Source organism: Halobacterium sp. R2-5 (genome assembly GCF_011734195.1).
In the GTDB taxonomy this organism is placed as follows: Archaea; Halobacteriota; Halobacteria; order Halobacteriales; family Halobacteriaceae; genus Halobacterium.
Genome location: NZ_JAANTH010000002.1, coordinates 163,222 through 599,077 on the forward strand (window position 1 = coordinate 163,222; position 435,856 = coordinate 599,077).

Annotated in this window: 473 protein-coding genes, 8 tRNA genes and 3 pseudogenes (1 of these 484 cut by a window edge); 223 read left to right on the plus strand and 261 right to left on the minus strand. The window is 67.7% G+C overall.

What is annotated here, in order from left to right; translation table 11 throughout:
- Positions 1-88, minus strand: the start of a protein-coding gene (locus G9C83_RS09365) for a glucose-6-phosphate isomerase (RefSeq protein WP_167245878.1). Its footprint begins 1,190 nt before the window's first position; 88 of the gene's 1,278 nt are visible here — the first part of the coding sequence; it begins with the start codon at positions 86-88; its stop codon lies beyond the left edge, outside the window.
- 88 nt (positions 89-176) lie between these two features.
- Between G9C83_RS09365 and G9C83_RS09370 the strand changes: the two genes are divergently transcribed.
- Together G9C83_RS09370 and G9C83_RS09375 are read left to right on the plus strand one after the other, a co-directional pair.
- Complete coding sequence (locus tag G9C83_RS09370; RefSeq protein WP_167245879.1) at positions 177-743, plus strand: hypothetical protein; 567 nt, start codon at positions 177-179, stop codon at positions 741-743.
- Positions 744-751: 8 nt separating this feature from the next.
- Positions 752-1,219 carry a DUF5812 family protein gene (locus G9C83_RS09375; protein ID WP_167245880.1) on the plus strand — a complete coding sequence of 156 codons (468 nt, stop codon included), beginning with the start codon at positions 752-754 and terminating at the stop codon, positions 1,217-1,219.
- Here G9C83_RS09375 and G9C83_RS09380 read toward each other — a convergent pair.
- Positions 1,216-1,521, minus strand: a complete 306-nt coding sequence (locus tag G9C83_RS09380; protein ID WP_167245881.1) for a hypothetical protein — start codon at positions 1,519-1,521, stop codon at positions 1,216-1,218. The genes G9C83_RS09375 and G9C83_RS09380 overlap by 4 nt on opposite strands.
- A 92-nt stretch (positions 1,522-1,613) precedes the next feature.
- On the opposite strand from G9C83_RS09380, the gene G9C83_RS09385 reads away from it, so the two are divergent.
- The 4 genes from G9C83_RS09385 (at position 1,614) to G9C83_RS16275 (ending at position 5,215) form a co-directional block, all read left to right on the plus strand.
- Entirely contained in the window at positions 1,614-2,216 is a 603-nt protein-coding gene (locus tag G9C83_RS09385; RefSeq protein ID WP_208288681.1) for a metal-dependent hydrolase, read from the plus strand.
- A 54-nt stretch (positions 2,217-2,270) separates the two neighbouring features.
- Positions 2,271-3,131, plus strand: a complete 861-nt coding sequence (gene secF, locus G9C83_RS09390) for a protein translocase subunit SecF (RefSeq protein ID WP_167245882.1) — start codon at positions 2,271-2,273, stop codon at positions 3,129-3,131.
- Positions 3,128-4,666, plus strand: coding sequence for a preprotein translocase subunit SecD (locus G9C83_RS09395; protein WP_167245883.1), 1,539 nt, complete (start codon positions 3,128-3,130; stop codon positions 4,664-4,666). The genes secF and G9C83_RS09395 overlap by 4 nt, the downstream gene beginning before the upstream one ends.
- Positions 4,667-4,825: 159 nt before the next feature.
- Entirely contained in the window at positions 4,826-5,215 is a 390-nt protein-coding gene (locus G9C83_RS16275; protein ID WP_167245884.1) for a methylated-DNA--[protein]-cysteine S-methyltransferase, read from the plus strand.
- Positions 5,216-5,308: 93 nt separating this feature from the next.
- Here G9C83_RS16275 and nucS read toward each other — a convergent pair whose 3' ends face one another.
- The 3 genes from nucS to G9C83_RS09415 are packed head-to-tail and all read right to left on the minus strand — an operon-like array spanning position 5,309 to position 8,024.
- A complete protein-coding gene (gene nucS, locus G9C83_RS09405) occupies positions 5,309-6,061 on the minus strand; it encodes an endonuclease NucS (protein WP_167245885.1) in 753 nt (250 codons plus the stop codon).
- A gap of 47 nt (positions 6,062-6,108) precedes the next feature.
- Positions 6,109-6,744 carry a ribonuclease HII gene (gene rnhB / locus G9C83_RS09410; RefSeq protein ID WP_167245886.1) on the minus strand — a complete coding sequence of 212 codons (636 nt, stop codon included), beginning with the start codon at positions 6,742-6,744 and terminating at the stop codon, positions 6,109-6,111.
- Positions 6,741-8,024 (minus strand): tRNA pseudouridine(54/55) synthase Pus10, encoded by a 1,284-nt coding sequence (locus tag G9C83_RS09415; protein WP_167245887.1) that lies wholly within the window; start codon positions 8,022-8,024, stop codon positions 6,741-6,743. The genes rnhB and G9C83_RS09415 overlap by 4 nt, the downstream gene beginning before the upstream one ends.
- Before the next feature lie 104 nt (positions 8,025-8,128).
- Here G9C83_RS09415 and G9C83_RS09420 point away from each other — a divergent pair, with 104 nt between their 5' ends.
- The gene (locus G9C83_RS09420; RefSeq protein ID WP_167245888.1) at positions 8,129-8,557 is read left to right on the plus strand and encodes a universal stress protein; all 429 of its coding nucleotides are present in this window, start codon (positions 8,129-8,131) and stop codon (positions 8,555-8,557) included.
- Between the two features lie 2 nt (positions 8,558-8,559).
- Here G9C83_RS09420 and G9C83_RS09425 read toward each other — a convergent pair whose 3' ends face one another.
- On the minus strand, positions 8,560-9,762 hold the full coding sequence (locus tag G9C83_RS09425) for an inorganic phosphate transporter (protein ID WP_167245889.1): 1,203 nt from the start codon (positions 9,760-9,762) through the stop codon (positions 8,560-8,562).
- Positions 9,763-9,915: 153 nt separating this feature from the next.
- Between G9C83_RS09425 and trmY the strand changes: the two genes are divergently transcribed.
- Complete coding sequence (gene trmY, locus G9C83_RS09430) at positions 9,916-10,506, plus strand: tRNA (pseudouridine(54)-N(1))-methyltransferase TrmY (RefSeq protein ID WP_167245890.1); 591 nt, start codon at positions 9,916-9,918, stop codon at positions 10,504-10,506.
- Positions 10,506-10,949 (plus strand): TIGR00725 family protein, encoded by a 444-nt coding sequence (locus G9C83_RS09435; RefSeq protein WP_167245891.1) that lies wholly within the window; start codon positions 10,506-10,508, stop codon positions 10,947-10,949. Before trmY ends, G9C83_RS09435 begins: the two co-directional genes overlap by 1 nt.
- Before the next feature lie 59 nt (positions 10,950-11,008).
- Here the strand turns inward: G9C83_RS09435 and katG are convergent, their stop codons facing one another.
- The gene (gene katG, locus G9C83_RS09440; protein WP_167245892.1) at positions 11,009-13,237 is read right to left on the minus strand and encodes a catalase/peroxidase HPI; all 2,229 of its coding nucleotides are present in this window, start codon (positions 13,235-13,237) and stop codon (positions 11,009-11,011) included.
- A gap of 162 nt (positions 13,238-13,399) precedes the next feature.
- On the opposite strand from katG, the gene G9C83_RS09445 reads away from it, so the two are divergent.
- From G9C83_RS09445 to G9C83_RS09465, 5 genes are all read left to right on the plus strand, one after another.
- Positions 13,400-13,472 (plus strand) — tRNA-Pro (locus tag G9C83_RS09445).
- A 64-nt stretch (positions 13,473-13,536) separates the two neighbouring features.
- Entirely contained in the window at positions 13,537-13,905 is a 369-nt protein-coding gene (locus G9C83_RS09450; RefSeq protein ID WP_167245893.1) for a hypothetical protein, read from the plus strand.
- Positions 13,906-13,913: 8 nt separating this feature from the next.
- Positions 13,914-14,255 carry a HalOD1 output domain-containing protein gene (locus G9C83_RS09455; RefSeq protein WP_167245894.1) on the plus strand — a complete coding sequence of 114 codons (342 nt, stop codon included), beginning with the start codon at positions 13,914-13,916 and terminating at the stop codon, positions 14,253-14,255.
- 275 nt (positions 14,256-14,530) lie between these two features.
- Positions 14,531-14,776 carry a hypothetical protein gene (locus G9C83_RS09460; RefSeq protein WP_243838021.1) on the plus strand — a complete coding sequence of 82 codons (246 nt, stop codon included), beginning with the start codon at positions 14,531-14,533 and terminating at the stop codon, positions 14,774-14,776.
- Between the two features lie 81 nt (positions 14,777-14,857).
- Positions 14,858-15,346: an Lrp/AsnC family transcriptional regulator gene (locus G9C83_RS09465; RefSeq protein ID WP_167245895.1), complete on the plus strand. Its 489-nt coding sequence runs from the start codon at positions 14,858-14,860 to the stop codon at positions 15,344-15,346.
- Positions 15,347-15,360: 14 nt separating this feature from the next.
- Here G9C83_RS09465 and G9C83_RS09470 read toward each other — a convergent pair whose 3' ends face one another.
- Positions 15,361-15,609 carry a HalOD1 output domain-containing protein gene (locus G9C83_RS09470; protein WP_167245896.1) on the minus strand — a complete coding sequence of 83 codons (249 nt, stop codon included), beginning with the start codon at positions 15,607-15,609 and terminating at the stop codon, positions 15,361-15,363.
- A gap of 306 nt (positions 15,610-15,915) precedes the next feature.
- Between G9C83_RS09470 and G9C83_RS09475 the strand changes: the two genes are divergently transcribed.
- From G9C83_RS09475 to G9C83_RS09485, 3 genes are all read left to right on the plus strand, one after another.
- Positions 15,916-16,095 carry a hypothetical protein gene (locus tag G9C83_RS09475; RefSeq protein WP_167245897.1) on the plus strand — a complete coding sequence of 60 codons (180 nt, stop codon included), beginning with the start codon at positions 15,916-15,918 and terminating at the stop codon, positions 16,093-16,095.
- A gap of 425 nt (positions 16,096-16,520) precedes the next feature.
- Positions 16,521-17,603: a trypsin-like peptidase domain-containing protein gene (locus G9C83_RS09480; RefSeq protein WP_167245898.1), complete on the plus strand. Its 1,083-nt coding sequence runs from the start codon at positions 16,521-16,523 to the stop codon at positions 17,601-17,603.
- Positions 17,604-17,691: 88 nt separating this feature from the next.
- The gene (locus G9C83_RS09485; RefSeq protein WP_167245899.1) at positions 17,692-17,919 is read left to right on the plus strand and encodes a hypothetical protein; all 228 of its coding nucleotides are present in this window, start codon (positions 17,692-17,694) and stop codon (positions 17,917-17,919) included.
- A 91-nt stretch (positions 17,920-18,010) separates the two neighbouring features.
- On the opposite strand, the gene G9C83_RS09490 is transcribed toward G9C83_RS09485, so the two are convergent.
- Complete coding sequence (locus G9C83_RS09490; RefSeq protein ID WP_167245900.1) at positions 18,011-18,451, minus strand: type IV pilin; 441 nt, start codon at positions 18,449-18,451, stop codon at positions 18,011-18,013.
- Positions 18,452-18,742: 291 nt separating this feature from the next.
- Between G9C83_RS09490 and G9C83_RS09495 the strand changes: the two genes are divergently transcribed.
- The 11 genes from G9C83_RS09495 to G9C83_RS09545 all read left to right on the plus strand — a co-directional run bounded on the left by G9C83_RS09495 (position 18,743) and on the right by G9C83_RS09545 (position 29,833).
- The gene (locus tag G9C83_RS09495) at positions 18,743-18,895 is read left to right on the plus strand and encodes a hypothetical protein (RefSeq protein WP_167245901.1); all 153 of its coding nucleotides are present in this window, start codon (positions 18,743-18,745) and stop codon (positions 18,893-18,895) included.
- Positions 18,896-18,967: 72 nt separating this feature from the next.
- Positions 18,968-19,504: an AAA family ATPase gene (locus G9C83_RS09500; protein WP_167245902.1), complete on the plus strand. Its 537-nt coding sequence runs from the start codon at positions 18,968-18,970 to the stop codon at positions 19,502-19,504.
- A gap of 39 nt (positions 19,505-19,543) precedes the next feature.
- Positions 19,544-20,053, plus strand: a complete 510-nt coding sequence (locus tag G9C83_RS09505) for a hypothetical protein (RefSeq protein ID WP_167245903.1) — start codon at positions 19,544-19,546, stop codon at positions 20,051-20,053.
- Positions 20,054-20,104: 51 nt separating this feature from the next.
- Entirely contained in the window at positions 20,105-20,662 is a 558-nt protein-coding gene (locus tag G9C83_RS09510) for an NUDIX hydrolase (protein WP_167245904.1), read from the plus strand.
- Positions 20,663-20,699: 37 nt separating this feature from the next.
- Positions 20,700-20,873, plus strand: coding sequence for a hypothetical protein (locus G9C83_RS09515; RefSeq protein WP_167245905.1), 174 nt, complete (start codon positions 20,700-20,702; stop codon positions 20,871-20,873).
- 43 nt (positions 20,874-20,916) lie between these two features.
- Positions 20,917-22,386, plus strand: a complete 1,470-nt coding sequence (gene tgtA / locus G9C83_RS09520; RefSeq protein WP_167245906.1) for a tRNA guanosine(15) transglycosylase TgtA — start codon at positions 20,917-20,919, stop codon at positions 22,384-22,386.
- A 42-nt stretch (positions 22,387-22,428) separates the two neighbouring features.
- Complete coding sequence (arcS, locus tag G9C83_RS09525) at positions 22,429-24,183, plus strand: archaeosine synthase subunit alpha (RefSeq protein WP_167245907.1); 1,755 nt, start codon at positions 22,429-22,431, stop codon at positions 24,181-24,183.
- Between the two features lie 46 nt (positions 24,184-24,229).
- On the plus strand, positions 24,230-24,652 hold the full coding sequence (locus tag G9C83_RS09530) for a CBS domain-containing protein (protein WP_167245908.1): 423 nt from the start codon (positions 24,230-24,232) through the stop codon (positions 24,650-24,652).
- 63 nt (positions 24,653-24,715) lie between these two features.
- Complete coding sequence (locus tag G9C83_RS09535; RefSeq protein WP_167245909.1) at positions 24,716-25,000, plus strand: ArsR family transcriptional regulator; 285 nt, start codon at positions 24,716-24,718, stop codon at positions 24,998-25,000.
- 59 nt (positions 25,001-25,059) lie between these two features.
- Positions 25,060-25,611 carry a hypothetical protein gene (locus tag G9C83_RS09540; protein ID WP_167245910.1) on the plus strand — a complete coding sequence of 184 codons (552 nt, stop codon included), beginning with the start codon at positions 25,060-25,062 and terminating at the stop codon, positions 25,609-25,611.
- Between the two features lie 58 nt (positions 25,612-25,669).
- A complete protein-coding gene (locus tag G9C83_RS09545; RefSeq protein ID WP_167245911.1) occupies positions 25,670-29,833 on the plus strand; it encodes a M6 family metalloprotease domain-containing protein in 4,164 nt (1,387 codons plus the stop codon).
- 90 nt (positions 29,834-29,923) lie between these two features.
- Here G9C83_RS09545 and G9C83_RS09550 read toward each other — a convergent pair whose 3' ends face one another.
- A complete protein-coding gene (locus G9C83_RS09550; protein WP_167245912.1) occupies positions 29,924-30,937 on the minus strand; it encodes a formyltransferase family protein in 1,014 nt (337 codons plus the stop codon).
- A gap of 134 nt (positions 30,938-31,071) precedes the next feature.
- On the opposite strand from G9C83_RS09550, the gene purS reads away from it, so the two are divergent.
- The 3 genes from purS (at position 31,072) to G9C83_RS09565 (ending at position 33,029) form a co-directional block, all read left to right on the plus strand.
- Positions 31,072-31,326 (plus strand): phosphoribosylformylglycinamidine synthase subunit PurS, encoded by a 255-nt coding sequence (gene purS, locus G9C83_RS09555; protein ID WP_167245913.1) that lies wholly within the window; start codon positions 31,072-31,074, stop codon positions 31,324-31,326.
- A complete protein-coding gene (gene purQ, locus G9C83_RS09560) occupies positions 31,323-31,997 on the plus strand; it encodes a phosphoribosylformylglycinamidine synthase I (RefSeq protein ID WP_167245914.1) in 675 nt (224 codons plus the stop codon). The genes purS and purQ overlap by 4 nt, the downstream gene beginning before the upstream one ends.
- 180 nt (positions 31,998-32,177) lie before the next feature.
- Positions 32,178-33,029: a VOC family protein gene (locus G9C83_RS09565; protein WP_167245915.1), complete on the plus strand. Its 852-nt coding sequence runs from the start codon at positions 32,178-32,180 to the stop codon at positions 33,027-33,029.
- Positions 33,030-33,076: 47 nt separating this feature from the next.
- Here G9C83_RS09565 and G9C83_RS09570 read toward each other — a convergent pair whose 3' ends face one another.
- The 4 genes from G9C83_RS09570 to G9C83_RS09585 form a co-directional block, all read right to left on the minus strand.
- Positions 33,077-34,156 carry an archaeosine biosynthesis radical SAM protein RaSEA gene (locus G9C83_RS09570; protein WP_167245916.1) on the minus strand — a complete coding sequence of 360 codons (1,080 nt, stop codon included), beginning with the start codon at positions 34,154-34,156 and terminating at the stop codon, positions 33,077-33,079.
- Between the two features lie 103 nt (positions 34,157-34,259).
- Entirely contained in the window at positions 34,260-34,409 is a 150-nt protein-coding gene (locus tag G9C83_RS09575; protein ID WP_167245917.1) for a hypothetical protein, read from the minus strand.
- Positions 34,410-34,509: 100 nt separating this feature from the next.
- The gene (locus G9C83_RS09580) at positions 34,510-34,848 is read right to left on the minus strand and encodes a VanZ family protein (RefSeq protein WP_208288683.1); all 339 of its coding nucleotides are present in this window, start codon (positions 34,846-34,848) and stop codon (positions 34,510-34,512) included.
- Positions 34,845-35,882 carry a phosphoribosylaminoimidazolesuccinocarboxamide synthase gene (locus tag G9C83_RS09585; RefSeq protein WP_167245919.1) on the minus strand — a complete coding sequence of 346 codons (1,038 nt, stop codon included), beginning with the start codon at positions 35,880-35,882 and terminating at the stop codon, positions 34,845-34,847. The genes G9C83_RS09580 and G9C83_RS09585 overlap by 4 nt, the downstream gene beginning before the upstream one ends.
- A gap of 145 nt (positions 35,883-36,027) precedes the next feature.
- Here G9C83_RS09585 and cofH point away from each other — a divergent pair, with 145 nt between their 5' ends.
- Positions 36,028-37,401 (plus strand): 7,8-didemethyl-8-hydroxy-5-deazariboflavin synthase subunit CofH, encoded by a 1,374-nt coding sequence (cofH, locus tag G9C83_RS09590; protein WP_167245920.1) that lies wholly within the window; start codon positions 36,028-36,030, stop codon positions 37,399-37,401.
- Positions 37,402-37,420: 19 nt separating this feature from the next.
- Positions 37,421-37,969, plus strand: coding sequence for a metal-dependent hydrolase (locus G9C83_RS09595; protein WP_167245921.1), 549 nt, complete (start codon positions 37,421-37,423; stop codon positions 37,967-37,969).
- Here G9C83_RS09595 and cofG read toward each other — a convergent pair whose 3' ends face one another.
- The 6 genes and pseudogenes from cofG to G9C83_RS09625 form a co-directional block, all read right to left on the minus strand.
- A complete protein-coding gene (gene cofG / locus G9C83_RS09600; protein ID WP_167245922.1) occupies positions 37,970-39,079 on the minus strand; it encodes a 7,8-didemethyl-8-hydroxy-5-deazariboflavin synthase subunit CofG in 1,110 nt (369 codons plus the stop codon).
- The gene (locus G9C83_RS09605) at positions 39,076-39,522 is read right to left on the minus strand and encodes a hypothetical protein (RefSeq protein WP_167245923.1); all 447 of its coding nucleotides are present in this window, start codon (positions 39,520-39,522) and stop codon (positions 39,076-39,078) included. The genes cofG and G9C83_RS09605 overlap by 4 nt, the downstream gene beginning before the upstream one ends.
- 248 nt (positions 39,523-39,770) lie before the next feature.
- Positions 39,771-40,289, minus strand: a pseudogene (gene cofC / locus G9C83_RS09610) (2-phospho-L-lactate guanylyltransferase); the annotation flags it as partial.
- Between the two features lie 3 nt (positions 40,290-40,292).
- On the minus strand, positions 40,293-41,072 hold the full coding sequence (locus G9C83_RS09615) for a hypothetical protein (RefSeq protein WP_167245925.1): 780 nt from the start codon (positions 41,070-41,072) through the stop codon (positions 40,293-40,295).
- Positions 41,050-42,228: a tubulin/FtsZ family protein gene (locus tag G9C83_RS09620; protein ID WP_167245926.1), complete on the minus strand. Its 1,179-nt coding sequence runs from the start codon at positions 42,226-42,228 to the stop codon at positions 41,050-41,052. The genes G9C83_RS09615 and G9C83_RS09620 overlap by 23 nt, the downstream gene beginning before the upstream one ends.
- A 189-nt stretch (positions 42,229-42,417) precedes the next feature.
- A complete protein-coding gene (locus tag G9C83_RS09625) occupies positions 42,418-43,308 on the minus strand; it encodes a complex I NDUFA9 subunit family protein (RefSeq protein WP_167245927.1) in 891 nt (296 codons plus the stop codon).
- Between the two features lie 107 nt (positions 43,309-43,415).
- On the opposite strand from G9C83_RS09625, the gene tmk reads away from it, so the two are divergent.
- Entirely contained in the window at positions 43,416-44,015 is a 600-nt protein-coding gene (gene tmk, locus G9C83_RS09630; RefSeq protein ID WP_167245928.1) for a dTMP kinase, read from the plus strand.
- Positions 44,008-44,373: a hypothetical protein gene (locus tag G9C83_RS09635; RefSeq protein ID WP_167245929.1), complete on the plus strand. Its 366-nt coding sequence runs from the start codon at positions 44,008-44,010 to the stop codon at positions 44,371-44,373. The genes tmk and G9C83_RS09635 overlap by 8 nt, the downstream gene beginning before the upstream one ends.
- Here the strand turns inward: G9C83_RS09635 and G9C83_RS09640 are convergent.
- The gene (locus tag G9C83_RS09640; RefSeq protein WP_167245930.1) at positions 44,362-44,676 is read right to left on the minus strand and encodes a hypothetical protein; all 315 of its coding nucleotides are present in this window, start codon (positions 44,674-44,676) and stop codon (positions 44,362-44,364) included. The two genes, G9C83_RS09635 and G9C83_RS09640, sit on opposite strands and share 12 nt — an antisense overlap.
- Positions 44,677-44,741: 65 nt before the next feature.
- Here G9C83_RS09640 and pdhA point away from each other — a divergent pair, with 65 nt between their 5' ends.
- Positions 44,742-45,788 (plus strand): pyruvate dehydrogenase (acetyl-transferring) E1 component subunit alpha, encoded by a 1,047-nt coding sequence (pdhA, locus tag G9C83_RS09645; protein WP_167245931.1) that lies wholly within the window; start codon positions 44,742-44,744, stop codon positions 45,786-45,788.
- A gap of 3 nt (positions 45,789-45,791) precedes the next feature.
- Here the strand turns inward: pdhA and G9C83_RS09650 are convergent, their stop codons facing one another.
- Positions 45,792-46,028 carry an Lrp/AsnC ligand binding domain-containing protein gene (locus G9C83_RS09650; RefSeq protein ID WP_167245932.1) on the minus strand — a complete coding sequence of 79 codons (237 nt, stop codon included), beginning with the start codon at positions 46,026-46,028 and terminating at the stop codon, positions 45,792-45,794.
- An 87-nt stretch (positions 46,029-46,115) separates the two neighbouring features.
- On the opposite strand from G9C83_RS09650, the gene G9C83_RS09655 reads away from it, so the two are divergent.
- Together G9C83_RS09655 and G9C83_RS09660 are read left to right on the plus strand one after the other, a co-directional pair.
- Positions 46,116-46,805, plus strand: coding sequence for a TrkA family potassium uptake protein (locus G9C83_RS09655; protein WP_167245933.1), 690 nt, complete (start codon positions 46,116-46,118; stop codon positions 46,803-46,805).
- Positions 46,806-47,033: an Lrp/AsnC ligand binding domain-containing protein gene (locus G9C83_RS09660; RefSeq protein ID WP_167245934.1), complete on the plus strand. Its 228-nt coding sequence runs from the start codon at positions 46,806-46,808 to the stop codon at positions 47,031-47,033. It abuts the gene before it with no gap.
- 380 nt (positions 47,034-47,413) lie between these two features.
- Here G9C83_RS09660 and G9C83_RS09665 read toward each other — a convergent pair whose 3' ends face one another.
- Positions 47,414-47,887, minus strand: coding sequence for a DUF5813 family protein (locus G9C83_RS09665; RefSeq protein ID WP_167245935.1), 474 nt, complete (start codon positions 47,885-47,887; stop codon positions 47,414-47,416).
- A 57-nt stretch (positions 47,888-47,944) separates the two neighbouring features.
- Between G9C83_RS09665 and G9C83_RS09670 the strand changes: the two genes are divergently transcribed.
- Both G9C83_RS09670 and G9C83_RS09675 read left to right on the plus strand, forming a co-directional pair.
- The gene (locus tag G9C83_RS09670) at positions 47,945-48,118 is read left to right on the plus strand and encodes a hypothetical protein (protein WP_167245936.1); all 174 of its coding nucleotides are present in this window, start codon (positions 47,945-47,947) and stop codon (positions 48,116-48,118) included.
- Positions 48,119-48,156: 38 nt separating this feature from the next.
- The gene (locus tag G9C83_RS09675; RefSeq protein ID WP_167245937.1) at positions 48,157-48,396 is read left to right on the plus strand and encodes a hypothetical protein; all 240 of its coding nucleotides are present in this window, start codon (positions 48,157-48,159) and stop codon (positions 48,394-48,396) included.
- Here G9C83_RS09675 and G9C83_RS09680 read toward each other — a convergent pair whose 3' ends face one another.
- The 6 genes from G9C83_RS09680 to G9C83_RS09705 all read right to left on the minus strand — a co-directional run bounded on the left by G9C83_RS09680 (position 48,397) and on the right by G9C83_RS09705 (position 54,145).
- Positions 48,397-49,653 (minus strand): hypothetical protein, encoded by a 1,257-nt coding sequence (locus G9C83_RS09680; protein WP_167245938.1) that lies wholly within the window; start codon positions 49,651-49,653, stop codon positions 48,397-48,399.
- A gap of 27 nt (positions 49,654-49,680) precedes the next feature.
- Complete coding sequence (locus G9C83_RS09685) at positions 49,681-51,588, minus strand: methyl-accepting chemotaxis protein (protein WP_167245939.1); 1,908 nt, start codon at positions 51,586-51,588, stop codon at positions 49,681-49,683.
- 315 nt (positions 51,589-51,903) lie between these two features.
- Positions 51,904-51,986 (minus strand) — tRNA-Leu (locus G9C83_RS09690).
- A gap of 43 nt (positions 51,987-52,029) precedes the next feature.
- Positions 52,030-52,368, minus strand: a complete 339-nt coding sequence (locus G9C83_RS09695) for a ferredoxin (protein WP_167245940.1) — start codon at positions 52,366-52,368, stop codon at positions 52,030-52,032.
- A gap of 130 nt (positions 52,369-52,498) precedes the next feature.
- A complete protein-coding gene (locus tag G9C83_RS09700) occupies positions 52,499-53,041 on the minus strand; it encodes a peptidylprolyl isomerase (protein ID WP_167245941.1) in 543 nt (180 codons plus the stop codon).
- A 45-nt stretch (positions 53,042-53,086) separates the two neighbouring features.
- On the minus strand, positions 53,087-54,145 hold the full coding sequence (locus tag G9C83_RS09705) for an anthranilate phosphoribosyltransferase (RefSeq protein ID WP_167245942.1): 1,059 nt from the start codon (positions 54,143-54,145) through the stop codon (positions 53,087-53,089).
- Positions 54,146-54,249: 104 nt separating this feature from the next.
- On the opposite strand from G9C83_RS09705, the gene G9C83_RS09710 reads away from it, so the two are divergent.
- Positions 54,250-55,281 (plus strand): Lrp/AsnC family transcriptional regulator, encoded by a 1,032-nt coding sequence (locus G9C83_RS09710; protein ID WP_167245943.1) that lies wholly within the window; start codon positions 54,250-54,252, stop codon positions 55,279-55,281.
- Positions 55,282-55,364: 83 nt separating this feature from the next.
- Here the strand turns inward: G9C83_RS09710 and G9C83_RS09715 are convergent, their stop codons facing one another.
- The 5 genes from G9C83_RS09715 to G9C83_RS09735 all read right to left on the minus strand — a co-directional run bounded on the left by G9C83_RS09715 (position 55,365) and on the right by G9C83_RS09735 (position 57,714).
- Complete coding sequence (locus G9C83_RS09715; protein ID WP_167245944.1) at positions 55,365-55,631, minus strand: hypothetical protein; 267 nt, start codon at positions 55,629-55,631, stop codon at positions 55,365-55,367.
- 30 nt (positions 55,632-55,661) lie between these two features.
- Complete coding sequence (locus tag G9C83_RS09720) at positions 55,662-55,868, minus strand: hypothetical protein (RefSeq protein WP_167245945.1); 207 nt, start codon at positions 55,866-55,868, stop codon at positions 55,662-55,664.
- A 347-nt stretch (positions 55,869-56,215) separates the two neighbouring features.
- A complete protein-coding gene (locus G9C83_RS09725) occupies positions 56,216-56,518 on the minus strand; it encodes a hypothetical protein (protein ID WP_167245946.1) in 303 nt (100 codons plus the stop codon).
- 453 nt (positions 56,519-56,971) lie between these two features.
- Positions 56,972-57,045: transfer RNA gene (locus tag G9C83_RS09730), tRNA-Ile, on the minus strand.
- A 66-nt stretch (positions 57,046-57,111) separates the two neighbouring features.
- Positions 57,112-57,714, minus strand: a complete 603-nt coding sequence (locus tag G9C83_RS09735; RefSeq protein ID WP_167245947.1) for an FxsA family protein — start codon at positions 57,712-57,714, stop codon at positions 57,112-57,114.
- 100 nt (positions 57,715-57,814) lie between these two features.
- On the opposite strand from G9C83_RS09735, the gene G9C83_RS09740 reads away from it, so the two are divergent.
- Positions 57,815-59,440 carry a DUF255 domain-containing protein gene (locus G9C83_RS09740; protein WP_167245948.1) on the plus strand — a complete coding sequence of 542 codons (1,626 nt, stop codon included), beginning with the start codon at positions 57,815-57,817 and terminating at the stop codon, positions 59,438-59,440.
- 58 nt (positions 59,441-59,498) lie between these two features.
- Entirely contained in the window at positions 59,499-60,299 is an 801-nt protein-coding gene (locus G9C83_RS09745) for a TrmB family transcriptional regulator (protein ID WP_167245949.1), read from the plus strand.
- Between the two features lie 3 nt (positions 60,300-60,302).
- On the opposite strand, the gene G9C83_RS09750 is transcribed toward G9C83_RS09745, so the two are convergent.
- The 3 genes from G9C83_RS09750 to G9C83_RS09760 all read right to left on the minus strand — a co-directional run bounded on the left by G9C83_RS09750 (position 60,303) and on the right by G9C83_RS09760 (position 62,472).
- Positions 60,303-60,557, minus strand: a complete 255-nt coding sequence (locus G9C83_RS09750) for a hypothetical protein (RefSeq protein ID WP_167245950.1) — start codon at positions 60,555-60,557, stop codon at positions 60,303-60,305.
- A 93-nt stretch (positions 60,558-60,650) separates the two neighbouring features.
- Complete coding sequence (gene mptA, locus G9C83_RS09755) at positions 60,651-61,589, minus strand: GTP cyclohydrolase MptA (RefSeq protein ID WP_167245951.1); 939 nt, start codon at positions 61,587-61,589, stop codon at positions 60,651-60,653.
- Positions 61,590-61,644: 55 nt separating this feature from the next.
- Positions 61,645-62,472, minus strand: coding sequence for an NAD(+)/NADH kinase (locus tag G9C83_RS09760; RefSeq protein WP_167245952.1), 828 nt, complete (start codon positions 62,470-62,472; stop codon positions 61,645-61,647).
- A 120-nt stretch (positions 62,473-62,592) separates the two neighbouring features.
- Between G9C83_RS09760 and G9C83_RS09765 the strand changes: the two genes are divergently transcribed.
- On the plus strand, positions 62,593-63,741 hold the full coding sequence (locus tag G9C83_RS09765) for a KaiC domain-containing protein (protein ID WP_167245953.1): 1,149 nt from the start codon (positions 62,593-62,595) through the stop codon (positions 63,739-63,741).
- Positions 63,742-64,048: 307 nt separating this feature from the next.
- Here the strand turns inward: G9C83_RS09765 and G9C83_RS09770 are convergent, their stop codons facing one another.
- Positions 64,049-64,474 (minus strand): universal stress protein, encoded by a 426-nt coding sequence (locus G9C83_RS09770; protein ID WP_167245954.1) that lies wholly within the window; start codon positions 64,472-64,474, stop codon positions 64,049-64,051.
- A 67-nt stretch (positions 64,475-64,541) separates the two neighbouring features.
- Complete coding sequence (locus G9C83_RS09775; RefSeq protein WP_167245955.1) at positions 64,542-66,326, minus strand: ATP-binding protein; 1,785 nt, start codon at positions 66,324-66,326, stop codon at positions 64,542-64,544.
- 81 nt (positions 66,327-66,407) lie between these two features.
- Here G9C83_RS09775 and G9C83_RS09780 point away from each other — a divergent pair, with 81 nt between their 5' ends.
- Together G9C83_RS09780 and G9C83_RS09785 are read left to right on the plus strand one after the other, a co-directional pair.
- The gene (locus G9C83_RS09780) at positions 66,408-67,163 is read left to right on the plus strand and encodes an inositol monophosphatase (protein ID WP_167245956.1); all 756 of its coding nucleotides are present in this window, start codon (positions 66,408-66,410) and stop codon (positions 67,161-67,163) included.
- A gap of 44 nt (positions 67,164-67,207) precedes the next feature.
- Positions 67,208-67,549: a hypothetical protein gene (locus G9C83_RS09785; RefSeq protein WP_167245957.1), complete on the plus strand. Its 342-nt coding sequence runs from the start codon at positions 67,208-67,210 to the stop codon at positions 67,547-67,549.
- Here the strand turns inward: G9C83_RS09785 and G9C83_RS09790 are convergent.
- Genes G9C83_RS09790 through G9C83_RS09800 form a run of 3 tightly spaced genes read right to left on the minus strand, consistent with a single transcriptional unit; the run spans position 67,546 to position 71,226 of the window.
- Positions 67,546-69,156, minus strand: coding sequence for a hypothetical protein (locus G9C83_RS09790; RefSeq protein WP_167245958.1), 1,611 nt, complete (start codon positions 69,154-69,156; stop codon positions 67,546-67,548). The two genes, G9C83_RS09785 and G9C83_RS09790, sit on opposite strands and share 4 nt — an antisense overlap.
- Before the next feature lies 1 nt (position 69,157).
- Entirely contained in the window at positions 69,158-69,919 is a 762-nt protein-coding gene (locus G9C83_RS09795; RefSeq protein ID WP_167245959.1) for an ABC transporter ATP-binding protein, read from the minus strand.
- Between the two features lie 59 nt (positions 69,920-69,978).
- Positions 69,979-71,226 carry a DNA double-strand break repair nuclease NurA gene (locus tag G9C83_RS09800; protein ID WP_167245960.1) on the minus strand — a complete coding sequence of 416 codons (1,248 nt, stop codon included), beginning with the start codon at positions 71,224-71,226 and terminating at the stop codon, positions 69,979-69,981.
- Positions 71,227-71,341: 115 nt separating this feature from the next.
- Here G9C83_RS09800 and G9C83_RS09805 point away from each other — a divergent pair, with 115 nt between their 5' ends.
- Both G9C83_RS09805 and gpmI read left to right on the plus strand, forming a co-directional pair.
- Positions 71,342-71,605 (plus strand): hypothetical protein, encoded by a 264-nt coding sequence (locus G9C83_RS09805; protein ID WP_167245961.1) that lies wholly within the window; start codon positions 71,342-71,344, stop codon positions 71,603-71,605.
- Positions 71,606-71,662: 57 nt separating this feature from the next.
- Positions 71,663-73,243, plus strand: a complete 1,581-nt coding sequence (gene gpmI, locus G9C83_RS09810) for a 2,3-bisphosphoglycerate-independent phosphoglycerate mutase (protein WP_167245962.1) — start codon at positions 71,663-71,665, stop codon at positions 73,241-73,243.
- Here gpmI and G9C83_RS09815 read toward each other — a convergent pair.
- Genes G9C83_RS09815 through G9C83_RS09830 form a run of 4 tightly spaced genes read right to left on the minus strand, consistent with a single transcriptional unit; the run spans position 73,240 to position 76,496 of the window.
- On the minus strand, positions 73,240-73,395 hold the full coding sequence (locus tag G9C83_RS09815; RefSeq protein ID WP_167245963.1) for a hypothetical protein: 156 nt from the start codon (positions 73,393-73,395) through the stop codon (positions 73,240-73,242). The two genes, gpmI and G9C83_RS09815, sit on opposite strands and share 4 nt — an antisense overlap.
- 37 nt (positions 73,396-73,432) lie before the next feature.
- The gene (locus G9C83_RS09820; RefSeq protein ID WP_167245964.1) at positions 73,433-74,950 is read right to left on the minus strand and encodes an amidohydrolase; all 1,518 of its coding nucleotides are present in this window, start codon (positions 74,948-74,950) and stop codon (positions 73,433-73,435) included.
- Between the two features lie 53 nt (positions 74,951-75,003).
- Entirely contained in the window at positions 75,004-76,170 is a 1,167-nt protein-coding gene (locus tag G9C83_RS09825; RefSeq protein ID WP_167245965.1) for a thiamine ABC transporter substrate-binding protein, read from the minus strand.
- Positions 76,167-76,496 (minus strand): MTH1187 family thiamine-binding protein, encoded by a 330-nt coding sequence (locus tag G9C83_RS09830; RefSeq protein ID WP_167245966.1) that lies wholly within the window; start codon positions 76,494-76,496, stop codon positions 76,167-76,169. Before G9C83_RS09830 ends, G9C83_RS09825 begins: the two co-directional genes overlap by 4 nt.
- Before the next feature lie 112 nt (positions 76,497-76,608).
- Between G9C83_RS09830 and hmgA the strand changes: the two genes are divergently transcribed.
- Entirely contained in the window at positions 76,609-77,820 is a 1,212-nt protein-coding gene (gene hmgA, locus G9C83_RS09835; protein WP_167245967.1) for a hydroxymethylglutaryl-CoA reductase (NADPH), read from the plus strand.
- A 68-nt stretch (positions 77,821-77,888) separates the two neighbouring features.
- Entirely contained in the window at positions 77,889-78,032 is a 144-nt protein-coding gene (locus G9C83_RS09840; RefSeq protein WP_167245968.1) for a hypothetical protein, read from the plus strand.
- On the opposite strand, the gene G9C83_RS09845 is transcribed toward G9C83_RS09840, so the two are convergent.
- Both G9C83_RS09845 and G9C83_RS09850 read right to left on the minus strand, forming a co-directional pair.
- The gene (locus G9C83_RS09845) at positions 78,029-78,367 is read right to left on the minus strand and encodes a hypothetical protein (protein WP_167245969.1); all 339 of its coding nucleotides are present in this window, start codon (positions 78,365-78,367) and stop codon (positions 78,029-78,031) included. The two genes, G9C83_RS09840 and G9C83_RS09845, sit on opposite strands and share 4 nt — an antisense overlap.
- Positions 78,368-78,415: 48 nt before the next feature.
- Complete coding sequence (locus G9C83_RS09850) at positions 78,416-78,940, minus strand: DUF5817 domain-containing protein (protein ID WP_167245970.1); 525 nt, start codon at positions 78,938-78,940, stop codon at positions 78,416-78,418.
- Positions 78,941-79,043: 103 nt separating this feature from the next.
- Here G9C83_RS09850 and G9C83_RS09855 point away from each other — a divergent pair, with 103 nt between their 5' ends.
- From G9C83_RS09855 to G9C83_RS09870, 4 genes are all read left to right on the plus strand, one after another.
- Positions 79,044-79,388 carry a hypothetical protein gene (locus tag G9C83_RS09855; protein WP_167245971.1) on the plus strand — a complete coding sequence of 115 codons (345 nt, stop codon included), beginning with the start codon at positions 79,044-79,046 and terminating at the stop codon, positions 79,386-79,388.
- A gap of 83 nt (positions 79,389-79,471) precedes the next feature.
- Entirely contained in the window at positions 79,472-80,458 is a 987-nt protein-coding gene (locus G9C83_RS09860; protein ID WP_167247185.1) for a thiamine pyrophosphate-dependent dehydrogenase E1 component subunit alpha, read from the plus strand.
- Positions 80,458-81,489 (plus strand): alpha-ketoacid dehydrogenase subunit beta, encoded by a 1,032-nt coding sequence (locus G9C83_RS09865; RefSeq protein WP_167245972.1) that lies wholly within the window; start codon positions 80,458-80,460, stop codon positions 81,487-81,489. The genes G9C83_RS09860 and G9C83_RS09865 overlap by 1 nt, the downstream gene beginning before the upstream one ends.
- Positions 81,486-81,740 (plus strand): lipoyl domain-containing protein, encoded by a 255-nt coding sequence (locus G9C83_RS09870; RefSeq protein WP_167245973.1) that lies wholly within the window; start codon positions 81,486-81,488, stop codon positions 81,738-81,740. The genes G9C83_RS09865 and G9C83_RS09870 overlap by 4 nt, the downstream gene beginning before the upstream one ends.
- Before the next feature lie 44 nt (positions 81,741-81,784).
- Here the strand turns inward: G9C83_RS09870 and G9C83_RS09875 are convergent, their stop codons facing one another.
- From G9C83_RS09875 to G9C83_RS09890, 4 genes are all read right to left on the minus strand, one after another.
- Entirely contained in the window at positions 81,785-82,075 is a 291-nt protein-coding gene (locus tag G9C83_RS09875; protein WP_347877795.1) for a translation initiation factor, read from the minus strand.
- 91 nt (positions 82,076-82,166) lie between these two features.
- Positions 82,167-83,426, minus strand: a complete 1,260-nt coding sequence (gene icd, locus G9C83_RS09880; RefSeq protein ID WP_167245974.1) for an isocitrate dehydrogenase (NADP(+)) — start codon at positions 83,424-83,426, stop codon at positions 82,167-82,169.
- Positions 83,427-83,503: 77 nt separating this feature from the next.
- Positions 83,504-84,181, minus strand: coding sequence for a hypothetical protein (locus G9C83_RS09885; protein WP_208288795.1), 678 nt, complete (start codon positions 84,179-84,181; stop codon positions 83,504-83,506).
- Between the two features lie 155 nt (positions 84,182-84,336).
- On the minus strand, positions 84,337-85,518 hold the full coding sequence (locus G9C83_RS09890) for a tubulin/FtsZ family protein (RefSeq protein ID WP_167245976.1): 1,182 nt from the start codon (positions 85,516-85,518) through the stop codon (positions 84,337-84,339).
- A 157-nt stretch (positions 85,519-85,675) separates the two neighbouring features.
- On the opposite strand from G9C83_RS09890, the gene G9C83_RS09895 reads away from it, so the two are divergent.
- The 4 genes from G9C83_RS09895 (at position 85,676) to map (ending at position 88,757) form a co-directional block, all read left to right on the plus strand.
- Positions 85,676-86,617 carry an isoaspartyl peptidase/L-asparaginase gene (locus G9C83_RS09895; RefSeq protein ID WP_167245977.1) on the plus strand — a complete coding sequence of 314 codons (942 nt, stop codon included), beginning with the start codon at positions 85,676-85,678 and terminating at the stop codon, positions 86,615-86,617.
- Positions 86,618-86,810: 193 nt separating this feature from the next.
- Entirely contained in the window at positions 86,811-87,365 is a 555-nt protein-coding gene (locus G9C83_RS09900) for an NUDIX hydrolase (RefSeq protein ID WP_167245978.1), read from the plus strand.
- A gap of 44 nt (positions 87,366-87,409) precedes the next feature.
- Positions 87,410-87,826, plus strand: coding sequence for a hypothetical protein (locus G9C83_RS09905; RefSeq protein WP_167245979.1), 417 nt, complete (start codon positions 87,410-87,412; stop codon positions 87,824-87,826).
- A gap of 40 nt (positions 87,827-87,866) precedes the next feature.
- Positions 87,867-88,757 carry a type II methionyl aminopeptidase gene (gene map, locus G9C83_RS09910; protein ID WP_167245980.1) on the plus strand — a complete coding sequence of 297 codons (891 nt, stop codon included), beginning with the start codon at positions 87,867-87,869 and terminating at the stop codon, positions 88,755-88,757.
- Here the strand turns inward: map and G9C83_RS09915 are convergent.
- Complete coding sequence (locus G9C83_RS09915) at positions 88,754-88,954, minus strand: hypothetical protein (RefSeq protein WP_167245981.1); 201 nt, start codon at positions 88,952-88,954, stop codon at positions 88,754-88,756. The genes map and G9C83_RS09915 overlap by 4 nt on opposite strands.
- A 128-nt stretch (positions 88,955-89,082) precedes the next feature.
- Here G9C83_RS09915 and G9C83_RS09920 point away from each other — a divergent pair, with 128 nt between their 5' ends.
- The 3 genes from G9C83_RS09920 (at position 89,083) to G9C83_RS09930 (ending at position 90,770) form a co-directional block, all read left to right on the plus strand.
- The gene (locus G9C83_RS09920; protein WP_167245982.1) at positions 89,083-89,625 is read left to right on the plus strand and encodes an HIT domain-containing protein; all 543 of its coding nucleotides are present in this window, start codon (positions 89,083-89,085) and stop codon (positions 89,623-89,625) included.
- A gap of 40 nt (positions 89,626-89,665) precedes the next feature.
- Positions 89,666-90,562 (plus strand): cation diffusion facilitator family transporter, encoded by an 897-nt coding sequence (locus G9C83_RS09925; RefSeq protein WP_167245983.1) that lies wholly within the window; start codon positions 89,666-89,668, stop codon positions 90,560-90,562.
- A gap of 61 nt (positions 90,563-90,623) precedes the next feature.
- A complete protein-coding gene (locus tag G9C83_RS09930; RefSeq protein WP_167245984.1) occupies positions 90,624-90,770 on the plus strand; it encodes a hypothetical protein in 147 nt (48 codons plus the stop codon).
- A gap of 93 nt (positions 90,771-90,863) precedes the next feature.
- Here G9C83_RS09930 and G9C83_RS09935 read toward each other — a convergent pair whose 3' ends face one another.
- Together G9C83_RS09935 and deoC are read right to left on the minus strand one after the other, a co-directional pair.
- Complete coding sequence (locus G9C83_RS09935; protein ID WP_167245985.1) at positions 90,864-92,162, minus strand: tRNA (N(6)-L-threonylcarbamoyladenosine(37)-C(2))-methylthiotransferase; 1,299 nt, start codon at positions 92,160-92,162, stop codon at positions 90,864-90,866.
- Positions 92,163-92,236: 74 nt separating this feature from the next.
- Positions 92,237-92,875, minus strand: coding sequence for a deoxyribose-phosphate aldolase (gene deoC, locus G9C83_RS09940; protein WP_167245986.1), 639 nt, complete (start codon positions 92,873-92,875; stop codon positions 92,237-92,239).
- 121 nt (positions 92,876-92,996) lie between these two features.
- Between deoC and G9C83_RS09945 the strand changes: the two genes are divergently transcribed.
- The 8 genes from G9C83_RS09945 (at position 92,997) to G9C83_RS09980 (ending at position 102,689) form a co-directional block, all read left to right on the plus strand.
- On the plus strand, positions 92,997-94,229 hold the full coding sequence (locus G9C83_RS09945; RefSeq protein WP_167245987.1) for an ABC transporter substrate-binding protein: 1,233 nt from the start codon (positions 92,997-92,999) through the stop codon (positions 94,227-94,229).
- A complete protein-coding gene (locus G9C83_RS09950; protein WP_167245988.1) occupies positions 94,226-96,673 on the plus strand; it encodes a methyl-accepting chemotaxis protein in 2,448 nt (815 codons plus the stop codon). Before G9C83_RS09945 ends, G9C83_RS09950 begins: the two co-directional genes overlap by 4 nt.
- A 77-nt stretch (positions 96,674-96,750) precedes the next feature.
- Positions 96,751-97,695 (plus strand): ribose 1,5-bisphosphate isomerase, encoded by a 945-nt coding sequence (locus G9C83_RS09955; RefSeq protein WP_167245989.1) that lies wholly within the window; start codon positions 96,751-96,753, stop codon positions 97,693-97,695.
- 34 nt (positions 97,696-97,729) lie between these two features.
- Positions 97,730-98,548 (plus strand): DUF63 family protein, encoded by an 819-nt coding sequence (locus G9C83_RS09960; RefSeq protein ID WP_167245990.1) that lies wholly within the window; start codon positions 97,730-97,732, stop codon positions 98,546-98,548.
- A gap of 24 nt (positions 98,549-98,572) precedes the next feature.
- Positions 98,573-99,463: a PfkB family carbohydrate kinase gene (locus G9C83_RS09965; protein WP_167245991.1), complete on the plus strand. Its 891-nt coding sequence runs from the start codon at positions 98,573-98,575 to the stop codon at positions 99,461-99,463.
- Between the two features lie 36 nt (positions 99,464-99,499).
- The gene (locus G9C83_RS09970) at positions 99,500-100,432 is read left to right on the plus strand and encodes a hypothetical protein (RefSeq protein ID WP_167245992.1); all 933 of its coding nucleotides are present in this window, start codon (positions 99,500-99,502) and stop codon (positions 100,430-100,432) included.
- A 59-nt stretch (positions 100,433-100,491) separates the two neighbouring features.
- Entirely contained in the window at positions 100,492-101,220 is a 729-nt protein-coding gene (locus G9C83_RS09975; protein WP_167245993.1) for a nucleoside phosphorylase, read from the plus strand.
- A 44-nt stretch (positions 101,221-101,264) separates the two neighbouring features.
- On the plus strand, positions 101,265-102,689 hold the full coding sequence (locus tag G9C83_RS09980; RefSeq protein WP_167245994.1) for an HPP family protein: 1,425 nt from the start codon (positions 101,265-101,267) through the stop codon (positions 102,687-102,689).
- On the opposite strand, the gene G9C83_RS09985 is transcribed toward G9C83_RS09980, so the two are convergent.
- Entirely contained in the window at positions 102,690-103,853 is a 1,164-nt protein-coding gene (locus G9C83_RS09985; RefSeq protein WP_167245995.1) for an NAD-binding protein, read from the minus strand.
- An 86-nt stretch (positions 103,854-103,939) separates the two neighbouring features.
- Here G9C83_RS09985 and G9C83_RS09990 point away from each other — a divergent pair, with 86 nt between their 5' ends.
- The 4 genes from G9C83_RS09990 to G9C83_RS10005 are packed head-to-tail and all read left to right on the plus strand — an operon-like array spanning position 103,940 to position 107,380.
- Positions 103,940-105,160, plus strand: a complete 1,221-nt coding sequence (locus tag G9C83_RS09990) for a TrkA C-terminal domain-containing protein (RefSeq protein WP_167245996.1) — start codon at positions 103,940-103,942, stop codon at positions 105,158-105,160.
- Positions 105,157-106,290, plus strand: a complete 1,134-nt coding sequence (locus G9C83_RS09995; protein WP_347877796.1) for a potassium transporter TrkA — start codon at positions 105,157-105,159, stop codon at positions 106,288-106,290. The genes G9C83_RS09990 and G9C83_RS09995 overlap by 4 nt, the downstream gene beginning before the upstream one ends.
- A 53-nt stretch (positions 106,291-106,343) precedes the next feature.
- On the plus strand, positions 106,344-106,625 hold the full coding sequence (locus G9C83_RS10000; protein WP_167245997.1) for a ubiquitin-like small modifier protein 1: 282 nt from the start codon (positions 106,344-106,346) through the stop codon (positions 106,623-106,625).
- A complete protein-coding gene (locus G9C83_RS10005) occupies positions 106,625-107,380 on the plus strand; it encodes a glycerophosphodiester phosphodiesterase (RefSeq protein WP_167245998.1) in 756 nt (251 codons plus the stop codon). The genes G9C83_RS10000 and G9C83_RS10005 overlap by 1 nt, the downstream gene beginning before the upstream one ends.
- Here the strand turns inward: G9C83_RS10005 and G9C83_RS10010 are convergent, their stop codons facing one another.
- Genes G9C83_RS10010 through G9C83_RS10025 form a run of 4 tightly spaced genes read right to left on the minus strand, consistent with a single transcriptional unit; the run spans position 107,381 to position 111,966 of the window.
- Complete coding sequence (locus tag G9C83_RS10010; RefSeq protein WP_167245999.1) at positions 107,381-109,024, minus strand: NAD-binding protein; 1,644 nt, start codon at positions 109,022-109,024, stop codon at positions 107,381-107,383.
- A gap of 48 nt (positions 109,025-109,072) precedes the next feature.
- Positions 109,073-110,002 carry a GNAT family N-acetyltransferase gene (locus G9C83_RS10015; RefSeq protein WP_167246000.1) on the minus strand — a complete coding sequence of 310 codons (930 nt, stop codon included), beginning with the start codon at positions 110,000-110,002 and terminating at the stop codon, positions 109,073-109,075.
- Positions 109,999-111,270 carry a Glu-tRNA(Gln) amidotransferase subunit GatD gene (gene gatD / locus G9C83_RS10020; protein WP_167246001.1) on the minus strand — a complete coding sequence of 424 codons (1,272 nt, stop codon included), beginning with the start codon at positions 111,268-111,270 and terminating at the stop codon, positions 109,999-110,001. Before gatD ends, G9C83_RS10015 begins: the two co-directional genes overlap by 4 nt.
- 45 nt (positions 111,271-111,315) lie before the next feature.
- Entirely contained in the window at positions 111,316-111,966 is a 651-nt protein-coding gene (locus G9C83_RS10025; RefSeq protein WP_167246002.1) for an ArsR family transcriptional regulator, read from the minus strand.
- A gap of 116 nt (positions 111,967-112,082) precedes the next feature.
- On the opposite strand from G9C83_RS10025, the gene G9C83_RS10030 reads away from it, so the two are divergent.
- The 5 genes from G9C83_RS10030 to thrS all read left to right on the plus strand — a co-directional run bounded on the left by G9C83_RS10030 (position 112,083) and on the right by thrS (position 117,490).
- Positions 112,083-112,421 carry a DUF5802 family protein gene (locus G9C83_RS10030; RefSeq protein ID WP_167246003.1) on the plus strand — a complete coding sequence of 113 codons (339 nt, stop codon included), beginning with the start codon at positions 112,083-112,085 and terminating at the stop codon, positions 112,419-112,421.
- Between the two features lie 48 nt (positions 112,422-112,469).
- Positions 112,470-113,372, plus strand: a complete 903-nt coding sequence (locus G9C83_RS10035) for a Vms1/Ankzf1 family peptidyl-tRNA hydrolase (protein WP_167246004.1) — start codon at positions 112,470-112,472, stop codon at positions 113,370-113,372.
- Between the two features lie 63 nt (positions 113,373-113,435).
- Positions 113,436-114,449: a DUF1611 domain-containing protein gene (locus tag G9C83_RS10040; protein WP_167246005.1), complete on the plus strand. Its 1,014-nt coding sequence runs from the start codon at positions 113,436-113,438 to the stop codon at positions 114,447-114,449.
- The gene (locus tag G9C83_RS10045) at positions 114,446-115,480 is read left to right on the plus strand and encodes a dipeptide epimerase (protein ID WP_167246006.1); all 1,035 of its coding nucleotides are present in this window, start codon (positions 114,446-114,448) and stop codon (positions 115,478-115,480) included. Before G9C83_RS10040 ends, G9C83_RS10045 begins: the two co-directional genes overlap by 4 nt.
- Before the next feature lie 87 nt (positions 115,481-115,567).
- Positions 115,568-117,490, plus strand: a complete 1,923-nt coding sequence (gene thrS, locus G9C83_RS10050) for a threonine--tRNA ligase (RefSeq protein WP_167246007.1) — start codon at positions 115,568-115,570, stop codon at positions 117,488-117,490.
- Between the two features lie 36 nt (positions 117,491-117,526).
- Here thrS and G9C83_RS10055 read toward each other — a convergent pair whose 3' ends face one another.
- Positions 117,527-118,426, minus strand: coding sequence for a PspA/IM30 family protein (locus G9C83_RS10055; protein WP_167246008.1), 900 nt, complete (start codon positions 118,424-118,426; stop codon positions 117,527-117,529).
- Positions 118,427-118,633: 207 nt separating this feature from the next.
- Between G9C83_RS10055 and G9C83_RS10060 the strand changes: the two genes are divergently transcribed.
- From G9C83_RS10060 to G9C83_RS10080, 5 genes are all read left to right on the plus strand, one after another.
- Positions 118,634-119,236, plus strand: a complete 603-nt coding sequence (locus G9C83_RS10060) for a dienelactone hydrolase family protein (protein ID WP_167246009.1) — start codon at positions 118,634-118,636, stop codon at positions 119,234-119,236.
- Between the two features lie 124 nt (positions 119,237-119,360).
- Positions 119,361-121,001, plus strand: coding sequence for a CTP synthase (locus G9C83_RS10065; protein ID WP_167246010.1), 1,641 nt, complete (start codon positions 119,361-119,363; stop codon positions 120,999-121,001).
- The gene (guaA, locus tag G9C83_RS10070) at positions 121,001-121,918 is read left to right on the plus strand and encodes a glutamine-hydrolyzing GMP synthase (RefSeq protein WP_167246011.1); all 918 of its coding nucleotides are present in this window, start codon (positions 121,001-121,003) and stop codon (positions 121,916-121,918) included. The genes G9C83_RS10065 and guaA overlap by 1 nt, the downstream gene beginning before the upstream one ends.
- A complete protein-coding gene (locus G9C83_RS10075; RefSeq protein WP_167246012.1) occupies positions 121,915-122,241 on the plus strand; it encodes a CTP synthetase in 327 nt (108 codons plus the stop codon). Before guaA ends, G9C83_RS10075 begins: the two co-directional genes overlap by 4 nt.
- A gap of 25 nt (positions 122,242-122,266) precedes the next feature.
- Positions 122,267-122,584, plus strand: a complete 318-nt coding sequence (locus tag G9C83_RS10080) for a cupin domain-containing protein (protein ID WP_167246013.1) — start codon at positions 122,267-122,269, stop codon at positions 122,582-122,584.
- Here the strand turns inward: G9C83_RS10080 and G9C83_RS10085 are convergent.
- Together G9C83_RS10085 and G9C83_RS10090 are read right to left on the minus strand one after the other, a co-directional pair.
- Positions 122,579-122,815, minus strand: coding sequence for a hypothetical protein (locus G9C83_RS10085; protein ID WP_167246014.1), 237 nt, complete (start codon positions 122,813-122,815; stop codon positions 122,579-122,581). The genes G9C83_RS10080 and G9C83_RS10085 overlap by 6 nt on opposite strands.
- 44 nt (positions 122,816-122,859) lie before the next feature.
- Positions 122,860-123,564 carry a 5-formyltetrahydrofolate cyclo-ligase gene (locus G9C83_RS10090; protein ID WP_167246015.1) on the minus strand — a complete coding sequence of 235 codons (705 nt, stop codon included), beginning with the start codon at positions 123,562-123,564 and terminating at the stop codon, positions 122,860-122,862.
- 118 nt (positions 123,565-123,682) lie between these two features.
- Here G9C83_RS10090 and G9C83_RS10095 point away from each other — a divergent pair, with 118 nt between their 5' ends.
- Together G9C83_RS10095 and G9C83_RS10100 are read left to right on the plus strand one after the other, a co-directional pair.
- Positions 123,683-124,669, plus strand: a complete 987-nt coding sequence (locus G9C83_RS10095) for a zinc-binding dehydrogenase (protein ID WP_167247191.1) — start codon at positions 123,683-123,685, stop codon at positions 124,667-124,669.
- A gap of 180 nt (positions 124,670-124,849) precedes the next feature.
- Positions 124,850-125,380 (plus strand): hypothetical protein, encoded by a 531-nt coding sequence (locus G9C83_RS10100; RefSeq protein ID WP_167246016.1) that lies wholly within the window; start codon positions 124,850-124,852, stop codon positions 125,378-125,380.
- A 56-nt stretch (positions 125,381-125,436) separates the two neighbouring features.
- On the opposite strand, the gene G9C83_RS10105 is transcribed toward G9C83_RS10100, so the two are convergent.
- Positions 125,437-126,063 (minus strand): MogA/MoaB family molybdenum cofactor biosynthesis protein, encoded by a 627-nt coding sequence (locus G9C83_RS10105; protein WP_167246017.1) that lies wholly within the window; start codon positions 126,061-126,063, stop codon positions 125,437-125,439.
- A 72-nt stretch (positions 126,064-126,135) separates the two neighbouring features.
- Here G9C83_RS10105 and G9C83_RS10110 point away from each other — a divergent pair, with 72 nt between their 5' ends.
- Complete coding sequence (locus tag G9C83_RS10110) at positions 126,136-127,182, plus strand: zinc-binding dehydrogenase (protein ID WP_167246018.1); 1,047 nt, start codon at positions 126,136-126,138, stop codon at positions 127,180-127,182.
- Positions 127,176-127,415 (plus strand): hypothetical protein, encoded by a 240-nt coding sequence (locus G9C83_RS10115; protein WP_167246019.1) that lies wholly within the window; start codon positions 127,176-127,178, stop codon positions 127,413-127,415. Before G9C83_RS10110 ends, G9C83_RS10115 begins: the two co-directional genes overlap by 7 nt.
- Here the strand turns inward: G9C83_RS10115 and tenA are convergent.
- The 4 genes from tenA to G9C83_RS10135 are packed head-to-tail and all read right to left on the minus strand — an operon-like array spanning position 127,412 to position 129,698.
- Entirely contained in the window at positions 127,412-128,104 is a 693-nt protein-coding gene (gene tenA, locus G9C83_RS10120) for a thiaminase II (protein WP_167246020.1), read from the minus strand. The two genes, G9C83_RS10115 and tenA, sit on opposite strands and share 4 nt — an antisense overlap.
- A 44-nt stretch (positions 128,105-128,148) precedes the next feature.
- Positions 128,149-128,565 (minus strand): desampylase, encoded by a 417-nt coding sequence (locus tag G9C83_RS10125; protein ID WP_167246021.1) that lies wholly within the window; start codon positions 128,563-128,565, stop codon positions 128,149-128,151.
- Positions 128,566-128,612: 47 nt separating this feature from the next.
- Complete coding sequence (gene idi / locus G9C83_RS10130; RefSeq protein WP_167246022.1) at positions 128,613-129,236, minus strand: isopentenyl-diphosphate Delta-isomerase; 624 nt, start codon at positions 129,234-129,236, stop codon at positions 128,613-128,615.
- Between the two features lie 48 nt (positions 129,237-129,284).
- Complete coding sequence (locus tag G9C83_RS10135; RefSeq protein ID WP_167246023.1) at positions 129,285-129,698, minus strand: Lrp/AsnC family transcriptional regulator; 414 nt, start codon at positions 129,696-129,698, stop codon at positions 129,285-129,287.
- A 97-nt stretch (positions 129,699-129,795) separates the two neighbouring features.
- Between G9C83_RS10135 and carA the strand changes: the two genes are divergently transcribed.
- Complete coding sequence (gene carA, locus G9C83_RS10140; protein ID WP_167246024.1) at positions 129,796-130,854, plus strand: glutamine-hydrolyzing carbamoyl-phosphate synthase small subunit; 1,059 nt, start codon at positions 129,796-129,798, stop codon at positions 130,852-130,854.
- On the opposite strand, the gene G9C83_RS10145 is transcribed toward carA, so the two are convergent.
- The 4 genes from G9C83_RS10145 to carB all read right to left on the minus strand — a co-directional run bounded on the left by G9C83_RS10145 (position 130,841) and on the right by carB (position 135,384).
- Entirely contained in the window at positions 130,841-131,383 is a 543-nt protein-coding gene (locus G9C83_RS10145; protein ID WP_167246025.1) for a hypothetical protein, read from the minus strand. The genes carA and G9C83_RS10145 overlap by 14 nt on opposite strands.
- The gene (locus tag G9C83_RS10150) at positions 131,373-131,726 is read right to left on the minus strand and encodes a hypothetical protein (RefSeq protein WP_167246026.1); all 354 of its coding nucleotides are present in this window, start codon (positions 131,724-131,726) and stop codon (positions 131,373-131,375) included. The genes G9C83_RS10145 and G9C83_RS10150 overlap by 11 nt, the downstream gene beginning before the upstream one ends.
- Positions 131,723-132,040, minus strand: a complete 318-nt coding sequence (locus G9C83_RS10155; RefSeq protein WP_167246027.1) for a hypothetical protein — start codon at positions 132,038-132,040, stop codon at positions 131,723-131,725. Before G9C83_RS10155 ends, G9C83_RS10150 begins: the two co-directional genes overlap by 4 nt.
- Before the next feature lie 113 nt (positions 132,041-132,153).
- Positions 132,154-135,384, minus strand: coding sequence for a carbamoyl-phosphate synthase large subunit (gene carB, locus G9C83_RS10160; RefSeq protein ID WP_167246028.1), 3,231 nt, complete (start codon positions 135,382-135,384; stop codon positions 132,154-132,156).
- A gap of 210 nt (positions 135,385-135,594) precedes the next feature.
- Here carB and G9C83_RS10165 point away from each other — a divergent pair, with 210 nt between their 5' ends.
- A complete protein-coding gene (locus tag G9C83_RS10165) occupies positions 135,595-136,035 on the plus strand; it encodes a DUF4112 domain-containing protein (protein WP_167246029.1) in 441 nt (146 codons plus the stop codon).
- 135 nt (positions 136,036-136,170) lie between these two features.
- Here the strand turns inward: G9C83_RS10165 and G9C83_RS10170 are convergent, their stop codons facing one another.
- A complete protein-coding gene (locus G9C83_RS10170; protein WP_167246030.1) occupies positions 136,171-136,716 on the minus strand; it encodes a DUF5815 family protein in 546 nt (181 codons plus the stop codon).
- Between the two features lie 348 nt (positions 136,717-137,064).
- On the opposite strand from G9C83_RS10170, the gene G9C83_RS10175 reads away from it, so the two are divergent.
- The 3 genes from G9C83_RS10175 (at position 137,065) to G9C83_RS10185 (ending at position 139,348) form a co-directional block, all read left to right on the plus strand.
- A complete protein-coding gene (locus G9C83_RS10175) occupies positions 137,065-137,964 on the plus strand; it encodes an ABC transporter ATP-binding protein (RefSeq protein ID WP_167246031.1) in 900 nt (299 codons plus the stop codon).
- The gene (locus tag G9C83_RS10180) at positions 137,957-138,745 is read left to right on the plus strand and encodes an ABC transporter permease subunit (protein ID WP_167246032.1); all 789 of its coding nucleotides are present in this window, start codon (positions 137,957-137,959) and stop codon (positions 138,743-138,745) included. Before G9C83_RS10175 ends, G9C83_RS10180 begins: the two co-directional genes overlap by 8 nt.
- A 69-nt stretch (positions 138,746-138,814) precedes the next feature.
- On the plus strand, positions 138,815-139,348 hold the full coding sequence (locus tag G9C83_RS10185; protein WP_167246033.1) for a hypothetical protein: 534 nt from the start codon (positions 138,815-138,817) through the stop codon (positions 139,346-139,348).
- A gap of 221 nt (positions 139,349-139,569) precedes the next feature.
- On the opposite strand, the gene G9C83_RS10190 is transcribed toward G9C83_RS10185, so the two are convergent.
- The 3 genes from G9C83_RS10190 to G9C83_RS10200 form a co-directional block, all read right to left on the minus strand.
- Entirely contained in the window at positions 139,570-139,989 is a 420-nt protein-coding gene (locus tag G9C83_RS10190; protein WP_167246034.1) for a hypothetical protein, read from the minus strand.
- Positions 139,990-140,041: 52 nt separating this feature from the next.
- Positions 140,042-140,263, minus strand: coding sequence for a hypothetical protein (locus G9C83_RS10195; RefSeq protein ID WP_167246035.1), 222 nt, complete (start codon positions 140,261-140,263; stop codon positions 140,042-140,044).
- A gap of 115 nt (positions 140,264-140,378) precedes the next feature.
- The gene (locus tag G9C83_RS10200) at positions 140,379-141,632 is read right to left on the minus strand and encodes an FAD/NAD(P)-binding oxidoreductase (RefSeq protein ID WP_167246036.1); all 1,254 of its coding nucleotides are present in this window, start codon (positions 141,630-141,632) and stop codon (positions 140,379-140,381) included.
- 193 nt (positions 141,633-141,825) lie between these two features.
- On the opposite strand from G9C83_RS10200, the gene G9C83_RS10205 reads away from it, so the two are divergent.
- Entirely contained in the window at positions 141,826-142,398 is a 573-nt protein-coding gene (locus G9C83_RS10205) for a DUF6149 family protein (RefSeq protein ID WP_167246037.1), read from the plus strand.
- 3 nt (positions 142,399-142,401) lie between these two features.
- On the opposite strand, the gene G9C83_RS10210 is transcribed toward G9C83_RS10205, so the two are convergent.
- Positions 142,402-143,733 carry an NAD(P)/FAD-dependent oxidoreductase gene (locus tag G9C83_RS10210; RefSeq protein ID WP_167246038.1) on the minus strand — a complete coding sequence of 444 codons (1,332 nt, stop codon included), beginning with the start codon at positions 143,731-143,733 and terminating at the stop codon, positions 142,402-142,404.
- Positions 143,734-143,825: 92 nt separating this feature from the next.
- Between G9C83_RS10210 and G9C83_RS10215 the strand changes: the two genes are divergently transcribed.
- The 4 genes from G9C83_RS10215 (at position 143,826) to G9C83_RS10230 (ending at position 147,279) form a co-directional block, all read left to right on the plus strand.
- A complete protein-coding gene (locus G9C83_RS10215; RefSeq protein WP_167246039.1) occupies positions 143,826-144,701 on the plus strand; it encodes a homoserine kinase in 876 nt (291 codons plus the stop codon).
- A 114-nt stretch (positions 144,702-144,815) separates the two neighbouring features.
- Positions 144,816-145,742 carry a substrate-binding domain-containing protein gene (locus G9C83_RS10220; RefSeq protein WP_167246040.1) on the plus strand — a complete coding sequence of 309 codons (927 nt, stop codon included), beginning with the start codon at positions 144,816-144,818 and terminating at the stop codon, positions 145,740-145,742.
- A 2-nt stretch (positions 145,743-145,744) separates the two neighbouring features.
- The gene (locus G9C83_RS10225) at positions 145,745-146,509 is read left to right on the plus strand and encodes an ABC transporter permease (protein WP_167246041.1); all 765 of its coding nucleotides are present in this window, start codon (positions 145,745-145,747) and stop codon (positions 146,507-146,509) included.
- The gene (locus G9C83_RS10230; protein WP_167246042.1) at positions 146,506-147,279 is read left to right on the plus strand and encodes a phosphate ABC transporter ATP-binding protein; all 774 of its coding nucleotides are present in this window, start codon (positions 146,506-146,508) and stop codon (positions 147,277-147,279) included. The genes G9C83_RS10225 and G9C83_RS10230 overlap by 4 nt, the downstream gene beginning before the upstream one ends.
- Positions 147,280-147,375: 96 nt before the next feature.
- On the opposite strand, the gene G9C83_RS10235 is transcribed toward G9C83_RS10230, so the two are convergent.
- From G9C83_RS10235 to G9C83_RS10270, 8 genes are all read right to left on the minus strand, one after another.
- Complete coding sequence (locus G9C83_RS10235; RefSeq protein ID WP_167246043.1) at positions 147,376-148,365, minus strand: isocitrate/isopropylmalate family dehydrogenase; 990 nt, start codon at positions 148,363-148,365, stop codon at positions 147,376-147,378.
- On the minus strand, positions 148,358-148,972 hold the full coding sequence (gene leuD, locus G9C83_RS10240) for a 3-isopropylmalate dehydratase small subunit (protein ID WP_167246044.1): 615 nt from the start codon (positions 148,970-148,972) through the stop codon (positions 148,358-148,360). Before leuD ends, G9C83_RS10235 begins: the two co-directional genes overlap by 8 nt.
- Positions 148,969-150,393, minus strand: coding sequence for a 3-isopropylmalate dehydratase large subunit (gene leuC / locus G9C83_RS10245; RefSeq protein ID WP_167246045.1), 1,425 nt, complete (start codon positions 150,391-150,393; stop codon positions 148,969-148,971). Before leuC ends, leuD begins: the two co-directional genes overlap by 4 nt.
- Positions 150,386-150,634, minus strand: coding sequence for a hypothetical protein (locus tag G9C83_RS10250; protein ID WP_167246046.1), 249 nt, complete (start codon positions 150,632-150,634; stop codon positions 150,386-150,388). The genes leuC and G9C83_RS10250 overlap by 8 nt, the downstream gene beginning before the upstream one ends.
- Entirely contained in the window at positions 150,627-151,676 is a 1,050-nt protein-coding gene (ilvC, locus tag G9C83_RS10255) for a ketol-acid reductoisomerase (RefSeq protein WP_167246047.1), read from the minus strand. The genes G9C83_RS10250 and ilvC overlap by 8 nt, the downstream gene beginning before the upstream one ends.
- On the minus strand, positions 151,673-152,302 hold the full coding sequence (ilvN, locus tag G9C83_RS10260; RefSeq protein ID WP_167246048.1) for an acetolactate synthase small subunit: 630 nt from the start codon (positions 152,300-152,302) through the stop codon (positions 151,673-151,675). Before ilvN ends, ilvC begins: the two co-directional genes overlap by 4 nt.
- Complete coding sequence (ilvB, locus tag G9C83_RS10265; RefSeq protein WP_167246049.1) at positions 152,299-154,089, minus strand: biosynthetic-type acetolactate synthase large subunit; 1,791 nt, start codon at positions 154,087-154,089, stop codon at positions 152,299-152,301. Before ilvB ends, ilvN begins: the two co-directional genes overlap by 4 nt.
- 253 nt (positions 154,090-154,342) lie before the next feature.
- Positions 154,343-155,542, minus strand: a complete 1,200-nt coding sequence (locus G9C83_RS10270; RefSeq protein ID WP_167246050.1) for a 2-isopropylmalate synthase — start codon at positions 155,540-155,542, stop codon at positions 154,343-154,345.
- A gap of 387 nt (positions 155,543-155,929) precedes the next feature.
- Between G9C83_RS10270 and G9C83_RS10275 the strand changes: the two genes are divergently transcribed.
- A complete protein-coding gene (locus G9C83_RS10275) occupies positions 155,930-156,676 on the plus strand; it encodes a hypothetical protein (RefSeq protein WP_167246051.1) in 747 nt (248 codons plus the stop codon).
- Here G9C83_RS10275 and G9C83_RS10280 read toward each other — a convergent pair.
- A complete protein-coding gene (locus G9C83_RS10280) occupies positions 156,673-157,869 on the minus strand; it encodes an ATP-grasp domain-containing protein (RefSeq protein ID WP_167246052.1) in 1,197 nt (398 codons plus the stop codon). The two genes, G9C83_RS10275 and G9C83_RS10280, sit on opposite strands and share 4 nt — an antisense overlap.
- Before the next feature lie 153 nt (positions 157,870-158,022).
- On the minus strand, positions 158,023-158,931 hold the full coding sequence (pdxS, locus tag G9C83_RS10285; protein ID WP_167246053.1) for a pyridoxal 5'-phosphate synthase lyase subunit PdxS: 909 nt from the start codon (positions 158,929-158,931) through the stop codon (positions 158,023-158,025).
- A gap of 102 nt (positions 158,932-159,033) precedes the next feature.
- Between pdxS and G9C83_RS10290 the strand changes: the two genes are divergently transcribed.
- From G9C83_RS10290 to G9C83_RS10300, 3 genes are all read left to right on the plus strand, one after another.
- Positions 159,034-160,848, plus strand: coding sequence for a formate/nitrite transporter family protein (locus tag G9C83_RS10290; protein ID WP_167246054.1), 1,815 nt, complete (start codon positions 159,034-159,036; stop codon positions 160,846-160,848).
- 76 nt (positions 160,849-160,924) lie between these two features.
- Positions 160,925-161,599, plus strand: coding sequence for a DUF1405 domain-containing protein (locus tag G9C83_RS10295; RefSeq protein ID WP_167246055.1), 675 nt, complete (start codon positions 160,925-160,927; stop codon positions 161,597-161,599).
- A 42-nt stretch (positions 161,600-161,641) separates the two neighbouring features.
- Entirely contained in the window at positions 161,642-162,697 is a 1,056-nt protein-coding gene (locus G9C83_RS10300; protein WP_167246056.1) for a hypothetical protein, read from the plus strand.
- A gap of 218 nt (positions 162,698-162,915) precedes the next feature.
- On the opposite strand, the gene G9C83_RS10305 is transcribed toward G9C83_RS10300, so the two are convergent.
- Positions 162,916-163,812 (minus strand): DUF6293 family protein, encoded by an 897-nt coding sequence (locus G9C83_RS10305; RefSeq protein WP_167246057.1) that lies wholly within the window; start codon positions 163,810-163,812, stop codon positions 162,916-162,918.
- Between the two features lie 107 nt (positions 163,813-163,919).
- On the opposite strand from G9C83_RS10305, the gene G9C83_RS10310 reads away from it, so the two are divergent.
- Positions 163,920-164,201, plus strand: a complete 282-nt coding sequence (locus G9C83_RS10310; protein ID WP_167246058.1) for a PadR family transcriptional regulator — start codon at positions 163,920-163,922, stop codon at positions 164,199-164,201.
- Here the strand turns inward: G9C83_RS10310 and G9C83_RS10315 are convergent, their stop codons facing one another.
- Both G9C83_RS10315 and G9C83_RS10320 read right to left on the minus strand, forming a co-directional pair.
- Positions 164,202-165,683, minus strand: coding sequence for a sodium:solute symporter family protein (locus G9C83_RS10315; RefSeq protein ID WP_167246059.1), 1,482 nt, complete (start codon positions 165,681-165,683; stop codon positions 164,202-164,204).
- Positions 165,680-165,889: a DUF3311 domain-containing protein gene (locus tag G9C83_RS10320; RefSeq protein ID WP_167246060.1), complete on the minus strand. Its 210-nt coding sequence runs from the start codon at positions 165,887-165,889 to the stop codon at positions 165,680-165,682. Before G9C83_RS10320 ends, G9C83_RS10315 begins: the two co-directional genes overlap by 4 nt.
- A gap of 263 nt (positions 165,890-166,152) precedes the next feature.
- Between G9C83_RS10320 and dnaG the strand changes: the two genes are divergently transcribed.
- Positions 166,153-167,460, plus strand: coding sequence for a DNA primase DnaG (dnaG, locus tag G9C83_RS10325; protein WP_167246061.1), 1,308 nt, complete (start codon positions 166,153-166,155; stop codon positions 167,458-167,460).
- Positions 167,461-167,478: 18 nt separating this feature from the next.
- Here dnaG and G9C83_RS10330 read toward each other — a convergent pair whose 3' ends face one another.
- Positions 167,479-168,801, minus strand: coding sequence for a DUF92 domain-containing protein (locus tag G9C83_RS10330; RefSeq protein WP_167246062.1), 1,323 nt, complete (start codon positions 168,799-168,801; stop codon positions 167,479-167,481).
- A 133-nt stretch (positions 168,802-168,934) separates the two neighbouring features.
- Between G9C83_RS10330 and G9C83_RS10335 the strand changes: the two genes are divergently transcribed.
- The gene (locus tag G9C83_RS10335) at positions 168,935-169,543 is read left to right on the plus strand and encodes an undecaprenyl diphosphate synthase family protein (RefSeq protein WP_167246063.1); all 609 of its coding nucleotides are present in this window, start codon (positions 168,935-168,937) and stop codon (positions 169,541-169,543) included.
- 15 nt (positions 169,544-169,558) lie between these two features.
- On the opposite strand, the gene uppS is transcribed toward G9C83_RS10335, so the two are convergent.
- Positions 169,559-170,467 carry a polyprenyl diphosphate synthase gene (gene uppS / locus G9C83_RS10340; protein ID WP_167246064.1) on the minus strand — a complete coding sequence of 303 codons (909 nt, stop codon included), beginning with the start codon at positions 170,465-170,467 and terminating at the stop codon, positions 169,559-169,561.
- A gap of 202 nt (positions 170,468-170,669) precedes the next feature.
- On the opposite strand from uppS, the gene G9C83_RS10345 reads away from it, so the two are divergent.
- From G9C83_RS10345 to G9C83_RS10375, 7 genes are read left to right on the plus strand one after another with little or no spacing between them, the layout of a single operon-like run.
- The gene (locus G9C83_RS10345; protein WP_167246065.1) at positions 170,670-171,086 is read left to right on the plus strand and encodes a DUF5778 family protein; all 417 of its coding nucleotides are present in this window, start codon (positions 170,670-170,672) and stop codon (positions 171,084-171,086) included.
- A 45-nt stretch (positions 171,087-171,131) separates the two neighbouring features.
- The gene (locus G9C83_RS10350) at positions 171,132-172,214 is read left to right on the plus strand and encodes an Lrp/AsnC family transcriptional regulator (protein ID WP_167246066.1); all 1,083 of its coding nucleotides are present in this window, start codon (positions 171,132-171,134) and stop codon (positions 172,212-172,214) included.
- A gap of 22 nt (positions 172,215-172,236) precedes the next feature.
- Positions 172,237-172,893, plus strand: coding sequence for an NAD(P)-dependent oxidoreductase (locus tag G9C83_RS10355; protein ID WP_167246067.1), 657 nt, complete (start codon positions 172,237-172,239; stop codon positions 172,891-172,893).
- Positions 172,890-174,197 (plus strand): glutamyl-tRNA reductase, encoded by a 1,308-nt coding sequence (gene hemA / locus G9C83_RS10360; protein WP_167246068.1) that lies wholly within the window; start codon positions 172,890-172,892, stop codon positions 174,195-174,197. The genes G9C83_RS10355 and hemA overlap by 4 nt, the downstream gene beginning before the upstream one ends.
- Before the next feature lie 53 nt (positions 174,198-174,250).
- The gene (locus G9C83_RS10365; RefSeq protein ID WP_167246069.1) at positions 174,251-174,526 is read left to right on the plus strand and encodes a 4a-hydroxytetrahydrobiopterin dehydratase; all 276 of its coding nucleotides are present in this window, start codon (positions 174,251-174,253) and stop codon (positions 174,524-174,526) included.
- A gap of 1 nt (position 174,527) precedes the next feature.
- Positions 174,528-174,896 carry an LWR-salt protein gene (gene lwrS, locus G9C83_RS10370; protein WP_167246070.1) on the plus strand — a complete coding sequence of 123 codons (369 nt, stop codon included), beginning with the start codon at positions 174,528-174,530 and terminating at the stop codon, positions 174,894-174,896.
- A gap of 41 nt (positions 174,897-174,937) precedes the next feature.
- The gene (locus tag G9C83_RS10375) at positions 174,938-175,588 is read left to right on the plus strand and encodes an HAD family hydrolase (protein WP_167246071.1); all 651 of its coding nucleotides are present in this window, start codon (positions 174,938-174,940) and stop codon (positions 175,586-175,588) included.
- Here G9C83_RS10375 and G9C83_RS10380 read toward each other — a convergent pair.
- Both G9C83_RS10380 and glp read right to left on the minus strand, forming a co-directional pair.
- Positions 175,585-177,459, minus strand: a complete 1,875-nt coding sequence (locus G9C83_RS10380) for a molybdopterin biosynthesis protein (protein ID WP_167246072.1) — start codon at positions 177,457-177,459, stop codon at positions 175,585-175,587. The genes G9C83_RS10375 and G9C83_RS10380 overlap by 4 nt on opposite strands.
- Entirely contained in the window at positions 177,456-178,655 is a 1,200-nt protein-coding gene (gene glp / locus G9C83_RS10385; protein WP_167246073.1) for a gephyrin-like molybdotransferase Glp, read from the minus strand. Before glp ends, G9C83_RS10380 begins: the two co-directional genes overlap by 4 nt.
- 691 nt (positions 178,656-179,346) lie before the next feature.
- Between glp and G9C83_RS10390 the strand changes: the two genes are divergently transcribed.
- From G9C83_RS10390 to G9C83_RS10430, 9 genes are all read left to right on the plus strand, one after another.
- The gene (locus tag G9C83_RS10390; protein WP_167246074.1) at positions 179,347-179,694 is read left to right on the plus strand and encodes an Hsp20/alpha crystallin family protein; all 348 of its coding nucleotides are present in this window, start codon (positions 179,347-179,349) and stop codon (positions 179,692-179,694) included.
- A gap of 5 nt (positions 179,695-179,699) precedes the next feature.
- A complete protein-coding gene (locus G9C83_RS10395; RefSeq protein ID WP_347877797.1) occupies positions 179,700-181,361 on the plus strand; it encodes an AarF/ABC1/UbiB kinase family protein in 1,662 nt (553 codons plus the stop codon).
- A gap of 46 nt (positions 181,362-181,407) precedes the next feature.
- Positions 181,408-182,178: a creatininase family protein gene (locus G9C83_RS10400; protein WP_167246075.1), complete on the plus strand. Its 771-nt coding sequence runs from the start codon at positions 181,408-181,410 to the stop codon at positions 182,176-182,178.
- A complete protein-coding gene (locus G9C83_RS10405) occupies positions 182,178-183,251 on the plus strand; it encodes an aminotransferase class I/II-fold pyridoxal phosphate-dependent enzyme (RefSeq protein WP_167246076.1) in 1,074 nt (357 codons plus the stop codon). The genes G9C83_RS10400 and G9C83_RS10405 overlap by 1 nt, the downstream gene beginning before the upstream one ends.
- Before the next feature lie 107 nt (positions 183,252-183,358).
- Positions 183,359-183,739 carry a translation initiation factor IF-5A gene (locus G9C83_RS10410; protein WP_167246077.1) on the plus strand — a complete coding sequence of 127 codons (381 nt, stop codon included), beginning with the start codon at positions 183,359-183,361 and terminating at the stop codon, positions 183,737-183,739.
- Positions 183,740-183,742: 3 nt separating this feature from the next.
- Positions 183,743-184,561, plus strand: a complete 819-nt coding sequence (speB, locus tag G9C83_RS10415) for an agmatinase (RefSeq protein ID WP_167246078.1) — start codon at positions 183,743-183,745, stop codon at positions 184,559-184,561.
- A gap of 56 nt (positions 184,562-184,617) precedes the next feature.
- Positions 184,618-186,162 carry a TrkH family potassium uptake protein gene (locus G9C83_RS10420; protein WP_167246079.1) on the plus strand — a complete coding sequence of 515 codons (1,545 nt, stop codon included), beginning with the start codon at positions 184,618-184,620 and terminating at the stop codon, positions 186,160-186,162.
- A 94-nt stretch (positions 186,163-186,256) separates the two neighbouring features.
- Entirely contained in the window at positions 186,257-187,588 is a 1,332-nt protein-coding gene (gene trkA, locus G9C83_RS10425) for a Trk system potassium transporter TrkA (RefSeq protein WP_167246080.1), read from the plus strand.
- A 66-nt stretch (positions 187,589-187,654) separates the two neighbouring features.
- On the plus strand, positions 187,655-188,011 hold the full coding sequence (locus G9C83_RS10430) for a hypothetical protein (protein WP_167246081.1): 357 nt from the start codon (positions 187,655-187,657) through the stop codon (positions 188,009-188,011).
- Positions 188,012-188,030: 19 nt separating this feature from the next.
- Here G9C83_RS10430 and G9C83_RS10435 read toward each other — a convergent pair whose 3' ends face one another.
- Both G9C83_RS10435 and G9C83_RS10440 read right to left on the minus strand, forming a co-directional pair.
- Complete coding sequence (locus tag G9C83_RS10435; RefSeq protein WP_167246082.1) at positions 188,031-189,725, minus strand: potassium transporter TrkG; 1,695 nt, start codon at positions 189,723-189,725, stop codon at positions 188,031-188,033.
- A 1-nt stretch (position 189,726) separates the two neighbouring features.
- A complete protein-coding gene (locus G9C83_RS10440) occupies positions 189,727-190,407 on the minus strand; it encodes a TrkA family potassium uptake protein (protein WP_167246083.1) in 681 nt (226 codons plus the stop codon).
- Between the two features lie 105 nt (positions 190,408-190,512).
- Here G9C83_RS10440 and G9C83_RS10445 point away from each other — a divergent pair, with 105 nt between their 5' ends.
- From G9C83_RS10445 to G9C83_RS10465, 5 genes are all read left to right on the plus strand, one after another.
- The gene (locus tag G9C83_RS10445; protein ID WP_167246084.1) at positions 190,513-191,271 is read left to right on the plus strand and encodes a Nif3-like dinuclear metal center hexameric protein; all 759 of its coding nucleotides are present in this window, start codon (positions 190,513-190,515) and stop codon (positions 191,269-191,271) included.
- 123 nt (positions 191,272-191,394) lie between these two features.
- Entirely contained in the window at positions 191,395-193,668 is a 2,274-nt protein-coding gene (locus G9C83_RS10450) for a methyl-accepting chemotaxis protein (RefSeq protein WP_167246085.1), read from the plus strand.
- Positions 193,665-194,405, plus strand: coding sequence for a bacteriorhodopsin (locus G9C83_RS10455; protein WP_167246086.1), 741 nt, complete (start codon positions 193,665-193,667; stop codon positions 194,403-194,405). The genes G9C83_RS10450 and G9C83_RS10455 overlap by 4 nt, the downstream gene beginning before the upstream one ends.
- A 172-nt stretch (positions 194,406-194,577) precedes the next feature.
- Positions 194,578-195,948 (plus strand): FAD-dependent oxidoreductase, encoded by a 1,371-nt coding sequence (locus G9C83_RS10460; protein ID WP_167246087.1) that lies wholly within the window; start codon positions 194,578-194,580, stop codon positions 195,946-195,948.
- Positions 195,949-196,202: 254 nt separating this feature from the next.
- Positions 196,203-196,445 (plus strand): hypothetical protein, encoded by a 243-nt coding sequence (locus G9C83_RS10465; RefSeq protein WP_167246088.1) that lies wholly within the window; start codon positions 196,203-196,205, stop codon positions 196,443-196,445.
- 201 nt (positions 196,446-196,646) lie between these two features.
- Here the strand turns inward: G9C83_RS10465 and G9C83_RS10470 are convergent, their stop codons facing one another.
- The 3 genes from G9C83_RS10470 to G9C83_RS10480 all read right to left on the minus strand — a co-directional run bounded on the left by G9C83_RS10470 (position 196,647) and on the right by G9C83_RS10480 (position 198,992).
- Positions 196,647-197,630, minus strand: a complete 984-nt coding sequence (locus G9C83_RS10470; protein ID WP_243838024.1) for an LEA type 2 family protein — start codon at positions 197,628-197,630, stop codon at positions 196,647-196,649.
- Positions 197,631-197,799: 169 nt separating this feature from the next.
- Positions 197,800-198,084: a hypothetical protein gene (locus tag G9C83_RS10475; RefSeq protein ID WP_167246090.1), complete on the minus strand. Its 285-nt coding sequence runs from the start codon at positions 198,082-198,084 to the stop codon at positions 197,800-197,802.
- Positions 198,085-198,167: 83 nt separating this feature from the next.
- Entirely contained in the window at positions 198,168-198,992 is an 825-nt protein-coding gene (locus tag G9C83_RS10480; RefSeq protein ID WP_167246091.1) for a GNAT family N-acetyltransferase, read from the minus strand.
- 104 nt (positions 198,993-199,096) lie between these two features.
- Between G9C83_RS10480 and G9C83_RS10485 the strand changes: the two genes are divergently transcribed.
- On the plus strand, positions 199,097-199,486 hold the full coding sequence (locus G9C83_RS10485) for a hypothetical protein (RefSeq protein WP_167246092.1): 390 nt from the start codon (positions 199,097-199,099) through the stop codon (positions 199,484-199,486).
- 144 nt (positions 199,487-199,630) lie between these two features.
- On the plus strand, positions 199,631-200,629 hold the full coding sequence (locus tag G9C83_RS10490; protein WP_167246093.1) for an AI-2E family transporter: 999 nt from the start codon (positions 199,631-199,633) through the stop codon (positions 200,627-200,629).
- Between the two features lie 13 nt (positions 200,630-200,642).
- On the opposite strand, the gene G9C83_RS10495 is transcribed toward G9C83_RS10490, so the two are convergent.
- A complete protein-coding gene (locus G9C83_RS10495; protein WP_167246094.1) occupies positions 200,643-201,518 on the minus strand; it encodes a lamin tail domain-containing protein in 876 nt (291 codons plus the stop codon).
- Positions 201,519-201,825: 307 nt separating this feature from the next.
- Between G9C83_RS10495 and G9C83_RS10500 the strand changes: the two genes are divergently transcribed.
- The 4 genes from G9C83_RS10500 (at position 201,826) to G9C83_RS10515 (ending at position 204,638) form a co-directional block, all read left to right on the plus strand.
- On the plus strand, positions 201,826-202,593 hold the full coding sequence (locus tag G9C83_RS10500; protein ID WP_167246095.1) for an SRPBCC family protein: 768 nt from the start codon (positions 201,826-201,828) through the stop codon (positions 202,591-202,593).
- A 2-nt stretch (positions 202,594-202,595) separates the two neighbouring features.
- A complete protein-coding gene (locus tag G9C83_RS10505; RefSeq protein ID WP_167247195.1) occupies positions 202,596-203,765 on the plus strand; it encodes a zinc-dependent alcohol dehydrogenase in 1,170 nt (389 codons plus the stop codon).
- Positions 203,766-203,879: 114 nt separating this feature from the next.
- The gene (locus G9C83_RS10510) at positions 203,880-204,236 is read left to right on the plus strand and encodes a four-helix bundle copper-binding protein (RefSeq protein ID WP_167246096.1); all 357 of its coding nucleotides are present in this window, start codon (positions 203,880-203,882) and stop codon (positions 204,234-204,236) included.
- 75 nt (positions 204,237-204,311) lie between these two features.
- The gene (locus G9C83_RS10515) at positions 204,312-204,638 is read left to right on the plus strand and encodes a hypothetical protein (protein WP_167246097.1); all 327 of its coding nucleotides are present in this window, start codon (positions 204,312-204,314) and stop codon (positions 204,636-204,638) included.
- A 47-nt stretch (positions 204,639-204,685) separates the two neighbouring features.
- On the opposite strand, the gene G9C83_RS10520 is transcribed toward G9C83_RS10515, so the two are convergent.
- Positions 204,686-205,936 carry a hypothetical protein gene (locus G9C83_RS10520; RefSeq protein WP_167246098.1) on the minus strand — a complete coding sequence of 417 codons (1,251 nt, stop codon included), beginning with the start codon at positions 205,934-205,936 and terminating at the stop codon, positions 204,686-204,688.
- A 136-nt stretch (positions 205,937-206,072) separates the two neighbouring features.
- Between G9C83_RS10520 and G9C83_RS10525 the strand changes: the two genes are divergently transcribed.
- A complete protein-coding gene (locus G9C83_RS10525) occupies positions 206,073-207,341 on the plus strand; it encodes a cation:proton antiporter (RefSeq protein WP_167246099.1) in 1,269 nt (422 codons plus the stop codon).
- 92 nt (positions 207,342-207,433) lie between these two features.
- Entirely contained in the window at positions 207,434-208,777 is a 1,344-nt protein-coding gene (locus G9C83_RS10530; RefSeq protein WP_167246100.1) for a hemolysin family protein, read from the plus strand.
- Positions 208,778-208,919: 142 nt separating this feature from the next.
- Here G9C83_RS10530 and G9C83_RS10535 read toward each other — a convergent pair.
- Together G9C83_RS10535 and G9C83_RS10540 are read right to left on the minus strand one after the other, a co-directional pair.
- Positions 208,920-209,594, minus strand: a pseudogene (locus tag G9C83_RS10535) (DUF4382 domain-containing protein).
- 127 nt (positions 209,595-209,721) lie between these two features.
- Entirely contained in the window at positions 209,722-211,767 is a 2,046-nt protein-coding gene (locus G9C83_RS10540) for a hypothetical protein (protein ID WP_208288817.1), read from the minus strand.
- 203 nt (positions 211,768-211,970) lie between these two features.
- Between G9C83_RS10540 and G9C83_RS10545 the strand changes: the two genes are divergently transcribed.
- Positions 211,971-213,116 (plus strand): cobalamin-independent methionine synthase II family protein, encoded by a 1,146-nt coding sequence (locus G9C83_RS10545; RefSeq protein ID WP_167246101.1) that lies wholly within the window; start codon positions 211,971-211,973, stop codon positions 213,114-213,116.
- Positions 213,117-213,122: 6 nt separating this feature from the next.
- Here G9C83_RS10545 and G9C83_RS10550 read toward each other — a convergent pair whose 3' ends face one another.
- Positions 213,123-213,992 carry a hypothetical protein gene (locus G9C83_RS10550; RefSeq protein ID WP_167246102.1) on the minus strand — a complete coding sequence of 290 codons (870 nt, stop codon included), beginning with the start codon at positions 213,990-213,992 and terminating at the stop codon, positions 213,123-213,125.
- A gap of 247 nt (positions 213,993-214,239) precedes the next feature.
- Between G9C83_RS10550 and G9C83_RS10555 the strand changes: the two genes are divergently transcribed.
- Positions 214,240-214,434, plus strand: a complete 195-nt coding sequence (locus G9C83_RS10555; RefSeq protein WP_167246103.1) for a cold shock domain-containing protein — start codon at positions 214,240-214,242, stop codon at positions 214,432-214,434.
- Positions 214,435-214,571: 137 nt separating this feature from the next.
- Here the strand turns inward: G9C83_RS10555 and G9C83_RS10560 are convergent, their stop codons facing one another.
- The 4 genes from G9C83_RS10560 to G9C83_RS10575 all read right to left on the minus strand — a co-directional run bounded on the left by G9C83_RS10560 (position 214,572) and on the right by G9C83_RS10575 (position 219,565).
- Positions 214,572-216,032 carry a hypothetical protein gene (locus tag G9C83_RS10560; protein WP_167246104.1) on the minus strand — a complete coding sequence of 487 codons (1,461 nt, stop codon included), beginning with the start codon at positions 216,030-216,032 and terminating at the stop codon, positions 214,572-214,574.
- A 245-nt stretch (positions 216,033-216,277) separates the two neighbouring features.
- Positions 216,278-217,870, minus strand: coding sequence for an FAD-dependent oxidoreductase (locus G9C83_RS10565; RefSeq protein WP_167246105.1), 1,593 nt, complete (start codon positions 217,868-217,870; stop codon positions 216,278-216,280).
- A 135-nt stretch (positions 217,871-218,005) separates the two neighbouring features.
- Positions 218,006-219,130 carry a hypothetical protein gene (locus tag G9C83_RS15935; protein WP_208288697.1) on the minus strand — a complete coding sequence of 375 codons (1,125 nt, stop codon included), beginning with the start codon at positions 219,128-219,130 and terminating at the stop codon, positions 218,006-218,008.
- A 150-nt stretch (positions 219,131-219,280) separates the two neighbouring features.
- Entirely contained in the window at positions 219,281-219,565 is a 285-nt protein-coding gene (locus G9C83_RS10575) for a translation initiation factor eIF-1A (protein WP_167246106.1), read from the minus strand.
- Between the two features lie 126 nt (positions 219,566-219,691).
- On the opposite strand from G9C83_RS10575, the gene G9C83_RS10580 reads away from it, so the two are divergent.
- Positions 219,692-220,651 carry an AEC family transporter gene (locus tag G9C83_RS10580; protein WP_167246107.1) on the plus strand — a complete coding sequence of 320 codons (960 nt, stop codon included), beginning with the start codon at positions 219,692-219,694 and terminating at the stop codon, positions 220,649-220,651.
- On the opposite strand, the gene G9C83_RS10585 is transcribed toward G9C83_RS10580, so the two are convergent.
- Both G9C83_RS10585 and G9C83_RS10590 read right to left on the minus strand, forming a co-directional pair.
- The gene (locus G9C83_RS10585; protein WP_167246108.1) at positions 220,648-220,977 is read right to left on the minus strand and encodes a multidrug efflux SMR transporter; all 330 of its coding nucleotides are present in this window, start codon (positions 220,975-220,977) and stop codon (positions 220,648-220,650) included. The genes G9C83_RS10580 and G9C83_RS10585 overlap by 4 nt on opposite strands.
- Before the next feature lie 49 nt (positions 220,978-221,026).
- Positions 221,027-222,217, minus strand: coding sequence for a redox-regulated ATPase YchF (locus G9C83_RS10590; protein WP_167246109.1), 1,191 nt, complete (start codon positions 222,215-222,217; stop codon positions 221,027-221,029).
- Between the two features lie 117 nt (positions 222,218-222,334).
- Between G9C83_RS10590 and G9C83_RS10595 the strand changes: the two genes are divergently transcribed.
- Positions 222,335-222,709 carry a cupin domain-containing protein gene (locus tag G9C83_RS10595; protein ID WP_167246110.1) on the plus strand — a complete coding sequence of 125 codons (375 nt, stop codon included), beginning with the start codon at positions 222,335-222,337 and terminating at the stop codon, positions 222,707-222,709.
- Here the strand turns inward: G9C83_RS10595 and G9C83_RS10600 are convergent.
- Positions 222,706-223,575, minus strand: coding sequence for a DUF6159 family protein (locus tag G9C83_RS10600; protein WP_167246111.1), 870 nt, complete (start codon positions 223,573-223,575; stop codon positions 222,706-222,708). The two genes, G9C83_RS10595 and G9C83_RS10600, sit on opposite strands and share 4 nt — an antisense overlap.
- A gap of 118 nt (positions 223,576-223,693) precedes the next feature.
- On the opposite strand from G9C83_RS10600, the gene G9C83_RS10605 reads away from it, so the two are divergent.
- Both G9C83_RS10605 and G9C83_RS10610 read left to right on the plus strand, forming a co-directional pair.
- Positions 223,694-224,512 (plus strand): rhodanese-like domain-containing protein, encoded by an 819-nt coding sequence (locus tag G9C83_RS10605; RefSeq protein WP_167246112.1) that lies wholly within the window; start codon positions 223,694-223,696, stop codon positions 224,510-224,512.
- A gap of 43 nt (positions 224,513-224,555) precedes the next feature.
- The gene (locus tag G9C83_RS10610) at positions 224,556-225,230 is read left to right on the plus strand and encodes an SDR family NAD(P)-dependent oxidoreductase (protein ID WP_167246113.1); all 675 of its coding nucleotides are present in this window, start codon (positions 224,556-224,558) and stop codon (positions 225,228-225,230) included.
- On the opposite strand, the gene G9C83_RS10615 is transcribed toward G9C83_RS10610, so the two are convergent.
- The gene (locus tag G9C83_RS10615; protein WP_167246114.1) at positions 225,231-225,914 is read right to left on the minus strand and encodes a DUF2071 domain-containing protein; all 684 of its coding nucleotides are present in this window, start codon (positions 225,912-225,914) and stop codon (positions 225,231-225,233) included.
- 81 nt (positions 225,915-225,995) lie between these two features.
- Here G9C83_RS10615 and G9C83_RS10620 point away from each other — a divergent pair, with 81 nt between their 5' ends.
- Positions 225,996-226,859, plus strand: a complete 864-nt coding sequence (locus G9C83_RS10620; protein ID WP_167246115.1) for a ZIP family metal transporter — start codon at positions 225,996-225,998, stop codon at positions 226,857-226,859.
- Positions 226,860-226,896: 37 nt separating this feature from the next.
- Here G9C83_RS10620 and G9C83_RS10625 read toward each other — a convergent pair whose 3' ends face one another.
- Genes G9C83_RS10625 through G9C83_RS10645 form a run of 5 tightly spaced genes read right to left on the minus strand, consistent with a single transcriptional unit; the run spans position 226,897 to position 230,520 of the window.
- Positions 226,897-227,211, minus strand: coding sequence for a transcription factor S (locus G9C83_RS10625; protein ID WP_167246116.1), 315 nt, complete (start codon positions 227,209-227,211; stop codon positions 226,897-226,899).
- A gap of 8 nt (positions 227,212-227,219) precedes the next feature.
- Positions 227,220-227,660, minus strand: a complete 441-nt coding sequence (locus tag G9C83_RS10630) for a hypothetical protein (RefSeq protein ID WP_167246117.1) — start codon at positions 227,658-227,660, stop codon at positions 227,220-227,222.
- On the minus strand, positions 227,653-228,627 hold the full coding sequence (locus G9C83_RS10635) for a hypothetical protein (protein ID WP_167246118.1): 975 nt from the start codon (positions 228,625-228,627) through the stop codon (positions 227,653-227,655). Before G9C83_RS10635 ends, G9C83_RS10630 begins: the two co-directional genes overlap by 8 nt.
- Positions 228,628-228,669: 42 nt before the next feature.
- Positions 228,670-229,509, minus strand: coding sequence for an HTR-like protein (locus G9C83_RS10640; RefSeq protein ID WP_167246119.1), 840 nt, complete (start codon positions 229,507-229,509; stop codon positions 228,670-228,672).
- Between the two features lie 24 nt (positions 229,510-229,533).
- Positions 229,534-230,520 carry a beta-ribofuranosylaminobenzene 5'-phosphate synthase family protein gene (locus tag G9C83_RS10645; protein ID WP_167246120.1) on the minus strand — a complete coding sequence of 329 codons (987 nt, stop codon included), beginning with the start codon at positions 230,518-230,520 and terminating at the stop codon, positions 229,534-229,536.
- A gap of 157 nt (positions 230,521-230,677) precedes the next feature.
- Between G9C83_RS10645 and ilvD the strand changes: the two genes are divergently transcribed.
- The gene (gene ilvD, locus G9C83_RS10650; RefSeq protein WP_167246121.1) at positions 230,678-232,387 is read left to right on the plus strand and encodes a dihydroxy-acid dehydratase; all 1,710 of its coding nucleotides are present in this window, start codon (positions 230,678-230,680) and stop codon (positions 232,385-232,387) included.
- Here ilvD and G9C83_RS10655 read toward each other — a convergent pair whose 3' ends face one another.
- Both G9C83_RS10655 and G9C83_RS10660 read right to left on the minus strand, forming a co-directional pair.
- Positions 232,388-232,828, minus strand: a complete 441-nt coding sequence (locus tag G9C83_RS10655; protein ID WP_167246122.1) for a hypothetical protein — start codon at positions 232,826-232,828, stop codon at positions 232,388-232,390.
- Positions 232,828-233,517 carry an RAD55 family ATPase gene (locus tag G9C83_RS10660; RefSeq protein ID WP_167246123.1) on the minus strand — a complete coding sequence of 230 codons (690 nt, stop codon included), beginning with the start codon at positions 233,515-233,517 and terminating at the stop codon, positions 232,828-232,830. Before G9C83_RS10660 ends, G9C83_RS10655 begins: the two co-directional genes overlap by 1 nt.
- A gap of 202 nt (positions 233,518-233,719) precedes the next feature.
- Between G9C83_RS10660 and G9C83_RS10665 the strand changes: the two genes are divergently transcribed.
- Positions 233,720-233,914: a cold-shock protein gene (locus G9C83_RS10665; RefSeq protein WP_014052820.1), complete on the plus strand. Its 195-nt coding sequence runs from the start codon at positions 233,720-233,722 to the stop codon at positions 233,912-233,914.
- Between the two features lie 104 nt (positions 233,915-234,018).
- On the opposite strand, the gene G9C83_RS10670 is transcribed toward G9C83_RS10665, so the two are convergent.
- Positions 234,019-234,405, minus strand: a complete 387-nt coding sequence (locus G9C83_RS10670) for a hypothetical protein (RefSeq protein ID WP_167246124.1) — start codon at positions 234,403-234,405, stop codon at positions 234,019-234,021.
- Between the two features lie 163 nt (positions 234,406-234,568).
- Between G9C83_RS10670 and G9C83_RS10675 the strand changes: the two genes are divergently transcribed.
- Complete coding sequence (locus tag G9C83_RS10675; RefSeq protein WP_167246125.1) at positions 234,569-235,006, plus strand: hypothetical protein; 438 nt, start codon at positions 234,569-234,571, stop codon at positions 235,004-235,006.
- A gap of 589 nt (positions 235,007-235,595) precedes the next feature.
- On the opposite strand, the gene G9C83_RS10680 is transcribed toward G9C83_RS10675, so the two are convergent.
- From G9C83_RS10680 to G9C83_RS10705, 6 genes are all read right to left on the minus strand, one after another.
- Positions 235,596-235,808 carry a hypothetical protein gene (locus G9C83_RS10680; protein WP_167246126.1) on the minus strand — a complete coding sequence of 71 codons (213 nt, stop codon included), beginning with the start codon at positions 235,806-235,808 and terminating at the stop codon, positions 235,596-235,598.
- A gap of 108 nt (positions 235,809-235,916) precedes the next feature.
- A tRNA-Pro gene (locus G9C83_RS10685) sits at positions 235,917-235,987 on the minus strand.
- A 52-nt stretch (positions 235,988-236,039) separates the two neighbouring features.
- A complete protein-coding gene (locus G9C83_RS10690) occupies positions 236,040-236,933 on the minus strand; it encodes an RNA-guided pseudouridylation complex pseudouridine synthase subunit Cbf5 (RefSeq protein WP_167246127.1) in 894 nt (297 codons plus the stop codon).
- 2 nt (positions 236,934-236,935) lie between these two features.
- Positions 236,936-237,514 (minus strand): (d)CMP kinase, encoded by a 579-nt coding sequence (cmk, locus tag G9C83_RS10695; RefSeq protein ID WP_167246128.1) that lies wholly within the window; start codon positions 237,512-237,514, stop codon positions 236,936-236,938.
- A gap of 252 nt (positions 237,515-237,766) precedes the next feature.
- Complete coding sequence (locus tag G9C83_RS10700) at positions 237,767-238,633, minus strand: DUF106 domain-containing protein (protein WP_167246129.1); 867 nt, start codon at positions 238,631-238,633, stop codon at positions 237,767-237,769.
- A 133-nt stretch (positions 238,634-238,766) separates the two neighbouring features.
- Positions 238,767-239,417 (minus strand): adenylate kinase, encoded by a 651-nt coding sequence (locus G9C83_RS10705; RefSeq protein ID WP_167246130.1) that lies wholly within the window; start codon positions 239,415-239,417, stop codon positions 238,767-238,769.
- A gap of 101 nt (positions 239,418-239,518) precedes the next feature.
- Here G9C83_RS10705 and G9C83_RS10710 point away from each other — a divergent pair, with 101 nt between their 5' ends.
- From G9C83_RS10710 to G9C83_RS10720, 3 genes are all read left to right on the plus strand, one after another.
- Positions 239,519-239,929: a hypothetical protein gene (locus G9C83_RS10710; RefSeq protein ID WP_167246131.1), complete on the plus strand. Its 411-nt coding sequence runs from the start codon at positions 239,519-239,521 to the stop codon at positions 239,927-239,929.
- 126 nt (positions 239,930-240,055) lie between these two features.
- The gene (locus G9C83_RS10715; protein WP_167247199.1) at positions 240,056-240,493 is read left to right on the plus strand and encodes a universal stress protein; all 438 of its coding nucleotides are present in this window, start codon (positions 240,056-240,058) and stop codon (positions 240,491-240,493) included.
- A complete protein-coding gene (locus G9C83_RS10720) occupies positions 240,486-242,723 on the plus strand; it encodes an amino acid permease (protein ID WP_167246132.1) in 2,238 nt (745 codons plus the stop codon). Before G9C83_RS10715 ends, G9C83_RS10720 begins: the two co-directional genes overlap by 8 nt.
- Before the next feature lie 48 nt (positions 242,724-242,771).
- Here the strand turns inward: G9C83_RS10720 and trkA (G9C83_RS10725) are convergent, their stop codons facing one another.
- Complete coding sequence (trkA, locus tag G9C83_RS10725) at positions 242,772-244,115, minus strand: Trk system potassium transporter TrkA (RefSeq protein ID WP_167246133.1); 1,344 nt, start codon at positions 244,113-244,115, stop codon at positions 242,772-242,774.
- A 146-nt stretch (positions 244,116-244,261) separates the two neighbouring features.
- Complete coding sequence (locus G9C83_RS10730; RefSeq protein WP_167246134.1) at positions 244,262-245,485, minus strand: ABC transporter substrate-binding protein; 1,224 nt, start codon at positions 245,483-245,485, stop codon at positions 244,262-244,264.
- A 333-nt stretch (positions 245,486-245,818) separates the two neighbouring features.
- On the opposite strand from G9C83_RS10730, the gene G9C83_RS10735 reads away from it, so the two are divergent.
- On the plus strand, positions 245,819-246,724 hold the full coding sequence (locus tag G9C83_RS10735; RefSeq protein ID WP_167246135.1) for an EamA family transporter: 906 nt from the start codon (positions 245,819-245,821) through the stop codon (positions 246,722-246,724).
- A 150-nt stretch (positions 246,725-246,874) separates the two neighbouring features.
- Here the strand turns inward: G9C83_RS10735 and secY are convergent, their stop codons facing one another.
- Genes secY through G9C83_RS10860 form a run of 25 tightly spaced genes read right to left on the minus strand, consistent with a single transcriptional unit; the run spans position 246,875 to position 261,113 of the window.
- Entirely contained in the window at positions 246,875-248,350 is a 1,476-nt protein-coding gene (gene secY / locus G9C83_RS10740) for a preprotein translocase subunit SecY (RefSeq protein ID WP_167246136.1), read from the minus strand.
- A gap of 3 nt (positions 248,351-248,353) precedes the next feature.
- Positions 248,354-248,815, minus strand: coding sequence for an uL15m family ribosomal protein (locus G9C83_RS10745; protein WP_167246137.1), 462 nt, complete (start codon positions 248,813-248,815; stop codon positions 248,354-248,356).
- A 2-nt stretch (positions 248,816-248,817) separates the two neighbouring features.
- Complete coding sequence (gene rpmD, locus G9C83_RS10750; protein ID WP_167246138.1) at positions 248,818-249,282, minus strand: 50S ribosomal protein L30; 465 nt, start codon at positions 249,280-249,282, stop codon at positions 248,818-248,820.
- Positions 249,282-249,920 carry a 30S ribosomal protein S5 gene (locus G9C83_RS10755; RefSeq protein ID WP_167246139.1) on the minus strand — a complete coding sequence of 213 codons (639 nt, stop codon included), beginning with the start codon at positions 249,918-249,920 and terminating at the stop codon, positions 249,282-249,284. Before G9C83_RS10755 ends, rpmD begins: the two co-directional genes overlap by 1 nt.
- Positions 249,917-250,474: a 50S ribosomal protein L18 gene (locus G9C83_RS10760; RefSeq protein WP_167246140.1), complete on the minus strand. Its 558-nt coding sequence runs from the start codon at positions 250,472-250,474 to the stop codon at positions 249,917-249,919. Before G9C83_RS10760 ends, G9C83_RS10755 begins: the two co-directional genes overlap by 4 nt.
- Positions 250,474-250,923: a 50S ribosomal protein L19e gene (locus G9C83_RS10765; RefSeq protein WP_167246141.1), complete on the minus strand. Its 450-nt coding sequence runs from the start codon at positions 250,921-250,923 to the stop codon at positions 250,474-250,476. Before G9C83_RS10765 ends, G9C83_RS10760 begins: the two co-directional genes overlap by 1 nt.
- Complete coding sequence (locus G9C83_RS10770; RefSeq protein ID WP_167246142.1) at positions 250,920-251,633, minus strand: 50S ribosomal protein L32e; 714 nt, start codon at positions 251,631-251,633, stop codon at positions 250,920-250,922. Before G9C83_RS10770 ends, G9C83_RS10765 begins: the two co-directional genes overlap by 4 nt.
- Positions 251,634-251,636: 3 nt before the next feature.
- Positions 251,637-252,173, minus strand: coding sequence for a 50S ribosomal protein L6 (locus G9C83_RS10775; protein ID WP_167246143.1), 537 nt, complete (start codon positions 252,171-252,173; stop codon positions 251,637-251,639).
- A 2-nt stretch (positions 252,174-252,175) separates the two neighbouring features.
- Positions 252,176-252,568: a 30S ribosomal protein S8 gene (locus G9C83_RS10780; RefSeq protein WP_167246144.1), complete on the minus strand. Its 393-nt coding sequence runs from the start codon at positions 252,566-252,568 to the stop codon at positions 252,176-252,178.
- Between the two features lie 2 nt (positions 252,569-252,570).
- Entirely contained in the window at positions 252,571-252,726 is a 156-nt protein-coding gene (locus tag G9C83_RS10785; protein ID WP_167246145.1) for a 30S ribosomal protein S14, read from the minus strand.
- Positions 252,723-253,247, minus strand: a complete 525-nt coding sequence (locus G9C83_RS10790) for a 50S ribosomal protein L5 (protein WP_167246146.1) — start codon at positions 253,245-253,247, stop codon at positions 252,723-252,725. Before G9C83_RS10790 ends, G9C83_RS10785 begins: the two co-directional genes overlap by 4 nt.
- Positions 253,244-253,963, minus strand: a complete 720-nt coding sequence (locus G9C83_RS10795) for a 30S ribosomal protein S4e (RefSeq protein WP_167246147.1) — start codon at positions 253,961-253,963, stop codon at positions 253,244-253,246. The genes G9C83_RS10790 and G9C83_RS10795 overlap by 4 nt, the downstream gene beginning before the upstream one ends.
- Positions 253,960-254,316, minus strand: coding sequence for a 50S ribosomal protein L24 (rplX, locus tag G9C83_RS10800; RefSeq protein WP_167246148.1), 357 nt, complete (start codon positions 254,314-254,316; stop codon positions 253,960-253,962). Before rplX ends, G9C83_RS10795 begins: the two co-directional genes overlap by 4 nt.
- Positions 254,317-254,318: 2 nt before the next feature.
- Positions 254,319-254,717, minus strand: coding sequence for a 50S ribosomal protein L14 (locus G9C83_RS10805; protein ID WP_167246149.1), 399 nt, complete (start codon positions 254,715-254,717; stop codon positions 254,319-254,321).
- Positions 254,717-255,046, minus strand: a complete 330-nt coding sequence (locus G9C83_RS10810) for a 30S ribosomal protein S17 (protein WP_167246150.1) — start codon at positions 255,044-255,046, stop codon at positions 254,717-254,719. The genes G9C83_RS10805 and G9C83_RS10810 overlap by 1 nt, the downstream gene beginning before the upstream one ends.
- Positions 255,037-255,423 carry a ribonuclease P protein component 1 gene (locus tag G9C83_RS10815; protein WP_167246151.1) on the minus strand — a complete coding sequence of 129 codons (387 nt, stop codon included), beginning with the start codon at positions 255,421-255,423 and terminating at the stop codon, positions 255,037-255,039. Before G9C83_RS10815 ends, G9C83_RS10810 begins: the two co-directional genes overlap by 10 nt.
- Position 255,424: 1 nt before the next feature.
- The gene (gene rpmC, locus G9C83_RS10820; protein WP_167246152.1) at positions 255,425-255,652 is read right to left on the minus strand and encodes a 50S ribosomal protein L29; all 228 of its coding nucleotides are present in this window, start codon (positions 255,650-255,652) and stop codon (positions 255,425-255,427) included.
- The gene (locus G9C83_RS10825) at positions 255,652-256,611 is read right to left on the minus strand and encodes a 30S ribosomal protein S3 (RefSeq protein ID WP_167246153.1); all 960 of its coding nucleotides are present in this window, start codon (positions 256,609-256,611) and stop codon (positions 255,652-255,654) included. The genes rpmC and G9C83_RS10825 overlap by 1 nt, the downstream gene beginning before the upstream one ends.
- Positions 256,611-257,084, minus strand: a complete 474-nt coding sequence (locus tag G9C83_RS10830) for a 50S ribosomal protein L22 (RefSeq protein ID WP_167246154.1) — start codon at positions 257,082-257,084, stop codon at positions 256,611-256,613. Before G9C83_RS10830 ends, G9C83_RS10825 begins: the two co-directional genes overlap by 1 nt.
- Before the next feature lie 3 nt (positions 257,085-257,087).
- The gene (locus G9C83_RS10835) at positions 257,088-257,510 is read right to left on the minus strand and encodes a 30S ribosomal protein S19 (protein WP_167246155.1); all 423 of its coding nucleotides are present in this window, start codon (positions 257,508-257,510) and stop codon (positions 257,088-257,090) included.
- Between the two features lie 2 nt (positions 257,511-257,512).
- Positions 257,513-258,235 (minus strand): 50S ribosomal protein L2, encoded by a 723-nt coding sequence (locus G9C83_RS10840; RefSeq protein WP_167246156.1) that lies wholly within the window; start codon positions 258,233-258,235, stop codon positions 257,513-257,515.
- 2 nt (positions 258,236-258,237) lie between these two features.
- Positions 258,238-258,492 (minus strand): 50S ribosomal protein L23, encoded by a 255-nt coding sequence (locus tag G9C83_RS10845; protein ID WP_167246157.1) that lies wholly within the window; start codon positions 258,490-258,492, stop codon positions 258,238-258,240.
- The gene (gene rpl4p / locus G9C83_RS10850) at positions 258,489-259,241 is read right to left on the minus strand and encodes a 50S ribosomal protein L4 (protein WP_167246158.1); all 753 of its coding nucleotides are present in this window, start codon (positions 259,239-259,241) and stop codon (positions 258,489-258,491) included. The genes G9C83_RS10845 and rpl4p overlap by 4 nt, the downstream gene beginning before the upstream one ends.
- A 2-nt stretch (positions 259,242-259,243) precedes the next feature.
- A complete protein-coding gene (locus tag G9C83_RS10855; protein ID WP_167246159.1) occupies positions 259,244-260,257 on the minus strand; it encodes a 50S ribosomal protein L3 in 1,014 nt (337 codons plus the stop codon).
- A gap of 4 nt (positions 260,258-260,261) precedes the next feature.
- Positions 260,262-261,113, minus strand: a complete 852-nt coding sequence (locus tag G9C83_RS10860) for a putative RNA uridine N3 methyltransferase (RefSeq protein ID WP_167246160.1) — start codon at positions 261,111-261,113, stop codon at positions 260,262-260,264.
- Between the two features lie 273 nt (positions 261,114-261,386).
- Between G9C83_RS10860 and G9C83_RS10865 the strand changes: the two genes are divergently transcribed.
- From G9C83_RS10865 to G9C83_RS10875, 3 genes are all read left to right on the plus strand, one after another.
- Positions 261,387-261,457, plus strand: a tRNA-Gly gene (locus tag G9C83_RS10865).
- Between the two features lie 518 nt (positions 261,458-261,975).
- Positions 261,976-262,110: a hypothetical protein gene (locus G9C83_RS16170; protein WP_279587168.1), complete on the plus strand. Its 135-nt coding sequence runs from the start codon at positions 261,976-261,978 to the stop codon at positions 262,108-262,110.
- A gap of 122 nt (positions 262,111-262,232) precedes the next feature.
- Positions 262,233-263,234: a potassium channel family protein gene (locus tag G9C83_RS10875; protein ID WP_167246161.1), complete on the plus strand. Its 1,002-nt coding sequence runs from the start codon at positions 262,233-262,235 to the stop codon at positions 263,232-263,234.
- A gap of 144 nt (positions 263,235-263,378) precedes the next feature.
- On the opposite strand, the gene G9C83_RS10880 is transcribed toward G9C83_RS10875, so the two are convergent.
- Positions 263,379-263,558, minus strand: a complete 180-nt coding sequence (locus G9C83_RS10880; protein WP_167246162.1) for a hypothetical protein — start codon at positions 263,556-263,558, stop codon at positions 263,379-263,381.
- A 232-nt stretch (positions 263,559-263,790) separates the two neighbouring features.
- On the opposite strand from G9C83_RS10880, the gene G9C83_RS10885 reads away from it, so the two are divergent.
- The 6 genes from G9C83_RS10885 to cruF are packed head-to-tail and all read left to right on the plus strand — an operon-like array spanning position 263,791 to position 269,658.
- The gene (locus G9C83_RS10885; RefSeq protein WP_167246163.1) at positions 263,791-265,077 is read left to right on the plus strand and encodes an MFS transporter; all 1,287 of its coding nucleotides are present in this window, start codon (positions 263,791-263,793) and stop codon (positions 265,075-265,077) included.
- 40 nt (positions 265,078-265,117) lie between these two features.
- Positions 265,118-265,429, plus strand: a complete 312-nt coding sequence (locus tag G9C83_RS10890) for an MTH1187 family thiamine-binding protein (protein WP_167246164.1) — start codon at positions 265,118-265,120, stop codon at positions 265,427-265,429.
- A gap of 48 nt (positions 265,430-265,477) precedes the next feature.
- Positions 265,478-266,413 carry a methenyltetrahydromethanopterin cyclohydrolase gene (gene mch, locus G9C83_RS10895; RefSeq protein WP_167246165.1) on the plus strand — a complete coding sequence of 312 codons (936 nt, stop codon included), beginning with the start codon at positions 265,478-265,480 and terminating at the stop codon, positions 266,411-266,413.
- 58 nt (positions 266,414-266,471) lie between these two features.
- Positions 266,472-268,007 carry a phytoene desaturase family protein gene (crtI, locus tag G9C83_RS10900; protein WP_167246166.1) on the plus strand — a complete coding sequence of 512 codons (1,536 nt, stop codon included), beginning with the start codon at positions 266,472-266,474 and terminating at the stop codon, positions 268,005-268,007.
- On the plus strand, positions 268,008-268,835 hold the full coding sequence (locus G9C83_RS10905) for a prenyltransferase (protein WP_167246167.1): 828 nt from the start codon (positions 268,008-268,010) through the stop codon (positions 268,833-268,835).
- On the plus strand, positions 268,828-269,658 hold the full coding sequence (gene cruF, locus G9C83_RS10910; protein ID WP_167246168.1) for a bisanhydrobacterioruberin hydratase: 831 nt from the start codon (positions 268,828-268,830) through the stop codon (positions 269,656-269,658). The genes G9C83_RS10905 and cruF overlap by 8 nt, the downstream gene beginning before the upstream one ends.
- Here cruF and G9C83_RS10915 read toward each other — a convergent pair whose 3' ends face one another.
- Positions 269,659-270,627: a phytoene/squalene synthase family protein gene (locus G9C83_RS10915; protein ID WP_167246169.1), complete on the minus strand. Its 969-nt coding sequence runs from the start codon at positions 270,625-270,627 to the stop codon at positions 269,659-269,661.
- A gap of 154 nt (positions 270,628-270,781) precedes the next feature.
- On the opposite strand from G9C83_RS10915, the gene G9C83_RS10920 reads away from it, so the two are divergent.
- On the plus strand, positions 270,782-271,261 hold the full coding sequence (locus tag G9C83_RS10920) for a hypothetical protein (RefSeq protein WP_167246170.1): 480 nt from the start codon (positions 270,782-270,784) through the stop codon (positions 271,259-271,261).
- On the opposite strand, the gene G9C83_RS10925 is transcribed toward G9C83_RS10920, so the two are convergent.
- The 3 genes from G9C83_RS10925 to G9C83_RS10935 all read right to left on the minus strand — a co-directional run bounded on the left by G9C83_RS10925 (position 271,262) and on the right by G9C83_RS10935 (position 273,915).
- Positions 271,262-271,630: a hypothetical protein gene (locus G9C83_RS10925; protein WP_167246171.1), complete on the minus strand. Its 369-nt coding sequence runs from the start codon at positions 271,628-271,630 to the stop codon at positions 271,262-271,264.
- A 39-nt stretch (positions 271,631-271,669) separates the two neighbouring features.
- On the minus strand, positions 271,670-273,289 hold the full coding sequence (locus tag G9C83_RS10930) for a GTPBP1 family GTP-binding protein (RefSeq protein ID WP_167246172.1): 1,620 nt from the start codon (positions 273,287-273,289) through the stop codon (positions 271,670-271,672).
- Positions 273,290-273,360: 71 nt separating this feature from the next.
- Positions 273,361-273,915 carry a J domain-containing protein gene (locus tag G9C83_RS10935; RefSeq protein ID WP_347877798.1) on the minus strand — a complete coding sequence of 185 codons (555 nt, stop codon included), beginning with the start codon at positions 273,913-273,915 and terminating at the stop codon, positions 273,361-273,363.
- A 48-nt stretch (positions 273,916-273,963) separates the two neighbouring features.
- Here G9C83_RS10935 and G9C83_RS10940 point away from each other — a divergent pair, with 48 nt between their 5' ends.
- A complete protein-coding gene (locus G9C83_RS10940) occupies positions 273,964-274,131 on the plus strand; it encodes a hypothetical protein (protein ID WP_167246173.1) in 168 nt (55 codons plus the stop codon).
- Between the two features lie 28 nt (positions 274,132-274,159).
- On the opposite strand, the gene pyrF is transcribed toward G9C83_RS10940, so the two are convergent.
- Positions 274,160-274,963 carry an orotidine-5'-phosphate decarboxylase gene (pyrF, locus tag G9C83_RS10945; protein ID WP_167246174.1) on the minus strand — a complete coding sequence of 268 codons (804 nt, stop codon included), beginning with the start codon at positions 274,961-274,963 and terminating at the stop codon, positions 274,160-274,162.
- 88 nt (positions 274,964-275,051) lie between these two features.
- Between pyrF and G9C83_RS10950 the strand changes: the two genes are divergently transcribed.
- Positions 275,052-275,489 (plus strand): hypothetical protein, encoded by a 438-nt coding sequence (locus G9C83_RS10950; RefSeq protein WP_167246175.1) that lies wholly within the window; start codon positions 275,052-275,054, stop codon positions 275,487-275,489.
- Here the strand turns inward: G9C83_RS10950 and G9C83_RS10955 are convergent.
- A complete protein-coding gene (locus G9C83_RS10955) occupies positions 275,486-275,860 on the minus strand; it encodes a hypothetical protein (RefSeq protein WP_167246176.1) in 375 nt (124 codons plus the stop codon). The genes G9C83_RS10950 and G9C83_RS10955 overlap by 4 nt on opposite strands.
- 1 nt (position 275,861) lies before the next feature.
- On the minus strand, positions 275,862-276,308 hold the full coding sequence (locus G9C83_RS10960; RefSeq protein WP_167246177.1) for a DUF2240 family protein: 447 nt from the start codon (positions 276,306-276,308) through the stop codon (positions 275,862-275,864).
- 87 nt (positions 276,309-276,395) lie between these two features.
- On the opposite strand from G9C83_RS10960, the gene G9C83_RS10965 reads away from it, so the two are divergent.
- Positions 276,396-276,773 (plus strand): 30S ribosomal protein S8e, encoded by a 378-nt coding sequence (locus tag G9C83_RS10965; protein ID WP_167246178.1) that lies wholly within the window; start codon positions 276,396-276,398, stop codon positions 276,771-276,773.
- A gap of 53 nt (positions 276,774-276,826) precedes the next feature.
- Here G9C83_RS10965 and G9C83_RS10970 read toward each other — a convergent pair whose 3' ends face one another.
- The 3 genes from G9C83_RS10970 to G9C83_RS10980 form a co-directional block, all read right to left on the minus strand.
- Positions 276,827-277,033 carry a dodecin family protein gene (locus G9C83_RS10970; RefSeq protein WP_167246179.1) on the minus strand — a complete coding sequence of 69 codons (207 nt, stop codon included), beginning with the start codon at positions 277,031-277,033 and terminating at the stop codon, positions 276,827-276,829.
- 254 nt (positions 277,034-277,287) lie between these two features.
- Positions 277,288-279,513 (minus strand): CDC48 family AAA ATPase, encoded by a 2,226-nt coding sequence (locus tag G9C83_RS10975; RefSeq protein WP_167246180.1) that lies wholly within the window; start codon positions 279,511-279,513, stop codon positions 277,288-277,290.
- Positions 279,514-279,663: 150 nt separating this feature from the next.
- A complete protein-coding gene (locus G9C83_RS10980) occupies positions 279,664-280,386 on the minus strand; it encodes a hypothetical protein (protein WP_167246181.1) in 723 nt (240 codons plus the stop codon).
- Between the two features lie 74 nt (positions 280,387-280,460).
- Between G9C83_RS10980 and radB the strand changes: the two genes are divergently transcribed.
- Positions 280,461-281,159, plus strand: coding sequence for a DNA repair and recombination protein RadB (gene radB, locus G9C83_RS10985; RefSeq protein WP_167246182.1), 699 nt, complete (start codon positions 280,461-280,463; stop codon positions 281,157-281,159).
- Between the two features lie 12 nt (positions 281,160-281,171).
- Here the strand turns inward: radB and G9C83_RS10990 are convergent, their stop codons facing one another.
- From G9C83_RS10990 to G9C83_RS11000, 3 genes are all read right to left on the minus strand, one after another.
- A complete protein-coding gene (locus G9C83_RS10990; protein ID WP_167246183.1) occupies positions 281,172-282,494 on the minus strand; it encodes a TIGR00341 family protein in 1,323 nt (440 codons plus the stop codon).
- 145 nt (positions 282,495-282,639) lie between these two features.
- Positions 282,640-283,485, minus strand: a complete 846-nt coding sequence (locus G9C83_RS10995; RefSeq protein WP_167246184.1) for a GAF domain-containing protein — start codon at positions 283,483-283,485, stop codon at positions 282,640-282,642.
- A 203-nt stretch (positions 283,486-283,688) separates the two neighbouring features.
- A complete protein-coding gene (locus G9C83_RS11000; protein ID WP_167246185.1) occupies positions 283,689-284,831 on the minus strand; it encodes a CBS domain-containing protein in 1,143 nt (380 codons plus the stop codon).
- Between the two features lie 108 nt (positions 284,832-284,939).
- Between G9C83_RS11000 and G9C83_RS11005 the strand changes: the two genes are divergently transcribed.
- Positions 284,940-285,251 carry a lycopene cyclase domain-containing protein gene (locus G9C83_RS11005; protein WP_167246186.1) on the plus strand — a complete coding sequence of 104 codons (312 nt, stop codon included), beginning with the start codon at positions 284,940-284,942 and terminating at the stop codon, positions 285,249-285,251.
- Positions 285,252-285,384: 133 nt separating this feature from the next.
- On the opposite strand, the gene G9C83_RS11010 is transcribed toward G9C83_RS11005, so the two are convergent.
- Positions 285,385-285,585, minus strand: coding sequence for a hypothetical protein (locus tag G9C83_RS11010; RefSeq protein ID WP_167246187.1), 201 nt, complete (start codon positions 285,583-285,585; stop codon positions 285,385-285,387).
- A gap of 89 nt (positions 285,586-285,674) precedes the next feature.
- Between G9C83_RS11010 and glpA the strand changes: the two genes are divergently transcribed.
- The 3 genes from glpA to G9C83_RS11025 are packed head-to-tail and all read left to right on the plus strand — an operon-like array spanning position 285,675 to position 290,003.
- Positions 285,675-287,381 (plus strand): anaerobic glycerol-3-phosphate dehydrogenase subunit GlpA, encoded by a 1,707-nt coding sequence (gene glpA / locus G9C83_RS11015; protein ID WP_167246188.1) that lies wholly within the window; start codon positions 285,675-285,677, stop codon positions 287,379-287,381.
- Positions 287,371-288,645, plus strand: a complete 1,275-nt coding sequence (gene glpB, locus G9C83_RS11020; protein ID WP_167246189.1) for a glycerol-3-phosphate dehydrogenase subunit GlpB — start codon at positions 287,371-287,373, stop codon at positions 288,643-288,645. The genes glpA and glpB overlap by 11 nt, the downstream gene beginning before the upstream one ends.
- A complete protein-coding gene (locus G9C83_RS11025) occupies positions 288,642-290,003 on the plus strand; it encodes an anaerobic glycerol-3-phosphate dehydrogenase subunit C (RefSeq protein WP_167246190.1) in 1,362 nt (453 codons plus the stop codon). Before glpB ends, G9C83_RS11025 begins: the two co-directional genes overlap by 4 nt.
- A gap of 11 nt (positions 290,004-290,014) precedes the next feature.
- Here G9C83_RS11025 and G9C83_RS11030 read toward each other — a convergent pair whose 3' ends face one another.
- The 4 genes from G9C83_RS11030 to G9C83_RS11045 all read right to left on the minus strand — a co-directional run bounded on the left by G9C83_RS11030 (position 290,015) and on the right by G9C83_RS11045 (position 292,634).
- Complete coding sequence (locus G9C83_RS11030; RefSeq protein WP_167246191.1) at positions 290,015-290,434, minus strand: universal stress protein; 420 nt, start codon at positions 290,432-290,434, stop codon at positions 290,015-290,017.
- A 124-nt stretch (positions 290,435-290,558) separates the two neighbouring features.
- On the minus strand, positions 290,559-291,407 hold the full coding sequence (locus tag G9C83_RS11035) for a manganese catalase family protein (RefSeq protein WP_167246192.1): 849 nt from the start codon (positions 291,405-291,407) through the stop codon (positions 290,559-290,561).
- A 293-nt stretch (positions 291,408-291,700) separates the two neighbouring features.
- Positions 291,701-292,336, minus strand: a complete 636-nt coding sequence (locus G9C83_RS11040; protein ID WP_167246193.1) for an SDR family oxidoreductase — start codon at positions 292,334-292,336, stop codon at positions 291,701-291,703.
- 223 nt (positions 292,337-292,559) lie between these two features.
- Positions 292,560-292,634 (minus strand) — tRNA-Val (locus tag G9C83_RS11045).
- 149 nt (positions 292,635-292,783) lie between these two features.
- Between G9C83_RS11045 and trpD the strand changes: the two genes are divergently transcribed.
- From trpD to trpG, 4 genes are read left to right on the plus strand one after another with little or no spacing between them, the layout of a single operon-like run.
- Positions 292,784-293,794: an anthranilate phosphoribosyltransferase gene (gene trpD / locus G9C83_RS11050; RefSeq protein WP_167246194.1), complete on the plus strand. Its 1,011-nt coding sequence runs from the start codon at positions 292,784-292,786 to the stop codon at positions 293,792-293,794.
- Positions 293,791-294,435, plus strand: a complete 645-nt coding sequence (locus tag G9C83_RS11055; protein WP_167246195.1) for a phosphoribosylanthranilate isomerase — start codon at positions 293,791-293,793, stop codon at positions 294,433-294,435. Before trpD ends, G9C83_RS11055 begins: the two co-directional genes overlap by 4 nt.
- Positions 294,436-294,464: 29 nt before the next feature.
- On the plus strand, positions 294,465-296,036 hold the full coding sequence (gene trpE, locus G9C83_RS11060; protein WP_208288827.1) for an anthranilate synthase component I: 1,572 nt from the start codon (positions 294,465-294,467) through the stop codon (positions 296,034-296,036).
- Entirely contained in the window at positions 296,033-296,626 is a 594-nt protein-coding gene (trpG, locus tag G9C83_RS11065; protein ID WP_167246197.1) for an anthranilate synthase component II, read from the plus strand. Before trpE ends, trpG begins: the two co-directional genes overlap by 4 nt.
- On the opposite strand, the gene G9C83_RS11070 is transcribed toward trpG, so the two are convergent.
- Positions 296,623-296,814 (minus strand): hypothetical protein, encoded by a 192-nt coding sequence (locus G9C83_RS11070; protein ID WP_208288699.1) that lies wholly within the window; start codon positions 296,812-296,814, stop codon positions 296,623-296,625. The two genes, trpG and G9C83_RS11070, sit on opposite strands and share 4 nt — an antisense overlap.
- Before the next feature lie 368 nt (positions 296,815-297,182).
- Here G9C83_RS11070 and G9C83_RS11075 point away from each other — a divergent pair, with 368 nt between their 5' ends.
- Positions 297,183-300,317 (plus strand): adenosylcobalamin-dependent ribonucleoside-diphosphate reductase, encoded by a 3,135-nt coding sequence (locus G9C83_RS11075; protein ID WP_167246199.1) that lies wholly within the window; start codon positions 297,183-297,185, stop codon positions 300,315-300,317.
- 87 nt (positions 300,318-300,404) lie between these two features.
- Complete coding sequence (locus G9C83_RS16175) at positions 300,405-300,539, plus strand: HVO_2523 family zinc finger protein (protein ID WP_279587169.1); 135 nt, start codon at positions 300,405-300,407, stop codon at positions 300,537-300,539.
- Here the strand turns inward: G9C83_RS16175 and G9C83_RS11080 are convergent, their stop codons facing one another.
- The gene (locus G9C83_RS11080; protein WP_167246200.1) at positions 300,540-301,166 is read right to left on the minus strand and encodes a VTT domain-containing protein; all 627 of its coding nucleotides are present in this window, start codon (positions 301,164-301,166) and stop codon (positions 300,540-300,542) included.
- An 89-nt stretch (positions 301,167-301,255) separates the two neighbouring features.
- Between G9C83_RS11080 and G9C83_RS11085 the strand changes: the two genes are divergently transcribed.
- The gene (locus tag G9C83_RS11085; RefSeq protein ID WP_167246201.1) at positions 301,256-301,633 is read left to right on the plus strand and encodes a DUF5830 family protein; all 378 of its coding nucleotides are present in this window, start codon (positions 301,256-301,258) and stop codon (positions 301,631-301,633) included.
- Here the strand turns inward: G9C83_RS11085 and G9C83_RS11090 are convergent, their stop codons facing one another.
- Complete coding sequence (locus tag G9C83_RS11090; protein ID WP_167246202.1) at positions 301,634-302,731, minus strand: hypothetical protein; 1,098 nt, start codon at positions 302,729-302,731, stop codon at positions 301,634-301,636.
- A gap of 93 nt (positions 302,732-302,824) precedes the next feature.
- Between G9C83_RS11090 and G9C83_RS11095 the strand changes: the two genes are divergently transcribed.
- Positions 302,825-302,983, plus strand: a tRNA-Met gene (locus G9C83_RS11095).
- Between the two features lie 93 nt (positions 302,984-303,076).
- Here G9C83_RS11095 and G9C83_RS11100 read toward each other — a convergent pair.
- The gene (locus tag G9C83_RS11100; RefSeq protein WP_167246203.1) at positions 303,077-303,373 is read right to left on the minus strand and encodes a PH domain-containing protein; all 297 of its coding nucleotides are present in this window, start codon (positions 303,371-303,373) and stop codon (positions 303,077-303,079) included.
- A gap of 262 nt (positions 303,374-303,635) precedes the next feature.
- Between G9C83_RS11100 and G9C83_RS11105 the strand changes: the two genes are divergently transcribed.
- The 3 genes from G9C83_RS11105 (at position 303,636) to G9C83_RS11115 (ending at position 305,766) form a co-directional block, all read left to right on the plus strand.
- Positions 303,636-304,055: a hypothetical protein gene (locus G9C83_RS11105; RefSeq protein ID WP_167246204.1), complete on the plus strand. Its 420-nt coding sequence runs from the start codon at positions 303,636-303,638 to the stop codon at positions 304,053-304,055.
- A gap of 448 nt (positions 304,056-304,503) precedes the next feature.
- Positions 304,504-304,749 (plus strand): hypothetical protein, encoded by a 246-nt coding sequence (locus tag G9C83_RS11110; RefSeq protein ID WP_167246205.1) that lies wholly within the window; start codon positions 304,504-304,506, stop codon positions 304,747-304,749.
- Between the two features lie 48 nt (positions 304,750-304,797).
- Entirely contained in the window at positions 304,798-305,766 is a 969-nt protein-coding gene (locus G9C83_RS11115) for an aldo/keto reductase (RefSeq protein WP_167246206.1), read from the plus strand.
- On the opposite strand, the gene G9C83_RS11120 is transcribed toward G9C83_RS11115, so the two are convergent.
- Both G9C83_RS11120 and G9C83_RS11125 read right to left on the minus strand, forming a co-directional pair.
- Positions 305,767-306,684: a DMT family transporter gene (locus G9C83_RS11120; RefSeq protein ID WP_167246207.1), complete on the minus strand. Its 918-nt coding sequence runs from the start codon at positions 306,682-306,684 to the stop codon at positions 305,767-305,769.
- A gap of 62 nt (positions 306,685-306,746) precedes the next feature.
- Positions 306,747-307,238, minus strand: a complete 492-nt coding sequence (locus G9C83_RS11125) for a CBS domain-containing protein (protein ID WP_167246208.1) — start codon at positions 307,236-307,238, stop codon at positions 306,747-306,749.
- Positions 307,239-307,338: 100 nt separating this feature from the next.
- Between G9C83_RS11125 and G9C83_RS11130 the strand changes: the two genes are divergently transcribed.
- Positions 307,339-307,725: a putative zinc-binding protein gene (locus G9C83_RS11130; RefSeq protein ID WP_167246209.1), complete on the plus strand. Its 387-nt coding sequence runs from the start codon at positions 307,339-307,341 to the stop codon at positions 307,723-307,725.
- Positions 307,726-307,749: 24 nt separating this feature from the next.
- Positions 307,750-308,370, plus strand: coding sequence for a ribonuclease H (locus tag G9C83_RS11135; protein WP_167246210.1), 621 nt, complete (start codon positions 307,750-307,752; stop codon positions 308,368-308,370).
- A gap of 276 nt (positions 308,371-308,646) precedes the next feature.
- On the opposite strand, the gene G9C83_RS11140 is transcribed toward G9C83_RS11135, so the two are convergent.
- Positions 308,647-310,893, minus strand: a complete 2,247-nt coding sequence (locus tag G9C83_RS11140; protein ID WP_167246211.1) for an NADP-dependent malic enzyme — start codon at positions 310,891-310,893, stop codon at positions 308,647-308,649.
- Between the two features lie 273 nt (positions 310,894-311,166).
- Here G9C83_RS11140 and G9C83_RS11145 point away from each other — a divergent pair, with 273 nt between their 5' ends.
- Genes G9C83_RS11145 through G9C83_RS11165 form a run of 5 tightly spaced genes read left to right on the plus strand, consistent with a single transcriptional unit; the run spans position 311,167 to position 315,228 of the window.
- Positions 311,167-311,997, plus strand: coding sequence for a COX15/CtaA family protein (locus tag G9C83_RS11145; protein ID WP_167246212.1), 831 nt, complete (start codon positions 311,167-311,169; stop codon positions 311,995-311,997).
- A gap of 60 nt (positions 311,998-312,057) precedes the next feature.
- A complete protein-coding gene (locus G9C83_RS11150) occupies positions 312,058-312,852 on the plus strand; it encodes a transporter substrate-binding domain-containing protein (protein ID WP_167246213.1) in 795 nt (264 codons plus the stop codon).
- Between the two features lie 5 nt (positions 312,853-312,857).
- Positions 312,858-313,544 (plus strand): amino acid ABC transporter permease, encoded by a 687-nt coding sequence (locus tag G9C83_RS11155; protein WP_167246214.1) that lies wholly within the window; start codon positions 312,858-312,860, stop codon positions 313,542-313,544.
- Positions 313,541-314,287, plus strand: a complete 747-nt coding sequence (locus tag G9C83_RS11160; protein ID WP_167246215.1) for an amino acid ABC transporter ATP-binding protein — start codon at positions 313,541-313,543, stop codon at positions 314,285-314,287. The genes G9C83_RS11155 and G9C83_RS11160 overlap by 4 nt, the downstream gene beginning before the upstream one ends.
- A complete protein-coding gene (locus G9C83_RS11165) occupies positions 314,284-315,228 on the plus strand; it encodes an amino acid ABC transporter permease (protein WP_167246216.1) in 945 nt (314 codons plus the stop codon). Before G9C83_RS11160 ends, G9C83_RS11165 begins: the two co-directional genes overlap by 4 nt.
- Here G9C83_RS11165 and G9C83_RS11170 read toward each other — a convergent pair whose 3' ends face one another.
- Positions 315,229-316,665: a replication factor C large subunit gene (locus tag G9C83_RS11170; RefSeq protein ID WP_167246217.1), complete on the minus strand. Its 1,437-nt coding sequence runs from the start codon at positions 316,663-316,665 to the stop codon at positions 315,229-315,231.
- 204 nt (positions 316,666-316,869) lie between these two features.
- Here G9C83_RS11170 and G9C83_RS11175 point away from each other — a divergent pair, with 204 nt between their 5' ends.
- The 3 genes from G9C83_RS11175 to G9C83_RS11185 all read left to right on the plus strand — a co-directional run bounded on the left by G9C83_RS11175 (position 316,870) and on the right by G9C83_RS11185 (position 319,107).
- The gene (locus G9C83_RS11175; RefSeq protein WP_347877799.1) at positions 316,870-317,919 is read left to right on the plus strand and encodes a YihY/virulence factor BrkB family protein; all 1,050 of its coding nucleotides are present in this window, start codon (positions 316,870-316,872) and stop codon (positions 317,917-317,919) included.
- Positions 317,920-317,991: 72 nt separating this feature from the next.
- Positions 317,992-318,435 carry a pyridoxamine 5'-phosphate oxidase family protein gene (locus tag G9C83_RS11180; RefSeq protein ID WP_167246219.1) on the plus strand — a complete coding sequence of 148 codons (444 nt, stop codon included), beginning with the start codon at positions 317,992-317,994 and terminating at the stop codon, positions 318,433-318,435.
- Between the two features lie 96 nt (positions 318,436-318,531).
- Positions 318,532-319,107, plus strand: coding sequence for a transporter (locus G9C83_RS11185; protein WP_167246220.1), 576 nt, complete (start codon positions 318,532-318,534; stop codon positions 319,105-319,107).
- On the opposite strand, the gene G9C83_RS11190 is transcribed toward G9C83_RS11185, so the two are convergent.
- Together G9C83_RS11190 and G9C83_RS11195 are read right to left on the minus strand one after the other, a co-directional pair.
- Entirely contained in the window at positions 319,104-319,586 is a 483-nt protein-coding gene (locus tag G9C83_RS11190) for a GNAT family N-acetyltransferase (RefSeq protein WP_167246221.1), read from the minus strand. The genes G9C83_RS11185 and G9C83_RS11190 overlap by 4 nt on opposite strands.
- Positions 319,587-319,610: 24 nt before the next feature.
- Positions 319,611-320,243 (minus strand): metal-dependent hydrolase, encoded by a 633-nt coding sequence (locus G9C83_RS11195; RefSeq protein ID WP_167246222.1) that lies wholly within the window; start codon positions 320,241-320,243, stop codon positions 319,611-319,613.
- Positions 320,244-320,340: 97 nt separating this feature from the next.
- Between G9C83_RS11195 and G9C83_RS11200 the strand changes: the two genes are divergently transcribed.
- Positions 320,341-321,048, plus strand: a complete 708-nt coding sequence (locus G9C83_RS11200; protein ID WP_167246223.1) for a helix-turn-helix domain-containing protein — start codon at positions 320,341-320,343, stop codon at positions 321,046-321,048.
- A 56-nt stretch (positions 321,049-321,104) separates the two neighbouring features.
- Here the strand turns inward: G9C83_RS11200 and hmgB are convergent, their stop codons facing one another.
- The 5 genes from hmgB to G9C83_RS11225 form a co-directional block, all read right to left on the minus strand.
- Positions 321,105-322,442, minus strand: a complete 1,338-nt coding sequence (gene hmgB / locus G9C83_RS11205; RefSeq protein WP_167246224.1) for a hydroxymethylglutaryl-CoA synthase — start codon at positions 322,440-322,442, stop codon at positions 321,105-321,107.
- Between the two features lie 66 nt (positions 322,443-322,508).
- The gene (locus G9C83_RS11210; RefSeq protein ID WP_167246225.1) at positions 322,509-324,164 is read right to left on the minus strand and encodes a hypothetical protein; all 1,656 of its coding nucleotides are present in this window, start codon (positions 324,162-324,164) and stop codon (positions 322,509-322,511) included.
- A gap of 90 nt (positions 324,165-324,254) precedes the next feature.
- Positions 324,255-324,833: a DUF2150 family protein gene (locus tag G9C83_RS11215; protein WP_167246226.1), complete on the minus strand. Its 579-nt coding sequence runs from the start codon at positions 324,831-324,833 to the stop codon at positions 324,255-324,257.
- A gap of 99 nt (positions 324,834-324,932) precedes the next feature.
- Complete coding sequence (locus tag G9C83_RS11220; RefSeq protein WP_167246227.1) at positions 324,933-325,778, minus strand: TatD family hydrolase; 846 nt, start codon at positions 325,776-325,778, stop codon at positions 324,933-324,935.
- Positions 325,779-325,817: 39 nt separating this feature from the next.
- Positions 325,818-326,288, minus strand: a complete 471-nt coding sequence (locus G9C83_RS11225; protein ID WP_167246228.1) for an NYN domain-containing protein — start codon at positions 326,286-326,288, stop codon at positions 325,818-325,820.
- Between the two features lie 82 nt (positions 326,289-326,370).
- On the opposite strand from G9C83_RS11225, the gene G9C83_RS11230 reads away from it, so the two are divergent.
- The 7 genes from G9C83_RS11230 to G9C83_RS11260 all read left to right on the plus strand — a co-directional run bounded on the left by G9C83_RS11230 (position 326,371) and on the right by G9C83_RS11260 (position 332,090).
- Positions 326,371-326,628: a hypothetical protein gene (locus tag G9C83_RS11230; RefSeq protein ID WP_167246229.1), complete on the plus strand. Its 258-nt coding sequence runs from the start codon at positions 326,371-326,373 to the stop codon at positions 326,626-326,628.
- Positions 326,629-326,682: 54 nt separating this feature from the next.
- Positions 326,683-327,780: a glycine cleavage system aminomethyltransferase GcvT gene (gene gcvT / locus G9C83_RS11235; protein WP_167246230.1), complete on the plus strand. Its 1,098-nt coding sequence runs from the start codon at positions 326,683-326,685 to the stop codon at positions 327,778-327,780.
- Positions 327,777-328,151: a glycine cleavage system protein GcvH gene (gcvH, locus tag G9C83_RS11240; RefSeq protein WP_167246231.1), complete on the plus strand. Its 375-nt coding sequence runs from the start codon at positions 327,777-327,779 to the stop codon at positions 328,149-328,151. Before gcvT ends, gcvH begins: the two co-directional genes overlap by 4 nt.
- A 236-nt stretch (positions 328,152-328,387) precedes the next feature.
- Positions 328,388-328,666 (plus strand): hypothetical protein, encoded by a 279-nt coding sequence (locus G9C83_RS11245; RefSeq protein ID WP_167246232.1) that lies wholly within the window; start codon positions 328,388-328,390, stop codon positions 328,664-328,666.
- A gap of 190 nt (positions 328,667-328,856) precedes the next feature.
- Positions 328,857-330,179, plus strand: a complete 1,323-nt coding sequence (gene gcvPA / locus G9C83_RS11250; protein ID WP_167246233.1) for an aminomethyl-transferring glycine dehydrogenase subunit GcvPA — start codon at positions 328,857-328,859, stop codon at positions 330,177-330,179.
- Positions 330,179-331,600, plus strand: a complete 1,422-nt coding sequence (gcvPB, locus tag G9C83_RS11255) for an aminomethyl-transferring glycine dehydrogenase subunit GcvPB (protein WP_167246234.1) — start codon at positions 330,179-330,181, stop codon at positions 331,598-331,600. Before gcvPA ends, gcvPB begins: the two co-directional genes overlap by 1 nt.
- A 64-nt stretch (positions 331,601-331,664) precedes the next feature.
- A complete protein-coding gene (locus tag G9C83_RS11260) occupies positions 331,665-332,090 on the plus strand; it encodes a CopG family ribbon-helix-helix protein (RefSeq protein ID WP_167246235.1) in 426 nt (141 codons plus the stop codon).
- Here the strand turns inward: G9C83_RS11260 and G9C83_RS11265 are convergent.
- Positions 332,087-332,353, minus strand: coding sequence for a MarR family transcriptional regulator (locus G9C83_RS11265; RefSeq protein ID WP_167246236.1), 267 nt, complete (start codon positions 332,351-332,353; stop codon positions 332,087-332,089). The two genes, G9C83_RS11260 and G9C83_RS11265, sit on opposite strands and share 4 nt — an antisense overlap.
- A 134-nt stretch (positions 332,354-332,487) precedes the next feature.
- Here G9C83_RS11265 and G9C83_RS11270 point away from each other — a divergent pair, with 134 nt between their 5' ends.
- Entirely contained in the window at positions 332,488-332,889 is a 402-nt protein-coding gene (locus tag G9C83_RS11270; RefSeq protein ID WP_167246237.1) for a hypothetical protein, read from the plus strand.
- Positions 332,890-333,430: 541 nt separating this feature from the next.
- Here the strand turns inward: G9C83_RS11270 and G9C83_RS11275 are convergent.
- The 11 genes from G9C83_RS11275 to G9C83_RS11325 form a co-directional block, all read right to left on the minus strand.
- The gene (locus tag G9C83_RS11275; protein ID WP_167246238.1) at positions 333,431-333,601 is read right to left on the minus strand and encodes a hypothetical protein; all 171 of its coding nucleotides are present in this window, start codon (positions 333,599-333,601) and stop codon (positions 333,431-333,433) included.
- A gap of 144 nt (positions 333,602-333,745) precedes the next feature.
- Complete coding sequence (locus G9C83_RS11280) at positions 333,746-334,453, minus strand: adenosylcobinamide amidohydrolase (RefSeq protein WP_167246239.1); 708 nt, start codon at positions 334,451-334,453, stop codon at positions 333,746-333,748.
- Entirely contained in the window at positions 334,446-335,453 is a 1,008-nt protein-coding gene (gene cobD / locus G9C83_RS11285; RefSeq protein ID WP_167246240.1) for a threonine-phosphate decarboxylase CobD, read from the minus strand. Before cobD ends, G9C83_RS11280 begins: the two co-directional genes overlap by 8 nt.
- Entirely contained in the window at positions 335,443-336,021 is a 579-nt protein-coding gene (locus G9C83_RS11290) for an NTP transferase domain-containing protein (protein ID WP_167247203.1), read from the minus strand. Before G9C83_RS11290 ends, cobD begins: the two co-directional genes overlap by 11 nt.
- On the minus strand, positions 336,021-336,773 hold the full coding sequence (cobS, locus tag G9C83_RS11295) for an adenosylcobinamide-GDP ribazoletransferase (RefSeq protein ID WP_167246241.1): 753 nt from the start codon (positions 336,771-336,773) through the stop codon (positions 336,021-336,023). The genes G9C83_RS11290 and cobS overlap by 1 nt, the downstream gene beginning before the upstream one ends.
- Entirely contained in the window at positions 336,764-337,669 is a 906-nt protein-coding gene (gene cbiB / locus G9C83_RS11300) for an adenosylcobinamide-phosphate synthase CbiB (protein WP_167246242.1), read from the minus strand. The genes cobS and cbiB overlap by 10 nt, the downstream gene beginning before the upstream one ends.
- Positions 337,660-338,280: an HAD family hydrolase gene (locus G9C83_RS11305; protein ID WP_167246243.1), complete on the minus strand. Its 621-nt coding sequence runs from the start codon at positions 338,278-338,280 to the stop codon at positions 337,660-337,662. Before G9C83_RS11305 ends, cbiB begins: the two co-directional genes overlap by 10 nt.
- A 44-nt stretch (positions 338,281-338,324) precedes the next feature.
- The gene (locus G9C83_RS11310; RefSeq protein WP_167246244.1) at positions 338,325-339,827 is read right to left on the minus strand and encodes a cobyric acid synthase; all 1,503 of its coding nucleotides are present in this window, start codon (positions 339,825-339,827) and stop codon (positions 338,325-338,327) included.
- Positions 339,827-340,519 (minus strand): cob(I)yrinic acid a,c-diamide adenosyltransferase, encoded by a 693-nt coding sequence (locus G9C83_RS11315; protein WP_167246245.1) that lies wholly within the window; start codon positions 340,517-340,519, stop codon positions 339,827-339,829. The genes G9C83_RS11310 and G9C83_RS11315 overlap by 1 nt, the downstream gene beginning before the upstream one ends.
- Complete coding sequence (locus G9C83_RS11320; protein WP_167246246.1) at positions 340,516-341,814, minus strand: cobyrinic acid a,c-diamide synthase; 1,299 nt, start codon at positions 341,812-341,814, stop codon at positions 340,516-340,518. Before G9C83_RS11320 ends, G9C83_RS11315 begins: the two co-directional genes overlap by 4 nt.
- Positions 341,811-342,833 carry a nicotinate-nucleotide--dimethylbenzimidazole phosphoribosyltransferase gene (locus G9C83_RS11325; protein WP_167246247.1) on the minus strand — a complete coding sequence of 341 codons (1,023 nt, stop codon included), beginning with the start codon at positions 342,831-342,833 and terminating at the stop codon, positions 341,811-341,813. The genes G9C83_RS11320 and G9C83_RS11325 overlap by 4 nt, the downstream gene beginning before the upstream one ends.
- Before the next feature lie 153 nt (positions 342,834-342,986).
- Here G9C83_RS11325 and G9C83_RS11330 point away from each other — a divergent pair, with 153 nt between their 5' ends.
- Positions 342,987-343,760 (plus strand): sirohydrochlorin chelatase, encoded by a 774-nt coding sequence (locus tag G9C83_RS11330; protein WP_167246248.1) that lies wholly within the window; start codon positions 342,987-342,989, stop codon positions 343,758-343,760.
- On the opposite strand, the gene G9C83_RS11335 is transcribed toward G9C83_RS11330, so the two are convergent.
- The 3 genes from G9C83_RS11335 to cobN are packed head-to-tail and all read right to left on the minus strand — an operon-like array spanning position 343,757 to position 349,174.
- Positions 343,757-344,500 (minus strand): cobalt-precorrin-7 (C(5))-methyltransferase, encoded by a 744-nt coding sequence (locus G9C83_RS11335; RefSeq protein ID WP_167246249.1) that lies wholly within the window; start codon positions 344,498-344,500, stop codon positions 343,757-343,759. The genes G9C83_RS11330 and G9C83_RS11335 overlap by 4 nt on opposite strands.
- On the minus strand, positions 344,497-345,192 hold the full coding sequence (locus tag G9C83_RS11340) for a precorrin-8X methylmutase (protein WP_167246250.1): 696 nt from the start codon (positions 345,190-345,192) through the stop codon (positions 344,497-344,499). The genes G9C83_RS11335 and G9C83_RS11340 overlap by 4 nt, the downstream gene beginning before the upstream one ends.
- On the minus strand, positions 345,182-349,174 hold the full coding sequence (gene cobN, locus G9C83_RS11345; protein ID WP_167246251.1) for a cobaltochelatase subunit CobN: 3,993 nt from the start codon (positions 349,172-349,174) through the stop codon (positions 345,182-345,184). The genes G9C83_RS11340 and cobN overlap by 11 nt, the downstream gene beginning before the upstream one ends.
- Positions 349,175-349,208: 34 nt before the next feature.
- On the opposite strand from cobN, the gene G9C83_RS11350 reads away from it, so the two are divergent.
- Together G9C83_RS11350 and G9C83_RS11355 are read left to right on the plus strand one after the other, a co-directional pair.
- Positions 349,209-351,266 carry a VWA domain-containing protein gene (locus G9C83_RS11350; protein WP_167246252.1) on the plus strand — a complete coding sequence of 686 codons (2,058 nt, stop codon included), beginning with the start codon at positions 349,209-349,211 and terminating at the stop codon, positions 351,264-351,266.
- Entirely contained in the window at positions 351,263-351,970 is a 708-nt protein-coding gene (locus G9C83_RS11355) for a hypothetical protein (RefSeq protein WP_167246253.1), read from the plus strand. The genes G9C83_RS11350 and G9C83_RS11355 overlap by 4 nt, the downstream gene beginning before the upstream one ends.
- Before the next feature lie 8 nt (positions 351,971-351,978).
- Here the strand turns inward: G9C83_RS11355 and G9C83_RS11360 are convergent, their stop codons facing one another.
- The 10 genes from G9C83_RS11360 to cbiT are packed head-to-tail and all read right to left on the minus strand — an operon-like array spanning position 351,979 to position 359,510.
- The gene (locus G9C83_RS11360) at positions 351,979-352,350 is read right to left on the minus strand and encodes a DUF3209 family protein (RefSeq protein WP_167246254.1); all 372 of its coding nucleotides are present in this window, start codon (positions 352,348-352,350) and stop codon (positions 351,979-351,981) included.
- A complete protein-coding gene (locus G9C83_RS11365; protein WP_167246255.1) occupies positions 352,347-353,570 on the minus strand; it encodes a CbiX/SirB N-terminal domain-containing protein in 1,224 nt (407 codons plus the stop codon). The genes G9C83_RS11360 and G9C83_RS11365 overlap by 4 nt, the downstream gene beginning before the upstream one ends.
- Positions 353,567-354,268: a cobalamin biosynthesis protein gene (locus G9C83_RS11370; RefSeq protein WP_167246256.1), complete on the minus strand. Its 702-nt coding sequence runs from the start codon at positions 354,266-354,268 to the stop codon at positions 353,567-353,569. Before G9C83_RS11370 ends, G9C83_RS11365 begins: the two co-directional genes overlap by 4 nt.
- Positions 354,265-354,510 carry a ferredoxin gene (locus tag G9C83_RS11375; protein WP_167246257.1) on the minus strand — a complete coding sequence of 82 codons (246 nt, stop codon included), beginning with the start codon at positions 354,508-354,510 and terminating at the stop codon, positions 354,265-354,267. The genes G9C83_RS11370 and G9C83_RS11375 overlap by 4 nt, the downstream gene beginning before the upstream one ends.
- Positions 354,510-355,475, minus strand: a complete 966-nt coding sequence (gene cobJ / locus G9C83_RS11380) for a precorrin-3B C(17)-methyltransferase (RefSeq protein ID WP_167246258.1) — start codon at positions 355,473-355,475, stop codon at positions 354,510-354,512. Before cobJ ends, G9C83_RS11375 begins: the two co-directional genes overlap by 1 nt.
- Positions 355,475-356,389 (minus strand): SAM-dependent methyltransferase, encoded by a 915-nt coding sequence (locus tag G9C83_RS11385; RefSeq protein ID WP_167246259.1) that lies wholly within the window; start codon positions 356,387-356,389, stop codon positions 355,475-355,477. The genes cobJ and G9C83_RS11385 overlap by 1 nt, the downstream gene beginning before the upstream one ends.
- Entirely contained in the window at positions 356,386-357,357 is a 972-nt protein-coding gene (gene cbiG / locus G9C83_RS11390; protein WP_167246260.1) for a cobalt-precorrin 5A hydrolase, read from the minus strand. The genes G9C83_RS11385 and cbiG overlap by 4 nt, the downstream gene beginning before the upstream one ends.
- Before the next feature lie 2 nt (positions 357,358-357,359).
- On the minus strand, positions 357,360-358,229 hold the full coding sequence (locus G9C83_RS11395) for a cobalt-precorrin-4/precorrin-4 C(11)-methyltransferase (RefSeq protein ID WP_167246261.1): 870 nt from the start codon (positions 358,227-358,229) through the stop codon (positions 357,360-357,362).
- Positions 358,222-358,947, minus strand: coding sequence for a cobalt-factor II C(20)-methyltransferase (locus tag G9C83_RS11400; protein ID WP_167246262.1), 726 nt, complete (start codon positions 358,945-358,947; stop codon positions 358,222-358,224). The genes G9C83_RS11395 and G9C83_RS11400 overlap by 8 nt, the downstream gene beginning before the upstream one ends.
- Positions 358,944-359,510 carry a precorrin-6Y C5,15-methyltransferase (decarboxylating) subunit CbiT gene (gene cbiT / locus G9C83_RS11405; RefSeq protein ID WP_167246263.1) on the minus strand — a complete coding sequence of 189 codons (567 nt, stop codon included), beginning with the start codon at positions 359,508-359,510 and terminating at the stop codon, positions 358,944-358,946. Before cbiT ends, G9C83_RS11400 begins: the two co-directional genes overlap by 4 nt.
- Before the next feature lie 149 nt (positions 359,511-359,659).
- Here cbiT and G9C83_RS11410 point away from each other — a divergent pair, with 149 nt between their 5' ends.
- On the plus strand, positions 359,660-360,472 hold the full coding sequence (locus tag G9C83_RS11410) for a MarR family transcriptional regulator (RefSeq protein ID WP_167246264.1): 813 nt from the start codon (positions 359,660-359,662) through the stop codon (positions 360,470-360,472).
- Here the strand turns inward: G9C83_RS11410 and G9C83_RS11415 are convergent, their stop codons facing one another.
- Complete coding sequence (locus tag G9C83_RS11415; protein WP_167246265.1) at positions 360,473-360,796, minus strand: tRNA-binding protein; 324 nt, start codon at positions 360,794-360,796, stop codon at positions 360,473-360,475.
- A 74-nt stretch (positions 360,797-360,870) separates the two neighbouring features.
- On the opposite strand from G9C83_RS11415, the gene G9C83_RS11420 reads away from it, so the two are divergent.
- The 4 genes from G9C83_RS11420 (at position 360,871) to G9C83_RS11435 (ending at position 362,160) form a co-directional block, all read left to right on the plus strand.
- Entirely contained in the window at positions 360,871-361,110 is a 240-nt protein-coding gene (locus tag G9C83_RS11420) for a glutaredoxin family protein (RefSeq protein ID WP_167246266.1), read from the plus strand.
- A complete protein-coding gene (locus tag G9C83_RS11425) occupies positions 361,107-361,643 on the plus strand; it encodes a cob(I)yrinic acid a,c-diamide adenosyltransferase (RefSeq protein WP_167246267.1) in 537 nt (178 codons plus the stop codon). Before G9C83_RS11420 ends, G9C83_RS11425 begins: the two co-directional genes overlap by 4 nt.
- A gap of 196 nt (positions 361,644-361,839) precedes the next feature.
- Positions 361,840-362,043, plus strand: a complete 204-nt coding sequence (locus G9C83_RS11430; RefSeq protein WP_167246268.1) for a hypothetical protein — start codon at positions 361,840-361,842, stop codon at positions 362,041-362,043.
- 42 nt (positions 362,044-362,085) lie between these two features.
- Positions 362,086-362,160 (plus strand) — tRNA-Val (locus G9C83_RS11435).
- Positions 362,161-362,567: 407 nt separating this feature from the next.
- On the opposite strand, the gene G9C83_RS11440 is transcribed toward G9C83_RS11435, so the two are convergent.
- The 4 genes from G9C83_RS11440 to G9C83_RS11455 form a co-directional block, all read right to left on the minus strand.
- Positions 362,568-363,272: a hypothetical protein gene (locus G9C83_RS11440; RefSeq protein WP_167246269.1), complete on the minus strand. Its 705-nt coding sequence runs from the start codon at positions 363,270-363,272 to the stop codon at positions 362,568-362,570.
- A gap of 341 nt (positions 363,273-363,613) precedes the next feature.
- Positions 363,614-364,471, minus strand: a complete 858-nt coding sequence (locus G9C83_RS11445; RefSeq protein WP_167246270.1) for a hypothetical protein — start codon at positions 364,469-364,471, stop codon at positions 363,614-363,616.
- Positions 364,472-364,494: 23 nt separating this feature from the next.
- Positions 364,495-364,965: a hypothetical protein gene (locus G9C83_RS11450; protein WP_167246271.1), complete on the minus strand. Its 471-nt coding sequence runs from the start codon at positions 364,963-364,965 to the stop codon at positions 364,495-364,497.
- Between the two features lie 380 nt (positions 364,966-365,345).
- Positions 365,346-365,831: a hypothetical protein gene (locus G9C83_RS11455; RefSeq protein ID WP_167246272.1), complete on the minus strand. Its 486-nt coding sequence runs from the start codon at positions 365,829-365,831 to the stop codon at positions 365,346-365,348.
- Between the two features lie 797 nt (positions 365,832-366,628).
- Here G9C83_RS11455 and G9C83_RS11460 point away from each other — a divergent pair.
- From G9C83_RS11460 to G9C83_RS11495, 8 genes are all read left to right on the plus strand, one after another.
- The gene (locus G9C83_RS11460; protein WP_167246273.1) at positions 366,629-367,285 is read left to right on the plus strand and encodes a uracil-DNA glycosylase family protein; all 657 of its coding nucleotides are present in this window, start codon (positions 366,629-366,631) and stop codon (positions 367,283-367,285) included.
- A 553-nt stretch (positions 367,286-367,838) separates the two neighbouring features.
- Entirely contained in the window at positions 367,839-369,023 is a 1,185-nt protein-coding gene (locus tag G9C83_RS11465) for a DNA repair exonuclease (protein WP_167246274.1), read from the plus strand.
- Entirely contained in the window at positions 369,020-372,289 is a 3,270-nt protein-coding gene (locus tag G9C83_RS11470) for an AAA family ATPase (RefSeq protein ID WP_167246275.1), read from the plus strand. The genes G9C83_RS11465 and G9C83_RS11470 overlap by 4 nt, the downstream gene beginning before the upstream one ends.
- Positions 372,289-373,578 (plus strand): DNA double-strand break repair nuclease NurA, encoded by a 1,290-nt coding sequence (locus tag G9C83_RS11475; protein WP_167246276.1) that lies wholly within the window; start codon positions 372,289-372,291, stop codon positions 373,576-373,578. Before G9C83_RS11470 ends, G9C83_RS11475 begins: the two co-directional genes overlap by 1 nt.
- Positions 373,575-375,437 (plus strand): ATP-binding protein, encoded by a 1,863-nt coding sequence (locus tag G9C83_RS11480; protein ID WP_167246277.1) that lies wholly within the window; start codon positions 373,575-373,577, stop codon positions 375,435-375,437. The genes G9C83_RS11475 and G9C83_RS11480 overlap by 4 nt, the downstream gene beginning before the upstream one ends.
- Positions 375,438-375,500: 63 nt before the next feature.
- Positions 375,501-375,713: a KTSC domain-containing protein gene (locus G9C83_RS11485; protein WP_167246278.1), complete on the plus strand. Its 213-nt coding sequence runs from the start codon at positions 375,501-375,503 to the stop codon at positions 375,711-375,713.
- The gene (locus G9C83_RS11490; RefSeq protein WP_167246279.1) at positions 375,713-377,629 is read left to right on the plus strand and encodes an ATP-dependent endonuclease; all 1,917 of its coding nucleotides are present in this window, start codon (positions 375,713-375,715) and stop codon (positions 377,627-377,629) included. Before G9C83_RS11485 ends, G9C83_RS11490 begins: the two co-directional genes overlap by 1 nt.
- 154 nt (positions 377,630-377,783) lie before the next feature.
- Positions 377,784-379,031, plus strand: coding sequence for a hypothetical protein (locus G9C83_RS11495; RefSeq protein WP_167246280.1), 1,248 nt, complete (start codon positions 377,784-377,786; stop codon positions 379,029-379,031).
- A gap of 228 nt (positions 379,032-379,259) precedes the next feature.
- Here G9C83_RS11495 and G9C83_RS11500 read toward each other — a convergent pair whose 3' ends face one another.
- The 10 genes from G9C83_RS11500 to G9C83_RS11545 all read right to left on the minus strand — a co-directional run bounded on the left by G9C83_RS11500 (position 379,260) and on the right by G9C83_RS11545 (position 391,413).
- Positions 379,260-380,009, minus strand: coding sequence for a DUF6339 family protein (locus tag G9C83_RS11500; RefSeq protein WP_167246281.1), 750 nt, complete (start codon positions 380,007-380,009; stop codon positions 379,260-379,262).
- 31 nt (positions 380,010-380,040) lie between these two features.
- Positions 380,041-381,111 carry a hypothetical protein gene (locus G9C83_RS11505; protein WP_167246282.1) on the minus strand — a complete coding sequence of 357 codons (1,071 nt, stop codon included), beginning with the start codon at positions 381,109-381,111 and terminating at the stop codon, positions 380,041-380,043.
- A complete protein-coding gene (locus G9C83_RS11510; protein WP_167246283.1) occupies positions 381,111-383,000 on the minus strand; it encodes a hypothetical protein in 1,890 nt (629 codons plus the stop codon). Before G9C83_RS11510 ends, G9C83_RS11505 begins: the two co-directional genes overlap by 1 nt.
- Before the next feature lie 138 nt (positions 383,001-383,138).
- A complete protein-coding gene (locus G9C83_RS11515) occupies positions 383,139-384,665 on the minus strand; it encodes a hypothetical protein (protein WP_167246284.1) in 1,527 nt (508 codons plus the stop codon).
- A gap of 66 nt (positions 384,666-384,731) precedes the next feature.
- Positions 384,732-385,505, minus strand: coding sequence for a hypothetical protein (locus G9C83_RS11520; protein WP_167246285.1), 774 nt, complete (start codon positions 385,503-385,505; stop codon positions 384,732-384,734).
- Between the two features lie 209 nt (positions 385,506-385,714).
- Positions 385,715-386,425, minus strand: a complete 711-nt coding sequence (locus G9C83_RS11525) for a DUF6339 family protein (RefSeq protein WP_167246286.1) — start codon at positions 386,423-386,425, stop codon at positions 385,715-385,717.
- Positions 386,422-387,405 carry a hypothetical protein gene (locus G9C83_RS11530; protein WP_167246287.1) on the minus strand — a complete coding sequence of 328 codons (984 nt, stop codon included), beginning with the start codon at positions 387,403-387,405 and terminating at the stop codon, positions 386,422-386,424. The genes G9C83_RS11525 and G9C83_RS11530 overlap by 4 nt, the downstream gene beginning before the upstream one ends.
- A 5-nt stretch (positions 387,406-387,410) precedes the next feature.
- Positions 387,411-389,399 carry a hypothetical protein gene (locus G9C83_RS11535; protein WP_167246288.1) on the minus strand — a complete coding sequence of 663 codons (1,989 nt, stop codon included), beginning with the start codon at positions 389,397-389,399 and terminating at the stop codon, positions 387,411-387,413.
- A 266-nt stretch (positions 389,400-389,665) separates the two neighbouring features.
- Positions 389,666-390,289 (minus strand): hypothetical protein, encoded by a 624-nt coding sequence (locus G9C83_RS11540; RefSeq protein WP_167246289.1) that lies wholly within the window; start codon positions 390,287-390,289, stop codon positions 389,666-389,668.
- Positions 390,290-390,297: 8 nt separating this feature from the next.
- Complete coding sequence (locus G9C83_RS11545; RefSeq protein WP_167246290.1) at positions 390,298-391,413, minus strand: DNA cytosine methyltransferase; 1,116 nt, start codon at positions 391,411-391,413, stop codon at positions 390,298-390,300.
- Positions 391,414-391,606: 193 nt separating this feature from the next.
- Between G9C83_RS11545 and G9C83_RS11550 the strand changes: the two genes are divergently transcribed.
- Genes G9C83_RS11550 through G9C83_RS11560 form a run of 3 tightly spaced genes read left to right on the plus strand, consistent with a single transcriptional unit; the run spans position 391,607 to position 395,236 of the window.
- A complete protein-coding gene (locus tag G9C83_RS11550; protein WP_167246291.1) occupies positions 391,607-393,505 on the plus strand; it encodes a hypothetical protein in 1,899 nt (632 codons plus the stop codon).
- A 2-nt stretch (positions 393,506-393,507) separates the two neighbouring features.
- Positions 393,508-394,545: a hypothetical protein gene (locus G9C83_RS11555; RefSeq protein WP_167246292.1), complete on the plus strand. Its 1,038-nt coding sequence runs from the start codon at positions 393,508-393,510 to the stop codon at positions 394,543-394,545.
- 1 nt (position 394,546) lies between these two features.
- Positions 394,547-395,236, plus strand: coding sequence for a DUF6339 family protein (locus tag G9C83_RS11560; protein ID WP_167246293.1), 690 nt, complete (start codon positions 394,547-394,549; stop codon positions 395,234-395,236).
- A 13-nt stretch (positions 395,237-395,249) separates the two neighbouring features.
- Here G9C83_RS11560 and G9C83_RS11565 read toward each other — a convergent pair whose 3' ends face one another.
- Complete coding sequence (locus tag G9C83_RS11565) at positions 395,250-395,483, minus strand: helix-turn-helix domain-containing protein (protein ID WP_167246294.1); 234 nt, start codon at positions 395,481-395,483, stop codon at positions 395,250-395,252.
- Positions 395,484-395,682: 199 nt separating this feature from the next.
- Here G9C83_RS11565 and G9C83_RS11570 point away from each other — a divergent pair, with 199 nt between their 5' ends.
- The gene (locus G9C83_RS11570) at positions 395,683-396,762 is read left to right on the plus strand and encodes an HNH endonuclease signature motif containing protein (RefSeq protein WP_167246295.1); all 1,080 of its coding nucleotides are present in this window, start codon (positions 395,683-395,685) and stop codon (positions 396,760-396,762) included.
- Positions 396,763-396,925: 163 nt separating this feature from the next.
- Here the strand turns inward: G9C83_RS11570 and G9C83_RS11575 are convergent, their stop codons facing one another.
- The 6 genes from G9C83_RS11575 to G9C83_RS11600 all read right to left on the minus strand — a co-directional run bounded on the left by G9C83_RS11575 (position 396,926) and on the right by G9C83_RS11600 (position 402,708).
- Positions 396,926-397,813, minus strand: a complete 888-nt coding sequence (locus tag G9C83_RS11575; RefSeq protein ID WP_347877808.1) for a hypothetical protein — start codon at positions 397,811-397,813, stop codon at positions 396,926-396,928.
- Complete coding sequence (locus G9C83_RS11580; protein WP_167246296.1) at positions 397,813-398,850, minus strand: hypothetical protein; 1,038 nt, start codon at positions 398,848-398,850, stop codon at positions 397,813-397,815. The genes G9C83_RS11575 and G9C83_RS11580 overlap by 1 nt, the downstream gene beginning before the upstream one ends.
- A gap of 403 nt (positions 398,851-399,253) precedes the next feature.
- A complete protein-coding gene (locus G9C83_RS11585) occupies positions 399,254-400,477 on the minus strand; it encodes an HNH endonuclease (RefSeq protein ID WP_167246297.1) in 1,224 nt (407 codons plus the stop codon).
- 6 nt (positions 400,478-400,483) lie between these two features.
- Complete coding sequence (locus G9C83_RS11590; protein WP_167246298.1) at positions 400,484-401,365, minus strand: transcription initiation factor IIB family protein; 882 nt, start codon at positions 401,363-401,365, stop codon at positions 400,484-400,486.
- Between the two features lie 302 nt (positions 401,366-401,667).
- Positions 401,668-401,943: a hypothetical protein gene (locus G9C83_RS11595; RefSeq protein WP_167246299.1), complete on the minus strand. Its 276-nt coding sequence runs from the start codon at positions 401,941-401,943 to the stop codon at positions 401,668-401,670.
- Between the two features lie 147 nt (positions 401,944-402,090).
- Positions 402,091-402,708, minus strand: coding sequence for a site-specific integrase (locus G9C83_RS11600; RefSeq protein ID WP_167246300.1), 618 nt, complete (start codon positions 402,706-402,708; stop codon positions 402,091-402,093).
- 799 nt (positions 402,709-403,507) lie between these two features.
- Between G9C83_RS11600 and G9C83_RS11605 the strand changes: the two genes are divergently transcribed.
- Positions 403,508-404,143 carry a hypothetical protein gene (locus tag G9C83_RS11605; RefSeq protein WP_167246301.1) on the plus strand — a complete coding sequence of 212 codons (636 nt, stop codon included), beginning with the start codon at positions 403,508-403,510 and terminating at the stop codon, positions 404,141-404,143.
- A gap of 431 nt (positions 404,144-404,574) precedes the next feature.
- Here the strand turns inward: G9C83_RS11605 and G9C83_RS11610 are convergent, their stop codons facing one another.
- The 4 genes and pseudogenes from G9C83_RS11610 to G9C83_RS11625 form a co-directional block, all read right to left on the minus strand.
- Positions 404,575-405,267 carry a hypothetical protein gene (locus G9C83_RS11610; protein WP_167246302.1) on the minus strand — a complete coding sequence of 231 codons (693 nt, stop codon included), beginning with the start codon at positions 405,265-405,267 and terminating at the stop codon, positions 404,575-404,577.
- Between the two features lie 39 nt (positions 405,268-405,306).
- Complete coding sequence (locus tag G9C83_RS11615; RefSeq protein WP_167246303.1) at positions 405,307-405,813, minus strand: hypothetical protein; 507 nt, start codon at positions 405,811-405,813, stop codon at positions 405,307-405,309.
- Positions 405,814-405,985: 172 nt separating this feature from the next.
- A pseudogene (locus G9C83_RS16280) lies at positions 405,986-406,225 on the minus strand (A/G-specific adenine glycosylase); the annotation flags it as partial.
- 89 nt (positions 406,226-406,314) lie between these two features.
- Positions 406,315-406,746, minus strand: a complete 432-nt coding sequence (locus tag G9C83_RS11625) for a hypothetical protein (protein ID WP_167246304.1) — start codon at positions 406,744-406,746, stop codon at positions 406,315-406,317.
- A gap of 1,225 nt (positions 406,747-407,971) precedes the next feature.
- Between G9C83_RS11625 and G9C83_RS11630 the strand changes: the two genes are divergently transcribed.
- Entirely contained in the window at positions 407,972-408,349 is a 378-nt protein-coding gene (locus tag G9C83_RS11630) for a hypothetical protein (RefSeq protein ID WP_167246305.1), read from the plus strand.
- Between the two features lie 467 nt (positions 408,350-408,816).
- Positions 408,817-409,767, plus strand: a complete 951-nt coding sequence (locus G9C83_RS11635; RefSeq protein ID WP_167246306.1) for a hypothetical protein — start codon at positions 408,817-408,819, stop codon at positions 409,765-409,767.
- An 18-nt stretch (positions 409,768-409,785) separates the two neighbouring features.
- On the opposite strand, the gene G9C83_RS11640 is transcribed toward G9C83_RS11635, so the two are convergent.
- The 3 genes from G9C83_RS11640 to G9C83_RS11650 all read right to left on the minus strand — a co-directional run bounded on the left by G9C83_RS11640 (position 409,786) and on the right by G9C83_RS11650 (position 412,621).
- The gene (locus G9C83_RS11640; protein WP_167246307.1) at positions 409,786-410,472 is read right to left on the minus strand and encodes a uracil-DNA glycosylase family protein; all 687 of its coding nucleotides are present in this window, start codon (positions 410,470-410,472) and stop codon (positions 409,786-409,788) included.
- Between the two features lie 371 nt (positions 410,473-410,843).
- Positions 410,844-411,686, minus strand: a complete 843-nt coding sequence (locus tag G9C83_RS11645; protein WP_167246308.1) for a GNAT family N-acetyltransferase — start codon at positions 411,684-411,686, stop codon at positions 410,844-410,846.
- Between the two features lie 224 nt (positions 411,687-411,910).
- The gene (locus tag G9C83_RS11650; RefSeq protein WP_167246309.1) at positions 411,911-412,621 is read right to left on the minus strand and encodes a DUF429 domain-containing protein; all 711 of its coding nucleotides are present in this window, start codon (positions 412,619-412,621) and stop codon (positions 411,911-411,913) included.
- A 163-nt stretch (positions 412,622-412,784) separates the two neighbouring features.
- Here G9C83_RS11650 and G9C83_RS11655 point away from each other — a divergent pair, with 163 nt between their 5' ends.
- Both G9C83_RS11655 and G9C83_RS11660 read left to right on the plus strand, forming a co-directional pair.
- Complete coding sequence (locus G9C83_RS11655; protein ID WP_167246310.1) at positions 412,785-413,618, plus strand: type IV toxin-antitoxin system AbiEi family antitoxin; 834 nt, start codon at positions 412,785-412,787, stop codon at positions 413,616-413,618.
- Complete coding sequence (locus G9C83_RS11660; RefSeq protein ID WP_167246311.1) at positions 413,615-414,412, plus strand: nucleotidyl transferase AbiEii/AbiGii toxin family protein; 798 nt, start codon at positions 413,615-413,617, stop codon at positions 414,410-414,412. The genes G9C83_RS11655 and G9C83_RS11660 overlap by 4 nt, the downstream gene beginning before the upstream one ends.
- Before the next feature lie 251 nt (positions 414,413-414,663).
- Here the strand turns inward: G9C83_RS11660 and G9C83_RS11665 are convergent, their stop codons facing one another.
- Both G9C83_RS11665 and G9C83_RS11670 read right to left on the minus strand, forming a co-directional pair.
- Positions 414,664-415,002, minus strand: a complete 339-nt coding sequence (locus G9C83_RS11665; RefSeq protein ID WP_167246312.1) for a hypothetical protein — start codon at positions 415,000-415,002, stop codon at positions 414,664-414,666.
- Between the two features lie 752 nt (positions 415,003-415,754).
- The gene (locus G9C83_RS11670; RefSeq protein WP_167246313.1) at positions 415,755-417,086 is read right to left on the minus strand and encodes a hypothetical protein; all 1,332 of its coding nucleotides are present in this window, start codon (positions 417,084-417,086) and stop codon (positions 415,755-415,757) included.
- Between the two features lie 436 nt (positions 417,087-417,522).
- On the opposite strand from G9C83_RS11670, the gene G9C83_RS11675 reads away from it, so the two are divergent.
- Positions 417,523-418,938 carry an integrase gene (locus G9C83_RS11675; protein WP_243838028.1) on the plus strand — a complete coding sequence of 472 codons (1,416 nt, stop codon included), beginning with the start codon at positions 417,523-417,525 and terminating at the stop codon, positions 418,936-418,938.
- 46 nt (positions 418,939-418,984) lie between these two features.
- On the opposite strand, the gene G9C83_RS11680 is transcribed toward G9C83_RS11675, so the two are convergent.
- The 4 genes from G9C83_RS11680 to G9C83_RS11695 form a co-directional block, all read right to left on the minus strand.
- A complete protein-coding gene (locus G9C83_RS11680; RefSeq protein WP_167246314.1) occupies positions 418,985-419,641 on the minus strand; it encodes an A/G-specific adenine glycosylase in 657 nt (218 codons plus the stop codon).
- A gap of 178 nt (positions 419,642-419,819) precedes the next feature.
- Positions 419,820-420,173: a hypothetical protein gene (locus tag G9C83_RS11685; protein ID WP_167246315.1), complete on the minus strand. Its 354-nt coding sequence runs from the start codon at positions 420,171-420,173 to the stop codon at positions 419,820-419,822.
- A 43-nt stretch (positions 420,174-420,216) separates the two neighbouring features.
- Positions 420,217-420,561: a hypothetical protein gene (locus tag G9C83_RS11690; protein WP_167246316.1), complete on the minus strand. Its 345-nt coding sequence runs from the start codon at positions 420,559-420,561 to the stop codon at positions 420,217-420,219.
- Between the two features lie 133 nt (positions 420,562-420,694).
- The gene (locus G9C83_RS11695; protein ID WP_167246317.1) at positions 420,695-421,693 is read right to left on the minus strand and encodes a site-specific integrase; all 999 of its coding nucleotides are present in this window, start codon (positions 421,691-421,693) and stop codon (positions 420,695-420,697) included.
- Between the two features lie 463 nt (positions 421,694-422,156).
- Between G9C83_RS11695 and G9C83_RS11700 the strand changes: the two genes are divergently transcribed.
- A complete protein-coding gene (locus tag G9C83_RS11700) occupies positions 422,157-422,780 on the plus strand; it encodes an OsmC family protein (RefSeq protein WP_167246318.1) in 624 nt (207 codons plus the stop codon).
- 64 nt (positions 422,781-422,844) lie between these two features.
- On the opposite strand, the gene mnhG is transcribed toward G9C83_RS11700, so the two are convergent.
- The 7 genes from mnhG to mbhE all read right to left on the minus strand — a co-directional run bounded on the left by mnhG (position 422,845) and on the right by mbhE (position 429,021).
- Entirely contained in the window at positions 422,845-423,186 is a 342-nt protein-coding gene (gene mnhG, locus G9C83_RS11705) for a monovalent cation/H(+) antiporter subunit G (RefSeq protein WP_167246319.1), read from the minus strand.
- A gap of 72 nt (positions 423,187-423,258) precedes the next feature.
- Positions 423,259-423,552: a monovalent cation/H+ antiporter complex subunit F gene (locus G9C83_RS11710; protein ID WP_167246320.1), complete on the minus strand. Its 294-nt coding sequence runs from the start codon at positions 423,550-423,552 to the stop codon at positions 423,259-423,261.
- Positions 423,542-424,228, minus strand: a complete 687-nt coding sequence (locus G9C83_RS11715; RefSeq protein WP_167246321.1) for a Na+/H+ antiporter subunit E — start codon at positions 424,226-424,228, stop codon at positions 423,542-423,544. The genes G9C83_RS11710 and G9C83_RS11715 overlap by 11 nt, the downstream gene beginning before the upstream one ends.
- On the minus strand, positions 424,225-425,826 hold the full coding sequence (locus G9C83_RS11720; protein WP_167246322.1) for a proton-conducting transporter membrane subunit: 1,602 nt from the start codon (positions 425,824-425,826) through the stop codon (positions 424,225-424,227). Before G9C83_RS11720 ends, G9C83_RS11715 begins: the two co-directional genes overlap by 4 nt.
- Complete coding sequence (locus G9C83_RS11725; RefSeq protein ID WP_167246323.1) at positions 425,823-426,167, minus strand: sodium:proton antiporter; 345 nt, start codon at positions 426,165-426,167, stop codon at positions 425,823-425,825. Before G9C83_RS11725 ends, G9C83_RS11720 begins: the two co-directional genes overlap by 4 nt.
- A complete protein-coding gene (locus G9C83_RS11730) occupies positions 426,164-426,628 on the minus strand; it encodes an MnhB domain-containing protein (protein WP_167246324.1) in 465 nt (154 codons plus the stop codon). Before G9C83_RS11730 ends, G9C83_RS11725 begins: the two co-directional genes overlap by 4 nt.
- Positions 426,625-429,021, minus strand: a complete 2,397-nt coding sequence (gene mbhE, locus G9C83_RS11735; protein ID WP_167246325.1) for a hydrogen gas-evolving membrane-bound hydrogenase subunit E — start codon at positions 429,019-429,021, stop codon at positions 426,625-426,627. Before mbhE ends, G9C83_RS11730 begins: the two co-directional genes overlap by 4 nt.
- A gap of 236 nt (positions 429,022-429,257) precedes the next feature.
- Here mbhE and G9C83_RS11740 point away from each other — a divergent pair, with 236 nt between their 5' ends.
- On the plus strand, positions 429,258-430,793 hold the full coding sequence (locus tag G9C83_RS11740; protein ID WP_167246326.1) for a TrkH family potassium uptake protein: 1,536 nt from the start codon (positions 429,258-429,260) through the stop codon (positions 430,791-430,793).
- 12 nt (positions 430,794-430,805) lie between these two features.
- Here the strand turns inward: G9C83_RS11740 and G9C83_RS11745 are convergent, their stop codons facing one another.
- The 7 genes from G9C83_RS11745 to G9C83_RS11775 all read right to left on the minus strand — a co-directional run bounded on the left by G9C83_RS11745 (position 430,806) and on the right by G9C83_RS11775 (position 435,765).
- Positions 430,806-431,054, minus strand: coding sequence for a hypothetical protein (locus G9C83_RS11745; RefSeq protein WP_167246327.1), 249 nt, complete (start codon positions 431,052-431,054; stop codon positions 430,806-430,808).
- A 140-nt stretch (positions 431,055-431,194) separates the two neighbouring features.
- Positions 431,195-431,341 (minus strand): hypothetical protein, encoded by a 147-nt coding sequence (locus G9C83_RS11750; protein WP_167246328.1) that lies wholly within the window; start codon positions 431,339-431,341, stop codon positions 431,195-431,197.
- A gap of 77 nt (positions 431,342-431,418) precedes the next feature.
- Positions 431,419-432,444 (minus strand): site-specific DNA-methyltransferase, encoded by a 1,026-nt coding sequence (locus tag G9C83_RS11755; RefSeq protein WP_167246329.1) that lies wholly within the window; start codon positions 432,442-432,444, stop codon positions 431,419-431,421.
- A gap of 48 nt (positions 432,445-432,492) precedes the next feature.
- The gene (locus G9C83_RS11760) at positions 432,493-432,690 is read right to left on the minus strand and encodes a hypothetical protein (RefSeq protein ID WP_167246330.1); all 198 of its coding nucleotides are present in this window, start codon (positions 432,688-432,690) and stop codon (positions 432,493-432,495) included.
- Between the two features lie 292 nt (positions 432,691-432,982).
- Positions 432,983-433,852: a succinate--CoA ligase subunit alpha gene (gene sucD / locus G9C83_RS11765; protein ID WP_167246331.1), complete on the minus strand. Its 870-nt coding sequence runs from the start codon at positions 433,850-433,852 to the stop codon at positions 432,983-432,985.
- Positions 433,849-435,006 carry an ADP-forming succinate--CoA ligase subunit beta gene (gene sucC, locus G9C83_RS11770; RefSeq protein ID WP_167246332.1) on the minus strand — a complete coding sequence of 386 codons (1,158 nt, stop codon included), beginning with the start codon at positions 435,004-435,006 and terminating at the stop codon, positions 433,849-433,851. The genes sucD and sucC overlap by 4 nt, the downstream gene beginning before the upstream one ends.
- Positions 435,007-435,126: 120 nt before the next feature.
- Positions 435,127-435,765, minus strand: coding sequence for an SdpI family protein (locus G9C83_RS11775; RefSeq protein ID WP_167246333.1), 639 nt, complete (start codon positions 435,763-435,765; stop codon positions 435,127-435,129).
- Positions 435,766-435,856 lie beyond the last annotated feature (91 nt).

A 435,856-nucleotide genomic window follows, 5' to 3' on the forward strand; every position in this document is an offset into this window, starting at 1 on the left:
TGACGCGGTCGTCCAGCCGTTCGAGTGCGTCCTCGGGGACGCCCGGCGCCGCCTCCGCGGCGAGGGCGTTGCCCACGTCTACGTGCATGTGGAGTACCGGAACGGCTGCCCGCTTAAGCGCTGGCCTCCTCGCGCCATCGCCGCGCTTTTGCTGTGCGGGCGCCGACTCTCCGCCAATGGGACGGTTCGACAGCTACTCCGGGCTGCTGACGGCGTACCCGTACGCGTTCCGGCAGTCCGACTCGCTGCTCTTCCGGAGCTACGTCGTCGTCAGCACGCTCGTCGGCGCGCTCGTCGTGGCGCTCGCGGTGGGCGGCCTGCTCGTGCTCCTCGGGAACACGGCGGGCGCGCGCGGCGGATCGCTGACGCTCTCGCGGACGTTCTACGTCGTCCTCGCGCTGTTCGTGTTCGTGCCGCTGGTCGCGCCCGTGCTGTTCGTCGCGCACCGCCACCGCCGCGAGCGCCGGGTCGCCGAGCGCTACGACGCCGCGCTCGCCGCCTCGGGCTACCTGTTCGTCGCCTCCGTCTACCTCGCGCTCGTCGCGTCGATGCCCGAGGAGTTCGGCTCCGGGAGCGAGGCGGTCACGCGCCCCGAGCCGTCCGGCGTCTTCGCGCCCGTCGTCGAAGCCCTGTACGCGGTCCCCTCCGCGGCGTCGCCGCTGCTCGTGCTCGCGGGCGCGCTCGTTGTCTACCTCGCCCACCGCCGCTTCGGGTCGAAACACGGAAACGGCGAGACGGCCTAACGCCGCCGATGACCGACGAGAAGACCGCGACGTTCCTCGTCACCAGCGCGGACGACGAGTCCGCGGTGCTCTCGGACGTGACGGACGCGCAGGTCCACACGCTCTCCGAGAACCCCGGCCTCGCGGAGGGCGACGTCCTCGAAGCGACCGTCGCCCCCGACCCGCCGGTGAACGTGACGTACAGCGTCGTCGACGTCGTCGAACGCAAGCAGATTCCGGTCGAAGCGAGCGACGAGACGCCCACGCCGCAGTCCAAGGAGATCGCCGCCGACCTCGCGCCCGGCGACCTCGAGACGACCGAGCGCGCGGGCGTCGGGGAAGTCCACGTCCTCGGCGTCCCCGAGGACGGCGTCGAGGAGACTGTCGAGGACGTGCTCGCGGACGACCAGACCATCGCTCGCGCCGCCCGCATCGGCATCGAGCGCGTCGAAGTCCGCTCCGGCGAGGACTTCGTGACCGTCCGCTACCTCCCCTAGTTCTTCGGGCCGGCCTGGCTCTGGACTTCCCAGCCGGCGTCGACGCCGCAGGCCTCCCGCTCGACGAACTCCACGTCCGTGTCCTCGCCGACGGCGTCGTCGCCCTCGACCGATTCGACGCGCAGCGGGACGTCCGGGCTGTCCCCGCAGCAGCCGACGTCGAGGAACACCTCCCACGTGTCGCCCTCGCGGGCGCGCTCGTTCGTCCGCACGAGGTACGACCGCATGTGGTCGGTCGTCAGCTGGTCGCGGCCCCAGTCGCTGACGTCCGCCGGGTACGAGACGGTGACAGTGCTTGCCATGGGTGTGTGTACGCGTACTACGGATTTACGTGCTGCGGCGGGTGTCGCGACGGCGACGAGTTGAAGCCGGTCGGTCGCGTATTGAGAGAGACATGATGGCCACGACGCACGCGCTCGTCGGGCTCGCGGTCGCCGCAGTCGTGACGCTCGTGGCGCCCGAGTACGGCGTGATCGCGGCCGCCGCGGGGCTCACGGGCGGCGTGTTCCCCGACCTCGACATCTACGCTGGTCACCGCCGCACGCTCCACTTTCCCGTGTACTACACCGCTGCCGCGGCCGTGGCGGGCGTCGTCGCGTTCGTTCTCCCCGTCCCGTGGACCGTCGGCGTCGCCGTCTTCCTCGCGGCCGCCGCGCTGCACGCCGCCAGCGACGCGCTCGGCGGCGGCCTCGAACTCGAACCCTGGGAGGGAACCAGCGAACGGGCGGTGTACAGCCACTACCACCGCCGCTGGGTGCCGCCCCGCCGGCTCGTCCGCTACGACGGCGCCCCCGAGGACCTCGCGCTCGCCGCGCTGTTCGGAACGCCCGCCGCGCTCGCGTTCGGGCCGACGGTCCACCAGGTCGTCGCCGTCACGCTCGCGGTCTCCGCGGGCTGGGTCGTCGTCCGCAAGCACGTCCCCACAGTCGCCACGTGGGCGGTCGCCCAGCTACCGGAGGGCGTCCACCCGCACCTCCCCGAACGGTTCGGTCCGTAGCCCGGCCCTGCGCGTATAAGAAGCCTTATCCACGCTCGCTTCCGACCGGGAGGCATGCCCAGTTTCGAGGTCCCTGAGGTCGACCTCAGCCAGTACTCCATGCGGCAGCTCGTCGCCCCGCCGCTGGCGCTGCTGGTCATTGCGCTCACTGTCGTGGGCGCGTCGTTCGCTCTCACGGGATGGCCAGCCGACCCCGGTATCGAGTTCACCGGGGGTACCGAGCTCGTCGTCGAATCGAACGCACCCCAGTCCGAGATCACGGCCGCGTTCGACCAGCCCCACGACTCCGTCCGCTCCATCGGGACCGACGGCTCGCGGTACCTCATCACGTTCCAGTCCGAGGCCGAACAGGACCTCGTCGGACAGGCCAACGACGCCGGCTTCGAGGTGGTCCAGTCACAGAGCACCTCCGCGACGTTCGGGGCGGGCACCCAGCAGCTCGCGCTGATGGGTGTCGGCATCGCGTTCGCCGGCATGAGCGTCGTCGTCTTCCTCCTGTTCCGGACGTTCGTCCCCTCCATCGCCGTCGTGCTGTCGGCGTTCAGCGACATCGTCGTCCCCGTCGCGCTGATGAACCTCTTCGGCATCGAGCTCTCGCTGGGGACCGTCGCCGCGCTCCTGATGCTCATCGGTTACAGCGTCGACTCCGACATCCTCCTGAACAACCACGTACTCCGGCGCTCGGGGAGCTTCTGGGAGAGCGTCCACCGCGCGATGCGGACGGGTGTCACGATGACCGTGACCTCCATCGTCACGATGATCGTGATGACCGTCGTCTCCTACGTCTTCGGCATCGAACTGCTCACGGACATCGGCCTGGTGCTGGTGTTCGGCCTGACGACTGACCTCGTGAACACGTACATGCTGAACGTCACACTGCTTCGCTGGTACAAGTTCGAGGGGGTGGCGCGATGAGCTGGCTCCGCGAGAACTGGCGAGTCACGTTCCTCGTCGTGTTGCTGCTGGGCTCCTCGGTCGCGCTGTTCGCGCCGGGTATCGGCGCGTCGGGCAGCCCCGACGAGGAGGTCGCGTCCCGGCCGACGAACCTCCAGTACGGCCTCGAACTCTCCGGCGGCGTGCGGCTGCGGGCGACCGCGACCGGCGTCACCGCGACCGGCGTCGACGTCCCGGCGAACGAGACTGCGCGCGACGCCCTCGAGGCCGACGTCGCGAACGCGCTCTCGGTCGAACCCGGGAGCGTGACCGCCCGCGACCGCCCGTCGCCCGACAGCTCGGACGTCGTGGAAGTGTACGCGGACAACACGACCGACGAGGTCAGAACGGCTCTCGACGACCTCGGGTACGGCTACGACTCGGTCTCCGAGGGCGTCACGTCCGCGACGCGGACCGAGATCGTCGACACCATCTCCACGAAGATCGACGCGACCGGGTTCTCCGGGGCCTCGGTCTACTCCACGCAGACGCAGTCCGGGGGGAACTACATCGTCGTCGAAGTCCCCGGACAGAACGCCTCCCAGGTGCGGTCGCTCATCCAGGGACGCGGCGAGGTCGAGATGCTGGCCTACTACCCGGAGAACGGCAGCCAGACGAACGCGACGGTGCTCACGCACTCCCAGCTCCAGCGCAGCGACGTCAGCACCGCGCAGGTCATCGACGGGCGGCCGTCGGTCCCGGTGTCGCTCACGCAGGACACCGCCGAGGAGTTCGCCGCGGACATGCGGGAGTACGGCTTCACGTCCAACCAGGGGATGAGTAACTGCCAGTACCCGGACGGCGGCTACTGCCTGCTCACAGTCCTCGACGGCGAGGTCGTCTACGACGCCGGCGTCCGCGCGAACCTCGCCCAGAGCTTCGAGAACGGCGAGTTCGTGCAGGACCCGCGGTTCGTCATCACGGCCAACTCCATGGAGGAGGCCCGCGAACTCCGCGTGAACCTCCAGGCCGGCGCGCTCCCGACGGACCTGCGCTTCCAGGACTCCTACTACGTCTCTCCGAGCTTCGCGGAGCGGTACAAGCCGCTGTCGCTGGTGACCGGCGTCGCCGCCGCCATCGCGATGGCGCTCGTAGTGTTCGCCCGGTACGGCGACCCCCGGGTCGCGGTGCCGATGGTGTTCACGGCGCTCTCCGAGGTGGTCATCCTGCTCGGGTTCGCCGCCGCGACCGGGCTGGCGCTGGACCTCTCGCACATCGCCGGGTTCATCGCGGTCATCGGGACGGGGGTGGACGACCTCGTCATCATCGCCGACGAGGTGATGACCAAGGAGATCGACTCCCAGCGCGTGTTCCAGAGCCGCTTCAGGAAGGCGCTGTGGGTCATCGGCGCGGCCGCGGTCACCACCATCATCGCGATGAGCCCGCTGGCCGTGCTCAGCCTCGGCGACCTCCGCGGGTTCGCCATCATCACCATCCTCGGCGTGCTCATCGGTGTGCTCGTCACGCGGCCGGCGTACGGTGACATCCTCCGCCGCCTCGTCACCGGCGAGCACTGACGGACGACCGGACGGCCGTCTCGTCGGCTGCCGCTATTCTTCGCGTTCCGCGAGCACTCCTCCGGGCGCCGCCGCCAACGGGGGTGTCGTTTCCCGGTACCGCCGGCTGCCGCGCGCTCGACACATACATTCATCTCCCGGGCCCGTGTCCACTCGCCCGTGCGAGTCACAGTCTGCGGCCACGACTTCGACGTCGACCTCGACTACGTGGACGCCAGCGAGGCGACCGTCCGCGAGCAACTGCGGGCGTACGAAGCCGGCGAGCGGGACCGATTCGACCTCGACGTCAGCTACCCGGAGGGGTTCCTCGGAGAGGTGATGGCGGCGATGTGCTCGATTCCGCCGGGCGAGACCCGGACGTACGGCGAGGTCGCCGCGAGCGTCGACTCGGCGGCCGTCGCCGTCGGCAGCGTCTGCGGGAAGAACCCGGTGCCAGTCGTCGTGCCGTGTCACCGCGTCGTCGCCGCGGACGGTCTCGGCGGCTACTCCGCGCTGGGCGGCCGCGACGCCAAGCGCGCGCTGCTCGAACGCGAGGGCGCGACCGTCTGAGTCTGCGCCGGGTTCCCGACGGAGGTACCGGCGCCTGCAGCACGCTCGCTCGCGGAACACGTCCACTCGGCCGAACCCGGGTGGCTCCCGGCCCTAGAAGTCGGTGAGCTTCGCTTCCGTCGCGCCCTTCGCGTCGAGTCCGAACTCCGCGAGCTCCACGAACTCGAGCCCGTTGTCCCGGAGCGCGCGCCGCACGCGCTCGGAGGCGGACGGCGCGACCAGCATCCCCCGGACGTTCTCGTTCGACTCGTCGTAGAGCTCGACGTAGCGCTTGAGCTGGTCGAAGTGGTTGAGCGTCGCCTGGATGCGCTTGACCTCGACGACCACGGGCGTCCCGTCCTCGTCCACCGCGTAGAAGTCGACGAACCCGTACTTCGTCTCGCGCTCGTGCTCGACGATGCGCAGGTCGTCTTCCAGCGAGTCGGGGTTGTTCTGGATGTACTCGTGCATCTCGGCCTCGGTGCCGGACTCCTCGTAGGTCGCGCCGTCCTCGGCCTCGAAGCGCGTGACGCCGTACGCTTCGAGGATGCGGGCTTCGACGCGCTCGCTGGGGTTGCTGCGGCGCGCGAGCAGCACGGCGTCGCCGTCGCTCTCGCGCGCTTCGACGGTGCCGCCACCGGGCATCCAGTTGACCGGCTTGTGGCCGGTCGGCTGGTGGACGAGGAACGTCCCGTCCGGCTTCGCGACGAGCAGCCGGTCGCCCTCGCCGAGGTAGCCGCTGGTGCGGCCCTCGTACTCCACCTCGCAGTTCGCCTGTACGGACAGCACCGCGCCGTCCCGGAACGCCGCCTTCGCCGCGGCGACGAGCTCCCCGGGGTCGGGCGCGTCCGCGCGCTCGACGACCATCGTTGCCCGCGGTTGCCGCGAGTCACCGATAAAGCTGTGGATTGGAACTAGAACTCCGAGAGGCCGGCCTGCTCGGCCGCCGCGAGCGCGTCCTCGCTCGTCTGCCACGAAGCCCGCGCACAGTCGGGCAGCTCCCCGTGCTCGCCGACGTACGCTTCGAGGAACTCCCGCGTCGTCGGGTCACTCGGGTAGCCCGACCCCACGTCGCCGTACTCCGCCGAGAGGTCGGCGACGTGTCCGTCCCTGGCGACCTTCGCGAGAATGCTCGCCGCAGCCACGAGCGCGTACTCGTCGTCCGCGCCGTGTTCGGCGGTCACGTCCACCTCGGCGGGCACGCCCTTGGCGACTCGCCGGCCGAACCGCGCCTCGTCCACGTCGCCCGCGTCAACGTAGCCCGCGAGGCCGTCCTCGGCGACGTCCGCGAGCGCGTTCGCCTGCGCTTCGACCGTGAGCGCGTTCATGTCCGTCTCCGGGTCGTCGATGCGCTCGACGGGGATCTCGGCGACGCCGACCGCGCAGGCGTCCCGGATTCGCTCGTCGAGAGCTTCGCGGCGCGCCGGCGAGAGCCGCTTCGAGTCCGCGACGCCCTCGGGGAGGTCGCCGGGGTCGCCGACGACCGCCGCCGCGAACATCGACCCCAGCACGGGCCCCTTCCCGGCCTCGTCGACGCCGAACCGCCTCATTCGCGGAAGTACTCCGCGTCCTCGAACTCGTCGCGTTCGCCCTCGACGGTCACCACGTCCAGCGCGGTCACCGTCGCGTCGACGCCGAGCAGGCCCGCGAGGCTCGGCTCCGTGCGCTCCTCGTCGCTGGAGACCAGCTCCTTGATGTAGAGGCCGCCCTCGCCCTCCACCTCCACGACCGCGTGCGTGTCGTCCGTGAGCTCGCCCTCGATGTCGTAGACGTCGCGCTCCCGGACCTTCTCCGCGCGCCGGTGTTTCACGCGCTGGGGCGTCTCCTGCTGAATCGTCGCGCCGTCGAGCTCCGCGAGCGCGTCCGCGAACGCGTCCTCCGAGATCGGGTCGCCGAACTCCACCTGCGCGCGGTAGCGCTTCCGCGCGTCCAGTTCCTTCACGCGCGCGACCATCTCGTAGGTCGCCAGCCGCAGCCCCTCGACCTCGACTTTCCCCTCCGCGTACTCGTTGATGGCGTCTTCCAGCGCGTCCGGGTCGGGGTGGCGCTCCTGCGGGCTCTCGACCTCGACGACGAACGGCCGGCCCGTCCCCAGCATCAGCGCGTCGATGTCCTCGCGGCCCGCGCCGTGGAACGACGCCGCCTCGCCGTCCATCGCGTCCACGACGGGCGGCGCGGTCAACTGCTCGACGCTCTCCGGGTAGAGGAAGCCCGTGCCGTCGCAGTGCGGGCACGGCGAGTCCACCATCGTCCCCGTGCCGTTGCAGTCACTGCAGGGCCACTTCGTCTGCGGAATCCCGCGCTCGAGCTTGCGGTACCGCCCGTAGACGAACGCCGAGTTCACCGTCACGTCCACGGACTCGTCCTCGACGTCCAGCACCGCGAGCACGTCCGGGCGCTCGAAGTCCACGTCCGCGCCCGTCTCCCGGCCGACGCGCTTGCCGACCTCGCGGTTGCACTCGGACTTGAACAGCTCGCCCGCGTCCTCGTCGAGGTCCGCCAGATCCCGCAGCATCGTCTCGTTCTCTTCCACGAGCGGCGGCGCCCGCGTCCCCACCTGGTACGTGTCGAAGCGCTGGTCGTCGAGCGCATCGACGACGAGAGCCGCGAACTCGTCGAAGCGCCCCGACGCGCCCTCGCAGACCCAGCACTCCGAGGCGTCGACCGCCTCGTAGGGTTCGTCGTCCTCGAGGGCGACCGTGGTTCGGAGCGCTCGCCCCCGCTCGGCGTTCGTCAACCCGAAACTCCGGTCCGCGAAACACCGGCCTACGCACGCGTCGCAGATCGGGTCCTCGGCGAGCACCCGCCGCGCGTCCTCTACGATGGTCATGTGCGTGTTCTCGCGTGCCCGTGGTACGTATGCTTCGGTCCTCGGGTGGGCGTCACGAACCGGGCGTGCCCCCAATTCATGTGGTTGGCCGACCGACGTGGCGTATGGAGCCCCGGCACGTGCTCGTCCCGCTGGACGGGTCGCCGCTGGCCGAGGAGGCGCTGGCACACGCACTCGACGTGTTCGACTGCCGGACGACGGTGCTGAGAGTGACCACGCCCGTCAGCAGCGGCATGAGCGAGAGCGGCGTCCTCGACCGAGCCGAGCAGCGACGCGAGACCGCCCGCGAGCGGGCCACGGAACTGCTCGAAGCCGCCAGAGAGACGGCCAGCGAAGCGGGCCGCGACGTCGAAACAGTCGTCGAGGAGGGCGAGCCGGCCGAGACGATCGTCGCGTACGTCGAAGACAGCGACGTGGACCACGTCGTGATGGGTGGACACGGGGGGACCAGCGGCATCGCTTCGCGCCTACTGGGTACGGTCGCCACGTCGGTCGTCGCGGAGGCGCCCGTGACGGTGACCGTCGTCCGCTGAGGCTACTGGGCGAGGAACGGCGCAGCCGCCTTGTAGAGCCCGTAGCCGATAGCGACCGAGCCGGCGAGCGTCACCACCCAGAAGACCAGCGTCGTGAGAACCTTCCGCCGGGAGACGCCCGCGGAGCCGCCAGCGAGGCCGCCGCCGATGATGCCCGAGAGGATGATGTTGTTGAACGAGATGGGGATGCCGAACTGGATGGCCGCCTGCGCGATGACGAACCCGGGGACTAACGCCGCGATGGAGCGGCGGACGCCGAGCTGGGCGTACTCCCGCGAGGTGGCCTGGAGCAGGCGGGGCGACCCCATCCAGGCGCCGCCGAGGATGCCCACCGCGCCCAGTGTGAGCAGGACGAAACTCGGCAGGCCGAGTTCGGTCCCGTAGAGGTTCTCGAGGGGGCCGGTGGCGAGTCCGACCTGACTGCCGCCGCTGGAGAACGCGACGATGCTCCCCAGCACGATGAGGAACGTCTTGATTCCGCGGTCGGCGGAGGCGGCCGTCTGGCGGCGGATGAGGTGGAAACTCGCTGCTGCGACGGCGAGCGTCGCGAGAGCCGTCGCCGCGTCCACGCCGGCGACGGTCGGCGTCGAGACCGCGAGTGAGACGAGGCCCGCCAGCGAGCCCTGTTCTCCGGGCGGCGCGGGGAGGACGCTCAGCGGGACGTTCGCGACGATGGCGCCGACCAGCGCGGCCAGGAGCGGAATACTCACCGTCTCCGGGACGTCGTCGCGACGCAACAGCGTGGCCGTGGCGTACGCTAGGCTCCCGGAGACGGGCGGTACCAGCACCCAGAAGGTGGCTATCTGCCGGTAGGTGTTCACCGCCGGCTCCCCGCCCAGCGACAGCCCCACGCCGACCATCGCGCCCGTGGTCGCGAACGCCGCGGGGACCGGGTAGCCGCTGTAGATGCCGAACGCCATGAACCCGGTCGCGGTCAGGAGCCCGACCGTCGCCGCGAGGGACGTGATGGCGACGCCGTCGACGAGGCCGGAGCCGACCGTCTCGGAGATGCTGCCGCCCTGCGTGAGCGCGCCGAGCGCGGCGAGGATGCCGATGGCGAACGCCGCCTTCATCGTCGAGATGGCGTTGGCCCCGATTGCGGGGGCGAACGGCGGCGAGTTGCTGTTGGCGCCGAGCGTCCACGCCGTCCCGAGGCTCACCACGGTCGCCAGCCCGACCAGCACCCAGAAGACGACTTCGCTCACTGCCGCCCCCTGCGCGGCGCGGACCGCGGCGTTCGCGTGTCAGCCATCGGTCGCGTTTCGGCACCGGCCAGTAAAAGGATTCCTGCGGTTGCCGGCCACCCCACCGCTTTCGAACCCGATGCACGTAAGCCGGCCCGCTCCGACAGTCCGGCCATGCGCCAGTTCGTCGTCCTCGGCCACCGCGCGCCGACCCACCCCGACTTCTCGCTCGACGACCTCGCGGGCGGTGCGGGACGCCTCGACGTGCTCTGCCGGTGCGTGAACGCCGCGTTGTTCCTCTCGCACGACATCCGACGGGACGTCGAAGTACACCTCGTGCTCGGCGACGAGGTGACCGTCCGCGTCGACGGCAGCGACCTGCGGTACATGAACCCCGACGAGCGCAACATCGCCGGCCTGCTCAGGCAGGCGCTGGAGGCGAAAGACCGCGCCATCGGCCACCGGGAGGCCGAGTCGACGCCCGGCATCCACGTCTCCAAGCGCGGCTTCGAGGCGGTGCTGGACGGTCTCGACGGCACTGTCGTGGAACTCCACGAGGACGGCGACCCGCTCGCGGACGTCGAACCGCCCGAGAATCCGGTGTTCGTGCTCTCGGACCACGAGGAGTTCACCGGCGCGGAGGCGGCACTGCTCGCCGAGCGCAGCGACCGGCGGGTGCGCGTCGGTCCCGAAGTCTTGCACGCCGACCACACCGTCACCGTCGCGCACAACTACCTCGACACCGACGGCTTCACCGACTACTGATGCGGGTGAGCGTCATCGGTGCGAGCGCGCCCACGGACGCTGCCGTCGCGGACGCTCGCGAGGTCGGCCGGCTGCTCGCCGAGCGCGGGCACACCGTGGTCTGTGGCGGGCTCGGCGGCGTGATGGAGGCAGCATGCCGCGGCGCGAGCGAGACCGGCGGCCGGACTATCGGCATCCTCCCGGGCGAGGACCGACGCGCCGCCAACGAGTACGTGGACACGGCCGTCGCGACCGGAATCGGGCACGCGCGGAACGCGCTCGTCGTGCTGAACGGCGACGCGGTCATCGCTGTCGACGGCGCGGGCGGCACGCTCTCGGAGGTCGGGTTCAGCTCCGTGTACGACCGGCCGATTGCGGGCCTCGACGCGCCCGACGCGCCGCACGTCGAAGCGGTCGAGACGCCCGCGGAAGCGGTCGACTACGTGGAAACGCGCGTCGAGTGACGGCCGCGCGGCTGGGCGTCGCGAGCGCCAAAGAAAGAATCGCAGCGAACTGAGTGGCGTTACTCGAGGTCGAAGCGGTCGAGGGTCATGACCTTGTGCCAGGCGTCCACGAAGTCCTGGACGAACTTCTCCCCGGCGTCGTCGGCCGCGTAGACGTCCGCGATGGCGCGCAGGCGCGCGTTCGACCCGAAGACGAGGTCGAGTCGGGTGGCCTCCCACTTGACGTCGCCGGTCTCGCGGTCGCGGACCTCGAAGACTTCCTCGTCCTCGTCGACGGCCTTCCACTCGTAGCCCATGTCGAGGAGGTTCACGAAGAAGTCGTTCGTGAGTGCGCCCGGTTCGTCCGTGAAGACGCCGCGGTCGTCGTCGCCGTACGTCGCGCCGAGCGCGCGCATGCCGCCGACCAGCACCGTCAGCTCGGACGGCGAGAGGTTCAGCAGCTCCGCCTTGTCGATCATCCGGTCTTCCGGCCGGTCGTCGTACCCGCCGCCGAGGTAGTTCCGGAAGGCGTCGGCCTCCGGTTCGAGCACCTCGAAGGACTCCACGTCGGTCTGCTCCTGGGTGGCGTCCGTGCGTCCGGGTTCGAACGGCACGTCCACGTCGTAGCCAGCGTCGGCCGCCGCCTGCTCGACGGCCACGTTGCCGCCCAGCACGACGAGGTCCGCCAGCGAGACGCGGACGTCGTCGCTCCGGGAACCGTTGAAGTCCTCCTGGATGGCTTCGAGGGTATCGAGGACCTCAGCGAGCTCCTCGGGCTCGTTGGCCTCCCAGCTGCGCTGGGGTTCCAGGCGGATGCGCGCGCCGTTCGCGCCGCCGCGCTTGTCGCTGTCGCGGTACGTCACCGCGGACGCCCACGCGGTCTTGGCGAGCTGCTGACGCGAGAGGTCCGAGTCCAGCAGCTCCTGTTCGAGCTCGGCCACTTCCTCGTCGCCGACGAGCTCGTAGTCGGCGTCCGGAACGGGGTCCTGCCAGGTGAACGTCTCCTCCGGGACCTCCGGGCCGACGAGCCGCTCCGGCGGGCCCATGTCGCGGTGGATGAGCTTGTACCACGCCTTCGCGAACGCCGCCTGGAACTCGTCGGGGTTCTCCTGGAAGCGCTCGAGGATCTCCCGGTAGTCGTCGTCGTGCTTCAGCGCGACGTCCGTCGTCAGCATCATCGGCTCCTCGGTCTCCTCGGGGTCGTGCGGGGACGGCGCCTCTTCGATGTCGTCGCCGACCGGCTTCCACTGCCACGCACCGCCGGGGCCCTTGACCGACGTCCAGTCGTGGTTCAGCAGGTTGTCGATGTAGCCCATGTCCCACTGGATCGGCGAGGAGTTCCACGGGCCCTCGATGCCGCTGGTGATGACGTCGAGGCCGCCGGACTTGTCCTCGATGTGCTTCTGCACCCAGCCGAGGCCCTGCTGCTCCATCGGCGCGGACTCGGGCTCCGGACCGACGTTCTCCTCGGGGTCGTCGGCGCCGTGGACCTTCCCGAACGTGTGGCCGCCGGCGATGAGCGCGACGGTCTCCTCGTCGTCCATCGCCATCCGGGAGAACTCCTCGCGGATGTTCGCCGCGGAGCCTTCGACGTCCGGCTCGCCGTACGGGCCCTCGGGGTTCACGTAGATGAGGCCCATGACGGTGTTCGCGAGCGGATCGCGGAGCTCACCGGTCTCCTCGTCGCCCTCGAAGCGCTCGGGGGAGGTCGTCTCCCACTCGGTCTCGGGGCCCCAGTCGACGGCGTGGTTGGGCTTGAACTCGTCCTCGCGGCCGCCCGCGAACCCGAACGTCTCGAAGCCCATCGACTCCAGGGCGACGTTCCCGGCGAGGATGATGAGGTCGCCCCACGACAGCTTCTGGCCGTACTTCTGCTTGACCGGCTGGAGCACGCGGCGGGCCTTGTCGAGGTTCACGTTGTCCGGGAAGCTGCTCTCCGGCGGGAGGCGCTGGAGGCCGCCGGACGCGCCGGCGCGGCCGTCGGCGGTCCGGTACGTCCCGGCGCTGTGCCACGCCATCCGGATGAACATCGGGCCGTAGTGACCGTAGTCGGCCGGCCACCAGTCCTGCGAGGTCGTCATCACGTCCTCGATGTCGGCTTTCAGCTCCTCGTAGTCGATCGAATCGAACGCCTCCGCGTAGTCGAAGTCGTCGTCGAGCGGGCCGACGTTGTGGGCGTTGTCGTCGAGGACGTCGACGTCGAGCAGGTTCGGCCACCAGTCGTCGACACCTTTCGGATTCCAGTGCTCCCCCTTCCCCTCGTCGGGCTGGGAGTCGTCCGCTTCGTGTTTGGGTGTATCGTCGCTCATCGAAGTCTATCTAGCTCCAGCCGTGCCTCCCAGTTAACGGTGCTGTTGGCATTTACCAACTCGTGCAACGGGTCACCACACGCCCCGGTCGCCGGCAGAGCCCGCCCACCACTTCCAGCGATTCGGAAGCGTTAAACCGCTCACTGGCCAACCCACGAGTGCGGGCCGGTGGGGTAGCTTGGTATCCTTCGGCCTTCGGGTGGCCGTAACCACGATTCAAATTCGTGCCGGCCCACTTCACATATACCCCTTTTCCCGCATTTCTCGACACGTAGCGGCCGCTCTGCGGGGTGGTCTGCGTGAGCCTCCGCGCGCGAACGTATTCGCGGAGCCGCCGCTTCGTCACGCTCACACACTGCCCGTTCTGCGGGTACAACTTCGACTGTGACGAGTCCCGCCCCGACCACCTCGCCGATCACGACCCCGAAGACGCGGGGCTGAATCCGCTCGGGGAGATCGACCTTGACGAGTTCGATGGCGTGACGTGGTCGTACAATGGGCTACCGAGCACGGTCTCGCACCGGCTGAAGACGGCCTTCGAGAAGTGCGAGGCAGCTGGGCAAGACCCTGAGCGCTTCCGGCAGGCGGTCGTGAAGTTCCGCGCGAACGGAGTCGTGGGGATTATTGTGAATGATGCCCACGATAGAGTAAAGCCACCCCCGTCCTAAGATACAGTATGGGTCAGCAATCGTTGACTGTGTATCGTGGCTGTACACCAGTGGTGGATGCTGAGTACGAGTTCGAGAGCGATGGGTCGCCCGCGGAAGTCATCGTCGAGGCTCTAGCAGAAGCCGCCGAGATCGACCCGCTCGATCTTCCACCACTGTACGAGTTCGTCGATCCTGACGCCCTTAATCAGCTCTTTGGAGAGCACGACGGCGCAGCCCACGCGGATGCTCTCCTCAGTTTTCAGGTCGAGACCTGGAACGTGTTCGTCCGGGCCGACGGCCGCATTCGGGTCTGTGATGCCACCCAACCCACCGACCCGGAACCAGTCTTCGAATCCACCCCCGCCTAATTCGACTCTCTAAGTTCGCTTGTCGGTATGAACACCAGTTCTGTACTTAGCAGTAGTTCTCTACGAGACTCCACACGGGGTCTCACGCCGAGAGGATCGCTTTCCTGAATATGCACACCAGCTCACGAACCTCGTGTGCATATCTCGGTGCCCGTAGCCCATCGCAATTGGCCGCGACCAGGCTGACCACTCGATATTCTCGAAAACGGGGTGAAATCACCCGTTGAGTTGCCCGAGATACATGGGTTAAGCGGGGTCGTGTGTACGAGACGAGTATGCGAATCCGGACTGACGGCGACTACGCCCATCGCCTCGACGCCATCGAATCAGCCATGGAAGCCCTCGACGAGAATACGAAGACCGCTGCCGTGATCGCTGCCTGCGAGCACGCTCGCCAAGATCGTAAAGCGAAGCAGAAGGCGTTAGCCCATCCGGATATGACGCCCGAACTCGCGGAGATCCTGAGTACCTCGGTGCTGGAACTCTCCTACGAGACTCACACTAGCCTCGACACACGATAAGCGCAGATTCGATAAGTACAGGCGGGGGATTGCCCAAGTGGCAGAAAGCCATTTGCCCGGCAGCCCCGTACTAGTGTTCTCATGAGTCCTGATGACCTCGATAGGATCGATAAGGGAATCCTCTATCTCCTCCAGCAGGACGCTCGGAAACACACGACAACAGAGATTGGGGAGAAAGTCGGCGTGTCCTCGAGCACGGTCGCCAATCGCATCAACAACCTCGAAGAGCGAGACGTCATCACCGGGTATCATCCAATCATTGAGTACGAGCAGACTGGGATGGGCCACCATCTCCTCGTGCTTGCGACCGTCCCATTGACTGATCAAGCAGAAATCATCGACGAGCTTGTCAGCGTCCCCGGTGTCGTGAGTGTCCGAGAGCTACTGTCGAATAATCGGAATCTCTCCATCGAGTTAGTCGGGAAGAGCAAACAAGACATCGAGAAGAGTGTTGGCGAGTTGGATTCGTTGGGGGTAGACATCGAACGAATGGAGATGCTGAAAAAGGTGCGACAGTTCCCGTACAATCACTTTGGAAAAGAGTACACAACAGAGACGGAGGATGGATGATTTGCTGACGGTAGCTAGTGAGTGTGGTCTTTGACAGCCACATAGCCATCGGCATCCACACTCACTTCGTAACTGTTGTAGTTGAACACCACCTTCCCTAGAGACGCCTTTCCAGCGAACAAGTTGTCCAACGCGTCGGAGTCAACTGCGTCATATAGTGGCGGTAATTCCGTCGGTGGAGTATTGTCAATGGCAGCTACTGTCTCGATTACTGCCTGACTCATGGTCCGAGTATCCGTCTCAACGGTCTGGACAAGGCTCATCGGAAACGACTAGACTCTCGCCGGGCATAAAAACATTGGAGAACTGATAATTTCCAGGGTGGCTTAAATAAGGTCTGGAAAGTATCCAGTATCGTCCTCGTTCGTGAATTCCTTTCCGACGCGATTACAGGAGAACGCCCGAATCCGCTTCAGCATATCCGCGCGCTCACTTCACAGTCCTACTTAGTGCCTGTTCCACGACAGATAGTGCCGAACTATAGTATTCTAACAGAGCGTCCATATCGAAGCTCGTTGCCCCAGTTCAGTTACGACTCGCCGAGGTCGTGCTCGCGCTCGAAATGAGTGATGACTGCTTCAGTCGCCGTCTCACCTGTCGCCTCAATCTCGGCGCGGGTGAATGCTGATCCGGACGTGATTGCCGAACACTACGACAAGCCTTCAGACGACGAACTCTGGCGTTGCCGCCGCGAGCGGATGGAAAAGCGCCGTAACCACCTTAGCACCCTCAAAATCGACGATGATTGACGAAACTACGAGTTTCGACAGCACCCCCTCTCTCAGTACCTTCAGCAACGGCGAACCGACATCGTGCCGGCCAATCGCTCCCGTATTCTCCGCGCGTAGCGGCCGCTCTGTGGCTGTCAGACGTGGTTCGAACTACACTACGTGTGGGACTAGAATCGACCGATTTAGCGAACTCGCCGTCTCCCTGCGGCGTCGGAGACGAAGCACGTCCGCGTTCTCGGAGGCGACGATTTTCACTGGCGCCGGACGGACGTTCTCTGGTACGCGGAGGATACCACTGCCAGACGGCGGTCCAACTCGCGTCAGTGGAGCGGTCGAAGGGCGGGCGTACTCCAGTTATCGACGGAGAGCAGCGCCCGTAACCGCCGGCAACTCGGGAAACAGTCGTCACGTATCATGAGGCCGGCAATCGAGAACTATGAGTGATGGTACAGCGTCAATTCATAACGATAGTCGTCGTCGCGCTGCTCGTCGGCTCCGTCGTGCCGCTCGGCGTCGCCGGGCTCACGTCGCAAGCGGAGACTGATACGTCGAACCTTCAAGAGGCCTGTAACTACCAGCAGCTGTACGACGAAACCGTCGACTCAGTAGTGTCGGTGACCCGCGGCCAGGGCGGTGGAAGCGGACTCGTCGTCGAGACCGCCCAGAACGGGTCGGAGAACCTGATCGTGACCAACGCCCACGTCGTCGGTGACGCGTCGTCGGTCACCATCGAGTTCCGCGAGGGCGACCAGGTTAACGGCACGGTCCTCGGCGCCGACCGCCTGACCGACCTGGCGGTCGTCCGTGTCTCCGAGACGCCGTCGTACGTCGAGTCGTTCGAGGTGGCGTCGTCGCTGCCCGAGCCCGGCGAGAAGGTGGCGGCGCTCGGCCATCCGTTCGGGCTGGACGAGACTATCACGTCGGGCATCGTGAGTGGGACGGACCGCGCGCTCCCGACGACGGAGGGGTACACGCTCCCGCAGGTCCTCCAGACCGACGCCGCCATCAGTCCCGGCAACAGTGGCGGCCCGCTCGTCACCTGTGACGGGACGGTCGTCGGCGTCAACACCGCGGGCCTGTCCGCCCAGGGCGCCGAAGACATCGGGTTCGCCGTCCCTGCTACTGTCGTCTCCGAAGTGGTGCCCGAACTGATCGAGGACGGCGACGCCGAACACGCCTATCTGGGCATTGCCGGCGCTGACGTGACCCCCGCGATAGCCCAGGCCAACGGCCTGAACGCGACCCAGGGGGCGTACGTCGCGGCCGTCGCTGAGGGCGGGCCCGCCACTGGAACGCTCCAGGGCGCGACCGCCGTCGAGAACGTCTCCGGCGTCAGAGTCCCGGTCGGCGGTGACGTCATCGTCGCCGCAGGTGGAAGCTCCATCGAGTCAGGGCAGGACCTCAAGGAGTTCCTGTTGCTGAGCTCCGAGCCCGGCGACACGGTCACCCTGACGGTGCTGCGCGACGGCGCGCGGACGAACGTCAGCGTCACGCTCGGTGAGCGGCCGGAACCGGGGAGCGCCTGACGCGGCGGGTGTCCGTCGCTCGCCCGTCGTTCTCCCGCGGCGCGACCACGGGAAACTGTTAAGCGCCAACGACGTTCAGTACCCGAACATGGTCACGGAGCGCGACCGCATCTGGAACGCGACGCTCCGCGTCGCCGCCGACCCCGCAGCCGACGTCACGCCCGACACGGTCCTCGCCGAACTCGACGCCCCCCTCGGACGCGGCACCGTCCGCGAGACGCTGAAGTCGATGTGGGAACTCGGCGTGCTGCGCTGCGCGGACGGCGGCGGCCGGCAGGAGGGAACGTACCGACTGAACAACGGCATCTTCGACTGAGCGCAGCCACGCCGTTCTCGAGGGCAGTCTCGGCAGTGCGTACTCGCGGCTACGCGTGACACAATAAAAAACGACGGTGTAGGGACGGCCGTTAGCTTCCGGACCCGACCGTGATCTCTTCCTGCGTGACGACGGTGCGCGCGCCACCGCTCCCGATCGCGGTCACGGTGACCGTGATCTCGTCTTCGCTGTCGGCGGTGATACGCACGCTATCGCCGACGTTGTTCAACTCTGTCGAGGTGACCGGGCTTCCATCCATCTGAACCGTACTGGTATCGTTGTTCGCGACGGAGATGTTCAGGGTCTGCGCGTTCCCCTCACTGATCCACGTCGTCGTCGCGTTGCCGTCGTTGGTCTGGCTGACGTCCGCGCCGGCCTGGACGTTCTCGCTGACGCTGTCGCCGAACCCGAGCACGAAGCTCGCGATGACGGCGGCCAGGATGACTGTGATCGCTACCATCAGGATGACGCCGATGACCGGCGACACCCCGCGCTCGTCGCGGTCGGGGATCTCGAAGCTGATTTCCTTCATGTCTGGTGTGCCTGCACAGACTGGAACGGCGTCGGTCAGCCGTCTTCCCCCTCCGTTCGCAAGTCCGTGCTTGGCGCCCCTCTCTTCTGCGCGTACTTAAAGCCTCACGCAAAGTACGACACGTCTAACAACTTCAGGCCGCGGCCTTAACCGGGCGTTAAAGCGGCATACGCGACCGACCGACCGTCGCGGGTCGAACCCGGGGTGCGGTAATACTGGGCGAACACTGGGTAAAACGGCTTGACCAGTCAGGCGTGAATAGTTCGAGTACCGCTGTAGTAGAGCGACCGGATGACCTGCACGAACTGCGGCAACGGGGAGGACGCCACGGGGTACACGGTCCGGTTCACTCGGGGGGACAGCGAGCCGACGGAGATGGAGCTCGTGCTCTGTTCGGCGTGCGTCGAGGAGTTCCAGGCCGAGTCCGGCATCGAACTGCGGTAGGCGGTTCCTACCGTCCGCGGCGCGGATTCCACAGCTTCATATTGCGGGCGCTCCGTAAACCAGTCGATTACTGTGAGCGGACAGCGCGCCACAGCGGACGGATCGAGCGCGGGGCGGCAGCCGCGAATCGTCGTGGTCTGCGGGCTGCCGGGCGCGGGGAAGACGACCGTCGCCGAGCACGCGACGGAGCTGCTCGACGGGGAGTTGCTGCGGACGGACGTCGTGCGGACGGACCTCTTCGAGGACCCCGAGTACACCGACGAGGAGATGCGCGCGGTGTACGAGGAGCTGTTCGAGCGCGCGGCCGCGGTCGTTCGCGGCGGGTACAGCGTCGTCCTCGACGGGACCTTCCAGCACCGCAACCTCCGCGAGGAGGTACGCGAAGTCGCCGAGGGCCTCGGGGTGACGGCGACGTTCGTGAAAGTCGAGTGCGAGGAGGACGTCGTCCGCGAGCGCATCCGACAGCGCTCGGAGGACGCCAGCGACGCGGACTTCGAGATCCACCAGCAGTACCGCGAGCGCTTCGACAGCGTGGAGCGCGAGCACGCGGTCGTGGACAACTCCGAGGGGCTGGCGGCGACCCGCGAACAGGTCGCGGCGCTGTTCTGAGCCAGAAGACTTTCACCCGCGCCGCCGCGAGCGGGAGGCGTGCGACGAACACTGGTAGCTGTGGCGCTCGCGCTGCTCGTCTCGACCGCTGGCTGTGCGGCGTTCGGCGGCGGCGACACCGACACGGCGCCGACCGACGACGTAGTGGAACCGAGCGACCCCTCCGCGGACGCGACGGGCGTGACTCAGTCCGTGCGGCTGTCTGTCGACGAATCGACGGCGGGCGGCGAGTGGACTTCCCTCTCCGTGGAGTACCCGCGCGAGAACTTCACTGTGGAGAGCGCGCAACACGAGAACGTCTCGCTGGGCGTCGACACTGACGACGACGGCGAGGTCGACGAGCAGTTCGACGAGACCCACATCAGCGGCGTCAACAACAACGCCTACTCGTTCAGGGTCGAGCTCGACACCGGCTACACGCTGGAGTCCGGTGACGTGGTCGTGGTCGAGTACCCCGCCGTGGACAACCCCGCCGAGCTCGGGAACTACACGGTCGAGGCGACGCTGAACGACGAGCAGACGGCCAACGGTACGATTACGGTCGAGTAGCCCGCGAGCGCTCGCGGCAGCCTTTTTTCGAGCGACGACGAAGCCGGGAGCGTGACCGACGAGGATTCGGCGGACGACTCGCTGGCGTGGGAGACGACGGACCGCCGCGTGGCCTACGAGTGTCCGGGGTTCGACATCGTCCACGAGGACGTCCGGCTGCCGGACGGCACGGAGACGGACTTCGACTACCTCGTCGACGACCCCGCGGTCGTCCTGTTGGCGTTCACGCCCGACGGCGGCGTCGTACTGATCGAGGAGTGGCGCCAGGCGGTCGGGCGCGTGAACCGCGGGCTTCCAGCCGGCGGCGTCGAGGACGAGGACGCCGACCTCGCGGCGGCCGCCCACCGCGAACTCGCCGAGGAGACGGGCTACGAGGCCGAGTCAGTCGAGAAGTTCGGGGAGTTCGAGCCGACGAACGGCGTCGCGGACGCGGTCCACCACTACTTCGTCGCGGAGGGCTGTCGGCCGACCGGCGAGCAGGACCTCGACTTCAACGAGTCCATCCGCGTGACCACCCAGTCCTACGACGACCTGCTCGCGGCCGTCAGGAGCGGCGAGATTCGGGACGGCCGCACCGCGCTGGGCGTGCTCAACTACGAGCTACGGTAGCCGCCGGCTTTATCGCGGGCGGCCGAGACGCCCGGGTATGGGCGCAATCGTCTACGAGGACCCCGAGGGCGGGGTCACGAACTGGCAGACCAGCGACGCGAACCTCGGCTTCGACGAGGACACCGGCCACTGGCTGGTGACCAGCGACGACGGCAGCACCGTCCGTCGCGTCCCCCGCGAGCGCGTCTTCTACGTGGAGACGAGCGAGTAGGACAAAGAAACCCTTAGGCGCGGGCGCTGGCTACGACGGGGCAATGAGAGAGGTCTTCGAGGTGACCGCGCAGGACGGCGCCGCCCGCATCGGCGAACTGGAGGTTCCGCGGGCGGGCGTGACCGTGGAGACGCCGACGCTGATGCCGGTCGTCAACCCGAACCTGATAACCGTCGAGCCGTCGCGGTTCTCCGAGTTCGGCGCGGAGATGCTCATCACGAACTCCTACATCATCAACAGCGACCCGGACCTCCACGAGCGCGCGAGAGAGGAGGGCCTCCACGAGATGCTGGGGTTCGACGGCGCCATCATGACCGACTCGGGGAGCTTCCAGCTCGCCGAGTACGGCGAGATCGACACCACCACCGAGGAGATTCTCCAGTTCCAGCACGACATCGGCAGCGACGTCGGGACGCCCGTGGACATCCCGACGCCGCCGGACGCCGACCGCGAGCAGGCCGCGGAGGAGCTCGCGACCACGCAGGCGCGCCTCGAACTCGCCGAAACGGTCGACGTCGGCGACATGCTCGTGAACGCGCCCGTGCAGGGCGCGACGTTCCCGGACCTCCGCGAGGAGGCCGCCCGGCACGCCTACGGCACGGATCTGGACCTCTTCCCGGTGGGCGCGGTCGTCCCGCTGATGAACCAGTACCGCTACGACGACGTCTCCGACGTGGTGCTCGCCGCCAAACGCGGGCTCGGCCGGGACGCCCCGGTCCACCTCTTCGGCGCCGGCCACCCGATGATGTTCGCGCTCGCGGCGGCGCTGGGCTGTGACCTCCTCGACTCGGCGGCGTACGCCATCTACGCCCGCGACGACCGCTACCTCACCGTCCACGGCACCGAGCACCTCGACAGCCTCCACTACTTCCCCTGCGAGTGCCCCGTCTGCTCGGAGCACACGCCCGACGAGGTCGAGCGCATGGGCGACGCCGCCCGCGAGGAGTTGCTCGCCGAGCACAACCTCCACGTCTCCTTCGGCGAGCTCCGGCGCGTCAAGCAGGCCATCAAGTCCGGGAACCTCATGGAGCTCGTGGAGGCGCGCGCCCACGCCCACCCTCGCACCCTGGACGGCCTGCGCGCGCTCCTCGACCACAGCGAGCAGCTGGAGACCACGGACCCGGCGAGCAAGGACGCGTTCTTCTACACGTCCGCGGAGAGCGCGCGCCGCCCCGAGGTCGTCCGGCACCACCGTCGCCTCGAACGCCTCTCCCCGGACGGTGACGTCCTCCTCACGGAGGGCTCGGGGAACGACGACTTCGACGAGTGGTGGAACGTCGTCCCGCCGTTCGGGCCGTTCCCGCGCTCGCTGTCCACCACGTACCCGCTGACTGCCGAAACGCCCGACCGGATGGACCGCGCGGGCTACGAGGCCGCCGCCGACGGCGTCGCCGCGCTCGCCGACGCCAATCCCGAGGCCGAGTTCACGCTCGCGCACCGCGGCTGGCCGGACACCGCCCTCGACCGCGTGCCCGCCCGCGTCGACACGGTGGACATCGCTGCCGAGGAGTGAGGAAAGGCAAGGCAATTGAGCGCGCGGGCCCGACGACGCTGTATGACCGAGTACTTCGAGGTGCACGCGCGCGACGCCGCGGCGCGCGTGGGCGAGCTCCGGCTCGCCGAGTCGGTGACGACGCCGACGCTCGCGGACGACGTCGTCGAGGACGCGGGCAGCGAGTGGGTGCAGCGACGGGACCGCCCGGCGGGCGACGAGTCCGCGCTGACCGTGCTGCCGTACCGCGGGTTCCCGTCGGGGACCGCGGAGGAAGTGCAGGCGTCGTTCGCGCCCGACTACCCGGACGTGGACTTCCCGAGCGCGGCCGTCGTCTCCCCACAGACCGCCGACGACTACGGCGCCGACGCGTACGTGCTGTCGGGCGCGCCCGGCATCGTCGGGCACGGCGCGGCGTTCCGGGACGCCGTCGTCGACACCCGGGAGGCGATTCCAGACGACACCGCGCTCTACCTCTCCGGGGTAGCGACGCCGCGGAACGTCGCCGTGCTCGTGTACGCGGGCGTCGACCTCGTGGACGCCGACCGCGCAGTGGTCCGCGGGACGCAGGGCCGCTACCTCACGACGGAGGGCGCCTACGACCTCGAAGACCTGAACGAGCTCCCGTGCTCGTGTCCGGCGTGCCAGCAGCCCGTCGCCGAGTTCGACCGCGACGACTGCGTCGACCACAACGTGAACGCGCTGAAAGCCGAGTTGGGGCGGGTGCGCCGCCGGATTCGGGACGGTCGCCTGCGCGACTACGTCGAGGGGCAGTCCCGCCACGAGGCGTGGGTGACCGCGGCGTTCCGCGAGTTCGACCAACAGTACGGCTACCTCGAAGAACGCACGCCCGTGATGCGGGACTCGCTGCTGCTGTCGGCGACCGAGGACGCGCTCCGTCGCGTCGAGATCCAGCGCTTCGCCGAGCGCGTGACGACTCGGTACCGGAAGCGCCTCGACGACCACCCGCTCCTGCTCGTGCCGTGTTCGGCGAAGAAGCCGTACAGCGAGAGCCAGAGCCACCGCCAGTTCCAGGACGCCGCGAACTACCGCGCCCATATGGTGTCGATGACGTCGCCCATCGGCGTCGTCCCGCAGGAACTGGAGCTGACGTACCCGGCTCAGCACTACGACAGCGTGGTGACGGGCCGCTGGAGCGAGGAGGAGAAGGACTTCGTCGCGCGCGTGCTGCGGCGCTACCTCGACCGGACGGACTACTCGCGGGTCATTGCGCACGTCCCCGAGGAGGGCTACCGCGACATCTGCGAGCGCGTCGCCGGCGACGTCGACGTCCCCTTCGAGTTCACGGTCGAGGACCACCCGACGACCGACGAGAGCCTCGGCGAGCTGAAGGCGGCGCTCGCGGGCGAGCCCCAGATGTGGGTGGAGGACCGCGAGAAGGCGACGCTGCGCGCGGTCGCGGACTACTACGTCGGCGACGGCGCGGGCGACGAGCTGTTCGACGACCTCACGGTGCAGGGACGGTACCCGAAGCTGCAGGCCCTGAACGGCGACGGCGAGCAGCTCGCGGCGCTGGTCCCCCAGTACGGGACGCTGTCGTTCACGCTCGCCGGCGCGCGCAAGTGGGTGGCCAGCGACGCCCCGACCAAGCGCGTGGAGATTGACGGCTTCGTTCCGGCGGGCAGCGTGCTCGCGCCGGGCGTCCTCGACGCCAGCGACGACATCCGGGTCGGCGACGAGGTCGTCGTCGAGGGCCCGAAGGCGTTCGCGGTCGGGCGCGCCGCCATGCCGGGGCCGGCGATGGCCGACGCCACGCGCGGGGTCGCCGTCGACGTGCGCCACACGGAGGAGACGTAGGCAGTCGGGCGAAAGAGCTACGCCCTTCGTGTGTGAACTACTCTCTATGCGAGTTCGTGACGTGATGACGACCGACGTGCTCGCCGCGGACGCCGAGGACAGCGTCCGCGCCGCCGTCGGCCGGATGCTCGACGAGGGCACCGGGAGCGTCGTCGTCGAGAAGGACGGCAACCCCGCGGGCATCCTCACGAAGGTGGACGTGCTGGACGCCGGCCACGAGTACGACCGGCCGCTCAGCGAGATTCCGGTCTACGCGGCCGCTAGCCACCCGCTCATCACCGTCGAGCCGTCGGCGACCGTCCGCGCGGCGTCCGCGCGGATGTTCGACTACGGCGTCCACCACCTCCCGGTCGCGGACGGCCTCGACCTCGTCGGCGTCGTCACCGCGACGGACCTCCTCGAAGCCCAGGACGACCTGCTCGCGGAGGCGCGGGGCGCCGACGAGCGCCGGGAGGAGTGGGAGGAGTAACTCACCGCCGCCGTCCGAGGAGAACCCACGACGTATATGGTGTCCCCGCGGATTCTCCCGCGCATGAGACTCGCCGTCCCCACCGACTTCGAGATTCTCGACGCGCTCGCGGACGGGAAGCGGAACAACGCGGTGAACCTCTCGCACGAACTGGACAAGGACCGCGCGTACATCAACACGCGGCTGCCGATGCTCGCGGACTACGGGCTCGTCGAGCGCGTCGGCCCCGCACCCAACAGCGGGCTCTACGAGATCACGAAGAAGGGACAGATCGTCTTAGACCACCGCGACGTCTACGAGCGCGACGAGGACGACTTCGAGGGGCGCGTCGAGGCGGCTCTGGAGTAGCGAGCGCCGCGAGCTCTCGGGACAGCAGTATTAACACGCTACGCGCGGTGGTTGTGGGTATGCGCCGTCGAGCCCTCCTGTCGTCGCTCGGGGCGGCCGCGGCGGCTGTCGCCGCCGGCTGCCTCGGCGCCGACGACGCCGCGCGGGATTCGCGTTCTCAGACCACGTCGACCACGGGGACGACTGAGACCACGCGAACGGCGGCGTCGGTCGATCCGAGCGAGCACACCGTCGAGGTCACGCGCCGCGTGGAGTTCGGGCCGACCGGGCTGACGCGCGTTCTCCACGCACGCGAGGGCGGTGAGCTGACCGTCGACCTCACGTGTCCGGACGGGTCGGAGCGGTCGGCGGACGCGACCGTCTCCGAGGCGGAGTGGCTGGCGTTCGAGCGCCGCGTCCTCGCCGCGGACCGCAGCGCGTTCGCCGAGCGCTACGAGTGCGAGGGCGACTGTCCGAGCGACGTGCCGCCGGCGCGCCTGACGTTCGACGTCGACGGCTGCACTACGGAGGTGCTCGTCGAGTCGAACGCGGACGTGCCGACCGACCTCGCGGAGATACTCGATTCGCTCGACGGACTCGCGGAAAGCGTGGCCTACCCGAGCTGCGACTGATTCTACGTACTGATAGTAGAAACCGAACGTTTATGCGCACGCTGTCTAAGGCGGTGGTGTGTCGGTTACGCGCACGTTACCCGCGTCGTTCTTTCTCGTTGTCGTCGTCGTAGGGACCATTTCGCTCGGCGGCGCCGCCACGGCGGCCGCGGTTCCGTCGCCGTCGGACGAGCACACGCTCACGCAGCCCGACGGGACGTCCTTCGAGGCGGTCCAGTGGGGCAACGAGTACAACCACGGCTGGGAGACGACCAGCGGCTACACGATCACGCGGGGGAGCGACGACTGGTGGTGGTACGCCACCGTCGAGGACGGCGCCGTCGTCCCCACGGACCGGAAGGCGGCCGTCGACAGCCCGCCGGCGTCGGTGCCGAAGCACGTTCGCGGGGACGCGCAGGGCAGCCCGCAGCTCCAGACGAGCACGTCGGACTCCGACGACGGCCCGTCGCTGTCCTCCTCGGACCCGGACTCGGCGAGCGGGATGCCGGCGTCGGGGACGGTGAACATGCCGGTCGTCCTCATCAACTACAGCGACACGGAGACGAGCTACACCACGACCGACTTCCAGAAGCTCGTGTTCGGCGACGACCCCGCGGTCGCTAGCGGCCCCGGGAGCGTGCGGGACTACTTCCAGGAAGCTTCCTACGGCGAACTCGACATCACTGGCGGGTCCGCGGGCGTCACCGGCTGGGAGACCGCCGACGAGAGCCACGACTACTACGGCGCCGGGGACATCGACGCCGACGCCGCGCGGCTCGCCCGCGAGGCCGTCCGGAAGTCCGACGACGAGATGGACTACTCGGAGTACGACAACGACGGCGACGGCGTCGTCGACGGCGTCATCGTCGTCCACCAGGGGGCGGGCGAGGAGGCGTCCGGCGACCCGGACGACATCTGGTCGCACCGCTGGAGCTTCACGGGCGCCGGCCTCGACGCCTACCACACCGACGACGGCGTCGCGGTGAACTCCTACTCGCTGCAGCCGGAGACGTACGGCAGCGGCATCACGACCGTCGGCGTCGTCGCCCACGAGACCGGCCACCTCTTCGGAATGACGGACCTCTACGACACCACCTACCAGTCCGAGGGCGTCGGCGACTGGGGGCTGATGGGCGGCGGGTCGTGGAACGGCGTGAACCGGCCGGGGGACTCGCCCGCGCACCCGGTCGCGTTCCACAAGTACCAGCAGGGCTGGCTCTCGCCGTCCGAGCAACCGCTCACCGGACAGATGGGCGTGCTCGCGTCCTACACCACGAACCCGGACGCGTTCCGCTGGCTGGACAACCCGAACGGCGTCGAAATCGGCGGGAGCGGCGAGTACTTCCTCGCGACGAACCGCCGGCAGACCGGCTTCGACAGCGCGCTCCCCGGCCAGGGCGTGCTGCTCACGCACGTCGACGAGACGCAGACGGACAACGACGACGCGTCACGCAAGCTCGTCGACATCGAAGCCGCCGACGGCGACCGGGACCTGGACGAGTCGAACAACCAGGGCGACGCGGGCGACCCGTTCCCCGGGTCCACCGACGCGAGCGCGTTCGACGCCACGACGACGCCGAACTCGCTGCTGTACGACGGCTCGGCGTCCGGCCTGACAGTCACCGACTTCCTCGTCGACGGGAGCCGGATAGCGCTCAACCCCGCGCCCGACCCGACCGTGACGCCGTCGCCGGTCGACTACGGCACCGTCCTGTACACGGCGAACGAGTCCGCGACGGTCACCGTCACGAACGAGGGGACGGAGCCGCTGAACGTCACGGACGTCACTGTCGCGGGCGAGAACGCGAGCGCGTTCGCCCTCGACGACGGCGGCGGCCAGCGCGTCGTCGACCCCGGCGCGTCCACGACGGCGAACGTCACGTTCGAGCCGTCCGCCCGCGCCGACTACGCCGCGACACTGTCGGTGGCTCACAACGCCTCGACCTCGCCGACGAACGTTTCACTGACCGGGACCGGCGGCGCGCCCGACGTCCGCGTGACGCCGTCGTCGACCGTCGACTTCGGGAACGTCAGCCTCGCGGACGGCGGGCGGGCGGACGTCGTCGTCGAGAACGACGGCTCGCTCCCGCTGAACGTCACCGAGGCCAACGTCACGGGCGCGAACGCCACGGCGTTCTCGCTCGCGAACGACAGCGAGACCCCCCCGAGCACGGTTGCTTCAGGGGAGTCCGTCACGTACACGCTCGACGCCACCGTGGACGCGCTGGCGGAGTACGACGCCACGCTCGAACTCTCGCACGACGTCCCGGACCGCGACGCCGTGACGCTCTCGCTGACCGCGACGGGCGTCGACCGCACCCCGCCGACTGTCGGGTCCGCGCGCGCCGTCGCGGCCGGAGACGGCGCGAGCGAGGTCGGCCCCGACGCGTCCGTCACCGTCTCCGCGAACGTCACGGACAGAATCGGCGTCGAAAGCGTGACCGTGGACGCGGCCGCGCTCGGCGGCGACACGGTCGCGCTCACGGACGCGGACGGCGACCACGTCTACAACGCGACAGTCGCGGTCGACACCGCGAACGCGACCGGCGGCGTCCACGAGCTTCCCGTCGAGGCAGTGGACACGAGCGGGAACGCGAACGCGACCCGTGCGGCGCCGCTGACGGTCGACCTCTCGCCGCCCGTCGTCGACGTGACGACGCCCGGTGAGGGCTGGGTCGGGAACGACGCGAGCGTCGAGACGTCGGGCACGGCCACCGACGACCTGACCGCCGTCACGCTCGTCGAGGTCCGCCTCGACGGCGGCGCGTGGCGGAACGCGACCGTCGACGGCGACTCGTGGACGGACGCGTTCGGCAGTGTGGGTGAGGGCGAACACACCGTCTCGGTGCGCGCGACGGACAACGTGAGCAACGTCTCGCCCGTCGAAACGCGGAACCTGACCGTCGACCGCTCCGCCCCGGTCCTCGCGAACGCCTCGCTCGGGCAGACTGACGACCTCCTCCCCGAGGCGCCGATCGGCGTCGACGTCTCGGCGAGCGACGACGTGTCCTCTGTGGCGACGGTGACCGCCGACGAGACCGAACTGCGGGCCGACGGCGGCGAGTGGACCGGGGAGGTGGTGGCCGCGCCCGGACTCGGCGAGCACGCGGCGACGGTGTCCGTCGTCGACGCGGCGGGCAACCGGAACGAGACCGCGCTCGCGTACGACGTCGGCCGGGACGCGACGCTCTCCCACGTCGACAACGCGACGTACCGCGCGACACCCGTCGACACGCCGGTCGTCTCGGCGGTCACAGTGAACGCGACGACGAACGCGACCGGCGAGCGCGTCACCGTCGGGACATCGCTCGCGAACCCGACCGGCGTCTCGGCGAACGACGACACGGCGCTGTACTTCCCGCAGGCCAACGCCTCCGTCGCGAGCGAGAACGTCTCGAGCGCGACGCTGTCGCTCCGGCTCTCGAAGCAGCGCTTCGACAGCCTGTACGTCGAGCACGACTCGGCGGCGTTCTGGGCGCTCGAGGACGGCTCGTGGTCGCGGGTGTCGGCGAACCGGACGGACGTCACGACCGACGCCTACCACTACGACGTCGAGGCGACAGGGCTCTCGGCGTTCGCCGTGACCGGCGACGTCGAGGACGCGCCGCCGTCGATTACCTCGGTCAGCCCGAGGGACGGCGCGACGACGACGGACACGTCGCCGACGATAGCGGCGGCCTACGAGGACGGTTACTCGGGCGTCGACGCGTCCTCGGTGACGCTCTCGGTGGACGGCACGCGCGTCGAGAGTGGACTCGCGGTGTCGGCGTCCGGGGTGAGCTACGACGCCGACCTCGAAACCGGCACGCACTCGGCGACCGTCACCGTGAGCGACGAGGCCGGCAACACCGCGTCCCGGAGCTGGTCGTTCACCGTCGAGGAGGAGACCGTCGACAGCTTCGGTGGCGGCGGAGGCGGTGGTGGCGGCGGAGGCGGTGGTGGCGGCACGCAGTCGGGCGGCGAGCAGACGACCGCGACGACGGCAGCACCGACGACGACGAACACGACGACCGCGAACGCGACGACCACGGCCGACCCCACGACGACCGCGACGACTACGCCGACGACGACTGTCTCGAACGCGACGACGCAGGCGACCACCCGAGCGCCGACGGCCAGCGAGACGCCGCAGCCGTCGGCGACGACCGAGGAGACGGCCTCCTCGACGCCCGGGTTCGGCGTCGGCGCGGCCGTTCTCGCGCTACTCGCCGCGGCGCTGCTCGCGCTCCGGCGCGAGCCCTGAGCTCGGCGCTCTCTCTGTCCGCTTCTGTTCTCGCTGCGCGGTACTGGTGGCTGCGGCGGTCACTCGTCGAAAGAAGTCGAGCGCTGGCCGTTAGTCGTCGGCGGGCGGCGCGTCCACCGGCGTGTCGGGGTTGGCCGCGCTGGCCTCGTCGGGCATCCCGAACTGGTGGTCGCCGGTGACCTCGACGCTGCCGCGGCGCACGGTGGCGTCGCCCGCGAGGTGGACGCGCACGGCTTCCACGAGCGCGTCGGCTTCGAGGGGCTGCCCGCGGTCTTTCACGTCCTCGACTGTGGCCGTCGGCGGCACGTCGAACGCGCGCTGCGTGAGAATCGGGCCCTGGTCGAGGTCCGTGGTGACGTAGTGGGCGGTGACGCCCGCGACGCGAACGCCCTCCTCGACGGCCTGCCGGTAGGCCTGTGCGCCCGGGAACGCGGGCAGCAGGCTCGGGTGGATGTTGATGATGCGGCCCGCGTACCGGAACACGACGTCCGGGCTGAGGATGCGCATGTACCGCGCGAGCACGACCAGGTCGACGTCGTACTCGTCGAGGAGGTCGAGCAGGCGCTCCTCGTCGGGCGTGCCGCTGTCGTCGCCGATGTCGTAGAACGGCACGTCGTGCTCGCGCGCGACCGATTCGAGGTCGGGGTGGTTCCCGACGACCACGCGGATCTCGGCGTCGAGGTCCTCCTCGAGGAGCGCGCGCAGGCAGTGGTCTTCTTTCGTGACGAGGACGGCGACGCCCTCGTCGCGCTCGTCGGGGAATCGTACGCGTACGTCGACGCCGAGCTGGTCGCCGATGTCGGCGAGGCGCTCGCGGAACGCCGCGCGCGTCGTCGCGTCGCCTGCGAGGTCCGCGGGCTCGGCCTCGTCCTCGGCCTCCCAGCGGTCGTCGGCGTCGTCGATGGGGGTCGTGTCGGCGAGCAGCGTCATGCGGAAGACGCCGTCGCGGACGGTCTGCTCGATGTCCTCGATGTTGACCCCGTGTTCGAACAGCAGTCCGGTGACCTCCGCGACGATTCCCGTGCGGTCGGCTCCCACGACCGTGATCTCGGTGAGGTCACTCGTCGGCGCTGCCGCCTCCGGACTGCCGTTCGGCTTCGGCATACAGCCGACAACGACGTCCGAGAGTATAAGCGCCGTCCTTCGGGCAGACGCCGGCGCGACCGACGGTACGCACGTTCGTGTATCTTCGACCGCTTCCAAAAGAGTCTTTGACCACGGACGCCCACATTACGTCGATGACCGCGTACACCGCGACGGTGACGGTCCGACTCAAGCACGGGGTCCTCGACCCGGAGGCCGAGACCACTCAGCAGGCGCTCGAACGCCTCGGCTTCGAGCTCGCGGACCTGCGCTCGGCGGACCGCTTCGAGATCGACCTGGAGGCCGCCGACAGCGACGAGGCGGCCGCCCGCGCGGGCGAGATGGCCGACCGCCTGCTCGCGAACCCCACCATCCACGACTACGACGTAACCGTCGAGACCGCCGAATGACCGTTTCCGTAATCCGCTTCGGCGGGTCGAACTGTGACCGTGACGCTGTCCGCGCGCTCTCCCGGCTCGGCGTCGACGCCGAAATCGTCTGGCACGAGGACGGCCTCCCGGCGGACACGACGGGCGTCGTCCTCCCCGGGGGGTTCTCGTACGGCGACTACCTCCGCGCCGGCGCGATGGCCGCTCACTCCCCCATCATGGACGAGGTGCGCGACGTCGCCGACGACGGCGTGCCCGTCCTCGGCGTCTGCAACGGCGCGCAGATCGGCTGCGAGGCGACGCTCACGCCCGGCGCGTTCACGACGAACGCGAGCGCGCGCTTCCAGTGCGAGCACGTCCACGTCCGCGTGGAGAACGGCGACACGCCGTTCACGGCCGCCTACGACGAGGGGGACGTGCTCACGCTCCCCATCGCGCACGGCGAGGGGCGCTTCGAAATCGACGCCGAGCGCTACGACGACCTGGTCGCCGACGAACGCGTGCTGTTCCGGTACTGCGACGAGCACGGCGAGGTGTCCGACGAGTCGAACCCAAACGGATCGACGGGCGCGGTCGCCGGCGTGCTCGGCGAGCGCGACTCCGTCGCGGTGCTGATGCCTCACCCCGAGCGCGCGTCCCTCTTCGAACTCGGGCTGACCGACGGGCAGGGCGTGCTCAGCGCGTTCGCGTAACGCGGTCGCGGTCCGGCTGCTCTTCTTGCTCCGGCACGCCGCGCGACTCCGTTTTGTCGTACCGGCGTCGGTGTTTGGGTCAGTACAACTAGGTCACGCCGCCGTCGCCTGAAGCATATGTGCGCTGGCCTCCAATCGACTGCTGTCGCGGAACGACGTCGCCCTCCGGGACACACGCCAATGACTACGCACCCAGATTCGGACGCACTCCCGCAGGAGACACGCATCGGCCGGACCGCGCTCCGCGTCGACGACCTCGAAGCGATGACCGAGTTCTACCGGGACGTCGTCGGCCTCGACGCGCTCCGCCGGTCCGACACCGTCGCCGTGCTCGGGGCCGGGGACGCGCCGCTGCTCGTCCTCGAAGGCGACGAGGACGCACCCGAGCGCCCCCAGTCGAGCGCGGGGCTGTTCCACAACGCGTTCAGAGTACCCTCGCGCGCGGCGCTCGGTGACGCGCTCGCCCGTATCCGGGACCGCTGGGAGCTCACCGGCGCGTCCGACCACGACGTCAGCGAGGCGCTGTACCTCCGCGACCCGGAGGGCAACGGCGTCGAAATCTACCGGGACTTCCCGCGCGAGGAGTGGCCCCGCGACGGCGACGGGACCGTGCGAATGGGGACGCATCCCCTCGACCTCGAACCGCTGGCAGCCGCCGCTGCGGGCGACTCGACGGTTCCCGCCGGAACGGACGTGGGCCACGTTCACCTCGAAGCGGCCTCGATGGCGGCGTTCCGGGACTTCTACGTGGACACCGTCGGGTTCGACGTGCAGGTAGACATGCCGGCCGCGCTGTTCACGTCCGCCGGCGGCTACCACCACCACGTCGCCGCGAACACGTGGAACCGCCGGGCAGAGCCGGCCGGCGGCAGGGGTCTGTCGTGGTTCGAACTGCTCGTCCCCGACGCCGCGGCGCTCGACGCGGTTCGAGACCGAATCGCGGACGGCCAGTACGCGGTCACCGACGCGGACGACGGGTTCGCCGTCGCGGGGCCGGACGGAATCGAGGTCCGATTCAGCGTCGACGCGTAGCTGTCGGGTCGAGGGCTCCGGGAGAGAGCAGCCGCGTCGAAAACAGCTTACTCCGCGAGCGGCAGGTTGTAGCTCGTCTCGCGTTCGATTACTGCGTCCCACGTCGCCTCGCACTCGCAGGACACTTCCGAGAATACGGACGGGTCCTGCCGGAGGTCGAAGTCCTTGATCGCCTCCTGCACGAGGTCGTCGCACTCGCCGCAGTTGTGCGGCCCGCGGTCGCTGCCGTGGCCCACGGGGTCGGAGACGACGATGGCGTCGGCGTCCGCGGTCGACTCCAGCACCTCGGCGACCGACCAGAGCCACGGCGGCCGGTAGCCGCCGCGGAAGTGCAGCTGGTCGACCATCGTGTACCGCTGGACGTTCGTCGGGTTCATCGACACCGTGTGGCAGCCGTCGACCTCCGCGCACTCCCGCACGGACTGCTTCATGTCCTCGACGGCCTCCGACTCCGAGAGGAACGGCGGCTTCATCAGCAGGTACGCCTTCACGCCCGCGTCGGCCTGCCGGGCCTCCTCGCAGGCCGCCTCGAAGTCGCTGAAGTCGAAGTACTTGTTCACGCAGTCGTGGCGCACGCGGTCCGTCGCGGTTTCGAGGCCGACCGCGACGTCCGTCTCCAGGCCGACCTCGGTGAAGTCCTCGATCTTCGCCCGCTCGACGAAGTCCGGCAGGCTCTCGACGACGATGCGCTCGCGGTCCGCGAACGCCTCCGCGATGGCCTGCCGGGTCTCTGCGGGCACCTCGCGCTCGTCGAGGAACGACCCGCTCGTGTAGATCTTCACGAGGCCGCTGGCCTCGTCGGCCTCCGCCTCCTCGTGTTCGAGGCAGGCGTCGATTTGCGCCATCAGGTCCTCGTGGGCGACCGTCCCGCCCTCCACGGACTCGGCGACGTACCCGCACATCGTACAGCCGCCCGCACGCGCCCACCGGCAGCCGCCGGTGTTGAGGATGATGGTGAGGCTCTGGTAGACGCCGTCCGGCGTGTTGTCCTCGTCCAGCCAGACCCGGGTCGGCTCGTCGGGCGCGTAGTCCTTGCTCCCCTTCTCCGCGCGCAGCTCCCGCATCACCTGGTTGTGGGCGTCCATCCCACGCCCCCGCTCGTAGACCTCCGCGCTCGGCTCGCTCATTGGGTAGTTGGAGTCGACGCGGGCGTAAAGCGGCTTCGTCTAGGCGTCGCGCTCGCAGGAATAGCACCGGGCTGGCGCCGATTCGCGGATCTCCGGGACGCCCTCAGAAGCCGAGGCGGCGCCGCCACGCCAGCAGCCGGGCGAACCCGGTCGCCCGCTGCTCCTCCTCGTCTTCGTCCTCGTCGGGCGTCGAGACGCTGATTCGCGAGCTGTGGCCGACAGTGGCGTCGATGGTCGTTGCGTGCTTCAGCATCTGTCTCCACGTCGGGGATTCGCGCTGATGTACTTCCCGGTGGCGGCCACGACGGACGCGGAACGAACCGCCGATAGCGTGGCGCGTCGAGAAGCGGCTGTCAGCTCGCGGTCCGCCACCGGACGGCCGCTCCCGCCGTCGCGCCTAGTAGATTGGCGAGCGCGTCGAGGAGACTGGCGGTCCGCCCGACTGTCGGCTGGACGAGTTCGACGGCCGCGCCGAACAGCGCGACGGCGAGCACGACTGCGGCGAGCGCTCGGAGCGCTCGCGCGCGTCTCGCGGCGGCGACGGCGAACGCGATAGTCGCGTAGCCGGCAGCGTGCAGGAGCTTGTCCGCGCCCGCGGGCAGCCCGCCGGCTGTCGAACCCGGGGCGAGCGATCCCGCGAGGACTGCGACGATTGCGGCGACCGCGACGACGCGCCAGCGCTGCGGGGTCACTCCTCGAACGCGGCGAGCGCGTCGGCGAGCGGGGGCGCGTCGAACCATTCGTCGCCCGTGTAGCGGTTCGCGCCGGCGGCGTACATGTCCGCCGTCGCCTGCACGATTTCCGCGGGGAGCGAGTCCGGCGACGCCTCGCAGAGGGACTTCCAGTCCGCGACGCCGCGGTCGTCGGCCTCCTGCTTGGCGTCGCCGACGGCCTCGACCCACTCGGGGTCGGTGCGTTTGTAGAACTGCCGCACGACTTCCTTGGAGACCTCGCGGCCGTCGTACGCGAAGCGGTTCTCGTCGAACGTCCCGACGACGTCCGCGACGCGCACCTCGCCGTCGACGTACAGGCACTCGATTTTGCCGTCCTCGTGCGTGAACCCGGCGTCCGCGGCGCGCTCGGTGACGACCTCGTTCACGCGGCGCGCGACGGCTTCCAGTTCCTCGATGCCCGCCTCGCCGGCGACCTCGTCGGCCTCCTCGCGGGAGAGGTAGCGGTCCCGCTCCTCGTACTTCGTGGAGAACTCCACCACGGGCTCGGGGAGGTCGACGGGCTCGTCGGGCCACTCGCCGAAGTCGAGGTCGAAGGCCGCGGGGTCGCGGCGCTTCCGCAGGCTCGACCCGACCGGGACGCTGTTCCGGAAGACGACTTCCAGCGGCACGAGGTAGTTCCCGTCCGCGTCGGCGTGGTAGGCGTCGTAGTCGTAGCCGCCGTGCGTGCCCGCGTCCTCGCCCACGAACGGGAGGTCGGGGACCTGCGTGAGCGCGATCGCCATCTCCGTCGGCGGCTCGTCGGCGTCAGCGAGCGCGACCGTCTCGCCCTCACTATCCCGAACACCGAGGTAGTGCGTCGGGACGCCCTCGGTTTCGAGGAGTTCGAAGTTGAACGCGCCCATCGTGCAGAGGCTCGCGCCCTTCCCCGGAATCAGGTCGGGCATCTCCCCCCAGTCGAAGACCGAGTAGCGGTCGCTGAACGCGAACACACCCCGGCCGAGCGACTCCCCGGTCGGCTCGGCCTCGACCCGGAAGTCCTTGACGCTCGTCATGGCTGTACGCGCGGCGCCGACCACAATGAATCTTTCACTCTCGTGCCCACAACCCCTACTCTTCGAGTGGAGATGTACACGTTCGCGTATTTCGAAGGTGGCCGCTGTGCCAGCCTTTTTGCTGGTGGCGGTGGTGGCTGACAGTATGACCGACGCCGCCAGTGAGTTCGACTACGACGTGGTCCCCGTCACCGACCAGTCGTTCGAGAACGCGCTGGCGAACGCCCGCGACGGCCGCCGGCTCTCCGTCGCGGACGGCATCGAGCTCATCACCACCGGCACAGACACGGAAGGAATCGACCCGCGGCGAAAGGAACTCGTCCTCGAGGCCGCCGACCGCCGCCGCGCCGAGGTCGTCGGCGACGAGGTGACCTTCGTCGCGAACGTCAACAACAACGTCACCACGGCCTGCAACACCGGCTGTCTGTTCTGCAACTTCAAGGACACCGCGCACAACTTCGAAGTCGACGCGCCCGACGACCACGCCGGCTTCACGAAGACGCCCGAGGAGTCCCACGACGTCGTGAAGGATGCCGTCGAGCGCGGCGTCTACGAGGTCACCTCCGTCTCGGGCCTCCACCCCGCGTTCGGCCTGAACGGCGAGCACCGCGAGGCCCTCGACCCCGAGAACCCCGAGCACAACTACAAGCCGCCCGAGCGGTACACCACCGACCCGCACACGTACGTCGAACAGATCGCGGCGATGAGCGACGCCGGCGCGCACGTCCACTCGATGACCCCCGAGGAAGCCCACCACGCCCAGCGCGGCGTCGACTGGGGGTACCGCGAGGTGTACGAGACGCTCGCGGACGCCGGCCTCGACACCGTCCCGGGGACGGCCGCCGAAATCCTCGTCGACGAAGTCCGCGAGGTCATCTGCCCCGGGAAGATCGACACCGGCGAGTGGGTCGCCGCGATGGAGGCCGCCGCCGACGCCGGCCTCCCGATGACCTCGACGATGATGTACGGCCACGTCGAAAACGCTGCCCACCGCGTCCGCCACCTCGACGTGATTCGGGACCTCCAGGACCGCACCGACAACATCACCGAGTTCGTCCCCCTATCCTTCGTTCACCAGGAGACGCCGCTGTATGACCGCGGCGTCGTCGAGACGGGCGCCAGCGACGCCGAGGACGAACTCCTCGTCGCGGTCGCGCGGCTCTACCTCGACAACGTCGAGCACATCCAGTCGTCGTGGGTGAAGTTCGGGAACGCGAAGGGGCTCAAGCTCCTGAACTGCGGCGCCGACGACTTCATGGGCACCATCCTCAGCGAGGAGATCACGAAGCGCGCGGGCGGCGGGCACGGCGAGTTCCGCTCGGTCGCCGACTACGCGGACATGATTTCGGCTATCGGTCGCACGCCGGTCGAGCGCTCGACGGACTACGCGCAGCGCCGCGTCGTCGACCCGGACGCCGACTCCCCGGGACCGCGCCTCGGCCCGCAGGCCGACGGCACGCCGCTGCTTCCCGACGCCGACGGCGACGGTACGCGCGGCGCCGCGAGCGCCGACGACTGATGGCAGGAGGTACCCGACCGTGATGGCGACCACCCACGCCGCGATGGGCGTGCTGCTCGCGACGCCGCTGCTGTGGGTCGCGCCCGAGTACGCGGTGCCCGCCGCGCTCGGCGCGCTCGCCGGCGGCGTGTTCCCGGACCTCGACCTGGGCGTGCTCGAACACCGCAAGACCCTGCACTACCCCGAGCACTACTGGCCGCTCGCCGCCGCCGCGTTCGGCGCCGCCGTAGCCGCCACGGCGCCGCTCACCGTCGCTGCCGCGTTCTTCTTCCTGTCGGCGGCCGTCCACTCCGTCACCGACGCGCTCGGCGGCGGCCTCGGTAAGCGGCCGTGGATCGAAGACGACCACCGCGGCGTCTACTCGCACTGCCGCGACCGGTGGGTCCGCCCGCGGCGCTGGATCCGCTACGACGGCGCGCCCGAGGACCTCGCGGCAGCCGCCGTGCTCTCCGCCCCGGGGCTGGCGCTGTACGGCGGGCTCGTGCGCCGGCTCACGCTCGCGATGCTCGCGGTGTCGGTCGTCTACACGCTCGCCAGAAAGCGGCTCCCCGACCTCGACCCGACCTGACTACGGCCGCGGCGCCGTACCGTCGAGCACCGACTGGAACCGCTCGCCGTCCGCGACGGCGCGTCCGACGCGCTCGGAGACCCACTCGTTCTCGTCGCCGTCGTCCGGGAGGAAGCGCTCGTAGACCGGGAGGCGCTCGCGCAGCGGGACGCCGCCGTGCTCGGCGATGTCTTCGAGTTCGCGGAGCGCCGGCCACGCGTAGTCGGGGTTGATGTGGTCTCTCGTCACCGGGGAGACGCCGCCGAGGTCCTCGACGCCGCAGTCGAGGAGTGCGCGGGCGTCCACGAGGTTCGGCGGCACCTGCACGGCGATGTCGTCGGGGAGGACGGCCCGCGCCATCGCTACCACCCGCCGCATCGTCTCTCTGTCGGGTGGTTCCTCCGTCCAGCGCTCGTTCGGGCTGACGGGCTGGACGATGACCTCCTGGACGTGGCCGTGGCGCTCGTGGAGGTCCCGAATCGCGAGCAGGCTGTCCGCGCGGTCGGCCCACCCCTCGCCGATGCCGACGAGGACGCCAGTGGTGAACGGCACGCCGAGTTCGCCCGCCACGTCGATGGTGTGCAGGCGCTGTCCGGGGTTCTTCGCGCGCGGGCCGCCGTGGGCCCGCACGTCAGCTGTCGTCTCCAGCATCACGCCCATCGAGGCGTTCACGTCCGCGACGCGGCCCAGCTGCTCGCGGGTCTGGTCGCCCGGGTTCGCGTGCGGCAGCAGCCCCTCCTCTAAGGCGATCTCGCAGGCGCGCCGGAGGTAGTCGTGGATGGAGTCGAACCCCCACTCCGCGAGCTGGTCGTGGACCGCGGTGTAGCGGTCGTCGGGGTCGTCGCCGAACGTGAACAGCGCCTCCGTGCAGCCAGCGTCCGCGCCCCGACGGCACGTCTCCCGGACCGCTTCGGGACTCAGCAGTTCGGCTTCCCCGGGCGGGTCGTAGTACGTGCAGTACGTGCACGTGTACCGGCAGGCCGTCGTCAGCGGCACGAAGACGTTCCGCGCGAACGTCAGCTCCTCGGCGGGGTCGACGTCTTCGGGGTGGACCGCCAGCGCAGCCTCCCGGTCGGCGTCCCGGATCTCGACGTCCACGCCGTACTCCTCGACGCCCGGAATCGAGCTCACGGCCCCACCTCTCCGTCCTCGGCCGGCTCCGTGACCCCGTACGCACCGAAGTTCCGCGCGACGAACGTCGCGTACCCCGCCAGCGACGCCGCCGACACCACCACGAGCTCCCGGAGGCTGCTCGCGTCCGGCGAGAGGAGCACGTAACTGCCGGCGAATCCGACGAGAGCGCCGACGGCCGCCGCCAGCACCGCGTCCGCCGCGAGCCCGGCGGTCGACCGCTCGCGGAGCGCCGCCGTGCGGTCGTGGTTGCTCAGCGGCGTGTACGCGTCCGCGAGCGCGAGCACCGGCGGCAGCACCGCACCCACCGCCGTCGGGAACGCCACCCAGTACGGCACGCCGGCGGCCGCCAGCGCCGCCAGCACCCCCTGGAACAGCGCCGCCGCGAGCACCGCCAGCCCGAGCAGCGCCGCGGTCGCTCGCGCCAGTCGCTTCAGTTCCATACCAGTGCGGTCGGCTGGCCCGCGCTTAGGCGTTGGGTTCGCTAGGCACGGACTACCTCGGGCGCGCCGCCCTCGACGACCACGCGGAACCCCGCGTCGCGGAGCCAGTCGGCGGCCGCGCTCGCGCTGCTCGCGGGTCGTTCCTCCCCGTCTTCTCGCGGGCTCCGCCCGCTCGAACGGTCCGAGGGACCCTGTCCCTCGCTACTCGCTCGGTCCGCGGCCTCCCGTCGGTCGGCCGCGCTGTCCCCGTGCACGAGCACGTCGAGGAGGTCGGCGCGCTCGTCGACGTCGATTGCGAGCCGGAACGAGTCGACTGTCTCGACGGACGCGCCCACGTCCTCCGCGGCGGCGACGTGGTCGAGGAAGGACGTGCCGTGGTAGTCGACGCGAAAATCAGCGTCCCGGACGACCAGGGCGTTCGTCCCGCCGCCCCGCCCGGGCGCGATGGCGACGTCGGCGTCGGACTCGAACAGCCGCGAGACCGCTTCTGGGGTCGCGAGCGCGAGGTCCGCCATCACGACGGCCGCTGGCAGTTCACCGAGCGCGTCGTTCACCGCGTCGGTCAGCGACCGGTCGTCGACCGTCACGGGCGCGTCGACGTCGACGGGCGCGCTCGCCAGCACGGTCGGCGCGCCGCCGGCGCCGCGGACGGCGTCGAGGACGTCGGACAGCATCGCCGCCGCGAACTCGCGCCGCTCGTCGGCGGACAACAGAGAAGCGAGCCGCGTGTTCGGGTTCGTCGCGTCGAACGGGACGAGGGTCCGCATTCCTCAGCCGAGCTTGTCGTGGGTGTCCCGCTGCTGGAGGTACCAGTAGACGCCGCCCGCGATCAGCAGCAGGACGACCAGCGCCGCCGCGACCATCATGATGAGGTCGGTGCGCTCGGCCGACGAGGCGGCGTCGTTGGCGGTCGACTCGGCCTCCTCGGCGTTGCTGATGGCCTGCTCGAAGTTGCCGCTGTTGTAGAACTCGACGGCGTCGTCGAGGTCGCCCTCGGCGCCGCTGACGCTCGCGCCGCTGGACTGCGCCGACTCGATGGCGGACTCAGCGTCGCTGATGGCAGTGCGGGCCTCGTCGCTGGCCTGCGTGTACGGCCGCGTCTCGTAGGTCGTTAGCGTCGTCGACGTGCCGCCCTCCTGGACCTGCGCGAACGACGCGAGCGTCATCGACTGCGCGGGGTCGTAGGAGTACGACTCCACAGCCGGCACGGTGCCTTCGAGTCGCACCGTGACGCTGTTGACGTCCTCACTCGCGTCGATAGACTGCTCGAATTGCTGGCCGTTGTACGTCAGCCGGTCGATCTGGGCGCCGGTCTGGTCGTACAGCGTGACCGTCCACGAGACGCCCGTGAGTTCGGTCTCCCCTTGCAGCGTCCACTGGTCGTAGTCCGTGTAGAGGTCCGTAACCTCGTAACTGAGGTCCTTGCTGGCGTCGACTTCGACGCTGTCCGGGTTGTCGCCGCTGACCGAGACGGCCGCGGCTGGCACGGCCACGGTGGCGAGCACGACGACGAGAGCGACCGCTAGTTTAGAACAGCGGTTCAAGTTCATCGTCGTCGTCTTCCACCAGGTCCTGCAAGTTCTCTTCGCTTTCGTCGCGGATGTCGTCGATGTTCTCCTGCGCCTCGATGGCGACTTCCTGCAGCTCCTTGACCCGGGGGACGTTGTTCACGCCCGACAGCAGGACGACGGAGGCGACCTGCTGGGAGTTCGGGACCGGGTAGTCGCCGCCCCGGACCTCCATCGAGCCGGTCTGCTCCTCGAGCCACTTCCGCCCGCGCTCGATGCCCTTCCGGTTGAGGAACTTCGGCGGGCCGGCGGTGACCAGCAGCGCGCGCTCGGTGCCCTCGATCTCACAGGGGAGCGTGAGACGGCCGAGCGCCGCCTTCCGGACGAGGCTCGTGATGCGGTTCGTGGTGGACGCGGAGTCCTCCATGGCGTCGTCGTCGCCCGTGAACCGCGACAGCAGGCCGCTGCCGGAGGTGTCGTTCTCGACGGTCTCGGAGGCGTAGCCGACCGTGGAGACGCCGCCGCCGGCGAGCGTGTTGATGATCTCGCTGGAGTCGACGACGGACTCGGCGACGTCGCCGCCCTGCTCGACCTCGCCGGCGCCGAAGAGGATGCCGAAGCGGGTGACGATCTCCTCGTTGATCTCGTCGTAGCCGCCCTGCACTGACTCGCCGGACTTCCGCCAGGCGTCGTTGTCGAAGACGAGGAGGTTGTCGACCTCGCGGACGAACGTCTGGAACGACCGCGCGGCGTTCAGCGTGTAGATGCCGCCCTCGTCGCTGCCGGGCAGCACGCCCAGGCCGTAGACGGGTTCGGTGTAGATGCGCTTGAGGTGTTTGGCGATGACCGGGGAGCCGCCGGAGCCCGTACCGCCGCCGAGCCCGGAGATGACGAGGAACGCGTCGACCTCGTGGACCGGGATGGAGTCGATTGCGCCCTGCACCTCGTCGATGTCCTCCTCGGCGATCTCCGCGCCGAGCTCGTTGTCGGCGCCGACGCCGTGCCCCTTCACTCGGGACTGCCCGATGAGGACGCGATTCTCCTGCGGAACGTGCTCCAGACCCATGAGGTCGGCTTTGGCGGTGTTGACGGCGACCGCGGCACGCACGATGTTGGAGTCGTGCCGCTTGTCGTACTCGAGGAACTTGTCGAGTATTTTACCGCCCGCCTGGCCGAACCCGATCATTGCCAGTTTCATACGGAACCCTTTGCACAGTTAGAGTAGAAACGAGGGTATAAGGCTTTTGCAGACGCGTGTCGGACGGTTCAGCGTCGTTACCCGTTTTCGCAGCGCGGCCCCGCAGTCGGCCGTTATGCACTGGTTACTCGGGCGGGAAGTGGGCTCGGGCTACTTACGTCTGGTGCGTCGTGTACGATAGATTACTGTTCAGCTCCGGGCGCCGAGGTACGCCGTCAGCGACGTCAGCTCCGAGGGGTCGACGCCGAACGCCTCGACGTCGTTGTCGGCGACGGTGTTGTCGAACTTCAGCGACCGGTACTGGTCGGTGCCGAACGGCACGAACGGCAGCGGGTCCGCGAGCCGCATCCCGACGCCGGCCAACGGCATCGGCACCGAGAGCACGCGCACGGACTTCCCCTCTGCTCGGTAGACCAGCCGCGTCACGTCGCCCAGCGTCAGCACCTCGGGTCCGCCGAGTTCGTACGTCTCCCCCCAGTGGTTGTCGTCTCCCACGGCGTCCGCGAGCATCCCTACGAGGTCCTCGACCCAGATGGGCTGGAACTTCGTTCGGCCGCCGCCCGGCAGCCCCGTGACGTACGGCGTCGTGAGCTGCTTCGTGAACGAGACGAACTCGCCGCCCTCTCCGAACACGACGGACGGCCGAACGATGGTGTACGACAGCTCGGAGTTCCGCACAACTTCCTCGGCGCGGCCCTTCGCGCGGATGTACGCCGTCGGCCCGTCCGGGTCGGCGCCGAGCGCGGACAGCTGGAGCACGTACTCCACGCCCGCGTCCTCGGCGGCCGAGACGACGTTCTCCGTGCCCCCGAGGTGGACCTCGTAGTGGCGTTCGTCGCCGCCCGTCGGCTTGAAAAGCGGCGACAGCGCCACCAGGTTCACGACCGCGTCCTGTCCCTCGACCGCGCTCCGGATGGAGTCCTCCGCTGTGACGTCCCCGACGTGGGTCGCCACGGACTCCGGCAGGTCGCCGTCCTCCGGGTGCCGCGACAGCGCGGTCACGTCGTGTCCGCGCTCGTCGAGTTCCCGGCAGAGGCACGTCCCGATGAATCCCGTTCCGCCCGTGACGAGTACGTCCATGGCCCCGAAGAGGGACGGGAGCGCCCTAAAAGTATGGCCGGGAGCGAGCGCGGCCGCGAGCGCCCCGAACCCGAAGCCGTTAGTACGCCCGTCGCCGTCTCTCCGACATGCTCGTCACGCTGGAGGGCATCGACGGCAGCGGCAAGACCACGGTCTGGGAGGCCCTGCGAGACGCCCGCGGCGACGGCTACACGTTCACCCGCGAGCCCACGAACTCGTGGTACGGCGACGCCGTCCGCCGGTCAATCGGGGAGGACGACGCCGACCCCGTCGCCGAGCTGTTCCTCTACACCGCCGACCACGCCGACCACCTCTCGCGAGTGATCGAGCCCGCGCTCGCGGACGGCGACGTCGTGGTCTCGGACCGCTACTCGGACTCCCGGTACGCCTACCAGGGCGTCGCCCTCGACGGCGTCGTCGACCGCCCGATGGAGTACGTCCGCGGCGTCCACCAGCCGTGGACGCGCCCGCCGGACCTCACGCTGTTCTTCGACGTCGACCCCGAGACCGGCGCCGCGCGCTCGGGTGCGACGAACAAGTTCGAGCAGGTGGAGTTCCTCTCCCGGGTCCGCGAGAACTACGAGCAGCTCGCCGAGTACGAGCCCGAGCGCTTCGTCCGCATCGACGCCACCAACTCCCCCGAGGAGGTGCTCGCGGACGCCGAGGACGTCCTCGACCGCGTGCTCGCCGACCAGCGCGATGCCTGACGACGACGACGGCTTCTCTCTGAAACTGCCGCCGATCCGCCTGCCGTCGCTGTTCCCCGAGAACTTCCGCGTGCTGTGGCCCGCGGCCGGCGACGGCCCCGACAGCCGTCCCTCGCCCTGGACTATCTTCGCGGCCCTGCTCCTCTTCGACGTCGCGGACGCCGCGCTCGCGCTCTTCGTCGACAGCGCCGCCGTCACGGTCGTTCGCGTGGTCGGCGGCGCGCTCGTCGCCGCGACCGCCTTCGGCACGCTCGGGACTGTCTACGTCTGGGAGGCGGTCGCGGCGCTCGCCGGCTTCGGAGACCTTACCGTCGTTCCGACGCTCACTGTGCTAGCACTCCTCCGGCTACTCCGGTAGCTCCTCTACTTCCTCGGGCGGGGGAATCCAGAACAGGTCGATGGACCACCCGAGGAAGAACGGGAACGCCCACGTCACGACGATGAGCCGGCCGGCGTCGTCGAACGCCCCAGCGCCGAGGCCGAGCGCGCCGAACGCCAGCGTCGTGACGACGTACACGAGCGGAATCAGCACCACGGTGTACAGCACCGACCCCCAGCGCGTCGACAGCGTGATGCGGAAGTAGCGGGCGCCCACGGCGGCGATAGCGGTGTGCACGAGGACGATGATGCCGACGCCCGCGGCGGTGACGGCCGAGACCATACCCGGGGGTTCGTCCCGGGGCCGCTTTTCGCTATCGGTAAGTGACTGTGCGGCGACGGGGCTGTATGCACCGTGCTATCGGGGAGCGGGACCTCGCCGACACGGCCGTCGACGAGGCGACCGCACGCGACGTGTTCCGCGACATGGTTCTCGCCAGGGAGTTCGACGAGCGCGCGCTGTCCCTCCAGCGCCGCGGCTGGATGCCCGGCTACCCGCCGTTCCGCGGGCAGGAGGGGTCGCAGGTCGGCGCCGCGCACGCGATGGCGGACGACGACTGGCTGTTCCCGACGTACCGCTCGAACGCGATGCAGCTCGCGCGCGGCGTCCCCGCCAGCGACATTCTCCTCTTCCGCCGGGGGTACGCGGAGTACCACTCCGACCACGACGTCGACAACTTCCCGCAGGCCATCCCCATCGCGAGCCAGATTCCACACGCCGTCGGCGCCGGCATGGCGATGGACTACACGAGCGACGACAACGCCGCCATCGCGTACTTCGGGGACGGCGCGACCAGCGAGGGCGACTTCCACGAGGCGATGAACTTCGCGGGCGTCTTCGACGCGCCCGTCGTCTTCCTCTGCGAGAACAACAACTGGGCCATCTCGCTGCCGCGCGAGAAGCAGACCGCCAGCGACTCCATCGCCGTCAAGGCCGAGGCGTACGGCTTCGAGGGCGTCCAAGTGGACGGCAACGACCCGGTCGCCGTCTACGAGACTATCACGGACGCGCTGGAGGACGCCCGTAGCGGCAGTCCCGTACTCGTCGAGAGCCTCACCTACCGGCAGGGCGCGCACACCACTAGCGACGACCCCGACCGCTACCGGCCCGAGGAGGAAGACCTCCCAGAGTGGCGGACCGCCGACCCGCTCGACCGCTTCGAGGCGTACCTCCGCGAGCAGGGCGTAATCGACGACGAGTTCGTCGAGGAGTGCCGCGAGGACGCCGAGGCCGAGCTTTCTGCTGCCATCGACGCCGCCGAGGAGGTCGGCGAGCCCGACGTCGACGAGCTCTTCGACTACGCGTACGCCGAACGCACCCCCCGCATCGGCGACCAGAAGCAGTGGCTGGAGTCGTACCTCGACGACCACGACCCGCAGGAACAGGAGTTCTGAGCGCTACGCCGCGGACAGAGAGATGTACGTCTTCGTCTCCGTGACGCCCGCGACCGTGCCGATGCGGTTCGACACCGTCCCGAGGACGTCCTCGACCTGACTGCCGTCGACCTCCGCGATGACGTCGTACTGGCCGGCGACCACGTGCGCAGCGACGACGCCGTCGAGGTCGGCGACCCGGTCCCGGGCGTCCGAGGACGCGCCCGCGCCGGTCCGCACCATGATGAACGCGTGAACCATACCCGGAGTTCGCCCGCCGCCACCAAAAGCATTGCTGCGTGATAACGCGGCACAAACCTATTTGACGGGTCCCGGCGTACTACCCGTATGCGCATCGTCATCGTCGGCGCCGGCCGCGTCGGCCTCCGAACCGCCCGCATCACCGCCAGCGAGGGCCACGACGTCACGCTCGTCGAGCGCGACCACGACAAAGTCGACCGCGCGAACAACGAGGGATTCGGCGTCGTCGAAGGCGACGGCTCCAACGAAGACGTCCTCGAGAAAGCCGGCATCGACGACGCCAACGCCATCGGCGCGCTCACCGGCGACCTCAACACCAACTTCGTCGCCTGCATGGTCGGCAAACACCACGGCTGCCGCACCGTCATGCGAATCGACGAGGACTACCGCGAGAACATCTACCGCAAGTACGCCGAGGAGGTCGACGAAATCGTCTACCCCGAACGCCTCGGCGCCATCGGCGCGAAGAACGCCCTCCTGGGCGGCAACGTCACCGCCATCGCCGACGTCGCCGAGAGCCTCCAGGTCGTCCAGTTCACCGTCACCCGCGACGCGCCCATGCACGGCTACACCCTCAGCGAACTCGAACTCCCCTCCGGCACCCGCCTGCTCGCGTTCGGCAAACAGGACGAACCCGTCGGCCTCCCGCTCCCCGACGACACCCTCGAAGTCGGCGACCGCATCGCCGTCCTCACCGAATTCGACGCGCTCGACGGCGTCCGCCAGATTCTCGTCGGCGACGACGAGAGCGCCGACACCGCAACGGAGGTGCTGTAGATGGTCACCGCCTACGTCCTCGTCAAAGCCAACACCGGCGAAGCGGACCGCCTCCTCGACGAAATCGCCAGCGTCGACGGCGTCACCGACGCCCACATCGTCGCCGGCGACGTCGACGTCATCGCCAAACTCGACGTCGAATCCCCCACCGACGTCAAAGACATCGCCGCCAACACCATCCAGCACACCGACGGCGTCGAAGACACCGAGACGTACATCTCCATGTAGTACCTTTTGCTGCGCTCGCGGCGGCGAAGCCGCCGCTCGCTGGCAAAAGCTACGCTAAAAGCACTCGTCGCTCCCGTCGCGCCCTACGGGCGCGGTGGTCGCTCCTCGGCCTGCGCTCCCTGCGGTCGCGCAGTGAACCGCCGCCCTCGGGTTCTTCGAACCGCTCGGTCGGCGGATGCTACTGGTCGGAGCGTTTACTTCACTGAGTAGCATTCGCGGCGCGAACGGTCCGGAGGTCCTGAGCGCCGCGATTCACCGCGGGTGAGCGAAGCGAACGAGCGGGCCGACGACTGAGGGACGCGAAGCGGATTGAAGGAGGAGTGCTTTTTCCGCAAGTTTTTGCCGAGGGCGCGCGGAGCGCGCCCGCAGCGCAAAAAGTGCTAGAGTGGCGTTCCTTCCGTGCTTTCGGCGTTCTCGGCTGCTTGCTGGCGCATCGACTCGACCTTCTCGACGTAGTCGTAGCCGGGGATGACGCCCTGGAACCACGTGCCTTCGACGTAGTTCACGAGCGCGAGCGCGTCGTCGTCGGCCTTCCCTCGGCGGGGTGTGAACGTGATTTCGACGGTGATGTCGCCGTCCTCGCGGCTGACGGACGCGACGTCGACGTCTTCGGCGAGCGTGACGCTGTCGGCGTCGCCGACGCGGCGCTCGAACGTGTCGTACCAGCCGTCCTCGACGACGTCCGCGACGTCGTCGTTCGTCGCGGCGTCCAGTGTCGGCACGACGACCTCGATTTCGACGGTGTCGCCGTCCACGGCGACGGCGGCGTCCCAGTCGTTCGTCGTGGGGGCGAACCCGCCGTCCTCGGGCTCGAATTTCCCGCTGCCGGCGAACTCCCGCTCGGTGTCGGTCATTACGACAGAGAAGGCGACCCGCGAAGTTGGGTGTTGCGCTCCGGGACTTCGACGCCCGTGAGTGACGCTGCCGCGGACGCTCCGGTAGAGTCGGAACGCCGGCCGCGCCGCGTTCTCGTCGTCGCTGCGCTCGTCGAGAACGAGCGCTTCGGCGCGGCTGCCGGGCACGTGCTGGGGAACCTCGCCGGCGCGAGCGTCGGCGTCTGGACGGCGTGGCCGCTGTTCGGGTAGCAGTCCGGTTATGACGCTGCGGGGTCTACGTCCGGCCGATGGACGACCGGCCGGCGATCGAGTCGCGGAGCGGGCGGCTGCTCGCGTACCTCCGGCACAACCGCGACCAGCTCGTCGTCGACGCCGCCGTGTTGCTGTCGTGGGTGGTCGTCTCCGCCGCGCTGTTCCGCTGGCTCGCCCTTCCCCAGTGGCTGCACTACCTCGTGCTGTTCTTCGGCATCGCGGTCTACAGCAAGCTGACGCCGGACTGGGAGCGGCCGTACCGCCCCGGGGACTGACTACACCGGCAGCGGCGTGTGCCGCAGCAGCGGGAGCACCGTCGCGACGAGCCACAGCAGTACGCCGATCCGGACGTGGTCGGGGCTGTCGACGGGGCGTTCGGCCCGGCAGCCCCCGACCGCGACGAGGCCGAGCGCGACCGCGAGCGTGCCGCGGTGGACGAGCACGTCCAGCGGGATATTGGTGACGCCGAGGTACGAGTAGTCCACGAGAATGCCGGCGAGGAAGCCGACGGACGCGCCGACGAACGCCCGCGTCCTGTCGAGCTGCTGGGCGAGCAGGTACGCGGTGGCAGGCAGCCCCGCGAACAGCACCGGGTAGAGCGCGAACGCGAACGCCTTCGGCGGCAGGTCCAGGGACTGTTCGAGCGAGATGCCCGCGATTCGGACGAACGACAGCACGCCGACGACGCTCGCCGCGAGCAGGAACGCGCGCGCGTCGGCCTCCGGGAAGTGCTTCCGGAACGCGGACTCCACGTCCTCGGCGCGCGAGCCGACAGCGCCGAGGACGAGCAGGATTGCGGCGGCCGCGGCCTGCGACGACGAGCCGCGGAAGTCCACGACGGTCAGCCACTTGTCGAAGCCTGGCCGGTTCTGCCCGCGGACCGGCTGTCGCGTGATCTCTGGGCCGGTCGCGCCGTTAGCGAACTCCCGTTCGACGTACGACTGCGAGGCCTCGACGCTCGTGACGATGTGCCGGCCCATGAACCAGTCCCAGTGCTCGTGGTGGGCCTGCATCGCGGTCCACTCGCCGCCGTCCTCGGGCGACGTGTACGCGCGGATGTGGTGGCGGCTCCCCAGGTAGGCGCCGTCGTGGACCTGGTAGGACTCCGCGAGCCACTGCCCGCCCTGCAGGCCCGTGAGGTAGACGTACCGGTTCGAGCCGTCCGCTGTCTCCCACTCGACGGTCGTCGCGTTCAGCACGCCCGTGCGCTCGTCCGGCGCGACCTCCTGCTCGTCGTCCTCGGTCGCCGTCCAGTTTCCGCGCCCGCTCTCCAGGAGCCGGCGGTGGACGTCGTCGGGGTCGCCGTAGACGACCACGTTGATGGCGAGTGTCCCCTCCTGGAAGGACAGTCCGCGGCTCGTGTACAGCCACAGCTGTCGGTCGTCGCCCTCCAGCGTGATCATCCGCAGCCCGCTCTCGGGGCCGGCGTCGTCCCCGGTAGCCTCGGTGAGGGCGAGCGAGCCGAACGACCCCGCGACCAGCACGGCTACCAGCACCAGCACCGCCGTCGCCGGACGGAGTTCGACGGCCATCGTTGGACGGGATAGGTCGCGAACGAACTAATACGTGTCCGCTACCGCCGCGGCCTCGTCCTCGTTCGCGTCGACCGCGCAGTCGAAGGCGTCGAGCTGGTCCTGGAGGCTCGCAGTCTGGCCCGCGAGCTCGTCGAGCTGGACGCGGATCTCGGAGACGGTGGTCGCACCGGTCTCCGCGCGGTCGGCCAGCGATTCGCTGCGCTCGGCGACCGTTCGCGACCGCTCGGCCACCCGCGAGATGGCGTCGACGACTTCTTCGGTCGTCCGCGCGCCGTCGTCGGTCGCGGCCGCGACCTCGTCGACGGACGCGTCGACCTCGCTGACGGTCCCGGTGAGGTCGCGGAACGCCTCGCCGGCGTGGGTCATCGTCTCCTCGCCGGTCGCGATCCGCGCTTTCGTCTGCTCCATCTCGGCCTGCACGCGGTCGACGTCCGCGACGGTCTGCTCGATGGTGCCCTCGATGGCGTCCGAGTGCTCGCGGGTCTCCTCCGCGAGGGCCTTGACCTCGTCGGCGACCACCGCGAAGCCGTCGCCCTCCTCGCCGGCGCGCGCGGCCTCGATGTTGGCGTTCAGCGCGAGCAGGTTCGTCTGCTCGGCGATGTCGTCGATGAGGCCGGTGCTCTCGGCGACGTCGTCCATCCGGCTGTCCAGCGACTCCACGAGCGCGGCGAGCTCCCCGACGCTCTCCTCGATGGCCTCGATGGCCTCGATGGCCTCGTTCGCGGTCTGCGTGCCCGCCTCCGCGGCGTCCGCCGCGGTGCTCGCCTCCGCCGAGACCTCCTCCGCGTTCGCGGCGATCTCCTCGATGGTCGCGGATAGGTTCGTCAGGTCGTCTGCGGTCGCCTCCAGGTCGTCGGCCTGTCCGCGGATGTCGGTCGCGAACTCGCGGATGTCGGTAGCCAGCTCCTGCTGGGTGTCTTCGAGGGACTCGGCGTCGTCGTGGACGGACTGGGTGGTGTCCTCGACGGTCGCGGCGAACGCCCGGAGGTCCGCGATGGTCGCCGACAGCTCCCGGGTCATCTCCCCGTACGCCGCGCCGATCTCCTCGATGGCCTCGATGTCGGTCCCCTCGGGCGGGTCGACGGTGAAGTCGCCGTCCGAGACGGCGTCCATCGCCGTCGCGAGCTCGTCCGCGCGCGCCAGCAGCTGCTCGTTCAGCCGCTCGACGTCCTGCTGGCGGGCCTCCGCGTTCGCCTTCGCCTCTTGGGCTTCGGCCCTCGCGGCCTCCAGTTCCGCGCGCTTCTCCTGGAGCTTCTCGACCTGCTCGTCGCTCTGTTCGGCGTTCTCCATCTGGAGGCGCGCCTCCTCGCGGGAGCGCTCGATGGACATCCAGTGGGAGACCAGCGCGCCCGCGAGCGCGAGCACGAACACCGCGTGCACGAGTGCCCACCCCCAGGGGTTCGCGAGCGCGTCCGGGTGGTTGTACACCGCGCCCGGCGCCACCATCCCGAAGTAGCTGTGTTCGAGCGCGACGTACAGAATCGCCACGAGGAAGGGGAGCCAGTCCTCGTACACCGCGACCACGCCGACCATCACGAAGAAGTGGAAGTGCGCCTCGATGAACCCGCCCGAGAAGTGCGCGAGCACCGCCGAGCACGTCAACAGCCCGAGAGCGACGAACGCGGTCCGCGCGCGCCGCCCGAGCCGCGGCCAGCTCGCCAGCAGCGCGAACACGACGATGGCGCCGACCTCGACGACGACGAGGTTCATCGGCACCGCCGTGAACGACGCGCCCGTGACGTACGGTTCCGTGCCCGTGAACCGCCCGAGCGCGAACAGGAACGGCACGTGCGCGAACAGCAACACGAGGATGTTCCGGTGGCGACTCCGCCACGCCTCGTCGGGGATGGAATCCCCGCTCGGCGTGTACTTGACGACGTCCCGGAGCGTCCCGCGTAGACCGCCCGCTGACTCCCTTGCTGCCCCTGACATATCACCTCCCGGAACGCTCACCCGTAAAAGAGATTGCCCCGCACCTCTCAAGAGTAATAATTAGCGGCGTGTTTTACGTGGTCTCAGGGTCCGGTCGCTCGATTCATGAGTGATTCTAGCCAGGGCTGCCGAGAAAACTCTCGGCGGGCATCCGCGAGCGAGCGGTCCGGAGGACCCGAGCGAAGCGGTTCACTGCGCGAACGAGCGAAGCGAGTGAGCGCAGGCCGAGGAGCGACCGTCGGGAGCGACGAGTGCTTTTAGCGTAGCTTTTGCCAGCGAAGGAGCGGAGCGACTGAGCGCAGCAAAAGCTACGAGTGCGAGGGGCGGGATTCGAACCCACGTACCCCTACGGGAGCGGGTCTTAAGCCCGCCGCCTTTGGCCGCTCGGCCACCCTCGCATTGAGTCGTGGTGGCCGCGGGGAGAAGTCGGTTACGGTGTGTTCACCAGTCGACGGAGAGCGTGCCGTCGCCGTGGGGGTCGGGCGCGATCTCCTCGTCGGTGCGACGGTCGACGACGTGGATGACGCCGTCGCCCTTCTTCGCGGGGCAGGCGTCGGCGGCGGCGACGTTGTGGTCGAGGTCGTCCTCGTCGAAGAAGTACGAGACGGGTTTCGCCATGCCGGACGTGATGTCCATCTCCCAGTTGTCGGAGACTTCCGCGCACTTGCCCGCGCCGAAGCACTTGTTCGCCTCGAAGACGAGCTTGTACGGCTTCTCCTCGACTGGCGGGGCGTCGGCTTCGCCGATTTCGCTGGGGTCGACAGTGTCCGCGTCGGTCATCGCGTCGTGGTTGGTGCCGGAGTGCTTTGAACTACTCGGAGACGGTCCGCTCGCTCGGCTTGCGGCTGCGACTCCCGGCAGAGCAAAGCTCTGCCGACGTTTCGCTCACTCCGTTCGCAAAACTACCGGGTCAGTCGTGAATCTCGACGGATTCGAGGACGACCTCGCGCTTCGGCTGGTCGTTGCGGTCGGTGTCGACGCTGCCGATCTCCTCGACGACGTCCATGCCGTCCGTGACCTTGCCGAAGACCGCGTGGCGGTCGTCGAGGTGGGGCTGGGCGTCGAGGGTGATGAAGAACTGGCTGCCGTTCGTGTCCGGGCCGGAGTTCGCCATCGAGAGCACGCCGGCGTCGTCGTGGCGGAGGTCGTCGTGGAACTCGTCCTCGAACTCGTAGCCGGGGCCGCCGCGGCCGGTCTCCGTCGGGTCGCCGCCCTGAATCATGAAGTCATCGATGACGCGGTGGAACGCGACGTCCCGGTACAGCGAGTCGCCGCGAACCTCGCCGCTCTCGGGGTCCTCCCACGTCTTCGTGTCGGGCGCGGGGTCGGCGCCGGCGGCTGGGTCGTCCTCGGCGAGCTTGACGAAGTTCTCGACCGTCGTCGGCGCTCTCTCGTCGTACAGCTCGACCTCGATGTCGCCCTCGCTCGTGTGGAGGGTCGCCTGCTTGGTCATACCCACAAGGAGGCCGTCGTGTCGGATAACGCTACCTACTCGCGGCTAGAACGAGCAGAGGTCCGCGAGCAGGCTCTCGGCGCGCCCGCTGGCGATGACCTCGTCGGCGGCGTCGATGCCCTCGTCGAGGGAGTCGACGTCCTCGCCGGCGTACATGCGGAGCGCGGCGTTGAGCCTGATGGCGTCCGCGAACTGGTCCGTGCGGTCGCCCGCGAGCACGTCCGCCGTAATCTCGGCGGAGTCCGCGGCGACGTCCTCGACTTCGAGGTCCGCGCTCTCGATGTCCATGCCGTAGTCGTCGGTCTCGATGGTGAAGTCCTCGAGTTCGGCGCCCTCGGACCACTCCGCGACGGTCGTGGAGCCGGGGCGGACGTCGTCGTAGCCCTCCATCCCCTGGAACATGAGCACGCGGTCGAAGCCGACGTCCTCGCTCTCGCGGGCGGTCTCGACGATCTTCTTCGCGAACGCGAGGTGGTAGAACGAGCCGAGGTGGGTGTCGGCGTTCGCGGGGTTCGCGAGCGTCTCGACGGTGTTCACGAACGTCCGCACGCCCATGTTGTCGCGGCGGTCCCAGAGGGCGTCCACGACGGGGTTGAAGTTCGGCTGGTAGTAGAAGCCGAAGCCGTGCTCGTCGACCATCTCGGCGGACTCCGCGGGTTCGAGGTCGGTGCGTACGCCGAGTTCGTCGAGGACGTGCTTGTAGGCGTCCTGCTTCTGCGTGGGCACGCGGTCGCCGGAGTGGACGACGACGGGCGTGCCCGCGGCCGCGGCGACGACGCCCGCTGCGACACCCAGAATTGCGGAGTCGCCCTTGCCGTCGTAGTTCGCGCCGCAGTCCACGGGGTCGGCGTCGGGCTCCGCGGCGACGACGCTCTCCCGGCGCATCGCGTCGACGTACGCGCCGAGCTCCTCGCCGTTGTTGCGCTTCCAGCGGTTCGCCAGCCAGAACGCGCCGAGCGTCGTCGGGTCGGGCTGCAGGTCGAGGATGCGTTCGAAGGCCTCCGTCGCTTGCTCGCGGGACATGTCCTCGGCGGACTTCGGCCCCGAGCCGACGACCTCCGTCATCAGGCGCTGCAACGGCCACTCGTCGTGCGAATCGCTCATGGCCGCTCGTTGTGATTCCACCCGCCTAAATCCACCCATTGCGCGCGCGAAGAACCACCAGCAAACCGGTAAACAGTAGCCCCCGCAGTCCCAACGGGCGGGCAATGGCCGCGGCCGACTGGCGCGAACGCGTCGACGACGTGGACGCACGCCTCATCGACGAGTACCAGAGCGGGTTCCCGATTCGAGAGCGCCCCTTCGAATCCGTCGCCGACGAGCTCGGTGTCAGCGAAGCCGAGGCGCTCGAACGCGTCGAGCGCCTCCGCGAAGAGGGCGTCTTCCGGCGGTTCGGCGCCGTTCTAAACCCCCCTGTCATCGGCTCCTCGACGCTCGCGGCGGTGCGAGCGCCCGAGGACCGCTACGACGAAATTGCGGAGACCATCAACGGCTACCGGCAGGTCAACCACAACTACCGACGCGACCACGAGTACAACCAGTGGTTCGTCGTCACCGCCGGCAGCCGCGAGAAGCGCGACGAGATCCTCGCCGACATCGAGGACCGGACGGGCTGCGAGGTGCTCGCCCTCCCGATGCTCACGGACTACTACATCGACCTGGAGTTCCCGGTCGTGAACGGCGACAGATTTGCTCGAGAGTCCCTGGACAGCACGGACGTCTCCGCGACCCGCATCAGCGAGGACGCCGCCGGCGACCTCTCGGCGCTGGACGCCGACCTCCTGCTCGCGATTCAGGACGGCTTCCCGCTGTCTGCGACGCCGTACCGGGACGTCGCGAACGCCATCGGCGCGCCTGTCGAGGACGTGCTCGACGCCACGAAGCGCCTGCTCGCGGACGGCTGCATCAAGCGCGTCGGCTGCGTCGTCAACCACGTCGTCACCGGCTTCGACGCGAACTGCATGGTCGTCTGGGACGTCCCCGACGACGAGCTCGACGAGCGCGGCGTCAGCGTCGGCGAACTCCCGTACGTGACGCTGTGCTACCACCGTCCGCGCCGCCCCGAACAGGACTGGCCGTACAACCTCTTCACGATGATTCACGGCCGCGAGAGCGACGCCGTCGACGAGAAAATCGACGAGCTCGCGGCCGACCACTTGCCGTTCGAGCACGAGCGCCTCTACTCCGAAGCGACGCTGAAACAGACGGGCGCGCGGTACGACGACCTGGTCGGCGAGTAGCGCGAAGCCGGCGCTGTCGCGTCGTGCGTCGGCCGCGAGAAGCGAGTGGCGTCCGGCGTCGACGGTGCCTCGGAACTATCGGACTACTCGCGCGCGGTCGTGAACAGGACCGGCGCGATGACGAGCAGCGCGACGCCGAGGACCCGGTACGTGAACGGGTCGTTGCCGAGTTGGGTCGCCGGCGTCACGAAGAAGACGACGCCGAACAGCGACGCGTTCAACGCCACGACTTTCCGGGAGTCCAGGGGGATGGTGCCGACGACGGACAGCGCGAACAGCACGAGCAGTGCGTGCCCGAGGTGGTAGTTCACGAGGAAGTCGTCGACGAGGGGCAGCGGTGTGAACGCCATTGCTGGCTGGATTTCGCCGCGAAATCCCCTTTAAGGTTCCGTTCCGCCGCCCGGCCCCGTTAAGTCGAGGGGGCGAATCCACCCGTACCACACCACGAGCACCATCGACGCGTAGCCGACCGCCCACACCGCCGTGCCCGCGGTCGGCGCGCCCGCCTGGTTCAGGAGGTAGTTCGCGACGCCGGGGAGCACGATTCCCGCGGCGACGACGAGCCCGAGCGTCACGCGTGAGTCCATACTGGGCGTTCGCGCTCCGGGCGCGTCAAACCCTCGATTCGGCGCTCGCCGCGAGCGGAGCGAGTGGCGTGAGAAGGCGCTGTCGCGTCCGGCCGCGACGAGTCAGCGGGGACTGTAGTTCGGCGGCGTCCTCAGAACGCTGCGAGTTCTGATGGCTACGGAAGACGACCGTGTCGTCTTCCGAACGTCGAGGCCGCGGTCGAGGGGAGGGTTCAGGGGCAGGCGGCCTCGGCGCCGCGCAGTGGGACCAATCGGGGCGCCGGGGGTGGGGTACGGCGCCCAGTTCGTCTATCGGCGCCGTCCCTACTCAAGGCTGCGCGCAGTCGCAGCGCGTGCAAAAACCCCCCCTACTCGACGAGCTGGCGCGCCATCCACTCCTCGCTCGCCTGCCCGAGCATCGACTCCCAGTCCGGGAAGGCCGTCCGCGCCGCGACGTACTCGTCGAACGCCGCCTCGTCGATGGCCGCGAAGTCCGACCGCGTCGCCACGTCCCACTCGCTGTCGTCCAGAAACCCCCGGAACGTCGCCGCGTCCGTGTGCCGCCGCATGAAGTTCGCCGTGAACAGCTCGCCGAGCGCCGCCCGGTCGTCGCTCAGCGCCGCCGCGCGCTCGTGGAGGTCGTCCACGAGCTCGGTTACGTCGTCGGTCATTGGTGGTCAGTGGCGGGCAGCGAGGATAACAATTTGGAAGGGTAGTGCACCCCATGTCGGACCCGCCCGAAACTACAGGTCTCCGGCCGCAGAAGATGTGTATAATTTGGCCTTTTTGTGGGGTTATGTCGTTTGATTACATTAGCTCTGGAGAATTCCTGAAATCATATCTGTACCTGCTTATAGGGACTTCCGTGCTAAGCACGATTCTCGGTGTAGGAATCCAGCACGGAGACCCTCTTTACTCGGCAAAACAGTCAATTGTGGAGATCTATCCTATGATTATCGGACTGATTCTGGCTATCCCTGTGATGGGACTAGTTATACTTAATGAATTGACTGATGAAGTCTGAAATGCGTTCCCGAGATACTAGATTCACGCGTCTTGATGATGGTTCTCGTATTGGCTGCTACGAAAGCATCAAAGACCAAATGTACAGCAGGAAACGGAAGTGGGCCAGTCCGGATTTGAACCGGAAGCTTCCACCTTATCAGAGTGGCGCTCTACCTAATTGAGCTACTGGCCCGAACGCATCCCGACGTTTGCCGCTGGTACAATTAAGGGTTTCCTTTCTACGGTGCGCCGTCCTGCGTTACCGGCTGTCGTCGTCCTCGAACTCGACGTCGTAGGCGTCCTCGTCGAGGTCGATGGTGTCGTCGTCGCGGCTGGCGCCCCCGGAGCCGAAGCCAGGGCCGCTGCCGCCGCTGCTGCCACCGCTGCCGCCACCGCCGCCTGTGGCGTCGAACGGGCCGGCGCCGCTGTCGTCGTCGCCCGGGAAGCCGAACGTGTAGACGTTCCCAGTGGCGAAGCCGCCGATCTTCGCGTCGAGTTTGGGCTTGATGACCCACTCCTTGACGACGTAGCGGAACGGGTACCGCGTCACCGGGAACACGAGCAGGAAGCCGAGCGCGTCCGTGAGGAGGCCGGGCGTGAGGAGGAACGCGCCGGCGGCGATGAGCAGACCGCCGTCGACGAGCTCGTCCGTCGGGGTCTCCCCGCGCGCCAGCGAGCGCTGGATGCGCCGGAGCGTGTTCCGTCCCTCCGCGCGCACGAACAGCGTGCCGAGCAGCGCGGTGAGGACGACGAGCGCGACTGTCACCTGCCAGCCGACCTGGCCCGCGACGAACACCAGGAAGAGGGCGTCCGCCAGCGGGACGACCAGCAGCGCGAGGAACAGCCACCGGAGTCGGGGCATGTGTCACGGAGTTGCGTCCCGCGACCCATAGCCTTTCTGTTGGGCGAGCCCGACTCGCCCGTGTCGAAACGGTTTCCCGGGTTCGCCGCGCAGCGAACGTATGGACGAGTCCGGTGACGCGACGCGCGTGGAGTGGCGCGAGTGGGGCGCGGCGGCGTTCGAGGAGGCCGCCGAGCGCGACGTGCCAGTGCTGGTGTCACTGGTGGCGTCGTGGAGCGACTGGTGCCGGCAGATGGACGAGCGCACGTTCGCGGAGCCGCGCATCGCGGCGAACGTCAACGACGACTTCGTGCCGGTGCGCGTGGACGCCGACCGCCACCCGCGCGTGCGGGAGCGGTACAACATGGGCGGGTTCCCGTCGACGGTGTTCGTGACGCCGTCGGGCGACCACATCGCGGGCGCGACGTTCCTCGAACCCGAGGGCTTCCGGGGAATTCTCCAGCGCGTCCGCGAGACGTACGACGAGCGCGGCGAGGACGCGGGGAGCGTACCGCGCGCGCTCGCTGGTGGCGAACCGCCCGCGGGAACGGTCGACGCTGACATCGAGCGCCTGCTCGCGGGCCAGCTCGGCGAGCAGTACGACGCCGACTACGCTGGCTGGGGGACCGACGAGAAGTTCCCGCTGCCCGCCACAATCGAGTTCGCGCTGAAGCGCGAGCGCGACCAGGCGCTGCGGACGCTCGACGCGATCCGCCGGAACCTCACGGACGACGTCGACGGCGGCTTCTTCCGGTTCGCGCACGGCCGTGACTGGTCGGACGTCCAGCGCGAGAAGGTGCTCGCGGAGAACGCCAGCCTGCTCCGGGCGTTCGCGTCGGCGTACCTCCACACGGGCAGCGAGGAGTACCGGGAGCCCGCCGAGCACACCATCGAGTACGCGACGGGGACCCTGTGGACGGGGGAGGCGTTCGGCGGCAGTCAGGTCGCCGGCGAGTACTTCGACGCGTCCGCCGACGAGCGCGCGAGCCACGAGGAGCCACCGGTTGACGAGACAGCGTACGCGGACGTGAACGCGCTCGCGGCGGACGCGCTGTTGTCCTTCGCGGCGTACACGGACGACGACACCGCGACGCGGTACGCCGAGCGCACGCTCGACTACCTCCGTGAGACGCTCGTCGACGGCGGGACCGTCCGGCACTTCGACGACGAGCGCGCGCCCACTGGCTTGCTCGCGGACCGCGCGCGCGTCGTGCAGGCGTTCGCGACGGCGGCGCAGGTGCTCGACGGCGACTACCTCGACACCGCGGTCGCGGTCGCGGACGCCGCCATCGACGACTTGCAGGACGCGACGGGCGCGTTCCAGGACGGCCCCGCGGAGGGCGCCGGCCTGCTGGACAGGCCGCTGCGCCCCATCGACGACACCGCGGTGATGGCGAACGCGCTCGTGGACCTCCACTACCTCACGCGGGAGTCGCGCTACCACGAGGTCGCGTCGGACGCGGTCGGCGCGTTCGCTGGCGCCGCCGAGCGCATGGGCGTGCAGGTCGCGACGTACGGCACTGCCGCCTCGCGGATCGTCGACCGGCCGCTCGTCGTCGAGGTCGCCGACGAGGCGGGCAGCGACCTCCATCGCGCCGCGCTCCGGATGGCCGACCACGAGAAGGTCGTCGTCCCGGACGCCGACGGCGAACCGGGGACCGCGTGGCTCGTGGAGGCCGACGGCACCAGCGAGGGCGTCGACTCCCCAGAGGCGCTCGCGGACCTCGTCGCGCAGTCGACGCAGTGACCCGCGCCGTCTAAACCGTCGGAGCGTTTTTCACCTCGGGTACGCAAGCGACAACGAGATGGCTGACTTGCGGGACCTCGGCCTCTCGGAGTACGAAGCCAGCGCGTACCGCGCGCTCCTCCGAACCGGGCCGGCAACTGCCAAGGAGTTGTCCGAGGAGAGCGGCGTGCCGATGGGCCGCGTCTACGACGTGCTCGGGAGCATCGAGTCCCAGCACCTCGTGCGCAGCCAGGCCGCCAGCCGCCCGAAGAAGTACGTCGCCGTCGAGCCCGACACCGCTCTCGGCAGGCTGCTGGAGGACCGCAAACGCGAACTCCACGAGAAAGCCGACCAGTACGAGGCCGTCGTCGACGAACTGGAGTCGTCCCTCCAGACGCCCTCTCAGCCCGAGGAGGGGTTCTGGACGGCCGCGCTCGGGCCCGCGGACTCCCTGGACCTCCTCTTAGAGCGCATCGACACCGCGGACGACTCGGTGCGCCTGCTCGCCGGGTTCGAGTCGTCGAGTTTCGACGTCGCGGACACCACCAGCCGCATCGTCGACCACCTCGAGGACGCGCTCGAACGCGGCGTCGACGTCTCCGTGCTCATCTCCCAGGAGCTCTCCGCGAAGCTCCCCCGGGAGGTCAACGAGCGCTACGTCGCCGTGCTCGCCGAACACCCCGGCTACGAGGTGCGCATCGGGCCCGTCGTCGAGGGCAACGTCACCATCGTCGACGACGCCGAGGTCTGCCTGGAAGTCACGAACCCGGTCGAGCCCGACGAGACGTTCGCGATGATCGACCTCCACGACTCCACGTTCGCCGCCGACGTCTCCGAGGTGTTCGCGGAGACGTGGGGCGAGGCCGCGACGCTCGACTGACCCCTACAGGGCGTCCGCGCGGTCGCCGAACCGCTCGGCGAACGCCTCGCCGAGCATGTCCGCGAGTTCGTCCTCCGTCGCGCGCGTGTGGAGCTCCTCGATGCGCTCCTCGCTGATGTCCGCGAAAATCGGGACGACCTTCCTGATTACGACGTAGGACGCGCCCAACGCGACGGCGGCGGCGACCGCGCCCCGCGGGCCGTAGCGGTCGTAGCCGAACTTGACTGCGTTGACGACGATCGTGGAGACACCGACCATACGGGACGTTCGCCGACCGCGCTCAAGTCGCTTTCTCAGCCGGTCACCTGTTGGTCGCTAATTCGCATGCTGCCGCCCGAAAACAGACGCCTGCTACTCGGCGGTCGCGTCGACTTCCTCGCGCAGCGCGCCGAACTCGGCGATGCGTTCGGCGTGGGCGTTGTGCTGGTGGATGGACTCGTCGTTGGACTGCTTCATCGTCACGACCGCGTCGTCGTCGAGGTGGTCGAACTCGGAGACGACGCCCTCGGCCATCGAGCGCACGCAGTCCTCGACGAACTTCGCGTTCGCGTGGGCGGCGTACGTCATCGCGTCCTCGTCCGGGCGCTTCGCGAGGTTGTAGATGCGCGCGCTCATCGAGTCCCGCGCGACGTCCACGACGTCCATCAGGTCGACCTCGGGGTCGCCCGAGGTCTCGATGGTGAGCGTGGCGTGCCCGCGCTGGCTGTGGCCGGCCTGCGGGACTTCCTGGAGGAACTCGCGGACGTCGCCTTCGCCGACGCCGAGGTCGCGGAGCTTCTCGCGGGCGTGCTGGCCCATCATCTGCTGGCTGCACGGGCAGACGGTCATGCCGACGACGCGCGCGCCGATCTCCTCGCGGGTCGCCTCGCCCTCCTCGGCGGTCGCGGACGCGAGGATGTCGACGGTGCCCTGCGTCGGCAGGCCGCTCGCGGGCGTCTCGTCCTGAATCATCAGCTCCGCCTCCATCTCCACGGTGGCGGTCGTCGTGTACTCGTGTTTCTCGAGGAGCCGCTCGGCGGCCTCCCCGCACATCTCCTCGACCTGGTAGACGGGCTCGGAGACGGCTTCTTCGAGGGTCTCGTCGATGACTTCCATGTTCCGGCTCATGTCGATGCCCTTCCGGCCTTGCGGGAGGTCGACGTACACCTCGAACTCCGCGGTCAACACGATGGGGCGCTTGTCCTCGCGGGCGATCTTCACGAGCTTCTCGACGCCCGTCACCCCGACCTGACTCAGACCGACCGCGACGTCCGGCTCGGTCGCCTGTACGTCCGGTAGCTGCTGGCTCATTGCGGCGGCATAGGGGTGGTGGCTCACTAACCCTTTCCGTTCCGGCGACCGCCTCTCACTCCAGTTTGTTCAGCGCCTGGAAGAAGTCCGCGTTCGGGCCGGCGACCCGCGCCGGCTCGTCGGCCGCCTCGAGCGTGATCACCTCGGGAGTCCGCACGCGCTGGCTGTTCGAGCCGTCGCTGGACACCACCGCGTGCTCCGGACCGTCGACCCGCACCGTCACCTCGCCGCCGACGGGCGTCAGCAGCGGCGGCATCGCGTCCCGCGAGCACATCCCCGTCACGACGAACGCGCCGACCCCGGGCTGCACGAGCGGCCCGCCCTCGCTGAGGTTGTACGCCGTGCTCCCGGTCTGGGTCGCGACGATGACGCCGTCGGCGTGCGTCGCCTCGAACAGCGAGCCGTCCACGCGCACCTCCACGTCGACGCCGTGGCCGTGCCCGCGCTGTTCGCCCTGAATCACGACCTCGTTCAGCGCGGGCGTCAGCGACCACCCCCGCTCGCCGGACGCCACCACGCGGGCGGCCTCGCGGTGACGGACCTCGCCGCGCTCCCGGTAGCGCTCGACCTCCTCGCGGACCGCCGCCACCGCGTCCTCGGGCGCGACCGCGTTCAGGAACCCGACCTCGCCGAGGTTCACGCCGAGCACTGGCGTCGACCCCGCGCCCCGTGCCGTGAACAGAAAGGTTCCGTCCCCGCCGATACTCACGACGAGGTCGCAGGCGTCGAACTCGCCGACATCGTAGCCGTTGCCGTCGAGGGCGTCCGCCGTCGCCGAGTCCAGCCACACCGTCACGTCCTCGCCAGCGAGCATCTCCCGGACGTCCGCCGCGAGATACGCCGCTCGCGAGTTCCCCCGCTGTGCGACGATTCCAACGCGCATACCTCCACTCGGGGGCCGCGCTTGAAAAACCCGCGGGCGGCGGAAACTACTTTTCGCTGTGCCACCACCGCCGACACATGCAACCGACGGCGCCGGGCGCCGCGGGACGGAGGCGACACCGTGGCTGACGAGGACGACGACTGGTTCGAACGCGCCTTCGAGGACGAGGAGCCGGAAGACTCCGAGCGGCCGACGGACGCCGAGCGGGACGCCGACAGCGGCGCAGACGACGAGGAAACCGATAGCGAGGACGACGAGTCGCCGGCGAGCGAGACGCCCGACGAGCAGTTCGACTCGGACCAACCCACGGGCTTCGGCGACACCGACGTGTCCGCGTCCGACGAAAGCGAGGTCGACAACTTCGCCGCGGCGTTCGGCGGCGCCGACTCCGGCGGCGAGGACGACGACCTCTTCGAGGACGACTTCGCGTCCGCGTTCGGCGGCGGTGGCGGAGGCGGCCCCGGCGCGGCCCCCAGCGGTGGCGGCGAGGAGGACTTCGGCTTCGACCTCGACGGCGACGTCGGCGCCGGCGGCCCCGGCGGCTTCGAGGAGGACGAGGAGTACGAGTCCGACATCCCGCGTATCGACTTCGGCATCGAAGGCCTCGACGAGATGGTGCAGGGCGGCGTCCCCGAGCGCTCGCTCATCGTCGCCATCGGCGGCGCCGGCACCGGGAAGACCACGTTCGGCCTCCAGTTCCTCCACGAGGCCATCGAGAACGGCGAACGCGCCGTCTACATCACGCTCGAGGAGTCCCGCAGGCGCGTCGTCCAGAGCGCCACCGACAAAGGCTGGGAGTTCGACCGCCACACCGACGAGGGCAACCTCGCCGTCATCGACATCGACCCCATCGAGATGGCGAACTCCCTCACCAGCATCCGCAACGAACTCCCGCGGCTCGTCGAGGAGTTCGGCGCCAGCCGCCTCGTCCTCGACTCCGTCTCCCTGCTGGAGATGATGTACGACGACCAGTCGGTCCGCCGCACCGAAATCTACGACTTCACCAAGGCGCTCAAGGAAGCCGGCGTCACCACGATGCTCACCAGCGAAGCCTCCGAGGACAACCCCTTCGCCTCCCGCCACGGCATCATTGAGTACCTCACCGACGCCGTCGTCGTCCTCCGCTACATCCGCCCCGAGGACTTCCGCGAGACCCGTCTGGCCGTCGAGATTCAGAAGATCCGCGACGCCAACCACTCCCGCGAGACCAAGCCCTACGAGATCACTCACCAGGGCATCTCCGTCTACCGGCAAGCGAATATCTTCTAGGGCGCTTTTGCGCTGCGCGCGCCTCCGGCGCGCTCGGCAAAACCGACACCAAAAGCACTCCTCGCGCCCTCCGGTCGCTCGTCGGCCTCGCGGCTTCGCCGCGAGTAAACCGCTTCGCTCGGGTCCTTCGGACCGCTCGCTCGCGGATGCTAGCTCGTCGGTTGTTCGATTGGCAGAGACCTCCCCAGCTGCGTAGGTTCAAGTAAGAGACCGGGACCAACCCGAGCCGTGATCTGAATCTGGCCCGGGTCGGCCGAGACGGGAGTGCGGCGCACCGGCCCGCGCACGTTCGCGCCGCCTGTCAGCCCTACCTGACGATGGTGACCGGCACCGGCGAGCGTCGGACGACGCTCTCGGCGACGCTGCCGAGGAGGATGCGGGAGACGCCCGAGCGGCCGTGACTCCCCATCACGATGTGGTCGATGTCGTTCTCGTCCGCGTAGTCCACGATAGCGCGGCTCGGCCGCCCGACCTCGGTCGTCGTGTCGAGGCCGTGGCCGTACTCGTCGGCGGTCTCCTGGGCTTCCTCGAACAGCTCGTCGGCGCTCTCTTTGGCCTGCTCGAACCACTCCTCGGAGTACCCCGGGACCGTCGCCTGCGCCGTGTACCCGGCCTCGATCGGGTCGATGACGTTGATGGCCGTGATGTCGGCGTCCTTGAACTGTTCGAGGGCGTACTCGAGGGCTTCCTTCGACTGCTCGGAGCCGTCGACGGGAACGAGAATCTTCGTCATGTCCGAGTATGGATTTATCCGCCCGGTTAAAAATTGTGTGGGCCGATTCTCCCGCAGTGGGTGACCGTCAGTCTCGGCCGTGCCGCGTCAGGCACGTCGGCAGCCCCTGAATCTCGACGGGTTCGGAGTTGTCCGGCGAGTAGACGACCATCTGGCCTTTCTCCATGTAGGGGACTTTCGACTGCAGCGACGACGGGATGTTCACGGCGTTGATGGCGTCCTCGTCGCCGAGGTTCAAGACGACCGTCGTGTTCACCTGCTTGAACACGGGGTCGGCGATGTCCTGGGGGTCCTGCGTGATGAGGAAGAGGCCGAGGCGCTCCTTGCGGCCCTGCTTGGCGGCCTCCGTGAACTTCCCGACGACCTTGTTCGCCTGCACGCTGTCGGCGTCGGCGAGGAAGTTGTGCGCCTCGTCCATCCCGACGACCAGCGGCGTCTCCTTGATGGACTCGTACCGCGGGTCGTTCGAGAGCTTCTGGTCGACCAGCAGGCTCGACACCGCGAGCACCACCGTCTCGGCCGCCCGCGAGTTGCTGATGTGGTAGGTCGGCACCACCGACAGCCGGCCCGGCCGGACGAACTGGCGGTTCTCCACGAGCTCCGTGATCGAGCGCGCGTCCTGGTCGAACAGCCCCGACGGCATCCCGTGGACGCGCCGCAGCACGGCCTCGTAGGTCGCCTCGTGGACGCGCCCGGACTCGTCGAGCTCCTCCTTCAGCGCGGGGTCGTCGAGGAACGAGCAGAACTCCCGGTACGTACCGCCAGCGCCGTAGTTGTCGAAGAACCGGTCGAGCAGCAGGCGGAGCGCGCCGTACTGGTTGTCGTTGAGGCCGCTGGACGCGACCAGCCACGGGTTGTCCCGGACCATCGAGAACGGCACCGTGAACTCCACGCGCTCGGCGTCGTGGTGGGCGGCCGCGTACGACGCCGAGCCGACCTTCGGCACGAACGCGACGGTGTCGTCGTGGCCGCCGTGGGCGAGCCCCTGGGTCTCCCAGCGGCGCTCGTCGCCGGCGTCGGCCTCGGGGTTGTCGTCGTGCATCTGGGCGTACTCGTCCTGCGGGTCGAACTGGACGACCGCGAGCCGGCGCTCCGCGCCGCCCGCGTCCACGGGGTAGCGGCGGTCCTCGTGGAGGTACTGCCGGAGCACGTTCTTCGCGGAGTGCGTCTTCCCGGAGCCGGTGCCGCCCGCGACGAGCGTGTGCCGGAAGACCAGCGGGTCGCCGGCCTCGTAGTCGTCTTTCACGCGGTAGTCGATGGTCGGCGGCTCCGCGGCGGTCCGGACCTTCTCGCCGCCCACGGAGAGGTGGCCGAGGAAGACGCCGTCCTCCGGGATTTTGAGTCCGGTCTTGATCTCGGTGGCGTCGTCGGCCGCGCGCACGACCGTCTCGGGCTTGGGGACGCGGTCGGCCATCCGGCGCTTGAGGTCGTCCCCATCACGGTAGAGGACCGCGACGGGGTCCAGTTCTGCGAGGAACTTGTAGTCCTGCTCGTCGACGCTTTCGGAGCGCATCGCGCGTCGGGCGTGAATCTCGGTGGCGTCGTCGCTCTGGAACGCCTGCACGTACTCCAGACCGGTGATCTTGCAGAACAGCTTCTCGCCGCCCGGGTACGGCGCGACGAGGTACGTGCCGAGCCGGACCGCCGAGCGGTTGCCCGCGGTGACGTACGCCTTCAGCGTGGTCTCCTGGCCGTCCTCGTGGATGCGGAGCCCCTCCGAGACGGCGAGCGCGCCGAGCCCGTCGTCGCTGCCGGTGTCGTCGAGGTCCGGCCGCTCGAAGTCGGCGTCGTCGTCGGCGGCGTCCGCGTCGTCGCCGCGGTCGTGGTCCGCGAAGTCCCCGAGGTCGCTCATGCTCCCGTGGTGGCGGGCCGCGCACTAACCGCTTTCCCTCGAACCGGAAGGGCTTAGGGACTGGTCGGCCGCCGTCCGACGATGCTCTCCACGGTCGAGAATACGGCAGTTCGAGCGTGTCTCGCTGGCGGCCGCCACCTCCGCGAGCGCTTCGGCCGCGAGGTCGACGCGGAGTTCTCCCGCTACGACGTGAAGTCCGCCGCGGACCGCGCGAGCGAGGAACGGATGCTCGACGTGATTCGCGACTCGCACCCCGACCACGCGGTGTACGCCGAGGAGTCCGGGGACGTCTCCGTCGGCGGCGAGTACCGCTGGGTGGTCGACCCGCTCGACGGCACGAACAACTTCGTCTCGGGGCTGCCGTCGTTCGCGACTGCGGCCGCGGTCCTCGACGACGACGGGCCGGCGATCGGCTGCGTCTACGTGCCGGTGAGCGACGACCTCTACGTCGCGCGCCGCGGCGGCGGCGTCCGCTACGACGGCGACTACGTCTCCGCCGACGGGGACGTGCCGACGGAGAAGGCGACGGTGGCGTTCGTCATCGGGCACGACGTGAAACGCGACGGGCGGCTGGACGACGCTGCGGCGATGCAGGCGGCGCTCGGCGACGCCACCAAGCGCGTCGTCGAGAGCTGGTCGCCGTGCGTCCACTGGGGCGCGCTGGCGCGCGGCCGCCTCGACGGCGTCGTCTGCTTCCACCCGGACGACGAGGAGCAGCACGTCGGCGAACTGCTCGCGTCGGAGGCCGGCGCGTCGACCGCGCGACCCGGCGACGGTGTCTACGTCGCGGCGACGACGCCGGCTGTCCGCGACGACCTGATAGCAGCGGTCCGGTAGCTCGCGTCAGCGCGCTTATGGCAGTCGCGCCCGTACCACCGGGCATGTTGCTGGTCCGGGGCTCGGCGGGCGGGACGGCGCTGACGGGGACGCTGTACGAGCGCGGCGAGGAGCCGCCGTCGTTCAAGGGCGCGCCCGACGAGGCGGCGCCGTACGTCTGGGTCTGCGACGAGTTCTACGCGGTCGAGAGCGGTGGGAGCGTCCAGCAGGTCGGCGGCCAGGACGTCAACGTGGCGTTCGAGTCGCCGATGCCCCGGGGGTTCGACACTCGCGACCAGGCCCTGGAGGCGGCCCGCGAGCACGTCCGTACGCAGTTCGCGCGCATCGGCGTCGACCCCGCGGACGTCGACATCGAGGTCGAACCCGAGCACGAAGCCCGGGCTTAGGGGTCGGTGTAGTCGTCGAACGCTCGCACGGCGACGCGCGCGGAGACGGCGGCGAGGATTCCCGCGAGGAGCACGCCGACAGCGAACGCGCCGACGTGGACGCCGGTGGTCGTGACGCCGAGCGGGTTCGCGAGCGCGCCGGCCGCTCCGGGTGATTGGGCGCCGGTCGCGATGCCCGCGGTGAGGAGGAAGGCGAGCGTGTAGACGCCGAACGCCCACATCGAGGGGACGACGACTTCGCGGTTCCGGGTGACGTTCGTGGCGTCGTGTTTCGGGTACGTGGTGCCGACGCCCGTCGCGAGTGCGGCCGCGAGCACCGGGAGGACGGCGGCCGCGGCGACGGTGCACGCGAGCGCGACGGGCGGCAGCGGGCTGAGGACTGCGAGTCCACCAGCGACGGCGAGCGTGAGCGGGACGCCGAACGCGGCGCTGGCGACGACGAGGCCGCCGACGAACTCGCGGCCGGAGACGCCGGAGGTGGCGGTCACGGGGAGGACGGCGCCCTCGTCGCCGAGCGGGTTGAGCGTGAACGCGGCGCCGGTCATCCACGCGCCGTACAGCGCGACCGAGGGCGGGAGGGAGGCGGTGACGCGGCCGGCTTCGACGCTCGCCTGCACGGGCGTCACGAGCAGGAACGCGGGGTACGCGACGAACACGAGCTTGATGGGGGCGCGGCGGGCGCGCAGCCAGCTCTTGCGCGCGACCCACGCGGCGCGCCGGCCGACGAGGCCGTCGAGGCGGCCGCCGGAGACCGAACCCGTTTCGCGCTCGCTCGCGGTGACGCGCTCGCTGTACCAGCGGCGCTCGGAGAGCCGGACGCTCGCGAGCACGCCGCCGAGCGAGAAGACGACGGAGCCCGCGAGGACCGCGGCGGCCTGCAGCGCGCTCGCGGACGGGACGACCGCGAGCACCGCGAGGTCGGCGTACCACGAGATCGGGGACGCCGCGGCGACGTCGAGGATGGGCGCGATGGCCTCGTCGAACGTGCCGGAGACGATGAGCCCGAAGTACGCGAGGAACGCGGCCGCGCCGATGAGCGTCTTGAAGCGGTCGACGAGCGCGGACCGGCTGCCGAGGTAGGCGACGCCGACGCCGACCGGGAACCCGACGAGGAACGCGGTGGTGGTGAGCGCGACGGTGGCGAGCGCGGCGAGCGGGAACGCCAGCGGCGATCCCGCGCCGAGCGCGAACGCGGCCGAGGCGACGACCAGCGGGACGACGAACAGGCCAGCGGCGCGCACGTAGCCCGCGAGCAGGAGGCCGCCGACGACGTCGCGGGCGGGGACGGTGGTGAGGTAGCCGTCGCGGGCGTCGATGTCGCCGAGCTGGACGAGCGTCATGTACGCCGCCATGAACAGCACGGCGGTGGCGAGCGCGGCGGGGACGAGGTCGACGAGCAGCCCCGCTCCGTCGGGGTCTTCGGCGAACCCCCTCCCCGCGAGGTACGCGCCGTAGCTCGCCGCCACGGTGAACGCGGCGCCGAAGGCGACGACGAGGGCGACCGCGGCGATCTGGGCGGTGCTCTTCCCGCGGAACTTCCGCCAGCCGACGCGGAGCTCGTTGGCGGCGATGCTGACCGCGTGGCCGGCGTCCGGGAGCGCGGGCATCTCAGGCCTCCCCGGTTGCTTCGTCGCCGATGCCGCCGGTGACTTCGAGGAAGACGTCTTCGAGCGTGCGCTCGTCGCCGGACTCCGCGCGGGTCTTGAGGTGGTCGGGCGACCCCTCGGTGACGAGGCGGCCGTCGTAGAGCACGCCGACGGTGTCCGCGAGCTCGTCGACGACCGGGAGGATGTGCGTCGAGAGGAACACCGTGGCGTCGCCCTCGGTGAGGTCCGCGATGGTGTCACGGACGGTGCGGGCGGCCCGCGGGTCCAGGCCCGACGTGGGTTCGTCGAGGAAGAGCACGTCGGGGTCGTGGAGCATCGCCTGGATGATGCCGACCTTCTGTTTCATCCCCTTCGAGTACGCGCCGATGCGCTTGTCGGCGTCACCGGCGAGCGAGAACCGCCCGAGCAGGTCGTCGATGCGGGCCTCGGCGTCGGCCTCGGGGAGGTCGCGGAGGCCGGCGATGTACCGCAGTTGCTCGCGGCCGGTGAGCTCGGCGTGCAGCGGCGGCTCCTCGGGGAGGTAGCCGATGTTGGAGACGACGGAATCGCGGTCTTCGATGTTAGCGCCGGCGACCGTGCCGGTGCCGTCGCTCGGCTTCGTGAGCGTCGTGAGCATCCGCATCGTGGTCGTCTTCCCGGCGCCGTTCGGCCCGAGGAAGCCGTAGACGTTGCCCTCGGGGATGGCGAGGCTGAGCCCCTCGACGGCGGTCTCGTCGCCGTACCGCTTCGTGAGGTCGCGCGTTTCGATGGCGCGGTCGGTCATTGCCGAAAATTGCCCGCTCCCCGGTCTTAAAGGTGGACGCGGGTTCGCTGCGCGCGCAATCAGGCGTCCGGCCAGCGCTGGTCGTCGTAGTTCTCGTCGCGCCGGCTGTCGAAGGACTGCTCGAGCTTGCGGACGAGTTCCGCCTTCTCGGTGGCGCCGATGCGCGCGAGCTCGTCGGCTTTCGCGACGGGCTTGGGCGGGCCGGCCTCGGCGGCGACCTGGCTCGTGACGTAGCGCTCGACGGCGTCCCGGCAGTCCTCGTCCTCGGCGAACGCGCACGGTAGCTCGACCTTGTGCACGAGGTCCGTGCGGGGGTCGTAGACGACGAAGAACGCGACCTCGTAGCACTCCGCGGGGAGCTCGCGCTCGACGCCGAGTTCGCTGGCGTCCGCGAACACGCCGTCCGCGCCGAGCGTGGACGTGAACCAGCCCGTCCACGCGAGGTCGTCGGTGACGCGCTCGTAGTCGTCGCCGTCGAACTCGCGGCGTTCGAGCACCTGCGAGAAGAACGCGGCGTCGCTGGCCCACGGCGTCGGCCGGCCGCGGTCGCGGAGCGCGCGCACGAGCGCCTGACTCGCCGGGCTCTTCACGAACCCCGCGAGCGGCACGTCCTTCTCGGCGAAGCGCTCGACGAGCCGGACGTAGTTCTCCAGGACTTCCGCCACCAGTTCGTTCTCGGTGACGAGGTCCGCGAGACTGGCGTGGCGGTCCGCCCAGTTCACGAGCTGCTTCGGGTAGACCGGACCGTCCAGTAGCAGCAAGTCGTCGACTTCGCCGGCGTGTTCGAGGGCGTGGTGGCTCTCCGCGAGGTAGAGCGCGAGCCCGTGGACGACGCGCTCCTGGTCGCGGGCGAGCGGCGCGGTGTGGACGATGCGGCCGCGCCAGTACCCCTCGTCGCGTTTGCGCCAGTCGGTGCCCATCTTCACGGTGGCGTCGTTGGAGTGGACGCTCGTGATGGTGGTGCGGGAGCGGTGGAGGTCGAGGTCGCTGGGGGTCGCGCTCATCGCGGCCTGCGCGAGGTCGAGCACCAGGCCGTTCTTGAACGTCTTCGGGTTGATGGTGCCGGAGTCGAGGCCGTGGGCGGTGTCGAACGGCGACGGCTGGAGCGCGAGTTCCTCGACGTCGGCGACGCAGCGGCGCTGTTCGCCGAGCGGTTCGAGCACGGGGCCGTCGTCGCCGTAGAGGGGGTCGAGGTAGTTCGCCCACGTCTCCTCGGCGACGTCGCGGTGCTCCTCGGCGTCCACCTCGTGGCGAATCTGGCTGGCGAGGTCCGCGATGCCGTCGAAGTGGACGGGGTCGAGGGTCATGGCCGTGCCTGCGAGGCGGAGGGTCAAATAGGCCGCCGGTCTCGGGCGGTTTACTCGCGACCGAGCGAACTTTTGTCAGAATAGTTAAATTGCTGTGCGTGGTAGGTAGTCGTAGATGTCGCAGGGCGACTCCGCGGTCAACTGGCGGCGCACCGACGACGGCGTCGAACTGTACGACGAGACGAACCCCGACGCGTGGATCCGGATGGCGGTCGAACCCGGCGCGCCCGCCGAGGAGCGGCCGTACAGCGTCTGCCCGGAGTGCGGGCTCGTCGCCGCCCAGCGCACCGTCCCCGGCCGGCACATGGCGTGCGCGGACTGCGGCGCCGAGTTCGACGTCGACGCGGCGACCGACGCCCGCGCGCCCGACGGCGACTGACGCGGGCGGCGTGCCGCGGACGACACCTAAATACGGACGGCCGCCGCACTCTCGACCATGCAGGCCGCGCTGGTGATTCTCGACGGCTGGGGGCTCGCCGACCACGACTACCGAGGCGGCAACGCCGCCTCGACGTCCCACTCGCAAGACTCGCGGGACCACTTGAACGCAGTCGAGGCAGCGGACACGCCGAACTTCGAGGCGTACGCCGACCGCGGCGGGTTCGCCACGCTCACCACGCACGGCCGCGAGGTCGGGCTGCCGCGCGGCCAGATGGGCAACAGCGAGGTCGGCCACCTCACCATCGGCTCCGGCCGGGTCGTCCTCCAGGAGTACACCCGCATCAACGACGCCATCGCGGACGGTGAACTCTGCGAGAACGACGCCATCGGCGGCGCGCTCGACCACGTCGAACGAACGGGCGGCCGTCTCCACGTCGTGGGCCTCGTCAGCGACGGCGGCGTCCACTCCGACCACGAGCACGTGCACGCGATCCTCGAGTGCGCCGCGAGCCGCGACCTCGCCGCGACCACGCACGCGTTCACTGACGGCCGCGACACCGCGCCCCACGGCGGCGAGAACTACCTCCAGACGCTCCAGGAGGTCGCCGACGAGTACGGCACCGGCGACGTCGCGACCGTCACCGGCCGGTACTACGCGATGGACCGCGACCAGAACTGGGAGCGCACGAAGCGCGCGTACGACGCCATCGTGAACCGGAACGGCGACCACCGCGCGGACTCGGCGGTCGAAGCGGTCCGGGAGAGCTACGACCGCGGCGACACGGACGAGTTCGTCGAGCCGACGACTGTCAGGGGTGGGGACGCGCTCAGCGAGGGCGACGCCGTCGTGTTCTGTAACTTCCGCGCGGACCGCGCGCGCCAGCTCGTCCGCATGCTCGCGGACGTCCGCCCCGAGGACTGGGAGGCCGAGGGCGTCTCGACGGACCCGCCTGCGGTGCCGGTGGCGACGATGACCGACTACGACGAGACGTTCGACCTCCCGGTCGCCTTCGAGTCCAAGCGCCCCGCGGACACGCTCGGGGAGGTGCTCGCCGAGCAGTCCCTCACGCAGCTCCGAGTCGCCGAGTCCGAGAAGTACCCCCACGTGACGTACTTCCTCAACGGCGGCCGCGAGGTCGAATTCCCGGGCGAACGTCGGGAAATCGTCGAGAGCCCGGACGTCCCCACGTACGACCTCGCGCCCGAGATGAGCGCCGCGGGCGTCACCGACGTCGCCCTCGACGTGCTCGACGCCGACGACCCGGACGCGCTCGTGTTGAACTACGCGAACCCCGACATGGTCGGCCACACCGGCGACTACGAGGCCGCGATCGAGGCGGTCGAAACAGTCGACGACCAGCTCGCCCGACTCGTTCCCGCGCTCCGCGACGCCGGTGCGGAGGTCCTCGTCACCGCCGACCACGGCAACGCCGACGACATGGGCACCCGCGACGACCCTCACACCGCGCACACGTTCAACCCCGTGCCGTTCGTCCACCTCCCCGCGGACGAGAGCGACGAGGGCGGACGCGCGGTCCGCGACGACGGCGCGCTCCGCGACGTTGCGCCGACGCTGCTGGACCTCGTCGGCGTCGAGAAACCGACCGCGATGACCGGCGAGACGTTACTGGATTAGCTGTCGTCCCGTCTCCCGGACACGCGCTCTCGCGCTTCTTCGCGGCTCATTCGCTCGGTGTTCTCGGCCTCCGAGCGCACCAGCGAGTACAGCACGAGCCCCGCGACTACCGCGAAGAGGGCGAACAGTCCAAACAGGGCGGCAGCGGACATACTCGGCCGTAGCCCGCCCAGCCACGTATTCGTTGTGTCAGTCCGCGGTGTAGACGACGTCGCCGTCCACGACGGTCGCCGCCACGTCGATGTCCCGGATTTCGCCGGGAGACTCCCACGGCGACTCGCCGAGCACCACGAGGTCCGCGAGCGCGCCGTCCTCGAGCACTCCCTGTTCGTCCTCCCGGAAGCCGGCGTACGCGCCGCCGCTCGTGTACGCGCGCAGCGCGTCCGTAACCGAGAGTTCCTGTGCTTCCGTCGGCGGGTTCACCGCGCAGTGGACGCCGAGCAGCGGGTCGAGGGGCATGCAGTCGCTGCCGAACGCCAGCGGCACGCCCGCCTCGCGGTAGGCCGGGAAGCGGTTGCTCGCCTCGCGGCGCTCCGTCCCGAGGCGGTCCTCGTAGAGACCCTCGCTGCCCGCCCACTTCAGGAAGTTCGGCTGCATCGACGCCACCACGCCCAGGTCGCTCATACGCTCGATGGCGTCGTCGCTCGCGAGCTCGACGTGTTCGATGCGGTGGCGGCTCGCGCCCGCGTCCGCGCAGTCCTCGTAGGCGTCGAGCACCGCGTCGATTGCCTCGTCGCCGATTGCGTGCGCGGTCACCTGCAGGCCGGCGTCGTCGGCGCGCGCCACGAGGTCAGCGAGCTCGTCGGGGCCGACGACCCACTGCCCGGTCTCCTCGGGCGCGTCCGCGTACGGCTCCGAGAGCTTGGCGGTGTGGCCGCCGAGGCTGCCGTCCGTGAACGTCTTCACGCCGCCGACCTCGACCATCCCGGAGCCGTGGTTCGTGCGCAGTCCCGTCTCTACGAGGGCGTCGAGGTGGTCGCTCCAGTAGTTCAGGCGCACGCGCACCGACAGCTCGCCCGCGCGGTCGAGTTCGCGGAACGCCCGCGGCGAGTGCGACTGCCGCACCATGTCGTGGACGGCGGTGACGCCGTTCTCGTTGGCCTCGCGCTGGGCCGCGCGCAGCAGCGACTTCGTCTCCTCGGGGCCGGCGTCGCCCGCGTCGTGGACGACTTCCACGGCGTCCTCGACGATGCGGCCGTCGCCGACCACGTCGCTGTCGGGCAGCTCGTCGCCGTACTCGTTGAGGACGACCGCGTTCACGGTCGCCGTGTGCATGTCCTCGCGGACGGCCGCCACCGGCCGGTCCTCGCTGACCGCGTCGAGGTCGGACTGCCGGAGGTCCTCGCCGCCCCACGCGGACTCGTCGTACCCGAACCCGAGCACCCACTCGTCGTCCGTTTCGGCGGCCCGCTCCCGGAGGCGCTCGGTGACTTCCTCGGGCGACGACGCGCCGCGGAGGTCGGCGTGGACGCCGTACCGCCCCACCATCTCCATGTGCGTGTGCGCGTCCACGAACCCCGGGAGGACGACGCGCCCGTCGAGGTCGACGACCTCCGTGCCGGTGCCGACGAGGAACCCGACGTCGTAGTCGTTGGCGAGCTGGACGACGCGCCCGTCCCGGACCGCGAGCGCGTCGTAGGTCTCGTCCGGGTCGCCGAGCGTGTGGACCTCGCCGTTCCGCAGCACGAGGTCGGCTGCCGCAGTCATGTCTCGAAGGCGGGCGGCCGGGCGCTTAGACGTTCGGGAAGCGGCCGACGGCGCTACTGCGTGGCGACGAGCCGGGAGACCTGCTCGCGCCACTCGTCGGCGCTGTCACGGAGCGTCTCGTAGCCGTACTGTAGCGTCTCCTCGGGGACGTGGGCGTACTGCTGCATGTCCTCGGGGAGGCTGGCGTCCGAGACGGTCGGGATGCCGACGTTCTTCACGGCGACCTCGCGCTGGGTCTCGGCCTCCAGCATGAAGTCCGCGAACGTGTGCAGGAAGTCGTCGTTGTCGCTGCCCGCGAACCCCGCGACGCCGGAGACGTACGCGTACCCCTGGTCGTTCGGGAACGCGATCTGGTGGCGGGACATGTCGGTGTCCTCGCTCTGGGAGGCGTACACCTGGTCGGTGCTGTAGGAGACGACCATCGCGGCCTCCTCGTTGGAGTACGCGCTGTACGCGGCGTTCCACGACCCCGACGTGCGGAGGCCGTTGTCGACGAGGCGTTCCCAGTAGTCGAGGAAGCCGTCCTCGCCGTACTGTTTGACCGTCCACAGCAGGAAGCTCAGCCCCGTCACCGTGTTCTGCGGGTTCGCGAGGATGAGCTCGTCCGCCCACGCGTCCTCCGTGAGGTCGTCGAGCGTCTCCGGGGCGTCGACTGCGTTCTCGTCGTAGACGATGCAGACGTACGACGACCCCGTGGGGAGCACGCGCTGCTGGGGGTCGAACCGGTAGGCGTCCACGACGTCTTCGCTGTTCGAGATGCGCGAGGTGTCGAACCCCTGGAACAGCGACTCGTCGAGGTTGCGGTCCGCGCGCACCAGTCCGGTCGGCGTGACGCCGACGTAGCCGTCCGCGCCGAGGTCGACGCCCTGCTGTTTCCGCTGGATGAAGTCGTTCAGCTCGTTCTCGCGGACGTCCCACTCGAAGTCGACGTCGTACTCGGACTCGAAGGCCTCCTTTACCCAGTCGCCCGCGCTCGTCGAGACGGCGTCGACGTACGCCTGCGTCGTCCCCATCGTCAGCGACTGCGGCTCGCCGCTCGTCGTCGCGGTCGTGCCGCCGGTGGTCGTGGTCGTCCCCTCCGTGGTCGCCGCTGTCGTCGAGTCGCCGCCCGTACTCGTGGTCTCGATGCAGCCCGCGAGCCCGAGCGCGGTCGTCGTCCCGACCGCAGCGACGAACCGGCGCCGGGAAGTCGAGCGCTCGCCGTCGCTCGCGTCGGTCACTGCTCGCTCACCTCCTCGCTGGCGGCCGTCCGGCCGAGGTGTGTCTCCACGCGGTCGACCTTCTCCTCGACGGCGAGGTCCTCCTCGCGGAAGTGATCGATTTTGAGCTTCGTGCTGACCCGGCCGGCGTCCACGGCCTCCGTCGCCCCCTTCGCGGCCGCGAACACCTCGTCGAGGCTATCGGCCTCGATGGTCGTCTCCATCGGGTGGGTCTCGTAGCGCACGTCGTACTCCTCCAGGGCGTCGATTGCTTTCGCGATCTCCGCGTCGAAGTCGACGTCCGGGCTGTCCAGCGGTGCGACCGACAGCATCGCGGTGACGGTCATACCACCACTTGCGATTACTCAGTAATATAATCGACTATTCACGCACCGAGTGCGTCGAACACCGCCGCTCGGGAAGGACAACCTTCAGGACGCCCCGCGAGTACCGACCTGTATGACCGACGCCAGCGACCTCGCCGACCGCGTGCAGGCCGGCGACCTCCGGCTCTACGAACTCGAGGACCACGCGGACGCCGACACCGCGGCCGCGGCGCGACGCGAACTCCTCGAACGCGAGACCGACGCGGACACGGACGCCCTCGGCGCGTTCGCGTTCGACGCCGACGAGGTCGACCCGAACATCGAGAACCTCGCGGGCGGCACCCAGCTCCCGCTCGGCGTTGCCGGCCCCATCGCGGTCGACGGCGGCGCCGCGGACGACGAGTTCTACCTGCCGCTGGCGACCACGGAGGGCGCGCTCGTCGCCTCCGTCAACCGCGGCTGCTCGGCGATTACGGCTGCCGGCGGCGCGAACGCCCGCGTGACGAAGGTCGGGATGACGCGCGCGCCCGTCTTCCGCGTCGAGGACGTCACCGAGGGCGCCGAGGTCGCGGAGTGGGTCGAGGAGCACTTCGACGCGCTCCGCGAGGCCGCCGAGAGCACGACGAGCCACGGCGAACTCACCGAGGTGACGCCGTACGTCGTCGGCGACAGCGTCTTCCTGCGATTCGCCTACGACACGAAGGACGCGATGGGGATGAACATGGCCACCATCGCCACCGAGGCCGCGGCCGACGTCGTCGAATCGGAGACGCCCGCCGAACTGGTCGCGCTCTCCGGGAACCTCTGCTCGGACAAGAAGCCCGCCGCCATCAACGCCGTGGAGGGCCGCGGCCGCACCGTCACTGCGGACGTCACCATCCCCCGGGACGTCGTCGAGGAGCGCTTCGACACCACGCCGGAGGCCATCGCGGAGGCGAACACGCGGAAGAACCTCGTCGGCTCCGCGAAGGCCGGCAGCCTCGGATTCAACGCGCACGCCGCCAACACCGTCGCCGCCGTCTTCCTCGCGACCGGGCAGGACGCCGCGCAGGTCGTCGAGGGGTCGAACGCCATCACGACCGTCGAGGACAGGGGCGACGAACTGTACGCCTCCGTGAACTTCGCGAGCCTCGAAGTCGGGACGGTCGGCGGCGGCACGAAACTCCCCACGCAGCGCGAGGCCCTCGACGTGCTCGGCGTGCGCGGCGGCGGCGACCCCGCCGGTTCGAACGCGGACGCGCTCGCGGAGATCATCGCGGCCGGCGCGCTCGCCGGCGAACTCAGCCTGCTCGCGGCGCTTGCCTCCCGGCACCTCTCCTCGGCCCACGCGGAACTCGGCCGCTGAGCCGGCCACTTTCACTTTCGCCCCGCGGCAGACACGGAGTTATTTTACTGTCGGCCGTGGACTGGAATATGAACGCACACTCGGGCGACGAGCCGGACGGACAGCCGCGAGCGAGGTGGATCGTGTTGGCGCTCCGGGTGCTGAAGCTCCTGCTCACGGTGCTCGTGCTCGCGCTGACGCTGCTGCGCGGGCTCGCCGGCGGGCCGCTCTAGTCGACGGCGAGCCACGCGAGGTACGCGCCCGCCGCCAGCACCACGACGACGCCGCCAGCGGTCAGGGCTCTGTTCTCCAGTTGCTCCCCAGCGAGCAACAGCAGCCAGCCGCCGACCGCGAGCAGGTTCCCGACGCCGGCCGCCGGCTCGCCCGCGAGCACGCGCAGCACCGCCGCGAGCGCGAACCCCGCTGCGAACACGCCGGCGAGCGCCGCGAGCAGCGACACGCCGACGAGCGGCCACGACGCGGCGCTCGCCAGGACCACGACGACCGCAGCGCTCACCAACGTCGCGCCGACGAGCAGCCGCCACGCCCGCACCTCCCGTCTACCCATCGTGCTGACGTGGCGGGGCCACCGCCAAGAGCGTGGCGGGTGACCGGGCTACAGCAGCCGGTAGCCGTCGCCGGTCTCGGTCACGTCGCCGGCGCGCCGCAACTTCTCCAGCGCGCGCTCGACGTACTCGCCGTCGACGCCGTGCTCGGCCGCGAACGCCTTCACCTCGGCCCCGGTGGGCTCGTCGAGTTCGCGCAGCGCCGTTCGCACGGCCTCGCGCTTCCCGAGGCTGCGCCCGGACTGCTCGACGCGGTCCTCGACGGCGGACACCTCGTCGACGTCGACGCCCGCCGAGTCGAGGAATTCCTCGTCGCTCATCCCCGCGTCCTCGGCGAAGTCCCCGAGCGTCGTGAAGTCCTCCAGCTCCGCGAACGCGTCGCCGTGGCCCGCGCGGTTCGCGAGCATCGACGCCCGCACCTCGCGAGCGTGGTCCTCGTCGTCGGTCTGCACGAACTTCCGGAGCTTCGAGAACTGGTGGCGGGTCTCGCAGCGCGGGCACCCCGACGTGTCGGGCCGCCCCTCCAGCACCCAGAGCCCGCCGCAGTTCGAGCAGCCGACGACAGCGTACGTCATCGTCGTTCGCTCGGGCGTCGTCGTGCATAAACGTCCCGTCCCGGGGTCGCTCGCCGCGCGAACGGGGCGAACGTTGATGGCGCCTCCGCCTGTCGGTCTCGACGTGACCGACGCCGACCGCAGCGACCGCTGGTGGCTACCGATAGCCGCGCTCGCCGCGACGCTCCCCGTGCTCGCCGTGTTCGCGCTCGTGCTGCCGCCGGACCCGGCCGCGATGCTGCCCGCGTTCGCCGTCGCCCTGCTCGGGTTCGCGCTCTCGCTGTCCTCGCCCGTGTTCCGCTACTTCGACAGGCGCTTCCTCGCCGCCGCGAGCGCGTGGACGCCCTCGGTCTGGTACTACCTGATGGCCGTCACCGCAGTCGCACCGCTGGTCGCCGCCGCGTACGTCTACCGCCGCAACCAGCGCGTCGGCGTTCCCGCGAACCCGTTCGCGGCCCGCCGCGGATAACCGACCGTTGTGCTTTCGCGCTAACTTTTATCGTCGTCGCCGTCACACCCACAACCATGGTTGGTGTCAACACACTACTATCGATGTACGAGAACGTGGTGACGGCGCGGCACTACGAGGAGCGACTGCAGGAAGTGTACCTCGAGGGCAAACAGCCCGCGTTCGACATCTCCGCCGGGACGATCCCCGGCGAACTCCACCTCGCGGCCGGCCACGAGGCAGCGGCCGCGGGCGTCTGCGCGCACCTCCGCGAGGAGGACACCGTGACCGCGCCCCACCGCCCGCACCACGTCGCCATCGCGAAGGGCGTCGACCTGCGACGGATGACTGCGGAGATTCTCGGCCGCGAGACCGGGCTCTGCAGGGGGAAGGGCGGCCACATGCACCTCTTCGACCCGGACGTGAACTTCGCGTGCAGCGGCATCATCGCGCAGGGCTGCCCGCCCGCGGTAGGCGCCGCGATGGCCGCCGACAAGCGCAACGAGGACAGCGTCGCCGTCGCCTACCTCGGCGAGGGCGCCGTCGACCAGGGCGCGTTCCTCGAGTCGCTGAACCTCGCGGCCGTCCAGAACCTCCCCGTGGTGTTCGTCGTCGAGGACAACGACTGGGCCATCAGCATGCCCCAGGAGCGGGTCACCGACGTCCACACACCCGCCGAACGGGCCGACGGCTTCGACATGCCGGGCGTGCGCGTCGACCACGACGACGCCGTCGCCGTCTACGAGGCGGCCCGCGACGCAGTCGGCCGTGCGCGAAACGGCAACGGCCCGACGCTGCTCGACGTACAGGTCCACCGCCGGATGGGTCACTTCATGGGGGACGCCGAGAGCTACCGACCCGACGAGGACAGCGAGCGCGCCCAGCGCCTCGACGCCATCGAGCGCCTCGCCGAGGATCTCCGGGAGCACGGCGTCGAGGACGCCGAACTGAACGAGATTCGGGAAGACGCCGAGGAGCGCGTCGAGGACGCCATCGAGTGGGCGCGTGACCAGCCCGAACCCGACCCGGAAGACGCCTACGAGGACGTGTTCGTGGACGAAACGGCCGCCGCCAGCGGGGGTGACGACTGATGTCCAAGCCCGCCAGCGACCCCGGTGAGGGGAGCGCCGACCGCGAGCTCACGATGAGCCGCGCGATGGTCGACGCGATCGCCTCGGAGATGCGCGAGAGCGAGGACGTCTTCTACATGGGCGAGGACGTCCAGGACTACGGCGGCATCTTCGACTCCACGGAGGGCCTGCTCGACGAGTTCGGGCGGGACCGAATTATGGACGTCCCCATCAGCGAGACGGCGTACGTCGGCGCGGCCGTCGGCGCCGCCCAGTCCGGGATGCGGCCCATCGCGGAGATCATGTTCGCTGACTTCGTCGGCGTCTGCCTCGACCAGGTGTACAACCAGATGGCGAAGAACACGTACATGAGCGGCGGCAGCGTCAACGTCCCGATGGTGCTGACGACCGCGGTCGGCGGCACGTACAACGACGCCGCCCAGCACTCGCAGACGCTGTACGGGCTGTTCGCGCACCTCCCCGGGATGAAGGTGGTCGTCCCGTCGACGGCGTACGACGCGAAGGGCCTGATGCACGCCGCCGTCCGCGACGACGACCCCGTCGTCTACATGTTCCACAAGCGCCTGATGGGCATCGGCTGGATGCCCGCGCCCGAGGGACCGAAGACACCCGTCCCGGACGAGGACTACACGATCCCGCTCGGCGAGGCGAACGTGAAACGCGAGGGCGACGACGTCACTGTGGTCACACTCGGCCTGCACGTCCACCGCGCACTCGAAGCCGCCGACGAACTCGAGGGCGACGTGGACGTCGAAGTGATCGACCTCCGGACGCTCGTCCCGTTCGACACCGAGACGGTCGTCGACTCCGTGCGGAAGACCGGGAACCTCGTGGTCGTCGACGAAGACTACGAGTCGTTCGGCGTGACCAGCGAAGTCACCGCGCGCGTCGCCGAGCGCGCTCCCGAGGCCTTGGAGGCGGTCGAGCGCGTCGCGGTGCCGGACGTCCCCATCCCGTACTCGCGGCCGCTGGAGAACGAGGTCAACCCAGACAGCGACGACATCGTCGAGGCCGTCGAGTCCCTCAAATGAGCGTGGACATCGACTCTGCCGACGTCTGGCCCGAGGACGCCGACGACGTCGACGAGGCCGTCGTCTCGAACTGGTTCGTCCGCGAGGGCGGCAGCGTCGAGGAAGGCGAGACGGTCTGCGAGATCCAGATCGAGAAGGTCAGCGTCGACGTCCCCGCGCCGGCCGGCGGCACGCTCGCGGAGCGAACAGTCCCGGAGAACGGCGAGTTCGCACGCGGCGACGTCCTCGGCCGCATCGAAGCACTCGACTGAGGCGAGTTCTTCGGGCCCTCGGCTTCCGCCGACGACATCGACACCTAGCGCTCGACCGCGAACCCTTCGTCTTCGAGGACGTCTTTCACGCGGTCCTCGTGGTCGCCCTGCACCTCGACGCTGGTCTCCTTGGCGGTGCCGCCGGCGCCGAGGCGCTTCTTCAGCGTCGTCGCCACGTCACCGACGTCCGTGGCGTCCGGGTCGAACCCCTCCACGACAGTGACCGGTTTGTCGTACGTGCGCCGCTCGACGCGGACCGACAGCTCCTGCTCGGCGCGCGCGAGGTCGTCCATTCCCGGTACGTCGGCTCCCTCGAACGGGTCGTCGTCTGACACACTACAGCGTACGCCGTCGAGACGCAAGTACGTTGCCGCCGCAGCGCTGTCGGCCGGTAGCGCGCCGAAAGAAAACAGGCGTGAAAGCGACTTACGCGAGTTCCTCGATGCGCTCGACGACTTCCTCGGCGTACTCGGAGGTGGAGAGCTTCTCGCCGCCCTCGACCTGCCGTTCGAGGTCGTAGGTGACGCGGTGCTCGCTGATCTGGCCCTCGACGGCGTCGTGGACGAGGTCCGCGGCGTCGTCCCAGCCGATGTACTCCAGCATGAGCTTGCCGGAGAGGATCATCGCGGTCGGGTTCGCCTTGTCCTTGCCGGCGTGCTTGGGCGCGGAGCCGTGGACGGGCTCGGCGAGCACGCGGCCGTCGCCGAAGTTCGCGCCGGGCGCGATGCCGAGGCCGCCGATCTGGGCGCCCGCGGCGTCGCTGAGGTAGTCGCCGTTGAGGTTCGGCATCGCGAGGACGTCGTAGTTCTCCGTGCGCGTCAGGAGCTGCTGGAGCATGTTGTCCGCGATGCGGTCCTTGACGACGACCTTGTCCTCGGGGGCGTCGCCGTCGTGTTCCTCCCAGAGGGTGTCCTCGTCGATGGTCTGCTCGGGGAAGTCCTCCTCGGCGACCTCGTAGCCCCAGTCGCGGAACGCGCCCTCGGTGAACTTCATGATGTTCCCCTTGTGGACGAGGGTCACGGAGTCGCGGTCGTTCTCGATGGCGTACTCGATGGCGCGGCGGACGAGGCGCTTGGTGCCGTACTCCGTGATGGGCTTGACGCCGATGCCGACGTCGCCCTGGTGGATGGTCTCGTCGAAGCCCATGTCGTCCTCGACGAAGTCGCGTACCGCCTCGACGTCGTCGGTGCCGGCCTCCCACTCGATGCCGGCGTAGACGTCCTCGGTGTTCTCCCGGAAGTTCACCATGTCCATCTGCTCGGGGTCCTTCACGGGGGACGGGACGCCGTCGAGGTAGTACGTCGGTCGGACGTTCGCGTAGAGGTCGAGCTTCTTGCGGAGCGCGACGTTGAGGCTGCGGAAGCCGGCGCCGACGGGCGTCGTCAGCGGGCCCTTGATGGCGACGCGGTGCTCGCGGATGGTCTCGACGGTGTCCTCGGGGAGGTTCTCGTCGTACTCGTCGCGGGCGCTGCCGCCGGCGAGCACGCGCGCCCACTCGATGTTGCGTCCCGTCGCCTCCGCGGCGGCGTCGAGTACTTTCTGTGCGGCGGGCGCGACGTCCTTCCCGATGCCGTCCCCGAAGATGATGGGGATGATGGGGTTGTCGGGGACTTCGAGTTCGTCGGCGTCCGCGTCGTACGTGATCTTCTCCCCGCTCTCGGGGATGTCGACGTTGTCGTAGCTCATAGTCGTATGAAGGTCACCCGATACGCCTAAAAGAACTGCTGTTTCCGCCCGCCACGTCAACAATTACCGCGTCTCGGTCAGTCTCCCGTCTCGGGGGCCGGACGGACGAAGTCCGCGAGCGCGACGAGCAGTCCGAGCGTCCAGCCGACGGGCACCGCGAGCCCGAACCACATCCCGACGTAGGCGGCGCCCGCGAGCGTGAACCGCGAGCGCAGCGTCTCGGCGACGCCCGCGACCGAGAGCGGGTTGTCGAGCAGCCACACCGCGAACGTGTAGCTGCTCGGGAACACCCACTCGCCGAGCGTCGGCGAGTACAGCGCGGCGACGACGGGCGGCAGGAACACCGCGGTGACGCCGAACGGGTACGCGAGGAGTACGGTCGTCGCGCGGCCGCCCCAGCGCGCGAACGCCGTCGCGAGCGCCGCCGACACCACTGCGACCCCGCCGCCCGCGGCCACCGCGAACACGCCCTCGCGGGAGAACTCCAGCAGGTAGACGCCGACGGTCAGCCCCGCCCAGACGACCGTCGAGAGCCCGACGACGCCGAGGATGCCGAGCGCGAGCGCGGTGCCGTACAGCCGCCGCGCGTAGAACCGCACGGTGAATCCGGCGAGCGCGAGCGGGTAGCCGACCGCGAGCGCGAGCACGCCGAGCAGCGCCCACAGGCCGAACGCGACCCGCTGGGGGATCGTCTCGGGCTCCCAGCGTCCGAGCGTCGGGTGGGGGTCGCGCTGGCGCGGGAACGCGACGTCCATCCAGCCGACGTGCAGCCGCCCCAGGTCCGTGCGGAGCTGCTGCCACAGGCTCGGCGACGCCGCCTCCCGGCGGTCGGTGCGTTGCTCCTGCGCCATTTATGCCTCGCGAGCCCGCGTGCTGGCTCGCCGTCCGCGCCACGCCCGTGCTAGCTCGGTCATATCGGGTCGAGGCGGTCCTCGTCGTCCGTGATGAGTTCCGAGATTTCGTCCTGACGGCCGGCGGCCTGCTGTTCGATGTTCGACTGGGCGTCCACGGCCTGCTCCTGGAGTCGGTCGATGCGGGGCACGTCGGTCACGTTCGACAGCAGTACGGTCGCCGACAGCACGTCGCTGCCCGGTCGCGGGTCGTCGCCCGCGAGCACCTCCACGCTCCCAATTTCGCCCTCCAGCCACTGCCGCGCGCGGACGAGCCCCTTCTGGGCGAGCTCCGTCGGCGGTCCGGAAACGACGACGAGCGCGCGCTCCGTCGAGTGGACCTGTGCGGGGCAGGTGAGCCGCGACTGGACCGCGCGCCGGACGAGGCTGTGGACCTTCGTCGCGGCGTCGACGTCGTCGCCGTCGCTCGACCCGCCCGAGCGCACGCGGCTCAACAGCCCCTGCTGGCGGCGCGTGGACTGGTCGACGTCCGTCTCCGCGAACGCGATGGAGCTGACGCCGCCGACCGCCAGCGTCCGGTTGATGTCGCTGGAGTCCATCGCGTTCTCCGAGACGGTCGTGCCGTCGTACTCGCCCGCTCCCAGCAGCGTCACCACGCGCTTGGCGATCTCGTAGTTCGTGCGCTCGTAGCCGTCCTCGATGGTGTCGCCGCCGTCCTTCCAGGCGTTGTTGTCGAAGACTATCAGGCCGTCAGTCTCCTCGGTGTACGACTGCACGGAGCGAGCGGCGTTCAGCGACGCCCGCCCGCCCTCGTCGCGGCTCGGGAGGATGCCGAGGCCGTAGACCGGTTCGTCGTAGCGGTCGGCGAGGATCTCCGCGAGCACCGGTCCCCCACCGCTGCCCGTGCCGCCGCCGAGGCCGCCGATGACGAGGAACGCGTCGATGTCGTGGAGCGGGACGCTGTCGAGGAAGCGCGCGAGCTCCGGACGGTCCTGCCGTGTCAGCTCCGAGCCGAGCTCGGGGTCGGCGCCCGCGCCGTGGCCCTTCGAGCGCTCGTCGGTCTGCCCGATGAGCACCCGGTTCTGTCGCGGGATGTGCGTGATCTTCTCCAGGTCGACGCTCGCGGTGTTGACCACCGCGGAGAACCGACAGAGCGACCGGCCCGTCTCCCCCTCGTACTCCACGATTCTGTCGGCGATCTTCCCTCCCGCGTTCCCGAACCCGATTACGGCCAACTTCATGGGTTCCCACGGGTGGGCACAACCTTTTGCTATACAGTGACTACCACTACCGTTTGAAGTGTAACGACCGTGTAAAAACAGCCTAACGACCGTGGCCGTCCGGCTCCGTTCCCGCGAAAACCCCACCACTAAGAATTCGGCGCCGGAAGATTCGGTCATGAACGTAATCGTACACGGCGGCGCGGGTTCGACCCCGGACGAACCGGTCCCGCGACGGGCGACGCTCGACGAGGCCGCGAACGCGGGCGCCTCCGAGTCCGACCCCGTAGACGCAGTCGAGGCCGCGATTCGCGTCCTCGAAGCCGACACGCGGTTCAACGCCGGGACGGGCGGCGCGGTGCAGTCCGACGGCGTGATTCGGACCGACGCCGGCGTGATGACCAGCGACCGCGAGGCCGGCGCCGCGGCGTCGATGCCCGGCGTCGAGGCCGCGGTCCCCGTCGCGCGGGCGGTGATGGAGGAGACGCCCCACGTCCTCCTGAACGGCGTCCACGCCGTCGACTTCGCCGCGGACGTCGGCGTGGACGTGGAGTGCGACCTCTGGAGCGAGGACACCCGACAGCGCTGGGACGACCTCGACGACCACCCCGAGGGGAGCCCGCTCGACCACCTCGATTGGATTCGCGACAAGTTCGGACAGCGCGTGGCCGAGCGTAGCGAGGCCACGGAACGAGCGAGCGGCGAAGCCGCGAGCAAGGACCCCGAGGGACGCGCCCGGAAGGACCACGACACGGTCGGTGCCGTGGCGTTCGACGGGGAGAAACTGGCCGCGGCGACGTCGACGGGCGGCCGCTGGCTCGCGCTCGCGGGCCGCGTCGGCGACGTCCCCCAGATCGGCTCGGGGTTCTACGCCGCGCCCGCTGGCGCCGCGTCCGCGACGGGCGCCGGCGAGGACATCGCGAAAGCCACGCTGACGCGCCGCGCCGTCCGCCACCTCGAAGACGGGCTGGACGCGCAGGAAGCCGCCGACCGCGCAATCGCGGAGTTCGGCGAGCTCACCGGGTCGTCGGCGGGCGTCGTCGTGCTCGACAGCGACGGCGGGTTCGGGGAGGCGTTCAACTCCGAGGAGATGCAGACGGCGAGGGCTCGAATGGAGTGAGAGCCCTCGGAATCGCGAACGGCGAACGCAGTGGGCCGTGAGCGGCGAGGAAGTGAGCGGAGCGAACTCCCGCGGAATCAGCGAACGCCGATAGTCCAGTAGCACGCAACCGCTCGGTCGTCGAGCCACGCCAAACCGCCCCAGCGTTCTTAACCGACCGCGTCGTACGGAGTTGCGACGGTTTCCCGCCACGATGCCCGAACGCCCCACGTACGACGGTTTCGCGAAGACGTGTCTGCTGGACCCCGAGCAATGCCGCGAGCGCACGGACGTGCTGTTCCGCGAGGAGACGGAGGTCGTCGACGACCGCGGCGCGTTCAACGGCCACGAGACGTGGGCGGGGACGGCGGCGGTCGCGGTGCTGAACGACGACGGAGACGTGTTGCTCGTGAACGGGCCGGACGGCTGGCGGCTGCCGGCGACGCCGGTGCGGGCGGGCGACGACTGGGCGGCGGTGGCGCGCCGCCGGGTCGCCCAGAAGACCGGGTTCGCCGTCGACATCGACCGCGTGGAGCGCGTGCGCCGGACGAGCTACCGGCTCTCGGGGTCGGCGACGCGCCAGACAACTGGCTACGACGTGGTGTTCCGCGCGCGGCCGCTCGACGAGCCGACGCGGATGGACTACCTCGAAGCCAGACGAGCCAGCGAGGACGGCGACGAGTGGGCCGACGACTGGTTCGCGAGCGTGCCCGACGGCGCCGCCGAGGACGCGTTCCGCGGGGACGTCGAGTGGTTCCTCGGGGACTGAAACCCCGCGGCGGGATTTTTCTGTCGGGGCTGCGAGGACGCGGTATGGATTTCCGCCGCCTGCTCGTCGGCCCCCGCCACACCGCCCTCAGCGCCGGGGTCCCCGTCGCCCTCGCGTCGTTCGCCGCCGCCGCGCTCTCCACGACGCTGATTCTGTCGCGGGCGTCCGGCGGCGGCGTCTACTTCCCCTTCGACGCGGCGCTCGTCGGACTCGCGGCGAGCGCCGGCTACGCCGCCCGCTACCGCGCCGCCGTCGTCTGTCTCGCAGTCGGCGCCGCGGCGTCGGCCGGCTCGTACGTCGGCTTCCACGCGATCCGCGGCGACGAGACGGTCGTCGCGGTGCTCGCGCGGATCGCGGGCCGGGCCGACGTGCTCGGGGCCGGTCTCGTGTTCGGCGCAGTGGGCGGTGTCGTCGGCTTCGTCGTCGGGTACGCCGCCCGGCGCTGGCGGACGGGCGCCTAGTCCCGCAACCTCTTTCCCGCGTTCGGGCCAAGCCGTTGGTATGGCAGACAGCGTCGAAGTGGGCTCGGAGGCCTACGAGAAGTACGTCGAGGCCGGCGAGATTCTGACCGAAGTGATGGCGGAGGCCGCCGACCGCGTGGAGGTCGGCGTCACGCAGCTGGAGGTCGCGGAGTTCGCCGAGGAGCGCATCCGCGAGCTCGGCGGCGAGCCGGCGTTCCCGGTGAACATCAGCGTCGACGAGGAGGCCAGTCACGCGGCGCCTGGCGCCGACGACGACACGGAGTTCGGCGAGGAGATGGTGTGTCTGGACGTCGGCGTGCACGTCGACGGCCACATCGCGGACGCCGCGACCACCGTCGACCTCTCCGGGAACCCCGAGCTCGTCGAGGCGGCCGAGGAGGCCCTCGACGCCGCCGTCGACGCCGTCGAACCGGGCGTCCACACGGGCGAAATCGGCGCCGAGATCCAGGACGTCATCGAGGCGTACGGCTACAACCCCGTGGTGAACCTGACGGGCCACGGCGTCGACGTCTTCGACGCACACACGGGGCCGAACGTCCCGAACCGCGCCGTCGACTCCGGCACCGAGCTCGAGGTCGGGGACGTGCTCGCGATCGAGCCGTTCGCGACCGACGGCACGGGGAAGGTCTCGGAGGGCTCGGACACCGAAATCTACGAGGTCGTCGGCTCCGGGAACGTCCGCGACCGCCGCGCGCGCCAGCTGCTCGACGACCTCGAGGCGTTCGACGGGCTGCCGTTCGCGGCGCGCTGGGTCGACTCGCCGCGCGCGGAGATGAGTCTGCGGCGCCTGGAGATGGCGGACATCGTGCGGTCGTACCCGGTGCTGAAGGAGCGCGAGGGCGCGCTCGTCAGCCAGGACGAGCACACGCTCGTCGTCACCGAGGACGGCTGTACGGTGACGACGAACTAGGCGTCGTTCATCCGCTGGGCTCGCCGGCCGCCGCACTCGCGGCAGGTCGTGACGCGGTAGGGCTCCCGGGAGAATTCGGCGTTCTCTTCGGCGGCGCTCTCCGTCCGGAGTTCGACGGTCACCGTGTGCGGGGTCTCCCGCCCGCAGCTCTCGCAGGGCTCCGTCATGCTGTCGGCGTGAGGCGTCTTGCTGGCCATCGGAACCACCCGTTTAGATCAACTCGTTCTAGACGTAAATAAACTCCCGGAGCAGTGAATGTGGACAGTTGACATGGCGGGCGGTACTCACCGAAAAACACCTGTCGCGGGCCGCCGACCGCACCCACATGGACCAGGTGTTCGCGCCGTGGCGAATCGAGTGGGTCGAACGCGACGACAAGAACGAGGACGTCGACTGCGTGTTCTGCGAGTACCCCGAGCGGGGCGACGACCGCGAGCACCTCGTCGTCGCGCGCGCCGAACGCGCGTTCGTGATGCTGAACAACTACCCGTACAGCCCCGGGCACTGCATGGTCATCCCCCACGACCACACGGGCGACTACACCGACCTCGACGACGAGACGCTGCTCGACCACGCGCGCCTCAAGCAGGCGACCTTCGACGCCATCGAGGACGCCTTCGGTCCGGACGGGTTCAACGCCGGCCAGAACCTCGGCGGGGACGCCGCGGGCGGCAGCATCGACGACCACCTCCACACGCACGTCGTCCCGCGGTGGAGCGGCGACACGAACTTCATGCCCGTAATCGGCGACACGAAGGTCATCGTGGAAGCCCTCGACGAGTCCTACGACCGCCTGCACGAGGCGTTCGCCGACCACCCCGCGGCCGTCGAGACCAACGCCGGCGCGCCGAAGCTCGTTTTCGACTGAATCGAAACACCGAACCCCCCGGGCTGGGTAGGGCGGCGTGATGGACCGGAGTTCGGCGGTCCGGCACGTCGGCGGCGTCGTCTTCGCCGCGAACCTCGTGCTCGTCGTCGCGAAGGCGGGCGTCTGGTGGGCCACCGGGAGCATCGCGGTCGGCTCCGAGGCAGTCAACAGCCTCGCCGACGTCGCGTACTCGCTGGTCGTCGTCGGCGGCCTCTACCTCACTACGCAGCCGCCGGACTTCGAGCACCCGCACGGCCACGAGCGCATCGAGCCGTTCGTCTCGCTGTTCGTCGCAGTGGGCGTGCTCGCCGCGGGTGCCGGCGTCATCTGGTCGGCGTCCACGTCGCTGCTCTCGGGGTCGTACGGCCGCAGCGCCGGCCTCGTGGGCGTCGTTCTGCTCGTCGGAACCGCCCTCGGAAAGTACGCACTCTACCGGTACTGCCTGCGGGCCGCCCACGACTACCACTCGCCGGCCGTCCACGCCACCGCCCTCGACAACCGCAACGACATCCTCACCGCGAGCGCCGCGCTCGCTGGCGTCCTCGGTTCGGCCGCCGGCTACCCGATTCTCGACCCGGTGGCGGCGCTCGTGGTCGCGCTCGGCATCCTCTACACGGGCTACGAGATCATCCGCGACAACGTCAACTACCTCGTCGGCGCGGCGCCGCCCGCGGACCTCCGCGACGAGATTCTCGAACGCGCGCTCGCCCACCCCGACGTGGAGGGCGCCCACGACGTCGTCGCCCACTACGTCGGCCCCGAGGTCGACGTCAGCCTCCACGTCGAGGTGGAGGGCCAGATGACCCTCCACGAGGTCCACGACATCGAGACCGAGGTCATCGAGTCGGTCCGCGAGCTGCCGGAGGTCGACGACGTGTTCGTTCACGTCGACCCGAAGGGGCTCGGCGAGTGGAAGGAGGAGCGCCGCGCCCGGTAGCGAGCCGCGAGCGCGCCGGACGGCAAGAACTTCTATGCCAGTCCGCGACGAACCGTCAGCTATGAGCGAGACGCGCCAGCTCAAGTGCCTGAAGTGCGGCCGCACCGCGGCGCCCGACAGCGACTGGGCCTCGGGTACTCACCCGACGCTCGGGTCGATGACGCAGTGCCCGGACTGCGGTAGCACGAACGTCCAGACGAAACGATAGCGCCCGCCGCCGCCGCGCTGTTCGCCGTCGAGTGGGCAGTGAGAACCGTCACGGACTCGCCAGAAACCGAGGGTTCGGCAGCGTAGCGGCGCCTCAGTCCGCGGTCGTGCTCGCGCGCCCGTCGTCGGCGTCGACCGGCGTCACGGGCTCGCCGAACGCGTAGACGGTCTGGTGGCCGGTGACCTCGACGGTCGCGAAGTCCCCGGGTTCGAGGCCGTGCTCGCTGGCGTTCTGGACGATGATCTGCCGGTAGGCGTCGTCGTAGCACTTCACGGAGTCGCCGGTCCCCTGCTCGGTGACGAGCACGTCCCGCTCGGTGCCGACCATCGCCTCGTGGGCGTCGCCGACGACGTCCATCTTCAGGTCGGTCATCGCCTTCGAGCGGTCCTTCTTCGTCTGGCCGCCGAGCCCCTTCATGTCCGCCGCGTCCGTGCCGGGGCGCTTGGAGAACCGCGTGACGTTGATCTTCTCCGGGCGGGTCTCCCGCAGCAGCGCCATCGACTGCTCGTGGTCGCGCTCGGTCTCCGTGGGGAAACCGACGATGAAGTCCGTCGACAGCGTCCACTCCTCTAAGTAGTCGTCGAACGTCTCCACGATGTCGACGTACTGTTCGACCTCGTGCTGGCGGCGCATGTCCGCGAGCACGTCGTCGCTGCCGGACTGCACGGGCGCGTGCAGGAAGTTGTAGATCTCGTCGTGCTCGGCGAACACCGCCGCGAGCTCCTCGCGGATGCCGTGGACGCCGCCGGGGTTGGCCATCCCCACTCTGACGCGGAAGTCGCCCTCGACCTCCGTGGCGATGCGCTCCAGCAGTTCGGGCAGCTTGCGCTCGCCCTCGTCCCAGCCGTAGACGCCCGTGTCCTGGCCGGTGATGCGAATCTCCTTCGCGCCGGCGTGGACGAGCGCCCGCGCCTTCTCGACGTTCTCCTCGACGGGCGGGGAGTCCACGCGCCCGGTCGCCTGCTTCGTGATGCAGTACGAGCAGTTGCTCATGCAGCCCCGCGCGATGGGGAGGATGCCGATGACGCCGTCCAGGATGGGGTCGGCGTCGGGCGTCGTCGTCGGGCACTCGCCGTTCGTCACGGCTTCCGGGACGTCGTCCCAGTGCAGCACCTGCGCGTCGACGTCCGCGTCGGCGAACTCCTCGCCCTGCGCGAGCGCCATGCAGCCCGTGACGATGAGGTCCGCCGTCTCCTCTTCTAGCTCTTGGGCCCGCCGGAGCATGTTCCGCTCCGTCTTCTCGACGACCGTACAGGTGTTCAGGATGGCGACGTCCGCGTCGTCGGCCCCGTCGACCTTGTGGTGGCCGGCGTCGCGGAGGCGCCGCTCGATCTCGCGGCTCTCGCCGCGGTTCGAGGTGCACCCGTACGTCTCGATGTGGTACCGGGCCATGCGTTGGTCCAATCCTTGGCCGCCCGCGGTCAAAAACACGACGATAGCCGTCGGCCGCTCCCGGCGGGCTCTGCCTACCCGTCGAACGTCTCCACGATGTTCACGCCCGAGGAGGCACCGATGCGCTCGGCCCCCGCGTCGAACATCGCTCGCGCGTCCTCGTAGTCGCCGACGCCGCCGCTGGCCTTCACGGGGAGGTACTCGCTCATCAGCTCCACGTCCGGCACCGTCGCGCCGCCGTCCGAGAACCCCGTCGCGGTCTTCACCATGTCCGCGCCGGCGTCCTTCGCGGCCCGGCAGGCGTCGTGTTTCTCCTCGTCGTCGAGCAGCGGCGTCTCGATGATGACCTTCACCGGGAGCGGCGTGGCGTCCACGACCGCTTCGAGGTCCTCGCGGACGGCGTCGAGGTCGCCGGCCTTCAGGCGCCCGACGTTCGTCACGACGTCGAGCTCGTCCGCGCCGTCCTCGTGCGCGAGACTGGCCTCACTCGCTTTCGCCTCCGTGGCGTGCTGGCCGTGCGGGAACCCGACGACGGTCGCGACCGTGAGGTCGTCGGGCGCGTAGCTCCGCACGTCGGCGACGTAACACGGCGGGATGCAGACGTTCAGTCCGTACTCCGTGGCCTCCTCGACGACGCGCTCGACGTCGGCGGGCGTCGTCGTCGGGCCGAGCACGGTGTGGTCGACGCGCGCGGCGAGCTCCTCGCGATTCATGTCGGAAGAGACGGAGTCTTTCATTAAAATATTGGCGATAAATCCGACCGAGACGCGCTGAATTGACGTTTCTGATAACGCGACCTCAAACCTTAAGTAGGGAAATTCGGCTGTCGGTGGTATGCACCAAGTCAGTAGGCGCGGGTGGCTCGCGGCGACCGCCACCGCGCTGACCGGCGGCGCGGGCTGTCTCGGGCTCCGAGACGGCGACGACCCCGTGACCGTCGGCTCGTTGCTCCCGCTCTCGGGCGAAGGAATGCTCGGCACGATGGCGTCCCACCACGAGCGCGCCATCGACGCCGCCGTCGCGGACGTCAACGACGCCGGCGGCGTCCACGGCCGCACCGTCGTCCACGAGGTCGGGGACACCGCCGCCGACCCGGAGACCGCCGGGGAAGCCTACCAGTCGCTCGTCGACGAGGGCGCCGTCGCGATCGTCGGCGCGGTCCTCAGCAGCGTCACCACGGCGCTCGCCGAACGTCCCGCCGAGGACGGCGTCCTCCTGCTCAGCCCGTCCAGCACCAGCCCGTCGCTGGCGTCCGCCGGCCGCGGCGAGGACGCCAAGTACTTCGGGCGGACGTGCCCGAACGACCGCCAGCAGGCAGCCGCGATGGCGAAGATTCTCGACGACCGGCGGTACGCCGACGCCGACGACGCCACCGTGCTCTACGTCGACGACGCGTTCGGGACCGCGCTCGTCGACGCCGTCACCGAGGCCACGGAGACGGAGATCAGGGCGACCGTCCCGTTCGCGCCCTCGGACCCGGACGCCGGTACCCGCGTCACCGCCGCGACCAGCGGCGGCCCCGACGCGGTCGTCTTCGTCGGGACGCCCGGTCCCTCTGGCGCGGTGCTGGACGAACTCGTCGCCGCCGACTACAGCGGCGAAGTCGTCGTCAGCGCCGGGATGTCCGTCGACGCGTCGAACCGTGACTACTCGGGGACGTACACCGCGTCCGTCGCGTCCGCGCGCACTGTCGGCACGCAGCGCCTCGAACGGGACCTCGTAGACCTCGCGCCGCTGATGGCGTACACGGTCAACGCCTACGACGCCGCGATGCTCGCTTCGCTCGCCGCCGAGCGCGCCGGCGACGTCACCTCGACGGCGGCCGCGCAGTCGCTGCGCGCCGTCGCCGGCGGCACCGGCCACTCGGTCACCGTCGGCCAGTTCGACCGGGCGAGCGAGCTGTTCGACGCCGGCCGCGAGGTGAACTACCGCGGCGCGTCGGGCGCGCTCGACCTCCAGCCCGACCTCGAACCGCTCTCGGCGTACCTCGTCGAGCGCGTGCAGGGCGGCAGCGTCCAGACACTCGAACTCCTCCAGCGCTCGTACTTCGGGGGTGCGGAGGCGTGAGCGACCGACTCAGCGGCCGCTTCGAGCGCTTCCTGCCCGAGCGCGTGCGCCGGAGCTACGCGCTGAAGTTCAACGCGCTCCTGCTCGCCGTCGTCCTCGTGCTCGCGGCCGCGGGCGGCGTCGTCCACCTCCAGACCCAGCAGACCGTCGGCGCGGACACGGAGGCCGACGTCTCCGGCATCGCCGACCAGCAGGCGGCCGCGCTCAACGACTGGGTGAGCCAGAAGAAAGCCACCACGCGGTTCGTCGCGAACGACCTCGAAGACGACAACCGCAACGTGGAGGCGCGCCTCGAACGCACGTTCGCGACGCTGCCGACGGACGCCCACTCCATCCACTACGTCGACACCGGCTCGGACACCGTCATCGCGAGCACGGACGACTCGCTGTCCGGGCAGACCGTCGCCGCCGACGAGACGCCGTGGCTGTCCTCGCTGCGGGAGGGCGGCGACGGCATCAGCCTCTCGGAGCCGTACGAGGCGGGCGACGAGCCGGTCGTCGCGTTCTCGACGGTGGTCGGGGACTCCGGGCGCGCGGTCGTGCTGACCGCGTCGCTGGCCGACCGCTCGCAGTCGTTCGAGGTCCCGGAGGCGACCGGCGACGTGAAGGTCGTCGGCGGTGACGGCGACGTCGTCTTCGACAACCGCAACCGCGCGCTGCTGGAGCCGTACACGACCAGCGACGGCAGCGTCCCCGAAGGCGTGGAGACCGCGCGCGCTGGGGACACGACGTTCGGCGTCGTGAGCGAGCGCACGGGCATGGACGACGGCCGGTACGCCACCGCGTACACGCCCGTCGTCGGCACGAACTGGGTGCTCGCGTACCACGTGCCGCGCGGCGACGCGTACGCGCTCCAGTCGCAGGTCACCCAGAGCGTCGCCGTGCTCGTCGTCATCGCGCTCGTCGGCGTCGCCGCCGTCGGCCTGACCGTCGGCCGCCGCACGTCGAACGCGCTCGAAGAGGTCGCCGAGCGCGCGGACGCCATCGCGGCCGGCCGGCTCGACGCCGACCTGCCGGAGACCCGCCGCACCGACGAGGTCGGCCAGCTCGTCGCGTCGTTCCGCTCGATGCGGTCGTACCTCCGGACGGCAGCCGACCAGGCGGACGCGCTCGCCGCCCAGGAGTTCGACGACGACGTCCTCGACGAGGAGCTTCCGGGGTCGTTCGGGGAGTCGCTGTCGGAGATGCACGAGCGCCTGGAGACGCTCATCACGGACATCGAGGCCGCGCGCGCCGACGCCGAGCAGACCCGCGAGGAGGCCGAGCGCCTCAACGAGGAGCTGGAGGCGACCGCGGACGCGTTCAGCGAGGAGATGGCGGCAGCGGCGGACGGCGACCTCACGCGCCGCCTCGACCCGGACGCCGACAGCGAGTCGATGCAGGCCATCGCGGACTCGTTCAACGAGATGCTCGAAGAGCTCGAGGCGACCATCCGGCGCGTCCGCGACATCGCGGACGCCGTCGACGACTCCAGCCGGGACGTCGCGACGAGCGCCGGCGAGATTCGGAACGCCAGCGAGCAGGTCAGCGACAGCGTGCAGGGCATCTCCGCGAGCGCGGAGACCCAGCGCGAGAACCTCGACGAGGTCGGCGACGAGGTGACGTCGCTGTCCGCGACCGTCGAGGAGATCGCGGCGAGCGCCGACGACGTCGCCCAGACCGTCGACGAGGCGGCCGCGGAGGGCGAGCGCGGCGCCGAGCAGGCCGAGGCCGCGATGCGCGAGCTCGACCGCATCGAGGCGACCGCCGACGACGCCATCGAGCGCGTCGAAGCGCTCGAAGACGCGGTCTCGTCCATCGGCGAGGTGACCGACGTCATCACGGACATCGCCGACCAGACGAACATGCTCGCGCTGAACGCGAACATCGAGGCGAGCCACGCCGACACCGACGGCGACGGGTTCGCGGTGGTCGCCGACGAGGTCAAGAGCCTCGCGGAGGAGACCAAAGACTCCGCCGGGGAGATCGCGGACCTCGTGGAGTCCGTCCGCGAGGAGGTCGACGACACCGTCGAGGACATGCACGAACTCGGCGAGCGCGTGAACACGGGCAGCGAGACCATCGACGACGCGCTGTCCTCGCTGGACGACATCGTCGAGCGCGTCGAGACCGCGAACGCGAGCGTGCAGTCCATCAACGAGGCGACCGACGAGCAGGCCGCCTCCACCGAGGAGGTCGTCACGATGACCGACGAGGTCAAAGACCTCAGTGACCGGACCGCCGAGGAGGCCCAGGACGTCTCCGCGGCCGCCGAGGAGCAGACCGCCTCCGTCACGCAGGTCGCGGACCGCGCGGGGGACCTCGAAGACCGCGTCGAGGAGCTCAACGGGCTGCTCGCGCAGTTCGACGTCGAGGGCGGCGACGGCGTCGAGCCGACCGGTACGGCGTCGAGCGGTGATTCGGACGGTCCGGCGGCCGCGCCGGACGGCGGCAGCGACCGGTAGCGGCCGCCGCTGCGCGCTCGACTCGATTTCGGCCACGTTCGCCAATTCCTTTTACTCCGTGGCGCCTAGTCGCGGCCATGCTCGCACCGCAGGTCGACACCACCGCCGACGACATCGCGGAGATGGAAGTCCGGGGCGCCGCCACTATCGCGCGCGCCGCCGCGGAGGCGCTGGAGGCGCAGGCTCGCGCCAGCGAGGCGGACACGCCCGCGGCGTTCCGCGAGGACCTGCGGGCGGCCGCCCGCCGCCTCCGCGACACCCGCCCGACCGCCGTCAGCCTGCCGAACGCGCTGCGGTACGTCCTCAACGAAGTGGACGGCGACTCCGTCGAGGAACTCCGGGAGGCGACCGTCGAGGCGTCCCAGCGCTTCCGCGCGCAACTGGAGCGCGCGCAGGACGACCTCGGCGCCATCGGCGCGAACCGCCTGCGGGACGGCGACACCATCATGACGCACTGCCACTCGACGGACGCGCTGGCGTGCGTCGAGGCCGCCGTCGACGACGGCAAGGAGATCGAGGCCATCGTCAAGGAGACCCGCCCGCGCAAGCAGGGCCACATCACCGCCAGACAGCTCCGCGAGATGGACGTCCCCGTGACGATGGTCGTGGACAACGCCGCGCGGCGCTACCTCGACGACGTCGACCACGTGCTCGTGGGCGCGGACTCCATCGCCGCGGACGGCTCCGTCATCAACAAGGTCGGCACCAGCATCCTCGCGGTCGCGGCCCGCGAGCGCGGCGTCCCCGTGATGGTCGCCGCGCAGACGCTGAAGCTCCACCCGGACACGCTCACCGGCCACACCGTCGAGATCGAGATGCGCGACGAGTCCGAGGTGCTCAGCGACGAGGAGCGCGCGGACATCGGCGACGTGACCGTCGAGAACCCCGCGTTCGACGTGACGCCGCCGCGGTACGTCGACGCCATCGTCACCGAGCGCGGGCAGTTCCCCCCGGAGAGCATCGTCACCCTGATGCGGGAGCTGTACGGCGAGGGCACCAGCGAACCCTGGGCGGAGGAATAGCAAGGTTTTCGAGGCGCGCGGCCACCCACCCGGTATGGTCTTGCCTTCTGGGTTCGCGCTCCCCCCGCTCCCCTATCTCGCGGTCGTCGCCGCGGCCGTCGCCGCCGTCGGATGGCTGCTCGTCCGCGAGTCGCCGCCGGTGACCGACCGCACCGTGCTCGCGTTCGGCCCGTGGATGGTGCTCGGGTCGACGCTGTACGTCTGCTTCCAGCTCGGCGTCTTCCCGGACGCCGTCGCTCCTTTCTTCGGTTCGCCCATCGTCTACGCGACGACGTTCGTCGCCGCTGGCGCGACGTGGCTCGCCGCGCGCCGCACCGACCGGACGCTGCTCGCGCTCGCCGCCGTCGGCACCGCGCTCGCCGTTCTCCCTGCTGCTGCCGCAGTCAACTACGGGCTCGCGAACGACACGCTGACCCTCGCGTGGCCCCTCGCCGCCGTCGCCGCCGCAGCCATCCTCGGGCACGTCGCGTGGTGGGGCGTCGAACGCCTGCGGCCGGACGACGCCGCCATCGTCGGCGCGGCCGGCGCGCTCGCCGTGTTCGGGCACGTCCTCGACGGCACCTCCACCGCGGTCGGCGTGGACGTCCTCGGGTTCGGCGAGCAGACGCCGCTCTCGGCGGCCATCATGCACGCCGCCGCTGGCCTCCCGACCGAACCCGTGCTCGGCGTCGGCTGGCTGTTCGTGCTCGTGAAAGTCGCGCTCGCCGCCGGCGTGGTCGTCCTGCTCGCCGAGTACGTCCGCGAGGAGCCCGCCGAAGGTAACCTCCTGCTCGCCGTCGTGACCGCCGTCGGGCTCGGGCCCGGCGCGCACAACGTCCTGCTGTTCGTCGCCGCGAACCCCGCAGGATTTTAGCGCGGGCGCACCGACCACCGGGGTATGGTTCGTGTAGTCGCCGCCGGCCACGTCAACTGGGACGTCACGCTCCGCGTCGACGCCCTCCCGGAGCCGGACGGCGAATCCCGCATCGTCTCCCAGCGCCGCTCGGGCGGCGGGAGCGCGGCCAACGCCGCGGTCGCGCTCGCCGGCTTCGACGTCGACACCGGGCTCGTGGGGAGCGTCGGGGACGACGAGAACGGGCTGCTCGCGCGCCGCGAGCTCGACGAGGTCGGCGTCGACCTCGACGGCCTCCGCGTCGTCGAGGACGCCGAGACGAGCGTGAAGTACCTCGTCGTGGACGGCGACGGCGAAGTGATGGTGCTCGGCAACGACGGCGCCAACGAGGCCGTCCACCCGGCGGACGTCGACGCCGACTACGTCGAGCGCGCCGACCACGTCCACCTCACCAGCCAGCGCCCCGAGACCGCCGCGCGCATCGCCGAACTCGCCGACGAGGCCGGCGTCAACGTCTCCTTCGACCCTGGCCGCCGCCTCGACGAGCGCGACTTCTCGGCGGCCATCGACCGCACCGACGTGCTCTTCGTCAACGACCGCGAAGCCCTCGAAATCCTGGAGGAGGACGCCACGTACGCCGAGTCGGACGTCGACTGCCGCGTCGTCGTCGTGAAGCACGGGTCGGACGGCGCGACCGTCCACACGCCCGACGCCTCCTTCGACCACCCCGGCTTCGACGTCGAACCCGTGGACACGACGGGCGCAGGGGACGCGTTCGCCGCCGGGTTCATCGCCGTCCACCTCGACTACCCCGAGGACTACGAGCGCGCCCTGGAGTTCGCGAACGCCTGCGGCGCGCTCGCCGCGCGCTCCGAGGGCGCCCGTACTGCCCCCTCGTTCCCCGAAGTGGAGGCGTTCCTCGGCGAGCAGTTCTGACCCACGTTTAGGTGGCTGGCCGCCGTGCTTCGGGACATGCGACTCCTCGCGGCGTTCCCCGACCGCGTGCTCGCGTACGACGACGGCGGCTTCGCGACCGTCTTCGAGGGCGACGTGCAGTGTCTCGACGCCGGACCCGCGGGCGTCTACTGCGGCACGGGCGACGGCGTCTACCGGCAGTCAAGCGACCCCGACGACTGGGCGCGCGTCGCGGACCTCGGGGACGTGACCGCGGTCGCGAGCAGCGAGTCCGGCGCGTGGGCGGGCACGCAGCCGAGCGCGGTCTGCCACGCGCCCGACGGCGAGACGTTCGAGAAGTGCGGCGGACTCACGGACCTGCCGTCCAGCGACGACTGGGCGTTCCCGCCGCGGCCCTCGACGCACCACGTGCGGTGGCTCGAACCGACGGGCGAGCGGCTCTACGTCGCCGTCGAGGCGGGCGCGCTCGTCCGGTCGCCGGACGGCGGGGAGACGTGGCAGGACCGCGTCTCCTCGGGGCCGTACGACACGCACTCGATGGCGACCCACGCCGACCGCCCGGACCTCGCGTACTCGGCCGCGGGCGACGGCTTCTACGTCACCGAGGACGGTGGCGACTCCTGGCGCACCGAGGGGGGTGGACTGGACCGCACGTACTGCTGGAGCGTCGTCTGCGACCCGGGGGACCCCGAGCGCGTGCTCGTCTCCGCCGCGAACGGCCCGCGGAGCGCCCACGACGCCGGCACCGCCAGCAGCGCGGTCTTCCGGAAGGACGGCAGCGAGGCCGACTGGGAGCGCTGCGACGACCTCCCGGGGCCGCACGGGCTGCTCGCGGCCTCGCTCGCCGCAACAGGGCCCGGAGAGGCGGTCGCAGCCACCAACCGCGGACTCTTCCGCACCGACGACTGGGGCGCGTCGTGGACCGAACTCGACACCGACTGGCCTGCCGCCCTCGAATCGGAGCGCCCGCGCGGGCTCGCCGTCGCGTGAGTCGCGGTGCGCCGACCGCAATCCCCGCTCTTTTTCTCCGCGGGCGCGAACCCGCTGGCATGGCGAAACAGCCCCACTTGCTCGTCGAGGACGGCGACGTCAACGACATCGCGTTGCTCCCCGGCGACCCCGGCCGCGTCGACCGCATCGCCGGCCACTGCGACGACAGCGAGGTCGTCGCGGAGAACCGCGAGTACAAGGTCGTCAACGCCACCTACGACGGCGTCGACCTCACCATCTCCTCGACCGGTATCGGCTGTCCCTCGGCGGCCATCGCCGTCGAGGAGCTCTCCCGCGTCGGCGTCGAGACGTTCCTCCGCGTCGGCACCATCGGCGCGCTCCAGGAGGACATCGAGGTCGGCGACATGATCGTCGCGACCGGCGCCGCCAAGGAGGAGGGCACGAGCAAGCGCTACGAGTCCCCGGTCTACCCCGCCGTTCCGGACTACGACGTGCTCACGAGCGTCGTCGACTCCGCCGAGGCCAACGACGAGGAGGTCCACGTCGGCCCCATCGTCAGCGACGACGCGTTCTACAACGAGGACGAGGACTTCGTCGACGACTGGAACGACGCCGGCCTGCTCGCCGTCGAGATGGAGGCCGCGACCGTGTTCTCGCTGGCGCGCCGGAAGGGCCTCGCCGCGGGCGCCATCTGCACCGTCGACGGCAACCTCGTCGCCGGCACCCAGAAGGGCGCCGACGGCGACGACGAGCTCCCGGAGAAGGCGAAGAACAACGTCGCGCGCGCCATCGACATCTCGCTGGACGCCGTGACGCGGCTCGCGTGAGGTAGCCGAAACACCCAACTACCGGGCCCGTCGAGTCGGTGGACATGTTCTCGGAGTTCCGGCAGCGACTCGCCGCGGTCCGGCGGCGCGTCTCCCGGTTCGAGCGCCGCGAACTCCGGTCGTTCCGGCGGTGGCTGGAGACCACGAGCAACCTCCTGCACGTCTCCGTGCTGCTGTTCGTCCCGCTGCTCGTGGGACTGGTGACGCTGCTCGCGGAGACCGTCGAGGTGGTCTCGTTCCTGCTGTTCCCGCCGCTGGCGTCCGGGACGTACACGCTGTTCGCGGAGCCGGAGGGCCAGTACTCGGACCCGCAGACGTTCGTCGGCGGGCTGACCGTCGGCGCGCTCTGCGGGTGGGGTGCCGTCGAACTCACCGCGATCGCGTACGGCGTGCCGACGGGCGAGGTCGGCCTCGACGCGGGCGCCGCCGCGCTCGGCGTGTTCCTCACGGGCGCGGCGACGTGGGGGCTGGACCTCGAACTCCCGACGGCGTTCTCGACGGCGCTGCTCGTGCTCGTCACCGGCACCGCGCAGTTCGCGTACGTCGTCGCCGTCGCGCTGTCGGCGTCGCTCGTCGCGGTCGTGTTCGTGGTGTGGCGCCGCGAGTTCTACGAGGAGCGCGCCCGCTTCCTCTACCGCACGACGGAGGCCGACGACCACGTCGTCGTGCCGATGCGCGGGGAGACCGCCGAGCAGGCGTCGATGCTGGGCGCGCGCATCGCGGCCGCCCACGACGCCGGGAAGGTCGTCCTGCTGGACGTCGTCGACGACGAAGAGATCGCGGCCGCCGAGCGCGAGCACATCGACGACGAAGACGCCACGTCGGAGGCCGAGGAGCGCGCCGCCGACGCCGCCGCGGGCCGCCTCGAACAGCAGGCCGCGCGCATCGAGACGCGGGTCGGCGTCCCCTGCGACGTCGTGGTCGCGGTCGCCGACGGCAACCACGCGAAGACGGTGCTCTCGACCGCCGAGGAGGCGAACTGCGACCTCGTCGTGGCGCCGTTCGAGTGCCGCGAGGACGGCACGCTGACGCCGTTCCTCCGGCGCCTGTTCGGCAGCCGCATCGACGTGGTCGCGCTCCAGTCGGCTGGCGAGCGCACGCGCTGGCGGCGCATCATGGTGCCCGTGCGCAGCGCCTCGGACGTCGCGCACGCGATGCTGGACTACGCCGAGCGCCTCGCCGGCCGCGGCGGCTCCATCAGCGTCTGCTCGTGTATCGACGCCGAGCGCGAACGCCGCCGCACGGAGTCGATGCTCGCGAACCTCACGGAGACGGTGGGGACGCGCTGCGAGACGCGGGTCTCGCGGTCCTCCATCGAGTCGTTCGTCGAGCGCAACGACGCCCACTACGACCTCGTCTTCCTCGGCGCGAGCACCGACCGCTCCGCGGCCTCGAAGTTCCTCTCGCGGCCGACCTACGAGCGCCTCCAGAACCTCGACACGGACATCGCGGTCGTCCACACGGCGTGACTACTCGTCGCCGAGCACGTCCGCGGCCTCCTGCTCGGCGTCTTTGTCGCCGAGCGCGGAGCGCGCGAGCAGCCGGCCGCCGATGACCGCGGGGCTGATGACGGTGTCCGCGCCCGCGCGCCGGAGCTTCTGCTCGTTCTCCTGGTCGGTCGCGGCGGCGACCACGTGGACGTCGGCGTGGCTCTCGCGAACGGTGAGAATCACGAGCGCGTCCTCGCCGTCGTCGTTGGTCGCCGCGACGACCGCCCGCGCGCGCTCGACGCCGACGCGGTGCATCGCCTGTTCGTCGGCCGGGTCGCCGACGAACACGTTCACGTCCCGCTCGCGCAGGTGGGAGACGTCCTCGTCGTCGTCGGTCACGACGACGAACTGGCGGTTGCTCGCCGCGAGTTCGGTCAGAACCGGTTCCGTCAGGTCGCCGTAGCCCGCGACGACCACGTGGCCGTCGAGGGACTCGAGGTCACTCTGTGTCATGCGTCCGAGGGCGCTCGCGAAGCGCGCTTCGAGGGCGGGGCCGAGCAGCGCCGTGAGCGCGATGGCGAAGCTCGCGGTGCCGAGCACGACCACCGACAGCGAGAACAGCCGCGCCTCCTGGGTGGTCGGCGTGACGTCGCCGTAGCCGACCGTGCTGGAGGTCACGAGCGTGTAGTAGAACGCGTCCAGCATCGTCGAAACGCTCGTGAACCCGCGCTCGCCGCGGAGCGCGTACGTCCCGATGGTGCCGTACGTCTGCACGCCGGCGAGCGCCCCGCCGGCCGCGAGCTGGCTCGTCGTCAGCGAAATCGGCTCGTCGAAGCGGCTGCGCGCGGCCGCGAGCACGGGGAACGCGAGCACGGACAGCGCGACCAGCGGCACCGAGTACGGCGTCGCCTGCACCAGTCCCTGCGCGGCGGTCACGGGCAGGAGCACGAGCGTCGAGTACCACGCCACGCGGAGCCCGCGGCGCAGGCCGAACGCGCTCATCGCCATCAGGAACCCCGTCAGCGAACCCGTGAACCCCGCGGTCTGGCTGATTGTGGGCGGGATGTACTGCGCGAACGGCCCGAAGTTCGCGGTCGGGTCGACGATGCCGAGGACGCCGACGCCGACCGAGAGCGCGGCGACCGCGAGCGTCAGCGCGACGGCCACCCGCCCGGTCACCCGCTGTACGCCCGGCACGTCCATGTCACAACGCGCGTAGCCGCCCGCCTTAACGGCAACGGCACGCACCTGCCGGTATCGTTTTGTCCCGGGCGCGACTGTTCGGGCGTATGACTTCGACTCCCGTGCAGGCGCTGCACGGCATCTACCTCGGGCTGCTCGCGGGCGTGATTCCCGCGCTCGTGTCGTTCGGGTTCGGGTTCCTCTTCCGGTACGTCACCGGGCTCTCCGTCCCCGCGTTCGGTGTCGTCGTCCTCGGCGTCGCGCTCGCCGGCGTCAACGGCGGGTTCCTGGCGTTCGCCGACCCCACCATCACGCAGGCCGCGAACTCCACGACGCTCGTGGTCGCGGTGCTCGTGGTCGCGCTGCTGACGTTCTACACGCACGCCGTCGGCGACCGGCTCGGGTCGACGCTGCCGCGGCGCATCAGCCTCCGGTCGCTGCGCGCCCGCACCCTCAACGCGGAAGCCATCAAGCTCGTCGGCGGCCGCAACGAGGTCGCCGTGAACGTCGTCGGCGGCGTCCGCGACCTCGAGGGCTACCCGCCGCTGCCGGAGTCCCTGCGCGTGTCCATCCGGGAGGCCGAGTGGACGTTCCCCGCGGACCTCCCGCTGTCGGAGCTGGAGACGCGGTTCGTCGACCGGCTGCGCTCGGAGTTCGACGTCCAGGAGGCGTCGGTGTCCGTCGACGAGCACGGCCGCGCGACCGTCGCGGCAGCGCCGCCCGCGGCGGGCGTCTCGAAGCGCACGCCCGTCGGCCAGCGCGCGGTGTCGGTGTCCGCGCTCGTGCCGACCGGCATCGCGCGCGGCGACGAGGTGACCGTGCTCGCCGGCGAGGACCGCGTCACGGGCACGGTCGTCTCTGCGAAGTCCGGCAAGAAGTCGTCGGAGACGCCGGCGTCCGCGCCAGCGCCAGCGGCGGAGCCGGACGTCGAGCCGGCGGCGGCGCCCGCGCCGACGACGACCGGCGGCGAGGGCCGGGTGACCGTCGCCGTCTCGCGGCCGGACGCGGAGACGCTGCTCGCCGCCGACGCCACCCGAATCGTGGTGCGGGCGCGGGGCACGCGCCGCGAGTACGAACTCCTCGGGCTGCTGCGCCGCGGCGGCCAGCGCGTCCGCCGGCTCACGCTCGGCGCGGACGCGCCGTTCGTCGGCGCGACGCTCGGCGACGCGAACGTGCGGGACGCGTACGGCGTCGCGGTGCTGGCGGTCCACCACGACGGCTCGTGGACGGTCGCGCCGCTCGGCGACGTCGGGCTGTCGGCCGGCGACGACGTGTTCGTCGCGGGGCCGCGCCGCGAGCTCGACGCGTTCGAGGAGGTGGCGGCGTGATTCCCGTCTCGATGGTGGAGCTCGCGGAGGCCGGCGGCGTCCTGCTCGCGGCGGGCGTCGCGGTCGCCGCACTCGCGGCCGCGTTCCGGTGGTACTTCCGCCAGCAGCTCCCCTCCGGGGTGGCGCTGCTCGTGGACGTCTCCGTGGTGGCGTTCTACCTCAACACGCGCGTCGCGCTCGGGCAGGCGGTCGCCGGCAGCACGGACGCGCTGGCGGTCGAGGCGGTCGCGTTCAACCTCGCGGTGTTCGGCGGCGCGGTGCTGGTCGCGCCCGCCGCCACCCGCGGCGGCGACCGCCTCGGCGTGCAGGTGCTCGCGGCGACCGGCGTGCGCGAACTGGAGGGCGACGTCGGCCGGCTCGTGAAGGCCGTCGGGCGCGCGCTGGCCGTCCAGCTCCCCGAGGAGATCGCTGACATCGAAGGGTACGACCCGGTCGGCGACGACGTGAAGGCCGCCCTCGCGGGGACGACGTTCATCTTCCCGCGCCGGCTCACCGTCGCGGAGCTCCGCGACCGCGTCGTCACCCGCATCAAAGACGACTACGACGTCGGCTACGTGGACGTCGAGCTCGCCGACGACGGCTCCGTGACCTACCTCGCGCTCGGCAGCCGCACCGCGGGCATCGGACCGACGCTCCCGCCGGGGACGGCGGCCGTCGCGGTGAACGCGGACCCGCCGAACGCGGCCGGCCCCGGTGACCTCGTGCAGGTGTGGCGGACGGACGCCGAGCCCGCCGAACGGGTCGCAACCGCGGAGATTCGCGCGACCTGCGAGGACACCGTGACGCTGTCGCTGGACGACCACGACGCCTTCGAGCTGGCGGGCGGGAGCTACCGGCTGGCGACGCTCCCCTACGAGCCGGGCGCGGACCGCCAGTTCGCGGCGCTGCTGCGCGCCGCCGACGAGACGATGGTCGTCACCACCGTGGAGGCGGGCAGCACGCTCGACGGCGGCACCGTCGGGGGCGTCGAGGGGACCGTGGTGGCGGTCCGTTCCGAGAGCAGCGTCGACGCCATCCCGAGCGCGTCCCGGCCGCTCGCCGCCGGGGACACGCTGTACGTGGTCGCGCGACCGGACGCCTCACGGCGCCTCGACGCCGCTGCGACCGCCGCGGAGGAAGTCAGCCAGTAGCGGGCGCTGCCGAGCCCGTAGCACATATGGGCGGCCGCCGCCGAGGGACGTGCATGGAGTGGAAGCTGTTCGCGGACCTCGCGGAGGTCGGCGGCGACCGACGGATTACGGTCGACGCCGATGTCGACGCGGGCGCGACCGTCGGCGACGCCCTGGACGCGCTGCTCGCCGACCGCCCCGCGCTCCGGGACCGCGTGCTGACCGACGACGGCGACGTTCGCGAGCACATCAACGTCCTGCGGAACGGCCAGAACGTCGCTCACGAGGACGGCCTCGACACCGACCTCGACGCGGGCGACGAGCTCGCGATGTTCCCGCCCGTGAGCGGCGGCTGATGCGTACCATCGCTCACCGCGGGTTCGCCGGTGTCGCGCCGGAGAACACTGCTGCCGCGGTCCGCACCGCTCGCGAGCGCGCGGACGGCGTCGAGGTCGACGTCCAGCCCGCGGCCGACGGCACGCCGGTCGTCTTCCACGACCAGCGCCTCGACGGCGAGGGCGACTCCCGCGGAATCACCGACGCCGAGGGCTTCGTCTGGGACGCCGACCCCAGGACGCTGGCGGACGCGGACGTGCTCGACAGCGGCGAGCCCGTCCCCACCTTGTCGACAGTCGCGACCCTCGTGCCCGCGGGCGTGGAGTTCCACGTCGAACTGAAGAACCCCGGAGTGGCGGACGCCCGAATCGGGCTCTCCGGCCCGGACGCGGCGGCGTGGCGTCCGTTCGTGGAGTCTGTCGCGGACGCGCTCGCGGACTGCGAGGCGCCGGTCGTGCTGTCGTCGTTCTTCGACGGCGCGCTCGAAGCCGCGACCGAGGTCCTCCCGGAGACGCCGCGGGCCGCGCTCTGTCTCGACCCCGACCGCGGGCTCACCCGGGCCAGCGAGTTCGACTGCCGCGCGCTCCACGCGCCCGTCGACGGCCTCAGCGAGTCCGTCGTCGAGCACGCCCACCGGGACGGCCGCACTGTCAACGCGTGGACCGTCACGGACTGGCAGGACGCCGTCGCGTGCGCCGACGCCGGCGCGGACGGCGTCATCGCGGACTACCCCGGGGTCGCCGCGTACGCCGGCGGCCCGTCGCGGCTCGCCTGACTACTCGACGGCCTGCTCGAACTCGCGTATCGCGCGGTCGGTGCCCGCGACGAACACCTCGTCGCCGGCCGCGATTTCGGCCGTCCGGTCCGTGTTCATCTCGCCGCCGTGGACGACGCCGACGACCGTCCACCCGTGCTCGGGGTCGCTCGCGTCAGCGACCGTCTGCCCCGCGAACGGCGCCGCGTCCGCGCGCACGAGCCGAATCTGGCCGACAGGGTCCATCACGCGCTCGCCGTGGATTTCCGCGGCGACCAGGCGCGCGCTCACGCGCTGGACCGACAGCACGTAGTCGGCGCCCGCGCGGAACGCCGCCGACGCCTTCTCCGTGTCCGTCACGCGCGCGAGAATCTCCACGCCCGGGGACAGCGAGCGAGCCATCGCCGTCGTCAGCAGCGCCGCCGCGTCGCTGTTCACGGTGACGACGAGCGCGGTCGCGTCCTCGATGCCCGCGGCTTCGAGGGTCTCCGGCTCGGTCACGTCGCCGACCACGTCCGGGTCGTTCGCGGGGGACTGGTCGACGGTCGTCGCCTCCACGCCGTCCGGGAGTGCCTCGACAGCCGCCGTGCCGCCCTCGCCGAGCCCCGCGACGACGACCCGCGAGTGTTGGCGTCCCCGCGTCGTCTGGACGCCGGAGATTTCGCCGGCGGCCTCGTCGATGACGTCGCTCGGCCCCGCGACGACGAGCACGGTGTTCGGCGTGAGGCGGTCCTCCGGCGACGGCGGCAACCGCAGTTGGCCGTCGAACCAGCCCGCGACGAGCGTCAGCTCCGGGTGGCGCGCGAGCGGTGACTCCCCGACGCTGACGCCGTGCAGCGTGCTGCCGCGGCGGACGAGGATCTCCCGGATGGCCACCTCGCTGCTCGCGTGGTCGCCGACCGAGACGGGGGTCGTCGCCTTCTCCGCGAGGCGCTGCCCGATGAGCGAGTGCGGCGCGACGCTCCGATCGACGCCGATCTCCGCGAGCGCGGCCTTCTGGCGGGTCGACGGCGTGAAGCTCACGACGCGGAGACCCTCGTTCAGTTCGAGCGCGGTGAGCACGATGCTCGCGGTCTCGTCGCCGGCGTCCGTGATGAGCACGCTCGCGTCTCTGATGGACGCCCGTTCGAGGTCGTCGCCGTCCTCGGGGTCGCCGTTGATGGCCTGGTAGCCGTCGTCGGAGAGCCGCATCGCCTCGTCGTCGTCGGACTCCACGAGCACGTAGTCGACGTCGAGGGTTTCCAGTTCGTCGAGCAGCACCTCGGTGTCGTGGCGGTACTCCGCGACGACGACGTGGTCGCGCTTGGGCGTGAGCCTGTCGTCGAGGTTCATCGGCGTGCGCTCGAACAGCGGGATGACGAGCACGCGCAGCGTCACGAACCCGATGACGACGCCGGACACCTGGATGGTCGCGACGAGGGCGTTCATCCACGGCGTCTCCCACGGCGAGTCCGCGCCGAACCCCGTCGTCGTCAGCGTCTCGATGACCGTGTTGAACGCCTGGAGCGCCGTCCGCGGCCGTCCCTCGAGGTTCGCCATCCCCCAGTAGTAGACGGCCGTGAACGTGAGCACGACGGACACGAGACTGACGGCGTACACCACCACCAGCCGCTGGCGCTGCGTCAGGTCGTCGGGGTCCAGAGAGATGTCGCGGAGTTCCCGCATTCGGATGTCCGTGGCTACCGCCCCCTCCGTCAAAACGTTTCGCGACGGCTACGCCCGGTAGTCGGCGGTGAGGTCGGCGGCCATCACGAAGTCCGGCTCCTCGCCGATCTCCGTGCGCGTGACCGCGACGTCGCTGACCGCCGCGACGTCCTCGGGAATCAACACGCGCGTGCGCTCGGCGCCGACGCTCGCGGCGTCCGCGGCAATCGCGTCGAGCAGCGACTCGCAGGCCGGCTGGTCGGCCCACGCGCCGACGCCGTACTCCGCCACCGTCTGCTCGGCGTCGTCGTCGTCCTCGCGCTCGAACGTGCGCGAGCGGAACGCGAACCCCCGCGTGCCCGTCGTCTCGTCCTGCACGACGACGAGGCCGCCGCGGTCGGCGGCCGCGGCGAGGCGGTCCCGCGTGAGCTCGGCGAGCGCCCACGACTCGTCGGGGTGGAGCGCGAGTCCCCGGAGGTGGTCGCGAGCGGCGCTGTCCTGCCAGAAGCGCCACGCCGCGTTCGCGTCGCCCGTGATCTCGTGGTTCGCGCTCGCATCGCTGTCCGGCGCGGGGTTGACCCAGCGGAACTCCGTCGCGGGCGCGAACCCGGTCGCACGAGAGTGCCCGAGCCCCATCACGTTCCACGAGAACACCATGTTGCGCGCGACCGTCGCGCCCCGCTCGCGCGCCCAGTCGAAGCCCTCGTGGACGAGCTTCGAGCCGACGCCCTGCCCGCGGTAGTCGGGGTTCGTGCGCATCCCCTGCGCCCACGCCTCGTGCTCGGACAGCAGCACGAACTGCGCGACCGCGGCGACGTCGTCGCCGGTGTCCGCGACGAGCGTGCGCTGGCGCGGCCCGTCGCTGTCCACCCAGTCCTCGAAGACCTGCGGGATGTAGTCGCCGTCCTCGCGGCGGTCGGCCCACGTGTCGCTGGCGAACGCCACCACGTCGTCGTAGTCTGCGAGCTCCGCGGGGCGAATCTCGACGCCCCCGCTCATTCCCAGGGGACGGAGCGCTCGGTGATTTCGCCCGCGAGCGGCGTGCGCATCGTCTCCGCGGCGTTCTCCGTGTTCGCGAGCGCCCACATCAGCTTCACCTTCGCGGTGCCGGGGAGCATGTCCTCGCCCTCGACGACGCCCGCGTCGAGGAGGTCGCGGCCCGTGTCGTAGACGCGGTCGCAGACCCTGCCTTCGAGGCACTGACTGGTCATCACGACCGTCGTGCCGTCCTCGACCAGTTCCTCGATGGTGTCGATGAACTCCGTGTGGACGTGCCCGAGGCCCGTTCCCTCGATGACGACGCCGGATTTGCCCTCGCAGGCCTCGAAAAACGCGGGGTCCATCCCGGGCGTGAACTTCACGAGTTCGACGTCCGAGTCGAGGTCCGCGTCGATGTCGAGGTCCGTCTCGCCGCGCTCGTCGTACTCCCCGGTGAACTCGACGCCACGGGAGTCAGCGGTCGCGTCCTCGCTGGCCTCGTCGTAGTCGACGTAGCCGAGCGGCTCCGCGCCGACGGTCTCGAAGGCGTCGCGGCGGCTCGTGTGGTTCTTCCGGACGCGCGTGCCGCGGTGGAGCGCACACTTGTCGTCGCTCTCGGAGGCGTGCATGCAGACCATCACCTCGGCGGTGTCGGCCTTCGCGGCCTCCACCGAGCAGACCGCGTTCATCACGTTGTCCGAGGACGGCCGGTCCGCGGAGCGCTGGCTGCCCGTGAAGACGATGGGTACGGGCGTGTCGAGGACGAACGAGAGCACGCTCGCGGAGTACTGCATCGTGTCCGTGCCGTGCATCACGACGACGCCGTCCGCGCCGTTCTCGATCTCCTCGTGGACGGCCTCCGCGAGCTCCCGCCAGATCGGCGGCTCCATGTTCTCCGAGAGGATGTTCGCGACGACGCGCCCGCGGTAGTTCGCGCGGCCCGCGAGGTCCGGCACCGCCCGCAGCACGTCCTCGGCGTCGAACTGCGCGGTGACGGCGCCGGTCCGGTAGTCCACGGTCGAGGCGATCGTCCCACCAGTAGAGATGAGTGCGATGGTCGGCAGGTCGTCGTCGAACTCCACCTCGGAGGCGGCCTCCTCCTCGGGCTCGCTCTCGACGTCGTAGACGTCCCGCTCCAGCACTTCCACGTCGGCCGCGTCGCGGTCGACGCCGACGTTGTACCCGGAGTCGAGTTTCACGACGAGGTGGTCCGGCTCGGCCGACGGCAGCAGCACGCCCTCGTGGGTCGTGCCGTCCCGCCGGACGCGCACGCGGTCCCCTGTGTTCATGTCGAGAGGATTCCGGACGCGCCGACGAAAAGGTTGCTACTCGGCTTACTCGGCGATGCGCCACTCGCCGTCCGTCCGCGTGACGACGTCCTGCTCGCGCAGCGTCTCGAGGACGCCCTCGACGAGCGGTTCGGGGGCGTCGAGGGTCGCGGCGACCGCGCTCGCGGAGCGCTCGCCGGCCGCCAGCGCCGCGAGCACGTCCGCGTACAGCCGCTCGTTGCCGTCGCCGACGGCGTCCCCGAGCTGGCCCTGGACGTCAGCGAGCCGGCCCTGCACCCAGCGCTGGGCGAGCGAGAGCTCGCGTTCGAGGTCCTTGAGCTCCTCGAGCTTCCCCGCGAGGTCCGCGACGTCGTCGTTGCGGTCCTGCTGGATGCGGATCGAGACGTGCTGGCAGCGCGTCAAGTCGAGGTCCGCGCTCGCGGGGTACGCGGACTTCGCGCCGAAGTCGAACGGCGACAGCCGGACCTCCAGGCGGAGGTTCTCGGCGATGTGGAAGTACTTCCGGCGCTGGTCGTCGACTTCGGACTCGACGAGCCCGGCGTCCTCCAGCCGCCGGAGGTGGTCGATGACGGCCTTCGGGCTGACACCGAGGTACTCCGATATCTCCGTGACGTAACAGGGTTTCCGCGCGAGCAGTCGGAGGATGCGTCGCCGGTTCTCGTTCCCGAGTATGTCGAGCAGTGCCCCCGAATCCATCTTCACCCGGAGTTAGCGGCGAACGCGGATAAGGGTGTCTGCTCTCGGTGAAACTGCGCGACGACTCGGGGGTCCGCCGGAGCGCTTAAGTCCTTCCATGCCAGAGTTTGACACACATGTTCGAGGCATTCTCGAGCGGCTACTACCTCGGACGGCTGTACGTCGAACCGACCGGCGGCGACCGCGCCGTCATCAACAGCCGTCACCACGAGCGGGTCAACGAGCAGCTGTACGCCAGCGACGAGGGAATCTCCCGGACAGACCTCCCGCTCGTGATGAAGCTCGGCGCGGCCCACCTCCCGGTCCACGGCGGGGACGACGTGCCCGAGCGCACGCTCGCCGTCCCCGAGTCCGTCATCGAGAACGCCGACGTCGAGAACCCGCCGTCGCTCGAAGAAGTGCTGCTCGCGAAGCGGGAGCACGCCGCCCGCCTCTTCGACATGGGCGCCGTCTGACCGCCCCGGTGGGAAACGCCTAAGCGCCCGGGCCGCCGCCATTCGCTCATGCTGGACGACCTCCTCGGGCGCACCGACCTCAAGGAGCGCATCGAGGACCTCGAGGACGAGAACGAGTCCCTGCGGAACCGCCTCGACGCCGAGAGCGAGCGCCGCAGTGAGGCCGTCCGCGACAGGCAGGAAGCCGAGGAGCGCGTCAACGAGCTCGAAGACCGAATCACGGAGCTGGAGGACCGCGTGCGCCGACAGGGCAGCGGCGACGGCGAGCCGGAGTTCCGGGGGCGCCGGGACCTCCGCGGCGAGCGCCGCGAGCGCGTCGTCGCGCTCCTGGACAGCGTCGAGAGCACCGAGGAGGGCGTGCTCACGGCGTACGTGCCCGACGACCCGCCCGAGTCCGTCCGCGAAGCGTTCGGCGACCGCGCGCCACTCGTCGAGCGCGCCGCGCCCTGCCTCGTCGTCCGCGACCCCGAAGGTCTGCTCTCGGCCGCGCTGCGCCCGCCGAACCCGCCGGAAGCGTTCGCGGCGTGGGACTCGACCGTCCAGATGGAGCGCGAGTGGCTCGCGCCCACGGGCCAATACGCGCTCGCAGTCGTGCGCGCGGACCTGTTCGCGCTGGGCGTGTACGATGCCGATTCTGGCGACGGCCCGCAGCCCGAGCGCGTCCACTTCGAGGGGTTCACCAGCGACGTGAAGGGCAAGCACTCGAAGGGCGGCTTCTCGCAGGACCGCTTCGAGCGGCGGCGCGAGAGCCAGATTCGCGAACACCTGGAGAAGTGCCAGCGCGCGCTCGACGGCGTGGACGCCGAGCGCGTGTTCGTCGTCGGCGAGGGGACGCTGCTCGACGAGTTCGACGCCGACGCGACGGCCGCCGTGGACGCGACGGGGAAGCCCGAGGCAGCGCTCGACGACGCGCACGACGCGTTCTGGACGGTGCCGCTGTCCCTGTTGTGACTGCTCGCTCGCGCGGTTGCCTCCGGCTTCACGCTTAAGGCGGCGGGGGGCCTCCGTCGTCGTATGAACGTCGCACTCCTCGCACACGAGCAGTTCCCCGACCGCGCGAAGACCGCGGTGGGCGTCCTCCGGTACGCCGACTACGACGTGGTCGCGGTCCTCGACAGGGACAACGACGGCAGCCGCGTCGCCGACCACGTGCCGGACGTGCAGGACGCGCCCGTGGTCGCGTCGATGAGCGACGTCGACGAGGACGTGGACGCGCTCGTCATCGGCATCGCGCCCATCGGCGGCGGGTTCGAGGAGTCGTGGCGGCCGGACGTGCGGAACGCGCTCGAGCGCGGCTGCGACGTCTACTCGGGCCTGCACTACTTCCTCGAAGACGACGAGGAGTTCGCGGCCCTCGCCGCCGAACACGGCGCCGAACTCTGGGACGTGCGGAAGCCGCCCGCGGACCTCGGCGTCGCGGACGGCGTCGCGGACAGCGTGGACGCCACGGTCGTCACGACGGTGGGGACGGACTGCTCGGTCGGGAAGATGACCGCTACGCGGGAACTGTACGAGACCGCCCGCGAGCAGGGGATGGACGCGGCGTTCGTCGCGACCGGGCAGACCGGCATCCTCATCGAGGGCGAGGGCATCCCAGTCGACCGCGTCGTCTCGGACTTCGCCGCGGGCGCGGTCGAGCAGATGGTCCTCGAAGCGGGCGCGGACCACGACTACGTCTTCGTGGAGGGACAGGCGAGCATCGTCCACCCCGCGTACTCGGGGGTCACCGCGAGCATCGTCCACGGATCGATGCCCGACCACCTCGTGCTCTGCCACGAGGTCGGCCGCGACTCCGTCCACGGCTACGACCAGGAACTCCCGCCAGTCGGCGAGTTCGTGGACCGCTTCGAGGCGTTCGCCGAACCCGTCGCCGACGCGGACGTGGTCGGCGGCATGCTGAACACGCGCAGCGTCGACAGCGACGACGAGGCCCGCGAGGCAATTGCGGACTTCGCGGACGCCATCGACGCGCCCGCCGACGACCCCGTGCGCTTCGACCCCGGGTCGGTGATCGAGGTGATTCGATGAAGGCGTCCTTCGAGCGCCGCGAGTTCCCGCTCGAACACCCCTTCACCATCTCGCGGGGCACGCAGCAGACCGCGGGGAACGTCGTCGTGCGCGTCGAGGACGACGACGGCAACGTCGGCGTCGGCGGCGCCGCACCGTCCCCGCACTACGGGGAGACGGCCGCGACCGTCGAGGCGGTGCTCCCGGACCTGCTCGCGGTCGTCGAGCGCGCCGACGACCCGCACGCGCTCGCGCGCATCGAGACCGGGATGCGGGAGGTCGTCTCGGACAACCCCGCGGCGCGGGCCGCGGTCAGCATCGCGTGTCACGACCTCGCCGCGAAGCGCGCGGACCTGCCGCTGTACCGCTACTGGGGGCTGGACGCCGCGAACAGCCTCGACACCTCCTACACCATCGGCATCGACGACGAGGAGACGATGCGCGAGAAGACCGCCGAGGCCGTCGACGCGGGCTACGGCACGCTGAAGGTGAAACTCGGCACGAGCCGGGACGAACAGCTCCTGTCGGCGGTCCGGGAGGCCGCGCCCGACGCCACCATCCGCGTGGACGCCAACGAGGCGTGGACGCCGAAGGAGGCCGTCCGGAACATCGAGTGGCTCGCCGACTACGGCGTCGAGTTCGTCGAGCAGCCCGTCCCCGCGGAGAACCGCGAGGGCCTGAAGTACGTCTACGAGCGCTCCCCGCTCCCGATCGCGGCCGACGAGTCCTGTGTCGTCGCCAGCGACATTCCGGACATCGCGGACCGTTGTGACATCGCGAACCTGAAGCTGATGAAGACCGGCGGCCTCCGCGAGGCCAAGCGACTGGTTCACGCCGCCCGCGCGCACGGCCTCGAAGTCATGTGCGGGTGCATGATCGAGTCGAACGCCAGCATCGCGGCGGCCTGCCACCTCGCGCCGCTGCTGGACTACGCCGACCTCGACGGCTCGCTGCTGCTCGCCGCGGACGACTTCGAGGGCGTTCCGATGCCCGCCGGCCGCGTCGACCTGCAGGCCGTCGACCGGCCCGGCACGGGCGTCCGCGAGGCCTGACTCCGCGCTTCGATCTTCGGGGCGTGCGGCACGCGGCCGCACCGTCTCAACAGGCTTATGGGTGCCTCCGGGCGAAGGAAAACCCACATGAGCAGCGTTACTGTGACGCTCCCGGACGGCGCCACGCTGGACGTCGACGCCGGGGCGACGGTCGAGGACGTAGCGTACGAAATCGGGCCCGGCCTCGGCCGTGACACAGTCGCCGGGAAGCTCGACGGCGAACTCGTCGCGAAGGAGGAACCCATCACGGAGGACCGCGAGATCGAGATCGTCACCGAGGGTTCCGACGACTACCTCGACGTCCTCCGGCACACGGCCGCGCACGTGCTCGCGCAGGCCCTCGTCCGCCACCACCCCGACGCGAAACTCACCATCGGCCCGTACACCGACGAGGGGTTCTACTACGACATCGCGGACGTCGAGCTCGACGCCGACGACCTCGAGGAGATTCAGGCAGAAGCCGAGGACATCATCGAGGCGGACTACGACGTCGAGCGCCTCGAGTACGACCGCGAGGAAGCCGTCGAGAAGTACGAGGACAATCCGTTCAAGCGCGAGATTCTCGACACCGAGGCGGCCGGCGAGGACCCCGTGAGCTTCTACAAGCAGGACGGCTTCGAGGACCTCTGCCAGGGCCCGCACGTCGACTCCACGGGCGAAATCGGCGGCTTCGAGGTCCTCGAAACCTCGGCGGCGTACTGGCGCGGCGACGAGGACCGCGAGACCTTGACTCGGGTGTACGGCACGGCGTTCCCGACCGAGGACGGCCTGGAGGAGTACCTCCAGCGCCGCGAGGAGGCCAAAGAACGGGACCATCGGAAGCTCGGCTCCGAGATGGACCTGTTCTCCATCCCAGACGTCACGGGCCCCGGCCTCCCGCTGTACCACCCGAACGGGAAGACCGTGCTGCGGGAGCTCTCGGACTACGTCCACGGGCTCAACCGCGACATGGGCTACGACGAGGTCGAGACCCCGCACCTGTTCCGCACGGAGCTCTGGAAGCAGTCCGGGCACTACGACAACTACGTCGACGACATGTTCCTCATGGACGTCGACGACGAGGAGTACGGCCTGAAGCCGATGAACTGCCCGGGCCACGCCACCATCTTCGACCAGTCCTCGTGGAGCTACCGCGACCTCCCCGTTCGGTACTTCGAGGACGGCAAAGTGTACCGCCGCGAGCAGCGCGGCGAGCTCTCCGGGCTCTCGCGGGTGTGGGCGTTCACCATCGACGACGGCCACGTGTTCGCGCGCGCCGACCAGATCGAGGAGGAGGTCCGGCGCATCATGGACCTCATCTTCGAGGTGCTGGACACGTTCGACCTCGACTACGAGGTCGCGCTCGCCACGCGCCCCGAGAAGTCCGTCGGCAGCGACGAAATCTGGGAGCAGTCCGAGAGCCAGCTCCGCGACGTCCTCGACGAGCAGAACGTCGACTACGACCTCGAACCCGGCGACGGCGCGTTCTACGGGCCGAAGATCGACTTCGCGTTCGAGGACGCGCTCGGCCGCACGTGGGACGGCCCGACCGTCCAGCTCGACTTCAACATGCCGGACCGCTTCGACCTCGAATACACGGGCTCGGACAACGACGCCCACCAGCCGGTGATGATTCACCGCGCGCTCTACGGGAGCTACGAGCGCTTCTTCATGGTGCTCATCGAGCACTACAACGGGAAGTTCCCGACGTGGCTCGCGCCCGAGCAGGTCCGCATCCTCCCCGTGACCGACGACAACCTCGGGTACGCCCACCGCGTGAAGAACGAACTGGAGGGCTACCGCGTCGAGGTCGAGGACCGCGACTGGACCGTCGGCCGGAAGATCCAGCAGGCCCACGACGACAACGTCCCCTACATGCTCGTCCTCGGCGACGACGAGGAGGAAGCCGGCACGGTCTCCGTGCGCGACCGCCAGGAGCGCGAGCGCAACGACGTCGACGTCGACACGTTCGTCGACCACCTCGACAGCGAGGTCGCGGAGAAGCGCACCGAACCGGACTTCGTCGGGTAAACAGCCGACTGCGGGCGCGAGCCCGCCGGTACTCGGCTACGCGCGCTCTTCTTCGCGGATGGCGTCGAGCTCTTCGTCGACGCCATCCTCGTCGCCCTCGCCGACCGCCGGCTCGCCGCTCTTGTCGGCTCGCCCGACTGGGTCCTCGCCGGCGGGCTCGCGGTCGATCTCCGCCACGGCGTTATCGAGGTCGTGGCCGCCGTCCTCGACTTCGACGTCCACTGGCTCCTCGCGCTCGCCGTCGCCGTCGACGTCCGCGCGGATGGCGTCCAGCTCCGCCTCCACGTCGTCGCGCTCGCCGTCGAGCTCGCGGTCGATGCGGTCGCGGTCGTCGCCCAGCGGCCCGTCGAGGCTGCCGCGCTCGCTGAGCTCGTCCATCGCCGCCGCGCGCGCCTCCATCTCCTCGGTCTGGTCGCGGGCGCGCTCGATGGCGCGCGCCACGTCGCCGTTCCCGTCGTCGATGCCCGTGACTGCCTCCGAGACGCGCGTTCGGGCCTCCGCGGCCTCGTGGCGGGCCTTCATCGTCTCCTTCTTCGTGCGGAACTCCTCGACTTTCGCTTCGAGGTCGTCCTTCTGTCCTTCGAGGTCCCGCTGGGTCTGTTCGAGGCTCGCGATCTGGTCGTCGATTTCGGCGACCTGGTCGCGCTTGCGCTGTTTCTTCTCGAGGGCGCGCCGCGCGAGGTCGTCCCGACCCTGCCGGACGGCCTCCCACGCCTGGTCGTCGTGCTTCTCGACGTTCTGCGCGAGGCGCTCGCGCTGGACCTCGAGGCGTTTCTTCTGGGCGGTGAGGTCGGCCAGCCCCTGCTCGACGTCCCGGAGTTCGTCGCGGAGCCGCTGGTAGGAGTAGTCCAGGGTCTCCGTCGGGTCCTCGGCGGAACTGACGAGGGCGTTCAGTTTCGACCGGACCGCGTACGAGAGTCGTGATACGATACCCATACACACGGATTGGGGCTCGGGACGTAAAACGTTCACCGCGTGCCCGACCGGAGGGAGGGCACGTTGACGCGAACGGTGAGCGAAGCGAGCCGTGAGCCGCGTGCTCGAACGTAGTGAGAGCACGGAACGAGCGAGCGGGGAACGGAGTGCCCCGCGCGAAAGACCACAACCACAGCCTACACGACACCCGACGCCGAACCCTCGTCCATGCAACAGGAGACCGTGCTCGTGCCCGGCGGCCGGGACGTGGAAGCGACTCTCGACTCGCCCGACGGGGGCGCCACGGCGTGCGTCGTGATGTGCCCGCCACACCCCCAGCACCGCGGCCACCGCGGGGACGACCGCCTCGTCGCCGTCGCCGAGTACCTCGTCGAGCGGGGGGTGGCGGCGCTGCGCTTCGACTACGGCGACTGGGACGAGGGGCTCGGCGAGCGCGAGGACGCCCGGAACGCGGTGCGGTGGGCGAGCGAGCGCTACGACGACGTGGGCCTGTTCGGGTTCAGCTTCGGCGGGAGTATCGCCGCGCTCGCGGCCGCGAGCGTCGACGCCGACCTCTGTGCGGTGTCGCTGCTCGCGCCCGCCGCGGAGCTCGAAGCCGGGCTGGACGCCGCGGCCGCGCTCGAAGAGATAGCGGCGCCGCTGCAGGTGGTGTACGCGACGCGGGACACGACCGCGGACTGGGAGCCGGTGGTCGAGGCCGCGCGGGGACTGGACTGCGACGTCGTGGAACTGGAAGCAGACCACTTCTTCGTCGGGCGCACCGACAGCGTCGCCGAGGCCGCCGGGCCGTTCCTCGCGCAGTCCTGCTAGGGCGGAACAAAAACGGTGGCAAGCGCGGGGCCGCTCTCGGCCCCTGACGGCCCGGGACGTGGCAGCGAGTGGCGGGCCGCGGGCGTCCCGAAACCGTTTTTGCTGCGCCCGCCGGACGGTCAGTATGCCGACGGAGACCGGATACGACCCATCACTGGGCAGCAAGTTCGTGTTCGTCACCGGCGGGGTGATGTCGGGGCTGGGGAAGGGCATCACCGCCGCCAGCCTGGGCCGCCTTCTCTCGAACGCCGGCTTCGACGTCACGGCCGTCAAAATCGACCCGTACCTGAACGTGGACGCGGGCACCATGAACCCCTACCAGCACGGCGAGGTGTACGTGCTGAAAGACGGCGGGGAGGTCGACCTCGACCTCGGGAACTACGAGCGGTTCCTCGACGTCGACATGACCTCCGACCACAACGTCACCACGGGCAAGGTCTACCAGGAAGTCATCGAGCGCGAGCGCGCCGGCGACTACCTCGGGAAGACCGTCCAGATCATCCCGCACGTCACCGACGACATCAAGCGCCGCGTGCGGGAGGCCGCCGACGGCTCCGACGTCTGCATCGTCGAGGTCGGCGGCACCGTGGGCGACATCGAGGGGATGCCGTACCTCGAAGCCCTCCGGCAGTTCCGCCACGAGGAGGACGACGAGGACATCCTGTTCGCGCACGTCACGCTCGTCCCGTACTCGAAGACCGGCGAGCAGAAGACCAAGCCCACCCAGCACTCCGTGAAGGAACTCCGGTCCATCGGTCTCCAGCCGGACGTCCTCGTGGGGCGCTGCGAGGACGAACTCGACCCGGACGTCAAGGAGAAGATCGCGCTGTTCTGCGACGTCCCCACGGACGCCGTCTTCTCGAACCCGGACGTCGAGGACGTCTACCGCGTCCCGCTCGTGGTCGAGGAGGAGGGCCTCGACGACTTCGTGATGGACCGTTTCGACATCGCCGAGGACGCCCTCCCCGAGTCCGAGCGTTCGACCGAGTGGCGGGACCTCGTCACCCGCGAGCGCAGCGGCGAAGTCGACATCGCGCTCGTCGGGAAGTACGCCCTCGAAGACGCGTACATGAGCATCCACGAGGCGCTCAAGCACGCCGGCCTCGAGCGCGGCGTGGACGTGAACGTTCTCTGGGTGGACTCGGAGAAGATGAACGACGACCACCGCGAGCGCCTCCGGCAGGCCGACGGCGTCGTCGTCCCCGGCGGCTTCGGCTCCCGCGGGACCGAGGGCAAGATTCGGGCCATCCAGTACGCCCGCGAGCACGACGTCCCGTTCCTCGGGCTCTGCCTGGGCTTCCAGCTCGCGGTCGTGGAGTACGCCCGGAACGTCCTCGGCTGGGAGGGCGCTCACTCCGCGGAAATCGACGAGGACACGCCGTACCCCGTCATCGACCTGCTGCCCGAGCAGTACGACCTCGAAGACCTCGGCGGGACGATGCGGCTGGGCGCCCACGAGACCCAGATTCAGCCCGGGACGCTCGCCCACGACGTGTACGGCGACACCTCGTGTACGGAGCGCCACCGCCACCGCTACGAGGTCAACCCCGAGTACATCGACGTCCTCACCGAGAACGGCCTGACGTTCTCCGGGGAGGCCGGCAACCGCATGGAGATACTGGAGTACGACGACCACCCGTTCTTCTTCGGGACGCAGTTCCACCCCGAGTTCCGGTCGCGGCCGACACGCGCGAGCCCGCCGTTCGTCGGGCTGCTCGACGCCGTCCTCGAGGCCACTGACACGAAGGCGGAGGTGGTGAACTGATGGTCGACGTCGAGGAGTTCGTCGCGGACGCCAAGGAAGAAATCCGTGAGGAGCTCGGCGACAGCACCGCCATCATCGCGCTCTCGGGCGGCGTCGACTCCTCTACGGCCGCCGCGCTGGCGTACGAGGCGGTCGGCGACCAGCTCGTCCCCGTCTACGTCGACACCGGCCTGATGCGGAAGGGCGAGACCGACGAAATTCGGGAGGTCTTCGACTACATGGACAGCCTCCGCGTCGTCGAGGCCCAGGACCGTTTCTTCGACGAACTCGCGGGCGTCACGGACCCCGAGGAGAAGCGCCACGTCATCGGCGAGCAGTTCATCCGGGAGTTCGAGACGGTCGCCGACGAGGTCGACGCCGACTACCTCGTGCAGGGTACCATCTACCCGGACCGCATCGAGAGCGAGGGCACCATCAAGAGCCACCACAACGTCGGCGGGTTGCCCGAGCGCGTCGGCTTCGAGGGCATCGTCGAACCGATGCGGGACCTCTACAAGGACGAGGTCCGGGAGGTCGCGCGCCACCTCGACCTCGAGGAGATCATCAGCGAGCGCATGCCGTTCCCCGGCCCCGGCCTCGCCGTGCGCGTCATCGGCGAAGCCACGCCGGCGAAGGTCGAGGTCGCCCGCGAGGCGACCGCGGTCGTCGAGGAGGAACTCGAGGAGTACGACCCGTGGCAGGCGTTCGCCGCCGTCCTCGGGAAAGCGACGGGCGTGAAGGGCGACAACCGCGTGCACGGCTACGTCGTCGCCGTCCGCTCGGTCGAATCCCGTGACGGGATGACCGCCCGCGCCCAGGAACTGGAGTGGGAGACCCTCCAGCGCCTGCAGTCCCGCATCGCGGGGACCATCGACAACGTCTCCCGCGTCGTCTACGACGTCACCCACAAGCCACCCGCGACAATCGAGTACGAATGAAGGCAATCGTCGTCGGTCCCGACCGCGGCATCGTCGACGCCCTCGAAGCCGAGGGCGTGGCAGTCACCAGCATCGAGGGCGTCGCGTCCGGCGAACGGCTCGAAGACGCCGGCGTCGCGGACGCCGACCTGCTGGTCATCACGGACGCCGCCGAGGCCACCGCCATCCCCGTCGCTCGCGAGCAGAACGAGGCCCTGAAAATCGTCGCGTACACGCCCGACTCGATGCCCGAGTTCGTGAAGGGCGTCCTCGACCTCGCCGTCGACCCCGCGCTGCTCGGGGCGGAGACGGTCGCCGAGGAACTCGTCGGACCCGACAGCTAAGGGCTTCCGCGGTCTCCGTTCTGGCGTGTCACTCGACCGCTACCCCGACCTCGCGCCCGACGCGGGAGAGGTCGTCACGGAGGAGCTGTACTACTCGCCGGACGAACTCGTGAAGGCGTTCGCGCTCGGCCCCGGCGCCGAGGTCGAACCCCACGAGCACGGCGACCAGACGAACACCTTCCACGTGCTGGAGGGCGAACTCGTCGTCGTGCAGGGCGACAGCGAGGAGACCGTAGACGCTCCGGGCGTGGTCGTCCACGAGCGCGGCGTCGCCCACGGCGCGAGAAACGAGAGCGACGACGTCGCGGTGTTCACGGCGACGATGGCGCCGATGGAGTCATAGCGAGAGCGCGACCGGCCGGCCGGGCCGCTTGCCCTCGCCGTCGACGGCCGCGGAGTGGGGGCTGACGTGCTCCCAGCAGACGAACTTCTCGACGCTGCCGGGCTCGTAGAGGAAGTAGTCCGCGGGCTTCGAGCAGAGCGCACAGTCCGGGTCGCCGTCCGCTGCCTCGATAGCCGCCGACAGCGCGGCCTCCGGGCTCGCAGCGCGGTCATCACCGCTCGAAGCACCCATACCCGAGAGAATACGCCGCTCTCCCGTTTAAATTGTCGGCCGATTCAGGGCGCCAGGCGCTCCAAGACCGGAATCTCCTCGCGCCGCTCGTCGCTCACCGCGTCCCACTCGATTCCCTCGGGTTTCTCTGCGGGAGCGTCGGTGTCGACGACGCGCTCGGGCGTGACGACGTAGTCCATCGGCACGTCGTGGTCGCTCGTCGGAATCTCGTCGTCGACGACCTGGCGCTCGTGGACGGTCGTCACCGTCGTCGTGTCGTCACCCACGCGGTCGAACTCGCGGAGCAGCGCGAACTCCAGGTCGCTGTACCCCTCGCCCTTGCCGACGCGCTCGCCGCGCTCCGTGACCGCGACGCTCCCCGAGACGATGAGGTCGACGGGCTCGACGTCCTCGGGTCCCACTGCGGTTCCGTGCTCGCCGATGCCGCTGACCGTCGTGGCGTCGTCGACGTCCGCGACCTCCGCGGGGTCGAGGCGGAGGAAGCACTCCTCGTCGCGCAGCCGCGGCACCGCGACGTACACCGTCTTCCCCGCGCGCAGCGCCGCCCGACGCACCGGCAACTGCGGGGCGTCCGGGTTCGCCTTCACCACGTCGGCGGCCGCCCACGCGTCCGTCTCGGCGAGCCGGTCGGCGGCGTCGCTCGCGCCCGCGAAGTTCGGGATGCGGCCGTGCGGCGGGAACGGGAAGCGCGCCTCGCCGCTGTCTTCGAGGTCGTCCCAGACGCGCTCGCGGAGCTCCTGCTTGTCCATGCGTGGGCGTGCGCGCCGACGGGACGTGAATCCACGGTCCCGCGATCCGGAAACGCGTGCTGCCGCCCGTGTGCCTTTCCCCGTGCCCGCCGTCGTTGTCGACGTGACCGACTCGCAGATGACCGCGCACGTGATCGAGGAGTACGGCTCGCCGGACGTCTTCGAGGAGACGACCGTCGAAACCCCCGAGCCCGGGCCCGAGGAGGTCCGCGTCGAGGTCGCGGCGACTAGCCTCAACCCCGTCGACTACAAGATTCGACGCGGCGACATTCCCGACTTCACGCCGCCGTTCCCCGCGACCCTGCACTGCGACGTCGCGGGGGTCGTGGACGCCGTCGGCGACGACGTCGAGGCCTTCGAGCCGGGCGACGAAGTGTACGGGATGCCGGGCGGCGCGGGCCGACAGGGCGCGCTCGCGGACTACGTCGTCGGGCACGCCGACACGTTCGCGCCCGCTCCCGACGCCATTCCGCTGGAGGACGCCGCGGCGCTCCCCGTCGTCTCGACCACCGCTCTGGAGATGCTCACCGACAAAGCCGACGTGGGTGACGGCGACGAGCTGCTCGTCTACGGCGCCAGCGGCGGCGTCGGCCACATCGGCGTCCAGCTCGCCGCGAACCTCGGTGCGACGGTCACCGCGACCGGTTCGACCGCCGAGAAGCGCGACCTCGCTAGCGACCTCGGCGCCGACGCCACCGTCGACTACACGACCACTGACGTCGCCGACTACACGGCCGAGTACGCCACCGGCGCCGGCTTCGATGTGGTGTTCGACCCCGTCGGCGACGACCACATCCAGACGGCCTTCGACGCGGTGCGGCCGTTCGGGACGGTCGTCACCACCGAGTCCAGTTCCACGCAGGACCTCTCCGCGATGCACGCCAACTCCCTCGAACTCGGCGTCGTGCTCGTCATTCTCCCCGTGCTGCTCGGCGAACGACAGGAGCGAATCGGAGAGGAACTCCGCGAAATCGCTTCGCTCGTCGACGACGGCGTGGTCGAGCCCGTCGTCTCGGAGTACTTCACGTTCGACGAGGTCGCCGAGGCCCACCGCCGCGGCGAAGCCGGCGACTTCCACGGCAAGCTCGTGCTCACCCGCGAGTAGCCCGGCGGCGCGCGACGCGCGCAACGACCCGCGACCCCGGAACCCACTCCGGGGTCGCCCCGCGGCGGGTGAACTGACGCTTAATTCGGCTTAATTCGGGTTCAGACGGCCTATCGAGCCGGAAATTCGAGTTCAGCGCTACCCCGGTTGAAGTGGGTGGCGGGCCGAGAAGCGACTGCGATGAACGCACGCAAACTGCTCACGCTGGCCGTCGCGGCGACCGTCCTCGTCGGCGGCGTCGCTGCGGTCGGCGCGGCGACCCCCGGCAACGCACCGACAGACGAAGCACCCGACGAAGCGAACGGGAGCGCACCCGACGACGCCGACGACGCCGAAGCCGACGACGACGCGGACGAGTCGGACGTGAACGAGACTGACACCGACGAGAACGAGTCCGCTGGCCCGCCTAGCGACGTCGGCCCCGCTGCGAACGCGTCGGAGCACGCCGAAAACGCGTCCGACGCGGCCGGCGAGCGCGGCCCGCCGACCGACCTCCCGGAGCAGGTCCCGGAGCACGTCTCCTCGATTCACGACGAGATCCAGTCGTTCCTCGGCGGTGAGGTCGACGACCTCGGGAACGCGCTGAGCGGCCTGCTCGGTGACGACGGCGACACCGACGACAGCGACGACGCGGTCGAGAACGAGACCGCGACGAACGAGACCACGACCGACGAGAACGCGTCCGCGAGCTCGCTCGCGCCCGTCGCGTAACGCTTCCGTAGCGTCGCTCCGTTCTTTTCCGGTGACTCCGACGCGTAGCGGCCGCGCTACCGATCGCGGCTCGCGAGCCCGACGAGGTGGCCGATTTCGGGGACGACCACCTGCTCGCTGCCGAGCCGCGCGGCGTTCTCGCTGCCCGGCAGGCAGAACACGAGCACGCCGTCGGTGACGCCCGCGGTCGCCCGCGTGGCGACCACCTTCTCCCCGATCTCCTCGTAGGAGCGCCGGCGGAACAGCTCGCCGAACCCGGGGAGCTCCTTGTTGAACAGCGGCTCGGCGGCGTCGACGGTGACGTCGTCTGGCGTGACGCCCGTGCCGCCGGTGGTGACGACGACGTCGACGTCGTCGCGGCTCGCGAGGTTGTCGATGCCGGACTGCACGCGGTCGTAGCTGTCCCGCACGAGCTCCCGCGTGACGACCTCGTGGCCGTCGGCCTCGAACGCCTCGGCGATGGCGTCGCCAGCCGGGTCGTCGTCCAGCGAGCGCGACGTCGACACTGTCAGTATCGCGAGGCCGACCCGGTCGACGTCGTGATGGTGGTGGTCGTGGTCGTCCGCGTGCTCGTGCTCGTCGCCGTGTGCTTCGTCCTTGGCTGGTTCCCCGTCGGCGTCGTCTGCGGGCTCTTCGTCGGGTTCGTCGTCCCGCCGGGTCTCTCGGGATTGGAAGTCGACCATGCTTGGACTTCTCGCGCCGCGGGGAAAAGCGTGGACCCCACAGTTTTGGTCGGCGCCCGCGAGTGCTCGGGTATGCAGGCAGTTCAGTTCGCGGGCCACGGCGGCACCGAGGTCGTCGAGTACGGCGAGGTTCCGGACCCCGAGGTCGGGCGGGACGAGGCGCTCGTGGACGTGAAGGCGGGCGCGCTCAACCACCTCGACGTGTGGACGCGCCGCGGGATGCCTCAACTCGACCTGGCGATGCCCCACGTGCCGGGCAGCGACGCGGCGGGCGTGGTCGTCGAGACGGGCGAGGACGTCACGCGCTTCGAGGAGGGCGACCGGGTCGCGGTCTCCGCGGGCGTCTCCTGCGGGGACTGCGAGTTCTGCCGGGACGGCGACTACCCGCTCTGTTCGTCGTTCCACATCATCGGCGAGCACGTCCCGGGCGTCCACAGCGAGTACGCCGCGGTCCCCGAGGACAACCTCGTCCCCGTCCCCGAGGGCGTCGGTTGGGAGACGGCCGCGGCCGCGCCGCTGGTCTTCCAGACGGCGTGGCGGATGCTGCACACGCGCGCCGACATCGAAGCCGGCGAGAAAGTGCTCGTGCTCGGCGCCAGCGGCGGCGTCGGCCACGCGGCCGTCCAGATCGCCGCTCACGCGGGCGCGGAGGTGTACGCGACCGCGAGCAGCGCGGAGAAGCTCCGGTACGCCGAGGAGATCGGCGCCGACCACGCCATCGACTACGAGACCGAGAACTTCGCCGACGAGGTTCGCGCGCACACCGGCAAGCGCGGCGTGGACGTCGTCGTCGACCACGTGGGAGAGGCGACGTGGGGGGACTCGCTGCGATCGCTCGCGAAGGGCGGCCGGCTCGTCACCTGCGGCGCGACCACGGGCGGGCGTCCGGAGACGCACGTCCAGCGGCTGTTCTGGAACCAGCTCTCCGTGCTCGGTTCCACGATGGCGACGCCGGGGGAGGTCGACGACGTGCTCTCGCTGGTCTGGGACGGCACGTTCGACGTCCGGATTCGGGAGACGCTCCCGATGAGCGAGACTGGACGCGCCCACGAACTACTGGAGAACCGGGAGGGCTTTGGGAAGGTAGTGGTAACTCCCGACAGCGAACGCCAATGGTGACCCACGACCCCCGCGAGGACTACGACGACGCCGAGGCCGGGATGAGTGAGCGCGCGCAGTGGCTGGTCGTCGCGGCGCTGGTCGTCTCCGGGCTGCTCGCGCCGCTGTACCTCTACGTCGTCGGACCGGGAACGTTCGGACTCAGCTACCGGGACACGTACCTCGCGGTGCCGATGATTCCCGCGATTCTGCTCGGCGCCATCGGCGTCTGGACGGCGGTCCGCGGCCGCTAGTCGGCGTCCGCGGCGGTCCGCTGGTGCGGCGTCACGTCCCACTGCTCTCGCGTGTACGCCATCTCCCAGAAGTCGTGTTCTAGCTGCGCGCTCCGGTGGAACGCCGCGCGCATGTCCTCGCGGGCGCCCGGGCGCTCGTCGGCGAGGTCGTCGACGAGTTCGCGCATCCACGAGACGGTCTCTCGGAAGGTGTCGCTGGTGTACTTCTCGACGAACGGCGTGTAGCGGTGCTCGCCGTCCGCGAGCTCGGCCATGTGGTCGGCGACGTCGAGGTAGCCCTGCCCACAGGGGTAGACCGCCGCGGCGACGGTCGCGAGGCCGCCCTCGCGGGCGGCCCGCACGAGGTGGTCGGTGTACGCCTGGCAGGTCGGCGCCTTCTCGGCGCCTTCGAGGTCCGCCGGGGTGAGCCCGTACTCCTCGGCGAACGACCGGTGGAGGTCCATCTCGTCGGCGAGGATGCGGTGGGCGGTCTCCGCGAGCCGCGCGGTCCGTTCTTCGCCGTCGGCGCTCGCGGCCGCCAGCGAGAACACGTCCGCGTAGTCCAGCAGGTAGCGGTAGTCCTGCTCGACCCAGTGCCGGAACGCCGCGGCGTCGAGCGTGCCGGCCGCGAGCTCGGTGACGAACGGGTGGTCGTACTGGGCTTCCCAGACCGATTCCGCCTCCGCGAGCAGCGTGTCGCTGAACGGCATACCCGAAGTGGAACGCCCACCGAGAAATAACTTAGTGGTACAACCTACTTATTACCGAGGCGGACGGCCTCGGGCTCGAAGCGCTCGCCGGTCCACGTCCACGCGTCCAGAATCGGCGGGCGCGCGGCCAGCGACGCGAGCACGTAGACGTACCCCGGCCACGACGCCCGCTCGCGGTCGGTGTCGCTCATGTGTGCGGGGCCCGCGGGGTGCGAGTGGTAGAAACCGACGACTTCGCGCCCCGTCGCCGCCGCTTCGTCGAAGACCGCCAGCGTCGCCTCCGGGTCGAGTTCGTAGGTCACGCGCGACGCTTCCGCGACGTTCGGCACGCGGCGCGCGGTCGTCGCGATCACCTCGTCTCCGTCCCGGCGACCGAGCAGCGCGCCGCAGGCCTCCCGGGGCGCGTCCGCTCGCGCGTGGTCGAGCACCGCGTCGTAGGCCGCCCGTCGGAGTTCGAGCACGGCCGTGTTTGGGAGCGCTCCCGGAAAAATCCGCCCGACGGCTCGCGCTACTCGCGGGCGCCGTCCGGCACGGGGTCGGCGTCGCCCTCGAAGTCTCGGCGCATCGCGATCTCGAACCACGGGCAGAGCCGGAGCTGGCGGTAGTACCGCGGATTCTCGTAGAGGTCCTCGTAGTCCGCCCAGAGGATGCCGCCGACTTCGTCGGGGTCCGGGTCGAGGCTCGTGTCCGAGAGCGTCGCGACGAGCACCGCGCAGACCTCCCACTCGACGCCCTCGTCGAGGTAGTGGCGCTTGTACTCGAAGCGGTCCGTGACCTCCAGGTCGTCGTACTGGTCGGGCGTGATGCCGAGCTCCTCTTCGAGGCGCTCGCGGGTGGCCTCCTTCTGGCTCTGGCCCTCGACGGGGTGGCTGGCGACGGTGCCGTCCCAGTGGGTGTCCCAGAGGCGCTTGCGGGCGGCGCGCTGGGCGAGCAGCACGCGGCCGTCCTCGTCGAACAGCAGGCACGTGAACGCGCGGTGGCGGATGCCGTCGCCCGTGTGGGCGTCGAGGCGGTTCACCGGACCTTCCTCCTCGTCGTACGCGTCGACGGCGACGACGTCCTGTTCGGCGTTCTCCGCAGCCTCGTCCGTGCGCGTGGACTCGACGGGCACGTCGGGCCCTGAATCGCTCATGGCGCCAACGACGGGGACGTGGGTAAATAGCGCTTCGACTCGGCGCGGTCAGCCCATCTTCTCGTCGAGGATGAGCCGGGTCTTCGTGGAGACGACCTCCTCCTGCTCGCGGGCCTTCGAGACGAGCTGGTTGACGCCGCCGGTGTCGGTGGCGTCGACGACGAGCACGATGTCGTCCTCGCCGGACACCTGCCAGACGAAGTCCACGGGCTCCCAGTCGACCATGCGGTCGCCGACCTCGTGGGTGTCGACGTCCATCGCCACGCCGATCTCGATCATCGCCTTCACGTTGCCCGTGGAGGTGGTGACGGTGAACCGTTCGATGACGCCGTCCTCGACGAGGCTGTCGACGCGGTTGCGGACGGTGCCCTCGCTGACGCCGATGTCGTCGGCGATCTCCGTGTACGGGGTGCGGGCGTCCCGTCGGAGCGCGTCGAGGATGCGCCGGTCGATGTCGTCCATACCCCGGATTCACCCCCTCGCACAAAAAGGATTTCGAAAATCGTAACCTCGCTACGAAAGCAAGGTTTATACTCCGGTAGTGCGTTTGAATCTCGTAATGTCGGACGCCTACCTCGCGTTAGAGACCGGCGACGTGGTCGAAGCCAACGCCCGTGCCTCCGGGCAGGCGCGAGGCGAACTCGTGTTCACCACCGCGTACACCGGATACGAGGAGAGCCTCACGGACCCGTCCTACGAGGCGCAAGTGCTCACCTTCGCGTACCCCCTCATCGGGAACTACGGCGTCCGAGAAGAACGCTTCGAGTCGGACCGCGTCCACCCCAGCGCCGTCGTCGCCCGCGAGCTCACCGACGACGTCGCCGAGTGGCTCCAGGACGAGGGCGTCCCCGCCGTCGACGGCCTCGACACCCGCGACCTCGTCCTCGACATCCGCGAGGGCGGCGCGATGAAGGTCGGCATCGCTGCCGGCCCCGACGCCACCCCCGAGGACGCCCGCGCGCAACTGGAGGACTGCCCGCACATGAGCGACCTCACGGACATCGGCAGCCGCGTCAGCGTCGACGAGCCCGAGGTCCACGGCGAGGGCGACGTCGACGTCGCGCTCGTCGACTGCGGCGCGAAGGGCTCCATCGTCTCCTCGCTGGTCGACCGCGGCGCTACCGTCCACGTCCTCCCCTACGACACCACGCCCGCGGAGCTCGCGGCCGTCGACCCGGACGTGCTGTTCATCTCGAACGGCCCCGGCGACCCCGCGAACTTCGAGGCCGCCGAACAGCTCGTCTCCGAGTTCGTCGGCGACCTCCCGGTCGCGGGCATCTGCCTCGGCCAGCAGGTCGTCGCCCGCGCGCTCGGCGGCACCACCGAGAAGATGGACTTCGGCCACCGCGGCGTCAACCAGCCCGTCCTCGACTACGACTCCGGGCGCGTCGTGATGACCACACAGAACCACGGCTACACGGTCGCCGAGCCCGGCGACCTCGAGGTCACGCAGATCAACGTCAACGACGACACCCCGGAGGGCCTCGACTCCGAGGAACTGGACGTCGTCACGCGCCAGTACCACCCCGAGGCCAACCCCGGCCCGCACGACAGCCTCGACTTCTTCGACGACGTGCTCGCGCTGGCCTCAAGCCGCACGCCGGTCACGGCCGACTAGGGAAGTTCAGTTCTTCGTCCGCGAGCCCGCGGAACTGCGTCATCGCCTGGTCGCCGAGCACGCCCTCGGCGGTCGCCAGCACCGTTCGCGCGTTCCGCCCGCGGGTCGCGCCCACGAGCGTGTCTAGCAGCCGGAACAGCCGCTCGCTGGAGACGTACATCGACAGCACGCCGAGGCTGTCGACGGCCACCCAGCCCTCGCCCGGCTCGACGTGCTGGAACGCCTTCGAGAACTGGATGCTCACGCCCGTCAGGTCGCTCGGGCTGACGCGGTCGGTCACCCACAGCGGGCCGTCGTAGTTTACCTCCGTCCCCGTCACGGGGACGACGCCGACCCGCCGCGGGTCGCCGCCGCGGGCTTCGACTGCGCGTTCGAGCTTCCTCAGGTTGCCGTCGGTCGTCACCAGCAGGAGGTTCTCGAACGCTTCCGCGGGCAGCACGTCGACGACGCGGTCGCCGCTGGGCTGCACGCAGAGCGCGACCTCGCCGGCCGCTAGCTCGACCGCCTGCGTGTCGACCTCAGCGGTCACGCTCGAACCCTCCGACGAACTCGTCGGTCTCTATTTCCGCGCCGTCGCCGCGCCCGAACGTCACGAACTCGCGGGCGAACCGCCACGTCGCCGCTACGCTCACGAGCGCGCTGGTCGCGTACACGACGTACGCCACCACCTCCACCGCGGCGCCCGCCACGTCGAGGTCGACGAGCAACTCGAGCACCGATCCCGCCATCAGGCAGGCCAGCGCGGCGACCAGCAGGAGCACGCCGTCGCGGTAGAGGACGTTCCGCGAGTACGCGACCACGGGGTACGTGAACCCCGCGCAGAGCACGACCAGCACCGCGACCTCCAGCACCCACGCGGTCATCGCGGTCACCGGCCGACCACCCGCCGTTCGGTCACGAGCGCCACGAAGCGCCAGCAGGCGACGGCGATGGCGACGATCGCGATCGCCCACAGCGCGAGCGCGACCTGGCCGCCGTCCGCGGGCGTCGCGGGATGCAAGGTCGCGCCCGTCGAGACGGTCATCGCGCCGAAGACGACCGGCAGCGGCGCGATTGCGCGCCCCCACTCGGTCCCCGCGAACCCCACGGCTGCGATGGTCGCGAACGTGCACGCCACCGCGCTCGCGGCGAACGTGAGGATGTTGAGCGCTATCGTGGCGTGCGACGCCCACGTCGGCAGTGCCATGCTCGTCCGCCAGATAACGTCGGGGTCACTAAGCAGTTGGGACGCGTCTGACGCCTCTCAGCGTACTGAAAGAACGGTGTTGAGAGAGCTAGCGCGAGCGCGGAGCCGCGGCCTCAGCCCCAGCGCTCGTCGCGAATCGGGCGCTCGCCGACCGGCATCACGTCGAGGTCGTCGCCCTCGTGGGCGAGGCCTTCGAGGGTCGCCTCCGCGCTCTCGACCGTCGAGAGGTACGGGACTTCTTCTTCGACGGCCGTCCGCAGCGACTCCTCGTCGCGGGAGACGACGAAGTCGACGTCACCTTTGCGAATCGCCGCCGGGACGTCGTCGAACGTCTCCACGTCGAAGTACTCCTCGAAGCCGTCGACGGGTAGGTCGACGACGGCAGTGCCACCGATTTCGGGGTCGTTGCCGGCGGCGCGCTGGGCCTTCCAGTACGCCAGCCCCGGGTCGGCGGCCGTGCCCATCACTTCGCCCGTGGACTTCATCTCCGGGCCGAGGCGGGGGTCCGAGCCCGGCAGGCGGTCGAACGGCAGCACGACCTCCTTGACGCTGTACTGCTCGGGGACGCCCTCGCTGACGTCGAGGTCGGCCAGCGAGTCGCCGGCCATCACCTTCGCCGCGAGCTTCGCGATGGGGACGCCGGTCGCCTTCGAGACGAACGGAACAGTCCGGGACGAGCGCGGGTTCGCCTCGAGGACGTACACCTCGCCGTCCTGCACGGCGAGCTGGACGTTCAGCAGGCCGACGGTGTCCAGCGCGGTGGCGATGTCCTCGGTGACCTCGCGCACGCGGCCGAGCGTGTCGTCGTCCAGCGAGCGCGGCGGAATCACGCACGCCGAGTCCCCGGAGTGGACGCCCGCGCTCTCGACGTGCTCCATCACGCCGCCGATGAGGACGTCCTCGCCGTCGGAGACGGCGTCGACGTCGAGCTCGACGGCGTCCGCGAGGAACTCGTCGACGAGGATGGGCTTGTCCGGGCTCACGCGGACGGCCTCCTCCATGTAGTGTTTGAGTTCGTCGTCGTCGTGGACGACGTCCATCGCGCGCCCGCCGAGCACGTAGCTCGGGCGGACCAGCACCGGGTAGCCGATGTCGTGCGCGAGGTCGAGGGCTTCCTCCTCGCTAGTCGCGGAGCCGCCGTCCGGCTGGCTGATGCCGAGTTCGTCCATCAGGACGTTGAAGCGGTCGCGGTCCTCCGCGAGGTCCATCGCGTTCACGCTCGTCCCCAGGATTTCCGCGTCGAGCCCGCGGCGCTCGATCTCGGCCTCCAGGGGGTCCGCGACGTTCACGGACGTCTGGCCGCCGAACTGCACCATCACGCCGTCCGCGTCCGTGGCCTCGACGACGTCCGCGACCTCCTCGGCCGTGATGGGGTCGAAGAACAGGCCGTCGCTGGTGTCGTAGTCGGTGGAGACGGTCTCGGGGTTGTTGTTCACGACGTGGGCCTCGATGCCCTGCTCGCGGAGCGCGCGCACCGCGTGCACCGAGCAGTAGTCGAACTCCACGCCCTGCCCGATGCGGATGGGGCCGCCGCCGACGACGACCACGGAGTCGACGTCCGTGTCCACGCGCAGTTCGCCCGCGGCCGCGTCGCCCTTCAGCGGGCCGCTGAACCACTCGGGCCGGCGCGACGAGTAGTAGTACGGCGTCTGCGCCGCGAACTCGCCCGCGCACGTGTCCACCTGCTTGTACGAGCGACCGGGCACGGACTCCTCGACGTCCGTGACGCTCGCGCCCGCGCCGTCGGGCGTCAGTTCGTCCTCGGAGTCGTCGGCGGCCGCCGGCAGCCAGGACGCGTTCGCGTCCTCGAACCCGTCGCCCGCGATCGCCGAAATCTCGTGGTTCGTGAAGCCCGCCGACGCTGCGGCCGTGAAGTCGCCCTCGCTGGCGGCCTCCGCCGCTTCGGCGACGTTCTGGAAGCGCTCTAGGTACCACTCGCGGAAGTTCGTGAAGTCGTTGACCTCCTCGACCGTGTACCCGCGGTCGAACGCCTCGAACACCGCGTACGGGCGGTCCGGCGTCGGCGTCTCCAGGTAGTCGGCTTCGAGCTCTGCGTCGCCGACCTCGCTCCAGTCGATGTCCGGGTCGTACTCCGAGGAGCGCAGCGCCTTCAGCAGGCTCTCCTCGAACGTCCGCCCGATGGCCATCGCCTCCCCCGTGGACTTCATCGCGGTGCCGAGCTCGAAGTCCACCTCGGGGAACTTGTCCTTCGGCCAGCGCGGCACCTTCGTCACCACGTAGTCGATGGCGGGCTCGAAGGCCGCCGTGGTCTCGCCCGTGATCTCGTTCTCGATCTCGTGGAGGCGCTTGCCGAGCGCGACCTTCGCGGTCACGCGGGCGATGGGGTAGCCGGTCGCCTTCGACGCCAGCGCCGACGAGCGCGACACGCGCGGGTTGACCTCGACGACGCGGTACTCGCCGCCGGGCGTGCCGTCGTCGCGCCACGCGAACTGGATGTTACAGCCGCCCTGAATGCCGAGGTCGCGGATGACTTCGAGCGCGACGTCGCGCATCTCCTGGTGGCCGTCGTCCGGGATGACCTGGCTCGGCGTGACGACCGTGGACTCCCCGGTGTGGATGCCCATCGGGTCGATGTTCTCCATGTTGCAGATGATGATACACGAGTCGTCGGCGTCGCGCATCACCTCGTACTCCAGTTCCACCCAGCCCTCGATGGACTCCGTGACGAGCACTTCGTCGTTCCGGGAGAGACGCAGGCCCTTCCGTACGCGGGCGACGAGTTCGTCCATGTCGTCGACCACGCCGGAACCGCTCCCGCCGAGCGTGTACGTCGTGCGCGCGATGACCGGCAGCCCGCCGACTTCCTCGGCGGCGGCCTCGACGCGCTCGCGCAGCGCGTCCTCGTCGAAGTCCTCGACGGACTCGCCTTCGTCCAGCGTAATCGTCGTCGACGCCGGAACTGGTTCGCCGAGGTTCTCCATGCGCTGGCGGAACAGGTCGCGGTCCTCGGTCGCGTAGATCGTGTCCAGGGGCGTCCCCATCACGTCGACGTCGTACTCGTCGAGGACGCCCTCTTCGCCGAGCTCGGCGGTGACGTTCAGGCCGGTCTGGCCGCCCAGCCCCGCGATGACGCCGTCCGGGTTCTCCTTCCGGATGACTTCGGCGATGGCGTCGGTCGTGATGGGCTCGATGTACACCGCGTCGGCCATCTCCGGGTCGGTCATGATGGTCGCGGGGTTGGAGTTGACGAGCACGACTCGCACCCCCTCCTCCTGGAGCGCGCGGCAGGCCTGCGCGCCGGAGTAGTCGAACTCGGCTGCTTGTCCGATCTGGATGGGACCGCTCCCGATGAGCAGTACCGTGCGGTCGTCGTGCTCGCTCATTGCTACTCGTGTGGAGTTCGCCCATCGTAATAAGCTCCGCGGAACTGTGCGACTCTCGGAACTGAGTTACGAACTTCGTAGAATCTCGTGCGGTCGCGCTGCGCGCCGAGCGCCCGCTCAGCGCTGCCGGCGCCCGCGACGTGGGCCTGACACGCAACTGGTCTCCGACTTGCCGGTGCGCTTTTTCGCCGTCGACGACTCTGTGTGGACATGGCTACCGCCGACACCGACGACTTCGACATCGACGAGTTCGACGCTCAGAACCTCCCGGACTCCGTCGACCAGGCCGCCGTCAAGCGGATGCGAGCGGTCGCGTGGGCGCTCGACGACGCCATCCCCGTCCCCGGCACGAACTACAAGATCGGCATCGACCCCATCGTCGGCATCCTCCCCGTCGGCGGCGACGCCGCGACGGGCCTCGTCTCCCTCTACATCGTCGCTGAATCAGCGCGCCTCGGCGTCCCCCGAGAGAAGCTCGTCGCCATGCTCGTCAACATCGCCATCGACGTCGGCGCCGGCTCCGTCCCCGTCCTCGGCGACTTCTTCGACGCCACCTGGAAGGCGAACACCCGGAACTTCAAAATCGCCGTCGAGGAGCTCGACGACGCCGCCCCCGCCGACTCCGGCGGGACGGAAATCACTATCGAGTAATCCGGCGAACGGTCCCACCACGCCCGCTACGCGGGTGTGTCGTACTCGTCCTCGAAGTTCCGGCGGACTCGACGAGTCCGCCGGCGTCCCGTTCGCTGCACTCACGGGACTCCCGAGGGATTTCGAGGACGACACTCACGCAGGCGTGTCGTACTCGTCCTCGAAATCCCGCTGCGCGCGGTACGCGTCCACGAACTCCGCCACGTCGAACTCCTGCATCTGTGCTTCGAACTCCGAAGCCGTGCCGTCGTCCTCGGCGTGGCTCACCGCGTGGTCCATCAGCTCCACGACCAGCTCGACCACTACCTCGTGGAGCTCGCGGGCGTCCATGTCCGTCACCCACATGAGCGCGTACCCGACGCTCCCGTTCTCACTCTGGTCGACGGCCTCCACGGACTCCGGCAGCTGCTCCATCACCGCCCCCAGCAGGTGCGGCGTCCCGAACTCCTCGAACTCGTCCTCGGGCGCCGGCGTCACCGCCTCCTTCAACACCGCGACGATATCCTCCGGCACGAACCGCGACGGCGGATGCATGTCCATCACCACCGCGTGCGTCTCCCCGCACGAGCACTCGTACTCCCGCATCCCCATGTCGAAGTCCTTCACGTGCGCCTCCTCCCCGCAGGGCAGCTCCACCCACCCGTCGTCGTCCTCGGCGCCCGGAACGCGCGGCTCGGTCATTGCCCCTCGGTTCGGCCGGCGTCCGGTTAAGCCCCGCGAACGCCGCCGGTCAGAGGAGACTTTCCGCCCCTCATTGGAATGGGGGCCAACGAGAACGTCCAGAAAGCCCCGGCGCGGTCGACTCGGGGCCTCGCTGCGCTCCTCGGGTCGCTTCGCTCCCTGCGGTGCTTGCGTCGTCCGCCTTCGTCGACCACGCCGCCCCTTTCAGTCCCGGAAGACTCACTGCGTTCGTCTTCCGACCCTCGCGAACGCGCAGCGTTCGCTCAGCCCACCCGTCGCCGGCTGGTCAGTTCGTGTAGCGCGTTTCCAGGCCGAATCTTCATGTCGGCAGTCCGTGTCTGGGCGGCTATGGCCGCCATCGAACTCCGGGACCTCACGAAGCAGTACGGGGACCTCGTCGCCGTCGACGACGTCTCCTTGGAGATCCGGGACGGCGAAGTGTTCGGTTTCCTCGGGCCGAACGGCGCCGGCAAGACCACGGTGCTCCGCACGCTCCTCGGGATGCAGGCGCCGACCGCCGGCGGCGTCTCTATTCTCGGCTACGACACGACCGTCGAGAGCGAGCGCCTCGACGCGCTCGCGGACACCGGCTTCCTCCCGAGCGACCCCCAGTTCGACGAGCAAGCGACCGGCCGCGCGGTGCTGGACCTCCACGAGTCACTGAAGGGCGGGAGCCGCCGCAGCGACCTCCTCGAGCAGTTCGAACCGCCGCTCGACCGCCCGATACGCGAGTACTCCACGGGGAACGTCCAGAAGCTCGGCATCGTGCAGGCGTTCATGCACGACCCCGACGTCGCTGTGCTCGACGAACCCACGTCCGGGCTGGACCCGCTGTTGCAGGACCGCTTCAACGAGTTCGTGCGCGAAGAGCGCGCTCGCGGCGTCACCGTCCTGTTCTCCAGTCACGTGCTCAGCGAAGTCCGGCGCATCTGCGACCGCGTCGGCGTGCTCCGCGGCGGCGAACTCGTCGCCGTCGAGGACGTCGAGACCCTGCTCGACCGCAGCGGGAAGCTCGTCCGCGCTCGCGTCGACGGCGAGCTGCCGCCGGACGCCTTCGACATCTCCGGTGCGTCCGATATCACCAGACGCTCAGTCGACGGCGCGACCCGGGTGTCGTTCACGTTCACGGGCGACGTGGACGCGCTCGTGGACGAACTCGACCGCTACCCGCTGCAGGAGCTCGACGTCGAGGAAGCCCCGCTGGAGGACGTCTTCCTCGACTTCTACGGGGGTGGTGAGGATGCTTGAGCTCGCGGCGTACGGCGTCCGCCGGCGCGTGAAGGGCGCGCTCGCGCTCGCAGTCGGCCTCTCGGCGTTCAGTGCGATGTACGCGGCGTTCTTCCCGTCGCTGACCGGGAACCTCGACCTCGACTCGTACGTCGAGGCGCTCCCGCCCGCGTTCGTGGAGGCGTTCGGGCTGCGCGCGTTCAACACCATCGAGGGATTCCTCGCGACCGAACTCTACCAGTTCGCGTGGGTCATCCTCCTCGGGCTCTACCTCGCGTACAGCGCCGCCTCCCTGATTTCGGGCGACGTCGAGAGCGGCCGGATGGACGTGTTGCTGTCGCTGCCGGTCTCGCGCGCCCGCCTCGTCGCCGAGCAGTTCCTCTCCCTCGTTCCCGGCATCCTCCTCGTCAACGTCGTCGTCGCCGCGGTCACCTGGGTCGCCACCCGCGCCATCGGCTACCCAATCGGGACCGTCGACCTCGTCGTCGTCCACTCGCTCTCGCTCCCGTACCTCTTCGCGTGCGCGGCAGTCGGGCTGGCGTTCAGCGTGCTCGCCGACCGCGAGAGCGTCGCCCAGCGCGCCGCGATGGCGACCGTGTTCGGGCTGTTCCTGCTGGAGTCCGTCGTCGCGAGCACGGACTACGCGTGGGTCGGCGCCGTCGCCCCGATGCGGTACTTCGACCCCACCGCGATTCTCGTCGACGGCACCTACGACCTCGCGGGCGCCGCCATCCTCGTCGGCGCGACGCTGCTGCTCGTCGTCGCCAGCCAGCTGTACTTCCGTCGGAAGGACGTGAACTAATGTTCTCGTATTTTGCAATTTCCTAACCTCCACACATATTGAAGGGGAAAGGTTGGTCATGACGAAGATATGGACGATGACCGACTGGAATTACTATTGACAGAGTATGAGCAAAGCGGTGAGGAATACCGCGTCCGCCATCAATCGCTTCAAAATTCATACTACCTTTTTGTAATCGGTCTATCAGCATTCGGTATTGCGGCAATCAACTCGCTTGATAGCCTAGTCAAGCTTGGGCTGTTATTCTCACTTGGAAGTATAGCGTCGTTTGTACTGGGGTTCGCGATAATAACTCACTTCGTAGAACGACAATCCGCGGGGGTACTCCGAACAAGAGCGGAGCAGGCAATTGAGGAATATACCAATCCCGAAGTTAACCACCGCTTGAATATCCAAAGGCCACTATCTATTCAGTATCACATGATTGGACAAAAGGTGTATATGGACGATTCTGGCCACCTTGCTTTTCGAGATAGAGATTTTAGCATACTGTTCACTCGACCGGATTTTTCTGCTAAGTCTCTTGGACAAGGGATTATTGTTTTATCCATTTTACAGGCGATAGTCGGAATGTTTCTTTTGGGTAGTATTTTCACTATCTGACGAGAATAATTTGGAATCTAGAACTTAGTTGGAAGTGGTTATTGGAGTGAGCATCCGCGAGCGAGCGGCTTGAAAAGCCCGAGTGACGCGGTTCACCGCGCGACCGTAGGGAGCGCGGGCCGACGACTGAGGGACGCGAAGCGGACCGAAGGAGGAGTGCTTTTTCCGCAAGTTTTTGCCGAGGGGCGCCGTAGGCGCCCCGCAGCGCAAAAAGTGCCTGTTTAGGGCCAGTCGTCCCGTACTTCGGCTTCGTCTTCGGGTTCGTCGTCGGTGTCGCTGGCGAGTTCCCAGTCGGCCTTCTCGGCGGCGTCCTCTAAGGGGAGGTACTCCCAGCCGACCTCGTCGGCGAGCGCGCGGTCGTCGTCGTCGACGCCGATGAAGACGTGGCGTTCGGTGTCGAACTGGCGTTTGACGGATTCGAGGCTCTCCTCGCGGCCCTTCGGACCGGAGAAGAAGTCCTGGCGGATGCGGCGTTTCCGGGTGAAGTTGGTGACGACGTACGTGGGTTCGTCGGAGACGACGCCGACGTACTCGGTCCACTGCCGCGCGCCCGCGAACGCGCTCCCGGGTTTCGCGAGTTCCTGGAGCGCGGACAGCTCGAACGCGAGGGTCATGTCCGTGCTCCCGCCGGATTGGCTCATGGCGGAACGTCGGACGCGAACGGGAAAAACGGCTTCGGTCGCGGCGCGGGCGCTACTGGGCGATGTCGAGGCGGTAGTAGCCGGTGAAGCGGACGACTTCGCCGTCCGAGAGGTCGTCGGCGACGTCCTCCGGGATTGTGACGCCGTCGCCGTCGACGGCGTCCGGGAGGACGGCCTGTGCGCGGTCGTGGAGCTCGTCGTAGTCTCGGACCGCCTCTTCGACGGTCGTCGGTGGGGTCTCGGTTGCTCGTAGCTTCGGGTTCAATGTGCTCACCGGCAGTACCGTGTGCCGTGCCAACTTATGCCACGGAAGTTGATAAGGGTGACGGCAGTCCGGGTCGCTACGGCGGCTGAAAGAAGCGAGTCCGCGAAGAGTCCAAAAACGCGCGTTACTGCTCCTGCGGGATCGCGAGCTCGTCGATCTCGAAGTTCTCCTGGAGGAGGACGTCCTGCTGGTCGGCGACGACCGCCTCGTCCTTGATGAGCTTCTTGTACTTCGACTGCGGCGCGAGGTTCCCGATGAGCACGCCGCCGATGAGCTTGCCGTCCTTGAACGTCAGGCGGCGCCACTCGTCGTCGCCGTACTTGCGCTCGCACTCCTCGTCGCCCATCGTCGGGAAGCCAAAGGAGAGGAACGGGAAGTCGAAGTGCGTGATCGAGTACGAGGACACCCAGCGGAACGGCTCGACGTCGACGTCGTGGCCACTGTCCGCGAGCATCGTCTTGCCGGCGAGGGCGCCCTGCTGTTTCGCGGAGCCCCACGAGCCGTTCTGCGCGCGCTGGTCCATGATGGTGTCCCAGTACTGCGTGATGTCGCCCGCGGCGTAGATGTCCTCCGCCTCGGTGCGCATGTACTCGTCGACGTGGACGCCGTCGTCGATGGTGACCTCGGTGTCCTGGAGGATTTCGACGTTGAAGTCGAGGCCGATGGCGACGCCGACGAACTCCGACTCGTGGCGCTCGCCGTTCCCGTCGACGGTGGCGACGACTTTGCCGTCGTCGTCGACTTCGAAGCGGTCGGCGCCGGACTCGAAGACGGGCTCGACGCCCTTCTCGCGGAGGCCCTCGTGGATGATCTCCGCGCCCTCCGAACTGAGCGCGTACCGCCACCAGCGGTCGCCGCGCATCAGGTACTTCGCGTCGACGTCCTGCCCGCCGCAGATGGCCGCGAGGTCGATACCCAGCAGACCCGCGCCGACGACGACGCCGGTATCGGCTTCCTCGGCGTGCTCGCGAATCTTCCGCGCGTCCTGGAACGTCCAGAAGTGGTGGACGCCCTCCGCGTCGGAGTTCTCCACGGGGAGCTGGTTCGGCGTGCCGCCCGCCGCGACCAGCAGCTTGTCGTAGCTGATCTCGTCGCCCTCGTGGGTCTCGACGGTGTGAGCGTCGGGGTCGACGTCCGTGACTAGCGTGTTCAGCTGGAGGTCGATGTTGCGGTCGTCGTACCAGTCGGTCTCGTGGATGCTGATCGGGGCCTCCGGCAGCTTCCCCTTCGCGAACTCCTTGATGAGAATCCGGTTGTAGAGGGCCTCGCCCTCGTCTGTGACGACGGTGACGTCGGCGTCGGGGGACTCCTCGCGGATAGCTTCGGCGGCGGAACTGCCCGCGATACCGTCGCCGATTATCACGTAGGACTCGCTCATGCTCGGAGTGACGCTTTCCGGGTTAAAGTGGATTGCTATCTCCTCGGCCCGGCGAGACCGGTATCGAGCGGCGTGAGCGCCCGTGCGCCCGCTGGTGGCGCTGTCCGTCACGTTCTCGGCGCTCCGAGCGTCGGCTTCGCCCGGCGGTGCACTCGCCGGCGCCTTCTTTAGTCCCGCGTCCGTACGCCGGTGCATGAAACTCCACCAGAACGTCCGGCACTTCGCGTCGCGGAAGGCCCTGGAGCTGCCCGGGGTGCGTTCGGTCGCGAAGAAGGGGCTGGTCGACCTCCACGTCCGTATCTTCTCGGGGAAAGCCGACGAGGCCCGCCGCGAAGAGCGCGAACCCCACTTGGAGGACTTCTTCGACGCGACGATGGACATGTACCTCGCCGCCCTCCAGGAGGGCTACTCGGAGGCCGAGGCCCGCGAGACGACGCACATCGTCGCGAACTTCGACTTCTACAACCACGGCTGGGCGGAGATGATGGAGTTCCCGCCGAGCGAACTCTCCGACCACTACGAGCGCTACGAGACGTTCTTCGACGCCCACGGCGTCAGCGTCGACGACCCGCTCGGCGAGTTCCGGCCCGCGGGCGGCGTCGCCGACGCCCCCGCGACCCCGGAGCGCCTCGACGAAGCCGACTTCGAGCACACGGAGGGCGGCTACGCCGACGACGTCTACGTCGAAACCGAGGACGGCGAGATCCAGCGCGGCGACATCGAGGAGCCCGAGGACGTCGACCCGTCGAAGAGCCCCGGGACGTAGACGCTACTTCTCGCCAGCAATCCTGTCCGCGCACTCGTACCCGGCGACGATGCCGCCGTTGAGCGAGCGCTCGGGGTACTGCGCGCGCGACGCCATCCCCGCGTAGTAGACGCCGTCCGCGACCTCGCTGTCGAGGTGGTAGGGTATCACCATGTCGAGGTAGCCGCGCTCGTAGACGGGCGCCGTCCGTGGGTTGCGCGCGGTCGAAACCCAGTTCACGTGCGAGCGGTCGAACTCGGGGAAGAGGTCCTCGATGCCGTCGAGCCAGTGCTCGGCGACCTCGTCGTCGCTCATCTGCCAGACCGGGTCCTCGGGGCTCTGGATGTACTTCGGGACGTACAGGAGGTGTTCGCCGCCGTAGCGCTCCGGGGGCACGAAGTTCGTGTGCTCGATGAGCGCGCCGAACGGCGCGTCGTCGGCGATGTTCAGCCAGTACGTGTCCGTCAGCGACCGGTCCATGCTGACGACCGAGCAGACCGTCCCCTGGAACGTAATCGAACACTCGTAGCCGGTCAGGGATTCGAGGACGTTCGGCATCGCGGCGACGACGACGGCGTCGGCGTCCACCGTCTCGACGCGCGTGAAGCCGTCGTCGGTGTCGCCGTGCTCGACAGTCACCGACTGGAGTTCGCCGTCTGCGAGCCCGACGTTCGTCACGCGGGCGTTCGTGTCGATGTGCTCGCGGCCGACGTCCTCGACGAGCGCGTCGTTCAGCCGGCCGAACCCGCCGTCGAGGTAGCCCAGCGGCTCGCCGCGGCGGAGGTCGCGCTCGCCGCGGAACTTGATGCGGCCGAGCAGCCACGCCGCCGAGACGTCTTCCATGCGCTCGCCGAACTTCGCTTCGAGGAGGGGTTCGAAGAACGACTCGTAGACGTTCCGCGTGGTGTGCTCGACGCAGAACTCCCGCACCGGGACGTCCTCGAAGTCCTCGAGGTCGTCGTACGTGTCGAACTTCGGGAGTCCGCTGCGGACGTCGACGTCGAGGGTGAGCATCCCGAGTCGGAACGTGTCGTAGAGGCTCAGCGGCGGGAACGCCAGAATCTCCCAGGGCTTGTCCATCGGGTGGACGGTGCCGTCGACGTAGTAGGCGTTCTTCCCGATGGGCCACTGGAGGTCCTCGCGGAGGCCCAGCTCGTCCAGCAGGTCGACGATGGTCTCCTCGCTGGCGGAGAGGTGGTGGTAGAACGTCTCGATGGGGTCGCCGGCGGTCTCCGTGGTCGCCGCGAGGCCGCCCACCCGGTCGGCGGCCTCGAAGACGCGCACGTCGTGGCCGTGGCTCTGCAGTCGGCGTGCGGCCGCCAGCCCCGCGATGCCGCCCCCGACGATGGCAATCATGCCCGGAGTTCGGTCGCGGCTCCGGGTTAACGTTGTGGTCGGCCGGCAGCGAGTCCGCTACGCTTTTGCGCCGGCCCGCGCAACGGTCGGCCATGATTGCCGTCCGGGCGCCGGCGACGAGCGCGAACCTCGGCAGCGGCTTCGACGTCTTCGGCGTGGCGCTCGACCGGCCCGCGGACGTCGTGCGCGTCGAGCGGGCCGACGAGACGACGATCGAGCTGACCGGGATGGGCGCGGACTTCATCCCCGAGTCGCCGATGGACAACACCGCGGGCGTCGTCGCGAACGAGCTCGACGCGCCCGCGCACATCCGCATCGACAAGGGCGTGCGGCCGTCCTCGGGGCTGGGGTCGTCGGCCGCGAGCGCCGCGGGCGCCGCGGTCGCGCTCGCCGAACTGTACGACCGCGACCTCTCCCGGGAGGAACTCGTCCGGGTGGCCGCGGAGGGCGAGGCCGCCGTCTCGGGGGACGCGCACGCGGACAACGTCGCACCCGCCATCCTCGGCGGGTTCACGGTCGTCCGCGACGACGGCATCGAGCGCGTCGCCGCGGACCTCTCGCTGGTCGTCTGTCTCCCGGACATCGTCGTCTCGACGCGGGACGCCCGCGGCGTCGTCCCCGAGTCCGCGGCGATGGACGACGTCGTGGACACGGTCGGGTCGGCGGCGACGCTCGCCATCGGGATGTGCCGGAACGACCCCGAGCGGGTCGGCCGCGGGCTGGAGGAGCACCTCGTGACGCCCGCACGAGCGAAGCTCATCGACGGCTACGAGCAGGCCTGCGAGGCCGCCCGCGAGGCGGGCGCGACGGGCGTCACGGTCAGCGGCGCCGGCCCCGCCGTTCTCGCGGTCTGTCGGGACACCGATCAGCGCGACGTCGCCAGTGCGCTCGTCGACGGTTTCGAGGCCGACGGCGTCGACGCCACCGCGTACCGCTCACGGGTCGGCGACGGCGCGACGATTCTCTGACCGGCCGGCGTACCCGCTCGCGTTCACTCTCGTTCACGCTTCGAGAGTTCTGTTACTACTAGTGGTTACGCTCGTCGAGTAACACTTTTGGGGGACGCGCCCACCGATGTATCTATGGGAATACAACGCCGAGAGCTCCTCGCGGCGCTCGGCACTGGCGCCGCAACGGGGCTCGCGGGCTGTTCGAGCGTCCTCGGTAGCGACGAAGGCGAGCCGGTGGTCGCCGGCGAGACGCTCACGCTCACCACGACCACGAGCACGTACGACACGGGACTCCTCGACGCGCTGAACGCGCCGTTCGAGGACATGTACGGCGTCACCGTCGACTCCGTCGCACAGGGCACCGGCCAGGCGCTCGAGACCGCCCGGAACGGCGACTCGGACGTCATCATGGTGCACGCGCGGTCGCTCGAAGACGAGTTCATGCGGAACGGGCACGGCGTCAACCGCCGCGACCTGATGTTCAACGACTTCGTCGTCGTCGGCCCCTCGGCGGACCCCGCGGGTATCGAGGGGATGGAGTCGGCGGCCGACGCGTTCGCGACCATCGCCGACGCCGAGGCGCAGTTCGTCTCCCGCGGCGACAGCTCCGGGACGCACACCAAGGAGCTCGCCATCTGGTCGGAAGCCGGCGTCGAGCCCGGCGGCGACTGGTACCAGGAGACCGGACAGGGGATGGGCGCGGTGCTCAACATCGCCAACGAGCAGGGCGGGTACACCCTCGCCGACCGCGGCACCTTCCTCTCCCAGCAGTCCGAGGTCGGCCTCACGATTCTCGTGCAGGGTCCCATCGAGGGCGGCCCGGAGCTGCTCTCGAACCCCTACGGCATCCTCGCCGCCAACCCCGCGCGCCACGAGGACGCCAACTACGACCTCGCGATGGCGTACATCGGGTACGTCACGAGCCCGCGGGGCCAGCAGGTCATCGAGGACTACACCGCGAACGGCGAGCAGCTGTTCTACCCGCGCGCGCTCTCGGAGGACCCGGACTTCCAGCAGTACGTCCCCGAGGGCTGGAGTGCTGACGAGTCCAAGGAGTGAAGATGGTCGCAGCACTGGCTGGAGTCGTGCCGCTCGTCGACGCGCTCGCCGCGCAGGCGACAGCCGGTCCGCTGCTCGTCGGCTTCCCCTTCGAGTCGCAGTACGTCGCGAGCATCATCTACGTCTCGCTGTACGTCAGCGTGTTCGCGGTCTGTCTCAGCACGCTCGTCAGCGTCCCCGTCGCCTTACTCGTCGGCTTCACCGACTTCCCCGGCAAGCGCCTCGTCAAGGCCGCCATCAACACGGGCATGGGGTTCCCGAGCGTCGTCGTCGGCCTAGTCGTGCTGTTCGCGGTCTCGAACCAGGGGCCGCTCGGCGAACTTGACCTCGTGTTCACGAAGGAGGCGATGATCGTGTCGCAGTTCGTGCTCGCCACGCCCCCCATCACCGGCATCGCGCTCGCCGCCGTCACGAGCGTCCAGGCCGACGTCCGGGACGCCGCGTTCGCGCTCGGCGGTACCCGGCTGGACGTCGCGCTCGCCGTCGTGAAGGAGGCCCGCTACGGCATCGCGACCGCGGTGCTCGCGGGGTTCGGGCGCGCCATCAGCGAGGTCGGCTCCGTGCTCATCGTCGGCGGCAACATCGCCGGGACGGACGGCGTCTCGAAGACGCGCACGCTCACCACCGCCGTCCAGCTGGAAGCCCGGCAGGGCCGCTACGAGACCGCGCTCGTGCTCGGCGCGGTGCTGGTCGCGCTCGTGCTCGTCGTGAACGCCGTCGTCGTCCGCCTCGGCGACAGCGGCGTCGGCGGAGGTGGGCTACGGTGACTCTCGAGGCGCTCGGCGTCACGCACGCCTACGACGACGCCGGCGAGCCCGTGTTCCGGGACGTCACGCTGTCCGTCGACTCCGGCGAAGTCGTCGCCGTCATCGGCCCCTCCGGCGTCGGGAAGACGACGCTGCTGCGCTTGCTCTCGCTGTTCTCCGAGCCCGACGACGGCCGGGTCGCCCTCGGCGGCACGGACGCGTGGGACGTCCCCGAGCGCGAGCGACTCGCCCTCCGGCGGCGCGTCGGCGTCGTCTTCCAGCAGGCCAGCCTCTTCGACTCCTCGGTCGCGCGCAACGTCGAGTACGGCCTGCGCGTGCGGCGGTCGTGGCGCGAGCGCGTCCGCGACGAGTTCCGCTCGCTCGCCGGCCGCGCCGACACCCCCGAGGCCGTCACGGACGCCCTCGACGCCGTCGGCCTCGCGGACTACGCCGACGAGCCCACGGACTCGCTGTCGGGCGGCGAAGCCCAGCGCGTCGCGTTCGCCCGCGCACTCGCCTACGACCCCTCGTTCCTCCTCCTGGACGAGCCGACCTCGGACCTCGATCCGCGGAACACCGCCGTCATCGAGGACGCCGTCGCGGAGGCCGCGGACCGCGGCATCGGCGTCGTCGCCGCCACCCACGACATGCACCAGGCCGAACGCATCGCGGACCGCGTCGCGGTGCTCCTCGACGACAGCGTCATCGAGGTCGGGCCGGCCGACCGCGTCTTCGAGGACCCGCGCGACGAGCGCGCGCGGAAGTTCATCGACGGCGAACTCGTGTACTAGCCACGCAGCGATCTCCTGTCGAACTGTCAAGCGACGCGGGCGACGTAGCCGCGGCTGAACGACGGAACGAGCGGGGAAAAGCCGCGCTGGCGCGCGTTACAGGCGGTCGATAATCGCGTCGCCGACCTGCTCGGTGGTGGCGTCGCCGCCGAGGTCGGGCGTCCGCGGGCCGTCCGCGAGCACGCCCTCGACGGCGTCGCGGACGCGCTGGCCGTCCTCGTCGTAGCCGAGGAACTCCAGCAGCATCGCCGCCGACAGCACGGTCGCGCCGGGGTTCGCGACGCCCTGGCCGGCGATGTCCGGCGCGGTGCCGTGGACCGGCTCGAACAGCCCGCGCTCGTGGCCGACGTTCGCGGACGGCAGCAGCCCGAGGCCGCCGACGAGGCCCGCGGCGAGGTCCGAGAGCACGTCGCCCGCGAGGTTCGGGCAGACGACGACGTCGTACTCGTCCGGATAGAGGGGGAGCCGCGTCGCGAACGCGTCCATCAGCTCCTCGTCCGTGTCGACGCCCTGTTCGTCGGCGACCGAGAGCACGTCCTCGCGGAAGCGGCCGTCTGTCTCCCGCATCACGTTCGCCTTGTGGACGACCGTGAAGCCGTCCGTCCCGTCGGGGCCGCGGCCGTCCTCGACGAACTCGCAGGCGAACTCCGCGAGCTGTCGGGAGGCGGACGTGGTGACGACCCGGGTGAGCGTCGAGAGGTCGTCGCTCAGGCGGTCCTCGTGGCCCGAGTAGACGCCCTCCGTGTTCTCCCGGAGGAAGACGACGTCGGTCTCCGGGCGGAGCGCGTCCACGCCCGGGTACGCGCGGGCGGGGCGGATGTTCACGAACGAGTCGACCGCCGAGCGCAGCGGCAGGATGACGTCCGCGGCGGTCTCGCCGGCGGCGCCGAACAGCGTCGCGTCCGCGGCTTCGACCGCCGCCCGCGTCTCCGCTGGCAGCGGCGTGCCGGTCTCCTCTTTCACCGCGTCGCCGGCGTCGGCGTGCACGAACTCGAAATCCCCGACCGCACCGAGGACGTCCACCGCGACGGGGACGACTTCCTGTCCGATGCCGTCGCCGGGGATGACCGCTATCTCCTCAGACATCCGTGTAGGGGAGACTCTCGGCGGTTTCGCGCACGGTGTCGGCGTTCGCGCCCATCAGCGCGGTCGTGTCCCAGACGCCGTCGACGAGCGCGCGCCGCTGCGCGTCGTCGACCTCCGCGTCGATGACGGTGTCGCCGTACCGGACTTCCTCGTTCACGACGTCGACGTCGATCTCCTCGTCGGGGTGCTCGTCGATGTAGTCCTGCAGGGCTTCGACGTCCTCCTGCGAGGCGGTGACCGTGGGGATGCCGAGCGCGAGGCAGTTGCCCGCGAAAATCTCGGCGAACGACTCGCCGACGATGGCGTCGATTCCCCACCGCATCAGCGCCTGCGGCGCGTGCTCCCGGGAGGAGCCGCAGCCGAAGTTCGCGTTCACCGCGAGCACGGACGCCCCCTGGAAGTGGTCCTCGTTGAACGGGTGGTCTTTGGGGTTGTCCTCGTCGTCGAAGCGCACGTCGAAGAACGAGAACTCCCCGAGGCCGTCGAACGTGACGACCTTCATGAACCGCGCGGGGATGATCTGGTCCGTGTCGATGTCGTTCCCGCGCACGGGGACGCCCGTGCCCGAGACGTGCTCGACGGTGTCCGCGGGACCGTCGTCGCTCATGCGCGCACCTCCTCGAAGCGCTCCAGCTCACGGACGTCGGTGACCTCGCCGGTGATGGCGGCCGCAGCGACCATCGGCGGGCTCATCAGGACGGTGCGGCCGTCCTTCGAGCCCTGCCGGCCGACGAAGTTCCGGTTCGACGACGACGCGCAGCGCTCGTCGCCGACCAGCTGGTCCTCGTTCATGCCCAGACACATCGAACAGCCGGCGCCGCGCCACTCGAAGCCGGCCTCCTTGAACACCTCGTCGAGGCCCTCGGCCTCGGCGGCGGCCTTGACGCGCTGGCTGCCCGGCACGACCATCGCGCGCACGGAGTCGTGGACCTCGTGGCCCTTCACGACCTCCGCGGCCTCCCGGAGGTCCGGCAGGCGCGCGTTCGTACAGCTCCCGAGGAACGCCACGTCGATGGGGTAGCCCGCCATCGTGTCGCCGGGCTCGACGCCCATGTGCTCCTGGGCGCTGCGCGCGGTGTCCTGCTTGTCCGCGGGCAGGTCCTCGGGCGCGGGAATCTCCTCGGAGATGCCGATGCCCTGACCGGGCGTCGTCCCCCACGTCACCGTGGGTTCGAGCGCGTCGCCGTCGATCTCCACGACGTCGTCGTACTCGGCGTCCGCGTCGGACTTGATGGACTCCCAGTAGGACTTGAGCTCCTCGAACTCCTCGCCCTCGGGAATCTCGTCCCGCCCTTCGAGGTACTCGTAGGTCGTCTCGTCGGGGTTGACGTAGCCCGCGCGAGCGCCGCCCTCGATGGACATGTTACAGATGCTCATCCGGCCGGCCATGTCCATGGCCTCGACGGCCTCGCCGCCGTACTCGTAGACGTAGCCGACGCCGCCGTCGGTGCCGAGCTTCCGGATGACCTGCAGGATGACGTCCTTCGGCGTCACGCCCTCGTCGAGTTCGCCGGTGACCTCGATGCGCCGGACCTTCTGTTTCTCCATGGCGACACAGCCCGTCGCCAGCACGTCCCGAATCTGGGACGTGCCGATGCCGAACGCGAGCGCGCCGAACGCGCCGTGGGTCGCCGTGTGGGAGTCGCCGCAGACGATGGTCATCCCGGGCTGGGTGAGCCCCTGCTCCGGGCCGACCACGTGGACGATGCCCTGCCGGCCCGTCGTCGGGTCCGCGAAGTCGATGCCTGCGTCGCGGACGTTCTGCTCCAGCTCGCTCATCATCTCCTCGGCCGCGTCGTCGCTGTACGGCCGGGACTGGTCGGCGGTCGGGACGATGTGGTCGACGGTCGCGTACGTGCGCTCGGGGTACGCGACGTCGAGGCCGCGCTCTTTCAGCATCCCGAACGCCTGCGGGCTCGTCACCTCGTGGATGAGGTGGAGGCCGACGAACAGCTGGGTCTGCCCGGTCGGCAGCTCCGTCACTTCGTGGCGGTCCCAGACCTTGTCGTAGAGCGTGTTCTCACTCATCGCGTCCGTCCTCGTCCGCTACGGGTTCGCCGCCGCGCTCCCATACGGGGTTCGCGCCCTCGTCGTCCTCGGTCGGCGGCGTCTGGTCGACGTCTTTCATCTTCTGCTCGCCCTTCTCGGGCTCCGCAGCACGCTCGCCTCCGTCGGCGGCCACAATCGGACCGCGTCGGAACACGTTGTTGACGCCGTCGGGCGCCGCGGGGTTGCGCTGGCTGACGTCCTTCAGCGTCTGCTCAGTCATCCGCGGACACCTCCGCCTCCTGCTCCTGTTCTTCCTGCTCGTCGGCCCACGCGAACAGCTCCCGGAGGCGCTCGCCGACGTCCTCGATGTCGTGGTTCTGTTCGGCCGTGCGGCGCTGGCGGTACGACGGGCGGCCCGCCTGATTCTCCGCGATCCACTCGCGGGCGAACTCGCCGTTCTGGACCTCTTCGAGGACTTCCTCCATGTTCTCCCGGACGGACTCGTCGACGACCTCGTCGCCGCGGGTCAGCCCGCCGTACTCCGCGGTGTCGGAGACGGAGTCCCACATGCCGGCGTTCCCGCCCTCGTACATCAGGTCCACGATGAGCTTGAGCTCGTTGAGGACCTCGAAGTACGCCATCTCCGGGCTGTACCCGGCGTCGACCAGCGTCTCGTAGCCGGTCTTCACGAGGCTCGTCACGCCGCCGCAGAGGACGGCCTGCTCGCCGAACAGGTCGGTCTCGGTCTCCTCGCGGAACGTCGTCTCCACGACGCCCGCGCGAGCGCAGCCGATGCCGTCGGCGTACGCCAGCGCCTCGTCGTGGGCGTCACCGGTGGCGTCCTGGTAGACCGCAAGCAGCGCGGGCGTCCCCTGGCCGGCCTCGTAGTTCCGGCGTACGAGGTGGCCGGGGGACTTCGGTGCGATCATCGTCACGTCGACGTCTTCCGGCGGCTCGATCTGGCCGTAGTGGATGTTGAACCCGTGCGCGAACTGGAGCGTGTCGCCGGCGTCCAGTTCGGGACGGATGTCCTCGAACACCGACGGCTGGACGGTGTCCGGCACGAGCACGGAGACGACGTCCGCCTCGCGGGCGGCCTTCTTCGGAGAGGCCACGCGCAGGCCGTCGGCCTTCGCCGCCGACCGCGACGAGGAGTCCTCGCGCAGGCCGACGACCACGTCGACCCCGCTGTCGTCGAGGTTCTGCGCGTGGGCGTGGCCCTGGCTGCCGTACCCGAGTACGGCGACTGTCTTGTCGTCGATGTAGCGTCGGTCGACGTCCGATTCGTGGTACACTGGCTGCGTGAAGTCTGCGTCTGTCATTTGAGGTGGTCTGGAACGACTGCTGTCTTGGTCTCGCCACGCGCCAGCGCCGTCTGTCCGGTTCGGGCGATCTCCCGGATACCGAACTGCCGGTAGGCGTCGATGGCGTCGTTGATCTTCTGCTCGTCGCCGGTCAGCTCGACCGTGATGGTCCGCGGGCCGGCGTCGAGGGTCTTCCCGTTGTACATCTCCGTGATGGCGTGGACCTCGTGGGGGCGGTCGGCGTCGACTTTCACCACCACGAGCTCCCGCGTCACCGCGTCGTCCGCGAGCTCGCGGACGTGGATGACCGGGACGACCTTCTCTAGCTGCTTCTCGACCTGGTCGATACCGGGGTCGGGCTCCTCGACGACGACCGTGATGCGCGCCCAGTCGTCGTTCTGGGTGTCCGCGACGGTCAGCGACTCGATGTTGAACTGCCGCCGGCTGAACAGCCCGGAGACGCGCGCGAGCACGCCCGGCTCGTGTTCGACGAGCGCGGAGATGACGGTGCGCCGCGGCGGGTGCTCGGCCTCGACTTCGGGGTCGACGCGGATGCCCTGCGAGGTCCGGCGGCCCTTCGGCCGCCGACGGTCCTCCGGGGCGGGCCCCGGCAGTCCCTCTCGTTCGGTGTCTCGCTCGCTCATAGGTGGTCCTCCGAGAGCGCGAACTGGCCGTTGTCGCCGCCCGAGGGAACCATCGGGTAGACGTCCTCGGTCGGGTCGATGTAGACGTCGACCACGGCGGGTCCGTCGACGGCGAGCGCTTCCTCGATGACGTCGGGCGCGTCGTCGTAGCCCTCGATGCGGAAGCCGTCCGCGCCGAACGCCTCCGCGAGCGTGTCGAACTTCGGCACCCACGGGTACTCCGAGGCCATCCGGCGGCCGTCGAAGAACGCGTCCTGCCACTGCCGGACCATCCCGATGGCCTCGTTGTTCAGCACGAAGACGGTGATGTCCATCTGCTCGCGCACCGCGACGACGAGCTCCTGACACGTCATCAGGAACGAACCGTCGCCGTCGAAGCTGACGACGGACTGGTCGTCGTCGGCGGCGACGCGCGCGCCGATGGCCGACGGCAGCCCGTACCCCATCGCGCCGAGGCCGTGGGAGGACACCCACGTCCGCGGCTCGGTGTACGTCCAGAACTGGCAGGCCCACATCTGGTGCTGCCCGACGCCGGTCGTGACGACCGTGTCGCGGTCGGTCGCCTCGTCGACGGCCTCCACGACGTACTGGGGTTTCAGCGGCTCGTCCTCGGGGGCCGCGTAGTCGAGGCGGTACTCCTCTTTCCACTCGCGGCACTGCTCGACCCACGCCTCCGTGTCCGGCGAGGTCGGCATCGCCTCGTCGAGCTGGTCGAGGACGGTGCCCGCGTCGCCGACGAGCGGGTGGTCGGCCTCGATGTTCTTCGAGATCTCCGCGGGGTCGATGTCGACGTGGATAACCTCGGCGTCCGGCGCGAACGAGTCGACGCCGCCGGTCAGGCGGTCGTCGAAGCGCGTGCCGACCGCCAGCAGGCAGTCGGTCAGCGTGATGGCCATGTTCGCGTAGCCGGTGCCGTGCATCCCCGCCATCTCGAGGGCGAGGTCGTGGTCCTCGGGGAACGCGCCGATGCCCGGCATCGTCGTCACGACCGGAATCTCGTGCTCGGTCGCGAACGCGTACAGCTCCTCGGTCGCGTCGCCCTTCACGACGCCGCCGCCCGCCAGAATCACGGGCTCGTCGGCGTCGACGATGGTCTGCGCGGCGGCCGCGACGTTCTCGTCGTCCGCGCGCGTCTGCACGTCGACGGTGCCCGGGACTTCGGGCTCGACGGGGTCGACGTCGGTCTCGCCGGTCGTGACGTCCTTCGGCAGGTCGACGACCGTCGGCCCCTGTCGGCCGTGGCTCGCGAGCGCGAACGCCGTGCTCACGTCCTCACCGACCGTGTCGGGGCTGGACGCGAAGTAGTTCGACTTCGTGATGGGCGTCGTCACGCCGACCGTGTCCGTCTCCTGGAACGCGTCGTTGCCGACCAGCTCCGTGGGGACCTGGCCGGTGAGCGCGACGACGGGCTCGGAGTCCATGTCGGCGTCCGCGAGCCCGGTCACGAGGTTCGTCGCGCCCGGGCCGGACGTCGCCATGCAGACGCCGGGGTCGCCGCTGACCGCGCCGTACGCGTCCGCGGCGTGCGCGGCGCCCTGCTCGTGCGCCATCGTCACGTGGTCGAGACCGGAGTCGTACAGCGCGTCGTAGACGGGCATGATGGCGCCGCCCTGCACGCCGAACACCGTCTCGACGCCGGCGGCCTCCAGGGACGCGACGACGGACTCCGCGCCCGTTCGCTTCGCGACTTCGGCCTCCTCGGCGTCGACTCCCTCGGCTTCGGTCGCCTCGCTTTCGGCCTCCGGCTCGGCCTCGTCCGGTTCCGTGACTGCGCCGTGTTCTGTCATCGATACCCCTCGCGCGGTGTCGGGTCGGTTCGTGTGGACTGTGTCATTGCGGATGCTGCGGTGGCTGTCGGTCGTGGGTGATTCCGGACTGGGGGAGAAGTGGTAGTAGGGGAGCTTACGCCCCTACAATACCGACAATCGCACCGCTGCCCGCGAGAAGACCCGTGTGCGCGGCCTGCGGCAACATCGTGCTCCGATAAGCGGCCTCGGTAGATAAAGCCGTTGCTGGGAGCGCAATGCTTGCCGGCCGGCATTACGCCTTCACCTCCTCCGTCACGCGGTCGACACCGACCTCACCCGCGAACGCGCGCAGGACCGCGTCGGTGACGACTTCGTCGTCGCCGGCGTGGGCTTTCACCTTCTTCGTGACCTCGCGGACTTCCTCGTCCGTCGGGTCGTAGCCGGCTTCCTCGAGCTGGTCGCGGACCGCGTGCGTGCCCGAGTGCTTCCCGAGCACGACCTCGCGCTCGGCGCCGACCATCTCGGGGGTCATCACGCCGGGCTCGAACGTCTCGCTGTTCTCGAGGACGCCGGCGGCGTGGATGCCGGACTCGTGGGCGAACGCGTTCGCGCCGACCACGGGCTTGTTGACGGGAATCGGGACCGACGAGCGCTCGGCGACCAGCTGCGAGATCTCCGTGATGGCGGTCGTGTCGACGCCGGTCTCGGCGCCGTACAGGCTCTCCGCGGCCATCACGACTTCCTCGAAGGCGGCGTTGCCGGCGCGCTCGCCGATGCCGTTGACCGACACCTGCATCTGGTCGGCGCCGTACTCCACGCCCGTCAGGGCGTTCGCGGTCGCCAGCCCGAAGTCGTCGTGCGTGTGCACGTCGATGCGGGCGTCCGTGTGCTGGCCGACGAACTCGACGAGCTCGCCGAACCGCTTCGGCGTCCCGACGCCGCAGGTGTCCGGGATGTTGATCCAGTCCACGCCGACCTCGTCGACCGCCTCGACGATCTCCGCGAGGAACTCGGGGTCGGTCCGCGTGGCGTCCATCGGCGAGAACATCACTTCGACGCCCGCGTCGGCCGCCTGTTCGACGGCGGCGACCGAGCGCGCGACGACGTCCTCGCGCGTGCTGTGCATCGAGTCTTCGATCTGCACGTCGCTCGTGGACGCGAAGACGTGGATCATCTCCACGCCCGAGTCCACGGCCGCCTCCACGTCGGACTCCACGACGCGGGCGAGCCCGCACGTGGTCGTCTCGGTGGACGCGGCGATGTCGGCGACAGCCTCGGCCTCCTGCTCGCTGTTGGCCGGGAACCCGGCCTCGATGACGTCGACGTTCGCGTCGTCGAGCGCGGCCGCTATGGCGCGCTTGTCGTCGTAGCTGAAGGAGGTCCGTGGCGTCTGCTCGCCGTCACGCAGCGTGGTGTCGAAGATTCGTACCGACTCGAATTCGTTACGTTGGGCTAACGTGCCCTGGAAGAACTCGTTCCCCCGGACTTGCACCGGGCGCCTCGTTGTGAGACATCGTACCAGTCTCGCCGGGCTCCGGGTATTTACGTGTTTCCCCTTGACAGACGAGCGCACCTCCCGAATCTATCACGATTGTCCGTCCGCATCGACGAAAACGCAAGACGGCGATACATCAAAGGGGATATTAGGCACATTCCCCACTACATACGTCTGAATGTCGGATTGTCGGAGTAGTTCGCCGATTCGCCCTCCGAAACCGGACATTCGTGGAGGGCGCGCGGCGTGCGCGCGCTCCGCACACCCCCGATCGGCGGGCGTAACGATTATGATACGGGATTGAAACGAGTGGTACGTGCAGCACCGGCACACCACCCCGAGCAGTGCGCATCGCCGACGAACGGACCCGGTAGAGGTGGGCGGATGAGCGTCCGCGGCACGATACGAGGTCTCGCCGTGCGCGCGAACCCGCCGTTCGCCGCCGGCGTCGCCGGTGTCTCCCTGCTCGCGCTCGCGTACGCGACGACCGTCGCGAACGTCGTCCACCACACGTACGTCCACGTCATGGCGGGCGTGCTCTGGACGGGCATCGACGTGTTCATGGCTATCGTGCTCGGCCCCGTCGTCGGCAGCCTCGGCGTCGAACAGCGCGCGGCGTTCTTCCGGAAACTCACCCCGAAGACGTCGTTCCTCCTGCCGTCGCTCGCCACCGTCACCATCGCCGGCGGTATCACGCTCGCGCTCCGGCTGCCCGGGCTGTTCTCGCACGCGCACGCCTGGCTCGCCATCTTCACGTTCGTCGCCTTCGTCCCCACGCTGCTGCTGATCGGCTGGGAGTTCGACGCGTTCGGCGACTGGCGCTGGCGGGCGTGGTTCGGCGTCGCGCTCGCCGTCAGCGTCGCGTACCTCGCCGTCACGCTCCCCGACTTCGGGTGGACCGAGCCCGTCTTCGTCGTCGCGCTCGCCATCGTCGCCGTGCTCAACGTCCTCGGGTTCGGCGTGCTGATGCCCGGCGAAGTCCGGATGTACAAGCAGATGACCTCCGAGAACCCCGACAGCCAGGTCATCGCGGACATCGGCATGCGGAACGCCAAGCTCGGCGGCGTGCAGGGCGCGTTCCAGCTCGCGGTCGTCGCCACGATGGTCTACATCCGCTGGGGCGGCTTCTAGCGCTTCGGTATCGGCACTTCGGGGAGCACGGCCTCCGGTCCCTCGTCGTCGTCCTCCACCTCGTCGTCGAGGTACACCGACGCCCAGTACAGCACCTGTCCGAGCGCCGGCAGCGGGTCGCTGCGCGACACGAGATCGTAACAGCACGGCTTCGACGCCGGCGTGACGAACTCCCGGACGGCCGTCAGCGTGTCCTCGCGGTCGAGCACCTGCAGGGCGTCCGTGAACAGGCACCGCGCCTGCACGCCGACGTCGTACTCCAGGTCGGGTTCGGGTTCGTCGCCGACCGCCACCCGGTACAGCAGGTACGGGAAGTTCACGCCCGCGTACACGGAGAGCGCGAGGCTCCCCCACAGCCGGGGGTTGATTTCGAGGAGCTGCGGTTCGCCGGTCCGGGCGTCGACGCGGAACTCCACCATCGCGAGCCCGTACCAGTCCAGCGCCGCCAGGAACTCGTCGGCCAGCTCGACCAGCTCCGGGTCGACGACAGTCTCCCGGTACGTGCTCGCGCCGCCCGACGGCGGCCGCGTCCGGAGTCGCTGCTGGACCGTCAGCGCGGTCAGCTCGCCGGGCGCCCCGTAGAGCGTGTAGACGCCGCGCTCGCCGCCGTTCGGGACGAACTCCTGGAAGATGACGGGGCCGTGGGACGCCCGGAGGTCCCGCGTTCTGTACTCGAGCTCGCGGCGAGTGTGACAGACGGCGGTGCCGTTCCCGCCCTCGCCGCGCTGGGTCTTCACGACCACCGGATAGCCGAGTCGGTCCACCGCGGCGTCGATGCCGCCCTCCCCGGGCAGCACCGTCTCGGGGTGTGGAACGTCGTGCTCGCGAGCGGCCTCGACGGTCCGGCGCTTGTTCACGCCGACGGCCAGCTGCTCCTCGGGTGGGAACGGCAGCGTCGTCGCCGGCTCGAAGCGGTCCCGGTGCTCGGAGACCACCTCCACGGTCGCCTCGCTGATCGGCAACAGCATGTCGTAGTCCCGGGCGCGGACTTCGGCCTCGACGTCGCGCACGAACCCCGACGGGTCGTTCTCGGGCGACGGGAAGACGACGTGCCTGTCGACGTGCCGGGAGAACCCGCCCGCGCTCCACCGGCTGGCGCTCCCGGCGGTCACGTCCACGCCGCGGGCGCCCAGCGAGCGAATCGCGACCACGCCGTGTCTCGCGTTCGCGTCGAGCACTAACGTCGACCCCATTTAGTACCAGTTGGCGCGTTAGCGACTTCAGCGCGGGGCTTGCGAGAGACCCCTCAACGACCCGGACCCCCTCACGTACGGGGTGTTCGGCGCGCTACGGGCGGAGGACTCTCGGTCCAACGCGGAGCGAGAAAATCGGCGCTCGAAACCCGCTCAGTTCCCGCGGCCCTGCAGCTTCTCCTCCTCGGGAAGGTCGACGTTCGCCTCGCCCTTCATGCTCTTGCCGAGGTTCGAGGAGATCTCCGCGAGGCGCTCGGGGTCGTCCCAGTTGTTCACGGCGTCCACGATGGCGCGGCCCATCACTTCGGGGTTCTCCGCGCCGAAAATGCCGGAGCCGACGAAGATGCCGTCGCACTCGTGGTGCATCATCAGCGCCGCGTCCGCGGGCGTCGCGATGCCGCCCGCCGCGAAGTTCACGACCGGCAGCCGCCCCATCTCGGCGGTCTCGTGGACGAGCTCCGCGGGCGCCTCGATGTCGCGGGCGTAGTGCTCGCGCTCCTCGTGGGTCATCCCCTCCAGCTCGCGGATCGCGCCCTTGATGGTGCGCTGGTGGTGGACGGCCTGGTTCACGTCGCCCGTGCCGGCTTCGCCCTTCGTGCGAATCATCGCCGCGCCCTCGTCGATGCGACGGAGCGCCTCGCCGAGGTCGCGGGCGCCGCAGACGAACGGCGCCGTGAACCCGCGCTTGTCGATGTGGTACTTGTCGTCCGCGGGCGTCAGCACCTCGGACTCGTCGATCATGTCCACGCCGACCGCCTCCAGAATCTCGGCCTCCTTCGTGTGGCCGATGCGGGACTTCCCCATCACCGGGATGGAGACCGCGTCGACGATGTCCTGCACGTCCGCGGGGTCGGCCATCCGCGCGACGCCGCCGCGCTTCCGGATGTCAGCGGGCACCGCTTCCAGCGCCATCACTGCGACGGCGCCGGCCTCCTCCGCGATCTTCGCCTGCTCCTCGTTGACGACGTCCATGATGACGCCGCCCTTCTGCATCTTCGCGAACCCGCGTTTCACGAGGTCGCTGCCGCGTCGCAAGTCCTCGAGGTCGGTCTCGGTAGCCATACGAGGGTGTTGCGTGCGCCGCCGCTTAATTGGGTTGGTTGCGGCACGGCCGGGCGGACCGAGATGCTAAACGATTAGGACGTGGCCTCCGGAAGCCCGACAATGAGCGACAGCGACGAGCCTGACCCCGAGGAGTCGGTACGGGAGGCCATCGAGCGCTCCCGGAGCGGCGCGCCCGCGGTCGGGTCGGTCGTCCGCGACCGGTTCACGTCGAACGAGATCTTCCAGCGCATCATCGCCGCCGCCGACGAGGAGATCACGTCGGGCAGCCGCGAGCTGTTCTTCAGCGCGCTCGCGGCCGGCTTCGCGATCACGATCACGTTCATGCTGTACGTCTCCCTGTCGGCGTCGACGGGCGGCGACCCGGTGCTGAGCGCGCTGCTGTACCCGCTCGGGTTCATCTACATCATCATCGGCGGCTACCAGCTGTACACGGAGAACACGCTCCCGCCGGTCCTGCTGACTCTCGAACGGCTCGCCAGCGTCCCCGCGCTGCTGCGGAACTGGACGGTCGTGCTCCTCGGGAACTTCACGGGCGGCGCGCTCGGCGCGCTCGCGCTCGCGTTCGGCGGCGTCATCTCGCCGGACGCGGCCGAGTACGCCGTCTACCTCGGCGAGACGGGCGTCGCCACGGCGTGGTGGAGTCTCTTCTCGAAGGCGGCGTTCGCGGGGCTCATCGTCGCCGGCGTCGTCTGGGTGGAGTACGCCGCCCGCGACACCATCTCCCGGCTCGTCGTCGTCTACATCGCGTTCCTCGCGATTCCGCTCGGCGGCCTCTACCACTCCGTCGTCTCGTTCACCGAGATGACGTTCCTCGTCCTCCAGGGCGACCTCCTCGTCACCACCGGCCTCTGGGAGTTCGTGCTCCCCGTGTTGCTCGGGAACACCGCCGGCGGCGTCGTGCTCGTCACCGTCGTCAACTACTTCCAGACGACCGAACACCGGCTGTCGTCGGCGCGCTTCGACGGCGCCGACCGCCAGCTCTCCGCCCGCGAGTGGCTGTTCGGCAGCCTCGTCGGGCGCTCGTACGTCCCGCTCATCGACCACACCGGCGAGAGCGAGCTCCCCGAGGCGGACAACTACCGCATCGTCGTCCCCATCTCGAATCCGCGGACCGAGACCCGGCTCGTCGAGCTCGCGTGTACGCTCGCCAGTCGGGAGGCGGGCGCGAGCGTCCACGTCGTCCACATCGTCCAGATGCCCGACCGGACGCCCCGCGGCTACCGGCTCGACCAGCACCAGCGCATCGTCGAGAACTCGGACGAGCTGATGCAGGACATCCGTGACGTCGCCGAGGGGTTCGACGTGCCCTGCGAGACGTCGACGGTCGTCTCCCACCGCTCGTTCGAGGAGCTGTTCGACGTCGCGAAGCGGAAGCGCGCGGACCTCGTGGTGATGGGCTGGGGCGAGGGCCGGCTGTGGTCGAACGGCCGCGCCGAGCGCCCGCTCGACGAGCTCACCAACAGCCTCCCCGCGGACGTGCTCGTGTTCAAGGACCGCGGCCTCGACGTCTCCAATCTCCTCCTGCCGGTCGTGGACAGCGTCCACGCCGACCTCAACGCCGAGGTCGCGCGGTCGCTTCGCGAGACCGCGGGCTCGGAAGTCACCCTCATGCGCGTCGTCGACGGCGAACACGAACGCGAGACCGGCGAGGAGTTCCTCGAAGCGTGGGCCGCCGACCACGACCTCGCGGACGCCGACTTCGCGGTCGACACCTCCGGTGACGTCGAGCGCGCGATCGTCGACGCCGCCGCCGACCACACGCTGCTGTTGATCGGCGCGACCTCGCAGGGGCTGCTCGCTCGCCTCGCCACCGGGTCGCTGCACTTCGACATCGCGAACCACGTGGACTCCTCGATGCTGCTCGCCGAGCGCGCGGCCGACCGCGGCATCCTCAAGCGGCTGTTCGGACGGTAGCCGAACCCGCTCCCGCCGTCGTTTCTCGTCCCCGCGACCGCCAGAGCTATGCGGCGGTCCCGAGACGCTCCCGGATATGTCGCTGCCGTCCCGGTCGGACCTCCCGTGGTACCTCGCGCCGCTGCCCGGCTGGCTGGAGGACGTCGCGCTCCGGCTCGCGTGGGTCATCGTCGCCATCAACCTCGCCGGCACCGCGTTCGGGTTCTGGTACTACCGCGTGCAGTTCGAGGCCACGCCGATGCTGGCGTGGCCGGTCGTCCCCGACAGCCCGGTCGCGACGCTGTTCATCGGGCTGTCGCTGGCCGCGTACAAGCTCGACTTCGACGCGGACTGGCTGCACGCGCTCGCGTTCTTCGGCTGCATCAAGCTCGGGCTGTGGACGCCGTTCGTCCAGCTCGTCGTCAACGGCCAGGGCGACCTCTGGTGGGCGATGTACTGGTTCCTCGTGCTCAGCCACCTCGCGATGGCCGTCGAGGCGTTCGTGATTCACCGCTACGCGACGTTCTCCGTGGGCGCGGTCGCGGTCGCCGCGGCGTGGTACGGCTTCAACGACGTCGTCGACTACTTCGTCGGCGCCGCAGGCGGCCCTCACCACACGGTCCTGCGCGCCGAGGTCGTCACTGGCGGCATCACGCACGCGGTCCCCGCCCACGACCTCGCCGCGGCCGCCGCGGTCGCGCTCACGCTGCTCGCGACGTTCCTCGCGCTCGCGACCCGCGTGAAGACTCTGGAGTCTCGGCTCGCGGACTGACCGTCCTCCCGCTTTTTCAGTCCCGGCGTCGTCTGTCCGGACATGTACGACGCGATAGCCGACCTGCCAGTGGTCGTCGACTCGGTCTCTCTCGACCGCGTGGAGCGCGAGACGGCGGCGTTCACGCGTGCCACCACGGTCGTCGCGCTGTCCGGCGACGGCGAGGCGGGCCGCGGCGAGGACGTCACCTACGAGACCGCCCACCACGACGCGTTAGCCGAACACGAAGCCGACACGGCCGACGGCGGGGCGTTCGATCTCGCGGGCGAGTACACGTTCGCGGAGTTCGCCGCTACGCTCGACGAGACGGACCTCTGGCCCGTCGACGACCCCGACCGCGAGGACTTCCGGCACTACCGGCGCTGGGGGTTCGAGGCCGCCGCGCTCGACTTGGCGCTCCGGCAGGCCGGCGAGACGCTCGGCGAGCGCCTCGACCGCAGCCTCGACCCGGTGCGCTTCGTCGTCAGCGGCCGCCTCCCCGAAGGGGACACCAAGCGCGTGGAGACGCTGCTGGACCGCTACCCGGACGCGGAACTCAAACTCGACCCGACCACCGACTGGCCCGACGGGACCTTCGACTTCCTCGCCGACACCGACGCCGTCCGCGTGCTCGACCTGAAGGGCCACTACGAGGGCACGGACGTCGACCAGTCGCCGGACCCCGCGCTCTACGAGCGCGTCTTCGAGGGGTTCCCCGACGCCACCGTCGAGGACCCCGCGGTCACGGCCGCCACCCGCGGTATCGTCTCCGAGCACGCCGGCCGCGTCGCGTGGGACGCGCCGATTCACGGGCTCGACGACGTCCGCGACGCGCCCTTCGACGTGCGCCGGCTGAACGTCAAGCCGTCCAGATTCGGCACGCTCGAATCCCTCTTCGAGACCCTGGAGTGGGCGTTCGAGCGCGACGTCGCGCTGTACGGCGGCGGCCAGTTCGAGCTCTCCGTCGGCCGCGGTCAGATTCAGGAGCTCGCGAGCCTCTTCTACCCCGCCGGCCCGAACGACGTCGCGCCCGGCGCCTACAACGACCCCCGGCTCCCCGACGACCCGCCGAGAAGTCCGATTTCTCCGCCGGAGGACCACGTCGGGTTCGGACTGTAGCTGCTCGGGTAGCCGGTATCCTGGCGGATTGAAAGGGCGAGGGTGTCTGCGGGAACCCCGACGAAGCAAGCGCCGCAGCGAAGCGAGGAGCGTGGTCCGAGAGCGCGGAGCGCTCTTTCGGCGACAGCGAGTCGCGGGACCGCAGACACCCGAGGGCTTTCAGGAGGCGTTGGCCACGCCACCGTCGGGAACAGCACTAAGCGAACTATCCGCCAGCGCTAGTCGTCGTTCCGGTGCGCTCGGACCCACAGCGCCCCGATGCGGGAGAGCCGGGTGCGGTAGGACTTCCCGCGCTCTTCGCGTTCGACGTAGCCCTTACCGCCGGGGCCGAGCTTGTCGACGGTGTACGTGACTTTCGAGCGGAAGCTGTCGGTGTACTCCTCGTTGAGGTCGTCGGCGACGGTCTTCGCGAGGTCGCTGACGGACGCGAACTCGCCGTGGTCGCCGAGCGTGAACAGGATGAGCTCCTCGAACGGCTTGACGTTCGAGAAGGAGGCGACGGGGAGTTCGACGACGTGGCTGCCGTCGATCTCCTTCGCGCCGATGGTGGTGCCGCGCTCGTCGAACTCCGAGAGCAGGTCGCGGGCGTCCTCCAGCTGTTCTTGGACCTCGCTCTCGTCGACGTCGCCGTCCGCGACGGATTCGAGGAGGGCGGCGCTCGCGCGCAGTTCCTCGGCGAGCTCGGTTTCGAGGTACTTCTCGGGGGCGGTGTAGTACGTGTGGATGCGCTCGCGGTCCTCGGGCCGCTCGACCATGATGGAGTGAGCGGCGGTCGCGAACGCGAACGAGACGGTGCGTGGCATCGACGCGATGTTCACCCAGACTTCGCCGTCGGGGTCGGCGTCGAGCTCGTCCTCGATGAGGTCGAACGCCTGCTCGAAGGCGGTGTCGTAGTCGTAGACGTCCGCGACGGAGACGCGCTCGGTCTCGGCGCCGAGGAGGTTCCGGAAGTCGTCCTCGAGCTTGCGGGAGATGCGCTGGCTGTACTCGACGTTCGCCTCGCTGCCGACCGCGCCTTCGAGGAGAATCACGCGGTCGACGGCGAGCTGCTCGCGCACCAGCGGCGCGATGAGCCGGTCGTAGTCGAAGCCGACCGGGACGACGTGCGTCTGCATGCCCGGCCCTTGGGGGAACGCCGGCAAAAGGTTGCCCGTGTGGACGGCGCGCGTTCGGGCCGCGGCGTCGCGCAGGCGTTTTCTCGCTCCGGGGCGTCGAGGCGGCCATGAGCAAGTGGCTGGCCTCGGGGCTGCGCCGGGACGTCTGCGTGGTCGTCGCCAGCGAGGGCGACCCCACCAAGCAGTCCGTCAAGCGCGCGATAGAGCGGAAGAACGACGAGCGCATCCGCCCGAAGCGGTTCAACGGCGCGGTCAACAAGCTCGAAGACGCGGGCATCGTCGACCGCGAACCTGACGGCGTCCACGACCGGCTCACGCTCACCGAGGCGGGCGAGCAGCGCCTCCGCGAGCACCGCGAGTGGGTCGCCGAGCGCCTCGCGGACTGGTAGTCAGTCCGCGGGCTCGAAGTAGACGCTCGTGTCCTCGCTGGTCGCCTGCGCGGTCACCGCGGAGACGCCGACGGTGAGCACGAGTCCGACGGCCATCCCGACGACGGAGGGGAGCCAGCCCCAGTAGGCGTCCGCGAACACCGGAAATCCGCCGACGTACACCGTGGGGCCGAACACCGTCACGAGGTAGAACAGCTGGCTGCCGCCGACGCCCGCGAGCATCCCCGAGAGCGTGGTGTTCCGCCAGTACATCGCCACCCCGACGGGGAGCGCGAGCTGCGCGAACCCGCCGAACGCGGTCTCCCCGATTTCGACGAGCGTGCCGGGCGTGAACAGGCTCGCGACGAACGTCGCGGAGGCGAACACGACGACGCCGATTCGCCCGAGGTAGTTCTCGTACCCCTCGCTGGCGTCGGCGTTCACGAACGGCCGGTAGAGGTCTCGCGTGAAGTACGACGCCCCCGACAGCAGCATCGAGTCCGAGGAGCTCATCATCGCGGCGAGCGCGCCCGCGACGACGAGCGCGGCGAACCAGCCGGGCGTGTACTCGGCGAGAAGCACCGGGAGGATGTTGCCGCCGTCGGGCATCGCGAGGCCGACGCCCTGCGCCCACGACCCGAGCAGGAACGCCGGCACGAACAGCAACACGACGAGCACGGGCCACAGCGCGAACGTGCGCTTCAGGACTTTCTCGGACTTCCCGACGAAGAAGCGCTGGTTCACCTGCGGGAACATCGTCACGCCGAACGCGATGCCGACGGCCTGTGAGAGCATCCACTGCGGCGAGTAGACGCCGCCGCCGAGCGCGCGGAACCCCTCGGGCATCGCGGCGCCGATGCCGCCGGGTTCGGCGGCGAGCGCGCTCGCGATCCACGCGAACGCCAGCCACACCATCGACAGCATGAACACGCCCTGGAGGGTGTCCGTCCACGCGACGCCACGCATCCCCGACAGTACGACGTACGCGATCATGAACAGCGTGATGAAGCCCGCGCCCGCCCAGTACGGGACGACTCCGTCCGTGAGCGCTTCGAGGGCGGTGCCGGCGCCGACCTGCTGGAGCATGACGTACGGGAACAGCCAGAAGATGCTGACGGCCGCGACCAGTCCCCTGAGCGTCTTCGAGCCGAAGCGGTCGCCGAGCATCTCGCCGAGCGTGACGTAGCCGTGCGCGCGGCCGAGCAGCCACTGGCGGTAGCCCAGCAGGTACCACAGCAGGCCGAACAGCACGCCGTCCATCAGCCCCATCACGAGAATCCACTCCGGCCCGGAGGAGAACGCGGTGTTCGGGCCGCCGAAGAACGTGAACGCCGACAGCAGCGTCGCGAACGTCGTGAACAGCAACACGCCGGTACCGAGGCCGCGGCCCGCGAGGTAGTAGTCCTCCGCGGTGCGGTCGGTGACGCGGTACGCGACGGCGCCCACCGCGAGCGCGACGAGCATGTACGCCGCGACGATGCCGATTTCCAGCAGCGCGCTCATCTCGCCACCCCCGCGAACGTCCCCCAGTCGCGGCGCGCGAACGCGGCGAACGCCCCGGCGGTGACGACCATCCAGCCGACGTGCCACCACACCCAGACGGGGAGACCGGCGACCATCGTGGCGTCGTCCCACAGGAACCACGGTATCGCGAGCGCGACGAGGACGACGAAGACGATTCCCCAACCGAGCGCCGAACGCGAGGGCATGTTAGCGCTAGTTGTCTACCTAATCGGGTTAAGTGTTACTGAAAATCTCCGAATATCGGTCCGTAGAATATTTTTCTACTATCTGGCGAACGCGAAGGCGTCGTCGTCAGCTCGTCTCGCGCTCGGGAGTCCCGGCGTGGTCGCCCGCGTGCGGTCGCTTCTCGGAAACTCGGCCGACTCTCGGCGGCTCTGCGGCGTCGCAGGCGGGCGTCGCGACAGCTATTTCCCGCGCGGGTACATAGTTCTAGGAGAGAACAATACTGATGGAGGACACCGCGAAGTACCTCATCCACGCGGACTTCGTCGCCGACGGGGTCGTCGAGCGAACCGACGTGGTCGGCGCCGCCTTCGGGCAGACAGAGGGTCTACTGGGCGACGACCTCGACATCCGCGACCTGCAGGACTCCGCGAAACTCGGCCGCATCGACGTCTCCGTCGACAGCGAGGGCGGCCAGTCGTTCGGCACCATCACCATCGCGTCCAGCCTCGACCGCGTCGAGACGGCGACGCTCGCGGCGGCCCTGGAGGCCGTCGAGCGCATCGGCCCGTGTCGCGCGCAGGTCGAGGTCGAGCGCATCGAGGACGTCCGCGCCGCCAAGCGCCGGGAGATCGTCGACCGCGCGAAGGAGCTGCTCGCGTCCGCGTTCGACGAGGGCGCCATCGACTCCGAGGACATTCTCCGCGAGGTCCGCGAGAGCGTCCGCGTCGAGGACGTCACCGAGTACGAGGGCCTGCCCGCCGGCCCGAACGTCGCGACCAGCGACGCCGTGCTCGTCGTGGAGGGCCGCGCGGACGTCGTCAACCTCCTCCAGTACGGCATCAAGAACGGGGTCGCCGTCGAGGGGACGAACGTCCCCGACGCCGTCGCCGACCTCACCGCCGACCGCACCGCGACCGCGTTCCTCGACGGGGACCGTGGCGGCGACCTCATCCTCCGCGAACTCCAGCAGGTCGGCGACCTGGACTACGTCGCGCGGCCGCCCACGGGGGAGTCCGTCGAAGACCTCTCCCGACAGGCCGTCGACGTCGCGCTCCGCGAGAAGACGCCCGTGGACGCCGCAGTGCCGGTGAGCGGGAGCGAAGACGACGAGGACGAGGCAGCTGCCGACGCGTCCGCAGAGCCCGCCGAAGCCGCGGACGCTTCCGTCGCCACCGTCGAGGCGTCGCCCGACGAGGCGACCGCGGCGACCGACGGCAGCGCGACGCCCGCCCCCGCAGCCGGCGGCGGGTCCGCGAGCACCGTCCAGTCCGAACCCGAATCCCCGGCGGAGCCCGCCGAGCCCGCGCCGAAGACCGTCGCCGACCACGTCGAGGCGGTCGTCGGCGCCGGAACGATTCGGCTACTGAGCGACGACCTCGACGTGCTCTCGGAGGGCGACGCCGACGGCGCCGTCGAGACGCTCGACGCCGCGGAGACGGTCCCCCGAATCGTCGTCGTCGACGGCTCCGTCACGCAGCGCCTGCTCGACGTCGCCGCCCAGCGCGGGGTCGCGAAGCTCGTCGGTACCAGTACCGGCGAGTTCGTCAAGCAGCCCGCGAGCGTCCGCGTCCACACCGCGGACGACTACTGAGTTCTCGGAAGCGTTCCGTTACGCGAGGCCGACCAGCAGCGCGAGCGCGCCGCCCGCGATGCCGCCCGACAGCGTCGCGAGGAAGTTCACGCCCTGATTGCCGACGACGCCGCCCTCGATGAGTGCGCCGGCGACGCTGTCCGCGGTCATCCCGACGAAGCCGGCAGCCACGACGAGCGCCGCGCCGACGGCGCCGAATCCGAAGACGGCGACGCAGAGCGCAGCGATGAGCGCGGCGCCCGCGAGCCCCGCGAGTTCGCCCTGCCACGTCACCGCGCCGTCGGTCCCGGGGTCGACGCGCTCGAACGTGGTGACGAGCCGCGGCGTGTCGAAGAGGCCGCCGACCTCGCTGGAGAGCGTGTCCGCGAGCGCCGTCGCGACCGCTCCCGCGTACGCGAACTGGTACGCGAGGTCGGACAGCGGCACGTGGGCGTGCGCGGCGTACAGCAAGAGTGCGACCAGCGCCGCCGCGGAGTTCCCGAGCACGTTCCCGGTGCCGCGGGCGCCCTCGTTCTCCTCGGCGACGCCGCGCTCGAGCTTCTGGTCGTACCGGAACTTCGTCGTCAGGCTCCCCACGGCGAAGAACGCGATGAGCACGACGAACCAGCCGTAGCCGCCGAGCACGACCGCCAGCAGGCCGAGCAGGACGCCGGTCAGCATCCCCGCGACCGAGGTCGCGTCGAGGGCGTGCGAGACGTAGCCGAACGCGGCGGTGACGGCGAGGGCGACGACGACGCGCTCCCACGCGGTCGCCGGCGCCACGCCCTCGAACGGCGCGAGCACGGCGAACAGCCACAGCAGCAGCGCCACGGTCACGAGCACGACCGGGTCGTCCCGGCCGACGAACACGGACCGCAGGATGCCGGCCGCGAGCCCGCCGCTCGCTCCGATGAACACCCAGTACGGGTAGTTCGCGGGCTGGCCGGTGAGCGACGCGGCGACGGCCTGCCCGGCGAACGCCGCGAGCGCGCCGAGGACGACGAACCCGACCATCGAGAGCGCGCGGCTCTCCCGGACCGCGAGCACGAGCCGGCGGCCCAGGTCGCCGTACCCGACGACGAGCACGCTCGCGACGAACACGCCCACCGGCACGTCGAACAGCGGCACGAGCAAGCCGATGGCCGCCGCCGCCAGCGCGAAGCCGACGAGCGTCCACAGCCGCCCCTCGCGGCGGTCGCGGGCGGTCGAGAACACCTCGAACAGCCGGCCGTCGGGGACGACGGCGGCCGCCGCGGCGACGAGCACGAACGGGGCGGCCGCTGCCCGGCCGAGCAGCGGCGCGACCAGCGCGAGCGACGCCACGAGTGCGAACGCGGCGGCGCGCCGGAGACTCCAGTTCACGTCCGTCGTGGGTTGCCTTGGACCCTACTTAACTTCCCCGAAGCGGGAGCCACGAGACCCGACGCCTGCGCGGGTCCTCCCGACAGCCTTCGAGACCCGCAAGGTTTTGTGGAGCGCCGGCGCACGCTCCCGTGTGGGTCTCTACGACCGCTACCTCGCGCTGCGCGTGCGCCGCCACGACGCCGACGCCCCCGACCACGTCGCGCTCGTCATCACGGAGCGCGACCTCCTCGAAGCCGGCGCGTACGACACGCTCTCGGAGTTCTTCGGGTGGGCGTTCGACTACGGCGCCGACCGCGTCACCGTCTACGTGAGCGTCCTCGACGAGGCCGCCGTCCCGACGCTCGAACGCGAGCTCGCGCGCGTCGACGCGCCCCGCGAGGTCGCCGTCCGCGGCCCCGACGACGACGCGCGCGCCGACGCCCCCATCCAGGTGAGCGTCGGCCACGGCGGCAAACAGGAGTTCGCGACCGCCGTCCAGAGCGTCGCGGAAGCCGTCGACGCCGGCGAGATGGCGCCCGAGGACGTCGACGAGGACGTCGTCGAGTCGGAGCTCGTCTTCCCCGAGGAGCCCGACCTCGTCATCAAGACCGGCGCCGAGCGCCTCTCCGACTTCATGATCTGGCAGTCCGTCTACTCCGAGCTCTACTTCACGGACGTCAACTGGCGGGACTTCCGCAAGCGCGACTACCTGCGCGCGGTGCTGGACTACGAGAACAGACAGCGCAGGTTCGGGCGGTAAGCGTAGCGAGCCGCGTCAGTCCGCGGACCGCCCCTCGGCTTCGATGTCCTCGGGCGGGTCGGGGAGCTGGTCGCGAAGTTTGTCGAGCACGCGGCGGGCCTCACCGACTTCGCTGCCGAGCGCGCGAACGAGCGCGAGCGCGCGCTCCGCTCGGGTGCGGCGCCACGACGCCTCCCGGGACTCGTACGTGCGGACGGCGCGCAGGAAGTCGGTCTTCGAGAACTCCGGCCAGTACGGCGTGCAGAAGAACGCGGCGGCCTCGCTGCCGTTGGCGTGCCACGGCAGGAAGTTCGACGTGCGCTCGTCGCCGCCGGTCCGGATGATGAGGTCGACGTCCTGCACGGGGCTGGTCTCCAGGCGCGCCTCGATCTCCGCGACGTCGACGTCATCCGGGTCGAGGTCGCCGCGGTCGACGGCTTCCGCGACGCCGCGCGCGGCGCCGAGCAGTTCCGCCCGGCCGCCGTACGCGACCGCGATATTCAGCGTGAAGTCGTCGTAGCCGGCCGTCCGGCGGTCGGCGTACTCGATGGCGTCCCGGACGCGCTCGGGGAGCATGTCGATCTCGCCGATGGCGCGGATCCGGACGCCCTGGTCGTGGACGCGGTCGGCGTCCGCGAACTCCCGGAACTTCTCCGTGAGGAGGTCGAAGAGGTGCTGGCGCTCCTCCTCGGGGCGGTCGAAGTTCTCCGTGGAGAACGCGTACAGCGTGAGCTCCTCGACGCCGAGTTCCGCACACCAGTCGAGGACGTTCTCCGTGGTCTCGGCGCCCGCGCTGTGGCCCGCCGTCGCGTCCTTGCCCTGTTCGCGGGCGTACCGCCGGTTGCCGTCCTGGATGACGGCGACGTGCTCGGGCGCGCCGTCGACCTCGTGACGGAGCACGCGCTCGTAGCCGCTGTGCAGCACCGAGCGGAGCCACGTTCGCATCGGGCGAGTGGACGGTGGACTCACGTATCAGCCTTCTGTTCGCTCGTCGACGTAATCGACTGGCCGGGCATCGTCTCGTCACTGCTCGGCACGCCACCCGGATAGTTAGGCGCCGCCAAACCATCGCGTGAGTGCCCAGCGGGCCGAGTGCGAGCGCGCGGCAACCGCCACACGTATGGCCGGGTAGCGTCTCGTCTCGGACATGAGCGAGACGGTCAACGAGGACCTCTACCGGGAGACGGTCGAACTCCTGCAGCCCGGCGACATCGAGCTGGCGGGCGCGGTCGTCCACACGAGCTACGAGTCCAGCGCGGAGAGCCTGCTCCACCAGCTCACCCTCGACGCGGGCGACGCCGTCGCCGAGCACGCCGACGTCGGCGACACGTACGTCTACTCGGGCAACGACAGCGACGAGTTCGGCGTGAACCAGCACCAGGGGCTCACCCTCGACGGCGACGAGTTCGTCTGGGAGTGCCAGCAGCTGCTCCGCGAGGGCACGTTCGACCTCGTGCTGTACTGGAAGGCGACTGGCGACCACGACGCCGTCGTCGCGGACATCGAGGCCCTCGACGGCGTCGAGCGCGTCGTCGGCATCACCGAGGACGGCTACGAGCCGTAGCTCCGTCCCCGATTCGTCCGCGTCGGCGCGCGAGTCGGGCCGTTTATGGTTCGTGCGGACGCAGATGCGCCCATGGATATTGCGGACCTCGACGACCGGGACCGCGCGGTGCTGAACGCGTTCCAGGGGGGGTTCCCGGTCGTCCACCGGCCGTTCGAGCCGGCGGCGCACGCGCTCCGGTCGCGGGGCGTGGACATCGAGCCGGCGGAGCTCCTCGAGCGCGTGCAGCGCCTCGACGACGAGGGCGTGCTGACGCGGTTCGGCGCGCTCATCAACGCGGAGGAGATCGGCGGGAACGCCTCGCTGGTGGCGATGCACGCTCCGGAAGACGAGTTCGAGGAGATCGCCGAGACGGTCAACGGCTTCCGGGAGGTCGCGCACAACTACGAGCGCGAGCACCCGCACCTGAACATGTGGTTCGTGGTGTCGGTCGCGGACGACGAGAACGTCGAGGACGTCCTCGCGGAGATCGAGGAAGCGACCGGCCAGGAGACGTACAACCTCCCGAAACAGCGGGAGTTCCGGGTGGAGGCGAAGTTCCTCGTCGACGGCCCTATCCCGGAAGGGGACGTCGACCTCTCGCACCTGGGGCCGCGGCCGGACCCGACCGACCGCGACACCCTCACGCCCGCCGAGCGCGACCTCGTCATCGAGGTCCAGGACGGCCTCCCCGTCGTGGAGACGCCGTATCAGGCGGTCGCGGAGGAGATCGGCCACGACACCGACTGGGTGGTGCAGACGCTGCGCCGGTTCAACGAGGAGGAGAAGGTGCGCCGAGTCGGCGTCATCCCGAACCACTACTCGCTGGGGTACACGGAGAACGGGATGACCGTCTGGGACGTTCCCGACGACGTCGTCGACGAGGTCGGTCCCGCCGTCGCGAGCCTTGACTTCGTCACGCACTGCTACCAGCGGCCGCGCCACGACGGCGTCTGGGACTACAACTTCTTCGCGATGACTCACGGCCGCACCGATGAGGAGAGCCAGCGCCGCGTCCAGCAGGTGCGGGACGTGATGGACGAGTACTGGGACGTCGGCGACGGCGACTGGGACACGCTGTTCTCGACGCGGATTCTGAAGAAGACGGGCATCCGGCTGGCCGAGCGCGCGGACGCGAACACCGCATGAGCGGGAACCGGGGGCAGACGCCGTGATTCCGCTGTTCCACGACTTCGAGGGGGAGACGGTGCTCGTCGTCGGCGGCGGGCCGGTGGGCGCGCGGAAGGCCCGCCGGTTCGCCCGCGAGGCCGACGTGGTCGCGCTCAGCCCGGAGTTCGCTGACGCGGACTTCGGGGACGCCGAGCGCGTGCAGGCTGCGCCCGAGCCCGGGGACGCGACGGAGTGGGTCGACCGCACGGAACCGGCGCTCGTGGTCGCAGCGACCGACGACGAGGCCGTCAACGACGCGTTCGTCGCCGCGGCGCGGGCCGCCGGCGCGCTCGTGAACCGCGCGGACGAGTCGGGCGGCCGCGAGGCCGACAGCGTGGTGGTACCGGCGACGGTCCGCGACGACCCCGTGACCGTCGCCGTCGCGACGGGCGGCGCGAGCCCGGCGCTCTCGAAGTACCTCCGCGAGCGCCTCGAAGACGACCTCGCGGGTGCCGGCGGTATGGCGGACTTAACCGCGTCGCTGCGCGCGGAACTGAAGGCCGCGGGCGTCGACCCGGAGACGCGGCGAGACGCCGTCAGGGCGGTGGTGCGCTCGGAGCCGGTTTGGAAGGGTTTACGTACCGGTGGGACAAATCCTCGCCAAGTAGCCGACGACGTCGTCGCCGACGTCGTGGGCAATTCAGAGTGGTCCACGTGAACGGAAACACTGGCGTCGTCTCGGGCGTGCGCGTCTCCCACGAGTCGGCCTCCCTCTCGGAACTGGAGGCCGCGAGTGCGGACAGCGAGGCGGACGCCCTCGAGGAACTGCTCGTCCAGCCGGCCGTCGAGGAAGCGTTCGTCGTCCAGACGTGCCACCGGTCGGAAGCGTACGTCGTCGCGGACGAGCCGCGCAGCGGGCGGCGAGCGCTCGCCGCCGCGGGCTTCGACCCGGCCGCGGAGGGCGCCGTCTCGATGGGACACGAGGAGAGCCTGCGCCACCTCCTCCGGGTGGCCGCCGGCCTGGAATCTCTCGTTGTCGGCGAGGACCAGATTCTCGGGCAGGTGCGGGACGCCTACGACACCGCCCAGGACGCCGGCGCCATCGGGCACGTGCTCCGGCAGGCGGTCACGAAGGCCATCCACGTCGGGGAGCGCGCTCGCACGGAGACCGCAATCAACGAGGGCGTCACGTCGCTCGGGAGCGCGGCCGTCCGGCTCGTCGAGGGCGAGGTAGACGTCGACGGCGCGACCGCGCTCGTCGTCGGCGCCGGCGAGATGGGCGCGCTCGCGGCGAAGGCGTTCGCGAGCGCGGGCGTCGACCGCGTCGTCGTCGCGAACCGCACGCCCGCTCGTGCGGACCGCGTGGCGGCCGCCGTCGACGCGGACGCGGAGACCGCGTCGCTGGAGGCAGCGCCCGAGCACGCGGACGAGGCCGCCGTCGTCGTCACGGCGACCAGCAGCCCCGAGTACCTCCTCGACGAGGACACGCTCGCCGAGGCGGGCGAGACGACCGTCGTCGACCTCGCGCAGCCCCGGGACGTCGCGCCCGACGCGGCGGCCGTCGACGGCGTCTCCGTCCACGACCTCGACGACCTCGAAGCCGTCACGGAGTCGACTCGCGAGCAGCGCCGGGACGCCGCCCGCGAGGTCGAGGCGATGCTCGAAGCCGAGTTCCAGCGCCTGCTCTCCCAGTACAAGCGCAAGCGCGCCGACGAGGTCATCGCGCGCATGTACGAGAGCGCCGACCGCCTGAAGGCCCGCGAGGTGTCGACGGCCGTCTCGAAGCTCGAAGCCGCCGAGGGCGAGGTCTCCGACGAGGAGCGCGAGGTCCTCGAGTCGATGGCGGACGCGCTGGTCAGCCAGCTGCTGGCGGCGCCGACGAAGAGCCTGCGGGACGCCGCCGAGGAGGACGACTGGTCGACCATCGCGACCGCGCTCGAGCTGTTCGACCCGGACTTCGAGGACGGGATGCCGTTCGACACGGCCACGGGCGAGGCGACGCCCGCTGAGTCCGAGGACTAGCGGCTGTTCTGTCGGCGGGTACGGTTATGTGACTGGCGCGTGACGTTACGTGCATGGCCGAGTTACTCTCCGACGACGAGATCGAGGAGCGAGCGCCGAAGGGCTGGACGCTCGACGGCGACGAGATAACGCGGACCTACGAGTTCGACGACTACCTCAAAGGCGTCGCGTTCGCCAGCGAGGTCGGCGAGCTCGCCGAGGAGGAGTTCCACCACCCCGAGATCCGGATCCGCTACGAGGAGGTCGAAGTCCGGTTCACGAGCCACGAGGCCGGCGGCGTCACCGAGCAGGACGTCGAGCTCGCGGAGCTCTGCGACGAACTCCAGTAGGATGGACGCCCGGTACGTCTTCGCGGTGCGGTTCCGCCTCGACCCCGAGTACGGGGTGCGCGTCGACCCGGAGACGTTCGAGACGCGGATGCAGCGCGTCGCCGCCGAGCCCGGCGAGCCCGGGTGGCTGTTCTTCCGGGACAACCTCTGGCGCGGCGACATCGGCGACCCCGGGCACTTCCGGGAGCTCACCGAGGACGCGCTGGCCGTGGACGTCGACTCCGTGGAGTACCGCGCGTTCGAGACCGACCGCGAGTACTACGACGCGCTGAAGGCGGAAATCGGCGCGAACCTCGACCTGTTCAAGGCCGACAGCGCGGCCGACGTCCTCAACAAGTACCTCGGGAGCTCCGTGGAAGTCCAGGACTGAGGGCAAGGCATTTGCCCCACGACGTCGTAGTGCCTGCTCCGATGCAGCCCTCCGACTACGACGTCTGGCTGTTCGACCTCGACGGCACGCTCGTCGACACCGAGTGGTCGTACACCCGCGAGGTGTTCGACCGCGTCGGCGCCCGGGTCGGCCACGAGTTCTCGGACTACCAGGCGGAAGTGCTGTGGCACGGGCTCGGCGGCTCCCGGAACGCCCAGCTCCGCGAGTGGGGGTTCGAGCCGTCGGCGTTCTGGGAGGCGTTCCACCACGTCGAGGACCCGATGGCGCGCGCGGAGGCGACGTACCTCTACGACGACGCCGCGCACGTCGCGGACCTCGACGGCCCCGTGGGCGTGGTCACGCACTGCGCGGAGTTCCTCACCGAGCCCGTGATGGACAGCCTCGACATCGGCGACTGGTTCGACGTCGTGGTCTGCTGCGACGACGACATCGGCTGGAAGCCCGACCCGCGCCCCATCGAGCTCGCGCTCGCCGACGTCGGCGCGGGCCCGGACCACGACGGCGTCTACGTCGGAGACGGCGCGAGCGACGTCGGCGCCGCGCGGAACGCGGGTCTGGACGGCGTCCACGTCGAGCGCCACGACCCCCACAAGCGCGGGCGCTGCGTGCTCGGCGACCGCCGCGTCGAGTCCTTCGACGACCTCTTCGTCACCCCCCGGAGCGCCGATTAGGCCTCGTAGCCGGCGAGCCCGTCGAGGACGTCTGCGAGGTCGTCGAGCACGTCCACGAGTTCCTGTACGCCGTCTTTCTCCGCGCGTTCCGGGTTCGCGAGCGCGCGCACCGGCTGCTCGCCAAGCTCCACGAAGTCGAGGCCGAGGCGGTCCGCGGTCGCGCGCAGCGCGAGGCCGGCGTCCGCGTCGCCCTCCAAGACTGCCCGCGCGGGGCTCTCCGTGCCCTTCGTCTCGCGTTCGTACCCGTCGATTTCCCCCGTAAGCGTGCGGCGGTCGGTGTCGCGCTCGTCCGCTAACTCCGCGAGCGCGTCGTCGAAGGCGTCCCGCAGGCCGCTCGCGCCGGTGCGATTCGACAGCGTCACGCCCGAATCCACGAGGTCTGGGACTCCCGAGACGCCTAGCGGGTTCCCGGCGGGGACGACGAGCCCCCACTCCCGGGTCCACGACGCGAGCTCCTCGCCGTCGCCCCTGTCACCCGTCGTAATTGCGACGTCCGGGACGCCGTTCCGTAAGCGGCGTGCGCCCTCTCGCGAGCCGAGCCCGAGGAACCGCGGGTTCGCGAGGCGGTCGAGCACGCGGTCGAAGCCCGGGTCGCGCTCGCCGACCGCGAACACCGACGGCGGGCGGACGTCCGGCGAGAACAGCTCCACCTCGACGGTCTCGCCCTCGTCGAGGTACTCCGTGTCGGCGTCCACGGTGACGGTGCCGTCGGCCTCGACGAGACTCGTGGTCGCGCCCGAGCCCTTGTCCACTGGGTAGACGAGCGTCTCGCCGTCCCCGGACTCCACGAGCCCGGCGGGCATCAGGCGCGTGCGTCCCTCGGCGTAGCGCTCGCGGACCGCCATCGTCCCCTCGACGGTCGCCGAACGCGGCTCGGGGAGGCCCGCCGCGTCCCGGATCTTGGGCGCGACGAACGCCCGGAAGATGGTGAGCGCGGACACCGGGTAGCCCGGCAGCCCGACGTACGCGGACCCGCCCATCTCACCGAGTAGCATCGGCTTCCCGGGCTTGACGCTGACGCCGTGCAGGAGCAGTTCGCCGCGCTCCTCGACGACCTGGTAGACGACGTCGACCGCGCTCGCGGAGGTCGACCCCGAGGAGAGCACGAGGTCGCAGTCGTCCGCGGCGTCCCGCAGCACGCGCTCCAGTTCCTCGTAGTCGTCGCCCGCGTGCGGGTACAGCACGGGCTCGCCGCCCGCGTCCCGCACCGCCGCGGCGATGGAGTAGCTGTTCACGTCGTAAATCTGGCCCGCGCGGTGGCTCACGTCGCCGCCGGGCCGGACGAGTTCGTCCCCGGTGGAGACGATGCCGACCTTCGGCTTCGCGCGCACCGGCACCGTCTCTACGCCGAGCGCCGCGAGCAGCCCGATCTCCCGGGACGTCAACAGCGTCCCCGGGCCGAGCACGCGGTCGCCCGCCGCGACGTCCGCGCCCGCGACCATCACGCCGTCTCCGGGCGCCAGCGAGGTTCGAACGGTCACCGTGTCCTCGTCTCGGGCAGTTCGCTCGACCATCACCACGGCGTCCGCGCCCGGGGGAACGGGCGCGCCCGTCGAAATCTCCGCGCACTCTCCGTCGCCGACGCTCACGTCCGGCTCGCTGCCCGCGTGGATGTCGCCGACGCACTCGATTTCGACGGGGTCGGTCTCGCTCGCGCCGAACGTGTCCGCCGCGCGGACGGCGTAGCCGTCGACCTTCGCGCGGTCGAACCCCGGTACGTCGAGGCGGGCGTCGATGCGGTCCGCGAGCACGCGGCCGTCCGCGTCGTCCAAGTCGACGCGCTCGACGCCCGGTGAGAGGTCGAGGCCGGCGATGACCTCGCGGGCCTCCTCGGGGCTGGCGAGGTCGCGGAACTGCTTGCGGTCGCTCATCGGTGGGCCTCCCAGTTCTGTACGGCGACTCCCTCGCGGTCGTCGATGCCCTCCGCCTGCTCGGAGACGACCACCCAGCCGTCCGCGAGCGCGACGCTGGAGAGCACGCCGCTCCCGCTCGCGCTCACCGGCTCCGCGACCGTCTCCCCGCCGTCCTCGCGGAGACGGACGCGCGCGAACGTCCGCACCCCGGGTTCGGAGCGAATCTTCCCGTCCAGCCGAGCCTGCACGCTCGGCGGATCGTCGATCGGCATCCCACCGGCGCGCTTCACTGCGGGCCGCAGGAACTGCACGGCGTTCACGATGCACGCGACCGGGTAGCCGGGCAGCATCACCACGAGCGTGTCGTCGACTTCGCCGAGCGCGACGGGGTGGCCGGGCCGCAGCGCGACCCCGTGGACGAACACCTCGCCGAGGTCTTCGACGACCTCCGGGACGAGGTCGCGTTCCCCGACGGACGAGCCGCCGGTCGTCACCACCACGTCGGCGTCGAGGTCCGCCTCGATTGCGTCCCGGAGCGCCGCCTCGTCGTCGGTGACGATGTCACGGTAGCGCGCGCTCGCGCCCCAGCGCTCCGCGAGCCGGGAGACAGTGAGGCCGTTCGTCTCCACGACCTCGCCGGGCCCCGGGTCGTCCTGTACGAGCTCCTCGCCGGTCGGAATGACCGCGACCTCGGGGCGCTCGTACACCTCGACCTCGCGCAGGCCGACGGACTTCAGCAGCCCGAGATCCGAGGGCCGCAGGCGGTGCCCGGGCTCGTAGAGCCGGTCGCCCTCGGCGACGTCCTCGCCGACGGGCGCGACGTTCTCGCCCTCGCCGACGGCGTCGAACGTCTCGACCTCGCCGCTCGCCGCGTTCGCCTGCTCCACCATCACGACGGCGTCCGCCCACTCCGGGAGCGCGCTCCCCGTGTGCACGCGCTCGGCCTCGTTCTCGCGCAGCACCGCGGGCGAGCGGTCGCTCGCACCGAACGTGTCCTCGGCGCGCACCGCGAACCCGTCCATCGCCGCGCGCCGGTAGTGCGGGACGTTCTGCTCGGCCGTGACGGCCGTCGCGACGGTCCGCCCGTCCGCTTCGGTGAGTGGGACGCGCTCAGTGCGGTCGTGGACCGCCACCCGGTCGAGTAACCGCTCTCGCGCGGCCTCGACGCGCGTTCGTTCCTTGAAGCCGGCGTCGTGCCGGTCGTGCTCGGTCATGGGCGTCAGTTGGGTGGGGGGCGGGGTAAAGGCTGCGTGGGCGACCGCAGGGAGCCCACGTTACCGCGAACGGCGAACAGAGTGAGCCGTGAGCCGCGCGGCACGCCGCGTTGATGCGAACGCGGAGCGCAGCGATGCGTGAGCCGCGTGGGCGACCGCAGGGAGCCCACGTTACCGCGAACGGCGAACGGAGTGAGCCGTGAGCCGCGTGGGCGTTCCCACCCGTCGATTGCGCGCCCGAACCGCCGCTCGACCCGACCACCGTTAGCAGGTGCGTGTCCGACGCGCCTGCCGCAGTGTGGGCGCGAAACCGCGCTTAATTCGGCTTAACCGTCTCGAATCCGGGGCGACGGAGTGCATCGTTGAATACCCCGGCGACTGTTGGGTCAGGTGGCGGCAGACGCACGCCGCCGGTCAGGGCACACTGAGCGTCACTCGCGTCGCCGACGCCACTCCCCCTCCCGCGTCGCCGACGCTCGCCGGGCCGCGTACCCCCACCGACGCGGCCCGCGTCACAGTCTCTCAGCACGCAACTGGTGTGTCGAGCACAGCCGGTTTCACTCTCTGCGCGTTCGCGCTCTCCCCCGACGCGAGCGCGGCCGTCCGGTTCGGACGGCTCCCCTCTCCGTTTTCGCGGTCGTATCCGCCAACGACCACCGGGTTTAACGCCGCGCCGACCCAAGAGGCGTGCATGTCCCGCCTGCGCGAAGCGCTGCGGAGCCTGCCCGACTCGGTGTTCGTGGACGTCATGGAGAGCGACGACGCGTACGCGTTCGTGGTGGACGTGCCGGGCGCGAGCGCGGACTCCGTGGACGTCCGCATCGACGGGCGGACGCTCGTGGTGGACGCGCGCCGCGAGAAGGACGTGCCCGCGGGGTTCGAGTACCGCGTCGAGGAGCGGTCGCTGTTCCTCGAACTGGAGCTGCCGCTGCCGCCGGACGCGGCGACCGAGGGCGCGTCCGGGAGCGTCGACGACGGCGTGCTCGACGTCCGAGTTCCGAAGCGCGGCGACGGCCACACCGTGCCCGTCGAGGGGTAAGACGAGTGGCGCTGCTCCGGTCGTACCGGCGGTTCGTCGCCGTCGTCTGGCAGTTCCTCCCGCTGCTGTGGGGGTATTTGCGGGACCGCCGGCGGTACGTGTTGTTCGGGGGGCGGCGCCGCGTCACCCCGGAGATGCGGGTGGCGCGGGCGCGCCGGCTGCTGGACTCGCTGCTGACGCTCGGGCCGACGTTCATCAAGCTCGGGCAGCTGTTGTCGACGCGGCCGGACGTGCTGCCGCCGGAGTACGTCGAAGTGCTCGCGGACCTCCAGGACCGCGTGCCGCCCGCGAACTGGGAGGACGCCCGCGTCGTCCTCGAAGACGAGCTCGGTGACGTCGACGAGCGCTTCGACGACTTCGAGACGGACGCCATTAGCGGCGCGAGCCTCGGGCAGGTGTACCGCGCGAAGGTGGACGGCGACGAGGTCGCGGTGAAGGTGCGGCGGCCGGACATCGAGGACCTCGTGAACGCGGACCTGCGCGTGATTCGCTGGACGCTCCCGGTCATCGTGCGCTTCGTGGGCGAGTCGCGGGCGTTCAGCCTGCGGAACCTCGCAGACGAGTTCGCGAAGACGATCCGCGAGGAGATGGACTACGGCCGCGAGGCGGAGATGCTCACGGAGATCCGCGGGAACTTCGCGGACGACCCGAAGGTCGTGATTCCGGAGGTCTACGACACGCACTCCAGCAGCCGCGTGCTCACGATGGAGTACATCCCGGGCACGAAGATCTCGGACGTCGAGGAGCTCGACCGCCGGGACGTCGACCGCTCGCAGGTCGCGGAAACCGTCGAGCGGGCGTACCTCCAGATGATCATCGAGGACGGCGTGTTCCACGCCGACCCGCACCCGGGGAACCTCGCGGTGCGGGACGACGGCGCGGTGGTGTTCTACGACTTCGGGATGAGCGGGCGCGTCGACGCGTTCGTCCAGGAGAAGATCGTGGACTTCTACATCGCGGTCGCGAACCAGGACATCGACGCGATTCTGGACGCGCTCATCGAGATGGGGACGCTCTCCCCGGAGGCCGACCGCGCGACGATGGCGGACGTGATGGAGCTCGCGATCCAGGACGCCCGCGGGGAGGACATCGAGACGTACCGCGTCCAGCAGATCGTCGGGAAGGTCGAGGACACCATCTACGAGTTCCCGCTTCGCCTGCCGTCGAACCTCGCGCTGGTACTGCGCGTGGCGACGGTCGTGGAGGGCGTCTGCGTGACGCTGGACTCGGACTTCGACTTCATCACGGTGGCGACGGAGTACCTCACCGAGCAGGGGTACCGCGAGGAGTCGATTCGGCAGTACGCCGAGGAGACCGCCGACCAGTTCCAGCGCTCGGCGCAGTCCGCGGTCCGCGTGCCGCCGAAACTGGAGTCGGCGCTCGACCGCGTGGAGCGAGAGGACCTCCACGTTCGCGCCGACATCGAGGACGGCGACGGCGTCATCGACCGACTGGCGCGCCGGGTCGTGCTCGGGCTGGTGTTCGCGACGAGCGTGCCGACGACCGCGCTCCTCTACACGGAGGCGGACCTGCTCGCGGCGGGCGTCATGGGCGCGTTCACGTTCGCGGTCGGCGCCGGCCTCTACCGGTCGTTCAGGAAGCGCAGCGGTATGCGCGCGGCCCCGCAGTTCACGCGACAGAACCTCCGCGACCGCCGGAACGACTGACTCCGGGCGCCAGATTCTTGCTCGTGCCCGTCCGTTGCTGTAGGTGATGTACCTCGGCGACGAAGCCTGGCCGGACCTCGGCACGTACTTCGAGGAGGAGTCGCTGGCGCTCGTACCGCTCGGTTCCACCGAGCAGCACGGCCCGCACCTCCCCGAATCCACCGACCACGTCATCGCGGAGGCGTTCGCCCGTGAGGCCGCCGACCGCACTGGATTCCTCTGTACGCCCACGGTCAACGTCGGCGTGAGCGGCCACCACCGGCAGTTCCACGGGACGATGTGGGTCGAACCGCCGGTGTTCCGGGAGTACGTGGAATCGCTGACGCGGAATCTCACCGCCCACGGCGTCGACCGCGTCGTCTACGTGAACGCGCACGGCGGGAACGTCCCGCACCTCCGCGAGGTCGGCACGCGCCTCCGACAGGACGAGGTGGCGTACGCGATCGAGTGGATGTGGGACGAGAGCATTCCAGACCTCGTCGGCGACCTGTTCGCGCAGAACGGCCCGCACGGCGGCCCGAAGGAGACGTCGATGATTCAGTACCTCGAACCCGAACTGGTCCACGACGACCGCCTCGCGGAAGCGAGGGACGGCGGCGTGGCGAGCGTCGACGAGGCCGACACCGTCATGCACGGCTCGCGGACGTTCTACGACGCCGCGGACAACACCGGCAACGGCGTGCTCGGCGACCAGACCGACGCCAGCGCGGAGAAGGGCGAGCAGTTGTTCGAGGCGGCGACCGAGCAGCTGGTCGCGCTCTGCGAGTGGCTCGACGACCAGGCGTTCGCGGACCTGCTGCCGGAGGACCACGTCTGATGGACGTCGAACCGTTCGAACTGGAGCGGTGGTTCGCCGAGTACGAGCACGACGCGGACGTGATGCTCGCGGAGAGCGGCGTTCGCAGCCTCCCGGCCGACCGCTTCGACACCGACCCCGGCGACCTCGGCTACGTGATTCCGACGGCGGGCGCGCCCGACGTTCGGGAAGCTATCGCAGCCGAGTACGGCCGGAGCGCCGAGGAAGTCGTCTGCACCGTCGGAACCCAAGAAGCGAACTTCCTCGCGTTCCAGTCGCTCCTGTCCCCGGGCGACCACGCCGTCGTCGTCACGCCGACGTACCAGAGCCTCCACGCGGTCCCGGACTCTATCTGCGACGTGACGCGGGTGCCGCTGGACGAACCGGATTGGGCGCTCGACGTGGACGCCGTCGCCGACGCGATTCGGCCCGAGACCGAACTCGTGGTCGTCAACAACCCGAACAACCCGACCGGGAGACGGCACCCCGAGGAGGCGATTCGCGCGCTGTACGACCTCGCCGCGGACGCGGACGCGTACCTGCTCTGCGACGAGGTGTACCGGCTGCTCGCCGAGGACCCGGTGCCGCCGGTCGCGAGCCTGGGCGAGCGCGGCATCAGCACTGCGAGCCTCTCGAAGGCGTACGGGCTCGCGGGCCTCCGGTTCGGGTGGCTCGCCGGTCCGGCAGAGGTGGTCGAGGCGGCGGAGCGCTGGAAGGACTACACGACGATTTCGCCGTCGAAGTTCGGCCAGCACGTCGCCCGGCAGGTCCTCGACGGCGAGGAGGGAGCGCTGCGCTCGGACGCACTCGACCACGTCCGGGAGAACCGCGAGATCACCGCGGAGTGGGCACGCCGACACGGGCTCGACTGGCCCGACCCCGTCGGTTGTAACGTGTTCCTGCGCGTTCCGGACGGCTTCTCGGGCTCCCGAGAGTTCTGTCGGACAGTCGTGGAGGACGCCGGCGTCGTGCTCGCACCCGGAGACTGCTTCTCCACGGGCGGCGAGTCCTACGACGGCTACTTCCGGCTCGGATTCGGGCTGCCCACTGACGAACTCTGGGACGGACTCGCGCGCGTCGACACCGTGCTTTGAGTGGTTCTCACTCGACACGTCTCTGGCCGTCTCCGCGAGTGTGGGGCCCTCTCCCGGCCGGAACGCGTTCCAAACAGTTTATACCCGGCAGGCGTGAATCGCGCCGTATGGCGAAAGAGCAGACGGAAGTCCGTGACCTGCAGGAAGGCAACTACGTGATGATCGAGGACACGCCGTGCAAGATCAACGCCTACAGCACTGCCAAGCCCGGCAAGCACGGCAGCGCGAAGGCCCGCGTCGAGGCGGAGGGCGTCTTCGACGAGAAGAAGCGCAGCTTCAGCCAGCCCGTCGACGCGAAGGTCTGGATCCCCATCATCGAGCGCAAGCAGGGCCAGGTCGTCTCCATGGAGTCCGACACCGTCGCGCAGGTCATGGACCTCGAGACGTACGAGACCGTGACCATGCAGATTCCCGCGGACCTCGACCTCTCCGCGGACGACAACATCGAGTACCTCGAGTTCGAGGGCCAGCGGAAGATCGTCCAGTAACGGATGTTCCCCGGCGCCAGCCCCGTCGACGAGTCCGCCGACGAGCCGTTCGGCGACGCGGACCACGTCGTCGTGGGCGCGCCGCTGGACGTTTCGACCTCGTTCCGTCCGGGCGCGCGCTTCGGCCCGGACCGCATCAGGAAGTTCGCTCGAACGTTCGAGGACTTCCACCCCGCTACGGGGACACACTTCTCCGAGCTACACGTCGCCGACTACGGCGACGTCCACGCGTGGCACGACACCGCCGCGTACCTCGACTACCTCGAAGGCGTGCTGACTGACGTCCGCTGGGCGGACGCCGCCCCGGTAGTGCTCGGCGGCGAGCACACGGTTTCGGTGGCGGGCGTGCGGGCCGCGGAGCCCGACACGTTCGTCGCGCTGGACGCCCACCTCGACCTCCGCGAGGACCTCGACGGCGACGAGCTCAGCCACTCGACGGTCACTCGGCACGCCCTCGACGTCGCCGACGAGGCCGTCGTCGTCGGCGCGCGCTCGGGCAACGAGGCCGAGTGGGAGCGCGCCGCCGAGGGGGACGTCACCGTGCTCTCTCCCGAGGACGCCGCGGACTGGACGCCCGAGGTCGACGACTCGGTGTACCTCTCGGTGGACATCGACGCCGCCGACCCGGCGTACGCGCCCGGGACGGGCACCCCGGAGCCGTTCGGCCTCGACTCCGCGACGATGCGGGACCTCGTCCGCGCGCTCGCGCCACAGGCCGTGGGGTTCGACGTCGTGGAGGTCAACGACCGCGACGACGGGCAGGCCGCGACGCTCGCCGCGAAGCTCGTCCGCGAGTTCGTGCACGCGAACGCGGACGCCTGACGCCCGGTCGGTGCCGTAACGGCCATCTGTCCGCCGTTCGACTGTTCTGGTGTTCGATGCCCTGGACGCCGAGCACGTACGTCGACTACCGGGTGAGCGTCGCCTACGTCGGGACGGTGCTGAAGTACATCGGCGTGACGCCGCTGTTCCCGCTCGCGCTCGCGCTGTACTACGGCGAGGACCCGCTGCCGTTCCTCGCGGGGAGCGTCGTGATGGTCGGCCTGGGCGCGCTGCTCGAACGCGCCGACACCGGCGGCGAGCTCGGCAACCGCGAGGCGTTCCTGCTCGTGAGCCTCTCGTGGCTCGTCGTCCCGCTGGTCGGGACGGTGCCGTACCTCGTCGCCGGCACGGGCACCGTCGCGGCGCCCGTCGACGCGCTGTTCGAGTCGATGAGCGGGTTCACGACGACGGGCGCCACCGTCCTCGGCGTGATCTCCGTCGAGCGGCACGGCCACGCGATGCTGATGTGGCGCCAGCTCACCCAGTGGCTCGGCGGCATGGGCATCCTCGTGCTGATGGTCGCCATCCTGCCGAAGCTCTCGGTCGGCGGTGCGCAGGTCATCAACCAGGAGGCGCCCGGGCTCGACCTGGAGAAGCTCACGCCGCGCATCCAGGAGACCGCCCGCGCGCTGTGGGCCATCTACGCCGCGTTCACGGTGCTCGCGGCCGCCGTCTACTACGCGCTCAACGTCGCCGGGGTCGCGCCCGAGATGGACCTCTACAACGCCGTCGCGCACGCGCTCACGACGCTGCCGACCGGCGGCTTCTCCCCGAAGGGCCGGAGCGTCGAGGCGTTCTCGCCGGTCGTCCAGTGGGCGGTGATTCCGTTCATGCTCGTCGCCGGGACGAACTTCGCGCTGTTCTGGTACGTCCTCGAGGGCGAGCCGGAGCGGCTCACGCGGAACACGGAGTTCCGGTCGTACCTGCTCGCGGTCGTGGGGTTCGGCGCCGTCGTCTCCGCGGTCCTGTTCGCGGGTGTCGGGCTCGCGGAGACGCCGACGAACGTCGGCACCATCCCGGGGAACGTCGAGGACGCGCTCCGGCAGGGGCTCTTCCAGGTGGTCGCCATCGTGACGACCACCGGGTACGCGAGCATGGACTTCAACACGTGGGACGCGTCCGCGCAGACGATTCTGCTGTTCGCGTACTTCCTCGGCGGCTCCGCGGGGTCGGCCGCCGGCTCCATCAAGATCGTGCGCTGGGTGCTCGTCAAGCGCGCCGTCGGCCGGTCGCTGTTCACGTCCGTCCACCCCGACGCAGTCAGGGCGATACGTCTCGAAGACGTCGTCGACGAGGAGACGATCCGTGACGTCCTCGTGTTCGTCCTCCTGTTTCTCGGCCTGTTCGCCGCCTCCACGATGCTGCTGTACCTCGACAGCTTCCGCGCGAGTGAGGTGACGCTGTCCGGGCTGGAGGCGATGAGCGTCGCCATCGCGACGCTCGGGAACATCGGCCCGGGGTTCGGCGTCGTCGGTCCGATGAACAGCTTCGAGCCGTTCACGAACGCCTCGAAGCTCTACATGGTGTTCCTGATGTGGATCGGCCGGCTCGAAGTGCTGTCCGTGCTCGTCATCCTCACGCCGTCGTTCTGGCAGCGGTGACCGAGCCCGGGGATTGGAGCCGCTTCCGGGGAGGGCAATACACTTCCGGCCCCCTCGTGAAGAACACGGGTATGTACGAGTCGGAGGGTCGCCGGTGTACGTCGTAGTCGTCGGCGCCGGCGAGGTCGGGACCGCCATCGCCACCAGTCTCTCCGAGAACCACGACGTCGCCGTCGTCGACACCGACGAGAGCCGCGTGGAGAGTCTCGTGTACGACGCAGACGTGCTCGGCGTCGAGGGCGACGGGACGGACCTCGACGTCCTCGAAGAGGCCAACGTCGAGGACGCCGACATGGTCATCGCGAGCACGGACGCCGACGAGACGAACATCATCGTCTGCAGCACCGCGAAAGCGGTTTCGAGCGCATTCACCATCTCTCGGGTGAAGAGCGCGAAGTACCTCCGGACGTGGCAGCACTCGGATGTCGCGTTCGGCGTCGACCACATGGTCGGCACGAACGTCTTGACTGCGGAGACTATCGTGCGAGTCGTCGGCCTGCCGGCGGCGCGGGACGTCCAGCTGTTCGCGGACGGGCTGGTCCAGATGGCGGAGTTCACGATCCCCGAGTCGAGCCCGGTCGCGGGGATGACCGTCCGGGAGGCCGACCAGTACGACTCCCTGACGTTCGCGGCCGTGCTGGGCGAAGACGACGTGGTCGTCCCGCGCGGGGAGACGGTGCTGTCGGTGGGCGACGCTGTCATCGTCATCGGGAGCCCGGAGAGCGTCCAGACGTTCTCGCACGCGCTCGCACCGGACAGCGACGGCACGCCGAACGTCCTCGTCGTCGGCGGCAGCGACGTCGGCTACCACACCGCCCGCCTGCTACAGGAACGCGGGCTGAAGCCGCGGCTCGTCGAACGGGACCACGACCGGGCCCGCGAACTCGCCGAACTGCTGGAGGGGACGACGGTCCTGGAGAGCGACGCGACCGACCGGGAGTTCCTCGAACGCGAACACATCGAAGCGGTCGACATCGTCGTCACGGTCCTCGAAAACGACGAGAAGAACCTGCTGGCGTCGCTCATCGCGAAGAGCGCCGGTGCGAAGCGCGCCATCGCGGTCGTCGACTCGGCGGAGTACGTCGACCTCTTCGAGACGGTCGGCGTCGACGCGGCGATCAACCCCCGGGAGACGACCGCGGAGGAGATCACGCGGTTCACCCGCGAGCGCCACGCCGAGAACGTCGCCATCATCGAGACCGACCGCGCGGAAGTGCTCGAAATCACGGTCGACGAGGACAGCGTGCTCGCGGGACGGCCGATTCGCGAGTCGATAGCCGACCTTCCGGACGGCGTGGTCGTCGGTGCGATAACCCGGAACGGGGAGTTCGTCGTCCCGCGCGGGGACACCGTCGTCGAGGTCGGCGACCACGTCATCGTGTTCGTCGACGCTGCGTCCCTCGCGGAGGCGACCAGCAAACTGTAGCACGCGGCGACCTCACTCCCGGGGAATCGGCCGAGTCGTTATGTGAGTGGGGTGGGTAGGACGACTATGGTCGAGTCCTCTGACCGCCCGACGCCGCCGGAGGGGCTTCCCGAGGCGGTCGCGTCGGACCTGAGCGACCTGTCGCCCGAGGAGCTTCGGAACGCCGTCGTCTTCGCTCGCGAGCTCCTTCAGCACCACCACGAGGGAGAATCTCCGGTGACGCCTGCTCCTGGGGAGGACATTCTTCGCGTCACCGAGCACGACGGGTACACGGAGGTCGTCAAGCAGTTCGACTGCCCCGAGGGCTGCAGCGACTGCCCGCACGGCCCGTACCTCTACCACGTCACCGAGGAGCCGCAGATCGAGGGCGGAGCGAAGCCCCACTGGTCGTTCCTCGGGCGCGTCGAAGTCGACGAGGAGTGACAGCGGGGAGGCGACCGCGTTAGGGGTCGAGCCCGGAGATCGCGGCGCGGACGAACACGAGCACCGGGATGATTTCGAGGCGGCCGACCCACATGTTGAGGACGAACATGGCCTCGGCGAGCCGCGACATCGCCGGCCCGGTGATGCCCGAGGAGAGCCCGACGTTGCCCTGCGCGCTCGCCACCTCGAAGAGTGCGTCGGCGTACGTGAAGTCGGGGCCGGCGACGTTGACGAGCACGACGCTGCTGGCGACGAGGACGAGGAGCCACAGCAGCGTGACGATGGCGGCCTCGCCGAACTCCTGTTCCATCGCCTCGCGGTCGAGCGTGCGGTCGCCGATGCGCGCGGTGACGACCGCGTTCTTCGGGAGGAACACGCGGGAGAACTGCCAGATGATGCCGCGCGCGATGGTGTACCCGCGGATGATCTTGATGCCGCCGACGGTGGACCCGGCGGCGCCGCCGAGCACCATCGCGCCGACGACCAGCAGCTTCGCGCCGGCGAGCCAGCGGCCGATGGGCGCCGACTGGAAGCCCGTGCAGGTCAGCGCGCTCACCCACTGGAACGTCGAGTCCCGGGCGGCGTCGAGCTGCGCGGCGTCGAGGCTCGGCGCGGGAAACGGCAGGAACGACTGCGTGGCGAACGCGCCGGGCGCCGAGGGGACTGTCAGGACGTTCTGGAGCGAGAGGACCCCGACGCCGAGCGCGAGCAGGACGAACAGCCAGCGCGTCTGGAGGTCCGCCGCGAGCTCGCTCAGCTCCCGGTCGCGGAGGACGACGTAGTGGACGGGGAACGCGATGGCGCCGAGAATCATGATTGGGAGGAGGACGGTCTCGACGAGCGGGGAGTTGTACGTCGCGATGGAGTTGTCCGTGACGGAGAACCCGCCCGTGGTGAGCCCGGTCATCGCGTGGTTGAGCGCCTGCCACGCGGTCTCCCACACGGTGAGTGACTCGGCGTACTCGCTGGTGCTCGCGCGGATGGCGCCGAACAGCAGGACGAACGCGAGGACGGTGTACCCGACGACGAGCTTCCAGACCGTGCGGACGGTGGAGACGACGCTCGGGTGAATCTTCTCCTCGCGGGCCTCGCTCTGGTAGAGCGCGTAGCTCCCGCTACCGGGCCGGGCGAGGATCGAGACGGTGAGGACGATGACGCCGACGCCGCCGACCCACTGGATGAACGACCGCCACCACTGGACGGCGTGCGGCAGCGACGGCTCGTGGACCGCCATCGTCAGGCCGCTGCCTGTCCACCCGCTCATACTCTCGAAGAACGCGTGCAGCGGGTCGCGGAAGTACGCGAGACTCGACAGCGTCGTCGTGCCGCCGACGGCGATCGGGTCCCACGTGCTCGTGTCGGTGGCTGCCGGGACGAACGTGTCCATGACCGCGGGCGGCGTCAGCCACGCGGTCAGCAGGAACGGGAGCGCGCCGAAGACGGCCACCATCAGCCACCCGCCGGCGGCGATGACCATCCCGTGTTTCATCTTCGGGTCCGGGGCGTCGGCGAACCGCTGGTTGGCGAGGCCGCCGAGGCCGGCCGTGACGCCGCCCGCGACGAGGAACCCGAGCGCGGCGTGGAACTCCCGGAATCCGAGCGCGATGACGGTGGTGACGGTCATCAGCCCGGCCTCCATCAGCAGCAGCGAGCCGACGTCCCGGAGGATGATTTCGAGGTCCGTCGGGAGCAGGCCGTCGTTCCGGCGGGGCATCTTAGCGGTCCTCGGCGCCTCTGAACACGGCGGTCACGTCCTCGGTCGCTCCCTCGCCGGAGTAGACCGTGAGCAGGTCGTCGGCCTCGATGCGCGTGCCCCCGCGCGGCGTGATCGGGTCGCCCTCGCCGTCGCGCTCGACGGCGACGATGAGCATCTGGGGGCCGATGAGGTTCTCCCGGTCGGCCTCCTTCAGGGTCTTTTCCGCGATTGGCGCGCCTTCCTCGACGACGATTTCGAACACCTCCGCCTCTTCGCCGATCTGCATGAAGTCCACGATAGAGGGGTTCTTCACCGCGCGGTAGAGGTACTCGGCGATGAGACTCTGGGGGTTCTGCATGGTGTTGACGCCGATCTGCCGGAAGAGGTTCATGTGCTCGGGGTTGTGGACGACCGAGACGATCTGGGGGACGTCGAATTCCTGGGCGAGCAGGCAGACCATCACGTTCGCGGCGTCCCGGTCGGTCGTCGAGATGAGCGCGTCCGCGCGGTCGGCGCCCGCGTCCTGTAGGGTCTCCTTGGAGGTGGCGTCGTCGTTGATCACGAGGCAGTCGTACTGCCGGGACGCGCGTTCGGCGCGCTCGGCGTCGCGCTCGATGACGACGACCTCGTTGCCGCCCCGCGTGGCGGTATCGATGAGCGGCGTGCCGATGTCGCCGGCACCGACGATGACGATGTACATTCGGTGTTCCTGTTCAAATCCGACGATTGAAAGGCTATCGTTCGTACTGCGGTCGGCTCTCCCGCGCCGACGCCTAGAAGTTCCCGGCGCGCACGCTACTCGAACATGGACCTCTCGGACATCACTGCGGAGTACGGCCAGCGACTGCGCGTCGACGACTACGAGGACGCCGCGACGAACGGCCTGCAGGTCGGCCCGGAGGACGCCGACGTCGAGCGCGTGGCGTTCGCGGTGGACGCCGCGGTCGCGACCATCGAGGACGCCGTGGAGTGGGGGGCGGACCTGCTGGTCGTCCACCACGGCCTCGTCTGGGGCGGGCTGGATTCGGTGACGGGCCGCGAGTACGAGCGCGTGCGGCGGCTCGTGGACGCCGACTGCGCGCTGTACGCCGCGCACCTGCCGCTGGACGGCCACCCCGAGCTCGGGAACGGCGCGGGCGTCGCGGACCTGCTCGGGTTGGAGAACCGCGCGCCGTTCGGCGCACACGCCGGCGAACACGTCGGCACCCGGGGGACCGCGACCTCGGGCTTCACGGCCGAGGAGCTCCGGGAGGCGCTGGCGGCCGAACTCGACCCCGAGAACGGCGTGCAGGTGCTGGACTTCGGGCCGGAGACGCTGGAGGACGTCGCCATCGTCACCGGCAGCGGCGCGGACTGGATCCGGGAGGCCGAGGCCGACGGCGTGGACGCGTTCGTCACCGGCGAGGGCAAGCAGAAGCTCTACCACGAGGCCCGCGAAGCCGGAATCTCGGTGTTCCTCGCGGGCCACTACGCGACGGAGACACTGGGCGTGCGCGCCCTCCGGGACGTCGCCGACGACTGGGACCTGGAGACGACGTTCCTCGACCACCCGACCGGGCTCTGAGCCGCGCGGCCGTCGCGTCGATACCCCGAACGTCCAACCGGCGAGACTCGCCGCGAGACAGTATCACGAGCGAAAATCGGGGGCCAACCCTTTTGTCTCGTCCCGGAGACGAGAGGGAGGAAGATGGGGTTAGCCCGCCAGTTCGAACGAGTCAGGGGGAGTTACGCCGCGAAGCTCGCGGTGGCGCTGCTCGTCGTCGTCGCCATCGCGGTCGGCGTCGGCGCGATGGTGTACCAGCAGACGAACGACCAGCTGCAGGACGACGTGCGCACGGAGCTGTCCGCGAACGCGGACGCTCGCGCCGCACAACTGGACGCGTTCCTCGACAACGTGCGCGGCCAGACGCGGCTCGCGTCCACGCGGCCGGCGCTGTCGTCCGGCGACAACACTCGAATCGCGGGGTTCCTCGACGACCTCGCGGCCAGCGACTCGCTGCCCGAGGGCGTCACCGCGGTCCACTACTACGACGCCGCCGAGGGCCGCATCGTCGAGAGTTCCAGCGACGACGCGGTCGGCGCGGACGCCGCCGAGCGCGGCGAGGCGTACGCCACCGACCCGCCCGCGTTCGAGGGCACAGACGACGTCGCGGTGACGGCGCCGTACGAGGTCGCGGGCGCGGATTCGCCGGTCGTCGCGGTGCTGTCGCCGGTCGAGGGCGCGTCGGAGAAGCACCTCGTCTACGTGGTGAGCGTGAACGCGCTCACGAGCGGGTTCGGCGAGGTCGTCGACGGCAGCCACACCGTCGTCGTGAACAGCGAGGGGACGAACGTCGCGCACACGGACGCCTCGCAGGTGCTCGCGAGCCACGACGGCAGCGAGTCGATGCTCGAACGCTCGCTGTCGGAGTCGACGTTCGTGAACAACGGCGGCACCGTGATGGCGGCCGCGCCCGTCGCCGGCGCGGACTGGACGGTGATGGTGCACGCGCCCGCGAGCCAGGCGTTCGCGCTCGGCGACTACGTCGCGTCCAGCGTCGTCGGGCTCATCCTCCTCACGGTGGTGAGCCTCGCGCTCGTCGGCGTGACGCTCGGGTCGACGACCGTGATCTCGCTGCGCCAGCTGTCGGCGCGCGCCGACGAGATGGCCGACGGCGACCTCGACACCACCATCGAGACCAACCGGAACGACGAGTTCGGGACGCTCGCCGGATCGTTCCGTCGGATGCGTGACTCGCTGTCGGCGTCCCTGACCGACGCCGAGGCCGCGAAGGCGGACGCGGAGGCGGCCCGCGAGGAGGCCGAGGCCCAGCGCGAGGAAGCCGAGCGAGCCCGCCAGGCCGCACAGGAGACGGCTCGCGCGCTGGAATCGGCGGCCGCGGACTACGACGACGCGATGACGGCGGTCGCCGGCGGCGACCTGACGCGGCGCGTCGACGCGGACCGCGAGCACGACGCGATGGCGCGGGTCGGCCGGTCGCTGAACGCGATGCTCGACGACATCGAGGACAGCGTCGCCGCCGCGTCGTCGTTCGCGGACCACGTCTCGACGGCGGCCACGCGGGTCGACGACGGCGCGACGGACGCGATGGACGCCAGCGCGGACGTCTCCGGCGCCGTGGACGAGATTTCGGACGGCGCGACCGAGCAGACCGAGCGCCTCCACGAGGTCGCGGGCGAGGTCGACGACCTCTCCGCGAGCGCCGAGGAGGTCGCCGAGACGGTCGCGTCGCTGGCCGACACCGCGGGGCAGGCGGCGGACGCGGTCGAGGACGGACAGGACGCCGCGGACGACGCGGTCGCGACGATGGACGAGGTCGCCGAGGAGGCCGCGGCGGCCGCGGACGCGATGGACGACCTCGACGGCGAGATGGACGACGTGGGCGAGGTCGTCGACGTCATCGCGGACATCGCCGAGCAGACGAACATGCTCGCGCTGAACGCGTCCATCGAGGCCGCACGCACTGGCGCGGAGGGCGACGGCTTCGCGGTGGTCGCCGACGAGGTCAAGAGCCTCGCGGAGGAGTCCCACGCCGCCGCCCAGGACGTCGAGGACCGCCTCGTGGACCTCCAGGAGCAGGTGAGCGAGGTCGCCGACGAGATGCGGGAGACCAGCGGCCACGTCGCGGACGGCCGCGCGACGGTCGACGAGACCGCCGAGGCGCTCGACGACGTCGTGGAGTTCGTCGCGCAGACGGACTCCGCCGCGGGCGAGATCCGGGACGCCACCGACCGACAGGCCGAGGCCGCCTCCCGGGTGGCGTCGGCGGTCGACGAGGTCGCGAGCATCAGCGAGGAGACCGCCGCGCAGTCGACGGACGTCGCGGACGCGGCGGACGAGCAGACGGAGACGCTCTCGGAGGTCGGGGACGCCGCCGCCGAGCTCGCGGAGCGCGCGGTCACCCTGGAGGACCTGCTCTCGGACTTCGACGCCCGCGGCGACGGGGGTGAGCTGCAGTGACGCCCGAGACGTGGTTCTGGGTGGGCGCCGTCGGCATGGCCCTCGGCACGCTGTTCCCGATTCGGGACGCGATTCGGAACCCCAGCCACCGCCGCTTCGACGCCGTGCTCGCGGGCGTCACCGGCATCGCCGCGGTCGCGTACGCGCTGATGGCGCTCGGCGTCGGCTCGCTCGTCGTGGACGGCGTGACCGTCCAGCTCGCGCGGTACGCCGACTGGCTGGCGACGACGCCGCTGCTCGTGCTCTACCTCGCGATGCTGTCGCGGCCGAGCCGGCGGGCGTACGTCGCGCTCGTCGCCGTCGACGTCGTCGTCATCGCGGCCGGCGTCGGCGCCGCGCTCGTGCCGGCGCCCGAGAAGTGGGCGTTCTACGCGGTCGGCTGCGTCGCGTACGCCGGGCTGCTGTACGGCCTGCTGTACACGCTGCCCGCGGCGCTCGGCGGGGACGCGGACCCGCGCGTCGACGCGACGTTCACGACGCTGCGGAACCTCACCGTCGTGCTGTGGACGCTGTACCCGGTCGTGTGGGTGCTCGCGCCGACCGGCGTCGGCGTCCTCCAGCCGGAGATGGAGGCCATCGTCGTGGTCTATCTCGACTTCATCAGCAAGGTCGGGTTCGTCGCGTTCGCGGTGCTCGGCGCGGACGCCATCGACCGCGTGGCCGCTCCCGCGAGCGAGCGCTCGGACGCGCCTGCGTCGTCGGGGACGGTGGAGGCGCCCGCCGTGGACGACGACTGACGAAACCCTTCTTCGTCACGTGGCGTCCTTCCGGCGAAAATTATCCAATCACGCGCGCTGTTGTCGTTTTCCGACGACCGGCGGGTGTCCGTTCTGGCCGTGGAAAGGGAGAGTTAAGTAGCCGAATCGCAACCCTCGCAACGTACGACTGGCGCGCGGGAGCACTCAAAGTATGAGAGACGAATACGACTTACTCATCGTCGGCGGAGGTATCAGCGGGGCTTCGCTGCTGTACACGGCCGCGAAGTTCACGGACATCGAGGACATCGCGCTCGTGGAGAAAGAAGACGAGATCGCGGCTATCAACTCCCACAGCACGAACAACTCCCAGACCCTCCACTTCGGGGACATCGAGACGAACTACACCCTGGAGAAGGCCGAGGAAGTCAAGGAGGGCGCGGAGCTGCTCGCCGGCTACCTCGAGAACGTCGACGCCGACCGCGAGATGCACAGCAAGCGCTCGAAGATGGTCCTCGGGGTCGGCGACGAGGAGGTCCAGAAGCTCGAGTCCCGCTACCACGAGGAGGGCTTCGGCGACCTCTACCCGAAGCTGCGGGCCATCGGCCGCGAGGAGATCGCCGACCTCGAACCGAAGGTCGTCGAGGGCCGGGACCCCGGCAAGGAGATGCTCGCGCTCCAGACGCCGGACGGCTACGTCGTCGACTACGGCATGACCGCGCAGTCGTTCGTCGAGGAGGCCGAGGAGGTCGACGGCGTCGACGTCTACACCGGCACCGAGGTCGAGGAGATCAACGACACCGGCGACGAGTTCCTCGTGGAGACCGACGACGGCTGGTTTGAGAGCGATGTCGCGGTCGTCGCCGCGGGCTCGCACAGCCTCCAGATCGCCAAGGAGATGGGCTACGGCGAGAACATGAGCCTGCTCCCGGTCGCGGGTAGCTTCTTCCTGGCGGAGGACTTCCTCAACGGGAAGGTGTACACCCTCCAGATGAAGAAGCTCCCGTTCGCCGCCGTCCACGGCGACGCCGACGTCCACGACGCCTCCATCACGCGCTTCGGCCCGACCGCGAAGCTCGTGCCGACGCTCGAACGCGGCCGCATCGAGACGGTCGGCGACTTCTTCGACGTGTTCGGGCTGAACGTCGACTCGTTCCTGAGCTACGCGAACATCCTCGCGGACCGCATCCTCTTCCCGTACGTCGTCCGCAACCTCGTCTACGACGTCCCCGAGATCGGGAAGCGCACGTTCCTCCCCGAGGTCCAGAAGGTCGTCCCGAGCGCGACGCTCGACGACATCGAGCGCGCGAAGGGCTACGGCGGCGTCCGCCCGCAGATCGTCGACACCGAGGCGAAGTCCCTCGACATGGGCGAAGCCAAGATCACGGGCGACGGCGTCATCTTCAACATCACGCCCTCGCCGGGCGCCTCCACGTGCCTGAAGAACGCGATGCGGGACACCGAACAGCTCCTGGAGTTCTTCGACGACGACCACGAGTTCGACGAGGAGGCGTTCCGCGACGCCACTATCGAGAACTTCCCGCGCGGCGACGCCGAGGACGCCACCGCAGAGGCCGACGACTGACCGGCTCCGCGTCGCGTCGTCCGCGCGTTTGCGCTAGTGTTCTGCCCGCGATTCTGGGCGACCCGACTGGGTTCGAGACACGGTCGCCGTTCGTCACTGACTGACTCGCGTCCACTTCGAGCACCGGAATCGCACAGGAACATTTATTACATTCCTCGTCGCAGTAGGGGACACGTCATGTCGGTCGTACCTGTACGCGAGTAACTCCTTCCCGGCCGTACAGCCTTCAGACCGACTCTACCCGCACCCCAAACGTGAGCACACACACCACACGGACGACCGAACCGGAACCGAACACCGAGACGCGGCCGGAACCGTCACCCGCAGAGACCGCCCCGCGGGCGACGCTGTCGGCGGACGACGGCGCGGACCGAACGCACGACGACCTCCCCGGGTCGTGGGTCGCACGGTGTCAGTCCCAGTTCGACGCGGGACACCGCGACCGCCTCCGCAATCTCGCCGACGACGCGAACCACGCGATGCCGGACGGCGTCTGACTGCCTCGCTCCCGCTGCGTTCCGCCGGCGAGCGACCACGCTCGGAATCCTCTTGTCCGTGGCCCCAGTACGTCTACGCGGCCGATGACGACGCCACCGGGCCGACCCGGGGTGGCTCCCGCGGGACGACGAGCCCTATGAGTACCGAGGCCAGCCTTCTACACCGACGTTCCGAACGGCGGTCGTCACTGAGCCGCGCCGCTACCATCTGGTGGCAGCCACGGCTGGCGAACGGTGGCTCCCCGGTGAGGCCGACAGTTCGTCGGGGAGTGCGCCCCGCGACTCGGACTGGTTCCCGGTCGACGCAGACCCGAACACGTCGGTCTGGAACGTCCGGTTGTAGGAGAGGAACTCCAGGGGGAGCGTCCGCTCGACGCCGCCGTACCGGACCGTCGCGTCGAACGCGACGGACATCCGCGTCGTCTGGTCGTTCCGCAGGTGGGTCACCCACCACTCGTCCAGCTTCGAGTTGTCGATGAACGCGCGGGCTTCGAGCGTCCGCGTGCTCTCCGCCGGGATTACCGTCTGCTCGGCGGCCTGGCCGGTCCCGACGACGACGCCGTTCATCCGGACGGTGTACTGGACCTCGGTGACCGGGACGGGGACCGGGAGCGAGTTCGTCACCGTGGCCGACGCGTTGACGGGCGTCCGTTCGGTGGTCGCCTGCCCCCACTGCGCGTTCGTCTCGTTGACGACGAAGACCGTCCGGCCGTACGCCGAGAACCGGCGCGTCTCCTCCGTCTGGAGCGGTGCGAGCAGGTCGGTCTGGAACGTCCGGTTCCGGGTCAGGGACTCCGCCGGCAGCTTCACGCCGGCGAAGCGGACCACGACGGACGGGTCGACCGTGACGGTCGTCGTCTCGTCGTTGTTCACGTGCGTCACCCACCACTCCGGAATCCGGTCGTTGTTCACCCACGTCGACGTCGTGAGGGTGTCGTCGTCGCCGAGGCTCACCCGCTTCTCCTCCTCCGTGGCGAAGACGACGTCGTTCAGCGCGACCGTGTACTTGACGTTCGCCGCGCTGTCGGCGACCCCGAGCAACCACGGGTTGTCGACCGTGATCTCCGTCTCGACCTCGGTGCGGTTCTCCTCGACGGTCCCCCACTCGTTGTCGACAGACTCGACGCTCGGCCGCTCGAAGACGAGGAACCCGTAGACCGCTGCCACGACCAGGAATCCGACCAAGACGAGAACGGCGACCCGCCTCCGGTTGAGGTTCATATCGTGCCCAGCCTAGGCCGTGGATGTGCTTCCGTGACCTCGTGGCAGCGGAAAGCCACTTATTCCCGGGAGAGCGGCGGCTCGGGAGCTACGCCGCTGGCTCGAACGCCACCCGACGAGCCGCGGCTCCCGCTCACTCCCCGTGCGGGTGTTCCTCCATGTACTCCCGGAGGTGCTCGCTGGCGTCGTCCACGGACGACTGCGTCTCCGGGTCTTCAATCTCTCCTTCGAGGGATTCGAGCTTGTCCCGGACCTCCGCGATGCGGTCGACCGTCGAGTCCGAGCCGTCGCGAGTCGTGTCCCGCTCGTCCTCGCTTCCGATGCCGCTCAACAGCGAGTCTAGTTGCGTGTGGACCGGCCCGGACGCCCGTTCGCTGGCCCGGCGGAGGTTCGTGCGCGCGAGTTCGAGGTGGTCCATGTCGTCGTGTTCGCGCCAGACTCGGAAAGTCGTGCGGCCGGCGAGCGAAGGCGTGGGGGTGAACGGGCGGCTTCGGGCCGCGTTCAGAGGTAGGAGTCGTCGTAGGACTGGTCGGACCGCGCGGCGTGAGCGTTCCCGCACTCGGGGCAGTTCAGCCGCTCGGTGTCGTCCATCGTGACGTCCAGCGACCCGCAGTTCCCGCAGTAGAAGCCGTACTGCTCGTCGCGGCTCTCGTCGGTGTACGCGGCGAAGAACGGCGCTTCCGTCCCCGACTCGTGCTCCTCGCGTGAGACGACTACCCGCTGGCCGTCCTCGGTCGTCGCCGTCGTCGTCTCGCCCTCTGTCTCCGTCCCGGGGAGGTCCATGTCGGCGGGCGTCTCGCGCTCGCCGTGCTCGTCGTCGGTCTCCACGTCCGCCGACGACGCCACGTACACGCGCTCGACGAGCGACTCGTCGCCGACCTCGACCTCGCGCTCGTCGGCCTGCTCGAGGCCGAACCGCTCGAAGAACTGCGGGCCCTCCGTGTTCGCCTCCAGCGTGGTCGCCCGGACCTCCGAGGCGCCCGCGTCTTCGAGCGCGTCGCGCATCGACTCGAACAGCTCCGTCCCGATACCCTTCCCGCGGTGCTCGGGGTCGACGAACAACCACCGCAGTTCGCCCCACTCGCCGTCGAGTTGACCCTCGACGTACCCGACGACGGTCTCCGTCTCGACGTCCTCGCTGGTCTCCGCGACGCGCACGAGCGTCTCTTCGCTGTCGAGCTTCTCGGTGACGGCGTCCTCGTCGAACCCGGCCTCGGCGATTCGCTCGATCTGCTGGGGGCTGAGGCTGAACGACGTCGTCATCGAACTCTCGACGAGTTCGCCGATTCGCTCCGCGTCGGCCGCCGAGGGTTCTCGAAGTGTCATGTCGTATCGTTCGACGGTATCACGGATAAGCAACCGGGCAGCACACGTAGTGCACCGCTGAGCCCCCACGAGACCTTTCCAACTGTGGACCGAACGTCCGAGTGATGGCTCAGGACGACGAACCCGACGTCAGCAGCGTACAGGACAGCGCCAGGGACCGCCAGCACGAGCGCAGCGAGCACGTCGAGAACATCGTGAACCGCGTGGACGGCCTGCTGGACGAGGACAAGTACCCGACGACGAGCGAGGAGCTCGCCGCGGAGTACGCCGACGAACCCCTCGACCTCCCGAACGAGACCGAGAGCCTCGGCAGCGTCTTCGACCGGCTGGTCGACGAGCGCTTCGAGACGCCCGAAGAGGCCCGCGAAGTGCTCTACCGCGAGCTCAGCGGCCCCGCGGGCACGAACGACGAGTACAACGAGGGCCGGGACCTCGAACAGCTCGAGGAGGGCACGCAGGACGACGTCACCGACAGCGGCGCCTCGGACATGTGACGACCCGCCGCGGTACGCCCGGCGCGGTTCACCACCCACACCTGCCGCCGTCCATTTAGGTTAGAAACGACAAAGCGCAGGTATACGCGCCTTACGCGCCGGATTCGAGCAGTGATTTTTCCGACTGCGCCGTGTGCACGTGGTATGAACTACACCCGCGGCGTGCTCCTGGTGGTCGTCCTCGCGCTGCTCGCGCTGAGCGTCGCGTTCGTGCTCCCGTTCCTCCAGTTCTTCCTCCTGGCGCTGGTCCTCACGGTCGTCTTCCTGCCCGCGCAGGAGCGACTGGAGCGGCGGCTGAGCCCGTCACGGGCGGCGACTGTCCTCGTCGCGCTCGCGTCGGTGACGGTCGTCCTGCCGCTGCTGTACGTCGTCCGCGTGACGGCCGCCGACGCCATCGCGATAGGGCGGGCGATCCGCGAGGGCGAAGTCACGTTCTCGGGCGCCGAGGACCGCATCCAGGCCCTCGTGGGGATAGACGTCGACATCACTAGCGCGCTCCAGTCCGCGACCGGCGGCGTCCAATTCGACAGCGTCGTGAACGTCTTCGGCGCGGTCACGCACGTCCTCATCGGCGTCGGGCTCACGCTCTTCTTGCTGTTCTACTTCCTGAAGGACCGCGAGGCGTTCTTCTCGTGGCTACACGACCGGATGCCGCTGTCCGACGACACGCAGAGCGACCTCTACGACGAATTCGACCACATCATGAAGGCGGTCCTGCTCGGGCACGTCCTCGTCGCTATCGTGCAGGGCCTGCTCGCGGGCATCGGTCTGATAGCGACCGGCATCCCGAACGCCACGTTCTGGACGGTCGTGATGACCGTGCTCTCCCTGCTGCCGGTCGTCGGCTCGTTCCTCGTGTGGGGGCCCGCCGTCATCTACCTCTTCGCGAACGGGCAGACCGTGATGGCCGTCGGACTGGCGCTGTGGGGGACCGTCGTCGTCGGTGTCTCCGACGACTACCTCCGGCCCATCATCGTCGACCGGTACGCGCAGATCAACCCCAGCGTCATCATCATCGGCGTGCTCGGCGGCATCTACGTCATCGGCGTCATGGGCATCTTCTTCGGCCCCGTCATCATCGGGATGTTGCGCGCGACCGTGGACGCGTTCGCCGAGGAGTTCGACGCCAACGAGATGACCTGACCCTGACGGGCACTCACTTCCCGTACGGCTCCTGTATCACCTCCCGGCCGTCCGGCGTCCTGACGGTGATGGTGTCGCCCGCGTCGTCCCAGACCTCGCTGTCGGCGCCCCAGTAGACGTCCGTCTCGCTGTCGGCTCCACTGCCGCTGTGCAGCGTGACGTGCTGTCCGGCGTCGAGCTCGAACCCCTCCGGGAAGACGAACCGCTCGCCGTCGTCGTTCTCCACGACCCACTCCGAGAGGTCCAGGGCGTCCTCGCTCGTGTTCCGGAACGTCACGTACTCCTCGTCGACGCCGTCCGTGAGCCCGTGCGTCTCGTGAATCTCGTCGAGCACGAACGCGCCGAGCTCGGCGCCGTGCGACGACCCCGACATCGCCGTGTCCGTCTCCCGGTCCGCGGCGTCGTCGTCCGCGTCCGTGGTCGGCGTGTCCTCGTGCCTCGCGGAGTCGCCGCTACGAGCGACCGTCTCGCTGTCGACCTGCGTGGCGCCGCTGCCCTCGTTCCCGGGAGGCGTCGGCTGGTCGTCACTGACGTCGCCCCGGTCGTCCTCGTGAGTGTGCGCCTCGACGTTGCCGGGCGTCTCCTGTCCCTCGACGGCCTCGTCCACGATCTCGTCCCGGTCGACGAACTCGTAGGCCGGCTGGCCCTGTCCCCGGGTGTCCGTCTCCCGGTACCGGAGCGCCAGCGACCGCGCGTCGAAGCGCTCGAAGAACTCGTCCCAGGACAGCGGCTCGCCGCGGCCGTCCTCTGGCTCCGAGAGCAGCCGCAGGTCGTTGCCGTCCGTCCCCTCGGCGCGCAGCGGCACCACGTCGTGGCCGTCCGCCCACTGGCGTATCTGTTCGCGGTCGGTCGTGACCTGCCACGCGGCGCGGTCGGAGTTCCCGGACATGCCAATTGCTACACGGCAGTGCGCCGGTTAACTATTGGTACCGTTTCGCGACTCCGCCGCGAGTACTGCCGCGCTACTCGCCGTAGCCCGCGCTTACGCCGTCCGTTCGCCCGGCCTAACAGCCGCCGTCCGAATCTGCGCCCCCAGCTACGTCGTAGCCGCCCTGCGCTCGGTATATAGCTCCTGTGTGTGCAGGCACAAACGCCAGCCCCGCGATTGCCGTGGTTCCTCGTGAGACCGTGTATCGTCACCGACCGTTCGGTCGTCGCGCACCCGCTGCGAGCAACCACTACGACCCACGTTTCAAATGGAGAGACAGCCACCAGACCCGGACAGCACGCGAGGAGAGACGCCACCGGCGGCGCCGCGCCGCGAGCGAAACGGGCTCGACTTCGACCGGCTGAAACGCCCGCTCCTGGGGGTGGCCGGGACGGCGCTCGTCGTCCGCGGCCTCCAGCAGCGGTCGCTGCGCGGCGCGGCGACGGCGCTCGTCGGCGGCGCGCTCCTGTCGACGTCGCTCGGCGAGAACGCCCGCATCAGGACGATGGTCGAGTCGCGGACCGGTCTCGGCGGCGGCGACGAGGAGACGGCGTTCAGCCGCTCCGTCGTCGTCGGGCGGCCCGCCGACGAGCTGTACGAGATGTGGCGGGACCCCGAGCAGTTCTCCCGCGTCGTCGGGCACTTCGCGGACCTCGCCGAGACCGACGACGGACGCCTCGAGTGGACCGTCCACGGTCCCCGCGGCAAGGACGTCTCCTGGGAGACGGACGTCGTCGAGGAAGAGCCCGGCGAGACCCTCCGCTGGGGGACCGGCGAGGACGCCACCGTCCCCAACGAGGGGTCGGTGCGGTTCACGCCCGCGCCCGGCGACCGCGGCACCGTCGTGACGCTCTCGATCCGCTTCGACCCGCCCGGCGGCAGCGTCGGGAACGCCGCCCTGGAGCGCCTCGACGTCGCCCCGGAGATGCTCGTCGGCACCGCGCTCAACCGCTTCAAGAGCCTCGCGGAGACCGGCGAAATTCCGACGACGAAGGACGGCAACCCCTCCGCTCGTGGCGAGGGTGATCTGGTGTGACGATGGAAGCGCTCACCTGGCACGGCGAGAAGGACGTCCGCGTCGAGGAGGTGCCCGAGCCCGAAATCATCAACCCCAGCGACGCTATCGTCGAGATCACGGCGACTGCCATCTGCGGCTCGGACCTCCACCTCTACAACGGCAAGATGCCGTCGATGCGGGAGGGCGACGTCATCGGACACGAGCCGATGGGCGTCGTGGTCGAGACCGGCGACGACGTGGAGACGCTCGAAGCCGGCGACCGCGTCGTCGTCCCGTTCACGGTCAGCTGCGGCGCGTGCTGGTTCTGCAACCAGGACCTCTACTCGCTGTGCGACAACTCAAACCCGAACGCGGAGCTCGCACGGCAGGCGATGGGGCAGTCGCCCGCTGGCCTGCTCGGGTACTCCCACATGCTCGGCGGGTACGCCGGCGGGCAGGCCGAGTATCTCCGCGTGCCGTACGCCGACGTCGGCCCGGTCAAGGTCAACTCCGACATGGACGACGAGGAAGTGCTGTTCCTCTCGGACATCTTCCCGACCGGTTACATGGCCGCCGAGAACGCCGACATCGAGGCCAACGACACGGTCGCGGTGTGGGGCTGTGGCCCCGTCGGGCAGTTCGCCATCCAGAGCGCGGAGATGCTCGGCGCGGACCGCGTCGTCGCTATCGACCGCGTCGAGGAACGCCTCGAGATGGCCGCCGAGTACGGCGACGCGGAGACCATCAACTTCGAGCACGAGGACGTCTACGACCGCCTGATGGAGCTGACGGGCGACCGCGGCCCCGACCGCTGCATCGACGCGGTCGGCACCGAGGCCCACGGCATGGGTCTGACCTCGACCGCGGACCGCGTGAAGCAGCAGGCGAAGATGGCCCACGACCGCGGGTACGTCCTCCGCGAGGCGATCAAGTGCTGCCGGAAGGGCGGCACGCTCTCCGTCCCCGGCGTCTACCTCGGGGACGTCGACAGCGTCCCGTTCGGCGCGCTGATGAACAAGTCCCTCACCGTGAAGACCGGCCAGACCCACGTCCAGCGCTACCTCGACCCCCTGCTCGAGAAGATCGAGGACGGCGACATCGACCCGTCGTTCGTCGTCACCCACGAGGGGTCCCTGCAGGACGGCCCCGACATGTACCAGAAGTTCAACGACAAGGCGGACGGCTGCATCAAGTCGATACTGAAGCCGTGACCGCGGCGGCCCACCACCGACGGTGGTGAGGTCCCGCTACCCCCCGAACGGGTCAACCCCTTTCAGTGGCAGGGGGAGCCGTTCACGTACTTCCCCGTCGTTGTCTCTGTTGAAATGTCCCTCTCAGAGACCGTCTCGAAGATCGACAGCCTGAGCGACGAACAGCGCGAGTGCATCGAGATCTGCAACGAGGCCGCCGAGGTCTGCGAGTGGTGCGCGGACGAGTGCCTCGGCGACGCCGACATGGAGGAGTGCGCCCGCCTCTGTCGGGACGTCGCGGACCTCACGTCCCTGCACGCGCGCTTCATGGCGCGGAGTTCGAACTACAGCACCCAGCTCGCCCAGGCCTGTGCGGGCGCCTGCGAGGAGTGCGCCGAGGAGTGCGACCGCCACGACGCCGACCACTGCCAGGTCTGCGCGGAGGTCCTCGAGGAGTGCGCCGAGTCCTGCCGACGAATGGCCAGCAGCTAAACTACGCTCGGAAACCCGCGCCACGTCGTTCCAGTGCTCGGCCGGTGCGGACACCGTAGTCAGCTACCAACACAGATGAGTTCAGACGACGGCGGAACGAGCACGACTCGAATCGAGGAACGCCTGCAGCAACTCGGCCACTACTCCCGGCTCGTCAGAGCGGGGCTCGGCGTCATCCTCACTGCGTTCGTCCTCGCGGCCGTCGTCGTCCTGCCCCAGAACACCGACTCGCTCGCGAGCGCCGTCGAGGCGATGCTCACGCCGCTCATCTTCGTCGGCATGGGGCTGCTGTTGTTCGGCATCGGGATGCACCTCCACCTCATGCACATGAACCTGGTTCGGCAGCTGCGCAACGACCCGGAGATGGACGGCACGTCCGCGGACGAACACGGGGATTCGTGAGCCATCCCACCCCAGAGTGACGAGTGAAGCCGCCCAGCGACGGGTAGTCAGGGGCGATCGAGGAACAGCGCGAGGTGGCTGACGACGGTCCGGTTCTCCAGGCCGCCCGCGAGCGCGCCCGACAGCACGCCGATGGTGCTGATGAACGCGCCCGTCCGCACGAGGTCGACGACCCCGACGGCGGGCTCTTCGATGCTCGGCCAGTTCGACATCAGGTTCGGCGGGAACACCACCAGTTCGACGAGCAGGATGATGCCCCAGACGAGCGCGAACAGCCCGAGCATCGCGAGCACGAGCACCAGGAACACCGTGACGTTGACGAGCGCCGTGTGCTCGGTGACGAGGTCGTGGCGCTTCCGCGGGAACGAGAGGTTCTGCGCGAACAGGAGGTAGACGGCCGCGGCGAGCACGCTCGCGGCCGCGAACAGCACGGCGGTGGCGTCGCTCATGTGGAACCCGACGTCCCAGGACTCGGCGCTGAAGACGATGACGAGCGTCGGCGTCACGGCCGCCGTCGAGAGCTTCGGCAGCGACAGCGGCAGCAGGGGCGCGCGGCTGTCGACGAGCGTTCGAGCGACCTCCCGGGGGTTGCGCGCGGCGCTCCGCGCGTGGAACGCGAGCCGCGAGAGCACGCCCCGCGGGCGCGCCTCGGCGGCGGGAATCTCGCCCGCGACCCGGCGGAGCGAGGACTCGACGTCGGCGTCCACGGGCGGCACCGCGCGTCGCTGTGGGTCGAACTCGAACGGCTCCATCGCGCCGCCGTCGGCGTCGCCGTGGCGCGCGCCGAAGACGTGCCCGAGGAGGTGGACGAGCAGCGTCGCGCCGTTCCAGCGCACGCTCGCCGCGTCGAGCGGGCGGCGGGGTTCGCCGCGGGGCGCGCTCCGTAGGTCCCGCGTGGAGACCACCGCGACCCGGGACAGCGGCGACGCCAGCCCGGGGACGAAGCGCTCTCGGCTGGAGACCAGCGGCACGTCGGTCACCACGACCACGACGTCGTACGCCCCCTCGACCATCCGGTGGGTGGCGCGGTCGAGAAACTCGGAGGGCCGGCGCTGGTCGTGGTCCGAGAGCCGCGCGGGCGTTTCGAGGTAGAACCGCCACGACACGTCGGACGCGGCCGCCAGTTCGTCGACTGCGTCCGTGGCGGCCTGCGAGGCGAACGATTCGAGGCTGTCCGCATCGGTCCCGGGCGCGTGCGCGACGAGGACGCCCACGTCCACTCGCAGGTCCGCGGCCCCCTCGCGCTCGGCGGCGACCAGCGCGCGGTCCTCGCGGTGGTCCGACCCGGAACTGTTCACTACGATGGCAGTTCGCCGCGAGAACACTTAACGCCACGTGGCGGAACGGGCCGCTGACCGGTCTCGCCGGACGGCTTTGACACCGGGCGAGTGCAGGCAGACAGCCTAACCCGGGATGTGACGTCCCAATCACACGATGGTGGAGCTCTACGTCCTCGCGCTGACGATAGTCGGCGTCGCGGCGCTCGCGGCGGCGGTACTCCCGGAGCTCCTCTCCGATAGCTACCTCACGCCGCCCATCGTCTTCGTCGCGCTCGGCGCGATAGCGTTCTCGCTGCCGCTCCAGATGCCCGACCCGAGTCCACTCGCGCACGGCTACCTCGCCGAGAAGTTCGCGGAGTTCATCGTCGTCGTCTCGCTGATGGGCGCGGGACTGAAGCTCGACCGGCCGTTCTCGCTGCGGACGTGGTCGACGACGTGGCGGCTGCTGGCGGTGACGATGACGCTGACCATCGCGAGCGCGGCGCTGCTCGGCTGGTGGGCGCTGGGCATCGTGCCCGCGTCCGCCCTCCTCCTCGGCGCGGTCGTCGCGCCCACCGACCCCGTGCTGGCCTCGGACGTGCAGGTCGGGCCCCCCGGCGAGGGGACCGACGACGCCGACGACGACGCCGAGGACGCCGAGCACGAACACGAGATTCGGTTCGCGCTCACCTCCGAAGCGGGCTGCAACGACGGGCTGGCGTTCCCGTTCACGTACGCCGCGATTCTCGCCGCCGGCGCTGGGTTCACCGGCACCGACTGGGTCGGGGAGTGGCTGGCGACGTACGTCGTCTACAAGATCGTCGTCGGCGTGGTCGCGGGCGCGGTCCTCGGCTACCTCTTCTCGAAGGTGCTGTTCGACTTTTCGCCGACGACGCGCCTCGCCCGGGCCGTCGAGGGAACCGAGGTGCTCGGCGTGACGCTCCTGATTTACGGGCTGACGGAGCTCGTGCAGGGGTACGGCTTCATCGCCGTCTTCGTCGGCGCGGTCGTCATCCGCCACAACGAGCAGTCCGGGAAGTACAATCAGGCGCTGCACGACTTCTCGGAGGTCGTCGAGCGGCTCGCGATGGCGCTGCTCGTCACGCTGTTCGGGGGCGCGCTCGCCACCGGGCTGCTCGCCCCGCTCACGCTGGAGGCGGCGGCGGTCGGGCTGGTGCTGGTGTTCGTCGTCCGGCCGCTGGCCGGCGTGCTCGGACTGCTCGGCTCGCCCATCGAGTGGGACGAGCGCGCCAGTATCGCGTTCTTCGGCATCCGCGGCCTCGGCTCGTTCTACTACCTGGCGTACGCGATGAACCAGGAGGTGTTCACGCAGCTGCGGGACCTCTGGGCGCTCGTCGGGTTCGTCGTGCTCGTCTCCGTCGTCGTCCACGGCGTCGCGTCCGAGCCCGTGATGTCGATTCTCGAACGCCGCGGGGAGGCGTAGCCCGCCGGGATTTCCACCAACCACTTCTGTCGACGCGTCGAAGAGAGTGCTATGACCGTACTTCGACCGAGCCGCGTTTCCCGGAGGAGCGGATGGTAGACCTCCTGTTCTCCGTGGGGCGGCTCGCCCTCGCGTTGTTCCTCGTCGTCCTGAACGGCTTCTTCGTCGCCGCGGAGTTCGCGTTCGTGCGCGTCCGCTCGACGTCCGTCGAACAGCTGGTCGAGGAGGGCCGCACCGGCTCGGCGGCGCTGCAGGACGTGATGAACAACCTCGACAACTACCTCGCGGTCACCCAGCTCGGCATCACGCTCGCCTCGCTCGGACTGGGGTGGGCGGGGGAGCCAGCCGTCGCGTCGCTCATCGAGCCCCTACTGGGCCCGCTGCTCCCCGAGAGCGTCCTCCACCTCGTCGCGTTCGGCATCGGGTTCGGCATCATCACGTTCCTCCACGTCGTCTTCGGCGAACTCGTCCCGAAGACGCTCGCAATCGCGCAGGCCGAGACGCTGTCGCTGTACGTCGCTGCGCCGATGCGGATGTTCTACCTCGTGTTCTACCCGGGGCTCATCGTGTTCAACGGCACGGCGAACGCGTTCACGCGGTTGCTCGGCGTGCCGCCCGCCTCCGAGACCGACGAGAGCCTCAAGGAGCGAGAGCTCCGGCGGGTGCTGTCGAGGTCCGGTGAGGCCGGCCACGTCGACATGGAGGAAGTCGAGATGATAGAGCGCGTCTTCGACCTCAACGACGTGACCGCGCGGGAGATCATGGTGCCGCGGCCGGACGTCGTGAGCGTCCCCTCGGACACGCCGATGTCCGAACTCCGGGACACCATCCTCGACGCCGGGCACACGCGCTACCCCGTCGTCGACGCGGACGACCGCAACGAGGTCGTGGGGTTCGTGGACACGAAGGACGTGCTCGACGCGATCAGCGGCGACGAAGCGGGCGCGACGACCGCGGGGTCGCTGGCGCACGACGTCATCGTCGTCCCGGAGACGATGGCCGTCGACGACCTCCTGTTGCAGTTCCGCGACGAGCACCAGCAGATGGCGGTCGTCATCGACGAGTGGGGCGCCTTCGAGGGCATCGCGACCGTCGAGGACGTCGTCGAGACCATCGTCGGCGACCTCCGTGACACGTTCGACGCCGAGAGGGGCGAGCCCTCGGTTCGCCGGCGCAGCGACGGCCAGTACGACGTCGACGGCGGCGTCCCGCTCTCCGTGGTCAACGACGCGCTCGGCGCCGACTTCCGCAGCGACGGCTTCGAGACCATCGGCGGCATCGTTCTGGAGCGCCTCGACCGCGCGCCCGAACCCGGGGACGCCGTCGAGGTGGCCGGGCACGTCGTCGAGGTGACGAGCGTGGACGGCGCCCGCATCTCCACGGTCCGCGTGCGCGAGGGCGAGCAGCAGTCCGACAGCGACGACGAGGAAAACTGACCGCTCGCGGTACGCTGGCCGGCAGCGCGCCCGGTCTCTGTCTATCGGCGGCGTGGTGTTCGTCGCCGGTTTCAACTACGGCCACATCGAGCTGGTCGGCGAGGAAGCCGACGTCGAGGAGTGACGCGGTCTCGTCGGCGTGCTACTCGCTGGTCGTCGCGTCCTCGTAGCGCACCTCGGTCCCGGACGCGACCGGCTGGAGCAGGTACCGGCCGGTCTGTCCGCGCTTCACGGGCGTGAAGTCCGCGACGAACGTCGTCCGCTGGTCCTCGCGGACCTCGAAGGCCTCCTTGAACTGCAGGGGCGCGTCCCCCGGCGTGCCCACGTCGGCCTCGCCGCCGTCCGCGAGCGTGCCCGCCACGGCCGACACGTCGAGCTGGAGGAACTCGTAGCTCCCCGTCTCCACTTCCCGGTCGTCGACGAGCGCCGAGTCGCCGTTCTGAAGCTGCACGAGGTCGGCCTCCTGCGGCTCGTCGAACTCGTGGTACTCGCGGTCGTCTCCCTGGTCGACGTCCGACTCGTCCTGCGTCTCGACCGTCTCCGTGGTCGCCTCGCTGTCGGTGGTCTCCCCGCTCTGGGTCGTCTCGTCTCCACCCTCGCTGGGCTTCAGTCAGATGCCGTCGATGGTGACGACGCACGATTCGAAGTCGGAGATGTCGCCCGGCGCGTCCTTGACGCTCGTGGCAAGCGTGCCCGTGCTCGATTCACCGCCGCCGAGGCAGCCGGAGAGGCCGGCGGCGCCGGCCAGTCCCACGGCACCCGCGGCTCGGAGGTAGTCGCGTCGGTACGCCGTCGCGTCTTCGTTCGTGTCTCGCATACGACCACTGGAGGCGCCACCGACGGGTAAACCGGGCACACCGTCGCCGCCAGTTCAGCCAAATTCACGCCCGTTTCGCCCGAGTTGGCGTGCGTGTGGCTCGCCGACGCGGACCCGATACGCCGGCTCAGAGCTTCTCGGCGTTCTGCGCCTGCTCGGTCCGGCGGCGCGCCTGTTCGAGGCGGTTGTCGGTCGCGCGAGCGAGCGCGTCCGGGAGCGAGCCGCGGGCCTCCGAGAGCCGCCGGGAGACGTTCTCGAGCCGCGTCGCGACCGCGTCGAGGTTCTGCTCGGCGTTCCCGCGGTCCCCCGCCTCGGCGTTCTCGGCCGCTTTCCGCGCGGCGTCCGCGACGGCGCCGAGCGCGTTCGCCAGTCCCTCGACGGCGTTGCTCCGGCCGCCGCCGTTCTGGTCGTCGTCGCGGTCGTCCGAGTCGCCGTCGCCCTCGACGGCCGCCACTTCCGCGCGCGTCTCCTCGGCGACGTCCGCGAGGTACGACGCCAGCGGCGCCTTCCCGGTCCGTGGCTCCTCGACGCGGACGCGCTCCTCGTCGCCCGGGTTGACGCGGAACGCGCCGACCTCGTCGTCGCTGTCCCGGACTTCCGTGGTGAACGCGCCGCCGCGGTGGACGTAGACGGCGTCCGGGCCGGACAGCGGCGCGTCGTACAGCCGGCCCGCGAAGTCGTCCTCGACGGCGAGGTCGGTGAGGTCGCTGTCGGCCTCGCTCGGGTCGACTTCCAGTTTCACGGCGTGCTCGCGCGCGACCACGGGAATCTCGCCGTCCACGCCGGCCGCTGTCGGTCCGCCGCCGTCCTCGACGGTCACCGTCTCGCCGTGCGGCGCGACGCCCGCGCCGTTGACGGTCAGCGAGTGCTCGCCCGCGGGGACGTCCTGCACGACGGCGACGCCGTTGAACGTCGGCACCGCCTCGGGGTCGCTCTGGAGCAGCGCGAACAGCTCCACGCCCGAGGAGACGGTCGTGAGCCCCTCGTCCTCGGGCGCGTCGTCGTCCGCGACGGCGTTCGTCACGGCCGCGACGACCTGGTTCACGGGGGAGGCGTCGCCGATGGCGTCGTAGCGGTCCGCGAGCGCCTGCCGGTGGGCGGGCTCGCTGATGTCCGACGCGGGTTCGTCGTAGCGCGTGCTCTGCCACGGCACCGCCGTCGTCGTGATGTGGCTGGCGAAGGCGTCCTCGGCGAACTCGGGAACCGCGAACTCGAAGCTCAACTGCGGGCCGGTGAAGTCGGCGACGTGTTCGAGCTCCGCGGTCGGAGCGAGGTCGTAGGTCACGTCCGGGTCGGCGTCGGTCGCGCCCTCGTAGTCGAACCGGTAGCCCGTCTCGCGCTCGGGGAGGTCCGGCGGCGACTGCAGCGCGTCGAAGTCCCGGACCGTCAGCGCGTCCGCGACGAGGTCGTCCGCGTCCACGGACGGCAGGTCGTCGTGCTCGTAGACCGGTTCGCCGTCGAGTTCGGGGACGGCGTACGGCAGCGTCAGGCCCTCGTCGCGGGGGAGCCCGTACGCCAGCGGGATGTCCGCGATCGCCTCGACGCTGTCGACGACGCTGTTCGTGATGTCCGCGACGCTGCCGTCCAGCGGCAGGCGCTGGAAGTGCTCGGCTTCCTCGTTCACCGAGAGGCCGCTGGAGTGCGAGCCGAGCTCCGTGAGGATTCGCGGGCGGCGGCTGCCGTCCGGGTCGAGGAACTCGTTGTTCGGCACCTTCCGGGAGTGCGAGCTCGCGACGTACAGCTGTGGCTCGTCGGTGTCGGTGTCCACGAACACCTGCAGGAGCTCCCAGTCGTGCCAGTGGAAGTTCGTGGTGAACTGGTCGAACGCCGAGTAGAACCAGAACTGGACGACCGCGAGCGGCGAGGACTCGTACTCGACGACGTGGTAGAACGCCGTCGGGTCCGCGGGCTCGTCGCCGCTGCGCTCGACGTAGCCGTCGAGGGCATCGAAGCCGTCCACGACCGTCTCGCCGTCGCGCTCGCGCTCGTACGGCCGCGGGTCGGTCGGGAACCACTGCTCGTGCTCGTCGAAGTACAGCGTCGGCGCGAACCGCTCGGCGAAGGCGAGCGCGCGCTCGCCGTCGACCGTCGACGACTCCCCGTCGGCGTCCCGGTCGAGCAGCGCGCAGCCCGCCAGCGACGCGGCCGCACCGCTGGCGACGCCCGCGAGCAGTTCGCGTCGGCCGACTCCCGCTTCTGCCGCCTCGCACGTCCGCTCGCGTCCCGCGTTGTTTCGGCTGATAGTACTCGATTCTGGGGCGGAGCGTGGAAACCGCTTGTGGTGGCCCACCCACGGCCTATAACCACTATGCATATTTATAGATATTATACTATCGCAAGGCATATTGTCGTCGTAGTGGTCTGTACGGGCAACGAATGAGCGACGAGCACATCTCGACGACGCACATCGGCAGCCTCCCGCGCGCGCCGGAACTTCTCGAACTCCTGAAGCGACGGCAGGACGGCGAGGAGGTCGACGACGACGAGTGGCACCAGACCGTCCAGGACGCCACCGAGTCGGTCGTCCGCAAGCAGGCCGACGTGGGACTGGACGTCGTGAACAACGGCGAGCAGCCCCGCGTCTCGTTCAACTGGTACGTCGCCAACCGCCTCACCGGCATCGGCGGCGACCGCGACGCCCCGATGTGGGACGACCTCGCGGACTACCCCGAGTACGCCAGCGACGCCTTCGACACGGAGACCATCGACCTCACGAAACAGCCCTCCGTCGTCGGGCCCGTCGAGTACGACGGCGCGGCCGCCCGGGACGAGGAACTGGAGACGTTCGCCGAGGCACTCGACGCCGTCGACGCCGACTTCGAGGATACGTTCATCACGGCCGCCTCGCCCGGCGTCGCCGCCGCCACGCTCGTCAACGAGCACTACGACTCCCACGAGGAGTTCGTCTACGCCATCGCCGACGCCCTCGAGCAGGAGTACGAGGCCATCGCCGACACCGGCGCCATCCTCCACCTCGACGCCCCCGACCTCCTCACCACGGGCCACCGCGGGTTCGGTGACCGCCCCGTCGAGAAGCTCAAACCGATCGTCCGGCTGCACGTCGACGCGCTCAACGAGGCCACGAAGGACATCCCCGACGACCGCCTCCGCCTCCACACCTGCTGGGGGAGCTACGAGGGCCCGCACCACCGCGACACCCCCCTCGAAGACGTGCTCCCGGAGCTCTACGAGCTGAACATCGGCGGGCTCTCCGTCGAAGAGGCCAACCCTCGCCACCAGCACGAGTACCGCGTCTTCCGCGAGCAGCCGCTGCCCGACGGCTGGGACCTCCTGCCGGGCGTCGTCGACGTGAAGACCAACGTCGTCGAACACCCGGAGGTCGTCGCCGACCGCATCGAACGCGTCGCCGACGCCGTCGGCGACCCCTCGCGCATCGTCGCCGCGCCCGACTGCGGCTTCGACACGCAGGCCGGCCTCGCGATGGTCCACCCCGACATCGCGTGGACGAAGCTCGAAGCGCTCGTCGACGGCGCCGAACTCGCCTCCGAGCGGCTGTTCTAACCGGGCTTACTCCCCGGGTTCGGCGTTCGCCGCCGTCAACCCCTCTCGGATGTGCTGGACCAGCGCCTCGACGTCCTCCGGGTCGGCGTCTACGTCTACTTCGAGCGTGAGCGCGTGTGCCTCGCGGTCGCCGCCGCCGTCGGTCTCCGTCTCGGCCCCGCCTTCCGCGGATGCGAGCTCCTCGACGAGCTCCGCCACGTCTGCCGCGTCCGTTTCTCCGAGCACCTCCACAGGGTCGCCGGTCTCGCTTCGCTCTCCCCCGGATTCGGGCGGGCTCCCGAGCGAGATGCCGCAGCGGGCTGCCGCTGCTTCCTCGTCCGCCGTAGCCGTCGGCGAGGCGACCCCAGGACTCGCGGCCGCCGACGACTCGCGTTCGCCGTCGTCAGGGAGCCGGTACCGACCGTCCTCGTCGCGCTCCAGTATTCCCGCCCAGTCGTAGCAGTCCAGCAGCGTCGTCACGCCGCTCCGGACGCGGCTCGCTTCGGGGTCGTGGCCGGTGACTGCGGCGACGATGGGGACGAGCTCGCCCTCGTCGCTGGGGTTCCCGCGGACGACGCCACGAACCGTCTCGGTCACGGGCCAGTCCGCCAGCAGGCCGCGAGCGCGTTCCCGCGCCCGCCCGTCGTCGCCGACCGCGAGCGCGCCGGCGAGCGCCTGCCCGCGCTCGGTCAATCGGTGCTCCTGGCCGTCCGCTTCGAGCACGCCGACGTCCTCGAGGAACCGGGTCTGGCGGCCGACCGCGTCCGCGAGCCCCGTGGCGTCCTCGACATCCGCGGTGTGCTTCGGCTCGGCTGCCGCGCCGACCGCCTCCCAGCCCGCGACGACGTCTTCGAGCGTGTCCCGGCTCACGCCCTTCGGGATGTGGTGGGTCGTCATCGTGGACCGCGAGGCACCGCCCCTACAAAAATTGGGTGGCCGAACTGACACGCGCCAACCGAACTGCCGATTCGGCAGAACGACGCCGCGCGCTCCCACGACCAGTCGGCTACGCTGCACAGAACCGACTGGTTGGCGGCCAGATGTCTGTCTGATGTGGCATATACTGCATGTCCGTTTGTTCCACTCGGATTTCTGCGGGCGGATGCCAACCCTTATACGTGAGCCGAGTTTGTATAAGGATGTAATGGCAGAAGGTACGGTTGACTTCTTCAACGACACGGGCGGCTACGGTTTCATCGAGACTGAGGACGAGGACGAGGACGTGTTCTTCCACATGGAAGACGTCGGCGGCGAGGACCTCACCGAGGGCACCGAGATCGAATTCGACATCGAACAGGCAGAGAAGGGTCCGCGCGCGACGAACGTCGTCCGGCTCTAACTAGGTTCTACTGTCGCCTCCGGCGACACCGGAACTCCGTTTCTTTCGACGCGACGCCGACCAGCAGCCGCACTGTGCGGTCGCGTCGGCGCGCGAAAATAGCTGACCGATAGCGAGCGGCGGCGACGGCGGAGGCGTCAGGCCCGCTCGTCGGAGTCGTCGTCCTCGATCTGGGACTCGGCGCCCGGGGAGACGACGAACCGACCGCGCTCGTCGACGCCCTGGACCTGCTCCGGGCGGAGGCCGTACTCGCCCTGGTCGTCGCCCCAGCCGAGCGCGGAACTGATGCTGTCGACGAGCCCGGACTTCGGCTCGACGAACGCCGCGCCCGCCTCCACGTGGTCGATCTCGCCGATCTTGTCGCCGTCCGCGGAGACGACGGTCTCGCCCTCGTCGCTCTCCGTGAACGACCGGCCGAGCGAGCCGCTCGTCTCCGTTGTCTCCGCGGGGCCGCCCGCGACGTCGGGGGTTCCCGCGGTCTCCGCAGCGGTCGGCTCCTCGCCGTCCCGCTCGATGACGTCGGTGTCTACCCGTTGCGTGTCGATGGTTTCGGTCTCGACGACGTCGCTGTCGACGTTCTCGAAGCGGAACTGCTTCCGGCGACGGACCTCGTCCTCGAACACCTGGCGCTCGACCAGTACGCTCTCGAACTGGCCCTCGTCGAGGCGCTCGGTCTCGACGAGGTCGGCCGTGTCACCGGACGTGTCGACGTCCGCGCCCACGGCGTCGCTCGCGAACACCGTCTGGTGAACGTCCGTCGTGTCTATCCGCGACTCGGCGGTCTCCGACTCGGCGGTGTCCGGACCGGTCGCGTCCATCCGCGTCGTGTCCGACCCTGTCGTGCCCGAGTCGGCCGTCGTCGTCTCCGCCTCGACTGTGTCGTGGGTCTCGACGTCGACGTCGACGACCCGCGTCTCGACGGTCGCCTGCTCGTCGACGACCCGCCGGACGCGCCACATCTCCTCGATCTCCGCCGTGAGGTAGCCGTCGAGGCGCGTGCCGAGCTCGATGTCCGTGTAGTCGAAGTACTCGCTCCCGCCGGCCATCATCACGTCCCGGCCGACGATGTCCTGAGCCGGCCGGAGGTCGAAGTCCGAGCCGGTCTCCAGTACCTCCCAGTCGAGGAGGTCGGCCTCCGTGATGCGGCTGCTGACGACCTCGCGGTCGACGACTTCCGTCTCCAGCTGGTCGTGCTCGACGACCTCCCGCTGGACCACCGTCCGGTCGGTCACCTCCGTCACCACCGTCTCGCCGTCGAGGAGCTGCTGTTCGACTTCCTCGTCGGCGATCGAGGCGCGCGCGGTCGCCTCGTCGCGGTCGAGAATCTCGTAGTGCCCGGGGTCGCTCTCGCCCTCGCTGTAGATGAACACGCGGTCGCCGCCCTCGAACCAGTCGAAGAACTCCGACCACGTGCTCTCGCTGGTGTCGGCGCTCGCGTTCGCGTCCCGGACGAACTCGTAGCGGTGCTCGTCCGAGTCGGGGTCCTCCCGGGTGACGAGCGCCGCGTTGTGGTCGTCCGCCCAGCTCCGGATCGTGTCGCGGTCTCTCGTGATTCGTCGCTCCGCCGTGCCCGTGTCGTCGCGCTCGTTCCCGTTCATGCGTAACCGTTCAGAACCACTCTCAGCAGTCCCTTTGTTATACCCGTGATTCCGGGCGTAATCCCGCGCAAACGACCGCTCGGGCGGTTTCTCTCCGTCGAGCCGACCGGGCGTAGCGGCCGCTGTCGCGAGTAAGCTCGCGTTACTCGGCTCAGCGCACCGACCTCGGGACGCGGAGCGGGAAACGGCCTTCGTCGACTGGCGGGGAACCGCGGTCGACGACCCGCGCGAACGTCGAGCGCGGCTCAGTCGTCTAACTCCTGTTCTCGCTCCCTGCGGACGTCGATGCCGATTTCGGCGAGGTCCCGCACGCTGTACGCGTCCAGGTCATCGACGGCGGGCGCGTGGAGGACGCTGCCGTCGTGGTCGAACCGCGAGCCGTGACACGGGCAGTCCCAGGACCGCTCGCCGTCGTTCCACTCGACGCGGCAGCCCATGTGCGGGCAGACCGTCGAGACCGCGTGGAGCCGGTCGTCTCCGTCGCGGTAGACGCCGACCGGTCCGTCGTCGGACTCCACGACTGTCGCCTCGCCCGGGTCCAGTTGCGCGTGGCCGCCCGCGCCCTGCTTCAGCCGGTCGCCGACGAAGTGCCTGACCGCGCCAGCGTTGTGCTCCACCAGCGCCTTCGCGGACGCCCGCGGCTCGAACCGGCTCGGCTCGTAGACGTCCGCCCACGGGTTCGAGCGCCCGCGCACGAGGTCCGACAGCAGGAGTCCGGCCGCGGTGCCGTTCGTCATCCCCCACCCGCCGAACCCCGTCGCCACGTAGACGTGGTCGGTGTGGGGCGCGAGCCGCCCGACGAACGGCACCCCGTCGACGGATTTGACGTCCTGCGTCGACCACCGGTACTCGACGGACTCGACGTCGAAGCGACTGCGCGCCTCTCGTTCGAGGCGCCGGTAGCGCTCCTCGCCGCTGTCCTCGTGGCCGGTCTTGTGGTTCTGCCCGCCGAGCAGCACCAGCGACTCGTCGCCCGCGGGGTGCGGGCGCACCGAGAAGTGCGGGTCGCTCACCCGGTAGTACATCCCCTCGGGCGTCTCGCCGGCGAGCCGCGCAGCCAGCACGTACGAGCGCTTCGGCTCCAGGCGCGCGAAGTACAGCCCCCGGTCGAAGAACGGGACGTTCGTCGCGACCACGACGTCGTCGGCGACCAGTTCGCCGCGGTCGGTCGGCACGCGGCACGGCTCGCCCGCGTCCACGTCGAGCGCGCGCGTCTCCTCGAAGACGTACCCGCCGTCGTCGACCACGCCCCGCGCGAGCGCGAGCAGGTACTTCCGCGGGTGGAACTGCGCCTGGTTCTCGAAGCAGACGGCCGCCGCCACGTCGAACGGCAGCGACGTCTCGTCCGCGTACGACGCCGGCAGCCCCAGCCGCCGCGCGGCGTCGACCTCCCGCTGGACGTCGCGTCGCCGGTCCCGCGACTCCGTGTACGTGTACGCTGGTACGCGCTCGAAGTCGCAGTCGACGCCCCGGTCCTCGACGGTCGAGGCCACCTCCTCGATTGCGCGCTGGTTCGCGTCGGCGTACTGTCCGGCGCGCTCCCGGCCGAACTGCTCGACGAGGGAGTCGTAGACGAGTCCGTGCAGCGACGTCAATTTCGCCGTGGTGTGGCCGGTGACGCCCGCGAGAATCCGGTCGCGCTCCACGACCGCGACTGTCTGCCCCGCCTCGGCGAGCTTCGACGCCGTCGTGACCCCGACGATACCGCCGCCGACCACGACCGTGTCGACGCTCGTGCCGCCGTCCAGCGCCTCGTAGTCGGTCCCCTCGCTGGTGTCCATCCAGATCGACTCGTGACGCCCCTCGCCCGCCTCGCTGTCGGTGTCTCTGGCGTTCATGGTCTCCCCCGGACGCGCGGCCCGGCGTGGGTACGACAAGACGCGCGCTCGCCCGTTAAGCGTGCACCCGGCACAGGCCACGCCTTATTCCGAGCGCGAGAAACGGCGGCCAGTAAACCGCTGGCGAGCCCTCAGCTAGTCGTCGCCGTGCCGTCTGTGGCCCTTGCCGTTCCCCTTCTCGTGGCCTTTGCCCTTCCCGGGGTGGTCGCCGTTGTTGCCCTTTCCTTTGCCCTTCCCCGGGTGGTCGTCGTCCTCTTCTTCTTCCTCGTCTTCTTCCTCTTCGTCCTCCTCCTCCTCATCGTCATCATCTTCGTCTTCTTCGTCTTCTTCGTCATCTCCGTCTTCCTCTTCTTCGTCCTCATCGTCGCCTTCGTCCTCGTCGCTGTCTCGGTCGTCGTCTTTCTCTTCGTCTTCCTGCTCCTCTTCGTCCTCAGTCTCCTCCTCGTTCTCCTCTTCCTCCTCCCTTTCCTCGTCGTCGCTCTGCTCTTCGTCGTGGTCCTCGTCCGCCTGCTCGTCTCCGTCGTCGGTCTGGTCGTCGCTCCCGTCGCCGCCCGTGCCGTCGGTCGAGCACGCGCCCCGGCGGAGGACGACTGGCTCGTCGAGCGCGAGCGACGTCCGGTCCGGGTCGGAAAGCGACCCCGACAGGACCTCCCACGCGGTGATTTCGCCGTCGTAGTGCTCGCCGTCGAGGGCCGCGGCGTCGTTGAACGCCGGCTCGATGCGGAGTTCGAGGTCGGGCTGGTCGGCGAGCCCGCGGTAGACGCCGCCGTCCGTGCGGCTCGCGCCCCACGTCCAGTCGATAGCCGCGGTGCCGTCCCCGGTCACCCAGCGGTCGAAGTTCGATTCGCCGTCGTAGTAGTCGTCCCTGACGACCCACTCGCCGTCGACCGGGAGGCCGGTTATTTCGAACGTCGCGGACCCGCCGTCGGTCTCGTCGCCGTACTCGTCGTGGACGAGCACGAGGCTGAGACCGTTCGGGCCGTCGTAGAGGAACAGGATGCTCGTGTCCGGGCGCTGTAGCTCGGTGAGACCCGCGGCGCTGAAGTCGCTGTCGTCGGTGTTCCAGTCGTACAGTTCCTCGACGGGGGCGTCCCCGGACAGCGGCGTCACGGGGACGCAGCGGTCGCCCTGTTCGAGCGCGAACGACTCGTCGGCCGCCGCGCCTGACCCGGACGCGACGCCGAGCCCGGCGAGCGTCAGGCCGATGGTTCCGAGGAACGAGCGCCGCGATGTCGGTGTGCCCTGGCTGTCGCGCTGCATGCCCTCGTAGACGCGGGATACCCGGATTGTAATGAGACGCCTACTGAGCGTACTCGCCGCTCGAACGCGAACAGGACCGGAGAATGAGGGTAGCGTGGCTACCCGGCAGGAAAGAGAGAAAAACCGCTCGCAGCTCACGCCGCGGGGCCGTTAGTTGATGTGGCCTTCTTCGCGGAGCTGGTCGGCGTCCTGCTCGTCGTAGCGCCACTCGATGTTGGCCTTCTCGTCCTGCCAGTCCCACGGCTCCACGAGGACGACGTCGCCCTCGTTGATCCAGGTGCGGTACTTCATGCGGCCGGGGATGCGGCCCATCCGGTTCTCGCCGTCCTCGCACCGCACTCGCACGTGATTCCCGCCGTTGTGTTCCGTCACGACGGCGAAAAGCTCGTCTCCGTTGGGCATCCGCAGGTTGCGGCGCCCGGATTCTTCGCTCACACCTACTGTAGCCGTCCGAGACGTTTAAATGAACGGGGAGGCGTGGTACCACGAGTCATCCGACGCGGCCGGATTGCTGCTGTCGAAACGTAGAAGCGTTCCACCGCCGAGAGTGGAGACGAACTGATGGTCGACGTCCTCGGCATTTTCCTCGGCGCGGTCGGCCCTATCGTCGCCATCGCCGGCGTCGGCTACGTCCTCGGGACGTTCAAGGACGTCGACCCGGGACCGCTGAACACGGCGGTCGTCTACGTGCTCGCGCCCGCGCTCGTCTTCCACAGCCTCGCAGTCACCGAACTCGCGGCGTCGACGCTCCAGTGGTTGACCGTCGGCATCGTCGCGTTCACGGTCGCGATGTGGGCCGTCGGGGAGTTCGCCGGCCGCCTGCTCGGCGAGCGGGAGCCGATTCTGAGCGCGCTCGTGCTCACCGTGATGTTCACGAACGCCGGCAACCTCGGCATCCCCGTCTCGGACTTCGCGTTCGGCGGCGTCGGCCGACAGACCGCGGTCGTCTTCCTCTCCGTGCAGTCCGTGCTCATGTACACCCTCGGCGTCTACGTCGCCTCCCGGAGCGGGGGTTCGCCGGGGCTCGCGGGCGTCAAGCGGGTGTTCCGGCTCCCGCTCGTGTACGCCGTCGTCGCTGCGCTCGGCGCCCGAGCGCTCGACCTCGTCCCGCCGACCTCCAACGCCGGCATGGAGGCAATCCAGCTCACCGGCGATGCCTCCATCCCCATCATGCTGCTCATCCTCGGTGTCCAGCTCGCGCGCACCGACGCCGGCACCGCCGTCTCCCGCACGTGGTCGGCGACCGTGCTGCGACTCGGCGTCGCGCCCGTGGTCGGTCTCGCCGTCGCGCTCGTGCTCCCCTTCGGAGACGCGACGGTCGCGCGCGTGTTCGTCCTCGAAGCCGCGATGCCGGCGGCCGTCACCCCAGTCATCCTCGTCGGCGAGTTCGCCGCGGGCGTGCGCTCCGACGGCGTCTCAGTCCCCGAGTACGTCTCGACGTGCGTGCTCGTCACGACGCTGCTCGGCGTACCCGTGCTGACGGCGCTCATCGCGGTGCTGCAGTCGGGCGTCGTGCTCTAGGCGTGCCCGCTGCCGGTCACCTGGAGGCCCGCGATGCCGACGACCACCAGCCCGATGCAGGCCGCGCGCACGACGGACACCGGCTCGTCGAAGAGGTAGACGCCGAGAATCGCCGTGGAGACCGCGCCGATGCCCGTCCACACCGCGTACGCCGTGCCGACCGGAATCTGTTCGACGGCCCGCGACAGCAGGTAGACGGAGATACCCATCGCCGCCAGCGTCGCGACCGACGGCAGCGGCTCCGTGAACCCGTCCGTGTACGCCAGTCCGATCGCCCACACGGTCTCGAACAGTCCGGCGACGAGCAACACCAGCCACGGTGACATGGCCGGAGTGTCGCCGCTCGCCTCCCTCAACGTGTCGGTCCCGGCAGCGTCAGTTCGTGGTGACGATCTCGACGACGTCCCGCGGGTCGAGCTCGTGGTCGGCCGCTATCTGGCGGTTCGCGCGGCAGTCCTTCGCGTGCAGGAAGCCGTCGCCGACGTCGCTGTGGACGTGGTACGCGAACTCCTCGGCGGTCGCGCCCGCCGGCAGCAGGAAGACGTCCGGGAGCACGCGGCCGTCGGTCGTCCCGAGGCCGTTCGCCGACCCCGGGAAGACGGGGACGACGCCGAGCTCGTCGAACAGCGCGGTTTCGAGCGCCTGCTGGACGCCCGTGCCGCCGAACTCGTCGAGGAACTCCCGGATGGATTCGAGGCCGGCGGCCTGCTCGTCGCCGACGTCGCCCGTGATCTCGAAGTCGTCGCTGCCCGGGAGGTAGTCGACGACGCCGCCCTCGCTGGCCTGCTTGAGCGCCTTCTCGGCGTGCGCGCTCGTCGGTACGATGGTCAGATGTTCGTAGTCGGGGTCGTTCGTGATCTCCTCGTAGTTCGCCTGCGCCGCCGGCGTGTCCATCTTGTTCGCCGCGACGACCATCGGCTTCGTGCGCTTGCGGATCTCGCGAGCGAGCGCCATCCGGTCCTCGTCGTCCCACGTCGCGGGGTCGAGTTCGAGGCCCAGCGAGAGGATGACCTGCTTGATCTCCTCGTCGGTGGTGCGGAACGCGCTCATCTGCTCGGCGAGTTCGACTTCGAGCGCGGTCTCGCCGGCGTGCTGGCCCTCGAAGCGCTCGATTCCCTTCTCGAGGATGTCGAGGTACCACTGGTCGAGTTCGTCTTCGAGGAAGTCGATGTCCTCCCGGGGGTCGTGGCCCTCGGTCGCCTCGCCCTCCATGTCCGTCGTCCCGGAGAAGTCGACGACGTGGACGAGCACGTCCGCCTCGTTGAGGTCCGTGAGGAACTGGTTCCCGAGGCCCTTGCCCTCGTGGGCGCCCGGGATGAGCCCCGCGACGTCCACGAGCTTCGTCGGCACGAACCGCGTGCCGTCCTCGCAGTACCCCGTCGAGGGGGTGCACGTCTCGCCGAACTCCGGGGCCGCGCAGTCCACTCGCACGTACGCCTCGCCGACCGCCGGGTCGATCGTCGTGAACGGGTACGCGCCCTCCGGCACGTCGTTCATCGTCGCCGCGTTGAAGAACGTGGACTTCCCGACGCTGGGCTTGCCCACGAGCCCAATCCGATAACTCATTGGCGGACACAGTGGACCGTCGTACAAACGGGTTGCTACCCGCGCTCGGTCTGTGAGTGGCTGGCACGCCGCACGAGCGTCGAACGACCTTTCGCCCCGCAGCGCCCAGTACGGCGCATGGAAGCGCGCTCGCTCGCTGAGGCCTTCGAGTCGTTCGAGGAGACGTGGGAGCCCCGCCTGCTCGCGGAACTGAACGGCCAGCACGTGAAGGTCGCGCGGCTGGACGGCGAGTTCGTCTGGCACGCCCACGAGGACGCCGACGAGCTGTTCTACGTCGTCGACGGCGACCTCACGGTCGAGTACCGCGAGGACGACCGGGAGGACGCCGTCCACCTCGGCCCCGGCGACCTGACGGTCGCGCCGGCGGGCGTCGAGCACCGCCCGGTCGCCCACGAGGAGACGAAGGTCGTGCTGTTCGAGCCGGCTGGGACGACGAACACGGGCGACAGCGAGGACGAGGAGCTGACCGCCGACGAGCTCGAACGGCTCTAGATGCCGCCGCGGAACCGGTCTTGGAGCCCGGACTGGCTCGCCGCGTCGGTGTCGCCGACATCGAAGTCGACGTTCTCGAAGTAGTGGGGCGGCTCGCCCGTGGTCGCGTACTCGTAGAGCGCGACCTTCGCGATGCCGTTCAGCGTGGACGCGACGACGAACGCGACCACCACGAGCGGCAGGCCGACCGCGGCGGCGACGGCGAAACTGCCGGAGACGAGGAAGGCGAGGGCGGCGACCGCGACGACGCCGAGGAAGAGGACGCCGTGGACGAAGCCGAGGCCGAACTCCGCGCCGAGGGACTCGCCCCACGTGTCGCGGACGATGTCCGTGCTCCGGCCGAACACGCCCCGGATGGTCTCGTCCTCGAAGACGACCACCGGGACGACGAAGTACGTGACGACCGCCCACGACACGCTCAGCAGCGCGCCGACGACGACCGTCGCGAGGTTGTCCGACTCCTGGAGCGCGCGCACGACGAGGCCGACGACGGTGCTCAGCACCGCCCACGCGAACAGCGTGCCCTTGTGCTCCCAGGCCGCGGAGACGCCGCCGCGCACGCTCGGCTCGCGGCCCTCCATCACCTCGCGGGTCGCGAACATCAGCCCCGCGGTGAACAGCACGGCGACGAACGACGCGCCGAAGTAGCCGATTGCGAGCGCGGCGTACATCGCGGCTTCCGGCGCGTTCGCGAGCACAGCGAGCGGGACCAGCCCGAGGCCGGTGCCGAACGCCAGCAGGAAGAACGCGACGCCGCCCGCGCCCGCGAACACCGGGAACCACAGCAGGCTCGGGTGGTCGCGGAGGAGCGTGACGCTGTCACGGGCGAGCGTGATACCCGTCCAGAGGCGGCTTCGGAGGCCCATAGCCGCTCGTTGCGCGGGCACGGGCTTCAGTCCCGTCCCGCGTTCGCAGCCGCCGCGAACGGGAGCGAGGAGCGCGGACAGCGACAGCCCTTACTGCGATGACGACGACAGTAGTGGTATGAACCGCCGCGCGTTCCTCGCAGCCAGCGCCACGGGGTCGCTGGCCGCCGTGTCGGGCTGTCTCGGGCTGTTCGGCTCTTCGGCGTCGTCCGTGAACCACGTCGGCAACCTCGACGCGGAGTTCCACGCGAACACGTCGCTGCCCGAGGACGACGACCCCGCCGACGGCTACCCGCCGGAGCACGGCGACCCCGGACAGCGTACCGTCGACCCGTCGTCGTTCCCGACGACCACCGCGAACGGCGAGACGATCCGGCTCGCGCCCATCGATGTGGCGCGGTACTGGCACCAGCGCGCCGACGCGCGCTTCGTGGACGCCCGCGGCACCGACTACTACGAGCAGGCGCACATCTACGGCGCAGTGAGCAGCCCCGCCCAGCGCGGCTCCTCCGGCGGCGGCATCAGCGGGTGGGCCAAGGACGACCGCATCGTCTGTTACTGCGGCTGCCCGCACCACCTCTCGTCGGTGCGCGCGTCCGCGCTCCAGCAGGCCGGCTTCTCGAACGTCTTCGTCATCGACGAGGGGTTCGGACCGTGGCGGAACAACGGCTACGCGATGCGCGGCACGACGTTCGCCGCGCCGCAGGAGGCCCTCATCGAGGGCGAGGTCGACCCCCAGTACGCCGACGAGTACGCGTGGGCGACTCACGAGCCCACCGGCCAGTCGGAGGCCGCGCCCATCGCCGAGGACGGCAGCTTCGAGGTCCACTTCAAGTTCTACGACCTCCCCTCGGACGCCCCGATTCTCGTCCAGACGCCCGCCTTCGAGGTCACGCGCCCGCTCGCCGACCTGGAGGGCGCGGTGCTCACGGGCTGACGCTCCCGGAAGCGTTACGCCGAGTCGCGCCGTCGTCTCCGTCATGACGACAACGGTAGCGGTGACCGGAGCGACCGGCGGCCTCGGGGAAGCGGTCGCGCGGGCGTTCGCCGACGAGGGCGCGACGGTCGTTGTGGGCGGGCGGGACCGGGACGCGCTCGACGCGCTCGCCGCGGAACTGGGCGGCGAGTCGCTGCGGACGGACGTCCGCGACGAGTACGAGCTCGAACGCCTGCTGGAGCGGGCGTCGAAGGCCGGCGACGGCTCCGGCGTCGACGTCTTGGTCCCCTGCGCCGCAGTCTACCATGGGGACGCGGGCGAGACGCCGCTCCCCGGGGAGTCCTACAGCGCGTTCGACGACACGATGCGGACGAACGCCCGGGGCGTGTTCGCGGCCGTCCGCGAGGCGCTCCCGCACATGGACGAGACGGGGCGCGTGGTGATTCCGACCGGGAGCGTCGGCCGCGACGCGGACGCCGGATTCGGCGCGTACGCCGTCTCGAAGGCCGCCGTAGAAGGGATCATGCGGCAGTTCGCGGCGGACTGCGAGCAGGCGGTCGGCTGCGTCGACCCGGGCGCCGTCGACACCGCACTCCACGGGATGGGCGGCCGCGGCCCCGGGGACGTCGCGGGGCTGTTCACGTGGGCGGCCTCCGCGCCCGACCGCCTCGACGGCGCGGTCCTGGACCTCGCGGACTGGCGGGCGGCGACCGCGTAGTCAGACCACGCGCACCTGCTCGGCGGTGACGTCCACGCCGGGGCTGTAGAGGAGGTGCGGGACCGAGTTCGGGTGCTCGAAGCCGTTCGCGGCGAAGAGGTCGTTCGTGCGGAACGTCGCGTCGGCGTGCGCGACCCGCCACGGGTCGTGGCTGACCTCGCCGCGGAACACCCGCGAGCTGCCCGCCGCGTAGAAGCGATAGCGCTCCACGAGGAACTCCTCGAACGTGCCCGGGGCGGGCTCCTCGGGCTCGCCGACGGGCCGGTAGGTCGCGTCGAAGTCGAGGTCGGAGACGCCGGAGTGCGTGCGGTGGCTGCGGAAGTCGAGGGTGTCGCCGCGGCGCTCGACGCGCATCTCCGCGCGGTAGTACGGCAGCCGGAACAGCAGCCGGGCGAGCGCGACGCCGAGGCGGTCGTTCGCGTCGAGGTTGAAGAAGAAGACGCCGTGCCCGGCGTCCCCGGTGACGTACGTGCGGAGGTTGAGCTCGCCGAACGTCCGGCCGATAGACGCGGGGACGCCGAACGGCCGTACGTCCCCCATCACGAACGGCACCACGGAGAGCCACGCGCGCCCGTCGAACGTGTCCACGTCGAGGCCGGCGGGGAGTCGGGTCGCTATCACGTCGGGGTCCACGGGCCAACTCGCGACGAGCACGTCCCGCCACTCCATCGAGACGACGTCCATACGCCCCGTGGGGCCCCTGGGGTCTTCGGCGTGCCGGCCAACCGACACGCTATTAACATCGGAGATTATATTATTAATCGAATGACCGTCACGCAGTCCGTCACGGCGGCCCGAGCGCGTACCTCGAAGCTCGGTGCCGTCAGCCTGTTCGCGTTCCTCGCGCTGTCCGCGTACGTCTTCAGCACGGGCGAAGCCCGGAAGCTCCTCGGCATCGCGTGGGTCGCGTTCGCCGCGATGGCCGGCGCCGCCGCCCTCGGCGCGCGCGCCAGCAACGAACACCCCACGGGGCTCGTCTGGGGGTACGGCCTCGCCAGCGGCGCGATGGTCGCCAGCTCCGCCGCGTTCCTCGTCCCGCAGGCCATCGGCTACGCCCCCAAGCCCGGCGGCTTCGGCATCGCCGCCGGCATCCTCGTCGGCTTCGGCGCCCACACCGTCGGCCACCTCGTCACGCACCGCGACCTCCCGCTCGACCGCACGAGCGCCGAGCTCGCCGCGCACTCGCTGACCGCCGGCTCCATCATCGGCGTCGTCTACACCGCGATGCCCGAACTCGGGCCGCTGCTCGGGCTCGCCATCGTCTCACACAAGGGCCCCGCGGGCTACGCCGCCGCGCGCCGGCTCACCGCGCAGGGCCGCTCCCCGATGATGCTGCTGCTCCCGTCGGCTGGCGTCGGCATCGCTGCGCTCGCGGTCACCGTGCTCTCGTTCCCGACCGACGCCACGTTCCGCGCCGTCGTCTTCGGGTTCGCCGCCGGCATCTTCCTCCACGTCGCGATGGACTTCCTCCCCGAGTGCGAGACCGGCAGCGAGGTCCACGCCGCCGCCACCCGCGGTAGCGACGACGGCCACGACCACGCGGTCCTCGACCGCCTCCGCCTGCACGCCGTCGCCTCGACCGCGCTCGGCGGCATCGCCGTCGCCGCCGCGTGGCTCCTGCTCCAGTAGCTCACTCTCCGGGTTCGACGCTCGGGAACCGGCGAAATTAGCTGTAATCCCGCCACCGGCTCCCGCACTCCTGGCACTTGAAGAATCGCGTCGGCGGCTCGTCCGCGCTCCCGGTCTGCTTGATGGTGTACCACGCCTCGTCGTGGCCGCACTCCGGACACGTCTCCTCGGCGGTCGGCTTCCCCTCGAAGTTCGCGTCCTCGCTCGTCTCGATGACGTCGCTGGTGTCCTGGGCGGCCGTCGTGACGAACTCGCCGTCGTCGCCCGCGGGCTCGGTGTTCTCGCAGCCCGAGCACACCAGCTCGTCGTCCTGCTTGTGCATCATCGACCCGCACTCGTCGCAGAACTGCATACCCCGCGTTACTGGCTCTCCGCGGAAAAATCACTCGCCTCGTCGTCCTCGCGGGCCGCGACCACGGGGCAGTTCACCACCCGGAAGTGGTCGGTGTCGACCTCCGCCGCGATGGTCGTCCCGTCGTGCGTGCACGCGGTCTGCGGCGGGTCCGTGAAGTGCGGGCACTCCTGGCAGAGGCGCTTCTCCACGACGCGCACGTCGTCGTCCGCCGCGTGCTCGGAATCGGCCGGTTCGTCGACACCCGCGGCGTCCACGCCCGCCGCGTCCGCGACCGGCTCGTCGGCCGACTCGGAGAGCTCGTCCCAGACCTCGTCCTGGTCGACGCTGCCGACGTCGACGTCCGTGAACAGCTCCTCGAAGTCGTCGTCATCGTCCTCTTCGCGGCGGCGCTCGACGTCCTCTCGGAGGTCTGCCAGCGGCTCGCGCTCGCGGTCGTCGTCACTCATCGCGCTCACCCATAGGGTTGCCCGCGACGTCGACGTCGTCGAGCACATCGTCTAGTTCGTCGTCGTCGACCGGTTCCGGGTCGACGACCGCCGGGCCGCCGTCGTCGCCGTCGCCGCCCTCGGCCATCGCTTCGAGCGTCCCGTCGTCCGTTCCGAGCCACGAGTCGCCGAGCTCCGGGTCCTCGCCGGGCAGCGCGGGCGCCGACCCCGTCACGAGGACGTGCGTGCCGAACCACCCCGGGTTCGCGTCGACCGCCTCGAACGTCGCCGCGCAGAACGGGCACTCCGGCGCCGCCAGCAGCGCTACGGTCACCGACTCCCCGCACTCCCCGCAGTCGGCCTCCTCGACGCCCGCGAGGTTCGCCTCGCGCTTGAGGCGCTCGGCGCGCTCGCGGCGCGCCTCCGCGGACGCCAGCGACGCCACCGAGTCCCGCATCGACACCACCGCGGTCGCCAACGTCCCCGCCTTCCGGTCGAGGGCCGCCGCCTCGTCCCGGAGGTAGGCCAGCACTTCCTCGAAGTTCTCGAAGCCCGCGTCGACGCGCTCGCGAAGCCGGCGCACGCGCTCGGCGACCTCGGCGGCCTCCCGTTCGGCGTTCTGCGCCGCGCTCACGGCCTCCTCCGCGCGGTCGGACAGCTCCGGGTGGTCGTGGTCCGCGGGCGCCTTCGCGTCGGCGTCCCGCTTGACCTGGATGACGCGATCGCGGACGTCCTGAATCTTCTCGTCGAACTCGCTGTCGACGTCCTCGATGCGGGACTCGAAGTCGTCCTCGACGGCCGCGAGGCGCTCGTCGAGCGCGTCGTCGGTGACGACGTCGCTCTCGCCGTCGGCGGCACGGAACGCCGCGACGACCTCCGCGAGGAACTCCTCGGGAGTCACGCCGAGGTCGTCGGCACGCTTCTCCACCCACGACGCGACGGGCCCCTCGAGCGTCGTCTCGACCGCCTCCGACGTGCCGTCGGCCATTCACCCGGGCTTGGTCCCGTGCGCTCTTAACCGTTCGCCCGGCTATCGGATCTTCCGAACGTCGCTGACGTCGAAGCCCGCGTCGTGAATCTCGGTCTCGAACTGCACGATGTCCTCCTCTTCGAGGCGGCCGAGCACGCCCCGGAACTCCCGGACGAACATCGTCCGCACGCGCTCGTTCCCGCCGCTCTCCCACGCGAACTGCACGGTGCCGTCCACGGACGTCATCAGGCTCCCGAACTCCTCGTCGGTGACCGCGTCGCGGGTCAGGTGCAACAGGAGCAGGCCGTCCCAGCCGCGTGCGGCCTTCCGCAGCCCCTTCAGCGTCATCACGATGTCGCTGAACGCCATGTCCTGCTGGCGCGCGCCGATGAGGTCGGTCAGCGAGTCCACCACCACGAGGCTGCCGCTGGCGTGCTCGTCGAGGTAGTCCGCGAACGCCTCCAGGACGTCTCGCCGGTCGCTGTCGGTGTTCCCGAGGTCCGAAATCGAGCGGTGCTCGCCCGCGTACCACTCCCGGGGGACGGGGCTGAGCTGGAAGTACTCCGGGGAGAAGTCCTCGAAGGTGACCGCGTCGAGGCCCGCTTCGACGATCTCGTCGTCCATCGTGAACGAGATTTCGCGGCGGAGCTCGTCCTCGTCGGCGGTAAAGGAGACGTAGTGGATGTCCTCCGGCGGCACCGCCGAACCGTGGAGGTCGCCGTAGTGTAGGTCGAACAGCTCGGGGTCCGCCGACTGCAGGCCGTTGAGGACCGCGCTCGTGTAGACGAACTCGCGGGCGCCCGCGCCCGCCTCGCCCGACAGCAACACCACGCTCCCCTCGGGGGCGCCGCCCCCGATGCGGCCGTCCAGCCGCGAGACGCCGAACGGAATCGTCGCCATACGTGCGCCTCGCGCGGGCGGCGTTTACGCTTTTCCCTGCCCGGATTCGGCGACGCGGGCGCCCTCGTTCCGCGGCGCGACCACGCGCACGTCGCCGCCGACGCCCGCCGCGTCCAGCGCCTCCCGTCCGGCCGCCAGCGCCGCGTCCGCGCGGTCCGCGTCGGTGACGCCGTACACCGCCGGTCCCCACGAGGACTGCCCGGCGCCCGAGACCGCGGGACTCCCGGCGAGCGCGTCGACGATGCACCCGACGGGTGGACGGTAGACGCCGCCCTGCTCGTCGGCGTACCACGCGCCGTTCAGCCGCCCGACCTCCGCGACCGCCGCGCCGAACGCCGCGACGTCCCCGCTCGCCAGCGCCGGGAGCACGCGCCGCGTCACGACTCCCGAGATGCGGTCCGCGAGCCCGGGGTCGGCGGCCTCGACGGCCGACCGCATGCTCTCGTCCTCGTCGCTGCCGTTCTTCCCCGTGTCGGCGTCCGGCACGACGAGCAGGAACCGCCAGTCGTCGGGAATCCGGTGGCGCGCAGCGACCGGCGGCACCGCCCACTCGCCGCGCGCCGGCGCCTCCGTCGTGAACAGTCCCGTCGGGTGGCCGGCGTCCAGCACGAACCCGCCGGCTTCGAACGTCGCGACGCCGACGCCGCTGCGGCCGCCGCGACCGAGTTCCGGCGCGAATTCGCGCACGTCCGCGTCTCGGCCGTGGGCTCGCGCGACCGCCGACAACACCGCGAGCGCGAGCTGCGTCCCGGAGCCGAGGCCGACGTGCGGCGGCAGCTCCCCGCAGACCGAAATGGCCGCGCCCGGCACGTCCAGCAGTTCACAGGCGCGCTCGGCGTGCTCGCGCGCCCGCTCGTGGTCGCAGCGCAGCGCGTCCGCGGGCTCGGCCTCCACCGCCACCCGTGGCTGGTCGAGTGCCACGCCGAGGCTGCCGTACAGCCGGTCGTGGGACAGCGAGAGGTTCAGGAAGCCGAAGTGGAGCCGGCCGCCGCTCTCGACCCGGACGGACATACCACTCGCTTCGCCATCGACGGTGTTGCCGGTTCTGCCGTGGGCAAACCTTCCCGCTACCCCACTTGTGGTGGCGAACATCATCGCCTCGCGGCGAGCCACCGGCAACATCTGTTCAGTCGGCGCGTTTTAACCCCTGCGCGCGCAACCAGATGGTATGAGCCAGCAGAAGGACCCGGACTTGCCGAGCAACGACGTCACGGAAGGCGTCGAACGCGCCCCCCACCGCGCGATGTTCCGCGCGATGGGCTACGACGACGCCGACTTCTCCTCGCCGATGGTCGGCGTCGCGAACCCCGCGGCGGACATCACGCCGTGTAACGTCCACCTCGACGACGTGGCCGACTCCGCCGTCGACGGCGTCGAAGACGGCGACGGGATGCCCATCGAGTTCGGCACCATCACCATCTCGGACGCCATCTCGATGGGGACCGAGGGGATGCGCGCGTCGCTCATCTCCCGGGAGGTCATCGCGGACTCCGTCGAACTCGTGGCGTTCGGCGAACGCATGGACGCCTTAGTGACCGTCGCGGGCTGCGACAAGAACCTCCCCGGGATGATGATGGCCGCCATCCGCACCGACCTCCCGTCGGTGTTCCTCTACGGCGGCTCTATCATGCCCGGCGAGCACGACGGCCGCGAGATCACCGTCCAGAACGTCTTCGAGGGCGTCGGCGCGGTCGCTTCCGGCGACATGAGCGAGGACGAACTCGAGGACATGGAGCGTCACGCCTGCCCGGGCGCGGGCGCCTGCGGCGGGATGTTCACCGCGAACACGATGGCCTCGATCTCGGAAGCCATCGGGCTCGCGCCGCTCGGCTCCGCCAGCCCGCCCGCCGAGTCCGACGGCCGCTACGACGTCGCCGAGCGCGCCGGCGAGCTCGCCGCGGAGTGCGTCCGCGAGGACCGCCGCCCCTCTGACATCCTCACGCGGGAGAGCTTCGAGAACGCCATCGCGATCCAGGTCGCGCTCGGCGGCTCCACGAACGCCGTCCTCCACCTGCTCGCGCTCGCCGCGGAGGCCGGCGTCGAGCTCGACATCGAGGACTTCAACACGATCAGCGACCGCACGCCGAAGGTCGCGAACCTCCAGCCGGGCGGCTCGCGCGTGATGAACGACCTCCACGAGGTCGGCGGCGTTCCCGTCGTCCTCAAGCGCCTGCTGGACGCGGACCTCATCCACGGGGACGCGCTCACGGTCACCGGGCGCACCATCGAGGAGGAACTCGACCACCTCGGCGTCGACGGCGAAGTGGACGAAGACGTCGACTTCCTGAAGCCCGTCGACGACCCGTTCCACGAGACCGGCGCGATCACGGTGCTGACGGGGAACCTCGCGCCCGACGGCGCGGTCCTCAAGGTCACCGGGAAGGACGAGACCCAGCACACGGGGCCCGCGCGCGTCTTCGAGTCCGAGGAGGACGCGATGGCGTACGTCCAGGAGGGCCACATCGAGTCCGGGGACGTCATCGTCATCCGGAACGAGGGCCCGCGCGGCGGCCCCGGGATGCGCGAGATGCTCGGCGTCACCGCCGCGGTCGTCGGGCAGGGCCACGAGGACGACGTCGCGCTGCTCACGGACGGCCGGTTCTCCGGTGCGACCCGCGGCCCGATGGTCGGCCACGTCGCGCCCGAAGCCGCCTCTGGCGGCCCCATCGCGCTCGTGGAGGACGGCGACGAGGTGACCGTCGACGTGCCGGAACGCGAGCTCTCCGTCGCGGTCTCCGAGGAGGAGATGGACGAACGCCGCGAGGACTGGGAGGAGCCCGAGCCGCGCTACGACGCGGGCGTGCTCCGGAAGTACGGCGTCCAGTTCGGCTCCGCCGCGGACGGCGCGGTCACGAACCCCGCGGCGAAACGCGAGTAGCTACTTCCGCGAGAGGAAGTCGGGGAGCCGCAGCCGGTCGAGGTCCTTCCTGGGGAGCGTGTCGAAGTCGATTCGGTCGAGGAGCTCCGGGAGGTCCATGCGGTCGCCGTCGCCCCCGCCGGCCTCGATGTCGCCGCCCTCCTCTTCTTTGTACGTGATGAGCTTCGACCACACCGCGCGCTCGCGGGACGGGAACTCGGCGGGGTCGAGGTCTGCGTCGTCCGAGGCGAGCCGGCTGTCCAGGTCCGCTGCCGAGGTCTTCCCCTCGTCGTAGGCCATCTCCACGAGCGACCGGCCCGCCGCGGCGACGAGCTCGCGGTACTCTTTGGGGTTGCGGTCGCCGAGCGCCGCCGAGACGCCGAGCGCGTACGCCCGCCAGATGGCCTCCTCGCGGTCGAGCTCGTCGCCGTCCCAGTCCCGGGAGAACGCTTCGTCGTACATCACTCCGGCCGGACCTTCCGTCCGGGGTCGACCTGCAGCCCCGAGCCCGTGAAGGAGACGTCCCGGATGTCGCAGTCGATGTTCGTCCCGCGCATCTTCACTAGCTGGACGCCGCGTGTCATCCCGCCGTTCTCCAGGAAGTTGTGGAGGAAGATGACGCCGTGGGCGAGGTAGTGCTCCTCGGCGTACGCGGTCGGGTCGGTCATCTCCGACACCAGGAGGACGGTGGCGTCGGTCTGCTTGAGGCCGGTCGCGAAGTGCGTGACCTCCGCGTCCGCGTCGTCCGCGAAGTGCGCCAAAAGCATCGTGGAGTCGACGACCACGCGGTCGTAGTCCTCCTGGCGGATCATCGACGCGAGCCGCGAGGACAGCCCGGACTCGCGGCCGTACTGGGTGAGCGAGCGCCGCGAGCGCTCCCGCGTGAGGTTCAGGAACTCGAAGTTCTCGGCGTTCGCCGCCCGCGAGAACCCAAACTCGTAGTTCGACATGTCGTCGACGAGTTCGTTGCGCGTCTCGTGCATCGTCACGTACAGCACGTCCTCGCCGTTCTTCACGCCCTCCGTGACGTACTGGGCGGCGAGCGTGGTCTTCCCGCTGCCCGGCGGCCCGCTCAGCGTGTACAGGCGGCGCGCCGGGAGCCCGCCGTCGAGGAGGCTGTCGAGCCCGGCGACGCCGGTCGAGATTCTCATCGGTGGGGCCCACGAGGCCCACGCTTAAATCCTCCAGTGTTCTGGCGCTTTCACGTTTCCTCGCAGCCCTCCCGGAGTTCTCGGTGCGCCGCGGTCGTCCCGCGTGTGTCTGCAGGCTCGCTCCGCGAATCGTGTGTCACCGGGGCGTGGTAATCGTACCCTCGGAAGTGTTATCCGTGTACCCGGCCTACCCGTAGTTGCAATGGCAACCGGTACGGTTGACTTCTTCAACGACACGGGCGGTTACGGTTTCATCGACTCTGAGGACGCGGACGAGGACGTTTTCTTCCACATGGAGGACGTCGGCGGTCCGGACCTCGAGGAAGGGCAGGAAGTGGAGTTCGACATCGAGCAGGCCGACAAGGGCCCGCGCGCGACGAACCTCACCCGGCTGTAATCCCGGCGCTCCTTCACAGCAACTAACCTACTTTCCCGATTTTCACGCCGCGTAGCGACACGCTCGCCTACAACACAGCGTTACTCGCGTAGCCGGCGGCTCGCCTAGCCGTCGCCGTGCACGCGCACGAGCAGGTCGCCGCGGACGTCCCCGAGGATGGTGGCGTCCCCGCGGCGCTCGATGCGGTCGCGGTCGACCTCGTGTGCCTTCCGGACGACGACGCCGCCCGCGTCGTCGGTCTCGATCGCACGGACCTTCACGAGCCGGTGGGGCTTGACGTACGCGTAGACGTCCCGGAGCGCCGCCGCGTCCCGCGTGTCGACGGCGCCGACGGTCGCGGCCTTCAGGCGGTCGTCGGGCGCGAGGTCCGCCGGGTGGATCGAGACGCGGCTCCCGAACTGCTGGGACATCGCGGGCAGCACGCTCTCCTGGGTCTGGCGGGACGGCTGGGTCTCCGTCGACCGCAGCACCGCCCGGAACGTCACGGCCATAGTGCTCCTACCACGTCACAGTATATCATACCACATGATAACTGTCCGAATGGTAATCGGAAGGTTGAGCGGGCCGTGAATCCTGCGCTCCGACCGTCACAGTCGATCTAGGAAACTGGTAGGTACCCTCGTTCTTTTACTCGCGTACCACCTACTGTTCGTCATGAGTAATAACGCGTATTCGAACGGCAACGGGGGCGAGCGAACGGGGGGTCCGGCCGCCCCCGCCTCGACTGACGTCGGCACGTCGCTGTCGCCGAGCGTCGCGTTCGCGCTCCTCGCCGACGAACGCGACCGCTTCGCGCTCTACGTGCTCGCCGCGCAGGAGGTCTCCGTCCCGGTCGACGAGCTCGTCACTCGCGTCACCGCGCTGGAGAACGAGACCAAGCCCGCGTCGGTCACCCAGAAGATGGAACGCCGCACGCGCACCCGGCTCTGTCACTCCACGCTCCCGAAGCTCACCAGCTACCGCATCGCCACCAGGGACGCCGACGCCGTGGAACTCACCGACCGCGGCGAACAGCTGCAGCCGTACCTGGAGTTTTCGAAGGAACGCGAACGCCGGTACGTGCAGGCGCTGCTCGAACAGCACGGCGAGTGAGTCGGCGGCGGATAGCGGGGGCGACGCTGAGGATACGCACGAGGTTCGTGTGCAGATTCGGGAACGCGATTCTCTCGGACCGCGTCGGTCTGCCGTGGAATACCTGAGGAAACCCCCTCGGGGACCTCGATCTGCTCGACGGTTTTATTATGTAACTTGATGATACTGACCTATGGGACAGTGCCCCCATTGCGGGCAAGACGTTGACGAGCTCGTGGTTTCTGAGACGGAAGTCGTGAGTGGAATCGTCTACGAGTGTCCGAGTTGTGAAGCGATCTTAGGCACGTCGGACGCGACTGACATCTAATCCGGGGGTGTACTCGTATCGGGGATAATCTGCCGCACGCTCCGCGTTCAGTACCCGAACACTGGCAGAGGTGACCCAGATAGGATTACCGGACGGTATCTGTCCCCCTGTACTTCTCCACGCCGTGGGCCGCGTCGGTAGTTGAGTGGGCGAGAACAGCGACGAGCGTCCCGGTGAGGGGTGTGGATACCGGGGTCGGGGTAGACCGCCGTGAGCGCGTAGACGGCGGCCCAAAACTGCATCCAGTACCCGTAGCGGAGACCGGGCTGGCTGCGGGCCGTGCTACTCGACACGGCCGGTCACCTCCTCGAACAGCGGCGCGCCGTGGTCGTCGTTGAGCTCCCCGAGTGGATTCAGCCCCGCGTCTTCGGGGTCGTGGTCGGCGAGGTGGTCGGGCCGGGACTCGTCACGGTCGAATTCACACCCGCAGAACGAGGAGTGCGTGGGCCGGACGAATCGGCGGCTCCGCGAGTAGGTCCGAGCGCGGAAGCTCACGCAGACCACTCATTGATAAAGGGACGTGTTGAATACAGACGGGTCTGTCCGAAAGTTAATTCAGCAGGCCCGGAGACGGACGCAATCCGAATCCGGGCTGAAGTGAAGTGGGACCGCCGAGATTCGAACTCAGGTCCTACGGACCCCATCCGCAGAGGATACCACTACCCTACGGTCCCGCGTTTCGAACGAGGACGCTTCCAACATTAAGGCCTTCGTTTCGGAATCGCCCTACACGAGGACGCGTTCGAGTTCGACGACGGTCCCGGAGTCGGCGTCCGGGTCGCCGACGCGGCGGCCGAGGCAGACCGCGGCGCCGTTCGGCGTGTAGCACGCGACGAGCGCGTCCCGGTCGGCGTCGTCCGCGTCGATGACGCCCGGGGCGTAGACCGGCGCGCCTTCGGCGACCTGCTCGGCGGCCGACGGCGCGATAGTCACCGATGGAAGGTGTTCGAGCGCGCGCTCCGCGGGCGCGAGGACGTCCCGGAGCGCGGCCTCGGGGTCGCCGCCCGGGGGCGTGGTGTCGTCCTCGTCCCGAAGCCACGCGAGCGCGTCCGCGAGGTCGTGCAGCGTCGACAGCGTCGCGTCGTCGAACGGCGTGGTGGCGGTGCGGCGGAGGTGGCCCATGTGCGCGCCCGTGCCGAGCGCGCGCCCGAGGTCGTGGCAGAGCTTCCGTACGTACGTCCCGGACTCGCACTGGATGCGGAGCAACGCCTGCCGGTCGCTGACTTCGAGCACGTCGAGGGCGTGAATTTCGCGGACGCGCAGGCGGCGCGCGACCGCGGACTTCCGCGGCGGCTTCTGGTAGGTCGGTCCCTCGAACTCCGCGACGACGTCGCGGAGGTTCGCGGGCGGGTCGGCGTGCAGTTCGAGCACGGCGACGTACTCTTTGGGGCCTTCGAGCAGCGCGGGCGCGAGTCGCGTCGCTGCGCCCGTCAGCACGGGCAGACAGCCCGTGACCTTCGGGTCGAGCGTGCCCGCGTGCGCGGCCTTCTCGACGCCGACCATGTCCCGGATCCACGCCGACACCTGGTGGGCCGACGGCCCCGGCGGCTTGTCCAGGTTCACGACTCCGAACTCGCGGAGAGCGTCCGGGTCGCGGTCCGCGGGGGCGTCTCGCAGCATCGTCAGAACTCGTAGTCGACGTTCTCGATGGGGACCGGCCCCTCGTCGTTGCTCGGCTCGTAGTTGTCGACGGCGTACAACACGATGTCGGTGACCTCGTCGGGCCCCCACCGCGCGGTGTTCACGAACAGGTCGTAGATGGTGAGGTCGTCGAAGTCGATGCCGTAGTAGTCGGCGTACCGCGCGGTCTCGGAGTCCTCGCGCTTCTCCGTCTCGGCGCGGGCGGCGGCGGGCGTCTTGTCCTCGCGGTCGGCGATGCGCCGCGCGCGCACCCCCATCGGCGCGTCTAGCCAGATCTTGATGTCCGCGTACTCGCCGGCCATCCAGCCCGCGAGCCGGGACTCCAGGACCACGTCGTCCTGCTCCCGGGCGGTCTCGCGGAGCTGGCGGTCGAGGTCCTTGTCGATCTGGGGGTCTTCCTCGGCGAGCTCGTTGAACTCCTCGAGGCTGAGCCCGCGGTCCTCGGCGAGCTCGCGGAAGATGTCGCCGCCCGAGATGTGCTCGTAGCCGAGGTGGTCCGCGAGCGCGGACGCCACCGTGCTCTTCCCGCTGCCCGGTGGGCCGGAGATCGTGACTAACATATCCGTGCTGGGACCGGCGCGGACAAAGAGGTTTTGAACCCGAGCGGTCCGTGACACCGCCTCGCGGAGCGATAGGAAGCGTTCGCGCTCGCTCCGCTCGCACGATTCACTCCGCGACCGAGCGCAGCGAGTGAGTGGAGGCCGACGACTGAGCGGAACGAAGTGAAGCGAAGGAGGAGTGCTTTTTCCGCAAGTTTTTGCCGAACGAGGCGCGGCGAAGCCGCGCCTCGTGCAGCGCAAAAAGTGCGTGTGCTAGGTCGGCGTCGTCTGGATGTTCAGCGCTTTGCGGATGATGTTCGAGAAGCTGAACGAGCAGACCATGTACCAGATGATCCACGTGGGGAACACGAGCAGGCGGCCGTGGTTGAAGTCGACCTCGCCCGCGAGCGGGAGCACCATCACGATCTCCTGGCCGGAGTAGACGGTGCCGAGCTTCCAGTACATCCAGAGGAACGCCGGGATCGTCAGGAGCATGATCCACGCCATCGGGCGGAACTGCTCTTTGAGCATGCCGGCCTGGTCGCCGAACGCCTCCATCTGTTCCTCGCGCAGGCGCTCGATTTCGGCTTCGTCGCCGCGCTCCTTGGCGTCGGACATCTTGTCCTGGAGCTTCTGGGCGCGCTCCTGGTACTCGGACATCTTGTCCATGTCGGTGAGGTTGGCCTGCAGGAGCGTGGAGTACAGCCCCGTCAGGACGGCCAGCGCCATCACGACGACGTAGAACGGGAGCACCGACTCGAGCGGGCTGAGCACGATGTCGACGGCGCCGCCGATGGTGTTCTGGATCGGCTGGAAGTTGTAGCCGAGGATGGCCGCGAACGACCCGACGGCGGCGAGCTTGTCCCACTTCGACCAGGACGACGATTCGGGGCTGTCCTCGAGTTCTTCCTCGGGTTCGAGACCCTCGCGGACGCCCTCGGGGTCGGCGAACTCGAAGCCGTCGTCGGCCTCGACGAGGATGTCCTTCTCCAGCAGGCGCCCCCACTGGCCGCTGGAGACGTCGTCCTTGACGTCCCGCCAGCGGAGTTCACCCTCGTGGTCGAGGAGGTCGTCGAGTGCAGTGGCCAGTTCCGGGTCCTCGCGGACCAGCGAGCGGACTTTCTCCGCGGTTCGAGACATCTTCTTGTGACTCCTTTGCGGCGCCCGCTTGAACCTCTTACGGAACGACCGACCCCGGGACGCGGCTCACTCGACGGTGACGGCAGCCGGCATCACACGAGAGAACGAGTTCGAGAGCGCGACTGCGCGCGAGTTAGTTCGCGTTCGCTTCGACGGCCGCCTCCACGTCCTCCCAGACGTCGTCGGGGGTCTGTTCGCCGTCGACCTCTTCGAGGACGCCCTCGTCGCGGAAGTACTCGACGACGGGCGCGGTGTTCTCCTCGTAGACGTTGATGCGCTCGCGGGCGGTATCCTCGGTGTCGTCCTCGCGCTGGTAGAGGTCGCCGCCGCACTCGTCGCAGACGCCCGCTTCCTCGGGCGGGTCGAAGTCCACGTGGAACGTCGCGCCGCAGTCCTCGCAGACGCGGCGGCCGGTGAGCCGGCGGACGAGCTCGTCCTCGTCGACGTCGAGGTAGAGCACGACGTCGAGGTCCGTGATGGAGTCGAGGTACTCCGTCTGGGCCTCGTTGCGCGGGTAGCCGTCGAGGACGAAGCCGTCGGCCTCGCCGAGCGCGGTCTTCACGATCTCGTTGACGACCTCGTCGGGGACGAGCTCGCCGGCGTCCATGTACTCGCCGGGCGTGTCGTACTCGAGGTCGAGGTGGCTGATGTCCATGCCCTTGTTCGCCCGGAGCGCGTCCCCGGTGGTGACGTGCTCGACGCCGAATTCGTCCGTGAGACGGCGGCTCTGCGTGCCTTTGCCGGCGCCCGGCGCGCCCAGAATCAGGATTCGCGGGTTGCTCATGCAGACCCGTTCCGCGGCATCGATTAAGGAGGTGTTGTTTCCGGCCGAACTCTCGCGACGACACCCGACCTGCTTAGTGGCCAGGCCGTCAATCCCGTCGCATGACTCGCTTCGACGCCGACACCGAGACCGAGCGCATCGAACTCGTCGCGGACACCGTCGCCGCGCACCGCGAGCGCGACAGCGCGTTCTGCACGCTGGAGGCCGACGAGGACCCCAGCGGCGACCCGGAGTTCCTGCCGCCGTGGGTGCAGTTCGCGGACGGGACACTCAACCTCGACTGCACGGACGACGAGCTCGACCGGCTCTCGACGCTGGTCTCCCGGTACGGGGCGTTCACCGTCACCGAGCGCGAACACGTCCCCGCGGAGTCCGGCGAGGAGTCCCCCGGGACGAACGTCCGCGTCGAGGCGCGCGCCGACGACGAGCGCGTCGCGCAGTTCGTCGACGCCGCCTTCCGCGAGGTGTACGGCCTCCCCGAGGACTTCCGGCTGTGGGCGGTCGAACTGTAGTTCCGGTGGCGTCGGCCCAGAGTCAAAGGTATAAGGCCGATGGGAACACACCCCCGAGTATGAGATTCTCGCGTGTTACGTCCGTAGGAGTGAGTGTTCGCCCGGCGCGACCACCAGGTGGTCGACATGGGTAGCCTCCTCGAAACCGTCGTCGTCCCCGTCGCCAGCGAGGCGGACGCGGAGACGACGATGCGAGCGGTGCTGCCGCGGGTCCGGGAGGCCGGCGGCCGCGTCGTCACCGTCCACGTCGTCGAGAAGGCCGGCGGCGCGATAGACAAGGCCAGCGTCGAGCAGCGCGAACAGTTCGCCGAGGACGTCTTCGCGGTCGCCGCGGACGCTTGCGCGGACGCCGGCGTCGACTGCGAGACCGACCTCCGGTTCGACGAGGACGTCGCGGACGGCATCTTCGCGGCGGCCCGCGACCACGGCGCGAGCGCGGTCGCGTTCACGCCCCGCGAGAGCAGCCGCTGGCTCGACCTGCTCACCGGCGACCACGCCCGCGACCTCGTGAAAGGAGCGGACCTCCCGGTGATCGTGTTCCCGGCGGAGGACGCCGATGAGTGACCAGGAGCTCGCGAAGGACCTCGGCCCGCTCGCCGCGCTGACTATCGGCGTCGGCACCATGATCGGCGCCGGCATCTTCGTGCTGCCGGGCGCCGCCGTCGAGACCTCCGGGCCGCTGTCCGCGTTGGCGTTCCTCGTCGGCGGCGGCATCGCGCTGCTGACCGCGCTGGCGGCCTCCGAGCTCGGCACCGCGATGCCGAAGGCCGGGGGCGCGTACTACTACATCAACCACTCCATGGGGCCGCTGTTCGGCTCCATCGCGGGCTGGGCGAACTGGATGGGGCTGGCGTTCGCGTCCGCGTTCTACATGTTCGGGCTCGGCCAGTACGTCGTCACGTTCCTCGCGGTCCCCGGGTTCGAACTCGGGCCGCTCGCGCTGCCGCCCGCCAAAGTCGTCGCGCTCGCCGGCGCCGCGTTCTTCGTCGGCGTGAACTACGTCGGCGCGAAGGAGACCGGCGGCCTCCAGAACGTCATCGTCATCACGCTCGTCGCCATCCTCGCGGTGTTCACCGCGGTCGGGGCGTGGAACGCCGACCTGAACTCGCTGTTCCCGCTCGTCCGCGAGGGGAAGGGCTTCTCCACCGTGCTGCCCGTCACCGGGCTCGTGTTCGTCTCCTACCTCGGGTTCGTCCAGATCACGAGCGTCGCCGAGGAGATCAAAGACCCCGGGAAGAACCTCCCGCGGGCGGTCATCGGCAGCGTCGTGCTCGTCACGCTCATCTACGCGCTCGTGCTGCTGGTGGTGCTCGCGGCGGTGCCGAACGAGCTCGTCTCCGGCAACGACACCGCCGTCGTGGACGTCGCACGCCGCCTCATGGGGCCCGCGGGCGCCGTCGCCTTGCTGTTCGGCGGGCTGCTCGCGACCGCGTCGTCGGCGAACGCCTCGATTCTGGCGTCCTCGCGCATCAACTTCGCGATGGGCCGGGACAAGCTCGTCTCCGACAGCCTGAACTCGATTCACGAGCGGTTCGCGACGCCGTACCGCTCCATCGCGCTGACGGGTGTGTTCATCCTCGTGTTCGTGCTGCTCGGGAACCTCGAGACGCTGTCGACGATGGGGAGCACGCTCCACCTCGTCATCTACGGCCTGCTGAACGTCGCGCTGGTCGTGATGCGGACCGTCGACCCGCCCGAGTACCAGCCCGACTTCCGCGTGCCGTTCTACCCGGTGACGCCGATACTCGGCGCCATCACGTCGTTCGCGCTCATCGCGTTCATCAACCCCGTCATCGTCGCGGCCACCGCGGCGTTCGTCGTGTTCGCGGCGGCGTGGTACCTCGTGTACGCGCGCTCCCGGGCGACGAAGACCGGCATCCTCTCACAGCACCTCCAGCGTAACCCCGAGTCGGCGCCCGACGCCGCCGTCTCCGCGGCGGAGTCGCTCGCGCCCGACGGCTCGGACTACCGCGTGGTGGTGCCGCTCGCGAACCCCGAGCACGAGACCAACCTCATCTCGGTGGGAGCGGCCGCGGCGAAAGCCAACGACGGTCGCGTTATCGCCGTCCACATCGTCCCCGTCCCCGACCAGACGAACCTCGCGTACGCCAACGAACATCTCGACGAGTTCACGGACACCGCGGACAGCGAGCAGTTGCTCGCGGACGCGAAGGCCGACGCCGAGGACTTCGGCGTCCCGGTCGAGACCCACACCATCCTCTCGCACCGCTCGTTCGAGGAGGTCTTCGACGCCGCGGAGTCCCACGACGCGGACCTGCTCGTGATGGGGTGGGGCGAGGACAGCCACGGGTCGCCCGGCCGCGCGGAGTCCGCCGTCGACGAACTCGCCGGCGACCTGCCCTGTGACGTGCTCGTGTTCAAGGACCGCGGCTTCGACCCCTCGCACGTCGTCGTGCCGACCGCGGGCGGCCCGGACACCGAGCTCGGCGCCGCGATGGCGCGGTACTTCCGCGACCAGTTCGACAGCGAGATTACGCTGTTGCACGTCGCCGACGACGTCGACGAGGGCCGGGCGTTCCTGGAGACGTGGGCCGAGGAGAACGGCCTCTCGGACGCCGAGCTCCGCGTCGAGAGCGGCGACGTCGAGGAGTCTATCGCGCGTGCCGCCGAGGACGCGTCGATGCTCGTCGTCGGTGCGACCGAGCGCGGCCTGCTCGGGCGGCTCGTCCGCGGGTCGCTCGTCCTCGACGTGCTCTACGACGTCGACTGCTCGGTCCTGCTCGCGGAGAAAGAACGCAGTCGGTCGCTACTCAACCGGCTGCTCGGCAGATAACGACGCGCTACTTCGATTTCGGAGGGAGAGTACGAGTTCGCAGGACCGTCAGAGCTTCGCGGAGACCTCGTCGTGGGCGTCCGCCTGCACGAACGCGACGACGTGGTCGCCGACCTCGACGACGGTGTCCCCGCGTGGGGTGACGTACTCGCCGTTCCGCGTGATGGCGCCGACGACCACGCCGTCGGGCAGGTCAGCGGACGCGTCCAGGATGGTGCGGCCCGCGAGCACGCTGTCCTCGTCGACCTCGACTTCGACGACCTCCGCGCCGCCCGGTTCGATGATGGCGACGTTCTCCGCGCGGCGCTCGCGGGTGAACCGCGTGATCTCCTCGGCGGTCACGCGGCGGGGGTTGACTGCGACGTCGACGCCGACCGTCTCGAAGAGGTCGACGTACCGCGCCTGCTCGACCACTGCGATGGCGCGCTCGGCGCCCTCGCGTTTCGCGAGCAGCGCCGCCAGCAGGCTTCGCTCGTCGGTGCCGAGCGTCGCCACCACGGCGTCCGCGTCCTCGATGTGCTCCCGGGAGAGGAACTCGGGGTCGGTGGCGTCGTGGGAGTAGACGGTCGCCGCCGGGAGTCGCTCGGCGAGCTCGCGGGCGCGGTTCTCGTCGAACTCGATGATTCGGGGGTGGATGCCGCGGCTCGCGAGCCGTTCGGCGGTGAGCTCGCCGGTCGTCGACCCGCCGATGACGACGACGTCCTCGACGCGGCCGGCCGCGCCCTCGGGTTCGATGCTGCGCGCGAACTCGCGGACACTCTCCGGCCGGCCGACGACGACCACGCGGGAGTCCCCCTGAATGACGGTGTCGCCGCGAGCGACCTCCGCGTGCCCGTTGCCGTTCTCGAGGACGGCGACGAACGTGAGTTCCTCGAAGCGGTCGGCCTCCGCGACCGTCTCGCCGGCGATCGGGCTGTCCGCCGGCACGTCGAACTCCGCCATCTCCACGCAGCCGTCGGCGAACGGGTCGACCTCGTGGGCGGTCGGCAGACCGACGACGCGGACGATGGCCTCCGCCGCCAGCAGGTCCGTACACACCATGAAGTCGACGCCGAACGCGCCCTCGTGGCCGCGCCAGGTTTCGAGGTAGTTCGTGTGCTCGACGCGGCCGATGGTGAACGCGTCGCTGACGACGTCGACGGTCGCGCACGTCGCGAGGTTCGTCTCGTCGTCGTCCGTGCTGGCGATGACGACGTCCGCCTTCTCGACCTCGGCCTCTTCGAGGACGTCGAGGTCGGTGCCGTCGCCGGTCACCGCGAGGACGTCCTCGGAGTACGTGAGCGCCTCGACGCGCTCCGGGTCGATGTCGACGACGACGACCTCGTGGGAGTCCGAGAGGCTGCTGGCGATGCTCGAACCGACCTCGCCCGCGCCGACGACGAGGACGCGCATCAGGTCACCACCCCTTCGTGCATGGGCGGTACGTGAGCCCCCGCCGTGAATAGCGCTTCGGAACGCCGGGTCGGCCGCGCGGCCAGTCTCCGCGACCAGTAGAGGCCGCCGCGGTGACCGGCGGTCCCGCCGCCCTGACGCCCGCGTCAGGCGCCGTCTGTGACGATGCTGGCGACGCGGTCGCGGTCGAACAGCTGCTCGTCGGCGGGAATCTCGGGGTAGTGCTGGCCGTCCTCGTAGGCGGGCCACTCGCCGAAGACGTCCGGGTAGAGCTGCTTGGCCGTCATCTCCAGCTGGAAGAGGTTCATCAGCGGGCCCTGGTAGCGCATCCCGGAAGCGTACACGCGGTCGTTCTCGACGGCCGAGAGCCGTCCGCCGGTCTCGCTGTTCCGGAGCCGCTCGCGGACCGACGACATCTCGTAGCGCGGCGTCGCCCCCCAGAGGTGGAGGACGACGTCGGGGTCGGCGTCGAGCATCGTCTCGTAGCCGACCGAGCCCCAGAGGCTCGACCAGTCCTCGTCGGCGAACGCGTCGTGGGCGCCCAGCGGTCGCGTGTCCGCGAGCCAGTAGCCGGGCTTGTTGAGGTGGTACGTGTAGAAGGTGCCCTCCGCGTAGGTAACTCGGACCGCAGTCGGGCGTTCCTCCTCCGGCGGCAGGTCGGCCTCGATGGTCGCGACGAGGTCGTCGTGGACTTCGCGGAGCGCCTCGGCGCGCTCGCGCTCGCCGAAGACGTCCGCGACGTGGCCGAACAGCTCCCAGAGCGTGTAGTACTCGTAGGCGTCGCGGTACTGCTCGGGCGGCTGGTCGTGGGTGCCGCTGTAGAAGTTCCCGAACCACGGCGCGACGTTGGTGGCGACGTCCTCGGCGTCCCCGACCGACCAGTTGTCCTGCGTGACGAGGTACGCGGGGTCGAGGAAGTGGACGTCGCTGTCGAGGCTGTACAGCTGTTCCTCGTCGATGCCGTCACCGAAGGGGTCCGGGAGCCCCTCCCAGTCGAAGGAGACGCCGTCGAGGCGCTCGTAGTAGTGGTTCATCGTCGTCCCCGACATCTCCGGGACGAAGAGGGAGTTGACCGTGTCGCCGTAGCCGAGCGCGACGGCCATGTCGGCGTACTGCGGGAACAGCACGAACGTGCTCTCCGGCGGCTCGTCGAAGGAGACCTCGCCGACCGGCGCCAGCGACGCGGTGTACGACGGGTCGGTCGTCGTCGGGTCGCCGCTCCCGTTGCTCGTCGTCGCTCCGTCGCCGCTGCTGCCACCGTCGCCCCCGTCGCTCGGGCTGGCGCAGCCCGCGAGCAGGCCGGAAGCGGTGGCTGCGGCGGCTCCCTTCAGATACGACCGTCGCGTGAACGGCAGAGTTCGCTCGCCCATGTGGTTTAGGCTGGCCTAAACGAATAAATGGATTCGGATTTCCCTCCGTGTGGCTAAGCCGTCGATCGGGGGTATGGGGCGGACAGAGCGGTACGCCCCCTCACAGCCGTTATATAACTCGTACGGGGGTTGTCCGGGTGATGCCGCCGGATTCGACGCGTCTGTCCGACCTCGTATCGCGACCGAAACTCGTCGCGACGACCGGCGTGAAGACGGCGAGGAGAGAACTGATATGTATTCTCACACCGATGGCGAAAGCGATGAGACGCGTACGGGTGAGCGACGAGTGAAACGGCGGTCTCTCTGTATCGAGGCGAGACGGAGCGTGGCAGCATGACCCTCGGTGGGGATGTGCTCACCGTCGGTGTTCTCCTGGCTGCCTTCGGTGCGTGCGCGCTCGCTGTGCAGTCGCTCTCCATCCGCTACGGGACGATCACGAGCGCCTCCTCGGAGGCACTCGTCGTCGTTCTCCTCGTGAACGTTCTCGCGCTCGTTCCCGCGGCGTTTCTCCTGGGGTCCCCGATCGAGGAGCTAACGGCCACATCACTCGCGGCGTTCACCGCGGCGGGGCTACTCGGAACGATGGTCGGGCGAGCGATGCACTACGAGGGAATCAAGCGGATCGGGTCCAGCCGCGCGGAACCGATCAAGGCCTCACAGCCGCTTCACGCATCGCTCGTCGCCGTGGTCGTGCTCGGCGAGGTCGTCACTGCCGGCCACCTCGCCTCGATGATCGCTATCGTCGTCGGCATCGCAGTGATCACGTACGAACACGGCCAATCCGATATCGGGAGCAGTGCAGGATACGCGGGACTGGCGTTTCCACTGGCGGCGGCGTTCTTCTACGGGATCGAACCGACGCTCGCGAAAATCGGATTCGGCGAGGGTTCGGCGGTTCTCACTGGGTTGGCCGTGAAGACGGTCAGCGCCGGTATCGGCTTCCTCACGTACCTGTGGTGGAAGCGCGGACTCCCGGACCTGCGGACAGTCGACCGACGCGAACTACCGTGGCTCGTCGCTGCCGGCGTCGCGAACACGCTCTTCCTCCTCGGTTACTACAGCGCTCTCGAACTCGAACCGGTCTCGCTCGTCGTCCCCCTCGTGCAGTCGAGCCCGCTCGTCGTCATTCTTCTCTCCGTGCTGTTCGTCAGCGACGACCTGGAGCAGATTACCTGGCGACTCGCTGCCGGCGCACTCATCGCGGTCGCTGGCGCAATCGGCGTAACGCTTCTCAGCTGAACGGGAGCGGTCAGACTCCGGTCGGCTGAGAACCACGCGCGGGGTCACCACCACGCAGTCAGTCAGAACGACGCGAAGCCGTCTCTGCGGCGCCGGTGTTGCAGCCGCTACGGGACCGCTCGACAAAAGATGGAGAAGACAGCGTGTCGCTCAGTCGCCGCCGCCGAACATCTCCCGCATCATCGGGTGCATCTCCATCATCTGCTCTTCGGCGATCTCCTCGTAGAGCTTGTACGTGATAGAGATCGTCAGCAGCAGGCCCGTCCCGGTGACGTTCCCGATGGTGCCGAGCATGTTCGCGACGACCGCGAGCAGCCCGACGAGCGCGCCGCCGAGCACCGTGACCTGCGGGATGTAGCGCTCGAGGACCTTCTCGATGACCCCGAGGTTCTTCCGGAACCCGGGAATCTGCATCCCCGAGTTCTGGATCTGTTTCGCGGTCGCCTCCGGACCCATGTCCGTGGTCTCCACCCAGAAGATGGCGAAGACGGCGCCGCCGACGATCATGAACGTCAGGTCGACCGCGATGCGGATCATGATCTGCCACGGCTCCACGGCCGCCGGCGTGCCGCCGAGCCACCACATCCAGCTCTGCCGGTTGTACACCGGCGAGAGGTAGTAGAACAGCCCGCCGACGGCGCTGCCGTCCACGTAGACGCCGAGCCACGACGGGATGCTCATCGTCGAGTTCAGGATCTGGCCGAGGAACTGGATGTTCGCCTGCAGCGCGCGAACGAGGATCATCGGCAGGACGCTCGCGTAGATGAGCTTCACGGGGAACCGACCGCGCGCGCCCTTCACGCGCGCGTGGCTCAGCGGAATCTCGACGCGAACGCTCTCCGCGTACACGACCGTGACGTAGATGAGCAGCGTCGTGAACAGCCCGAGGATGCCGCCCTGGATGAGCAGGAAGGATAGCCCGTCCATCGAGAGCAGCGGCGGGATGTTCGAGACGTTGCCCAGCGCCAGGTCGATCCAGTTCGGGAACAGCCCCTGGTTCGGGAACTCTCCCTCCCAGAAGATGAACCCGCCGACGAGGCGCTGGCTCACGCCCGCGATGATGAACAGGCCGATGCCGGAGCCGACGCCCCACTTCGAGATGACCTCGTCCATGAACAACAGGAGAATGCCACCGGCGGCAATCTGGGCGAACAGCAGGAGCTGGACGCCCAGCGTCCCGATGCCGAGGCTCTGCGCGAGCACCTGGCTCGGGCGCAGGAAGTTCCCGAAGAACACCATCGGGATGCCCGTCAGGAACACCATTACGACCACCAGCATCTTCTGGAGCCCCTGGTAGATCGCCTGGTCGCGGGGGTCGTTCGTATCCAGCCCGAGCAGGTTCGCGCCACCGAGCAGCTGCAAGACGATGCTACCGGTGACGATGGGGCCGATACCGAGCTGGAGCACTGTTCCCTGTCCGCCCGCGAGCAGGCTCCGGAACTGACCGAAGAGGTCCTGGCTCGCGCCGGTGTCCAGCCCCCAGAGCGTGACGTTCGTCAGGAAGAAGTACAGGACGAGCACGCCGGCCGTCCAGTACATCTTGCGTCGGAACGGCACGTGTCCCTCCGGACGCTGGACTGCGGGCATCCGCGTGAGTACCGGTGCGGCAGTCTCCTTCCATCCCATGGGTTACTCCTCGCTGTCCTCTGAGCCGCGCTCGGAGACGACGGCGTCGCCGCCCTCGCTCTCGATGAGTTCGACGGCGCCCGCGGAGAACGCGTCCGCCGTCACTTCGAGCTGTTCGTACACCTGTCCGCCGCCGAGCACCTTCACCACGTCGGCCTCCCAGCCGTCCTCGGCGACGTCGCGGGCGTCGACGCGGTAGCCGAACTCCGTCTCCTCGGCCACGTCGTCCTCGACGAGCAACGCGATGTCCTCGTCGAGCTTCTGGACGGACACCTCGCGGACGTCCTCGTCGGTCTTCTCCGGTCGCTTGAAGCCGGACTTGCCGACGTCCTCGTAGTTGTGTTGCTCGTGTTTCTTGCGGCCCGCGCGACCGCGACCGCCGCGGTTACCGGCGCCGCGCCGGTTCTTGTGCGTGCCGCCGCCGTGCGTGCGGGAGCCGCGCTGTCGTCGTTTCTTGCTCGTCATGGTTAGTGCATGTCGGTGAGGAGGTCGTCGATCTCCTCGGTGGTGTGTTTGCCGAGCTGGCCGCCGTCGCTGACCGGCTTCTTGATGCCCTCGTGGCCGCCACGCGGCGGGTGCAGGCGGAGCGCGGGCGCCAGGCCGGCCTCGCGGAGCGTCGTCTCCTCGTCGAGGAGCGCGTCCGCGAGGTCGTCGACGTCGTCGTAGTCGGTGTTCTCGGCGACCCACTCGTCGTCGACGTCCGCCGACCCCGTCTCGGGCTCGGCGCGCGTCTCGATGAGGTCAGCGAGCACGTCTGCGCTCGGCTCGCCGAACGCGACGTAGTCGTTGACCTTCGCGACCATCCCCGCGTACGCGTCCGTCTCGGGGACGAGCGCGCAGTGGTTGACGCTGTGGATGTTCAGCATCTCGAACGTGTCCTCGACGTCGTCCGGGATGTTGACCTCGCCGCGGAGCTTCACGACTGCCTCCATCACTCGATCACCTCACGCTGCTCGTGGGCGTGCTGGGGGACGCGCGCTTCGGCGGTCTTCCGGAGCGCGTTGAACGTCGCCTTCGCGAAGTTCACGGTCGTCCGGGTCTTCCCCGAGGAGCGCGTCCACACGTCCTCGATGCCCGCGAGCTCGAGGACGTGACGCACCGTCTCGCCGCCCGCGAGGCCGAGGCCGCGCGGTGCGGGAATCAGTTCGACTTCGACGCTCCCGGCCTGCCCGGTCGTCTTGAGCGCGACGGTGTGGGGGCGCCCACAGCCGCACTCCCAGGACCCGCAGCCGCGGGAGACGTCGATGATGTTCAGTTTCGCGACCTCGATCGCCTTCTGGATGGCGCCGCCGACCTGGTCGTCGCGGCCCTCCGCGTAGCCGACGTAGCCGTCGCGGTTGCCGACGACGACGACGCAGCGGAACTTCACGCGTCGACCGGAGTCGGTCATCCGCTGGACCATGTTGATGTCCAGGACTTCGTCGTCCAGGCCGGGCAGCAGGTTGTCGACGATCTCCGGCTCCTTCAGCGGCAGCCCGCTGTCGAGAGCGTCGGACATATCCTCGATTTCGCCGTCCTTGACGAGGCGACCCAGGCGTGTCTTCGGTTCCCAGGTGTCGTTGTAGCTCATTCGTTGTCCTCCATGATGGCCTCCCGCACCTCGTCGAAGTGCTCGGGAAGCTCCGTTGCGTCGAACTCGCCGCTGTACAGCGGCTCGTCGAGAGACTCGGCGTACTCCGCGATGTGCTCGCCGCGCGTGCGCGACCAGTCCGCGAGGACCGAGTCGTTGTGCGGGACGTCCAGGCCGGCGTCGATTGCGCCCTCCTGAATCGCGAACACCTTCGAACCCGGGGTCGCGGTGTTGAGGCCGATGTCGAGGACGGCCTCGTCAGCGTCCGAGTCCTGCGCGCGCGTCCCAGCGAGCAGCCCCGTCAGGTACGCCGCCGGCAGGTTCCCCGTGGGAGCCTCCCAGCCGTACGCTTCGAGGTCACTGGAGTGCGCGCTCGCGATCGTTTCGTCGCCGTCGGGGCCGGTCTCGACCAGCTGCGCCGTGACGTGCTTGTTGCTCTTCCGAGCAACGAGCCGAGGTTTCCCTGACTTCAGGAGGCGCAACCTCTGATGGTAGTCGGTCCGGACCTCGCGGCGGCGTCGCATCGGCACCTTGTATCGTGGTCCTGTCGCCATTAGCTATCACCGTAGTTTTCGTCGACGTAGTTCTGTAGGCGCCGGACGCTGTCGAACTCGCCGCCGTTCGCCATGTTGTACAGCTCGCGGTACTGGCTCTGGGTGATCTCCCCGTCGTCGCGGAGCTCCCGGAGCGTCCGTCGCTGCGCGCGAATCCGGTCCTGGTAGGCCTCCTTGTCGTTCTGCCGAGCGCCGGACTTCCCCTTGCGGGTGCCGGGGCCCTTCCGGTGGCCGTAGGACCGCTTCTGGTCGCGCTCGCGTGCGCGACCGCGCGAGTTGCCGTTCTTCTGTTCCGCCTGGATCGTCCCCTCGTCGACGAGCTCGCGGATCTCCTCTCGGGTGATCGCGTCCGCGATCTCGGCTTGGGCCTCGGGGTCGAACCAGACGCGATTCTTCCCGACGTCGAGGACGTCCGCTGCGAGTCGCTTCTGTGCGCTGAGGTCGCTCATTCTTCAACCTCCACTTCGACGTAGGTCGGATTCAGAACGCGGATGCCCGCCTCTTCGGCCTGCTCCTCGATCCGTTCGCGCTTGCGCGCGCCGACTTTCGAGGCGATGCGGGCTGCCTCCGTGTCCGGGTCGATACCGTCGAGGTCGTCCGCGTTGTGCACGCGAACCTCCTCGAAGCCGCTCGGGTGCTTACCGCGGATCGCTTCCGGCGTCCGGAAGCCGGCCTCGACCTTGTCACCCTTGCCTTTGACGCCGCGGCGCTGCTTCGACAGCGTGCCCTTCGGGCGACGCCACGACTTCGGCGTCCGCTTCTTCTTGTGGTAGTCCTGCCGGTTGAACTGCGGCTTGCCCTCGCGACGGCGCTTGTTCAGCAAGCGCTGCTCGTCGTCGCTGAGCTCCGGCGTCTTCTCGGTGAGGCCGCGGGGACGGAGCTCCGTCTCCACGTCCTCCTCGGACTCTTCTTCCTCGGGTTCGGCTTCCTCGACCTCGGCCTCGGTCTCCTCTTCGACCTCGAGACCGCCGACGTCGGCCTTGATGCGCGCCGCGAGCGCGTTGCCGACGCCGTCGACGTCCGCGAGTTCGTTCTGGCTCGCCGCCTGCACGTCCTCGACGGACTCGTAGCCGGCCTCTTCGAGGGCTTCCGCCTTCGACGGGCCGACGCCCGAGATGTCCTCCAGCGTCTCTGGCGTGTCGTTGTTCTCTTCTGCCATCTATCAGGCACCTCCCTTGCTGGGCTTCTCGACGATGTACACGCCGTCCTGGAAGACGCGCGTGTCCTTGTCGGTGACGCGCGTCAGCTGTTCGATGTCGGCCGCCGTCTGGCCGACGTCCTCGATGCTCGGGCCGTTGAGGGTCACTTCTTCGCCGTCCACGGACACTTCGGTGTCGCCGCGGATCGGCGTCCGCCGCGGTGCCTTCTCGCCGAGGAAGTTCTGGATGACGACCTCGCCGCCCTCGACTTCCACCTGCATGGGGAAGTGAGAGTAGTGGACTTCGAGCTGGTACTCCCAGCCCTCGGTGACGCCGTGGAACATGTTCTCCACGTGGCTCTCGAACGTACCGACCGTCGAGAGCGTCTTCGCGTCGTCGACGTCGCTGGTGACGACGACCGCGTCGTCTTCGACGTCGACGTCGACGTCGGGGTACCAGAGGCGTCGCGACACGGACCCTTCGGGGCCTTCGACGGTGAGGTCGAGGTGGTCGACCTCCGCCGTCACGTCGTCCGGAATTTCGATTTCGACTCGTGCCATTGTTAGTATACGTACGCGATCACTTGGCCACCGATGCCCTTCTCGCGGGCCTCGTAGTGGCTCATGATGCCGTGGCTCGTCGTGACGACGAGCGCGCCGTAGTCACGAGCGGGGAGGTAGCGCTTCTCCCACTTCTCGTAACCGTCGGCTGCCACGGAGTACCGTGGGTTCACGGGGCCACACTCGTTGATGGCACCTTTCAGTTCGACCTCGAACCTGCCGGCCTTGCCGTCGTCGACGAACTCGAAGCCGTCGATGTACCCGCGGTCGTAGAAGACCTCGAGGACGGAGCCGACCAGGTTGGAGGCGGGCTCTACCGTGTGCGTGAGGTGCCCGACGCTCTCGGCGTTGTCGATGCCGGAGACCGCGTCGGACAGGGGATCGTTTGCCGTCATAGTTAGCTGTACTTCTTGAAGCCCATCGAACGGGCAATCTCGCGGAAGCACTGTCGACAGAGCCAGATGTCGTACTTGCCGACGAGGCCCTGCTTGCGGCCACAGCGCCGGCACTCGTGTGTCTGGCCAGTCTCCTCTACTTCCTCTGTCTCGCTCATTCGTTGACCTCCACGTCGAAGTTGGCTTCGAGGAACGCCACTGCGTCCTCGGGGTCGAGTCGGTGGTTCGACGGAATCTGGCGGCTCGCCTGGTCGCGCTTCGAGACCCGGTAGCCCGGGCGCACGAGGTTGACCGTCACGTCGAGCCCGTAGATTCCGATGTCCGGGTCGTACTCCTGGCTGGGGAAGTCCGTGTGCTCCTCGATACCGAAGCTCACGTTCCCCGTGTCGTCGAACTGGCGCTCCGCGAGGTCAGTGTTCGGGAGCGCGCGGTCGAGGAAGTCGTACGCGTCGTCGCCGCGAAGGGTGACCTTCGCGCCGATCGGGTCGCCCTCGCGGATACCGAACTCGGGCTCGGTCCGCTTGGCGGTCGTCCGGACCGTCTCCTGGCCCGTGATCTCCTCGAGGATGTTCTCGGCGTTCTGGAGGTCGACACCACCCTGGCCGACGCCCATGTGGACGACGACTTTCTCGATGCGCGGCTCGCGCATCTCGTGGAAGTCGGACTCAGCCTCGCTCATTCGTCATCACCCGGGAGCTCGGCGTCGTCCTCGACGAAGTTCTCGTCGATGACCACGACGTACTCTTCGACCGTCTCGAAGCCGCCGTCCGCGCCCTCCACGGTGACCGTGTTGTCGGCGCTGCCCGGCTGCACCGAGATGTCCTCGATGCGGCCGATGTCGCCGGCGTGCTGGCCGGCGACGGCGGTGACGAGTGCGCCCTCCTCGTACTCGAAGTGCGCGACGACGTCGTTCGTCTCGTTGTCGACGACGATGGAGTCGCCGCCGCTGTAGACGTCCTCGTCGACGAGCAGGTTCGAGCCGTCGTGGAGGTTCAGCTGGACGTCGCCACCGGTGACGGTGGTCTTGTCCTCGATCTTGCTGAGCTTGCTGTCCGCCGAGTCCGCGTCGATGGAGGTGAGGCCGAGCCGGCCGCCCTCGTCCGGGAAGACCCGGTAGTACTCGTCGCGCTCGGGGAACGCCAGGATGTCGAACATCCCGATGGGGCGTTTCACGTCGCCGACGGAGTCACCGTTGACGAGCACGCCGTCGTTGTTGAGGACGTACTGCGCCTCGCTGGTGTCGTCGACGTAGCCCAGGACGTCCCGGAGCACGACGACGAGCGGTACGCCCGACTCGCCGTGCGGACCGGCCCCGGCCTTCGCGGTGAACGTCTCCGTCTTCCGCTCGACCGGCCAGGACTTCGGTACCGAGAGTCGCTTCTGGTGGTTCGTCATTCGTTGTCACCTTCGAGCCGCTCGGCGCGCACGTCGTCTTCGAGGTCGAGGTCGGTGACGCGGAGGTTGCTCGCGTCGAGGGGCTTCGGCAGCTCCTCGCCGTCGGCCTTCTCCACGGTGACGTCCTCGACCTTGACGGTCTCGTCGCGCAGGTCGACGTCGACGACCTCGCCGGTCTCGCCGGCGTCGTCGCCGCGCATCACTTCGACGGTGTCGCCGACGTTGACGCGGACGCGTCGCTGGCCGTACTCCTCGCGGAGGTCCTCGGACAGCGTCGCGTGAACCTGCTTCTGCCGCTCGTGCAGCGGCGCGCGCTCCGTGCGGGTTCGCTGTTTGTGTGGTTGTTCGCTCATGTCTATACGATCATCGTCGCGGTACTCGCGATGGTACCGTACCGTTCCGCCACTTCGCGCGAAATCGGACCCTTGATCTCGGTCCCGCGGGGCTCACCGAGGTCGTCGATGATGACCGCGGCGTTGTCCTCGAATTTCACGCGCGTGCCGTCCGGCCGTCGGATGGGCTTGCGCTGGCGCACGATGACTGCCTCGAGGACCTGGCGACGCATCTCCGGCGTCCCCTTGGTCACCGAGACGGTGATCGTGTCGCCGAGCCCGGCCTTCGGGTGGCGGTTCTTCGTTCCTTGGTAGCCCTGTACGCTCGTGATCTTGAGCTCGCGTGCGCCAGTGTTGTCGGCGCAGTTGATGAGCGAGCCCTTCTCCAGGCCCTGCGTGACGTCTGCCTTGATGGCTTCCATCAGGCGTCACCTCCGTCAGTGACTTCGACGACCACGTGGGACTTGGTCTTCGAGAGCGGTCGGGTTTCTGCGATACTGACCGTGTCGCCAACCTCTACGTCGAGGCAGTCCGGCTGGTGGGCCGGCACTCGCGACCGCCGCTTCATGTAGCGGTCGTACTTGGGCACGAATACGTCGTATTCGCGCTCGACGACGATGGTCTTGTCCATGTCGGTGGAAGCCACTTCACCCTCGAGGACCTGGCCGCGCACGGAAAGATTCCCGTGGAACGGACAGTCCTCGTCGGAGCACGTGCCTTCCGGTTCTGTTACGTTCAGTCCTATCGCCATTTCGAATCAACTCCGGTTTCGGAGCGTGTAGCGGGTCGTGAGAGCAACGCGACCCCATCCACCGTAACGTAGGCCGCGCCCTCGCCAGTGGTTTGACTCTCGCCACCTGCAGGTTGAGACGCGGTCCCGGCTCCCTTCGGGGAAGCCGCAGCTTCATCTGTGAGTCGGAACTCGAATGTGGCCCCCCGCTTGGGGACCTGCTTGACGCCCGAGGTGCCGCTGTCACCGTCCGGGTCGGCGTCGATTACGAGCGTCCGCATCGTCTCGCGGACGACCTCGCCCTCGATGCCGACCCGGGACGGGTCGGTCGACTCGACGACCCGCGCGTGCAGGCCGACGAGTTCGTGTCGCGGCAGTGTTTCGGGCGTCAGTGGCATGTTATTCGCTCTCCGTGTCCGCTTCGTCCAGGTCGCCTTCCTCGCGCTGAATCGTCTTGATTCGCGCGACGGTGCGACGGAGCTCGCCGATGCGGCCCGGGTTGTCCGGGGCGCCGCCGGCGGCCTTCACGGCCTTGGCGTTCAGCAGCTCCGTCTCGATGTCTTCGAGCTCTGCTTCGCGTTCCGCGGGCGTCATGTCCCGAATCTCTTCGGTGTGGAGAATCGCCATTATTCCTCACCCTCCTCGGACTCGGAATCGTCGTCGGCTTCCATCTCCTCGAGGAGCTCCTCGGCGGTCTCCTCGGCTTCCTCGTCGACGTCCTCGAACTCCTCGACGTCCTCGGCGAGCTCGTCGAGTTCCTCCTCGACGTCGCCGTCGGTGTCCGGGGGCGACGTCGCGGCCGCGCCTTCCTCGGCCTCGACGTCTTCCTCGACGATCTCCTCGACGGCGGCCTCCGTGGCCGCCTCGGTCTCCGCGGCGTCCTCGGGCGCTTCGCCCTCGTCGGCTTCGGCCTCCTCGCCTTCGCCCTCGAGGAGCTCTTCGAGCTCCTCGCCGGCTTCCTCCTCGTCGACGACGAGGTCCTCGATGTTCGCGTCCTCTTGGATCTCGAAGTCGTCGGGGAGCTTCGCGTTCGGCGGGATGATCTTGACGCTGACACCGATGGTGCCGAGCTTCATCACCGCGACGCCCTTGCCGTGGTCGACGATCTCCTCGGCGGGCTCGCCGTTGTGCTTGATGTAGCCGCGGTTGAACTTCTCCACGCGGCCGCGGTTGCCGGTGACCTTCCCGCTCAGGACGATCTCGGCGCCGAGCGCGCCGGCCTCCATGATGCGGTCGATGGTCGTGTGTCCGGCCTTCCGGAAGTACCAGCCGCGCTCGAGCGCGTTCGCGAGGCGGTCCGCGACGATCTGTGCGTTCAGGTCGGGTTCGTCGACCTCCTGCACGTCGATCTGCGGGTCCTCGAGGTCGAAGCGCTCCTCGAGCTGCGTCGTGATCTTCCGGATGTTCTTCCCGCCCTTCCCGATGACCATCCCGGGCTTCTCGGCCTTCAGGACGATCTGCATGCCCATCGGGGTCGGCGCGAGCTCCATGCCGCCGTAGCCGGCGCGGGCCAGCTCCTCGGCGAAGAACTCGTCGATCTGGGAGCGCTGGAGGCCCTGCTCGATGAACTCCATCTCGTCGGCCATCAGGCGCTCACCTCCTCCTCGGGCTCGGCGACCACGAGCTCGACGTCACAGATGGTCGTGTTCCACGGGTCCGCCTTCCCCATCGCGCGGGGCTTGCGGCCGCGGCTCTCGTCGACCTTGTGTGGGGCGACGTGTTCGATGACCATCTCCTCGGCGTCGAAGCCCTGCTGGTCGGCGTTGTTCGCCACGTTGTCGAGGAGCTTCTGGAAGTTCTTCGAGGCCTTCTCCGGGTAGCGCCCGGCGTCCCAGCCCTCGATGTCGTTCCGGTGGCCGACGCCGCTGTTGTGCTGCTTGAACGGCACCGACTGCTCCTCGTTGATGACGGCGTCGAGGTACTCTCGCGCCTCGGCGACCGTCTTGCCCTTGATCTCGCGGGCGATGGCTTTGCTGTGCTTCAGGCTGATGGACCGCTCCCGGAGCATCGCTTTCGCGGTGGTCTCGGGGTCTGTGTCCACGCTGTAGCTGATTCCCATGGTTTACTTGAGCGGCACGAACTTCGAGGAGCGGGTCGCGCCGATGCCCGCCTGCCCGTGTTCGACGGACGTTCGCGTGAGCTGGAACTCGCCGAGGTAGTGCCCGATCATCTCGGGCTGAATCTCGACGCGCTCGAACTCCTGACCGGTGTACACCGCGAACGTCAGGTCGACGAACTCCGGCAGCACCGGCATGTCGCGCAGGTGCGTCCGGATGGGGTCGTTGGCCGTCTCCTCGGGCTCCGATTCGCGGGCCTCCTCGAGCACCTTCTGGTGCTCGTCGGAGAGCCCGCGGGTGATGGTTCGCCGCTGGCGTGCGGGGAGCAGTTCCGCGACTTCCTCCAGGCTCATCTCCTGGAGTTCGTCGAGGTCGTGGCCGCGGTAGGTGAACTCACCCTCGCGGCCGGTTCGGTATTCCGTGCTCATGATTACTTGTTGCTCTTGCGGCCGGTTCGCTTCGACGCGATGTCACCGACCTTCCGGCCCGGCGGCGCGTTACGCGACACGCTCTTCGGGCGACCGGGGTGCTGGCGGCCGCCGCCACCGAACGGGTGGTCGACGGCGTTCATCGCGACGCCGCGGACTTTCGGCCACTTGCCGCCGCGGGTCTTCATCTTGTGGTGCTTGTTCCCGGCCTTCACGAACGGCTTGTCCGTGCGGCCGCCGCCGGCGACGACGCCGATGGTCGCCCGGCAGTCCGGGGACAGGCGCTTGACTTCGCCGCTCGGCAGCTGGACGACCGCGGCGTCGCGCTCGTGCGTGACGAGGTCCGCGTTGACCCCGCTCGCGCGAGCGAACTTGCCGCCGTCGCCCGGCTGGCTCTCGACGTTACAGATGGGCACGCCCTCGGGGATCTCCCCGAGCGGCAGCGTGTTGCCCTCCTCGATGGACGCCGAGATGCCGACTTCGAGGGTGTCGCCGACGGCGACGCCCTCGCTGGCGAGCACGAGGCGCTGGTCGCCGTCCTCGAACTCGACGTTCGCGACCGGCGCGCTGCGCGCGGGGTCGTGCTCGATGTCGACGACCTCGCCCGCCAGCACGTCGGTGTCCTCGGTCTTCCGGTGCGACAGCTCCGCCTTGTATCGGTGCGACGGCGCGCGGAACGTCGAACTGCCGCGCCCGCGTCGCTGACCCTGGATTCTGCGTCCCATGTTCAGAACACCCCGATGCGGGAGGCGACGTCCTGCGCGTCGTCGTCCTCCGAGAGTGTGACTGTCGCCTTCTTCTCTGCCTCGGGCGTAATCTGCGTGTTGACGTTCGTGACGGTGACGTCGTACTGCTCCTCGATGGCGTCCCGGATCTCGGGCTTGGCAGCGTCGACGTCGACGACGAACTGGAGCTTGTTCTGGAAGTCCATCTCGTCCATCGCCTTCTCCGTCACGATGGGGTAGTCGATGAGGCCGCTCATCGCTGGGCCACCTCCTCGACGGCGCTCTCCGTCCAGAGCGTGAGTCGCCCGGGCTCGGCGCCCGGCGCGAGGTCCTCGGCGTTGACTTCGCGGCCCGTCGCGACGTCGACGCCCGCGAGGTTCCGCGCCGCCTTCGACGGCCCGGACTCGCTGGAGGTCACGACCAGCAGCGACGAGGGCTCCTGGTACTTCCGGCCGCGGAGCGTCCCCTGGCCGGCGCGGACGTTGCGTCCGTCGTCGGCGCGCTCGACGTCCGCGTGGACGCCGACCGCTTCGAGGAACGCCACGACCTCCTGGGTCTTCACGAGGTCCTCGAAGTCGTCGCTGACGACGAGCGGGAGCTCGACGTCGTCGTCGAACGCGTGACCGCGCTCGGCGACGACCTCGCTGTCCGTCGTCGCCGCGATGGCGCTCCGGACGGCGGCCTTCCGCTCCTTGTCGTTGACGTCGAGGCCCGGGTCTTTCTCGGCTTTCGGCGGGTGCGCCTTGCGACCGCCGACGGTCTGCGGGACGCGCGCGCCACGGCCCTCCGTCTTCGGGACGTGAGCCATGCCGCGTCCGCTACCGTGGGACTCGGCGGAAGTGCGCAGGCCCGCGTACTCGTCGGAGCCGTGCTTCTGGGTTCGGTTGGCCTGAGCGGCGAGGACGGCGCGCTTGACCAGGTCCGGTCGGACGGGTTCCGAGAACACGTCCGGGAGGTCGAGCGTCCCGTCGTCGTCGCCGTTCAGGTCGCGTACAGTTGCCTGCATGGTTATCCTTGGTTAGATTCGGTGCTCACGTAGCGCACCTCGGGGTCGAGGCGCGGCGACTCGCTCGGCCGGACGGCCGGGCGGAACCGCACGAGGCGCTGCTCGGGACCGGGCACCGAGCCCTTCACGAGCGTGTAGTTGCCGTCGACTTCGCCGTAGTTCGGGAAGCCGCCGGCGGCGTTGACGTCCTCGTCGTCACCGTTACCGATGTCGATGACGCGCTTGTTGAGTTCGGTGCGCTGGTGGTAGCCGGTCTGCCCGAGCTGCGGGACCGTCGAGCGGACCCGGGACGGGTTCCACGGGCCGAGGTTCCCGATGCGGCGCCGCCAGCCCTGGCGGGCGTGCTTGCCTTTCCGCTTCTGCACGCCCCAGCGCTTGACGGGGCCCTGGGTCCCTTTGCCCTTGGTGACGCCCGCGACGTCGGTGAACTCACCGGCGCGGAAGACGTCGCCGAACGCGTGTTCGCCGCCGTCCTCGAGGAGGTCCGCGGCGAAGTCGACGCGCTCCTCGAGGGAGCCGCCGCCGACGCGCGTCTCCATGACGTCGGGCTGTTTCTTCGGTACGCTCGAGAGTTCGCCGGGGACCGTGTGCGTGATGACACGGACGTCCGCGACGTCCTCCGCTTCGAGCGCTTCGGTCAGTGCGTCTGTCTCTCCGCCCGTTTCCGGGACGGAGAGCGCGCGGTCGAGAGACTCGTGGGTGTCGTCGGCCCAGACTTCCGTGAGCGGCTTCTTGCCGTACGGCGTGTCCTCGTAGAGGCGGACGGCCGCCGCCCGCATGGGCGGCGTCTCGACGACGGTGACGGGCACGGTCGTCTCCATGCCCTCCGTCGGCGCGTTCGCCTTGTCGTCGACGAGGACGACGTGGGTCATGCCGGCCTTGTAGCCAGCGAAGCCCTGAAGACCGACTTGACCGTCGTCTTCGGGCCACGAGTTGAAGCGCGGTACTTCGCTCTCCGCGCGCTTGCGGGGACTGAACCCCATCGAGCCTTTGCGTGGTCGGTTTGGCTGTGGCATCGTATCACTCCGTGAGCGTCAGGCAGCCGAGGGAGGCGAACATCGCTTCTTCGGTTCGCACGACCTCACTGCCCTGCTGAGGGATGGTGTTGAGCCAGGCGTCGAATCGCGCGGGTGCGTCGGTGGATTGGTCGGCGACCGCCTCGCTGACCTCGTCCCCGGTGAGCCCGAGCATGGGCGGGAGCCCGCGTTCGGGCGCACCGAAGGCGACGGTCAGTCCGTCCCGGGCGGCGCGTTCGACGTACCCCCCGAGGGAGGCCGCGGAAAGCGGCGTCCCGTGGCGGGAGGTGGCGATGCGAACGCCCGCGTCGGGCCGGTCGAGAGCGTCACCGAGGGCCGTGCGTTCGACCGAGAACCCCGGGAGGGGTTCGTCGACCAGCTTCGCACGGACCGGTCGTCGCGAAGAGACCCTGATGGTCACGCGCTCCCCCTCCTCGACCTCCATACCGGGAGGCGTCTGGAGCGAGATTGGGTGTTGCATTCCGCAATTGACCCGAACGCGCCCTTCAGATCCGACCTGGGTCACGATTCCCTGTCGTAACGACCCAGACCCGCTCGAGTCTGAGCCGGTCCATGACGAGAGACGGAGCGGCGGCAGGACACCGGCGTACTCCAGTTCGTCGCGCGTGTCGAAGGCCTCCTTTCGGAGGTACGGTGGCGTCGCGGCGTACCGCAACACCGTTTCGACGAACCCGCCGCCCCACTTCCTCTCGCCGTCTTCGTCGGGGAAGACGACGAGGCGGTCAGTCCGGAACACCGCCGCCGCGCGGGCGACGTAACCGAGCTTGCGAGTCGCCTCGCGTTTGTCCTCGGCTTCCCGGACGAGGGACGACGGCACGAGTACGCTGCGTGTCATGCCGTGTCGCGTCCGTGTCTCGTCACGAGACTGTAGCGTAGTTACCGACGCCTCCGGTAAAAGGGTGGCGTTTCCGCCGCCGGCCTGTGAGACCGTTTCACGGCCGTCTACCGCCGAATTCGTGTGCGAACTGTTCGCACTTTTCGGCAACTTACGGTACTCGCGTGCGCGACCCGGGTGCCGTCCCCGTATGTCGGTTTCTCCCAAAGCCGTCTCCAAAGCGTGGATTTATATACAACCCTGCCGTTGTTCGGAATGCGAACGAAGACAGGCGCGCTGGTAGTGTAGTGGTATCACGTGACCTTGCCATGGTCACAACCGGGGTTCAAATCCCCGCCAGCGCACTTCTCACAGTACAACGCCGACGAGCGACGCTTGTGTCGGTCGTCGCGTTTCGACGTGAAGTGCATGGGATTTGGGCTCGGAACGAGCGACCAGCGGGAGCGAAGTTCCGGCGTTCAAATCCCCGCCAGCGCACTTCTCTACTAATTCTCACCGCTGAGCGACGTTTTTGTCGATCTGCGTGAGTGCGTCGGGATTTGAACCTGCGAGACGCAGCCGAACGAAGCGAGGACCGTCTCGCTCCGTTCAAATCCCCGCCAGCGTACTTCTCTGAACGCTACGCCCCGCAGCGATGGCCGTGTCGCGTCGGGCGTTCGGCGGTGTGTGTTAGCAGTAGTTGTGGTGTTACGTATCTACCGCTCGATGCAGTCTGGATTCAGCAAGCATCTCCATCGCTGATGGTGAGAAATACGGTACCGTTTCGCCCCCGGAATAACGTGTTAGCAGTTCATAGCAAGGGTAAGCCCTTGCCGTTGCAGGCTGATCGTTTATCCAGCTACTGAACATTTTCTCGGATGAAATGTCCCTCCCAGAGACCGTCTCGAAGATCGACAGCCTGAGCGACGAGCGACGCGAGTGCATCGAAATCTGTGACGAGGCCGCCGAGGTCTGCGAGTGGTGTGCCGAAAGTCGCCGGCAGATGGCGAACGCATAACCGAACGACCGACGGAATCACTTATTTTCTATCATCAACCCGCACGTGGTCACGGTCGGCCCGCATACAGGTCTCACAAGATGACGAACCAACCCGAAGATCGACTCTACTAGGGGGACAAAATGAATCTACTCTACCTCGTTGTTGGCGTAATCTTTCTCCTGCTGACCGTGGTTGACATGCTTTGGACGACGCTGTGGGTCGAGGGGGAGGCCGGCCCCCTCACCTCTCGACTGATGTCCAGTACCTGGACGATACTCGAGAAGGTGTCCGGTGAGCGTCCCCGCGTGCTCTCACTTTCCGGACCGTTAATTCTCGTCCTCGGACTCACCATGTGGATTGCACTTCTCTGGGGCGGATGGACGTTCCTTTTCGCAGGCGGCGAGGAGAGTCTACTCGACACGCGAAACACCGGTCCGATCTCCTGGACAGAGCGGGTCTACTTCGTCGGATACACGGTCTTCACGATGGGGAACGGAGATTTCACGCCGAACGGCGGGATCTGGCGGATCGCGACAGCGCTCACAACGGCCAGCGGGATGTTCTTCGTCACGCTCAGTGTCACGTACGTTCTCAACGTCCTCAGTGCTGTTACACAGAAACGCTCGCTGGCGGGCAGCATCCACGGACTCGGCGAACAGAGTACGGAGATTCTCGAAACGAGTTGGGACGCCGACTCGTTCCAGGGACTAGAAGTACCGCTAAACCTGATCGTGAACGAGCTCGATACGCTGACAGCGAACCACAAGGCGTACCCCATTCTCCACTACTTCTTCACGCCAGAGCGGTCGCAGGCCCCGACGACAAACGTCACCGTCTTGGACGAGACGCTCACGCTTCTCCAATTCGGCGTCGAACCAGAGCACCGTCCGAGTGAGCCAACCATCACGCAAGCTCGGTCGAGCGTACAGTCGTACCTCGATACACTGGAGAGCGAGTTCGTCGGACCAGCGTCGCAATCCCCGCCTGCCCCCGATCTCGAACAGTTGCGCGACAGTGGAATCCCTACTGTCTCGGACGAGGAGTTTACCAACTCGCTTGTGGAGGTAGACGATCGACGCCGACTTCTACTGGGCCTCGTCGAATCGGATGCACGATCCTGGCCCAACACCGACAGCCAGTAGGCAATCACCTACAAGCCACGTCTTGAGCAGTGGATCCTTCACCTGTACTGAACGGCAGTTTCACACCTCACTCTGCACAAAGAAACCGTACTAGCAACTGCTGGTAGGACTCGATATTACCGACGGCAGTGAAAGGTCGCCAGTTTACAGGCGGTCCCGGAGCGTCGCCACGACGGCGACGCCGACGGCGGCGATAGCGACGGCGAACGCGACGGGGTTGGTGGTGCCGTCGCCGAACCGCCAGCCGAAGACGACGTAGCCGACGACGCCGAGGACGCACGCGAGGACGGCGACCAGTGCGAACGGGCCGGAGCGCTGTCGCATATGTTAGACTGTTCCCGTGCGCACGTAAACCGCCCGACCGTCTGCACGCGCTGCGAGACCACTCGTATCACCGCTGTTACTGAAATTTCATTCATCTGACGACCGACCGTCGAGCGCGAGAGACCGGCTACTCACTCGCTGCGTGACGGTTTTGCCGCTTCTCCCGTGCCGCTGTGTACCACTCTTACGGAGGGTTTATGGCTCCGTTACATAATCACTCGGACAGTCGCTCATGTCCCGGCTCTCCGCCTCCACGGTCGTCCGCCGGTACTACCTCTACCGGGCGACCGCGCGCCCCGGCTTCCACTACCCCGTCTACACGCTGTTCCTGCTGTTCAACGACCTCACGCTCGCGCAGATCGGTCTCATCGCGAGCATCCAGTCGGTCGTCGTCGTCACCTCCGAGGTCCCCACCGGCTACATCGGCGACCGCATCGGCCGCCGGAACAGTCTCGCGGTCGGCGCCGCCATCATGCTGGTATCGAACGCCAGCTACCTCGTCGCGACCGACTTCGTCGGGTTCACGTTCACGTTCGTGACGCTGTCGTTCGGCGGCACGTTCGTCTCCGGCAGCGGGAGCGCGTGGCTCTACGACACCCTCCGGGAGCACGACATGGAAGCGGAGTTCACGCGCGTCAGCGGCCGCGGCCGCGCGCTCGGCCAGTGGCTGCGCGCGGTCACGCTCGTCGTCGGCGGGTTCCTGTACGCCGTCAACCGCTACTACCCCTTCTACGCGGGCGTCGTGGCCGCCGCTATCAGCCTCGTGCTGGTTCTCAGGCTGCCGCAGAATCGCGCGTACGACGACGCCACCGACGGCGACGCCGCCGACGAGCGCATGACCATCGTCGACGCCCTCCCCGTCATCCGCGACCAGCTCACCGCGCCCGACCTGCGGTGGTTCGTCGTCTACCTCGCGCTGTTCAGCGGCGCGATTCTCACGATGGACATGTGGATTCAGCCCATCGCCCAGGACACCCTGGAGACGACGTTCGGTCCCACGCTCGACGGCTGGGCCATCCCCGAAGGTGGCGTGCTCGGCATCCTGTACGCCGCGTTCACCGTGGTGTCGGCGGTCACCAGCGACTACGCCAGCGACGTCGAGGAGCTGCTCGGCGTCCGCACGGCGATACTGTTGATACCCGTCGCTATCGCCGCGACGTACGTGCTCGCGGGCCTCGTGCCGCTGCTCGTGTTCCCGATGTTCTTCGTGATGAAGGGCGGGCATTCCCTCGTTGGCCCCATCACGAACCGCTACATCAACGACCAGGTGCAGTCCGTCGGGCGCGCGACGCTGCTGTCGTCGGTCGCGATGCTGCGGAACGTCGCCGGCGTCCCGTTCCGCGTCGGCAGCGGCATCCTCGCGACGTGGTACACGTCGATGACGGCGGTCGCCGTCCTCGGCGCCGTCTTCCTGGCCGTCGCGGTCGTCCTGTGGACGGTCGTGCCGCCCGTGAGCGAGGACTACGAGCCCCCGCAGTCGTCGAACGCCGTCGCCGCCGACGCCGCCGGCGAGGACTGACGCCGCCGTCGCTAAGTGCGAGCGCGTCGCAGTAGTCGGTATGACGGTCATCGCGTTCCTGAGTGTCGCACCGGTCACCGAACAGAGCATGGCGGGCGACGTCGCCGGCGCCGTCGCGGCGCTCGACGACTTCGACGTCGCCTACGAGACGAATCCGATGGGGACGGTCGTCGAGGCCGACGACATCGACACGCTACTGGACGCGGTCGGCGCCGCCCACGAGGCCGTCGACGCCGACCGCGTGAGCACGTTCCTGAAAATCGACGACAAGCGCACGAGCGACCAGTCCGCCCGCGAGAAGGTCGACGCCGTCGAGCGCGAGCTCGGCCGCGAGGCGCGCTCGGAGCGCTGACCGCGCGGACTGAGAAACCTCTTGTGTGGGGGCGCCGAAGCCGGCGGCATGGACAGTCTCAACCGGATGGCGCTGGAGCTCGCCGACGAAGCCCTCGAGTTCACCGAGGAGCTCGACGTCGGCGCGTTCGAGCTGGACAACGGCGCGACGGTCATCGACTTCGGCGTCGAGCACCGCGGCGGCCTCGAAGCGGGCCTGCTGCTCGCGGAGCTCCAGACGGCGGGCCTGGCGACCGTCCAGACCCGCGTCGACGAGGTCGCGGGCGCGACGTTCCCGCACGTGGAACTGGCCTGCGACCGCCCCGCAATCGCACTGCTCGGCGCGCAGAAGGCGGGCTGGGAGCTCACCGTCGACGACTACGAGGGGCTCGGCAGCGGGCCGGCGCGCGCGCTGGTCGCCCGCGAGGGCGAGTACGAGGCCATCGACTACGTCGACGCCTTCGAGTTCGCGGTGCTCGCCCTGGAGAGCGAGGCGTACCCGACCGAAGCGGCCGCCGACCAGGTCGCGGAGCTCGCGGGCGTGAACGCGGAGAGCGTCTACCTGCCCGCGTACCGCACCGCGAGCGTCGCGGGCAGCGTCACCGCCGCGGCCCGCGCCGCCGAACTCGCGCTGTTCCGGCTGTACGAACTCGGATACGACCCGACGAACGTCCTCACCGCGTCGGGGAGCGCGCCCGTCGCGCCCGTCGCCGGCGACGAGGAGGAGGCAATCGGCCGCACGAACGACGCCCTCGCGTACGGCGGTCGCGTCCACCTCACGGTCACGGAGGACTTCGACGCGTTCGACGCGGTGCCGTCGTCGGCCGCCGACCGCTACGGGAAGCCGTTCGCGGACATCTTCGCGGACGTCGACTGGGACGCCAGCGCCGTCGACGAGGGCGTCTTCGGGCCCGCCCAGGTCACCGTCGACGTCACCGGCGGCCCGACGTACGCGCTCGGCGAGGTCCGCGAGGACCTGCTCGCCGAGGGCTTCGACGTCGCCTGACCCAGTCGGAGTCGCCGGAGGGCGGCGTTTTATCATCCGCGCGACCAACGTTGCGGCCATGAACGCGCTGTCGGGGAAGTCGGTCGCCGTCGTCGGCGCGGGCTTCGGCGGGCTGTCGACGGCCTGCTACCTCGCGGACGCGGGCGCGGACGTCACCGTCGTCGAGAAGAACGAGCAGGTCGGCGGGCGCGCGAGCGCGCTCGAACGCGACGGCTTCACGTTCGACATGGGGCCGTCGTGGTACCTGATGCCCGACGTCTTCGAGCAGTTCTTCGGCGACTTCGGCCGGGAGCCCTCTGAGTACTACTCGCTAGAGCACCTCGACCCGCACTACCGCATCTTCTTCAAGGACAACGCCGGCCGGCGCCCCGGCCGCGACGCGCCGGGCCTCGACGTGAACGCGGACGGCGACGTCGTCGACGTGACGCCGGACCGCGAGCAGGTCAAGGAGGTGTTCGACGCCTACGAGCCGGGCGCGGGCGAGACGCTCGACGACTACCTCGCGAAGTCCCGGGAGAACTACGAGGTGGGGATGGAGCACTTCGTCTACGAGGACCGCCCCCGAATCCGGGACTGGCTCGACCCGGACCTCGCGGAGTACGCCCGCGGGCTCAGCCTGCTCGGGTCGATGCAGGACCACGTCGAGGGCTACTTCGACCACCCGAAGCTCCAGCAGATCATGCAGTACACGCTCGTGTTCCTCGGCGGCGCGCCGAACACGACCCCCGCGCTGTACAACCTGATGAGCCACGTGGACTTCAACCTCGGCGTCTACTACCCCGAGGGCGGCATGTCCGGGGTCGCGGACGGCATCGCCGACCTCGCGGCGGAGCTGGGCGTGGAGTTCCGCACGAACCACCCGGTCACGAAGATTCACGGCTACCGCGGCGGGTTCAAAGTCGAGACCGACGGGGAGACCGACGTGCTCGCGGACGTGGTGGTCTCGGACGCCGACTACGCCCACACCGAGCAGGAGTTACTCCCGCCCGAGAAGCGCCAGTACGACGCCGACTACTGGGAGTCCCGGACGTACGCGCCATCGGCGTTCCTGCTGTACCTCGGCGTGGAGGGCGACGTCGAGCCGCTCGCCCACCACACGCTCGTGCTGCCCTCCGACTGGGAGGCGCACTTCGGCCAGATTTTCGACGACCCCGAGTGGCCAGACGACCCCGCGTACTACCTCTGCGTGCCGTCGAAGACCGACGACTCGGTCGCGCCCGACGGCCACAGCAACCTCTTCGCGCTCGTCCCCATCGCGCCCGGTCTCGACGACACGCCCGAGGTCCGCGAGGAGTACCGCGACCTCGTGCTCGACGACATCGCGGAGAACACCGGCGTCGACCTCCGGGACCGCATCGTCGTCGAGGAGCGGTTCTCCGTCTCCGAGTTCGCCGACCGCTACAACAGCTATCGTGGAACTGCGCTCGGGCTCGCGCACACGCTCCGGCAGACGTCGCTGTTCCGGCCGCCCCACCGCTCGGAGGCCCTCGACGGCCTCTACTTCACCGGGTCGTTCACCACGCCGGGCATCGGCGTGCCGATGTGCCTCATCAGCGGCGAGATCACGGCCGACTGCGTGCTCGAAGACGCGTAGATGCTGCGCTACCTCCTCGTCCTCTCCCGGCCGCGGTTCTGGTTCTACCTCGCCGGCCCCGTCGTCGTCGGCGTCGCGTACGCGGCCGGGACCGTCCCCGAGCTGTTCTCGCTGCCCGCGGTCGCGCTGTTCGCGTACTTCCTCGTGCCCGCGAACGTCTTCCTCTACGGCGTCAACGACGTCTTCGACCGCGACGTCGACGAGGTGAACCCGAAGAAAGAGGAGAAGGAGGCGCGGTTCCGGGGCGGCCGCGCAGTCGCCGCGGTCGTCGTCCTCTCGGGGCTCCTGCTCGTCCCAGTCGCCGCAGTGCTGCCGGCAGTCGCGTACCCGTGGCTCGCCGCGTGGGTCGTCCTCTCCGTGGAGTACAGCGCGCCGCCGCTCCGATTCAAGACGACGCCGCTGCTGGACTCCGCGTCGAACGGCCTCTACATCCTCCCGGGGGCCGCCGCGTACGCCGCGGTCGCCGGCCAGCAGCCGCCGCTGCTCGCGGTCGCCGGCGGCTGGCTGTGGGCGATGGGGATGCACACGTTCTCCGCCATCCCCGACATCGAGCCCGACCGCGAGGCCGGCATCACTACCACCGCCACCGCGCTCGGCGAGCGCCGCACGTACGTCTACTGCGCGGCGTGCTGGCTCGCCTCGGCCGCCGTCTTCGCGGCCGTCGACTGGCGGCTCGGCGCCGTCCTGCTCGCGTACCCCGTACTCGTCACCGGTATCGTCGCCTCGGACGTGGACGTCGACCGCGCGTACTGGTGGTACCCGTTCGTGAACACCGCCGTCGGCGCCGCGCTCACCATCGGCGCGCTCTGGAGGCTCGCGAATGGGTGACGCTCGCGCCCGCGTCGAGCGCCGCCTCGACGAACTCGTCGCGAGCAACCGCTTCGAGATCGCCGTCGTCTTTCCGGTCGTCGGCGCCGTCCTCCTGCTCGCCTCGGCGTGGGGGTGGCTGCCGGAGCCGCTCGCGTTCAACCCCTACCTCGTGCTCGCGGGCGTCGCCGTGATGCGCCTCCCGCTGATCGCGGGCCTGCTCCCGCTCACGGACCGCCGGGCCGCCGTCGCCGTGCTCGCGCTCACCGCGTACGCGTTCGGCGTCGAGTTCGTCGGCGTCGCCACCGGCTGGCCGTACGGCCACTTCGAGTACCTCGTCGACCTCGGGCCGATGCTCGCCGGCAGCGTCCCGCTCGGCCTCCCCGTGTTCTTCCTGCCGCTCGTCGTCAACAGCTACCTGCTCGTGCTCCTGCTGTTCGGCGAGCGCGCCCGCCGCGCCGTGGTGCGGCTACCCGCCGTCGTCGCGGTCGTGCTCTGGATGGACGTCGTCCTCGACCCGGGCGCGGTCGCGCTCGGCTTCTGGGCGTACGACGCCGGCGGCGCGTACTACGGCGTCCCGCTGTCGAACTACCTCGGCTGGGTGCTCTCCGCGACCGTGTCGGTCGCCGTCCTCGACTGGGGGTACGACGGGGACGCGCTCCGCGACCGCCTCGACGCCTGCCCGTTCTTCCTCGACGACCTCGTGAGCTTCGTGCTGCTGTGGGGCGCGGTGAACCTCGCGTTCGGTCAGCCCGTCCCGGCGCTCGCAGCGGGCGGGCTGGGCGCCGCGCTGCTCGCTACGGACCGCTTCGACTTCGACGTGCGCGCGAGAACAGCGAGCTAGCTACGGCGCCGGGTGGGGGTCGCCGTGTCCCCGCCGGTGGTCGGTCGACGACGAGATGCAGCTCGCGCGGTAGAACACGTACTCGGGGTCCCGGTAGAACGACCACAGCGCCCGCGTCTTCGCGAGCAGCCAGAGCTTCCGCGACGTCGAGAGGCTCGGCGTCTCCGTCAGCACGTCGTAGTTCCGCGCGCGAATCTCGCGGTGGTGGTCGGCGTACAGCACCGCCGACAGCAGCACCGCGAACTGGCAGTCCTCTGGGAGGTACTTGATGCCCGCGACGCCCTCGCGGTACTTCGTCTCCGTGCGCGCCATCTCGGTCCGCATCGCCTCCCGGAACCCCGCCGTGACCTCGCCGCGGCGCAGCTGGTCGACGGTGACGCCGTGCTCGCGGCGCGTCTCCCCCGGGAGGTAGACGCGGTCGTAGTCCTCGACGTCCTCGCCGACGTCCCGCAGGAAGTTGCTCAGCTGGAACGCCTCCGCGAGCGCCGCCGCGTGCGGGGCCGCCGTTTCGGCCTCCTCGACGCCCATCACGGCGACCATCATGTTCCCGACCGCGACCGCGGACCCCCGCATGTACGACTCCAGGTCCTCGTGGGTGTCGTAGCGAGTCTCTTCGAGGTCCGTCAGCATCGCGTCCACGAACGTGTTCACGTCTTCTTCGGGGACGTCGTGGCGATCGGCGAGCTCGCGGAACGCCGCCAGCACCTGCTCGGTCTCCCGGTCGAGCCGGCCGGTTTCGGCGTCCTCGCCGAGCGCGGCGTCGCGAATCGCTTCGAGTTCCGCGCGCTGGGCGTCCGGGTCGCGGTCCTCGGTCGTGTCCACCACGTCGTCGGCGACCCGGAAGAACGCGTACAGGACGTACGTCGAGTGGCGTACGCGCTCGGGGAGCAGTCGGGTCGCCAGGTGGAACGTCTTCCCGGTGCGCTGCTGTATCGCCTTGCTCGTGGATATCTGGGTGCTGTCGACCATTGGTGGGGCCAGACGCGGCACTCCGGCGTGCAGCTCCCGGCTGTGCTACTTCCACGTATGGAGTGAACAATCAAAAAACACGGTGGCAGGAGCGGCCACCGCCGCCTCTCGCCGTGTCGCCGTACTCAAGACCGTCCGGGGCTGACCCACGGGTATGCAGCGCAAACCCGTGCCGCCGGCGCCGGACTCCCTGGACCGCGTCCGCGAGGTCCGGGACGCCGTCCCGCTGGTCCCCGAGTCCGAGGACGACTGCTGTCGCCGCCTCGTCGAGCGCGCGGGCGCCCACGACCGCGGGGCGGCGTCCGCGTGGCTCGTCTTCCTCGCCGCGCTCGGCGCCGTCGAGGAGACGGACCTCGGGTACGGCCGGGTACGCGACGACCTCGACCGCGACGACCTCGCCGACCGCTTCCGCGAGAACGTCTTCCTCGCCGCCGACGCTCTCGACGCGCTCGGCGACGACACCCAGACATCGGAGGCGGTGTTCGAGGCCGTCAGCGAGCGCGTGCCGCGCTGGGAGCGCACGAAGCGACAGGACTGGGAGGGGTTCTGGACGGAGCGCGTCGAGCGCCGCCTCGACTGGGCGGTCCTGCTCGGCCTCGCCGAGCGCGCCGACGGCGGCTACCGCCGCGTCTGACTACCCGATGTACCGGCTGTTCCGCGCGTAGAAGACCGCCTGCCCGGCGAACACGCCGGTCGCGGCCGCGACCGCCGACGCCACCGGTCCCGTCAGCCCGTTCGAGAGCACGAGGTAGCCGCCCGCGAGCCCGACGACCGCCGTCGCCGCCGCCGCGAGCGCGCCGTCGACGACCTGCTCGGTGCTGGACTTCGCGGCGTCGTAGCGCGTCCTGTTCAGGCGCATGCTCGTGCGGACGAGCGCCGGCGTCCCCGCCGCCAGCCCGACCGCGAGCGCGTACGGCATCTCCACGTACAGCGACAGCCCGCCCGCCACGGTGGCGGCCGCGACGATACCGACGACGAACTCCAGCGTGCGGCGTTCGACCATACGCCCTCCATCGAAACGGGGGTCCGAGAAGCTTCGCCTTCAGTCCGAGACGCTCGTCACCGTGCCGACGCCCTTGCTCGCGCCCTCCCGGAACACGAAGCGCTGGCCCTCCTCGACGAGGTACGGCCGGAACTTGAACCGGACGCTCGTCTCGCCCGAGTCGCCGGGCAGCAGCTGGCCGTCCGCCGGCTCGAAGCGGGCGGCCTCCCCGATGGTCTCGAGGTGGACGACCGGCTCGTAGCCCGCGTCGATGCGCGTCGGGTGGTTCAGCACCATCACCTCCGCCTGGAACTCCTGGACGGGGTCGGGGTCGGCGTCCGCCGGCAGCAACACCATCCCCCGCTCGACGTCGGCCTCCCGGACGCCCTTCAGCGCGATGCCGACGATGCGGCCGGCCTGCGCGCGGTCCACGCGGTGGTAGTGCATCTCGATGGACCGCACCTCCACCTCGCGGAACTCGCCGTCCGGGAACGGCCCGAGCAGGAGTTCGTCGCCCGCCTCCACGGTGCCGGACTTCACGGTGCCGGAGGCGACCGCGCCGACGCCCGTCACCTTGTACGAGCGGTCGATGTACATCCGGAACGGCCCGCTCGCCGCTGTCGTCTTCGGGAGCCGCCGGAAGCACTCGTCGAGGACGTCCAGGCCCTCCATCGTCACCGCGCTCGTGCGCACGATGGGGACGACGTTGTCCCCGATCTCGTCGATCGCGGCGTCGACGCCGTGGCGCTCCACGGGGAGGGGCGTGCGGCCGGCGTTCCGGAGCAGGCGCTCGACCTCGCGCTCGACGTCCGCGACGCGCTCGTCGTCGACGAGGTCGGTCTTCGTGATGGCGACGATGGTCGGCAGGTCCGTCGCCAGCAGCACGCCGATGTGCTCGCGGGTCGTGTCGGTGGGGCCGTCGTCCGCCGCGACGGTCAGCAGCCCGTAGTCGAGCTTCTGGCCGACCAGCCCGCGAATCGTCGTCGACAGCCACGGCTCGTGGCCGACCGTGTCCACGAACGACACCACGCGGTCGGCGTTCTCCACGACGGCCGCGCGCTCGTCCTTCCGGTGGGGGTTGCGGACGCGCATCGGCCCGTCGCCGTCGAAGCCGTAGACGCCGTACGAGAGGTCCGCCGACAGCCCGCGCTCGACCTCGTGGGGCTGGACGTCGAGGAACCCGCGCGTCTCGCCGTCGCCGTCGTCGGGGTCGCCCGTGACGAGGCTGCCGACCAGCGTCGACTTCCCGTGGTCGACGTGGCCAGCCGTCCCGACGATGATGTGGTCGTCGTCGGGCGCCAGCGACGCGCCGTCGCGGACGACGGCGACGCCGACGATGCCCTCCTCGGCGTCGCCGTCGGCGACGCTGTCGACGCTCCACGTCTGGACGTCCGCGATGTGCGCGCCCGCCTCCTCGGCGAGCAGGCTCAGCACGTCCATCGTCTCCGAGAACGTCTCCGGGGGCACCCCCGCGAGGCCGCCGTCGTCGGTGACGCCCAGGACGTACTCGGCCTCGCCGTCGCCGGAGAGCACGCGGTGCCGCAGCTGCGCGGCGAGACTCTCCATGCGGCCGTCGGCGAGGTGGACGTCGCGGCTGAACCGTTCCTTGAACTCGACGCTGCCGCCCTCCTGCTCCCCGCGGTCGAGTGCGCGAACCAGGCGGGCTCGGTCGCGGCCCATGGAAGCGGGTTGGGGAGAAGCGGATAAAAGCCTTCCCCGGGTAGCGGTCCGGAGACGTCCGGAGACGACGGTTACTCGTTCTCTTTCAGTCGCTCGTAGGCCTCGTTCACGCGCGAGAACTCCGCCTCGTCGCCGCCCCTGTCCGGGTGGAGCTCCCGCGCCTTCTCGCGGTACGCCGCCCGCACCTCCTCGCTGCTTGCGCCCGGTTCGACGCCGAGCACGCGGTAGTCCTCGCGGCGCGGCCCGCTCGCCGCCGCGCCGCCCGCGGTCTGTCGCTGCCGGCTCCTCTCGCCGCCCGCCCGCGTCCGGTTGCGCCCGCGGCTGCGACCGCTCGCCCGGCCGCTGTGGCGCTCCCCGCGGGTCCGCCGTCGGCGTTCGCGCTCGCGCTCGTACTGCTCGCGGGACACCCGGCGCTGCCGGAACGCCAGCTCCCCGAGTCGGCCCGAGGCGTGCAGCCAGAAGACGCCCGCCGCGAGCCCGAACGGCACCGCGACGCCGAGCGCCACCGGGCTGTACACGACGCCCAGCACGCCGAACACGACGCCCAGCACGCCGAACGTGCCCGCCAGCCCCCAGACGATGCTCGCGTCGGTCTCCACGGTCGTCCGCCAGTTCGGCGCGCGCACGTAAATCCTTGGCTCACACTCTTGGGGTTCGCCGCCGTAGCTCCCGGTATGAGTGTCACCGGCCTCTGTCAGATCTGCTCGGACGAGCAGGCGCAGTTCAGCTGCGACCGCTGCGGGAGCGTCGTCTGTCAGGCCCACTACGACCCCTCGACGGGGTTCTGCACCGAGTGCGCGAACGAGGTCCGGGGCGGCCGCGGCGACGCCGGCCCGCGCTGACTGTTACGCACCGCTCGCCTTCCTGCCGCTACCGGTGCTCGTTCAGCCGCTCTTTCAGCCGGCGCGCGGCCTCGCCCGCGGCGCGCGCCCACTCGGGGGAGTCCTCGCCCGCGAAGATGATGCCCCGCGTGGAGTTCACGAGCCCGACGCCCTCGTCGTTCAGGCCGTACTGCACGGCGGCCTCCGCGTCCCCGCCCTGCGCGCCGACGCCCGGCACGAGGAACGGGAGCTCCGGCACGCGGTTGCGTAGCGCTTCCAGTTCCTCGGGTGCGGTCGCGCCGACCACGAGCCCGACGTTCCCGTACTCGTCGTTCCAGCCCGCGGCGCGCTCGGCGACGTGCTCGTACAGCCGGCGGTCGTACGCCGCGAGTTCGAGGTGCTGGAAGTCCATCCCGCCCGGGTTCGACGTCCGGCAGAGCACGAACACGCCCGCCGCCTCCTGGGAGAGGAACGGCTGGAGCGCGTCCTCGCCGAGGTAGGGGTTGACCGTGATGGCGTCGGCGTACTCCAGCACATCGGCGTACTGGCGGGCCGTGTTCCCGATGTCCGCGCGCTTCGCGTCCAGCAGCACGGGCACGTCCTTCCCGTGGGCGTACGCCACCGTCTCGCGGAGCGCGCGCCAACCGTCGGCGTCCTCGTAGAACGCCGCGTTCGGCTTGAAGACGGCGGCGTGCTCGTGGGTCGCGTCGATGACGCGGCGGTTGAACGCCCACCGCGGCAGGTCGTGGTCGCGCACCTCCTCGGGGAGGCGGGCGAGGTCCGGGTCGAGGCCGACGCTGACGACGGAGTCCGCGGCCTCGATGCGCGCCGCGAGGTCGTCGAAGAAGCTCATACGTCCTCCTCCCGGCAAATCGGCAAAAGCGATTCGCTTTCCGGGAACCGTGGAAAAGCACTTACCCGCCCGCTCGCACCGTGGAGTCGTGCCCTCCGCTCGCTCCGTCGTTCGCGCCCTCCTCGCGGTCGTCGGTCTCGCGCTCCTCGCGCTCGGTGCCGCCATCGCCGTGCCGGCGCTCGGTCAGGAGGGGTTCCCGGTCGGCCTCGCAATCGGCCTCGGCGTGCTCCTGTTCGCCGTGGGTGGCGCCGCGCTCGGCGCCGCCGCGCTGCTCTCCGGCCGCGGCCTCCGCGCGAGCCAGCGCGCCGCGCTCGAGCTCGCCGGCGTCCTCGCCGTGCTCGCGCTCGTCGTCCCCGCGACCGGGATGTTCGTCACTCCCGGCCTGCTGTACGACTGGTTCGGCGTCGCCGCGCCCGCGGCCGCGGTGATGGGGTGGCTGTACCTCTCGCTGGGCGCGCTCGCGATAACGGTCGTCGTCGCACTCTGGCGTGCCGTAGAAATCGCGTACGCCGCCGCGACCGACTAAGTTTCCGCGGCCGCACCGAGCACGTCCAGCGCGCGCTTGACGTCCGCGCCCGTCGTCACGAACACGAGCAGGCGCGGCGGCTCGCCGCCGACCGGTCGCGACCGCAGGTCGGCGGCGACGGCCGCCTCCTCGGCCGCTTCGAGGCCGTCGTACAGCTCCACTCGCGCGCGCTCCGGCTGCACGTACACCCGCGCTAGCCGCTCGCCGTCGCGCTCCACGTCGTAGGCGCGCGCGCCGTCCGTCGTCGGCTCCACGTCCGGGTCCGCGTCCCCCACCGCGAGCCCGTCGTACGGCGCGTTCTCGTGGCCGGTGACTTCGCTCGACAGCAGCTCCGCCAGCCGCTTCCCGTCGGTTTCGGTGTCTTCGACCATCTCAGCCCTCCAGCTCCGTCCGGGCTTTCCCCGCCGCGTCGTCCACGTCGACGCCCCGTCGGCGCGCGTACACGATTGCTGCCGCGTCGGCCGTGACGCCGAGCTCCTGCTGGAGTCGGTTCACCGCGGCGACGGTCTCCTGGCGGTCGTGGCCGGCGTCGACGACGGCGCCGAGCGCGCGCTCGAACGCCGACCGCTCCTGGAACAGCGACGCGTCCGGCGTGAAGTCGTCGGGGATCTCGACGCCCTCGGGGTCGAAGTCCGCGACGAGTTCGCCGTCCGCGCGTTCGACGAGGCCCTCGCCGGTCGCGACGTCCAGCAGGCGCTTGGCCTGGTCGGGGCTCATCCAGTCGCGGTCCAGCGACAGCGCGACCACGAACGCCTGTTCGGGAATCCTGCGCTTGCCCTTCTGTTTGAACGGCGCGGCGACCGCGACCCGGAGGCTCATGCCCACAGGGACGACGGGGACGCCGGTAAAACCCGCTGTTTCCCGCCAACCGAGCCTTTCAAGTGCGTCCTGCGCCACTTCCCGGACATGCAATACCAGGGACGCTCCAAGCGCTCGAAGACCGGCGCGCGACTCCGCCCGCAGAACAAGAAGCAGAAGTCCAAGACGGGCCGCTCGCCCACCGAGACTACCGTCGGCGAGCCGCGCTTCCGCACGGTCGACGCCCGCGGCGACAACGACAAGGTGCGCGCGCTCTCCACGAACGTCGCGAACGTCGCGACCGACGACGGGACCGTCCACGCCACCATCGAGGACGTCGCCGAGAACGGCGCGAACCCGAACTACGCCCGCCGGAACATCATCACGAAGGGCGCCGTCGTCGAGACGGACGCCGGGACGGCCCGCGTCACCTCCCGGCCCGGCCAGACCGGGCAGGTCAACGCCGTCCTCGTCGACGACGAGTAACTCCTCTCTCTTTCCGTCTCTCACCGGCTCGTAGCGTCTCGTCTGTCTCTCAGCTATCGATTCAGCACGAACGAGACGTGTAGCGTCGACCGGTACTGCTCGATCTGACCGCCGTTCACCTCCGCAGTCTGGTCGACGAGTTCGATGCCGCTGATGTTCTCCAGCGTCTCGTCGGCGTCGTTGAGGGCGTTCTGCGCCGCGTCCTCCCACGACTCCTCGGAGTTCCCCACTAGCTCGATTACTTTGACGGTGTCTGACATAGCGAGAAGGACTAGACGGCGCCGCCGTCAATAAGCATTCGGGCAGTTACACGTTGATTACCCGAGGCGGCGCGTAGATTCCTCGAAGGCGGATGTGGAGCGGTAAGAGCAGCATACTCGGCCGAAGGGGGAGTTTCACTGCGCGAGCGGAGCGAGCGCAGGCCGACGAGCGACCGCAAGGAGCGAGGAGCGCTTTTTAGCGTAGCTTTTTGCCAGGGAGCGCGCCGGAGGCGCGCGACCGCAGCAAAAAGGTACTATTGGAACCCGATGTGGCCGCCGCGTTCCTGGCGGTTCTGGGGGTTCTGGCTGCCCTTGAACTGTTCTTCGACGCGGTCGTAGTAGTCCATGAGGTCTTCGGTGACGGTGGGGCGGACGTCCTCCATGGCGCGCCGGAAGTGCTGCATCTCGACGTCCTCGGCGTCCTCGTCGTCGCGGAGCGCTTCGATGGCGGCTTCGCGGGTGATGTTCGCGAGGTCGCTGCCGACGTAGCCGTCCGTGACTTCGGCGAGTTCGCGGAGGCTGACGTCGGGCGCGAGCGGGATGTTCTCGGAGTGGATCTTGAGAATCTGCTCGCGGCCTTCGACGTCGGGCTGGCCGACCTGGACGAGGCGGTCGAAGCGCCCGGAGCGGATGAGCGCGGGGTCGATGATGTCGGGGCGGTTGGTCGCCGCGATGACCATGACGCCCTCCATCTCTTCGAGGCCGTCCAGCTCGGTGAGCAGTTGGTTGACGACGCGCTCGGAGACGTTGTTCCCGACTTCCTGGCCGCGGCCGGGCGCGAGGCTGTCGAGCTCGTCGAAGAAGATGACCGTCGGGGAGACCTGGCGGGCCTTCCGGAACGTCTGCCGGATGGCCTTCTCGGACTCGCCGACCCACTTCGAGAGCAGCTGCGGGCCGCGCACGCTGATGAAGTTCGCGTTCGTCTCGTTGGCGACCGCTTTCGCCATCAGCGTCTTCCCCGTCCCGGGCGGGCCGTACAGCAGCACGCCGGCGGGCGGGTCGATGCCCATGCGGGTGAACTTCTCGGGCTGGTTGAGCGGCCACTCGACGGCCTCCTTGATGTCCTCTTTGGCCTCGTCGAGGCCGCCGACGTCGTCCCACGACAGTTTGGGGAGTTCGACGAGGACTTCCCGCATGGCGGAGGGTTCGACCTCGTTGAGCGCGCCCTTGAAGTCGTCGCGCTTGACGATCATGCGGTCGATGAGGCTCGGCGGGATGTCCTCCTCGTCGAGGTCGATCTCGGGGAGGTAGCGCCGGAGCGCGCGCATCGCGGCCTCCTTGGTGAGGCTCTCGATGTCGGCGCCGACGAAGCCGTGGGTGTCGTCGGCGAGCGACGAGAGGTTGACGTCGTCGCTGAGCGGCATGCCGCGGGTGTGAATCTTGAGAATCTCCTCGCGGCCGACCTCGTCCGGGACGCCGATCTCGATCTCGCGGTCGAAGCGGCCGGGGCGGCGGAGCGCGGGGTCGACGGCGTCGACGCGGTTGGTCGCCGCGATGACGATGACCTGCCCGCGGCCTTCGAGGCCGTCCATCATCGTCAGTAGCTGGGCGACCACGCGGCGCTCGACTTCGCCGGTGACGTCCTCGCGCTTCGGCGCGATAGAGTCCAGTTCGTCGATGAAGATGATAGACGGGGAGTCCTCTTTCGCGTCCTCGAAGATCTCGCGGAGCTGTTGCTCGGACTCGCCGTAGTACTTGGAGATGATCTCGGGGCCGGCGATGGAGAAGAAGCTCGCCGACGTCTCGTTGGCGACCGCTTTCGCCAGCAGCGTCTTCCCGGTGCCCGGCGGACCGTGCAGGAGCACGCCCTGCGGCGGCTCGATGCCGAGCTTCTGGAAGATCTGCGGGTGTTTCATCGGGAGCTCGACCATCTCCCGGACGCGCTGGATCTCGTTCTCGAGGCCGCCGATGTCCTCGTACGTGATGCCGCCGCCCGTGCGCTCGAAGCCGCTGATGGGCTCCTCGCGGAGTTCCACGTCCGTGTCCTCGGTGATGAGGCAGACGCCGTCGGGCTCGGTCTCGACGGCGATGAGCGGGATGGCCTGTCCCGGCGAGCGCATGAACGGGTGGTTCGTGCTCGACATCACCGGCACGATGTCTCGCGAGACGACCGGGCGCTTGAGGATCTGGCGTTTGACCATGCCGGCGGCGTCGCTGCCGAACTGGACGCTGGCGTCCTCCGGCGGCGCGAGCACGAGCCGGTCGGCCTTCTGGGCCTCGGCCTTCCGGATCTTGACGCGCTCGCCGATGCCGACGTCGGCGTTCTGCCGCGTGAACCCGTCGATGCGGATGGTGTCGGTGTTCCAGTCCTGCCGGTCGGCGCGCCAGACCTTCGCGGCCGTCGTCTCGGCACCCTCGATTTCGATGATGTCTCCCGGACTGAGCTTCAGGTGCAGGAGCGTGTCGGGGTCGAGGCGAGCGATGCCCCTGCCCGAGTCGTTCGGGTAGGCTTTCGCCACCTCAAGTTGGACTTCGTTCATGATTGGAGGCTACGGTGGATGTGTGCGAATCCGACGGCGCAACTGAAGTACTTTCCGCCGCACCCCACCGTGGCTGTCAAGTACTAACACACGAGGGCACAAAGTCGTGGCGTCTCGCGCCCCTTCTGCCGACACTCCGGATTCGACCCCTCACTCCTCGCGGTGACGCTCTAAGGCTTCGTCGAGCGTGAGCTCGCCGCGCGCGACCTTCCGCGCGAGCGCCTCCGTTATCGCCCGGTTCTCCTCGCTCGCTTCCCGCGAGCGGCTCTTGATGACCTGGAGTTCGCCCTGCGTGGGCTCGATGTTGCGTCCCTCGATTTCCTCGCCCGCCATCAGCGCGATGTTCGCCGCCGCGAGCACGTCGCCCATGCCGCGCGCGCCCGGCCCGAGGAACGGCGTCGTTCCCGTCTCGTCGACGAGTTCGACGCGCACGTCGTCGAGGTCGTCGACGATGCGCGCGCCCTCCAGCCGCGCGCCGTCGCCGATGCGCACCACGGCGTCCTCGTCGCCCGCGACCTCCTCGGTGACCACTTCGGCCGCGCGCTCGATGGGCACCTGGAACGCGCCGACTATCGTCCCGCCCCGCAGCACCGCGATGCCCGGCCGCGTCCCCGGGTCGACACCCACTATCGTTCTCCCTTCGCCGCCGCGCAGGTAGACCAGCGCCTCCTCGACCGCGCGGCGCACGTGCTCGGCGTCCGCGACCACCACCGGCACGTCGGCGTCCACGTCCTCGCCGGCCGTGATGAGGACGTCCGTCGTCTCCGGCAGCGCGTCGTCGGGTTCGACGGTCGTGAACGCCACGTCCCGGTCGCGCAGCTCCTCGACGACCTCGTGGTAGACTTCGAAGTCCGCCGTCGCGACGACTATCACTGTCCGGACGTGCGCGTTCCCGCGCCAAAAACACACCGGGGGTCTTTTGCCGGGGTGCGACGAACCCCCGGGTAGTGAGCGACGACACCCACATCTCGACCGGCTGCGGTGCGCTCGACGACCTCCTCGGGGGCGGCGTCGAACGCGGCACCGTCACGCAGGTCTACGGCCCGCCCGGCGCCGGCAAGACGAACGTCGCGCTCTCGACCGCCGTCGAGGTCGCGGCCGAGGGCGGCACCGCGGTGTACGTCGACACGGAGGGGCTCTCGGTCGAGCGCTTCGAGCAGGTGCTGTCCGCGCGCGCCGACGACCCGGAGGCGGCGTCCAGCCGCATCGTCATCTCGGACGCCCACGACTTCGAGGAGCAGGCCGAGGCCGTCCGCGACGTCGCGGACTTCGCCGAGCGCGCCGACCTCGTCGTGCTGGACTCCGCGACCGGCTTCTACCGCCTGGAGCGGGACGCCGAGGACGGCGGCGACGCGCTCCGCCGGGTCGCCGACCAGGTCACGCACCTGCTCTCGCTGGCGCGCAAACACGACCTCGCGGTCGTCGTCACGAACCAGGTGTTCACGGACGTCGACAGCGACAGCGACCGCGTCCGGCCGCTCGGTGGCCACACGCTCAACCACTGGACGGGCGTCGTTGTGCGCGTCGACCGCTTCCGCGGCGGCAACCGCCGCGCGACCCTCGAGAAGCACCGCTCGAAGCCCGAGGGCGAGCACGTCCGCTTCGAGATCACTGACACGGGAATCGAGGGCGTCCAGCAGCACTGAGTTCGGCCGTTTCTACACCTCGCTGCGCTCGTTGTAGACGACCACGACTTCGGCGCGTTCCGAGTCGATGAGCGGCCCGCCCGGCAGGTGAATCGCCGCCCCGATGCGGCCGATGTCGCGCTGTCGGAGGGTCTCGGCGAGCCGCGGTGGGTCGGTTTCCACCGGGTAGCCGACAGTGACGACGACGCGCTCGGGCTGCCGGGGCGGCACCGGGTTGGTGTACTCCACGGTCACGCTCATGAGCGTGAGGTCCGCGTACTCGGGCGAGTCGAGGGCGGCCCGGACCTCCTCGGTGACGTCCTCCTCGTAGCTCCCGACGCGGTGCGTGTCGTAGGTCACCGCGCCGAGCACCGCCGAGAGGACGAGAATGACGGCGACGAGGGCGACGGCGCGCTTCTGCGTCGCGATGCGGGCCTCGTCGGCCTGAACCCAGTTGTTCGGCCGGTAGCCCTTGTACCAGAGGACGGCGAGGCTGGTGATGTTGATGGTGAGGACGTTGACGAGGACGAGGACGGTCGCGGCGAGCGCGACGCCCGGGAGCCCCCACGCGATGCCGATGCCGACGACGCCCAGCGGCGGGACGAGCGCGGCGGCGATCATGACGCCGACGAGCGCGGCCGACGTGCCGGCGGTGAGCGTCCACGCGCCCGCGACGCCGGCGCCGGCCGCGATGACCAGCGAGAGCAGGTCGGGCGTGAGCCGCCCCTCGATTTCCGCCACCTCGAAGATGTCGAACATCGGCGAGACGAGCCCGGTCGTCCGCACGACGGACGCGAAGGCGGCGGCGGTCGCGATGCCGACGCCGAGCCCGATCGCCTGGAGTTTGAGCCCGCGCCGGAACAGCGCGTGGTCGTCGATGACGGTGCCGACGCTCGCGCCGAGCGCCGGGCCGATGAGCGGCGCGATGACCATCGACCCGACGACGACCGCTGGCGAGTCCAGCAGCAGACCCGCGGTCGCGACGACCACGCTCATTATCGTCATGACGACGTACGTGTTGAACCGGGGCGTGAGGTCTTTCGCCTGCGACTGGAGTTCCTCGCGGGAGATGCGCGGGTCGTTCTGGGCGTAGCGTTTCTCGAGGTCGCTGTAGTTCTCCGAGACGACGGTCTCGGCCTCGACGATGACCGTGTAGGAGTCTTCCTCGAGCCCGGCGTCGCGGAGATCGTCGAGGACTGGTTCGACTGCGGGCACCGGGAGCGGGAACGTGATGACGACGGAGGGCTCCTCGCGGCCCCTCTCCACGAGGAGCGTGTAGTCGATGTCCTCGTCGTGGAGGACGCCCTCTACGACGTCGGACTTCGCTTTCGGAATCAGAATCTGGACTAGTCGCATGACGCGGGCTCTCCGTCGCCGCGGCTGGCCGTCCGTCCCGGTTCCACGCCGCTGCGGGAGGGTCGTGGCGCGACTGGAGCGTGCCTGCCCATACGCGTTCGACGGCGCGTAGCTACTTCTATCCCCGTCGCCTCGCGGACTGTCGCTACTCCGTGTTCTCTGCGAGCACGTGGAGGAACGGCTCGATTTCGTCGAACTGCGGGCCGGGTGCGACGGTGCCGGCGTCGCGGTCCCAGTCGACGTACCCGGTCGCCTCTAGCTTCGGCAGGTGGCTGTGGTAGAGCTGCGGGCCGACCTGGTCGTCGTCGAGCAGGCGCTCCAGACTGTCGACGCTGACCTCGGTGGTAGCGTCGCGGACGTACTGGAGCACGAACCGCCGCGTCTGCTTCGCGAGCGCGTTCAGCATCTCGTCGACCCGCGACGGCGCCAGGGCTTCCAGTTCACCGAGCGCGGCGGTGTCTCGTGCCGCCGGGCCGTTCCACTGGTTCACCTCGTAGGTCGCCCACCGGCCGTACATCTCGACGAGCGTCACCTCCTCGTCCGTGAGCGGCGGGTCGCGGGGTTCGGTGTCCGCGAAGCAGAGGGTCCCGTACAGCTCGTCGTCGTCGGTGACCGTCGTGCCGACGTAGCTCTCCAGCCCGAATTTCCGGTGTGCGGGGTGGTCGGCGTACCCGTCCTCGTGGGCGTCGCTGATTACGAGGGTCCCGTCCGGGTCGCTGATCGTCTCCTGGCAGAAGCTCTCCGAGAGCGGGACGGTAGTGCTGGTCGTCTCCGCGAATGGCCCGTGGACGACCTCCAAGTGCTGGGTGCCGGCGTCGCGGTCGATGCGGGAGAGGTACGCCGTCTCCATGTCGAATTCGCGGGTCTCGGCGGCGAACAGTCGTTCGAGCTTGGTCCCCAGGTCGACGCCGGGAGCCAGCAGCTCCGCCCACAGTCGCTGGAAGTAGGACAGTTCCCCACCACATGCCTGCGTAGAGAGTGTGTGTGCCATGCTGGTTCGTCGTCCCGCCGTGCCTGCCCGCCCGATACCCTCCTCAGATTCCACGTGCCGTGGTAACATAGTGTTTTTCCTATACTATATCTAACAATATGTGGCGCGCGGGCCAGTTGGCGACCTACCGGTGCGAGTGAACGGTGGGGTGCGAGAACCCTCGCAGCGCTACCGGCGCGGAGAACAGCGGCAGTCGGGCCGCCTCAGAGCTCGTTCAGCTTCCGGAGGAGCTGGCCCTCGTACTCCTCGTCGTGCTCGACGCCCTTGTGTTCGAGGACGTTGCGTTCGAGGGTGTCAAGCGCCATGTAGAAGGCGTTGTCCGCGCCGTACCCCTCGCCAGTCCCCGCCATCTGGCCCTTGTTCGTTCGGAGGCGAATCTGGGCCTGGATCAGGGGCGTGCCGCGGAGCTTCTCCTTGTGCTTGTGGAGGCGGACGTGCGCGTGGTGGACGTTCATGTCGCTGTACTTGCTCGCGACCTGCTCGATGCGCTCCTGGACCTCCTCGCGGGCGAGCGCGTCCAGCAGGTCGATGTTCGTGATCTGGACGTCCATGCGCTCCTCTTCCGTGTACGTGAGCGCGCGCAGCACGTCCGTCTTCGTGAGCACGCCGCCGACAACGCGGTCGTCGTCGGCGGGCGTGACGACGAGCCCGGAGAAGTCGTTGTCCAGCATCGTCGCGACCGCGTCCTCCACGCTGTCGTCGATGGTCGCGGTCTCGACCGGGCTGGACATCACGTCGTACACCGGCAGGTCGAGCATCCGTTCGACCTCCCCGCGGCGGTCCCCGCGCGTGGTCTTCGAGATGTCCCGCACGACGAAGTCGACGATGTCGTGGACGGTGACGACGCCCGTGAGGAAGCCGTCCTCGTCGACGACCGGCAGCCGCGAGATGCCGTGCTCGCGGAGGCGGTTGATGACCGTCCCCATGTTGTCGTCCTCCTCGATGGTGATGACGTTCTCGCTGTAGATCTGGCCCACGGTGAGCGCGTCGAGGCTGTCGAGGACGGCCTCGAGGATGGCGTCCTCGGTGACGACGCCCCAGAGGTCGCCCGCCTCGAAGACCGGCGCGATCTTCGTGCCGCCCTCTACGAGCACGCGCGCGGTGTCGCGGACGTCCTCCGTCCGGTCGACTTTCGGCGCGGACACGGTGAGCGCGGCGACGCGCGTGTCGTCCTCGATGTGGGAGCCGAGGAGCTGGCGCTCCGTGATGACGCCCTCGTACTGGCCGGCCTCGGTGACGATGATGCCCTTCGGGTTCTCCTCCTCGAAGATAGAGCGCACCTTCCCCAACCGTTGTTCGGCCTCGACCTCGATGTAGTCGTTCGTCGCGATGTCAGAGATATCCATGGGCCTTCAGGTGGAACGTCTCGGACCAGCGCCTTCAACCTTGTTGCGACTATAAGAACCCCGGATTCCCCTCGTACAGTTTTGACCCTGGAGCGCGTACCGTGAGCCGTGCTACCACCCGGCGTCCCAGACATCGGCGCGGTGTTCGGCTCGTACACGTACCTCGTCTCCGAGGTGGTGTTCGGGGCGATCGCGTTCGCGCTCCTCCACCGGAAGAACGCGGTCCACCGCGCCGGCGTCACCATCGCCGCGCTCTACCCCGTCGCGTACGTCTGGGACTGGTACACGCTCACCATCGGCGTCTTCGAAATCCACCTCCGGACGGGCGTCGACCTGTTCGGCATCCCCATCGAGGAACACCTCTTCATGATCGTCGTGCCCGCGCTCGTCGTCGCGTTCCACGAGAACCTCCACGGGTAGGACTGAAGGCCCTGGCCGCGGTAGCCACTCGCATGGGCGACCGCGCGTGCTGGCTGGAGTTCTGTCCGGACTGCGACGCCCAGGTCACCGTCGTCGACGACGAGTGCCCGGACTGCGGCGCCGCGCTGGACGATTAACCGTCCGCGCCGAGCACCGTCAGTGTCACGTCGGCGTCCGCGGGCGGCGCGTCGAGGTCGACGCTGTCGGACTCGTAGACCGCGCCGTACGCCGCCCCGTCTGCGGTCGGGAGCGCCTCGACGGCGAACGCGGTCGTCGTGTCCATGCCGTCCTCGTGGCGCACCCGCAGCACGGTGCCGTCCGCCTCGATACCCATACTGGAGCGAGCGTGCGCGGCGACGATACGCGGTGCGCTCCGCGCGACTCCCGCGAACTGAAGTGGGCGGCCGCGAAAGGCGTACCAGAATGCCAGCACCACACGTCGCCGTCGTCGGCGGCGGCTCGACGGGCGCGGGCGTCGCCCGCGACCTCGCGATGCGGGGGTTCGACGTGACGCTCGTCGAGCGGGGCAACCTCACGCACGGCACGACCGGCCGGATGCACGGTCTGCTGCACAGCGGCGCGCGGTACGCGGTCGCCGACCGGGCGAGCGCACGCGAGTGCATCGAGGAGAACCGCGTGCTCCGCGACATCGCCGGTCACTGCGTCGAGGACACGGGCGGCCTGTTCGTCAAGCGCCCGGAGGACTCCGAGGAGTACTTCGAGGAGAAGCTCCGCGGCTGCGAGGCCTGCGACATCCCCGCGGAGGTCGTCGCCGGCGAGGCGGCGCGCGCGATGGAGCCCCACCTCGCCGCGGACGTCGAGAAGGCCATCGCGGTCCCGGACGCGGCCGTCGACCCGTTCCGGCTCGTCGTGGCGAACGCCGCCAGCGCCGAGGAACACGGCGCGCGAATCGAGACCCACTCCGAAGTCACGGACGTGCTCGTCGAGGGCGGCGAGGTCGTCGGCCTGGAAGTCGCACACGACTCCGGCCCCGGAAAGCACGTCCACGGCCGCGAGGGCTGCACCGAGGAGCTCCGCGTCGACCACGTCGTGAACGCGACGGGCGCGTGGGCGGGACGGGTCGGCGACATGGCGGGCGTCGACGTCGACGTCCGCCCGTCGAAGGGCGTGATGACCATCACGAACGTCCGGCAGGTCGACACCGTGCTCAACCGCTGCCGGCCGAAGGGCGACGCCGACATCCTCGTGCCCCACGAGACGACGGCCATCCTCGGCACGACCGACGTGGAGGTCGACGACCCCGAGGACTACCCCGAGGAGCAGTGGGAAGTCGACCGGCTGATAGCCGAGCTCTCCGAGCTCGTGCCGATGCTCGCGGACGCCCGGACGATTCGCTCGTTCTGGGGCGTCCGGCCGCTGTACGAGCCCCCGGACGTGGACAGCGACGACCCGACCGACGTCACGCGGGACTTCTTCCTGCTCGACCACGCCGAGCGCGACGACCTGCCCGGGATGACCACCGTGGTCGGCGGGAAGTTCACGACCTACCGGCTGATGGCCGAAGACGTCGCCGACCACGTCTGCGAGACGTTCGGCGTGGACGCGGACTGCCGGACCGCCGACGTGCCGCTGCCCGGCAGCGAGGAGGTCTCCGTGCTCCGGGACTACGTGGACGAGTTCGGGCTGCGCTCGCCCATCGGGCAGCGGAGCGTCGAGCGCCTCGGCTCGCGCGCGGACGACGTGCTCGACACGGACGGGCCGAACCCGGTCGTCTGCGACTGCGAGGGCGTCACGCGCGCCGAGGTCCGGGACGCCATCTCGCAGTCGGGCTCGGACCTCAACGCCCTCCGCATCCGCACCCGGGCGTCGATGGGGAACTGTCAGGGCGGGCTCTGCTGCCACCGGCTCGCCGGCGAACTCCACGACGCCGGCGGCTACGACGAGGCGACCGTCCGCGCCGCGTGGGACGAACTCCTGCAGGAGCGCTGGAAGGGCCAGCGTCACGCGCTCTGGGGCGAACAGCTCTCGCAGGCGGCGCTGAACTACGCGCTGCACGCCGCCACGCAGAACCGCGATTCCGACCCCGCGGACGGCGATGGAATCGACTTCTCGGCGTTCGACAGCGGACCGCGAGCGACCCGGACCGACGGAGGGCAGCATGGCGATTGAGTCCGAGGTGCTCGTAATCGGCGGCGGGCTCGCGGGCCTCACGAGCGCGCTCGCCGCCGCGCGAGCGGGCGCTGACGTCCGCCTGGTCTCCGCCAAACAGAGCACGCTCCGGCACGCCTCCGGGCTCGTCGACGTGCTCGGCTACACGCCCGACGGGGACGGCCCAATCTCGAACCCCTACGATGCGATTCCGGACCTCCCCGACGACCACCCCTATCGGACGGTCGGCGCGGAGACGGTCCGCGAGGCGCTGGCGCTGTTCGACGACGCCGTTCCCTCCTATCGGGGCTCGCACACCGACGCGAACGCCTTACTGCCGACTCACGGCGGCACCGTGAAGCCGACCGCGCGCTACCCGGCGGGCGCGAGCGCCGGCGTCGCCAGCGACCCGCGAGAGACGCTGCTCGTCGGCTTCGAGTCCTCGGTCGACTTCGACGCGCTCCGCGCCGCCGCCCACCTCGACGCCGCCGGCGTGCCGTTCGACGTGCGCGGGGCGACGGTCCGCTTCCCGGGTGACCTGCGCGCCGACGCGAAAGTCACGCGGTACGCGGCCCTGCTCGACGCGAATCGCGAGGTCACTGTGGGCGGCCGCCAGCGGCCAGTCCGGGAGGCGCTCGCGGAGCGCGTGAAACCCGACCTCGGCGATGCGGAGCGCGTCGGCTTCCCGGCCGTGCTCGGCGACGACGACCCGGCCGGCGTCCGCGAGTCGCTCGGCGACGAACTCGGCGCTGCCGTCTTCGAGGTGCCGATGGGGCCGCCCTCGCTGCCGGGGCTCCGGCTGGAGGACGCCCTATTCGACGCGCTCGACGACGCCGGCGTCGGCATCGAGACCGGGAATCCCGTGGTCGACTTCGACGGTGGCGACGCCGTCGAGCGCGTGTACGTCGAGAAGAACGGCGCGCGAATCCCGAACGCGGCCGACCAGTACGTGCTCGCGACCGGCGGGCTCGTCGGCACGGGCGTCGACTCCGACCGCGAGGGCGTCCGCGAGCCGGTCTTCGACTGCCACGTCGAGCACCCGGACGACCGCTACGAGTGGTTCGAAGACGAGGCCTTCGGCGACCACCGGTTCCCGCGCTTCGGCGTCTCGACTGACTCCGGGCTGCGCCCCGAAACAGCGGACGGAAACGTCGAGTTCGCGAACCTGCGGGCCGCGGGAAGCGTGCTCGGCGGCTACGACTTCGCGGCCGAGAAGTCCGGCGGCGGCGTCTCGATTGCGACCGGGTACGCGGCCGGCCGGCGCGCCGCGGAGGCGGTACGATGAGCGACAGCCGGCACTCCGAGTTCGACCCCGCGGTGCCGGAGACGGCCGAGCGTGACCCGCCGGGCGACAGCGTCGTCGACGGCGAGAACCCCGACTTGCGACCGGGCGCGGACTCCTGTTACAAGTGCTCGACGTGCGACACGAGCTGCCCGGTGGCGGAGGTCGACGACGACTTCCCCGGCCCGAAGTTCCAGGGGCCCGAGCAGTGGCGGCTCAAGGACGGCGACGACTCCGTCGACGAGTCGGTGATGGACTGCTCGAACTGCATGCGCTGCGACAGCGCGTGCCCGACGGGCGTGCCGCTCTCCCAGATGCACAACACCGCCCGCGGCGAGTACGTCAGCGAGGAGCTGAGCAAGCTGTCCGTGGAGTACGTGCGCGACCGGCTGCTCGCGAACTACCGCAAGTCGGCGTGGCTCGCGAGCAAGGTGCCGCGGCTCGCGAACGCCGCCGCGAACTTCGGGCCGGCGCGCTGGCTCGCCGAGACGCTGCTGGGCGTCACGCGCGAGCGGGAGTTCCCCGAGTTCGCCACGGAGACGTTCACCGAGTGGTGGGCGGCGAACGGCGGCGCAGCCGGCTCGAAGGAGCGCGCGAGGGCGGCCCGCGAGCGCCGCGGCGAGCCCGCGGACGCCGAGAAGCAGGTGGCGTACTTCCACGGCTGCTACGCGGAGTACAACACGCCCGAGGTCGGCCGGGCGCTCGTGCGCGTCTACGAGCACTTCGGCTACGAGGTGGTCGTCCCCCAGCAGGGCTGCTCGGGCACGCCGATGTTCGCGAACGGGATGCTCGCGGACGCGCGCCGGGACGCCGAAATCAACGTCTCGTCGCTGTCCGACCTCGTCGACGAGGGCTACGACGCCGTCGCCTCCTGTACGTCCTGTTCGATGGCGCTCCGGCAGGAGTACCCCGAGCTGTTCGACATCGAGGGAATCGAGGACGTCGCCGCGAACACGTTCGAGTCCGTCGAGTACCTCCGCGTCCACGAGGACCTCGCGGGCGAACTCGCGGAGGCCGACGTGGGCGCCGACCTCGCCGCGGAGTTCGCGTACCACGCGCCCTGCCACGCCCGCAATCAGGGCCTCGACCGGCAGGCCGTCGAGCTGTTCGGCGACCTCGACGGCGTCGGCGTCGAGGACGTGGGGGACTCCTGCTCGGGCATCTCCGGGACGTACGGCTGGAAGGCCGAGAAGTACGAGACGTCGATGGAGATCGGCGCGGAGATGTTCGACCACATGGAAGCCGCCGACGGGGAGACCGGGCTGACGGAGTGCCCGACGTGCGCGATGCAGATGGAGCACGGCACGGACTACGACGTCCGCCACCCGCTGGAGCTCCTCGAAGCCGCGCTCGTCGACTGACAGTCGAGCGGTTAACGGACCGACGTCACGGGGGCCGGCGAGTGCCGGAACACCTTCTCCGCGACGTTCCCCGTGAACAGCCGGTCGGACAGCGACCCGCTGTGCGAGCCCATGACGACGAGGTCGAACGACTCGGCTTCCTCGACGATCGCCTTCGCCGGGCTGCCGAATGCGAGGTCCGTCTCGACCTCGTGGTCGTGCTCGGTGGCGAGTTCCCGGGCGCGGTCGAAGACGACGTCCGCCGCCTCTCTCGCGCGCTCCTCGAGGCCGTCTTCGAGCGCGATTGCCGTCGCCCCGCCCATCATCGGGGACGGGCCGCCGGCGACGTGCAGGACGGTGATTTCGGCGTCGGGGTGCTCGCCGAGCGCGAACTCGAGGGCGCGCTCGGCCATCTCGGAGTCGTCCATCGGGACGAGAATTCGCGTGACCATGCGGGGCAGTACGGCGAGCGCGGGTATAAGCCTCCGCTGCCGGCGCGGGAGAGCGCGAGTAGCTCGGCGCGGCAGCGGACGCGTCTGTCACTCTCCGACGGCGGGCCCGGCGTCGGTGCGCCGTTCAGTCGTCGTCTCCGGTCGCCGAGTCCTCGCCCTGCGGCGCCGGCTCGTTGTGCGTCTCGGAGATGGCGTCCGAGACGCTCATCGCCGGCCCCTCGATGTCGTGCTGGTTCATGAACGAGAACTCGCCCTCCGTGTCGGGGGACTCGCCGGACGTCCACGGCTTCCCCGGGTCGTCCTGCGGGTCGAGGTTCGTCGAGAGGTACGCGTAGTTGAACTCCTGGTTCTCGACCTCGTCCGGGAAGCTGTCCGGAATCGGGTGGACGTCGAGCAGCTCCTCGGGGTCGCCGAGGTCTTTCAGAATCGAGATCCACTGGTTCTGGTGCATCGTGTCGCGGGCGATGAGGAACGCCAGCATGTCCTTCATCCCGGGGTCGTCGGTCATCTCGTAGAGCCGCGTCGCGAGCAGGCGGCCGCCGGACTCGGCCATGATGTTGGCGTACATGTCCGACGCGAGGTTGCCCGTGGCGACGATCCAGCTCCCGTCGAACGGGACGCCGTTGGAGTCGTTGGGCATCGCGTGCAGTCCCGAGGAGAGGAAGTGCCGGGGCTGCTGGGCGGCGACGGAGCTGAATCCGTCGGCGAGGCTCACGTCCGCGCCTTCGAGGTTCTTGTTGACGGCCGTCGCCAGCATCTCGATGTGCGCGAGTTCCTCGGCGGCGGTGTCGCGGAGCACCTCGCGGTACTCGGCGTGCTCGTCCGGGACCGCCGCGGACTGGAAGAAGTACTGTAACGCGACCCGCATCTCGCCCTCGATGCCGCCGATGGCCTGCTGGAGCATCTTCGCGAACGCCGGGTTCGGCTCTTCGACTTCGACTTTGTACTGGAGCTTATCTTCGTGGTAGAACACGGTCGAACACCAAGCGAGAAGTCAACAGTGAACTGAAAGTTTCTTGTTGCAGACTCGCCGAGACGTGCCGTCACGATTGTTGCACGTTCGTACTCGCCGGACACCGACCGGCGCGAACGCCGGGTGAGACGCGTAGCTCCCGGCGAGGAGGGTTCGCCGGGAAACGCGCGTACAACCACTGTCGTCGCTATCGAGCACGGTATCGTGCTCTAGGACGCTCCGCAGTACGGCTTTTACCGCTCGCGCTGCCCCCGAAATCGAGTAGTCCGCCAGCGGCGTTCACTCGTGACGCGTCACTCGCCCAGCGGACTGGTCACGGCTTCTGCTATCGGCTCGTCCCCGGCGAGCAACTCGAACGTCACGCCGTGCGTCGCCTCGGCGGGAATCGCGGCGACGAGCGTCTGCGCGACGTCGACGCGCGGCACGTCGCCGTCGCTCGGGTCGAGGCTGGCGGCCGTCCGAATCCGGCCAGTCCCGTCCTCGTCGGTGAGCTCCCCCGGCCGAACGATGGTGTACGTGAGATTACTCTCCCGGAGCCGCTCGTCCGCTTCGGCCTTCGCTCGCAGGTACTCGCGGAGCGCCTCCGGCCCCGACTCGGGGTCGCCGGCGCCCATCGAACTCAGCATGACGAACCGGTCGGCCCCCGCGTCCTCCGCGGCCTCGATCAATCGAATCGCGCCGCCACGGTCGACCTCCCAGACGGCTTCGCCGCCCGACCCCGCGGCGAACACGACCGCGTCGCAGCCCTCGACGGCGTGCGCGACCGACTCCGTCAGGTCTGCGACGACGGCCTCGGCGCCGAGCGCCTCGATGTCTCCGACCTGCTCCTCCGACCGGACCATCCCGCGGACGCCGTGGTCGCTGTCCGCGAGCAGTTCCGTGACGTGCTGGCCGACCTGGCCGTGGGCTCCCGCGACGAGTACTTCCATACCCCACGTTCGCGCTCCCGCGGCGAATACGTGACGGCTACGGCGCTCGCTCGTGGGTGTGAGAATATGGGTGTCGGGCGGAATGTGAACCTCCGGAGGACGTGCTCGTTCACCGCGTTCGCTGCGCGCGACTTCCGTGGTTCAAATCCGCAAACGCCATTCACGTACTCACCACGCGCTCAGCGACACAGGCGTCGTTGAGCGGCGTGAGTTAGCTGAGAAGTGGGTTGGGGCGGATTTGAACCGCCGACCTCCTCCATGTCAAGGAGGTGTCATAGCCTGACTAGACCACCAACCCGCGGCGGTCTTCGAACGCATTCCAGCGTAGTCCGGGGGTACAGTTGAAGGTTTCGAATTGGCACCCGTTCGGCAACGAGTGCCCCGGCAGAGTTAAGTCGATGTACGGATTTGTACACTATAACGCGAAACCATACATTGGTGTCCACAATGCAGGAATACATCGAGCGCGTCACCGCCGGCGAGGACCTCTCCCTCGACGAAGCGCGTGACGCCGTCACCCGGCTGTTCGAGGACGCGACAGACGCGGAGATCGGCGCGCTGCTCGCCGCGCTCCGCGCGAAAGGCGAGACCGAGACCGAAATCGCGGGGTTCGCGCAGGGGATGCGCGACGCCGCGAACACCATCGACGTCGACCGCGAGCCGCTCGTCGACACCTGCGGCACGGGCGGCGACGACTACGACACCATCAACGTCTCCACGACGTCCACGATGGTCGCCGCCGGCGCCGGCGTCCCGGTCGCGAAGCACGGTAACTACTCCGTCTCCTCGTCGTCGGGCAGCTCGGACGTCCTCGAGGAGGTCGGCGTCGATCTCGACGCCAGCCCGGAGGCGGTCGAGCAGCGCATCGAGGAGCACGGCATCGGCTACATGCACGCGCCCGCGTTCCACCCCGCGATGAAGGCGGTCATCGGGCCGCGCCGCGAACTCGGCGTGCGCACTATCTTCAACGTCCTCGGCCCGCTGACGAACCCCGCCGGTGCGGACGCGCAGGTCGTCGGCGTCTACGACGAAGACCTCGTGCCCGTCATCGGTCGCGCCCTCTCGCACATGGGCGTCGACCGCGCGCTCGTCGTCCACGGGGACGGCCTCGACGAGTTCGCGCTCCACGGCGAGTCCGTCGTCGCCGAACTCGACGACGGCGACATCGAGGAGTACACTGTCACGCCCGCGGACTTCGGGCTCGAGGAGGCGCCCATCGAGGACGTCTCCGGCGGCACGCCCGAGGAGAACGCCCGCGACCTCCGCGGCATCGTCACCGGCGACGTCACCGGCCCGAAGCGCGACATCATCCTCGCGAACGCGGGCGCCGCCATCTACGTCGCCGGCGAGGCCGACTCGCTCGAAGCAGGCGCCGAGCGCGCCGCCGAGGCCATCGACTCCGGGGCGGCCGCCGAGACCCTGGAGACGCTCCGGGACCCCGCGCCGGCGACGCAATGACGCGCGCGAAGGTCTGCGGGCTCACGACCGAGGCCGACCTCCGTGCGGCCATCGACGCGGGCGCGGACGCCGTGGGGTTCATCGCGGACGTCCCCGTGGACACACCTCGCGAGGTGAGCGTCGAGCACGCCGCGGACCTCGCAGCCGCCGCGCCGCCGTTCGTCACCACGGTGCTCGTGACGATGCCCGAGACGCCCGAGCGCGCCGTCGAACTCGTCGAGCGCGTGAACCCGGACGCCGTCCAACTGCACGGCGACCTCCCCGTCGAGGACGTCGAGTACGTCGCGGAGAACGCCCGTGCAGCGGTCCTGAAGACCGTGGACGCGGAAGACCCGGAGGGTGCGCGCTACGACGACGCTGCCGACGCGCTGCTCGTGGACTCCGTGGACAGCGAGGGCGCGGGCGGCACGGGCCGCACGCACGACTGGGACGCGACCCGGGAGTTCGCCGACGCCGTCGACTCGCCGGTCGTGCTCGCTGGCGGGCTCACGCCCGAGAACGTCGCCGGAGCCGCCGCGACCGTCGAGCCGTTCGCGGTGGACGTCGCGTCGGGCGTCGAGAAGACGGGCGGCGAGAAGGACCACGACGCGGTCCGGCGGTTCGTCGCGAACGCGACCGAGCGCCGGGAGGTAGAAGCGTGACCGACGCCGAGGAAGCGGCCGCCGCGGGGCTGGACACCACTCGCGGCGAGTTCGCCGACCTCGCGGCCGACGGTCCCGCCGTGGTCCGGGTCGCCGCCGAGCTCGATATCACCACGTCGCCGCTGACCGCGTACGCCGCGCTCACGGAGGGGGACTATGGTTTCTTGCTGGAGAGCGCGGAGAAGACGTCCGCGAGCGACCCGGACGGCGCGTTCCGGCCGTCGGACGCGACCGAGGACCGCCACGCGCGGTACTCGTTCGTCGGCTACGACCCCGCGGCCGTCGTCACCGCGCACCCCGACGACACCGAGGTGCGGGCGCTGCGCGACGACCGCGTCACGGAGTTCCTCGACGCCGGCGACGGCGACGTACTCGACCGCCTCCGGGGCGCGCTCCCGGACGTCGACCGCCGCGGGTTCCCCGACGAGGACCGCCAGCTGCTCGACGGCGGGCTCGTCGGCTTCCTCGCGTACGACGCCGTCTACGACCTCTGGCTCGAAGAAGTGGGCGTCGAGCGCCCGGAGACGCCGCTGCCCGACGCCGAGTTCGTGCTGACGACGCGCACGCTCGTCTTCGACCGCGCGACCGACACCGTCTCGCTGGTGTTCACGCCGCTCGTGGGTGCCGACGACGACCCCGACGACGTCTACGACACCCTCGTCGCCGAAGCCGAGCGCGTACAGCGCGAACTCGCGGCGGCCGCCGAGCCCGAGTTCGGCGGCTTCCGCGTCACCGACGAGCGGGCGGGAGCCCGCGAGGACTACGAGGACAGCGTCGAGAAGGTCAAGGAAGCAGTTCTCGACGGCGAGGTGTATCAGGCGGTGGTGTCCCGGACGCGCGAACTCGACGGCGACGTCGACCCGCGCGGCCTGTACGCGGCGCTGCGCGACGTCAACCCCTCGCCGTACATGTTCCTGCTGTCGCACGACGACCGCACCGTCGTCGGCGCGAGCCCCGAGACGCTGGTCGCCGTCCACGACGACACCGTGCTCAACAACCCAATCGCGGGCACCTGTCCCCGTGGGTCGAGCCCCGTCGAGGACCGGCGGCTCGCCGGCGAGATGCTCGCCGACGAGAAAGAGCGCGCCGAGCACACGATGCTCGTCGACCTCTCGCGGAACGACGTGCGCCGCGTCAGCGAGCCCGGGAGTGTCCGCGTCCCCGAGTTCATGCGCGTGCTCAAGTACAGCCACGTCCAGCACATCGAGTCCACCGTCACGGGGACGCTGCGCGACGACCGGGACGCCTTCGACGCCACCCGCGCGTCGTTCCCCGCCGGCACGCTGTCGGGCGCGCCGAAGGTCCGCGCGATGGAGCACATCCACGCGCTCGAAGCCTCTCCGCGCGGCATCTACGGCGGTGGCGTCGGCTACTTCTCGTGGAACGGCGACGCCGAGTTCGCCATCACCATCCGGTCCGCGACGATTACACACGATCAGGAGGACACCCTCCGCGTTCGCGCCGGCGCGGGCATCGTCGCGGACAGCGACCCCGCCGCGGAGTTCGACGAGACGGAGGCGAAGATGGACGGCGTGCTCGCCGCCGTCGAGCGAATCCGCGAGGAACGCGAGGAGCCGGAGACGCCGGAGGTGGAGGGATGAACGTGCTGTTCGTGGACAACTTCGACTCGTTCACGTACAACCTCGTGGAGTACGTCTCCGAGCAGACCGTCGACGGCGAGCGCCCGGAGACGACCGTCCTGAAGAACACCGCGAGCCTCGACGAGGTGCGCGCCGCAGACCCGGACGCAATCGTCATCAGTCCGGGGCCCGGCCACCCGAAGAACGACCGCGACGTCGGCGTCACCGCGCCCGTGCTCCGCGACGTGAGTACGGAGGTGCCGACGCTCGGCGTCTGTCTCGGGATGGAGGCCGCGGTCTACGAGTACGGCGGCACGGTCGACCGCGCGCCCGAGCCGATGCACGGCAAGACCAGCCCCGTCGAGCACGACGGCCGCGGCGTCTTCGACGGCATCGAGCAGGGGTTCCCGGCGGCCCGGTACCACTCGCTGGCCTGCGGCTCGATTCCGGACTGCTTCGAGATCTCCGCGCGCACCGACCACGACGGCACCGAGCTCGCGATGGCGGTTCGGCACCGCGAGCACCCCATCGCGGGCGTGCAGTTCCACCCGGAGAGCGTGCTCACCGCGGCCGGCCACGACATCGTCGAGAACTTCCTCGCGTCCGTCTAACCGAGCACCGTCGTCACGACCCACGCCGCGCCGACGAGAATCGTCGCGACGACGAGCAGCTTCCACGCGACGCTGAGCACGAAGCGACCGACGAGGACGATGACCGTGATGGCGACGAGCGCGACCAGCAGTGTGCCGAGCGGCGACGACGTCAGGCCGCCGAGCGCGAGTGCGAGTACAGCGAGCATACTCGGAGCCACACGGACCGCGAACTTAAGTGAGGTGGCAGGCGAGCGCAGGGTGTCTTTTCTGCGCCCCCTTCGGTTCGACTGGACGACCGAAACTGAAATCCGCGCCCCGTCGGGGGGTTGGGCTGTCCTCGGACTGCCACTTTCACCGCGCTTTGGACACCGTTATATCAGTTCCAGCCTAACGCTTCAGGCACCCAGATTGGGGCGAGTTGGGGGCGAGTTGGTAACCCGTCGCACGGGGTCGGAAAACACAACTACTAACCAACCGTGCGCGGTACCTTGTCGTCCCCATCGACACCCCCGATTAGACCATCCATGATACACCAACAAGCGACCTCACCGACTGTAGCAGGGAGTGACCGTCAATGAGCACGCCGAACGTCTCCGCGGACGAAGTCGACCTGCCCATCAAGCGCACCACCGGTGACTCCCTCGAGGAGCGCCTCACCGCCAACGCCTACCACAACATCCTGCCGGCGCGGTACCTCCGGAAGAACACCGACGGCAACCACATCGAGGAACAGGAGGACCTCTTCCCGCGCGTCGCGAAGAACATCGCGCTCGCGGAGGTCGTCTACGAGAGCGACGAGCCGGTCACGGTGACCCCGGACCAGCTCAAGCCCGACCACCCGCGCCGCGACGAGCTCGCCGAGGAAGTCTTCGGTGAGGGCGTCTCCCCCGACGACGACGAGACCGTCGAACTCACCGAGTCGAACGTCAACAAGTTCGCGTACGACACCGTCGTCCCCGAACTCGACGACGAGTCGGTCCGCGAGCACGTCGAAGCCCAGCGCGAGCAGTTCCAGCAGCTCATGGAGGACCTCTCCTTCATGCCGAACTCGCCGACGCTGATGAACGCCGGCGACGAGCTCCAGCAGCTCTCGGCGTGCTTCGTCGACTCCCCGGACGACGACATCACTGACATCCACCAGACCGCCAAGGAAGCCGCCGAGGTCTTCCAGTCCGGCGGTGGCATGGGGTACGCGTTCTGGAAGCTCCGGCCGTACGGCGACACCGTCGGCTCCACCGGCGGTATCGCGTCCGGCCCGCTGACGTTCATGGAGACGTTCGACCAGATGTGCGAGACCATCGCGCAGGGCGGCGCGCGCCGCGGCGCGCAGATGGCCGTGATGCGGGTCAGCCACCCGGACGTCATCGAGTTCATCCACGCGAAGAACAAGGACGTCTCGCTGGCGCACACGCTGAAGCTCAACGACCCCGACGACTACACGTACACCGAGTTCTCGGAAGCGCTCGAAGAAGCCCGCGACCTCATCGACGACGAGGGCCGCGTGCCCGAGCACCTCCGGAACGCCGTCGAGGGCCACCTCTCGAACTTCAACATCTCCGTGGGCGTCACGGACGGCTTCATGGAGGCCCTGGAGAACGGCGAGGAGTACACGTTCACGAACCCGCGCACCGAGGAGCCCCACATCGCCACCGAGGAGACCGAGGAGATGTACTCCCGGTACGGGCTCGGCGAGTACGTCACGCCCGGCGAGGAGCTCTCGCTGCCCGCGGAGCTCGTCTGGGAGCGCATCGTCGAGGGCGCCCACGAGAACGGCGAACCCGGCGTCATCTACCTCGAACGCGTCAACAAGCAGCACTCCTTCGACGTCGAGGAGCACCCCGAGCACCGCATCCTCGCGACGAACCCCTGCGGCGAGCAGCCCCTCGAGGAGTACGAGGCCTGTAACCTCGGCCACATCAACCTCTCGACGCTCGCGGCGCAGGACGCCCCTGACTGGCGCGTCTGGAGCGAGGAGCACGACTTCGGCAGCCTCGAAGAGGGTGTGAACCGGTTCCTCGACGAGGCCCTCGACAACGAGGAGTTCGACCAGCGCATCGAGGCCGGGACGCGCTTCCTCGAGAACGTCGTCACGATGTCGGACTTCCCGGTCGAACAGATCGAGGAGAAGGTCGCCGAGATGCGGAAGGTCGGCCTCGGCGTCATGGGCCTCGCGCAGCTGTACATCCAGCTCGGCGTGAAGTACGGCAGCGAGGAGGGCAACGAGATCGCCCGGCAGGTCATGCGCCACATCGACCACGGGTCGAAGGCCGCGTCCCACGAGCTCGCGACCGAGCGCGGGAGCTTCGACGAGTGGGACAAGTCCAAGTACGCGAACCCGACGGAGTACCCCGAGTGGTTCGAGCACCACACGGGCGAGGACCCCGCCGACTGGGCGGACGGCTTCCCGGTCCGCAACCACAACACGACGACCATCGCGCCGACCGGCACCACGTCGATGGTCGGGAACACCACGGGCGGCTGCGAGCCCATCTACAACGTCGCCTACTACAAGAACGTCTCCGACGACGTGCAGGGCGACGAGATGCTCGTGGAGTTCGACGACTACTTCCTCCGCACGCTGGAGGCCAACGACATCGACGTCGACGCCGTCAAGGAGGAGGCCCAGGAGCAGATGTCGAACAACGAGTTCGACGGCGTCGACGGGCTGACGACCGTCCCGGACTCCATCGGCGAGCTGTTCGTCGTGACCTCGGACCTCTCCGGGAAGGACCACGCGGCGGTCCAGACGGCCTGCCAGCAGGGCGTCGACTCCGCCATCTCGAAGACGTGTAACTTCCCGAACGACGCGTCCGTCGAGGACATGGACGAGGTGTACCGCTACATCTACGAGAACGGCGGGAAGGGCGTCACCGTCTACCGCGACGGCACCCGCAGCAAGCAGGTGCTGACGACGCGCGCCGAGAACACCGAGTTCTCCGAGATGGACGAGGACGAGGCCGCGGAGGCCATCGTCGAGACCATCCAGGAGACGTTCGGCGGCATCGAGGGCTTCCTCGACAACGAGGACGTGCAGGCCGCCTTCGGCGACGACCTCCGCGAGGTCTTCGCGGGCGACGAGGACGCCTTCGACGGCGAGTTCGCCGAGAAGCAGCCTCGCCCCGACCTCCTCCACGGCGTCACTCAGCGCATCGACACGGGCTACGGGAAGCTCTACGTCACCATCAACGAGGACCCCGAGCAGGAGCGGCCGTTCGAGCTGTTCGCGAACACCGGCAACTCCGGCGGCTTCACGGGCTCGTTCACCGAGGCGCTCGCGAAGACCATCTCGGTCGCGCTGCGCTCCGGTGTCGACCCCGAGGAGATCGCGGACAAGCTCCAGGGCATCCGGTCGCCGAAGGTCGCCTGGGACAAGGGCGAGCAGATCAACTCCATCCCGGACGCGTTCGGCACCGCGCTGCGGCGCTACCTCGACGGCGACGTCGACCGCGCCGCCTATCCCCAGCAGCAGCGCCTCGGCGAAGTGGCCGACGACGCCACGACGCCCGAAACCGACGGCGGCGCTGCCTCCGAGCCCGCGGTCGGCGGCCCGCAGGGTCCGTCCGGTGCCGGCGAGGAACAGCAGGACGACGCGACGCAGTCGCTCATCGACGCGGGCGAGAGCCCCGAGTGCCCGGACTGCGGGTCGATGACCCTCTACTACAGCGAGGGCTGCAAGACCTGCGAGTCCTGCGGCTGGAGCGAGTGCTGAACTGAGCCAGTAGCCTCTCTGCGGTTTTCTCTCTGTTCTCGACGCGCGAGGAACACGCCTATACTCGTCGCGCACGCAGCCGTGAGTATGAGCGAGCAGTCGGCGGACGCCGGCGGCAGCCGCTGTCCGATGTGCGACGCCGCGATGTTCAAGCGCCACTGCAAGTACGTCTGCCCGCAGCACGGCGTAATCGCCGACTGCGCGGACCCGTTCACGTTCTGACTACGCGCGCCGGCGCCACGACCGGTACGCGACCGGGCTCAACAGCACGGCAGCGACGACGACGCCGCCCGCGACGACGACCGGGTTCACGTCGGTCGCGGCGACCGTGAACGCGTCGAGACCGCTGCCGACCGCGACGGTGGCGACGACCCACGGGAGTTCGCCGACGAGCGTCCCGGCGGTGAACGACCGGAGGCTGACGTTCCCCGCACCCGCGGCGGCCGAGACCGGCTCCGCGGGCGTGGGCGCGAATCGCGCGGCGACGAGCCCGCGAACGTCGCCCGTCGCCGCGAAGAAGCGCCGGCTGCCGTCCGAGAAGCGGCCGAACAGCCGGCCGTCCGCGGGCGCGTACCGGCCGGCGACGTACGCCGGGAGGCTCGTAGCGAGCGCGCCCGCGAGCGCCACCGGTACGCCGACCGCGAGCCCGTACTTGAAGCCGACGAGCGCCGACAGCACGCTGATGGGCCAGCCGAGCAGCGGGCGCACGACGTACAGGCCGACGAGCAGCACGGGGAACCACGGGCTGTCGAGGGCGGCCCTGAGCGCGCCGAGCGCGTCTGCCGGCCGGGCCACGACGGCGAGTACGACCACCGCGGTGAGCGCGGCGCCGGCCGCGTACCGTTTCATCGCCGCCTGCTATCCGAGCGGCGGGTTTAGCGTTGTCCCTTCGCGGGAGTCGCGCAAGCGTTAAGCGCGCGCTCGCCCCACCACGACGTATGCCCGACGGCGACTCCGGGAGCGTCGAGGACCCCGTCGAACTCGGCGTGGAGCTGCTCGCGCACCTCGAGTTCGAGTCGCTGTCCGTCGCCGACGCCATCGACCGCCTGGAGGCCGTGACGACGCACCCGCGGACCACGCGGAAAATCCTCGAAGCGGCCGAGCGCCGCGGCGTCGTCGAGCGTGAGGGCGGCGAAGTCCAGCCCCAGGGCGGCAGCTACGTCTCCTTCCAGTCAGACGTGATAACGAAAGAGGGGGAGTTCTCGTGTCGGCGCTGCGGCGCTTCGATTTCGACCGGCTACTTCATCAACTTCGAGCACGGGGAGCTCGGCGCGTTCGGCTCCTCGTGCATCCGGAAGGTCACCGGGCGCGAGTAGCTACGCCTCGTCGACGAGCTCGCGGAGCGCCGCCAGCCGGTCGCGCTGGGCCTCGATAACCGCCTGCTGAGCGTCGAGCGCCTCGCGCTGGCGCTGTGCGAGCTCGCGCTGGTCGGCGAGCGCGTCCGCCAGCTCTTCGATGGTGTCCGCGAGGTCGTCGAGCTCCGCGTCGAGCTCCTCGGGGTCGACCGGAGGTTCGACCTTCGCGGCGGCGGTCTGGAAGCCGCTGGACGCGAACTCGTCGCCGTCCGCGCCCGACGCCGGTTCGCGGGTCGCGCTCGCGGCGCCGCCCGCTTCAGGCTCCGCGCTCGTGCCTGCGCCAGCGCTCGCTCCAGTGTCTGCGCTCGTGTTCGCCTGCGGTTCCGCGTCCGCCTCGTCGTCCTCGCCGACGCCGCTCGTGTCGATGGGGTCGACGCCGCCGCCGAACGCCACCTCCCCGGTCGCCGCGTCCGCGTCCTCGTCGACGTTCATGCGCTCGAACTCCTCGGCGCTGGCGGCGTCGTGGTACGCGTAGACGGCGTCCTCGACGGTCTCGCGGACGTCGCGGAACTGCTCGTTCGGCGCCTTGATGCGCTGGGTGCGGCCCGAGGTCTCGAGGACGAGCTGGCTGGAGACGTTGCCGTCCTCGACGCCGATGCCGGTCACGGAGTCGTAGCCGATCTCCTCGTACTCCGGCCCCCAGACGGCCTCGCCGACGTGCTTGACGACGCGGTCGCTGGTGACGACGAGCGTGAGCTCGCTGAATCGGTACGTGCGTTTGACCGTCTCCCCCGGCTGGGTGACGTCCGCGGCGTTCAGCACGCCCGCGATAATCGGGTGGAGGACGTCGTCAACTTTCCCCGACGGTACCGAGAACGACTCTTCGCCGTCGAGCCCGTAGTCGAGCGTGACCTTCGCCTTCCGTCGTCCCTCGCTGACGCCGATGCCCTCGACGTCGTGGGGGTACTCCTCGACGTTCTCGTCACTCAGCAGGCCGTCGGCCGTGTAGACGAGCGTCCGCGTCGGCGTGACGAACACCGCGTCCTCCCCCTTCAGCGGCACGTGCGCGGCCACGTCCTCGTCCCCGAGCGAGGACTGGACGAGCGCAGGTACGTTCATGCACGTTCGATGCCGCCGCCTCGGCTTAAACCCGGCGGGTACGCCGACCGAGATGAGAACCTTCAAGAGCGACCTCCCCCTAGCCGGAATCGAGCCCGGGTGGCTTAGCTGGTCATAGCGCCGCACTCATAGGGTTCCGAGCTTCGGTGCGGCATCCCACTCGCCACGTGGATGCTCAGCATGTCCGCGAGGCCCGCCGAGCCTCGAACCTGGGACATGCGGAGATCGAGGGTTCAAAACCCTCCCCGGGCACTTCTCTCAACGCCGCTCCCGTTACTGAGTGACCGCTATGTGTACATCCTAGTCCTTCTGGCGATACTATCTGAGACAAATAGTTGCAAGCCATCACTTCTGCATCTGTTCGCGAGCCAAATTCACGAATTTCCGGCCCATCGATTTTGAGACGGGGTATTCATCATCAATTCCCGATCCTTGGAGAGTGATTTTTGCAGTACGAAGCCCAGATTCGAACTTGACGCTAGCTACCTCCCCAAGGGAGTAATCCTCGCTGTCAAGACCGACGAGCGCTTTTTTGACGGCGATAATTCGTGAGTCCGTGAGGACGAGTTTCTGATTAGTTGTGGTACGTACTCGTCCTTCTTTGACGTCGACGGCGTACTGGAACTCTTCGTCGTCGAACATGAGACCCTCGACGGCTTTCCGCCGGCGCCTGTCGAGGTCTCCGAGGCTATCGTAGGACTTATAGCGAAACATTGTCTAGCATGCTTCTTCGTTCAGCACGATAACCGTATCGACCATCGTGAATCTGATTCGGCAATTCCTCGCCCAAACGCACCTGCCGCGGCTCTATGCGTCCACCAACATCTAGGCGGCGGACGTAAGCACGTGCGGCGACTCCGGGACGTATTCAGATGCGCGACATCCTCGACGTTCGACGCCAGCCGTGCGGAGGCCGCTCGTGAACAACAAGCGCCACCACGACGAGTATGCCGGCCGGAAGGCCCTGCAGGACGCCGGCTGGCGTGTCGAGAAGCGGGACGCCGTCGCGTTCAACTCCGGGAGCGAGACGGACGCGCACCTCGTGGCGAAGGCGCTGGTCGCGAAGGTTCTCCGGGGCAGGGGGTACCGCGTCGACACGGAGGTCGTGAAGGACGGCGTCGGGGAAATCGACGTGGTCGCGTACGGCCTCGACGAGCCGCCGTTCGCCGTCGAAGTGGAGACGAACCCCACTCGGGAGGTTATCTCGGACAAGCTCTCCCGGTACTACCACGGTGAGCCGTTCTGCGAGTGTTACGTGCTTGACCCGACGGAGATGCCCGACAGCCTCGAAGCCGCTCGCGAATGGGTGGAAGCGAAGCTGTAAGCCACCCGAGAAACACAGCCACTACTGTTCACGCGAACGACGCCTCTAGCCACGCACCGACTGAGAGGCTGGCGGCAGTCGCGGCGAGACCGACGACGAACGACACGTACGCGAGCAGCGCGGGGCCGGCGTGGCCCGCTCGGTACACGCCGTTTGTTATCCGGCGGCGAACTGTTCAACGTTCGTCGGCCCCGCTCGGTCGCCCGACGGTTCGCCGGCTGCTAACCCGCCGCGAGACACCCCGCCGGAACCGGTGCTATTCGGTGGAACTATCCGAACAGCAAGACGGACGCAAAATACAGTATAAACTTTCTAACCGCGTCTGGTAGAGTCGTAAAACGTCCGGAACCGGAGGAACAGTCGGGTGAAACGAACTGAATTCCAGCCAACGGTCGACCCCCTATATGGGGGTGGCAGATGTACGGTGGAGTAGACGAGGTGAGACCCAATGTCTGTTCCCTCCCGCTCCGCGCTGACCGAGGTCGCATCGGACGCCGTGAACACCCCCGCGTCCGCGACGCTGCTCAAGCCCTTCGAAGTCGCCGGCTTCTGGGCTGCCGTCGCGCTCCCGTTCCTCTACACGCCCCTGCTGATGGCCGGCCCGGACACGTCCTCCCAGCAGCTCGCGCTCGGCGCCATGGTCGCCCTCCACGTCGTGGCGCTCGTGCTCGGGCACCGCCACAACACCCGGTAGCGAAGCGAAGACGCGCCGCTTAACAGCGCCGCCCCACTCGGTCCCCGCATGGGTCTCGACGCTGTCCCCCTCGGACGCACTGGTCTCCGCGTCTCCGAAGTCGCGTTCGGTACGTGGCGGTTCGGCCGCGAGAACGACGCCGGCGAGGTCGAAGTCGGCCGCGACCGGGCGCACGACCTCCTCGACGCGTACGCCGACGCCGGCGGGCGCTTCATCGACACGGCAGACATGTACGGCAGCGGCCGCGCCGAGCAGTACATCGGCGAGTGGCTCGCCGGCCGCGACCGCGAGGAGTACGTCGTCGCCTCCAAGATCTACTGGCCGACCCGGGAGGGCCCGAACGGCCGCGGCCTCAACCGCAAGCACCTCCGGAACAACGTCGACGCGATTCTCGACCGCCTCGGCACGGATTACGTCGACGTCCTCTACGTCCACCGCTGGGACGACGAGACGCCCGCCCGCGAGTTCATGCGCACGCTCGACGAGTTCGTCGGCGACGGGAAGGTCCACTACCTCGGCGCGTCCACGTTCGAGCCGAACGCGTGGAAGGTCGCGAAGGCCAACGAGATCGCGCGCCGCGAGGGCTACGAGCCGTTCACCGTCGCCCAGCCGCGGTACAACGCCGTCAACCGGGAAATCGAGGGGAACTACCTCGACATGTGCCGGGACTACGGCGTCGGCGTCGTGCCGTGGTCGCCGCTCGCGGGCGGCTTCCTCACGGGGAAGTACACGCGAGGGGAGACGCCCCCTGAGGGCACCCGGGGGGCGACCGACCAGCAGTTCGTCGACTCCTACCTCACGCCCGAGAACTTCGACGCGCTCGAAGAGGTCGAGGCGGTCGCCGCGGAGGTCGACGCGACGCCGGCGCAGGTGTCGCTGGCGTGGCTGCTCGCCCACGACCAGGTGGTCGCGCCGATCACGGGCGCCCGCACGCCCGACCAGCTCCGCGAGAACCTCGCGGCCGCGGACCTCTCGCTGACCCGCGAGCAGTTCGACCGCATCGCCGCCGCGAAGTAGCTACGCCCAGACGCCCCGCACTTTCCGCAGTTCGTCGGCGAGCGCGCGCCGCTTCAGCAGGCAAAAGCCCGCGAAGATGACGACGAAGCCCGCGACCGTGTTCGACGTGATCGGCTCCGCGAGCACGAGCAGCCCGACGACGGCCGCGAAGACCGGCGCGACGTAGCTCACGAGGTTGATCTCGATGGGGCCGAGCCGCTCCAGGAGCTCGAAGTAGACGAGGAACCCGGCGGCGCTGGCGGCCAGCGAGAGGTACGCGATGGCGAACAGCGCGTCCGCGTTCCGGGGAATCGTCTGCGTCTCGCCGCGCGCGAGGCTGACGACGTGCATCAGGAGCGCGCCGAGTACCATCGCCCACGCCTCCATCGTCTCCACGTCGAGGTCGTCGTCGACGCGCTGCGTGAGCACGCTCCCGAGCGCGAAGCACATCGACGCCGCGAACACGAGCAGGACGCCGACCGTGTTCCCGCCGAGGAGGTTCGACGGGTCGGGGTTCGAGAGGACGACGACGCCGACGAGCCCGAGCGCGAGCCCCGCGAGACCGGCGACCGAGAGCCGCTCCGAGGGGAGCAGCGCCCGCGCGTACCCCGTCGTGAGCACGGGGCTGAGGCTGACGACGACGGCGGCGACGGCGCTCGTCGTCTGCTGTTCGCCGACGAACAGGAACGCGTGGTAGGCCGCGATGAGGAAGACGGCGGCGACGGCGACGACGGTCCAGTCGGCCCGCGAGCGCGGCAGCCAGTCGTCGGCGGCGTACGCCGCATACGCGAGCATCAGCACGCCCGCGACGTCGTAGCGGACGGCCGCGAACAGCACGGGCTCGAAGCCCGCGTCGAGGCCGGCCTTGATGGCGACGAACGCCGACCCCCAGACCGCCGCGAGCGCGAGAAACAGGAGGGCGTTCCGGTAGTTGGTCACGTCGAATCTCCGTCCGGGGGTACGTTTACGCTTTCGGACCCGGTGCCGTTTTGCCGCGACGGCTACTCGGTGCGCTCGTCGTGGAGCGCGCGCAGGACGTCCTGCCGGGTGACGATGCCGACGACGACGTCGTCCTCGACGACGGGCACGCGGTTGACGTCGCGCTCGTCGGCCGCGAGGATGGCGAGCACGTCGTCGACGCTGGCGTCCGGCTCGACCGTGAGGACGTTCTCGGTCATGATGGTCTTGACCGGCTTGCCGGCGTTCTGCGCGAGATCGAGTTCCGTCTCCAGTTCGCCCCACGAGAGGTCGATGCCGTAGTCCAGCGTCTCCAGGAACGGCGGCAGCCCGATGGGGATCCAGACGGTGCGGTCCTGTGGCTCGAACAGTTCCACGAAGTCCCGCTGGGTGACCACGCCGACGAGGCGGTCGTCGTCGTCCACCACGGGGAAACCGGTGAACTCGCGGCTGGCCAGTAATCGGAGGACGTCGCTGATCTCGTCGTCCTCGTGGACGGTCTCGACGTCCGCTGTCATCAGGTCGCGTGCCTGCATACGCGACACCTCGCGGGCCCGCCACGTATCGTTTTGGATGCGACCGCCCCGGAGACGTTCGGGACAACCCTTTCGCTGGCGGCCGGGAAACGAGCCGTCGATGACAGAGAGCTACGACGACCTGCCGCTCGTCTACTCGTGTTCGGGCTGTTCGAGCGCCGCGCAGATGGCCAACGACCTCGCGGTCCGCCTCGACCGCGAGCGGGTCGCGGAGATGTCCTGCATCGCGGGCGTCGGCGGCGACGTCGGCCCGCTCGTCGACACCGCCACCTCGGGCCGCCCGATGCTCGTCGTCGACGGCTGCCCGCTGGAGTGCGCCCGGAAGAGCTTAGAGCAGCACGGCGTGACGCCGGACCGCCACGTCAACCTCGCGAAGCGCGGCGTCCCGAAGGAGTACCACACCGACTACGACGACGAGCAGGCCGAAGCCCTCTACGAGGACCTCGTCGAGGAAGCCGAGGGGCTGACGGACCGGCGGACCGCTTAAGTTCCCACCGCCTGTACGGTGCGTATGGCCATCGTGGGCCGGTCGAGCCTCCGAGACCTCTTCGACGACGCGCCGACGCCGCACATCGCACACCCCCCGCAGTCCCACCGGCGAGACTTCTACGTCGCGACCGACGGCTCGTACTCCAGCGACGGCAGCGGCCTCGGCGTCATCGTCGAGACCCGGACCGGCGAGCGGGTCGCCCGCCTCGCGGTGCCGGACGAAGCCCCGAACAACAACGTCGCCGAGTACCGCGCGCTCCACCTCGGACTGGACGTGCTCGCGGCGCGCGCGCCCCGGGACGCCCGCGTGGGCGTGCTCGTCGACCACAACGACCTCGCGGGCGACGTCAACACCGCCGCGCTCGCCGCGCGCGCCCACGATTACCGCCCCATCACGGAGTTCTCGCCGCCGGCGACCGCCGACCACCACTGGCGCGGCATCCGCGCTCGCGTCGTCGGCTTCGAGGAGGTGCGGGCCGCCCAACTGGACAGCAAGACGAACCCCGCGCACCCGCTCGCGAACGAGCCCGAGCAGTACGTCCACGTCAACGACGAGCCCGCGCGCTGCCTGCTCCCCGAGCGCGACACCGGCGACGCGCAGGTGCCGCCGCCGTCGCGCAGCGACCGTCGCGCCAGCGACTGAAACCCACTTTTTGCGCGGTCGCCGAAGGAGCGCGTAGCGCTCTTTCGAGAGCAGGCGAACGCTGTGCGTTCGCCGCCTTCGCGAATCTTCGATTCGCCCGGTGACGAGAGACGCCGCAGGCGTCTCTCGGGCCACGTGGGGCGCGCTCCGCGCGCCCCACTCGGCAAAACTTGGGGAAAAAGCGCCGTCACCCCACCTCCGGTGGGGTTCGGCGCCCGAGTGCTCACTCCGCTCGCACTCGGTGAAACTCGGCGTCGCTCCGCTCCGCCGAGTACGCTAGTCTTCCTGCTGCGCGTCGACGACCGCCACGGCCGCGAGGTTCACGATGTCCTTGACCTCGTCGCCGCGCTGGAGGACGTGGACGGGCTCGCCCATGCCGACCAGCATCGGACCGATGGCGTCCGCGCCGCCGAGGCGCTGGAGGAGCTTGTAGCCGATGTTCCCGGCTTCGAGGTTCGGGAAGAGGAGCACGTTCGCGGGGTCGTCGAGGTCGCTGAACTCGTAGGTCCCTTCGAGGATGTCCTCGACGACGGCGGTGTCGGCCTGCATCTCGCCGTCCACCGGGAACGCCACGTCGTCGTTGTCACGCAGGAGCTCGGCGGCCTCCCGGGGCTTGCGCGTGCCCTCGTTGTCGACGCTGCCGAAGTTCGAGTACGACAGCATCGCGACGCGCGGCTCGACGTTGAACCGGCGCGCGAGGTCCGCGGTGTGCTGGGCGACCTCCGCGAGCACGTCCGCGTCGGGGTCCTGGTTGACCGTGGTGTCCGCGCAGAAGATGACGCGGTTCTTGAACGTCAGCATGTAGACGCCGGCCACGTAGTCGGCGTCGGGCGCGGTGCCGACGACCTGCAGTGGCGGCTTCAGCGCGCTCGGGTAGTGGTGGGTGAGCCCGGTGAGGAACGCGTCCGCGTCGCCGGCTTCGACCATCGTCGACCCGAGGAAGTTCGGGTCGCGCTTCACGAGCGACTCCGCCTCGCTGCGCGTGATGCCCTTGCGCTGGCGGAGCTCGTAGAGGCGCTCGGCGTACTCCTCGTGGTCGCCCTCGTCCGGGTCGACGACCTCCGGGTCGAACTCCAGGCCGAGCCCGGAGACGACGCCGTCGATGGTGTCGCGGTCACCGATGAGCACGGGCTCCGCGATTCCCTCCTCGGCCATCTGGTAGGCCGCGCGGATCATCTTCTCGTCGTCGCCCTCGCCGAGCGCGACGCGCTTCGGGTCGCTCTTGGCCTTGTTCAGGACGATGCGCATCATCTCGCGGCTCTTCCCGAGGCGCGCTTCGAGCTCCTCGCGGTACGCCTCGCGGTCGAGCTCGGTGCGCGCGACCCCGGACTCGACGGCGGCCTCCGCGACCGTCGGCGCGACCTCGAAGAGGACCCGCGGGTCGAGGGGCTTCGGGATGATGTACTCGGGGCCGAACTGCAGCGGCTGGTCGCCGTACGCCTTCACGACGGCGTCCGGGACGTCCTGTTTCGCGAGGTCGGCGAGCGCGCGCGCCGCCGCGACCTTCATGTCCTCGTTGATGTCCGTCGCGCGCACGTCGAGCGCGCCCCGGAAGATGAACGGGAACCCGAGGACGTTGTTCACCTGGTTCGGGTAGTCCGAGCGCCCGGTCGCCATGATGACGGTGTCGTCGCGGGCGTTCTTGGCCGCCTCGTAGCCGATTTCCGGGTCGGGGTTCGCCATCGCGAACACGATGGGGTTGTCGGCCATCGACTGGACCATCTCCTCGCTGACGATGCCGCCGACCGAGAGCCCGACGAAGACGTCCGCGCCGTCCATCGCGTCCGCGAGGTCGCCGCCGTCGCCGGGGCTGGCGAACTCGCGCTTGAACTCGTTGACGTCGCGGTCCTCGGTGATGATGCCCGAGGAGTCACACATCGTGATGTTCTCGCGCCGGACGCCCAGCGAGACGTAGAACTTCGCGGACGCGATGGCCGACGCGCCCGCGCCGGAGAAGACGACTTCGAGGTCTTCGAGGTCCTTGCCCGCGATCTCCGCTGCGTTCAGCAGCGCCGCGCCGGAGATGATGGCGGTGCCGTGCTGGTCGTCGTGGAACACCGGGATGTCCATCTCCTCGCGGAGCCGCTCCTCGATTTCGAAGCACTCCGGCGCCTTGATGTCCTCGAGGTTGATGCCGCCGAACGTCGGCTCCATCGCCGCGACGGACTCGATGATGTCGTCAGCGCTCTCCTGGTCGAGCTCGATGTCGAAGACGTCGATGTCCGCGAACCGCTTGAACAGCACGCCCTTCCCCTCCATGACAGGTTTGGAGGCCTGCGCGCCGATGTCACCGAGTCCGAGCACGGCGGAGCCGTTCGAGACGACGCCGACCATGTTCCCCTTCGCGGTGTACTTGAACGCGTCCTCGGGGTTGGCGTCGATGTGTCGGCACGGCGCCGCGACGCCCGGCGAGTACGCCAGCGAGAGGTCCCGCTGGGTGTTCGTCGGTTTCGTCGTCGAAATCTCGATCTTCCCGGGCGGGTCGCTGGCGTGGTAGTCCAGTGAGTCCTCGTCTAATCCCATGTTGTTCCCTGCCGCGCCGACCGGCAAAAACCTATCCCAACGCGTCGAACGTTGCTTCGTCGGTCGTCGAAGGAAGCGGTGTTCGTTCGACGGAAATCCGGCCGGCGGGAGAGAGTTCGGCGCTGCTCCTCGGGACGGCGTTGGTCCGCCACGCCGCGCGCCACGCTGCTCACGGCTCCCTCCGGTCGCCGTTCGCACCAAACGCGGTTCTCGCTCGCTCCGAACCGCGCTGAATACGACACGCATACGTACCGACCGCGAAAAGACTCGCCTATGGACCGCCGCTCGTACCAGCTCGCGGCCGTGACCACCGTGTTGACGTTCGCGCTCATCCTCGTCGGCGAGTACACCGCCGTCTCCGGGTCGGGCGCGACCTGCGGCCTCCAGTGGCCCGACTGCAACGGCCAACTGCTCCCGCTCGGCCTCCAGGTTCACGACTTCGTCGAGCAGTTCCACCGCGGATTCGCGATGGTCGTCGGCTTCTTCATCCTCGGCACCGGCGCCGTCGCGTGGCGCGGCTTCGACGCCCGGGACGTGAAAGCCGGCGGCGTGCTCGCCGTCGTCCTCCTGCCGCTGCAGGTGATTCTCGGCGGCACCACCGTGACGTTCAGCGGGCTCGTCCCGTGGGGGTACATGCCCATCACGCAGGCCGTCCACCACCTCGCCGCGCTCGCCATCTTCGCGACGCTGCTCTATACCACGCTCCGGATGCGCGAGCTCGCGGGCGTCGGCCTCGGTCGCGTCCGCACCGCTGCAATCGGCGGCCTCGCGGTGCTCCCGGTCGCGCTCGTGTTCTCGCGGAACACCGTCTTCGCGGTGTACGGCACTCGCGTCCAGCTGATCCACCACGCGCTCGAACTGCTCGTGTTCACCGCCGCCGTCGCCGCGTTCGTGTGGGCGCGCCGCCACGGCGACCGACGCGTGTCGCAAGCGATGCTCGCGACCGGCGTCGTCGTCACCGTCCAGATTCTCATCGGTACTGGCGTCGTGCAGTTCTCCCCGACCGTCCAGCTCACGTACTACGTGCTCACCGCGGTCGTCGCCGCGCTGTTCCTCGTCGCCGCGCGCTCGACCCCGAACCGGTCGGTCGCCGCCGCGTCGTAGAGCGGATGTGCTCGCACCGGTTCGATTGTCTTTAAGGGATTCAACCCGAACGGGCGTGGTATGTCTGACCTGAACCGGCGGACGTTCCTGAAGAGCGTCGGCGGTACCGGCGTCGCACTGTCAGTCGCTGGCTGCTCGCAGCTCACCGGCGGCGGCGGGGACGACTCGAATACTCTCACCCCCGGCACTGCGTCCGGGTTCCCGCCGTTCGAGTACGTCAACGAGGACAACGAACTCGTCGGCTTCGACGTCGACCTCCTCTCGGCCGTCGTCGAGGAGACCGACTACGAGCTCGGCGAGTGGGAGGACCTCGAGTTCACCCAGCTCACCACCGCGCTCCAGAACGACAACATCGACGTCATCGCCGCCGCGATGACCATCAACGACGAGCGCGACCAGAACATCGACTTCACGGACCCCTACTACGACGCCAACCAGGCGGTGCTCGTCCGCGAGGGCGGCGACTTCCAGCCCGAGAGCACCGACGACCTCGCCGACCGCCCGGTCGGCGCCCAGTCCGGCACCACCGGCAAGGCCCAGATGGACGCCCTCGTCGACGACGGCACTATCAGCTCCTCGCAGGCGACCACCTACGAGAACTACGTGCTCGCCGTCGAAGACCTGACGAACGGCAACATCGACGCCGTCATCGTCGACACGCCCGTCGCGAACACGTTCGTCGAGGACCGCGACGTCGTCTACGCGTTCACTATCGAGACCAGCGAACAGTACGGGTTCGGCGTCCGCGAGGGCGCGAGCGACCTCCAGAGCGCGCTCAACGACGGTATCTCGGCCGTCCGGGACAGCGGCACCTACCAGGACCTCGTCGAGGAGTACGACGTCGGCAGCGAATAACGCCAATGGACCCGACGCAACTCGTACTGCAGGCCGAACCCGGCGACTGGGCGTTCGTCTGGCGCCAGCGGCAGTTCTTCGTCGACGGGACGATACTGGCCGTCCAGCTGACGTTCTTCAGCATGGTGCTCGGGTTCCTGCTCGGCCTGCCGGCGGGCGTCGTCGAGGCCTACGGCGGCAAGTACTCGAAGGGCGTCGTGCGCCCGCTGGGCGTCGTCGTCCGCGGCACGCCGATTCTCGTCATCATCTCGCTGACGTACTTCGCGGGCGGCGTCTCCCCCGCGTTCCTCGCGGCGACGCTCGCGCTCGGCGTGCGGTCGGCGGCCTACCAGAGCCAGATCTTCCGCGGCGCCATCGAGAGCGTCGAGGGCGGCCAGATGGAGGCCGCGCGCGCGGTCGGGCTCTCGAAGCTCGACGCCATCCGCCACGTCGTGTTGCCGCAGGCGCTGCGGCGCTCCGTGCCCGGGTTCCAGAACGAGTTCACCATCGTCCTCAAGGACACCAGCATCGCGTACGCCATCGGCGTCGCGGAGCTGTTGAAGCGCAGCTACGACCTGTTCTCCATCCAGACGACCGCCGCGCTCGAAGTGTTCCTCGCGGCGTCGCTGATCTACTTCGTGTTGACGTTCAGCGTCAACCGCGGCATCGAGCGGCTCCACGACTACGTCGCGATTCCCGGAGGTAACCAATGACGGACACACTACTCGACGTCGACGACGTCCACCAGAGCTACGGTGAGGAGAAGGTACTCGAGGGCATCTCCTTCGAGATGGACCGCCAGGACGTGAAAGTGCTCGTCGGGCCGTCGGGCTCCGGGAAGTCGACGATGCTGCGCTGCATCAACCGGCTCACGGACATCGACGACGGCGACATCAGCCTCGACGGCGAGTCCATCTACGACGTGGACGTCAACGACCTCCGGCGGCAGGTCGGCATGGTGTTCCAGGACTTCAACCTGTTCGCGCACCTCACCGCCCTCGAGAACGTCACGCTCGGGCTCAAGCGCGTCCGCGACATGGGCGAGCGGGAGGCCACCGAGAAGGCCGCTTGGCAGCTCGAACAGGTCGGGCTCCGCGAGCAGGCGAACTCCTACCCCGCCGAGCTCTCCGGCGGCCAGAAGCAGCGCGTCGGCATCGCTCGCGCGCTCGCGATGGACCCGAAGCTGATGCTGTTCGACGAGCCGACGTCCGCGCTCGACCCCGAGCTCATCGGCGAAGTCCTCGAAGTGATGCGCGAGCTCGCCGAGGAGGGGATGACGATGCTCGTGGTCACCCACGAGATGGGGTTCGCGAAGCAGGCGGCGACCGACGTGTTGTTCCTCGAGGACGGCCGCCTCGTCGAGCAAGGGTCGCCCGAACAGCTCTTCGAGAACCCCGAGCAGGACCGCACGGCGGCGTTCCTCAGCCGCCTCACACAGCTCCACGGCGGCCAATGACCCGGAGCACGCAGCGCGTCGTCCGGGACGCCGTGCTCGCGGTGTTCTGGGCGTGGTTCGCCGCGCGCCTGCTCAACGACTGGTTCGGCGGCGTGCTCGTCGCCCGCGGACAGCCGTTCGTCGACCCGCAGCCCATCGCGGCCGCGGGCGTCGCGCTCTCCGACACCGCGGCCGCACTCGGCGTCGTCGGGATTCCCGTCGGCTGGGTCGCGGACCTGCTCGACTCGGTCGCGTTCGCGATGACGTACCTCCCGGACCTCGCCGCGGGCATGTGGCTCACCGTCGTGCTCACGACGCTCGGCATCGTCTTCGGGCTCGTGCTCGCGGTACCGCTGGCGGCCGCCCGCGTCTACGGCCGCGTCACCCACTGGGTCGCGCTCGGCGTCATCGAGCTCATCCGCGGGACGCCGCTGCTCGCGCAGCTGTTCGTGCTGTACTACGCGCTCCCGCTCTCGCGGTGGTTCGCGGCCGTGCCGTTCGTCGGCAGCGGCGTCGTCCCCGCGCAGGCGGTGTGGGTCGCCATCGTCGGGTTCACCATCAACAGCGCCGCCTACCAGGCGGAGTACATCCGGGGGTCCATCGAGGGCGTCGACCCCGGCCAGCTCACAGCGGCGCGCGCAGTCGGGCTCTCCCAACTGGAAGGCATCCGGCACGTCGTGCTGCCGCAGGCGCTCCGGTTCGCGATTCCATCGTGGACCAACGAGCTCGTCTACCTCGTGAAGTACTCCTCGCTGGCGTCGTTCATCACGGTGCGCGAGCTCTACCACGCCGCGGAGGCCGCCGCCTACGACAACTACGCGTTCCTCGACCTGTTCCTGCTCGCGGCGGTGTTGTACGTCCTGCTCGTGCTCTCCGCGACGACCACGATGGAGTGGGTCCGCAAGCAGGTCGCGATTCCGGGCGTCGGCGGCTCAGCGGGCGGCCGCGCCTCCGCGGAGTAGTCAGAAGAAGTCGTCCAGGCCCGCCTGGTCGTCCGCGCTCTCCGCCTCACTGCTGCCGTCGTTTTCCGTCTGCTCCTCCGCGTCGTCCGTCTCCTCGTCCCCGACGTCGGCGTCGCCGAGCGTCGTCTCGCCCTCGAAGGCGCCGCCGGAGTGCTCGACCGCCCGGTCCTCGCGGAGCTGTTCGGCGTCCTCGACGATCGACTGGACCTTGTTCGTCGTCTCCCCGGAGCCCGTGACGAACGAGACGTGTTCGGTGTCGAGGTCGTAGGCCGCCGTCATCGCCACCGTCAGCTCGCGGTTCTTGCAGTGGTGGGTCATCGTCGCGAGGAACGGCACGACCTTCCGGCGCGCCGTCGCCATACTGGTGCCGCTGACCTCCGCGACCTTCCGCGCGACGTAGTCCCGCTTCTCCCGGGTCGCCCGCGAGGACCCGAGCTTCCGCCAGTACGACGGCGGCCCGTACCGCGTCCAGCCGCCGTGGTCGTGCTGGCGCGAGGCGGCCACGCCCGCCGCGATGTTGTCCGTCGCGTACCGCCAGTACGAGTAGTTCTGGGTCGCGCGCACGCGGCCCAGCCAGACGTCCGCGTTCGAGAGGAACTCGTAGGCGTCCGCGAGCTCGTCCCCGTAGTAGTCCTTCGGGACGTTGTCCTCCACCCAGTTGATGAGGTCGTCCGGCGTCTCGTCGACGTCGTAGGCGGCCTCCAGGGCGTCCTGCGCGCCGAGGTTCTTGATGAGGTCGTCGAGGAAGTCGAAGACCCCCTCCGTGCGGTCGCGCTCGCCCATCACCACGTCGTCGGCGGTGAGCGTCTCGGCGGTCTCCGCGAGCGCCTGCAGGTCGTTGACAGCAGAGCGCAGGTCTCCGGAGTTCTGCTCGGCGATGGCCTCCAGGGCCTCATCGTCGTACTCGATGCCCTCCCGGCGGCAGATATCCCGCAGCACGGGCACGATGGAGCGTTTCGAGACATCCCGGAACTCGATGTCCCGGCAGGCGTTCCGGAGCGTGTTGCTCATGTCGTAGAACTCGTTCGCGATGAGCACGATGGGCTGCGTGGAGTCCTTCACGAGGCGGGTGATGGCCGCGGAACCGCCGCGGTCGACGTTCCCGTGGAGGTTGTCCGCCTCGTCCATCACCACGAGCTTGCGACCCCCGGTGCCGCCCGACAGCGTCCCCGACTTCGCGGCCTCGCCGGCGACGCGCTCGACGACGTCGGCGGTGCGCTGGTCGGACGCGTTCAGCTCCACGACGTCCCACCCCTCGTCCGCCGCGAGCGCGTGCGCCGCCGACGTCTTCCCGACGCCGGGGCTCCCGTGGAGGATGACGGCCTCCCCGTGGTCCTCCCAGGTGTCCGCCCACTCTCGGAGCGCGTCCCGGGCCTTGTTGTTCCCGCGGACCTCCGACAGCGACGACGGACGATACTTCTCCGTCCAATCGGTCATTACCGGAGGAAAGCGCGAGTCGCGTTTAGTGGTTGCGGAGCGCGTGCTCGACCGTAGGGAGAGCACGGAACGGCGAACGGCGATCGCAGGGAGCCGTGAGCCGCGTGGGCGAGCACGACGGAACTACGAACAGAGCGAACAGCGAACCGCCGTGTCGACTTTCCAGTTGCGTTCCGAAGGTGTACTGTGTCCCGACGCTCCAGCGTGACCGGATTCGGCAAGCGCGTGTTCGCGGAGTTCTCCGAGAAGAACGTCACGTTCATGGCCGCGGGGCTGGCGTACAACGCGTTCGTCTCACTGGTCCCGCTGCTCGTCCTCGTCTTCCTGGTGCTCACCACCATCGGCGGCGGGCTGGAGGACCGCATCATCGAGGCGGCGGGAACCTGGCTCCCGGGACCGATTGCGGAGGTCGTCCGGCAGCTGTTCGCGGGCGAGGGAGCGGGCCGCGGTGCGTCGGTCGTCGGGCTCATCGTGGTGGTGTGGGGGACGCTGAAGATCTTCCGCGGGCTCGACGTCGCGTTCTCGGAGATCTACGAGACGGCCGGGAGCAACGACTTCACGGACAAGCTGAGGGACGCCGTCGTCGTGCTCGTCGCGCTCGTCGTCGCCATCGTCGCGACCGTCGGCGCGAGCGCCGCGTTCGCGGCGTTCTCGGACGCGGTCCCCTACCTCGGGCTGCTGACGCCGCTGGTGCTGGTCGCCGGGCTGGCCCTCGCGTTCCTCCCGATGTTCTACGTCTTCCCGGACACCGAGGTCGGCGTCCGAGACGTGCTGCCGGGGGTCGTGTTCGCGGCGGTCGGCTGGGCGGCGTTCCAGGCGCTGTTCCAGGTGTACCTGGCGTTCAGCGACCCCGGGTCGGGGAGTTTCTTCGGCGGCGTCGTCGTCGTCATCACGTACCTCTACTTCTCGGCGCTCGTGCTGTTGCTCGGCGCCGTCATCAACGCCGTCGCCGGCGACCACTCCTCCGGGGTTCCCGGCGGCATCGGGGCGGGAGCCACGGGGTACGAGACCAGACACGACGGCGCGATGAGCACCGACCGACTCGCCGCCTACCTGAACGACCTCCGCGAGGACCTCACGGGGTACCACCGCAAGATGGAATCTCGGACGGACGGCGCGTACGAGCGGCAGTCGCCCGACAGTGACGTCGTGGTTGTCGAACAGACGACGTCGGACGACGGCGAGCGGACGTCGAAGGTCACGCTACAGTGGACGGCCAGCGAAGACGGCGAGCGGCAGACGGACGAACGCTGAGCGCCGGGAGCAGACTAACGGGCCCCAGAACCACCCTGCACAGTTTTCCTGTCGGCCGTGGTAGGAGGCGGCATGGAAGACCCTCGGGCGGTTCACCTCGACGACGCCGACCGCGACGCGTTCCTCGGCACCGGCGGCACGGGCGTGCTCTCGTTCCCCACCGAGGACGGCGACGCGCCGCACTCGATCCCCGTCTCGTACGGCTACGACGCCGAGACCGGCCACTTCTTCTTCCGGCTGGCGTACGGCGCGCACACGGAGAAGCCCGACCCGACGGCGGGCCCGGTGACGTTCGTCGTCCACGGCGAGACCGGAGACGGCTGGCGCAGCGTCGTCGCGCGTGGTCCCCTCGAAGCGACCGACGACGAAGCCATCTCCACGACGGCCCTCGACGCGCTCCAGCGGGTGGACATCCCACTCGTGGACATCTTCGAGCGGTCGCCCCGCGAGGTGAATTTCGGGTTCTACCGGCTGTCGCCCGACAGCGTGACCGGTCGGATGGAGGCGGACCGCTGACCGGCGCCCGCACCCCGTCTCCTGACAACGTGTGTCGCGATTTTTCGCGATTCAGCTGCCACAAAGGCTTTTTGCCGCGGGCGGAGGTGTACAACCATGTCACAGCGAACCGCCACCGGCTCTCTCGGGAAGACGCTCGGCGTCGGCGCCGCCGCCGGCGCTCTCTCGTACGTCGTCGGCTACCTCGTCACGTACCTCTGGCAGGCGTCGTCCGTCCAGGAGCGCCTCGAATCGTACAACGCCATCGTGGAGTTCCTCGGCGGCGACCCGATCCCCGCCTGGCAGGCCGTCGGCTGGCTGTTCTACAACGCCCACGGCGTCGCCTTCACGTACCCGGCGCTCGGGGAGGGACAGGCGTCCCGGAACCTAATCGCGGACGGGAGCGCGGCGATGCTGCTGTACCTCGTTCCAGCCGTCGTGCTCGTGCTCGCCGGGTTCGTGCTCGCGCGGTACGCGAACGCCGACGACCCGTCGACGGGCGCGAAACGCGGCGCGGCCGTCGCTGCCGGCTACGTCGTCCTCGCCGTCGTCGGCCTGTTCGTCTTCGAGTACACCGCGGGCGGGAGCGCCATCCACCCCGAGTACGTCCCCGGCGTGCTGCTCGCGGGCGTCGTCTACCCCGCCGTCTTCGGCGCGGTCGGCGGCGTGCTCGGCAGCGTCACCGCCACCTAGAGGTCCCGGGCGACCATCTCGCCCCAGTGCTCGAAGCCGTACCGCTCGTAGAACGCCTGCGCTCGCTCGTTCCCCCGATCGACGTCGAGTACCATCCGGTCGAGCGGTAGCGACTGCTCGCGCGCGGCGGCGAGCGCGGCGTCCATCAGGTCGTCCGCGACGCCCGTGCCGCGGTGCTCGGGCGCGACGTAGACCTCGTTCAGGACGGCGGCGTCCCAGACGAACGCCAGCGACTCGGGAAGCACGAAGACGTACCCCGCGAGGCCGTCCTCGCTTTCGGCGACCTGCACGCAGCGCTCGTCCTCGGCGACGCAGCGCTCTGCCCAGTCCAGCCACTCCCGGCGGTAGCCGTCGTCCAGTTTCGCCTCGTAGACCGCTCGTTTCTCCTCGTCACCCGTGCCCTCGCCGAGCCCCGTCTCGAAGCCGCGCTTCAGTTCCCAGAGTTCGGCGCTGTCCCCGTCCGCGTACGGCCTGACCATGCCCGGACTCGTCGCTCCCAGGCGTTAGCGTTTGCCCTCCCGGAACCGGCCGGCGACGCCCGCGAGCGCGGTCAGCACGACGACGAGCTGGAGCCCCGAGGAGACGACGGGGAACACGCGCTCGGCGTTCTCCGGGTCCTCGCCGCGCTCCAGGTCGACGCCCGTGTAGTAGTGGGTGTTCTCGGTGGTGCCGCCGACGGTGCCGCCGCCCCCGGGCTCGTCGCCGAAGTCCACGAACGTCTGGACGAGCCCCTCGGTGCTGGAGAGCTCTATCGACCCCGCGAACGTGTAGAAGCGGTCGTGGACGGGGTAGAGGAGGTTCACGCCGTTCGTCATCAGGTCGGGGAGGACGCCGCCGAACAGGAGCGCGACGACGCCGACGCCCGCGACGTGCGGGCCGTTCGGTCCGAACCGCTCGCAGAGCCACGAGTCAGGGCGGCGGCTGTCCCAGTAGACGAACGCCCCGAGAACCGCCGGTAGCAGCGCCGTGTGGAGGATGGCGCGGTGGCCGCCCGCTATCCAGATCCCGAGGAACGTGTCTACGTCCGGGAGCGCCGCGAACGCGCAGACGGCGGCGAGGAGCTTCGCGTCGAACTCCCGGAGCAGCGCCGTCGCCACGAGCGCGCCGAACGCGACGTGGACCACCGACGATGGCATGCGTGTGTGGTACTCACACACCGGGATGGGTCTTTCTCTTCGGCACGTGTCGAAGTTCTCCGGCAGGCTTTTTGGCGGCGACTCCGGAGTCCCGGGCATGACCGACGACCCACGAGCGGACCTCGCCGAGCGCGTCGCCGGCGACATCACGCTCAGCGACGACCCCGGCGCCACGCTCCGGAAGTGGCGCACCGACTTCGACGTCTCCCAGACCGACCTCGCCGACGAGCTCGACGTTTCGTCGTCTGTCGTCTCCGACTACGAGAGCGGCCGCCGCTCCAGCCCCGGCATCGCGCTCGTCACGCGCGTCGTCGAGGCGCTGCTGGACATCGACGAGCGCCGCGGCGGCGACCACATCCGCCAGTACGGCCGCGTGCTCTCCGCGGGCTTCGACAGCGACGTCGTCCTCGACCTCCAGGAGTACTCGACCGCGCTCCCCGCCAGCGAACTGTACGACGCCGTCGGCGCCACCGAGGTCGTCACCGGCGACCACGACACCGTCACCGGCCACACCGTCATCGACTCCATCGAGGCCATCCGGCGGCTGCGCGCCGACGAGTTCTACCGGCTGTACGGGCAGTCGACGAGCCGCGTGCTCGCGTTCACGAACGTCTCCCGCGGCGAGAGCCCGCTGGTCGCGCTCCGCGTCGTCAACCCCACACCGAACGCCGTGCTCCTCCACGGGCTCTCCACGGACGACCTCTGGGAGCACGCGCCCGCGCTCGCCCAGCGCGACGGCTACTCGCTGGCGGTCACCGAGATGGACCTCGACGAGATGCTCGCTGCGCTCCGCGAATACGCCTAACGGCCGGCGAAAAGCGGGAGAACGGAGAGGCGGCGGAGCGAGAGAGGCGGCGGGAGTTACTCGACGTACGTGTACTGGCGCTCGTTCATCGGGCCCCAGCCGTCGAAGACGAACTCGCTGTCGGGCTGCGTGAACGGCTCCAGTTCCACGCTCTTCTCGTGGTTGTGGCGGTCGTGGACCTGCTCGTACTCCGAGAAGTCGAGGTCGTAGCGGCGCTCGATCTGTTCGTCGACGTTCAGCGCAGCGACCTCGTCCTCGAAGCCGGGCTGGACGGTCTCCTCGTGGATTTCGGCCTGGGCGCCGGAGCCGTACGACGCCACCAGGAGCTTCTCCCCGGCGAGGTCGCGGCCCTGCTCGGCCGCGTGCTTGAGCGCGCTGACGCGCGCGATGTGCACCGAGCCCGTGTACCAGTTCCCGACCTGACTGGCGATGTTCAGCGTGGGGTCGATGGCCTCGCCGTACCACTCGCGGTACGCGTCGGTCTCCTTGAGGTCGTCGACGTACCCGCGGATGGCCTCGTCGAACTCCTCGCGGGAGTCGAAGTCGTCGCGGCGCGGCTGCCGGCCGATGTCGTCGGCGAGCTCGTCCTCGACGTCCGTTCCGCGAATCATGTGCCGGTAGCCCAGCACCGCGGCCTTCCGCACCATCCCCGGGAACGGCGTGTGGAACGGGATGAACGCGTAGTCGTCGGGGTGGGTGTCGCCGGCCGCGCGCTCGAAGTCCTCCAGCGCCTCGCGCATCCGCGCGAGGTAGACCTGCACGGAGCGCTTGCCGTCCACGCTCGGGAACTGCTGGTTCGGCTTCAGGAAGTCCGTCTCGTCCGCCGAGCCGTAGCCCTGCTCGGTCGAGAGCTCCACGAGGTCGGGGTCCTCGGTGATGTACATCGCGACCGCGCCCGCGCCCTGCGTCGCCTCCCCGGAGGAGTCCCGGGCGTACAGCGCCGTGTCCGTCGCGACGACGAGCGCGCCGCGGCCGCGGTTCCGCCCCGCGAGAATCCAGTTCACCGCGTCGTCCAGCGACTGGGTGCCGGCGATGCACGCGAACTTCCGCTCGCCCTTGTTCGCGTGGTGGAAGTCACCGTCGTACACCTGCTCGAGACACCCGGCGATGTACGTCGACACCGGCTTCGAGTTGTCGAACGACGACTCGGTCGCGACGTCGATACGCCCGACGTCGTCGGGTTCCAGTCCCTTCCGTTCCATCAGACGGTGGGCGGCGTTCGCGCCCATCGTCACGATGTCCTCGTAGGCGTCCGGGAACGACGACGCGTACAGCCCCAGTCCCTTCGTGTACTTCTCGGGGTCGTCGCCCTGCTTGGGCGCGAACGTCTCCGCGAGGTCGAGTTTCAGCCGCCCCGTTCGCACTTCGATGGCGTCGATGCCGACGCTAGTCATGCTCGTGTGGTAGTCGAAGCGGTCTTATGGCTTTGTCGATGGGGGTTTTCGACGGGTGTCGAAGTATCAGTTCACGTCGACTGTGTACGTCTCCGACGTTCCGTCCCCGTAGTGGAGGGTTATCTCGACTGTCTTGCCCCGCATGTCCACCTCGTTCCCACCGTTGTTCCGGAACGCGCTCAGGGAGACTGTCGCCGTCGTTCCGCCGTTCACCGTACCCGTTTCGGTCATCGGCTCCTCCTGGCCGAACGGTAACGGCGTCCCCGAGTCCTCGTAGTACGGCGTCCCGTCCATGTCCAGAACACCGTCGGTCGACGCCGCGACGAACACCTCGTGTTGGCCCTGAGAGTAACTCCCCGTCTGAGTCTCGGAGAGCTCCGAAACCTGGGACCCCGAGACGCTCTCCAGCGTGACCGCCGTGACGTCGACGGCGTCGTCTCCCGTGTTCTCGACATCGAAAGACACTCTGGCGTTCCCGCCCCAGAACGTGTCCCCGCTGTCGGTGACGAGTCTCATCTGCTCAGCCGACGTGTTTCCGTCACCACCACCACCGCCACCTCCGCCGCCACCGCCACCCCCGCCGCCTCCGCCGCTGGCATCGACGCTAACGGTCACGTTCTCGCGAACGTGGGCGTTGTCGAGGATGGCGAGTGTCGCGTCACCCTGCTTGTTCCCGTCGACGACGAACGTCGCCTGCCCGTTCTCGTCAGTGACGTGCCGTTCGTTCTCGAAGAGGTTCGCTACCGTCGACTCGTCGACGTTCACCCCGACGCCACTCTCCGCGTTGTTGAAGCGGTCCCGCGCTTCGACGGTCACGCGGTCGCCGCGGTTCTCCACGAGCGTCAGGTAGTGCGGCGGCGGATTCTCGGTGTTGCTGCCGACGCCGACGCGCGCGGTCTGGAGCGTGAAGCGGTCGGTCCAGTTCACCTGCACGACGACGCGGTTCTCGTCGGGAACGTCCACGACGTCGACGACGCCGGGGTGGCCACCGAGGTCGGTGCGGCTCTCCAGCTGGCTCGCCGACACCCGCGTCGGCACGGAGACGTTCACGGGGCCACTGGAGGCTTTCGTCACCTGCACGCGCTGGTAGGGCGCGCTCAGGGTCTCCGGGGTCACGGTCACCGAGCTCGCGCGCGACGTGCTCAGTGAGCCGTTGAGCGTAACCAGCGTGATGGTCCGCGTCTCGTTGTCCACGAGCAGCTGGTCGGTGAGCGGAATCGCCGTGCCGCCGTCCGCGTTCGGGTAGAAGTTCGAGAGCACCGACGCCTCGTAGAGGAGGTTCGGGGCGTTGTCGTACTCGCTGTAGTCCGGCTCGTACTCCAGGTACTTCGTGGACGCCGTCCACTCCTCGTTCAGGAAGTCACGCGTCTCCCTGTTCGTCGCTCGGACGTTCGAGACGCGAACCGTGTCGTCGTCGTAGCTGCCAGTTCTGAGCGTGCCCGTCGCCGGCGGTGGGTTCATCAGGAAGACCCGAGAGGGGTACTGCGTACCGAGGGTGACCGACGCCGGCTGCGCGTTGCCGGTCGCTGCGGAGCGGAGAACCCCGTTGCGCACGTCCGTCAGCTGGTTCTGGACCGTCTGGCTGTGCTTGTACTCGACGTCGGCGTTCTGCGAGGGGACGACTGTCGCCTGGTACAGCGAGAGCGCGATAATCAGCGTGGCGAAAAGTAGCACGGCCCCGATCTGGACCGTGACTGCCCTGTTGTCGTCCCTGAAACGCACGGTTACGTGGACTCGTGGGGGCAGCGGCATAAACGCGACGCCTGTCGGGGCGCCGCCGAGGACAGTCCGCGGCAGACCGGCTCGCGACCGTCAGTCGTCGTCTTCGATGACTTCCGGGTCCGAGAGCGCGCTCTGGAGGCTGTCGAGACCGTTGACCCACTCGGTGACGAGGCCGTACTCGACGTCGTCGAGGACGCCCATGTCGAGTTCCTCGCCGTCGACGACGCGCGTGCCGGCGCACGCGCTCAGACCGAGCGCGCGGTCGAGGTCGTCCTCCTGTTCGGCCTCGGCGGCGGCCTGCACGTAGCCGGTGACGTCGGCCTCGTCGGCGACGCCGTCGGCGACGTACTGCTCGGCGCTGTAGAACACGCAGACGAGGCTCGTCTGGACGCCGTCGACGAGCATCAGCTTGTCCTCGTCCTCGAAGTTCGGCTCGGAGAGCACGACTTCGCGGATGTCCGTGAGCTCGTCGAGGGCTTCCTCGTCGTCGATGTCGTCGCCGTCGTAGGCCTTCAGAATCTTCGCGACGGCGATGGCGACGTCGTCCTGGAGGTTCAACAGGAGGCGGGCGGAGTCCTCGTCCTCGGGGTCGATGTCCTCGTCCCGGAGCCGGTCGAGCCAGTTCTGCCAGCGTTCTTCGGAGTAGAACTCCTCCTCGGGGGCACTCATACTCCGAATGCCGGCCGCCCGAGACAAAGGCCTTTCCTTCAACCGTGCCGCGAGTCACGCGTCCGCACGGATAGCCGACACGAACGCAACCGAATCCCGTTACCCGTCGAGGGTGCCGCGGGTGTCGATGCCGTAGACTGCCTCCGGCGTCTCGACGTGCGCGCGCCGGATCGCCTCGTCGTGGCCCCGCTCCTGGAGCCAGCGCACGCGCCGCGGCACGGTCTTCGGCCCCATCACGGCGCCCGGGCGGTCGGCGTCGTCCACGAAGTCCGTCTCCATCAGGAACGGCTCGCCGGCCTCGACGGCGGTCTCCAGGTACTCTTTCTCACACATCACGCTCTTCGTGACGCCGTCGAGTTCGCCGCTCGCGTAGTGTTTCACGACGCGCTCGGGCGGTAGCCCGGCGTCCTCGGCCCACTCCGCGACGTCCGTGAGGTCCTCGGTCGCCTCGGTGTGCAACTGGAGCGCGACCCCGGTCTCGGCGGCGCGCTCGCAGGCGTGCCGGATGACGGCGTTCGAGGCCTCCCAGACGGCGTCGCTGACGTCGTAGTGCGGGCGTCCGGACTTCAGCGCGACCGCGCGCCCGTCGCTGGCGTACTCCGCCGCGGTGTCGATGCCCGCGCGCATCAGCTCGCGGGCTTCCCCGGGAGAGAAGCCGCGGTCGTCGACGAGCCGCGAAATCAGACCGGGGTGGACACCGAGCACGGGCCACGCCCGGCCCGGGAGCACCTCGCTCGCCTCCTCGACGAGCCGGAGCGTCTCCTCGAAGACGGGCCGGAACTCCTCGCCCGTGTCGGGTTCGACGCCGAGGTGCCAGGAGGGCTTGTTCACTACGAGCAGGTGCGTCCCGCCGAGGTGGACGAAGTCCTCTACGGCGTCGATGCCCCGGTTCTCGGCGTCGAGGTGGAGGTGGTCGTCGAGTACCGGCGTCCCGAGGTCGGTCATGGCTGCGGGTTGGCGGCCGGCGCCCGAAAACCTGTCCGTCTACTCGCCGAGGACGACCGCGTCGTCGGCGGCGTTCCGGAGCGCGTCCGACCGGCCGTGCTCGCCGGGCGCGATGGCGAGCGTGCGCACGCCTCGCCGCGCCGCCGTCTCCAGCACGGGCTTGAAGTCCGTGTCGCGGGACGCGATGGCGAGCACGTCGACGCCGCCGTCGACGACGAGCTCGGTCGCGTCCACCGCGAGCTTCACGTCCACGTCGCCGCTCGTGACGCGGACGTCGTAGCCGCGGGCCTCCGCGGCCTGCATCAGTTCGGGCGTCGCGTGTTCGTCGACGTACAGCCGCGTCACCGCGAGCCGGCCGGCCGCTTCCGCGGTCTCCCGGACGTCGTCCAAGTCCACGTCGAACTCGTCGCGGAGGACGTTCGGCCCGTCGACGAACAGCGCGACGCCGCCGTCGTCCCCCTGGCCCGCCGGCGGGTCCTCGCCGTCCAGCAGGCCGCTGAGTCGCTCCATACCCGCGTTCGGACGCGCCCGGACAAGAGCGTGCCGGAAGTCCGGCGGTACGTTGTAGTGGCTGGCGCCCACACCCTCCGGTATGGCCGACACCGAGGACGCTAGCGACGCCGCGCTCCGCCGCATCGTCCGCGAGGAGGTCTCGCGAGCGGTTCGGTCGGCGGCCTCGACGGTCGTCTGGACGCTGCTCTCGGTCCTCGGCGTGCTCGTCGGCCTGCAGTCCGTGCAGGTCGCGCTCCAGCCGACGGTCACGGGCGCCGCCGCGGCCGGATTTGGTGCCGGCGGAGTCGCCGTCGTGGCGTCCAGCGCGTACCTCCTCTACGTGCTCCACGCGGAGTGACGGCACCGCGGCGGGATACGAAAGCATTACTTGCCGGCCGCCGACGCCACGGGTATGGCTCTCCGAACGCCGCCGCTGTCCGACCGCCACGGCGACCGGGGCGCGCAGTTCACGGAGTTCGGCGGGTGGGAGATGCCCGTCGAGTTCGACTCCATCCGGACCGAGCACGCCGCGGTGCGGGAGTCCGCTGGCGTCTTCGACGTCTCCCACATGGGGGAGATCGAGGTCGGCGGTCCGGACGCCGAAGCGCTGATGCAGCGGCTCACGACCAACGACGTCGCCGCGCTCGACCCCGGTGAGGCCCAGTACGCCGCGATAGTGGACGACGAGGGCGTCATGCTCGACGACACGGTCGTCTACCGGCTGCCAGAGGGCGACGACGCGGAGTTCCTGTTCGTGCCGAACGCCGGCCACGACGAACAGATGTACGAGCGGTGGACCGACTACCGCGACGGCCACGACCTCACGGCGAGCGTGGACAACGTCACCAGCGAGTACGGCATGGTCGCCGTGCAGGGCCCGGACGCCCCCGGTCTCGTCGCAGCACGCGCCGGCGACTCTGTACTCGACCTCGGGCGCTTCGAGGCCGAGTACGCGGCGGTCGCGGGCGTCGAGTGCTGGGTGGCGAACACCGGATACACCGGCGAGGACGGCTTCGAGGTCGTGTTCCCAGCGGACGGCGCGGGCGCAGTCTGGGACGCGTTCGCGAACAACTGCCAGCCCTGCGGGCTCGGCGCGCGCGACACGCTCCGCCTCGAAATCGGGTTACTACTGTCCGGCCAGGACTTCCACCCCGAGGAGAACCCGCGCACGCCCTACGAGGCCGGCGTCGGGTTCGTCGTCGACCTCGACACCGACTTCGTCGGGCGGGACGCCCTCGAAGCCCAGCAGGGCGCGGGCCTCGACGAGGAGTTCGTCGGGTTCGTCCTCGAGGAGCGCGGCGTCCCCCGACACGGCTACGAGATCACCAGCGAGGACGGCGACCCCGTCGGCGAGGTCACGAGCGGCACGATGAGCCCGACGCTGGGCGAGCCGATCGGGCTCGGCTACGTCGACACCGACTACGCAGAGGACGGCACCACCGTCGAGGTCGTCGTCCGCGGCACCGGCAAGCGAGCGACCATCACCACACCACCTTTCATCGACCAATGAGCTTCGAAGTACCCGACGACCTGTACTACCTCGAATCGCACGAGTGGATCGACCCCGAGACCGGCCGCGTCGGCATCTCCGAGTTCGCGCAGGACGAGCTCGGCGACGTCGTCTTCGTCGAACTCCCGGCCGTCGGCGACGAACTCGACCGGGAGGAGGAGTTCGGCGTCGTCGAGTCCATCAAGGCCGTCTCGGACATCTACGCGCCCGTCTCGGGCGAAGTGACCGCGGTCAACGACGCGCTCGAAGACGAGCCCGAGCTGGTCAACGACGACCCGTTCGGCGACGGCTGGCTCGTCGAACTCGACTTCGAGGAGGCCGACCTCGAGGACCTCCTGGACGCCGACGAGTACGCCGACCAGATCGCATAGGTACCGTTTGCTGCGCTCGCGGCCTTCGGCCGCTCGCTGGCAAAAGCTACGCTAAAAGCCCTCCTCCTTCACTTCGCGCTCTTCGAGCGCTCCATTCAGTCGTCGGCCCACGCTCGTTTGCTTCGCTCACTCGCGCGGTGAACCGGCGACCTTCCGGGTCCTTCGGACCACTCGGTCGCCGGATGCTGGCTGTTTCGTGCCGAACGTTCTTGTCGTGTCGGTGTGACTGTTCGCAAATGGCACCGACCGTCGACGACCTGCGGAACGAGATTCGGGAGGCAGTCGGCCGGTACTCGCGCGTGGAGTCCACCGGCTTCACGAAGGAGGCGCTGGCGGCTATCTGCGAGGAACTGGGGTACGACGTCGGCCCGGGGAGTCTCCCGCCGAAATCCGAGATGCGCGCGGAGATTCGGTCGCGGGTCGGACTCGCCGACGACGCCGACCCCGAGAGCGCGGGCGGCGCGTTCCGGAAAGCCGACCTCGAAGCGATCGCCGAAGCGCTCCGCGACCCGTAGGCCGTTCGCAACGTTTGCCGCTCGGGTGGCGCGTTCGTGTCTACCTCCTCGTTCTCGACACTGACCCACTACACGTTCGTGGTCACTTCTGCTCGGGTGGGGGCACCGGAACCGGGAGTATCTTGGTGTCCGCTCCGTAAGCCACGCGTATGTCTGGATTCGAGGCCGGTCCGTCGCGGGGTGGACGCCGATGAGCGGGAGTCCGTACGCGCCGCACACCGAGGAGGAGACGGCGGCGATGCTGGACGCCGTTGGCGTCGAGGACGTCGAGGCGCTGTTCGACATCCCGGAGTCGGTGCGCTTCGACGACGAGTTCGGCATCGACGCCAAGTCCGAGCAGGCCGCCGTCACGGAGACGCGCAAGCGCCTGCAACGAAACGACGACCTGACGGAGTTTCTGGGGCGGGGCCACTACGAGCACTACGTGCCGTCGCTGGTCGATCACCTCTCCCAGCGCTCGGAGTTCCTCACGTCGTACACGCAGTACCAGCCCGAGGTCACGCAGGGGTTCCTGCAGGCCTTGTTCGAGTACCAGTCGATGCTCGTCGAACTCACGGGCCTCGGCGTCGCGAACTGCTCGATGTACGACGAGGCGTCCGCGCTCGCGGAGGCCGCGCTGCTCGCCAAGCGCGTGCGCGCCGCGGACGGCGACCGCGTGCTCGTTCCCGAGTACGTCCGCGACGGCCACGTCAGCGTCCTCGAGAACTACACGGGCGGCGCCGACGTGTCCGTCGAGCGCTACGGCACCGACGCCGGCAACGTCGACACCGACGCGCTCGCCGACGCACTCGACGACGACGTCGTGATGGTGTACGCCGAGAACCCCACGACGGTCGGCGCCGTCGAGGAGAACCTGGACGCAGTCGGCGACCTCGCCGACGACCACGGCGCGCTGTTCTGTCTCGGCTCGGACCCAGTCGCGCTGTCGCTGCTCCAGCGGCCCGTCGACGTCGGCGCGGACGTCGTCGTCGGAGACGCCAGCGTCCTCGGGATGCCCGCGAGCTACGGGATGGGCCTCGGCGTGTTCGCGTGCCGCGAGGACTTCCTGCGGCAAGTCCCCGGACGACTGGTCGGTGCGAGCGAAGACGAGGACGGGAACCGCGCGTACACGCTCACGCTCCAGACCCGCGAGCAGCACATCCGGAAGGAGCGCGCGACGTCGAACATCTGCACGAACCAGGCGTGGGTCGCGCTCCGTACCGCCATCCACGCCGCCTCGCTCGGCTCGGAGGGGCTCGTCGACCTCGCCGAACGCATGGTCGAACTGCCCCGGGAGGTCGCCGCGGAGCTGAACGACATCACGGGCGTGCGGGCGCCCGTCCACGACCGCCACCACTTCCGGGAGTTCCTCGTCTCCACGGACCAGCCCGCGCCCGCCATCGCGACCGACCTCGAAGCCGAAGGGTTCGCCGTCCACGCGGTCGCGGACCACCGGCTGCAGGTCTGCGTGACGGACGCCAACGAGCACGCCGCCGACCGCCTCGTCGCCGCGTTCGAGGAGGTGACCCACTGATGGAACACTACGACCAGGCCGCCTACGCGCAGGCCGACGACGACCAGTACGAGCCGCTGCTCGCGGAGAAAGACGAGACGACCACGGACGTGGAGTCGTCGCTGCCCGACGACCTCACGCGGGACGAACTCGAACTGCCGAGCCTCGCCGAACCCGAGCTCGCCCGGCACTACGTCCGGCTCAGCCAGCAGAACTACGGCGTCGACTCCGGGCCGTACCCGCTCGGCTCGTGTACGATGAAGTACAACCCCCGGTTCACGGAGGACGTCGCCGCGCTCGACACCGCGAGCGTCCACCCGGACCGCTCCGCGAAGAGCGTGCAGGGAACGCTCGAAGTCATGCACGACCTCCAGGACTACCTCGGGCGCATCGGCGGCATGGACGCCGTGACGCTCCAGCCGCCGGCGGGCGCCGCGGGCGAGTTCACGGGCATCCTGCTCGCGGCCGCCTACCACGAAGCCAACGGCGAGGGCCACCGCGACGAGGTCGTCATCCCGGACGCCGCCCACGGCACGAACTTCGCGTCGGCGGCGCTCGGCGGCTACGACGTCGTCGAGATTCCCTCGGGCGACGACGGCCGCGTCGACCTCGACGCGCTCGACGCCGCGCTCGGCGAGGACACGGCGGCGCTGATGCTCACGAACCCGAACACGCTCGGGCTCTTCGAGCGCGACATCGAGGAGATCGCGGACATGGTCCACGACGCCGGCGGCCTGCTGTACTACGACGGCGCGAACCTCAACGCGTTGCTCGGCCGCGCGCGCCCCGGCGACATGGGCTTCGACATCATGCACTTCAACGTCCACAAGACGTTCGCGACGCCCCACGGCGGCGGCGGCCCGGGCGCCGGCCCGGTCGGCGTCACCGAGGAGCTCGCGGAGTTCCTCCCGGACCCCCACGTCCGGGAGACCGAGAGCGGGAAGTACGAGCGGTACACGCCCGAGCAGTCCGTCGGGAAGGTCCACGGCTTCGCCGGGAACTGGCTCGTCCTCGTGAAGGCGTTCGCGTACATCGACCGCCTCGGCGACGACGGCCTCAGCGACGCCTCCGCGAAGGCCGTCCTGAACGCGAACTACCTCGCCGAGCGGGTCGACTACGACGTCCCGCTCGGGCCGTTCCACCACGAGTTCGTCGCGAGCGCGGGCGACCAGGGCGCCGCCGACGTCGCCAAGCGCATGCTCGACTACGGCGTCCACCCGCCGACGACGAAGTGGCCGGAACTGGTCGACGAGGCGCTGATGACCGAACCGACGGAGGTCGAGACGAAGGGGAACCTCGACGACCTCGCGGACGCGTTCAACGCCGTCGCGAGCGAGGACGCGGAGACGCTCGAAGCCGCGCCGAATCGCACGACTGCCCGGCGCATCGACCAGACGAGCGCCGCGCGGAACCCCCGGCTGTCGTGGCACGACCTCGACTAACTCGTCGCCGCTGAGAGCGCGAATTTAGCCAATCCTTATTACTCGACGCGCCGTCGATTAATACATGACTGTCGTCAGCGTCTCGATGCCCGACGAGCTCCTCGAACGGCTCGACGAGTTCTCCGAGGACCACGGCTACACCGGCCGCAGCGAGGTCGTCCGGGAGGCCGCGCGCAACCTCCTCGGCGAGTTCGAGGACAAACAGCTCGAGGACCGCCCGCTCATCGGCGTCGTCACCGTGCTGTTCAGCTACGAGAACTCCACCGTCGAGGAGCGCATGATGAACCTCCGCCACGAGTACGAGGGCCTCGTCACGAGCAACGTCCACAACCACGTCGGCGACCACTACTGCATGGAGCTGTTCATCCTCGAGGGAAAACTCGACGAGATCTCGGAGTTCGTCGGCCGCGTGCGCGCCACGAAGGACACGATCACGGTCGACTACTCGGTGATTCCCGTCGACGGCTTCACGGCGCTGTCGGACGCCTAGTCGATCACCCGCGGCTCGTAGATGCGCTTCCTGGCGTCCGGGATGTAGACGCGCTCCTCTACTAGATTCGCGTCCTTCAGCAGCGCGAGCCCGTGGCGGGTCGTCCGCTTCGAGAGCCGCGTCCGGTCCCGCAGTTCGGCCTGCGTGAGCGGCGAGTCGTACTCCAGAACCTTGAACACGAGCTTCGCGCTCGGCGGCAGGTCGTTCAGGGCGTCGCTGTCGGGGGTCGGCGATGCGTCGTTACCGTCGGCAAAAACGACCACTGGTCTCTGCCATACAGGTGCCGGGAGGACGCGAGCACAGTTAGGTGTTTGCCTCCCGCCAGAAACGGCCGGCGTAGCCACCCGGTCACTACCCTACCAGTACAGCTAATCCCCGGGCTGCCGAACACGAGCCCGTGACCGGTGCCGCTACGGGACTCGTCCTCGGGAGCATCATCGGCGCAGTCGCGACTATCGCGGGCTCGTACTTCCTGTTCTGGCGGCGCCGACAGGCGACGCGCGCCCACCTCCGGCAGGCCTTCGAGACGGAGCTCGCCGCGCTGTCGTACGTCGACGGGATGGCCGACCGGGGGAACTACGAGACGCTCACCGAAACTGTCGAACAGCCGGTCGTCTACGAGAGCAACGCCGACGAAATCGGCCGGCTCTCCGGCGACGAGGTCGAGGCCCTGGTCTCGTTCTACACCGACCTCTACTGGCTGCGCGACCAGCAGGACATCGAGGACAAGAAAGAGCGCGTCCACGAGATCGTCGAGAAGCGCCAGCGCGCGCTCGCCGCGGTCCGCGAACACGAGTAGACAGCGAACACTCCGGAATCCGTCCCGTTAGCTTCTCGGCGGCTACCCGCTCGGCCGTCGCTCTCACTCTGAGCGCAGACGGATCGAATTTCGTATCCCAATATACAGTTTACGTATTCGTCAAAGACGTCTTCACGGCGCCACAGTTCGACTCTCCGCGGTCGAACAACCCGATTCGGGTCGAAACGTTCTCTCAGTAAGCGGTCGCACTCGGTAGGCAGTATTCGAGCAGCGGGTAACGTTAGTCAGGCGAGAGAAGGAGACGGGCCGACCTGGCGGGGCAGGCCAAACGCAGTATCCAGGTCGCGCTGAAGCCACGGGGACACGCGCGCGAATTCAAATCGACTCCTTCGGCCAGATGGACTACCGCACCTCGGAATATCTACGACGTTTCCGGCCGTAGCGGCTGTGGTCTCCTCCGTAGTGACGAGTTCCGACGACGAGTAGGTCAGTCGAGGTATCGAGAAGACGCGTTCGTCGAGACGACACCCGGGGTTCGCCGGTCGAAGACCGGGTTCCGGAATCGGGGTAGTCCGAGCGATCAGGCGCTGGCCGCGGAGCTGATGTCGCCGTCGATGCGGATGAAGCCGTACCCGCACTCGGGACAGTACCACTTCGTCTTCAGGCCGAGGTGGAGTTCGGTCGCCGCAGCGCGGTAGAACGACTGCGTCTCCTCGCACTTCGGGCACTCGTGTTCGAGTTCGCTGGCCATGCCCCGAGTTCGGGGAGCCACTCCATTCAACGTACTGGTTTCGCGGTTCTGTACCCGGCACTGTCGATGGATGAACCACATATAACGATACAGAGTTACGACACACGGACCGAACAGCGCTCGTCGCCCCTGCTATCGAAAAACCTACTCGCTGGGCGCGAACACGTCGGTCTGGACGTCTGTTCGCACGCCGTGTCGCGCCTCTGCGACAGACGCCGGTGGCTCCTCGTCGTCGTAGCGGCTGGCGTAGCTCGCTCGCACGGCGTCCCGGACGCAGGCGCGCGCCGCGGCCCCCACTTCGGTCGCGCTTCCGGAGAACGCCGCCGGCTCTCCGTCCGGGTCACAGGCCGCGACGACCGCGTCCGTCGTCGTCCCCGGGAAGCCCACCGCGTCGAGGAGCGTCGCAGTCTTCGCCTCCGCAGCGACGGCGACGAGGTTCGCGAGCGCCGCGTCGTCTATCGCGCGCGTCGTCCCGACGAACACGTTCACCGTCCCGGCGACGGGTTCGGGCTCTTCTGGGAGCGACCCGCCCTCGGGGTCCATCGGGAGCGCGGCGGGGTTCGAGACGCCGACGGTCGCGACCGCCTCGACGGGGCCGCAGCGCGCGCCGCGGGCGTGGCGCTGCGCGATTCCGGTGAGCAGCACGGGGTCCTCGGCGTCCCGCGAGAACTCCGCGTCGGCGAGCCGGTCGGCGACGTACGCGTCGAGGTCCTCGGGGTCCCAGCCCTCGGGGACGGTGACGTTGAACGCCCGGTCGGCGTCCGCGAGTCCGCCGTCCCAGCCCGTCGACAGCCAGCGCGTCCGCTCGCGTTCGAGCGCGAGGACGCCGTCCCGCGTCGTCGCCTCAAACATCCAGGGCCTCCAGCAGGCGGTCGTTCTCCTCGGGCGTGCGGACCGCGACGCGTACGTGGCTGTCTAGCCCGCGGAACGTCGTCGCGTCTCGGATTGCGACGCCCCGGGACTCGGTCGCTTCGCAGAGCGCGTCCACGTCTCGGTCGCCGACGTCGAGCAGGAGGAACGGCGCGTCCGAGCCGTGGACGCCGAAGTCGTCGCCGAGTTCGCGTGACACCCGCCGGCGCTCGCTGGCGACGCGCTCGCGGGTGTCCGCGACGAACTCGCGCTGGCGCATCGCGTGCGCGCCGACGGCCGCCGCGGGCGTCCCGAGGTTCCACGCGCGACGCCCGGTCCGGAGGTCGCCGAGGCGGTCACCGGTCGCGACGAGGAAGCCCGCGCGGAGCCCGGGCAGCCCGAACAGCTTCGTGAGCGAGCGCGCGACGACGACGCCCGGCGTCCCGGCCAGCGACGCCTCGCCGGTGAACCCGAGGAACGCCTCGTCGACGAGAAGCTCCGTGTCCGCGTCCCGGCAGCGCGCGGCGAACTCGCGGAGCGCGTCGGAGTCGGACAGCGTCCCCGTGGGGTTGTTCGGGTTGCAGGCGACGGCCATCGCGTGGTCGCTCGGGTCGGCGTCGAGGAGCTCGTCGTGCGGGACGAAATCGGGGACGGCGCCCTGCAGTTCGACCTCGCGCGCGTACTCGCCGAAGCTCGGGTACGGGACGAGCACGCTGTCCCCGGGCTCGACGCGCGTCTCGATTGCGAGCCGGATGCCCGCGAGGCCGCCGGGCGTCGGGACGACGCGCTCGGACGCGCAGCCGACGTAGTCGGCTGCGGCGTCCCGGAACTCCGGGTAGTCGTCGTTCGGGTAGCGCGCGGCATCGCCGAGCGCGGCCTCGTACACTTCGCGAACGCCCGGCGGCGTCCGCGGGTTCACGTTCGCGGAGAAGTCCAGCACGTCTGGGTCGTCGCTGCCGCCGTGTGGCACGCGGCCGGCGGCGCGGACGGCGTCAGGGTCCATCATCTCCCTCCACATCGCCCGTGGATTTCGGTGCGTCGGTCCGCGGCCCGAGTAAGCGCTCGGCGAGCGCCGCGTCCGACCGGCGGTTCACGTTCACCGCGAGGCGCGCGTCGTAGCTCCGGAACACGGTGTCCTCGTCGTCCGCGACGACGTTCACGCCCGTCGGCACCCACGCGCCCACCCCGTCTGTACTCGCCCCCAGTGCTTCCTTCAGCGCGGCCGGGACGCGCACGCTCGTCGAGCCGCCAGCCGCGTCGAGCACGGTGTTCACCGCGTCGCCGTCGAGCAGCGGGAGGTCCGCGGCGACGGTCAACACGGGCGTGTCGACGGCGTCGAGCGCGGTCGTCAGGTCCGCGACGTAGCCCTCGCCCGGCGTCTCGATAACGGGGAGTTCACTGTCGAGGTGCGCGCGCGTCTCGGGCGCGTTCGGGGAGACCACGGCGTACGCGGTGTCGACGCGGCTCTCGGCGAGCGCGTCGCGGACGTAGTCGACCATCGGCCGCCCCGAGATCTCGAACAGCGGTTTCTCGGCGTCGCTGTCCAGTCGCGTCCCACGGCCGCCGCACATCAGGAGAGCGTCCACGCGACCACCCCCAGGTGGAGTCCGACCACGCGGCCGACCTCGTTGACGGCGCCGAAGACGTCGCCGTTCACGCCGTCCAGCAGGGCCTGCAGGCGCCACAGGACGACGAACCCGGCGAGGAATGCACCGACGAGCGCGCCCGCAGCAGCCGGCGTCGGCCACGAGAGCACGACGGCCGGGAGAGCGACGAGAACTGCGGGGAGCAAGTCCGACCTCCCCGCGCGCTCCGTGAACTGTGAACCCAGTCCCTCGTGCGCGGCGGTACCGAGACAGGCGACGCTCGCCATTCCGAGTTTCGCGCCGACCTCCGCGGCGACGACGACCGCGAGTGCGGCCCGAGTGGGTAGCCGAGCCACGCCGAACGCGCCGAGCGCGAGGCCCGCAACTGCGAGCGCGACGGCCGCGACGGCGCCGACGCCGACCGTGGTGTCCTTGAGCACGCGCGTGCGCTCGTCGCTGTCCCCGTGGACGACGAGCGCGTCGCCGACGTCCGCGACGCCGTCGAGGTGGTTGATTCCCGTGACGGCGAAGACGGCGGCGAGGTACGCGAGCGTGACTGTTCCGGCCGGAAAGTGGTCGGCGAAGACGAACGGAGCGGCGAGCAGCGCGCCGACGACGTAGCCCGCCAGCGGGAACGCCCACGGAGAGCCGCGGAACGCCGTCCACGCGGCCTCGCTGTGGCCGACGCGGAGCCGCGTCAGGAACCCGATCGCACCCCGGAGCGCGGTCACGACCACGCGACCACCCCCGCGGCGAGCGCGTACGAGAGCACACCAGCGGCGCCGACGACGCGCACCCCGCGCTGGCTCTCCGCGACCGTAGGGAACTCCGCGCCGAGCGGGAGGTCGTAGACGCCCGGCTTCGCGAGGCGGACGCCGAGCACCGCGGCGAGCGTCGCCATCGGCCACCCGGAGTTCGGGGACGGCGGCGCGTCGGCGTGTTCGCGGGCGCGAGCCAGCGCGCCGAAGTCCAGCCCGGCGAGCGCGACGAGCGAAGCGCTCAGGCGCGCGGGCAGCCACATCACGGCGTCGTCGAGGCGCGCGCTCGCGGTCCCGACGGGCTTCGAGCGGTAGCCGAGCATCGAGTCGAGCGTGTTCGCGCCCTTCACCCACGCCGCCGCGCCCGCCGCGACCGGCAGCGAGACGACGGCTCCGAGCGCGAACGCGAGCAGCGGCGCGACGAGGCCGTCCGCGAGGTTCTCGGCGGCGCTCTCGACCGCCGCGCTCCGCAGCTCACCCGTCGAGAGGTCGCTCGCGTCCCGGCCTGCCAAGGACTGCAAGCGCTCGCGAGCGGCGTCGAGGTCCGAGTCGGTGGCCGCGACGACCGCGCGCGCTTCGCCCAGCAGCATCCGCAGGCTGGTCGTCGCGAACAGCGCGAGCCCCGCGACGGCCGCGGCGAGCAGCGGGTCGATTCGGCCGGCGAGCGCGACCAGCGACCCGACCAGGAGGCCGGCAGCCAGCGGGAGCACGAGCGCGACGAGCACGCCGACCGCCTGCGGGTTCGCCCACTCGCGGTCGAGCGGCGCTATCGCGCGCCCGAACCACGCCACGGGGTGGATTCTCGCGGGCGGCTCCGCGAACGCGGCTTCGAGGGCGAACGCGAGCGCGACCGCGCCGACCGCCGTCAACGACACGGAATCCCCTCCAGTTTCGCCGGAATCTCGGCGAGCGGCGTCTCGTCGAGGAGAATCGCGCGCCCGCCGACGGCTTCGATACCGCCGTCCGCTGTGGGGTCGTCACCGACGTGGACGAGCGATTCGGGCGCCGCGCCGAGTGCGTCGGCGACCGCCTCGAACGCTCGCGGGTCGGGCTTCCGCCACCCGCAGCCGACGCTCGTGACGACGGTTTCGACGCTCAGGTCGGCGCGGTCGAGCGCGCGCTCGGCGAGGCCGGGGACGCTGCAGTTCGAGAGCACGGCGACCCGTCCGTGCTCGCGCGCGGCGTCGAGGGCTTCCCGCGCGCCGTCTCGCACTGCGACGGGCCGGTCGAATGCGGCGAGGATCGCATGCTGGATGAGTTCCGGGTCGGCGTCGACGCCGCGGCTCTCCAGCGCGGTCGCGACGTGGTCGGGGAGCGGCCGTTCGGCTCCGTCGGGAACGGAGCCGTGGGGATCGCGGTAGGCCGCCATCCAGTCGTCGGGCACGCGGACGTCGCGCGCCGCGAGCGCCTCCGCGACGGCCGCAGCGGGCTCGCCCGGGCGCTCCGCGGCGACCAGCGTCCCGAAGAGGTCGAACGACGTTGGCACTGTGCTTTACTTACTGCAAGCGGACTTGAATCGGTCGGTGGACGCTACGTCGGCAGGTCGAGCGCCGCGAGGTCGACGTGCTCGCTGACGAGGTCGGCGGCCGCGTCGTACGGCGACTGGCGGTCGTCGTCCAACTCGGGGCGTTCGCGGTCAGCGTGCTCGTAGACGGCGTCCACGAACGCCTCGCGGGCGGTCTCGTTCTCGAAGAGGCCGTGGAGGTACGTGCCGAGCACGCAGTCGGTCGCGGCGCTGGTCGGCCCGACCGGATTCGGCAGTTCCTCTGGAACGTCGGTGCGACCCATGTGAATCTCGTAGCCCGACACGTCGCCGGACGCACCCGCGAGAGGGCCCGCGCCGTCGAGTTCTCTGGTGACCGCCTCGACGCGCTTGGCCTCGCGGAACGCCGTCTCGACGGGCAACAGTCCGAACCCCTCGATGGCGTCGAGGTCCTCGGTGGACTCGACGCCGGCGTTCGCGACGCGCCCGCCGAGCAGCTGGTAGCCGCCGCAGAGCCCGACGACCGGACCGTCGAATTCGCGGAGCTCGTCGCCGAACCCGGCCGCCCGGAGGTCCCGGAGGTCGTCGACGGTGTTCTTCGTGCCGGGGAGCACGACCGCGTCGGCGTCGTCGAGCGGAGCATCGAGCGGGGCGTACGCGATGCGAACACCGGGGACGCGCGCGAGCGGCTCGAGGTCCGTGAAGTTCGAGATGCGCGGCAGCCGCGGGACGGCCACCGTGACGCTCCGCTCGTCGGGAACGTCGTCGTCACCGGAGACCGCGCGCTGGTCGCCGTCGGGCAGCGAGACGCTGTCCTCCTCTGGGAGTCCGGGGTCGTCGTACGGCAGCACGCCCAGAACCGGGACTCCCGTGCGGTCCTCGATTTCGGCGATGCCGGCGTCGAGGAGCGCGCGGTCCCCGCGGAACTTCGTGATGACGGCGCCGACGACGCGCTCGCGGACGTCGTCGGGGAGCAGTTCGAGCGTGCCGTAGAGGCTGGCGAACGCGCCGCCGCGCTCGATGTCCACGACGACGACGATGTCCGCGTCGGCCAGCCGCGCGGTCTCGACGTTCGCGAGGTCGCGGTCGTGGAGGTTGACCTCCGCGATGCTGCCCGCGCCCTCCGCGACGACTACGTCGTGGTCGGCGGCGAGGCGCTCGTGGGCGGCTTCCGCGGTCTCGCGGGCCGCCTCCCAGTGCCCGTCGTAGTAGTCGCCGGCTGCGTAGTGGCCGACCGCCTGCCCATCGAGGACGAGCTGGCTCTCGGCGTCCCCGCGCGGCTTCAGGAGCACGGGGTTGTGGTCCGTGTTCGCGGGGACGCGAGCGGTCCGCGCCTGCACGTACTGGGAGACGCCGATTTCGCCCCACGCCGCCCCGGGCGCGCCCTCCGAGGCGGGGACGGCGCGCGCGTTGTTGCTCATGTTCTGAGCCTTGAACGGCGCGACCGACACGCCCGAGTCGGCGAGGTGACGGCAGAGCCCGGCGGCGACGGTGCTCTTCCCGACGTGGGAGGCCGTGCCCGCGACCAGCAGCGTGCGGCAGTCGGCCATCAGTACTCGGTGCCCTTGCGGGCGCGCTGGCCCGCGTCGATGGGGTGAGTCTGCTTGCGCACCTCGGTCACGAGGTCCGCGCGCTCGGTGACGTAGTCGGGTTCCTCGTGGCCGCCCGTCAGCACGAGTTCGAGGCCCTCGGGCTTGTCCTCGACGAGCGAAACGACGTCCTCGGGGTCGACGAGCCCGCGGTTCGCGGCGTACAGTATCTCGTCCAGAATCAGCATGTGAACGCCGTCGTCGGGCGGGCCGTCCAGCGGGAGTTCGCTCTCGACGTCGCTCGCCTCGACGAGTTCGCGGGCGCGAGCGAGACCACCCTGCGCACGTGCTCGGTGCTCGTCGTCGTCGCTGCCGTCGAGGAAGCCGTGCCAGCCGTAGTGCCCGGAGTTCTCGTACGTGAACCCCGGCATCTCCGCGATTGCGTTGTACTCGCCGCGGACGTCCTCGACGCTCGCGGTGCCGCCCTTCATGAACTGGAGGAGGTGGACGCGGTGGCCGTGGCCGGCCGCCCGGAACCCCATCCCGAGCGCGGCGGTCGTCTTCCCCTTGCCGTCGCCCCACCAGACCTGCACGAGCCCGAACTCCTCGGGCGCGGTCGGCGTGATGTCGCGCGCGGTCGGCGTCCGGCCCTTCCCGGGCGTTCGCGCGTGCTGGTCCTGCTCGTCGGTCGCGTCGGTGGTGTCGTCGGTCATAGGTTCTCGATGAATCGGTCGAAGGCGCCGCTGTCGGCGTGGACGTGCGCGTACGTGCCCAGCGTCCGGTACTCGGTCAGTCCGTCGTGCTCGTCGGTGATGCCGGTCCCGCGCTCGACGTCGAACGCGAACCGCGCGTCGCTGGCGACGTCCGCGTCGGAGTAGTGGAACTCGTGGCCGCGTAGCGTCTTGCCCGCGCTCGCGGTGAGCGCGTCGCTCCGGGCGCGGAGTTTGACGTGGTCGAGCGCCTGGTAGCGCTCGCGCATCGTCACGGCAGCGGGGAGCACGCCCCCCATCTCGTACATCTCGCCGTCCGTCGTCGTCAGCGACTCCGCGAGCGCCATGAAGCCGCCGCACTCGCCGAGCACGGGCAGGCCGTCTGCGGCCCGCTCGGCGATCGAATCGAGCGCGGGCGACTCGGCGAGCGCTTCGGCGTGAAGTTCCGGGTAGCCGCCGGGCAGGTAGACGCCGTCGCAGTCGGGCAGGCCGTCGCCCGCGACCGGCGAGAACGTCACCACGTCGGCGCGCTCGCGGAGGCGCTCGCGGGTCGCCGGGTACGCGAAGCAGAACGCCGCGTCCGCGGCGACGGCGACCCGCTTCCCAGTCTCGGGCTTCTTATCCTCGGAGGCGGGTCGCGGCGGCTCGCGCGCGAGGTCGACCAGTCGCTCGGCGTCGACGTGCTCGGCAGCGGCGTCGAGCGCGTCGGCGTCGACCGGCGCTTCCCCGCCCATGTGGAGGCCGAGGTGACGGTCCGGAATCGACAGCGAATCGTCCGGCGGAATCCGTCCGAGGTACGCGACGCCGTCGGAGAGCGCGTCCCGGACGCCGTCGGCGTGGCGGCCGCCGTGCGCTCGCTGGGCGAGCACGCCGACCACGTCCACGTCGTAGCCGGCTTCGGCGGCGTACTCGCGGAACCCGAGCGCGGTCGCGCCGACGCTCTGCATCCCCGCGCTCGCGTCCACGACGAGCACCACCGGGAGGTCGAGCAGTTCGGCGACGCGCGCGGTGCTGGCGACGCTGCCGTCGTACAGCCCCATCATCCCCTCGACGACGCAGACGTCGCCGTCGCCGCGGTGGTAGTTCCGGCGCACGCCCTCGTCGCCGGAGAGCCACGGGTCGAGTGTCCGCGAGGGCTTTCCCGCGACCGCCTCGTGGTGGCTCGGGTCGATGAAGTCCGGGCCGGCCTTCGCGGGCTGGGGGTCGTAGCCCGCGGCGTCGAGCGCGCGCAGGACGGCCAGCGTCGCGACGGTCTTCCCGACGCCGGAGGCCGTGCCGCCGAGGACGACACCCTTCACGGCGCGACCTCCCGCTCGGTGACGCGGTCGTACACTTCGGCGACGGCTTCGCGGACCGAGTCCGTGCCGACGCCGCCCTCGTCGGCGAGCGCGAGCGCGCCGCCCATCCCGACGCCTTCCTTGGCTTCGCCGGCGAGGTACGCGGCCATCGCGGGGTGGTCGTCGCGGCGCTCGAAGCCGGGGTCGGTGACGGTGAGCGCGAGGTCGTTGTCGGCGGCGAGCGCGCGCACGTCCGCGGAGTCGTCGCCCGCGACGAACGACGTGGTCGCGAGTTCGAGGTCGCTGGTGACGCCGGCGTGACGGACGAGCGCCCCCGCGGTCGCGAGCTGCGTGCCGCCCGCGAGCAGGACGTCGGTGCCGGCTTCGAGCGCGCCGACCGCGACCCCGGCAACCGTGGCGAGCACGGGGTCACCCATCCGCCGGATGGCCTCGGTGGGCTGGCCGGCGAGGTCGCCGCGGTCGAGGCCGCTGGCGTCGAGGCCCTCGCGGACGACCTCGCGCTTGAGTTCGAGGGGGTTCTCGGGGAGCGACGAGGAGACCGCGCGGCGCTCACCGAGCGCGGCGAGGACGCCCATTGCGGTGGTGGTGCCGCCGGGAATCGTCTCCGCGAGCACGAGCCGCGCGGCGGGGAGGTCGGCGCCGAAGCGGCGCGCGTCCGCGAAGACGCCTCCGGCGTCCGGGACTGGTTCGGGGTCGCGCACGTTGCCGCCGGGGCCTGCGCCCACGTCGACGGTCGGGGCGCCGGTGGGTTCCGCGAGGCCGGCGTCGAGGACGACTGCCCCGAACTCGACGCGCTCCCGGACAGCGCGCGTGACGACCGCGGGTGTCGGGCATCCCGTCGGACTGACGGGGACGACGGGTGCACGGACGGGTCGGCCGTACGCGAGGATTTCGGCGTCCGCGCTGGGTGTGTGCGCCATCAGCGCGGGGTCGGCGCCGGCGGCGCTGATGCCGTCGATGGCCGCCGTCTCGGTGGCGCCGGCGGCGAGCGCGAACAGCGTGTCGGGCGTGCCGGGCATGCGTACCGAGAGAACACAAGCGGACTTTAATTCAGCGGTCGTCGCGTTCATCGCTGGCTGAGTTCGGGCGGGGCCGTCGCAAGCTATTAGGGGCTCTCGGTCGACCCAGTAATCAACTGCAGTTGGATTACAACAATCCAACTTTACACCACCATGACACGCGACGCTCTCGTCCTGCTTGGCCGGGACACGCCACACGCCCGCGAAACGCTCGCCACGCACGCCCGGCGGCTCCGCGACCGTGGCGTCGCCGACGCGGTCCACGCCTGCCACTACGAGCACGAGCCCCGGCAGGACCTCCGCGACCCGCTGGCCGCCGTGGACGCCGACCGCGCGTTCGTCGTACCGATGACCGCCGCGCACGCCCGCGAGACCACCGTCGACGTGCCCGCGGTGCTCGACCGCGTCGACGCCGCAGTCCACTACTGCGAGCCCGTCTGCCGGAGCGGCGCCGTCACCGACGCGCTCCGCGACCGTGCCGCCGAAGCCGCGGCCGGCCAGCCCGCCGCGCTCGGCCTCGTCGCGCTCGGCGCGAGCTCGCTCCCGTACCACCGGCAGGTCGCCGAGTACCACGCCGCGCGCCTCCGCGAGCGCGGCGACTACGAGGACGTCGCCACCAGCTACCTCGTCCAGAACCCAGCCGCGGAGTGCCTGCGGTACAACCTCGACGCCGACGACGCCGTCGCCGTCCCGCTGTTCGTCGCCGCGAGCGACGCCACCGACCGCGACATCCCCGAACGGCTCGAACTCGACCGCGGCGGCCTCGCGTACGCCGATCCGCTCGGCGACCACCCGCGGCTCACGGACGCCGTCGAAGCCCAAATCGCGGAGAAGCGCGTGCTCGCCGAGCGCGACGGCACCGAGACGTTCGAGGACTCGCTCACCCGGAACGTCACGGCGTTCGCGGCCGACGGCGACGGCCGCTAGTCCCGCCGCACTGCCAGCACCGACAGGTCAGAGAACGGCGTCTCGTCGCCGGCGTGCTCGGCCAGTTCGCCGAGTGTCGTGCGCGTGATCTTCTCGTCGTCGTGCGTCAACCGCTCCAGCACGAGCGCCGACAGCCCGGCGTCAACGCCCGCGTCCAGCAGGTCCGCGGCGACGTCGCCGGGCATCAGGTCGAACGGCCGCGGCAGCACCAGCAGGTGCCGGCCGCCCGCGGCCTCGCGGAGGCACGCGAGGTCGTCGTCGAGGTCGCCGCTCTTGTGCAGCGTGACGAACTCGGTGTCTTCCATCGGGGTGCGCGCGCGACTGGCCGCCACCTGCAGCGACGAAATTCCCGGAACGACCCGGACGGGCGCATCCACGGCCCGCTCGACCTTCCCGAGGAACTGGTAGCCGGAGTGGTTCGGGTCGCCCATCAGCACCGCGGTCCCCGCCTCCCCAACCGCGACGCGGTCTGCGAACGCCGCGAGCGTCTCGCCCTCGTCGCGGTAGCCGCACGTCAACAGGTCGGCGTCCGTTCGGTCCGCGACGAACTCCACGACCGTCTCGAAGCCCACCACGACGTCCGCCTCCCGTATCGCGCGCTCGCCGCGCGGCGTCAGGAACTCGGGGCTCCCGGGACCGACGCCGACCGCGTGGACGGCGCGCTCCGAGCCGCACTCGGGTTCGCGGGCTGCGAACGCCGCCGGGTCCGGGCCCGAGTCGAGGTCGTAGGCGTCGCTCACTGTTCGAGTTCGACATCACCGTCGCGGGCGTCGCTGGCGACGTGAATCAGTTCGTTCGTCAGCCCGGCGGCGAGCCCGCTGCCGCCGCGCCGCCCGACGTTCGTGATGGCGGGGACGCCGTGTTCGCTGGCGACCTCGCGGAGCCGCTTCCGGCTCTCTGCGGCTTTCACGAAGCCGACCGGCGTCGCGACGACGACGGCGGGACAGGTGCCGTCCTCGATGCAGTCCGCGAGCGCGAGCGCAGCCGTCGGCGCGTTCCCGACGACGGCTATCGCGCCGTCGTAGACGCCCTCTCTGTCGAGTTCGAGGACGGACGCCGCGGTGCGGGTCATCCCGGTCTCCGCGGCGAGTTCGGCGCCGTTCCCGATGGCCTTCCGCACCTCGCAGTCGTGGCCGCGGCCCGTGACGCCCTCCTTGACCATCGTGATGTCTGTCACGACGGGGGCTTCGTCGAGCACCGCGCGGGCCCCCGCTCTGACCGGCTCGCTGTCGTCGCTGCCGGTGAACCGAACGAGGTGCTGGAACTCGGGGTCGCCGGTCGCGTGCACGGACTTCTGGCGCACGCGGTCCGCGAGCGTCTCGTCGGGCACCAGTTCGCGCACGCGATCCATGCTCGTCTCCGCGATCTCCATGGCGTTCTCGGTGGTCGCGCCGAGGTCCGCGTACGCCTCGAAGTCGCCGTCAGTCGTCATCCGAGGACACCTCCGCGCTCGCCGCCGGAGAATCTCTCGCTCTCGCCTCCAGGTCGCCTTCGACCTGCAGGTTCAGGTCGCGCAGGCGCTCGGCCGTCTCGTCGTCGGCGTTCCAGAGGCCGCGTTCGATCGCCTCCAGCAGTGTGTCCGTAATCGAGTCTAGCGCCCACGGGTTCACGTCCCGCAGCCAGTCCTGTCTGTCCTCGTCGAACGCGTACTTCTCAGCGACCTCGCTCCAGAGGCGGTCGGAGACGACGCCCGTGGTGGCGTCCCAGCCGAGGGTGACGTCGACCGTCGAGGAGAGGTCGCCAGCGCCCTTGTAGCCGTGTTCCTCCATCGAGTCCAGCCACTCGGGGTTGAGCACGCGGGCGCGCATCGCTTTCCGCACCTTCTCCTCGTTCGTGTACACGTCGACGTTGTCCGGGTCGCTGGAGTCCCCGACGTACGACGCCGGCTCCTCGCCGCTCTCCTCGGCGACGGCCGTGATGAACCCGCCGTGAAACGCGTACCAGTCCGAGGAGTCGAACTCGTCCTGCTCGGCGGTGTCCTCGATTTTCACCGTCGCGTCGACGTTGCCGAGCCGCCGCTTGAAGGCGTCGTGCGCCTCCGAGACGCGACCCCGCGACCCCATCGCGTAGCCGCCCCACTGGACGTACACGTCCGCGAGGTCCGAGCGGTCGTCCCACTCGCCCTCGTCGACGGCCTTGTTCGTGCCCGCGCCGTAGCCGCCCGGCCGCGTCGTGAACACGCGGTGTTTCGCCGCCGTCTCGGGGTTCTCGACGCCCTCGTCTTCCAGTTCGGCGGCGTCCTCCTCGACGTGTTTCTTCACGTAGTTCTGTTCGTGGGACTCGTCGAGGTCGACCACGGCGTCGACGGCGTCGTGAATCACGCCCGCGGCCTGCGGGAACGCGTCCCGGAACAGCCCGGAGACGCGCGTCGTCACGTCGATTCGCGGCCGTCCGAGTTCCTCTAGGGGAATCGGCTCCACGTCGTCGACGCGGCCGGCGTCGGTCCACACCGGCCGGACGCCCATCAGACCGAGCACCTGCGCGATCGTCTCCCCGCGAGTGCGCACTGTGGGCGTCCCCCACGCGACGACGCCGACTTCCTCGGGGTACTCGCCCTCGTCTCGCGGGTCACTGTGTTCCCCGCTCGACTGGTCCGCGGCGCCTCGCACCGCGCTCTCCTCGTCGGAGTGGCGCTCCGCCACGCCGTCCGCGATCTCCTTCCCGACGTCCCACGCCGTCTTCGCGGGTACTTTCCGGGGGTCGAGCGTGTAGAAGTTCCGGCCCGTCGGCAGCAGGTCGACGCCGCCGCGAGTGGGCGCGCCGCTGCCGCCGGGTTCGACGTACTCGCCGTCCAGCGCATCCGCCGTCTGGGGAATCTCGCTCTCCGCGCCGAACACCCGCGGCGCGGCATCCTCGCAGATGAACCGCAGGACCTCGCGGAGGTCGTCGTGGGCGCCCGACTTCGCGCGAGCGTCCCCGATAGTGTCGACGTCCACGACGAGGAGATTCATGTTCACCTCGTCTTCCGGCCCGGCGTCGGCGTTCGACGCGGGCACGTCGAAGTCTTCCGCGGCGAGCGTCCCCACGAGGTCGACGCTCGTCTCGTACACCTCGTCGGCGGCCTCCGCGTACGTCATCCCGAGGTCCTCGCTGTACTCGCCCGGCGACTCCAGCATCGTCTCGTAGTCGACGCCGAGGACGCCGGCGACCGACTCCCGGAGCGACGGCGCGCCCGGATTCTCCAGACGGGTGAGCGAGACGAGGTACTCCACGAGGCGGTCGTCCGCGGGCGGTTCGCCCATCGTGTGGAGCCCCAGCCGAATCTGGGTGGTCTTCACGTCCGTCACGTACTCGTGGACGCGCTCGACCAGTTCCTCGACGTCCACGTCGTCGCCTGACACGTCGCCCTCCGCGAGCGTGTTGCCGGCTTCCTCGGGGCCGCGAACGTCCGCCTTCTCGTCGATTTCGCCCGCGACACCGAGTTCCACGGCGAGGTCGAGCTCGTCGACGTGCTCGCGGATGCGGTCGGCGAGGTGGTCTTCGGCGTCGGCGCCCGCGCCGGTGCCGGCTTCCCGGTAGCGGGACGCGAGCTCTTCGAGTTCCGCGAGCTCGTCGTACGTGCCGGCGTTGCTCATCACGGGCGTGAGGTAGTCCACGACCGCGGCGTACGACCGGCGCTTGGCCTGCGTGCCCTCGCCGGGGTTGTTCACGATGTACGGGTAGACGTTCGGCAAGTCGCCGAGCAGCGCGTCCGGCGCGCTCGCCGAATCGAGGCCGACGGTCTTCCCGGGCAGCCACTCCAGGCTGCCATGCGTGCCGAGGTGGACGACCGCGTCCGCGTCGAAGTCGTGCCGGAGCCACGCGTAGAACGCGTAGTAGTCGTGCGGCGGCTGGAGGTCGCTGTCGTGGTAGACCTTCTCCGGGTCCATCCCGAACCCGCGCGGCGGCTGGACGGTGACGAGCACGTTCCCGAACTCGACGCCCGGAATCGCGAACGGGCGCTCGGGCGGCTCCCCCCACTCCTCGACGACGTTCTCGCGGAAGTCCGGGTCGGCGTCCGCCCACCAGTCCGCGTACTCGTCGGTCGAGACGACGTCGACGCTCCGTTCCGCAACGTCCTCGGGCGCGACCCAGCGGTCGTCGAGGGTGAGCTGACCCGTCAGTTGTTCGACGAGCGCCTGCCCCTCGGGCGGCGTCTGGCCGCCTAAATCGTACCCGCGAGCGTCCAGTTCGTCGAGCAGGTTCACGGTGCTCTCGGGGGTGTCGAGGCCGAACGCGGTGCCGATGCCGTCGTCGCTCGGTGGGTAGTTGTGGAGGACCACCGCGACGTTCTTCTCGTCGTTGTCGAGGTGGCGCAGGCGCGCCCAATTCACCGCGAGGCTCGCGGCGTGGTCGACGCGGTCCTCGAGGGGGAAGTGCTGCTTGGGCGCGGTGCCGATGCCCGCCTCGTCCTCGGTGCGCTCCTTACCCGAAATCGGGTGCGTGATGACGTTGCCGTCGAACTCCGGGAGCGCGACCGACAGCGCGAGTTCGAAGCCCATCACGCCCGTGTCGGCCGACTCGTACCGGGACCGCGAGCGCATCGTCGTCACCGTCTGGAGCACTGGGACGCCGAGGCGGTCGAGGAACACGTCCTCCGCTGAATCTCCTTCGTCGCTCGCGGAGCGCCCGCGCTCGTCCATCGACAGCGAGAACATGAACGACGACAGCACGGCGTCGACGACCGGCTTGCCGTCGGCGGCTCCACCGCCTCCATTCCGAGGCGTCTCCGACGCCTCGCTGTCCTCCAGAAGCCACGTGTCCGTCACCCACTCGGCGTCCTGCTGTTCGTCGCTGTCCGTCGCCGGGTTGCAGAAGACTGGGAGCGCGTTCGCGCCCTGCGCTTCGAGCGCGCGCACCTGTGCGTCCACGTAGCGGGTGTTCTCGTGAGTCCAGTGGGACTCGTAGAACCACACCGCGACCGTCGGGGCGTCCGGGTCGAAGGTGGCGCGGAGCTCGTCGTAGCTCGCGCCCGGGTGGTCGGGGTGGTAGACGCCCTCCGTCGGGAGCGCGACGGGGTCGTCGTGCCGCCGATCGGCGCCGGTGTAGCGGTCGACGAGGAAGCGCACGCAGTTGGCGACGTTCGCCGTGCCGCCGCGGTCGAGGTACTCGTAGACCGTGTCGCGGTCCTCCGCGGCGACGGTCGTGTCCTCGACGGCGTAGGCGTCGCCCGTGGATTTGACGACGAGCGGGACGCCGGCGTCGGCGAGGCGCTCGGTCGCGCGCTCGTAGCCGGGCATGCTGTCCTCGGCGCCGTGCAGCCAGAACACGGCGGCGTCGGCGTCCGCGGCGGCGTCGAGGAACGCCGCGACGTCGGCGTCGCCGTCGAGGTCGCTCTCCGAGCGGACGACGAGGTCCGCGTCGACGCGCTCGGCGGCCGCCTGCACGGAGCCGAGTTCGTTCTCGGTCGCTGTGTAGAGTGCAATCTCAGGCATAAGTATGTTAAACCCTCGTTGTGGTATTACAAATATGGTTGAATTAGGAAGCGGCAAAAAGCTGTCGGCGGCGGGGCGGGCCGAAGTACCGTTCCCGGCCGTCGTCGGCCAGCGCCCCCTCAAGGACGCGCTCCTCGCGGTCGCCGCCAACGACGACCTCGACGGCCTCCTCGTGACCGGCGAGAAGGGAACGGCGAAGTCCACGACTGCGCGCGCGCTCATCGACCTGCTCCCGGACCAGCGCGCCGTCGTCGACTGCCCCTACGGCTGTCCCCCCGACGACCCGCAGCGACAGTGCGCCGACTGCCAGACCCGAGACGACCCGCCAGTCGAGACTCGCCCCGTGCCGTTCGTCACGCTCCCGCTTGGCGCGTCCCGGGATCGCGTCGTCGGATCGCTCTCCGTCCCCGACGCGCTCGACGGCGACGCGGAGTTCAACCCAGGTTTACTCGCGGCCGCCAACAGGGGGTTCCTCTACGTCGACGAGGTGAACCTGCTCGACGACCACCTCGTCGACGTCCTCCTCGACGCCGCCGCCGCCGGCGTCAACCGCGTCGAGCGCGACGGCGTCAGCGTCACCCACCCCGCCGAGTTCACCCTGATCGGGACGATGAACCCCGAGGAGGGAGACCTCCGCCCGCAGTTCCGCGACCGGTTCGCGCTCCGGGTCGCCGTCGAGGGCAGCGACGACCTCGACGACCGGACGGAAATCGTCGAGCGCGCGCTCTCCGGCTTCGACGGCGACCACGGCGCGGAGACCGAGCGCGTCCGCGAACGCCTGCTCGACGCCCGCGACCTGCTCGGGGACGTCGACCTCCCCGAGTCGCTCGTCCACGAAATCGCCGAATTCTGCCGGGACGCCGGCGTCGACGGCCACCGCGCGGACGTTGCCACGGCGCGCGCCGCGCGCACGTTCGCCGCGCTCGACGGCCGGCCGACGGTCACGGAAGCCGACGTCCGGCGCGCGGCCGAATTCGCGCTCCCACACCGCCTCCAGTCGCGGCCGTTCGAGGACGCCCCGGACCCCGAGGACGTCGTCGACGACCACTTCGATGACAGCGCGGACGACGCGGAACCCGAGGATACGGAGAGCGAGGCCGACGAACCGAGCGAGGCGCCCGAGTCGGGGGACGAACCGAGCGACGGGGGCGACGAGTCGTCGCCGGCTCCCGAGTCGGGCCGCTCCAGCGGCGAGCGAAACGGTGACGGGAGCACCGAGAACGCGGAGCAGGGAGGTGGCGATTCGGAAGGCGAAGGCGACAACTCCGAGGAGGCGACCCCGCTCGTTCCCGGCCAGCAGCGTGCCGAGCCCATCGAACCCGGCGCCGGGCGCGCGCCGGAGACGGACTCCCCGGTGGCCGACCGACCCGCTGGCACGGGCGGCGCCGCGGCGACGCCCAGCACGGACGGTCACGGTCCGCGCGTGCGAACCGAGCGCGCGTCGGCGACGGACAGCGTGGACGCCGCGGCGTCGGTGCGGGCGGCCGCGGCGCGCGGCGCTGATAGTGTCGAGCAGCGGGACCTCCGGCAGTCCGTGCGCGCTGGGTCGGCGTCTGCGCTCGTCGTGTTCGCCGTGGACGCGAGCGCGTCGATGCGCGGGCCGATGCGCGCCACGAAGGGCGTCGCACTCGACCTACTGCGGGACGCCTACGAGCGCCGCGACGAGGTCGCGGTGGTGACGTTCGCGGGCGAGGACGCCGACGTGGTGCTGCCGCCGACGGACAGCGTGACACTGGCCGCCCGCCACCTTAAGTCGCTACCGACGGGCGACCGCACGCCGCTGCCTGCGGGCCTGTGCGCCGCCGAGGACGTGTTGGCGCGCGCGAACCCGGACGCCGCGGTCGTGGTCGTCGTCACGGACGGCCGCGCGAACGCCGGCACCGATGCACCGACCGCAGACACCCGCGAGGCCGCGAGCGCGCTCGCCGACCGCGGCGCGGACGTACTCGTCGTGGACGCGGGCGACGGCGGCCGCACCAGCCTCGTCGACGACGTGGTGCGGGCGGCCGACGGCGAGCGCGTGCCGCTGGACGCGCTGACGCCCGAGCGAATCGACGGCGCGGTCCGCGCCGCCGGGGGTGAGACTCGATGATAGACGTCGGCGCCGGCGCGGGCCTCGGCGTGCTCGGAGCGGCGGCCGTGTTGGGCGTGACGCACGCGCTCGAACCCGACCACGCCGCCGGCATCTCCGCGCTCACCAGCGAGACCGACCGCTGGACGCACGCCGCGTTCGTCGGCGGGAGCTTCGCGGTCGGCCACGTCCTCGTCGTCGTCGCGTGGGTCGCCGTGCTCACGCTACTCGGCACCGCGGCGAGCACCGTCCCGGCGGTCGTCGACGAGTTCGGGACGCTGGTCGCGGGCGGGATTCTCCTCGCCGTCGCCGCGCTACTCGCGGTGACCGGGACGCGGCGGCTCCGTGGCCGGACCGCCGGCGGCGACGCGGAGACGGCGGTCGGTCGCGTGCTCGCGGCGCTCCGGACACGCCTCCACAGCCACGACCACGAGACCCGGCGCGACTACCTGCGCACGGGCGTCGTCGGGTCGCTGTTCGCGCTCTCGCCGCCGGTGAGCATGCTCGCGCTCGTCTCCGCGGTGCTGCCGACCTCCGGCCTCCCCGCGACCACGGCGAGCGTCGGCGTGTACGCCGTCGCGCTGACTCTCACGATGGTCGGCGTCGGCACCGGGCTCGGCGGCGTGTTCACCGCGGCGCGGCAGCGCGGCCAGCACGCTCACGCCGCGGTCGAGCTCTGCGCGAGCGCCGTCGTGCTCGCGTTCGCGGTGCAGCTTCTGGCCTGAAGATAAAATTAGTCTTCTGCGGGGAACGCGTCGTGCAGCGAGTGGTGGGTCTCGCCGAGGTCCGCGAGCAGCGAGCCTCCGTGGTCCGCGACCCGGGCGAGCGAGCGCTCGGCGTCCCGCACCGCGACCAGGCGGCCGCGCAGGTAGTCGTACTCGGGGTCGTCGTCGCTGGCGGCGGCGACCTCCTCCTCGAGGTCGACGAGCGCGGCGTCGAGGTGCCGCCGGAGTTCGGAGAGGGAGTCGGCGTTCGCGAGCCCCTCGATGGGGCCGTCCAGTTCGCCCGCCAGTTCCTTCTCGGCGTGCTCGCGGGCGCTCCGGTCGTCGGTGCCGAGGACGTTCATCAGGCCGAGACGCAGGGCTTCGAGTTCGTGGCAGCTCATAGCAGTTGGGAGTCGAGGTCGGAGACGATGCGCTCGCGGTCGAGGTGCGACGAGGCGATGCGCTCGGCGTCCTCGGGCTGGACGCGCTGGTACCAGACGCCGTCCGGGTAGACGGCGACGTTCGGGCCGTCGCCGCACTGGCCGAGACACGACGAGCGCGTGACGCGCACGCTGCCGTCCTCGGTGTCCCGGGCTTCCTGCCGGAGGCGTTCGAGGACCGCGGGCGCGCCGTCGGCCGCGCACGTCTGGTTCGTGCAGACCGCGACGTGGCGGTCGGGCGCGTCGTGGGCGTGGGGGTCGTCGGCGACGTCCTCGCGGTCCTCGTGGGCCTCGCGGTGGTCGAGCGCGCGCAGCATCGCCTTCGCGCCGCCGACGTCCTCCTCGTAGCCGTCGAGCTCCACCTTGTACTTGCAGGTGTCGCAGGACATCTCGACGCTGCCCGTGCGGGCTTCCTGCCAGCGGTCCGCGAGCACGTCGAGCAGCCGCGAGTCCGTGCCCAGGGGGTCGCCGCAGGCGGCGTCGACGTAGGGGTAGTCGGCGTCGAACTCGCCGGTGCCGTCGCGGATGCGGCCCGTGAGAACGCCGTCGCCGAGCATGTACGGCACGACGACGACGGCGTCCGGCCGGTGCTTCGCGACGTCGTGGAGCGTGTCGTCGAGCGTGGGCTCCGTGACGCCGACGAACGTCGCCTCCACCCGGGAGAACTCCCGGCCCTCGTAGAGGAGGCGCGCGAGCTTGTGGACGTCGGCGTTCGCGTCCGGGTCGCTGGAGCCGCGAGCGCACAGCACCACGGCCACGTCGTCGGTCTCGCGGTCGACGCCGAGGTCGGCCTCGACGCTCGCCGCGCGGTCGTCCAGCAGGTCGACAAAGGCCGGGTGGACGCCGAGGTGCGAGCCGTTGTCGAAGTCCACGCCGGGATGTTCGGCGCGCGCCCGCCGGAGCGCCGCGGGCACGTCGTTCTTGACGTGGCTGGCGGCGAACAGCGACAAGTGGACGACCGAGATGCTGGAGACCGCGGGCGCGAGCGCGTCGATGGCGTCGGCGAGCGACGGTTCCGCGAGTTCGAGGAAGCCCGCGTCGACGGGCACCCCGAGCCGGTCTTCGAGGTCCGCGGCGAGCGTCCGCACCTGCTCGTTGGACTTCTCGCGCCGGGAGCCGTGGCCGACCAGCAGGACGGCTTCGTCGTTCAGACTCCCCGCCGCGCTGTCCGTGCGGCTCACGGCTCACCCCCCGCGAGCGTGGCAGCCACGCCGTCGGCCTGTTCGAGGCTCCGGCGGAGCTTCCGCCGGCGAGACGGCGCGAACAGCCCTGACTCCTCGCTGCCCTCGTAGAGCCACGCGCCGAGCTCGGGAACCGCGTCGTCGGCGACGCCGAAGTAGTAGCCCGAGGACGCCTCGGCCGCGTCGTCGTACGGGGCGTCGACGGGCGCGTCGTCGAGCAGCGACTGCACGCTGTCGAGGAGCGCGCGGTCCTCGTGGACGAACGAGACGCCGACCGTCCCCGAGGAGGACTTGAAGCAGACCGTCCCGCAGGACTCAACGAGCCCCCGGAGCAGCTGTCTGTCGTACTCGCGGAGCGCGTCCAGCCGGTAGCCGCCCGCCTCGCCCGAGATGGGGAGGCCGAACGCGGCCGCCGCGCGGCCCGCGAGGTCGCCGAACACCTGCACGGTGTACTCGTCCTCGCGGCGCGTGACCGACGTGTCGTGGGCGTACTCGCGCTCGGTGACGCGGTGGTCGGTGCGCTCGCCGCCCGCGATTGCCGCGAGGCGGTCGGCGACCGCCTCGTCGCTCGTCTCGACGGTCACGCAGGACTCGGCGAGGTCGCCTGCGCCCGCGACGTGCCCCCAGAAGTACGCCGTCTCGGGGTGCGCGGCGAGCGCGGAGTCGGGCGCGTCGACCGCTGGCTGGTCGGCGCTCACGGCTCGCCCTCCACGGCTTCGACGGTGATGGCGTCGAACGGGCACGCCGCCGCGGCCGCTTCCGCATCCTCGGCGCGCTCGTCGTCGAACTCCCCGACGACGCTCTCGTCGGTCTGCTCGACGGTGCCGGCGTTCGCGTCGAGCGTGGCGAGTCCGTCGTCGTCCTCCACGAACCGTGGGTCCCGCGTCAGGCACGCGAACACGCCGTCGCAGGCGCCGCGGTCGATGGTGACGCGGTACATCAGTAGTCGTACTTCGTCTCGTAGCCCCGCGGCGTGACCATCCGGTCGTCGAAGACGTACGTGTCCTCGTTGCCGACGACGACGGTCGTGGTCATGTCCACGAGGTCGGTCTCGCCGTACGATTCGAGCTCGCCGAGCGTCGTGAGCTCGACTTCTTCGTCCTCGCGGCCCGCGCCGTGGACGATTCCCACCGGCGTGTCTTCGTCGCGGTGCGCGAGCAGAATCTCGCAGGCCTTCTCGAAATTCTCGCGGCGCTTCCGGCTCCACGGGTTGTAGATGGCGATGGTGAACCCCTCGCCGGCGACCGCGTGCAGCCGCGACTCGATTTCCGGCATCGGCGTCAGGTGGTCCGACAGCGACACGCTCACGGAGTCGTTCACGAGCGGCGCGCCGAGCCGCGCGCCGCAGGACTGCGCGGCGGGGACACCGGGCACGACCTCGAAGTCCAGCGCGGACGCGGTGGCGCCCTTCGACTCCACGATCTCGAGCGCGAGCCCCGCGAGCGCGTACACGTTCGGGTCGCCGCTCCCGACGATGGCGACGTCGTTGCCCGCGAGCGCGCGGTCGATTGCCTCTTCGGTGCGGGAGACCTCGCCGCACATCGGCGTGTCGTAGATGTCCTCCGCGTCGTCAGTGATGTCGTCCGGGATGAGGTCGATGTACGTCGTGTACCCGACGATGTGTTCGGCGTCCGCGAGCGCGCCCTTCGCGCGCTCGGTCATCCCCTCCGGCTGGCCGGGCCCGAGCCCGACGGCGGTGAGCTTCCCGGGGTCGGCGTCGAAGTCGTCGACGGTCGAGTCGACCTTCTCCTCGGTCGACGATGACGCGCCGCATTTCGAGGACGACGAGTCAGTACTGCTGGACGCGCCGCACTTCGGTTCGCTGGTCGTCTCTGTCGCGCTCGCTGCGCCGCACTTGGAAGTCGATTCGTCCGTCTCGGTCGTGGTGGTGTTGTCAGTGCTCATCAGAAGTCCTCCACGTCACGCCCGCCGCGCGGGGTGACGAGGTGTTCGCGGTGGTCGTTCTCCCATACCTCCGTCTCGTGGTTCCCGACGAGAATCGAGGTGCCCATGCCGCCGACCTTCTCGTCGTGGTCGGCGACCTCGCCGAGCGTCGTCACGGTGTGCGTCTCGCCCTCCGTGTTCCGGCCGGCGTCGCCGCGGCCCGCGTCGTTGATGATGGCGACGGGGACGTCGTCCGCGCGCTCCTCGCGGAGCACGTCGACGGCGCGCTCGTAGTCCCGCCAGCAGTTGTAGAGGACGACGACGAACTCGCTGATGGCGGCCGCCCGCAGCTTCTCCTCTATCTCCGCCCAGCCGCGCCACTTCTCCGAGAGCGAGATGGTGCAGAAGTCGTTGGATAGCGGCGCGCCGAGGTTCGCCGCGCCGCCGAGCGCCGCCGTCACGCCCGGGACGATTTCGATGGGAACGTCGTACGCCTCGTCCTCCTCGGCCATCAGGTAGACCAAGTCGGACTTCCCGTAGACGTTCGGGTCGCCACCGGAGACGTGCGCGACGTCCTCGCCGTCCCGCACGCGCTCGAACGCCTCCCGCGCAAGTTCGACCTGCCGGCCCATCGTCGAGCGCACAACCTCTTGGTCGGGGCGCTCGCCGGAGTCCTCGGGCGGCAGCGTGCCGTCCCGCCGCAGGAACTCCTGGTAGAGGTTCGACGCCACCACGCAGTCCGCCGTCCGCACCACGTCCTTCGCGCGCTGGGTCATCCCGCCCGGGAGGCCGGGGCCGATGCCCACGACGTACAGCGTGCCGTAGTCGCTCGTGTCGACCGACGCTGCGGTGTCGCTGTCGGTGGACGTGTCTTCGCTCGCGGTTGCACCGCTCGCGCGTTCCGAGGCCTCGCTTCGCTCGGCCTCGCCGCTCATTTTCCCACCGCCACGGTCACGGCCTCGTCGTAGCGTTCCTTCTCCGCGAGCAGGTCGTGGTCGCGGCCGCCCGCGATCGCGGACGCTTCTGCGATGCCCGGCCAACCGATGAGCTCCTTCGACCGGGAGGGGGAGGGCCCCTCGTACTCGTCGAGGGTCTCCTTCTCGAAGGAGACGACGCCCAGACCGAGCTCTTCCGCGGCGGCGAGCAGCCCCTCTTCCTCTTCCTTCCGGGTGCCCGTGGCGACGAACTCCACGTCGTCGAGGTCGTAGTCCGTGTCTTCGAGGCTGGCCTCCCACGCGTCGAGGAACTGGTCTTTCTTCGCGCCGGAGACGCTGCCGGTGCCGAGCACGACGCCGTCGTCGCCGTTGCGCTTCAGGACGGTGACGTCGTCGTCCGCGAGCACGGCCGCGGGGCCGTCGAGTCGCGCGACCGGACCGAGGTTCTCGTCGAGCACCGCGAGGTTCGTCGCGACCGTCGAGTCGCCGTTCACGACGTGCGCGTCGAGGGCCTTCGCGCGCTCCTCGACGCCCTGCTTGCCCGCCGCCTCGCTGGCGGTGGTCATCGCCGGAACGGCGCCCATCGACGCGAGGTCGTCCGCGACCTGGTTCGCGCCGTGGTGGCCGCCCGTGAGCGGAATCGCCCACGTGAGCGCCTCGTCGACCACGACGACCGCGGGGTCGTCCCACTTGTCGTCGAGCAGGCCGGCGGTCTTCCGCATCGCGATGCCGGATGCCATCAGGCCGACGAAGCAGTCGTACTCGCCCCAGTGCTCGGCGAACACGTCGCCGTGGTACTCCAGAATCTCGATGGAGTCGTACCGGTCGCCGATGCCGTCGACGATTTCTTCGGCGGTGTCCAGCTTCCGCTCGAACGCCACGATGGCGATGTCCTCGGCGACCTCGCCGTCGGAATCCGGCGTCGAACAGTGCCCTCCAGAATCCGAGTTGTCGTTGTCAGCACTCATGGTCAGTCGTCTGCCTCGCTCTCGCTGCCGCTGCGGTTCGCCCAGTCGCCGTAGAGGTACGACCGGTCGTAGTTCGCGCCGGCGCCCGCGTCACCGATGACGACCATCGCGGAGGCGCGGTAGCCCGCGTCCTCGACCTTCTCGCCGATGGTCTCGACGGTTCCCTCGACGACGTCCTCGTCCGGCCAGGACGCGTGGTAGACGACGGTCACCGGCGTGTCGTGGTCGCGGCCGTCGTCGAGGAGCCGGTCCATCACGTCCGGGATGGCGTGCGTCCCGAGGTAGATGCAGGTCGTCACGTCGCCCATCTCCACGAACTCCGAGACGTGGTCGTCCTCGGGGTCGAGGGTCTTCCCCTGCGGGCGAGTGAACGCGACGTGGTTCGCGGTGCCGTTCAGGGTGAGCTGCGTGCGAAGCGTCGCCGACGCCGCGAACGCCGACGTCACGCCGGGGACGATGTACGTCGGGACGCCCTCCTGTTCGAGCGCGTCCATCTGCTCTAACGCCGCGCCGTAGATCGCGGGGTCGCCGCTGTGTAGGCGGACGACCGCCTGGCCGTCCTCGAAGGCGTCCCGCATCAGCGGAATCAGCTCCTCGAGGTCCTTCCCTACGGAGGAGACGGTTTCGGCGTCCGCGCAGTACTCGTCGAGGAGCTCGCTGTTCACGAGCGAGCCCGCGTGCACCACGAGGTCCGCGTCCTCGACGAGTTCCTTCCCAGTCACCGTGAGCAGGCCGGGGTCTCCGGGGCCAGCGCCGATGAACGGGATGCCCTCCTGCACGTCGCCGGCGGTGTGTTCGTAGACGCGGAGGTCGCGGCCGTGCTTGCGCTGCTCGCTCGCGGCGTCGATTGCGGCCTGCGGGTCGTCAGTCACCGCCGACCACCCCGCTGGTGCCGTCCGAATCGCGCGCGTCCTCGAACGCTGTCGGGCGGTCCTTCTGCAAGTCCTCGCGCTCGGCGTACGCGAGCGTGTAGTAGTCCCGGTCGGCGATTTCCTCGGGGTCCGAGGTGACCCTGGTGTCGCCCTGCTGCATGAACAGCCGGCGGCCGTAGGTCACGTCGTAGCCGGCGTCCGCGAGGCCCTCGTGGGTCGCGGGCGCGTCCGTGACCTTGAACAGGACCATCCGGTCGGGGCCGGTTGGTGACTTCCCGCGCGCAGCCTCGCGGAGCGCGAGCCCCGCGCCCGCGTCGACTTCGACGCCGAGCGCGGTGGCGAACGCGGTAACCGCGCTGACGCCCGGGACGACCTCCACGTCCACCTCGGGGTGGAACGCGTCGAGCGTGCGGCGGAGGTGGCCGAACGTCGAGTAGACGTTCGGGTCGCCGAGCGTCGCGAACGCCACGTCGCCGCCGCGGGCTCTGGGTGCGACTTCAGCGGCGGCGTCCCGCCACGCGTCGCGGAGCTCCTCGGGGTCGCGAGTCATCGGGAAGTCGAGGTCGCCGATGCGCGACTCGGGGACGTGCTCGGTCGCGACCGACCGCGACAGCCGGCCGGGCGAGTAGACGACGTCCGCGGTTTCGAGCGCACGTTTCCCCCGGACGGTCACGAGGTCAGCCTCGCCCGGGCCGAGGCCGACGCCGTAGACGGTCATCGCTCGGCCTCCGCGGGGCTCTCGGTGGCGCTCCCGACGAGCATGTAGACGGGGTTCTCCGAGTCGAAGGAGGTGGCGCCCGCCAGTTCGTAGCCGTGGCTCACTTGGAACTGGACGACCTCGTCGAGGAGGTCGCGCTCGCGGAACGCCCGGGTGGCGTCGCCCGCGACTTCCAGCCGGGAGACGTTCATGACGACCGTCTCGACGCCCGTCTCGACGGCGTGGTCGAGGGCGGCCTCGTAGTTCCGGCTGCCGCCGAGGAACAGTGCGTCGGCGTCCGTGGGGAGGCCGTCGGGGGCTTCGGCGTGCCGGACGTCGACGTCGTCTCCGAGGTCGTTGGCGGCGAGGTTCCGCTCGGTCGTCTCGACGCGGTCGCGGTCGCGTTCGAGCGCGGTGACGCGGCCGGCGTCGCGGGCGGCCTCGACGGTGACCGCGCCCGTGCAGGAGCCGACCTCGACGAAGTGGTCGTCGGGTCCGAGCGCGAGTTTCGCGCGGAGGACCGCTCGCACCTCCGGCTTGGTCGGGCCCGCCTTCGCGTCGTGGGGAAGGCGTGTCTGTGACATCACCGAACACAACAGCAGTAGCGCCTAAAACAATTTTGGTTGAATTAGAGAAAGTGTGCTTTCGTAACTCGGCCGGAAACGGACGGTAGCGCAATCGAGGACGCGTTTCACACAAAGATACTTGAATTAGGAACCACTCGGCTGGACCGATGGCCGACTCCTCCACCGTCGGAGAACTGGGGGTTCTCCGGAGCAAGCGGAACGCCACCCGCTACCAGATTCTCGTCGAAATCGCCGAGCGCCAGCCCGCGGTCAGTCAGCAGGAAATCGCCGACGCCATCGGCGTCACCGCGCAGGCGGTCAGCGACTACCTCGGCGACCTCGTCGAGGACGGCCACGTGCGCAAGCACGGCCGCGGCCGCTACGAGGTCACCAAGGAGGGCGTCGACTGGCTCATCTCCGAGACCGACGACCTCCGGTCGTTCGTGGAGTACGTCTCCGAGAACGTCATCGAGGAGGTCGACGTCGACACCGCAATCGCGACCGCGGAAATCGAGGAGGGCGAGCGCGTCTCGCTGGCGATGCGGGACGGCGTGATGCACGCCACGCCCGGCGACGTCGGCAGCGCCACCGCGGTCGCGGTCACCGCGGCGGAACCCGGGCAGGACGTCGGCGCCGCGGAGTTCGAGGGGATGCTCGACTACCAGCCCGGCGAGGTCACGGTGCTCTCCGTCCCCACGGTGCAGGACGGCGGGAGCCGCGCGCTCCCCGAGGGCGCGGTCGCGGACCGCCTCGCCGAACACGACCTCGTCGCCGCGGCGGGCGTCGAGGCGCTCGTGGCGGTACGGGACGCCGACGTCGAGCCCGACATCCGGTTCGGCGCGTCCGAGGCAGTCCCGGAGGCCGCCAGCAAGGGGCTGTCCGTCCTGCTGGTCGCGACGACCGACCGGCTGTCGGCGCACACTGACCCGCTACGCGAGCGCAACGTCGGCTACGAGGTCGTCGAACCCGGCGACCAGTAGTCAGTAGAGCTCGCCGCCCAGCGGCACGCCCTCGTCCGGCCCGACGAGCACGGGGTTGCCGTCCTCGTCCGGGACGCCGACGGTCAGTACTTCAGACTCGTAGCCCGCGATGTTCACCGTGCCGAGGTCCGTCGCGCAGAGCACCTGCCGGCCGACGAGCTCCTCGGGCTCGTAGTTGTAGCCGGTCTGGGCCGCGGACTGGACGACCTCGTCCCCGAGGTCGATTTCGAGCTTCGCGAGCTCCGGCTTGCGGGCTTCCGGGAACGGTTCCGCGTCGAGGACTTCCCCCACGGCGAACGTCGTCTCGAAGAGGTTCGGTGGCACGCCCGAGGCGAGGACGCCGGGCGCCAAAACCGTTCGGGACCAACTTCTTTGGCGGCTCGCCGCCTACGCCCGGTATGGGTCTCACACTCTACGAGCTGGACGGCTGTCCGTACTGCGAGAAGGTCGCGGACGCCCTCGACGAGCACGACGTCGACTACGAGTCGGTCTGGGTGGACGCGATGCACTCCGAGCGCAACGAGGTCAAGCGCGTGAGCGGCCAGCGCGGCGTCCCCGTGCTCGTCGACGACGACCGCGGCGTGACGATGGCCGAGAGCGAGAACATCCTCGGGTACGTCGAGCGAACCCTCGCATGAAGATCTACACGCGCCGCGGCGACAGCGGGCAGACCGACCTCCGGGACATGACGCGGGTGTCGAAGACCAGCCCGCGAATCGAGGCGTACGGTACGGTCGACGAGGTGAACGCGATACTCGGCGCGACTCGACCGACCGGCCACGACGAGCTCGACGAGTACCTCGAAGCAGCGCAGAACCACCTCCACGTCGTGCAGGCGGACTTCGCGAACCCCGAACCGGACGAGGACGACCCGGTCGTCCGCGAGGAGCACGTCGACGAGGTCGAGGCGTGGATCGACGCCTGCGAGGAAGAGCTCGAACCGCTGCAGTCGTTCATCCTGCCGGGCGGCGGCGACGCGGGCGCGAGCCTCCACCACGCGCGGGCGGTCTGCCGGCGCGCGGAGCGCCGCGCGGTCGCGCTCGCGGACCACGAGGACGGCGTCAACGAGACCGCAATCGCGTACCTGAACCGGCTCTCGGACGCGCTGTTCGTGTTCGCGCGGCTGGCGAACGCGAGAGACGGTGTCCGCGAGGAGTCGCCGTCGTACTGACGGCGCGCGGACGAGGTGATGCCTTCGTCCCCGGCGGGACGGGTTGGGTGCCGACGGTGACAGGCTGGGACAGACGCGGACGGGCGGCCGGCGGCGCCCGCCACACGAGTTTTAGGTTGGCCCAAAACCACTAAAATCTACCGGTGGCGGACAGCTCGCCCGGCAGCGTTATCGTCGCTACCGGCGTATCTGTGGCATGAACCGACACTTCACCGACGCCCGGTACTACGCCCGCCGCACCGCCGACGAACTCGCGCTCGCCGTCCACACGGAACTCGACTCCGCCGAGGAGCGAGCCAACGCCGCCCTCGGACGAACGCACCACGAGCCCACTCGCAGCGAGCGCGCACGCGCCCTCCTCGACCGCGTCGGCAGCACTGCGCGCCGCCGCGCCGACTAAACGCAAGTCTTAATGGCGGCCTGCGGGTACTACCTCGTGCGAGGGTCGGTGGTCTAGTCCGGTTATGACGGCTCCTTCACACGGAGCAGGTCGGCGGTTCAACTCCGCCCCGACCCATACGCGGCACGTACGGATTGTATTCGGCCGTATTCCTCCTTTTCAGCGCTTCTAACGGGAGAATCGACGAAACCGGGGCCGAATTCGAGGTCATGATTCCAGTCGTTCGTTGCACGCGGGGTCCCTCCGTGTGGCGATCCGGTTATTGACAGACGGGCCCCGGATAAAAAACCGGGTGGCGATCCGTCCCGCGTCCGCGCGACAGCTATTTCCCTCACGCACTCAATTTTTCCAACCAATGGCCTGACAAGGGATGACGGACGTAATGGAGACAGTCGGGCTGCGTCATTTGCTAATCTTGCTCCTCAGCCTCTCTATGATACTTATCGGGCTGGCTGGTCTGGCAGGACTCTTCTGAGTGGCTTACTGTTGTTCCGGTTCACTGAACGCGCAGGGGTCAGTCCCGCTCACCCGTCGGAGTAACTGGAGTACGGGGAGTCGCGCGGGAATAACCGATAGTCAGCGAGTGGTGGACATTCGATGAGCTCTTCGGAGATCGTAGACGGGTCGCTAAGCAAGTCGATAATTCCAGTCAAGTGCTGGACGCCGACTGAGGCCACGACCGTATCAATATCGTCGCCGGAAGCCAGCGCGTGGAGATGTCCGGCCATCGATTCGTCACGATCAGCGAGAATCTCCTCGAACAACTCTGGTGCTCGTTCTTCGGTTTCAGCTCGCCATCGTCGAATCAGCGGAATGTCCAGCTCGTAGTAGGTTGATCTGGTGAGCGATTCCGTCTCGTCGAGGATGCCGAGTTCGACGAAGATCTCCCGGTCGAGGCCTTCGAACTCGTCGGGAATCGTGTACTCGCTGGTGTCGATACCGGCCAGGAGCAAGTCGTAGTCGCGGTCGGTGATGTAGGCTGCCGCTTCCAGTTCATCGCGTGGAGGCCACCGTGCGTCTTGGACGTCTGGATGGTACTGCGAGATTGCCTCTTCGCTCGCTTCGATAGCCACGACATCAGGCTTGTATCGGGTTATCGCGCCTGTCACCCGCGTGATCGCCAAGGGACTCTCGTGTAGCACACCAAGGACGTGCACGTCGCCGACGCGTGCAGCGAAATCACACTCTGCAATCCCGGTCTCACGAATCGAGCGCTCGCCGTCAGTCATCGTGCCCTTCAGTCGCAAGGACTATCGAGACCGTCCGGTGACCCTGGTTCTTTGGTTCGGGATGGGAACTCCGGACAGGTTCGTTGTCGGTGATATTGTGCGCCATACAACCGATAATCGAGATTCCTAATAAAGAGTCGGAAAGTCCCGACGCCGAAATCCCACAAAACGAGCCGCTAAAACCCCGATTCAGCCTTCACAATGTGATATCATGGCTCTATTGAAATCCTATTAGTTCGACCCTCTCGTCGCTGGAACAGCCGCTAAGTAGGAGCGCGAACCGACTGGTTGTTTCACGATATACTCTGCATACAGGAACCGTGTTAGCAACTACTCTAAAGTCACCCGTATCGGGGTAGAATAGTCAGGTTGGCGGCAAGCAAACCAAGCAAGACAATCAAACCATCAATCCAGCCAGATCTATCTGGAGTAATCCGTGCAAGCCCGAACCGCGAGTACCAGAATTGAATCGGGTACTTGGTGAAGAATATGAAGAAGAGAAATACCAAGTTGAGAACAGCAGAGCCGAGAGCCCAGGAGATCAACAGCCAGATCAAGACGTATCCGACTGCGCCTACTGCAAACAAGCCGTAAAGAGGAGGAGAGGCCTCGGATTCCACGCGGTGTTCCAACCAGGCAAGCTCTGGTGGAATACTCTCGCTGTTGGAGAACGTGACGAATATTGCGGCATGGTTGAGACACCAGTCGTCAAGATCATTGGTTAACCCAAATATATCTGCCTCCCTCGCTCTTTCCGAGGCATTGTAGCAGAGCAATGCGAGGTAGATACTGGCATCTTTGGTCACTTTTTCATGGAACGCGAAGACACCGACGAAGAACATCGGCACAAGCGGTGAAGCAACGACTACAGGGGAAAGAGGTAACGAAAACTGCTGTACGACCAATGCCCCGAATTGCATGAAGATCTGGACTAATGCGACCAACGTGATTGCTTGGATAAACGGCATCGTCCAACGAAGCACCTTGTCCGGAGATGTATGCTGGTTAGAGACCGCCATTTTACGAAGCAAGGTGAACCCGCTTAGCGAGATTACCAAGGCCTTCAACACGGTGTACCCGAAGTCGTTGCCGGATACGCTGAGAACAATAGTGACAACGAAGGCGGTGAAGGCGATCTCGAAGTCTACCTGGTCGCTTCGTTCGTTGTCGAAGACCGTGTTCGGATCAAGTTTCTCCATCAATTGGCGAATCTTTTGATAGGTTAGTCGATTCTCCCAATTTTCTTGAATACGAGAGACACTCCCGCTATGATTACCAATGTTCCCCCGCAAAAGACATACAGGCCGGGATACTTGCCGATGACGGGACGAAGCACGTGGATGCTAATGAGCCCCCAGATGAGGATGCCACCGAGAATTGACGCGGTGTAAGGATCGGTGAGGCTTGTACCCCTATCGAGATCAGGCTCTATATCCTCTCCGTCCGCCAGTCGTTCAGTTTTCTCTTGCAGGCGTTGTATAGGGTGGTCGAAGTAGTACCATTGCAGGGCTTCAAAGAGGAGGATGAGGCCTACCAGTATGAGGGTATAGATCCACCAGTTCTCAAGCCCTTGATAGAGTGCGTAGATGGTCCCAGCCAAGCTGATGAGGAGTACTACTCCTGCGTCGGTGGGAGTCATCCGGTCGGCTACGCCGTGGACGATTTCGAGGAGTGTTGGTTCGTCTTCAGGCACTTCTTATATAATGAATTTGTTCGACAAATATTGAAAGTTTGGGAGGAGAACAGTACTCAAACTTCTAAATCGTTTGAAGCAGACGTCCTATAACCACCTGTAGCAATAGCAGTCCGAACGGGGGATGTGGGGTAATTACTCTATACCTATCGCTAAGCGAATTTCCTATCAACGCTTCTAATTAGCCAATGTTTGGAACTTCGGCTGGTGATTCCGAGCAGCCTCCTCCCAATGCATTTGACCAATACAACAAACTCGATTCCAAGGGTGAAATTTACTCCACTTCGCTCGGCCAAATTTCACTCACTACGCGCCTCTCCGGTCAATTTCTGACAATAGCATTCGACACTGAGATCCCGATCAGCACTACCATCGAGGTGCTAACAGTGTTTCTCGTGGTATTTTTCGACTGTTCGCTTAATTACGCGCGGTGAATTGTTGACTCTGGTGTCACTCACTCGCATAAGCCCCTGTGGGTACGTGTCTTCGTTGTAGTCGAATAATCGATTTACTGCGGCTCGGGGGACTTCGATCTCGGTGAAGTTGCCGAGGGTATAGATGAGCGTTGAGGGTGCACCCTGCCAGAAATTTGTTCGAGCCCAGCCGTCCGTATCTTCGAAAGTCTCCTTGATGGAGGCGACGCCGATATAGGCTCCATTTTGGTAGAAGAGGACTGTATCACCACCCTCCATTTTCTCGAAATACGTTCGATTCTGTTTACCGTCCCGGACGCCCCAGAACCGAACTTCGTTCCGGTCAGCGATTGGCTCTGGCGCGTTAGAATACGTTGAAGGGTCGAGTGGATTAAGCACCGTTCGCCGGAAGTTCCCCGGATCGCACGGCGCTAGAAAAATATTCGAGCTCATGACAACCGAAGACTCACTCTGGCACGTCATAAATTGTCGGTGTAACTCCTGCGCCACGACTAGGTGCGTATTGATTGCTGTAGCCTGCTACTGACCGAAATGGGGAATGTAGACGCCATACTCAAGTCCAGTCGTATGGTCAATTCCCCAGCAATTCGAAAGAGGCGGCGGTTTCTACAGTATAGTCCGTATACTGTCCAAAACCCTCGTTATTACGCACTTCCATTCTTGCATACGAGTATAAAAAAAAAATAACTTTATTCGTTACTAACACCTACTACAAGGTGGAGCGTGACTCCGAAACCCACCCAATTCTCACACAGCCTCTGGCCAGTCCTCGGATCAATCCAAGCGAAACCCCGGGGTCGTCCCCAGTAATCCACGAATCACGGTTCCACGACCGGCCCAAACATTCCAATCAGTGCCAACTCACGCGATCCACGTCCACCCAACATGAACAAAACCACGACACGCGAGGCACCCATCCACGTCTCGAACCACGCGAAACTCCGGTGGCACCAACGAAGCAAAAACACCACCCAGTCGCCCCATCATGCCTGGCAGGAATCCTACCCCGTCGGCATCCCTTACCGCAAAGGGAGCGCCCGTCTCCATCCACCAACCGGGACCCTCCTCATCCACCACGCCAACGAACTCATCATCGTGCTTCAGGCATCGCTCACAGATTACACCGCCGACCACCTCACTACCTGCCGTCGCTGCCAGCTCAAATTCCAGCCAACCGGTGACGCCCCCACCTGTGACTGGTGCGGCACTCCGACCACTACCGATACACCATGACTGACACACTTGACAAAATCATCGAGAACGCACAAACCGGCCACGGACCGTGTAGCGGCTGTCCAGCACACGCCGACAGCGGTGGTCAGAACGTGAACCCTGGGCTGCTCAATTACGATGCAGATCTCATGTTCTATACCCTCGACCCAAGCCATTCCATCAGCTGGCAGCAGTACGACGACTGGGAGGAGTACAACGACGAGTATGCCCGCAAATTCGCCAACTGGCGTGGCGGCCGCCGAATCCAGCGAATGATTGCCCCACTTAACCTCGGGCTGTCTGACGTCTGGATCGGCGACACAATCAAGTGTCCCGTGGATAACTCACTCCGAACCCTTGACACCCAATCCGAGATCGATCAAGCTGCCGCGCAGTGCAGCCAGTATCTCGTCCAAGAAGTCGAGGAGGTCAACCCACACGCCATTGTCAGCATGGGTGAAGCAACCACCCAACGACTCCTCAAAACTGTCTTCGATATCACTCCAGGTTCACTCAAAACCGGGACCCGAGATTGTGGGAAGATCTACAACACGGATCCCCCACTCCTGGTTTCTCCACATTGGTCTCATGGCTGGCTGGACCGGTCTCCAAACGGCAAGCCCAACCTTGAAATCGTCCAAGACGCACTCCTCGACACCTATCCCGAAACATAAGTCACGCGACGGATAACGACTGCACTCAGCGAAACTTCCCCGGATATGTTATCCACTAAGGATTTCAACAGAACCGACATCATTAGACACCCGAAGAAAGCCGGGAATGTGGACAATCAGTCGGCAACACCTGGACCGGATATCCAGACAAAGGCGAACCGGGTGTCCTCTGCGAAGACCGTGCTGACGTAGCCCTCACAGATCTCTAAACACCCGTCATCGGTCAGCACACGCGAACCAGAAAAACGAACTCGCTTATACGAGATTCATTGCCTACTCGGTCAACCGGCAGCGATACGCCGACCGGACGAACACTAGGCGCGGCTCCAGAGTAAGGTGGCGTTCTCCCTCCTCAAAATAAGTCGTGACGTACCTACCGTATCCTGTATCAACGCCGGTACATCGACGTACTAAAACAACGGTCACTCCCTAAAACGAGGAAAAGTAGCATAGTTGTCGTCGTTCCTGAGCTTCGCTTTCCCCTCTTTACTTTCACCTTGGTTGCCATACGTTATTGTATCCTCCGCTGTCAGGTTAGAGTAGTCAAAGACGCATGACGAAAATTCTCCATCTCAGCGACACACACCTCGGCAATCGGCAATACGGAAGCGATACTCGCAGAGACGATTTCACCCGCGCGTTCGAAGCCGCCATCAACCGCGCACTCCAAGAGAACGTCGACGCGGTCATCCACACTGGCGACCTCTTCCATCGTCGAACACCGTCGCTCCCCATCGTCACGGACTGTATAGAGACACTCAGGAAACTCGCCGATGAGGACATCCCGTTCTATGGGATTGTCGGGAACCACGACCGGAAAATGGACCAACAGTGGCTCGACCTCATCCGCGAAACGGGGACCGCGGAGCGCCTTGACCAAACGCCGACGATGGTGAACGATGAGGTCGCCCTCTACGGGATCGACGCCGTCACCAAACCGGCATGGCACGCAGCAGACTTCACCCTCGAAGAACCTCCGAACCCGGACGCGTTCCGACTGCTGGGCATGCACCAGCTCTTCGAGCCGCTCGTGCCCGAGTTCTACGCTGATCACGAGTTGAGCGAAGTCCTTGAGCGGGTTGACATCGACCTTGACGCACTCGCGCTCGGGGACTACCACAAGACGGAGAGCCGCATCGTCGATGGTGTTCCCGCGTGGTACGCCGGGTCAACTGAGCGCTGTGCAACAGACGAACTCGAACCCCGAACCGTCAGCCTCCTCGAAATCGAAGACGGAGACTTCGAACGCCGAGAGCTCGAACTTGACACCCGGGAGTTCGAGTCGATCCGCATCGAATTCGACGAGGGTGACAGTCACGGGTACGCCCGCGACGAACTGGACCGGCACCAGCTCGACGACAAAGTCGCTATTGTGAAGCTCACGGGTGAGCGGACTCCCGTCACGTCAAGCGACGTGTACGATATGGCGATAGACAAGGGCGCGGCAGTCTGCAAGGTGGACGATAATCGCGGCCGAAGACAACTTGACCTGGAGGACGGGCCGCAGGGAGATATCCAGAGCGCCGAGAAACTCATTGAGGAGAAGCTCGCCGACCAGAACCTGAGTGACATCGCCACCGACGTTGAAGCACGAGTCCGAACGGACGACGATCTCGCCCAGACAGCCATCGACGACACCATGCAAGAACTAATCGAGGAGGCCCAAGCGGACGCGTTTGAGGAACGGGACGCCGAAGCTGACCTTGGTGACCCAGAGACCGAGGTGAGCGGCGAATGAAGATCAAAGCGCTCAGGCTGCAGAATATCCGGAGCTACGAAGATCAGACCGTTGAGTTCCCTGATGGAACGATCCTGATTCGTGGTGACAACGGAGCCGGGAAAACGTCCCTCTTGATGGGGATCTTCGGCGGGCTGTTCCTCTCGAAGATCCGGAACGTGGGAACAAACGACTTCAATCTCGATGACCTGGTTCGACGCGGTGAAGACAAGGGCACCGTAAAACTGGTCTTCGAGATCGACGGGACAGAGTTCACCGTGAACTGGGAGCTGTACACGACGACTACCCCAAACAGTGCGACGCTGGACTCGGAGTCGTTCTCGGACCCAGTGACTGGAATCGAGGACGTCCGTGAAGAGGTGATCGGATTACTCGGGATGGACGAAGACGACTTCTCCAGTTCCGTCTACGTCAAGCAGGGCGAAATCGACCGGCTCATCGAAGCGGGTGACCGCGCTGAGATGATCGACAGCCTCCTCGGATTAGACGAACTCGACGAGTACATCGAGCGGATGAAGGCCGCACGCCGCGGTGCCGGGCGCGTCCAAGACCAGAACAAAACGAGCCGGGAAAACTACCAAGAAGACCTCGACGACATCGAAAAAACCGAGCCGGAGTACGAGGACGAAATTCAATCGCTTACTGACGACATCGCAGACCTCGAAGCAGACATCGAGGAGATAGAGGAATTCATTGACGAGCTGAAAGACCACCGGACCAGCATCAAAAGCGACATCGAGGACTACGAAGATCTGCAGGAACGCAAGGTCGAGAAGCAAGAGCAGATCGAGGAGGCGCAAGCGAAGCGAGCCGACCAACAGTCCACTATCGACGAAAGCGAGGCCACTATCGAGGAGGCACAGGACGAGATTGACACGCTCGAAAGCGCCATCGCAGACCTTGATACAGAGGTTGAGTACGACCTGAGTTCTGCAGAGAGTGCTGAGGACGCGAACGAGGCGGTGCAGGAAGCCGTTATGGAGGCGACGACGGAACGCAACGATTGCGAGAACGACCTGCAGAACGCTCAGGAAGAACTGGAACGTCTAGAAGACGAGCTCTCTAATGCGGAGACCGAACGTGAGGAACTTATCGAGGAGCGTGACGACCTCCAGTCGGATCTCGAAGACGCTACTGACCGTCTGACCGAGGCGAAAGCAGAACGCGAATCGCTTACAACTGAGCGGAATGAGAGCGCGGCTGCGTTCCTCCCTTCAGTTGCTGATGCGGACGAGGTCACGGATGACCACGAGGAGGCGGTCGAGACGCGGCTTGCAGAACTCCGCGACGAACGAGAAGATGTGACCGCGACCAAGCGGGAAGTCACGACGAAGCGCAACCGGGCTGAAGATGACCTCGAAACAGCGCGTGAGGGATTGGAGACGGCAACTGATGACTTAGCGGACGCAGAATCCGACCTCGAAACGGTACAGTCCGACCTGGCGACCGCTGAAGACGACCTCACAGCTGCTGAAGCAGAGTTCGAAGAGCGTGTCGAGGCCCTCGCGGACCAGGCCGCCGACTTCGACGTTGCGGTCACAGCTGAAAACTTAGACGAGCTTCGTGACACGGTGATTCCGGACCTCATTGAGGAAACCAACGCCGACCTGAATGACGTCGGGAACGCCATCGCTGAGCATCGAAACGACAAACAGCGCTACGAGGAGGAGCTCGCGGAAATCAAGGAACTCGGTGAGCAGGACAAGTGTCCGAAGTGCGGGAAAACTGTTGAGGACTCGCACATCGAGAGCGAGGTTGCGGAACTGGAAGCGGCGATTGCCGATGCCCAAGAGGCGGTGGAAGACGCCCAAGCGACGGAGACGGAACTCCAGTCACGGAAAGACGAGTTGCAGGCACTCCGTGAAGATTTACTGGATACGATCACCTTCCGTGACGAGACGCTGGCAGCAGCACGAGACGAAGTGGACTCTCTTCGAGACGAAGAAGATGAGCTGCAGTCCCGCATCGAGGAGCTGGAGGAAACTATCGAGGACTACGAGTCCACCGTCGCAGACTTAGAGACGGATATCGATGACCTCGAAGAGCAGGAAGCGACGCTCGATGCGGAGATCAATGAGGTCAACGACGCTATCGAAACGGGCGAGGACGTCTTAGACGCGTTCGAGCAAGTGGCCGACCAGCAAGAAACGGTGACCGATCTCGAAGACCAGATCGCCGATATCGAGGCAGACATCGAAGATGTCACCGACGATCTCGCGGACGTTGAGGACGAGATCGAGAACCTAAGGGACGCTATCGAAGAACAGGAGGCTGTCGTTGAGGAGTGCGAGGACGCACTCGAAGCTGCCAAGGAACGGGTCGAAGAGGTCGAAGCCGTTCAGAAAACTGTGGAAGACGCGGTCGGAAAGTACGACACCATCAGCGAATTACGGACGACGATAGAGCAGGAGCAAAACACCATCAAACACGCCCGTGATCGAATTGACGACCTCAACAGTCAAATCGCTCGCCTCCAAGACGAGAAAGACGATATTGAGGAACAACTCGGCGATAAGGACGTCGAGGACCTGCGTGAGGACTTAGACCGCGTTAACACTCGAATCGAGCAGCGCCAAGAGACGCGCGACGAGTACCAAGAGGAACTGCAGGAGACACGTGACGAGCGCACACGGCTCGAAACGGAGCTCGACGCGCTGCGTGAGACGAAGGCACAGATCGAACTGTACGAGGACAAAGAGCAGTGGGCAAAGGAAGTCTATGACGAGCTCGACGCGGCCATCTCGGTCTACGAAAGCACGAAATCAGATCTCCGCGAACAGTACCTCGCCTACATCAACGAGTACACGAACGACATCTTCAAAGAGATCTACAAGAACAGCAGCTACCAGCAGGTCATCATCGAAGAGACGTACGACGACCAGCGAGACAGCTACGAGTACGACATCCGGCTGCTCCGTGACGACGGGACGACCGAAGACCCGAGCAACGCGAGCGGCGGCGAGCGCGCTATCGTGAACCTCGCGCTCCGCGCCGGGATCTACAAACTCATCGCCGAACTGCAGGGCGGGAACCGCGGCCAACTCCCACCGTTCATTCTCGACGAGCCGACGACGTTCCTCGACGAAGGGCACGTCGGGCAGCTCGAACAGATGCTGACAACCATCAAAGAGTGGGATGTCCCGCAGATCATCGTCGTCTCCCACGATGAAGCCCTCATCCACGGGGCCGATCACGAATGCCACGTGACTATCGACGAGTCGGACAACACGAGCCAGATCACGATGCGCACAGCAGGGGCTGACTGATGGACACGAACGCACTCAGCATCGTCGAAGATATCTTCGACCACATCGACACGAACATCCCGCGTGACGTCACCCCGCAAGCCAACTACGCGCGCCGGCTCTTCGAGCACCTCTCGCGTGACGGCGGCCGGGTCACCGCACTCGGCGAGCCGACCTACCAGAAGACACGGATCGACGAACTCGGCACGTGGACCGGCGATCCGTGGGGCACACCGACCTACGGGCTCGACGCCAGTACCACACGCCCGTTAGAATTCAATAACGGGCTCATCGTGGATACGGCGTACGCTAAGCTCGGCGTTGCCGGCGCTGATACTGACAAGCGAATTGAGGAGACCGGTACGATAGAAACGGTCGTGTACCTCGCGGACAGCGAGAGCACGATTCATGCCGAACAGTTCGAAGCTGACCGGGTAACCGGCGAAGTCGTGCAGTTCCCACCGACCGACCGCTCCGCAACCCTCTCGAAATCAGTCGCTAGCGCCGCCCAAGGCCTCGCCGAAAGCACACACGCGGCCGCCCACGTCGACACGCTTGACGGCTGTCTGTTCATTGACGGCGCAGTCTACCCGCTCGGTGTCCTCTACTGGGTGCTCCTTGACCAAGTCGGGCGCACCACGCCCGCCGGTGCATGGGACAAGCCCGACGAGATCATCCGGAACTATATCGACGTCATCGACACCCAGTATGAGAACGGGTATCCGGTCATCGGCGTCGTAAAGACCTCCACCATCAGCCAACTCCTCGACTCCCTGGACGCGAAACTCGATGAGAACCACGTGACGAACAACCACGGCGGCCGGCCCGACGTTCCCTGGACACGCGACCACCAGTTCATCGCCGAGGTGCTCCGCGACGACAGTCTCGAACACCTGACGTACACGTCCTGGTTCGTCCACAAGCAAGCCCCGGTTGACGGGCAATCGTTCGAACTGTTAGACCCATACTGCGACGACCTCACACACGGTGACCCGGCCGACTACCGGCGGGCGTTCTTCTACGTCCGGCTCCCGAAAACCGGCGACGTGCTCCGCGTGGAAACCCCGCGGCTCATGATCGACGACGAGCAGACCCGCGACCAGATCCAGTACAAGGTTCTGAAAGAAATCGCGCAAACCCAGGACGTCCCGCGGGCCGTCGGGCGCGCCGACCGGATCGCCCGGATCAGCCGCGATAACCGCGACACGATCCGGGATTTCCTCACTGCCGCCGACTACGCCCACGACTACAATTGGGACGGCCGCTGGAACGACATCGAACAAGCACCCGACACCCAACTCCAACAATGAGCGACAACACCGACGACCTCCTCGACCGCGATCCCGTCGACGACGAAACGAGCACCGACGAACCTTCCGGTGACCGTGAGGGCACGACAGGCGCAGAGACGAACGATCAGACCGAGGTCCCGGAAACGACGGTTCCGAACTCGCTGACCGATGCTGACGAAGATGAACTCGGGCACGTCGTCGCCAGCGAAGAAATCCATGTCACGCGCAGTGACTACAAAGTTAACGCGTTCGTCAAAACCGACTGCCGTGACGATGTCCGCGTCGGCGACTACGTCCAAATCCCATATCCCGGATCAGATCCGACCGAGCAAGCCGACGAACTCTTCGCCGTCGTCGACGGCCTCCGATACGAACCCTACACAGAACTCGACGATAAGTCCGACACCCACAACCGTATCGCGGCAGCCCATAGCCTCGACGAGACAGAGTTCGTCCTCGTCGCTGAACTCGAACCAATCGCCATCATCTCCGCAACCGATGACGGGCTGGAACGCAGCATCGTCAACAAGATCCCGAAACCCAATACGCCCGTTGCGTTCTCCCTCGACGAGGAATACCTCCGCACCGGCCTCAATATCCCCCAAGACGGCGTGTTCGCCGGCTACCTCTCCGTCGGCGGCGACCGCATGACCGTCGACGGCGACCCACTCCCGTACTTCATCAACAACCCCGGCATCGACCCCGTCACCGAAGACGTCGAATCCGGCGAACCCGCGATTTTCCGCCACACTCTCGTCGCCGGCTCCACCGGGAAAGGCAAGACGCACTTCACGAAAAACCTGCTCCGACAGTTTGCCACGGACAAACGCTACCCGATTGATAACCACCAGACCGGTGACACCGAGCACAGCCGCCTCAACCTCGTGATCCTCGATCCGGAAAACGAGTACTCCGAGATGCGGAACGACAACCCCGAACTGCGTAACGAGGACGAGCTCGTTGAGCGGCTCGAACGGCAAGGCATCGAGGTCGGCGGCATCGACAACTTCGAGACGTTCATCCCCAACATCGGGAACACGAACGCCCCGACAACCGGTGAGGGCCGGAACCTGACGATTCCCTTTTCGCTCGTCGAGCACCGCCCGCAGCTCCTCATGCCGTACACACCGACGGAAGTCACGCGCGGAGCCCTCGAAAACTGCATCGACGCGTACTTCACCGATACTGACACGCCGACGTACGACGGGTTCCTGCAGTACCTCCGAGACAACGACGACTCAGAAAGCCCACTCCGGCAGCGATACAACATCGAAGACGGCACGTGGAGCGCAATCATGCGTCGCGTCACCGACGCCGCCTACCGCGACGTCTTCGACCACGGCACCAACCCCCTCCCCGACGTATCAAACGCCGTGTTCCGCGAAGGCCAAGTCACCGTCATCCCAACCAGCCACCTCCACGGCGCAAAAGAAGACCTCACCGTCCTCTCCATCCTCTCGTACATCATCGACAACAAAATCGACGACTACAACGTCGACCCCAACGTCAAAGACACCCCACTTCTCGTCGCCGTCGACGAAGCCCACAACTACGTCTCCGACCCGAGCACCCTCCGCGAACAATACATCGTCAACCGCGCCCGCGACGCCGTCAAACAAGGCCGCAAAGACAAACTCGGCCTTTTCATGATTACCCAAAACCCCGAAGACATCGACGGCGACATCCTCAAACAAACCAACACCAACATCTTCCTCGGCCTCCGCGAAGAAGTCATCACCAAAGTCCCCTCCATCCCCCGCGGCTACGAACAAGACCTCCAACAATACGGCAAAGGCCAAGCCGCCATCAAAGCTCCCGACGTTGAAGCCGTCGAAGTCACCGGCCTCCCCTACTGCCTCACCCAACACAGCAACTGAAGGCATAGACAAACGGTAACACGATGGATAGAACTAAATGACTAATCTTCCACATTATGCAGTATGAATCGAGTACCCGTCTCCTCAAGCAATCTCAGCAGTGTAGGGTATGATGAGTCGAATCAGGTTCTGGAGATTGAGTTCAACGGTGGAAGAGTCTACCAGTATTTCGACGTTCCCGAACGAATTCACCAGGGGCTTATGAATGCCACGTCGCACGGGAAATACTTCCATCGGAATATTGAAGACAACTATCGCTACGATCAGATCAAATAATGCGCATCAACTCAGTGCGTGTCCAAAATTTTCGAAGTCTTCGAGATGCGCAGATCGATTTCAATGAGCTGACTGCCCTGATAGGGTCGAACGGCGCTGGAAAATCATCGTTTCTTAGATCATTAGACCTCTTTTATACAGCAAACGCTTCGTATTCCGAAGATGACTTCTACAATCGCAACACCGATGAAGAAATCAGTGTTCAGGTAGAATTCACGGGTTTGGGGGAAGACGCTAAAGAAAAATTCAGCCCATATATTGGCGGAGAAACATTAACGGTTGAGAAAGTGATGGAATATCCAGATAATCGTGGTAATCAAAGATACCACGGGAACCGCCTGTATAACCCTGATTTTGATGGGTTTCGTAATGCAGGCGGCCACGATCTCCGCCGAGAATATGAGGCGCTATTTGACAGGGGCTACAGCGAATTGCCGGAGTACCAAAATCAAGAGGAAGCGGAGTCAGTATTACGAGAGTGGGAAGAGGAACACCCCGCCCAGTGTGAGCGTAGACGGGATGACGGCCAATTCTTTGGCTTTAATTCGGTCGGTCAAGCCGCTCTTGAGGAGTATACGCGTTACATTTTGATTCCAGCAGTCCGTGATGCAGGTGAAGATGCCGATGATAAACGAGGGAGTCCCCTGACGGAATTGATGGACTTAGTCGTTCGTGCAGCACTCTCGGAACGGGATGAACTAGAAGAATTTCAACAAGCAGCTCAACGGCGCTATGCAGAGCTAATTGAGGCTGCATCAGAAGCAGAGCTCAGTCAATTAGAATCCGACCTGTCCTCCACGCTTGAAACATTCGCACCCGGCGTTGGTGTAGACCTTTCTTGGGATACCGAGGATGTCATCGATATTCAGATGCCTCAGGCAGATATCAAATTGGAAGTAGATGATTTTGTTTCAAATGTGGAACACGCAGGTCACGGCTCTCAACGTGCCTTCATCATCTCTCTCCTACAAAATTTAGCAGTCCATAGTGAGGATATGAACTCGGCCGATGAAGATGAGATGGACCACGATCCGAGCCTTATCCTAGGTATCGAAGAGCCTGAGCTATACCAACATCCGAATCGCCAGCGTCACCTTATGTCCATTCTGTCTTCGTTCGATGATCAAGGTATCGCAGGCACAGCTAGTAGCGTTCAGGTTGTATATTCCACTCATTCCCCTCTGATGGTGAGTATGAAACGATTTGACGACATTCGCAGCTTGTCGAAAATAGAAGCTGCAGAAGATCGTCCCAAGCACACCCAGGTTAAACAGAGCTCATTAGAGACGGTCGCTCGACAGATGGAGACTGTCTTTGACGCAGATGCAGGAACTTTCACCGGTGAGTCGACACGCGCTCGATTGGAGCCTGTGATGACTCCTTGGGTCAATGAGGGGTTCTTTGCGGACGTTGTTCTATTGGTAGAGGGACTTGAAGACCGATCTGCTCTTCTGGGGCGTGCAAGCGCTAGAGATATCGATCTTAGCTCTCAAGGTATTGCAGTCCTCCCCTGTAACGGGAAAACTAAAATCGGTCGCCCTGCAATAATTTTCGAACAATTAGGAAGGTCAGTCTACATAATGTTTGACTCAGACCACGATGACGAGTCAGAGGCAATCATCAATAAACGATTACTCCGCCTTGTTGACTCTGAAGAAGAAGACTGGCCTTCGGGAGTCTATGATCGCCACGCGTGTTTCCAAGAAAATCTACCCGAGTGTATCCGAACCTCTCTTGGACCTGACTTTTATGATGAGGCACTCCGGAACGCCTGCGACAAATACGGATACAACAAACAGTCACGGGGGGCAAAGAACCCGACAGTCATGACTAGTGTATTCGAGACTGCAAGGGAAGATGACCGAGATGTCTCGAAAATCGACGAAATCATTGATCAAGTCCTCACGCTGGTGTAATATCCAGTCAACAGGATTTCACCTGGCGATATTGTAGGACGGAAATTTAGTTTCATAGAGCACTCGATAGGTACAGAACAAGACGGGAGGAATTGAAACAATCCGGTGCGGGTACCTACCAGTTTAATGAATAGGGCGTGAATTATCACTAATAATGGCAGCTACGCTCACCGAACCAACCGTTCTCGCTGCCGCGAAGGACACGCTTTACCCTACTCTCCACGATAGCGCAAATCACTACGCTGTCACGGAAACGCAGTTCACACAATCGACCTGGGGCGGGTGGACGATCCCGAAAGAACTCCGTGTCCGTCTCGCACCATACAACACGATCCGCCTCACAGAAGGTGAGCCCGATCTCCTCGGTGTTGGGATGCCAGCTGGCGAAGTGTTGAACGGCGACGCAGCCTCAACTCCCGTCGCAGTCATTGAAGCGAAAGGCCACAACTCAGACCCAGGCGCAGCGGACGTGACTCGCGGCATCAACCAAGCACACGCCCATCTCTCCGAAGTCAACCTCGGGTACGTCGCTGCCCCGATCAAGAGCATTACTGACACAGCACGTGCACTCGCCCGCGAACTCAACGTCGGCATCATCGGTGTCGAAACCGCTCACGACGCCACACTCGTCGAGCCTGCTCGCGTCACCGGAGCCGGTGACTTCTCAACCACCATTGACGCCATCCGGTTCCAAGCAACCACGCACCACCTCACCGAAGGCAGCTTCCCAGTCAACCACCCGAAAAACTACCTCGGCTACGTCCTCGCCCTCACCGCAGACGGCGATACACGAGACATCTACGCCGATAAGGTAATCAACAGCGTGTCAGGCGGCCGCCGCGGCGCAATCCTCCTCGGCTTAGTGGATGACCGTCCCGACGGAGAGACGCTAACACACCTCGGTGCAGAAGTCGTCCGCTTCGCCCACACCCAACACGGAAGCCTCTCCGCAGCACTTGACCAATTCGACGCCTGGACCGGTCGATCAACCCGATTCACCGAACTCGCCCCACGATGGGCACAACTCGCCCGCTCAATCGCCATCCAGTACGACCCAACGCAACTCATCATCGAAGCACTCGAATGTCTCCACCAAACCGGCACTACCAACCCAACCATCGTCGACGTCGCCACCGAAGCCTGTCGGATTAACCAACCCCTCGCCGTCGAAGTCTTCTTCACCCAAAACCGCCGCGACGACATCCTCACCGCCGACGGCGACATCAACGAACCGATGCTTCACGACCCCACCGTCTACAAATCAGGCATCTACTTCCAATACAAATACCAACTCTACCACACCGGCCTCCTCACCACCGGCGGCACCGACAACAAAGACGAGGTCCTGAACAATCCGTGGCAGTTAGAACAGTCAGTCGAAAACGACACCATTTCAAACTAGTGCTGTAGTGGACCTTTGCTAACTACGCGCCAACTGACCAATCACAGTGTGTCGGCGATACTTTCGCGGACGTGAACAGCCGCCTTGTACGCCCTATCATTCGTCCAGTATCCCCTGCCGATCGAGTCCAGTCTGAATCAGTCCACCTCCACAGCACTCACCGAATTTCCATCAAAAGCCTACTCTGTTACCTGTGGTTTCCACGATGAACCACGAACGACTCACAAGTTACGCCCAGCCGGCCTCCTTACGCATCACGTCGTCACGGAGGTCCTCTACCGTCTCTACGATGTCGTCTTCTTCCATCATCTCTACCCGTCGAACCGTCAGTTCCTCCCTGAGCAGCGTCGTCGTCCGGCTCACGATGTTACTGTTGGACGGTGGATCGTCGTACGTACCCTCCTCCTTAATCTCGTTCAGTATGTCGTGACAGAGGAGGTCACCGCAGGCGTGCGTAACGGGGATGTACCGTGCGAAGTCGTGGTCAAGGATGTCGTTGGCGAGTTCCTGGAAACCGAGGACCTGCTTCGTTCTGCTGTAGTCTCGATCTTCAACATCTCCCGATTCACCTTCCTCGTATGTGAGCTCAGCTCCCCACCAGATCCGGTGCAGTGCGTTGGAGTAGGCGTCAGTGCCGGCCTTCAAGAATTTCTCCTCCATGTTACCGGGACTCTCCGGGTCAAAGACGTGGTCCCACCGGTAGTGAACGAACTCAGGGAATCGAACGACACAGAGGTAGTGCCACAATCCGGCGTCTGCCGCTTCATTGCGTGTGAGATCAAGAGTGCGATGGAGTGTCGGCGCTAACTCGGCGTCAATAAGCGAGTCTTGAGCGTCAATGTCGTCGCCGGCACGAATCTCCTCAATCCGCTCGTCAACCGGGCTTAGGTCTATGGAACGACCCAGTGGTTGTAAGTATGGACGAAGATCGTCCTCCGTGAACTCACGGTCACCTGCGAGAAACCGATTATCAATCATCGGATGGGCCGCACTCTGCAGGTGGTAAAGCTCAGTCGTCACTTTGAATCGCCTCCTCGATTAGATTCGTCGTGTCTGACGGGATGTTGTACTGCTGATGTACCGTTCGTTCGATTCGCTGGACGAGGTCAGGGACATCAACGTGACTCCTGACGTCTTCGGCAAGTTGAATCGCTGCCTCTTCGTCCCCGAGACCCGGATACAAATCGTCCATGAAGATGTTGAGTACGTCTTCCTGCCAGCCGTACTCTGGTTCACCGGTGTCGGGGCTTGTGTCGCGTGCTGTTTGCATCAAGAGCTGCGTCCAGACGGAGTGCTCGATATAGTCATAGAGCACGTCGCGTAGCCGTGGTGGCCCACCCGTGGCACCTGTGTTGTTCAGAACTTCAACTACCTGTGGATGTTCTTTGTTCAGGTACAGTTGCGGGTTCCGAGGTGCTTCCAAACTAAGATAGTGGATGTGGTTCTCGTCGGGGAAGCTATCGTAATCGCTGAAATCCTCTATAATCGGCATGAGAAGACTTCCACCGTCATCCCTCTCGTCAAGTCGAACTACCCATGAGAGCCCGTCAGCAACACGTGCACCCACTTTGGACGCGTGTTTCGACCCATCAGAGCCGCCTTTCTTGGTTCTGGTGAGGAACGGCTTGATTCTTACTCGTCCACGGTGATCGTCACGGTTGATGCTCAGAGTGAATTCGTAGGTTCCGCCATCCAAAGGTTGGTCGGCGAGTATCTGCCGGTCTCGACTCATTGCGAGGGGGTTCTCCTTCACTAGTGCGAGGCGACCCGGCGTCTCTTCCCACTCGTTAAACGGGAAGACCTCCTCTACATCATCTTGATTGACAGTAACCGTGCCTTCCAACTCTAGAGCCTCCCAACCCCCCTCGTCCACCAGCGACAAAAACTGTTCGTCCTGGTCAAGGTCTCCCCTATCACCAAGAGCGGTTCCATCTAAACGGAACGACTCAACCTCAAATTCGAGTGTCTCTTCTTGGTACTCGTGTGGGAGAGACTGGCTGACTAAACTACCTGTCTGGACGTCTTCTTCTCCTCCTTCGTCCGGTTCTGTGCCTTCAACACCTTCATTGACAGTGGCCATTACTCTTCCCTCCGTTCTGCCACGTCAACTGACACTTTCATTCTGGTCTCGACTTGTCTGTAATCTTCTGTCGACACGCCTTCAAAGGAGACCTTTGATGTACCAGGAGCAGGCTTCAGCCGTCCTACTTGAACGCCCTTCTGTTCTGGCAGCGATATTGAGACACCAGCCGTATCTGATGAGATGTTTTGTACGGGAAGGCGGTCCGACGTCGCTCTTTCCTCTGCCATCCGAATCAGTGAGACAGTGACTGATCGTATCTCGTTGCCGTCGTTCAAAGGCTCCACCTCGCCGTCGAACGACCAGTGTGTGTACACTTCGTCGAACGAGATGTTAGTGCTTCCAGTAACACGCTGACTACTCGGCGACTCACGATCAGAACGACCCCCTCGTGACTTATTTCCGATCTTGAATCGGTTCCCCAGACGCTGAGGTCCGGTCGTGCCTCGATCAACGTCGGGCGCGACGAGTCCACGTAACGTCTCAGTCACGTCAGACTTGATGCCCTCTACTGCGGTTCGGAACCCCCGAGAGTAGGAGTTCGCCAGTGTCTCCGTTCGCACCCACTCGTCGTGCTGAGGTGGCTCCGCAGCTGTCAAGAATTCCTCTACGACGGTGTCTACGTCTTGCGGAGTCTCGTCAGTCCCCCACGGCCGGGCACGCCCACCAAGGAGGACGGCGTGGAAGTCCTGATTCCCGACGACGACCCGGTCGCGGTCGTAGTACTCGACGACCATTCCCGCCCCTCGGACGAACGCCACCTCGTTCCGGTGCTGATACTCCCCCGTATCTGCACGTCGAACCAGCAAGTCCAATTGACCATCTGCACCGCCACTACCGTCGCTCTTCTCGGGAACGTCAAGTGATATGGCTGTCTGCGCGACATCTTCGGGTTCGTCCAACTCGCTGACCGAGTCGTCACGGTCGTCTAGGCAGCTCGTGAAGGGCTCGTATTGGGGATATTCGTCGATGCTCGCTTGCTTGGTTTCACCTTCCACTTCAACTGCAACCTCTAGATCACCACGATAAATCGCGGGCCAGAACCATTCGATTGCCATCTCGGTGATCTGGTCTGCTAACTCCTCATCGTCCTGTCTCTCTTCCGCGGTAGGTACGCGGAAGTCCACAACTTGAATGCTTGTTCCCGGTGCGTCCGGGCGGCTCAACTCTAGGTCGTCCGCTATTGATTCGGCTTCTTCTCCCCAAACAGACTCCGGCCTAGATCCCTCCTCATCGCCGTTCAAACCACCGTACCAACCGTGACCTTGGTAGACAGTATCGCCGTGCTCCGATTTGTGCGTTGGCAACCGCGTTCGACCTATCAGTCGTGGGGACTGATCTTTGGGATTTGGCTCGCTAAGTGTCGAGTTAAACATGACGAGTGACAGGCCCGAGTAAAGCCACAGGACGGCCTTCCCCAGACCATAACTCCCCCCTGCGGTATCCCCCGACTTGCTACTGAATAGAACGTCTCGCACCAGAGCAGTGAAGTTCGATTCGTCGGCATTCTCTTCACCGAGGAGGCCTTCCGTATTCTCGTCCTCAATAGTTAGTACACGAATCTTCTCCTCGTCATTGATGCGTTCAATCGCCTCAGCGATATGCTTCCCGCTCTCCGTGTCTGTTGCTAAGTTAGCGTGCTCGGACCACGTCTCGATATCGAGTGCTCTAAGATACTCAATCGCCTCCTCACCCTCTAAGGATTCCAATTTGAACGTAACCCTTGCCGGTTGATCGTTGTCCAACCGTGCGTCATTCGAGTTCTGGAGTACTTCTCGAACAAAGGTCTTCAGTCCTGGTTCACCGTGCGACATCGCGTATTTTGCGACGTCGTCACCGTATCGAGCATCAGTCGGCCGAGATGTCGTGAATCCCCACTGACCGCTCATTGTAATACCCCACCGGCACTAGCGGAGGTAAACGCGGACGTATCGGAGAAGTGTGCGATACCCTTCATAATTGGCAGGTCTATCCCCTGTCGACATAAATTTGTGCGATGTATTGTCGGTGTAGTCCTCCGATTGAGATCAGAATTGTCCCTCTGGGGGAGTACCGGTGGCCAGGTAGTGTGCGCCGATGAGGTCCTGACGGACTTCACTAAGCTCACGTGACCGACGTAGGGTGTCAGAGCTTAGCCTGTCAAGAGCGACGACCGAGAAACGCAAGTCCCCGTAATACTCGTTCTGCAATTTGAACAGGCGACTAGATATCGATCCGGTTGTACCCATTTCTTGGACTGTTTGGCCCCAGGGATCTTCTGTCTCGTACTCTCGCCACACCCGGAACGCATGAACTCCGCTACTATCGATCATGTCGCGCTCAGAGAGGGGGCGGCTCTTCGACCAGTTCAGCCCCAACCATTGCTGGGAGGTTACGTTACGCCAGGGCTGCCACAACGGTACGGTATACGAGAACTGTTCTGCAATATCCCTTAGCTCTCGAAGCGACTCACTATCGGAGCCGTTCACGTGCTCGGCAGGCTCTCGGTTCAGTTGGACCATGGGAGTCCAGCCAATCTCTCGACGACAGATCGCCACTAAAGTCGCCTCAATAGCACGGCGATGTCTCCGATTGGACGATATCGGGGGTGTCGTGACAGAAACTTCCATCTTACCCCCTGCAGTCTCAGTAATTCGCTGAAGGGGACGAGCAGCACCGTGTTTGTCCCCGGTCTGTTGATCCGAGGTGGCCACCCCGGCTGATAGACCAAGCCCCACTCGCTGTCGAACGCCTCCCTCCGCTCCCGACTCCCCTACATACATCAACCCCGGGAGTTCTGTGTGTCGAACTCGGTAGAGCCCTGGACGGCGGGGGAGCTCTTTACGGAGCGTTTTCCAGTCTCGGAGGTCAAACCATCTTGACCAATCAAGCCCCATCCAAGTGGAGTCCTGAGGATCCGGTTCAAGACGAGTGAGTGGTCCAGGAACGTCCAGAGTTCGTGTCTCCGCCGCACTCCGGCGTGTAGCCTGGTCAACCGTGGCAAGCTCCGACTGAACGATGGACTCGGGGACTGAGAGTATCTGGGCGATCGCGTCACTATTAGGGACGTACTGTGAGAGGATCCACATCGTCGCCTGTCGGTTCGTTAGTCGGGTCTTGTCCACCACCGCTGCAATATCGTCAATAGCTGCTGTGGGGAACTCCGAACACGGGACGACGAATCCACCACTGTCTCGTATCCTATCGTCTCCAACCACCATTCTGACCTGTCGGTTATGGGCCGTCGCTACGGCGTCTCGACCATCGTCTGTGAGTCCGATTCGATCGGCCACAGTGTCCCAGCACTCGTCGGCTTCAGCTAGCACGTACAATAGGCCATCGTCACTTTGTGAAACGGGAAGGGGATCAAAGCTCGTGAATAGAGTCTCAACGTTAATCACAGACGTACTACGCACTTCTCGGAGGGCTCTGGCCAGTGAATCTGCCTCCATGTGATACTGGGTAGCGACAGCCTCAACGATGTCCTGGGAGACAGGCACACCGACGAATGGGTCCCCAACGTAGGACGAGTTCGAATCTGGATCTAGAAATACATGACACACGTTCTCGTCCATCAGACTGTACCTCTCACCGAATCCCGTGGCCCACTTGTCCGTATCGGATGTCTGCTTTGTATCACATCAGAACTCGTCTAAATGGTGGTTGTCTTCCTTTTTACGTTTGACATCCATCTCCTCATCGTAGTCGGAGTAATCCACACGCCCCTCCGAGATTCCTTGTTCGTTCTCATACACCATCAACCAGAGCCGGACCAAGTAATAGATGAACGGTGCTGGAATCGCGTTCTTCGCCAAATGGCTCTTTGGATACGGATTTGGTGAGTAGTTTTTCACTGCCGCCCACCACTCTTTGGACCGCTCGGAGAAGAAGAACGAGGAGGTCTCAGCTTTCTCAGACGGGCCACCTGTCGTCAGGAGCTGCTTCAATCGAGGAGGTTGTGGAACCTCAAACGAGGTCTCGAAAGCGCGCTTGTACTCAATTGGCATCCCGAACATCCGTCCGTTCAGAACGACGGGGTCGTTAAGCGGTGCGCGCGGGACGTTCTCAATAATGTAGTGATCACAGTATTTCTCCGCGAGTATCCGTGCACTCGGGATCATGTTCTCGTGCTCCTCGGGATCCCCCGAGATGCTTGTCGTTGCAGCCCAACGTGAGCAGACAGGATGGAACAGTCCAAGGTCAAACTTGATGTCGTCCTTAAGTGGGAGGTCCCAGTCCTTGTCCTCTATGTGGGCGTCTGCTTTAATCGGCGTACTTTCGTTCGTGTCCTTGGGATTGATTCCGATACGTACCACGTTCCCGAAGTCACTGAGGACCTCTGATTCCGTCCCATAGTCTGCGAAGCAGTGGAGGATGAGTGGTTCTCCACGTGTGGTGTCTCCGTTTGAGGTCATACGGGGTCACCTATCTCCTGTCCAGCGCTCTCGGGGCCGCTAAAAGAATCCCCTGAAGAGAACACCGGTGTAGAGTGCGCGTAGAGTGTCACTATCATATGCATAGACGACGACTCAGTTTAAACTCTCCATCTAAAACGATACTTCAGTATAGGTCCATTCACGCATCTTTATTGAGAAACCAAGTAAAGTGATGATATTCAGTAGACCTATTCGGAGACGTAATCAAGAATTCTGTCCAGTTGGTCTTCGAAATTCTGGCGACTTCGAGAGTCCATTTGGTACGTTGAGAGCGATTGGTTAAACCTCCGTCCAACATCGCTAATGGTTGTTCCAGATTCCGAGTGAAGCTTGCTGACGAAGGCGAGCACAGCGGCCCGACAACGGTTGAATTCGCTGTCCAGTACATAATTAGCAATCCGTTGTTTATTAAACATTTTATGGGTGCCGTAGTAATGCTCTGCCTCCCGGTTGTAGGTTAGGTGGGCACCCCACCACAGACGAGCCATTTGGTTCGAATAGAGGTCGCCCTGTTCCCCAAGGAGCTTCTCTTTCAGATCACCGTGTCCGAGCCAACGGGTCACAACATAGTCCGGGAATTCGATGAGTGCGAGGTATTGCCAGACGCCGATTTGACCCGCGACACGTGGGGGAATCTCGTAATACTGATGAACGAGTGGGGAAAGTACCGAATCCATCGCCGACCGCTGTGTATCGATATCTGGATCAAAGATGGTCGTGGCGCGTTCAATTACCTCCTCCAGCGCAACTAAATCAATACTAGCCTCGGGGACCGAGTCGTATTCAACATACCCCTCTAAGTCATCCCTCAGCGAGAGTACCTCCTCCCGGGAGGTGAACTCATCGTGCTCCTCTACCATATCCCGGCCAGCATCGGTGAGTCGTGGAATATCAGTCATGGTCTGAAGTCGTCAATGAAGTCGTTGAGTTGTGAGGCTTGGTCAAGATACAGTTGTACGGCGACGTTGAGCTCACGGATGAAGCTCCGAAGTTCATCAGGTTCGGACACAGCCTCACCGAGACTCTCAACTACCTCATCGTACGATGCACCCTCATAGAGATACGGGCCGATCTCCTCAATCAGGCCTTCCTGCCAATCATACTGTGGTTCGTCGGATTCGGCGACCGTCGTTGCTGTATGAATGACGAGCTGTATCCAAGTTGACGTACCTAACTCCGCCTTGATGACGTTCTTTAAATATGCGTCAAAGCTGTAGAACGTCTCGGTTTCCAATATGTCCACTATCGGCTGGTTGAGAGTGTTGACGAGGACTGCAGGTTCTCGTGGGTTGCTCTTGAGCAAGTGGACCGCATCCTCTGGATAGTCGCCGTCGGAGAAGTCCCTATACCGAAACGGGAAGCCAGTGCCACTCTGTTCGGGTTCATCTATCTGGACTTTCCAAGCGTCACCACCTGCGATACGCATACCTCCTTTCGGAGCGAACGGGAGCCCACTGGATACATCATCCGTCGTAACGATTCGCGGAGTCAGCGTCACGGTGTCACGAAAGAGATTGGCCTCCAGATCAATGGTTTTTGTATACGTTCCAGTAGTTAGTGGCTCGTCCTCGATGGCCACTTCGTACCGCAGGTGTGTCGATTTCGATTCAACGACGACAATCAGCTTAGCATCGTAAGGAGGGGAGCCCTCACAAACGTGGTCCAAATCTCGGTCAGAGATTGACAGCGACAGCGAGAGTTCTGCCCGATCCCACGGCTGGTAACGAAAGAGTGGTAGGGTGGTTTCGTCTGTTTCGGGCTCCGAAGGTTCAGTTTCATCAACGCAGTATTCGCTAATCTGGAGATCTATCGCGTCTTCCCGGTAGCGATAAGGGAGCTCGTCGGCGTTAGCGGACGCACGTTGGATGTCGGGTGTCATTCGAGTTATTCCTCCATGATTTCGGCACTGATTTTAATCTTAGTTTGAGTGGCTTCGCCGACGTCAAAGAGTTCCTCTGGGTCCCGGGAGAGTCCATCTAGCTCAATAGAGTCCCCCTGGAATGCGACACGGTCAGCCGTTCCATCGGCTTCAAGATGGGCGACTCCGTCGGCATCAATTGAGGTATCGGCGTCTCCTTCCACGACTTCAAAGTCATCTATCGGGATTGACTCGCTCTCATGTTCTTGACTGTCGAGTCTTACGAGTTCAACGGTGAGTGTCCAGTCACCATGGCCTGAATCGCGGGGACCACCTTTAGCGTAGAATTGCCACCTTTCGTCGTCAATCCAGACGTCGGGTCGGGTTTCCCAGCTGAGGGCAGGGCCCTCGTCGTTATCGGAAAATCGGCCGTCCATAATCGGGACGATCTCGTCCATCCCTGGCACTTCGTCACCAGAATTGACATCCTCCTGAACAACGTCGTGGATCTCTGCTTCCAGTCGTTCACCCTTTAACGCGTTAATTTCAGCCGTGATGGTCCCGATGTAGTGTTCGTCAAGATAGTCGTTGTTGGAGCCGACCCAGTCGTCGTGTTGTGTGGGCTCGGATCTCTTAAGGAAGTCTTCGAGAGCTGCTTCTGCATCCGTGACGTCCTCGCCAGGCCGCGTCTGTGCTTCGCCGGCAACCATGACCGAAGCGAAGTCTTTGCCGCGGTTGGCTGCCCGAGACATATCGACGTAATCAACGATCATCTGGGCCCCGCGGAGTCGCGCCACATGGTTGATTACCAGTTCGTCGTCATCGTCAGCATCGAAATCAGCCCGGTCCGCTGGGGTGAGGTGACGTACGATGAGGTCAACGGCAGTTTGGTAGCCGTCGTGTGGGTCCTCGTCTATCGTTTCTGGGTCTTCGCGTGGGATTTCGATTGGTACTTCTCGTTTCGCAAAGCTACCGGCCCCACTCAGTTCCGTTTCGCTGATATCGAAGTAGTCGCTATAGCACTTGACGTACGGCTTGACTCCGGGGGCATCGTCAAGTGTCGCCTCCGTTTGGGTCCCATCTGGAGTCTTAACGTGAACTTCCAGTTCGTCTCGCACCATTGCTGGCCAGAAATATTTCACTGACGCATGGCGGAAAGAGGCAGCTAGCTCGTCCATCTCGGGATCGGATCCTCCTGGAATGCGGAAACCGACAACGCCGATGCTTGTTCCGTAGTTGTTGTTTGGTCGGCTTACCGAGAGCGTGTCTGCGAGTTCGTCCGCGTCGTCGAGGTCTCCCCAGAGCGACGCTGGACGGCCGATGTCGTCAATGCGGTCGGGGTCGTTTCGACCGTACCAGCCGTGGTTCGTGAAATGCGTCGTTTCCGCTTCGTCAGTGTGTGCTGGGACAATTGTACGTCCGACGAGTCGTGGCGGTTCACTACCACCGTCAGAGGGGAGTGAATCTGGATTCGAATTGAACAGGACTGTGGAGAGGCCTGAGAAAGCCCAGAGTACTGTCTTGCCGAGTCCCTTGCTCCCACCCGAACTGGATCCCGGTTTGTTCGTACTGCCGAAGTCTTTGACAAGTGAAGCGTAGGTCTGCTTTGTGTCTGTTTCAGTACCCCGGAGACCGGTCGTATGCTCGTCGTGAATGGTGAGGACGGTGAGGCTGTCGCCGTCAAAATGATTAAGAAACCGCTTGAGGCCTGGGTCACGGGCCTGATCGTTTTCGATTGCGCGTTCTATATGCCAGCGGAGATCTTCTGGGCTCCCACCGTGCCAATTCCATAAGAGCGTCTCTAAAAAGTCCTCAAGGTCGCTTCCTGTGAGTGTGGTAAAATCGAAAGTTACCTTTACAGGTTCTTCCTCGGAGACGCCTTGGTCATTTGCGTTTTGAAGAACTTCACGAACAAACGTTTCAAGAGTGCTATCCAAAGCACTCTCGGTAGGGTTTTTGTGATATTCTGTTATCCCCGACTTCTGCTCTGGGAATTTCCAGACAGGATCAACCATTAGTGAGATGCTATTTCACGGGTGACTATGAATATGTGATGGTGAAAATAGGCCTACTCGTCCAAACGACCTCCGAATCTTGAAACGATAGAGAATCTGCTGGTTTGAAGTGTTAAATCGTCCATCAGCAGGTGGCGACCTCCGATTTGAAGGGGTTCTCTGGAATGCAACACATTCTACTCCATTGCTCTTACCAAGCAAAGCAGGCTAGAGAAACACGCTACCTCAAGATTTGTTGCCTCCGACTTTGGGGTACTACTCACGTTTTACCGTTCTCGGAAGTAGACACAGTAGTCGTTGGCGAAACACTGCTCACACAGCGGTTCATTCTGGCAGACCAGCGCACCGAAATCGAGCAGAGCGAGATTGTACGCCCGGGCCTGGCCAGGAACAAATCTCTGCGTGAAAGCCAGCTGATCCGATTCTGTCTCGGGCCATGTGTCTCGAAATACCCGACTGTACACTCTCTCTACGTTCCTGTCAAGCACCGGCAACTGGTCACCACGGGCGAAGCACAACGTAGCGTTCGCCACGTAGTGGCCGACTCGCGGGAGATCCATCAACGAATCAGGGTCAGTGGGGAGGTGGTCATGTGTCGAGGCGATCTGCTTCAGCGCCCCTGCGCGCATGTTTTGGAATCCGAGAGGCTCAATAGCCTCGACGAGTTCCTCCTCACTGGCCTCCTCAATCTCGTCCAGCGTCGGGAACTGTTCCAGGAATCTTGGGTAGACCGCTTCAACGTTGTCAGCCGGTGTCTGAGTCAGGAAGAACTCCGCTACGAACACCTCGTACAGTGTTCGATCTGGTTCCCGCCATGGGTACTCGCGTCGGTTCTCTGTCCCCCATTCGATCAGGTCTGCCCTGAACTGGCACTCCTCCTCAGACGGCATAATGTCTCTCAGTCGTCGGCGACGGTGGACTCAACAGACGGTGCTGCTGCACCGACGTGGGAGAGGATTGCTTGCCCCATGTACTCACCTAGCTTTGGGGGGACTGCGTTACCGATCAACCGGCCAAGATTCGACACGCCGACGTCCTCCCACTCCTCGTAGAAGTCGTAGTCTTCCGGGAATGTCTGAAGCAGTGCTCCCTCGAGGAGCGAGAGAGCTCTATTCTGGTCTACATCGTAATGTCCGAAGCGGCCACTGCCGTAGTTATAGAACTGTGTCGTGATCGTCGGGGAGGGTTCGTCGGGCCGCATCCGGCTGTAGGGAGCTTTGTACGAGCGTCCACTCGCCTTCCGGTGACAGTCCGCGAGGAGGTGGTTGAGGTCCTCCTCCTCCCAGAGAGTCCAATCTCCGCCTGGTTCCATATTATCGATACGCTCCAGATTCTTTTCCGAGAGTGAGCGTGCCCTATGCAAGTCGTTCACCTCACTGACTTCGCCTGCTTCGATTGGTGGCAAGTGATCAATTGTGTCTTTGACCGTGGGGTAGTTGTCTTCGTTCTGAATGGGGGGTTCGGGTAAAGAGAGGGGGCTCTGTTTGGACGCCATGACCACCCACCGCTTCCGCTTCTGGGGGATTCCGTATTCGGGACAGTAGACATTCTTGTTTTCGTCACTGTTGACGTGGTAGCCTTGGGATTCCAGGCTATTGACGAACGAATCGTAGACACCGTCTTCTTGTTTTACCTGGAGTACGTTCTCGGTGACCACTACATCCGGTTCAACGTACTTTGCGATCCGGGATACCTCGTTCAGCAGCCCCCACTTTTGATGATCCTCGTGGCCTTTCCCCTTTGAGTGCCCCATCGTTGAGTACGGTTGACAAGGCGCACACGCCGCGAGGACCTTCAGATCCGCATCCCACGGGTACATCTGTGCGATTGGTTCGGGATCCTGTGCTAGCGAACTGATGTCTGCTCTGACGTATTCACCGTCGATATTCTGTTCGTACGGGTACTTACAGTCTGGGTCGTGGTCAATCCCTGCAACGACCGAGATACCGGACTCCTGGAGCCCATAACTGAGCCCACCGGCCCCGCAGAACAGATCCACTGCGGCTACCTTCATAATACTCTTTCCCGCGTATCGTCACATAAGCGTTCGGCAACTATGGCGTCCTGGCTATCTGGTGTCCCATTAAGGGTGACACGACGTCCTCCGATTAGAGCCTCTGTCTGTTCTGACTGCCCGCGTCCATCGACGCGTAACAATAATACTAACTGGATGGTCATAGTCCGGTACGAATATACCGGTTTCTCACATGGACCAGGAGCAAATACAAATCAACGAAGCGGTCAATTGGTTCTTCTTCAGTGGTGGGCCAGGAGCGCCACGCTACGGCGATGACCCAACCAAACACGCCGTTGACCACGACTCCGAGGCGTTTGTCCGTGAGGTTCTCCAAAACGCGAACGATCAGGCCCTTTCAAACGACGATCCAGTCGAAGTAACGTTCCGTTTCGTCACGCTCACGGGAGACGAGAAAGAGGAGTTCCTCAATGGATTGGGCTGGGATGACGGGCTCGGGGAACGGATGCAAGCGGTCGCAGACACACACAATGGTCACCGCTACGAGCGGGTCGTTGAACGAGTTAACGACTCCGACGCCGAGCTCCGCCTCCTCATCGTCGAAGATAGAAACACAACCGGCTTGACCGGAAATTGGGACGAAGACTCAAACTACGCCGCCCTAGTCCGGGACGAACTCTACAGTAGCAAGCAAGACGACACCGCCGGTGGCTCGTACGGCCTCGGCAAGTCGGTTCTCTGGACGTTTTCGGGTGCTTCAACGGTCGTCTTTAACTCACACCTCGCACACGGTGAGCGTGAGGGCGAGTCTCCGCGACTCATCGGCCGTTCTAAGTTCCCTACCCACCAACTCCAGGGAGACGATACGACGTACCAAGGTGCGGGGTGGCTCTGCCAGCCAATCGAAACGGATGAAGGGCCACGTCCGGACTCATTCTGGGGGGAGCGTGCGTCGCGGCTGGCGGAACAGCTGCACGTGGAACGGCCCACTGTTAGCGGAACGAGCGCTATGGTCGTCGAGTTCCAGGACCCGACCCGGGACGAGCGACCGGACGTTGAAGACCTCGCACAGGAGTTTGTTGAAGCATCTGTCAAGTACTTCTGGCCAGCGATCTATCGAGGCGATCTCGATATTACGGTCGAAACGCCAGACGAGACACTGACAGCTGACGTAGAGAGCGTCCCAGCGATCCGTCCGTTCGTTGAGGCGTACGACGAGAGAACGACGGACGCTCAGACGTTGGCAGACCCTGGGGACGTTGCTGGACTCGACATTCCGGTAGAGATCCCCCCTCGTGCCGATGGGTCCGAGACTCCCGACGGCTCAGTACGGTTGTCGGCTCGCCTCGCGTCCCCTGCAGACGACGATGCGTATCTGAATAGCGTTGCACTGTTCCGTGGAGCGGGGATGGTGGTCAAGTACTACGACCAGAGCCGTGTCGCCTACGGTGATCGAAACTTCTTCGGCGTGCTGGCTGCTGGCGAAGCACGGCCGGAAGGAACTCCGTCCAAGAGTGACCGAGAGATTGACCGATTCCTGCGATTTTCCGAACCACCAGAACACGACGAGTGGGAGTCCACCGAGAACCTCCGTGAACAGTATCAACGTGGCTTCCGCACGGCACTTGACAACATGTTCGGAACGCTACGTGACGGCCTCCGTCATCTGATATCGAAGGGAGGAAACACCGATTCTCTCTCCGATAATGTTCTGAACCGGTTCCCGATCCACGGGAGTGGGAATCCCCGATCTACGACGTCGCCCGCAGAGCCTGTCTTCGAGATCGACAGCTCATCTCGCTTCGATGGCGATGCATGGACTATCTCTGGTCGAATTAAAGTACTCCCTGAAGAGTTTGAGGGGTGGAGTGCCGACATCTCACTCACGGGTGTTGGGGAGGACGGATCCCGATACGACGACATTCCTATCAACGACGTTGAGGTCGAACAATCCGGTGTAACCGTGTCGTACGACGACGGGTCTGCTCACCTCGTCGCCGACGAACACGTCTATGAAGTCTCGTTCTCTGGTCGTTCGCATCCCGATGAAGCCGCTGACTTAGTACACGGCGACGTCGGCGCGACCCAACTAGAGATACTCGCAGAGTTACAGACGCCCGAGGAGGATTAAGAGTGACCAGACACTCGCAACGACACCGTACTACGACACTTCCGTTCAGCTACCGTGAGAAGGGAGTAGACTTCGAACTGAACTCGTTCACCGTTGACGACGGGAGTCAAACAGAGCTTGAACTGAACCCGGCACAAACAGAGATTGACCTCGCTTCAGCCGTGTCGTCATCCGACAGGAGTGGTGAACCGAATTGGAACACCATCACTCTTCACGGAAAGCTACGCCTGCCTGAGGAGACGGTTCAAGCAGTCTTTCCACAAGAGGAACGGGCACAACCTCCGGCTAAGCTCTACGTCACTATTCGTTGTCACGAGACGATCTATCGTGACCGGGTTGTCATCTCCGAGTCTCCAACGACACCCGGCGAATACGACGTTGTACTAGAAGTCCCGAAGAACACTGTCCGAGGGACTGTCGAACTACGTCCATATCTCGTTCGCACAGAATCTCATCCCGGGGGGCAGCCGAGCGACTACGCCGATCAAAAGAACTTCCGTCTCGCCAGTGGGACGCTGTACTACGTCGTAGTTGATCGTCCTGATGACGAAGAGCGAGCCGCCATTGATGGTGAGCAAGTACGGTTCTCACAGAACGATCACCTCCCCGGTGGGAACAAGCTCTACTACCTCGACTTCCGAAACGAGAGTCGTCCCAAGCTGTGGATTAACTCCGACCACCCTCGTATCGCCGAGGTACTACAGAGTAGAGGATCTGTCGGGGCGGAGGCTCGGATGCGTGACGTCATACTTGACCAGGTGAGCTACGGTGTGTGGGTGCAATTGATCGTCCGGGCTGGTAGTGCCGTAGATGTAGAGGGCGATGTTGAACACGAGTGGCAAGAGATGGTACTCCAGACGTTTGCTCGTAACCTCTACGAGACTAGTGACGTGGACGAAGCGACTCACCGTCTCAGGGATGATCTCTCTGACCCACAGACTCTACCCCACGTGATACAGAGAATCGATAGTGAACTGCAGGAATACATAAACCCCCGAGAGCAGCTGATCCATCTCATGGAGGAGGGGCTCCAGATCTAACGTGACCGAGACAGAATTACACCGACTGACCGAAGACGGACGCCGCCTCGTTGGTCAGTCGTTCATGAAAGGCGAGGCGACGCTCACCGACGAACAGCTGGACGAGTACATAGAACCCATACCGGGCCACCCAACTGCCGACCTTGATAGGATTGATTCGTCGGTACAGCAGGTAGTTCAGGAGTACCCGGAGTACGACACAGCTATTGATGGCGCACTCGCTGAAGAGATTCACCGGGGCCTCGACATTACGAGACGAACTGCTGGAGATCCGGGCCTCTGGCACTGGCTAGCAGTCGTCCGGTATCCAGAGCTCATCCGGCACCGCTGGGAGTACCGCTCTGAGGAAGCGATGAGGGAGAAGTTCCTCGGGGCAGGTTCCGATTTGTACTCGAACGCCATCCACCGTCTCTGGTGGATTGCGGAGCTAACTTCCCGTGACGACGATTATTCGACGACTGACGCGGTCTTCGCCAATCAGACGATGGTCAACAAGGTGTTTGACCGCTGGTTCGCGCGCTACCGACCCGCTGTCCGAGCTATGTGCGACGAACTCGCAGATGAACCATCCCGTGTCATTGACGAGACGACGCGACGATTCAACCATGCACTGACGAACGTACAGCTTGAAGGCCTGTCCGAGAACGAGGCACGTGAGATGATTCGGCAGATCGTCGCTGAGTCTCGATAAACTACGTCCACCCTTAATTGCGATCTTCAACTGTCCATATCAGTGTGTTTCCAACCCTCTGAGAAGCAACTAATCCGTCTTTTTCCATCCTCTGTAGTCGCTTGTAAGCGGTGTCATGAGCACAACCAACTTGATCTGCGATCTCGCCCGTACCGGCCATCCCCCCCTCTAAATTAATCGCGTTAAGGAAATCCTCGGTGGAGTATTCGCCAGTGTATCTTCCTGTCTCTTCGTCCCGGTCGGGCATCGTTTTCTCTTTCCACGCCACTCTGATTAGTCCTAACGGTATACCGAAGGCCAATATGAGGCCTCCGAAAGGCATTTACCATTATGAGTATTCATAATGGGTGTGGAGACTGGCCTTAGGGGTGTTGGGTATCAGAAATGCCCGGGTGCTAGAGACACCCGGGGCGTCAAGCAAGAACCAAGCAATACGACAACGAAGTATGGCAGAAACTACAGCACGATCGAACGGCGAATCAAGCGGTGACCGAACAGGCAGTGGCGGGTCTGACCGCACCGGACTCTGTGAGTGTAACGAGACCGTGGACCCAGACACGCGTCAGGAGGTATTGGAGGAGTACAAGCACCGATGCCAAGCGTGTGGGCGGCGCGGTCCGGAAGAAGGAGGGTTGGCGACGATACACGTCCACCATATTGACCGTCACATTGATGACATGGATGAGCACGCGATGGAGAACTTGACGTTGATGTGTCGTCCGTGTCACAGCTGGCTCCATCAACAGGCGACGCCGGGTGAGTCGCCGGTGACGATTACGGACGCGGATCGGAACGTCCTGTTGCCGCAGGACGTTGAGGTGTTGCAATTCCTCGCATCGCACGGGCCAACGCGGACAGGGGACATCGCGTCTGGGATGACCGCTGACCTGTCTGTGTCTGCGGTCCGGGAGCGACTCTGGGTTCTCATGGGGCTGGACAATCGTGTTGAGTCGCGTGACCGGCAGATCGTCGATAAGGACGTCGAGACCGGTGAGTGGGGACTCACGGATCAGATCGAGAACTCTGCTCGCGGTCACATCCCGGATGACCAGCAGTTACTGTTGCAGCGGATGGAGGATGAGCAGGTGCGGCGCGCGCTTGACCGCGGCTGCGAACGGCGCGCGGTGATGGACGTCCTGGGAATCTCGCGGCGCTCAACGTTCAACAAAATCAAGCGAGCTTACGCGTACGACTTCCCGCTCGACGCGTTCAGCCGCGGTGGCCGCCCGACAAGCGAGACCCGCAATCAGGGACGTGACGTGGAGCGTGATACACCAAAGGATGACGCAGGCGACGAGCAGCAGCGCCTCAACGATGTCGCTGGCGAGGATCTCGGTCGCGTGGAAACGTGGGGGAACAGCGATACGACGACTGGGCCATCAGGGTTGGCGGCGGGTAGTGGAGATGATGAGTCCGCCTCCGGTTGTCCAGAGACTGAAGCCGTGTCACCCAACCTAACTGAGGAGTTGCTTCGAGAACTTCAGTCAGCGATTGAAGCGTTGGAAGCGGCCGACGAAGCGCTGTAACCAGAGGTAGGGCCGGAAATTGAGATCTTTTTGTACGAGTGTAGTGTTGTTCACTTGCCTCGGTCTGCTATCCCGGGTTCGCGTTCAGAGCACGGCAAGCCTGAAAGCGGTCCGGCCTCTCATTGCGGCTCTAACACTCTTACAGTAATAGTGGAGTTTGAGTTTATTCGAAGTCGTCTAGTGAGGTCTGTTCCAACTTGGTTTGGACATCGTCAACGAATTCGTCAACTTTCCGCTGGAGTGCCTGAAGTGATTTTGAGACGACTTTCCACTCATCCGTGCTTCCGGCCTGTATCTTCTGGATGTGTTCGTCCAGTCCCTGTTGCTGGTACTCTGAGAGAATGGTTTTTGTGTGTGATCGAAGTTCGTTTTTCAGATTTGCGTCGAGATCAACCCAGAGTGGGTGAGCATCTTCAAGGAGATCGTCGACATCGAATGTGTCCTGAGCAAGTGCGACGTGGACGGTGGACTGAAGAATCGAGATTGTGAACTGGCGGTAGTCGTCCTCGTTGGTGCCGACATCGAATGGGTAGTACTCTGTAGGTAGACGGCGTGTCCCAGTGAAAATGGGGAATGTGGATTGGAGTTCGTCGAGGTTGAATTCGTAGTCTTCGATGGTTCGCACGATGTATTGGTTGGCGTCCTCGTCGAAGTGAACGACTGCGAAGTCGTTGTCCGGGAGGAACGGGTTTACGGAGAGGTCGGCGAACGACGAGTAGGCGAATTCAGCGTCGTAGTCTTCAGTTGACTCGGCGGACGAGACGACGCCCCGAGTTAACAGAAAGGTTGGGGAGTGATGAATGGCCTCGTACTTCTCGTTTTGCTCTTCATCCAACGTCTTTGACTTGCAGTCGATGACGATAGAGTGGTTGTGGGCTCGGCTGGTGAGAATCAGGTCGGGGTTGACCTTGGTTCCCTCGTGGACGAAGTCGGGATCAATGATGTCGACGGTGTAGCCAAGGTTTCGGAGGGAGTCGGGAAACGTCCGGTCCAGTTGGCACAGACCGATCCACGCGTTGATTTGGAGGGTGTGGTTAGAGACGTTCTCCATCACTCCTGCACCTCCATTGTCGCGTTTGAGTCGTAGTGTCGTTGGAGGTTTGAATAGATGCGGAGGGCGGTGTTCCCGCACGCTTCATTCCCAAGGTAGAGTCGGAGCCACTCAGGACAAATCTCGATGGTATACTTGTCGTTATTGTGGAGGTCGATGCCCTTCACCTTCCAGTATTGATCGTCCAATTTTGTCTTCGCTCCCCAAAGTCGGAGCGGGTTCTTCGCCGTGATCGTGTTCTCGATGAACTCTCGGACGTTCTCAATCTCGTTGTCCAGTTCGATGACGAGCGGCGTTCCGTCCATCCCGGTGCCGTGGTCTCGGGACTCGTAGGAGAGGCGGTGGTTCTCTTCGATACGTTGGAGGAGTGTCGAGTAGCGGTTCTTGATTTCAGCTACGGTGTCAAGGTGGAGTTGTATTGAGTCGCCGCCGCTGGTAGTGAAGCGGCCGTTGTGGGTAACTCTCTCCAAGACAAATGAACCGTTCACTTCCCGCTTGATACCTACACTAGAGAGTGAGAGGAAACTGGAGAGTTCTTCGTGGCTGTCGAGGATGTCGAATAGAGTGCCGGTACCGCGGCCACTACTCCGGACGGACAAATCACCGAAGGCTAGCCTGTCTTCAATGTAGTCCTCGGAGAATACGTCGTCGGCGTCGTAGCTGACCCCCACGTCGCGGAACTCGCCCATCTCCATGACGTCGCGCTGCTGTTCAACGGGCATCCATGTGTAGTCCAGACCATTCCGCACGCCGCTGACCATATCTGCGACGACTTTCTTTGCGTCCTCTGATTCTTCTAGTGTGTACAACGTCCAGAATCGAGAGTCCTCGTGATCAAGGAAGAACGTATAGTTAGTACCGTTGCGACGGATTACGAGTTCTTCGAGATTGAAGTCCACCTCGCGTGTTTGGGTAATATCTACTCGTTCTCGGAGGTCTGCCGGTGAGACGTTGGACTCTATCAAGAACGTCTTTAGCATCGTTTGGCCGGGTTGAAGTTCTTGATCTTCCGACAGCTCGTCGTACGTGCCTTCCATGGTATGTTGGAAGACGTCAAAGAGATCTCGGCGGCTCTGGATGGAAGTAGTTGACATTTGCGTTTCCTTGGTCTCGTCTCTTGTTTGGCTCTTATCCCCTGGTCGTGTTAATGATTAGCAATCCATGGTGAAAGTGGAGTTGGTCTCGCTTGGCGGTTTCTTCTGTTGACCTCCGAAAGGAACGTATAAATCCGTGGTGGTGCCTGGCTACCGTTGAACCCCAACTAAGAACGGATGATCGCGGTGATCTCGCCCCTGGTACCTGAAATAACTGACAAGCGTGGGGTTGAATGCCATCTGGCTATGGACCGTCGTCTATTGCGGCCACAGGAGTTCTTGACGAGCACAAGTACAGTAGGTGTATCGGACCGAGTCGTACCTAAGTCACGAATAGTACCCGTGGTCAGAGGGTGACTTTGGAGATGCGTTGTCGGTGATAGCTTAATTTCTCGGGGTTGAGGTCGTGTTCCTCATCTACGGTCAGAGTGTTACCGTCAACCGTCTCGTCGTACTCGTGTCGGATTTCGTGAGTTGCAGGGTCGATTTCTATCACTCCGTAGTCGAAGTCTGCATGGTGGTTTGGACACAGAATGAGAATGTTCCCCGGTGTGTCTGGTCCGGTATGTGGATCCCCTAGCGGCTGGATGTGATGACCTTCTGCGTAGGGTTGATTTGACCCCCGATACCGGACATCACCGCAAACCTGGCACTCGAACTCATATGCTTTCTTTAGGTCTTTGACGAGTGTCGTGTTACGGACTTTCCGACTCACCGTGGTTTCTACAGAATTCGGGGTGGCAGCGTCGGTGACGACCTCTTCCGGGTCTAGATTCGAGGCATCAGCTGCGTCTAACACAGCCTGGGAATCGACAGCCCGTTCATCTCCATCCGCCAATATCGAGTCGAATATCGGCATCTCATCAATCAACAAGTCGTCTGCGGGATGGGAACATGTCCGTTTGATGTGCCGTCCAATCGTCGCCTCAGAACGCTTCATCTTTGAAGCAACCTTTTCAAGAGTCATTTCTGGGTCCCGTGCCCAGATCTCCCGGGCTTTCTGGCAATCCTCTCTAGTTAGATCCCCACCTCGTTCATCAATCGTCCGAGCATTCGTCGTTATGTCGTGCGAACAGTTCCCATTGAGGTGTCGAACGACGGCCGCGTAGCTCCACCGGACGTCCCGCGCAACATCTATCATAGTTCGCTGTTCGTCTTCGAAGAACCGCTCTCGGAGCACTGCACAGTCGGTTCTTGAAATCGGTTCCCGGTCACGGATTTCGCCCCGTTCCACGGTTGGAGCGTCGATGTCGTGTGAACACTCACCGGTTAGGTGACGAGCAATCGGCTGCCATCGGGTCTCGAACCGTTGCTCTAGTGTTTCAGTTTCGACGCCGTCGGCGAACAGGTTCCGGAGCTCTTGGCATTGCTCAGCGTCTAATTGATGGCTGACCGGTGGGTCGATTGGTTCGATAGCGACGTCGTGACCGCAGTCCCCGTAGAGGTGATGCCGGATCGCCTGTTTCTCAATATCTAACTGCTGCGCCAGTGGATTGAACCCGGTTCGCTGGGAGTATTCACGCCGAATGGTCTCGCAACGCTCCGCTGTCACTACAGATTCTTCTGTCATACTTGCTCACCTCAAAGTCCGCCGATATTCGTTGATTGTACGATTAGTCACGTGCACTACGTCTGTCAGATCGTCAACTGACAAGTCAGGACGACCATCATCCACTCGCTGGTTCGCTTCTAATACGGCAGCGCATACCCCGGCCTCCGTACTACCGTTTCCGGCGACTAATTCTGTATGAGCCTCCAGAACCGCTTCTGTCTCCGTCACGACTCCTGGAGGAAGGCTACACTCGGTTTTAAGGACGGAAATCCCGTGTTCAGTGTCTTCAAACCGGTGTTTTTCGATAGTGTATTCAGTCTCCTGATATACTTGTTTGAGAATCTTTGTGTACTCGTTCCGAATCGTCACCTCGGTCGGACCAACCACGTTTGATACTTCACTCTGTGTAACGTCGTAGGAGCACTCGCTGAGATATTGACCTGCGAAGATTGTACTTGCAGCAATCGTCGTCGGAGCGAGATTCTCTAACCGGCCGGTTAGAGAGTCCACAATATCAAGAAGAATATCAATCTCATCACTAACACCGAGTTCTTCAGCTGTCGTTTTGAGCGTCGTTTCAGGGCGTGGTGGTGGTAATGGAACGCCAGCTTCGCTCAGGATCCGTGATGACACCGTTTGTAAGCGACTATCTTTGATTCGAGCTTCGGCCGCGACCTCTCTGAATGTTGCCCCACATTCTTCCTGGTGTAATCGCACCGTTGCGTACACACAGAGGGCACTAAGATCGTCGAGTCGAGCAAATTCAATGTCTTGCTCAAGGATTTGATGATAGATGCGGAGTCCTTGCTTGATAACGGATTCAGAGAGATCAAGGCTATCACCCATACGTTCTATTTCGCTCGCAACGTAGCGAATTCCCCCTGCTCGGAAGTCGCGCTGACTCATTGACCCATCAGTTTGAACAGACGTAGTAAGTAACTTGTCGTGGAGTGAAGTTGTTCTGCTGTAACTGGGATCGATGAACGAAGAGCACAGGGAGAAATCATTGAGCGTCCGGGTTTCACCTGATGTTGTGTGGGATAGCTTCGGTAACTGTCTAGTCGATCCTTGCTCTTTAGCTAAATCTTATAGAGTGTCATAGAACGGTTGACACACCTGATTCTAACGGTAAATACAGACAAGCTACCTACAGGGTTATTTAGAATATCTACTTCAACGATATTATTTCGGATTAGTACGGAAAGGAGTCACTCGTCTCTGAGTGTCTTGATGGGGACCCATTCCTCTCCCGTATACCATTCCCACTCTTGCCACGGATAGTCCCATGCATAACCATCGTCTCCCCTAATGAGTTTATCAAAATCACGTGTCGCGCCAGAAGGGCTCCTGGGCTCACCTTGGAACTGAATTCGGCCATTTTGTACCTCCGCAAAAATCGTTATCGCTGAGTATTTGCCTTGCTCAAGGTACTGCCATCGAAGCGTCGTCCCGTCTGGAAGCATCGGTAGTTCTGGTTCTGGCATTGCCCCTAAACCAACTGTTGAGGTTGTGTTAAACCTTGTCACGGTGAATGGGACTCGGCGCGGCGGTGACTATGCACATCTACTCACTCGCGTTTCGCCCAATTCCACGGTGAAACGAAACACCTTGGGAATAGGTCTATGACACCTTCAAACCTTCAGTAGATGGTCGTAGACCCGTTCAGTCGTCTGAATACTACGGTGACGAAGTCGGTTGCGGACATCGTACAGCGTGTTTCCGTCTTCTTCGTTCATCATTCGATAAGCAACACCGTGCCGTAGTGCGTGAGGTGTGACGTCGCTTGGGTCACCTCTACTCCCGTCAAGTTTGTAGGGTCGAATTGCTGCCTCCTCAGCGATCTTGTGAAGCATATTCCGCACGCCTTGTTCGCTAATTCGTTCGGAGGATCGAGACGGGAAGAGGGCTGGCGTGTCTTTCCATCGGTTGGTGAGGTACGCCGAGAGCAGACGTGTCGTGTCGCCAGTGAGTTCAAGGGTCACCGGTGGCGGAGAATTCTCATTGGGGTAGTCCTTCTGCAGGTCCGTGGGAAGGTAGAGTTCCGAGTTGTTGTTCCGCAGGAGTTCTATGTCGATCTGGACGAGCTCGCCTACCCGGAGCCCGGTATCGTACATCGTCGTGACGATTGCTTCGTTTCGCTGTTGGAGGTATTCTGCACCAGTCGCGTAACATGCCGACCGAAGTGATTCGACTTGATTGGGAGTCACCCACACTTTCGCCCGAACTTGGGAATTTGCGTACTCACCCATTTTGACCAATCCTCTTTATAAACAGTACTGTGCCACAATCACTTGAACTTTGGAGTTTACAAGTAGACTCCAAAGTTCAATTATTAGGGTTGTTTTCTATCTACCTCGAAATACACGACGAGCAGACAAGACTAAATCAGGAACCCATCGTTAATGCCTGCACACCAAGCGATCTCGTAAGGAACCCTGAATTGATTTCCCCGAGGGCACGCGGTACAGTCCGCGGCATGATATGTTGCGCTTGGAGAACCGGTGACGTACCGGAACTTCGAGATCCCGGTTGAACCCATCGATGAGTTGGTACCGAGGGAGATTCTGGGGTACCGACGGGATCCAGCGAGTATTGGCTTGAGGGGGCCGTATGTTGACCTTGGACTGTTCGATTTCGGTGGGACGCAACGGCGGTTGTTGGCGTTCGGGCCTGATGCGTCATACTTCCATTCGCTAGCGCCAGGCGACCCTGTTGAGAACGCCACATGGGGATTCCCGTCAAAAGACGGCCTCCAACAACTCATCGACGACGGGCAACTGATGCGACACGGGCCAGTCGCCACACAATAACACCGGTCGAAGTGAACACACAGATACGCACCGGAATTATCCTTCTGGTGAAGAGAGTACATTCACAGTGGTTGGATCGCCTTTTTCCTCACTCTCCGTCGATTTTGCAAAAGACACCATAGACCTCCGTCAGTTGCATTCTGTCTGATCCTCGGTCATTACCCGGACCTACCGCGAGCGGGATATATCGGCTATCCAGTGACAGATTCTTGTACGATGAACGACCAATGTTGATTCAATGGGCATCCTTGACCTGGAGAATGGGGTCCCGATACCAATGGGAACCCAACTGAATACGCTCAAGCGAACAGTGCACGCGGACCCGTTCATTCGTATGAAATCTGATTCCGCTGAGATCCGGTCTTCAACGGAAAGTGGCTGGCCGACTATCATAACGGGGGAGAGTAGTGACTCTCGATTTGGGGTCGCAGTGGACTATCTCGGAAGTTGGCACGAAACGCCTGTGGACGAAATTGATATCCTCCTCTCAGACGACCCGGAGTGGACTATCATCGTCACATACCCCCGGCTGGATTTGGCGAGAGAAGACCCGAATTATGATATCGGTGATTGCAAGGGGTATGAGACCCACGAGCACGAATCTGTAGATGTTGGCAAAACCTTGGTAGAATCATTTGACCGGGGTGCTGCCCCGGTTTTCCATGGGTCAAGTGAATACAATTCGGCCTTTGCATGCCACAGGGCGAATTCTTACGAATCCCTTAAGGAGATGTTTAACCTCAGCCGGTACTCCCACATCGAAAAGCGGGAGGAACGAATATACAATCTAGTTGTTTCGAGGGAGGCTCGCTGGGAGGGCAAAGACACCTCTATGCAGGATTTGGCGAAGGATATCCTGGATTCTGATTCGTAGCCCCACCACGTTTAGTTCAGGCACTGTCCAACACCGAGGCCGTCCAAGCAGCTGATCAGCGAATCCCCCGCTCTGGGAACGTCTAGATTCCGTGCCGAGGATGCGACGCGAGCCTTGACGTCGGCTGGTTCACCCACGACACGAGTACGAGTGCGACGAGTGCGGGACGCACCACCACGTCACGGTCGTCTCCGGGGATATTGGCGGACCGGAGAGCAACCAGGAAAACTGTGCCTCCTATGCGACGAGACCCAGGACACCGATCTGATGGATACGCACCATATCTCCTACTCGCTAGAACGAGTCGTTCGGTTCTGTCGGGAGTGCCACCGACGTATCCACCAGGATCCGGGGTACTACGACGGTTTCGAATCGGAGACCACACCGGAAGCGCCAGTCCCGGATTTCATGAGTCATCCGGGATAAATCTCTTATTCCCGGCTTCGTGCTTCCTCAAAGGAGTATGACGAGAAAATCACATTTGAGTCGTCTATAGAATACTGGAAGAGGCGTTGGAAGTCCCGTGTATCGTCTTCTGATAACGTAGAGGTCAACTCCCCGTCGAAGCGCACCCAGTGGAAATCTTCTAGTCCATAGTCGTCTTCTCGGGCTGCCATTTCGTGCCCAAACATACCGATAACGTACTTTTGCTTCTGACCAGGTTCGAGGAATTCTGTGGTGCCTCGCCAGTCCCCCGCGCCACCTTCGTAGACTTTTATCTCATCTGGCAACTCATCGTATGAGCGGTTATCATCGAGAATCAGATCACTCACTTCCGTGTCTGAGGTAGGTGCAAGCGAGATTCGTATTGTGGCCTCTATGGGTACTTGTCCGGTATTCTCGAAGACAAGCCATCCACCACCATCCTCTAACGATTCGTGGTGGATTGAGAGTTGAGGGCGCCTCATGAACTTGACCTCCTCCCGCATGTACTTCGTCTGTTGTTGGCTGGAGTAGGCCGTTATCGCAGTGATGAGTGCTAGGAAGAGTGTGCCGAATGCCACGGCTTCCTGTGCAGTGTACAGATTGGTATGGTGGTAAACTACGACCGACGTGAGAAAGAGTAGTACCGCTCCGATTACGAGCCACCCCTTGTACTCGAACGACCCGCCCAATCTTCTCACACTCAAGAGATATTGTGCATCCGATATACTATTTCCCACTCAGGTCCGATACCCGATTACAGCGATATCCTCGACGTGCAGAACACTCCGCATGAAATCCAGTGTAGTAACCGAGTGCTGAAACAGATTGCCGTACTCAGGGTGTTCAGTAGGAACAATCAAACAACCAAACTCGATTACATCCCGGCCACCGTTTCGGGTCTTCCCACCTCTAATGAACTTCAGGATATCATCGCTAATCCGCTTACGCTGAGCCTTCTCAACCTCGACCGCAATCCGTTTCTCTGGATGGTACAGGTCGACACTATGCTTGAACTCAGGATACCAGAGCATGGTCTTGGGGTTGCGGCCGGATTTAGCATCCCATTCGTACTCATACTCCGGTAATGACTCAGCAACCAGACCGTCAAAATCCTCATTAAGAGTATCCTCTGGGACCTGTTCAAGACTGGAGACTATCTTCTGGTATTCATCATCCGGGAACCGTCGAGAAGTCTTCTGAGACCGAATCTCACTCAATAGCTTCTCTTTCACGACCTCGACCATGGGTTATCGGACGAGCGAACGGCACAAGGATAAAAAGTAGGGTCAGTGTTGCCGCTGGTCGTTGCCTGACGTACCCATCCTCATCGGGACCGAGACGAAGATCTTCAGGAGTACGGCCACAATTCGGGCACGTAACCCGGTACGCTGGAACAGCATTTCCACAGTTTCCATACTGTCTTCCTTTTTCAAAATTCACTTGTGGTGGCGAGGGCTCAGGGACCAGGAATCTAGTGAATCTGGTCACGCGCCACGGGCAACTGGCCTCGTCACACCGTGGTTTCTTACCGCAGGCGACGCCACCGAGCTCCATAATCGCGTTGTTCCAGATTCGGGACTCTCCAGGCGGCATGAGGGCATTCGCAACAGTTTCGTAGTCTGGATCGTCCGCATTATGGATTTCTGCAAATGCGCGGTCTAAACACGGCCGGGCGATAGTGGAACCAGCAAATCCAATCGAAGACTGAGCACACCAGAGGTGGATAAAATATAGGGGTCGGGGGCTCACGAGTTGGTGTCGTAGAGCTCCTTCACGTAGGCTCCGTCGTGGAGCATGAGTTGGACTTCGCCTCGGGGGTCGTAGTAGTGGTCTTTGCCGTTCAGGACGTAGACCTTTCCGGGTTCCAGTCGAACGTCGGGGTCGTAGACAACGAAGGCTCGGATGTCTCCGTAGTTCATCGACTTGTCCCAGAGGAGCCCCTTCTGGTATGGTCGATGGCTGTCCAGGTCTTGCTCACAAGTGACCTGAGCTTTGACGAGGACATTGTCGCCTGACCCGGAAAGATCGGCGAGATCAGCGAGTCCCTGCTTTTGCGCCATCTCAGTCACCCCCCTTCCGAGTGATACTGATTGCTCCGCTGCTCCGGCCAGCCTCGGCAGTCGAGCCACACCACGGGCAGGTCTCGTTTGTTCGAAGCGGTTCGTGGGGATGACCACACCCCTGACACCGGACTTTACCGGGTGCTCGAACCCGTGTCTTACTGGCGTACATCACGGTCGTGATAACTCCGTTCTTGCAAGTCATCAGAAGGTCCATCAACGGGTGGAGCCGAGCCTCGTGGTAGTCTTTGTCCGGTGCTTCGACTCGTACACCGCGTTCCCACGCTGTTGCGAGGGGAATATCTCCGTTGTCGAATCGGTCGCCGTACTCGTCTGCTGCATGGGACGACACAACTGGACGCTGATGCTGGTCGCTGGTGGTTTTCGTGTTCATGGGTAGAATCCTCTGGTCGGCAGGACGGATCTGGCCCTACCGAAGTGTGCTCAGTCGGACGAACGGTCTCCGAGAATCGCTATCGCGCCGTCGGGTGAGGGGGATCTCGAACCGGCAGGCTACACGCTACGCTCAGTGACGATGCTCTGGGCTCAAGTTCACTCCGGCAGGATATCGACCGAAGCAAAGATGCTGCTCAGAACGTTGAACACCCTTCGCAATTCAGGGAGTCATCATCTGACGCCGCTCGACATAGGGTCAAAGGGCCCGAAGCCACTTCGTGTAATCCTTCGCGGGCGAGCGCCAAAGGTAACCCCTTAGCTGACGAAGTCGAGCCAATCCTCGTGACCTGCCATAAGGCAGGTAGAGGGTATCGAGAAGGGCCTCAAATAGAGGCCGGAAAATCGGCATACCCTCGCTGGCTCTCCGAGCCACCTCAGCCGGGAACCCCTCATTAACAGTATTGTCGCAGGACCATACTTAAACCAAACTTAAGCAAGCACCCCCTCACCTGTTCTGATATTCTGTCGTCCCTCGGTCTGTTCAGCAGCGCTGCATTAAAGAGCGCATCCGGTGCAGGTTTAATGAATGAGTCAATCGGTGTGGGAGACTGCCACTATTGACGATACTATCCGGGAGATCACCACGGGTGCCCGGTTAGATTATCGGGCAGGACCCATACACGAGGGTGAAGGGGACGGAGATCTGCCGCCGGCATGGGGGGTCGATGTGGAATCCTATGCTGTTGGATACGAGCCAGTCGGAGAGACATCTATTGGGAATGCCTCAGAGCGGTACCGCCACTCGAAGTTCTCTCGGTTTCGAACTCCGGCTGATCGTCTCGCCGAACATAACGAGGGACGGCATCAATCAGATGGGGATCTGAGTGCGCGACTTGCTCGACTCGACAAGAAACGCATCACCCAAGCATACTGTTCTCGACTCGATGTGACTCAGTTCCAGCGAGATGAGGCAGTACGAGCGATGCTACTGTTGAACCTCGACGACTTCGGGCAGAACAAACGGATCGAGAAAGTGGCGTTAACGGTCATCCGAGTCGTCGTCAACTACAATCGCTTCGCACACCTGCAGGACGAGGATGGTACGCGAATTTCGGAGACAGAAGATTTCAAACGGCTCGCTGAATCCGTTGATTTGGATAAGCGAACGATGCGGCGGCTATCGAAAAGTATCAAGGAGAAGCTGAGTGCGGCTGAGTTCTTCAAAACGGATCTGGAGCGACAAGACCTTCGACAGGCGGAATTCCAGCACCGAAACAAACGTGACACGCCACAACCCGGCCACGCGTGGCCTGCCTCCGAGTAGGACGTTTGAACCTGCCTGGCGACCCCCTCTATCGGTTAATTGGTGTCACCACTCCTCGAATGAGGGTCGAATGTCTGAGGACGGAACTGACGCGGAAGTTGTTCGGTCAGCACGAATTACGCGACATCGTGATGGCACTCCTCTTGGGTGCGGTATTCACCTTACTGGTCCCGATCTTCTCCGAGGTATCGATCCGGTCAAAACCGATGTTGTCGATGTCGTTATTCAGGATGGGGAACTCCGGCTAGTGCCTGGAAAAGGAGAACCTGTAATCGTCGAACGTGGTGCGTCAGCCAACCAGAAAGAACAATTGCGAGAAGCAAAATCAAAGTCTGAGTGACTGGAGGCTTTATTGTGGTGGGTGGACGCCGAGTGCAGTCCTGAAGAGGGTCACCAGTTACTGCTGATCTCTACGGTGGGTTATTGTCCACCAAAGATACTTTCTAGGTTGATTTGAATGATTGTCTATGGTTTCCCAATCTGTTTCAGAGATAGAAGCGCGATGTGCTTGTCTGGCTTGTAGTGGCGGCTCTGAGCGCTTGGTTGATTTTTACGACAGGGGCTGGGTTGTTGGGCACTACGAGGAGCGAGCGAGTTTCGATAGTGATCGGTACGATGACGGAGGGGCCTGGCAGCTTGATCAGATGCGCAAAGCCGCCGAATCTTCTGATGCGTACCTTTGCTCATTACGTCTGGCATCGAAGATCTCGATTCCAGATGATGCGAGGACTCAGGGACGAAAAATCACATCTGGGCAGCGAAAAATCGGAGTGATTGAGCCTGATACAACGCCGATGTACGCGTTCGCTTCTGGAGATGACAGCTATGAGATGTACCCGATTGGGCAAGAAGACGCCGCTGAGCGTGCGTTCGGTGACTCGGCTGCTAATCACCTCTACAAAGTAGTCCCCTTAGGAGAGGAAACACGGATCATTGAAGGAGATCGATATTGGTTGAACGAATACGAGACACCGAATACCTTCTCTCCTTGGGAAACGTTCTCCCCGCAGGTTCAATCGTTGTACCGTGGAGAGACGCTTCCTGAGATGGAACCTGGTTCGTATACTGGAGATCAGACTGAGTTGCTTTGCGAAGAGTATCTTCGAGTGATTCGGTCAGAATTCTTCCCGTTAATGCAGACGGGTGGCGCTACTGGGACGAACCAAGGTTTCGATATTCTGGGAGAGGCAGATGGGACGCCTATCGTAGGTGAGGTGAAGAACAAGTCCAGTATCGATTCGGATGTGGTCGATGATCTGCGGAACCACTCTTCCCGCGGTGCTGATGCATACTACTTTGTACGTGGTGGCGGCTCCAGAGGGGGGATTAACGTCGTCGCAATAGAGGAAGTCTTAGAGACACTGTCTAGCGACTACCATCGGCGGATGTTGGATCGAATGACTTCCTACGACGGATAAGTTCGCTTTCGTGACTGTCTAACTTTTCTTGATACCGGATGCGATACGCCCCATATACTCTTCGTGGCTGATCTGTGCGCCACGGAACTGGGGACTCATATGCCCGCAGGGAAGGATTTCGACATCGTACTCTCTCGTTGCTCGGTGGAGTTTCCCGTGGACTTCGGTGATTGAGGATGGGTCGTCGATGTCGCTGACTGGCTCTGCTTGGAGGTGTGTACGGACGGCGTCCCAGGCTCGGCTGCCGAAGGTGAAGATCAAGTCGGGGTCGATGTATTCTAATTCGCGGATCAGACCAAGGCGGACTGAGGCATCAAGAGCGGCTTTGGAAGGACTGTTTTCTCGGTACTTCACGACATCCGTCATGTAGAAATCATCGAAGAAGGATCCAGAGAGCAGATACTGCCACCACGCCGTGTCGACATCAACTAACCCGCGTTCCTGGCACTGCTGGATGAATTCTGAAGTGAAGTCCGTGTAGCTTTTCTTTGCCAACCATCGAGCGCCGAATCGCTGGTCAACGTGTACCTTTTCTCGATAATCGTCGGTGTCGAGGTCAGCGTAAGCGTTCGCCTCAAAGACCACGTGTTCTCCTGGGACTCCAGGGTCAGCTAGTAAGAAGACGTAGGAGGGGTTGTTCTGCTCCCAGTCGTGGTAGTAGGCGTAGGTGAGTTTTTCGAGAACCTGTTCGGGAACGTCGTTCATGTGATGCTCATTCAAGCGCTTGCGGACGCGGTTATAGGCGCTTTGCTGAGCTTCTTGGAGATATCTGGACTCTGGGTGTTCGATGTGCTCCACAAACTCCGAGTTCATTATGCTGGGCCCTTGAGCAACCCTGAACTTAGCTTTTCAAACGAAAATAGTGATGTGTAGAATTGGCCATGTGGAACCTCTCGAATGCTGATGATTTGTCGAGCCTATGCGGTAGACAGGGTGGATAGTCCGCAGTGTGGTCGCAGCGTTAGTCAGTACGTCTTCTTCGTGCGGTCTGATCTACCGAGACAGAAGCGACTTTGGTGGCCTGAATAACATCGTCGCTCACGAGGGCGGAGTTCTGTTCCGAATGGCGGTTGAGATTAGTCTGTATTCGGTGACCGTTCTTTCCATTCACCGGGGACATCGAACCAGTGGCCGGTGATGTCGCATCCACGGAACTCGGGTCCTTCTTCCGTAACCTCAATTACGCCGATGCTCCGTAGCAACCGGAACATGTTGGCATTCGGGTTATTGACGTTAAACCGTGCATCTGAACCAGCGACGTCATCCCGCCAGGCTTCGACGAATGCGGAGCCGATACCTTGCTCACGGAATGTCGGGAGGATGTATAGCTGCCCGAGCTCTGGTTGCTCGCTGTCGTAGTTCCACGTGATGTAGCCGATGCAGTACTCCTCGTTAAAACATAGATGTGCGTTCGTTTCCCCGGGGATGTAGGCGTTGAAGCTGGAATCGTTCGCCTTCGCTTCGATATTCAGGACTTCTGTTGCAAACTCCTCTCGGGCAGTCCGGGGTCGAGTCATCCACACCCCGTCGGTGACATTTATCCCCACGTCGTCCGGCGACCGACCAGTCAGTACCCAGTCTGCTTGTAATAATCGTTCCGGTGGTTGTGGCCCGTCGTCGGTTTCGATAGCGATGTTCTTGCTGCAGTGGTGGCAGTGGTACGCTTCCCACTCGCCGATGGTGCAGCGATGTTCTTGGATGAACGAGATCGCTTCCCCGCAATCTGCACACTCCACCGCTGAGCAAGGTTCTGAGCGATGGTCGCTAGCGTAGAACGTCTCGTCACAGGCATCGCACGTCACATCGCCTATCGTTTGCGCAAATACCGTTTCGCCACACTTAGGGCAGGTAACGGCGGCATCCTGAACGGTTGTCGGGTCGCCATCGCCCCAGCGCGTCGCACCTTCCAGAATAGCCATTATTCTGAAGACCTGTGGAATGGAGGTAAATCTGTTGCTCTCATGGTCTTCTGGCCATACTACGGCCTTGATGAGTTTTCCCTAATGCTAACAGATATTCATGTTGATCCTTGTGACCGATACAACTTCTGAATTCAGCATAACACTTCTATATGGTTCTAAGGGATTCAACGGAGTCAGAGAAGTGAGTTTCTTGGAGAATAGCGTGCTCCTCAGGTAACGGGTCAGGTGCCTGGATAGACGATGGAAGGGTCGCAGGTGGGGTCGGCATCATCTGGAAGGGTCGAGTAGTCGCCTGATGATTCACGTGCTGTTAGTGCGAGGATGGCGGCGTCGAGGACGTCGTCGACACGACCTGATTGGATTCGGTGGTGCCATTGGCTGTTTGCTTGCCGCTGGTTAACAAGGTCTATTACTGGTTGGAAGGATTCGCCTCCGTTCTTGATGAGACACTCTTTCCGGACTTCAAAGCCTGCGTCGCTTTTCTTCGAGGGGAGATCGTCGCCGTGGTATGCTTTGAAGCAGACTTCGGGATGGCTCTCGTAGACCGTCTCACGTGCAGTTTCGAATTCATTCAGCAGAGCGTTTGCTTCCTGGATACGTGGGATGAGTCCCCAGCTATGGCTTCCCAATCCGCGAGTGTTCTTCTTTACTGCCTCCTCGTAGTCCTCAGCTGTCACTGCGTCGGTGTTCGGTGTCCAGAAGACGGTACCTCCGCGAGAACCGAGGAAGTCCTTGGCGTCCTGGTCACACTCTCGGGTTCCATCACTTCGTAGGTGAACTGGGATGTCCACCAGAATCTCGCTTGCCCGATCTCCATACTCGTGCCAGACGTTCAGCAGCGAGGGTTCGGTATCGATGTCGGTTGTCTTTGTGGTCGCTTCGACAACGACCCATGTTCCGCTTGCCCAATCTACGCCGACGTGTGAATCCATAGAGGGGGGAACTAACGGTCACACTTAGTTTCCAGTTACTCTATGGAGTCTTGTTTAGATTCTGTGTACGCTGAGCGGTTACAGGAACAACTTTCACGGAACTAGCTCTCAACGGCTACCTTTATCCATAACGGGGTTTAGAGTCTATGTACGCTGAGCGGCTATGGACTCAACAAACGACGAGGAGACTCAACGAAAGAGCCTGTCGACACGTGAGTCGCAAGCACTGTCACGACTTGCAAGCGAGAACCGACAGGTCATCACCATTAGTGACATCGCGGATGTCCTCAGCATCTCTCGGAAGTCGGCCAAGGACATGGCGTATGCCCTCAAGGAGAAAGGCTGGCTGGAGCGGATCGCGCACGGAAAATATCTCATCCTGCCGCTCGCTGCGGGCGAGAACGCTGTCTACACCGAACACGAGTTCGTCATCGCGTCAGCACTGGTAGAGCCGATGTACATCGGGTACTGGAGCGCATTGAATCACCACGGGCTGACAGAGCAGGTGCCTCGGACGGTGTACATCGTGACGACAGAGCGCGCGCAGGAGCGTGAGATTCACGGGGTCACGTATCGACCCGTGACCGTCACGGAGCAGAAGTTCTTCGGCTATCAACCGACGGCGGTCGGATCGAACCAGGTGAACATATCGAGCATCGAGAAAACCCTGGTCGATTGCGCCGACCATCCCGAGTTCTGTGGGGGTATCAGCGAGCTTGCGAAGGCACTGCAGAACGCGGTCGACACGCGGTGTTCGTGGGAGCGCGTCGTTGAGTACCTGCGGCGAGTCGGGAACGGTGCCGCAACGAAACGACTCGTCTACCTCGCCGACCAGTTGAACATCGACTTGCCAAAGTACGAGAGCCTCGTCGAGAACTTCACGACTGGGTACCCGCTGCTCGATCCGACGAGAGAAGCGAAGGGCACCCGCGACAGTAAGTACCAGCTCCGCCTGAACGTCACCCCCGAATCGTTCCTCCCGGAGGACTTCTCATGATCTCCGAAGCGCAACTCCGACAGCAGGCCAGAGAATTAGATGTTCGCCTCAGCTACGCGGAGAAGAACTACGTCAACTCGTGGATTCTCTGGGCGATCTACACGAGCTCCTATGGTGACAACCTGCTGTTCAAGGGCGGCACTGCGCTCAGCAAGTTGTACTTCCCGGAGACGTGGCGGTATTCGGAAGACCTCGATTTCGGTGTCGAGGGGGCGTACCACGGGACTGAAGCGGAGTTGCAGGACGCATTAGCAGACGCGACGAGAGCCTCCGGGATTGACTTCGGGGTGACCAAGCACCGGGAACTGCAGAAAGAAGCGTATCCGACGCACTACGTCGATATCGACATCCAGTACACCGCTGTGCTCAGTCACAAGAACACAACGAGTCTCGACGTGATGATCGACGAATACGTGGCGTTTGACTCCGTGACTCATCACCACCGTTACGAGGACGTCCCAGAATTCGAGTTGACTGCGTACAGCTTAGAGGAGATCTTCGCCGAGAAGTTACGGGCGCTCTATCAGCGGTCACAGGCCCGGGATTACTACGACCTCTTTCGGATGATTACGGAGGCCAATGTTGATGACTCAGTCATTCTTCCGGCGTTTTCGCGGAAGTGTGAACACGATGGCTTAGACATTAATCTGGAAGCTGGCCTTCCCCGGGAGCAGCGGGACGAGATCCGCGACGGGTGGCGGAACACGCTGCCTGATCTGGTAGCTGACCTTCCCGAGTTCGACCGCGTCTACGACGTACTCGACGAATACGTTGAGTCGCTAACGAAGACGTGACATCCGCCCCGCCGTACCGGCGAGATTCTCTCGCTGCTTGAATATAGCAACGCTAGCCCTAGAGATGGGCGACGGCATGGTCAAGTCCCCGTCGTGTGCGCCTCGAAAACGATGTGCTATTCGGGGAGACCAGGATCGGCGAGGTTGTCTTTCTCCCAGTTGTGGTAGTACGCGTACGTGGATACGGTCACGACCACGTCGGTAGACATCCTCCGGTGGCTCTTTGAGCGGAAGGGATTCAGGCTGCTTGATCAGGGATCCGCAGGGTGATCGCCGTTGAGTTCGCGGAGATACGCCGTTGCGGCGACGCCGACGTTGATGCCGTGCACGTAGTCATCGCCGCCGAACGCTTCCCGACCGGCCATTCGGTGTGTCAACCCTTCGGTGAGGGACAGTCGGATCGCCTGCTTGACGGCGGCTTCGCCGGCGTGCTCGACGGCGTCCCGAACGTACTCGTCGAAGTGACTCTCTTGATGGGTAGGTGGTCGTGGATCGGCAGCTCGGTCAAGCGCGAGGGTTATGACGTCCTCTATGGAGGGGTGTGCTGGATTGCCAGTGTTCTCTTGGACGCGATACGCCTCACCGGACATATTGATGGGAACGGTAGGACACCGGATAAATCCGACTGGAGGATGTTGGACACGAACAAGGAGGACCGTGGGATTGGCTGCATGGGATCTGTTCATGGCTCTGATTAGGTTTCTGTATCGAGGGCTGTACGAAGTCGATGGTAGCGAAGGGGCTACTCACGTCATGGACCTGGTGTAGGCTGTTTTCCGCACTACAGGGACAGTGATAGTCGTCGGATTCCGAGAGAGCGGTGACGAGATCGGCGACAGTGAACCAGGAAGATCGCCTCGTTTACTGGCCGTTTCCTCGACTGATTGGCCGGAACCGATCCGGGGAGACGAGTGCGTACTTGACGGCCGCTCGTTGCCGTTCTGTAGCGTCTATCGTGATTCCTCAGCGCGCCGTTGCAGATTCGACAGCGCGTCGTAGCTGAGTGGCGATCGCTGGAATTTACACAGTGGTGATTCCGATAATTGTACTTCAAAGTATGATACTCCAAAGTATCATCTCTGGCCGGGGGGTGGCCCGAAAGATGAGTTTTCAGGAGTACCGAAGTAGCTACCCATCAAATATGCGTACTAGCGCCACGAGAGGCCAGCGTTGAGTTCCTCTAGTTCTTTTGGGGACTTTGGACGCAGGGTGGTATCTTCAATGGAATTTCGAAGAATCGTAGAGGCCGTCGGGAACGGTGTCGCTTGTCAAGGGGAGGATTCCGTTCTGAACGGCGGGCGCGAATCCGGCAACATCCAGAAATCAGCGACAACAGCCTGACCTACGGGGTGTTTGCGTAGGCTGCAACCATGAGTGCGAAGAGGTCTGAAGAGGTGCTCCCGGTCGAAAGGATTCCGGAACTTACGCCTACTGCTGTAGCTGTGAAGGCGAGTACGGCTAGCGGAAGTGCGACAGCTCCGCGTTTCAACGTGGATTCACTGTCTGGTAGGAAGGACCGGTCGGTACCGGCAGTCCAGAGCTGAGTTAACCTCGTCTCGGTCGCTTCCACGAATGCGGTGTATTTGAGGGCGAATGTTACGAGCGGTGTCTCGGCTCGGAACGTATCTGTGTCGTCTTCTGTCGAATATTCCTCTAACAGCGACTGGCCAGGGAACTGACTGTCCGACATCTCCGTCTCGTAACTCTCTTTGAGTGGATCTGTCGGTGCTTCGCTGAGGTCGCCTTCTAACCGTGACTCGTATCGAGAAACGACCCCTCTGATTTCTTCCAGGGATGGCTCGTTCCTGTCAAGGGCTAGCACGTCGAAGTCGTCCTTCGTGAACTCAACGTCTGCGGGGACTTCGTCTGACCGCGGGTTGAACACCGGAGCCCGTTTTAGCGGGTCGAAATTCGCCAGTGGATCGACGTTCCGCGGATCCTCGAAGGGCTCTCGCGGATGCGGATTCGGCGGATCGGTTACTGGATCGTACGTCGAAATTTCTAGTGGAGCCAGCCCATGCGCTTCTCTAACTTGACTCGCCAACCCAAGGGGAGAGGCACCGCTGTAGGTTCCGAGCTCGGTTTCTCGATGGCCGCCGATTTCTGCTCGCGCTTTCGTGTTGAGGTTGCTAAAAGCCCAAAACGTATCACCTGTCGCACGCAGCCCCCGCCAGTCAACATCTCCCGGCTCTAGGAGTTCTGCATTCGGCAGGATGTGGTTCTGTAGTAACCGTGTGGCTGTTCTGCTCGTGCTCGGGTATACGCCGATCTCTTCGACGTAGGCCTCAATTGCAGCGACGATTCGCGGACACCACGAAATGGGGACGAAGCGTTTCCGCTTGTTTTTCGTCCGATATCGCTCATGGAGGTGTCTCTCTTCAACAGAGTCGTAGGGGTCTTTGGGGGTATGGTTCTTGGTGGCTTGCTCATGGCAGTACTTACACAGGCAAGGTTCGAACGCCGGGAGCTCTATTAATCCGTATTTCCGGCGGAGCCACCCCTCGTGGAAGTGCATTGCCTCGCTGACCCGCATCTTCAGCCGACCAGTCAGTAACAGAAACGTCGTACCGATCAGTCGGAGTTCGGGATCGTTGATTCGCAGTGCTGCATTGTAGATATCCGCGAATAACCACCGGTCAAGCGCGTCTTCTCGTGAGTATCTTCGCTTCCTCATGTCGAACGTGATGAGCCGGTTATGTAAGAATGTCTGCCCTCACAGTGTCGGATGGAATCAGTCACATGGGACATTTTCGCGTCGGATGAAGCAACGGCTCAAGACATCCTACGCAATTCACTCTTGTATCGCGTTTCCATCAACGCATAGCTAGCCGCTCTGTACGTCTTCCCTCAGAGTGGTGAACACGACTGATAGCGAAGCCGCTTGGATGGTGTCGGTAGATACACTCATTCCCCGGATCCCTGTGGCGCTAATCAAGAATCCATCTCAGGTCTGCTAGGAACAATCAGCGCCATTCCGAGTTCTGCTCTCTGATGTATCACGAGTGGTGTGCATACGGCGAGGGTTTTTATTTGACTGGTTAATATGCCGGTTTGATTCAACCATGCGACAGCACAGGCTTGAACCAATCAGTCCGGCGGAAGCCAAAGCGATGTATCTGGACGAGCGTCGGGAAGATGCGAGATACGCGACTCGCCGCACGATCGAGACCGGTGTCAGTATCTTCGTCGAGTGGACTGACGAGGCCGGCATCGACAACATGAATGACGTCCAGGGCCGCCAGTTACGCAAATTCCGGAGCTGGTGCAAGAACACCTCGGACAACAACACCGTCAGCCTCAACGGCGTCATGGGCGTTCTGCGGCGGTTTCTCGTGTTCTGCGTCGAAATCGAGGCGGTGTACCCCGACGTCCCCGAGAAGACGCCGATGCCAAACGTCCCCGACGACGAAGCCGTGTCGGACGAGAAACCGACTGACGAGGAGGTAAATTCGATCCTCGAATTCCTCGAAGCGCACGAGCCATACTCGCGTCGGCACGTGGAGTTCCGCCTGATGAAGGAACTCGGAGACAGGGTCGGAGCGGTTCGCGCGATCGACGTCAGGGACGTCGATGTAGACGAGCGAGTCATCCGGCTCCGACACCGACCGGAGCCACAGCGACCGGACGTCCGCGGGACGCCACTCAAAAACGGCAGCGACGGGGAACGGACCCAGAACATCTCGCAGGGACTCGCAGACGTGATCCAGGGGTATCTCGACAGCCCGCAGCGCCATGACGTGACGGACAAGTTCTGCCGCAGGCCGCTGTTGACGACGAGGGACGGTCGGCCGGATATCACGACGATTCGGCGTGACATCTACAAACTCACGCGGCCGTGTACGTACACCGGCGAGTGTCCGCACGACCGCGACATCGGCGAGTGTGATGCGACGATCAGTCGGCAAGCCTCGGAGTGCCCGTCGAGCCAGAGCCCGCATCCGCTGCGCCGCTGGTCCATCGAACACCAGATCGAGAGCGGTGTCTCCAAGGAGCTGCTCGCCGACCGAGTCGATGTTTCCGTCCCGGTACTGAACGAGCACTACGACCGGCGGTCGGAGGAACGAAAGCGCCAACACCGGCTCGAAGTGCTTGAGAAGATCTTCGACGACTACGGCGACCCTGACGAGACCATTGACGCCAACGTCCTCGTGGACATGTTCGTAAGCGCGGACGGGTCCGTCGATACGAACGCGCTGATGGACTTCAACAGAGAGCACGAGTCCGAGGAGTCGTCAAGCGAGGACAGCGACACGCCGGACGGTCAGATGACGCTCGACGACCTCACCGACGGGTCCACGGGCGTCTTACACCCTGGGATGCTGTTCGCCGTTGCCGGCTTTGCTGTCGGCCAGTTGCTCGTAGACCGTCTCCGCCGCGAGCTCGAAACGCTGACCGCCAAGCCCGGTACGTCGCTTCATCCGAACGGAGAGCGGATGGCGAAGGGTGCTGCCGCGTATTCGCTGTTCGTGGGCATGGTCGCGTTCAACCTACATGCGCTCGCCCTGATTCCCGGTGCAGTCATCTAATCGCGTCCGACTGAAACAACCGGCTCTGGCTTAATACCCCGAATCGTCACGTTGAGTGCGCGGGCTCGTTCTGCGAAGCGGCGTGGCGGCAGTCGGATTCCAAACCACAGTCGTCGCAGTCGGGGGAGCGCGCCGTGCATACCGCTGCCGCGAAGTCCAGCATCGCGTGGAGGAAATCGCTACTGCGCTCCGGGGGTACGATCGCATCGGCGAGGACGTCAATACCGACACTGTCCGGGTCGATGCCGAAGAAGCGAGACACCAGACGTCGGACGTTCGTATCTACTGCCGTCGTCTCCGCGTCGAATGCGTGGGCGAGCACCGAGCGGGCCGTGTACTCCCCGACGCCGTGGAGCGCAACAAGGTCGGTTCGACTCCTCGGGACGTCGCCCCCGTACCGCGCTAACAGTTCCGAGGAACAGCGCTCCAGATACTGCGCTCGTTTGCGGAGCCCAAGCGGCGCGATTCGCTCTGCGAGCTCGTGCGAGGGTGCGGCGACGACGCACTCCGGCGTCGGATACCGGGCGACGAAGGGAACGTACGCGCCGGATACCGCCGACGCGGTCGTCCGCTGAAGCAGTATCTCCGCGACGAGAACCTCGAAGGATGTACGCTCGTCCGCTCGCCACGGAAGTGAGTGGCGTCCGTGCTCCTGATACCACTGGAGTAGCGGTTCCACGAACGTCCGATCGACGCGTCTCATATGGACCCTGGCCGCGCTATCAGTAAAGAATCTATACCAGCACCGGTCGTCCGCATCCCCTAATGCCGCCTACAGACGTTCGAAATACTTCGAGGCACACGGACACGCGTGGCCATGTGCGGATCCGTTGATAGCTATACGAGCAAGTGCTCGTATTCCGTCCGTCTTCTGGTCGCCTTCAGAGATCCTGCCGCCGTTGGACTTCGTCGACGTACGCTGCCCGAGATTGGTCGTCAAGGAACTCCCATGGATCCGGGAACGATGTCGCCTCCGCGGAAGCTCGGGCACTTAGATCCAGGACGCGTTCTGCTTCTTGGACGGCTTCGCGCATCGCGCGGATGTCGTCACGGGTCAGTTCTTCCCCTTGTGCGAGACGCGCGGAGGCTTCGCGGAATGCATCGCGGATGTCCTCCTCGCTGACGCGTTCCAGTTCTGCTCGGAGGAGGTCTCGACCGACTTCGCTCAACGAATCGTCGTCGGTCGTAATCGTCGTTTCACCGTCACCGTTCGTATTCGGAGCAGTCGACGACATGCAGTCTGTCCGAGACGCGGCAGTCGTGCGTACTTTCTGTTAGTCACTCCCGGGCGTTCCGAAGCCTCTGTGTAGCCCGGTGTTCGAGGGTGCGCTTCGCGTAGCCGGCGTCATCGCGGTCGCTCTCCGCGACTTCCTCGAAGGTCTTCCGTGAAATCTGCTTAGTTATCAGCTCGCCGTCTTCGATTCTCCAGGCGAACGGCTCCTCAGGGTTGATTCCTCGCTCGCGTAGGATTGAGCCGTCCACCCGTAGCGACATCACCATCTCGTCACCGTACTCAATTGCCTGTTCTCGGTCCAGCACTAAGTTTTCGAAGAAACCATCGCCATTCGGTTTCACGATCGCCCATTCTACGGACCATTCAGAGCTCAGACTAGTCGCTGCCATACGAGAGAACAGGTAGTGGAGATGAATAACCTCGTGCCCCGCTATGGTTTTCGTCGGCGTGAGATGTCTATTAGTCAGGTACGTCGAACCGACCGCCAAAGAATGAGCGGCGGATGGTGCTCGGATTATCTTCTCAGATCTCGTCGAGGTAGCCGCGTCGCTGCTCTAGTTTCACCTCCTTTGAGCGCTTGTCGTAGTGCTTGTCGAGCACTTTCCGACTCACATTCATTCTGTCACTGACAATTTCGGTGGGTACGTCTTCGGTAAGGAAGTGCGTGATGCTGCCGCGACGAATCGCGTGTGGGCTGACAGCCTCGGGGCATTTCCTGTCAGTACCCTGTTCGCAGTCCGGGCACGGCTCGTTGAGGTAGCACGGTGCGGTGACCTGGTTGATTTTCCGTCGCATCCAACCGCGACTCATCCGGCCCTGTGACGTCGTAAGCAACGGGTCTCGTCCGTGGTCGTCGGTGACGTCGTGACGGAGCACGTCCACGTGGTCGTCCAGCATCTCCGACAATTCGGATGAGATCGCAACGAACCGTTCACCGCTTTTCCCGTTCTTCAGCGTCGTACCGGCTTCGGGACGGTGGACGAGTTCGATGCGTTCCTCGTCGAAGTCCACGTCCGTCAGATCGATTGAGTAGGCGGCCCCCATCCGCATTCCAGTCTCCCAGAGAAGCGCGAGCAGAACGTGATGCATCGAGGCGTACTTGTACTGCGAGAGGTACGTGAGGAGCTCTTCCGCTCGCTCGGCTTCGAGGATGTCCTCGTTGCTCTGTTGACTCCGCCGAACGCGCGGAATCATCAGCTTCGTGTAGAGGTCTTCGGGAACGGCCTCCATCGACCCGGCCCACTTGAGAAAGACCCTGAACCCCGACGTCATGTTCTTCATCGTCACCGCATTCAGGTCCTCGTTGTCGGCGAGCCAGAGACGGTATCGCTGGAGATCTCTCCCCGACAGGTCGTTCAGGTTGTCGATGTCCTCTTCGTCACACCACTCCAGGAAGTGCTTCATCCGCGAGCGGTGATTCTGAACTGTGGCCTCTGTACAGTCGGTCGCCTTGTGTTCGAGGAACAGCTCGGCCGCCATCTCGGGGTCGAGCGGTTCCAGATCGGATTTGTCCGTGTTCATTGTTCTCACAGACCGCCAGGAGAGAGGCCCTACGGCGCTCGAACGGCGTCGAAGAGTCGGTGCGCCCCTCGCGGTTTTCCCGCCCCGACCCACTTCTACCGAAGCAACGACCGCGAGCGACGAGCGTGTCGATCGCGGTCGTTCTCGAGTGTGTTCGGTCGGAAGGCGTTGAATTCCAGAAGAGGAGCGTAGCGAGTCTTCCTCCGGTTCAACTCCGTCCCGCCCCACGAGTAGTTTCGCGGGCCGTTCGTAGAGCGAAAACGCGTGGGGTCGATTCGAGAGCCGATAGCGAACCCTACTCGGCCGGATTGGGGCTGCATGTGGTACACAACATCGGCTAAGATGCACGGATACATAACGAAAGTTCATTATTGATAGGGGCGTAGGACGACTGATCCACAGCCGAATGGCCGTCCGGACGGGACCGCGCTGTTCGCAGTGGATCAGCACGGAGGGGGAAACAATGTCGACGACAGAACCAACTGAAGCGGTGAAGCAGGGTATCGACCTCGAGAAGTTCCACGAGTTCGTCGAGTACGCGACGGCGAACCCCGAGGACGTTCAGATGAAACTCGGAGCCCGGGCTCCGTACGAGGGACGGCTCTTCCACAGTCTAGCGAAGGTCGACGAGTACACGCTCGGCGGGGAGGACATCCACCGCGAGACGCGCGAGTACACGCTGCCACTCGGGGCGTGGCGAGAGGTGGAGGAGGCCGCCGGGTTCGTCGACCCGACCGACCGCATGGAGCCGATCGAAGTGGCGCTCGCAGCGCTCACTGGCTGTCTCAACGTAGTTGTCGGCGTCACGGCGCTGGCCAACGACATCGAACTGGACGAACTCGAGACGACCGTCCGACTGGACTTCGACCCGCGCGTCGTCCTCATGATTCACGACGTCGACCGAGCCGAGGAGAGCTTCGGCGACATCGACGTCGAGATAGCGGTTAGCGGGGAGAATCTCTCGGAAGCGGACGCGGACGTTCTGGCCGCCGGTGCGAAGCGCTCCCCGGTCTGGTCGCTGATGAACTTCGCTCACGACATGGACCCGGCCGTCACCGTGGGTAGCACGTCCGGAACTGCGGACTGACCGAATCGTCCGGTGAACGACACCGGGAGGAGTCGCAGCTGTCGCGCGTACCGAACGCAGCTCGTCAGTCGTCGTCGGACTTGCCGGGCCACGTCACCGACCCGAGGAAGGGGACGCCGGTGCGTTCGGCCGCTCGCGAGATCATGTGCGCGCCGGTGGGGACGGTGAGGAAGAGGAAGACGATGCCGATGAGCGACGGGAGGCCGGCGCCGCCGGGGCCGAAGTACGCGAAGCCGGCGAGGAAGATGGCGACGGCGCCGATGGTCGCGGGCTTGCTCGTGGCGTGCATGCGGTTGTAGACGTTCGGCAGCCGCAGCAGGCCGATGGTCCCGACCGTGAGGAAGAACGACCCGACGACGACGAGGACGATGACCGCCCACGTCTGTATCGTTCCCAGTGCGGCCATCAGCGTTCACCTCCGGAAACTCGGTGCATCGGCGCGGTCCGTGTCGTTCTGTGTTCGTGGTGCATGGTGTGGTCACTCCTGCGTGACGATGATGTCGCCTTCCGTGACGAACTTCGCGACCGCGACCGTCGAGAGGAACGCGATGATGGCGAGCACGAGGCTGACGGTCACGAACAGCGGCCGGTCGGTCTTGATGGCGAACAGGACGGCGATGGCGACGACGTTCGTCGCGATGGCGTCGAGCGCGACGACGCGGTCGGGGACCGTCGGGCCGCGGACCGCGCGGTAGCCGCAGAGCAGGTTCAGCAGCGCGACGAGCACGATCGCGGCGTTCACGACCGGCTCGATCAGCCCGTCAGCGGCCATCGTCGTCACCTCCCGTCGGCTCCTCGGCCGGCTGTTCTGCCTCGTCGTCCTCCGCATCTGCTTCGTCTGCCTCCTCGTCCTCGACGTCGGGCGCAGCCTGTTCGAGAACCGGGTGGGTCCGGTCGGGCGGGTAGACGGCGAAGTCGGGCGCGGGGTCACCCGGGGAGAGCTCCTCGTCGAAGACGACGAGCGCGTAGTCCTCCCAGTCGCGGATGGGGTCGACGATGTCCTCGGGGTCGCTGCCGTCGATGACGTGGACGTACAGCGCGTTCTCCTCGGCGTCGTAGTCGAGCGTGAGCGAGCCGGGTGTCATGGTGATGCTGTTGGCGATGGTGGTGACGCCGAGGTCCGACCGCACCCGCAGCGGGATGAGGATGACCTCGGGTTCGATGGGTTCCGAGGGCGCGAGCACGCGGTACGTGACGTCGACGCTGGAGACGACGGCCTCCCGGACGAACGTCAGCAGGTACAGCGCGGCGTACGGGACGCCGCGGAACGACCGGCGGAGGACGAACGTGTCCTCGTACAGGCGCCGGAAGACGTAGGCCATGGGGAAGCCGACCGCGAGCCCGAGCAGCAGCGACCCGGCGAGCGGGTCGGGCGCGAGTTGCGGCCCGCGGACGAACACCCAGATGACGGCGAACAGGACGCCGGCGATCGGCCAGCTGCGGGTCACGCGCTCCCACCTCCGTCGAGGCCCACGACGTCGACGTACGCCTCGCTGTCGACGGCGGCGCTCGCGGCCGTCTCGGCGAACCGGTAGACGGGGTCGAAGCCGACGCCGACGAGCACGACCATCACGGCGAGCGCGGCGACGACTGCGACCTGCCCGGTGTCGACAGTCGCGACCTCGACCGCGGGCGTCTCCAGCCCCCAGAAGCCGCGGGCCCACACCCGGGTCGTGTACAGAATCGTGAGCACGGCGCCGAGCAGGAGCGCGGCGAGCGCGAGCGCCGACAGCGCCCGAGCGTCGGTCGCGAGCCCGCGGGCCGCGGCGTCGAACGTGAGGAGCTTCCCGAAGAACCCGGTCAGCGGCGGCAGCCCGACGAGCGAGAGCAGGCCGACGAAGACGGCGCTCGAGAGCACGGGCGAACGGCCGGCGACGCCGCCGAGGTCCGGCAGGCTGTCCGTCCCGGTGGCGTCCTTGACGGCGGCCGCCCCGAGGAAGAGCAGTCCCTTCGCGAGCGAGTGGTGGAGCGCGAACACCAGTGCGGCCGCGATGGCGACGCCTCGGAGCGGTCCGGTGGCCGCCGCGGCGACGGCGACGGCGACCGCGATGAAGCCGACCTGGCCGACGCTGGAGTACGCGAACACGCGTTCGAGGCGGTCCTGGCCGACCGCGCCGAACCCGCCGACGAGGATGCTCGCGACGCCCATCGCCGCGAGCACCGGCGCGAGGAACGCGAGCGGCGAGCCGCCGGGAACGCCGGGCACGTCGATGCCGACGGGCGCGCCCGCGAACACCGTGAAGTAGAGCCGGACGATGGCGTACATCCCGACCTTCTTCGTGACGCCGGCGAACATCGCGGTGACGGGCGGCGGCGCGGCGGTGTAGGCGGCGGGCACCCAGAACTGGAAGGGGACGAGCCCGGCCTTCAGCGCGAACACCGCGAGCAGCAGCGCCGCCAGACCGACGGCGGGCGCGGGGTCGACGCCGTACGCGGCGGGCTCGGCCAGCCGCCGCGCCATGTCCGCCATGTTGAGCGTGCCCGTGGTGGCGTAGAGCCCTCCGATGGCGACGAGCATGAGCGCGCTCCCGAAGACGTTCAACACGAGGTAGCGGAACGACGCCGCGGTGGCGTAGTCGGTGCCGTAGAACGCGACGAACACGTAGCTGACGATGAGCATCACCTCGAACCAGACGAAGAGGTTGAACAGGTCGCCGGTGAGGAACGCGCCGGTCACGCCCACCGTCAGTAAGTGGAAGAGCGGGTGGTAGTAGACGCGCTGATTCTCGGCGCTGACGTACCGCACCGAGAACAGCATCGAGGCGAGCCCGACGACGGCGGTGATGGTCAGCATGAACGCCGACAGCCCGTCGAGGACGAGCGTGATGCCGAACGGCGCGGGCCAGCCGCCGAGCTGGTAGGCCGCCGCGCCGGGGGCGTCCGGCCCGAGGACGACCGCCCAGACGACGGCGGAGACGACCGCGGCGTAGGCAGCGACTCCCGCGACGCTCGCCGCGCGCTGCACTCGCGGGCGGCGGCCGAGCGCGAGCGCGAGCACGGCCGTGACGAGCACGACCAGCAGCGGCGCGATGACCAGTCCGCTCATCGTACCCACTCCGTGACGTCCATGGACTCGTTCTCCTCGTAGGCGCGGTACGACAGCACGAGCGCGAGCGCGGTCGTCCCGAAGCTGATGACGATGGCGGTCAGGACGAGCGCCTGCACCACGGGGTCCGCGACCGTCGGGACGTCGCTGCCGTGCCCCGCGAGGACGGGCACGAGGTCGTGGGTGCCCTCGTCGACGCCGCCCATCGCGATGAGGTAGACGAACGTGGCCTGCGAGACGGCGGCGACGCCGAAGACGACCCGCATCAGGTCCCGCCGCAGCAGCAGGAAGGTGCCGACTGTGAACAGCGCGCCGACCGTTGCCGCGAGGACGACGCTCATTCGGAACTCACCACCGAGACGATCGTCAGGAGGCTGCCGACGACGACGAGGAACACGCCGAGGTCGAACACGAGCGCGCTCGCGAGTTCGACCTCGTGGTAGATGGGGACGCCCTCCAGGTGGACGTAGTCCTGCGTCAGGAACGGCTCGCCGACGAGCGTACCGGCGATGCCGCTGCCGAGGACGATCACCAACCCGAGGAGCAGCGCGCGGCGGTACGCGACGACCGTGCGGTGCTCGAAGATGCTCGTGGTGGGCTCGACGTCCCTGTCGAGCACCCCCGACTCCAGGTAGTCGAGGTCGTAGGCGACGTAGATGAGCACGAACGCGGCGACGGCGAGCACGCCGCCGATGAACCCGCCGCCGGGGAGGTTGTGGCCCTGGAGGAACAGCGAGATCGAGAGCACGAGCACGACGGGGACGACGACGCGCGCGGTCGTCCGCATGATGGTCGTCGTCACGGCGCGTCACCCCCGTCTGCGGGCCGCTCCTCGGTGCTCTCGGTGCCGGACTCTTCGGCGCGGGTGCGCATCGTCACGAGCACGAGGATGGCGAGCGCGGCGACCGTGACGACCAGCAGCTCGCCGAGCGTGTCGAACGCCCGGAAGTCCACGAGGATGACGTTGACGACGTTCGTACCGCCGCCGCCCGGGACCGCCTGCTCGGTGTAGTAGGAGGCGACCGCCGTCGGGTCGGCGCCGGGCCCGCGGGCCGTCAGGAGGACGGCGACGAACGCCATCGCACCCACGAGGACCGAGACGCCGGCGTCGCGGGCGAGTGCGAGCCGGCGGGCGTCCGAGTAGAACGACGGCAGCCGCTGGAGGACGAGCAGGAAGATGAGCAGCACGAGCGTCTCGACGACCAACTGGGTGAGCGCGAGGTCGGGCGCGCTCGCGAGGATGAAGAAGATGGCGAGCATGAACCCGAGGATCGACAGCGTGAGCACGCCGGCGACGTGCGAGGAGGCGGTGATCACCGCCACGGCTGCGACGACGGCGACCGCGAGCACGACCACGACCGCCAGCGGCGCGCCGAGCCCGTCGATCGCGGGTAGTCCCGCTGCGACGGCGAAGCCGGCGAGCGCGAGTGCGCTCCCGGCCGCCGCCACCCACGACACGTACGTCCGCAGGACGCCGTTGTGGACGAGCGGCCCGAACTGCGCGCTGGCCGACGTAGCCGTCGTGACGGTCCAGTCGTACCACCCGCTCGGCCGCACCGGGAGCGGAGTGTCGAGGCCGCGGCCGACGAGCGCCGCGAGTCGCCCCGTGAACGGGTACGCGGCGAACCCGCCGAGAACAGCGACCGCGGACATCGCGACCGGCGGCGAGAGGTGCGTCGGCAGCCCGACTTCGAGGTGCGCGTCGCCAGTGGCGGTGGCTTCCACCGCGCTCTGCACGATGGCGTCGACCGCTAGCTGCGGCGAAATGCTGACGACGGCCGCGGCAGCGGCGAGCACCGCGGGCGGCGCGACGAGCGCGACGGGCGGCCGGTGAACGTCGTCGACCGGCGCGCGGCGCTCGCCGACGAACATCGCGAGGAACTTCAGCGAGTAGACGACGGTGAACACGCTCGCAATCGTCGCCACCGCGGGGTACAGCCACGCCAGCCCGCCGGCCTCGTGGGCGACCTCGTAGGCCGCCTCGAACAGCAGCTCCTTCGAGTAGAAGCCGTTGAACGGCGGGATGCCGGCCATGCTCAGCCCGGCGACGCCGGCGACGGCGGCCGTCAGCGGGAGGTCGCGCCAGAGCCCGCCGAGCGCTTCGAGGCTGCGGCTCCCCGCCTCGTGGGCGACGATGCCCGCGACGAGGAACAGCGGCGCCTTGAACAGCGCGTGGTTGAGCAGGTGGAACGCGCCCGCCTCGCCGCCGTAGACGACGTCGAAGCCGAAGCCCGCCACCATCAGCCCGAGGTGGCTCGCCGTCGAGTACGCGAGCAGCTCCTTGGTGTCGGTCGCGGCGACCGCCAGCAGCGCCCCGACGAGCATCGTCAGCAGTCCGAGCGTCGCGACGAGCAGCGTCCACTCGTCGCTCGCCAGGAGGGGACGCAGGCGGCCGAGGAAGTAGACGCCGACTTTCACCATCGTCGCGGAGTGCAGGAACGCCGAGACGGGCGTCGGCGCGACCATCGCGTTCGGCAGCCAGAAGTGAAGCGGCACCTGCGCGGACTTGGCGGCCGCGGCGACGACGACGAGCACGAGCGCGGGCACGAACAGCCCGGTCTCGCGGAGCGCGGCGCGCATCGCCTCGCCGTTCGCCAGCATCGCCGTCAGGTCGAAGGTGACGCCGCCGAGCGCGCCCCGCGCCGCGACTGCGAGCAGGAGCAGGGCGGCGAGCAGACAGAGTCCGCCGCCGACGGTGACGACCATCGCCATCCGCGCGGAGTAGCGCGACTCGTCGTCGTCCGTGTAGTGGCCGATGAGCACGAACGAGCAGAGGCTGGTCAGCTCCCAGAACAGGAAGACGAGCACGAGGTCCGAGGCGAGCGCGACCCCGAGAATCGACCCCATGAACGCCAAAAGCGCCGCGTAGTAGCGCGCGAGCCCGTCCTCGCCGTGCATGTACGCCGCGGAGTAGACGAATACGAGGACGCCGATACCGCTCGCGAGCAGCGCGAACAGTAGTCCCCAGCCGTCGACCGTGAACTGGACGCCCACGTCGAGCGACGGCACCCACGGCGTCCCGACGGTGCCGTGGCTGTCGACCTGCGTCGTCAGCAGCCCGAAACACGCCGCGGCGACGAGCGCGCCCGCGTAGCCCGTGCGTTCGCCGAGGGCGCGATAGAGCAGCGGCGAGAGCGCCGCGGCGACGAACGGCAGGGCGACGATCGTCGAGACGACGGTGAGGTCTGGTGGCATCAGTTGTCGTCGGTGTCCGCCGGTACTCCGGTGCCGGTACCCATCGTAGTCGGTCTCCGGCCGACTTTTCGACGCCGACTCCAAAGTACCTGTTGACCAGCTTTCGGGACGGGAACGCGCCGACGTGAGCGGCGTCCCACTCGCCGGCGGGGCGACTCGGTGTGCGCCGTCGCGACGAGAACGAGGGATTTTTCGCGCTCGCGTCTGGAGCGTTTCCCAATGCACGGTGGTTCGTGATGGCAGTCCGGGTCAACTGGCGGCAGAGCGTCGCGTTCACCGGGACGGTCATCAAGTACCTCGCGGTCGCCATGCTCGTCCCGCTGGCGGTCAGCCTCCTCTACGGGGAGGACACCGTCACCTTCCTGGTGGCCATCGGAATCACGGTCGCCGTCGGCGTCGCGCTCGAACAGCTGAACGACGACCCCGACTTGGGCGCCCGGGAAGCGCTGTTGCTCGTCGCGCTGGCGTGGGGGGCGGTCGCCGTCGTCGGGGCGATCCCGTACGTGATCGCGGGCTACGGCACCGACTCCGCGCTCCGGCTCCCCGTGAACGCGCTGTTCGAGTCGATGAGCGGGTTCACGACGACCGGAGCGACAGCCACCGAGGAGATCTCCTTCGAGCAGCACTCGCACGCGCTGTTGATGTGGCGCCAGCTCAGCCAGTGGCTCGGCGGCATGGGTATCATCGTCCTGATGGTCGCCATCCTCCCGGAGGCCGCGGTCAACGGCGCGCAGCTCATCGAGTCGGAGGCGCCCGGCCCCGAACTCCAGAAGCTCACGCCGAAGATCGCGGAGACCGCGCGGCTGCTGTGGCTGTTCTACATCGGCTTCACGGTGCTGTACGTCGCCATCCTGCTCGCGCTCCACTACGCGGGGATGGCGCCGGACATGAACGCGTACAACGCCATCGCCCACGGCTTCACGACGCTGCCGACCGGCGGGTTCTCCCCGCAAGCGGACAGCATCGCAGCGTTCTCACCCGCGGTCCAGTGGGTCGTCATCCCGTTCATGCTCGTCGCGGGGATGAACTTCGCGCTGTTCTACCTCCTGCTGCAGGACGACTACGCGGAGTTCCTGCAGGACCGCGAGTTACAGGCGTACCTCGGCGCGAACGCGGGCGTCGCCGTCATCCTCTGGGGGTTCCTGTTCACGGGGTCGGCGCCGCCGCTGGAGCTCGGCGGCGTCACCGAGGGCGTCCTCGAGAACTCGCTGCGGCAGGCCACCTTCCAGGTGGCGTCGCTTTTGAACTCCACGGGGTACGCGACGAGCAACTTCGCCGAGTGGGGGACGACCGCGCAGGGCGTCCTGTTGTTCGCGATGTTCATCGGCGGGTCCGCGGGGTCGACCGGCGGCGGCGTGAAGATCGTCCGCTGGCTGGTCGTCTTCAAGGGTATCCGCCGACAGCTGTTCACGACCGTCCACCCCGAGTCCGTGAAGCCAGTGCGCCTCGGCGGCCACGTCATCGACGAGGACGTCGTCAGTGCAGTCTACGGGTTCACGCTCCTCTACTTGCTGACGTTCGGCGTGGCGACGGTGCTCATCATGCTCGACGCGGGCCGCGTCGGCCTCGAAATGACCGTCCTGGAGGCCACCAGTGCGAGCCTCGCGACTCTCGGGAACATCGGGCCCGGGTTCGGGTTCCTCGGGCCGTTCGGGAGCTACGTGGAGTTCCCGGCGACGAGCAAACTGCTGATGGTGTTCCTGATGTGGATCGGTCGCCTCGAAATCATCCCCGTGTTCGTGATGTTCACCGGCGCGTTCTGGAAGGACTGACGGCGGCCGGCGTCAGTCGCCGTCGTCGGTCGGTGCGGCGTAGTCGCGGCCGACCACCAGACAGAGGACGTGGAGGGCGGCGAGCCGCAGCAGCGTCCGCGGGACGGAGAGGCCGTGCGAGCCGTCGAACAGGAGCCAGAGGAAGCCGAACGGCAACAGGACGGCCGCCCAGAAGGCGGCGGCCTTGACGACGGCCGCGGACTCGCTGGCGGCGTGGAGGAGCGTTACGGCGAGCCGGGGGACGGGGGAAGTGCTGTGCATGTAGCGGGGGACGTTGGGTAAGGGACGCCTACCCGATTAACTGTTTTTTCGCGTTGCAGTCGCTTACGGCCGTGTCGGTTCGACGTGGTGCTCACGTCACGACGGTTAGTTACCAGGTGGTGACACCCGGGCCGCACCGGCTACGTCTGGCGGACGAGCAGGAGCGCGAGGCCCACGAGCAGCAGGCCGATGCCCCAGTACATCGAGTCGTAGGGAAGCGACTCCAGCAGCAGCGTGACGACGCCCGACGTGAGCAGCGACCAGCCCGCAGTGGTGCGATATGCCATACAGGGAACAGGACGCGCGGGCGGTTATTCGCCCCGACGAATTGCCGACCAGTTCGATACACGTTAGTTGCCAGTAGTCACTCCCCGTGGGGCTCGTGGGTCGCCCGCCAGCCGTCCCGCGTCGGCTCGACGTCCGCGACCTCGTAGAACCGGATTCTCTCCTCCTGGGCGGTCCGCACGGGGACGTCGTAGTGCTCGGCGCGGTAGTCGAAGTCGTCCACGGCGCCGTCGACGAACTCGCGGTGAGCGTCGAGGCGGTCGGCGACGACGCGTCGGGAGAGGTCGGGCGCCTCGCGGATGCGGTCGTCGAAGGCGTCCGCGAGCGCGGCGTCGCGCTCGACGCCGACGGAGTGCCGACCCGCGACGGCGGCCGCCAGGCTCGTCGTGCCGGTCCCCCAGAACGGGTCGAGGACCGTGTCCCCGTACACCGAGTACATGTTCACGAGGCGGTACGGGAGCTCGAAGGGGAACGCCGCCGAGCGCTCCCGTAGCCCGGGGTCGGCGAGTGCCTGCTGCTCGCCGTTGAGGTCGTCCCACACGTCCGAGAACCAGCGGTTTCGCTCCTCCCAGAAGTACGCGGCCTCGTAGCGGCGGTCGGCGCCCGGGTCGAACGCGCGGCGTTCGCCGTTCCGGAACACGAGCACGTGCTCGCGTTCGAGCGTCACGTACGCGTTCGGCGGCACCATCCCGCTACCCATGAATTTCGCCGCGGAGTTCGCGGGCTTCCGCCAGAGCACGCCCGGTAGCGGGTCGAAGCCCAGCGACTCGAAGGCCTCGGTGACGCGCGCGTGGTTGTCGTAGACGCGGAACCGATCGAGGTTGCGGGTGGCGTCGCCGACGTTCACGACGGCGATGCCGCCCGGCGCGAGCACGCGCGCGACCTCGGACCACGCGTCGTCGAGCACGGAGAGCATCAGGTCGTGCGCGCGCTCGCCGTCACCGTCGCCGAGAGCCTCCCCGACGGCGGGGTCGAGAGCGGCGAACACCTCGTCCCACATCTCGATCATCGGGTACGGCGGCGACGTGACCACGAGGTCCACGGCGTCGTCGGCCAGCGGGAGGTCGCGGGCGTCGCCGACGTGGACGCGGTGGGTGGTCTCCATCCACCTGACCGTCTGAGGCCCGACACGTAGGCGTTTCGCTGCCCGTCGTCAGGCGTCGTTCATGCGGCGGGTGACCGTCGAGTCACAGACCAGACACTTGCTCACGCGGTAGGGCTCCCGGGAGCACTTCGGCTTGTCCGCCTCGGCGTTCTCCACGCGGAGCTGTATCGCGACCGCGTGCCGGGTCTCCTCCTCGCAGCGCTCGCAGAACTCCCGCAGGTTGGCGTCGGGTGCAGCGGCGGTCATTACACTCGATACGTCGCCCCCCAGGAGGATAAAGCGGGAACTCCGTGTCAGTCGTTTTACGCCGGTTAATCCGAGTTTACCGGCGGTGAACCGGCCGAAACGGTCGGAACCGGAGCTGCCGCCCGCGTCCGGTGGACCTAACTTCCCGCGTGCCAACGGTTAACGCGCTGGTCGACCGCGCCGGCCCTGGGGTGGCCGAACGCGGCGCGACCCGTGCTCCGTCCTCACGTTTCGACGTTTTACGGTCGACTACACGGCCGTTCTTGGCGCGATAAAAGGAAGTAGCGCTGCCTTACAGCAGGTCTTCGATGTTGTCGGCGACTTCCTCGGGGGTGTCGCCGACCGGGACGCCCGCGTCGTTCAGAGCGTCGATCTTCGACTCCGCGGTGCCGGTGCCGCTGCCGGAGACGATGGCGCCCGCGTGGCCCATGCGCTTGCCCGGCGGCGCGGTGCGGCCCGCGATGAAGCCGGCGACCGGCGTGTCCATGTTGTGGGCGATGTACTCGGCGGCTTCCTCCTCGTCCTCGCCGCCGATTTCGCCGCACATCACGACGGCCTCGGTGTCCTCGTCGGCCTCGAACAGCTCGAGGGCGTCGATGAAGTCCGTGCCGATGATGGGGTCGCCGCCGATGCCGATGGCCGTGGTCTGGCCGATGCCGCGCTGCGTGAGCGAGTCCACGACCTGGTAGGTCAGCGTGCCCGACCGGGAGACGAGCCCGACCTTCCCCTCCGAGAAGATGTTGCCGGGGAGGATGCCGAGTTTCGCCTCGCCGGGCGTGATGATGCCCGGACAGTTCGGCCCCTGCAGGCGGGTGTCGGTCTCCTGCAGGCGCTTGTTCACCTTCGCCATGTCCTGGGTCGGGATGCCCTCGGTGATGGCGACCGCGAGGTCGAGGTCCGTGTCGAGGGCCTCGAAGATGGCGTCCGCGGCGAACGCCGGCGGCACGAAGATGACCGAGGCGTCGGCGTCCTCCTCGTCGACGGCGTCGTGGACGGTGTCGTAGACCGGGACGCCGGCGACCTCCTGGCCGCCCTTGCCCGGGACCGCGCCCGCGACGACGTTCGTCCCGTAGTCGATCATCTGTTCGGCGTGGAACTTCCCTTCTCCGCCCGTGATGCCCTGCACCACGACGCGGGTGTCGTCGTCGACTAGAATGCTCATTGGTCCACCTCCGTGGCCTCCTCGTCAGCGTACTCGACGGCGCGCTGGACGGCGCCCTCGAGCGTCTCCTCGACTGTCACCAGCTCGTCGTTGAGAATCTCGCGGCCCTCCTCGGCGTTCGTGCCGGCGAGCCGAACCACGACGGGCTTGGGGATCTCGTCGAACTGTTCGAGCGCGGTGTTGATGCCCTTCGCGACCTCGTCGCCCCGGGTGATGCCGCCGAAGATGTTGAACACCACGCTGTCGACGTTCTCGTCGCTGAACACCATGTCGAGGGCGTTCGCGACGCGCTCGGCCTTCGCGCCGCCGCCGATGTCGAGGAAGTTCGCGGGCTCCCCGCCGTAGTAGTCCACGAGGTCCAGCGTCGTCATCACGAGCCCGGCGCCGTTGCCGATGATGCCGACGTTGCCGTCGAGGCGCACGTAGTCGAAGCCGTACTCGTTGGCCTTGGCTTCGAGGTCGTCCTCGGCGGCTTCCTCCTCCATCTCGGCGAGCTCGGGCTGGCGGAACAGCGCGTCCTCGTCGATGTTCATCACGGCGTCCGCGGCGATGACCTCGTCGTCGGACGTGACCATCAGGGGGTTGATTTCCACGTCGCTGCCGTCGCGGTCCTCGTAGAGGTCGTACAGCGTCGTGAGGATGGACGCGACGTCGCCCGCGACCTCGCGGGGGATGCCCGCGTCGTAGACGACCTTCCGCGCCTGGTAGGGGTGCAGGCCGAACGCGGGGTCGACGTGCTCGCGCGCGATGGCGTCGGGGTCCTCCTCGGCGACCTCCTCGATGTTGACGCCGCCCTTCTCGGAGACCATCACGACGGGCTGGCCCTCGCCGCGGTCCATCGTGACGCCGACGTAGAGCTCGTTCGTGAAGTCGACGGCCTCCTCGACGAGGACCTTGTCGACCGTGTACCCCTTGAGGTCCATGCCGAGGATGTCCTCGGCGGCCTCGCGGGCTTCGTCTTCGTTCTCGGCGAGCTTGATGCCGCCGGCCTTCCCGCGGCCGCCGACGTGCACCTGCGCCTTCACCGCGACGGGGTAGCCGAGGTCGCTGGCGGCCTCGACTACCTCGTCGACCGTCGTGGCGAGCGTCGACCCGGGGGTCGGGATGCCCACCTCGGCGAAGACCTGCTTCGCCTGGTACTCGTGGAGCTTCATTTTGCGTACGAAAGGCTCTCGCGGGTTCGCATAAAGCCAACCCTTCTCACTCACCCCGTCGCCGTCACCTGATTCTCTCCGCAAAGTGCCGACGGCCACCACGCAGTCGGGCGGTCTCCGTCAGTTCGCGCGGTGGTAGAGCCGGTACGAGTAGCCGAACGACGCGACCGCGATCGCGACCACTGGACCGAGCACGAGCGCGAGCGCGTACTCGGGGACGAAGACGCCGAGCGCGGCGACCACGCCAGCGACCTTGAACAGTCGGCCGGCGGCGTGGTTCGTCCGGTTCCACACGTCCTCGTCTTCGAGCGTCCACGGCGTGCGCACGCCCACGAACCAGTTCTGTTCGGCGCGCTCGGTGACGTAGCCAGCGACCGCGTAGACGGCGCCGATTGCGGGTGCCAGCGCCTGTAGCAGTTCGAACTCGTAGCTCGCGTTCGCGAGCACGACGACGGCGTTCACGTACGCGAGCAGCGCCAGCGTGACGAGTGCAGCGGCGTCGTAGGCCGCGCGGAACTGCTCGTAGTCGGTGCGCGGGTCGAGACGGGGCAGCGCGAGGAACAGCGCGAACAGTCCGGCGTTCAGCACGGGGAACAACGCGAACGCGAGCGCCCGCGGCATCGTGCCGTCGACGTCGCCGGCGGCGTTCCAGTGAGTCGCCATCTCGGCGGGCATCTCCGGGTACGCGAGGACGCTGACTGCGGCGGTGAGCGCGACCAGCCCCGCGCCGCCCGCGAGCAGTCGCCTGTCGGAGGGCATAGGCGGGTGTTGTCAGCTCGTTCACTTAAGTGCCGGGCGCGAACCGCCCACAGATTTATCTCTCTCCGCGCTAGAAGCGGAAGTGGTATTC

Excerpts from the sequence above, each read along its gene's own strand:
- ilvD (WP_167246121.1), top strand. The coding sequence starts at position 230,678 with ATGAGCCAGCAGAAGGACCCGGACTTGCCGAGCAACGACGTCACGGAA.
- secF (WP_167245882.1), top strand. The coding sequence starts at position 2,271 with ATGCCCAGTTTCGAGGTCCCTGAGGTCGACCTCAGCCAGTACTCCATG.
- G9C83_RS09975 (WP_167245993.1), top strand. The coding sequence starts at position 100,492 with ATGGCGAAACAGCCCCACTTGCTCGTCGAGGACGGCGACGTCAACGAC.
- G9C83_RS09550 (WP_167245912.1), bottom strand. The coding sequence starts at position 30,937 with ATGCCGAAGCCGAACGGCAGTCCGGAGGCGGCAGCGCCGACGAGTGAC.
- G9C83_RS09490 (WP_167245900.1), bottom strand. The coding sequence starts at position 18,451 with ATGAAGGAAATCAGCTTCGAGATCCCCGACCGCGACGAGCGCGGGGTG.
- G9C83_RS09470 (WP_167245896.1), bottom strand. The coding sequence starts at position 15,609 with ATGAGCCTTGTCCAGACCGTTGAGACGGATACTCGGACCATGAGTCAG.
- G9C83_RS09925 (WP_167245983.1), top strand. The coding sequence starts at position 89,666 with ATGGACCGGAGTTCGGCGGTCCGGCACGTCGGCGGCGTCGTCTTCGCC.
- G9C83_RS09805 (WP_167245961.1), top strand. The coding sequence starts at position 71,342 with ATGTCGCAGGGCGACTCCGCGGTCAACTGGCGGCGCACCGACGACGGC.
- G9C83_RS11385 (WP_167246259.1), bottom strand. The coding sequence starts at position 356,389 with ATGAGCGGCGAGGCCGAGCGAAGCGAGGCCTCGGAACGCGCGAGCGGT.
- G9C83_RS11290 (WP_167247203.1), bottom strand. The coding sequence starts at position 336,021 with ATGTGCGGCGGCCGTGGGACGCGACTGGACAGCGACGCCGAGAAACCG.
- G9C83_RS09605 (WP_167245923.1), bottom strand. The coding sequence starts at position 39,522 with ATGGAACTGAAGCGACTGGCGCGAGCGACCGCGGCGCTGCTCGGGCTG.
- G9C83_RS09845 (WP_167245969.1), bottom strand. The coding sequence starts at position 78,367 with ATGGGTAGACGGGAGGTGCGGGCGTGGCGGCTGCTCGTCGGCGCGACG.
- G9C83_RS10635 (WP_167246118.1), bottom strand. The coding sequence starts at position 228,627 with ATGGCCGACGGCACGTCGGAGGCGGTCGAGACGACGCTCGAGGGGCCC.
- rpmC (WP_167246152.1), bottom strand. The coding sequence starts at position 255,652 with ATGGCGATTCTCCACACCGAAGAGATTCGGGACATGACGCCCGCGGAA.
- G9C83_RS09710 (WP_167245943.1), top strand. The coding sequence starts at position 54,250 with ATGGCCGCGGCCGACTGGCGCGAACGCGTCGACGACGTGGACGCACGC.
- G9C83_RS09900 (WP_167245978.1), top strand. The coding sequence starts at position 86,811 with ATGCCCGAACGCCCCACGTACGACGGTTTCGCGAAGACGTGTCTGCTG.
- G9C83_RS11420 (WP_167246266.1), top strand. The coding sequence starts at position 360,871 with ATGGGTCTCACACTCTACGAGCTGGACGGCTGTCCGTACTGCGAGAAG.
- glpA (WP_167246188.1), top strand. The coding sequence starts at position 285,675 with ATGCCAGCACCACACGTCGCCGTCGTCGGCGGCGGCTCGACGGGCGCG.
- G9C83_RS09700 (WP_167245941.1), bottom strand. The coding sequence starts at position 53,041 with ATGACCAAGCAGGCGACCCTCCACACGAGCGAGGGCGACATCGAGGTC.
- G9C83_RS10275 (WP_167246051.1), top strand. The coding sequence starts at position 155,930 with ATGAGCGTCCGCGGCACGATACGAGGTCTCGCCGTGCGCGCGAACCCG.
- G9C83_RS10030 (WP_167246003.1), top strand. The coding sequence starts at position 112,083 with ATGTTCGAGGCATTCTCGAGCGGCTACTACCTCGGACGGCTGTACGTC.
- G9C83_RS11165 (WP_167246216.1), top strand. The coding sequence starts at position 314,284 with ATGACCCGGAGCACGCAGCGCGTCGTCCGGGACGCCGTGCTCGCGGTG.
- G9C83_RS10815 (WP_167246151.1), bottom strand. The coding sequence starts at position 255,423 with ATGCCACTGACGCCCGAAACACTGCCGCGACACGAACTCGTCGGCCTG.
- G9C83_RS10655 (WP_167246122.1), bottom strand. The coding sequence starts at position 232,828 with ATGTACGACGAAGCGTTCTCCCGGGACTGGGACGGCGACGAGCTCGAC.
- deoC (WP_167245986.1), bottom strand. The coding sequence starts at position 92,875 with ATGAATCGCGAGGAGCTCGCCGCGCGCGTCGACCACACCGTGCTCGGC.
- gcvH (WP_167246231.1), top strand. The coding sequence starts at position 327,777 with ATGAGCTTCGAAGTACCCGACGACCTGTACTACCTCGAATCGCACGAG.
- G9C83_RS10785 (WP_167246145.1), bottom strand. The coding sequence starts at position 252,726 with ATGAGCGAGACAGAGGAAGTAGAGGAGACTGGCCAGACACACGAGTGC.
- G9C83_RS11460 (WP_167246273.1), top strand. The coding sequence starts at position 366,629 with ATGACTGACACACTTGACAAAATCATCGAGAACGCACAAACCGGCCAC.
- G9C83_RS09735 (WP_167245947.1), bottom strand. The coding sequence starts at position 57,714 with ATGCCCCGACTCCGGTGGCTGTTCCTCGCGCTGCTGGTCGTCCCGCTG.
- G9C83_RS10010 (WP_167245999.1), bottom strand. The coding sequence starts at position 109,024 with ATGCGGGAACTCCGCGACATCTCTCTGGACCCCGACGACCTGACGCAG.
- G9C83_RS11100 (WP_167246203.1), bottom strand. The coding sequence starts at position 303,373 with ATGTTCGACGACGAAGAGTTCCAGTACGCCGTCGACGTCAAAGAAGGA.
- G9C83_RS10365 (WP_167246069.1), top strand. The coding sequence starts at position 174,251 with ATGGCCGAGTTACTCTCCGACGACGAGATCGAGGAGCGAGCGCCGAAG.
- G9C83_RS11505 (WP_167246282.1), bottom strand. The coding sequence starts at position 381,111 with ATGGCCACTGTCAATGAAGGTGTTGAAGGCACAGAACCGGACGAAGGA.
- mbhE (WP_167246325.1), bottom strand. The coding sequence starts at position 429,021 with ATGCCACCAGACCTCACCGTCGTCTCGACGATCGTCGCCCTGCCGTTC.
- leuD (WP_167246044.1), bottom strand. The coding sequence starts at position 148,972 with ATGAGCGACGACGGTCCCGCGGACACCGTCGAGCACGTCTCGGGCACG.
- G9C83_RS09830 (WP_167245966.1), bottom strand. The coding sequence starts at position 76,496 with ATGACCGTCACCGCGATGCTGTCGGTCGCACCGCTGGACAGCCCGGAC.
- G9C83_RS11080 (WP_167246200.1), bottom strand. The coding sequence starts at position 301,166 with ATGAAACGGTACGCGGCCGGCGCCGCGCTCACCGCGGTGGTCGTACTC.
- G9C83_RS11760 (WP_167246330.1), bottom strand. The coding sequence starts at position 432,690 with ATGACCGCCGCTGCACCCGACGCCAACCTGCGGGAGTTCTGCGAGCGC.
- trmY (WP_167245890.1), top strand. The coding sequence starts at position 9,916 with ATGCGCCAGTTCGTCGTCCTCGGCCACCGCGCGCCGACCCACCCCGAC.
- G9C83_RS10780 (WP_167246144.1), bottom strand. The coding sequence starts at position 252,568 with ATGACGGCAAACGATCCCCTGTCCGACGCGGTCTCCGGCATCGACAAC.
- G9C83_RS10965 (WP_167246178.1), top strand. The coding sequence starts at position 276,396 with ATGCAATACCAGGGACGCTCCAAGCGCTCGAAGACCGGCGCGCGACTC.
- G9C83_RS10590 (WP_167246109.1), bottom strand. The coding sequence starts at position 222,217 with ATGAGTTATCGGATTGGGCTCGTGGGCAAGCCCAGCGTCGGGAAGTCC.
- G9C83_RS10770 (WP_167246142.1), bottom strand. The coding sequence starts at position 251,633 with ATGGCAGAAGAGAACAACGACACGCCAGAGACGCTGGAGGACATCTCG.
- G9C83_RS09530 (WP_167245908.1), top strand. The coding sequence starts at position 24,230 with ATGCGAGTTCGTGACGTGATGACGACCGACGTGCTCGCCGCGGACGCC.
- G9C83_RS09915 (WP_167245981.1), bottom strand. The coding sequence starts at position 88,954 with ATGGCCAGCAAGACGCCTCACGCCGACAGCATGACGGAGCCCTGCGAG.
- G9C83_RS11455 (WP_167246272.1), bottom strand. The coding sequence starts at position 365,831 with ATGAGCTCGAATATTTTTCTAGCGCCGTGCGATCCGGGGAACTTCCGG.
- G9C83_RS11010 (WP_167246187.1), bottom strand. The coding sequence starts at position 285,585 with ATGGGTATCGAGGCGGACGGCACCGTGCTGCGGGTGCGCCACGAGGAC.
- gatD (WP_167246001.1), bottom strand. The coding sequence starts at position 111,270 with ATGAACACAGGGGACCGCGTGCGCGTCCGGCGGGACGGCACGACCCAC.
- gcvPA (WP_167246233.1), top strand. The coding sequence starts at position 328,857 with ATGAGCGGGAGTCCGTACGCGCCGCACACCGAGGAGGAGACGGCGGCG.
- G9C83_RS10760 (WP_167246140.1), bottom strand. The coding sequence starts at position 250,474 with ATGGCGACAGGACCACGATACAAGGTGCCGATGCGACGCCGCCGCGAG.
- nucS (WP_167245885.1), bottom strand. The coding sequence starts at position 6,061 with ATGGTCGTCGAGCGCGCGGACGCGCCCGACCCCGGGGAGCTCGTCGCC.
- G9C83_RS09870 (WP_167245973.1), top strand. The coding sequence starts at position 81,486 with ATGAGCGTGGACATCGACTCTGCCGACGTCTGGCCCGAGGACGCCGAC.
- G9C83_RS10450 (WP_167246085.1), top strand. The coding sequence starts at position 191,395 with ATGGGGTTAGCCCGCCAGTTCGAACGAGTCAGGGGGAGTTACGCCGCG.
- G9C83_RS10745 (WP_167246137.1), bottom strand. The coding sequence starts at position 248,815 with ATGACGAGCAAGAAACGACGACAGCGCGGCTCCCGCACGCACGGCGGC.
- G9C83_RS11350 (WP_167246252.1), top strand. The coding sequence starts at position 349,209 with ATGGTTGAATTAGGAAGCGGCAAAAAGCTGTCGGCGGCGGGGCGGGCC.
- G9C83_RS10495 (WP_167246094.1), bottom strand. The coding sequence starts at position 201,518 with ATGTCCGGGAACTCCGACCGCGCCGCGTGGCAGGTCACGACCGACCGC.
- G9C83_RS09890 (WP_167245976.1), bottom strand. The coding sequence starts at position 85,518 with ATGAAGTTGGCCGTAATCGGGTTCGGGAACGCGGGAGGGAAGATCGCC.
- ilvB (WP_167246049.1), bottom strand. The coding sequence starts at position 154,089 with ATGACAGAACACGGCGCAGTCACGGAACCGGACGAGGCCGAGCCGGAG.
- hmgA (WP_167245967.1), top strand. The coding sequence starts at position 76,609 with ATGACCGACGCCAGCGACCTCGCCGACCGCGTGCAGGCCGGCGACCTC.
- G9C83_RS09865 (WP_167245972.1), top strand. The coding sequence starts at position 80,458 with ATGTCCAAGCCCGCCAGCGACCCCGGTGAGGGGAGCGCCGACCGCGAG.
- G9C83_RS10205 (WP_167246037.1), top strand. The coding sequence starts at position 141,826 with ATGAAACTCCACCAGAACGTCCGGCACTTCGCGTCGCGGAAGGCCCTG.
- G9C83_RS11535 (WP_167246288.1), bottom strand. The coding sequence starts at position 389,399 with ATGGTTGATCCTGTCTGGAAATTCCCAGAGCAGAAGTCGGGGATAACA.
- G9C83_RS09435 (WP_167245891.1), top strand. The coding sequence starts at position 10,506 with ATGCGGGTGAGCGTCATCGGTGCGAGCGCGCCCACGGACGCTGCCGTC.
- G9C83_RS11640 (WP_167246307.1), bottom strand. The coding sequence starts at position 410,472 with ATGAACGACGTTCCCGAACAGGTTCTCGAAAAACTCACCTACGCCTAC.
- G9C83_RS09850 (WP_167245970.1), bottom strand. The coding sequence starts at position 78,940 with ATGACGTACGCTGTCGTCGGCTGCTCGAACTGCGGCGGGCTCTGGGTG.
- G9C83_RS09370 (WP_167245879.1), top strand. The coding sequence starts at position 177 with ATGGGACGGTTCGACAGCTACTCCGGGCTGCTGACGGCGTACCCGTAC.
- G9C83_RS09680 (WP_167245938.1), bottom strand. The coding sequence starts at position 49,653 with ATGGCCGTCGAACTCCGTCCGGCGACGGCGGTGCTGGTGCTGGTAGCC.
- G9C83_RS10460 (WP_167246087.1), top strand. The coding sequence starts at position 194,578 with ATGAGAGACGAATACGACTTACTCATCGTCGGCGGAGGTATCAGCGGG.
- cobJ (WP_167246258.1), bottom strand. The coding sequence starts at position 355,475 with ATGAGCACTGACAACACCACCACGACCGAGACGGACGAATCGACTTCC.
- cruF (WP_167246168.1), top strand. The coding sequence starts at position 268,828 with ATGGGTGACGCTCGCGCCCGCGTCGAGCGCCGCCTCGACGAACTCGTC.
- G9C83_RS11725 (WP_167246323.1), bottom strand. The coding sequence starts at position 426,167 with ATGAGCGTCGTCCTCGCGGCAACGGTCGGCGCGCTGTTCACAGTCGGC.
- G9C83_RS11585 (WP_167246297.1), bottom strand. The coding sequence starts at position 400,477 with ATGACAGAAGAATCTGTAGTGACAGCGGAGCGTTGCGAGACCATTCGG.
- G9C83_RS09650 (WP_167245932.1), bottom strand. The coding sequence starts at position 46,028 with ATGGTTCACGCGTTCATCATGGTGCGGACCGGCGCGGGCGCGTCCTCG.
- G9C83_RS10665 (WP_014052820.1), top strand. The coding sequence starts at position 233,720 with ATGGCAACCGGTACGGTTGACTTCTTCAACGACACGGGCGGTTACGGT.
- G9C83_RS11130 (WP_167246209.1), top strand. The coding sequence starts at position 307,339 with ATGACAGAGAGCTACGACGACCTGCCGCTCGTCTACTCGTGTTCGGGC.
- tgtA (WP_167245906.1), top strand. The coding sequence starts at position 20,917 with ATGAGAGAGGTCTTCGAGGTGACCGCGCAGGACGGCGCCGCCCGCATC.
- G9C83_RS11150 (WP_167246213.1), top strand. The coding sequence starts at position 312,058 with ATGTCTGACCTGAACCGGCGGACGTTCCTGAAGAGCGTCGGCGGTACC.
- gcvPB (WP_167246234.1), top strand. The coding sequence starts at position 330,179 with ATGGAACACTACGACCAGGCCGCCTACGCGCAGGCCGACGACGACCAG.
- G9C83_RS11135 (WP_167246210.1), top strand. The coding sequence starts at position 307,750 with ATGGCCATCGTGGGCCGGTCGAGCCTCCGAGACCTCTTCGACGACGCG.
- trkA (WP_167246133.1), bottom strand. The coding sequence starts at position 244,115 with ATGCGCGTCCTCGTCGTCGGCGCGGGCGAGGTCGGTTCGAGCATCGCC.
- G9C83_RS09635 (WP_167245929.1), top strand. The coding sequence starts at position 44,008 with ATGCCTGACGACGACGACGGCTTCTCTCTGAAACTGCCGCCGATCCGC.
- G9C83_RS11495 (WP_167246280.1), top strand. The coding sequence starts at position 377,784 with ATGGCAGCTACGCTCACCGAACCAACCGTTCTCGCTGCCGCGAAGGAC.
- G9C83_RS11670 (WP_167246313.1), bottom strand. The coding sequence starts at position 417,086 with ATGAGGAAGCGAAGATACTCACGAGAAGACGCGCTTGACCGGTGGTTA.
- G9C83_RS10250 (WP_167246046.1), bottom strand. The coding sequence starts at position 150,634 with ATGACTGAGCAGACGCTGAAGGACGTCAGCCAGCGCAACCCCGCGGCG.
- G9C83_RS09455 (WP_167245894.1), top strand. The coding sequence starts at position 13,914 with ATGGGTCAGCAATCGTTGACTGTGTATCGTGGCTGTACACCAGTGGTG.
- G9C83_RS11355 (WP_167246253.1), top strand. The coding sequence starts at position 351,263 with ATGATAGACGTCGGCGCCGGCGCGGGCCTCGGCGTGCTCGGAGCGGCG.
- G9C83_RS10060 (WP_167246009.1), top strand. The coding sequence starts at position 118,634 with ATGCAACAGGAGACCGTGCTCGTGCCCGGCGGCCGGGACGTGGAAGCG.
- G9C83_RS10305 (WP_167246057.1), bottom strand. The coding sequence starts at position 163,812 with ATGCAGACGCACGTCGTCCCGGTCGGCTTCGACTACGACCGGCTCATC.
- hmgB (WP_167246224.1), bottom strand. The coding sequence starts at position 322,442 with ATGACTAGCGTCGGCATCGACGCCATCGAAGTGCGAACGGGGCGGCTG.
- G9C83_RS16175 (WP_279587169.1), top strand. The coding sequence starts at position 300,405 with ATGAGCGAGCAGTCGGCGGACGCCGGCGGCAGCCGCTGTCCGATGTGC.
- G9C83_RS09695 (WP_167245940.1), bottom strand. The coding sequence starts at position 52,368 with ATGACCGACGCGGACACTGTCGACCCCAGCGAAATCGGCGAAGCCGAC.
- gpmI (WP_167245962.1), top strand. The coding sequence starts at position 71,663 with ATGCAGGCCGCGCTGGTGATTCTCGACGGCTGGGGGCTCGCCGACCAC.
- G9C83_RS11115 (WP_167246206.1), top strand. The coding sequence starts at position 304,798 with ATGGGTCTCGACGCTGTCCCCCTCGGACGCACTGGTCTCCGCGTCTCC.
- G9C83_RS10315 (WP_167246059.1), bottom strand. The coding sequence starts at position 165,683 with ATGAGCGCGCTGCTGGAAATCGGCATCGTCGCGGCGTACATGCTCGTC.
- G9C83_RS10545 (WP_167246101.1), top strand. The coding sequence starts at position 211,971 with ATGAGCGACGAGCACATCTCGACGACGCACATCGGCAGCCTCCCGCGC.
- G9C83_RS09955 (WP_167245989.1), top strand. The coding sequence starts at position 96,751 with ATGCTCGCACCGCAGGTCGACACCACCGCCGACGACATCGCGGAGATG.
- rnhB (WP_167245886.1), bottom strand. The coding sequence starts at position 6,744 with ATGAGGCGGTTCGGCGTCGACGAGGCCGGGAAGGGGCCCGTGCTGGGG.
- sucD (WP_167246331.1), bottom strand. The coding sequence starts at position 433,852 with ATGAGCATTCTAGTCGACGACGACACCCGCGTCGTGGTGCAGGGCATC.
- G9C83_RS11480 (WP_167246277.1), top strand. The coding sequence starts at position 373,575 with ATGAGCGACAACACCGACGACCTCCTCGACCGCGATCCCGTCGACGAC.
- G9C83_RS11055 (WP_167246195.1), top strand. The coding sequence starts at position 293,791 with ATGACGCGCGCGAAGGTCTGCGGGCTCACGACCGAGGCCGACCTCCGT.
- G9C83_RS11720 (WP_167246322.1), bottom strand. The coding sequence starts at position 425,826 with ATGAGCGGACTGGTCATCGCGCCGCTGCTGGTCGTGCTCGTCACGGCC.
- G9C83_RS11675 (WP_243838028.1), top strand. The coding sequence starts at position 417,523 with ATGTATCTGGACGAGCGTCGGGAAGATGCGAGATACGCGACTCGCCGC.
- G9C83_RS10180 (WP_167246032.1), top strand. The coding sequence starts at position 137,957 with ATGCTTGAGCTCGCGGCGTACGGCGTCCGCCGGCGCGTGAAGGGCGCG.
- G9C83_RS11075 (WP_167246199.1), top strand. The coding sequence starts at position 297,183 with ATGAGCACGCCGAACGTCTCCGCGGACGAAGTCGACCTGCCCATCAAG.
- G9C83_RS10525 (WP_167246099.1), top strand. The coding sequence starts at position 206,073 with ATGGTGGAGCTCTACGTCCTCGCGCTGACGATAGTCGGCGTCGCGGCG.
- dnaG (WP_167246061.1), top strand. The coding sequence starts at position 166,153 with ATGGAGGACACCGCGAAGTACCTCATCCACGCGGACTTCGTCGCCGAC.
- G9C83_RS11025 (WP_167246190.1), top strand. The coding sequence starts at position 288,642 with ATGAGCGACAGCCGGCACTCCGAGTTCGACCCCGCGGTGCCGGAGACG.
- G9C83_RS11580 (WP_167246296.1), bottom strand. The coding sequence starts at position 398,850 with ATGGAAGGCACGTACGACGAGCTGTCGGAAGATCAAGAACTTCAACCC.
- G9C83_RS09570 (WP_167245916.1), bottom strand. The coding sequence starts at position 34,156 with ATGAGCGAGCCGAGCGCGGAGGTCTACGAGCGGGGGCGTGGGATGGAC.
- G9C83_RS09820 (WP_167245964.1), bottom strand. The coding sequence starts at position 74,950 with ATGACTGCGGCAGCCGACCTCGTGCTGCGGAACGGCGAGGTCCACACG.
- G9C83_RS10490 (WP_167246093.1), top strand. The coding sequence starts at position 199,631 with ATGAACTACACCCGCGGCGTGCTCCTGGTGGTCGTCCTCGCGCTGCTC.
- G9C83_RS10610 (WP_167246113.1), top strand. The coding sequence starts at position 224,556 with ATGACGACAACGGTAGCGGTGACCGGAGCGACCGGCGGCCTCGGGGAA.
- G9C83_RS10475 (WP_167246090.1), bottom strand. The coding sequence starts at position 198,084 with ATGGACCACCTCGAACTCGCGCGCACGAACCTCCGCCGGGCCAGCGAA.
- G9C83_RS10405 (WP_167246076.1), top strand. The coding sequence starts at position 182,178 with ATGGACGTCGAACCGTTCGAACTGGAGCGGTGGTTCGCCGAGTACGAG.
- G9C83_RS11655 (WP_167246310.1), top strand. The coding sequence starts at position 412,785 with ATGGACTCAACAAACGACGAGGAGACTCAACGAAAGAGCCTGTCGACA.
- G9C83_RS11570 (WP_167246295.1), top strand. The coding sequence starts at position 395,683 with ATGGCAGAAACTACAGCACGATCGAACGGCGAATCAAGCGGTGACCGA.
- G9C83_RS11040 (WP_167246193.1), bottom strand. The coding sequence starts at position 292,336 with ATGGAAGTACTCGTCGCGGGAGCCCACGGCCAGGTCGGCCAGCACGTC.
- G9C83_RS11000 (WP_167246185.1), bottom strand. The coding sequence starts at position 284,831 with ATGGATATCTCTGACATCGCGACGAACGACTACATCGAGGTCGAGGCC.
- G9C83_RS10995 (WP_167246184.1), bottom strand. The coding sequence starts at position 283,485 with ATGGCACACACACTCTCTACGCAGGCATGTGGTGGGGAACTGTCCTAC.
- G9C83_RS09515 (WP_167245905.1), top strand. The coding sequence starts at position 20,700 with ATGGGCGCAATCGTCTACGAGGACCCCGAGGGCGGGGTCACGAACTGG.
- G9C83_RS09540 (WP_167245910.1), top strand. The coding sequence starts at position 25,060 with ATGCGCCGTCGAGCCCTCCTGTCGTCGCTCGGGGCGGCCGCGGCGGCT.
- glpB (WP_167246189.1), top strand. The coding sequence starts at position 287,371 with ATGGCGATTGAGTCCGAGGTGCTCGTAATCGGCGGCGGGCTCGCGGGC.
- G9C83_RS11695 (WP_167246317.1), bottom strand. The coding sequence starts at position 421,693 with ATGAACACGGACAAATCCGATCTGGAACCGCTCGACCCCGAGATGGCG.
- G9C83_RS11330 (WP_167246248.1), top strand. The coding sequence starts at position 342,987 with ATGACACGCGACGCTCTCGTCCTGCTTGGCCGGGACACGCCACACGCC.
- G9C83_RS11530 (WP_167246287.1), bottom strand. The coding sequence starts at position 387,405 with ATGACACCCGACATCCAACGTGCGTCCGCTAACGCCGACGAGCTCCCT.
- G9C83_RS10765 (WP_167246141.1), bottom strand. The coding sequence starts at position 250,923 with ATGAGCGACCTCAGCGCACAGAAGCGACTCGCAGCGGACGTCCTCGAC.
- rplX (WP_167246148.1), bottom strand. The coding sequence starts at position 254,316 with ATGAGCGAACAACCACACAAACAGCGAACCCGCACGGAGCGCGCGCCG.
- G9C83_RS09495 (WP_167245901.1), top strand. The coding sequence starts at position 18,743 with ATGACCTGCACGAACTGCGGCAACGGGGAGGACGCCACGGGGTACACG.
- G9C83_RS10700 (WP_167246129.1), bottom strand. The coding sequence starts at position 238,633 with ATGTCTCGAACCGCGGAGAAAGTCCGCTCGCTGGTCCGCGAGGACCCG.
- G9C83_RS10940 (WP_167246173.1), top strand. The coding sequence starts at position 273,964 with ATGAGTGTCACCGGCCTCTGTCAGATCTGCTCGGACGAGCAGGCGCAG.
- G9C83_RS09930 (WP_167245984.1), top strand. The coding sequence starts at position 90,624 with ATGAGCGAGACGCGCCAGCTCAAGTGCCTGAAGTGCGGCCGCACCGCG.
- G9C83_RS10290 (WP_167246054.1), top strand. The coding sequence starts at position 159,034 with ATGAGCGACAGCGACGAGCCTGACCCCGAGGAGTCGGTACGGGAGGCC.
- G9C83_RS10485 (WP_167246092.1), top strand. The coding sequence starts at position 199,097 with ATGGCTCAGGACGACGAACCCGACGTCAGCAGCGTACAGGACAGCGCC.
- G9C83_RS10580 (WP_167246107.1), top strand. The coding sequence starts at position 219,692 with ATGGTCGACGTCCTCGGCATTTTCCTCGGCGCGGTCGGCCCTATCGTC.
- G9C83_RS10595 (WP_167246110.1), top strand. The coding sequence starts at position 222,335 with ATGGAAGCGCGCTCGCTCGCTGAGGCCTTCGAGTCGTTCGAGGAGACG.
- G9C83_RS11690 (WP_167246316.1), bottom strand. The coding sequence starts at position 420,561 with ATGGCAGCGACTAGTCTGAGCTCTGAATGGTCCGTAGAATGGGCGATC.
- G9C83_RS10795 (WP_167246147.1), bottom strand. The coding sequence starts at position 253,963 with ATGACGAACCACCAGAAGCGACTCTCGGTACCGAAGTCCTGGCCGGTC.
- G9C83_RS11325 (WP_167246247.1), bottom strand. The coding sequence starts at position 342,833 with ATGCCCGGCACGCCCGACACGCTGTTCGCGCTCGCCGCCGGCGCCACC.
- G9C83_RS11085 (WP_167246201.1), top strand. The coding sequence starts at position 301,256 with ATGCCCGACGGCGACTCCGGGAGCGTCGAGGACCCCGTCGAACTCGGC.
- icd (WP_167245974.1), bottom strand. The coding sequence starts at position 83,426 with ATGAGCTACGACAACGTCGACATCCCCGAGAGCGGGGAGAAGATCACG.
- G9C83_RS09885 (WP_208288795.1), bottom strand. The coding sequence starts at position 84,181 with ATGGACGTCGCGTTCCCGCGCCAGCGCGACCCCCACCCGACGCTCGGA.
- G9C83_RS10715 (WP_167247199.1), top strand. The coding sequence starts at position 240,056 with ATGGGTAGCCTCCTCGAAACCGTCGTCGTCCCCGTCGCCAGCGAGGCG.
- G9C83_RS09620 (WP_167245926.1), bottom strand. The coding sequence starts at position 42,228 with ATGAAACTGGCAATGATCGGGTTCGGCCAGGCGGGCGGTAAAATACTC.
- purS (WP_167245913.1), top strand. The coding sequence starts at position 31,072 with ATGACCGCGTACACCGCGACGGTGACGGTCCGACTCAAGCACGGGGTC.
- G9C83_RS09675 (WP_167245937.1), top strand. The coding sequence starts at position 48,157 with ATGGACGACCGGCCGGCGATCGAGTCGCGGAGCGGGCGGCTGCTCGCG.
- G9C83_RS11215 (WP_167246226.1), bottom strand. The coding sequence starts at position 324,833 with ATGAGTGCCCCCGAGGAGGAGTTCTACTCCGAAGAACGCTGGCAGAAC.
- G9C83_RS10885 (WP_167246163.1), top strand. The coding sequence starts at position 263,791 with ATGTCCCGGCTCTCCGCCTCCACGGTCGTCCGCCGGTACTACCTCTAC.
- G9C83_RS10510 (WP_167246096.1), top strand. The coding sequence starts at position 203,880 with ATGTCCCTCTCAGAGACCGTCTCGAAGATCGACAGCCTGAGCGACGAA.
- G9C83_RS11575 (WP_347877808.1), bottom strand. The coding sequence starts at position 397,813 with ATGGAGAACGTCTCTAACCACACCCTCCAAATCAACGCGTGGATCGGT.
- G9C83_RS11635 (WP_167246306.1), top strand. The coding sequence starts at position 408,817 with ATGGTTTCCCAATCTGTTTCAGAGATAGAAGCGCGATGTGCTTGTCTG.
- trpD (WP_167246194.1), top strand. The coding sequence starts at position 292,784 with ATGCAGGAATACATCGAGCGCGTCACCGCCGGCGAGGACCTCTCCCTC.
- tenA (WP_167246020.1), bottom strand. The coding sequence starts at position 128,104 with ATGCCGTTCAGCGACACGCTGCTCGCGGAGGCGGAATCGGTCTGGGAA.
- cbiG (WP_167246260.1), bottom strand. The coding sequence starts at position 357,357 with ATGAGTGCTGACAACGACAACTCGGATTCTGGAGGGCACTGTTCGACG.
- G9C83_RS10670 (WP_167246124.1), bottom strand. The coding sequence starts at position 234,405 with ATGGCCGTGACGTTCCGGGCGGTGCTGCGGTCGACGGAGACCCAGCCG.
- G9C83_RS10300 (WP_167246056.1), top strand. The coding sequence starts at position 161,642 with ATGTACGACGCGATAGCCGACCTGCCAGTGGTCGTCGACTCGGTCTCT.
- G9C83_RS10915 (WP_167246169.1), bottom strand. The coding sequence starts at position 270,627 with ATGGTCGACAGCACCCAGATATCCACGAGCAAGGCGATACAGCAGCGC.
- G9C83_RS10345 (WP_167246065.1), top strand. The coding sequence starts at position 170,670 with ATGAGCGAGACGGTCAACGAGGACCTCTACCGGGAGACGGTCGAACTC.
- G9C83_RS10905 (WP_167246167.1), top strand. The coding sequence starts at position 268,008 with ATGCTGCGCTACCTCCTCGTCCTCTCCCGGCCGCGGTTCTGGTTCTAC.
- G9C83_RS10165 (WP_167246029.1), top strand. The coding sequence starts at position 135,595 with ATGGCTACCGCCGACACCGACGACTTCGACATCGACGAGTTCGACGCT.
- G9C83_RS11680 (WP_167246314.1), bottom strand. The coding sequence starts at position 419,641 with ATGAGACGCGTCGATCGGACGTTCGTGGAACCGCTACTCCAGTGGTAT.
- G9C83_RS10660 (WP_167246123.1), bottom strand. The coding sequence starts at position 233,517 with ATGAGAATCTCGACCGGCGTCGCCGGGCTCGACAGCCTCCTCGACGGC.
- ilvC (WP_167246047.1), bottom strand. The coding sequence starts at position 151,676 with ATGACAGACGCAGACTTCACGCAGCCAGTGTACCACGAATCGGACGTC.
- G9C83_RS10115 (WP_167246019.1), top strand. The coding sequence starts at position 127,176 with ATGGTGACCCACGACCCCCGCGAGGACTACGACGACGCCGAGGCCGGG.
- G9C83_RS10560 (WP_167246104.1), bottom strand. The coding sequence starts at position 216,032 with ATGAACGGGAACGAGCGCGACGACACGGGCACGGCGGAGCGACGAATC.
- G9C83_RS10170 (WP_167246030.1), bottom strand. The coding sequence starts at position 136,716 with ATGACCGAGCCGCGCGTTCCGGGCGCCGAGGACGACGACGGGTGGGTG.
- G9C83_RS11110 (WP_167246205.1), top strand. The coding sequence starts at position 304,504 with ATGTCTGTTCCCTCCCGCTCCGCGCTGACCGAGGTCGCATCGGACGCC.
- G9C83_RS10805 (WP_167246149.1), bottom strand. The coding sequence starts at position 254,717 with ATGGAAGCCATCAAGGCAGACGTCACGCAGGGCCTGGAGAAGGGCTCG.
- G9C83_RS09815 (WP_167245963.1), bottom strand. The coding sequence starts at position 73,395 with ATGTCCGCTGCCGCCCTGTTTGGACTGTTCGCCCTCTTCGCGGTAGTC.
- G9C83_RS10775 (WP_167246143.1), bottom strand. The coding sequence starts at position 252,173 with ATGGCACGAGTCGAAATCGAAATTCCGGACGACGTGACGGCGGAGGTC.
- G9C83_RS10860 (WP_167246160.1), bottom strand. The coding sequence starts at position 261,113 with ATGACACGCAGCGTACTCGTGCCGTCGTCCCTCGTCCGGGAAGCCGAG.
- G9C83_RS09895 (WP_167245977.1), top strand. The coding sequence starts at position 85,676 with ATGAACGTAATCGTACACGGCGGCGCGGGTTCGACCCCGGACGAACCG.
- G9C83_RS11155 (WP_167246214.1), top strand. The coding sequence starts at position 312,858 with ATGGACCCGACGCAACTCGTACTGCAGGCCGAACCCGGCGACTGGGCG.
- G9C83_RS10375 (WP_167246071.1), top strand. The coding sequence starts at position 174,938 with ATGCAGCCCTCCGACTACGACGTCTGGCTGTTCGACCTCGACGGCACG.
- G9C83_RS09655 (WP_167245933.1), top strand. The coding sequence starts at position 46,116 with ATGCGCATCGTCATCGTCGGCGCCGGCCGCGTCGGCCTCCGAACCGCC.
- G9C83_RS09575 (WP_167245917.1), bottom strand. The coding sequence starts at position 34,409 with ATGCTGAAGCACGCAACGACCATCGACGCCACTGTCGGCCACAGCTCG.
- G9C83_RS09420 (WP_167245888.1), top strand. The coding sequence starts at position 8,129 with ATGGAGCCCCGGCACGTGCTCGTCCCGCTGGACGGGTCGCCGCTGGCC.
- G9C83_RS10600 (WP_167246111.1), bottom strand. The coding sequence starts at position 223,575 with ATGGGCCTCCGAAGCCGCCTCTGGACGGGTATCACGCTCGCCCGTGAC.
- G9C83_RS10400 (WP_167246075.1), top strand. The coding sequence starts at position 181,408 with ATGTACCTCGGCGACGAAGCCTGGCCGGACCTCGGCACGTACTTCGAG.
- G9C83_RS10215 (WP_167246039.1), top strand. The coding sequence starts at position 143,826 with ATGATTGCCGTCCGGGCGCCGGCGACGAGCGCGAACCTCGGCAGCGGC.
- G9C83_RS11525 (WP_167246286.1), bottom strand. The coding sequence starts at position 386,425 with ATGACTGATATTCCACGACTCACCGATGCTGGCCGGGATATGGTAGAG.
- G9C83_RS10930 (WP_167246172.1), bottom strand. The coding sequence starts at position 273,289 with ATGGGCCGCGACCGAGCCCGCCTGGTTCGCGCACTCGACCGCGGGGAG.
- G9C83_RS10480 (WP_167246091.1), bottom strand. The coding sequence starts at position 198,992 with ATGACACTTCGAGAACCCTCGGCGGCCGACGCGGAGCGAATCGGCGAA.
- G9C83_RS10095 (WP_167247191.1), top strand. The coding sequence starts at position 123,683 with ATGACCGCGCACGTGATCGAGGAGTACGGCTCGCCGGACGTCTTCGAG.
- G9C83_RS11195 (WP_167246222.1), bottom strand. The coding sequence starts at position 320,243 with ATGCCATCGTCGGTGGTCCACGTCGCGTTCGGCGCGCTCGTGGCGACG.
- G9C83_RS09970 (WP_167245992.1), top strand. The coding sequence starts at position 99,500 with ATGCGACTCCTCGCGGCGTTCCCCGACCGCGTGCTCGCGTACGACGAC.
- G9C83_RS10235 (WP_167246043.1), bottom strand. The coding sequence starts at position 148,365 with ATGTCTGAGGAGATAGCGGTCATCCCCGGCGACGGCATCGGACAGGAA.
- G9C83_RS09770 (WP_167245954.1), bottom strand. The coding sequence starts at position 64,474 with ATGACGAAGATTCTCGTTCCCGTCGACGGCTCCGAGCAGTCGAAGGAA.
- G9C83_RS11445 (WP_167246270.1), bottom strand. The coding sequence starts at position 364,471 with ATGGAGAAACTTGATCCGAACACGGTCTTCGACAACGAACGAAGCGAC.
- G9C83_RS10225 (WP_167246041.1), top strand. The coding sequence starts at position 145,745 with ATGGTCGCAGCACTGGCTGGAGTCGTGCCGCTCGTCGACGCGCTCGCC.
- G9C83_RS10015 (WP_167246000.1), bottom strand. The coding sequence starts at position 110,002 with ATGAGCGGGGGCGTCGAGATTCGCCCCGCGGAGCTCGCAGACTACGAC.
- G9C83_RS09990 (WP_167245996.1), top strand. The coding sequence starts at position 103,940 with ATGACTTCGACTCCCGTGCAGGCGCTGCACGGCATCTACCTCGGGCTG.
- G9C83_RS11565 (WP_167246294.1), bottom strand. The coding sequence starts at position 395,483 with ATGCCCGACCGGGACGAAGAGACAGGAAGATACACTGGCGAATACTCC.
- G9C83_RS09760 (WP_167245952.1), bottom strand. The coding sequence starts at position 62,472 with ATGCGCGTTGGAATCGTCGCACAGCGGGGGAACTCGCGAGCGGCGTAT.
- G9C83_RS11400 (WP_167246262.1), bottom strand. The coding sequence starts at position 358,947 with ATGACCGTCTACGGCGTCGGCCTCGGCCCGGGCGAGGCTGACCTCGTG.
- G9C83_RS10110 (WP_167246018.1), top strand. The coding sequence starts at position 126,136 with ATGCAGGCAGTTCAGTTCGCGGGCCACGGCGGCACCGAGGTCGTCGAG.
- ilvN (WP_167246048.1), bottom strand. The coding sequence starts at position 152,302 with ATGAGCGAGCGAGACACCGAACGAGAGGGACTGCCGGGGCCCGCCCCG.
- G9C83_RS10735 (WP_167246135.1), top strand. The coding sequence starts at position 245,819 with ATGACCCTCGGTGGGGATGTGCTCACCGTCGGTGTTCTCCTGGCTGCC.
- G9C83_RS10055 (WP_167246008.1), bottom strand. The coding sequence starts at position 118,426 with ATGGGTATCGTATCACGACTCTCGTACGCGGTCCGGTCGAAACTGAAC.
- G9C83_RS11685 (WP_167246315.1), bottom strand. The coding sequence starts at position 420,173 with ATGTCGTCGACTGCTCCGAATACGAACGGTGACGGTGAAACGACGATT.
- G9C83_RS09615 (WP_167245925.1), bottom strand. The coding sequence starts at position 41,072 with ATGAACTTGAACCGCTGTTCTAAACTAGCGGTCGCTCTCGTCGTCGTG.
- G9C83_RS09625 (WP_167245927.1), bottom strand. The coding sequence starts at position 43,308 with ATGGACGTACTCGTCACGGGCGGAACGGGATTCATCGGGACGTGCCTC.
- G9C83_RS11360 (WP_167246254.1), bottom strand. The coding sequence starts at position 352,350 with ATGAGCTGCCACGAACTCGAAGCCCTGCGTCTCGGCCTGATGAACGTC.
- G9C83_RS11540 (WP_167246289.1), bottom strand. The coding sequence starts at position 390,289 with ATGCCGTCTGAGGAGGAGTGCCAGTTCAGGGCAGACCTGATCGAATGG.
- rpl4p (WP_167246158.1), bottom strand. The coding sequence starts at position 259,241 with ATGCAGGCAACTGTACGCGACCTGAACGGCGACGACGACGGGACGCTC.
- G9C83_RS09475 (WP_167245897.1), top strand. The coding sequence starts at position 15,916 with ATGACTGCTTCAGTCGCCGTCTCACCTGTCGCCTCAATCTCGGCGCGG.
- G9C83_RS10835 (WP_167246155.1), bottom strand. The coding sequence starts at position 257,510 with ATGAGCACGGAATACCGAACCGGCCGCGAGGGTGAGTTCACCTACCGC.
- G9C83_RS10855 (WP_167246159.1), bottom strand. The coding sequence starts at position 260,257 with ATGCCACAGCCAAACCGACCACGCAAAGGCTCGATGGGGTTCAGTCCC.
- G9C83_RS11745 (WP_167246327.1), bottom strand. The coding sequence starts at position 431,054 with ATGCACAGCACTTCCCCCGTCCCCCGGCTCGCCGTAACGCTCCTCCAC.
- G9C83_RS09720 (WP_167245945.1), bottom strand. The coding sequence starts at position 55,868 with ATGGACTCACGCGTGACGCTCGGGCTCGTCGTCGCCGCGGGAATCGTG.
- G9C83_RS10630 (WP_167246117.1), bottom strand. The coding sequence starts at position 227,660 with ATGAGTGACGACGACCGCGAGCGCGAGCCGCTGGCAGACCTCCGAGAG.
- G9C83_RS11775 (WP_167246333.1), bottom strand. The coding sequence starts at position 435,765 with ATGCCCTCCGACAGGCGACTGCTCGCGGGCGGCGCGGGGCTGGTCGCG.
- mnhG (WP_167246319.1), bottom strand. The coding sequence starts at position 423,186 with ATGGCCGCACTGGGAACGATACAGACGTGGGCGGTCATCGTCCTCGTC.
- G9C83_RS11310 (WP_167246244.1), bottom strand. The coding sequence starts at position 339,827 with ATGGCCGACTGCCGCACGCTGCTGGTCGCGGGCACGGCCTCCCACGTC.
- G9C83_RS11520 (WP_167246285.1), bottom strand. The coding sequence starts at position 385,505 with ATGACCTCAAACGGAGACACCACACGTGGAGAACCACTCATCCTCCAC.
- G9C83_RS11595 (WP_167246299.1), bottom strand. The coding sequence starts at position 401,943 with ATGCCAGAACCAGAACTACCGATGCTTCCAGACGGGACGACGCTTCGA.
- G9C83_RS11545 (WP_167246290.1), bottom strand. The coding sequence starts at position 391,413 with ATGAAGGTAGCCGCAGTGGATCTGTTCTGCGGGGCCGGTGGGCTCAGT.
- G9C83_RS10890 (WP_167246164.1), top strand. The coding sequence starts at position 265,118 with ATGACGGTCATCGCGTTCCTGAGTGTCGCACCGGTCACCGAACAGAGC.
- G9C83_RS10155 (WP_167246027.1), bottom strand. The coding sequence starts at position 132,040 with ATGGCACTGCCGACGTGGGCGTCGCACGCCACGATAGCGCTCAACATC.
- G9C83_RS10710 (WP_167246131.1), top strand. The coding sequence starts at position 239,519 with ATGACTCGCTTCGACGCCGACACCGAGACCGAGCGCATCGAACTCGTC.
- G9C83_RS11515 (WP_167246284.1), bottom strand. The coding sequence starts at position 384,665 with ATGGACGAGAACGTGTGTCATGTATTTCTAGATCCAGATTCGAACTCG.
- G9C83_RS10310 (WP_167246058.1), top strand. The coding sequence starts at position 163,920 with ATGAGCAAGTGGCTGGCCTCGGGGCTGCGCCGGGACGTCTGCGTGGTC.
- G9C83_RS11220 (WP_167246227.1), bottom strand. The coding sequence starts at position 325,778 with ATGACCGACCTCGGGACGCCGGTACTCGACGACCACCTCCACCTCGAC.
- G9C83_RS10090 (WP_167246015.1), bottom strand. The coding sequence starts at position 123,564 with ATGGACAAGCAGGAGCTCCGCGAGCGCGTCTGGGACGACCTCGAAGAC.
- G9C83_RS10730 (WP_167246134.1), bottom strand. The coding sequence starts at position 245,485 with ATGGGCGAGCGAACTCTGCCGTTCACGCGACGGTCGTATCTGAAGGGA.
- G9C83_RS11500 (WP_167246281.1), bottom strand. The coding sequence starts at position 380,009 with ATGATTGATAATCGGTTTCTCGCAGGTGACCGTGAGTTCACGGAGGAC.
- G9C83_RS11710 (WP_167246320.1), bottom strand. The coding sequence starts at position 423,552 with ATGGCCGCTGACGGGCTGATCGAGCCGGTCGTGAACGCCGCGATCGTG.
- G9C83_RS09945 (WP_167245987.1), top strand. The coding sequence starts at position 92,997 with ATGCACCAAGTCAGTAGGCGCGGGTGGCTCGCGGCGACCGCCACCGCG.
- G9C83_RS09800 (WP_167245960.1), bottom strand. The coding sequence starts at position 71,226 with ATGACCCTCGACCCCGTCCACTTCGACGGCATCGCGGACCTCGCCAGC.
- G9C83_RS09535 (WP_167245909.1), top strand. The coding sequence starts at position 24,716 with ATGAGACTCGCCGTCCCCACCGACTTCGAGATTCTCGACGCGCTCGCG.
- mch (WP_167246165.1), top strand. The coding sequence starts at position 265,478 with ATGGACAGTCTCAACCGGATGGCGCTGGAGCTCGCCGACGAAGCCCTC.
- G9C83_RS16170 (WP_279587168.1), top strand. The coding sequence starts at position 261,976 with ATGTCCCTCCCAGAGACCGTCTCGAAGATCGACAGCCTGAGCGACGAG.
- G9C83_RS10200 (WP_167246036.1), bottom strand. The coding sequence starts at position 141,632 with ATGAGCGAGTCCTACGTGATAATCGGCGACGGTATCGCGGGCAGTTCC.
- speB (WP_167246078.1), top strand. The coding sequence starts at position 183,743 with ATGTTCCCCGGCGCCAGCCCCGTCGACGAGTCCGCCGACGAGCCGTTC.
- thrS (WP_167246007.1), top strand. The coding sequence starts at position 115,568 with ATGAGCAGCGTTACTGTGACGCTCCCGGACGGCGCCACGCTGGACGTC.
- G9C83_RS11140 (WP_167246211.1), bottom strand. The coding sequence starts at position 310,893 with ATGGGATTAGACGAGGACTCACTGGACTACCACGCCAGCGACCCGCCC.
- leuC (WP_167246045.1), bottom strand. The coding sequence starts at position 150,393 with ATGAGTGAGAACACGCTCTACGACAAGGTCTGGGACCGCCACGAAGTG.
- gcvT (WP_167246230.1), top strand. The coding sequence starts at position 326,683 with ATGGCTCTCCGAACGCCGCCGCTGTCCGACCGCCACGGCGACCGGGGC.
- G9C83_RS09960 (WP_167245990.1), top strand. The coding sequence starts at position 97,730 with ATGGTCTTGCCTTCTGGGTTCGCGCTCCCCCCGCTCCCCTATCTCGCG.
- idi (WP_167246022.1), bottom strand. The coding sequence starts at position 129,236 with ATGAGCGATTCAGGGCCCGACGTGCCCGTCGAGTCCACGCGCACGGAC.
- G9C83_RS10920 (WP_167246170.1), top strand. The coding sequence starts at position 270,782 with ATGCAGCGCAAACCCGTGCCGCCGGCGCCGGACTCCCTGGACCGCGTC.
- G9C83_RS11180 (WP_167246219.1), top strand. The coding sequence starts at position 317,992 with ATGGAAGACCCTCGGGCGGTTCACCTCGACGACGCCGACCGCGACGCG.
- arcS (WP_167245907.1), top strand. The coding sequence starts at position 22,429 with ATGACCGAGTACTTCGAGGTGCACGCGCGCGACGCCGCGGCGCGCGTG.
- G9C83_RS11030 (WP_167246191.1), bottom strand. The coding sequence starts at position 290,434 with ATGGTCACGCGAATTCTCGTCCCGATGGACGACTCCGAGATGGCCGAG.
- G9C83_RS10530 (WP_167246100.1), top strand. The coding sequence starts at position 207,434 with ATGGTAGACCTCCTGTTCTCCGTGGGGCGGCTCGCCCTCGCGTTGTTC.
- G9C83_RS10135 (WP_167246023.1), bottom strand. The coding sequence starts at position 129,698 with ATGGACGACATCGACCGGCGCATCCTCGACGCGCTCCGACGGGACGCC.
- G9C83_RS10970 (WP_167246179.1), bottom strand. The coding sequence starts at position 277,033 with ATGTCAGACACCGTCAAAGTAATCGAGCTAGTGGGGAACTCCGAGGAG.
- G9C83_RS11410 (WP_167246264.1), top strand. The coding sequence starts at position 359,660 with ATGGCCGACTCCTCCACCGTCGGAGAACTGGGGGTTCTCCGGAGCAAG.
- G9C83_RS10410 (WP_167246077.1), top strand. The coding sequence starts at position 183,359 with ATGGCGAAAGAGCAGACGGAAGTCCGTGACCTGCAGGAAGGCAACTAC.
- sucC (WP_167246332.1), bottom strand. The coding sequence starts at position 435,006 with ATGAAGCTCCACGAGTACCAGGCGAAGCAGGTCTTCGCCGAGGTGGGC.
- G9C83_RS09415 (WP_167245887.1), bottom strand. The coding sequence starts at position 8,024 with ATGACCATCGTAGAGGACGCGCGGCGGGTGCTCGCCGAGGACCCGATC.
- G9C83_RS10825 (WP_167246153.1), bottom strand. The coding sequence starts at position 256,611 with ATGGCCGACGAGATGGAGTTCATCGAGCAGGGCCTCCAGCGCTCCCAG.
- G9C83_RS11740 (WP_167246326.1), top strand. The coding sequence starts at position 429,258 with ATGGCAGTCCGGGTCAACTGGCGGCAGAGCGTCGCGTTCACCGGGACG.
- mptA (WP_167245951.1), bottom strand. The coding sequence starts at position 61,589 with ATGAGCCAGCAGCTACCGGACGTACAGGCGACCGAGCCGGACGTCGCG.
- G9C83_RS09905 (WP_167245979.1), top strand. The coding sequence starts at position 87,410 with ATGGATTTCCGCCGCCTGCTCGTCGGCCCCCGCCACACCGCCCTCAGC.
- purQ (WP_167245914.1), top strand. The coding sequence starts at position 31,323 with ATGACCGTTTCCGTAATCCGCTTCGGCGGGTCGAACTGTGACCGTGAC.
- G9C83_RS10420 (WP_167246079.1), top strand. The coding sequence starts at position 184,618 with ATGCCCTGGACGCCGAGCACGTACGTCGACTACCGGGTGAGCGTCGCC.
- glp (WP_167246073.1), bottom strand. The coding sequence starts at position 178,655 with ATGACCGAGCACGACCGGCACGACGCCGGCTTCAAGGAACGAACGCGC.
- G9C83_RS09565 (WP_167245915.1), top strand. The coding sequence starts at position 32,178 with ATGACTACGCACCCAGATTCGGACGCACTCCCGCAGGAGACACGCATC.
- G9C83_RS11090 (WP_167246202.1), bottom strand. The coding sequence starts at position 302,731 with ATGAACGTACCTGCGCTCGTCCAGTCCTCGCTCGGGGACGAGGACGTG.
- pyrF (WP_167246174.1), bottom strand. The coding sequence starts at position 274,963 with ATGAGCTTCTTCGACGACCTCGCGGCGCGCATCGAGGCCGCGGACTCC.
- G9C83_RS11600 (WP_167246300.1), bottom strand. The coding sequence starts at position 402,708 with ATGGGTGAGTACGCAAATTCCCAAGTTCGGGCGAAAGTGTGGGTGACT.
- G9C83_RS10605 (WP_167246112.1), top strand. The coding sequence starts at position 223,694 with ATGAACCGCCGCGCGTTCCTCGCAGCCAGCGCCACGGGGTCGCTGGCC.
- G9C83_RS11340 (WP_167246250.1), bottom strand. The coding sequence starts at position 345,192 with ATGACGACTGACGGCGACTTCGAGGCGTACGCGGACCTCGGCGCGACC.
- G9C83_RS10690 (WP_167246127.1), bottom strand. The coding sequence starts at position 236,933 with ATGCTGCGAGACGCCCCCGCGGACCGCGACCCGGACGCTCTCCGCGAG.
- G9C83_RS09740 (WP_167245948.1), top strand. The coding sequence starts at position 57,815 with ATGGACGAGTCCGGTGACGCGACGCGCGTGGAGTGGCGCGAGTGGGGC.
- G9C83_RS11465 (WP_167246274.1), top strand. The coding sequence starts at position 367,839 with ATGACGAAAATTCTCCATCTCAGCGACACACACCTCGGCAATCGGCAA.
- G9C83_RS09750 (WP_167245950.1), bottom strand. The coding sequence starts at position 60,557 with ATGGTCGGTGTCTCCACGATCGTCGTCAACGCAGTCAAGTTCGGCTAC.
- rpmD (WP_167246138.1), bottom strand. The coding sequence starts at position 249,282 with ATGGAGGCAGTCGTGAAGCTCCGCGGCGAGGTCAACATCCCGGACGAC.
- G9C83_RS10790 (WP_167246146.1), bottom strand. The coding sequence starts at position 253,247 with ATGAGCGAGGCTGAGTCCGACTTCCACGAGATGCGCGAGCCGCGCATC.
- G9C83_RS09985 (WP_167245995.1), bottom strand. The coding sequence starts at position 103,853 with ATGGACGTGCCGGGCGTACAGCGGGTGACCGGGCGGGTGGCCGTCGCG.
- G9C83_RS10445 (WP_167246084.1), top strand. The coding sequence starts at position 190,513 with ATGGACCTCTCGGACATCACTGCGGAGTACGGCCAGCGACTGCGCGTC.
- G9C83_RS10975 (WP_167246180.1), bottom strand. The coding sequence starts at position 279,513 with ATGAACGAAGTCCAACTTGAGGTGGCGAAAGCCTACCCGAACGACTCG.
- G9C83_RS11245 (WP_167246232.1), top strand. The coding sequence starts at position 328,388 with ATGGCACCGACCGTCGACGACCTGCGGAACGAGATTCGGGAGGCAGTC.
- G9C83_RS10280 (WP_167246052.1), bottom strand. The coding sequence starts at position 157,869 with ATGGGGTCGACGTTAGTGCTCGACGCGAACGCGAGACACGGCGTGGTC.
- G9C83_RS09640 (WP_167245930.1), bottom strand. The coding sequence starts at position 44,676 with ATGGTCTCGGCCGTCACCGCCGCGGGCGTCGGCATCATCGTCCTCGTG.
- G9C83_RS11160 (WP_167246215.1), top strand. The coding sequence starts at position 313,541 with ATGACGGACACACTACTCGACGTCGACGACGTCCACCAGAGCTACGGT.
- G9C83_RS10430 (WP_167246081.1), top strand. The coding sequence starts at position 187,655 with ATGGTCGAGTCCTCTGACCGCCCGACGCCGCCGGAGGGGCTTCCCGAG.
- G9C83_RS09745 (WP_167245949.1), top strand. The coding sequence starts at position 59,499 with ATGGCTGACTTGCGGGACCTCGGCCTCTCGGAGTACGAAGCCAGCGCG.
- G9C83_RS11260 (WP_167246235.1), top strand. The coding sequence starts at position 331,665 with ATGACTGTCGTCAGCGTCTCGATGCCCGACGAGCTCCTCGAACGGCTC.
- G9C83_RS10350 (WP_167246066.1), top strand. The coding sequence starts at position 171,132 with ATGGTTCGTGCGGACGCAGATGCGCCCATGGATATTGCGGACCTCGAC.
- G9C83_RS09460 (WP_243838021.1), top strand. The coding sequence starts at position 14,531 with ATGCGAATCCGGACTGACGGCGACTACGCCCATCGCCTCGACGCCATC.
- G9C83_RS09385 (WP_208288681.1), top strand. The coding sequence starts at position 1,614 with ATGATGGCCACGACGCACGCGCTCGTCGGGCTCGCGGTCGCCGCAGTC.
- G9C83_RS09840 (WP_167245968.1), top strand. The coding sequence starts at position 77,889 with ATGAACGCACACTCGGGCGACGAGCCGGACGGACAGCCGCGAGCGAGG.
- carB (WP_167246028.1), bottom strand. The coding sequence starts at position 135,384 with ATGAGCGAGCACGACGACCGCACGGTACTGCTCATCGGGAGCGGTCCC.
- G9C83_RS10085 (WP_167246014.1), bottom strand. The coding sequence starts at position 122,815 with ATGGGTGCTTCGAGCGGTGATGACCGCGCTGCGAGCCCGGAGGCCGCG.
- G9C83_RS11185 (WP_167246220.1), top strand. The coding sequence starts at position 318,532 with ATGTCACAGCGAACCGCCACCGGCTCTCTCGGGAAGACGCTCGGCGTC.
- G9C83_RS10295 (WP_167246055.1), top strand. The coding sequence starts at position 160,925 with ATGTCGCTGCCGTCCCGGTCGGACCTCCCGTGGTACCTCGCGCCGCTG.
- G9C83_RS10435 (WP_167246082.1), bottom strand. The coding sequence starts at position 189,725 with ATGCCCCGCCGGAACGACGGCCTGCTCCCGACGGACCTCGAAATCATC.
- G9C83_RS10190 (WP_167246034.1), bottom strand. The coding sequence starts at position 139,989 with ATGAGCCAATCCGGCGGGAGCACGGACATGACCCTCGCGTTCGAGCTG.
- pdhA (WP_167245931.1), top strand. The coding sequence starts at position 44,742 with ATGCACCGTGCTATCGGGGAGCGGGACCTCGCCGACACGGCCGTCGAC.
- G9C83_RS10645 (WP_167246120.1), bottom strand. The coding sequence starts at position 230,520 with ATGTCCGTCCGGGTCGAGAGCGGCGGCCGGCTCCACTTCGGCTTCCTG.
- cobD (WP_167246240.1), bottom strand. The coding sequence starts at position 335,453 with ATGGACCCTGACGCCGTCCGCGCCGCCGGCCGCGTGCCACACGGCGGC.
- G9C83_RS11230 (WP_167246229.1), top strand. The coding sequence starts at position 326,371 with ATGGCCGACACCGAGGACGCTAGCGACGCCGCGCTCCGCCGCATCGTC.
- secY (WP_167246136.1), bottom strand. The coding sequence starts at position 248,350 with ATGGGATGGAAGGAGACTGCCGCACCGGTACTCACGCGGATGCCCGCA.
- G9C83_RS11750 (WP_167246328.1), bottom strand. The coding sequence starts at position 431,341 with ATGGCATATCGCACCACTGCGGGCTGGTCGCTGCTCACGTCGGGCGTC.
- G9C83_RS10810 (WP_167246150.1), bottom strand. The coding sequence starts at position 255,046 with ATGGCGATAGGACTGAACGTAACAGAACCGGAAGGCACGTGCTCCGAC.
- G9C83_RS10065 (WP_167246010.1), top strand. The coding sequence starts at position 119,361 with ATGCCGACGGAGACCGGATACGACCCATCACTGGGCAGCAAGTTCGTG.
- G9C83_RS11125 (WP_167246208.1), bottom strand. The coding sequence starts at position 307,238 with ATGCAGGCACGCGACCTGATGACAGCGGACGTCGAGACCGTCCACGAG.
- G9C83_RS10845 (WP_167246157.1), bottom strand. The coding sequence starts at position 258,492 with ATGAGCGGCCTCATCGACTACCCCATCGTGACGGAGAAGGCGATGGAC.
- G9C83_RS10035 (WP_167246004.1), top strand. The coding sequence starts at position 112,470 with ATGCTGGACGACCTCCTCGGGCGCACCGACCTCAAGGAGCGCATCGAG.
- G9C83_RS10515 (WP_167246097.1), top strand. The coding sequence starts at position 204,312 with ATGAGTTCAGACGACGGCGGAACGAGCACGACTCGAATCGAGGAACGC.
- G9C83_RS09485 (WP_167245899.1), top strand. The coding sequence starts at position 17,692 with ATGGTCACGGAGCGCGACCGCATCTGGAACGCGACGCTCCGCGTCGCC.
- G9C83_RS10755 (WP_167246139.1), bottom strand. The coding sequence starts at position 249,920 with ATGAGCTACAACGACACCTGGGAACCGAAGACACGCCTGGGTCGCCTC.
- G9C83_RS09715 (WP_167245944.1), bottom strand. The coding sequence starts at position 55,631 with ATGGCGTTCACACCGCTGCCCCTCGTCGACGACTTCCTCGTGAACTAC.
- G9C83_RS09660 (WP_167245934.1), top strand. The coding sequence starts at position 46,806 with ATGGTCACCGCCTACGTCCTCGTCAAAGCCAACACCGGCGAAGCGGAC.
- G9C83_RS10585 (WP_167246108.1), bottom strand. The coding sequence starts at position 220,977 with ATGTCACCGTGGCTGGTGTTGCTCGTCGCCGGACTGTTCGAGACCGTG.
- map (WP_167245980.1), top strand. The coding sequence starts at position 87,867 with ATGGCAGACAGCGTCGAAGTGGGCTCGGAGGCCTACGAGAAGTACGTC.
- G9C83_RS10565 (WP_167246105.1), bottom strand. The coding sequence starts at position 217,870 with ATGAACGCCAGAGACACCGACAGCGAGGCGGGCGAGGGGCGTCACGAG.
- G9C83_RS10625 (WP_167246116.1), bottom strand. The coding sequence starts at position 227,211 with ATGCAGTTCTGCGACGAGTGCGGGTCGATGATGCACAAGCAGGACGAC.
- G9C83_RS10675 (WP_167246125.1), top strand. The coding sequence starts at position 234,569 with ATGAGTAATAACGCGTATTCGAACGGCAACGGGGGCGAGCGAACGGGG.
- G9C83_RS10925 (WP_167246171.1), bottom strand. The coding sequence starts at position 271,630 with ATGGTCGAACGCCGCACGCTGGAGTTCGTCGTCGGTATCGTCGCGGCC.
- katG (WP_167245892.1), bottom strand. The coding sequence starts at position 13,237 with ATGAGCGACGATACACCCAAACACGAAGCGGACGACTCCCAGCCCGAC.
- G9C83_RS11645 (WP_167246308.1), bottom strand. The coding sequence starts at position 411,686 with ATGGCTATTCTGGAAGGTGCGACGCGCTGGGGCGATGGCGACCCGACA.
- G9C83_RS09380 (WP_167245881.1), bottom strand. The coding sequence starts at position 1,521 with ATGGCAAGCACTGTCACCGTCTCGTACCCGGCGGACGTCAGCGACTGG.
- G9C83_RS11510 (WP_167246283.1), bottom strand. The coding sequence starts at position 383,000 with ATGAGCGGTCAGTGGGGATTCACGACATCTCGGCCGACTGATGCTCGA.
- carA (WP_167246024.1), top strand. The coding sequence starts at position 129,796 with ATGTCGGACGCCTACCTCGCGTTAGAGACCGGCGACGTGGTCGAAGCC.
- G9C83_RS10875 (WP_167246161.1), top strand. The coding sequence starts at position 262,233 with ATGAATCTACTCTACCTCGTTGTTGGCGTAATCTTTCTCCTGCTGACC.
- G9C83_RS09725 (WP_167245946.1), bottom strand. The coding sequence starts at position 56,518 with ATGACCGACGACGTAACCGAGCTCGTGGACGACCTCCACGAGCGCGCG.
- cofH (WP_167245920.1), top strand. The coding sequence starts at position 36,028 with ATGACCGACGCCGCCAGTGAGTTCGACTACGACGTGGTCCCCGTCACC.
- G9C83_RS09935 (WP_167245985.1), bottom strand. The coding sequence starts at position 92,162 with ATGGCCCGGTACCACATCGAGACGTACGGGTGCACCTCGAACCGCGGC.
- G9C83_RS10175 (WP_167246031.1), top strand. The coding sequence starts at position 137,065 with ATGGCCGCCATCGAACTCCGGGACCTCACGAAGCAGTACGGGGACCTC.
- G9C83_RS10640 (WP_167246119.1), bottom strand. The coding sequence starts at position 229,509 with ATGGCGACGATTCCGTTCGGCGTCTCGCGGCTGGACGGCCGCATCGGG.
- G9C83_RS11070 (WP_208288699.1), bottom strand. The coding sequence starts at position 296,814 with ATGCTCGCTGTACTCGCACTCGCGCTCGGCGGCCTGACGTCGTCGCCG.
- G9C83_RS11615 (WP_167246303.1), bottom strand. The coding sequence starts at position 405,813 with ATGGTCGAGGTCGTGAAAGAGAAGCTATTGAGTGAGATTCGGTCTCAG.
- G9C83_RS10025 (WP_167246002.1), bottom strand. The coding sequence starts at position 111,966 with ATGGATTCGGGGGCACTGCTCGACATACTCGGGAACGAGAACCGGCGA.
- G9C83_RS09860 (WP_167247185.1), top strand. The coding sequence starts at position 79,472 with ATGTACGAGAACGTGGTGACGGCGCGGCACTACGAGGAGCGACTGCAG.
- G9C83_RS11755 (WP_167246329.1), bottom strand. The coding sequence starts at position 432,444 with ATGGAGACCACCCACCGCGTCCACGTCGGCGACGCCCGCGACCTCCCG.
- G9C83_RS10990 (WP_167246183.1), bottom strand. The coding sequence starts at position 282,494 with ATGCGACTAGTCCAGATTCTGATTCCGAAAGCGAAGTCCGACGTCGTA.
- G9C83_RS11590 (WP_167246298.1), bottom strand. The coding sequence starts at position 401,365 with ATGAGTCAGCGCGACTTCCGAGCAGGGGGAATTCGCTACGTTGCGAGC.
- G9C83_RS10075 (WP_167246012.1), top strand. The coding sequence starts at position 121,915 with ATGAAGGCAATCGTCGTCGGTCCCGACCGCGGCATCGTCGACGCCCTC.
- G9C83_RS10500 (WP_167246095.1), top strand. The coding sequence starts at position 201,826 with ATGGAGAGACAGCCACCAGACCCGGACAGCACGCGAGGAGAGACGCCA.
- G9C83_RS09685 (WP_167245939.1), bottom strand. The coding sequence starts at position 51,588 with ATGTCAGGGGCAGCAAGGGAGTCAGCGGGCGGTCTACGCGGGACGCTC.
- guaA (WP_167246011.1), top strand. The coding sequence starts at position 121,001 with ATGGTCGACGTCGAGGAGTTCGTCGCGGACGCCAAGGAAGAAATCCGT.
- G9C83_RS10000 (WP_167245997.1), top strand. The coding sequence starts at position 106,344 with ATGGAGTGGAAGCTGTTCGCGGACCTCGCGGAGGTCGGCGGCGACCGA.
- G9C83_RS09965 (WP_167245991.1), top strand. The coding sequence starts at position 98,573 with ATGGTTCGTGTAGTCGCCGCCGGCCACGTCAACTGGGACGTCACGCTC.
- G9C83_RS11660 (WP_167246311.1), top strand. The coding sequence starts at position 413,615 with ATGATCTCCGAAGCGCAACTCCGACAGCAGGCCAGAGAATTAGATGTT.
- G9C83_RS10555 (WP_167246103.1), top strand. The coding sequence starts at position 214,240 with ATGGCAGAAGGTACGGTTGACTTCTTCAACGACACGGGCGGCTACGGT.
- G9C83_RS09775 (WP_167245955.1), bottom strand. The coding sequence starts at position 66,326 with ATGAGCGACCTCGGGGACTTCGCGGACCACGACCGCGGCGACGACGCG.
- G9C83_RS09465 (WP_167245895.1), top strand. The coding sequence starts at position 14,858 with ATGAGTCCTGATGACCTCGATAGGATCGATAAGGGAATCCTCTATCTC.
- G9C83_RS11470 (WP_167246275.1), top strand. The coding sequence starts at position 369,020 with ATGAAGATCAAAGCGCTCAGGCTGCAGAATATCCGGAGCTACGAAGAT.
- G9C83_RS10960 (WP_167246177.1), bottom strand. The coding sequence starts at position 276,308 with ATGAGCCTCCGGGTCGCGGTCGCCGCGCCGTTCAAACAGAAGGGCAAG.
- cmk (WP_167246128.1), bottom strand. The coding sequence starts at position 237,514 with ATGTTAGTCACGATCTCCGGCCCACCGGGCAGCGGGAAGAGCACGGTG.
- G9C83_RS09785 (WP_167245957.1), top strand. The coding sequence starts at position 67,208 with ATGTTGCTGGTCCGGGGCTCGGCGGGCGGGACGGCGCTGACGGGGACG.
- G9C83_RS10880 (WP_167246162.1), bottom strand. The coding sequence starts at position 263,558 with ATGCGACAGCGCTCCGGCCCGTTCGCACTGGTCGCCGTCCTCGCGTGC.
- crtI (WP_167246166.1), top strand. The coding sequence starts at position 266,472 with ATGAACGCGCTGTCGGGGAAGTCGGTCGCCGTCGTCGGCGCGGGCTTC.
- tmk (WP_167245928.1), top strand. The coding sequence starts at position 43,416 with ATGCTCGTCACGCTGGAGGGCATCGACGGCAGCGGCAAGACCACGGTC.
- G9C83_RS09665 (WP_167245935.1), bottom strand. The coding sequence starts at position 47,887 with ATGACCGACACCGAGCGGGAGTTCGCCGGCAGCGGGAAATTCGAGCCC.
- trpG (WP_167246197.1), top strand. The coding sequence starts at position 296,033 with ATGAACGTGCTGTTCGTGGACAACTTCGACTCGTTCACGTACAACCTC.
- G9C83_RS10100 (WP_167246016.1), top strand. The coding sequence starts at position 124,850 with ATGAACGCACGCAAACTGCTCACGCTGGCCGTCGCGGCGACCGTCCTC.
- G9C83_RS10045 (WP_167246006.1), top strand. The coding sequence starts at position 114,446 with ATGAAGGCGTCCTTCGAGCGCCGCGAGTTCCCGCTCGAACACCCCTTC.
- G9C83_RS11145 (WP_167246212.1), top strand. The coding sequence starts at position 311,167 with ATGGACCGCCGCTCGTACCAGCTCGCGGCCGTGACCACCGTGTTGACG.
- G9C83_RS10210 (WP_167246038.1), bottom strand. The coding sequence starts at position 143,733 with ATGATTGCCATCGTCGGGGGCGGCATCGCGGGGCTGGCGGCCGCACGC.
- G9C83_RS10185 (WP_167246033.1), top strand. The coding sequence starts at position 138,815 with ATGGACGATGACCGACTGGAATTACTATTGACAGAGTATGAGCAAAGC.
- G9C83_RS11315 (WP_167246245.1), bottom strand. The coding sequence starts at position 340,519 with ATGACCGACGACACCACCGACGCGACCGACGAGCAGGACCAGCACGCG.
- G9C83_RS11280 (WP_167246239.1), bottom strand. The coding sequence starts at position 334,453 with ATGTTTGAGGCGACGACGCGGGACGGCGTCCTCGCGCTCGAACGCGAG.
- G9C83_RS10705 (WP_167246130.1), bottom strand. The coding sequence starts at position 239,417 with ATGAGCAACCCGCGAATCCTGATTCTGGGCGCGCCGGGCGCCGGCAAA.
- cobN (WP_167246251.1), bottom strand. The coding sequence starts at position 349,174 with ATGCCTGAGATTGCACTCTACACAGCGACCGAGAACGAACTCGGCTCC.
- G9C83_RS11650 (WP_167246309.1), bottom strand. The coding sequence starts at position 412,621 with ATGGATTCACACGTCGGCGTAGATTGGGCAAGCGGAACATGGGTCGTT.
- G9C83_RS09790 (WP_167245958.1), bottom strand. The coding sequence starts at position 69,156 with ATGCCCGCGCTCCCGGACGCCGGCCACGCGGTCAGCATCGCCGCCAAC.
- G9C83_RS10955 (WP_167246176.1), bottom strand. The coding sequence starts at position 275,860 with ATGGTCGAAGACACCGAAACCGACGGGAAGCGGCTGGCGGAGCTGCTG.
- G9C83_RS10005 (WP_167245998.1), top strand. The coding sequence starts at position 106,625 with ATGCGTACCATCGCTCACCGCGGGTTCGCCGGTGTCGCGCCGGAGAAC.
- G9C83_RS09780 (WP_167245956.1), top strand. The coding sequence starts at position 66,408 with ATGCTCTCCACGGTCGAGAATACGGCAGTTCGAGCGTGTCTCGCTGGC.
- G9C83_RS11425 (WP_167246267.1), top strand. The coding sequence starts at position 361,107 with ATGAAGATCTACACGCGCCGCGGCGACAGCGGGCAGACCGACCTCCGG.
- G9C83_RS09395 (WP_167245883.1), top strand. The coding sequence starts at position 3,128 with ATGAGCTGGCTCCGCGAGAACTGGCGAGTCACGTTCCTCGTCGTGTTG.
- G9C83_RS10380 (WP_167246072.1), bottom strand. The coding sequence starts at position 177,459 with ATGAGCGACCGCAAGCAGTTCCGCGACCTCGCCAGCCCCGAGGAGGCC.
- G9C83_RS11190 (WP_167246221.1), bottom strand. The coding sequence starts at position 319,586 with ATGGTCAGGCCGTACGCGGACGGGGACAGCGCCGAACTCTGGGAACTG.
- G9C83_RS10390 (WP_167246074.1), top strand. The coding sequence starts at position 179,347 with ATGTCCCGCCTGCGCGAAGCGCTGCGGAGCCTGCCCGACTCGGTGTTC.
- G9C83_RS09705 (WP_167245942.1), bottom strand. The coding sequence starts at position 54,145 with ATGAGCGATTCGCACGACGAGTGGCCGTTGCAGCGCCTGATGACGGAG.
- G9C83_RS11440 (WP_167246269.1), bottom strand. The coding sequence starts at position 363,272 with ATGACTGACGGCGAGCGCTCGATTCGTGAGACCGGGATTGCAGAGTGT.
- G9C83_RS10320 (WP_167246060.1), bottom strand. The coding sequence starts at position 165,889 with ATGCCCTCGCGTTCGGCGCTCGGTTGGGGAATCGTCTTCGTCGTCCTC.
- G9C83_RS15935 (WP_208288697.1), bottom strand. The coding sequence starts at position 219,130 with ATGCAGCGCGACAGCCAGGGCACACCGACATCGCGGCGCTCGTTCCTC.
- G9C83_RS11490 (WP_167246279.1), top strand. The coding sequence starts at position 375,713 with ATGCGCATCAACTCAGTGCGTGTCCAAAATTTTCGAAGTCTTCGAGAT.
- G9C83_RS11485 (WP_167246278.1), top strand. The coding sequence starts at position 375,501 with ATGAATCGAGTACCCGTCTCCTCAAGCAATCTCAGCAGTGTAGGGTAT.
- G9C83_RS11605 (WP_167246301.1), top strand. The coding sequence starts at position 403,508 with ATGGGCATCCTTGACCTGGAGAATGGGGTCCCGATACCAATGGGAACC.
- cbiT (WP_167246263.1), bottom strand. The coding sequence starts at position 359,510 with ATGTCACAGACACGCCTTCCCCACGACGCGAAGGCGGGCCCGACCAAG.
- G9C83_RS11700 (WP_167246318.1), top strand. The coding sequence starts at position 422,157 with ATGTCGACGACAGAACCAACTGAAGCGGTGAAGCAGGGTATCGACCTC.
- G9C83_RS10620 (WP_167246115.1), top strand. The coding sequence starts at position 225,996 with ATGACCGTCACGCAGTCCGTCACGGCGGCCCGAGCGCGTACCTCGAAG.
- G9C83_RS11375 (WP_167246257.1), bottom strand. The coding sequence starts at position 354,510 with ATGTACCGCGTCACCATCGACCGCGGCGCCTGCGACGGCGTGTTCGCG.
- G9C83_RS10840 (WP_167246156.1), bottom strand. The coding sequence starts at position 258,235 with ATGGGACGCAGAATCCAGGGTCAGCGACGCGGGCGCGGCAGTTCGACG.
- G9C83_RS10220 (WP_167246040.1), top strand. The coding sequence starts at position 144,816 with ATGGGAATACAACGCCGAGAGCTCCTCGCGGCGCTCGGCACTGGCGCC.
- G9C83_RS10615 (WP_167246114.1), bottom strand. The coding sequence starts at position 225,914 with ATGGACGTCGTCTCGATGGAGTGGCGGGACGTGCTCGTCGCGAGTTGG.
- G9C83_RS09585 (WP_167245919.1), bottom strand. The coding sequence starts at position 35,882 with ATGACGAGCGTCAAGGACTTCCGGGTCGAGGCCGAGCCGACCGGGGAG.
- G9C83_RS10550 (WP_167246102.1), bottom strand. The coding sequence starts at position 213,992 with ATGACGACCCACCACATCCCGAAGGGCGTGAGCCGGGACACGCTCGAA.
- G9C83_RS11475 (WP_167246276.1), top strand. The coding sequence starts at position 372,289 with ATGGACACGAACGCACTCAGCATCGTCGAAGATATCTTCGACCACATC.
- G9C83_RS10105 (WP_167246017.1), bottom strand. The coding sequence starts at position 126,063 with ATGGTCGACTTCCAATCCCGAGAGACCCGGCGGGACGACGAACCCGAC.
- pdxS (WP_167246053.1), bottom strand. The coding sequence starts at position 158,931 with ATGGCTACCGAGACCGACCTCGAGGACTTGCGACGCGGCAGCGACCTC.
- G9C83_RS11550 (WP_167246291.1), top strand. The coding sequence starts at position 391,607 with ATGGACCAGGAGCAAATACAAATCAACGAAGCGGTCAATTGGTTCTTC.
- G9C83_RS10440 (WP_167246083.1), bottom strand. The coding sequence starts at position 190,407 with ATGTACATCGTCATCGTCGGTGCCGGCGACATCGGCACGCCGCTCATC.
- G9C83_RS09375 (WP_167245880.1), top strand. The coding sequence starts at position 752 with ATGACCGACGAGAAGACCGCGACGTTCCTCGTCACCAGCGCGGACGAC.
- G9C83_RS10720 (WP_167246132.1), top strand. The coding sequence starts at position 240,486 with ATGAGTGACCAGGAGCTCGCGAAGGACCTCGGCCCGCTCGCCGCGCTG.
- G9C83_RS09795 (WP_167245959.1), bottom strand. The coding sequence starts at position 69,919 with ATGACCGACCGCGCCATCGAAACGCGCGACCTCACGAAGCGGTACGGC.
- G9C83_RS11170 (WP_167246217.1), bottom strand. The coding sequence starts at position 316,665 with ATGACCGATTGGACGGAGAAGTATCGTCCGTCGTCGCTGTCGGAGGTC.
- G9C83_RS11225 (WP_167246228.1), bottom strand. The coding sequence starts at position 326,288 with ATGGAGCGACTCAGCGGCCTGCTGGACGGCGAGGACCCGCCGGCGGGC.
- G9C83_RS09980 (WP_167245994.1), top strand. The coding sequence starts at position 101,265 with ATGTTCTCGGAGTTCCGGCAGCGACTCGCCGCGGTCCGGCGGCGCGTC.
- G9C83_RS11200 (WP_167246223.1), top strand. The coding sequence starts at position 320,341 with ATGACCGACGACCCACGAGCGGACCTCGCCGAGCGCGTCGCCGGCGAC.
- G9C83_RS11665 (WP_167246312.1), bottom strand. The coding sequence starts at position 415,002 with ATGTCCGGTGAGGCGTATCGCGTCCAAGAGAACACTGGCAATCCAGCA.
- G9C83_RS10830 (WP_167246154.1), bottom strand. The coding sequence starts at position 257,084 with ATGGGAATCAGCTACAGCGTGGACACAGACCCCGAGACCACCGCGAAA.
- G9C83_RS10040 (WP_167246005.1), top strand. The coding sequence starts at position 113,436 with ATGAACGTCGCACTCCTCGCACACGAGCAGTTCCCCGACCGCGCGAAG.
- uppS (WP_167246064.1), bottom strand. The coding sequence starts at position 170,467 with ATGCGAACGTGGCTCCGCTCGGTGCTGCACAGCGGCTACGAGCGCGTG.
- lwrS (WP_167246070.1), top strand. The coding sequence starts at position 174,528 with ATGGACGCCCGGTACGTCTTCGCGGTGCGGTTCCGCCTCGACCCCGAG.
- G9C83_RS11275 (WP_167246238.1), bottom strand. The coding sequence starts at position 333,601 with ATGGCCAGCGAACTCGAACACGAGTGCCCGAAGTGCGAGGAGACGCAG.
- G9C83_RS09480 (WP_167245898.1), top strand. The coding sequence starts at position 16,521 with ATGGTACAGCGTCAATTCATAACGATAGTCGTCGTCGCGCTGCTCGTC.
- G9C83_RS10505 (WP_167247195.1), top strand. The coding sequence starts at position 202,596 with ATGGAAGCGCTCACCTGGCACGGCGAGAAGGACGTCCGCGTCGAGGAG.
- G9C83_RS09920 (WP_167245982.1), top strand. The coding sequence starts at position 89,083 with ATGGACCAGGTGTTCGCGCCGTGGCGAATCGAGTGGGTCGAACGCGAC.
- G9C83_RS11430 (WP_167246268.1), top strand. The coding sequence starts at position 361,840 with ATGAACCGACACTTCACCGACGCCCGGTACTACGCCCGCCGCACCGCC.